Origin of the sequence: Streptomyces sp. SCL15-4 (assembly GCF_033366695.1) — a bacterium.
GTDB lineage: Bacteria > Actinomycetota > Actinomycetes > Streptomycetales > Streptomycetaceae > Streptomyces.
Window position 1 is genome coordinate 286,014 of record NZ_JAOBTQ010000001.1, and the last position, 461,373, is coordinate 747,386.

General features: G+C 72.6%; 355 protein-coding genes and 13 pseudogenes (2 of these 368 running past the window's edge). 186 read left to right on the forward strand and 182 right to left on the reverse strand.

Features of this window, described 5'->3' with window-relative positions:
* The 3 genes from SCK26_RS01240 to SCK26_RS01250 all read right to left on the reverse strand — a co-directional run.
* Positions 1 to 4,932, reverse strand: the 5' portion of a protein-coding gene (locus tag SCK26_RS01240) for an SDR family NAD(P)-dependent oxidoreductase (protein ID WP_318199334.1). It extends 12,444 nt beyond the left edge of the window; the window shows 4,932 of its 17,376 coding nt (coding positions 1-4,932); it begins with the start codon at positions 4,930 to 4,932; its stop codon lies off the left edge, out of view.
* Between the two features lie 2 nt (positions 4,933 to 4,934).
* Entirely contained in the window at positions 4,935 to 27,767 is a 22,833-nt protein-coding gene (locus SCK26_RS01245) for an SDR family NAD(P)-dependent oxidoreductase (RefSeq protein WP_318199335.1), read from the reverse strand.
* A 562-nt stretch (positions 27,768 to 28,329) separates the two neighbouring features.
* Entirely contained in the window at positions 28,330 to 28,503 is a 174-nt protein-coding gene (locus tag SCK26_RS01250) for a hypothetical protein (protein ID WP_318199336.1), read from the reverse strand.
* Positions 28,504 to 28,612: 109 nt separating this feature from the next.
* Between SCK26_RS01250 and SCK26_RS01255 the strand changes: the two genes are divergently transcribed.
* Both SCK26_RS01255 and SCK26_RS01260 read left to right on the forward strand, forming a co-directional pair.
* Entirely contained in the window at positions 28,613 to 29,782 is a 1,170-nt protein-coding gene (locus SCK26_RS01255) for a cytochrome P450 (protein ID WP_318199337.1), read from the forward strand.
* Positions 29,783 to 30,186: 404 nt separating this feature from the next.
* The gene (locus SCK26_RS01260; protein WP_397957134.1) at positions 30,187 to 30,735 is read left to right on the forward strand and encodes a TetR/AcrR family transcriptional regulator; all 549 of its coding nucleotides are present in this window, start codon (positions 30,187 to 30,189) and stop codon (positions 30,733 to 30,735) included.
* 126 nt (positions 30,736 to 30,861) lie between these two features.
* Here SCK26_RS01260 and SCK26_RS01265 read toward each other — a convergent pair whose 3' ends face one another.
* From SCK26_RS01265 to SCK26_RS01275, 3 genes are all read right to left on the reverse strand, one after another.
* The gene (locus SCK26_RS01265; protein WP_318199339.1) at positions 30,862 to 32,187 is read right to left on the reverse strand and encodes a helix-turn-helix domain-containing protein; all 1,326 of its coding nucleotides are present in this window, start codon (positions 32,185 to 32,187) and stop codon (positions 30,862 to 30,864) included.
* Between the two features lie 254 nt (positions 32,188 to 32,441).
* A complete protein-coding gene (locus tag SCK26_RS01270) occupies positions 32,442 to 32,999 on the reverse strand; it encodes a cupin (protein ID WP_318199340.1) in 558 nt (185 codons plus the stop codon).
* The gene (locus SCK26_RS01275; protein WP_318199341.1) at positions 32,996 to 33,652 is read right to left on the reverse strand and encodes a class II aldolase/adducin family protein; all 657 of its coding nucleotides are present in this window, start codon (positions 33,650 to 33,652) and stop codon (positions 32,996 to 32,998) included. Before SCK26_RS01275 ends, SCK26_RS01270 begins: the two co-directional genes overlap by 4 nt.
* Before the next feature lie 571 nt (positions 33,653 to 34,223).
* Between SCK26_RS01275 and SCK26_RS01280 the strand changes: the two genes are divergently transcribed.
* The 6 genes from SCK26_RS01280 to SCK26_RS01305 all read left to right on the forward strand — a co-directional run bounded on the left by SCK26_RS01280 (position 34,224) and on the right by SCK26_RS01305 (position 40,494).
* A complete protein-coding gene (locus tag SCK26_RS01280) occupies positions 34,224 to 35,210 on the forward strand; it encodes a class I SAM-dependent methyltransferase (RefSeq protein WP_318199342.1) in 987 nt (328 codons plus the stop codon).
* Positions 35,211 to 35,311: 101 nt separating this feature from the next.
* Positions 35,312 to 36,304, forward strand: coding sequence for a cysteine synthase family protein (locus tag SCK26_RS01285; protein WP_318199343.1), 993 nt, complete (start codon positions 35,312 to 35,314; stop codon positions 36,302 to 36,304).
* Positions 36,304 to 37,296, forward strand: a complete 993-nt coding sequence (locus SCK26_RS01290; protein WP_318199344.1) for a DMT family transporter — start codon at positions 36,304 to 36,306, stop codon at positions 37,294 to 37,296. The genes SCK26_RS01285 and SCK26_RS01290 overlap by 1 nt, the downstream gene beginning before the upstream one ends.
* Before the next feature lie 60 nt (positions 37,297 to 37,356).
* A complete protein-coding gene (locus SCK26_RS01295) occupies positions 37,357 to 37,998 on the forward strand; it encodes a class I SAM-dependent DNA methyltransferase (RefSeq protein ID WP_318199345.1) in 642 nt (213 codons plus the stop codon).
* A gap of 168 nt (positions 37,999 to 38,166) precedes the next feature.
* Positions 38,167 to 39,378, forward strand: a complete 1,212-nt coding sequence (gene metK, locus SCK26_RS01300) for a methionine adenosyltransferase (protein ID WP_318199346.1) — start codon at positions 38,167 to 38,169, stop codon at positions 39,376 to 39,378.
* A gap of 132 nt (positions 39,379 to 39,510) precedes the next feature.
* Complete coding sequence (locus tag SCK26_RS01305; RefSeq protein ID WP_318199347.1) at positions 39,511 to 40,494, forward strand: PfkB family carbohydrate kinase; 984 nt, start codon at positions 39,511 to 39,513, stop codon at positions 40,492 to 40,494.
* Positions 40,495 to 41,081: 587 nt separating this feature from the next.
* On the opposite strand, the gene lanL is transcribed toward SCK26_RS01305, so the two are convergent.
* From lanL to SCK26_RS01320, 3 genes are all read right to left on the reverse strand, one after another.
* Positions 41,082 to 43,628: a class IV lanthionine synthetase LanL gene (gene lanL / locus SCK26_RS01310; RefSeq protein ID WP_318199348.1), complete on the reverse strand. Its 2,547-nt coding sequence runs from the start codon at positions 43,626 to 43,628 to the stop codon at positions 41,082 to 41,084.
* Positions 43,629 to 43,630: 2 nt separating this feature from the next.
* Positions 43,631 to 43,813, reverse strand: coding sequence for an SflA family class IV lanthipeptide (locus SCK26_RS01315; protein ID WP_318199349.1), 183 nt, complete (start codon positions 43,811 to 43,813; stop codon positions 43,631 to 43,633).
* A gap of 283 nt (positions 43,814 to 44,096) precedes the next feature.
* Positions 44,097 to 45,008 carry a glyoxalase gene (locus tag SCK26_RS01320; protein ID WP_318199350.1) on the reverse strand — a complete coding sequence of 304 codons (912 nt, stop codon included), beginning with the start codon at positions 45,006 to 45,008 and terminating at the stop codon, positions 44,097 to 44,099.
* A 555-nt stretch (positions 45,009 to 45,563) separates the two neighbouring features.
* Here SCK26_RS01320 and SCK26_RS01325 point away from each other — a divergent pair.
* Positions 45,564 to 46,208 (forward strand): DUF1963 domain-containing protein, encoded by a 645-nt coding sequence (locus SCK26_RS01325; RefSeq protein ID WP_318199351.1) that lies wholly within the window; start codon positions 45,564 to 45,566, stop codon positions 46,206 to 46,208.
* 314 nt (positions 46,209 to 46,522) lie between these two features.
* On the opposite strand, the gene SCK26_RS01330 is transcribed toward SCK26_RS01325, so the two are convergent.
* On the reverse strand, positions 46,523 to 47,596 hold the full coding sequence (locus tag SCK26_RS01330; RefSeq protein WP_318199352.1) for an acyl-CoA desaturase: 1,074 nt from the start codon (positions 47,594 to 47,596) through the stop codon (positions 46,523 to 46,525).
* Between the two features lie 500 nt (positions 47,597 to 48,096).
* On the opposite strand from SCK26_RS01330, the gene SCK26_RS01335 reads away from it, so the two are divergent.
* Positions 48,097 to 48,537: a VOC family protein gene (locus SCK26_RS01335; protein ID WP_318199353.1), complete on the forward strand. Its 441-nt coding sequence runs from the start codon at positions 48,097 to 48,099 to the stop codon at positions 48,535 to 48,537.
* Positions 48,538 to 48,627: 90 nt separating this feature from the next.
* On the opposite strand, the gene SCK26_RS01340 is transcribed toward SCK26_RS01335, so the two are convergent.
* Positions 48,628 to 49,164: an isochorismatase family cysteine hydrolase gene (locus SCK26_RS01340; protein ID WP_318199354.1), complete on the reverse strand. Its 537-nt coding sequence runs from the start codon at positions 49,162 to 49,164 to the stop codon at positions 48,628 to 48,630.
* 735 nt (positions 49,165 to 49,899) lie between these two features.
* A pseudogene (locus SCK26_RS01345) lies at positions 49,900 to 50,181 on the reverse strand (ATP-dependent DNA ligase); the annotation flags it as partial.
* A gap of 482 nt (positions 50,182 to 50,663) precedes the next feature.
* Between SCK26_RS01345 and SCK26_RS01350 the strand changes: the two are divergent.
* The gene (locus tag SCK26_RS01350; RefSeq protein ID WP_318199355.1) at positions 50,664 to 53,432 is read left to right on the forward strand and encodes a M4 family metallopeptidase; all 2,769 of its coding nucleotides are present in this window, start codon (positions 50,664 to 50,666) and stop codon (positions 53,430 to 53,432) included.
* Between the two features lie 196 nt (positions 53,433 to 53,628).
* Positions 53,629 to 55,071, forward strand: coding sequence for a DUF4157 domain-containing protein (locus SCK26_RS01355; protein WP_318199356.1), 1,443 nt, complete (start codon positions 53,629 to 53,631; stop codon positions 55,069 to 55,071).
* A 111-nt stretch (positions 55,072 to 55,182) separates the two neighbouring features.
* On the opposite strand, the gene SCK26_RS01360 is transcribed toward SCK26_RS01355, so the two are convergent.
* The 3 genes from SCK26_RS01360 to SCK26_RS01370 all read right to left on the reverse strand — a co-directional run bounded on the left by SCK26_RS01360 (position 55,183) and on the right by SCK26_RS01370 (position 59,418).
* Entirely contained in the window at positions 55,183 to 56,388 is a 1,206-nt protein-coding gene (locus tag SCK26_RS01360) for a DUF2201 family putative metallopeptidase (RefSeq protein ID WP_318205886.1), read from the reverse strand.
* Positions 56,389 to 56,540: 152 nt separating this feature from the next.
* Positions 56,541 to 57,824, reverse strand: a complete 1,284-nt coding sequence (locus SCK26_RS01365) for a MoxR family ATPase (protein ID WP_318199357.1) — start codon at positions 57,822 to 57,824, stop codon at positions 56,541 to 56,543.
* Positions 57,825 to 57,933: 109 nt separating this feature from the next.
* Complete coding sequence (locus SCK26_RS01370; protein ID WP_318199358.1) at positions 57,934 to 59,418, reverse strand: hypothetical protein; 1,485 nt, start codon at positions 59,416 to 59,418, stop codon at positions 57,934 to 57,936.
* Positions 59,419 to 59,680: 262 nt separating this feature from the next.
* Between SCK26_RS01370 and SCK26_RS01375 the strand changes: the two genes are divergently transcribed.
* Positions 59,681 to 60,646, forward strand: coding sequence for a serine protease (locus tag SCK26_RS01375; RefSeq protein ID WP_318199359.1), 966 nt, complete (start codon positions 59,681 to 59,683; stop codon positions 60,644 to 60,646).
* Between the two features lie 251 nt (positions 60,647 to 60,897).
* The gene (locus SCK26_RS01380) at positions 60,898 to 61,746 is read left to right on the forward strand and encodes an alpha/beta fold hydrolase (RefSeq protein WP_318199360.1); all 849 of its coding nucleotides are present in this window, start codon (positions 60,898 to 60,900) and stop codon (positions 61,744 to 61,746) included.
* Positions 61,747 to 61,796: 50 nt separating this feature from the next.
* Here the strand turns inward: SCK26_RS01380 and SCK26_RS01385 are convergent.
* The 3 genes and pseudogenes from SCK26_RS01385 to SCK26_RS01395 all read right to left on the reverse strand — a co-directional run.
* A pseudogene (locus SCK26_RS01385) lies at positions 61,797 to 62,582 on the reverse strand (DUF5995 family protein); the annotation flags it as partial.
* Positions 62,583 to 62,763: 181 nt separating this feature from the next.
* A complete protein-coding gene (locus SCK26_RS01390) occupies positions 62,764 to 63,234 on the reverse strand; it encodes an ATP-binding protein (protein WP_318199361.1) in 471 nt (156 codons plus the stop codon).
* Between the two features lie 363 nt (positions 63,235 to 63,597).
* Positions 63,598 to 64,251, reverse strand: a complete 654-nt coding sequence (locus SCK26_RS01395) for a TetR/AcrR family transcriptional regulator (protein ID WP_318199362.1) — start codon at positions 64,249 to 64,251, stop codon at positions 63,598 to 63,600.
* Positions 64,252 to 64,378: 127 nt separating this feature from the next.
* Here SCK26_RS01395 and SCK26_RS01400 point away from each other — a divergent pair, with 127 nt between their 5' ends.
* Entirely contained in the window at positions 64,379 to 65,341 is a 963-nt protein-coding gene (locus SCK26_RS01400) for an alpha/beta hydrolase (protein ID WP_318199363.1), read from the forward strand.
* A gap of 405 nt (positions 65,342 to 65,746) precedes the next feature.
* Here SCK26_RS01400 and SCK26_RS01405 read toward each other — a convergent pair whose 3' ends face one another.
* The 3 genes from SCK26_RS01405 to SCK26_RS01415 form a co-directional block, all read right to left on the reverse strand.
* On the reverse strand, positions 65,747 to 65,950 hold the full coding sequence (locus SCK26_RS01405; protein WP_037864303.1) for a cold-shock protein: 204 nt from the start codon (positions 65,948 to 65,950) through the stop codon (positions 65,747 to 65,749).
* A gap of 678 nt (positions 65,951 to 66,628) precedes the next feature.
* Positions 66,629 to 67,339 carry a Sua5/YciO/YrdC/YwlC family protein gene (locus tag SCK26_RS01410; RefSeq protein WP_318199364.1) on the reverse strand — a complete coding sequence of 237 codons (711 nt, stop codon included), beginning with the start codon at positions 67,337 to 67,339 and terminating at the stop codon, positions 66,629 to 66,631.
* The gene (locus SCK26_RS01415) at positions 67,336 to 67,641 is read right to left on the reverse strand and encodes a hypothetical protein (RefSeq protein WP_318199365.1); all 306 of its coding nucleotides are present in this window, start codon (positions 67,639 to 67,641) and stop codon (positions 67,336 to 67,338) included. Before SCK26_RS01415 ends, SCK26_RS01410 begins: the two co-directional genes overlap by 4 nt.
* Before the next feature lie 1,138 nt (positions 67,642 to 68,779).
* On the opposite strand from SCK26_RS01415, the gene SCK26_RS01420 reads away from it, so the two are divergent.
* From SCK26_RS01420 to SCK26_RS01435, 4 genes are all read left to right on the forward strand, one after another.
* Positions 68,780 to 69,325, forward strand: a complete 546-nt coding sequence (locus SCK26_RS01420; RefSeq protein WP_318199366.1) for an RNA polymerase sigma factor — start codon at positions 68,780 to 68,782, stop codon at positions 69,323 to 69,325.
* A gap of 209 nt (positions 69,326 to 69,534) precedes the next feature.
* Entirely contained in the window at positions 69,535 to 70,962 is a 1,428-nt protein-coding gene (gene leuC / locus SCK26_RS01425; protein WP_318199367.1) for a 3-isopropylmalate dehydratase large subunit, read from the forward strand.
* Between the two features lie 70 nt (positions 70,963 to 71,032).
* Positions 71,033 to 71,629 carry a 3-isopropylmalate dehydratase small subunit gene (gene leuD / locus SCK26_RS01430; protein WP_318199368.1) on the forward strand — a complete coding sequence of 199 codons (597 nt, stop codon included), beginning with the start codon at positions 71,033 to 71,035 and terminating at the stop codon, positions 71,627 to 71,629.
* Between the two features lie 92 nt (positions 71,630 to 71,721).
* Positions 71,722 to 72,456, forward strand: coding sequence for an L-threonylcarbamoyladenylate synthase (locus SCK26_RS01435; protein ID WP_318199369.1), 735 nt, complete (start codon positions 71,722 to 71,724; stop codon positions 72,454 to 72,456).
* Between the two features lie 87 nt (positions 72,457 to 72,543).
* Here SCK26_RS01435 and SCK26_RS01440 read toward each other — a convergent pair whose 3' ends face one another.
* Positions 72,544 to 73,791, reverse strand: a complete 1,248-nt coding sequence (locus SCK26_RS01440; RefSeq protein ID WP_318199370.1) for a 2-isopropylmalate synthase — start codon at positions 73,789 to 73,791, stop codon at positions 72,544 to 72,546.
* 249 nt (positions 73,792 to 74,040) lie between these two features.
* Here SCK26_RS01440 and SCK26_RS01445 point away from each other — a divergent pair, with 249 nt between their 5' ends.
* Positions 74,041 to 75,132: a branched-chain amino acid aminotransferase gene (locus SCK26_RS01445; RefSeq protein WP_318199371.1), complete on the forward strand. Its 1,092-nt coding sequence runs from the start codon at positions 74,041 to 74,043 to the stop codon at positions 75,130 to 75,132.
* Here SCK26_RS01445 and SCK26_RS01450 read toward each other — a convergent pair.
* The 3 genes from SCK26_RS01450 to SCK26_RS01460 all read right to left on the reverse strand — a co-directional run bounded on the left by SCK26_RS01450 (position 75,122) and on the right by SCK26_RS01460 (position 77,623).
* Positions 75,122 to 75,520, reverse strand: coding sequence for a helix-turn-helix domain-containing protein (locus SCK26_RS01450; RefSeq protein WP_318199372.1), 399 nt, complete (start codon positions 75,518 to 75,520; stop codon positions 75,122 to 75,124). The genes SCK26_RS01445 and SCK26_RS01450 overlap by 11 nt on opposite strands.
* Positions 75,521 to 75,587: 67 nt before the next feature.
* Complete coding sequence (locus SCK26_RS01455) at positions 75,588 to 76,820, reverse strand: cytochrome P450 (RefSeq protein ID WP_318199373.1); 1,233 nt, start codon at positions 76,818 to 76,820, stop codon at positions 75,588 to 75,590.
* 110 nt (positions 76,821 to 76,930) lie between these two features.
* Positions 76,931 to 77,623, reverse strand: a complete 693-nt coding sequence (locus SCK26_RS01460) for a ScbR family autoregulator-binding transcription factor (protein ID WP_318199374.1) — start codon at positions 77,621 to 77,623, stop codon at positions 76,931 to 76,933.
* Positions 77,624 to 77,938: 315 nt separating this feature from the next.
* On the opposite strand from SCK26_RS01460, the gene SCK26_RS01465 reads away from it, so the two are divergent.
* From SCK26_RS01465 to SCK26_RS01475, 3 genes are all read left to right on the forward strand, one after another.
* Entirely contained in the window at positions 77,939 to 79,858 is a 1,920-nt protein-coding gene (locus SCK26_RS01465) for an acyl-CoA dehydrogenase (protein WP_318199375.1), read from the forward strand.
* A gap of 723 nt (positions 79,859 to 80,581) precedes the next feature.
* A complete protein-coding gene (gene besA, locus SCK26_RS01470) occupies positions 80,582 to 81,979 on the forward strand; it encodes an L-propargylglycine--L-glutamate ligase BesA (RefSeq protein ID WP_318199376.1) in 1,398 nt (465 codons plus the stop codon).
* Positions 81,980 to 82,432: 453 nt separating this feature from the next.
* The gene (locus SCK26_RS01475) at positions 82,433 to 83,236 is read left to right on the forward strand and encodes a proline hydroxylase (RefSeq protein ID WP_318199377.1); all 804 of its coding nucleotides are present in this window, start codon (positions 82,433 to 82,435) and stop codon (positions 83,234 to 83,236) included.
* A gap of 291 nt (positions 83,237 to 83,527) precedes the next feature.
* Here SCK26_RS01475 and SCK26_RS01480 read toward each other — a convergent pair whose 3' ends face one another.
* On the reverse strand, positions 83,528 to 85,168 hold the full coding sequence (locus SCK26_RS01480) for a glycoside hydrolase 43 family protein (RefSeq protein WP_318199378.1): 1,641 nt from the start codon (positions 85,166 to 85,168) through the stop codon (positions 83,528 to 83,530).
* Between the two features lie 517 nt (positions 85,169 to 85,685).
* Between SCK26_RS01480 and SCK26_RS01485 the strand changes: the two genes are divergently transcribed.
* A complete protein-coding gene (locus tag SCK26_RS01485; protein WP_318199379.1) occupies positions 85,686 to 86,333 on the forward strand; it encodes a carbonic anhydrase in 648 nt (215 codons plus the stop codon).
* A gap of 220 nt (positions 86,334 to 86,553) precedes the next feature.
* Here the strand turns inward: SCK26_RS01485 and SCK26_RS01490 are convergent, their stop codons facing one another.
* From SCK26_RS01490 to SCK26_RS01515, 6 genes are all read right to left on the reverse strand, one after another.
* Entirely contained in the window at positions 86,554 to 86,802 is a 249-nt protein-coding gene (locus SCK26_RS01490) for an XRE family transcriptional regulator (RefSeq protein WP_318199380.1), read from the reverse strand.
* A 229-nt stretch (positions 86,803 to 87,031) separates the two neighbouring features.
* Complete coding sequence (locus SCK26_RS01495; RefSeq protein WP_318199381.1) at positions 87,032 to 87,592, reverse strand: HdeD family acid-resistance protein; 561 nt, start codon at positions 87,590 to 87,592, stop codon at positions 87,032 to 87,034.
* Between the two features lie 150 nt (positions 87,593 to 87,742).
* Positions 87,743 to 87,991, reverse strand: a complete 249-nt coding sequence (locus SCK26_RS01500) for a hypothetical protein (RefSeq protein ID WP_318199382.1) — start codon at positions 87,989 to 87,991, stop codon at positions 87,743 to 87,745.
* A 23-nt stretch (positions 87,992 to 88,014) separates the two neighbouring features.
* The gene (locus SCK26_RS01505) at positions 88,015 to 88,425 is read right to left on the reverse strand and encodes a DUF1622 domain-containing protein (protein WP_318199383.1); all 411 of its coding nucleotides are present in this window, start codon (positions 88,423 to 88,425) and stop codon (positions 88,015 to 88,017) included.
* Positions 88,422 to 89,108 (reverse strand): hypothetical protein, encoded by a 687-nt coding sequence (locus SCK26_RS01510; protein WP_318199384.1) that lies wholly within the window; start codon positions 89,106 to 89,108, stop codon positions 88,422 to 88,424. The genes SCK26_RS01505 and SCK26_RS01510 overlap by 4 nt, the downstream gene beginning before the upstream one ends.
* A 131-nt stretch (positions 89,109 to 89,239) precedes the next feature.
* Positions 89,240 to 90,724, reverse strand: a complete 1,485-nt coding sequence (locus SCK26_RS01515; protein WP_318199385.1) for an alpha/beta hydrolase — start codon at positions 90,722 to 90,724, stop codon at positions 89,240 to 89,242.
* 892 nt (positions 90,725 to 91,616) lie between these two features.
* Here SCK26_RS01515 and SCK26_RS01520 point away from each other — a divergent pair.
* Positions 91,617 to 92,093: an MSMEG_6728 family protein gene (locus SCK26_RS01520; RefSeq protein ID WP_318199386.1), complete on the forward strand. Its 477-nt coding sequence runs from the start codon at positions 91,617 to 91,619 to the stop codon at positions 92,091 to 92,093.
* Between the two features lie 113 nt (positions 92,094 to 92,206).
* Here the strand turns inward: SCK26_RS01520 and ppk2 are convergent, their stop codons facing one another.
* Entirely contained in the window at positions 92,207 to 93,202 is a 996-nt protein-coding gene (gene ppk2 / locus SCK26_RS01525) for a polyphosphate kinase 2 (protein ID WP_318199387.1), read from the reverse strand.
* Positions 93,203 to 93,344: 142 nt separating this feature from the next.
* Between ppk2 and SCK26_RS01530 the strand changes: the two genes are divergently transcribed.
* Positions 93,345 to 94,973: an alkaline phosphatase D family protein gene (locus tag SCK26_RS01530; protein WP_318199388.1), complete on the forward strand. Its 1,629-nt coding sequence runs from the start codon at positions 93,345 to 93,347 to the stop codon at positions 94,971 to 94,973.
* Between the two features lie 32 nt (positions 94,974 to 95,005).
* Here the strand turns inward: SCK26_RS01530 and SCK26_RS01535 are convergent, their stop codons facing one another.
* The 4 genes from SCK26_RS01535 to SCK26_RS01550 all read right to left on the reverse strand — a co-directional run bounded on the left by SCK26_RS01535 (position 95,006) and on the right by SCK26_RS01550 (position 98,508).
* Positions 95,006 to 95,749: a nitroreductase gene (locus tag SCK26_RS01535; protein WP_318199389.1), complete on the reverse strand. Its 744-nt coding sequence runs from the start codon at positions 95,747 to 95,749 to the stop codon at positions 95,006 to 95,008.
* Positions 95,750 to 95,823: 74 nt separating this feature from the next.
* Positions 95,824 to 96,306 carry a hypothetical protein gene (locus SCK26_RS01540; RefSeq protein WP_318199390.1) on the reverse strand — a complete coding sequence of 161 codons (483 nt, stop codon included), beginning with the start codon at positions 96,304 to 96,306 and terminating at the stop codon, positions 95,824 to 95,826.
* Positions 96,307 to 96,585: 279 nt separating this feature from the next.
* A complete protein-coding gene (locus tag SCK26_RS01545; RefSeq protein ID WP_318199391.1) occupies positions 96,586 to 97,179 on the reverse strand; it encodes a TetR/AcrR family transcriptional regulator in 594 nt (197 codons plus the stop codon).
* Positions 97,180 to 97,584: 405 nt separating this feature from the next.
* Positions 97,585 to 98,508: an alpha/beta hydrolase gene (locus SCK26_RS01550; protein WP_318199392.1), complete on the reverse strand. Its 924-nt coding sequence runs from the start codon at positions 98,506 to 98,508 to the stop codon at positions 97,585 to 97,587.
* 196 nt (positions 98,509 to 98,704) lie between these two features.
* Between SCK26_RS01550 and SCK26_RS01555 the strand changes: the two genes are divergently transcribed.
* From SCK26_RS01555 to SCK26_RS01565, 3 genes are all read left to right on the forward strand, one after another.
* On the forward strand, positions 98,705 to 99,583 hold the full coding sequence (locus tag SCK26_RS01555) for a helix-turn-helix transcriptional regulator (protein ID WP_318199393.1): 879 nt from the start codon (positions 98,705 to 98,707) through the stop codon (positions 99,581 to 99,583).
* Between the two features lie 232 nt (positions 99,584 to 99,815).
* Positions 99,816 to 100,247 (forward strand): SgcJ/EcaC family oxidoreductase, encoded by a 432-nt coding sequence (locus SCK26_RS01560; RefSeq protein ID WP_318199394.1) that lies wholly within the window; start codon positions 99,816 to 99,818, stop codon positions 100,245 to 100,247.
* Positions 100,248 to 100,949: 702 nt separating this feature from the next.
* On the forward strand, positions 100,950 to 101,594 hold the full coding sequence (locus tag SCK26_RS01565) for a dihydrofolate reductase family protein (RefSeq protein WP_318199395.1): 645 nt from the start codon (positions 100,950 to 100,952) through the stop codon (positions 101,592 to 101,594).
* Between the two features lie 334 nt (positions 101,595 to 101,928).
* Here the strand turns inward: SCK26_RS01565 and SCK26_RS01570 are convergent, their stop codons facing one another.
* The 6 genes from SCK26_RS01570 to SCK26_RS01595 form a co-directional block, all read right to left on the reverse strand.
* Positions 101,929 to 102,348: an SRPBCC family protein gene (locus SCK26_RS01570; RefSeq protein WP_318199396.1), complete on the reverse strand. Its 420-nt coding sequence runs from the start codon at positions 102,346 to 102,348 to the stop codon at positions 101,929 to 101,931.
* A gap of 47 nt (positions 102,349 to 102,395) precedes the next feature.
* Positions 102,396 to 103,406 carry an aldo/keto reductase gene (locus SCK26_RS01575; protein WP_318199397.1) on the reverse strand — a complete coding sequence of 337 codons (1,011 nt, stop codon included), beginning with the start codon at positions 103,404 to 103,406 and terminating at the stop codon, positions 102,396 to 102,398.
* 244 nt (positions 103,407 to 103,650) lie between these two features.
* Positions 103,651 to 104,634, reverse strand: coding sequence for a TIGR03571 family LLM class oxidoreductase (locus SCK26_RS01580; RefSeq protein WP_318199398.1), 984 nt, complete (start codon positions 104,632 to 104,634; stop codon positions 103,651 to 103,653).
* Positions 104,635 to 104,752: 118 nt separating this feature from the next.
* Positions 104,753 to 105,577 (reverse strand): aldo/keto reductase, encoded by an 825-nt coding sequence (locus SCK26_RS01585; protein ID WP_318199399.1) that lies wholly within the window; start codon positions 105,575 to 105,577, stop codon positions 104,753 to 104,755.
* 80 nt (positions 105,578 to 105,657) lie between these two features.
* Positions 105,658 to 106,080, reverse strand: a complete 423-nt coding sequence (locus tag SCK26_RS01590) for a GlcG/HbpS family heme-binding protein (protein WP_318199400.1) — start codon at positions 106,078 to 106,080, stop codon at positions 105,658 to 105,660.
* 50 nt (positions 106,081 to 106,130) lie between these two features.
* Positions 106,131 to 107,327, reverse strand: coding sequence for an MFS transporter (locus SCK26_RS01595; protein WP_318199401.1), 1,197 nt, complete (start codon positions 107,325 to 107,327; stop codon positions 106,131 to 106,133).
* Positions 107,328 to 107,542: 215 nt separating this feature from the next.
* Between SCK26_RS01595 and SCK26_RS01600 the strand changes: the two genes are divergently transcribed.
* On the forward strand, positions 107,543 to 108,028 hold the full coding sequence (locus SCK26_RS01600; protein WP_318199402.1) for a MarR family winged helix-turn-helix transcriptional regulator: 486 nt from the start codon (positions 107,543 to 107,545) through the stop codon (positions 108,026 to 108,028).
* 480 nt (positions 108,029 to 108,508) lie between these two features.
* Here SCK26_RS01600 and SCK26_RS01605 read toward each other — a convergent pair whose 3' ends face one another.
* The 14 genes from SCK26_RS01605 to SCK26_RS01670 all read right to left on the reverse strand — a co-directional run bounded on the left by SCK26_RS01605 (position 108,509) and on the right by SCK26_RS01670 (position 123,443).
* The gene (locus SCK26_RS01605) at positions 108,509 to 108,667 is read right to left on the reverse strand and encodes a hypothetical protein (RefSeq protein ID WP_318199403.1); all 159 of its coding nucleotides are present in this window, start codon (positions 108,665 to 108,667) and stop codon (positions 108,509 to 108,511) included.
* 44 nt (positions 108,668 to 108,711) lie between these two features.
* Positions 108,712 to 110,265, reverse strand: a complete 1,554-nt coding sequence (locus tag SCK26_RS01610; RefSeq protein WP_318199404.1) for an ABC transporter substrate-binding protein — start codon at positions 110,263 to 110,265, stop codon at positions 108,712 to 108,714.
* The gene (locus SCK26_RS01615) at positions 110,262 to 111,578 is read right to left on the reverse strand and encodes an ATP-grasp domain-containing protein (RefSeq protein ID WP_318199405.1); all 1,317 of its coding nucleotides are present in this window, start codon (positions 111,576 to 111,578) and stop codon (positions 110,262 to 110,264) included. The genes SCK26_RS01610 and SCK26_RS01615 overlap by 4 nt, the downstream gene beginning before the upstream one ends.
* Positions 111,575 to 112,753, reverse strand: a complete 1,179-nt coding sequence (locus tag SCK26_RS01620) for a GNAT family N-acetyltransferase (protein WP_318199406.1) — start codon at positions 112,751 to 112,753, stop codon at positions 111,575 to 111,577. Before SCK26_RS01620 ends, SCK26_RS01615 begins: the two co-directional genes overlap by 4 nt.
* Positions 112,750 to 113,598 carry a PhzF family phenazine biosynthesis protein gene (locus SCK26_RS01625; protein WP_318199407.1) on the reverse strand — a complete coding sequence of 283 codons (849 nt, stop codon included), beginning with the start codon at positions 113,596 to 113,598 and terminating at the stop codon, positions 112,750 to 112,752. The genes SCK26_RS01620 and SCK26_RS01625 overlap by 4 nt, the downstream gene beginning before the upstream one ends.
* Positions 113,595 to 114,944, reverse strand: coding sequence for an aspartate aminotransferase family protein (locus SCK26_RS01630; RefSeq protein ID WP_318199408.1), 1,350 nt, complete (start codon positions 114,942 to 114,944; stop codon positions 113,595 to 113,597). Before SCK26_RS01630 ends, SCK26_RS01625 begins: the two co-directional genes overlap by 4 nt.
* Complete coding sequence (locus SCK26_RS01635; protein ID WP_318199409.1) at positions 114,935 to 115,696, reverse strand: creatininase family protein; 762 nt, start codon at positions 115,694 to 115,696, stop codon at positions 114,935 to 114,937. The genes SCK26_RS01630 and SCK26_RS01635 overlap by 10 nt, the downstream gene beginning before the upstream one ends.
* Complete coding sequence (locus tag SCK26_RS01640) at positions 115,693 to 116,457, reverse strand: SDR family NAD(P)-dependent oxidoreductase (protein WP_318199410.1); 765 nt, start codon at positions 116,455 to 116,457, stop codon at positions 115,693 to 115,695. Before SCK26_RS01640 ends, SCK26_RS01635 begins: the two co-directional genes overlap by 4 nt.
* The gene (locus SCK26_RS01645) at positions 116,454 to 117,839 is read right to left on the reverse strand and encodes a hypothetical protein (protein WP_318199411.1); all 1,386 of its coding nucleotides are present in this window, start codon (positions 117,837 to 117,839) and stop codon (positions 116,454 to 116,456) included. The genes SCK26_RS01640 and SCK26_RS01645 overlap by 4 nt, the downstream gene beginning before the upstream one ends.
* Positions 117,836 to 119,035 (reverse strand): Coenzyme F420 hydrogenase/dehydrogenase, beta subunit C-terminal domain, encoded by a 1,200-nt coding sequence (locus SCK26_RS01650; protein WP_318199412.1) that lies wholly within the window; start codon positions 119,033 to 119,035, stop codon positions 117,836 to 117,838. Before SCK26_RS01650 ends, SCK26_RS01645 begins: the two co-directional genes overlap by 4 nt.
* Before the next feature lie 74 nt (positions 119,036 to 119,109).
* On the reverse strand, positions 119,110 to 119,706 hold the full coding sequence (locus SCK26_RS01655; protein ID WP_318199413.1) for a DinB family protein: 597 nt from the start codon (positions 119,704 to 119,706) through the stop codon (positions 119,110 to 119,112).
* Between the two features lie 114 nt (positions 119,707 to 119,820).
* Positions 119,821 to 121,092 (reverse strand): MFS transporter, encoded by a 1,272-nt coding sequence (locus SCK26_RS01660; protein ID WP_318199414.1) that lies wholly within the window; start codon positions 121,090 to 121,092, stop codon positions 119,821 to 119,823.
* 441 nt (positions 121,093 to 121,533) lie between these two features.
* Positions 121,534 to 121,965, reverse strand: coding sequence for a hypothetical protein (locus SCK26_RS01665; protein WP_318199415.1), 432 nt, complete (start codon positions 121,963 to 121,965; stop codon positions 121,534 to 121,536).
* Between the two features lie 764 nt (positions 121,966 to 122,729).
* Positions 122,730 to 123,443: a DUF4232 domain-containing protein gene (locus SCK26_RS01670; protein WP_318199416.1), complete on the reverse strand. Its 714-nt coding sequence runs from the start codon at positions 123,441 to 123,443 to the stop codon at positions 122,730 to 122,732.
* A gap of 354 nt (positions 123,444 to 123,797) precedes the next feature.
* Between SCK26_RS01670 and SCK26_RS01675 the strand changes: the two genes are divergently transcribed.
* Positions 123,798 to 126,104, forward strand: coding sequence for an ATP-binding protein (locus SCK26_RS01675; protein WP_318199417.1), 2,307 nt, complete (start codon positions 123,798 to 123,800; stop codon positions 126,102 to 126,104).
* Positions 126,105 to 126,279: 175 nt separating this feature from the next.
* On the opposite strand, the gene SCK26_RS01680 is transcribed toward SCK26_RS01675, so the two are convergent.
* Both SCK26_RS01680 and SCK26_RS01685 read right to left on the reverse strand, forming a co-directional pair.
* The gene (locus SCK26_RS01680; protein ID WP_318199418.1) at positions 126,280 to 127,080 is read right to left on the reverse strand and encodes an SGNH/GDSL hydrolase family protein; all 801 of its coding nucleotides are present in this window, start codon (positions 127,078 to 127,080) and stop codon (positions 126,280 to 126,282) included.
* Positions 127,067 to 127,636, reverse strand: coding sequence for a PadR family transcriptional regulator (locus SCK26_RS01685; RefSeq protein WP_318199419.1), 570 nt, complete (start codon positions 127,634 to 127,636; stop codon positions 127,067 to 127,069). The genes SCK26_RS01680 and SCK26_RS01685 overlap by 14 nt, the downstream gene beginning before the upstream one ends.
* 96 nt (positions 127,637 to 127,732) lie before the next feature.
* Between SCK26_RS01685 and SCK26_RS01690 the strand changes: the two genes are divergently transcribed.
* Entirely contained in the window at positions 127,733 to 128,164 is a 432-nt protein-coding gene (locus SCK26_RS01690) for a nuclear transport factor 2 family protein (protein ID WP_318199420.1), read from the forward strand.
* 25 nt (positions 128,165 to 128,189) lie between these two features.
* Here SCK26_RS01690 and SCK26_RS01695 read toward each other — a convergent pair whose 3' ends face one another.
* Positions 128,190 to 128,702 carry a DUF1203 domain-containing protein gene (locus tag SCK26_RS01695; RefSeq protein ID WP_318199421.1) on the reverse strand — a complete coding sequence of 171 codons (513 nt, stop codon included), beginning with the start codon at positions 128,700 to 128,702 and terminating at the stop codon, positions 128,190 to 128,192.
* A gap of 124 nt (positions 128,703 to 128,826) precedes the next feature.
* Positions 128,827 to 130,413 (reverse strand): pectate lyase, encoded by a 1,587-nt coding sequence (locus SCK26_RS01700; RefSeq protein ID WP_318199422.1) that lies wholly within the window; start codon positions 130,411 to 130,413, stop codon positions 128,827 to 128,829.
* Between the two features lie 353 nt (positions 130,414 to 130,766).
* On the opposite strand from SCK26_RS01700, the gene SCK26_RS01705 reads away from it, so the two are divergent.
* Positions 130,767 to 131,951, forward strand: coding sequence for an aminotransferase class V-fold PLP-dependent enzyme (locus SCK26_RS01705; RefSeq protein WP_318199423.1), 1,185 nt, complete (start codon positions 130,767 to 130,769; stop codon positions 131,949 to 131,951).
* Positions 131,952 to 132,142: 191 nt separating this feature from the next.
* Here SCK26_RS01705 and SCK26_RS01710 read toward each other — a convergent pair whose 3' ends face one another.
* Both SCK26_RS01710 and SCK26_RS01715 read right to left on the reverse strand, forming a co-directional pair.
* Complete coding sequence (locus SCK26_RS01710) at positions 132,143 to 133,339, reverse strand: MFS transporter (RefSeq protein ID WP_318199424.1); 1,197 nt, start codon at positions 133,337 to 133,339, stop codon at positions 132,143 to 132,145.
* 101 nt (positions 133,340 to 133,440) lie between these two features.
* Positions 133,441 to 133,875 (reverse strand): Rrf2 family transcriptional regulator, encoded by a 435-nt coding sequence (locus tag SCK26_RS01715; RefSeq protein ID WP_318199425.1) that lies wholly within the window; start codon positions 133,873 to 133,875, stop codon positions 133,441 to 133,443.
* Positions 133,876 to 134,440: 565 nt separating this feature from the next.
* On the opposite strand from SCK26_RS01715, the gene SCK26_RS01720 reads away from it, so the two are divergent.
* From SCK26_RS01720 to SCK26_RS01805, 18 genes are all read left to right on the forward strand, one after another.
* On the forward strand, positions 134,441 to 135,754 hold the full coding sequence (locus SCK26_RS01720) for a glycosyltransferase (protein ID WP_318199426.1): 1,314 nt from the start codon (positions 134,441 to 134,443) through the stop codon (positions 135,752 to 135,754).
* Positions 135,755 to 135,831: 77 nt separating this feature from the next.
* The gene (locus SCK26_RS01725; RefSeq protein ID WP_318199427.1) at positions 135,832 to 137,058 is read left to right on the forward strand and encodes a sedoheptulose 7-phosphate cyclase; all 1,227 of its coding nucleotides are present in this window, start codon (positions 135,832 to 135,834) and stop codon (positions 137,056 to 137,058) included.
* Entirely contained in the window at positions 137,048 to 137,794 is a 747-nt protein-coding gene (locus SCK26_RS01730) for a cupin domain-containing protein (protein WP_318199428.1), read from the forward strand. Before SCK26_RS01725 ends, SCK26_RS01730 begins: the two co-directional genes overlap by 11 nt.
* Entirely contained in the window at positions 137,791 to 138,720 is a 930-nt protein-coding gene (locus tag SCK26_RS01735) for a VOC family protein (protein ID WP_318199429.1), read from the forward strand. The genes SCK26_RS01730 and SCK26_RS01735 overlap by 4 nt, the downstream gene beginning before the upstream one ends.
* Positions 138,721 to 138,760: 40 nt before the next feature.
* A complete protein-coding gene (locus tag SCK26_RS01740; RefSeq protein ID WP_318199430.1) occupies positions 138,761 to 139,492 on the forward strand; it encodes an HAD-IA family hydrolase in 732 nt (243 codons plus the stop codon).
* Positions 139,489 to 140,256 (forward strand): SDR family NAD(P)-dependent oxidoreductase, encoded by a 768-nt coding sequence (locus tag SCK26_RS01745; protein WP_318199431.1) that lies wholly within the window; start codon positions 139,489 to 139,491, stop codon positions 140,254 to 140,256. Before SCK26_RS01740 ends, SCK26_RS01745 begins: the two co-directional genes overlap by 4 nt.
* Positions 140,257 to 140,321: 65 nt before the next feature.
* Positions 140,322 to 141,590 (forward strand): glycosyltransferase, encoded by a 1,269-nt coding sequence (locus tag SCK26_RS01750; RefSeq protein WP_318199432.1) that lies wholly within the window; start codon positions 140,322 to 140,324, stop codon positions 141,588 to 141,590.
* A 133-nt stretch (positions 141,591 to 141,723) separates the two neighbouring features.
* Complete coding sequence (locus tag SCK26_RS01755; protein WP_318199433.1) at positions 141,724 to 142,920, forward strand: MFS transporter; 1,197 nt, start codon at positions 141,724 to 141,726, stop codon at positions 142,918 to 142,920.
* Between the two features lie 78 nt (positions 142,921 to 142,998).
* On the forward strand, positions 142,999 to 144,237 hold the full coding sequence (locus SCK26_RS01760) for an MFS transporter (RefSeq protein ID WP_318199434.1): 1,239 nt from the start codon (positions 142,999 to 143,001) through the stop codon (positions 144,235 to 144,237).
* A 53-nt stretch (positions 144,238 to 144,290) separates the two neighbouring features.
* A complete protein-coding gene (locus tag SCK26_RS01765) occupies positions 144,291 to 146,783 on the forward strand; it encodes an NUDIX domain-containing protein (protein ID WP_318199435.1) in 2,493 nt (830 codons plus the stop codon).
* 18 nt (positions 146,784 to 146,801) lie between these two features.
* Positions 146,802 to 147,227: a hypothetical protein gene (locus tag SCK26_RS01770; protein ID WP_318199436.1), complete on the forward strand. Its 426-nt coding sequence runs from the start codon at positions 146,802 to 146,804 to the stop codon at positions 147,225 to 147,227.
* Positions 147,224 to 148,393, forward strand: coding sequence for a glucose-1-phosphate adenylyltransferase family protein (locus SCK26_RS01775; RefSeq protein WP_318199437.1), 1,170 nt, complete (start codon positions 147,224 to 147,226; stop codon positions 148,391 to 148,393). The genes SCK26_RS01770 and SCK26_RS01775 overlap by 4 nt, the downstream gene beginning before the upstream one ends.
* Complete coding sequence (locus SCK26_RS01780) at positions 148,390 to 149,451, forward strand: ROK family protein (RefSeq protein ID WP_318199438.1); 1,062 nt, start codon at positions 148,390 to 148,392, stop codon at positions 149,449 to 149,451. The genes SCK26_RS01775 and SCK26_RS01780 overlap by 4 nt, the downstream gene beginning before the upstream one ends.
* Entirely contained in the window at positions 149,448 to 150,356 is a 909-nt protein-coding gene (locus SCK26_RS01785; RefSeq protein ID WP_318199439.1) for an SDR family oxidoreductase, read from the forward strand. Before SCK26_RS01780 ends, SCK26_RS01785 begins: the two co-directional genes overlap by 4 nt.
* Positions 150,357 to 150,475: 119 nt before the next feature.
* On the forward strand, positions 150,476 to 151,714 hold the full coding sequence (locus SCK26_RS01790) for a glycosyltransferase (RefSeq protein ID WP_318199440.1): 1,239 nt from the start codon (positions 150,476 to 150,478) through the stop codon (positions 151,712 to 151,714).
* Between the two features lie 78 nt (positions 151,715 to 151,792).
* Entirely contained in the window at positions 151,793 to 152,767 is a 975-nt protein-coding gene (locus tag SCK26_RS01795) for an isopenicillin N synthase family dioxygenase (RefSeq protein ID WP_318199441.1), read from the forward strand.
* Positions 152,768 to 153,234: 467 nt separating this feature from the next.
* The gene (locus SCK26_RS01800; protein ID WP_412080694.1) at positions 153,235 to 153,975 is read left to right on the forward strand and encodes an FAD:protein FMN transferase; all 741 of its coding nucleotides are present in this window, start codon (positions 153,235 to 153,237) and stop codon (positions 153,973 to 153,975) included.
* A 574-nt stretch (positions 153,976 to 154,549) separates the two neighbouring features.
* The gene (locus SCK26_RS01805; RefSeq protein WP_318199443.1) at positions 154,550 to 155,494 is read left to right on the forward strand and encodes an SDR family oxidoreductase; all 945 of its coding nucleotides are present in this window, start codon (positions 154,550 to 154,552) and stop codon (positions 155,492 to 155,494) included.
* A gap of 160 nt (positions 155,495 to 155,654) precedes the next feature.
* Here SCK26_RS01805 and SCK26_RS01810 read toward each other — a convergent pair whose 3' ends face one another.
* The 3 genes from SCK26_RS01810 to SCK26_RS01820 are packed head-to-tail and all read right to left on the reverse strand — an operon-like array spanning position 155,655 to position 159,213.
* The gene (locus SCK26_RS01810) at positions 155,655 to 157,244 is read right to left on the reverse strand and encodes an NAD(P)/FAD-dependent oxidoreductase (protein WP_318199444.1); all 1,590 of its coding nucleotides are present in this window, start codon (positions 157,242 to 157,244) and stop codon (positions 155,655 to 155,657) included.
* Positions 157,241 to 157,969: a class I SAM-dependent methyltransferase gene (locus tag SCK26_RS01815; protein WP_318199445.1), complete on the reverse strand. Its 729-nt coding sequence runs from the start codon at positions 157,967 to 157,969 to the stop codon at positions 157,241 to 157,243. The genes SCK26_RS01810 and SCK26_RS01815 overlap by 4 nt, the downstream gene beginning before the upstream one ends.
* Positions 157,966 to 159,213 carry a lycopene cyclase family protein gene (locus tag SCK26_RS01820; RefSeq protein WP_318199446.1) on the reverse strand — a complete coding sequence of 416 codons (1,248 nt, stop codon included), beginning with the start codon at positions 159,211 to 159,213 and terminating at the stop codon, positions 157,966 to 157,968. The genes SCK26_RS01815 and SCK26_RS01820 overlap by 4 nt, the downstream gene beginning before the upstream one ends.
* Before the next feature lie 261 nt (positions 159,214 to 159,474).
* Here SCK26_RS01820 and SCK26_RS01825 point away from each other — a divergent pair, with 261 nt between their 5' ends.
* Genes SCK26_RS01825 through SCK26_RS01840 form a run of 4 tightly spaced genes read left to right on the forward strand, consistent with a single transcriptional unit; the run spans position 159,475 to position 164,577 of the window.
* On the forward strand, positions 159,475 to 160,791 hold the full coding sequence (locus tag SCK26_RS01825) for a polyprenyl synthetase family protein (protein ID WP_318199447.1): 1,317 nt from the start codon (positions 159,475 to 159,477) through the stop codon (positions 160,789 to 160,791).
* Positions 160,788 to 162,524, forward strand: a complete 1,737-nt coding sequence (gene crtI / locus SCK26_RS01830; protein WP_318199448.1) for a phytoene desaturase family protein — start codon at positions 160,788 to 160,790, stop codon at positions 162,522 to 162,524. The genes SCK26_RS01825 and crtI overlap by 4 nt, the downstream gene beginning before the upstream one ends.
* Positions 162,521 to 163,570, forward strand: a complete 1,050-nt coding sequence (locus SCK26_RS01835; protein ID WP_318199449.1) for a phytoene/squalene synthase family protein — start codon at positions 162,521 to 162,523, stop codon at positions 163,568 to 163,570. Before crtI ends, SCK26_RS01835 begins: the two co-directional genes overlap by 4 nt.
* Positions 163,567 to 164,577 carry a DUF5914 domain-containing protein gene (locus SCK26_RS01840; protein WP_318199450.1) on the forward strand — a complete coding sequence of 337 codons (1,011 nt, stop codon included), beginning with the start codon at positions 163,567 to 163,569 and terminating at the stop codon, positions 164,575 to 164,577. Before SCK26_RS01835 ends, SCK26_RS01840 begins: the two co-directional genes overlap by 4 nt.
* Positions 164,578 to 164,673: 96 nt before the next feature.
* Here the strand turns inward: SCK26_RS01840 and SCK26_RS01845 are convergent.
* The 7 genes and pseudogenes from SCK26_RS01845 to SCK26_RS01875 form a co-directional block, all read right to left on the reverse strand.
* Positions 164,674 to 165,872: pseudogene (locus SCK26_RS01845) on the reverse strand (PP2C family protein-serine/threonine phosphatase).
* Between the two features lie 135 nt (positions 165,873 to 166,007).
* Positions 166,008 to 166,400 carry a hypothetical protein gene (locus tag SCK26_RS01850; protein ID WP_318199451.1) on the reverse strand — a complete coding sequence of 131 codons (393 nt, stop codon included), beginning with the start codon at positions 166,398 to 166,400 and terminating at the stop codon, positions 166,008 to 166,010.
* A gap of 148 nt (positions 166,401 to 166,548) precedes the next feature.
* Positions 166,549 to 167,586 carry a LacI family DNA-binding transcriptional regulator gene (locus SCK26_RS01855; RefSeq protein WP_318199452.1) on the reverse strand — a complete coding sequence of 346 codons (1,038 nt, stop codon included), beginning with the start codon at positions 167,584 to 167,586 and terminating at the stop codon, positions 166,549 to 166,551.
* A 25-nt stretch (positions 167,587 to 167,611) separates the two neighbouring features.
* Complete coding sequence (locus SCK26_RS01860; protein ID WP_318199453.1) at positions 167,612 to 169,276, reverse strand: glycoside hydrolase family 13 protein; 1,665 nt, start codon at positions 169,274 to 169,276, stop codon at positions 167,612 to 167,614.
* A gap of 83 nt (positions 169,277 to 169,359) precedes the next feature.
* The gene (locus SCK26_RS01865; protein ID WP_318199454.1) at positions 169,360 to 170,274 is read right to left on the reverse strand and encodes a carbohydrate ABC transporter permease; all 915 of its coding nucleotides are present in this window, start codon (positions 170,272 to 170,274) and stop codon (positions 169,360 to 169,362) included.
* 13 nt (positions 170,275 to 170,287) lie between these two features.
* A complete protein-coding gene (locus SCK26_RS01870; RefSeq protein ID WP_412080695.1) occupies positions 170,288 to 171,286 on the reverse strand; it encodes a carbohydrate ABC transporter permease in 999 nt (332 codons plus the stop codon).
* Between the two features lie 133 nt (positions 171,287 to 171,419).
* A complete protein-coding gene (locus SCK26_RS01875; protein ID WP_318199456.1) occupies positions 171,420 to 172,709 on the reverse strand; it encodes an extracellular solute-binding protein in 1,290 nt (429 codons plus the stop codon).
* Between the two features lie 654 nt (positions 172,710 to 173,363).
* Here SCK26_RS01875 and pulA point away from each other — a divergent pair.
* Positions 173,364 to 175,934, forward strand: a pseudogene (gene pulA / locus SCK26_RS01880) (pullulanase-type alpha-1,6-glucosidase); the annotation flags it as partial.
* A gap of 77 nt (positions 175,935 to 176,011) precedes the next feature.
* Here pulA and SCK26_RS01885 read toward each other — a convergent pair.
* The 5 genes and pseudogenes from SCK26_RS01885 to SCK26_RS01905 all read right to left on the reverse strand — a co-directional run.
* Positions 176,012 to 179,065, reverse strand: a pseudogene (locus SCK26_RS01885) (alpha-amylase family glycosyl hydrolase); the annotation flags it as partial.
* Positions 179,066 to 179,219: 154 nt separating this feature from the next.
* A pseudogene (locus SCK26_RS01890) lies at positions 179,220 to 182,315 on the reverse strand (alpha-amylase family glycosyl hydrolase); the annotation flags it as partial.
* Positions 182,316 to 182,465: 150 nt separating this feature from the next.
* Positions 182,466 to 184,166 carry a carbohydrate-binding module family 20 domain-containing protein gene (locus SCK26_RS01895; RefSeq protein WP_318199457.1) on the reverse strand — a complete coding sequence of 567 codons (1,701 nt, stop codon included), beginning with the start codon at positions 184,164 to 184,166 and terminating at the stop codon, positions 182,466 to 182,468.
* A gap of 366 nt (positions 184,167 to 184,532) precedes the next feature.
* Entirely contained in the window at positions 184,533 to 185,510 is a 978-nt protein-coding gene (gene rfbB / locus SCK26_RS01900; protein ID WP_318199458.1) for a dTDP-glucose 4,6-dehydratase, read from the reverse strand.
* Positions 185,507 to 186,574: a glucose-1-phosphate thymidylyltransferase gene (locus tag SCK26_RS01905; protein ID WP_318199459.1), complete on the reverse strand. Its 1,068-nt coding sequence runs from the start codon at positions 186,572 to 186,574 to the stop codon at positions 185,507 to 185,509. Before SCK26_RS01905 ends, rfbB begins: the two co-directional genes overlap by 4 nt.
* 246 nt (positions 186,575 to 186,820) lie before the next feature.
* Between SCK26_RS01905 and SCK26_RS01910 the strand changes: the two genes are divergently transcribed.
* From SCK26_RS01910 to SCK26_RS01990, 17 genes are all read left to right on the forward strand, one after another.
* Positions 186,821 to 188,113 carry an aspartate aminotransferase family protein gene (locus SCK26_RS01910; RefSeq protein WP_318199460.1) on the forward strand — a complete coding sequence of 431 codons (1,293 nt, stop codon included), beginning with the start codon at positions 186,821 to 186,823 and terminating at the stop codon, positions 188,111 to 188,113.
* Positions 188,110 to 189,153, forward strand: coding sequence for an ATP-binding cassette domain-containing protein (locus SCK26_RS01915; RefSeq protein ID WP_318199461.1), 1,044 nt, complete (start codon positions 188,110 to 188,112; stop codon positions 189,151 to 189,153). Before SCK26_RS01910 ends, SCK26_RS01915 begins: the two co-directional genes overlap by 4 nt.
* Positions 189,150 to 190,010 (forward strand): ABC transporter permease, encoded by an 861-nt coding sequence (locus tag SCK26_RS01920; RefSeq protein ID WP_318199462.1) that lies wholly within the window; start codon positions 189,150 to 189,152, stop codon positions 190,008 to 190,010. Before SCK26_RS01915 ends, SCK26_RS01920 begins: the two co-directional genes overlap by 4 nt.
* Positions 190,007 to 190,807, forward strand: coding sequence for an ABC transporter permease (locus SCK26_RS01925; RefSeq protein WP_318199463.1), 801 nt, complete (start codon positions 190,007 to 190,009; stop codon positions 190,805 to 190,807). The genes SCK26_RS01920 and SCK26_RS01925 overlap by 4 nt, the downstream gene beginning before the upstream one ends.
* Positions 190,804 to 192,267 carry a hypothetical protein gene (locus SCK26_RS01930; RefSeq protein WP_318199464.1) on the forward strand — a complete coding sequence of 488 codons (1,464 nt, stop codon included), beginning with the start codon at positions 190,804 to 190,806 and terminating at the stop codon, positions 192,265 to 192,267. Before SCK26_RS01925 ends, SCK26_RS01930 begins: the two co-directional genes overlap by 4 nt.
* Positions 192,264 to 194,357 (forward strand): glycogen/starch synthase, encoded by a 2,094-nt coding sequence (locus SCK26_RS01935; RefSeq protein WP_318199465.1) that lies wholly within the window; start codon positions 192,264 to 192,266, stop codon positions 194,355 to 194,357. Before SCK26_RS01930 ends, SCK26_RS01935 begins: the two co-directional genes overlap by 4 nt.
* Positions 194,350 to 195,456 carry a sugar phosphate nucleotidyltransferase gene (locus tag SCK26_RS01940; RefSeq protein ID WP_318199466.1) on the forward strand — a complete coding sequence of 369 codons (1,107 nt, stop codon included), beginning with the start codon at positions 194,350 to 194,352 and terminating at the stop codon, positions 195,454 to 195,456. Before SCK26_RS01935 ends, SCK26_RS01940 begins: the two co-directional genes overlap by 8 nt.
* Entirely contained in the window at positions 195,453 to 196,403 is a 951-nt protein-coding gene (locus SCK26_RS01945) for a carbohydrate kinase family protein (protein WP_318199467.1), read from the forward strand. Before SCK26_RS01940 ends, SCK26_RS01945 begins: the two co-directional genes overlap by 4 nt.
* Before the next feature lie 11 nt (positions 196,404 to 196,414).
* Positions 196,415 to 199,432 carry a Cof-type HAD-IIB family hydrolase gene (locus tag SCK26_RS01950; protein WP_318199468.1) on the forward strand — a complete coding sequence of 1,006 codons (3,018 nt, stop codon included), beginning with the start codon at positions 196,415 to 196,417 and terminating at the stop codon, positions 199,430 to 199,432.
* Positions 199,429 to 201,477: a 4-alpha-glucanotransferase gene (malQ, locus tag SCK26_RS01955; protein WP_318199469.1), complete on the forward strand. Its 2,049-nt coding sequence runs from the start codon at positions 199,429 to 199,431 to the stop codon at positions 201,475 to 201,477. The genes SCK26_RS01950 and malQ overlap by 4 nt, the downstream gene beginning before the upstream one ends.
* 8 nt (positions 201,478 to 201,485) lie before the next feature.
* Complete coding sequence (locus SCK26_RS01960) at positions 201,486 to 202,688, forward strand: sedoheptulose 7-phosphate cyclase (RefSeq protein WP_318199470.1); 1,203 nt, start codon at positions 201,486 to 201,488, stop codon at positions 202,686 to 202,688.
* Complete coding sequence (locus SCK26_RS01965; RefSeq protein WP_318199471.1) at positions 202,681 to 203,055, forward strand: cupin domain-containing protein; 375 nt, start codon at positions 202,681 to 202,683, stop codon at positions 203,053 to 203,055. The genes SCK26_RS01960 and SCK26_RS01965 overlap by 8 nt, the downstream gene beginning before the upstream one ends.
* A complete protein-coding gene (locus SCK26_RS01970; protein WP_318199472.1) occupies positions 203,036 to 204,076 on the forward strand; it encodes an ROK family protein in 1,041 nt (346 codons plus the stop codon). Before SCK26_RS01965 ends, SCK26_RS01970 begins: the two co-directional genes overlap by 20 nt.
* Entirely contained in the window at positions 204,073 to 204,996 is a 924-nt protein-coding gene (locus tag SCK26_RS01975) for an SDR family oxidoreductase (protein WP_318199473.1), read from the forward strand. The genes SCK26_RS01970 and SCK26_RS01975 overlap by 4 nt, the downstream gene beginning before the upstream one ends.
* 38 nt (positions 204,997 to 205,034) lie before the next feature.
* Entirely contained in the window at positions 205,035 to 206,981 is a 1,947-nt protein-coding gene (locus tag SCK26_RS01980; RefSeq protein WP_318199474.1) for a radical SAM protein, read from the forward strand.
* 70 nt (positions 206,982 to 207,051) lie between these two features.
* The gene (locus SCK26_RS01985; protein WP_318199475.1) at positions 207,052 to 208,542 is read left to right on the forward strand and encodes a GMC family oxidoreductase; all 1,491 of its coding nucleotides are present in this window, start codon (positions 207,052 to 207,054) and stop codon (positions 208,540 to 208,542) included.
* Between the two features lie 42 nt (positions 208,543 to 208,584).
* The gene (locus SCK26_RS01990; RefSeq protein ID WP_318199476.1) at positions 208,585 to 209,529 is read left to right on the forward strand and encodes an aldo/keto reductase; all 945 of its coding nucleotides are present in this window, start codon (positions 208,585 to 208,587) and stop codon (positions 209,527 to 209,529) included.
* Here SCK26_RS01990 and SCK26_RS01995 read toward each other — a convergent pair.
* On the reverse strand, positions 209,471 to 210,523 hold the full coding sequence (locus tag SCK26_RS01995) for a DUF4232 domain-containing protein (protein ID WP_318199477.1): 1,053 nt from the start codon (positions 210,521 to 210,523) through the stop codon (positions 209,471 to 209,473). The genes SCK26_RS01990 and SCK26_RS01995 overlap by 59 nt on opposite strands.
* 374 nt (positions 210,524 to 210,897) lie before the next feature.
* On the opposite strand from SCK26_RS01995, the gene SCK26_RS02000 reads away from it, so the two are divergent.
* On the forward strand, positions 210,898 to 211,935 hold the full coding sequence (locus tag SCK26_RS02000) for a winged helix-turn-helix transcriptional regulator (RefSeq protein WP_318199478.1): 1,038 nt from the start codon (positions 210,898 to 210,900) through the stop codon (positions 211,933 to 211,935).
* A 58-nt stretch (positions 211,936 to 211,993) separates the two neighbouring features.
* On the opposite strand, the gene SCK26_RS02005 is transcribed toward SCK26_RS02000, so the two are convergent.
* The 8 genes from SCK26_RS02005 to SCK26_RS02040 form a co-directional block, all read right to left on the reverse strand.
* On the reverse strand, positions 211,994 to 212,548 hold the full coding sequence (locus tag SCK26_RS02005; protein ID WP_318199479.1) for a hypothetical protein: 555 nt from the start codon (positions 212,546 to 212,548) through the stop codon (positions 211,994 to 211,996).
* A 90-nt stretch (positions 212,549 to 212,638) separates the two neighbouring features.
* A complete protein-coding gene (locus tag SCK26_RS02010) occupies positions 212,639 to 213,628 on the reverse strand; it encodes a clavaminate synthase family protein (protein ID WP_318199480.1) in 990 nt (329 codons plus the stop codon).
* Positions 213,625 to 215,505: a WD40 repeat domain-containing protein gene (locus SCK26_RS02015; protein WP_318199481.1), complete on the reverse strand. Its 1,881-nt coding sequence runs from the start codon at positions 215,503 to 215,505 to the stop codon at positions 213,625 to 213,627. The genes SCK26_RS02010 and SCK26_RS02015 overlap by 4 nt, the downstream gene beginning before the upstream one ends.
* Before the next feature lie 48 nt (positions 215,506 to 215,553).
* Complete coding sequence (locus tag SCK26_RS02020) at positions 215,554 to 216,744, reverse strand: hypothetical protein (protein ID WP_318199482.1); 1,191 nt, start codon at positions 216,742 to 216,744, stop codon at positions 215,554 to 215,556.
* Between the two features lie 198 nt (positions 216,745 to 216,942).
* Entirely contained in the window at positions 216,943 to 218,307 is a 1,365-nt protein-coding gene (locus SCK26_RS02025; protein WP_318199483.1) for an MFS transporter, read from the reverse strand.
* Entirely contained in the window at positions 218,304 to 219,434 is a 1,131-nt protein-coding gene (locus SCK26_RS02030) for a glycosyltransferase (protein ID WP_318199484.1), read from the reverse strand. Before SCK26_RS02030 ends, SCK26_RS02025 begins: the two co-directional genes overlap by 4 nt.
* Positions 219,435 to 220,026: 592 nt before the next feature.
* A complete protein-coding gene (gene ribA / locus SCK26_RS02035) occupies positions 220,027 to 220,671 on the reverse strand; it encodes a GTP cyclohydrolase II (RefSeq protein WP_318199485.1) in 645 nt (214 codons plus the stop codon).
* A gap of 54 nt (positions 220,672 to 220,725) precedes the next feature.
* Entirely contained in the window at positions 220,726 to 220,881 is a 156-nt protein-coding gene (locus tag SCK26_RS02040; protein WP_318199486.1) for a hypothetical protein, read from the reverse strand.
* 154 nt (positions 220,882 to 221,035) lie between these two features.
* On the opposite strand from SCK26_RS02040, the gene SCK26_RS02045 reads away from it, so the two are divergent.
* The 7 genes from SCK26_RS02045 to SCK26_RS02075 all read left to right on the forward strand — a co-directional run bounded on the left by SCK26_RS02045 (position 221,036) and on the right by SCK26_RS02075 (position 229,996).
* Positions 221,036 to 222,061, forward strand: coding sequence for a helix-turn-helix transcriptional regulator (locus SCK26_RS02045; protein ID WP_318199487.1), 1,026 nt, complete (start codon positions 221,036 to 221,038; stop codon positions 222,059 to 222,061).
* A gap of 75 nt (positions 222,062 to 222,136) precedes the next feature.
* Positions 222,137 to 223,342, forward strand: coding sequence for a radical SAM protein (locus SCK26_RS02050; RefSeq protein ID WP_318199488.1), 1,206 nt, complete (start codon positions 222,137 to 222,139; stop codon positions 223,340 to 223,342).
* 68 nt (positions 223,343 to 223,410) lie between these two features.
* The gene (locus SCK26_RS02055) at positions 223,411 to 225,498 is read left to right on the forward strand and encodes a DegT/DnrJ/EryC1/StrS family aminotransferase (RefSeq protein WP_318199489.1); all 2,088 of its coding nucleotides are present in this window, start codon (positions 223,411 to 223,413) and stop codon (positions 225,496 to 225,498) included.
* Positions 225,495 to 226,679, forward strand: a complete 1,185-nt coding sequence (locus tag SCK26_RS02060; protein WP_318199490.1) for a hypothetical protein — start codon at positions 225,495 to 225,497, stop codon at positions 226,677 to 226,679. The genes SCK26_RS02055 and SCK26_RS02060 overlap by 4 nt, the downstream gene beginning before the upstream one ends.
* A 10-nt stretch (positions 226,680 to 226,689) precedes the next feature.
* A complete protein-coding gene (locus tag SCK26_RS02065; protein ID WP_318199491.1) occupies positions 226,690 to 227,823 on the forward strand; it encodes a hypothetical protein in 1,134 nt (377 codons plus the stop codon).
* Positions 227,824 to 227,870: 47 nt separating this feature from the next.
* Positions 227,871 to 228,755: a phytanoyl-CoA dioxygenase family protein gene (locus SCK26_RS02070; protein ID WP_318199492.1), complete on the forward strand. Its 885-nt coding sequence runs from the start codon at positions 227,871 to 227,873 to the stop codon at positions 228,753 to 228,755.
* A gap of 32 nt (positions 228,756 to 228,787) precedes the next feature.
* Positions 228,788 to 229,996: a galactosyltransferase-related protein gene (locus SCK26_RS02075; protein WP_318199493.1), complete on the forward strand. Its 1,209-nt coding sequence runs from the start codon at positions 228,788 to 228,790 to the stop codon at positions 229,994 to 229,996.
* On the opposite strand, the gene SCK26_RS02080 is transcribed toward SCK26_RS02075, so the two are convergent.
* The 3 genes from SCK26_RS02080 to SCK26_RS02090 are packed head-to-tail and all read right to left on the reverse strand — an operon-like array spanning position 229,977 to position 233,326.
* Positions 229,977 to 230,945 carry a Gfo/Idh/MocA family oxidoreductase gene (locus SCK26_RS02080; protein WP_318199494.1) on the reverse strand — a complete coding sequence of 323 codons (969 nt, stop codon included), beginning with the start codon at positions 230,943 to 230,945 and terminating at the stop codon, positions 229,977 to 229,979. The two genes, SCK26_RS02075 and SCK26_RS02080, sit on opposite strands and share 20 nt — an antisense overlap.
* A 10-nt stretch (positions 230,946 to 230,955) precedes the next feature.
* Positions 230,956 to 231,951, reverse strand: a complete 996-nt coding sequence (locus SCK26_RS02085) for a zinc-dependent alcohol dehydrogenase (protein ID WP_318199495.1) — start codon at positions 231,949 to 231,951, stop codon at positions 230,956 to 230,958.
* Positions 231,938 to 233,326 carry an MFS transporter gene (locus SCK26_RS02090; RefSeq protein ID WP_318199496.1) on the reverse strand — a complete coding sequence of 463 codons (1,389 nt, stop codon included), beginning with the start codon at positions 233,324 to 233,326 and terminating at the stop codon, positions 231,938 to 231,940. Before SCK26_RS02090 ends, SCK26_RS02085 begins: the two co-directional genes overlap by 14 nt.
* Positions 233,327 to 233,573: 247 nt before the next feature.
* On the opposite strand from SCK26_RS02090, the gene SCK26_RS02095 reads away from it, so the two are divergent.
* The 3 genes from SCK26_RS02095 (at position 233,574) to SCK26_RS02105 (ending at position 237,104) form a co-directional block, all read left to right on the forward strand.
* The gene (locus tag SCK26_RS02095) at positions 233,574 to 235,088 is read left to right on the forward strand and encodes a glycoside hydrolase family 3 protein (protein WP_318199497.1); all 1,515 of its coding nucleotides are present in this window, start codon (positions 233,574 to 233,576) and stop codon (positions 235,086 to 235,088) included.
* 195 nt (positions 235,089 to 235,283) lie between these two features.
* Positions 235,284 to 235,430 (forward strand): hypothetical protein, encoded by a 147-nt coding sequence (locus tag SCK26_RS02100; protein ID WP_318199498.1) that lies wholly within the window; start codon positions 235,284 to 235,286, stop codon positions 235,428 to 235,430.
* Between the two features lie 357 nt (positions 235,431 to 235,787).
* Complete coding sequence (locus SCK26_RS02105; protein ID WP_318199499.1) at positions 235,788 to 237,104, forward strand: phytase; 1,317 nt, start codon at positions 235,788 to 235,790, stop codon at positions 237,102 to 237,104.
* A gap of 124 nt (positions 237,105 to 237,228) precedes the next feature.
* Here the strand turns inward: SCK26_RS02105 and SCK26_RS02110 are convergent, their stop codons facing one another.
* Positions 237,229 to 237,558 (reverse strand): hypothetical protein, encoded by a 330-nt coding sequence (locus SCK26_RS02110; protein ID WP_318199500.1) that lies wholly within the window; start codon positions 237,556 to 237,558, stop codon positions 237,229 to 237,231.
* A gap of 473 nt (positions 237,559 to 238,031) precedes the next feature.
* On the opposite strand from SCK26_RS02110, the gene SCK26_RS02115 reads away from it, so the two are divergent.
* From SCK26_RS02115 to SCK26_RS02125, 3 genes are all read left to right on the forward strand, one after another.
* Positions 238,032 to 240,206, forward strand: a complete 2,175-nt coding sequence (locus SCK26_RS02115; RefSeq protein ID WP_318199501.1) for a DUF4157 domain-containing protein — start codon at positions 238,032 to 238,034, stop codon at positions 240,204 to 240,206.
* 118 nt (positions 240,207 to 240,324) lie between these two features.
* Positions 240,325 to 240,993, forward strand: coding sequence for a hypothetical protein (locus SCK26_RS02120; protein ID WP_318199502.1), 669 nt, complete (start codon positions 240,325 to 240,327; stop codon positions 240,991 to 240,993).
* A 2-nt stretch (positions 240,994 to 240,995) separates the two neighbouring features.
* The gene (locus SCK26_RS02125; protein ID WP_318199503.1) at positions 240,996 to 241,646 is read left to right on the forward strand and encodes an RES family NAD+ phosphorylase; all 651 of its coding nucleotides are present in this window, start codon (positions 240,996 to 240,998) and stop codon (positions 241,644 to 241,646) included.
* 38 nt (positions 241,647 to 241,684) lie between these two features.
* On the opposite strand, the gene SCK26_RS02130 is transcribed toward SCK26_RS02125, so the two are convergent.
* From SCK26_RS02130 to SCK26_RS02140, 3 genes are all read right to left on the reverse strand, one after another.
* The gene (locus tag SCK26_RS02130) at positions 241,685 to 243,679 is read right to left on the reverse strand and encodes a caspase family protein (RefSeq protein ID WP_318199504.1); all 1,995 of its coding nucleotides are present in this window, start codon (positions 243,677 to 243,679) and stop codon (positions 241,685 to 241,687) included.
* A 96-nt stretch (positions 243,680 to 243,775) separates the two neighbouring features.
* On the reverse strand, positions 243,776 to 247,870 hold the full coding sequence (locus tag SCK26_RS02135; RefSeq protein WP_318199505.1) for a CHAT domain-containing protein: 4,095 nt from the start codon (positions 247,868 to 247,870) through the stop codon (positions 243,776 to 243,778).
* Between the two features lie 369 nt (positions 247,871 to 248,239).
* Positions 248,240 to 248,662: a DUF6003 family protein gene (locus SCK26_RS02140; RefSeq protein WP_318199506.1), complete on the reverse strand. Its 423-nt coding sequence runs from the start codon at positions 248,660 to 248,662 to the stop codon at positions 248,240 to 248,242.
* Between the two features lie 282 nt (positions 248,663 to 248,944).
* Between SCK26_RS02140 and SCK26_RS02145 the strand changes: the two genes are divergently transcribed.
* Positions 248,945 to 250,471: a glycosyl hydrolase family 18 protein gene (locus SCK26_RS02145; protein WP_318199507.1), complete on the forward strand. Its 1,527-nt coding sequence runs from the start codon at positions 248,945 to 248,947 to the stop codon at positions 250,469 to 250,471.
* A 37-nt stretch (positions 250,472 to 250,508) separates the two neighbouring features.
* On the opposite strand, the gene SCK26_RS02150 is transcribed toward SCK26_RS02145, so the two are convergent.
* A complete protein-coding gene (locus SCK26_RS02150) occupies positions 250,509 to 251,033 on the reverse strand; it encodes an Lrp/AsnC family transcriptional regulator (protein ID WP_318199508.1) in 525 nt (174 codons plus the stop codon).
* A gap of 136 nt (positions 251,034 to 251,169) precedes the next feature.
* On the opposite strand from SCK26_RS02150, the gene SCK26_RS02155 reads away from it, so the two are divergent.
* The 7 genes from SCK26_RS02155 to SCK26_RS02185 all read left to right on the forward strand — a co-directional run bounded on the left by SCK26_RS02155 (position 251,170) and on the right by SCK26_RS02185 (position 262,918).
* Positions 251,170 to 251,856, forward strand: coding sequence for a nitroreductase family protein (locus tag SCK26_RS02155; protein ID WP_318199509.1), 687 nt, complete (start codon positions 251,170 to 251,172; stop codon positions 251,854 to 251,856).
* A 240-nt stretch (positions 251,857 to 252,096) separates the two neighbouring features.
* Positions 252,097 to 252,813 (forward strand): lytic polysaccharide monooxygenase, encoded by a 717-nt coding sequence (locus tag SCK26_RS02160; protein ID WP_318199510.1) that lies wholly within the window; start codon positions 252,097 to 252,099, stop codon positions 252,811 to 252,813.
* Positions 252,814 to 252,945: 132 nt separating this feature from the next.
* Positions 252,946 to 253,887 (forward strand): Rieske 2Fe-2S domain-containing protein, encoded by a 942-nt coding sequence (locus SCK26_RS02165; protein WP_318199511.1) that lies wholly within the window; start codon positions 252,946 to 252,948, stop codon positions 253,885 to 253,887.
* A gap of 645 nt (positions 253,888 to 254,532) precedes the next feature.
* Positions 254,533 to 258,810: a HAMP domain-containing protein gene (locus SCK26_RS02170; protein WP_318199512.1), complete on the forward strand. Its 4,278-nt coding sequence runs from the start codon at positions 254,533 to 254,535 to the stop codon at positions 258,808 to 258,810.
* Between the two features lie 37 nt (positions 258,811 to 258,847).
* Positions 258,848 to 261,292 carry a SpoIIE family protein phosphatase gene (locus SCK26_RS02175; protein ID WP_318199513.1) on the forward strand — a complete coding sequence of 815 codons (2,445 nt, stop codon included), beginning with the start codon at positions 258,848 to 258,850 and terminating at the stop codon, positions 261,290 to 261,292.
* Between the two features lie 112 nt (positions 261,293 to 261,404).
* A complete protein-coding gene (locus tag SCK26_RS02180) occupies positions 261,405 to 261,938 on the forward strand; it encodes a hypothetical protein (protein WP_318199514.1) in 534 nt (177 codons plus the stop codon).
* Positions 261,939 to 262,063: 125 nt separating this feature from the next.
* The gene (locus SCK26_RS02185; RefSeq protein ID WP_318199515.1) at positions 262,064 to 262,918 is read left to right on the forward strand and encodes an MBL fold metallo-hydrolase; all 855 of its coding nucleotides are present in this window, start codon (positions 262,064 to 262,066) and stop codon (positions 262,916 to 262,918) included.
* A gap of 15 nt (positions 262,919 to 262,933) precedes the next feature.
* On the opposite strand, the gene SCK26_RS02190 is transcribed toward SCK26_RS02185, so the two are convergent.
* From SCK26_RS02190 to SCK26_RS02225, 8 genes are all read right to left on the reverse strand, one after another.
* Positions 262,934 to 263,176: a DUF5133 domain-containing protein gene (locus SCK26_RS02190; protein WP_318199516.1), complete on the reverse strand. Its 243-nt coding sequence runs from the start codon at positions 263,174 to 263,176 to the stop codon at positions 262,934 to 262,936.
* A gap of 145 nt (positions 263,177 to 263,321) precedes the next feature.
* On the reverse strand, positions 263,322 to 264,236 hold the full coding sequence (locus tag SCK26_RS02195; protein ID WP_318199517.1) for an alpha/beta hydrolase: 915 nt from the start codon (positions 264,234 to 264,236) through the stop codon (positions 263,322 to 263,324).
* A gap of 90 nt (positions 264,237 to 264,326) precedes the next feature.
* Positions 264,327 to 265,262, reverse strand: a complete 936-nt coding sequence (locus tag SCK26_RS02200; RefSeq protein ID WP_318199518.1) for a helix-turn-helix domain-containing protein — start codon at positions 265,260 to 265,262, stop codon at positions 264,327 to 264,329.
* A gap of 183 nt (positions 265,263 to 265,445) precedes the next feature.
* Positions 265,446 to 268,310, reverse strand: a complete 2,865-nt coding sequence (locus SCK26_RS02205) for an ATP-binding protein (protein WP_318199519.1) — start codon at positions 268,308 to 268,310, stop codon at positions 265,446 to 265,448.
* Between the two features lie 304 nt (positions 268,311 to 268,614).
* Entirely contained in the window at positions 268,615 to 269,640 is a 1,026-nt protein-coding gene (locus SCK26_RS02210; RefSeq protein WP_318199520.1) for a helix-turn-helix domain-containing protein, read from the reverse strand.
* Positions 269,641 to 269,828: 188 nt separating this feature from the next.
* Positions 269,829 to 272,117 carry an ATP-binding protein gene (locus tag SCK26_RS02215; protein WP_318199521.1) on the reverse strand — a complete coding sequence of 763 codons (2,289 nt, stop codon included), beginning with the start codon at positions 272,115 to 272,117 and terminating at the stop codon, positions 269,829 to 269,831.
* A 289-nt stretch (positions 272,118 to 272,406) separates the two neighbouring features.
* Positions 272,407 to 275,178, reverse strand: coding sequence for an ABC transporter substrate-binding protein (locus SCK26_RS02220; protein WP_318199522.1), 2,772 nt, complete (start codon positions 275,176 to 275,178; stop codon positions 272,407 to 272,409).
* A 275-nt stretch (positions 275,179 to 275,453) separates the two neighbouring features.
* The gene (locus SCK26_RS02225; RefSeq protein WP_318199523.1) at positions 275,454 to 276,371 is read right to left on the reverse strand and encodes a LysR family transcriptional regulator; all 918 of its coding nucleotides are present in this window, start codon (positions 276,369 to 276,371) and stop codon (positions 275,454 to 275,456) included.
* Positions 276,372 to 276,498: 127 nt separating this feature from the next.
* Between SCK26_RS02225 and SCK26_RS02230 the strand changes: the two genes are divergently transcribed.
* The 6 genes from SCK26_RS02230 to SCK26_RS02255 all read left to right on the forward strand — a co-directional run bounded on the left by SCK26_RS02230 (position 276,499) and on the right by SCK26_RS02255 (position 282,633).
* The gene (locus tag SCK26_RS02230) at positions 276,499 to 277,500 is read left to right on the forward strand and encodes a fumarylacetoacetate hydrolase family protein (RefSeq protein WP_318199524.1); all 1,002 of its coding nucleotides are present in this window, start codon (positions 276,499 to 276,501) and stop codon (positions 277,498 to 277,500) included.
* The gene (locus SCK26_RS02235; protein WP_318199525.1) at positions 277,497 to 278,459 is read left to right on the forward strand and encodes a cyclase family protein; all 963 of its coding nucleotides are present in this window, start codon (positions 277,497 to 277,499) and stop codon (positions 278,457 to 278,459) included. Before SCK26_RS02230 ends, SCK26_RS02235 begins: the two co-directional genes overlap by 4 nt.
* A gap of 23 nt (positions 278,460 to 278,482) precedes the next feature.
* The gene (locus tag SCK26_RS02240) at positions 278,483 to 279,613 is read left to right on the forward strand and encodes an FAD-dependent oxidoreductase (protein ID WP_318199526.1); all 1,131 of its coding nucleotides are present in this window, start codon (positions 278,483 to 278,485) and stop codon (positions 279,611 to 279,613) included.
* Positions 279,610 to 280,608 (forward strand): amidohydrolase family protein, encoded by a 999-nt coding sequence (locus SCK26_RS02245; protein WP_318199527.1) that lies wholly within the window; start codon positions 279,610 to 279,612, stop codon positions 280,606 to 280,608. The genes SCK26_RS02240 and SCK26_RS02245 overlap by 4 nt, the downstream gene beginning before the upstream one ends.
* A gap of 4 nt (positions 280,609 to 280,612) precedes the next feature.
* Positions 280,613 to 281,545 (forward strand): VOC family protein, encoded by a 933-nt coding sequence (locus SCK26_RS02250; RefSeq protein ID WP_318199528.1) that lies wholly within the window; start codon positions 280,613 to 280,615, stop codon positions 281,543 to 281,545.
* 116 nt (positions 281,546 to 281,661) lie between these two features.
* Positions 281,662 to 282,633 (forward strand): fumarylacetoacetate hydrolase family protein, encoded by a 972-nt coding sequence (locus SCK26_RS02255; protein WP_318199529.1) that lies wholly within the window; start codon positions 281,662 to 281,664, stop codon positions 282,631 to 282,633.
* Positions 282,634 to 282,808: 175 nt separating this feature from the next.
* Here SCK26_RS02255 and SCK26_RS02260 read toward each other — a convergent pair whose 3' ends face one another.
* The 3 genes from SCK26_RS02260 to SCK26_RS02270 form a co-directional block, all read right to left on the reverse strand.
* Positions 282,809 to 283,387: a dienelactone hydrolase family protein gene (locus SCK26_RS02260; RefSeq protein WP_318199530.1), complete on the reverse strand. Its 579-nt coding sequence runs from the start codon at positions 283,385 to 283,387 to the stop codon at positions 282,809 to 282,811.
* Between the two features lie 549 nt (positions 283,388 to 283,936).
* A complete protein-coding gene (locus SCK26_RS02265; protein WP_318199531.1) occupies positions 283,937 to 284,977 on the reverse strand; it encodes a LacI family DNA-binding transcriptional regulator in 1,041 nt (346 codons plus the stop codon).
* 192 nt (positions 284,978 to 285,169) lie between these two features.
* On the reverse strand, positions 285,170 to 286,147 hold the full coding sequence (locus SCK26_RS02270) for a phosphotransferase family protein (protein WP_318199532.1): 978 nt from the start codon (positions 286,145 to 286,147) through the stop codon (positions 285,170 to 285,172).
* Between the two features lie 199 nt (positions 286,148 to 286,346).
* Between SCK26_RS02270 and SCK26_RS02275 the strand changes: the two genes are divergently transcribed.
* On the forward strand, positions 286,347 to 286,775 hold the full coding sequence (locus SCK26_RS02275; RefSeq protein WP_318199533.1) for an effector-associated constant component EACC1: 429 nt from the start codon (positions 286,347 to 286,349) through the stop codon (positions 286,773 to 286,775).
* Between the two features lie 3 nt (positions 286,776 to 286,778).
* Positions 286,779 to 288,899, forward strand: a complete 2,121-nt coding sequence (locus SCK26_RS02280; protein WP_318199534.1) for a caspase, EACC1-associated type — start codon at positions 286,779 to 286,781, stop codon at positions 288,897 to 288,899.
* Between the two features lie 135 nt (positions 288,900 to 289,034).
* Here SCK26_RS02280 and SCK26_RS02285 read toward each other — a convergent pair whose 3' ends face one another.
* Positions 289,035 to 289,724: a response regulator transcription factor gene (locus SCK26_RS02285; protein WP_318199535.1), complete on the reverse strand. Its 690-nt coding sequence runs from the start codon at positions 289,722 to 289,724 to the stop codon at positions 289,035 to 289,037.
* A gap of 319 nt (positions 289,725 to 290,043) precedes the next feature.
* Here SCK26_RS02285 and SCK26_RS02290 point away from each other — a divergent pair, with 319 nt between their 5' ends.
* The gene (locus SCK26_RS02290) at positions 290,044 to 290,226 is read left to right on the forward strand and encodes a hypothetical protein (protein WP_318199536.1); all 183 of its coding nucleotides are present in this window, start codon (positions 290,044 to 290,046) and stop codon (positions 290,224 to 290,226) included.
* A 156-nt stretch (positions 290,227 to 290,382) separates the two neighbouring features.
* Here SCK26_RS02290 and SCK26_RS02295 read toward each other — a convergent pair whose 3' ends face one another.
* The gene (locus tag SCK26_RS02295; RefSeq protein ID WP_318199537.1) at positions 290,383 to 291,024 is read right to left on the reverse strand and encodes an FxLYD domain-containing protein; all 642 of its coding nucleotides are present in this window, start codon (positions 291,022 to 291,024) and stop codon (positions 290,383 to 290,385) included.
* 161 nt (positions 291,025 to 291,185) lie between these two features.
* On the opposite strand from SCK26_RS02295, the gene SCK26_RS02300 reads away from it, so the two are divergent.
* Positions 291,186 to 292,640: a basic amino acid/polyamine antiporter gene (locus SCK26_RS02300; RefSeq protein ID WP_318199538.1), complete on the forward strand. Its 1,455-nt coding sequence runs from the start codon at positions 291,186 to 291,188 to the stop codon at positions 292,638 to 292,640.
* A gap of 49 nt (positions 292,641 to 292,689) precedes the next feature.
* On the forward strand, positions 292,690 to 293,952 hold the full coding sequence (locus SCK26_RS02305; protein WP_318199539.1) for an arginine deiminase: 1,263 nt from the start codon (positions 292,690 to 292,692) through the stop codon (positions 293,950 to 293,952).
* Positions 293,953 to 294,305: 353 nt separating this feature from the next.
* On the opposite strand, the gene SCK26_RS02310 is transcribed toward SCK26_RS02305, so the two are convergent.
* From SCK26_RS02310 to SCK26_RS02320, 3 genes are all read right to left on the reverse strand, one after another.
* On the reverse strand, positions 294,306 to 295,505 hold the full coding sequence (locus SCK26_RS02310; protein WP_318199540.1) for a cytochrome P450: 1,200 nt from the start codon (positions 295,503 to 295,505) through the stop codon (positions 294,306 to 294,308).
* A 64-nt stretch (positions 295,506 to 295,569) separates the two neighbouring features.
* Positions 295,570 to 296,571 (reverse strand): terpene synthase family protein, encoded by a 1,002-nt coding sequence (locus SCK26_RS02315; protein ID WP_318199541.1) that lies wholly within the window; start codon positions 296,569 to 296,571, stop codon positions 295,570 to 295,572.
* A gap of 31 nt (positions 296,572 to 296,602) precedes the next feature.
* Complete coding sequence (locus SCK26_RS02320; protein ID WP_318199542.1) at positions 296,603 to 297,961, reverse strand: cytochrome P450; 1,359 nt, start codon at positions 297,959 to 297,961, stop codon at positions 296,603 to 296,605.
* A gap of 645 nt (positions 297,962 to 298,606) precedes the next feature.
* Here SCK26_RS02320 and SCK26_RS02325 point away from each other — a divergent pair.
* Positions 298,607 to 298,918, forward strand: a complete 312-nt coding sequence (locus SCK26_RS02325) for a hypothetical protein (protein WP_318199543.1) — start codon at positions 298,607 to 298,609, stop codon at positions 298,916 to 298,918.
* Positions 298,919 to 299,128: 210 nt separating this feature from the next.
* On the opposite strand, the gene SCK26_RS02330 is transcribed toward SCK26_RS02325, so the two are convergent.
* The gene (locus SCK26_RS02330; protein ID WP_318199544.1) at positions 299,129 to 300,571 is read right to left on the reverse strand and encodes an aldehyde dehydrogenase; all 1,443 of its coding nucleotides are present in this window, start codon (positions 300,569 to 300,571) and stop codon (positions 299,129 to 299,131) included.
* Between the two features lie 498 nt (positions 300,572 to 301,069).
* On the opposite strand from SCK26_RS02330, the gene SCK26_RS02335 reads away from it, so the two are divergent.
* The 5 genes from SCK26_RS02335 to SCK26_RS02355 all read left to right on the forward strand — a co-directional run bounded on the left by SCK26_RS02335 (position 301,070) and on the right by SCK26_RS02355 (position 309,764).
* Entirely contained in the window at positions 301,070 to 302,137 is a 1,068-nt protein-coding gene (locus SCK26_RS02335; protein WP_318199545.1) for an alpha/beta hydrolase, read from the forward strand.
* A 458-nt stretch (positions 302,138 to 302,595) separates the two neighbouring features.
* Entirely contained in the window at positions 302,596 to 305,388 is a 2,793-nt protein-coding gene (locus SCK26_RS02340; RefSeq protein WP_318199546.1) for an ATP-binding protein, read from the forward strand.
* 160 nt (positions 305,389 to 305,548) lie between these two features.
* A complete protein-coding gene (locus SCK26_RS02345; protein ID WP_318199547.1) occupies positions 305,549 to 306,037 on the forward strand; it encodes an SRPBCC family protein in 489 nt (162 codons plus the stop codon).
* Positions 306,038 to 306,212: 175 nt separating this feature from the next.
* Positions 306,213 to 306,701 carry a TetR/AcrR family transcriptional regulator gene (locus tag SCK26_RS02350; protein WP_318205887.1) on the forward strand — a complete coding sequence of 163 codons (489 nt, stop codon included), beginning with the start codon at positions 306,213 to 306,215 and terminating at the stop codon, positions 306,699 to 306,701.
* Between the two features lie 294 nt (positions 306,702 to 306,995).
* Positions 306,996 to 309,764 (forward strand): LuxR family transcriptional regulator, encoded by a 2,769-nt coding sequence (locus SCK26_RS02355; RefSeq protein ID WP_318199548.1) that lies wholly within the window; start codon positions 306,996 to 306,998, stop codon positions 309,762 to 309,764.
* Positions 309,765 to 309,799: 35 nt separating this feature from the next.
* Here SCK26_RS02355 and SCK26_RS02360 read toward each other — a convergent pair whose 3' ends face one another.
* A complete protein-coding gene (locus SCK26_RS02360; RefSeq protein ID WP_318199549.1) occupies positions 309,800 to 310,588 on the reverse strand; it encodes an alpha/beta hydrolase in 789 nt (262 codons plus the stop codon).
* A 316-nt stretch (positions 310,589 to 310,904) separates the two neighbouring features.
* Here SCK26_RS02360 and SCK26_RS02365 point away from each other — a divergent pair, with 316 nt between their 5' ends.
* Complete coding sequence (locus tag SCK26_RS02365) at positions 310,905 to 311,372, forward strand: SsgA family sporulation/cell division regulator (RefSeq protein ID WP_318199550.1); 468 nt, start codon at positions 310,905 to 310,907, stop codon at positions 311,370 to 311,372.
* Positions 311,373 to 311,530: 158 nt separating this feature from the next.
* On the forward strand, positions 311,531 to 311,959 hold the full coding sequence (locus SCK26_RS02370) for an Ohr family peroxiredoxin (protein ID WP_318199551.1): 429 nt from the start codon (positions 311,531 to 311,533) through the stop codon (positions 311,957 to 311,959).
* 454 nt (positions 311,960 to 312,413) lie between these two features.
* On the opposite strand, the gene SCK26_RS02375 is transcribed toward SCK26_RS02370, so the two are convergent.
* Positions 312,414 to 312,983 carry a hypothetical protein gene (locus tag SCK26_RS02375; protein WP_318199552.1) on the reverse strand — a complete coding sequence of 190 codons (570 nt, stop codon included), beginning with the start codon at positions 312,981 to 312,983 and terminating at the stop codon, positions 312,414 to 312,416.
* A 249-nt stretch (positions 312,984 to 313,232) separates the two neighbouring features.
* Between SCK26_RS02375 and SCK26_RS02380 the strand changes: the two genes are divergently transcribed.
* Both SCK26_RS02380 and SCK26_RS02385 read left to right on the forward strand, forming a co-directional pair.
* A complete protein-coding gene (locus tag SCK26_RS02380) occupies positions 313,233 to 313,730 on the forward strand; it encodes a sigma-70 family RNA polymerase sigma factor (RefSeq protein ID WP_318199553.1) in 498 nt (165 codons plus the stop codon).
* A gap of 183 nt (positions 313,731 to 313,913) precedes the next feature.
* The gene (locus tag SCK26_RS02385; RefSeq protein WP_318199554.1) at positions 313,914 to 314,303 is read left to right on the forward strand and encodes a peptidase inhibitor family I36 protein; all 390 of its coding nucleotides are present in this window, start codon (positions 313,914 to 313,916) and stop codon (positions 314,301 to 314,303) included.
* Positions 314,304 to 314,472: 169 nt separating this feature from the next.
* Here the strand turns inward: SCK26_RS02385 and SCK26_RS02390 are convergent, their stop codons facing one another.
* The 3 genes from SCK26_RS02390 to SCK26_RS02400 all read right to left on the reverse strand — a co-directional run bounded on the left by SCK26_RS02390 (position 314,473) and on the right by SCK26_RS02400 (position 317,587).
* The gene (locus tag SCK26_RS02390) at positions 314,473 to 314,919 is read right to left on the reverse strand and encodes a cupin domain-containing protein (protein ID WP_318199555.1); all 447 of its coding nucleotides are present in this window, start codon (positions 314,917 to 314,919) and stop codon (positions 314,473 to 314,475) included.
* Positions 314,920 to 314,930: 11 nt separating this feature from the next.
* On the reverse strand, positions 314,931 to 316,202 hold the full coding sequence (locus SCK26_RS02395) for an ATP-grasp domain-containing protein (RefSeq protein ID WP_318199556.1): 1,272 nt from the start codon (positions 316,200 to 316,202) through the stop codon (positions 314,931 to 314,933).
* A gap of 125 nt (positions 316,203 to 316,327) precedes the next feature.
* Positions 316,328 to 317,587 (reverse strand): hypothetical protein, encoded by a 1,260-nt coding sequence (locus SCK26_RS02400; RefSeq protein ID WP_318199557.1) that lies wholly within the window; start codon positions 317,585 to 317,587, stop codon positions 316,328 to 316,330.
* Positions 317,588 to 318,411: 824 nt separating this feature from the next.
* On the opposite strand from SCK26_RS02400, the gene SCK26_RS02405 reads away from it, so the two are divergent.
* Positions 318,412 to 320,109 carry an amidohydrolase gene (locus tag SCK26_RS02405; protein WP_318199558.1) on the forward strand — a complete coding sequence of 566 codons (1,698 nt, stop codon included), beginning with the start codon at positions 318,412 to 318,414 and terminating at the stop codon, positions 320,107 to 320,109.
* Between the two features lie 186 nt (positions 320,110 to 320,295).
* Entirely contained in the window at positions 320,296 to 320,763 is a 468-nt protein-coding gene (locus SCK26_RS02410) for an SsgA family sporulation/cell division regulator (RefSeq protein ID WP_318199559.1), read from the forward strand.
* A 670-nt stretch (positions 320,764 to 321,433) separates the two neighbouring features.
* On the opposite strand, the gene SCK26_RS02415 is transcribed toward SCK26_RS02410, so the two are convergent.
* Positions 321,434 to 323,047, reverse strand: a complete 1,614-nt coding sequence (locus SCK26_RS02415) for a tannase/feruloyl esterase family alpha/beta hydrolase (RefSeq protein ID WP_318199560.1) — start codon at positions 323,045 to 323,047, stop codon at positions 321,434 to 321,436.
* Between the two features lie 593 nt (positions 323,048 to 323,640).
* Between SCK26_RS02415 and abc-f the strand changes: the two genes are divergently transcribed.
* From abc-f to SCK26_RS02435, 4 genes are all read left to right on the forward strand, one after another.
* Positions 323,641 to 325,275, forward strand: a complete 1,635-nt coding sequence (gene abc-f, locus SCK26_RS02420; RefSeq protein WP_318199561.1) for a ribosomal protection-like ABC-F family protein — start codon at positions 323,641 to 323,643, stop codon at positions 325,273 to 325,275.
* Positions 325,276 to 325,353: 78 nt separating this feature from the next.
* Entirely contained in the window at positions 325,354 to 327,036 is a 1,683-nt protein-coding gene (locus SCK26_RS02425; RefSeq protein ID WP_318199562.1) for an ABC-F family ATP-binding cassette domain-containing protein, read from the forward strand.
* Between the two features lie 104 nt (positions 327,037 to 327,140).
* Positions 327,141 to 327,701, forward strand: a complete 561-nt coding sequence (locus SCK26_RS02430; RefSeq protein WP_318199563.1) for a CGNR zinc finger domain-containing protein — start codon at positions 327,141 to 327,143, stop codon at positions 327,699 to 327,701.
* A 560-nt stretch (positions 327,702 to 328,261) separates the two neighbouring features.
* Positions 328,262 to 329,752, forward strand: a complete 1,491-nt coding sequence (locus SCK26_RS02435; protein ID WP_318199564.1) for a hypothetical protein — start codon at positions 328,262 to 328,264, stop codon at positions 329,750 to 329,752.
* Positions 329,753 to 330,732: 980 nt separating this feature from the next.
* Here the strand turns inward: SCK26_RS02435 and SCK26_RS02440 are convergent.
* Both SCK26_RS02440 and SCK26_RS02445 read right to left on the reverse strand, forming a co-directional pair.
* Entirely contained in the window at positions 330,733 to 331,197 is a 465-nt protein-coding gene (locus SCK26_RS02440; protein ID WP_318199565.1) for a hypothetical protein, read from the reverse strand.
* 205 nt (positions 331,198 to 331,402) lie between these two features.
* Positions 331,403 to 332,758 carry a hypothetical protein gene (locus SCK26_RS02445; protein WP_318199566.1) on the reverse strand — a complete coding sequence of 452 codons (1,356 nt, stop codon included), beginning with the start codon at positions 332,756 to 332,758 and terminating at the stop codon, positions 331,403 to 331,405.
* 114 nt (positions 332,759 to 332,872) lie between these two features.
* Here SCK26_RS02445 and SCK26_RS02450 point away from each other — a divergent pair, with 114 nt between their 5' ends.
* Complete coding sequence (locus SCK26_RS02450) at positions 332,873 to 334,108, forward strand: molybdopterin-dependent oxidoreductase (RefSeq protein WP_318199567.1); 1,236 nt, start codon at positions 332,873 to 332,875, stop codon at positions 334,106 to 334,108.
* Between the two features lie 313 nt (positions 334,109 to 334,421).
* On the opposite strand, the gene SCK26_RS02455 is transcribed toward SCK26_RS02450, so the two are convergent.
* From SCK26_RS02455 to SCK26_RS02465, 3 genes are read right to left on the reverse strand one after another with little or no spacing between them, the layout of a single operon-like run.
* On the reverse strand, positions 334,422 to 335,195 hold the full coding sequence (locus SCK26_RS02455) for a class I SAM-dependent methyltransferase (RefSeq protein ID WP_318199568.1): 774 nt from the start codon (positions 335,193 to 335,195) through the stop codon (positions 334,422 to 334,424).
* Positions 335,192 to 335,821 (reverse strand): DUF2064 domain-containing protein, encoded by a 630-nt coding sequence (locus tag SCK26_RS02460; protein ID WP_318199569.1) that lies wholly within the window; start codon positions 335,819 to 335,821, stop codon positions 335,192 to 335,194. The genes SCK26_RS02455 and SCK26_RS02460 overlap by 4 nt, the downstream gene beginning before the upstream one ends.
* Positions 335,818 to 336,531: a glycosyltransferase family 2 protein gene (locus tag SCK26_RS02465; RefSeq protein WP_318199570.1), complete on the reverse strand. Its 714-nt coding sequence runs from the start codon at positions 336,529 to 336,531 to the stop codon at positions 335,818 to 335,820. Before SCK26_RS02465 ends, SCK26_RS02460 begins: the two co-directional genes overlap by 4 nt.
* A gap of 115 nt (positions 336,532 to 336,646) precedes the next feature.
* Between SCK26_RS02465 and SCK26_RS02470 the strand changes: the two genes are divergently transcribed.
* Complete coding sequence (locus SCK26_RS02470; protein WP_318199571.1) at positions 336,647 to 337,429, forward strand: response regulator transcription factor; 783 nt, start codon at positions 336,647 to 336,649, stop codon at positions 337,427 to 337,429.
* A 1-nt stretch (position 337,430) separates the two neighbouring features.
* Positions 337,431 to 338,540 carry a HAMP domain-containing sensor histidine kinase gene (locus SCK26_RS02475; RefSeq protein WP_318199572.1) on the forward strand — a complete coding sequence of 370 codons (1,110 nt, stop codon included), beginning with the start codon at positions 337,431 to 337,433 and terminating at the stop codon, positions 338,538 to 338,540.
* Between the two features lie 35 nt (positions 338,541 to 338,575).
* On the opposite strand, the gene SCK26_RS02480 is transcribed toward SCK26_RS02475, so the two are convergent.
* Both SCK26_RS02480 and SCK26_RS02485 read right to left on the reverse strand, forming a co-directional pair.
* Positions 338,576 to 339,565 carry an NAD-dependent epimerase/dehydratase family protein gene (locus tag SCK26_RS02480; protein ID WP_318199573.1) on the reverse strand — a complete coding sequence of 330 codons (990 nt, stop codon included), beginning with the start codon at positions 339,563 to 339,565 and terminating at the stop codon, positions 338,576 to 338,578.
* 482 nt (positions 339,566 to 340,047) lie between these two features.
* Positions 340,048 to 341,019 (reverse strand): pirin family protein, encoded by a 972-nt coding sequence (locus tag SCK26_RS02485; protein WP_318199574.1) that lies wholly within the window; start codon positions 341,017 to 341,019, stop codon positions 340,048 to 340,050.
* A 97-nt stretch (positions 341,020 to 341,116) separates the two neighbouring features.
* Here SCK26_RS02485 and SCK26_RS02490 point away from each other — a divergent pair, with 97 nt between their 5' ends.
* Positions 341,117 to 341,605, forward strand: coding sequence for a carboxymuconolactone decarboxylase family protein (locus SCK26_RS02490; protein WP_318199575.1), 489 nt, complete (start codon positions 341,117 to 341,119; stop codon positions 341,603 to 341,605).
* 177 nt (positions 341,606 to 341,782) lie between these two features.
* On the opposite strand, the gene SCK26_RS02495 is transcribed toward SCK26_RS02490, so the two are convergent.
* From SCK26_RS02495 to SCK26_RS02515, 5 genes are all read right to left on the reverse strand, one after another.
* Entirely contained in the window at positions 341,783 to 342,358 is a 576-nt protein-coding gene (locus tag SCK26_RS02495; protein WP_318199576.1) for a DNA starvation/stationary phase protection protein, read from the reverse strand.
* A gap of 325 nt (positions 342,359 to 342,683) precedes the next feature.
* The gene (locus tag SCK26_RS02500) at positions 342,684 to 343,397 is read right to left on the reverse strand and encodes an alpha/beta hydrolase (protein WP_318199577.1); all 714 of its coding nucleotides are present in this window, start codon (positions 343,395 to 343,397) and stop codon (positions 342,684 to 342,686) included.
* Between the two features lie 20 nt (positions 343,398 to 343,417).
* Positions 343,418 to 344,389 carry an alpha/beta hydrolase gene (locus SCK26_RS02505; RefSeq protein ID WP_318199578.1) on the reverse strand — a complete coding sequence of 324 codons (972 nt, stop codon included), beginning with the start codon at positions 344,387 to 344,389 and terminating at the stop codon, positions 343,418 to 343,420.
* A gap of 212 nt (positions 344,390 to 344,601) precedes the next feature.
* A complete protein-coding gene (locus SCK26_RS02510; RefSeq protein ID WP_318199579.1) occupies positions 344,602 to 345,429 on the reverse strand; it encodes an alpha/beta hydrolase in 828 nt (275 codons plus the stop codon).
* A 294-nt stretch (positions 345,430 to 345,723) separates the two neighbouring features.
* Complete coding sequence (locus SCK26_RS02515; protein ID WP_318199580.1) at positions 345,724 to 347,043, reverse strand: hypothetical protein; 1,320 nt, start codon at positions 347,041 to 347,043, stop codon at positions 345,724 to 345,726.
* A gap of 300 nt (positions 347,044 to 347,343) precedes the next feature.
* On the opposite strand from SCK26_RS02515, the gene SCK26_RS02520 reads away from it, so the two are divergent.
* Together SCK26_RS02520 and SCK26_RS02525 are read left to right on the forward strand one after the other, a co-directional pair.
* Complete coding sequence (locus SCK26_RS02520; RefSeq protein ID WP_318199581.1) at positions 347,344 to 348,066, forward strand: S1 family peptidase; 723 nt, start codon at positions 347,344 to 347,346, stop codon at positions 348,064 to 348,066.
* Between the two features lie 475 nt (positions 348,067 to 348,541).
* A complete protein-coding gene (locus SCK26_RS02525; RefSeq protein WP_318199582.1) occupies positions 348,542 to 349,504 on the forward strand; it encodes a chlorophyllase in 963 nt (320 codons plus the stop codon).
* 4 nt (positions 349,505 to 349,508) lie between these two features.
* On the opposite strand, the pseudogene SCK26_RS02530 reads toward SCK26_RS02525, so the two are convergent.
* The 6 genes and pseudogenes from SCK26_RS02530 to SCK26_RS02555 all read right to left on the reverse strand — a co-directional run.
* Positions 349,509 to 349,797 (reverse strand): annotated as a pseudogene (locus tag SCK26_RS02530) (response regulator transcription factor); the annotation flags it as partial.
* The gene (locus tag SCK26_RS02535) at positions 349,794 to 350,198 is read right to left on the reverse strand and encodes a hypothetical protein (protein WP_318199583.1); all 405 of its coding nucleotides are present in this window, start codon (positions 350,196 to 350,198) and stop codon (positions 349,794 to 349,796) included. The pseudogene SCK26_RS02530 and the gene SCK26_RS02535, both read right to left, overlap by 4 nt.
* Positions 350,199 to 350,415: 217 nt before the next feature.
* Positions 350,416 to 351,009 (reverse strand): rhodanese-like domain-containing protein, encoded by a 594-nt coding sequence (locus SCK26_RS02540; protein ID WP_318199584.1) that lies wholly within the window; start codon positions 351,007 to 351,009, stop codon positions 350,416 to 350,418.
* Between the two features lie 220 nt (positions 351,010 to 351,229).
* Positions 351,230 to 351,973: a sulfite exporter TauE/SafE family protein gene (locus SCK26_RS02545; protein WP_318199585.1), complete on the reverse strand. Its 744-nt coding sequence runs from the start codon at positions 351,971 to 351,973 to the stop codon at positions 351,230 to 351,232.
* Positions 351,970 to 352,146 carry a hypothetical protein gene (locus SCK26_RS02550; protein WP_318199586.1) on the reverse strand — a complete coding sequence of 59 codons (177 nt, stop codon included), beginning with the start codon at positions 352,144 to 352,146 and terminating at the stop codon, positions 351,970 to 351,972. Before SCK26_RS02550 ends, SCK26_RS02545 begins: the two co-directional genes overlap by 4 nt.
* A 51-nt stretch (positions 352,147 to 352,197) precedes the next feature.
* Positions 352,198 to 353,556: an MBL fold metallo-hydrolase gene (locus tag SCK26_RS02555; RefSeq protein ID WP_318199587.1), complete on the reverse strand. Its 1,359-nt coding sequence runs from the start codon at positions 353,554 to 353,556 to the stop codon at positions 352,198 to 352,200.
* A 132-nt stretch (positions 353,557 to 353,688) separates the two neighbouring features.
* Here SCK26_RS02555 and SCK26_RS02560 point away from each other — a divergent pair, with 132 nt between their 5' ends.
* The 4 genes from SCK26_RS02560 (at position 353,689) to SCK26_RS02575 (ending at position 357,459) form a co-directional block, all read left to right on the forward strand.
* A complete protein-coding gene (locus SCK26_RS02560; RefSeq protein ID WP_318199588.1) occupies positions 353,689 to 353,970 on the forward strand; it encodes a metal-sensitive transcriptional regulator in 282 nt (93 codons plus the stop codon).
* A 115-nt stretch (positions 353,971 to 354,085) separates the two neighbouring features.
* Positions 354,086 to 354,871: a hypothetical protein gene (locus SCK26_RS02565; RefSeq protein ID WP_318199589.1), complete on the forward strand. Its 786-nt coding sequence runs from the start codon at positions 354,086 to 354,088 to the stop codon at positions 354,869 to 354,871.
* Positions 354,872 to 355,079: 208 nt separating this feature from the next.
* Positions 355,080 to 356,285 (forward strand): glycosyltransferase family 2 protein, encoded by a 1,206-nt coding sequence (locus SCK26_RS02570; RefSeq protein WP_318199590.1) that lies wholly within the window; start codon positions 355,080 to 355,082, stop codon positions 356,283 to 356,285.
* 64 nt (positions 356,286 to 356,349) lie between these two features.
* Positions 356,350 to 357,459 (forward strand): hypothetical protein, encoded by a 1,110-nt coding sequence (locus SCK26_RS02575; protein ID WP_318199591.1) that lies wholly within the window; start codon positions 356,350 to 356,352, stop codon positions 357,457 to 357,459.
* Between the two features lie 87 nt (positions 357,460 to 357,546).
* Here the strand turns inward: SCK26_RS02575 and SCK26_RS02580 are convergent, their stop codons facing one another.
* From SCK26_RS02580 to SCK26_RS02600, 5 genes are all read right to left on the reverse strand, one after another.
* Positions 357,547 to 359,337 carry an ABC transporter ATP-binding protein gene (locus SCK26_RS02580; protein WP_318199592.1) on the reverse strand — a complete coding sequence of 597 codons (1,791 nt, stop codon included), beginning with the start codon at positions 359,335 to 359,337 and terminating at the stop codon, positions 357,547 to 357,549.
* On the reverse strand, positions 359,334 to 361,244 hold the full coding sequence (locus tag SCK26_RS02585; RefSeq protein WP_318199593.1) for an ABC transporter ATP-binding protein: 1,911 nt from the start codon (positions 361,242 to 361,244) through the stop codon (positions 359,334 to 359,336). The genes SCK26_RS02580 and SCK26_RS02585 overlap by 4 nt, the downstream gene beginning before the upstream one ends.
* A gap of 373 nt (positions 361,245 to 361,617) precedes the next feature.
* Positions 361,618 to 363,195 (reverse strand): phenylacetate--CoA ligase family protein, encoded by a 1,578-nt coding sequence (locus SCK26_RS02590; protein WP_318199594.1) that lies wholly within the window; start codon positions 363,193 to 363,195, stop codon positions 361,618 to 361,620.
* On the reverse strand, positions 363,192 to 363,371 hold the full coding sequence (locus SCK26_RS02595) for a hypothetical protein (protein ID WP_318199595.1): 180 nt from the start codon (positions 363,369 to 363,371) through the stop codon (positions 363,192 to 363,194). The genes SCK26_RS02590 and SCK26_RS02595 overlap by 4 nt, the downstream gene beginning before the upstream one ends.
* A 326-nt stretch (positions 363,372 to 363,697) precedes the next feature.
* Positions 363,698 to 364,918 (reverse strand): helix-turn-helix domain-containing protein, encoded by a 1,221-nt coding sequence (locus tag SCK26_RS02600; protein ID WP_318199596.1) that lies wholly within the window; start codon positions 364,916 to 364,918, stop codon positions 363,698 to 363,700.
* Positions 364,919 to 365,250: 332 nt separating this feature from the next.
* Between SCK26_RS02600 and SCK26_RS02605 the strand changes: the two genes are divergently transcribed.
* The 9 genes from SCK26_RS02605 (at position 365,251) to SCK26_RS02645 (ending at position 375,031) form a co-directional block, all read left to right on the forward strand.
* Positions 365,251 to 365,460, forward strand: a complete 210-nt coding sequence (locus tag SCK26_RS02605) for a hypothetical protein (RefSeq protein WP_318199597.1) — start codon at positions 365,251 to 365,253, stop codon at positions 365,458 to 365,460.
* A gap of 580 nt (positions 365,461 to 366,040) precedes the next feature.
* Positions 366,041 to 366,850, forward strand: a complete 810-nt coding sequence (locus SCK26_RS02610; protein WP_318199598.1) for a phytanoyl-CoA dioxygenase family protein — start codon at positions 366,041 to 366,043, stop codon at positions 366,848 to 366,850.
* Positions 366,840 to 367,922 (forward strand): polysaccharide deacetylase family protein, encoded by a 1,083-nt coding sequence (locus SCK26_RS02615; protein ID WP_318199599.1) that lies wholly within the window; start codon positions 366,840 to 366,842, stop codon positions 367,920 to 367,922. The genes SCK26_RS02610 and SCK26_RS02615 overlap by 11 nt, the downstream gene beginning before the upstream one ends.
* A gap of 333 nt (positions 367,923 to 368,255) precedes the next feature.
* Entirely contained in the window at positions 368,256 to 369,494 is a 1,239-nt protein-coding gene (locus SCK26_RS02620; RefSeq protein WP_318205888.1) for an FAD-binding protein, read from the forward strand.
* A gap of 238 nt (positions 369,495 to 369,732) precedes the next feature.
* Complete coding sequence (locus tag SCK26_RS02625) at positions 369,733 to 370,899, forward strand: 2-deoxy-scyllo-inosose synthase (RefSeq protein ID WP_318199600.1); 1,167 nt, start codon at positions 369,733 to 369,735, stop codon at positions 370,897 to 370,899.
* Positions 370,899 to 371,630, forward strand: coding sequence for a cupin domain-containing protein (locus SCK26_RS02630; RefSeq protein ID WP_318199601.1), 732 nt, complete (start codon positions 370,899 to 370,901; stop codon positions 371,628 to 371,630). The genes SCK26_RS02625 and SCK26_RS02630 overlap by 1 nt, the downstream gene beginning before the upstream one ends.
* Complete coding sequence (locus SCK26_RS02635) at positions 371,627 to 372,424, forward strand: SDR family NAD(P)-dependent oxidoreductase (protein ID WP_318199602.1); 798 nt, start codon at positions 371,627 to 371,629, stop codon at positions 372,422 to 372,424. The genes SCK26_RS02630 and SCK26_RS02635 overlap by 4 nt, the downstream gene beginning before the upstream one ends.
* Before the next feature lie 29 nt (positions 372,425 to 372,453).
* On the forward strand, positions 372,454 to 373,734 hold the full coding sequence (locus SCK26_RS02640; protein WP_318199603.1) for a DegT/DnrJ/EryC1/StrS family aminotransferase: 1,281 nt from the start codon (positions 372,454 to 372,456) through the stop codon (positions 373,732 to 373,734).
* A 28-nt stretch (positions 373,735 to 373,762) separates the two neighbouring features.
* Positions 373,763 to 375,031, forward strand: coding sequence for an ATP-grasp domain-containing protein (locus tag SCK26_RS02645; RefSeq protein ID WP_318199604.1), 1,269 nt, complete (start codon positions 373,763 to 373,765; stop codon positions 375,029 to 375,031).
* Positions 375,032 to 375,283: 252 nt separating this feature from the next.
* Here the strand turns inward: SCK26_RS02645 and SCK26_RS02650 are convergent, their stop codons facing one another.
* Together SCK26_RS02650 and SCK26_RS37905 are read right to left on the reverse strand one after the other, a co-directional pair.
* Positions 375,284 to 375,964: a flavin reductase family protein gene (locus tag SCK26_RS02650; protein ID WP_318199605.1), complete on the reverse strand. Its 681-nt coding sequence runs from the start codon at positions 375,962 to 375,964 to the stop codon at positions 375,284 to 375,286.
* Positions 375,965 to 376,429: 465 nt separating this feature from the next.
* Positions 376,430 to 376,556, reverse strand: a pseudogene (locus SCK26_RS37905) (FAD-dependent monooxygenase); the annotation flags it as partial.
* Between the two features lie 165 nt (positions 376,557 to 376,721).
* Between SCK26_RS37905 and SCK26_RS02660 the strand changes: the two are divergent.
* The 4 genes from SCK26_RS02660 (at position 376,722) to SCK26_RS02675 (ending at position 381,888) form a co-directional block, all read left to right on the forward strand.
* On the forward strand, positions 376,722 to 377,627 hold the full coding sequence (locus SCK26_RS02660; RefSeq protein WP_318199606.1) for a 5-dehydro-4-deoxyglucarate dehydratase: 906 nt from the start codon (positions 376,722 to 376,724) through the stop codon (positions 377,625 to 377,627).
* A complete protein-coding gene (locus SCK26_RS02665) occupies positions 377,624 to 378,898 on the forward strand; it encodes a glucarate dehydratase family protein (protein WP_318199607.1) in 1,275 nt (424 codons plus the stop codon). Before SCK26_RS02660 ends, SCK26_RS02665 begins: the two co-directional genes overlap by 4 nt.
* Positions 378,899 to 378,995: 97 nt before the next feature.
* Positions 378,996 to 380,507 (forward strand): sodium:solute symporter family protein, encoded by a 1,512-nt coding sequence (locus SCK26_RS02670; protein WP_318199608.1) that lies wholly within the window; start codon positions 378,996 to 378,998, stop codon positions 380,505 to 380,507.
* A gap of 58 nt (positions 380,508 to 380,565) precedes the next feature.
* Entirely contained in the window at positions 380,566 to 381,888 is a 1,323-nt protein-coding gene (locus tag SCK26_RS02675) for an SGNH/GDSL hydrolase family protein (RefSeq protein WP_318199609.1), read from the forward strand.
* 760 nt (positions 381,889 to 382,648) lie between these two features.
* On the opposite strand, the gene SCK26_RS02680 is transcribed toward SCK26_RS02675, so the two are convergent.
* Complete coding sequence (locus tag SCK26_RS02680; protein WP_318199610.1) at positions 382,649 to 384,220, reverse strand: alpha-L-arabinofuranosidase B; 1,572 nt, start codon at positions 384,218 to 384,220, stop codon at positions 382,649 to 382,651.
* Between the two features lie 370 nt (positions 384,221 to 384,590).
* On the opposite strand from SCK26_RS02680, the gene SCK26_RS02685 reads away from it, so the two are divergent.
* Positions 384,591 to 385,052 (forward strand): hypothetical protein, encoded by a 462-nt coding sequence (locus SCK26_RS02685; protein ID WP_318199611.1) that lies wholly within the window; start codon positions 384,591 to 384,593, stop codon positions 385,050 to 385,052.
* An 87-nt stretch (positions 385,053 to 385,139) separates the two neighbouring features.
* On the opposite strand, the gene SCK26_RS02690 is transcribed toward SCK26_RS02685, so the two are convergent.
* On the reverse strand, positions 385,140 to 385,685 hold the full coding sequence (locus SCK26_RS02690; RefSeq protein WP_318199612.1) for a TetR/AcrR family transcriptional regulator: 546 nt from the start codon (positions 385,683 to 385,685) through the stop codon (positions 385,140 to 385,142).
* A gap of 174 nt (positions 385,686 to 385,859) precedes the next feature.
* On the opposite strand from SCK26_RS02690, the gene SCK26_RS02695 reads away from it, so the two are divergent.
* Positions 385,860 to 386,258, forward strand: coding sequence for a nuclear transport factor 2 family protein (locus SCK26_RS02695; protein WP_318199613.1), 399 nt, complete (start codon positions 385,860 to 385,862; stop codon positions 386,256 to 386,258).
* A 123-nt stretch (positions 386,259 to 386,381) separates the two neighbouring features.
* Here SCK26_RS02695 and SCK26_RS02700 read toward each other — a convergent pair whose 3' ends face one another.
* Positions 386,382 to 387,395, reverse strand: a complete 1,014-nt coding sequence (locus tag SCK26_RS02700) for a LacI family DNA-binding transcriptional regulator (protein ID WP_318199614.1) — start codon at positions 387,393 to 387,395, stop codon at positions 386,382 to 386,384.
* Positions 387,396 to 387,740: 345 nt separating this feature from the next.
* Between SCK26_RS02700 and SCK26_RS02705 the strand changes: the two genes are divergently transcribed.
* The 7 genes from SCK26_RS02705 (at position 387,741) to SCK26_RS02735 (ending at position 394,889) form a co-directional block, all read left to right on the forward strand.
* Positions 387,741 to 388,706 (forward strand): glycoside hydrolase family 6 protein, encoded by a 966-nt coding sequence (locus SCK26_RS02705; protein WP_318199615.1) that lies wholly within the window; start codon positions 387,741 to 387,743, stop codon positions 388,704 to 388,706.
* 37 nt (positions 388,707 to 388,743) lie between these two features.
* Entirely contained in the window at positions 388,744 to 390,018 is a 1,275-nt protein-coding gene (locus SCK26_RS02710; protein ID WP_318199616.1) for a glycoside hydrolase family 6 protein, read from the forward strand.
* Between the two features lie 161 nt (positions 390,019 to 390,179).
* On the forward strand, positions 390,180 to 390,677 hold the full coding sequence (locus SCK26_RS02715; protein ID WP_318199617.1) for an SRPBCC family protein: 498 nt from the start codon (positions 390,180 to 390,182) through the stop codon (positions 390,675 to 390,677).
* Positions 390,670 to 392,289 carry an NAD(P)/FAD-dependent oxidoreductase gene (locus SCK26_RS02720; protein WP_318199618.1) on the forward strand — a complete coding sequence of 540 codons (1,620 nt, stop codon included), beginning with the start codon at positions 390,670 to 390,672 and terminating at the stop codon, positions 392,287 to 392,289. The genes SCK26_RS02715 and SCK26_RS02720 overlap by 8 nt, the downstream gene beginning before the upstream one ends.
* 39 nt (positions 392,290 to 392,328) lie before the next feature.
* Positions 392,329 to 393,210: a short-chain dehydrogenase/reductase gene (locus SCK26_RS02725; protein ID WP_318199619.1), complete on the forward strand. Its 882-nt coding sequence runs from the start codon at positions 392,329 to 392,331 to the stop codon at positions 393,208 to 393,210.
* A gap of 122 nt (positions 393,211 to 393,332) precedes the next feature.
* On the forward strand, positions 393,333 to 393,569 hold the full coding sequence (locus tag SCK26_RS02730) for a DUF2945 domain-containing protein (protein WP_318199620.1): 237 nt from the start codon (positions 393,333 to 393,335) through the stop codon (positions 393,567 to 393,569).
* 108 nt (positions 393,570 to 393,677) lie between these two features.
* Entirely contained in the window at positions 393,678 to 394,889 is a 1,212-nt protein-coding gene (locus SCK26_RS02735; protein WP_318199621.1) for a spore photoproduct lyase family protein, read from the forward strand.
* Positions 394,890 to 394,922: 33 nt separating this feature from the next.
* Here SCK26_RS02735 and SCK26_RS02740 read toward each other — a convergent pair whose 3' ends face one another.
* The gene (locus SCK26_RS02740) at positions 394,923 to 396,299 is read right to left on the reverse strand and encodes a deoxyribodipyrimidine photo-lyase (protein WP_318199622.1); all 1,377 of its coding nucleotides are present in this window, start codon (positions 396,297 to 396,299) and stop codon (positions 394,923 to 394,925) included.
* Between the two features lie 5 nt (positions 396,300 to 396,304).
* Positions 396,305 to 397,858 carry an SDR family oxidoreductase gene (locus SCK26_RS02745; RefSeq protein ID WP_318199623.1) on the reverse strand — a complete coding sequence of 518 codons (1,554 nt, stop codon included), beginning with the start codon at positions 397,856 to 397,858 and terminating at the stop codon, positions 396,305 to 396,307.
* 192 nt (positions 397,859 to 398,050) lie between these two features.
* Here SCK26_RS02745 and SCK26_RS02750 point away from each other — a divergent pair, with 192 nt between their 5' ends.
* Entirely contained in the window at positions 398,051 to 398,824 is a 774-nt protein-coding gene (locus SCK26_RS02750; RefSeq protein WP_318199624.1) for a maleylpyruvate isomerase family mycothiol-dependent enzyme, read from the forward strand.
* A 156-nt stretch (positions 398,825 to 398,980) separates the two neighbouring features.
* On the opposite strand, the pseudogene SCK26_RS02755 reads toward SCK26_RS02750, so the two are convergent.
* From SCK26_RS02755 to SCK26_RS02765, 3 genes and pseudogenes are all read right to left on the reverse strand, one after another.
* Positions 398,981 to 399,118: pseudogene (locus SCK26_RS02755) on the reverse strand (YceI family protein); the annotation flags it as partial.
* An 88-nt stretch (positions 399,119 to 399,206) separates the two neighbouring features.
* A complete protein-coding gene (locus tag SCK26_RS02760; protein ID WP_318199625.1) occupies positions 399,207 to 399,356 on the reverse strand; it encodes a hypothetical protein in 150 nt (49 codons plus the stop codon).
* Positions 399,357 to 399,543: 187 nt separating this feature from the next.
* Positions 399,544 to 400,479, reverse strand: coding sequence for a LysR family transcriptional regulator (locus tag SCK26_RS02765; RefSeq protein WP_318199626.1), 936 nt, complete (start codon positions 400,477 to 400,479; stop codon positions 399,544 to 399,546).
* Between the two features lie 128 nt (positions 400,480 to 400,607).
* On the opposite strand from SCK26_RS02765, the gene SCK26_RS02770 reads away from it, so the two are divergent.
* Positions 400,608 to 401,879 carry an MFS transporter gene (locus SCK26_RS02770; protein WP_318199627.1) on the forward strand — a complete coding sequence of 424 codons (1,272 nt, stop codon included), beginning with the start codon at positions 400,608 to 400,610 and terminating at the stop codon, positions 401,877 to 401,879.
* A 426-nt stretch (positions 401,880 to 402,305) separates the two neighbouring features.
* Here SCK26_RS02770 and SCK26_RS02775 read toward each other — a convergent pair whose 3' ends face one another.
* Entirely contained in the window at positions 402,306 to 403,004 is a 699-nt protein-coding gene (locus tag SCK26_RS02775; protein ID WP_318199628.1) for an SDR family NAD(P)-dependent oxidoreductase, read from the reverse strand.
* 137 nt (positions 403,005 to 403,141) lie between these two features.
* On the opposite strand from SCK26_RS02775, the gene SCK26_RS02780 reads away from it, so the two are divergent.
* On the forward strand, positions 403,142 to 404,038 hold the full coding sequence (locus tag SCK26_RS02780; protein ID WP_318199629.1) for a helix-turn-helix transcriptional regulator: 897 nt from the start codon (positions 403,142 to 403,144) through the stop codon (positions 404,036 to 404,038).
* A gap of 152 nt (positions 404,039 to 404,190) precedes the next feature.
* A complete protein-coding gene (locus SCK26_RS02785) occupies positions 404,191 to 404,829 on the forward strand; it encodes a TetR/AcrR family transcriptional regulator (protein WP_318199630.1) in 639 nt (212 codons plus the stop codon).
* 189 nt (positions 404,830 to 405,018) lie between these two features.
* Here SCK26_RS02785 and SCK26_RS02790 read toward each other — a convergent pair whose 3' ends face one another.
* Positions 405,019 to 405,585, reverse strand: a complete 567-nt coding sequence (locus tag SCK26_RS02790; RefSeq protein WP_318199631.1) for a phosphatase PAP2 family protein — start codon at positions 405,583 to 405,585, stop codon at positions 405,019 to 405,021.
* Positions 405,586 to 405,876: 291 nt separating this feature from the next.
* Between SCK26_RS02790 and SCK26_RS02795 the strand changes: the two genes are divergently transcribed.
* Both SCK26_RS02795 and SCK26_RS02800 read left to right on the forward strand, forming a co-directional pair.
* On the forward strand, positions 405,877 to 407,616 hold the full coding sequence (locus SCK26_RS02795; protein ID WP_318199632.1) for a GAF domain-containing protein: 1,740 nt from the start codon (positions 405,877 to 405,879) through the stop codon (positions 407,614 to 407,616).
* A 90-nt stretch (positions 407,617 to 407,706) separates the two neighbouring features.
* Entirely contained in the window at positions 407,707 to 408,129 is a 423-nt protein-coding gene (locus SCK26_RS02800; protein ID WP_318199633.1) for a pyridoxamine 5'-phosphate oxidase family protein, read from the forward strand.
* A gap of 618 nt (positions 408,130 to 408,747) precedes the next feature.
* Here the strand turns inward: SCK26_RS02800 and SCK26_RS02805 are convergent.
* Both SCK26_RS02805 and SCK26_RS02810 read right to left on the reverse strand, forming a co-directional pair.
* Positions 408,748 to 409,443, reverse strand: coding sequence for a response regulator transcription factor (locus SCK26_RS02805; protein ID WP_318199634.1), 696 nt, complete (start codon positions 409,441 to 409,443; stop codon positions 408,748 to 408,750).
* A gap of 199 nt (positions 409,444 to 409,642) precedes the next feature.
* Positions 409,643 to 410,131 carry a pyridoxamine 5'-phosphate oxidase family protein gene (locus SCK26_RS02810; RefSeq protein ID WP_318199635.1) on the reverse strand — a complete coding sequence of 163 codons (489 nt, stop codon included), beginning with the start codon at positions 410,129 to 410,131 and terminating at the stop codon, positions 409,643 to 409,645.
* 177 nt (positions 410,132 to 410,308) lie between these two features.
* Here SCK26_RS02810 and SCK26_RS02815 point away from each other — a divergent pair, with 177 nt between their 5' ends.
* The gene (locus SCK26_RS02815) at positions 410,309 to 410,707 is read left to right on the forward strand and encodes an STAS domain-containing protein (RefSeq protein WP_318199636.1); all 399 of its coding nucleotides are present in this window, start codon (positions 410,309 to 410,311) and stop codon (positions 410,705 to 410,707) included.
* 112 nt (positions 410,708 to 410,819) lie between these two features.
* Here SCK26_RS02815 and SCK26_RS02820 read toward each other — a convergent pair whose 3' ends face one another.
* The gene (locus SCK26_RS02820) at positions 410,820 to 411,266 is read right to left on the reverse strand and encodes an SPW repeat protein (RefSeq protein WP_318199637.1); all 447 of its coding nucleotides are present in this window, start codon (positions 411,264 to 411,266) and stop codon (positions 410,820 to 410,822) included.
* 234 nt (positions 411,267 to 411,500) lie between these two features.
* Here SCK26_RS02820 and SCK26_RS02825 point away from each other — a divergent pair, with 234 nt between their 5' ends.
* Both SCK26_RS02825 and SCK26_RS02830 read left to right on the forward strand, forming a co-directional pair.
* Positions 411,501 to 412,832 carry an erythromycin esterase family protein gene (locus SCK26_RS02825; RefSeq protein ID WP_318199638.1) on the forward strand — a complete coding sequence of 444 codons (1,332 nt, stop codon included), beginning with the start codon at positions 411,501 to 411,503 and terminating at the stop codon, positions 412,830 to 412,832.
* 87 nt (positions 412,833 to 412,919) lie between these two features.
* Positions 412,920 to 413,306, forward strand: a complete 387-nt coding sequence (locus SCK26_RS02830; protein ID WP_318199639.1) for a DUF2267 domain-containing protein — start codon at positions 412,920 to 412,922, stop codon at positions 413,304 to 413,306.
* Between the two features lie 74 nt (positions 413,307 to 413,380).
* On the opposite strand, the gene SCK26_RS02835 is transcribed toward SCK26_RS02830, so the two are convergent.
* Together SCK26_RS02835 and SCK26_RS02840 are read right to left on the reverse strand one after the other, a co-directional pair.
* Positions 413,381 to 414,595 carry an SGNH/GDSL hydrolase family protein gene (locus SCK26_RS02835; protein ID WP_318199640.1) on the reverse strand — a complete coding sequence of 405 codons (1,215 nt, stop codon included), beginning with the start codon at positions 414,593 to 414,595 and terminating at the stop codon, positions 413,381 to 413,383.
* A 211-nt stretch (positions 414,596 to 414,806) separates the two neighbouring features.
* Positions 414,807 to 416,468 (reverse strand): cellulase family glycosylhydrolase, encoded by a 1,662-nt coding sequence (locus tag SCK26_RS02840; RefSeq protein ID WP_318199641.1) that lies wholly within the window; start codon positions 416,466 to 416,468, stop codon positions 414,807 to 414,809.
* A 424-nt stretch (positions 416,469 to 416,892) separates the two neighbouring features.
* Between SCK26_RS02840 and SCK26_RS02845 the strand changes: the two genes are divergently transcribed.
* Both SCK26_RS02845 and SCK26_RS02850 read left to right on the forward strand, forming a co-directional pair.
* Entirely contained in the window at positions 416,893 to 417,183 is a 291-nt protein-coding gene (locus SCK26_RS02845; protein ID WP_318199642.1) for a hypothetical protein, read from the forward strand.
* A 124-nt stretch (positions 417,184 to 417,307) separates the two neighbouring features.
* The gene (locus SCK26_RS02850) at positions 417,308 to 418,627 is read left to right on the forward strand and encodes a hypothetical protein (protein ID WP_318199643.1); all 1,320 of its coding nucleotides are present in this window, start codon (positions 417,308 to 417,310) and stop codon (positions 418,625 to 418,627) included.
* Between the two features lie 48 nt (positions 418,628 to 418,675).
* Here SCK26_RS02850 and SCK26_RS02855 read toward each other — a convergent pair whose 3' ends face one another.
* Both SCK26_RS02855 and SCK26_RS02860 read right to left on the reverse strand, forming a co-directional pair.
* Positions 418,676 to 418,855, reverse strand: coding sequence for a hypothetical protein (locus SCK26_RS02855; protein ID WP_318199644.1), 180 nt, complete (start codon positions 418,853 to 418,855; stop codon positions 418,676 to 418,678).
* A gap of 260 nt (positions 418,856 to 419,115) precedes the next feature.
* Positions 419,116 to 419,748, reverse strand: a complete 633-nt coding sequence (locus SCK26_RS02860; RefSeq protein WP_412080696.1) for a ScbR family autoregulator-binding transcription factor — start codon at positions 419,746 to 419,748, stop codon at positions 419,116 to 419,118.
* Between the two features lie 168 nt (positions 419,749 to 419,916).
* Here SCK26_RS02860 and SCK26_RS02865 point away from each other — a divergent pair, with 168 nt between their 5' ends.
* Together SCK26_RS02865 and SCK26_RS02870 are read left to right on the forward strand one after the other, a co-directional pair.
* On the forward strand, positions 419,917 to 420,885 hold the full coding sequence (locus SCK26_RS02865) for a ScbA/BarX family gamma-butyrolactone biosynthesis protein (protein WP_318199646.1): 969 nt from the start codon (positions 419,917 to 419,919) through the stop codon (positions 420,883 to 420,885).
* A 240-nt stretch (positions 420,886 to 421,125) separates the two neighbouring features.
* Complete coding sequence (locus SCK26_RS02870; protein WP_318199647.1) at positions 421,126 to 421,878, forward strand: HAD family phosphatase; 753 nt, start codon at positions 421,126 to 421,128, stop codon at positions 421,876 to 421,878.
* A 57-nt stretch (positions 421,879 to 421,935) separates the two neighbouring features.
* Here the strand turns inward: SCK26_RS02870 and SCK26_RS02875 are convergent, their stop codons facing one another.
* The 6 genes from SCK26_RS02875 to SCK26_RS02900 all read right to left on the reverse strand — a co-directional run bounded on the left by SCK26_RS02875 (position 421,936) and on the right by SCK26_RS02900 (position 428,489).
* Entirely contained in the window at positions 421,936 to 422,589 is a 654-nt protein-coding gene (locus tag SCK26_RS02875) for a DAK2 domain-containing protein (protein WP_318205889.1), read from the reverse strand.
* Between the two features lie 136 nt (positions 422,590 to 422,725).
* Positions 422,726 to 423,691 carry a dihydroxyacetone kinase subunit DhaK gene (locus tag SCK26_RS02880; protein WP_318199648.1) on the reverse strand — a complete coding sequence of 322 codons (966 nt, stop codon included), beginning with the start codon at positions 423,689 to 423,691 and terminating at the stop codon, positions 422,726 to 422,728.
* 366 nt (positions 423,692 to 424,057) lie between these two features.
* A complete protein-coding gene (locus SCK26_RS02885) occupies positions 424,058 to 425,437 on the reverse strand; it encodes a GH1 family beta-glucosidase (RefSeq protein ID WP_318199649.1) in 1,380 nt (459 codons plus the stop codon).
* A gap of 17 nt (positions 425,438 to 425,454) precedes the next feature.
* Entirely contained in the window at positions 425,455 to 426,288 is an 834-nt protein-coding gene (locus tag SCK26_RS02890; protein ID WP_318199650.1) for a carbohydrate ABC transporter permease, read from the reverse strand.
* Between the two features lie 6 nt (positions 426,289 to 426,294).
* Positions 426,295 to 427,239 carry a sugar ABC transporter permease gene (locus tag SCK26_RS02895; RefSeq protein WP_318199651.1) on the reverse strand — a complete coding sequence of 315 codons (945 nt, stop codon included), beginning with the start codon at positions 427,237 to 427,239 and terminating at the stop codon, positions 426,295 to 426,297.
* 11 nt (positions 427,240 to 427,250) lie between these two features.
* Complete coding sequence (locus tag SCK26_RS02900; RefSeq protein WP_318199652.1) at positions 427,251 to 428,489, reverse strand: sugar ABC transporter substrate-binding protein; 1,239 nt, start codon at positions 428,487 to 428,489, stop codon at positions 427,251 to 427,253.
* Between the two features lie 282 nt (positions 428,490 to 428,771).
* Between SCK26_RS02900 and yicI the strand changes: the two genes are divergently transcribed.
* Both yicI and SCK26_RS02910 read left to right on the forward strand, forming a co-directional pair.
* Positions 428,772 to 431,045 carry an alpha-xylosidase gene (yicI, locus tag SCK26_RS02905; protein ID WP_318199653.1) on the forward strand — a complete coding sequence of 758 codons (2,274 nt, stop codon included), beginning with the start codon at positions 428,772 to 428,774 and terminating at the stop codon, positions 431,043 to 431,045.
* Positions 431,046 to 431,142: 97 nt separating this feature from the next.
* Entirely contained in the window at positions 431,143 to 431,721 is a 579-nt protein-coding gene (locus SCK26_RS02910) for a GNAT family protein (RefSeq protein WP_318199654.1), read from the forward strand.
* 22 nt (positions 431,722 to 431,743) lie between these two features.
* Here SCK26_RS02910 and SCK26_RS02915 read toward each other — a convergent pair whose 3' ends face one another.
* Complete coding sequence (locus SCK26_RS02915; RefSeq protein ID WP_318199655.1) at positions 431,744 to 432,643, reverse strand: MerR family transcriptional regulator; 900 nt, start codon at positions 432,641 to 432,643, stop codon at positions 431,744 to 431,746.
* A gap of 66 nt (positions 432,644 to 432,709) precedes the next feature.
* Here SCK26_RS02915 and SCK26_RS02920 point away from each other — a divergent pair, with 66 nt between their 5' ends.
* Positions 432,710 to 434,194, forward strand: a complete 1,485-nt coding sequence (locus SCK26_RS02920; protein WP_318199656.1) for an alpha/beta hydrolase — start codon at positions 432,710 to 432,712, stop codon at positions 434,192 to 434,194.
* Positions 434,195 to 434,546: 352 nt separating this feature from the next.
* Here the strand turns inward: SCK26_RS02920 and SCK26_RS02925 are convergent, their stop codons facing one another.
* On the reverse strand, positions 434,547 to 435,806 hold the full coding sequence (locus SCK26_RS02925) for a phosphatase PAP2 family protein (protein ID WP_318199657.1): 1,260 nt from the start codon (positions 435,804 to 435,806) through the stop codon (positions 434,547 to 434,549).
* 1,101 nt (positions 435,807 to 436,907) lie between these two features.
* On the opposite strand from SCK26_RS02925, the gene SCK26_RS02930 reads away from it, so the two are divergent.
* Positions 436,908 to 437,420 carry an antibiotic biosynthesis monooxygenase gene (locus SCK26_RS02930; protein ID WP_318199658.1) on the forward strand — a complete coding sequence of 171 codons (513 nt, stop codon included), beginning with the start codon at positions 436,908 to 436,910 and terminating at the stop codon, positions 437,418 to 437,420.
* A 592-nt stretch (positions 437,421 to 438,012) separates the two neighbouring features.
* Here SCK26_RS02930 and SCK26_RS02935 read toward each other — a convergent pair.
* From SCK26_RS02935 to SCK26_RS02970, 8 genes are all read right to left on the reverse strand, one after another.
* Positions 438,013 to 438,279, reverse strand: coding sequence for a hypothetical protein (locus SCK26_RS02935; protein WP_318199659.1), 267 nt, complete (start codon positions 438,277 to 438,279; stop codon positions 438,013 to 438,015).
* A gap of 304 nt (positions 438,280 to 438,583) precedes the next feature.
* Entirely contained in the window at positions 438,584 to 439,003 is a 420-nt protein-coding gene (locus tag SCK26_RS02940; RefSeq protein WP_318199660.1) for a hypothetical protein, read from the reverse strand.
* Positions 439,000 to 439,437 carry a hypothetical protein gene (locus tag SCK26_RS02945; protein WP_318199661.1) on the reverse strand — a complete coding sequence of 146 codons (438 nt, stop codon included), beginning with the start codon at positions 439,435 to 439,437 and terminating at the stop codon, positions 439,000 to 439,002. Before SCK26_RS02945 ends, SCK26_RS02940 begins: the two co-directional genes overlap by 4 nt.
* A gap of 205 nt (positions 439,438 to 439,642) precedes the next feature.
* Positions 439,643 to 441,109 (reverse strand): hypothetical protein, encoded by a 1,467-nt coding sequence (locus SCK26_RS02950; protein ID WP_318199662.1) that lies wholly within the window; start codon positions 441,107 to 441,109, stop codon positions 439,643 to 439,645.
* The gene (locus SCK26_RS02955) at positions 441,106 to 441,438 is read right to left on the reverse strand and encodes a helix-turn-helix transcriptional regulator (protein WP_318199663.1); all 333 of its coding nucleotides are present in this window, start codon (positions 441,436 to 441,438) and stop codon (positions 441,106 to 441,108) included. The genes SCK26_RS02950 and SCK26_RS02955 overlap by 4 nt, the downstream gene beginning before the upstream one ends.
* Complete coding sequence (locus SCK26_RS02960) at positions 441,438 to 442,511, reverse strand: site-specific integrase (protein ID WP_318199664.1); 1,074 nt, start codon at positions 442,509 to 442,511, stop codon at positions 441,438 to 441,440. The genes SCK26_RS02955 and SCK26_RS02960 overlap by 1 nt, the downstream gene beginning before the upstream one ends.
* A gap of 318 nt (positions 442,512 to 442,829) precedes the next feature.
* Entirely contained in the window at positions 442,830 to 443,081 is a 252-nt protein-coding gene (locus SCK26_RS02965; protein ID WP_318199665.1) for a hypothetical protein, read from the reverse strand.
* A gap of 150 nt (positions 443,082 to 443,231) precedes the next feature.
* Entirely contained in the window at positions 443,232 to 444,110 is an 879-nt protein-coding gene (locus SCK26_RS02970; protein ID WP_318199666.1) for a helix-turn-helix transcriptional regulator, read from the reverse strand.
* A 213-nt stretch (positions 444,111 to 444,323) separates the two neighbouring features.
* On the opposite strand from SCK26_RS02970, the gene SCK26_RS02975 reads away from it, so the two are divergent.
* The 5 genes and pseudogenes from SCK26_RS02975 to SCK26_RS02995 all read left to right on the forward strand — a co-directional run bounded on the left by SCK26_RS02975 (position 444,324) and on the right by SCK26_RS02995 (position 447,509).
* Positions 444,324 to 445,340 carry a zinc-dependent alcohol dehydrogenase family protein gene (locus tag SCK26_RS02975; protein WP_318199667.1) on the forward strand — a complete coding sequence of 339 codons (1,017 nt, stop codon included), beginning with the start codon at positions 444,324 to 444,326 and terminating at the stop codon, positions 445,338 to 445,340.
* Positions 445,341 to 445,366: 26 nt separating this feature from the next.
* The gene (locus SCK26_RS02980) at positions 445,367 to 445,777 is read left to right on the forward strand and encodes a cupin domain-containing protein (protein ID WP_318199668.1); all 411 of its coding nucleotides are present in this window, start codon (positions 445,367 to 445,369) and stop codon (positions 445,775 to 445,777) included.
* A gap of 53 nt (positions 445,778 to 445,830) precedes the next feature.
* Positions 445,831 to 446,124, forward strand: a pseudogene (locus tag SCK26_RS02985) (SDR family NAD(P)-dependent oxidoreductase); the annotation flags it as partial.
* A gap of 50 nt (positions 446,125 to 446,174) precedes the next feature.
* Entirely contained in the window at positions 446,175 to 446,684 is a 510-nt protein-coding gene (locus SCK26_RS02990; protein WP_318205890.1) for an SDR family oxidoreductase, read from the forward strand.
* 57 nt (positions 446,685 to 446,741) lie between these two features.
* Positions 446,742 to 447,509 carry a glucose 1-dehydrogenase gene (locus SCK26_RS02995; protein WP_318199669.1) on the forward strand — a complete coding sequence of 256 codons (768 nt, stop codon included), beginning with the start codon at positions 446,742 to 446,744 and terminating at the stop codon, positions 447,507 to 447,509.
* 15 nt (positions 447,510 to 447,524) lie between these two features.
* Here the strand turns inward: SCK26_RS02995 and SCK26_RS03000 are convergent.
* The 3 genes and pseudogenes from SCK26_RS03000 to SCK26_RS03005 all read right to left on the reverse strand — a co-directional run.
* Positions 447,525 to 447,749: pseudogene (locus SCK26_RS03000) on the reverse strand (Tn3 family transposase); the annotation flags it as partial.
* Between the two features lie 44 nt (positions 447,750 to 447,793).
* Positions 447,794 to 447,958: pseudogene (locus tag SCK26_RS37910) on the reverse strand (hypothetical protein); the annotation flags it as partial.
* A gap of 36 nt (positions 447,959 to 447,994) precedes the next feature.
* Positions 447,995 to 448,621 (reverse strand): TetR/AcrR family transcriptional regulator, encoded by a 627-nt coding sequence (locus tag SCK26_RS03005; protein WP_318199671.1) that lies wholly within the window; start codon positions 448,619 to 448,621, stop codon positions 447,995 to 447,997.
* 121 nt (positions 448,622 to 448,742) lie between these two features.
* On the opposite strand from SCK26_RS03005, the gene SCK26_RS03010 reads away from it, so the two are divergent.
* Entirely contained in the window at positions 448,743 to 450,248 is a 1,506-nt protein-coding gene (locus SCK26_RS03010; RefSeq protein WP_318199672.1) for an MFS transporter, read from the forward strand.
* 74 nt (positions 450,249 to 450,322) lie between these two features.
* Here SCK26_RS03010 and SCK26_RS03015 read toward each other — a convergent pair whose 3' ends face one another.
* The gene (locus SCK26_RS03015; protein WP_318199673.1) at positions 450,323 to 450,748 is read right to left on the reverse strand and encodes a VOC family protein; all 426 of its coding nucleotides are present in this window, start codon (positions 450,746 to 450,748) and stop codon (positions 450,323 to 450,325) included.
* 134 nt (positions 450,749 to 450,882) lie between these two features.
* On the opposite strand from SCK26_RS03015, the gene SCK26_RS03020 reads away from it, so the two are divergent.
* Entirely contained in the window at positions 450,883 to 451,029 is a 147-nt protein-coding gene (locus SCK26_RS03020; protein ID WP_318199674.1) for a hypothetical protein, read from the forward strand.
* Positions 451,030 to 451,055: 26 nt separating this feature from the next.
* Here the strand turns inward: SCK26_RS03020 and SCK26_RS03025 are convergent, their stop codons facing one another.
* Positions 451,056 to 451,610 carry a DoxX family protein gene (locus SCK26_RS03025; RefSeq protein ID WP_318199675.1) on the reverse strand — a complete coding sequence of 185 codons (555 nt, stop codon included), beginning with the start codon at positions 451,608 to 451,610 and terminating at the stop codon, positions 451,056 to 451,058.
* A gap of 643 nt (positions 451,611 to 452,253) precedes the next feature.
* Between SCK26_RS03025 and SCK26_RS03030 the strand changes: the two genes are divergently transcribed.
* From SCK26_RS03030 to SCK26_RS03065, 8 genes and pseudogenes are all read left to right on the forward strand, one after another.
* Positions 452,254 to 453,843 (forward strand): MFS transporter, encoded by a 1,590-nt coding sequence (locus SCK26_RS03030; RefSeq protein ID WP_318199676.1) that lies wholly within the window; start codon positions 452,254 to 452,256, stop codon positions 453,841 to 453,843.
* A 76-nt stretch (positions 453,844 to 453,919) separates the two neighbouring features.
* The gene (locus SCK26_RS03035) at positions 453,920 to 455,272 is read left to right on the forward strand and encodes a hypothetical protein (protein WP_318199677.1); all 1,353 of its coding nucleotides are present in this window, start codon (positions 453,920 to 453,922) and stop codon (positions 455,270 to 455,272) included.
* A 93-nt stretch (positions 455,273 to 455,365) separates the two neighbouring features.
* Positions 455,366 to 456,454, forward strand: coding sequence for a 4Fe-4S binding protein (locus SCK26_RS03040; RefSeq protein WP_318199678.1), 1,089 nt, complete (start codon positions 455,366 to 455,368; stop codon positions 456,452 to 456,454).
* Positions 456,455 to 456,512: 58 nt separating this feature from the next.
* Positions 456,513 to 456,806, forward strand: a complete 294-nt coding sequence (locus SCK26_RS03045) for a hypothetical protein (protein ID WP_318199679.1) — start codon at positions 456,513 to 456,515, stop codon at positions 456,804 to 456,806.
* Between the two features lie 33 nt (positions 456,807 to 456,839).
* Complete coding sequence (locus tag SCK26_RS03050) at positions 456,840 to 457,796, forward strand: GlxA family transcriptional regulator (RefSeq protein ID WP_318199680.1); 957 nt, start codon at positions 456,840 to 456,842, stop codon at positions 457,794 to 457,796.
* 106 nt (positions 457,797 to 457,902) lie between these two features.
* Positions 457,903 to 458,666 (forward strand): annotated as a pseudogene (locus SCK26_RS03055) (IS5 family transposase).
* Positions 458,667 to 458,738: 72 nt separating this feature from the next.
* Positions 458,739 to 459,647 (forward strand): LysR family transcriptional regulator, encoded by a 909-nt coding sequence (locus tag SCK26_RS03060; RefSeq protein WP_318199681.1) that lies wholly within the window; start codon positions 458,739 to 458,741, stop codon positions 459,645 to 459,647.
* The gene (locus tag SCK26_RS03065; RefSeq protein WP_318199682.1) at positions 459,637 to 460,620 is read left to right on the forward strand and encodes a LysR family transcriptional regulator; all 984 of its coding nucleotides are present in this window, start codon (positions 459,637 to 459,639) and stop codon (positions 460,618 to 460,620) included. Before SCK26_RS03060 ends, SCK26_RS03065 begins: the two co-directional genes overlap by 11 nt.
* Before the next feature lie 14 nt (positions 460,621 to 460,634).
* Here the strand turns inward: SCK26_RS03065 and SCK26_RS03070 are convergent, their stop codons facing one another.
* A protein-coding gene (locus tag SCK26_RS03070; protein WP_318199683.1) for a CoA transferase crosses the window boundary here: on the reverse strand, positions 460,635 to 461,373 show its 3' portion. Its footprint extends 458 nt past the window's final position; only the last 739 of its 1,197 coding nucleotides appear in the window; its start codon lies off the right edge, out of view; its stop codon occupies positions 460,635 to 460,637.

The following is a 461,373-nucleotide window of genomic DNA, read 5'->3' on the forward strand; positions in this document are numbered from 1 at the left end:
GCTGACCAGCAACAGATGCCGCACACCCCGCTCGGCCACCAGATGCCGGGCCACATGACCCCCCAGCGTCCCCGTACCACCGGTGATCAGCACCGTGCCGGCCGCATCGAGATCCGCAGGAACAGTCAGGACGATCTTCCCGATATGAGCGGCCCGGCTCATGAACCGGAACACGTCGACCGCGTCCCGGACCTCGCGTACGTCGATCGGCAGCGGTGTGAACTCGCCGTCGGCGAAGGCCCGTACGACGGCGTCCAGGATCTCGCCGAGCCGTTGCGGACCCGCGTCGGCGATGTCGAACGCCCGGTAGACGATGTCGGGATGGTCGGCGGCGTCGCGGATGTCGGTCTTGCCCATCTCCACGAACCGGCCGCCGGGCGCGAGCAGCCGCAGGGAGGCGTCGACGAACTCGCCGGACAGCGAGTCCAGGACCACGTCCATGGGCGGGAACTTCTGCGCGAACTCCAGGGTGCGCGAGGAGGCGATGTGGTCCTCGTCCAGTCCCAGGCCGCGCAGGATGTGCCATTTGGCCGGGCCGGCGGTGGCGAACACCTCCGCCCCGAGCCGCCGGGCCAGTTGGATCGCCGCCATGCCGACGCCGCCGGTGCCGGCGTGGATCAGCACCCGGTCACCGGCCTTCAGCCCGCCCAGGTCGCGCAGGCCGTACCAGGCGGTCAGGAACACCACGGGCACGGACGCGGCCCTGGCGAACGACCAGTCGTCGGGCATCCGGACCAGCAGCCGCTGGTCGGCGACGGTGACCGGGCCGAAGGCGCCGGGGACCAGGCCCATGACGCGGTCGCCGGGCCGGAACCGGGTGTCCGGGCCGGTTTCGGAGACGACGCCCGCGCCTTCGCCGCCCATCAGGGCCTCGCCGGGGTAGACGCCGAGGGCGATCAGCACGTCCCGGAAGTTGAGCCCGGCCGCCCGCATGGCGATCCGGACCTGCCCGGGCCCCAGCGGCTCCATGAGCTCCGGGCGCGGCACCAGCGCCAGGTCGTCGATGCTGCCGGTGCCGGTGTCCTCCAGTCGCCAGGTCCCGTCCGGCGGGGTGAGGCTCGTGCCGACGCGGACCAGGCGGGGGACGCGCAGCGTCCCTTGGCGCACCGCCAGTTCCGGCTCGTCCGTGCCGGCGATCAGCGCGGGGTCCCAGGTCGGGTCGGCGTCGACCAGGACGAACCGGTCGGGATGCTCGGCCCGCGCGCCGCGGACCAGGCCCCAGACCATCGAGTGGTGGAGGCCGACCACGTCACCGGGTGCGGCGGCGACGGCGTTGCGGGTGACGACCGCCAGCCGCGTCCGCTCGCCCGCCAAGTGGTCCCGGATCACGGCGAGTACGCTCCGCGCGTTCTCGTACGCCGCCTCGACGGTGTCCGCCTCGGGCTCCGGCCCGGGCACCTCGTAGACGACCAGGTCCGCGGGGTCGCCGCCCGTCGATGCCGATTCGAGGGGGACCCAGTCGAGTGCGTAGAGGCTGTCCGGGACGGCGGTGGCGTCCCGGACGGTCAGCGACGTGATGACCGCGACCGGAGTGCCGTCCGGATCGGCCACGGCCACGGTGTACGTGTCCGGCCCGGTGGCGGACAGGCGTACGCGCAGCGTCCGGCCGCCCGCGGGCCGTATCGCCACTCCGGTGAACGCGAACGGCAGGCCGGTGCGGTCGGTGAGGAACGCCATGGGGTGCAGTGCGGCGTCGAGCAGCGCGGGATGCAGGGCAAACGTTTCCTCGGCGGGAAGCTCCACCTCGGCGTAGACGGTGTCGCCGACACGCCGGGCCGCCGTGACGCCCTGGAACGCCGGCCCGTACTCGTAGCCGAGCACGGCCAGCGAGTCGTAGAGCCCGTCGACGTCGAGGGGCTCACCGGCCGGCGGCCAGTCCCAGGCGCTCAGCACCGGCTCCTCGCCCAGGGTCCCGGTGGCGTGCCGCACCCACTCGTCGCCGTCACGCGAGTACACCGTGAGCGAGTGGCGGCCGTCGTCCTCTGGGCCCACGACGACCTGGAGGTGCACCGGGGTGTCGTCGAGGACGAGCGGCGTTTGAAGCACCAGTTCCTCGACCGCGTGACCGAGCCGGCCGGCCGCGTAGGCCGCCATTTCCGCGAACGCGGTGCCGGGCAGGAGGACGGAGCCCCGCACGGCGTGGTCGGCCAGCCACGGGTGGGTGGCGAGCGAGATCCGTCCGCTGAGCACCGCGCCGTCGGGCAGTTCCACGAACGTGCTGAGCAGGGGGTGGTCGCCCGACGCCGCCGGGACGGGCCGCAGCCAGTACGGCTGACGCTGGAAGGCGTACGTCGGCAGGCTGACGGGCTCGGTGTCGTCCGGGAACCGCCAGTCGACCGGGACACCATGGACGTGCAGGCGGCCGAGCGAGGTGAGGAAGGCGTCCTGGTCGCGCCGGAGCGTGCCGGTGACGAGGAGGTCGCAGCCGTGGTGGTGACCGGTCTCCTCGACGGCGGAGACCAGGACCGGGTGCGGGCTGGCCTCCACGAAGACGGTGTGGCCGTGGCCGAGCAGCGCACGGGTGGTCTGGTCGAACAGCACGGGTTCGCGGAGGTTGCGGTACCAGTAATCGGCGTCGAGAGTGGAGGTGTCGACGGGTTCCGCGGTGACCGTGGAGTAGAAGGGGACGTCCGCGGTCCTCGGCTCGATGCCGGCGAGGTCGGTCAGCAACTGATCACGGATCGCCTCGACCTGGGCGGAGTGGGCGGCGTAGTTCACCGGCAGCCGGCGGGCACGGATGCCGTCCGTCTCACAGACCGCCAGCAGTCCGTCCAGCGCGTCCAGGTCGCCCGACACGACGACCGAACCAGGCGCGTTGACCACCGCCACCGTCAGCCGGCCACCCCAGCGGGCCACGAACTCGGCAGCCCGCTCATGCCCGAGCCCTATGGAAACCATGCCGCCCTGGTCGGCCAGCACCGCCAGCGCCCTGCTCCTTAACGCGACCACCTTGGCGGCGTCGTCCAACGACAACACACCCGCCACATACGCCGCCGCGATCTCCCCCTGCGAATGCCCGACAACCGCATCAGGCTCCACACCATGAGCACGCCACAGTTCGGCAAGCGCGATCATCACCGCGAACAACGCGGGCTGCACCACATCCACCCGCTCCAGCGCACCACCGCCGGTCAGCACCTCCACCAACGACCAGTCGGTGTACGACCCCAACGCCGCATCACACGCGTCGATCGCCTCCCGGAACACCGGCTCCGAGCCGTACAACTCCCCACCCATACCCACCCACTGCGCACCCTGCCCCGGAAACACGAACACCGACCCACCCACCGGACGGACGGTCCCCGTGACCAGACCCGGCGCCGACCGGCCCTCCGCCAGCGCCTCCAACGCCTCCACACCGCCCAGCACCGCACGGTGATCGAAACGCGACCGCCCCGCCAACGCCCGGCCCACCGCAACCGCGCCCACCCCCGGATGCCCGCCCAGAAACGCCCGCAGCCGACGCGCCTGCTCCCGCAACGCCACATCCGACTTCCCCGACAACACCCACGGCACCACCCCACCCACAAACCCACCCGCGGGCCCCGCCGAAACCCCGACCGGCTCCTCGGCAGCCGCCTCGATCACCACATGCGCGTTCGTACCGCTGATACCGAACGCCGACACGCCGGCACGGCGGGGACGCCCCGTCTCCGGCCACGGCCGGGCCTCGGTGAGCAGTGAGACATGGCCCGCCGACCAGTCGACGTGGGAGGTCGGCGCGTTGACGTGGAGGGTCCGCGGCAGTTCACCGTGCCGCATCGCCATGACCATCTTGATCACACCCGCCACGCCGGCGGCGGCTTGCGTGTGCCCGATGTTCGACTTCACCGACCCCAGCCACAACGGCTCGTCTCGCCCCTGACCATAGGTCGCCAGGAGTGCCTGAGCCTCGATGGGGTCGCCGAGGGTGGTCCCCGTACCGTGGGCCTCCACCGCGTCGACGTCCGCCGTCGACAGTCCCGCATTCGCCAGCGCCTGCCGGATGACGCGTTCTTGGGACGGACCGTTCGGCGCCGCGAGCCCGTTCGACGCGCCGTCCTGGTTCACCGCCGAACCGCGGACGACCGCCAGCACCCGGTGGCCGTTGCGGCGGGCGTCGGACAGGCGTTCCAGCAGCACCAACCCCGCGCCCTCACCCCACGCCGTACCATCGGCCGCCTCGGCGAACGCCTTCACCCTGCCGTCGGCCGCCAGCCCCCGCTGCCGCGAGAACTCGACGAACCCCGCCGGCGTCGCCATCACCGTCACACCGCCCGCCAAAGCCAGCGAGCACTCCCCCGCCCGCAACGCCTGCGCCGCCAGATGGATCGCCACCAGTGACGACGAGCACGCCGTGTCCACCGACACCGCCGGACCCTCCAGCCCGAGCAGATACGACACCCGCCCGGACGTGGCGCTGGTGGCTGTTCCGGTGGCGAGGAAGCCTTCGAGGTCCGGCGGCGGCTGGTTGCCGTAGCCGGAGGACCACAGGCCGGTGAACACGGCCGTGCGGCTGCCGCCGAGTGTGGTCGGGTCGATGCCGGCGTACTCGAAGGTCTCCCAGGCGGTTTCCAGCAGCACCCGCTGCTGCGGGTCCATCGCCAGTGCCTCGCGCGGCGAGATGCCGAAGAACCCGGCGTCGAAGCCGGCGCCGTCGGCGAGGAAGCCTCCCGATCGGCTGTAGGTCGTGCCCGGCCGGTCCGGGTCCGGGTCGTAGACGACGTCCCATCCACGGTCCGGCGGGAATTCGGTGATCGCGTCGGCGCCGTCCGAGACGAGCCGCCACAGGCCGTCCGGGGACTCCACTCCGCCCGGATAGCGGCAGCCCATGCCGATGACGGCGATCGGCTCGCGCGCGGCCTCCTCCATGTCGGCGAGGCGCTTGCTGAGCACTCCCAGGTCGGCCGTGGCGCGCTTGAGGTAGGTGCGGAGCTTCTCTTCGTCGGACATCGCTACTCCTCAGCGTTGCGGGACTCGCCCGAGCGGATGACCTCGGTCCTGCGGTGCACGTCGTCCAGAAGACTGAACAGTTCGTCGTCGCTGGCCTCGTCGACACCGGCCGCGGAGCTGGTGCGTTTGGCGGTCCAGGCCGCGAGAAGTGCTTCGAGGCGGGCCGCGACGGTCTCGTAGTCGGCGTCGGCGGCTGCCGCGTCCAGGGTGGACTTGAGCTGGTCGAGTTCGGCGAGCAGAGGGTCGGGTTCGGTGCCGTGCAGCCGTGTGTGCACGAAGGCGGCGAGGCGGGCCGGTGTCGGGTGGTCGAAGACGAGCGTGGCGGGCAGGCGCAGGCCGGTGTCCGCGTCGAGCTGGTTGCGCAGTTCCACGGCGGTGAGCGAGTCGAACCCGATGTCGGTGAACGCCTGGTCGGGGTCGACCGCCTCCGGTGACGAGTGCCCCAGGACGACGGCGACCTGGCGCACGACGAGTTGCAGCACGTCGGTCTGCGTCCACATGCGGTCGGCGGCCTGCCTGCGCCGGGGCCGTACCAGCTCCCGCAGCAGGACGGCCGGGTCGCCGGCGCGGCGCAGCGCCGGCAGGTCGAACCTGACGGGGGCGAGGGTGGGGGTGTCCGCGGTCAGCGCGGCGTCGAACAGGGCCAGCGCGTCCGTCGTCGGCAGCGGCCGTACGCCGGCCCTGGCCAGGCGGTGCCGGTCGGTGGCGGTCAGGCCTCCGGTCATGCCGCTGGCCTCCGCCCAGTAGCCCCAGGCGAGCGACACGGCCGGCTGTCCCTGGGCGTGCCGGTGTGCGGCGAGGCCGTCGAGGTACGCGTTCGCCGCCGCGTAGTTCGCCTGGCCCGCGCCGCCCAGCACACCGGCCGCCGACGAGAACAGCACGAACGCCTCTAGGTCCGAGGTCAGTTCGTGGAGGTGCCGCGCCGCGAGGGCCTTCGGCTCCCAGACGCGCGCGAACTGCTGCGGGGTGAGGGAGGCCACGACGGTGTCGGCCAGCGTGCCCGCGGCGTGGATCACCGAGGTGACCGGGTGTTCGGCGAGCAGCCGCGCCACCGCCTCGCGGTCGGACACGTCGCACGCCACGATGTCGGTGGTCGCGCCCAGCGCGGCCAGGTCGGCGGTCAGCGCGGCCGCGCCGGGGGCGTCCGAGCCGCTCCGGCTGACCAGCAGCAGGTGCCGCACGCCGTGCCGTTCGGCGAGGTGGCGGGCGATGGTGCCGCCCAGGGTGCCGGTGCCGCCGGTGACGAGCACCGTGCCCTCGGGGCCGAGCGGCGAGGACAGTGGTTCGGTCCGCGCCCGTTCGAGGCGGGGGACGTGAACGGCGCCGGCGCGGATCGCGAGCTGGGGTTCGTCACCGGCCAGCCGGACCTCGTCGCCGTCGTCGCCGTCGACCAGCACGAACCGGCCGGGGTGCTCGGTGGCGGCCGACCGGACGAGGCCCCAGACGGCGGTGGCCTCCGGGTCGACGTCCTCGCCCGGCCGGACCGGCACGGCGTTGCGCGTGGCGACCACCATGCGCGGGGTGTCCGTGGTGAGGAAGTCCTGGATGACCCGCAGGGTCTCGACGGGCGATGTGGCGTGGTGGACCGGGATGTCCGGTTCGGTGGTCGCCGCTTCCAGGACCGGCCACGCCACCTGGTACGGCACGTCCCGCGTGGTGGCTCCGGCCGGCCGGCGCAGGGTCAGCGAGGCGATCTCGGCGATCGGCGCGCCCGTCTGGTCGGCGAGGCCGATCGCGCAGGTGTCCCGGCCGGTCACGGTCAGCCGGACCCGGGCGTGCTCGGCGCCGCGCCACCAGGAGATCCCGGCGAAGGAGAACGGCATCTTCGCCCGGTCGTCGGCGACGGTCACGGTCTGGATCGCGGCGTCGAGCAGGGCGGGGTGCAGGGCGAACCGGGTGTCGCCGGAGGGGACGGCGACCTCCGCGTAGAGGGTGTCGCCGTCGCGCCAGGCCGCTCGCAGACCTTGGAAGGCCGGGCCGTAGGCGAATCCGGCGTCCGCCAGGTTGTCGTAGAAGGCGTCAAGGTCGACGGCTTCGGCGGGCGGCGGCCACTGCCGTGCCCAGGGCTGCCGGGGTGTGACGGGTACGGCGCCCAGGGTCCCGGTGGCGTGCCGTATCCACTCGCCGTCCGTGCGCGAGTGGATCGCGACGCCGCGCCGGCCCGTCCGGTCGGGGCCGACGGTCACGGACACCTGCGCGCCGTCCGCGACCACCAGCGGTGTCTCCAGCGTCAGGTCCTCGACCGCCGGGCAGCCGACGTGTTCGCCGGCCCGGAGCGCCAGGTCCACGAACGCCGCGGCGGGCAGCAGGGGCGAGCCCGAGACGATGTGTTCGGTGAGCCACGGCTGCGCGGCGGTGGCGAGCTGTCCCGTCAGCACCACGCCGTTGTCGTCGGGGAGTTCCATGGCGTCCCGCAGCAGCGGGTGGTCGATCCGGCCGTCACCGGTCGGTGCCGGGGTGGTGGGCTGGAGCCAATAGCGCTGGTGCTGGAACGCATACGAAGGCACCCGCGCGTCCGTCCTGGTCTCCGTGACGGCCGGTGGCGTCCAGGACGCGGCACCGTCCGCCCACAACCGGCCCAGCCCCGCGAACAACCGCTCCGCGCAATCCCCACCACGCCGCATCAACCCATTACCCACCAGCAACGGATGCGGACCCACCTCCACAAACCCCGTAACACCCTCACCCACCAGCCACTCCACCGCATCGGCGAACCGCACCGGCTCCCGCACCTGCCGCACCCAATAATCAGACTCCCCCATCCCCACCGGACGACCCGCCACCGTCGAAACCACCGGAATCACCGGCTCACCGAACGACAACCCCGCCGCCACCCGCCCCAACTCCTCCAACACCGGATCCATCCGCGCCGAATGAAACGCATGACTCACCGCCAACCGCCCCACCCGACGCCCACGACCACGCCACACCTCACCCACCACAGCCACCGCCGCCTCATCCCCCGACACCACCACCGCATCCACCCCGTTGACCGCCGCCACCTCCGCCCCCGGCACCAACGACCCCACCACCTCCTCCACCGACGCCCCCACCGACACCATCGCCCCACCACCAGCCAACCCCTGCATCAACCGACCCCGCGCCCCCACCAGCACACACGCATCCTCCAACCCCAAAACCCCCGCCACATGAGCCGCCGCCACCTCACCCACCGAATGCCCCACCACAAAATCCGGCCGCACACCCAACCACTCCACCAACCGGAACAACGCCACCTCCAACGCGAACACCCCACGCTGCGTGAACGACGTCTCCCCCAACACCCCCTCCCCGTCCTCGAACAACACCCCCACCGGCAACCCCAACAACCCACACACCTCATCCAACACCCGCGCAAACACCGGAAACACCCCGTACAAACCCCGCCCCATCCCCACCCACTGACCACCCTGACCAGAAAACACAAACGCCGATTTCCCCGGGGAGGCAGTGCCCGTGACAATGCCGGGTCTTCCGTCGATCAGCGCGTCCAGGCCGGCCGGGTCGGTCAGCACAGCACGGTGCGGAAACCGAGCCCGCGCGGCCAGGTCCGCGGCCACCTCGGCCGGTGTGACCTCGGGGTGCTCGGCGAGGAACCGGCGCAGCCTGCGGGCCTGGTCGCGCAGGGCCGCGTCCGACTTCGCCGACAGCAGCCACGGCACCGGCACGACGGGTGCGGGCGCGGGCGTGGAAGCGGCAGGGGACTCGGGAGCGGGATCGGAGGTGGCAGGGGACTCGGGCGACGGCTCCTCGACCGGTGCCTCCAAAATCACGTGTGCGTTCGTACCGCTGATGCCGAACGCCGAGATGCCCGCGCGACGCAGGTGACCGTTGTCGGGCCAGGGCCGGGCCTCGGTGAGCAGCCGGATGTTTCCGGACTCCCAGTCGACGTGCGAGGTCGGCGCGTCGACATGCAGCGTCGGCGGCAACTGCCCGTGCCGCATCGCCATCACCATCTTGATCACACCCGCCACACCCGCCGCCGCCTGCGTGTGCCCGATGTTCGACTTCACCGACCCCAGCCACAACGGCTCCACCCGGCCCCGGCCGTACGTCGCCAACAGCGCCTGCGCCTCGATGGGATCACCGAGCGTCGTCCCCGTACCGTGCGCCTCCACCGCGTCCACCTCGGACGCCTCCAGACCGGCGTTCGCCAGCGCCTGACGGATCACGCGTTCCTGGGAGGGCCCGTTGGGCGCGGTCAACCCGTTGGACGCCCCGTCCTGATTCACCGCCGAACCCCGCACCACCGCCAGCACCCGGTGACCATTGCGCCGCGCGTCCGACAACCGCTCCAAGAGCACGACACCCGCGCCCTCGCCCCACGCCGTACCATCAGCCGCCTCGGCGAACGCCTTCACCCGGCCGTCGGCCGCCAGCCCCCGCTGCCGCGAGAACTCGACGAACCCCGCCGGCGTCGCCATCACGGTCACCCCGCCGGCCAACGCCAGCGAGCACTCCCCCGAGCGCAGTGCCTGCGCCGCCAGATGGATCGCCACCAGTGACGACGAGCACGCCGTGTCCACCGACACCGCCGGACCCTCCAGCCCCAGCAGATACGACACGCGCCCGGAGGTCACACTCGTCGCCGTGCCCGTCGAGAGGTAGCCCTCCAGGTCGGGCGGCTGTGCCCCGGCGCCATAGCCCGAGGACCAGATGCCGGTGAAGACGCCCGTCTGGCTGCCCCGCAACGACGTCGGATCGATCCCCGCGTCCTCGAACGTCTCCCACACCGTCTCCAACAGCACCCGCTGCTGCGGATCCATCGCCAACGCCTCACGCGGCGAGATCCCGAAGAACGCCGCGTCGAAGTCGCCGGCGGTGTCCAGGAAGCCGCCCCATCGCGTGTACGACGTCCCCGGACCGCCGGCCGGATCGTAAAGACGACCCACATCCCACCCACGATCCGACGGGAACTCCCCCACCGCATCGACCGCGCCCGCCACCACACCCCACAACTCCTGCGCCGACCCCACCCCGCCCGGATACCGGGCCCCGAGCCCCACCACCACCACCGGATCACCCGAGACCACCACCGGAACCGGCCCGGGTGAGGCAGGCGCCTGGCGCCGGGCGCCGACCAGGAGGTCCCGCAGGTGGCCGGCCAGCGCTTCGGGCGTCGGGTAGTCGAAAGTCAGTGTCGCGGGCAGCCGTATCCCGGCGACCGCGGACAGGCGGTTGCGCAGTTCCACGGCGGTGAGCGAGTCGAAGCCCAGGTCCTTGAAGGCCCGCTCGGCGCTGACGGCCGCGGTGTCGGTGTGGCCGAGGACCGCGGCCGTCTGGCCGGTGACCAGTTCCAGGACGCGGTTGTGCCGATCGGTCTCGGGCAGGGCCGCCAGTTCCCTGCCCAGGTCCGGCCGGTGCGTGCGCCGGGCGGACCTGGTACGGGTGAGGCGGCTGAGCAGAGGGCGGGTGGACGCCGCCGACAGGTCGAGGTGTGCGGGGACCAGCGCGGGATCGGCGGCGCCCAGGGCCAGGTCGAACAGTGCCAGTGCCTGGTCCGTGGGCATCGGCAGCACGCCGGCGCGGGCGAGGCGCTCGCGGTCGGTGTCGGTGAGGTGTCCGGTCAGCCCGCTGGCCTCGGCCCAGTGTCCCCAGGCCAGCGACACGCCCGGCAGACCCAGGGCGCGCCGGTGCACGGCGAGGGCGTCCAGGAAGGCGTTCGCGGCGGCGTAGTTCGCCTGGCCCGGGCCGCCCAGCACACCGGCGGCGGACGAGAAGAGCACGAACGCGCTCAGGCCGAGGTCTTTCGTCAGCTCGTGCAGGTGCCAGGCGGCGTCGGCCTTGGGCCGCAGCACCTGGTCGATCCGGCCGGGCGTGAGGGATTCGACGACACCGTCGTCGAGCACGCCGGCCGCGTGCACGACCGCGGTCAGCGGGTGTGCGGCCGGGATCGAGTCCAGTACGGCCGCCAGCGCGTCCCGGTCGGCCACGTCGCAGGCCACCACCTCGGCGTCGAAGTCCACCTCCGCCGCGGTCCTGCCGAGCAGGAGCAGGTGCCGGATGCCATGCCGGTCGCGCAGGTGCCGGGCGACGAGGCGGCCCAGTGTTCCGGTGCCTCCGGTGATCAGCACGGTGCCGTCCGGGTCGAGCGGGCCGGGTGCCGGGGCCGCTTCGGCCCGTACCAGGCGGGCGGCGTGGGCGGCGCCGTCGCGGACGACGAGCTGCGGTTCGTCCCCCGCGACGAGGACGCGGTCGTCGGTGTCGACGAGCACGAACCGGTCGGGGTGTTCCGCCTGGGCCGAGCGGACCAGGCCCCAGACGACGCTGGACGGCAGGTCGACGGGGTCCGGCCCGACCGCCCCGCGGGTCACGACGGCCAGCCGGCCGTCCCCGTCGCGCAGGAAGTCCTGGAGCACGCCCAGCGTCTCGGCGGCGACGGTGTGCGCGGCCGTCACGGGGTCTCCCGCCGGGGGCGTGACGTGGTGGACGGCCGGGGGTTCGCCGGTGCTCTCGACGGGCACCCAGTCGAGGCGGAAGAGCTGGTCGGTCCCGGCGAGCGGCAGGCCCGGCGGCCGGTGGCGCACGGTCAGCGCGTCGATCACCGCCAGCGGGCCGGACTCGTCGGCGAGCGCGACCCGGAAGGTGTCGGGGCCGGTGGGTGTGAGGCGGACCCGGGCCGTGGAGCCGGCTTCCCGCATCGACACCCCGGCGAAGGAGAACGGCAGGCGGCCGGCCGCCAGCAGGGTCAGCGGCTGGAGTGCGGCGTCGAGCAGCGCGGGGTGGAGACCGAAGCGGTCGCGGGTGTCGGCGGGCAGCGCCACCTCGGCGTAAAGCTCGTCGCCCTGCCGCCGGATCTCGCGTACGCCCGCGAACGCCGGCCCGTACTCGTAGCCCTGGGCGGCGAGGGTGTCGTAGAAGTCGGTCAGGTCGACGGGCTCACCGGCCGGCTGCCAGGGCTCGCCGGTGTCGTACGGGTGGGGGCGGCCGCTGTTCGCGAGCATGCCGGTGGCGTGCCGCAGCCAGGTGCCGCCCGTCCGGGAGTGGACGGTGACGGGTCGCCGGCCCGTCCCGTCCGGTGTGCCGGCGACGACCTGGACCGGCACGGAGGCGTCGTCCGGCAGGATCATGGGGGCTTCCAGCACGAGTTCGTCCAGGACGTCGCAGCCGGCCTGCCGTCCGGCGTGCAGGGCGAGTTCGACGAACACGGTGCCGGGCAGCAGCACGGAGCCCTGGACGACGTGGTCGGCCAGCCACGGCCGGGTGGCCGTCGAGAGCCGCCCCGTGAGCAGGACGCTCTGGTCACCGGCCAGTTCGACGACGGCCCCGAGCAGCGGGTGCCCGGCCGAGTCCAGTCCCGCCGCCGACACGTCGCCCTTGGCGGCGGCGGGGTGCAACCAGTACGGCCGGTGCTGGAAGGCGTACGTCGGCAGCGGGACATGGTGGGGCTCGCCGGGGAAGACCGGCGTCCAGTCGACGGCCACGCCTTGCGTGTGCAGGCGCGCCAGGGCGAGGTGGAATTCCTGCCTGCCGCCGCCGCGGCGCAGTGTGCCGGTCACCACGCCGTCCATCACCGGCACCAGTACGGGGTGCGGGCTGACCTCCACGAACACGCCGTGCCGGTCCTGGGTCAGGATCTCGACGGCGAGGTCGAAGCGTACGGGTTCGCGGAGGTTGCGGTACCAGTAATCGGCGTCGAGCGTGGAGGTGTCGATCTGCTCGCCGGTCACCGTTGAGTAGAACGGGATCACCGCCGGGCGCGGTGTGATGCCGGCGAGGTCGGTCAGCAGCTGATCACGGATCGCCTCGACCTGGGCGGAGTGGGCGGCGTAGTTCACCGGCAGACGGCGGGCACGGATGCCGTCCGTCTCACAGGCCGCCAGCAGTTCGTCCAGCGCGTCCAGGTCGCCCGACACGACGACCGAACCAGGCGCGTTGACCACCGCCACCGTCAGCCGGCCACCCCAGCGGGCCACGAACTCGGCAGCCCGCTCATCGCCGAGGCCGACCGACACCATCCCACCCTGATCCGCCAGAGCGACCAGCGCCTTGCTGCGCAGCGCGACCACCCTGGCCGCGTCCTCCAACGACAACGCACCCGCCACATACGCCGCCGCGATCTCCCCCTGCGAATGCCCGACAACAGCATCAGGCTCCACACCATGAGCACGCCACAACTCCGCCAGCGCGATCATCACCGCGAACAACGCGGGCTGCACCACATCCACCCGCTCCAGCGAACCACCGCCGGTCAGCACCTCCACCAACGACCAGTCGGTGTACGACCCCAACGCCGCATCACAGGCGTCGACCGCCTCCCGGAACACCGGCTCCGAGCCGTACAACTCCCCACCCATACCCACCCACTGCGCACCCTGCCCCGGAAACACGAACACCGACCGGCCCAATGAACCGGCCACACCCGTGATGACGCGGGGGTCTCCGTCGGCGAGGGCGGCCAGTTCCGCCATGAGGTCGGTCCGGGTGCTGCCGACCAGGGCCGCCCGGTGGGCGAGCATGGTGCGGGTGGTGGCGAGGGCCCGGCCGATCGAGGCCGGCCGGAGTCCGGGGTGGGCGGTGATGTGGTTCGCGAGCCGTCGGGCCTGGGCGCGGAGGGCGTCGTCCGTCTTGCCGGACAGCAGCCACACGGTGGGCTCCGCGGAGTCGTCCGCGGCGGGTTGTTCGGTGGTCTCTTCCGGGAAGTGCTCGATGACGACGTGGGCGTTGGTGCCGCTGGCGCCGAAGGCCGAGATGCCCGCGCGGCGGGGACGCCCCGTCTCCGGCCACGGCCGGGCCTCTGTCAGCAGCCGGATGTCACCGGTGTCCCATTCGACATGCGGCGTGGGCTCCTGGACGTGCAGCGTCGGCGGCAGTTCGGCGTGCCGCATCGCCATGACCATCTTGATCACACCCGCCACACCGGCGGCGGCCTGCGTGTGCCCGATGTTCGACTTCACCGACCCCAGCCACAACGGCTCCACCCGGCCCCGGCCGTACGTCGCCAGCAACGCCTGCGCCTCGATGGGATCGCCGAGCGTCGTCCCCGTACCGTGCGCCTCCACCGCGTCCACCTCGGACGGCTCCAGACCGGCGTTCGCCAGCGCCTGCCGGATCACCCGCTCCTGCGACGGACCATTCGGCGCGGTCAACCCGTTGGACGCCCCGTCCTGGTTCACCGCCGAACCCCGCACCACCGCCAGCACCCGATGACCATTGCGCCGCGCGTCCGACAACCGCTCCAGCAGCACCAACCCCGCGCCCTCACCCCACGCCGTGCCATCGGCCGTCGACGAGAAGGGCTTGCACCGGCCGTCAGGGGACAGGGCACGCTGGCGGGAGAACTCCGTGAACTGCAGGGGGGTCACGCTCACGGTCACGCCGCCGGCCAGGGCGAGTGTGCACTCCCCCGAGCGCAGTGCCTGCGCGGCGAGGTGGATCGCCATCAGTGACGAGGAGCAGGCGGAGTCGACGGACACGGCCTGGCCCTGGAGGCCCAGCAGGTAGGAGACCCGGCCGGAGGTGATGCTCGGCGAGATGCCGGTGGCGAGGTAGCCCTCGGTGTCGGGCGGTGCCTGGTCGGGGCTGCCGACGTAGCCGGAGGACCAGATGCCGGTGAACACGCCCGTCTGGCTGCCCCGCAACGACGTCGGATCGATCCCCGCATCCTCCAACGTCTCCCACGCCGTCTCCAGCAGCACCCGCTGCTGTGGATCCATCGCCAACGCCTCACGCGGCGAAATCCCGAAGAAATCCGCATCGAACCCCGCCGCATCCGCCAGAAACCCACCCCACCGCGTATACGACGTCCCCGGATGATCCGCATCCGGATGGAACAACCCCTCGACGTCCCACCCACGATCCGACGGAAACTCCCCGATCGCATCCACACCCCCCGACACCACACCCCACAACTCCTCCGGCGACCCCACCCCACCCGGCAACCGGCACCCCATACCCACGATCACCACCGGATCAGCCCCGCCACCCGCCCCGCCATCCGCCCCGCCCGCCGGCACCGACGACACCACATCCCCGCGCGCACCGGAGAGTTCCGCTGTGAGGTGGTCGGCGAGGTCGGCGGGCGTGGGGTGGTCGAAGACGAGGGTCGCGGGCAGCCGCAGGCCGGTGGCGCCGGCGAGGCGGTTGCGCAGTTCGACGGAGGTCAGGGAATCGAAGCCGAGGTCGCGGAAGGCTAGTCCGGGGGTGATCGCGGCGGTGTCGGAGTGGCCGAGGACGGTGGCGGTGTGGGTGGCGACCAGGGACAGCAGGTCCGACGCGGGGGCCTTCGGCGTGGGCAGGGTCTGCGGCATGGAGAGGTCGGCCGTGGTCAGCGCGGGACGTCCGGCGGCCAGCGCGACGTCGAACATGGCCAGGGCGCGTTCGGTGCCGAGGGGGCGGATGCCCTTGCGGGCAAGGCGTTGGCGGTCGGCCGCGGTGAGGTGGGCGGTCATGCCGCTCTCCTGCTCCCAGTAGCCCCAGGCCATCGACACGGCGGGCAGTCCGAGGGCCTGCCGGTGCGCAGCGAACGCGTCGAGGTAGGAGTTCGCGGCTGCGTAGCCGGCCTGGCCGGCGTTGCCGAGTACACCCGCGGCCGCGGAGAACAGCACGAAGGCGGCGAGGTGGTGCTCGCCGATCAGCTCGTGCAGGTGCCAGGCGCCGTCGACCTTGGGACGCAGCACCCGGTCGAGCTGTTCCGCGGTCAGCCGTTCCACGACGGTGTCGTCGAGCACGCCGGCCGCGTGGACGACGGCGGTGAGCGGATGCTCGGCCGGGATCGAGTCCAGTACGGCCGCCAGCGCGTCCCGGTCCGCGACGTCACAGGCCACGACCCGCACGTCGACGTCCTCTTGGGGCTCCAGGTGCGGCACCGCGCCGCCGCCGCGGCTGACGAGCAGCAGGTGCCGTACTCCGTGGCGGGACACCAGGTGCCGGGCGACGGCCTGGCCGAGGGTGCCGGTGCCGCCGGTGATCAGCACGGTGCCGTCGGGGTCGATCGGCTGGGGGACGGTGAGGACGATCTTGCCGGTGTGGCGGGCCTGGCTCATCAGGCGGAAGGAGGCGACGGCCTGGCGGAGGTCCGCGGCGGTGACCGGCAGCGGCTCCAGCGTCCCGTCGGCGACCATCTCCACGACCCGGGAGAGGATGTCGCCCTGCCGCGCGGGGTCGACGTCGTTGAGGTCGAAGGCCCGGTAGATCAGGCCCTCGGGTGAGCGGACGTCCGTCTTGCCCAGCTCGACGAAGCGTCCGCCGTCGGCGAGCAGCCGCAGGGAGGCGTCGGTGAGTTCTCCCGCGAGCGAGTTGAGGACGACGTCCATGGCCGGGAACCGGTCGGCGAACCGGGTGTCGCGGGACGAACCGATGTGGTCGTCCGCCAGTCCGAGGCGCCGCAGGGTGTCCCACTTGGCGGGGCTCGCGGTGGCGAAGACCTCCGCGCCGCTGTTCCGGGCCAACTGGATGGCGGCCATGCCCACACCGCCCGCGCCGGAGTGGACCAGGACCCGGTCGCCTGGGCGCAGTTCGCCGAGATCGAACAGCCCGTACCAGGCGGTGGTGAACGCGATGGGCACCGACGCCGCCTCGGTGAAGCTCCAGCCGTCGGGGATCGCCGTCAGGAGCCGGTGGTCGGCGACCGCGCGCGGCCCGAAGGCGCCGGGCATCATTCCCATGACGCGGTCGCCGGGCCGCCATGCCGTGACGCCGGGGCCGGCCTCGAGGACGGTGCCGGCCCCTTCGCCGCCCAACGGGGGCCGGTCCGGGTACATACCGAGGGTGATGAGCACGTCGCGGAAGTTCAGGCCGGCCGCGCGTACGGCGACCCGTACCTGACCGGGTTCCAGCGCGGCCTCGTGCCAGGGCAGCAGGGCCAGGTCGTCCAGTTGCCCGGTGCCGGACTCGCTCAGCCGGTACGCGCCGTCGGGGACGGTCAGTTCCGGCGTGTACCGGGCCTGCCGCGGCACGAGGACGCCATCTTGGCGCAGGGCCAGTTCGGGTTCGTCGCCGGCCGTCATGGCGGCCCGGACCGCGTCCTCCTCGGACGCGTCGCCCATGTCCACCAGGACGAACCGGCCGGGGTGCTCGGCGGCGGCGCTGCGGACCAGGCCGCGTACGGCCGCGCCGGCCACGCCGCGGGTCAGGACGGCCAGGCGTGCGGCCGCCCGCTCCGGCTGCCCGGCCAGGAAGTCCTGGACGAGCGCGCGGGCCCGCTGGACGAGGGCGTGCACGGAGTCCGCGTCGGCGTCCGCGGTGAGTACCGGGCTCGGCACCACCTCGGTCGGTGTGCTCGCGGTGAGCGGCACCCACTGGGTGTGCAGCACCGCGGCCCGGGTCTCGGCGGCCGGTCGGACGGTCAGCGCGGTGATGTCCGCGACCGGGTTGCCGGACAGGTCGGTCAGTGTCGCGCGGTAGGTGTCGGTGCCCGTGCGGGCCAGGTGGACCCGGGCGGACGACACACCGGTGGAGTGCACGGCGACGCCGGAGAAGGAGAACGGCAGCCGGACCCGGGTGTCGGGGCTGAGCAGGATCAGCGGCTGGAGTGCGGCGTCCAGGAGCGCGGGGTGGACGCCGAAGCGGGCGCCGTCGGGGACGGACACCTCGGCGTACAGTTCGTCCTGGCCCTGCCACAGCTTGCGCACGCCCCGGAACGCGGGCCCGTACTGGTATCCGAGTCCGGCGAGGAAGGCGTAGAACCCGTCGGGGTCCACGGGTTCGGTGTTCCTCGCGGGCCGGTCGATGCGTCCGGCCGTCACCCGGCCGCCGAGGGTTCCGGAGGCGTGGCGGACCCAGCCGTCGCCGCCCTTGGAGTGCACGGTGACCGGGCTGCGGCCGGCGTCGTCCGGGGCGCCGACCGAGACCTGGATGTCCGTCGGTGTGTCCGAGAGCGCGAGGGGCAGGTGCAGGACGAGGTCGTCGAGGGTTCCGCCGGCCAGGGTGGCGAGTTCGAGGAAGGCGGTGCCCGGCAGCAGGACCGTGCCGTCGACGGCGTGGTCGGCCAGCCAGGGGTGGGTGCGGGTGGAGATGCGGCCACTGTGCACGGTGCTCCCGTCGGGCAGTTCGACGGTGGTGCCCGCCAGCGGGTGCCCGGTGCCGTGGTCGCCGGCCGCGGCGGTGAGCCAGTAGGTGCCGCGCTGGAAGGCGTAGCGCGGCAGCCTGACGCCGTGCGGGCGCTCGTGCGGCCAGGTCACGGCGGCGCCCTGGACGTGGAGGCGGGCCAGGGCGATGTGGAAATCCGCGAGGGCGCCGTGGTCGCGGCGCAGGGTGCCGGTCGCCACGCCGTCCAGGTCCTGCACCAGCACCGGGTGCGGGCTGACTTCCACGAACGCCTCGTGGCCGTCGGCGGTGAGCCGGGCGGTGGCCAGGTCGAACCGTACGGGTTCGCGCAGGTTGCGGTACCAGTAGCCGGCGTCGAGAGCGGAGGTGTCGACCGGCTCGCCGGTGACCGTGGAGTAGAAGGGAGTCGCCGCCGGCCGGGGCCGGATGTCCGCGAGGTCGGTGAGAAGCCGCTCGCGGACAGCCTCGACCTGCGCCGAGTGTGCCGCGTAGTCGACGGGGATGGCGCGGGCGCGCAGGCCGTCCCTGGCGCAGGCTGCCAGCAGTTCGTCCAGGGCCCCGGGTTCGCCGGACACGACGACGGTCGAGGCGGAGTTGACCACCGCGACGGTGATCCGGTCGCCCCAGGGGCCCAGGTAGCCGGCGGCGTCGTCCGCGGACAGCGCGACGGAGACCATGCCGCCGTGTCCGGCCAGGGCCACCAGGGCCTTGCTGCGCAGCGCGACCACCTTGGCGGCGTCGTCCAACGACAACGCGCCCGCGACGTACGCCGCCGCGATCTCGCCCTGCGAATGCCCGACGACGGCATCAGGCTCCACACCATGAGCACGCCACAGTTCGGCAAGCGCGATCATCACCGCGAACAACGCGGGCTGCACCACATCCACCCGCTCCAGCGAACCACCGCCGGTCAGCACCTCCACCAACGACCAGTCGGTGTACGACGCCAACGCCGCGTCACAGGCGTCGATCACCTCCCGGAACACCGGTTCCGAGCCGTACAACTCCCCACCCATACCCACCCACTGCGCACCCTGCCCCGGAAACACGAACACCGACCCACCCAACGGGCGCGCGGTCCCGGTGACCAGACCCGGCGCCGACCGGCCCTCCGCCAGGGCGTCCAGGGCCGCGGCGGTGCCGACCACCACCGCACGGTGCTCGAACACGGTGCGGGCGGCCAGGGCACCGCCGACCGCCGCCGGGCTCACCTCGGGATGTACGGCGGTGAAGGCGCCCAGCCGGCGTGCCTGCTCCCGCAACGCCGCCTCGGACCTGGCCGACAGCGGCCAGAGGACCTGGTCGTCCGCGCGGTCTCGGGGGGAGGGTGCGACGGAGTCGGTCTCGGCGGGTTGTTCGAGGATCACATGGGCGTTGGTGCCACTGATGCCGAAGGCGGAGACGGCGGCCCGCCGCGGCCGCCCGGTCCCGGGCCAGGCGACCGGTTCGGTGAGCAGGCGGACCGCGCCGGAGGCCCAGTCGACGTGCGGGGTCGGCGCGTCCACATGGAGGGTTCGCGGCAGTTCGCCGTGGTGCATCGCCATGACCATCTTGATCAGGCCGGCCGCGCCGGCCGCCGCCTGGGTGTGGCCGATGTTCGACTTCACCGACCCCAGCCACAACGGCTCGTCCCGGTCCCGGCCGTACGTCGCCAGGAGTGCCTGGGCCTCGATGGGATCGCCGAGAGTGGTGCCGGTGCCGTGGGCTTCCACCGCGTCCACCTCGGACGGCTCCAGCCCGGCGTTCGCCAGCGCCTGGCGGATGACGCGTTCCTGGGAGGGTCCGTTGGGCGCGGTCAGGCCGTTGGAGGCGCCGTCCTGGTTGGTGGCGGAGCCCCGGACGACCGCCAGCACCTCGTGGCCGTTGCGGCGGGCGTCGGATAAACGTTCCAGCAGCAGCAGGCCGGCGCCCTCGGCCCAGCCCGCCCCGTCGGCCGCGGCGGCGAAGGACTTGCTGCGGCCGTCGGGCGCGCTCGCCCCCTGCCGGGACATCTCGGTGAACAGCGTGGGTGCCGCGTTGACGGTGACGCCGCCGGCCAGGGCGAAGGAACATTCTCCCGAGCGCAGCGCCTGAGCGGCCAGGTGCAGGGCCACCAGGGACGACGAGCAGCCGGTGTCCAGGGACAGTGCCGGGCCGAGCAGGCCCAGCTGGTACGCCAGCCGGCCGGAGCCCACGCTCGACGCGGTGCCGGTGACCTGGTAGCCCTCCAGGTCGTCGGGGACCGGCCCGGCGGCGTAGCCGGTGGACCAGATGCCGGTGAACACGCCGGTGGGTGTGCCCTCCAGCGTGGTCGGGTCGATACCGGCGTACTCGATGGCCTCCCACGCGGTCTCCAGCAGGATGCGCTGCTGCGGGTCCATGGCGAGCGCCTCGCGGGGCGATATCCCGAAGAACGCCGCGTCGAAGTCGCCGGCGGCGTCGAGGAAGCCGCCCTGGGACGTGCTGGACGTGCGCGGGCGGCTTCCCGTCGGGTCGTACAGGCGGTCGATGTCCCATCCGCGGTCGGCCGGGAAGTCGCCGACCGCGTCCACGCCGTCCGCGACCAGCCGCCACAGGTCCTCGGGGGTGCCGACGCCTCCGGGGAAGCGGCAGCCCATGCCGATGACCGCGATCGGCTCGTCCGTCGCGGCCGGGGCCGGGGCCTGCGGCGCGTCCCGCTCGCCGGACTCGCCGGACAGGTGGGCGGCCAGCCGGGCCGGGGTGGGGTGGTCGAAGACGAGGGTGGCGGGCAGTTTCACCCCGAGCGCGGCGGTCAGGCGGTTGCGCAGGTCCACCGCGGTCAGCGAGTCGAATCCCAGGTCCTTGAACGCCTGCCGGGGGTCGAGCCGCTCGGGGGTGGCGTGTCCCAGCACGCCGGCGACGTGGGTGGTGATCAGCTCCAGCAGGTCGGTGCCGGCGGCGGGAGGCGCGGGCCGGGGGGCCTGCGGCCGGTCGTGGGCCTCGGGCAGGTCCCGCAGCAGCCGGCTCGGCCGCGCGTGGGTGTAGGCGCGGGCGAACTGTGCCCAGTCGGCCTCGGTGACGACCGCGAGGGCCTCGTCGTGGTCGAGGACGTCCTGCAGCGCGTCGAGTGCCCGGTCCGGGCCCAGTTCGCCGAGGCCGAGCAGGGTGCGCTGGTGCTGCACGGACTCCAGGGCCGCCATGCCGCCTTCGGCCCAGATGCCCCACGCGACGGAGGTCGTGGCGCGGCCCTGGGCGCGGTGCTGTGCGGCCAGGGCGTCGAGGAAGGCGTTGCCGGCGGCGTAGGCCGCGCCGTGGCCGTCGCCCCACACGCCCGCGGTGGAGGAGAACAGCACGAAGGCGTCGAGGTCCGGCAGGAGTTCCGCCAGGTTCGCCGCCCCGGCGACCTTGGCCGCGATGACCTCGGCGAACTCCGCCGGTGTCGTGTCGGCCAGCCTGGTCGCCCTGATCACGCCGGCGGTGTGGAAGACCGCGCGGATGTCACCGGCGCGCTCGACGAGGGCCCGCAGCGCGTCCCGGTCGGCCACGTCGCACGCCGCCACGGTCACCCGCGCTCCGGCTGCCTCCAGTTCGTCGCGCAGGCCGGCCGCGCCGGGTGCGTCGGGGCCGCGGCGGGCGGCCAGCACGATGTGCTCCGCGCCCTGCCGCGCGAGGCGGCGGGCCACGTGTCCGCCGAGCGCGCCGGTGCCGCCGGTGACCAGCACCGTGCCCCGTGGCCGCCAGGACCGCGCGGCCGGGCCCGACGGGGCCTTGCGGCGCAGCCGTTTGGCGAAGCGCCGGGCACCGCGGACCGCCACCTGGTCCTCGCCCGTGCCGGCGAGCACGACGAGCAGCGCGTTCACGCTCTCCTCGTCGGGCACGGCGGGGAGGTCGACCAGGCCGCCCCAGCCGTGCGGGAACTCCAGCGCCGCGGACACGCCGGTGCCCCACGCCAGGGCCTGGGCCGGGCTGGTGACCGGGTCGGTGCCCGAGGTGCTCACGGCGCCGCTGGTCGCGCACCACAGCGGGACGGCCGGTGTCCGCGCCGGGTCCAGGGTGCGGACCAGATCCAGGGTGCGGACCAGACCCGCCGGGAGCACCGGGTGGTCGGGGTGCGGGTCCTCGTCCAGCGCCAGCAGCGACAGCACGCCGTCCGGCCCGGGCCGGGCGTCCCGGGTGCCGGCCAAGTCCCGGCTGCCGGCAACCGCGAAGCCCCGTTCGCGCAGGGCCTCGGCCCACGGATGCCCGGTCGTGGCCAGGACGAGCCAGCGAGCCGGGTCCACCGGGGCCGCGGCACCGCTCGTCGGCGCCCATGCCACCTCGTACCGCCAGTCGTCACGGGGCACCGGCGGGGTCGCGGTCACCCAGTAGGGCTCGCGCTGGAAGGCGTACGTGGGCAGGTCCGCCCTGGGTGCGGTGCGGGGCAGGACCGGAGTCCAGTCGACGTCGGCTCCGGCGGCGTAGAGGCGTCCCGCCGCGGCGAGGAACTCGGTGAGGCCGCCGTGGTCGCGGCGCAGTGTTCCGGTGGCGGTGACATCCAGCGCGGGCACCAGCACCGGGTGCGGGCCGACCTCCAGGAACAGGTCGTGGCCGTCGGCGGTGAGCCGGGCGGTGGCCAGGTCGAACCGTACGGGCTCGCGCAGGTTGCGGTACCAGTAGCCGGCGTCGAGAGCGGCGGTGTCGACCGGCTCGCCGGTGACCGTGGAGTAGAACGGGATCGCCGCCGACTGGGGCGTGATGCCGGCCAGGTCGGTGAGCAGTCGCTCGCGGATCGCCTCGACCTGCGCGGAGTGGGCGGCGTAGTCGACGGGTAGGCGGCGGGCGCGGATGCCGTCGGCCTCGCAGGCGGCCAGCAGTTCGTCCAGCACGTCGAGGCCGCCGGACACCACGACCGCCGCGGGTCCGTTCACCACGGCGGTGGTCAGCCGCCCGTCCCAGCGGGCCAGGTAGCCGGCGGCCTGTTCGGCGGACAGCGCGAGGGACACCATGCCGCCCCGGCCGGCGATGACGGTCAGTGCCCTGGACCGTAATGCCACGACCTTGGCGGCGTCCCGCAGCGACAGCGCGCCGGTGACGTACGCGGCGGCGATCTCCGCCTGGGAGTGGCCGACCACGGCGTCCGGCCGCACGCCGTAGGACCGCCACAGGTCGGCCAGCGCCACCATGACGGCGAACAGGGCCGGCTGGACCACGTCGACGCGGTCCAGCGAGCCGTGGCGCAGTTCGTCGACCAGCGACCAGTCGGTGTACGGGGCCAGGGCGGCGGCGCAGGCGTCGATGCCGGCGCGGAAGACCTCGGACTGCTCGTACAGGTCACGGCCCATGCCCGCCCACTGCGCCCCTTGTCCGGGGAAGACGAACACGGTCCCGCCGGTACGGGCCGGCAGGCCCGGCGGGAGCGCGGCCAGGCCGGACAGCAGGTCGTCCCGGTCGGCGCCGACCACCGCGGCCCGGTGCCCGAACCGGGTGCGGGCGGCCAGTGCGCGGCTGATCGCGGCGGCCGGGACGTCGGGGTGGGCGGTCGCGTACGCGTGCAGTCGCTCGGCCTGGGCGCGCAGCGCGGCGTCGGTCTTCGCGGACAGCAGCCAGGCGGTGGGGGCGGCCCGGCCGGCGGGTTCGGGAAGGCGGCCGGGGTCCGGGTCCAGGGACCGCTCGATGATCAGGTGGGCGTTGGTGCCGCTGATGCCGAAGGCCGAGATGCCGGCGCGGCGCGGGTGCTCGTGCTCCGTCCACGGCCGGGCCTCGGTGAGCAGCCGGACGCCGCCGGAGGCCCAGTCGACGTGCGGGGTGGGGGCGTCTATGTGCAGGGTTCGCGGCAGTTCGCCGTGGCGCATCGCCATGACCATCTTGATCAGGCCCGCGACGCCGGCCGCCGCCTGGGTGTGGCCGATGTTCGACTTCACCGACCCCAGCCACAACGGCTCGTCCCGGTCCTGACCGTAGGCGGCCAGCAGGGCGTCGGCCTCGATGGGGTCGCCGAGGGTGGTGCCGGTGCCGTGGGCCTCGACGGCGTCCACGTCGGACGGCTCCAGCCCGGCGTTCGCCAGCGCCTGGCGGATGACGCGTTCCTGGGAGGGGCCGTTGGGCGCGGTCAGGCCGTTGGACGCGCCGTCCTGGTTGACCGCGCTACCCGCGACGACCGCCAGCACCCGGTGGCCGTTGCGGCGGGCGTCCGACAGGCGTTCCAGCAGCACCAGGCCGGCGCCCTCGGCCCAGCTGGTGCCGTCGGCCGCGGCGGCGAAGGGCTTGCTGCGGCCGTCCGCCGCGAGGCCGTGCCGGCGGGAGAACTCGGTGAAGCCCAGCGGTGTCGCCATGATGGTGACACCGCCGGCGAGCGCCAGCGAGCACTCGCCCGCGCGCAGGGCCTGGGCGGCCAGGTGGACGGCGACCAGGGACGACGAGCAGGCGGTGTCCACGGACAGCGCCGGGCCGCGCAGCCCGAGGTGGTAGGCGACCCGGCCGGACGTGACGCTGGTCGCGACGCCGGTGAATAGGTAACCCTCCAGGTCCTCCGGCAGGCCCGGCCCGGTCGCGTAGCCGGACGACCAGACGCCGGTGAACACGCCGGTGTGGCTGCCGCGCAGCGCGGCCGGGTCGATCCCGGCGTGCTCGAACGTCTCCCAGGCCGTCTCCAGCACGAGCCGCTGCTGCGGGTCCATGGCGAGCGCCTCGCGCGGCGAGATGCCGAAGAACGGAGCGTCGAAGCCGGCCACCGCCTCCAGGAACCCGCCCCGGGTGATGTACGTGGTGCCCGCGCCGCGCAGTTCCGGGTCGTACAGGCCGCCCAGGTCCCAGCCGCGGTCGTCCGGGAAGTCGCCGATCGCGTCCACGCCCTCCGCGACGAGCCGCCACAGGTCGTCCGGCGAGGCCACCCCGCCGGGGAAGCGGCAGCCCATGCCCACGATGACGACCGGGTCGTCGTCGTGGGCGGCCGGGGCGGCGGGGGCCGGCCGGTCGCCGGGGCCGGTGCGCAGCCAGTCGATCAGCTCCGCGGGCGTCGGGTGGTCGAAGACGAGGCCGGAGGGGAGTTGCCGGTCCAGGACGACGGCCAGGCGGTTGCGCAGTTCGAGCCCGGTGACCGAGTCAAGGCCGAGGTCCTTGAAGGTGAGTGCGGGATCGATGTCCGCGGGGTCCTCGTGGCCCAGTACGAGCGCGATCTGCGCGGTGACCACGGCGGCCTCGTCGACCGTGCCGCCCGACTCGGATTCGCCCGTGTCCGTGCCGCCCGTCCTGGTGTCGCGGGTCTCCGGGCCGCCGTCCGGCCGGCCGGGCGCGGCGGTCCCGGCCGCGTGCGTCCCCGGGCCGGCCGGGGTCCGTCCGCTCGTACCGGCTGTCGCTCCGGGCAGCCAGTACGAGCGACGCTGGAAGGCGTACGTGGGCAGGTCGACCGGCGCGGCCTCGGCGACGGCCGGGGACCAGTCGACCGGCACGCCGGCCACGAACAGCCGGGACAGCGCGGTCAGGAAGACGTCCGGTCCGCCCCGGTCGCGGCCCAGCGTGCCGGTGGCGACGCCGGGCCCGCCGGTCCGCTCGCGGGCCTGTTCCAGACTCTGTTCGAGGGCGGGCAGCAGCACCGGGTGCGGGCTGACCTCGACCACGACGTCGTGCCCGTCCGCGAGCAGCGCGGCGGTGGCCAGGTCGAAGCGGACCGGCTCGCGCAGGTTGCGGTACCAGTAGCCGGCGTCCAGCTCCGTGGTGTCGTCGAGGAGGCCGCCGGTGACCGCGGAGTAGTACGGGATGGTGCCCTGCCGCGGCCGCACACCGTCCAGTTCGCTGTGCAGCCGCTCGCGGAGGGCTTCGACGTGCGCGGAATGGGAGGCGTAGTCCACCGGGACGACGCGGGCGCGGACACCGTCCGCCGCGCAGGACTCGACCAGTTCGGACAGGGCCCGCGTGTCGCCGGACACCACGACCGAGCCGGTGGCGTTGACCACGGCGACCGTCAGCGCGCCGTCCCAGCGCGACACGTAGTACTCGGCCCGCTCGGCGGACAGGGCCACGGACACCATGCCGCCCCGGCCGGTCAGCGCCACCAGCGCGCGGCTGCGCAGTGCAACGATCCGGGCCGCGTCGGACAGCGACAGCGCGCCCGCGATGTATGCCGCGGCGATCTCGCCCTGCGAGTGCCCGACCACCGCGTCGGGCTCGACACCGAAGGAGCGCCACAGTGCCGCCAGAGACACCATCACCGCGAACAGGGCGGGCTGCACGATGTCCACGCGGTCGAGCGGGGCGCCGTCCAGGACATCGGACAGAGACCAGTCGGTGTACGGGGCCAGGGCCTGGGCGCACTCGTCCATGGCGGCCCGGAAGACGGGGTACGCGGCGTACAGCTCCCGGCCCATGCCGGCCCACTGCGCGCCCTGGCCGGGGAACACGAAGACGGTACGGCCCGGGGTGCCGGCCCGGCCGGCGGCGACCTGGGCGGAGTCGAGCAGGACCGCGCGGTGCGCGAAGCGGGTTCTGGTGGTGGCCAGCGCGTGCGCGACCTCGGCGTCGGTCAGGCCCGGGTGGCTGCGCACGTGTGCGCGCAGGCGCTCGATCTGCGCTCTTAGCGCCTGCTTGGTCCGCGCCGTGACGATCCACGGCGCCGGCCGGGCCTCGGAGGCGGGCCGCCGGGCCGGCGGCGCGGCCGGATCGGGTGCCTGCTCGACGATCACGTGCGCGTTGGTGCCGCCCATGCCGAACGACGACACGCCGGCGAGCAACGGAGCGTCCGGCCGCGGCCAGGGGGTCAGCGCGGTCTGGACCCGCAGCGCCAGTGCGTCGAGAGGAATGCCGGGATGGGGGGTTTCGTGGTTCAGGCTCGGCGGCAGTGCGCGGTGGTACACGCTGAGGACGGCCTTGAGCAGACCGACGATGCCCGCGGCGCCTTCCAGGTGGCCGACGTTCGTCTTGGCGGATCCCACGCGCAGGGCGCTGTCGGCATTGCCCTCGGCGTCGCCGGTCCCGGCCGGGTCGCGGTAGGCCGCCGCGAGGGCGGCGGCCTCGACGGGGTCGCCGACAGCGGTGCCGGTGCCGTGCAGCTCCACGTACTGCACATCCGCGGGACGCACGCCGGCGCGGGCCAGTGCCTCGCGGATGACCTGTTCCTGGGCCTGCGCGCTGGGCACGGTCAGGCTCTGTGTGGCGCCGTCGTTGTTGACCGCGCTGCCCCGGACGACACCGTAGACGCGGTCCCCGTCGGCCAGGGCCCGGTCCAGCGGTTTCAGGACGAGGAAGGCGCCGCCCTCGCCGCGGACGAAGCCGTTGGCCCGTGCGTCGAAGGTGAAGCAGCGGTCGTCCGGGGACAGGCCGCCGAACTCCGCCGCGCCCTCCTCGCGTGCGGCGGTCAGGTTGAGGTTCACCCCGCCGGCCAGGGCGAGCGCCGACTCGCCCCGGCGCAGGCTCTCGACCGCCAGATGCACGGCGACCAGCGCCGACGACTGGGCCGTGTCGACCGTCATGCTCGGTCCGCGCACACCGAGGAAGTGCGAGACGCGGTTGGCGATGACGCCCCGGCTGGTGCCGGTCAGCGTGTGCGGCGTGATGTGACCGGGGTAGGCCAGGGACGTGTAGTCCTCCCACATCGAGCCGACGAACACCCCCGTCGGGCCGCCCGTCAGCGTGCTCGGCACGATCCGGGCGTCCTCCAGGGCCTCCCAGGCGAGTTCGAGCATGAGCCGCTGCTGCGGGTCCATGCCGGCGGCCTCACGGGGGGACACACCGAAGAACGCGGCGTCGAAGCCGTCCACCTGGTCCAGATAGCCGCCGTGCCGTACGCCCTGCCGGCCCGCGGGCGGCGCGGTGATCGCGTCGGTCCCGGCGCACAGCAGTCGCCAGAACGCCTCCGGGTCCGGGGCTTTCGGCAGCCTGCCCGCCATTCCGATGACAGCGACACGATCAGCGTCCGAATCCAAGGGGAAGCGCATCACATCGACACCTCGTGAGCCGGGGGATGAAGGGAGCCGGGGTGTTTCCGTAGCAGTGCCGACGGTGCGGTTCCGGCCGCGCGAGCGACCGGATCATCGAGGGCGCGGACAGCCCGGCGACCCGGTCGTATCCGTACCCGGACTCGCCCGCGCTTCGGGCGCCTGGATCAGTGGAGCGGTCCTCGAAAGCGACAGCGTTGGCGATCTGCGAGGAAGATGCGCTGGTCAGCTGAGTGGAGGGGCGGGACGATGATCGGCCCGCCGCGCAGACGAGCATGGCAGCAACATCACGCCATCGCCATAGGCCGGGCGAAGGCTGGCTCAAACGAAGCACATCACAACGTCATATGCCCGCACGAAAGAGGCACCTTGGCGAGATCCGTCCCGTACTCCATGAAGCGCGTCGCGCCTTGCGGACGGCCCGTCGCAGTGTCCGCCGACGGATCGGCCGGCGAATCCGCCGGTGAGCCTGCCGGTGCGGTCACGGACGTTCGTCCACGCCCCGCACCGCCACGACCGGACCGGGCTCCTGGGCACCATCGACGCCGCCGGTGTCAAGGCCCTAGAATCCCCATTCGCACTCGCGCGGAAAAACGTCCTCGACCGTCATCCGGCCACCCGGCACCTCCGCACGGCCATCACCACCCGGATCGAGCGAACCGACCACCGGCGCCGCCGACAGCTCCGGATGCACCGTTTGACCCTCATCGACCTCGAGACGATCGCGCAGCGCCACCGCCCCCGGCGGCATGAAACCCAGCTGTCACCGATCCGTGCCTCGGTCCCGGCCGTTCACGCCCGGCACCCGCTGCCCGGACCTGGTGACCTCCAGTCAGGAGGCAGCGATGCCGGCCACGTTCCCCTTCACCACACCACACCACCTCGACAACGAACCCGAAGCCGAGGCTCTGCTCGCGCAGGCTCCGGTCGTCCTCGCGACGATGGGTCCGGCAGACGTCTGGCTCGCCCTTTCCTACACGGCGGTGCGCCAGGTCCTGAGCGACAGCCGGTTCAGCCGGGAGGCGGCCACACTTCCGGGCGGCCCGCTGAAACTGTCCGTCGCCGCCGACCCGTTGCTGGTCACCAGCCTGGACGGCGAGCGCCATGCCCGCCTGCGCAAGCTGATGTCACAGGCGTTCAGCCCGCGCATGGTCGATCAGCTCGAGCCACGCGTGCAGTCGATCGTGGACTCCTTGCTCGACTCCCTCGATCCCACTGCGGATCTTGTGGCGGGTCTCTGCGCTCCACTGCCCTTGATGGTCATCTGCGAGCTGCTCGGCGTGCCCTACTCCGAGGCGGAGGCCATCCGCAGGTGGACCAGGCGGCTGTTCGTCACGGACATCACTCCGGAAGAACTGGGGGCCGCGCAGAGCGAGATGCAGGACTGGCTCGCCGATCTGGTGCGTCAGAAGCGGGCGCGGCCGGACAACGGGTTGATCTCGGCGATGGTCGCCGCCAACGACGAGGGCGACCATCTCACCGAACCCGAGCTGCTGGCCAACCTCGAGGGCCTGCTGATCGCCGGCCACGAGACGACCGTCAACCAGCTGGGCAACTCGTTGCTCACCTTGCTGCGCCACCCGGACCAACTCGCGCTGCTGCGCTCGTCACCGGACCTGATCGGACCGGCGGTCGACGAACTACTGCGCTACAGCAGGCTTTTCTCCTCGGCCGAGGTCCGGGTCACTACCGAGCCCGTCGCCCTGGAGGGTGTCGAACTGGGGGCGGGCGAACCGGTGTTGCCGGTCATCGTCGCGGCCAACCGCGACCCCGGTGTGTACCCGGATCCCGGCCGCTTCGACATCACGCGCGAGGGACCGGCAGCACACCTCGCCTTCGGGCACGGGCCGCACTTCTGCCTCGGCGCGATATTGGCCCGCCGGGAGATGCGGGTGGCGATCGGGTCCGTGGTGAAACGGTATCCGGGACTGCGCCTGGCCGTCGACGAGTCCGCGCTCGCCTACGTGCCGGAACTGGTCTTCCGCGGCCTGGAGGCGTTGCCGGTCACTTGGTGACCCGTGGTCTCTGACACCAGCTCTGTTCCGGCGTCGGCAATGACGGACGGGCTCACACCGCGATGCGGCCGGCGACCGTGTCGCGGTGGTCGGAAGGTCCTGGTCACCAGCACATGCGAGCCCGCCGCTTCCCGGGCCGGAACCACTCGTTCCCGGCCCGATCGCCGTCCCCGGCACAGCCTGAACCGGGGACCGGGCCCGGCCCCCGTTCCCGGGTCGATGGCGGACGTGTCGCTCCCGCCCGGAGCGGCGCCGGAGCCGAGCTGACGGAATGACCGGGTCCGCTTGTGAACCTTTTCTAACCATACCGATGGGTGTAGTGTCAGAGCGTGACTGTCAAGGACGAGACGATCACCGGCCGGAGCGGCAGGTCGCGCGGGGGGCGGCATCTGACCCCGGCCGGAGTGAAGATTCTCGAGACCGCGTCCCGGCTCTTCTACGAACAGGGCATCCGCGCCGTCGGCGTGGAGGCGATCGCCGAGGCGGCGCAGGTCACCAAGAAGACCCTCTACGACCGCTTCGGCTCGAAGGACGACCTGATCGTCGCCTATCTGCGGGCCCGTGACGGCCTGTGGCGTTCGACTCTGGTGAAGCACGTCAACAGCCACGACGGGCCGCCCGGCGAGAAGATCCTGGCCACGTTCGGCGCGCTGCGCGACTGGATGCGCGAGCGCAGTCAGCTCAGGGGCTGTGCCTTCATCAACGCCGCCGTGGAACTGCCCGAGAACCACCCGGGCCGCGAGGTGGCCCGCGACCAGAAGGCGTGGCTCCTCGCGTACCTGGAGGACCTGGCGGCCGAGGCGGGCGCCGAGGACCCGGCGGCACTGGCCGCGCAGGTGCTGATCCTGCACGAGGGCGCCTGCGTCACCCAGTCCATGCGATCGGTGGAACAGGCGATCGACCGTGCCGAACAGATGGCCGCCGTCCTGCTGGAGCGATCGCTCACCCGGTGACGCTCCCTGACGGACGCTGACGGCTCGGTCGGCCTGGACCGGGCGCTCCCGGCCCGGCGGAGCGGCGGGACCGGCGCCTTGCGCCGCGGGCCGGACCGGCCGTGTGGCCGTGTGGCGGGGACGGGTTCAGGCGACCAGTGACGAGACGGAGCGTGTGGACGGCGCCGGGCGGGGGGCGTCCACCGGGCACGGCGCGGCGCGCTCCGGCTCTCCGTCCAGTCTCCGCGACAGGTCGGCGGCGTAGGCGCGCAGCAGGCCGGGCAGGTGGTAGTGGCGCTCGTCGCGGTGCCGGATGAGGTGTGCGCCGGCGAGACGGTGCAGCAGGCGCATGGCCTCGTCCTTGCTGACGCCCGCTGTCGCCGCGGTGTCCGCCGCGTCGAACCGGCCGCCGGGAAGGCGGCCGAGCAGCCGGAACACCCGTGCGCTCGGCTCGTCCAGCGTCCGGTACGAGGCGTCGAACGCGTCCCGCAGTGTCATGTCACCGGCGGCCAGGTTCAACCGCGCGCGCTCGGACTCGAGTTCGGCGGCGAGAGGACGGGCGCTCGGGTGCTGCCGGCTGACGACGTGTTCGGTGGCCAGTGCGAGCGCCAGGGGCAGGTGTCCGCAGCGCTCGGCCAGGACGTCCACCGCGTCGGGCGCGGCGTCGGCACGCGCCTCGCCGATGGCCGACCGGATCAGCGTGGCGGACTCGGCCGGGCACAGCTCCGTCACGGGCAGGGAGACGGCGTCGACCCGGCACATGAGGCCGGGCAGGGCCGTCCGGCTGGTCACCACCACGGCACAACCCGGGGAGGCGGGTAGCAGGGGGAGCACCTGCCGGGCGTCCGCGGCGTTGTCCAGCACCAGCAGCATCGCGCGGCCGTGCAGGTAGGAACGGAAGGTCGCCGCTCGCTGGCCCAGTCCCGCCGGTATGCGTTCGGCGGGCACGCCGACGGCCAGGAGCAGGTCCTTCAGGACGTCGACCGGAGCGGCCGCGGTACCGGGCCCGATGCCCTGGAGGTCGGCGAAGAGCTGTCCGTCGGCGAAGTGGCCGTCGCTCACCGCCTGGTGTGCCCAGTGGACCGCCAGCGTGCTCTTGCCCACGCCCGGCGGACCGTGGACGACCGCGACGGGTACCGCCAGGGACCGCTCGTGGCCCCGCCGCAGCTCGTCCAGGCGATCCATGAGGTCCCGGCGGCCCACGAAGATCCGCTTGGCCACCGGGAGCTGGGCGGGCCGGACCCAGCCCTGGCGCTGGCGGGCGGCCGCCTCAAGGGCCGACGCGATGGCGGTGAACGTGTCGCCCGTGCCGAGCGCCCGGTCGCAGGCCTCGGCGAAACCCACTGAGGGCGGGCGTTTGCCGGTCTCGATCCTGCTGAGGTGGCCGCGGTTGAAGTGGACCCGTTCGGCGAGTTGCGCGAGTGACAGCCCGCGCCGTGTGCGGTGGGACCGCAACAACTGCCCGAATGCCATGGGAGCGACGGCGCCCGGAGCGCGGCCGGGCCCGTCGTGGGAGGACTGGATGGCGGTCAAGCCCTGTGCTGGTTGCCGTAACACGGTCAAGCCCCCAGAAGAAATCATTCGGATCGTCTACGTAGCCTCGCGGAGCCGGTCCGGCGCGGTGGACATGCCGTGCCGTCGACCGGCCGTCCGGTGCGCGTGGGCGCCGCGTCGGGCCGCTCCGCCGGTCACGGGCGGTCACCCGCACGACCGGGCGGTGGCACCGCTCAAGAGGTCGCGAGGAGGTCGTCGAACGAAGGGAAGCGGGCGGCGATGCCGTCCGGGAGGAGATGGGGTTCGCCGCCGGTGCGGTCGGCGAGGAAGCGGATCGCGGTGTACCGCGGGCGGGCTCCCGCGTCGAACCAGTGGGCGGTGCGGGCGGGTACGGACAGCAGGTCCCCGGGGGTGCACAGCACCGCGTGCACCAGGCCTCCGACATGAAGGTAGAAGCAGCCGGCGCCCGCGACGACGAAGCGCACCAGGTCCTCGTCGTGGCGGTGCTCCGTGCGCGATGTCGCGTCCGGGACCGCGTCCGCCGGGGCTTCGGTCATGCGCGCGACGTCGACGGACCAGTGGCCGCCCTCCGCCCTGATGTGGGCGATGTGGTGCCGGTAGGCGTGCAGGATGACGGCGTCCTCCGCGTCGGCCGGCACCCTGCGGGCGGCGTGCCAGCGGGCGAGGCGGACACCGATCCTGAGCAACTGGCCGCGGATGAGGTCGGCGTCGTCGGTCCGCAGCCGTACCGTCTCCGGCCGGTCCTCCGGCATGACCTGCAACAGCGTCATGACGGGTTTCCCGGGGCGGGCTGCCGGCTGCCGGGGCCGCGCAGCGGACGCGCGTGTCCGAACTCCGCCGCCCGCTCCAGCCGGTCGCGGGCCTCGGCGACGTCCCGGCCCCAGACGACCACGCCGCCGCGCTCGACGAGCAGCACCGGCGGAGCGTCGGCGCAGGGCACGTCGAGCGCCTCTCCGTCCGCGGGCGCGGTGCCGGGCCGGTGCGGCAGGACGGTCGGCAGGGGCGGCGTGGCGCGGTTGGGGAGGAGGACGTCGTCACCGAGGGCCGCCTGGTCGGTCCCGTTCCGGCCGGGGCCCGCGGTCAGGCCGCTCAGGGTCGTGACGCTCTCTGCCGGTACGTGGATCACGGCCCCGCAGCCGGGCAGCCGCCGGTAGAGCGCGAGGTGCACCGGTGTCTCGGCGCACGGCCATGAGGTCTCACCGAGCAGCGGCAGTCCCCGGAAAGGGTCGACGAGAACCGTGTCGTGACGGGTCATCGTCTCCTTGCGCACCCGGTCCGCCGTGATCAGGACCGCCTCGCCCGAGGCCACCGAGACGCTGCCGGACGTCCCCGGCAGCCGGCCGCTGCGGCTCAGTGACCGGACGGCCGCCGCCAGGAGGTCCCGTTGCGGCTCGACGTCCGCGCCGGTGCGGACGGGCCTCACGACCCGGCTCCCCGCCCGAGAGGCGAAGGGCTTCTCGGGTGTCCGGCATCCCACGGGTGTTGCCGTGGTCCTGCGGCACGCACGGCCGGAGCACGGCGGGCGCCGTCAACTGATGCGTCGGACGGACGGAACGACACGCGGACATCTCCTTAAGGGAGAGGGAGAGTCAACAAGGTATACCTACCGGTATAGATACATGCTAGGGAGCCGTTTTTTGAGGTGTCAACGGCCCGTGGGCAGGACAGGCGGATTCAGGCCATCCGGTTACCGGGCCCCGGCTCCTTGCTCCATCACCGTCGTCCCGCCCGGGGGCCGGTCCGGCGCGGTCCGCGCGGTGTCGCCGTCGTTGCCTCACAGGTGACAACAGTGCGGCCCTTGAACGGCTGCGCCGGACGTGCCGATAGTGAAAGCACTTCCCAGCAGGGCGCTGTTCCCCGCGAAGGGCGGCCGGTCGCCGCCCCGTCCCCTCCACCGCGGTTCCACACCACGGGGCCCGCCGGCCGCAGCCGGCGCGGCGCGAGCCGGGGGTTCCCGTTACAGCAGCGCGTCACCACGCCGAAGGAGACCCGTGATGGGTGTACACATCGACCAAGCCGAACTGGTGGTTTCGCCGCGCGAGTTCTTCCGGCTCCCGAGGACGGACCGCATCAGCTCGTCGATCGGACTCGGACTCTCGGACCACTCCTACCTTCCGAAGGCGGACGACCCGCGCGCCGACTGGGTCGCGAGCGTCGCCGTGCCCGCGTTCAAGACGCTGGCGCACATGGGTTTCCTCGCCCCGCGGTTCTGCACCATCGGTACGGGCGCCGGCCTGGACGTCCTGGCGGCCGTGGAGATCCTGCGCTCCCGGACCGTCGGCTTCACCGACCTCCACGAGGACGTGCTCGGCCACGCGCGGGACAACATCCGCCGCAACCTGCTGGACGGCGACGTCGAGTTGATCGGGGGCGCCGGCGACCTCCTCGCCCCGCTGGCCGGCAAGCTGTCGGAGGTCGACGTGGTCTACGAGAACCTCCCCAACATCCCGATGGGAGGCGTCGGTGACCTCGCCGACGGCCAGACCAGTTCGACCTTCATCACCCAGCGCAGCGAGGAGGTCCCCGGCTTCGCCGAGAAGAACCTCGTCACACTGCACTACTTGGCGCTTCAGCAGGCGCACGCCCTCCTGCGGGTCGGCGGACGCACGCTGTCCTCGATCGGTGCGCGCATCCCGCTCTCCGAGATCCTGGCCCTCTCCGGAGCCGCCGGCTACAACGGCAGCATCCTGACCTACACCTGGAAGGTGCAGTCCGAGCCGCACGAGGTCGTCGGCGGGTACGCCCGCTGGGAGCGGGAGGGCCTGGGACCGTTCCACTTCTACCCGGTGCGCGTGCTGCGCGAGGCTTTCGACGGTGTGTCGGCCGCGGCGGCCGGTGCGCGGGCGCTGCGGATGGAGCGGGAGCTGGCGCCCTACGAGATCTCCGCCCGGGACGCCTTGGCGCTCGTCGAGAAGGGCGAGCGGGTGGGGCACACGGTGGCGGTCCTCGACTCGGTCAAGATCCCCGCCTCCGCGCTCTGACGCCGGTCCGCGGGCCGGAACACCAGATTCCTCCCGGTCCACCCGCCAGGCCCGCGTCCGATCCCGTTCCGCAGTACCCCGGTTAAGGAGCCGGCATGAACATGCACGCGTTCGTTGGCACGACCCCCCTCGTCGAACTGCAGACCTTCGACGTGCCGGCCGATGTACGGATCTTCGCCAAGGTCGAGTACATGAATCCCGGGGGCAGCATCAAGGACCGGATCGTCCGGTACATCCTGGACGACGCGGAGCAGCGCGGCCTGCTCCGGCCGGGCGCGACGATCGTCGAGAACACCTCCGGCAACACAGGGGCGGCCATCGCGATGATCGCGGCCGCGCGCGGCTATCGGGCGGTCCTGACGATGCCGGACAAGGTGAGCAAGGAGAAGCAGGACACCCTGCGTGCGATGGGTGCCGAGGTCCATGTCTGCCCGACCTCGGCGCCGCCCGACTCGCCGAAGCACTATGTGGCGTACGCCAGGCGCATCCACGCCGAGACACCGGGTTCCTTCATGCTCGACCAGTATGACAACCCGCTGAACGCGGAGGCGCACTACCGGTCGACCGGCCCGGAGATCTGGGAGGCGCTCGGACCGTCGGTGACGGCGTTCGTCGCGTCCGGCAGCACCGGTGGCACCATCTCCGGGACCTCACGGTTCCTCAAGCGGCACAAACCGTCCGTGACCTCCGTCCTGCTGGACCCGGTCGGCTCCGTCTACCACCGGTACTTCCATGAAGGCGTCGTCGACCACGGGCAGATCGCGCCGTACTTCGTGGAGGGGGCGGGCGAGGACCATCTGGCGAAGTGCATGGACTTCTCGGTCGTCGACGACGTCCTGCGATTCACCGACGCCGACGCCTTCGCCACCTGCCACCACCTGGCGCGACGGGAGGGACTGCTCTGCGGCGGCACCTCCGGGGCGAACGTGTGGGGCGCCGTGCAGGTGGCCCGTTCGCTCACCGGGCCGGCCACGGTCGTCACCGTCCTGCCGGACAGCGGCACCAGGTACATCTCGAAGATCTACAACCCGGACTGGCTGACGCAGAACGGTTTCGGCGGCGGTGCGGCCGACGCACGGGAACGGGCACGCTGATGGGCAGCACACAGAAGAACGTCGCCGCGGCGCTGACGGCCGCGCTGCTGTGGGCGTTCGCCTTCGTCGCGCCGGCCGCCGTCCGGCCCGCGAGCGAACTGCTCCTGGTGACCGGCCGCTACTCCCTGTTCGGCCTGTGCGGCCTCTACGTCCTGTGCCGCGGCCGGCACAAGCTCAAGCTCATGCCCCTGCGCAGGATCCTGTTCGGCCTGTACATCGGCTTCGTCGGGTACTTCGTCTTCTACATCTGCGTCTCGTACTCCGCGACCACGGGCAGCGGCTTCATCACCGCCGTCGTCGTCGGCTCGTCGCCCATCACGATCGCGGTGGCCGGCAACTTCGCCGAGAAACGCATGTCCTGGGGCGAGCTCGTCGCACCGGTCGTCCTCATCCTCACCGGAATCACCCTGCTGAGCGTGTCCGACCTCATCGAGGGAAAGAGCGCCGGCACCGCCACCGACTCCGTCGTCGGCATCGCCCTGGCCCTCGGCGCCATGCTCACCTGGTCGTACTTCGTGGTCCGCAACGCCCAGTCGCAGCGCACCTGGGAACGGAAACCGGACCCCACCATCTGGGCGGCCCTGGTGGCGATGGGCGCGGGCGGCGCCTCGATGGTGCTGCTGCCCTTCGCCATCGCCACCACACCGGAGGCGACCTTCGCCCCGTACGCACTGTTCAAGATCATCGCCTGGTGCGTGTTCCTCGGGGTCATCGGTTCGTGGTGGGGCACCTACATCTGGGTCAAGGCGGCGCAGGGCATTCCGGTACCGCTGGTCGGTCCGCTGCTCGCCACGGAGACGATCTTCGGAGCGATCCTGAGCCTGCCGGTGGAACGGCGGGTGCCCACCTGGACGGAGGTCGGCGGGGCCATGTTCATCCTCGTCGGCATCACCGTCTACCTGGTCTTCGACATCAGGAACTCCCGGCTGCGCGTCAGCCGCGACACGCACAGCCAGGACGCCTCGGACGTTCCCGCCGTGACCCAACGGTGAGCCGGCGAGGCGGAAAAGCACGGTCATGATCACTGGCTCCGTCCGACAGGAGGCACTTCCATGAGCAACTCCTTCACCAACGTCAAGCAGTCCCACGTCTTCTTCGACGACGCACCCGGACTCAAGAACTACTACGAGGACTGGGCGTCCCGGTACGACGTGGACCTGGCCGACCAGCAGTGGGTGGCACCGCGGATCGCGGCCAACCTCGTGCACCTGCTGGCCTCCGCCTACGGCTCACCGGAGACCACCGTGTTCGACGCCGGCTGCGGTACCGGTCTGGTCGGCACGTTCCTGAGCCGGCTCGGCACCTACGTCGTCGACGGCGTCGACCTGTCGGAGAACATGGCCGCCGAGGCCGTCAGGACCCGTGCGTACCGGAAGGTGTACGGCGGCGTGGACCTCTCGGTGCCGCGGCGGGACGACCGTCTGGACCAGTACGACATCGTGGTCAGCAGCGGCGTCTTCACTCTCGGGCACGTGCGTCCGACGGCACTGCTCACGCTCCTGGAGTACACCCGGCCCGGCGGCCGGATCGTGGTCACCACCCGCGCCAGCTACGCCGAGGAGACGGGCTTCGCGGACTTCGCCCAGTCCCCCGCGGTCCGGGAACGGGCCCACCTGGACTTCCGGCTGGCGAACGCCCACTACATCGCCGAAGAGCCCGCCGACTACTGGGTGTTCCGCACGGTGGCGCGCTGACGAGGACGCCGGCCCGGCACCACACGGGCGGGGCGCACCCTCCCCACCGACGCGCCCCGCCCGGCCCACCGCACCCGTTCCGCCCGAAGGACGCACCGCTCCGTCACGGCACGCCCGCCGCGCGCCCGCCGGCTGCCACGTGCCCACCCACCACAGTCCTGGAGTGCCATGTCCCGCAGCCTGTTCACCTCGGAGTCCGTGACCGAGGGACACCCCGACAAGATCGCCGACCAGATCAGCGACACCATCCTCGACGCGCTGCTGCGCGAGGACCCCGCCTCGCGTGTCGCCATCGAGACCCTGATCACGACCGGCCAGGTACACATCGCCGGCGAGGTGACCACCTCCGCCTACGCCGACATCGCGTCCCTGGTGCGCCACAAGATCCTCGACATCGGCTACGACTCCTCGGCCAAGGGGTTCGACGGCGCCTCCTGCGGCGTCTCGGTGTCCATCGGCGCCCAGTCCCCGGACATCGCCCAGGGTGTCGACGCCGCGTACGAGGCCCGGGTCGAGGGCGACGACGACGAGCTGGACCGGCAGGGCGCGGGCGACCAGGGCCTGATGTTCGGTTACGCGACGACCGAGACACCCTGCCTGATGCCGTTGCCGATCGAACTGGCCCACCGCCTCTCGCGCCGGCTCACCGAGGTCCGCAAGAACGGCACCGTGCCCTATCTTCGTCCCGACGGCAAGACCCAGGTCACCGTCGAGTACCTCGGCAGCCAGCCGGTGCGTCTGGACACGGTCGTCGTGTCCACGCAGCATGCCGGCGACATCGACCTGGACGGGCTGCTCACTCCCGACATCCGCGTGCACGTCGTCGAGCACGTCCTGGCCGGGCTCGCCGACGACGGGATCAAGCTGGACACCGAGGGCCACCGGCTGCTCGTGAACCCCACCGGCCGGTTCGAGGTCGGCGGCCCGATGGGCGACGCCGGCCTGACCGGCCGCAAGATCATCATCGACACCTACGGCGGCATGGCCCGCCACGGCGGCGGCGCCTTCTCCGGCAAGGACCCGTCCAAGGTGGACCGCTCGGCCGCGTACGCGATGCGCTGGGTCGCCAAGAACGTCGTCGCGGCCGGACTCGCCCAACGCTGCGAGGTCCAGGTGGCGTACGCCATCGGCAAGGCCGAGCCGGTGGGCCTGCTCGTGGAGACCTTCGGCACGCACGCGGTCGCCGTCGAGCGGATCGAGGCCGCCATCACCCGGGTGTTCGACCTCCGCCCGGCCGCGATCGTCCGGGACCTCGACCTGCTCAGGCCGATCTACGCGCAGACCGCCGCCTACGGCCACTTCGGCCGTGAGCTGCCGGACTTCACCTGGGAGCGCACCGACCGGGCCGACGCCCTGCGCAAGGCGGTGGCCGCGGGCTGACGGCCGAACGCCGGCCCGCCCCGGCACCGCGGTGTGCGGCACGCCCGGCCGCACACCGCCCTTCCGCGCGGCGCGCGCCGCCTGCGCCGTTCCCTTCCCGGTTCCGGGCCCCGGGTCCAAGGAGTGCTGCCCATGCGTATCGCCGTGACCGGCTCGATAGCCACCGACCACCTCATGGTGTTCCCCGGACGCTTCGCCGAGCAGTTGCTGACCGAGCAGCTGGAACGCGTCTCCCTGTCCTTCCTCGCCGACCGGCTGGAAGTGCGCCGGGGCGGCGTCGGCGCCAACATCGCCTTCGGTCTCGGGCTGCTCGGCCTCGACCCGCTGCTCGTCGGCGCGGCCGGTGTCGACTTCGCCGAGTACGACGCCTGGCTGCGGGCCCACGGCGTCGACACGTCCGCGGTCCGCATCGACGAACGGGCGCACACCGCGCGGTTCGTGTGCACGACCGACCAGGACCAGAACCAGATCGCCACCTTCTACGCCGGCGCCATGGCCGGCGCCGCCCGCATCGACCTCGCCGCCGTCGCCGAACGCGCCGGCCGGCCCGACCTGGTCCTGGTCGGCGCCGACGATCCCGAAGCCATGCTGCGGCACACCGCCACGGCGCACCGGCTCGGCATCCCGGTCGCCGCCGACCCCTCGCAGCAGCTCGCGCGCCTCGACGGCGAGCAGGCGCGCCGGCTCGTCGACGGCGCGCGCTGGCTGTTCACCAACGAGTACGAGGCCGCCCTGCTGCAGGAACGCACCGGTTGGACGAAGGAGCAGCTCCTCGGCCGGGTCGGCACCTGGATCACCACTCTGGGCGCGGACGGCGTGTCCCTGGCCGCTGCGGGAGCCCCGGCCGTGCGCATACCGGCGGTGGCCACGCACCACATCGCCGATCCCACGGGGGCGGGGGACGCCTTCCGCTGCGGATTCCTCGCCGGCACGGCGTGGCGGTGGCCGCAGGAGCAGGCCGCCCGGCTCGGCTGCGCCCTGGCCACCACCGTGCTCGAGTCGGTCGGCACCCAGGAGTACAAGCTGATCCCGTCGGACCTGGTCGCCCGCATCGACCGCGCGTACGGCAGCGAGGCGGCCCGCGTGGCCGAGCCGCGCCTCGTCCCGGTGCCGTGAGCACGATGGACGTACAGCCGGTGGGCGGGCGGCCGTACGCCTCCGGTGGCAGGCCCGCTCTTCGTGCGGCGGCCGAGGCCGAGTTCCGGCGCGTGGTGCCGTTCGCGGACCTCTGCGCCTCGGTGCCGAGCTTGCGGCCGCCGGACAGCGCGGTGCCCTCCCGGCAGGGCCGGACCACCCCGGAACTCCCCCGTCATCGCCCTACGGGCACCGGACGGAAGCGGAACCGGACCGGCGGGGCCGATACCGGCCCGTGAGCCGGACAGCACGACGTCGGACTCGCCCCGTCGGACGCCGACGGGCCAAGCAGGACGCGTACGGACGCAAGACCGGGACCGGTTGACGGAACCGGCCGCGTACTGGACGAGGCCACGTGCCGGACGGTTAGGAGCCCGGTAGCGGGGCCGGGTGGCGCGGTCCGGTGACGGCCGAGGCGGTGAGGGAGAGCGGGCCGATGGGTGGAGCTGCCCGCCCGGCTCCGCGGGCGCGGACAGGCCGGGAAGGTTCGTCGCGCACGCTCTGCGGGCAAGGCGATGCGCGGTCGGACCGGGCGGCCGGTCCTGCCCGGACGACGGCGGTGGCAGCGGTCAGGCGGCGAGGCCGAGTCGCGGGCCGCCCCGGTCGCGCAGCCGTCTGAAGAAGGCCAGCACGCCCGCGGAGCCGCCGGCCCAGGCGGCACTCGACCGGGCGAGACCGGTGTCCGGGAACACGGGCCGGGACCAGGTGCCGCCGCTGCGGCCGAGGATGAGCAGGGCGACGGTCTCGGCCGCGTCCCGGAACTCCTCGGACGCGGTCGCCTCCGCGACGTCCACCATCAGGTCTCCCACTCCGGCCAGTCCGCAGCATTGCGTGACCAGCGGCATCCGCGGTGCCAGCGCGGCACACGCACGCGCGGCCCGCTGGGCGAGGTCGAGGTACCCGGGTTCGTCGAGGCGTTCGGCGGCCCGGACGAGTACGGTCCCGATGCCGGCCAGGCCCCGGCACCACGAGCCGTAGCGGCGGGTCGCCCCCGGCTCCGCGGCCGCCGCGATGATGTCCGGCGTCACGGCGGCCAGATGCGCGGCGGCCTTCTCGGAGCGGCTGACCGCGTCCGGGTCCCCGGTCACGCCGGCGTATTCGAGCAAGAAGCAGGCGACGCCCGCCTCGCCGTGCGCGATGCCCTCGCGGAGTGCGGCGTCACCGGCCCGGTCCGAACCGGTCGGGGTCAGCCGGGCGATGTCCGACGCCAGCATCCGGTCGCAGTCGGCGGCGACGGCCAGGTGCCGGTCCGCGGCGTGCCGGTGACCGGACCGGAGAGCGTGCCGGGCGAGCAGCAACCGGCCGAGGCCGATTCCGGCGGCGCCCGCGATCAGGTCCGCCTCCGGCGGTCCGCCGTCCGGCGCGCGATCCGGCAGGACGGAGTACCGGGATCGCACGACCGCGTCCGGCACCGGCTCCAACCCGGCCTCCGCGAGGAAGAGTTCGACACCGGTGCGGCCCGTGTAGAAGCCGGGTGGCAGGTTCCTCGACTGTTCCGCCGTCCACCGCGCCAACGCGGTGACGGTCGAACGCACGTGGGGCCGGTTCGCGTGGTGGAGGAGTTCCAGTCCGAGTCCCGAACTGCCGCCGTAGACGTCGATGGAGGTGGGGACGTTCAGCCGCGCGGCCCGTACCGGGTCCACGATCGCCTGCGCTTCGCCGACGCAGAACGCGGTCGTGTGCTCGATGATCTCGTCCAGCAGGTCGCTGTCGATCCGGGGACGCGCGGGCCGGCGTGCGGGTCCGGCGGTGCCGGTGCGCATGCCGTCGGCGGCGGCGGTCCGGACGGCCGGGTCGAAGCTCAGGAGGCCGGTGATCGACGACCGGATCTTCCGGTGGGCGCGCCCGGGCAGCGCCCATGCCAGGCAGGCCAGGGTCCGGTCCCGGTTGGTCCCGTGGTCGGTGTCGACGATCACCGGGTCCATGCCGGTGGCGGCGAAGAAGAGCGTCGCGCCGAGCGCGTAGTAGTCGTCGGCCGGGGCGGCCGGTCCGGTCGCGCGCAGAACCGGCTCGGTGTATCCGGGGGTCGCTCCTCCCGGGCCGGCGCCCTTCCACTCGCTGATCCCGAAGTCGATCACGTGGCAGTGGCCGGGACTGGCGTCGTCGAGCACGACGTTGCCGGGCTTGAGGTCGCGGACGACCACGTTCCGGGCGTGGATCGCGTCCAGGACGCGCAAGAGCCGGGCGGCGAGGACGGACAGGGCGCGCGCCGGCCGGATGCCGTCGTCCCGGTAGGGGCCGTTCCGCAGGACCTCCCTGCGCAGGTCCCGGTCGCCGCAACCGCTCATCACCAGGTACTCGTCCGACTGGTGAGCGAAGTAGTCCAGGGCGCGGGGCACGCCCGTGACGCCGTCGAGCACGGTGAGGACCGTGCGCTCGTTACGCAGCCGGTGGCGGGCGTCCGTACCGGATTCGTCCTCGCCCACGAAGGCCCTCGCCTGTTTGACCACCACCGGCCGCCCGGAAGTACGGTCGACCGCGCGATAGACGTTGCCCCGGGCCGCGCGCGCGATGCCGGTGGTGATTGTGTAGCGTCCGCCGCCGAAGCCGGGCGCGGACGGCTCCTCACCGTGTGGTGCGGAGCGTTTCACGAAGGGGTCCTCGGCCCAGGGCGGGCACCGGTAGCGGCCGACGGCCAGGCCGTCGAAGATCCGGCCGTCCGGCCCGGCCATGACGGATTCCAGCCGTCCGCTCCGGCCGGTCCGGTAGTCGCCCGTGAAGGGGCCGTAGCGGTAGTAGACCGGGGCCCTCGGATCGACCCGCCGGTCGCTGACGACCCGCGGGCCTTCCCGGTCACGCAGTACGGCGGCGAGTTCCCTGGCGACCTCGACCACGGTGCCGGCCAGTGGGTAGACGGTGATCGCCTTGCCGACGGCTGCGGCGCTCACCTCCCCGGAGTTGAGGCGGCGCAGCGTATCGGGGTCGCGGGCGAACTTCGCGTGGCAGACGTGCCGGGACAGCACCGGCAGGACGAGCCGTATCACGGCGTCGAGGTCGCCGGGACGCGCCGAGACGTGCAGCTTCCAGCCGTGTTTCATCGCCGGCATCCGCGGATCGTTCAGGTACGACCACGTGTCGTCGCACGAACCGCTGCGGCCGGCGATGGAAACGGCCACCGCTACGAGTTCAGATCACAGGCGAATCGGGTGGTGGCGGTCACCCAGGGGTCGGCGAGACACGCCGTGGGGTCGAGGTGGCCGCGGTCGTCGTCCTCGAACACGATCGCCTCGTCGTCGATCTCCAGCGGACCCGCATCGCGGAATCCGTCGGCTTCCAGAAGATCCGGCACGGCTATGGGCATGTGACGCCTCCGTGGTCTGTCGTGCGCTGAGGAGCGGGCAATGGCCGACAGGGACCGGTGGGCCCCTGGGCCAAGGACTCGGAGCACAAAGCTAGGCAGAAGCGCACGCTCTGACAAGAGGTCAGGTGACACTGCTCTCGGGATTCGTCGCCGGGGGCGCGCCGGCCTCGTGCTCGATGGCGGCTCCGGTCGCACAGGCGCGATGCCCGGATGCGACCCCGGTCGTACGGAGGATGTGCCTCCGAGTGCGACTCGAGGATCGGCCGCCGGCTGTCCTCGGACGTCAGTGCGTCGTGTGCAGTTCGGCGACGTATCCGCCCGGGAACCGCACCGTCGCGGTGGAGCGGCCTTCGGCGGTGTACGGCCCCCACAGCACCTTCGCGCCCGCCGCCTCGGCCTTGTGCAGCGTGGCCGCGAGGTCGTGCACCGCGTAGCCGGTGGTCTCCCGGCCGAACGGGTAGGGAAGGTGGCCGTCGGTGACGCTGACGACGGTGTTGCCGAACGGGGAGCGCAGGGCGATGCGCCGGTACGTCCGCCCGGGCAGGCCGATGTCGCCGGCGTCCGCCGACCGCTGGTCGGAGACGATGCGCCCTCCGGTGAACCGGAGGTAGGAGCCGAGGAACCCGTCCACCGAGTCCGGTGTCAGGTAGACGCGGTTGTCCGGCACGGTCTCCAGCGGCGCGTACGACGGGGCTTCGGTGTGCCAGTACAGCTGGGCGTTGACGCCGCCGGGGAACTGGACGACCGCGTCCCGCCCGATGGGATCGTCAAAGGGTGCCACGACGACCTGCGCCCCACTCTTGCGGGCCTGCCGGACGCCCAGGTCGAGGTCGCGCACGAGCCAGCCCGTCCGCTCGGTGCCGAACGGATACGGCACGGGCGTCTTGAAGTCGAAGACGGACAGGGTGCCGACGGGCGAGTGGACCAACTCGGACTCGGTACTGCTGGGCGTCGGGGTGACGGTCGTGACGGCCTTCGCGGTGTGTGTGCCGCCGAAGGTCGCCTCCCAGCTCACGACGAACTCGTCCACGTCGCCCGGGGTCACGTAGACGTGCGTGGTGTCGTACTGGGGGCCGACCGCCGTGGTCGTAGCCGCGGCCCGTTCGTTCCGGGCCGAGGACGGCGCCCCGGAACCCACCACGCTGAGCGCCACCAGTAACGCGGGCAGCGCCCATGCCATCGCCTTGCGCTTCATTGCCGTCCCTTTCCGTCGAAGCAGATGGACCGAACGGTAAGGAACGGCACCGGCCGCGAGGCCGCCGTCAGCGCCCCGGGTGTTGCCCGTAAGTGAACAGGCCGGCCCGCACGATGCCCCCTCGGGCCTGCCACGGCCTCTACGAGCCTCACCACCACCACGCGGGTCCCGGCTCGCCGGAGATCCCGCGGCCGGGTCCTGGGCTGTCGGCTCGAGTGCGGCGGCGTGGACCAGGGCGAGCAGGTCGCGATGGCGGTAGAGGAACGCGCGGTCCGCGCCGGTTTCCCGTGCGATGGCCGAGACGCTGACCGGTTCAGCCGCTCCCGGCGGCGAAGCAGGTCAGCGTGGCGTCCACTCCGATGGCCCTGGGCACGTACTCGGAGTCGAGCAGCCCTTGAGCCTGGCGCCGGACGGGGCTCCCATGGGGGAGGCGGTGACCGGGTCGACCGCTGCGCGCCGCCGTTCCCGGCCGGCCCGGTAGTACGACTGAGCAGTGGAGAGTTCGCGGTGGCCCATCAAGTCCGCGATGTCATCGGTGTGGCTTAGAGTCCGGCCATGACGACTCTGATGATCGACGCCGGCCCGGCTTCGCCGGACTCGCCACTGACCCGGACCGGTGGAGTGCCCCTGGCTCCCGCTGGCACCGAATGGCCGTGCTGCGCTTCGTGCGAGGGTCCCATGCAGTTCCTCGCCCAGGTTGTCCTGAACAACCTTGATGCGGGGGCCTCGGAGAGCAAGCTCGGAGTCCTTGCCTTGTTCGCCTGCCAGAACGACCCAGGCATGTGTAGCGACTGGGAGCCGGCCTCGGGAGGAAACCGCGCCCTGCTCTTCCCACTGGATGGCCTCGAGCCGCTGCCCCGCCCCGATGGTGCCGAGGAAGCCCTGCTCGTACTCGGCGCGGTCCGCGCCGTCGAGCCGCACCAAGAGCCCGGGGACGATTATCACCTGGCCCGCGAAGCCTGGGCGGCGAGAAGTGATCGTCCTGAATCCTCGGTGCTCGGGCAACTCGGAGGGGACCCCGCTTGGATCCAGGGCGATGAGACCCCCTCCTGCCCCTCGTGTGCCGACACGATGCCGTTCGTCGTTCAGCTTGAGGAAGGACCGGATCACAGCACCGCCATGAACTTCGGCGGCGCGGGCTGCGCATACGCGTTCGCCTGTGCGCCGTGCGGCCGTGCGTCGCTCCTGTGGCAGTGCTGAGTCTCGGCGACCACTGATTCGACCGCGCTCAGCCGCATGTGCCGATCACCTGTCCCGGCCTGCCGGAGCCCGGGCCGAACTGCATGCCGGTGCCCGGTCGGTGACTACTGCGACGGCAGCCCACGGCCGGCGACAGCCACGTCGTCGGGGGCCTGGTCCGTCTTCGGCCGGTTCGACGCGGTCGGCACCGCGAACGGCGGCCGGTCTTCGCCCGGGTCGTCGGCGTACGCCTTCCGCCTCGCCGCCGGTCAGGCAGGAGGTCCCGGTGCCCTCGGCGGGCTGTGGGGCCGGGTCGCCGTGCACGGGTGCCGCGGTCAGGGGGCCGTCCTGCGCTGCCGCCTGATCGGCTCCCCCACCCGGTGCAGGTGCGCCAAGGCCTCGCGGTAGGAGCGGATCAGACCGGTCTCGTGGTACGGCACACCGATCTCGGCGCAGTACGCGCGCACGATGACCTGGGCCCGGCGCAGATGCGGGGTGGGCATGCTCGGGAAGAGGTGGTGCTCGATCTGGTAGTTGAGCCCGCCGAGCAGCACATCGGTGAACCGGCCACCACGGACGTTGCGGGAGGTGAGGACCTGGCGGCGCAGGAAGTCGGGCCGCTCGTCGCCGCTGATCGTGGGCATGCCCTTGTGGTTCGGGGCGAAGGTGCAGCCCAGGTAGACGCCGAAGAGGCACTGGTGCACGGCGAGGAACGCGACCGCCTTGCCGGGCGGCAGCAGCAGGAACAGCGCCGAGACATAGGCGGCGAGGTGCAGCAGGAGCAGCGCGGCCTCCGGTGTGCGGTGCTTCATGGACGGTGAGCGCAGCGCGCGCAGGCTCGCGACGTGCAGGTTGAAGCCCTCCAGCGTCAGCAGCGGGAAGAACAGCCATGCCTGGTGACCGCCGATGAAGCGGGCCAGGCCGCGGCTGTCGCGGGCCTGGGCGGTGGACCACACCAGGATGTCCGGGGCGACGTCCGGGTCCAGTTCCTCGTGGTTGGGGTTGGCGTGGTGACGGGTGTGCTTGTTCATCCACCAGCCGTAGCTCATGCCGATCCCCAGATTGCCGAAGAGCCGGCCCCACGTCTGGCTCGGCCGGCTGCGTCGGAACACCTGGCGGTGGGCCAAGTCGTGGGACACCAGGGCCGTCTGGCCGTACATCAGCGCGAGGAAGGCGGCCACCGCGAGCTGCCACCAGCTGTCACCGAGCGTGAGGAACGCTCCCCAGCCCGCCGCCGTCAGTGCGACGACCAGCCCGAGCCGCACCGCGTAGTAGCCGGGGCGGCGCCGCATCAGTCCCGCCTCGGTGATGCGCCGGGACAGCCGGGAGAAGTCACTCCCGGCGCCGGGATCACGGGAAGGACCGGCGGGTGTCATGGTCGGGGCCAGAGGCTGTGCGGAAATCGTCATACCGTCGAGTCTCGGCGTGCCCGGCTGTGCGGGACAGCCAGCCAGATACCGATTCGAACCGGGGGATTACCCCAGGGTCACCCGGGGTGGTGCCACCACATCAGCCCCGTGACGTGGGTCTTTACCGAAGACGACGTTCCGGTGCCGCATACCGGGAGCGGACGCTCGGACTTCCACCCGGTGCACCGGCCGGCAACCGGCGAGGAGTCCGAGGAAGGCCGTGAAGGCCGCTCGCCTCAAGTGCGCCGAGGCCCGTGCGCGGGCCGGGCGGGCCGTATTGCGGGACGGCGTCGAGCGCGGATGTGATCAGCACGGGCGGCGCGGTGGCCGGCGACTCGTGCGCCACCGCACGTGCCGCCCTCTGGATCTGCCGCGAGGGCGGAGCCGGAAGCGGACCTCCGGATCTCGGCCCGTTCACGGGTGTCGGGACTGGGCCGCCGGCTCCGTCCCCGGTATACCGGTGGCCTCGAAGAGCCGCGCGACGCAGAGGGAGAACCGCCATGACGCTTCAGCGGATGGACAACGTCGGGATCGTTGTCGAGGACTTGGACGCCGCTGTCGCCTTCTTCTCCGAACTGGGCATGGAGGTGGAGGGCAAGGCGCGGATCGAGGGCCTCTTCGCGGATCAGGCCGTCGGACTCGACGGAGTGCGCAGCACCATCGCCATGATGCGGACCCCGGACGGCCACGGCAAGCTGGAGCTCGCGCAGTACCACTCCCCCGCGGCGATCGGCGACGGGTCGCACACCCCGTCGCCGAACACGCTGGGCCTGCACCGGATCATGTTCGCCGTCGACGACATCGACGACACCATCGCCCGCCTGCGCGCCCGTGGCGCCGAACTGATCGGCGAGGTGGCGCGGTACAAGGACATCTACCGCCTCTGCTACCTCCGCGGCCCCTCGGGCATCATCCTCGCCTTGGCCGAACAGATCAGCTGACGGCCCCGGGGACAGGGAACGGGTCTTGGAGAGAGGAGATCACGCCCTCCTGCCCGGAGTCGCGGTGGCGAAGCCGAGGGCGGCCGGACCTCACTTCCACAGGTCCTCGCTCCTGCACACGCGTGCGCCCATGTTCCGCTCCATCATTTGTAGTGCGGCCTGGGCGAGGTCCTCGTGAATGTGCGCTACGGCGTCCTCGGGAACGATCACTTCGAAGTGACGGATGTGGGCGTCGAGTGCCGAGTAGAGCACGCACTGCTCGGTCACCTGCCCGGTGAGTACCAGCTGGTCGATGTTCTGCTGTCGCAGGAGGTACTCCAGGGGGGTTTCGAAGAAGACCGAGTGGCGGGCCTTCAGCACGAAGAGGGAGTCTCCGTCGGGCTTCAAGGGATCCACCAGAGAGCCGTGTGGGCCGTTCAGAGCCTCCTGAAGCAACTCACCGTGGTGTGATCGCCACTCACCGAAGTTGTCGTTCACGTAAATCACCGGTACGGAGAGGTCTCGCGCGCGCCGCAAGAGGTCCGTCACGACCGGGACGACCGTCCGAGCCGAGGGAAGCAGCAGGTCGGCGTCCTTGTGGCCGTAGGTGTTGATCATGTCGATGACCAGCAGTGCAGTTTTACTCACGTCCACCGGGTTCCCAGTTTGCGCTCATGCCTCCGCTGTTTGCTCCATTCGGCGGTGACTCGGTGATCGTCGCCGTGGACGACGTGGTCGGCGCACCCTCCGCCCGCCCTGCCACGGAACCGCCCCCGCCGCCCAGCGGCCCTCTCGACCCACACCGCAGATCACCCCGCCGACCGACCTGATGACCGGCGCCGACGACCTCTTCGAGCTTGCCCTGATGACACAACCGAGTCAGCTCCGTCCAGCCTAGAGCGTGCCCCTCGTGCGGGTGAACGCGCGGGCGCAACGGCACGGCAGCGGGAGGGCTCACGTCGATCATGGGCGTCACCTACCTCAAGGAGTGCTCATGGGTCTACCCGTCATCGGCGGATTGATCGACAGCGTGATCGGCATCGTGACTGGCACGGTGGCCGGCATCCTGCCCCAGGTGCTGGCCCTCGCGAGCGGTCTGGGCGTACCGGTGTGAGTGCCGTGGGTATGCCGTAACAGCTCCACGTCTTTGACCGAGGTCCTACTCCGAAATCGGGGCAGGGCCTCGTCAATCGAGCGGGCGCCGGGAACGCGCCCTGATCCACGACGTGAAGGACGCGTCGAGAACTTCGGTGGCGAAGCGGGATTCGAGCCGTGCGCGCCTGTCCCGGTAGGGCACTGGCATGAGGTCGGTGCCGGCTGATTCAGGACGTCGAAGGTGATCAGGTAGGCGGGGTGCTCCACGGCGGCCTGCTCGGCGCTGCGGCCTCGGCGGCGGGCGCGGTGCTGGAGTGCGCCGAAGTCCAGCCACCCCGCACGGGGGACGACCAGCTCGCCGTCCAGGGCGAGGCTGTCGCCGAGGGCCCTGGCCGCCGCGGGAATAACAGGGAAGGACCCGGTCAGGTCCGTGCCCTGGCGGGACCGCACCATCACCAGGTCACTCCGGGCGAAGACGATGGCACGGAGCCCGTCGGGCTTCTGCTCTGCGAAGCTGCCTCCGGGCAGGTCATCGACCGGCGGCAGCTGGTGTCGGGCCTCAGCGAGCATCGGCTCGATGGGAGGAGTCAGGGGCACACCGACCGGCCACGGCCGCGGTCGCCGCCGTTTCCTGGCGCTTCCTACCGAAGGTGCCTGGCGCTTCCCGGCCGAGGCCGCGAGCACACCGCGGCACAAGAACCACCGCTCCGGCCACTGCCTGGGTATGCTCCAGCCGCAGCACCGTCAGCCTCATGAGCTGCCGGACATCCCGACGTGGCTCTGGTCCCGGCCCGTAACCGGTCGGCCGAATGTCGACGCTCGCCGCTCCGCCCTCATTGCTGCCCCGGCTCATCCTCGCTTCGATGACCTACTGCCGGGGCGCTGCGCCGCCGGCGCCACCGACAAGTGGGGGGTTGGAAACGGTGCGTCACGATGCGAGAGCGGGGAGCAGACCAGGAGGCAGAGGCCGCGAGGGTGGCCGCGGAGCGCGGCTGGGCGGCTTAGCGGGTGCGGCGGCGCTGACGGGCGTCGCCGCACTCGTCGTCGGGACGTTGCCCGCCGTCGCCGTGACCGGGACGGTGCCCCCGCGGGCGCCGGGCCAGGTGGTTCCCGCACCGGACACGGACACTCCGGCCCTGGTCCAGGGCATCCGGGAGCCGGCACCGGCCAAGGTCGGCGCCGCGGACGCCGCCCGCGCCTACCTGGACGGCAAGCGCGAGCGGTACCGGATATCCCACGCGGAGCGCGACCTGGTGCCCGGGGCGGTCACCGCGTCGCAGGGGCGGGAGACCGTCCGGCTCCAGCAGCGTCACCGCGGCGTGCCGGTGCTGGGCGGCCAGTACGTCGTCCGGATGGAGAAGCAGGACGGCCGACGGGTCGTCACCGGCACCTCGGGCAAGTACTTCACCGGTCTGACCACCGGCACGACGGCCGAGGTGGACGGGGAACTCGCCGTCGAACGGGCCGTCTCCCGGGTCCTCGACGACCTCGACGGCCGGCGTCTCGCCAAGGCACCGCGCGAGGGCGAGGAGGAGGAGTCGCCGCTGCGCGGCACCGACCGCGGCCTGGTCGTCGTACCCAAGGGCAGCGGCGTGCTCACCCGGCACGTCACCGTCCACGGCACCGACCCCGCGAACGGAACCCCCGTGCTGCAGGAGGTGTACGTAGACGCCCACGCCGGTTATCCGGTCCTGCAGTACAGCGGTATCAAGACGTTCGGTGCCCCGGACCAGAGCGCCGCAGGGCCTTCGGCCCGGGACGCCGTACCGGCGGAGCCGGCCGGACCGCCGGCCTCGGCCGGTGAGGAGCAGGGCAGCGGAGTGAGACTGGACGGCACGACGGTCGGCCTGGGAGTCGTCCACGACGACGAACGCGGCCTCTACCTGCTGCGCGACGACGACCGCATTCCCGACGACGAGTACACCGACCGCTTCCTGGCGACCTATGACGCGCGGGACCTGATGGTGGGTGACGTGAGCGGCCAGTGGCCGCCGGGCCTGGCGGAATTCACCTCCTCCTCGAAGGAGTTCAGCGCCGAGGTCACCGGGAGCGGTGGCGTCGACGCGCACTGGGCCGCCGCCCGGGTCTACGACTACTACCGGGACCGGCACGGCAGGAACAGCCTCGACGGCCACGGCATGAGCATCGACTCGCTGGTGGGCGTGACCCAGTACGGGCAGCCGTACGTCAACGCCTTCTGGGACGGCCAGAAGATGGTCTACGGCGGCGGCGACGAGGAGTACCTGCCGCTGTCCGCCGCCCTGGACGTCGTCGGGCACGAGATGACGCACGGCGTCATCGAGCACTCGGCGAACCTCGTCTACGCCGGTCAGTCCGGAGCGATGAACGAGGCGATCGCCGACTACTTCGGCAACGCCATCGAGGCGGACGTGTACGGCCTGCCCGCGGACGACCCGGATTCCGGCCTGCTCGGCGAACGCCTGTGCCGGACCAAGAGCCCTCGCGACTGTGCCGTGCGCGACCTCGGGGACGGGCGGACCACCACCGGCTCGTTCCTCGGTCTGGACTTCCTCAACGACAACGGCGGCGTCCACCACAACGCGACCATCTTCGGTGGCGCGCTCTGGGACGCGCGGGAAGGACTGGGCGCGGGGCTCGCCGACCGGATCGTCTACCGGGCACTGACCGAGTACCTCACCCCGCTCGACGGCTTCACCGAGGGCCGGGCCGCGGTGCTCGCCGCCGCCAAGGACCTGGGCGCCTCGGCGCACGATCTGAAAACACTGCGCCGCGCCTTCACGGCCCACGGCATCGTGCCCGGCTGGGAACTGGCCCTCGGTGCGGACTCCGAGCCGCTCCTGGACCGGATCAACACCACCGGAACCGGCCTGGGCGCCGGCGGCGGCTGGTGGACGGCCGCCAAGTCCGACGAGGACGGCTCCGAACCGTACTCCGTGTGGGCCGGACGCGCCGACGGCAAGTCCCCGCCCAGGCTCATGAGTCCCAACGACGGCCGGTACCACGTCAATCCGGCGACCGACGGCAAGACGGTGGTCTGGCAGGCGTACGGGCCCGGCGGCGTGGAGGTCCTCGCCAGGCCGCTCGCGGGCGGACCGGTGAAGAAGCTGTGGTCCGGCCGCAGCGGAGGAAGCGTCACGGACGTCGACGGGGACGTGGTCGCCTTCAGTTTCGCGAACGTGGGCGGACGGTCGGCGGTGGCCTACCTGAGCCTGAAGGACCCGGCGAACGTCGTCACGTTCGGCGGAGGCACCTACCGGCGGGCGTACGCGCCCTCGGTCAGCGGCGGCAAGGTCTTCTTCCGCGTGTGGCAGCGCGTGGCGCTCACGCGCGCCGTGTACGAATGGCGGATGACCGTCGTCGACGTGGCGACGGGCGAGTCCACGGTGGTCCAGCAATACCCGAACACGGTGAGCCTCGGCCCGACGGCCGTCAACGGCACGCACCTGTTCTGGCTCCTCTCCGGCACGGCCGAGGAGACGGACGCGAAGACGGCCGTGCGGCGCGCCGCCCTCGACGGCTCCGACGCGGTCGACCTCAGCCCGGAGACCGGGCCGGACGCCTTGTACGCCTACGACATGACCGTCTCCGAGGACAGCGCCACGGTCCTCGCCTACGACCCGGACGGCGGTCTCACCAACGAGGCGACTCCCAAGCTGCACCAGTTCGCGAGCGCCGGTGTTCCGGGCGCGCCGGGAACCTACAAGGGCCGTGTCTCCTGCAACCGCGGCGCGCAGACGCACCCCGCGGCGGTCGCCGGCAGCCAGGCGGTGTGGCTGGACTCGACGACGGGCACCACCGACGTGGTCACGCGTAAACGGCCGGCCGGCCGCTGCGGCTGACCGCCGGGACGGGTCACAGCCGGGGACCGGCGCGAGACCGGGACGATCCAGGGCATCGCCGGCACGTGCCGGCGATGCCCGCCGTCCGCGTCACGAGGCGCCGGAACCGCATCGTGGCCGTACGCCCCTCGCCCGGAACCGGCTGCACAGGGTATGCAGGAGCACAGCGAACTGCCGGCCCTACGAACGGAACCCCATGCGCGCGCAAGACCCGATGAAGAGCGAGAAGCAGCCGCAGCGTTCCGCCACAAACGTGGCCGCGCGGCCGGAAGGCCCGGTGCCCGGTGCGCTGCTCAGGCTGCAGCGCACCGTCGGCAACACCGCCGTCGTCCGTATGCTCCAGCGGGACGGGCACCGGCACGGCGCGGGCTGCGGCCACCAACGGCCCACGGCGGAGCCTGTGCAGCGCTCCGCCGTGCACGCCGTGTTGCGCACGCCGGGCAATCCGCTGGACGAACCGCTGCGCCAGGAAATGGAGTCCCGCCTCGGCGCCGACTTCTCCGACGTCCGCCTGCACACCGGCTCCGCGGCCCGCGCCTCCGCCGCCGAGGTGGGCGCGCGTGCCTACACCTCCGGCAGCCATGTCGTCCTCGGCGACGGCGGCGGCGACAAGCACACCCTCGCCCATGAGCTGACGCACGTCATCCAGCAGCGCCAGGGACCGGTGGCCGGTACGGACAACGGGTCGGGACTGAGCGTCTCCGACCCCGGCGACCGCTTCGAGCGCGAGGCCGAGGCCAACGCCGTCCGGGTGATGCGGCGGACCCCCGAGCAGAGCGCCCGGCACACCCCGGACCCTCGAAGTGGTCCCGTGCAGCGCGAAACCGACGCCGTGGCCCGGCGCTCGGCGCGCGGTTCCGACGCGACGACCCTCCAGCGCTTCTCCGAGGTCACCACCGCGGAGTTGGGGCGCGCACGGATCTCGGAGAACGGCCTCTATCTCATGACCGTCGATCCCGGGGCGGACACCACCGTCATCTGGGTCGCGGAGGGCGCCCCGGCGCCCCGGTACTGCTCGCCGACCGGGGAGAGCGGGGAGATCGCGGGGCGCACGTACGCGGAGTACGAGCCGCAGACGTCCTTCCTCGCGGACTGTGCCCACACCGCCGAGGAGATCATGCACCAGCAGCGGCTGGCCCTGGGGCAGGACGCCAGTGAATTCGCCCTGGGCGGCCACCAGTTCGGCCTGGGTGACGAGGAGAACGCGCAGGGCGCCACAGCGTACGCGAACGCCAGGCCCGGCGGCCCGCACGCGAACGGCGAGGAGCGGCCGGCCCCCGGCCAGGCGTTCGCCATCGTGGAGACCGCGTGGCACGGGAATTACGAGCGGCCCGACAACGCCAGCGGGTGGCCGTACCACGTGGCGGCGGTGGTCGCCGAGGACGGTGACGACCGCATCACCGTGGAGCAGGCCGCGGACGGCAACGACGCTCGGGCCCGGCAGGGGCACGAGGGCATCGTCGACATGTATACGTCGGGCACGGACCCGACCAACGGACAGGCGCTGCCGCGCAGCTTCCACGGGCGCAACACCGGCGGTCCGGTGCAGCACTTCTCGGTCGGCGCGATCACCGTCATCCTCCAGCCGATCAACGTGGGTGCGCTCAGAAGGGAGACCGGCCGCCGCAAGCTCATGTGACCCGCCCCCCATGCGACCTGAACGCCATGACGCAGTGGACCGCGACGTGCTCCGCCGATGCGGCTTCACCGCCTCCGCTCCCGCCGGCGGTTCCGCGTCACCGCTCCTGCCTCAGCCGATGGTGACGACCCGGGCCCAGGGCGGCGGGGTGTCCGGGGCGTAGTCCGGGTCCTCCTCGTGCACGTCGCGGGCGGGACGGGGGAAGAGACCGACGACGGTACGGCAGGGCGGCTGTGCGGAGGGCCACGGTGTCTGGCCGTCCGTCAGGGCGACGATCACGTCCGGGCGCGGCCGGGAGCGGAGCGCCCGGGCGAAGCCGGAGCGCAGGTCGGTGCCTCCGCCGCCGACCAGTTCGATGTTCTCGGCACGGCAGAGCGGTACGGCGATCCCGGCCGCCGCGTCGCAGGAGATCACCGACACCAGGTCGCGCCGACCGCCCACCGCCCGCGAGATCGCCGCCACCTCCAGCAGCGCGCTGCCCAGCTCGGTGTCGCTCACCGACCCGGAGGTGTCGATCACGACGCAGACCCGGGGCGGCGTACGGCGCAGGCTCGGCAGCACCACTTTGGGGACGGACGCCGAGCGCCGGGACGGACGCCGGTAGCTGTGGTCCTCACCCGCTCCCGGCGCACCCGCTGCCGAGCGGACCGCCGCCCCGAGCAACTGCCGCCACGGCTGCGGCGGATGGAACGCCTCGTCCGCCCACCGGCGCCAGCCCTCGGGCGCGTCGCCCGGCTTGCCCTTGATCCCTTCCGCCACCCGGAAGCGGACCGCGTCGCGCTGCTGCCTGGTCAGCCCGTGGGCCCCGTCGGGCCCCGGCTCCCACGGCCGCTCCTGGCCGTCGGCACCGCTGCCGCAGTCCAGCCAGGCCAGGTCCGCGGCGAGAGAGGACGTCGACGCCGAACGCAGGTACTCCTCCATCAGCAGCCCGTCGGGCAGCCGCAGCAGCGACGGCAGCGCCGCTCCGGCGGGCAGGGGCAGGCCGTCGCCGTAGATGTCGTCGTTGATCTCGAAGTCGGCGGCGATGTTCCGCCGCAGCCGCTCGCCCGGCCCGTACTCCTCGTGCTCCCGCGCATACCGCTCGCCCCGCCCGTGGTGGTCGCGGAGCAGATGGGAGACCTCGTGCACCCAGACGCCCGCCAGCTCCTCCACCGGGGTGCGCGCCACGAAGCCGGGCGAGACGTAGCAGCGCCAGTGCGCGTCCACCGCCATCGTCGGAACCGACCGGTCCGCCACGATGCGCAGCGCGAAGAGCGCGTCGGCCAGATAGGGACGGACCCTCACCGCGTGCAGCCTCGCGGCCAGCAATTTCTCCATGTCCAGCGGAAGACCGGGCCGGCCGCCCGGTCCGCCGGATCCGGCCGGCGGCTGCGGCGGGGCGGCCCGCACCGGGCGCGGCGCCGGGGGCGGGGACAGGGGGCGCGGCAGCGGGCGCGGGGACGCGGACACGGAGTCCCGCATGGGCCCCGTCATCGGCGTACACCCGTCGCACGCCCGGTCTCGGCCGCCGTGGCCCTGCCCACCGACCGGTCCGCGCGCCGGACGAGACCGACCACTCCGGCCAGCCGCTCCACCGCCTCCGGCACCTGCCAGTCGTCACGCCGCAGCGCGGCCAGCGTCCTGGCCGGGGCGACCAGCAGGTCCGGAGTGCCGGTCTCCATGGCCCGGACGAGCACCGACCAGGCCGCCTCCCACCGCTGCCGCTCCGGGCGTGCCCCGACGGCGGCGACCACCGCCTCCAGCGCCGCCTGGCGCAGATCGCCCCGCTCGGGGAGTTCGGCGGAGGCCGGTTCGGCGAGCAGCGTCTCCGGGTCCGGCAGGTCCATACGGTCCAGGTGGGCGAGGAGTTCCAGCCCGGGGCCGTCTCCCACCGCGCCCCGCACCAGCAGCGCCAGCACCTCGCGGGAGGCGGAGGCCGCCGTCCCGAAGGCCAGCAGGGTCAGCGCGGCCTGCCAGCTGCGGGGCGAGGGCCAGGCACCGCCGCGCCGCGTCTCGGTGCTCGGCAGCCGGTGGATCAGCGTCGGCCGGACCCGCAGGAAGCCGCAGACCGCGCGCCGGGCGAAGGCCACCGCCTCCGGCAGCCGCTCGGGCGCCAGCCGGGGCAGCTGCGCACGAGGCCAGACCCCGCCCAGCCCGCGCACCACCACGTCCCGGTCGTGCACCCAGTGCAGGTGGACGAACCGGTTGGCCAGCGGCGGGCTCAGTTCCCATCCGTCCGCCGCCGACGCCCGTGGGTTGGCGGCAGCCACGATCCGCACGCCGGGCGGCAGTTGCAGCGCTCCGACCCTCCGTTCCAGGACCACCCGGAGCAGGGCGGCCTGGACGGCCGGAGTGGCGGTGGACAACTCGTCCAGGAAGAGCAACCCCCGCCCGGCCCGCACCAGTTCCACGGCCCACTGCGGCGGTGCCATCGGCACCCCTTGCACCGCCGGGTCGTCGCCCACGACGGGCAGCCCGGAGAAGTCGGACGGCTCGTGGACGCTGGCGATCACGGTCGTCAGCGGCAGGTCGAGGGAGGCGGCGAGCTGGGTCAGGGCAGCGGTCTTGCCGATGCCCGGCTCGCCCCAGAGCAGCACGGGCAGGTCGGCCGCGACGGCCAGGGTGAGCGCGTCGAGCTGTTCGTCGGGGCGCGGCTCGGTGGTGGTGGTCCGCAGGAGGGTGAGGAGGTTGTCGGCGAGGGCCAGCTGGGCGCCGGTTTCCGAGGCGTCGGCGGCAGCGGGGGCGGGCTCGGACAGAAGGGTGCTGAGGGACATGGGCATCACCTGGGTGGGAGAAGGGAACGGCGACGGGACGGCCCGTTCCTGAGGACATGAGGGCGTACGGCGCCGAACGCGCGGTACCGGTGCGGGACTTACGCGGAGGTCAGCAGGTCAGGCCGGTGCGGGGCCGGCCGCGGCCGGCGCGCTTGCGGCGCGTCTCGGCAGGCGTACGGCGGTCGAGCCGGGGACGGCGGTCCGCCGCCGTGTGCTTTCCGCCCGCGGCGGTCCCGCCGTCCGCCGCGCCGGCCGCGGGGTGCACGGCGACCAGCCCCGAGCGGAAGAGCCCGTGGTCGACGCGGCGCTCCGCGGCCGACTCCAGTTCCTTCCGCAGCGGCCCGTCGCGCAGGACCGCGGCGGGACCGAGCAGACCCTCGACCACGGCCAGGGCCCCGGCGACGTCACCGTGACGGAGCCGCTCGCGGACCGCGGGCAGTGCCTCCGGGGTGCGGTGCACCGCGTCGATGGCTCGCAGGCAGGGCAGCGCCGGCCCGCCGAGCGCCACCAGCAACTCCTCCCTGCGCAGTTCGGCCGGGTCGTGATCGACCGCCGCCAGCACCCCGTTCCGCAGCGCGATCCGGTGGACCTCGCCCCGGCATGCCACCCGGTGCGGGTCACCGGGCTCGGCGGCCGGGCCGGACACCGCCGCGGGGCCGGACACCGGCAGCGCCGCGGCGACCAGTGGATGCAGCCGCTCGGCCGTGACGAGCCCGGTCCGCAGCAACTCCAGGTCCGGCAGGACCCGGGCCGCCGCCTCCGGCAGCACCGGAAGCGCCGCGGCCTCCTGCGGTGGCAACGCCTCCCGCAGCGGCCGGAACGACGGGGCGTGGCTGTCGTCCGGGGCGACGAGTTCGAGGACGGCGCGGCTTCGGGCAGCGAGCCGTACGGTGAACGCCCCGCGCGGGCGCCCCTCGGCCCGCAACAGCAGTTCCGCCTCGGCGGCCCAACGCCCCAGCGCCCACGGGGCGTCGGGTCCGGCGGCCGGGTCCGGCGGAGCGGACCGACCGCGCCCGCCGGGCAGGTCGGGCGGTGCCGTGATTGGTGCTCCGTACGCGCCGCACCGCGACGCCAGTTCGCCGCTCCGGCCGGCGTCCCAGAGATGCCGGTGCAGGTCGAGCCGGAAACGCCGGTCGGGATGCGGATGCGGGTGGTGCCGAGGTGCGCCGTTCGCAGACCCCTCCCACAAGGCAAGGGACATCCGCTGTCCGGCGTCCGCCCAGGCCGGTGGTGTCCGCACCACCAGTTCCAGTGGCAGGGCGCCGGAATTTCGGTAACGGGCCAGCGAGAGGGTGAGGCCGGGCCTGAGTCGCCCGTCGGGAGCGATGCGGGGCATGTGCCAGCGGAGCAGATCCGGCGACAGCCGCCGTAGATCCGCACGGAGGCGGTGGACGAGGTCGGTGCCGTGGCGGTCGCGCACGGCGCGCAGATCGAGATCGACATCGATCCGGGCGGCGGCGCAGGCCCCCGCCCAGTCACCGACCGCACGCCGTGCGGTCGCGGTCTCGATCATGGACGGTGGCACGGCGTACTCACGCACGCGCTGCCACATCAACAGGCGGGACGGAAACTCGTTCGCGAAGTGATGTGCCATCAGCCATCACCTTGCGCGGACGATTCCCCCAATCCGTACGAGGAGAAGTTCATCATCACAGGCATCGTAACCACTCCGACGACGATCTGTCTCTCCTTATCCTCGCCCGCACGCCCGGCCAGCCGCACTCCGGCCCCGGTTCTCCCCCGTACGAAGGAAGGGCTGGCCACACCCCCGACCGACCCGTTGCCCGGATGGTGGCGCATGCCTCGGACCACGAGGCTGAACGCATACGGATCCACCAAGCAAAAGGGAATCCTCTGTGTTCAGCTTCGAGCCGTCGCGCCGCCGTACCGTCCGCACCGCCGCAGTCGGCGCTCTCGCCGCCGCGGCCTGCGTCACCGTTCTGGCCGGCAGTGCCGAGGCCATCGTCAACGGGTCGGACTCCACCGAGAGTTACCCGTTCATGGCGGTCATCCCGGCCTCGGCCCCGGACCAGGGTCTACGTGACGGGAACTGCGGGGCATCGCTGATCGATCCGCAGTGGGTGCTGACGGCGGCCCACTGCGTGCGGGTCGAGGGCCTCAAGCCGGCCGGCATCGTGCGGGTCGGCAGTGACCACCGCAAGTCCGGCGGCACCGTACGGAAGATCGACCGCACCTTCGTCCACCCCGGCTATGTGAACGGCGACGACAAGGCCGCCAACAAGAACGACATCGCACTGATACGCCTGGACCGTCCGGTCGCCCAGCGGCCCATCAAGATCGCCGAGCAGGCGGGGCCGCCTGGCACACCGACCCGGCTCCTGGGCTTCGGCACCACCGTCGACAACGAGTTCGAGTTCCCGGACCGGTTGCGGGAACTGAGCACCCGCAGGGGCGCCGAGTCCGAGTGCGCGCCCGGCTACGCGGACCGGACCCGGCTGTGCACGATCACCACCGTGCCCAAGGCCATGGCGTGCTTCGGGGACTCCGGCGGACCGCAGGTCCACAAGGGCCGGGACGGCCGCTGGGAGCTGATCGGCGTCACCTCGGGTCCCGGCGCTCCGAAGGTTCCGTGCTCCGAGGGCCCCGGCCTCTACACCAGCGCGCCCGCCTACGCGGGCTGGATCCGCAAGACCATGAAGGCACACAGCGCTCCGTCGGCGGCGGCCGAGGGCTCCGGCCTGACCGAGACCGGCAACAGCGACGACACCGCGGCGATCACCGGCGCGGCCGCCGTGCTGGTCGCCGCCGGTGGCGGCACCGCCCTCGCAGTACGCCGCCGCAAGGCCCGTCGCACCGCCTGAGCGCAACCAGCGCGGCCCCGAGACGGCCACCGTGCCAGGGAGCCGGTGGACGAGGTGGCACGGGAGCACCGGGCGCGGCCGGAGGAGGCGTTCGCCGCCTTCGAACGGCTCCCTTCCGTACAGCGACGGGGATACCGCCGTACGCTTGCTCGCAGGAGGATCGACACGAGGCGGAGTCGGGTTCGGAGCGCGCGGGCGGGACCTGCCCGGCATGGCCGCGCCCCAGCGCCCGGACCGCCAGGAGGAGTTCAGTGCCGTACGCCACGACGCCGGACGGAACACGCATCGCCTACCAGGTCCAAGGCTCCGGATCCCCCTTGGTGCTGCTCGCGGGACAGGCCAACAACCACCGCTGGTGGGACGGGGTCCGCGGCGACTTCCACCCCGCCCGCACCACCATCACGCTGGACTACCGTGGCACGGGCGACAGCGACGCACCGCGGCTTCCGTACAGCACGTCGGTTTTCGCCCGTGACGTCGTCCGCGTCCTCGACGAACTCGGCATCGACCGAGCCGACGTCTACGGTACGTCGATGGGCGGCCGGGTCGCCCAGCAACTGGCCGTCCAGCACGCCGGGCGGGTCCGCGCCCTCGTCCTGGGCTGTACCTCACCCGGTGGCCGCCACGGCATCGAGCGCACCGACGACGTACGCCGTTCACTGGCCCACCCGGACCCTGCCGAGGCCCGGCACGCGTTGCTCCAGCTGATGTACACACCGGCCTGGCTCGCGGACAATCCGGGTCCCTTCCACACGCTCGGCGACCCCGCCATGACTCCGCACGCCCGGCGCGGCCATCTCTTCGCCAGCGACCGGCACGATGCCTGGGACGCGCTTCCCCGTGTGCAGGCCCCCACCCTGGTCCTGCACGGCAGTGACGATCGCCTCAACCCGACCGCGAACGCCTCCTTGCTCGCGGCACGCATCCCCGGTGCGCGGTCGCACGTGATTCCCGGTGCCCGGCACGCCTACTTCGAGGAGTTCCGCACCACGGCGTCCCCGCTGGTCCTCGACTTCCTCGATACGGGTACGGTCAAAGACCGAGGGTTCTCCATGGGTACGGTCGGCGCGAGCTCGCCGCCGGTACGCGTCCGGCAGTAGTCGTCGCGGATCCTCCGGTAACCGGGGACGCGGACCGTGCCCAGCAGTTGTGCCCATTGCGCGGCGTTCGTCTCGATCCCGCGGATGACGCGGTCGCGGGCGGCCTGGTCGGGAGCCTCGGCGAGCTGCCGCGCATGCTCCCACGCCTGGGCGCGCCAGGTGCGGAACAGCTGCTGGGCGGTAAGACCGGCGATGGGGTTCCAGCGGTCGTCGGCGAGGGCGACCAGCGGGTCGTAGCGACCGGCGACGTCCTGGACGGCTGAGCCGTAGGCCCGGTCCAGGACGGTCTGGAAACGGTCGTAATCGGGCTTGCGCGTGCCTCCTCCGGGACGGGTGAGGCCGAGGGCGGCCAGGACGTACGGCATGTCCCGCTGGATGTGCGCGTTGGCTCCCAGGAGCACGTCCTGCCCGGCGTTGACATCGGCCGTGCGCGCCGCCGTGAACGCCGCGTGCCAGGCGGCCGGGACGGGGCGCCCCGCGCGGTCGGCCTCGTAAGCGTCGAGGTACAGGTTGACGAAGCCGGTGTTGAGGCTGCCGGCGAGCCATGACGGTTCGTCGAAGGCGCCGCCGTCGGCGACCGCCGCCTCCAGCGAGCGCTCGAGGTGGACGTAGATGGCGGGGAAGGGCGCGCGGTGGTCGCAGCCCAGCCGGTCCCGGATCCCCTCCAGGGTGCGGCGCGCGTCCTGCACGCAGCGGATGACCGCGCCTTGGCACACCAGGTGTCCGGCCGGAACCGCGGCCGGCGCGGCGGCGGAGGCCGTGCCGCCGGCCAGGGCGACAACTCCCGCCATGGCGACGGCGATGAACGTACGGACTGCGCGCGGCCGACGGCCCATGCCCGCCCCTCCTCGTACTCCCCGGCGACAGAGATGCCCACCTACTGGAACGAGGCCGAGGGAGAGGAGGTTACGGCCGACAGGGCGACGCGAACACGCGGCGCGGACGGCGGCGCGGCGAAGCCGACCGAACGGTACCGAGGCGCAAGTCGCCCCGGGGCCTAGCCCCTCACGCGGCGTCTCAGCCGACCTGGTGGCCGGCCGCCTCCCCGTCTGGGTCGTCGGCCAGCATGACGACCGCCTTGATCCGTTTGCCCACCGGCTCGCGATGCACCTCGAAGCTCCGGCAGACGGCCATGACGATCTCCAGTCCGTGCTGCCCCACCCGTCCCGGATCGGCGGCTCGGGCGACCGGCATCACCGGATCGCTGTCCCACACCGTCACGTCCACGGCGCCGTCGCCGATCCCCAGCGTCAGCAGACAGGGGCCCGGAGCGTGTCTGAGGGCGTTGGTCACCAACTCGCTGACCACCAGCTGGACCATGCCCATCACACGGTCCGACACCGGAAGCCCGTGCACCGCCTGTACGTCCTCGAGGAAGGACCGGGCCAACTCGCGCGCCCCGGCGATCTCCTCGCTGCTTCCGAACGCCGCGGACACCTCTGCCGACGCCAGAGAGTCCCGGCCCTCGCCCTCTTCCGCCTGCACCATGTGGCCGCCTTGCCTGAGCATCTCAACCCGGACCGTCTGCCCCAACGGCCCGACTACAGACACGACGCACAGGTAATCCGAGAAGTTGCCCAGATCCGCTACACATCCGGAGAAACTGTCAGGGAATATCGACGGAAGCCGTGTCGGCGGCCGGGGTGCCCGGCCTGGCGCTCCGCGCCCGGAGTACCCGCCGCCCAGTCGGCGGGCGGCTGGGCGGGCCCGGTCCGCACGGCCGTACGTACCACCGGCCCTCCTCGCTCCGGTACGACCACATCGGCCTGCCCGGCCGCTGCTCGCGCACCAGGCCTCCGGCACCGGCCCCGCGGCAGCGCCGCGACCACGCGGCACGCGCGATCCGGCGCGTCAGGGGATCCGGGCCTCGATGTGGGCGAGTTGGGCGGCGAGGATCTCTTCGAACGCGGCGCGGCGGTCCGCTCCGAGCGGGCGGACGTCGCGGGCGAAGTGGGCCAGGGCGGGGAAGCGTTCGGGGTCGGCGCCGAGCACCGCGACGCGGAACTGCTCCATGCCCTGTTCGTACTCCTCCGGAGCGATGGCGCCGGCACCGGCCTCGGACGTGATCAGCGACGCGAGGAGGATCACGATGCGGTGATACCGGACCGGGACCTCCTCGTCGGGCAGGCCGGACGCGCGCAGGGCCTGCAGCAATTCCTCCATGACCAACCGGGATCCGGTGCCGCCGGACCCGTAGCGTCCCCATACCGCGGCGAGTTGGAGCTGCTCGCCGAAGGCCTCGCGCAGGCGCATGGCCAGGGCGGTGACACGCTGCTTCCAGTCGCCCGCCGGCCGGTAGCCCTCCATGGCGGCCAGCAGGACCCGGTCGGCGACCGCGCGCAGCAGTTCGGTCTTGTTGCGGAAGTGCCGGTAGAGGCTGGAGGAGTCGGTCCCGAGCGCTGCGGCGAGCTTGCGCACGCTGAACGACTCGGCGTCGCTCGTGCGCAGCAGTTCCGCCGCCGTGTCCAGGATCTCCTCGGTCGACCATCGCCTTCGGCCAGTCATCTCGCCCCTCTCATCCGAACTCATCCTACCTGTGCACTTGGTTATGCACGCACCGCGTGCATAATGGGGACAACGCACGGTCCGACCACAACGGCCCCGGCATCCGGCCGGGAGGGGAGAAGGACACATGAGCGAGACCACTACCGCGACACGGCCTCCGGAGCCCGACTTCTCGGCGATCACGGCCGAGGAACTCATCGCCTACCGCGACGCGGAGAACCGCTTCCGGGCCTCCGGCGCGGCGCGGGCGATCCTCGGTGAGCCGGACACCGGCGCCGCGATCGTCTGGCAGGAGATCGCGCTGCCCGGCCGCGACCTAACGGTCCGGGTCTACCGGCCGGCCCCGACGGGAGAAGCCGAAGCCGCGCCTCCGGCCGGCCTGCCGCTCGTGGTCCATGTCCATGGCGGCGGCTTCGTGGGCACGGCGGTGCAGTGCGACTGGACCAACAGCCACCTGGCCGCGAAACTGCCCGCCCTCGTCGTCTCGGTCGAGCACCGCCTCCTCGCCCCCGACAGCCCTCTCGCGAACGCCGCCGACGACGGCTGGGACGTGCTCCGGCACGTGGTCCGTAACGCCGCGCGGTGGGGCGCCGACCCGGCGCGCGCGGCCGTCTTCGGCGAGAGCTGTGGCGCGTTGATCAGCGCGCTGACGGCCATCCGGGCCAGGGAGGCCGACCTGGACCTCAAGGCGCAGGTGCTGGTCAACCCCGCGGTCGACGTGACCGAGACGATGTTCGACCATCCCTCGATCACCGAGTACGCGTACAGCCCGAGCCGGGCCCTGCCACAACTGCGGTTCGTCCAGCGGCTCGCCGTCCCGCCGGGAGCCGACGCCGGCGCACTCTCACCGCTGTACGCGGACGACCTGAGCGGGCTCGCCCCGGCGCTCGTGGTGGTGCCCACCCAGGACGCGCTGGCCGACCACGGCCGCCGCTATGCCGAGCGGCTGCGCGAGGCGGGGACGCCCGTGCGGCTTTCCGAGTACCCGGGAGCCAGGCACGCGTTCCTCACCATGCCCGGCGTGGAACCACAGGCCGAGGCCGCCCAGGCGGAGATCCTCGCGTTCCTCCGCACGGCCCTGGCCAAGTGACCCGGGAACGATGCGGCGCGGTCCCGGCGCGCGCATGACCGGCACCTACGGCACGAGGCCGCCGCCACTGTTCCGGAGGCCGTCGATCCGGGCGGCACCGTGTTCGCCGCCGGCGACTTCTGCGGCGACGGAGTGAACGAGGAACTCTTCGGCCGGGTCCTCGCGCCGCACCGCGCGGGTGCGGTCACCGAGACCTGAAGTGAGCCGCACCGCCGAGGGCCCGGTCCCGAGGCGGAGGAAGGCCGGAGGGGGCCCGGTTGATCGATGCCGGGCCCTCTCCTTCGTAGCCGGGACAGGACGTGAACCTGCGGCCTGTCGGTCGTGCGCCCAGCAAGCCGCCGAGCTGCTCCACCCCACGTCGGTGGTGCCGCTCCGCACAGGGCTTCCGCAGGCCGGCGGGAAATGTCAGCCGCGGACGATGTTCTCCGCCTGGGGGCCCTTCTGGCCCTGGGTCACGTCGAACGTGACCTTCTCGCCCTCGACCAGCTCGCGGTACCCGTTGCCGGAGATGTTCGAGTAGTGGGCGAAGACGTCCGGTCCGCCGCCGTCCTGGGCGATGAAACCGAAGCCCTTCTCGGAGTTGAACCACTTCACGGTGCCGCTGGCCATACTGCGTCCTTCGATCTTGCCGGGGGTGCCGGCCGGGATGAATAGCGGGATCCTCCACTGTGGGAAGACGCCCGGCGTCCGTTCTACCCCGCCCAGGGCCCCGTCATACGATCATCCGCCCACAAGTCGGATGCGGTCTGATCCGGCAGACGACGCGGACCCGCGCGACGACCACCCCAAACAACCTCCTCGGGACGCCTTTTCCGCAGGTCAGCGAGTGGTTACCGCCCCTGTCGCCCCGTGTCCGACGCCGGGTGTCCGCCCTGCGAATACCCGCACACGGAGGACGACTCCCCCGGCCGTGGGCAGCTCACTGAAGAAGGTGAACAAGCTCCAGCCGGTTCACGGGCTCCACAGCGACTGCGGGCGAAGTCGTTCGCGGGCGGCGGAGAGACTGGCGGCGGCCCGGCGGGCGTGGGCGCGCGATGGTGGCTGCGTCCGCGCCGTCGTTCCGGACCATCTGTCGTCGATCGCGAAGATGCCGGGCAGGCTCATCGCCCCGCTACGCCGGCGGCCTGGCCTCCGGCGAGATCACCGGCACCGAGGGCACCGGCAACGCAGGACGCGGTACTGCGCGGGTGGCGGGAGTCGCGGAGTCCTGTTTGCGGAGAGCCGCTTGCCACTTCGCCGTGGCTTCGGGCGAAAGAGGCGGAAGCAGTCCGCCGGCGCTGGGACGGGTCAGGCGTAGCGGGCCCGCAGGTAGCGCAGGTACGCGTCGACTGTGGTGTGGTACTGGTCCTGCGCCCCGTGGCGGTGCAGTTCGAGTCGGCCGGCGGGGTGCAGGCGTACGGTCGTCGTCGCCCGGCGCGGCGCGGGGCCGCGCCGCGGCGGACCGGTGGGGCCGGCGACCGCGGAGGCGGCGGCTGCGGGTTCGGCGAGGACGGGGACGGTGGCGGGGAACATCGCCAGCGCTTCCCGGCTGGTGGACGCGGGTGGGTGCCCGGTGCGGTTGGCACTGCTGACATACAGCACCGGATGGTCGTGCAGGAGTGGACGCAGCGGCTGCCATCGGGCGCCGAAGAGCAGCACCCAGCCGTCCTTGTGGGCGGGCTTCAGCCAGGCCGGCCGTGCGGCGTCGGCGCGCACAGGCACGAGTACCGTGAGGTGCTCCTCCGCCAGGAGCCGCTCCGCCAGGAGGATATGGGCGGCCGGCAGGTCCCAGAGGCCGCGCAGGCGCTGGAGGGTTCGGGGGTGGTGCGCCCACAGGGCGACCGGCTGGCCGCCGGGGCGTCCTTTGGCCTCGTTGACGGTCCGGGCCCGGGTGGCGGTCACCACATGGGTCAGCGGCTCGGGGTTGGGCAGGACCACGGCCGCGCCCTCCCTCAGGGCGCGGCGCGCCTGTGCGAGGGATGCCGGTGCGCGCGTCGGCGGATCGGTACTCGGATTCATGACGGGTTCCTGCCGGTGAGGTGGGTGAGGCGGTCAAGGTAGTCGGCGAAAGCGGCGTCATCGCTCACGGCGCGGCCGGTGCGGCACGCGCACACGTCGACGGCGATGGTGTCGCCCGGGCCGCGGGCGTGTCTCACCGGGTCGATGCCGGCGGCGAGCGCTTCGGCGGCGGTGCGGTGGGCCGCCTTCGCCGTCGCCTCCGAGGCATGGACGACCACCATGACCCGGGCGGGCCGGCTGTCCCGCACGGAGGCGACGGCCTGTTCCACGTCCCGCCGGCCACCCCGGCACACCGCTGCCACGCCCACCGCTCCCTCGGCCTCCCGCGCGACCCGCGGCCTCGGCCTCCTGGGCACGCACTGCCGGGAAACCCGCGGATGAGGACCACGCGCCGCGGACCGTCCGCACCGGACATCCGCTCCGTCTCGTGAGCGTGCGCCAGTCGCATCCGGAAGCCGGCGCTCGTCAATGTCTTGGCCTGGGCTCCGTCCCGGGCCGAGTCTTCCCGCAGCACCACCCGGCCGGCCGTCGCCGGCCCCCGCATCCCGTCCTCGGACATCCCGTCCCCGCATCGTCCGGCCTTCGGTCACGTCGCCGGACCACCCGGCACGCCGACGACAAAACGATCCACCGCCCTGGTCACCGAAGTCAGGTCGCACCCGGACCGGTCACCCGAATGAGGGAACAGCGCGCACCCGCCCTCCCCGTTGCCCGGCCCGCTCGGAATTCGGCGTATTTCCGCAGGGGGACGCGAGGCGCGACACGGAAGGTGATCATACGGATAGCGCTATAAGCGCACCAAAGGTGCGTTTGGGCGTGAGCGCAGGCAGGCGAACGCCACATCGCACCACATTATCTAATTAACCTCTCATAGAGGGGTAATACAGGCTAATTGGACTCGCGTCACACCGGCGTGCGTTACTTTGCGTCGGCTTGGATTAGGCCCGCCGGGTCGCCTTGCCTGCCCCGTACACGGTCGTGTTCCATTAGTGCGAAAGACGGGGGATTGAATTTCCATGGATCAACTGCGGTTTATCTGCTGTTGCGCCCGGCCGAAAGGAAAAGTCGCTCGCCGGGGGCAGCGCCACTCACCGTTTTCCTGTGGGAAGGGTCTTGACGTGCGGCGGACGGTACGGCGTGTCGGCCACGGGTGAGCATCGGACCGTATCCGCCGGCTCCGCAATCCACCGCATCGCCGCAGGCCACGGGCGGTAAGGCCTAGACATTCGAAACGGTGCTCCTGCCGACGGGCGTGATCGTCGCTGCGGAACACGCCGGATGCCCCGCGCCAGGAGGCAGGACTGCGCCGGTCGTCTTCTGTTCCCTTCACGAGCGGGTCGGGGTATCCCGTTCGCCGATGCAGCGCCGCGCCGCGCCGAAAAGGGACTGCCAAATCTCGGGGGAGATTTTCGCATGGATAAATCTGACGTGAATGGTGTCGTGCAACGTGCGTTGGACGGAGATCCGGCTGCCTGGGGCGAACTGCTCGGCAGGTTCTCCGGGCTGGTCGGCTGGATCACGCGCGAGCACGGCCTCAGCCACGCCGATGCCGCGGACGTCAGCCAGACCGTGTGGATGAAACTGTTCGAGCACCTCGCCGTCGTCCGCAACCCGGACAGCCTGGGTGCCTGGGTGGCCGTCGTCACGCGCAACGAGTGCCGTCGGCTGCTGAGCTGCGGGCGCCAGGAGATCAGCGCCACTCACCAGGAGCTCGCCTCCGTTCTCGTCGACGCCCGGGACATCGGCGTGCCGCTGATCCAGGACGAGTGCAGTGTGCTGCTGTGGCAGACGGCCAAGACCGTCCTCAACCAACGCGGTTACGCCATCATCCGCATGCTGATGGCCGACCCGCCGGCCAGCTACGAGCAGGTGTCCCGGCGCCTGAAGATTCCCATCGGCAGCATCGGGCCGACCCGGAACCGGTGCCTGGCCCAACTCCGCTCCGCCCCGGGCATCCACGAGTGCAAGGCGATGGTCGCATCCTGAACACCGCCTGGCGCACCGGCCCCGCGGATGCCCGTGTCCGCCGGTGCGGGCCGCCGCGAACGCCACCGCCAGGAGCCGCACCCGTACTTCCGGAGGCGGCCACCGCCCGGCCCACGTGCCCACCGTCCCGTCCGTCCCACCTCTCTCCGTCCCATCTGTCTCCGCCCGGCCCGTCCGGGTGGCTGTCGACGTCCCCGCAGGAGGAACATGTGAGTCCGGCCAGCAGTCCCCGCCCGCGCACACTCAGCGAGAAGGTGTGGGACGCGCACGTGGTGCGTCCCGGCGGCGGCTTAGGCGCGCCCGATCTGCTCTACGTGGACCTGCATCTGGTGCACGAGGTCACCTCGCCGCAGGCGTTCGCCGCCCTGCGGTCCGCGGGACGGGCCGTGCGCCGGCCCCGGCAGACCGTCGCGACCACCGACCACGTCGTGCCCACCCGGGACGCCGGCCCGGCCGCCGCCGACCCGGACGCCGCACGCCAGATCGCGGCCCTGGGCGACAACGCCCGGCGGTTCGCCCTTCCGCTGTTCGCGCAGGGCGACCGGCGTCAGGGCATCGTCCACGTCATCGGTCCGCAACTCGGGCTCACCCTGCCCGGCACCACCGTGGTGTGCGGCGACAGCCACACGTCCACCCACGGTGCGTTCGGCGCGCTGGCCTTCGGTATCGGCACCAGTCAGGTGGAGCACGTCCTCGCCACCCAGACCCTGCGGATGGTCCGGCCGGGAACCATGAGCGTGCAGATCGACGGCGATCTGGCTCCCGGTGTCTCGGCGAAGGACCTGATCCTCGGCGTGATCCGGCAGATCGGGACGACCGGCGGTTCGGGAACCCTCGTGGAGTACCGCGGCTCCACGGTCCGCAAGCTCTCCATGGAGCAGCGGATGACGGTCTGCAACATGTCCATCGAGGCCGGCGCCCGAGCCGGCATGATCGCCCCCGACGACACCACCCTCGCCTACCTGAAGGGCCGGCCCCATGCGCCGCGTGGGCGGCAGTGGCAGGAGGCGGAGGCCTACTGGCGCACCCTGCGCACCGACGAGGGAGCGCGCTTCGGGCGGACCGTGCGCATCGACGCCTCCGCTCTCGCCCCGTACGCCACCTGGGGCACGGATCCCGCGCAGAGCGCCCCGCTCAGCGGGCACGTGCCGGACCCCGCCGCGATGGCGGACCCCGGGGAACGGCGGCGGGCCGACCAGGCCCTGCGCTACATGGAACTGCGGCCCGGCACGCCGATGCGCCGGATCCCGGTCGACGTGGTCTTCATCGGCTCCTGCACCAACGGCCGGTTGGAGGACCTGCGTGCCGCGGCGGCCGTCGTACAGGGGCGCCGCGTACGGCCGTCGGTACGGGCACTGGTGGTGCCCGGCTCCACCGCGGTGAAGGAGGAGGCCGAACGCGAGGGACTGGACCGGGTGTTCACAGCGGCCGGCTTCGAGTGGCGCTCCCCCGGCTGCTCCATGTGCTGTGCGATGAACGGTGACGTCCTCGGGCCGGGGCAGCGCGCGGCCTCCACCTCCAACCGCAACTTCGAGGGCCGCCAGGGCTCCGGGGGCCGTACTCACCTGGTGTCCCCGGAGGTGGCCGCGGCCTCGGCGATCGCGGGCCGCCTCGCGGCCCCGGCCGACCTCGCGTGACGCCTGCGACCTGTACGGCGCATGTGACGCGTGCGACCGACCTGTACGACTCTCGTGAAGGGACCTCGAAGTGGAGCAGTTGGACGTGGTGCGCGGCCCGGCGCTCGTGCTGGACCGGTCGGACGTGGACACCGACCAGATCATCCCCGCCTCCCGCCTGAAGCGGGTCGACCGTGCGGGGTACGCCGACGACCTGTTCGCCGACTGGCGCGACGACGCGGACTTCGTCCTCAACCAGCCGCGTGCCGCCGGTGCCCGGGTACTGGTCACCGGACGGAACTTCGGCTGCGGCTCCTCCCGCGAGCACGCCGTGTGGGCACTGCTCGACTTCGGCTTCCGCGCGGTGCTCTGCGAGCAACTGGCCGACATCTTCCGGGAGAACGCCGTCAACGCCGGCTTGGTCCCCGTCGAGTTGCCCGCCGCCGACGTGCGGGCGGTGCGCGACGCCGTCGCCGACGACGCCGACCGGGTCGTGGAGGTCGACCTGGTGGCACGCCGGGTCCGGGTCGCCGGTACCGCGATCGACGTGCCGCTGCGGCTGGACGCCGGCGCCTGCCGTACGCTGCGCGCGGACCGGGACGCCGTCGCGGTCACCATGCGCGACGAAGAACTGATCGACCGATACGAGCGCCGGCGTCCCGAGTGGATGCCGCGGATGCCGGCCTGAAAGCGGAATGCCGCCGCGCCGTACGGCGCGGCGGACCGGTGCGTGGATAGAATCGGCGGCCCTGGGCCGCACTCACAGCAGAGGTGATTGCCTTGACCACGGCGCGCATTGTGGCAACAAGTCCCGCGGCACTTCAGGAGGCCGCCGACGTATTACGCGGAGGCGGCCTCGTGGCGCTTCCGACGTTAACCAATTACGGACTCTTCTGCGATCCGTTCAACGCCGCGGCGGTTGACCGTGTGTTCGAGGCGAAGCAGCGCACGAAATTCGGGCCGCTGAGCCTTTTCGTCCCCGAACCCCGGCAGGCGGAGGAGTACGTCCGTATTCCCGACGGGTTCGGCCCGGCGGTACTGGAGCGGATCTGGCCGAGTCCCACCGCGGTGATCTGCTGGAAGAAGCATCCCTTTCCGCCGCGCATGACCCTGGGCCTGCCCACGCTCGCCGTCTGCTGCCAGGGCCCGGGCTCGCCGCTCCAGGAGGTGCTGCGGCTCATCGGGCAACCGCTCGGCGCGTCCTCCGCCAATCTGTCCGGGCAGGGTGACATCGACGTCACCTTCGATGTCACCGTCCGCGATCTCGGTGACCGGGTGGACCTCATCCTGGACGAGGGAGAGACACGGCGCGCCAACCGCCGCCCGCAGAAGCATCCCGGCAACACCATCATCGACCTCACGTTCACCCGGCCCCACCTGGTCCGCCACGGCTTCGTCGGTCCCGAGACCCTGATCCCGCACCTCCCCGACCTCGATCTGGACACCGAGGCGTACCCGGCGCTGCTGCGGAAGCGGCGCGCCGAGACGGAGGCGGCCGGGCCGGAGCCTGCCTGACGGTCCGCTCCGCCGTGCGGTGCTCCGACGGGCCGGCCGGCCGCCGCGTGCGCGGCGGCCGGCCGGTCCTCTGGTGTGGTGCCGCTTTCAGGAGTTGCGGGCCAGCAGGCCCTCTGCGAAGAGGCGGAACTTCTCGTCGGCGACGACCGCGTCGCCCTGCCGGAACGCCTCCGACTTCACCCACTGCGTGGCCGCCCGCACCTGGTCGGCGTCCAGGTCGAGGTTCAGGTTCTCGGCCGCGGCCCGTACGACCCGGTCGCTGGCCAACTGGGTGAGGACCACCGTCGGTTCGATGCCCAGCAGGTCCGTCGGGTCGTAGGGCTGGAACAGGGAGCGGTCCACGAAGGGCGTGCCCGTGGAGATGGTGCCGACGCCCGATCCCACCAGCGGGTCGGTGACCTTCAGCGGTGTACCGGTGGCCTCCGAGACCAGCCGTGTCAGTTCGGGGACGCGTCGCAGGTCCGGGTCGGTCCACCAGAGCGACTCGCTCGTACCGATCAGACCCGGCAGCCGCTCGGGCGCGTAGCTCAGCAGGAACATCAGCTGCTCGGTGCACGCCATGCCGGACCGCTCCCCGAGGCCCAGCCACGAACTGGCGACGATGCGGATGCCGGCCCTGACGGCCTGCACCGTGTTGGCGAGCGCCATTCCGAGGTCGTTGTGCAGGTGCGCCATGACGACGGCCTGCGGATCGGCCCGCCGGGTGACGTCCGTGTACAACTCGTACGCCTCGTGCGGCAGGATCCCGCCGACCGTGTCGGCGAGCTGCACGCTGGCCACGCCCGCCTCGGTCAGCCGCGACACGGCGTCGATCAGCAGCTCCCGGTCGGCCTGCGGAGCGTGGGAGAACGCCATGTCGATCGCCAGTCCGTCGGCCCGCTCCACCGCGTACCGGGCCATCTCCACCGCCTGGTCGACGGACTCCTTGGCGGACTTCTTCAACAGCGCCTGGGACACCGCCTCGGAGCCCGGCAGGAAGTACATCAGCCGCCCGTGCGGTGCGCCGCGCATCGCGGCGATCGCCGTGTCGATGTCGCGTGGGGTGCCGCGGCAGACGCAGGTCGCGCTGATCTCCTCGACCTCCTGCGCGACGCGGCGGGTGATTTCGAACTCCTCGCGGCAGGCGGAGGGGAATCCGGCCGCGAACATCACGTGCCGGTGCCCGTCCGCGCCGAACATCCGCCCGTGGGCGCGGGCGAGGGCGATCCGTGTCTCCGCGTCCATCAGGGTCTTGCCCTGGGCGCCGTCGCGCGCCGACTCCTCGAACACCACCAGCTTGCCCGCCTTGACGGAAGCCCGGACGGCATCGCCTTCCCACACCGAATCGTTGACCATCGCACTCTCCTCCACGTGTCGCAATCTGGCGTCACGGCGCGCGTCCCGGCTGTGGCCCGGACGGCCGCGGCCGGAGCTGCTTTTGCGAGCACCGGCCGCAGAAGCAGAGTCCGCGGGTCCCCGGAAAAATACGTTCGCCGTGGCTTTCTGCCGGGCGTATCAACGGCGCCGGCCGGCCCCTCTGCTTTGACGACCGGACAGCAGCCATCCCTTCGGGGAGCGGACAGGCAACAGGAGAGGACCATCGCGATGGCCGTACCGATATCCACCGCAGCCCAGCAGGAACCGGCCGCACACCACAAGGACGCTCCGAAGCTCGGCTTCGGCGTCCATTTCACCGACCACATGGTGACCATGCGCTGGACGTCCGCGCGGGGCTGGCATCCGATGCGGCTCGAACCGTATCGGCCGCTGGAGCTCGACCCGTCGGCCCTCGGCCTGCACTACGGCCAGATCGTCTTCGAGGGGCTGAAGGCGTACGCGCAGGCGGACGGAACGGTGGCGCTGTTCCGCCCCGGGTTCAACGCCCGGCGCCTGAACCACTCCGCCGCCCGCCTCGCCATCCCGCCACTGCCCGAGGAGTCCTTCATCGAGGCGTTGCAGACCCTCGTCGCCGCGGACCGGGCCTGGGTGCCCGAGGGCGTGGGCCGCAGCCTGTACCTGCGCCCGTACATCATGGCCGTGGAACCCACCATCGGAGTGAGGCCCGCCCGCGAGTACCTGTTCGTGCTGATCGCCTCGCCCGTCGACCCGTTCTTCTCGACGGAGGTCAAACCGGTGACGGTGTGGGTGGCGGACGACTACGTGCGCGCCGCTCCCGGCGGCACCGGCGACATCAAGTTCCCCGGTAACTACGCCGCCGCCTTCCTCGCGCAGCAGCAGGCCGCCGAACACGGCTGCGACCAGGTGGTGTGGCTGGACGCGGTGGAACGGCGCTGGGTCGAGGAGATGGGAGCCATGAACCTCTTCTTCGTCGTGGACGACGGCCGCGGCAAGCCCGCCGTCCTCACTCCCCGGCTCACCGGCACGCTCCTGCCCGGCGCGGTACGCGACTCCCTGATCGCGCTGGCGACCGACGCGGGCTATCCGGTCCGCGAGGAACAGGTGTCCATCGACCGCTGGCAGACGGGCTGGGAAGACGGCTCCATCCACGAGGTCTTCGCCTGCGGCACGGCCGCCGTCGTCACCCCGGTCGGCGCTCTCAAACGCGGTGAACACCAGTGGCGGGCCCCGGCCGGCACGGGCCACCCGATCACGCTCGGCCTGCGCCGGCGCCTCCTCGACATCCAGCACGGACACATCCCGGACCCGCACGCCTGGATGACGCCGGTCACAGGCTGACCTGCCGAGCCGCCCGCCGGAGAAGCGCTCGGTCCGCGTCGCGAACCGGCTCCTCGCAGTCGTCGAGCGTGTGGGACCCGTGTGGTCGTGATGCGCGGGGACGTCCAGTGCCGGTTCGCCTTCCCGGTGGGCCTCGGTGATCAGTTCGCGGCCCCATGTGCACATGGTGGTCGCGAGCAGGCGCAGAGGACTCCGTGGCGCGGCAGCGGTCGGCCAGTGCGGCGACCCGTGCGACGGCGGCTTCCTCGACCTCCTTGGCCAGTTCGTCCTTGCGGGTGAAGTGGAAGTACAGGGCGCCCGCGCTGACGCGCGTCCGGCTGCTGATGCCCGGCAGCGAGGTCCCCGCGTAGCCGTGGTCGGCGAATGCTCCGGCAGCCGCCCGGACCACCGCCTCACGCGTTTGCGCCGCCCGCGGCTGCTTGCCCCTCTCGCTCTCCTACGGAAGTCCGCGTGCGTCAGCCGGCCGGCCGCAGCACCACCGGCAGGGTCTGGTAGCCGTTCATGAGGAAGGTGGGCATGGGTTCCAGTTCCTCCGGAGCACAGGCGAGGCGGATGTCGGGGAACCGCGCGAAGAGGGACGAGAGAGCGGTGCCGGCCTCGACGTAGGCGAGTTCCGCGCCCATGCACCGGTGCGGTCCGTGCCCGAAGCCGAGGGTGTCGCGGTCCTCGCGCAGCACGTCGAAGCGGTCCGCGTGCTCGCCGTAGCGCTCGGGATCGAGACCGCCGGCGGCGAAGGAGACGAGTATGGGGTCTCCCTTCTTGATGAGGACTCCGTCGAGGTCGATGTCCTCCACGGCGAACCGCATCGGGGAGTAGGCGCCCGGCGTGTGTACGCGCATGGTCTCGGCGGCCACGTCCTCCCAGTCGGCGCGTCCCGCGCGGACGTGTTCCAGCTGGCCGGGATGGCTCAGCAGCGCGCCCACGGCGTTGGTGATGAGGGTGGCCGTCGTGTCCTGGCCGCCGGCGATCATGAGGAACAGGGTGCCGAGGAGTTCCTCCTCGCTGAGCCGGTCGTCCTGGTCACGGGCCTGGATGAGCAGGGAGGTCAGGTCGTCGCCGGGATCGCGGCGCTTGGTCTCCACGTGCGCGGCCAGCCCGGCCAGCGCCTGCTGGCGCGCCTCCGCGATCTCCTGCGCGGGCAGAGTGGTGCTGAACACCTTGTGGAGCGCGGCGCAGAGCGCATCGCGCTCCGCGCCCTGCGGCACGCCGAACAGCTCGGAGATGACCTGCAACGGGAGCGGTTCGGCGAACGCCGCCCGCAGGTCGGTCGGGGAGCCGGGCGGTATGTCGGCCAGTGTGTCCAGCAGTTGTGCGCAGATCTCCGCCACCCGGGGCCGCATGGCCCGTGACCGGCGTGCGGTGAAGGCGCCCGCGACCAGCCGGCGCAGTCTGGTGTGGCTCTCGCCGTAGGAGAAGAGCATGTTGCGGTTGGCGACCCACGGGTGCAGCGGCCAGTCCTCGGTGATCTTCCCTTCGATGAAGGCGGGCCAGTGCAGGGAGGCGTCCTTGGAGACCCTCGGGTCGGTCAGCAGCCGCTCGACCTGCGACTGCCGTACGACGGCCCAGGCGACGATCCCGCCGGGCAGTTCCACCTCGGTGGCGGGACCCTTGTCCCGCAGCATCGCCGCCTCGTCGGCGAGGTGGCGGCCCGTCACGTCCAGGACATGGGGACAGGCGGTCGTGTTCATGGGTGCGCTCCATGGGTCGGTCCTGCATCAGCTGTGCTCGCGGCGTGCCCAGGGGGCGGTTCGCGGCTTCCGTCTCGCGGCCACGGACGCGCCGGCCCGGTGGCCGGCGGTCAGCCGACGGCTCGCACCGCTCCCTCGCCGTCGTCCGCGATCCTGTTCAGTCCGGTCGTCTCCTGGTAGACGCGTCGTCCTCGATCCGGGGCCATGTCCAGTTGGACGAACACCGTCGGGACCGCCATGCTCGACATCAAGTGCTGCTGTAACTGGGCCACCCGCTCGACCAGGTCGGCGTGATTGGTCAGCATTTTGGACAGCATCTGCACACCGGTGAACGCGCCCACGAACATGCTGGCGGCCGTATCGATATCGACGTGGGGCATCAGTTCCCCGTTGCGCTCGGCGGCCGCCAGCGTTTCGACATTGTGGTCGACCCACTCCCTCATCGGCACGCTGCGGTCCAGCCCGTCCGCGGGGGATCCCGGCTCCACGGCGAGGCGAACCCCGGCCCGGACCAGTGGATCGCCCTGCTGCAGCAGATAGGCCAGGAGGAACGCCTCGTCCAGGCCGCGCTGGAGCATCAGCGTGCGCGGGGGGACGGGAGGCATGCCGGTGATCTGGTCGGCCAGCACGGCCTGCGCCAGTTCCTCCTTGGAAGCGAAGTGGAAGTACAGCGCTCCCTTGGTGACCTTGGCTCGCAGCAGTATCTGGGCGACCGTGGCGGCCTCGTAGCCGACCTCGGCGAAGACCTCGGCCGCGGCGACCACAATGGACTTCCGCGTCCTGATCGCCCGTTCCTGTGCCACCGAAACACCTCCGCCCGCCCTGCCCACTTGCCGCGACAGAACCTAAAACCAACCTTTCGGTATGTCAACCGACGGACGGGGCCGAGAGGGTCAGCGACCTCAGGTGAGAACTCCGCGCGGAAAACAGGCAAAAACGGTGCCGTCAAGCTGGACTACCGTTCCCACTGACATGGATAAAGGCCGCTTAAGCTTATGAAAAAACCTTGCGCGCCATGCCCGGTGAGCAAGAGGGAGTTGTGAAGAAAACCGGAAGGTCAGTATCTTCAGGGCCCATACACATCGCCAACTCGTTCGGATCGCGACCTGGAGAGGGCCATGACCCAGCTGCGAGCTTCGGAGACCTCCCTGCCGTCCTCCGCGGCCGACGCCCGCCACAGGCAGCCGTACGACGACGCTCCGGCAGCCTTCGAGGACCTGACCGACCCAGACGGCACGGTCCCGGACGAGCTGGCACACGCGCTCTTCGACCGCAACGACCGGACACGGCTGCACGGTACCTGGCAACAGCTCGTCGCCGCCAAGGAGTTCCGTCACCGCCCCGACCTCACGGAGGCCGAACTCGTCGCCCTCTCCTACGAGCGGCTGCACCTCGTCAACGCCGCCGTCGACGGCGACGCTTCCCTCCTGGCCCAGGACCCGGCCCTGCTGGCGAGCCTGCACGAATGGACGGCGATCGTCGACGGCGGCGGCAGCCTGTGCACCGTGGCGAGCATTCACTACAACCTGTTCCTCGGCAGCCTCTTCGACCACGACGGCGCGGCCGGCCGGGACCTGTCCGACTTCACGTCGCTGCGACGCACGGGCACCTTCCTGTGCACCGAACTCGAGCACGGCAACGACGCCTCGGCGCTGGAGACCACCGCCACCTTCGACCCGCACACCGCCGGATTCGTCCTGCGCACCCCGCACCCGGGCGCGCAGAAGTTCATGCCCAACACCAGCACCACCGGCGGCCCGAAGACCGCCGTGGTCAGCGCGCGGCTCCTGATAGACGGACAGGACCAGGGCGTGTTCCTGTTCCTGACACCGCTGAGCGACGAGCACGGGCTGCTGCCGGGGATACGGGTGCGCCGGCTGCCGATGCGCAGAGGCGCACCGGTGGACCACTGCCTGACCTCCTTCGATGACGTGCGACTGCCCAGAGAGGCGCTGCTGGAGGCGGAGCACGGCAGGATATCCGCGGACGGGACACTGCACAGCACCCTGGGCAACCGCCGTAAGCGGTTCCTGCGGGCCATCGGCCGGGTGACCATGGGCAAGCTGTGCATGAGCGGCGCCGCCGTCGGCGCCTCCCGGGCCGCGCTGGCCATCGCCGTCCGCTACGGCGAGCACCGTCTGGTGAGCGGACCGCGCGCCGGGCAACGCATCCCCGTCAACGCCCACCGCAGCCACCACGGCAGGCTCCTGCGATCGGTCGCCACGGCGTACGCCATGACCTTCCTGCACCGTTCGGTCGTCTCCCGCTTCGTGCACCGGACCGACGAGGACCGGGACGAAGTGGAGCGGCTGGTCGCCGTCGCCAAGGGCTGGATCACCTGGCAGGCCCGTGACATCACCGCCGAGTGCCGGGAACGCTGCGGTGCGCAGGGGCTGTTCTCGGTGAACGCGCTGTCCGACTTCTCCCCGTACGTCGAGGGCACCATCACCGCGGAGGGTGACAACCTCGTCATCTGGCTGAAGGCCGCCGCCGAGATGGTCTTCGGGTACGACAGCACCCCGGCGAACCCCGGCTCGCCCGCGCAGGGTTCGCTGACCGATCCGCGCTGTGTGCGGGACCTGCTGGCCTGTGCGGAGACCATCTGGCAGAAGCGCGCCCGCGCCGGACTGCGCCAAGGGCCCGCCAAAGACCCCGTCGGCCGCTGGAACGCCGCTTCCACCGCGGCGTTGGAACTGGTCTCGATCCACGCCCGCGTGCGGGCCGCCGACGCCTTTCTCAGCGCGGCGGCGGACACGGGCGCACCGGTGGCCCGGAAACTGCTGGAACGAATATGCCTGCTGTTCCTGCTGCGGGAGATCGGCCCGTACACCGGCGACCTGCTGGCCGCCGGCCACATGTCCAGCGCGCAGGTCCGCCGGCTTCCGGAGGTGCTGGAGGCGGTGGTGGCCTCGCTCGCCCCTCACATGAGGACGCTCGTCGACGCCTTCGACCTGCCCGCCGAGTTCCTTGACGGGATTCCCATCGCCAACGGCGACTGCGTCCCTCTGGCCGACTACACCGGCGGCCCGGATGCCTGAACCGGAAGGCACCGCACGGGCGAGGTGACCCGGAATGGGCCGGACCGGTGAGGCCGTCTCGTGTCCGGCCACGGCCGGGACCTTCGGCCGTGGACCGGTGAGGCCGGCGACCGCGACCGGCTGCTGAGCGGCCCTTCGGTTTCCGGCACGGTCGTCTGCGGATGGCACCGAACCGGAGAGCGGGCCAGGGCCGCCACCATGCACGGCAAGGCCGCCGCGAAGGGCGCCGCCGGGCCGGGCTTCGCGCTGTGCTGATGCCGTGGTCACGGGCGACACGGTGGGCTTCGGGGGCCGATTCGGTCAGCGGGCGCGGCCACGGCCCGTGCGTGTGGCGGGCGCGTGGTGGCGGGCGCCAGACCTCGGGAACCGTCTGCCGTCGTCGCGGCCTGCAAAGGCCGGATGGCGGGGGTACGACGGGCCGACCGCGCTCGCCGTCCGGCACCGGGTGGACAGCGGCGCCCCGAGCCGCTCCTCCGGCTGCCTGTCAGCCGCCCGGCCGCGCGGGTCGGGTTGGTCGGCCTTCCTCCACCTCTCCTCGGTGTCCGGCCGCTCGGGGTCGCCGCCACCGGACTCGTCCCGCTACATGGAGAAAACCAACCGAATGGGCGTCATTTACTGGCGCTCTTCGTAAATCGGGTCTCATAGCCTTGAGTCCGGCATCCGATGCGTACGGGGCCGTCGTTGCCGCCCAGCACCCACATGAACGAGGCAGAGCGCTTCCATATGACTGATCCCGGTTCGACGAAGATCCTGATCTACGCGTTCAACTACGCGGACCGCATGCTGGAGGAGGTTCCCTATCTGCGGTACTCGGCCGAACGCAGCCTGTGTTTCCTCGGGGATCTGCGCGACCCGGGCACCCGGATGGTGGTGATCACCGCGGAGGCCGTCGACCCCTACACCCTCGACTACCACCTGCGGGAGGTCCTGCGCTTCGACGAGCGGACCTTGGACGACGTACGGCGGAGGCTCACCCTGCTGACCCCGGCCTCGCGCGCGGCCCGCCCGCTGGACTCGCTGGCCGTGGAGGACGAAGCGCTGGTCGAGACGTTGCGCCGGACGGTCTCCGAGCGGCCCGCGGGCGTCATCGTGAACTTCTCCGCGTCTCCCGCGACGGACGAGCTGGGCCGGCGGACCGGCGCGGCGCCCGAGGAGGGCGGCCATCCCTTCGTGGCCCGGTGGGGCGGCAAGGGCGGAGGCAAGGAGATCTGCCTGCGCGCCGGGGTCGCGGTGCCCAAGGGCACCTCCGAGGTGCTGCACAGCGAGGAGGAGGTGGTCGAGGCGATCCACCGGCTCTCCCACGGTACGGCTCCCGCACGCCGCGCCATGGTCAAGCTCGCCCCCATCACCTGGGCCGCCTCGATCGGCAACGTCCTGATCGACTGCGAGAGACTCCGGCACACCGGCGACCTGCTCGCGTCGGCCGAGGTGATCCGGCTCCCCGCCGGCGAGTTCCGCCGCGAACTGGCCCGACACGGCGCCATCGTGGAGGAGTTCATCGACGAGGTCACCGACTCCCCGAGCGGCCTCGGCCGTGTCGAACGGGACGGAACCGTACGGGTGATCGCCTGTCACGACCAGGTGCTGACCGGCGGCCAGTACTGGGGCTGCCGCTTCCCGTGCGACGAACGGTGGCGGCCGGCCATCGTGGACGCGGTGCGCCGGAGCGGCGAGGTGCTCTCCGGGCTCGGCCACCGCGGCACCTTCGGCGTCGACTTCGTGGTCACCGGGGAACGCGGGCTGCTCGCGGTCGAGATCAACCTCCGCAAGGTCGGCCCCAGTCATGTGATCCGCTGCGCCGAGGCGCTGGTGGGAGCGCGGGTCGGGGCGGACGGCATGCTGCGCGGTACCGACGGCCGTCCGGTGTACTACACGCACGGACGGCTGCTGGAGCCGGAGACCCTCGGCAAGCTCAATCCGCGCGCGGCGGTCGAACGGCTGCGCTCGGAAGGGCTGTTGTACCGCCACGACACCGGCGAGGGCGTCGCCCTGCACGTCCTCGGCGCCCTCAACGCGTGCGGTTTCGTGGAACTGACCGCGCTCGCCCACGCGCCGGGTGCCGCGGACGACTACTCACGGGCGGCGCAGGCGGTGCTGACCGGGCCGGACCCGGCCGCATGACTCGGCGGACCGACGCACGGCAAGCCGGCGCGGACCGGGTGCACCGGGCGCCGGGCCCATGCCACCGCCGCCCCCCGGCGCCGTCGACGGCGTCCCGGAAGACCTCCAGGATCAGCACCGGACCTTCGACGTCCACCGAGACCCGCAGCAAGTCCCGCCCGATCCCTCAGGGCCCGGTTCCTCTGAGAGGCGGGCGCATCCGGCGCTGCCGGAGATGTTTTCCGGCCATCCTGTCCGGGTGGGAAACCGAACGTTTCCGGCCGACTCCGCGGGCCGCCTGCGCCTCAGGCGGTCGGCATCTCCGCCGCCGTCCGGCTTGTGAGCTGGACCCGGCCCTCTCCCGCCTCGTCGGCGGGCGCCGCGAACCGGCCTGTCCGGCCCTTACTTCGACGGAACGTGTCGCTGTACTATGACACCTCTTGCTGCGACTTCGACTTCAGTATCGGAGGCGAGATGTCCGGCGCGACACATGATCCGGTGTTCCCCGCCGTGGAGGCGGTGGCCTTCACCCGGCAGCACATCGACGACCTGGCGGCCGGGCTGCTCGGCACCGTCCGGGTACCCGGCTTCTTCGGCCGGCCGGCGCTCGACACCATGCTGACCTCGTTGCACCGGATCCCGGTCGTCAGCTTCGACCTGGACCGCATGCAGCATCCGATGGCCAGGTTCGGTACCGCGCTCAACGACTACCGCACCCCCGAACTGGCCCTGGACGCCGGTCGCTACTGGCACGACGCCGACACCGCACGGCGCCAGTGGGCCGAGATCCGGATGACCCCCGACCCGTTGGAGCTGGCCCTGGACGCCCTCGGCCGGGCGTGGGGCGTGCGCCCCGTACCCGCCACCGTCGGCGGCCGGCCCGCCTTCGTCGGTATGCTGCGCGAGGTCAACGACGGCACCTTCATCCACTACGACGACATCAACCGGGAATACCGCGGCGGGCTCTTCGACCAGAAGGTCGTGGCCCAACTGGCGTTCAACGCCTGGCTGACGGCCCCACTCGAAGGCGGCACCACCACCGTGTGGCGCCACCGCTGGGAACCCGCCGACGAGGACCGCCGACACGGCTACGGCTTCCAGCCCACCGCGGTCGAGAACGACCCGTACGTCACGCTGTCCCCGACGGCCGGCGACGCCCTGCTGTTCAACGCGAACAACTACCACATCGTGCGCCCCAGCGCCCCGGGCCAGCGGCGGATCGCCCTCGCCTGCTTCCTCGGCATCACGGCCGGCGGCGAACTGGTCATCTGGTCCTGACCGTTCGCCCTTCGGCCTCCGCGCCTCACGGTCGGCCACGGACCGGCGGATCCGCATCTCGGTGGCGCCCGGGCGACGGCTCGGTCCTTGGGCGTGTCGGAGGTGGCAGGGCCTCGGTGGTCAGGGTCTGGTCGTGGCCGGAGCGCACCATTTCGCCGTGGTTGATGCCATTGGTCCGCACGACCCGTACGCCCTCTTCGAGGCGTCGGACACCCGCGAGGGTGTCCGGCACCGACCGGTGCCTGCCATCACCAGGGTGGTGTCGCCGCATCCGTCGGGGAGACGACGTGGTCAGGGAGCGGTCACCTCGAACCGCGTGACGCGGACGGAGCCGCCGAGTGCTCCGGTGGTGTAGTTGAAAAGGGCGTAGCGGTAGCCCATGAAGAACTGCCAGGCGTTGTTCAGGGTGAACGCGGGCCCGAACGGGATGAAGTTGGTGCCGTCGGTGCTGTAGGAGAACCTGGCGGTGCGGTTCGCGCCGGGGGTGATGTCGGCTTTCGCCCGCAGCCAGATCCGGCCGCCCGAGACGTTGGCGCTCGCTCTCACGGCTCCGGTGCCGGTGGTGTTCCAGTTGGAGTCCATGGTGAGACCGTCGACCATGACCACGCGGGTGCCGCCGCTGTCGCGCATGAGCCCGACGCAGGCGGAGGAGTCCCGCAGCAGGGCCAGACCCGCCCGGTCCCCGTCCCGCATTCCCGAGTACTCCACCAGTGCCGTCGCGGTGGAGGTGGGCCCCGGAATGCGGTGGGTGAGGGTGTTGCGGGCCCAGTACAGGTCGCTTGTGACGGTCGCGGTGCGCAGCGTGAGACCGTTGCCCACCGACCACTTGCTGTTGTCGGGGTTGTGGTTCCACTCCCATTTCGGCGCCAGGGACGTCCCGGTGAAGTAGTCCACGCCCGTCATCGGCTCGACGGCGCGGGGCGGCGTGGGAACGGCGGGGGCCGGATACGAGCTTCCCCAGGCGTTGTTGACGAGCTGCACCGTGGGCCAGCCGTCGGACGTCCAGGTGACCGGGGCCAGGACGGGGATGCGGCCGCCGGGATAGGCGTCGACGAACGCCATGTAGTACCACGCCCCGTACTGTGTCTGGACCAGTCCGCCCTGGTGCGGAACCCCTCCCCCGCCGACCGGGCCGGGCAGGTCGAGCAGCACCTGCCTCAGCGTGTAGGGCCCGAAGGGGCCGCTCGTCGACTTCAGGACGTACTGGCCGTTGGCGGGACGCGTCAGGAAGATGTAGTAGTTGCCGTTGATCTTGTAGAAGCGGGAGCCTTCCAGGGTTCCGATGCTCGACGGAGTGCTGAACACCTGCTGGGTGCGGACCTGGGTACGGCCGTCCGCGGAGAGTTGCGCCACGTTGATCGTGGTGTTGCCGTAGGCCACGTACAGGGTGTCGTCGGTGTCGACGAGCATGCCCGCGTCGTAGTAGGCGGTGCCGATCGTGGTCAGCCGGCTCCAGGGGCCCTCGACGGCGGTCGCCGTGTACAGGTAGGTTCTGGCGAAGTCGATCTGGCCCACCCAGTAGAACGTCTTGTTGGACGGACGGTAGGCCAGTGACGAGGCCCAGATGCCGCGGACGTAGCCGCGGGCGCCGTTGAGGTCGTATTTCGAGCCGAAGTCCAGGACCGGCACGGAATGGCCGGCGAACTCCCAGTTCACCAGGTCGTAGGAGCGCAGGATCGGCGCGCCGGGCGAGTAGTGCATGGTCGAGGCCGAGCAGTAGTACGTGTCGCCGACCCGGATGATGTCGATGTCCGCGAAGTCCTGCCAGAGCACGGGGTTGGTGTAGGTGGCGGCGAGGGCCGGGGCAGGTTCAGCGGGCTGCGCGGCGGACGCCTGCCCGGCCGTCGCGGTGTGCAGCACGCCTCCCGCCACCAGGCCGGTGCCCGTGGCGAGTACGGCACGACGATTCACTGGTTGACGAGACCATGACATGGATAGGCTCCTTGTGTCGTCGGGCGGCCGGGACTGGAGGGGCGAGTCGCCACGCCCCTGTGCGTTCGATGTTTCGAACATGCTTCGGGTGATCGGACGGTAAGGATCGTAGAGAGCACCCGGGGTCCGTCAACCCCTCTGCATCATTCGATGGATGCGCCGAAATAATTCGAGCCGCCGGACAGCGCCGGGTCCGCCACCGCGTCAGCCGCGCCCCACCTCGGACGCCGACACTTTCCTCCTGCTCAAGCCCTTGCGGCCCGGGCGCGGTCGCTCCTCGCCCGCGGCAAACGGCGCAGCGCGTCGGCCGTTGAGCCTCATGCTCGTCGCTGACCGACCGCGTTGACTACCGCGTCAGATCGGCGACACAATCGCTGACACCGACGGTCGTTTCCGTTGGGATCGCTGGGGCTCCTCCCTGTGCGCCGCCCGTGAAGCCGCCGGCAGGCCGGTGAGGGACGGCACTGTTCAGCACCCTGGGGGCGCGGCCCGACGGGTCGCCTCGTAGGCTTCCCCCATGGCTTCCATCCCTGTCTCCCCTGCTCAGGCACTCGACGCCTTGCTCTCCGGAAACAAGCGCTTCGTTTCCGGAACCCCGCACCACCCCAACCAGGACGCCGCGCGGCGGGCCGAACTCGCCCCGGCCCAGAAGCCCTTCGCGGTCCTGCTGGGATGCTCCGACTCCAGGTTGGCCGCCGAGATCATCTTCGATCAGGGCCTGGGTGACCTGTTCGTGGTCCGCACCGCCGGCCATGTCCTGGGCCCGGAGGTTCTGGGCAGCATCGAGTACGGCACCAGCGTGCTGGACTGCCGCCTCGTCGTGGTCCTCGGACACGACTCGTGCGGCGCGGTGGCGGCGGCCCGCGCCGCCGTCGAGGACGGAGCGTCGGCGGGCGGATACGTCCGCGACGTCGTCGAGCGCGTCACCCCCAGCGTGCTCGCCGCCCGCGCGGCCGGCCGCACCGAGGACAGCGACGTCATCGACACCCACATCGAGCACACCGTCGATCTGCTCCTGGACCGCTCCCGCGTCCTGGCCGACCAGGTCGCCTCCGGCCAGACCGCCGTCGTCGGCCTCGCCTACCGGCTCGCCGAAGGCAGCGCCCGGCTCGTCACCGCCCACGGCATCCCGGACGCGGCCGCATCCACCGCGCACGCCGGCTGATCACTCACCCGGCTGAACCCACCACGACAGCAGCCGCGGCGCGCGGACTCCGCGCGCCGCGCACGTGTTCATACGTCGGGGCCGAAAGGTGAGGCCGGCCACCGCGCTTGACGACAACGACCGCGGCGGCCGGTGCCGGGCCGGACTCAGGACAGCGCAAGACGGCGATGGCCCTCTCCGTCGCGCCATGCCCAAAAGCGCCTTGTGCCTGGCCGACGTCTCACACCGGGTGGCCCGCGTGCACGACGGTCCGACGTCCCCGGCTCGCCGCCAGTACCTCTGGCAGCGGCAACGACAGCGCCCGGGCCAGTTCCGTGAGTTCTTCCCGCGTCGGGCGGATCGGCCCGTCGGCTCCGTCTTCGATAAACGCCTTGACGCGCGGGGCGCGGATACCGGTGGTGTAGGCGATCGCCTCGGCACTCAGGCGCTGCCGGCGCAGCGCGTGCGCGAGCAACTCGGCCAGTTCCATTGTCCGCCCTCCTCTAGCTCTTCCGGCCGGTCCGGCCGCGCACGGCCTTGGACGCTGCCCCGCGCCGGCCGGCTGCCCGGACTCATGTGTCACGTATGCCCGGTCTGCGCTGTGGCATGAGCCGCGGTCCCGGCCGACCCACCGGTGCCGGAGCCGGGACACCTGCGTGCGTCCGGTGCCGGAGCCCGTTGGCGATTCATCCGGCTCCCCTGCCCGCGCGCCTCGCCGGTTAAGCGTGCCGGGCGTGGCGGGCCGGGCGTGCGGCGGCGGTGGTGCCGTGCAGCCGCCAGGCGGTAGCGAGTACCAACGCGGCCGAGATCAGCGCGTAGAGGCCGATGACCTGGGCGACGGTGATCGCGCCCACGTCCGGCCGGGCCCAGATCAGCACTCCGGCGATCACGGAGGCGGCGCCGGCCAGGAACAACAACCACTCGTGATGCAGTTCCCGGCGGAAGTGCACCGCCGCCCAGATCTCCGTGATGCCGGTGATCACGGCCCACGCGCCGACCAGGCTGATCAACGCGAGCGCGGTCACGCCGGGCCAGGCGATGGCGATCACGCCGACCACGATGCCCAGGACACCGCCGACCGCGTGCGCCGACCGGTGCCCCGTGCCGCCTTCCTTGCGCACGGCACTCGCCAGCAGCGCCACGCCGTCGACGAGCGCGTACACGCCGAACAGCAGAGCCAGCGCCAATACCGTCACTCCCGGCCATATCAGTGCCACGATCCCGAACAACAAGGCCGCCGCGCCCCGCAGTACCAGCATCCACGTCAGCTGTCGACGCACTCGCTCATCCCTTCGCTCGACTGACCCGATCCGCCCCTCATACCCCGAGTTCCCGGCTTGTCGACCCCGGGGAGAAGCGAGAGTGCGGGAAGAACGGGGCCCTGTTCGACACCGGCCTGCGTCACTACGCCCGGGCCGCCGCCGACGCGCTCACCGAGGCAAATCGGTCCCGGGCGTAGTGTCATGCGACCGGGACAGGGCGAGGGAGGCGCCGAGGAGTTTGCGCAGTGCGATCACCGCTGCCGCCAGGACGATACTGTCCCACGACGGCTCGCCGGCCAGTCGGAGCAGTCCGGCGGCGGTCAGGAAATCCAGCAGCACGGCCAGGAACCCTCGCACGGTGTGCGTCAGGCGCCAGGCCGCTGCCGCGGCGACGAGACCGAGAGCGGTGATCAGCACAGCCGCCGTCGGTAGCCACGTGCTCAACTCGGCAGGCCCTTGGTGCCGTGCGAGGGTGCCGTCTCGCCTCGTTCGATCTCGGCGCGCTCCTGGGCGATCTCCCGGCCGAGGAAGTAGTTCAGCGCGGTCCGGATGGCCGCGATGGCCGCCAGCTGGCCGATCTCCGTGAAGCTCGGCGCAACCGCCGTGCGCAGCACGTCACCGGCGAGCTGGAACTCCAGGCCCAGAACAAGGAAGCGGCCCAGGCTCAGCCTGATCCGGTTGAACCCCGCCACCCTGCCGCGCCCTCGCATGCCCGCCCGTACGAACTGCACGAACGCCCACGCGCCGCCGATGAAGATGATCAGCGCGCCGGCGGACTCGATCAGCCTGACCAGCAGTCCGATCACCTCGCGCAGGGTCGACTCGGGCAGCATTTCCACCGACAAGGTCATGCGGGTGCCGGTACCCCCGGGTGCGGCCGGCAACGCCCTTTCTCGCCCGCCGTGCCACTGTCGAGTGATCCCATGTCCTTCAGGTCGAGGGCGCCCTTGCCGTCACCGTCCGCGAACCGGCGGGAGGCGTCCCGCACCGGGGTGGTGCCGCCGGCGTCGAACGAGGCGAGGAAGGGGTTGGCGGCGCCGCTCTCCTTGGGCTGGCCCATCAGGAGACGGTTCTGAGCGCGGGCTCCCGGGGCCAGCTGGAGCCGGCCGACGTCGTTCCAGCCGGTCGAGTCGACCGTGCCGTCGGCGGACATGTCCAGGGTCGTGGGCGCCGTGGCGCACTGGTAGTCCTGGAAGACGTAGGCGTGCGTGCTCCACACCTTGCCTCCGGCGAAGGCGACTGGCCGGCCGCAGGTGTCGTACGCGGCTCCGTACGCTCCGTTCTGCTGGAGCGTGCCGGTGTCGTAGCTGACGACCCGGGAGCGCTCGCCCACGTACAGCGTCGCGGAGTCCTCGCTGAGCGCCACGCCCGAGACCGCGTACTGGTGCCGGAGCGTGGTGACCTTCTGGCCCTTGAAGTCGTAGACCAGCACGGTGCCCTCGGAGTTGGTGTCGCGCTGGTCGGTGATGTAGACGCGCTCGTGCACGGAGTCGACGGCCAGGCCCGAGTACGACGAGATCGACAGCTTGGCCACGGCGTCGGAGGCCGGGGCCCGGTGGACCGTCCACCAGGGCCGGCCGTGACGATCGCCGGTCGGGACGCGGCGATCGGCCGCGACGTCACGGGTGTGCCGGTCGGCCCAGGCGGATCCGGCTCGGCACGTTGTCAGGACGGCACGGCAGGACAACTGGTGCCCCGAGGTGGGACTTCCAGGTCGGTGAGGTAGCTGTCCACGGCGTCCTCCATGCACGGGCCGCTGGTGACGCTGCCGTGCCCTTGGCCCTCGTAGGTGAGCAGCACGCCGCTGCGGCCGAGCTGCCGGGCCACCGACACCGCCCACGGGTAGCCGGTGGCGGGGTCGTGCAGCGCGTTGGACACCAGGATCGGCGGGGCACCGTGTACGGCCAGGCGGTGCTGCGGGTTGGCGGCCGGTGCGCCCAGACACGCGGCTGTCATGTGGATCGGCAGCAGGTACGGCAGGTCAGGCGCCGTCCTGTTCATCATGGTGACGAGCGAGGCGTACTCCTGGTAGTCGCGCACCGGCAGGTGCCAGTCCGAGCAGAAGACCGGGGTGGCCGGATGCAGCGGTGCCGTCGAGGTGGGGGACGCGGGCAGCGGCCGGCTCGCGTCCAGGCCCGCGATCGCCGTGGCCAGGCCCGCGTGGTCGGCCTCGTAGAACTTCCGGAACGCGATCTTGTTGACCAGGTCCGAGGACGACAGCCGGGCACCCGGCTCGGCCGGGTCCTCCAGCTCGCCGCGCGCGGCCCGGGCCAACAGGCGCTGCCAGACGGCGCGGACGCCGCGGTCGCGCAGCGCGCAGTCCGCGGCACCGTCGCACCACTTCACGAACTCCTGGAAGGAGTCCTCCGCCGTGGCCGCCTCGGACCGCAGGAAGTCACGGGTGGTCGGGACGCTGTGGTCCATGACGCTCTCCAGCACGAGCGCCCGCACGCGGCGCGGATACGTCTCGGCGTACTGCGTGCCGAGCAGCGTGCCGTACGAGCTGCCGTGGAAGGTCAGTCGACGCTCGCCGAGAGCGGCCCGGAGGGCGTCCAGGTCCCGGACCGTCTGGGCGGTGTCGAGGTGGTCGAACACCGGGCCGGTACGGGCCCGGCAGTCGGCGCGGAGCCGCCTGTTGTACGCCATGGTGGCGTCGAAGTCCGCCTGGCTGTCCAGCTCCGGTGACGGTCGCCCGGCAAGCAGGTCGCCGGAGCAGGACACCGGGTTGCTGCCGCCCACGCCGCGCGGGTCGAAGCTGACGATGTCGAACCTGCGGCGGACCTCGGGACTGAAGCGGCTGATGCGGCGCACCACCATGTCCACGCCCGAGTCGCCCGGCCCGCCGGGACCGAACACCATCGAGCCGACGCGCGCGCCGGGATCGGTGGCCTTGCGGCGGGCCACTGCCAGGTCGAGTCGCTGCCCGTCCGGGTGGGACCAGTCGACCGGCACCGAAAGAGCGGCGCACTCGGCTTCCGGCTTCGCCGGGTCGTCACACGGTGCCCACCGCAGGGCTCCGGTGGCGGACGGCGACGCCTGGACCGCGGGAGCGGCGGCGAGGCCGGTGACGACGGCCATGGCGGCTCCCACGGCCGTCGTCGTGCTCCGCGCGGTGATGCGCCGCAGTGCGGATCTGCCGCTGAACGGCATGGATCCTCCTCGTGGAGAGAGCGGTTGTGTCAGGCGTGCGGACCCGGCCGGGGCACCGTCGTCACATTAGGTGCGCCGTGGCTCAAGTGGTGTGCCTGTCAGGGGCTTTTCCGGGTCGAGTCGGGGGCCGCTCAGGGACGGTCGGGAAGCGGGGCGCGAAAAGGCCGGGGCAGGGTCAGGGGCCTTCGGAGGGCTGACCGGTGCCTACGGAGGGCACGTGGGCAGGACGGTCGGAGGCACTGCGTGGGCCAAGCAGGAGCAGCGGCCCCGCCACGAGCGCGCCACCGTCGGCAGCGGCCGCGGCGATGGCCTCACGGCTGGAAGAGGTCCGCGCGGCCGACGCCGACAGGCAGGGCGGGAGAAGGGAGGCGGACCAGCGGCATCGGCCCCGCGCGCGCCTAAGAGGAGACCTTCCAGCACGCCGCGAAGCCGTGATCCGCCTTGCCGGGACCGGACTCGTGGTCCGCCGCCGCACCGGCGAGGTCACCATCAGCCTCTCCCGGCGGGACCGCCTGACCCGTTCGGCCGACGGCGCGCCCACCGCCGCGACGGAACGGGAAGGAGGACGGGTAGGCGGCAACCGGCCACAGCGTCCGAGGAGGTCCATGGACGGCCACCAGGACACGTCCGGGCACACCGTATGCGCATCTTCCCGGCCGCGTCCCGTACAGCCGGTGCCTGCCGCCCCGCTGCCCTTCGTCCCGTGCCTGACCCGGCGGCGACCGCCCGGTGTGCGGACCATGGCACCGGTGCCGGCCACCGGGCCGCCCGGCGCCGGAGGCAAGGCCGACCGGGCGGCGGGCCGGAACGCCCCCCCCGAGGCAGGCCGGACCCCGGGCCGGCGACGCACCGCCGGACGAAACCCCACCGCACCCACACCAGGACGGCACCCATGCAGACGTTCCTGCCCGACTCCGATTTCCGGCGCTCCGCCCTGCTTCTGGACCGCCGCCGCCTGGGCAAGCAGCGGGTCGAGGCGCTCCAGGTCCTGCGCGGACTGACCGTGCCCGGTTACGGCTGGCGCAGGCACCCGGCCGTGCGGATGTGGAGCGGGTACGAGGAGGCCCTGGTCCGCTACGGACTGGAGATCTGCCGGGTCTGGCGCGAGCAGGGCCACCAGGACAGCTGCGCCGCGTCACTGGTCGCCGGCTACGCCGGAAGCCGTCCCGGTGCTCCGGTGCGCGACCAGACAGCGCTCGCCCGTGCCGGGGAGCTGCCGCCGTGGCTCGGCGACGCCGCCTTCCACCGCAGCCATCAGTCCGCACTCGTCCGCAAGGACCGCGAGACCTACGCCGACGTGTTCCCGGGTGTTCCCGACGACCTGCCCTACGTGTGGCCGTCCTCGGACCGGGAGCCCACCGCCACCTGACCTCGGGGGACGGCGTCCGCAGGCGGGCGGGACGGCTGCCCGGAGCAGCGGCGGCGCGGCCGTCGCAGCCGTCCGGACACCGTCACACGCGTCCGGACCGCGGCGCCCGTCCGTCATCCCGGGTCCGGGTGGTTGCCGGGCTCGCCGCCCGGTCCGGCGAGCGGCGTGGGCGACAGGGCCGTGGGTTCCTCGCCCGGTTCGAGCAGGGTCTCCGCCGCACCGACGATCAGCGGGTCGGGGGTGCCGACCGCCTCGTGGTCCTTGGCCGGGTAGTCGAAGCGGCCGAGGAGACTGCGCATCGCCTCGAGCCGACCCCGTCGTTTGTCGTTGTTCTTCACGACCGTCCAGGGCGCGTGCGGCGTGTCGGTGGCGCGGAACATGTCGACCTTGGCCGTGGTGTAGTCGTCCCAGCGGTCGAGGGAGGCCAGATCGGTCGGGGAGAGCTTCCACCGGCGCACCGGATCGACCTGACGGATCGCGAACCGGGTGCGCTGCTCCGCCTGGGACACCGAGAACCAGAACTTGACGAGCAGGATGCCGTCCTCGGTGAGCAGGCGCTCGAACATCGGGGCCTGCCGGAGGAACTGCCGGTACTCGTCCTCCGTGCAGAATCCCATGACCCGTTCGACGCCGGCGCGGTTGTACCAGGAACGGTCGAAGAAGACGATCTCGCCGCGCGCCGGCAGGTGGGCCACGTACCGCTGGAAGTACCACTGTCCCGCCTCGCGCTCGGTCGGCTTCTCCAGCGCCACCACGCGGGCCCCGCGGGGGTTGAGCCGCTCGGTGAAGCGCTTGATGGTGCCGCCCTTGCCCGCCGCGTCCCGTCCCTCGCAGACCACGACGACCCGCTGGCCGGTGTCCTTCACCCAGCGCTGGAACTTCAGCAGCTCGATCTGCAGGATGCGCTTCGTCTGCTCGTACTCGCGCCGGCCGATCCTGTGGTCGTAGGGGTGGTTCTCCCGCCAGGTCTCGATCGGCCGGCCGCCGGAGTCCAGGAGCACCGGCCGCTCCGGCTGCCGGTCGTCCACCTCGAGCCCCCGCAGCAGGTCGTCCTCGCGGACCGTGCCGTGGGTCTCCTGTGTCTTGGTCGCCTGCTCGTGCTCGGCCACGACACCGCCTCTCCGCCTCGCCGCTCCCCGGGACCGTCCCGCCCCGGTCTTCTCCCACGTGCCCACACGAACGGGTCCCAGACACCTGTACCGTCGCTACGGTCGTTCCTTTCCGTACGGCGCGAGACAGGAAGGCGATCACATGGCGGAACTGCGCCTGGGACCACTGCTGAGGTACACCGACGGCTCGTGCGCGACCGTGTGGGTCGAGACGGACGTGCCCTGCACGGCGCGTGTGCGCTGCTCGGACGGCTCGGGCGGTGCGGCCCCCACCTTCCGGGTGGCCGGGCACCACTACGCGCTCGTCACGGTGACCGGGCTCCGAGCGGGCACCTCACCGTCGTACGAGGTGTTCCTGGACGAGACGCCGGTGTGGCCCCTGCCCGACTCCCGCTTCCCGCCCTCCGTCATCCGGTCCCCCGGCGCCGGCGACGCCGTCCGGGTCACCTTCGGATCGTGCCGCTGGGCCGCGCCGCCGGCCGACGGCAAGGACCCGGTCGGCCCCGACGCCCTGGACACGCTCGCCAAGCGGCTGGCGGCCGACCCCGGCGCGCAGCGCCCCGACGTCCTGCTGCTCCTTGGAGACCAGGTCTACGCCGACGAGGTGTCCGAGGAGACCCGGCGCCTGCTGGCCGGCCGCCGCGACCTCGACAAGGCGCCCGGCAGCCAGGTCGCCGACTACGAGGAGTACTGCCACCTCTACTACGAATCCTGGCTCGACCCGGAGATCCGCTGGCTGCTGTCCACCGTGCCCAGCTTCATGATCTTCGACGACCACGACATCGTGGACGACTGGAACACCTCCGCCGCCTGGCTCGCCGACATGCGCTCCACCGACTGGTGGCAGAAGCGGCTGCTGAGCGGCCTGATGTCCTACTGGGTCCACCAGCACCTGGGCAACCTCTCCCCCGCCGAACTGGCCGAAGACCCGGCCTGGGCCGCCGTGCACGCCGCGCCGGACGGCACGCGCGCGCTGCGCGACCTCGCCGAACAGGCCGACGCCGACTTCTCCTCGGTCCGCTTCAGTTACCGGCGTGACTTCGGCCGGGTCCGGGTGGTGATGGTCGACTCCCGGGCCGCACGCGTCCTGGACGAGGACCGGCGCGCCATGCTCGACCCGGGCGAGGCCGGCTGGCTGCGCGAGCAGGTCCTGGCCGACGAAGGGGCTTACGACCACCTTCTGATCGGCACCTCCCTGCCCTGGCTGCTGCCGCACCTGGTGCACGACGCCGAGGGCTGGGACGCGGCCCTGTGCGCCGGGGAACGCGGGGACCGCTGGGCCCGCTTCGGCGAGTGGCTGCGCCGCGGCGCCGACCTGGAGCACTGGGCGGCCTTCCCGCGCTCCTTCGCCGACCTCGCCCGCCTCCTCGGCGAAGCCGGGTCCGCGCCGGGTGCTCCGGCGAGCGTGTGCGTGCTGTCCGGAGACGTGCACCACGGCTACGTCGCGCGGGCCTCCTGGCCGTCCGGCGGCCCCGGCATCCCGGTCGTGCAGCTCACCTGCTCACCCGTGCACAACTCCGTGCCCCTGACGATGCGGATCGGCTTCCGCTTCGGCTGGAGCGCGCCGGCCCGCCTCCTGGGACGGCTCCTGGCCCGGCACGGCCGCTGTCCCCGGCCGCCGGTGAGGTGGCGCAAGCAGGGCGGGCCGTGGTTCGGCAACCAGCTCATGACCCTTACCCTGCGCGGCCGTTCGGCCCATCTGCGCCTGGAGCGCACCGGCACCGACGAGATATTGCGGACCGTGCACGAAACCGTCCTGACCGCCGGTTAGCGCGGCGCCGGGCGGCGTACGGCACGACGTGTTCACCGAGGACGCCGCCCGGCGGATACGGGAGCCGCTTCTCCGTCGGCCGTCCCGTCGAGGACGCCGGGGGTGTCGTGCAGGACCACGCTTTGCCGCAGCGGGATGCGTCCCATGTTGATGTCGTACATCGGTGAGGTCCGGTCGCCGGTGCCGAAGGCGATGCCGAACAGCAGCTTGAGGTCGTCGTGGACGCCGAGGGTCCGGCGGACGGTGTCGGCGTAGAGGCCGAGTATGGCCTGCGGTATGCCGCGGTAGCCGCGGGCGGTGAGCGAGAGCAGGAAGTTCTGGGCGTACATGCCGACGTCGCCGGCCGCCCGTACCCCGTCGCCGAGGACCGGTATGAAGAGGAGGGCTACGTGGGGTGCTCCGTAGAAGCGCAGGTTCTCGCGGATGACCTCCTTCCTGCCCTCCTGATCCGAGCGCGCCACGCCCCACCTGCCGTAGACGACGGCGGCGTGCTCGTGCGACCGGTCGCGGTGGATGCCCTCGCCGTAGTCGACGGGGAAGTCGGCGCAGACACGGTCTTCCTCGTGCGCCTTGAGCAGTTCCTCGCTCAGGGCGTCCCGTGCCGCGCCGGAGACGATGTGGACGTTCCAGGGCTGGGTGTTGCTGTTCGAGGGGGCGGTCTGGGCGTCTTCCAGTACGCCGCGGATGTCCGCGGGAGACAGCGGGGCGGGCAGGAACCGCCGCGGGGAGTGCCTGGTCCGGGCGAGGTCGGTGAAGAGTGAGGCGGTGGTCGGCAAGGGGGGCTCCTTCGGTGGCGCTCTCGTGGTCGGGTACGGCCGCACGCGTGGTGCCGCGAGGTGAGGGCCGTGAGTCAGCCGTGCGGGCGGCGGTCGGGTTCCACGGCTTCCTCCGGCGTGGGCGCGGAGGTGAGCGTGGCGAAGCGGCTCGTCCGGCGGTCCCGATGGCGCGGGGCCGCGCTGCGGTCAGCGGCGGCGAGGGCCTGTTCCGGATCGCGCGGGCTCGGCTCGGTGCAGTAGGCGGGCGTCATCGGTTGCCGGCGCCAGGAGTCGGCCGGCGCGCCGGCGTCGTAGGGGTCGAAGCCGCTCTCGTCGACCAGGCGCATGCCGACGTGGCGTGCTTCGCCGGAGTCGGCGGCGACCGGCAGCGCGCTGCGGCCCGGGGGCGCCGCCGGTACGCCCCTGGTCTGCGAGGTGCCTGCCAGGGCCGCGTTCCACGCCTTCACCGCGGGCCGCCCCAGTCGCTCGGCCGCCCGCAGGCTCTCCACCCGGCCGTCTTCCGCCGCCTCGATGCGGTCTCCCGGCTGGGGAAAGCAGTCGGAGGTGTCGATGACCACGGTCCGGCCGGCACGGAGCGCAGATCCCGGCCACGTCCGGGACGCGGGCGAAGGGCACGGACGGGATGATCACGTCCTGGCCGGGGGTTCGCCACCTCGGCATCGTGCCCGTCGGCGCTGAACGTGCCCGTCCGCGATGTCCCGATCGGGCCGGTTCCGATAACGTCAAGTTCCATGATTTGTCCTCCTAAAGGTCGCGTCGCTCCCTTGGAGGGAAGGGGTGACGCGGTCGGCGGCAGCGTCCGGAAGGGCGTGGCGCCCGGGGCCCGGCCCGGTGGTCTACTCCGCGTCGCCGGGCCGGCGGTAGCCGCTTTCGATGAGGTCGCGCAGACGGCCGAGCGACTCTTCGTCGGCGGCGCCGGTGCCCATCAGCCAGGCGACGGAACAGGCGGCGAGGAACAGATCGAATCCCGTCACCGAAGGCCGCGCGCGTCCCGCATACTGGGCGGCCTTCACATACTCGTCCGTTGTGGCGATGAGCATGTCACAGGGCAGGGTCAGGGGGTTGCCCGGCTCCTGCGCCTTGGCCGCGACCATGAGCGGTTCCGGCAGCCCGCTGAAAGCACTGAAGTACTCCTCCAGCGCCCGCAGCCACTGCCGCAGCCTCTCGGCCGCGTCGTCGATCCCGGCGATCTCCGCCCGGCGGGCCATCAACTCGTCGGAGCGCGTCTGCAGCACCGCCGCGAGCAGCGCCTCCCGGGTCGGGAAGTGCCGGTACAGCGTCGCGGGCCCGACTCCGGCCTCCTTGGCGACCGCTTCCAGCGACGTACCCACCCCGTATCTCAGGAAGTGGTGCTGCGCCGCGTCCAGGAGAGCGGCCCGGTTGCGCAGGACGTCCGCGCGCGGCTTGCGTGCTTGCTGTCCGCCGCTCATGCGCACTCCCGTTGTACGACGCCACGAAACGGATGCTGCATCCGTATGGGGCGAGCGTAAAACGGAGGCAGCCTCCGGTCAAGCGGCCGCATGTCCGCCGCCCGCGCGGACCGAGCAGATCCCGTGCTCCGGGTCAGGGGAAGCTGTACGTCCGCTCTCCGTCCGGGTATCCGCGGACGTGGTCCGGTGTCCATGGAGGTAGGCCCGGGCCCAGTCGCCGCGCGGCGTGTCGACCGGGGCGACGGGTGGCTCGACGGCATGGCCGCCGGTGCCGGAGCCCGGTGCCGCGTGGACGGCCCGGTCGCCGACGGCCGGACGGCCCTGGCACAGACCGCGCCGCTGTTCCCGGGCGCCGAGCGCCGTGACCGCGTACGTGGCGCGCGGAACGAGGCCGCGCAGTGCTCGTCAGTCGGTGGTGAGGTGGGTCGTGCAGAAGTCGGTGAGCTTGTCGACGGCAAGGTCGACGTACTCCTGCTTGTCGTAGAGGTCGACGTGGCTGGCGCCCTTGATCCAGTGGAGTTCCCTGGGGCCGGTGGCCCGCTGGTGGGCCTCCACGGCCATCCAGGCGGTGACGGCGCGTTCGCCGATGATCTGGAGCATGGGGCGGGGGGCGATCAACGGGACGGCGGAGAAGGCGTCGTGGAAGGCCATCCTGTCGATGCTCTCCCAGGCGAGGGTCTTCGCGGAGCGCTCGTGGTAGCCGCGTGGGGTGCAGTAGTACTCGAAGCCTTCGAGGCCGTGCCGGCCGCCGAGCGCGCGGGCCTGCTCGGCCGTCTGCGCGAACATGGTCATCGTGCCGGGGTCCTCACCGCGTGCGGCGGCGCCGCGGGCCTCCGCGGCGGCGCCCAACAGGGCCTGGAAGACGGCCGGGTCCTGGGTGCCGTCGGCGCCGAGACGGAACTGACGGGCGGGCTCGGCGGTGGACACGGTGGCCACGGCCCTGACACGGTGGTCGCCGCCGGCGGCGGCCAGCGCATAGCTGCCGGAGGCGCAGATGCCCAGCAGGCCGATCCGGTCGGCGTCGACCTCTTCGAGGGTGGTGAGGTAGGAGACAGCGGCCTTGAAGTCCTCCACCCGCTGGGCGGGGTCTTCCAGACCGCGGGGCAGGCCGCCGGACTCGCCCTGGTAGGCGGCGTCGAAGGCGAGGGCGACGAACCCCCGCTCGGCCATGCGCCGCGCGTACGTGCCGGAGGTCTGCTCCTTCACGCCGGTGCCGGGGTGACCGACGACGAGCGCCGGCCGTGGTCCCGACGGCCGCGTGCCGGGGATGTAGAGGTGGCCGGCGAGCGGGATGCCGGCGCTGGTGAAGCCGACGGTGGTCCGGGGCATGAGGCACTCTCCCTGAGACGGTGGTGACGTGTCACGACGCACCCGCACGGCGGACTCGCGGTCCGCACCCCGCCGGGCACACCTCCACGTTCCGCCCGTCTCCGCACGAGCGGGAGAGCAAGGTTTCTGCCTGGGAAAGAACTTGTCCCCCCATACGTGTGCCGTGGTCGTCGTGGGCGCGATGACACTTATGGGCATGACTTCGGATTCCGACGCCCTGGCGCTGGGCGCCTTCCTCAAGGCCCGCCGGGCCCGGCTCACGCCACGAGAGTGCGGCCTTCCCGAGACGGACTCCGTCCGCAGAGTCGCCGGTTTGCGCCGCGAGGAGGTCGCCCGGCTCGCCGCCATCAGCGTGGACTACTACACACGGCTGGAACAGGGCCGCGTCCGGGCATCCGGACCCGTGCTGACCACGCTGGCCCGCGCCCTGCGCCTCGACGACGACCAGCAGCGGTACCTCTACGAACTCGCCGGCCGAAGCGACGCCCGGCCGCGCCGCCGACGGCCCGCCCAACGCCCGCGTCCGGCCATGCGACGCCTGCTCGACCAGCTCACCGGAACCCCCGCGCTCGTCCTCGGCAGACGCCTGGACGTCCTGGCCTGGAACTCCGCCGCCACGGCCCTCTACACCGACTTCGCCGCCCTCCCGGCGAACCGGCGCAACTACATGCGGCTGCTTTTCACGCACGCGGTGGTCCGGCACCTGCACCGGGACTGGGCCCACGACGCCCGGGAAGCCGTCGCCGCGCTGCGCATGGCGGCCGCGGCCGATCCCGACGATCCCGACCTCGCCCAGCTCGTAGGCGAACTCTCCCTCCAGGACTCCGACTTCCGCACCTGGTGGGCCGAACACCACGTCAACAGCGCCAGTCACGGCACCAAGCACTACCGCCATCACCTGGTGGGCGACCTCACGCTCGACTGCGACACCTGGGCCGATCCCGACGGTTCCGGACAGCGCCTGATGATCCTGACCGCCGAACCCGGCAGCCCCTCCCACGACGCCTTGCGCATCCTCACCTCATGGACCGCCCGGCAGCAGAGCGCCAACGGGGCGCAGGGCCCGGCGCGATGACCGCCTGGGCACCTGGAGGCGTCCTCTGTCGCGCGCACGGAGCGAGTGGGAGGCGTGCGCGCGAGCGCTGGGCGGTGCCGGCGCGCCTTCCGCACGCGCCAGGACGTCGCCGTACGCCCGAACCGCACAGAGCAGGCGGCCTTGACCTCGATCATGGTTGAGGTTGTTGGGTGGGTGATGGCGGCCAACGCGGCCTCCACTCGAACGATCCGGCACGGAAGAAGGCACCGTCGTGACGAGCGACATTCTTGTGGTGGGCACGGTTTCACCGGAGGCCCGGGCCGCGGTGACAGGTGTGGTGAAGAGCCTGGAGAAGGCTTTCAACGAGAAGGACCCGATCGCGCTGGGCGAGCAGTTCGCCGAGCGGGCCTCCTGGACCAACGCGAGGGGCACGCGTCTCGACGGCAGGGAGGAGATCACCGAGTTCAGCACCGTGGCGATGAAGAGCTTCCTGGGCGACTCCTTCGCCCGGTACGACGTGGTCAAGCTGCTGGAGGTGGCCCCCGACGTGATCGCGGTGAATGTCGTGCAGACACCCACCGACAGCACAGGCAGCCCTGTCGACGGCCCACGGGGAGCAACTCTGTACGTGCTCGCCCGGCAGGTGGACGGCTGGCACATCGTGGCCGGCCAGAACATGGCCGTGGACCCGCGGACGGTGTGACACCTGGTCTCCGCACCCTCGCGCGACAGCCGACCCGGCCGGGCGCGGCGTCGACGAACGCGGGACGAGCGCGACACCGGCGTCGCGCTCCCCGGCGAGCCGGAACGGCCCGGCCGACGCGACCGCTCGACGCGACCGGGTCCACGGCGCCGGCCACCCAGACTTACGGAGGTGATGGCGACCGGCTTCACGGCGGCCGCCTCCGCGATACGTGCCAAGGAGGTGCAGGGCGGTCAGCCGCGTCAAGCGCGGTCCGTCCGGTGGTCGGGATCGTGCCGGGCGGCGACCGGCCCGGGACGTGTTGCGCGCGATGGCCGCGTCGTCTGCCTTGTCGTCGGACTTGACGACGTCGACGGGGTGGACCGGAGCGTGGTGACGGCACGGGCGGTGGGGCGGACGGACGCGGTCGTGGTGGCGGTCGTGGCCACGCTCGCGTCCGCAGACGACGCCGAGACCACGGACCGGCTTCCGTCATCGCGGGGTGAAGACGTCGTGGAAGTCGCCACCGGTCTCAAGTTCTTCGCCGGGAACCTCGGACAGGACGGGAGGCCGGTGCGGAGGGCACGGGCGAGTAACGGGTCCGTTCGCCGACGGACCGGGAAAAGTTCGCGGCGCGGTGTCGATCCGGCCCCGTCCCGATCGACGTCATGGTGTGCGGTGCCCCGCCGCACGATGACGCCACGGAACCCGACGAGGACACAGATGGATCAGCTGCTGAGAGTCATGAACTTCAACGTTTCGCGTGACGGCATCGGTGCCGGCGAACACCAAAGCCTCGAAAGTCCGTTCGGCTACGATCATCCCGAGAGGCTGTTCGCCTGGGCCGGGGCCACGGCGAGCTGGCCGATGCGCACCGAGCCCGGCGGGAGCCGGGGCCTCGACGACTACTTCACCCGGGACTTCGCCCGGAACATCGGAGCCGAGATCATGGGCCGCAACAAGTTCGGTCCCCAGCGCGGGCCGTGGCAGAACCACGAGTGGCGCGGCTGGTGGGGACAGGAACCCCCGTTCCGCACACCGGTGTTCGTCATGACCCACCACGAGCGCCCGTCGTTCACGCTCGGCGACACCACGTTCCACTTCGTCGACGGCGACCCGGCCACGGTCCTCCGACAGGCGAGGGAAGCGGCACAGGGCAAGGATGTCCGGCTCGGCGGCGGGGTCACCACCATCCGCCAGTTCCTCGACGCCGGCCTCGTCGACACCCTGCACGTCGCGGTCTCGCCGGTCGAACTCACCTCCGGACTACGGCTCTGGGAGTCCCCCGACGACCTGCGCGACCGGTACCACCTGGAGGTGGTGCCCAGCCCGAGCGGCGTCACCCACCACCTGTTCTGGCGGAAGTAACGCCAAGCGCCTCCTCGCTGTCGGGCCCCGGCCGCGAGGAGGCACCCGCCTCGACGGGCGCCTTCGACGCGGGGCCCGGGATCACGCGGGACGCGCCGCGGTAGTGGGAGCCGGACCCGAAGCGAACTGCCGCGGCCCGCCGAAAAGTGCCGAGAGCCGCGACGAGCGTCATCGCCGTCTCGGACGGACTCGGCCGGGACGGTTCGGCGTGCGGGTGGTCCGTGAGCCGGCCGATCGCGCGGACGAGGGCCGGGCCGAAGTGCCGACGTGCCGCAGCCCGGGCACGCGTGGGCGTGTCCAGGCTGCGTGGCCGGGTGCCGTGATGGCCGCGGCGTCAGGCGGAGACGGCGGCGTGCAGGGCGTCCAGGCCGTCTCGGTAGATTCCGGTGAACAGGTCGACGACCTCGGACTCGGTGGCGTCGACGGGGTTGAAGCGGCCGGACCACTGGACCTCGGCGATGTCGTCCCGGCCGGGGATCGTGTGGACCCGGAGGGTGGCGACGTAGCCGTTGACGGGGAACGGGGCCTGGAGGATGGCGTAGCTGTAGTGGCGCTCGGCCTCGTTGAACTCCAAGAGGCGCTCGGTGATGATCTCGCCCTCGGAGTTCTTCAGCCGGCGCACCCGGCCGCCTTCGAGTGCGGTGCTCTCGGGGATGTGGGGGAGCCAGTCGGGCAGGGCGTCGAAGCCGCCGATGAGGCTCCAGACCTTGTCGGGTGAGGCGGGCACTGTGCGGCTGACGGAAGTCGAGGCCATGGTCTTTCTCCTGGATGCCGGCGTGGGGGAAAACGGGTCGGGGGGGGTCAGGCGCCGTCGGGCAGCGGGGCGGCCGGGCTGATCAGGCCGGCGGCGCGCAGGTCGTGCCAGAACGCGGCCGGGACGGTCTCGTTCAGGGCGGCGGTGTCCTCGGCGATGCGGCTGGGCCGGGTGGCGCCGGGGACGACGGCGGCGGCTGCCGGGTGGGCGAGGGAGAACTGCAGGGCGGCGGCCTTGATGCTGATGCCGTGCTCGCCGGCGAGGGCCTTGAGCCGGCCGACGCGCTCGATGATCTCCGGAGGGGCCTGCTGGTACTCGAAGTGGCTGCCACCGGCGAGGATGCCGGAGCTGTAGGGGCCGCCGACGACCATGTCGACGTTCTGTTCCCGGGCCATGGGCAGCAGGCGCTGCAGGGCGTGCTCGTGGTCGAGGAGGGTGTAGCGGCCGGCGAGGAGGAAGCCGTCGGGGCGGGGCTCGTCGAGGGCGAGGGTCAGCTCGATGGGCTCGGTCTTGTTGACGCCCAGGCCCCAGGCCTTGATGACACCCTCGTCACGCAGCCGGGACAGAACGCGGAAGGCTCCGGTGCGGGCCTCCTCGAACTTCTGGACCCAGGCGTCGCCGTGGAAGTCCTGGGCTATGTCGTGCACCCAGACGATGTCGAGCCGGTCGACACCGAGGCGCTTGAGGCTGCCCTCGATGGAGCGTTCGGTGGCCTCGGCGGTCCACTCGTGGAGGATCTTGTTGGAATTGCCGTGCTCGAAGAGACCGCCCTTCTCTCCGAAGTCGGGGACGTCGGTCTCCGGCTCGTCGAGGATGACCCGGCCGACCTTGGTCGACAGCACGTAGGCGTCGCGCGGCTTGGCCGAGAGGACCTGGCCCAGGCGCTCCTCGGCCAGGCCGGCACCGTAGAAGGGGGCGGTGTCGTAGTAGCGGATGCCCTGCTCCCAGGCGGCCTCGACGGTGGCGCGGGCCTCCTCGCCGGGGATCGCGCGGAACATGTTGCCGAGCGGGGCGGTCCCGAAGCCGAGCCGGCCGGGAAGGATTTCCTTGAGGGACATGACAGTGCCTTTCGATGGATGCGTTGAGCGCCGGGGCCGTTACGGCTTTCCCGGCCCGACCGAGGCATGTGCGGACGGATGCCTCTGCGGCTCGCGGCTCCGGCCGCGGAACCGTGGCAGTGGACGCGCGGCGGCGTCTTGCCGGAGCCGGGGCGCCTCACCGCCGTGAATGCGGGAGCGCGTTATATGCATGAACAATACTTGCAGACGCGGGCTAATGCAAGTGGTGTCCCACCGGGCGATCTCACCGGCGAGGGAAGTGCGGCAGGACGTCCTCGGCGAGTTCGCGCAGTACGTCGTCGACGGGCCGCTCGTTGGGACGCAGGTTGAAGGAGACATGGGCGACGCCGAGATCGGCCATCCGCCCCAGGTGGTCGATCAGGCCCTTGCTCCCGACGCTGAGTCCCAGCCGGATGGGCCGGGGCGGAGCGTCCGGGTCCTCTCGCAGGTGCAGCACCATGGGCGTCAGGTACGGCTTGCCGCCTCCGGTGAGCCGCTGCCACTCGCGCGTCTTCAGGCGCAGGGCGCCAAGGTCGCGCGGGTAGTCGAGGGAGGCGTCGGCGTGCTCGGCGATCCACTCCGGGGTCTGCTGCGCGCCGCCGGCGACGGCGATCGGGATGCCCGCCGCGTGGACGGGCCTGGGCAGGACGGCGAGCTGCCGGTCGGCGCCGAGGCCGGCCCGGGGCAGCTCCAGCGGGCCACCGCGCCAGGCGGCGCGCAGAGTCTCCACGCCTTCGCGGAACGCTGTGCCACGCTGCCGGAAGTCCCGCCCGAAGAGCGGATACTCCACCGGGCGGTCGCCGCTCGCGAGCCCGAGCAGCATGCGGCCGTCCGCGAGCACGTCCACGGTGGCGGCGGCCTTGGCGACCAGCAGGGGCTCGCGCAGGGGCAGCACGATCGCGCTGGTGGCGAGGACGGCGTCGTCCGTGACGGCGGCCAGATGACCGAGGTGGGTGAAGGTCTCGAAGACGGATCCGGCGTCGCCGAACTGCACGGGGTCGTAGAGCGGCACGTCGCGCAGCCACAGGGCGGCGAAGCCGAGCCGGTCGGCGAGCCGGGCGAGCCGGGTGTGTCCGGTCAGGTCGGGGACGCCGAAGGGGCGGCCGGCCTCGCGGCCGGCGTGCTGCCGTGCCGGGTCCCAGTCGTTGTCGAGGGGGAGTTCGACTCCGAGGGTGAGCCGCCCGGGGGCGGGGGCCAGACGGGCGAGTGCGGGGTGCGGGGATGCCACGGTGGGTCCTTCCGGGGCGGGTACGGCGCCCCGTCCCGGGCATCCGCCCGGGACGGGGTTGCGGTGTGCGCGGCTCTCGAGCCGTATCGGTGCCGGTGTACCGGCTCGGGCCCGCGGATCAGTTGAACTGGTCCGGGTGGGGGCCGGTGCGCAGGCCGCGGTCGGCGGCCTCGATCGCGGTCATGTCCTCGTCGGTGAGCCGGAAGTCGAACACGTCGAGGTTCTGGCGGATGCGGGCCGGGGTGACCGACTTGGGGATGACGATGTTGCCGAGCTGGAGGTGCCAGCGCAGGACCACCTGGGCGGGGGTCTTGCCGGTGCGGTCGGCGACGGCGGTGACGGCGGGATCGTCCAGGACCGCGCCCTGGGCGAGCGGGCTCCACGCCTCGGTGGCGATGCCGTGCCGGGCGTGGAAGGCGCGCAGCTCGGCCTGCTGGAGACCCGGGTGCAGCTCGATCTGGTTGACCGCCGGGACGAGCGCGCTGTTGTCCAGCAGCCGCTGAAGGTGGGCGGGCTGGAAGTTGGAGACACCGGCGGCCCGGATCCGTCCCTCGCCGGCGAGGCGCTCGATGGCGCGCCAGGAGTCCAGGTACAGGTCGCGGGCGGGAGTGGGCCAGTGGATCAGGTAGAGGTCGAGGTGGTCCAGGCCGAGCTTGGCGAGGCTGGCGTCGAAGGCCCGCAGGGTGGCGTCGTAGCCCTGGTCGGCGTTCCACAGCTTGGACGTGACGAACAGCTCCCGGCGGGGCAGCCCGGAGGCGGCCAGCGCCCGGCCGACGCCGCCCTCGTTGCCGTAGATCGCCGCGGTGTCGATGCTGCGGTATCCGGCTTCCAGGGCGTTGGTGACGGCGGCGGCGGTCTGGTCGTCGGGGACCTGGAAGACGCCGAAGCCGAGCTGGGGGATCTCGACGCCGTTGTTCAGCTTCACGGCGGGGACGGTGGTCATGGTGTGGCTCTCTTTCAGTCGGTGTGGTCGGTGAGGGTGTGTGGTTCGGCGTGGTCTGCGGGGGCTTCGCGGGGTGCGGGTCAGCGGGCGAGTTCCTCCAGCACGGTGGCCGCGAAGGCGTGGTCCTGCTCGGGCGCGCCGCCGCCGACGCCCACCGCTCCGACCAGACGGCCGTCGCGGTGGACGGGGACGCCGCCCGCGATGAACAGCAGCGGCCGGTCCAGTGCGGTGGGCAGGGAGTGGAACGGCCCGTCGGGCTTGACGAGGTCGACCGGGCCGGCGGTCGGCGCGTTCAGCTGAAGGGCGGTGTACGCCTTGCGGGTGCTGGTCTCGCCGGGGATCAGGACCGCGCGGTCGTCGCGGCGGAAGGCGAGCAGGTGCCCGCCCGCGTCCAGGACGGTGACGCTGACCGGGACCCCGGCGGCCTCGGCGGCGGCCCGGGCGGCCGCGATCAACATGTCGGCGTCGGTGGTGGTCAGCGGAGTGACGGCGGTGGCGTTCATGGTGCTTCTCCTCGGGGAGCGATGGCGCTTGTCCTGGGGAGGAGAGGAGGTCAGTGGTGGACGGGGGCAGCCGCGGGGGCGGTGGACGCGCCGTCCCGTGCGGGGGTGCGCCGTTCCAGGGCGGCGGACCAGAAGGCCAGGAGGAGAGCGGCGGCGGCGAGGACGGCGCCGACCCAGTTCGGTGCGGTGTAGCCGAGGCCGGCGGCGATGACCACGCCGCCGAGCCAGGCGGCGAGCGCGTTGCCGAGGTTGAACGCCCCGATGTTCACGGCCGAGGCCAGGGTGGGAGCGCCGTGCGCCTGGTCGAGGACGCGCTTTTGCAGCGGCGGTACGGTGGCGAAGCCGAGCGCCCCGACGAGCAGGATGGCGATCGCGGCGAGGATCTTGTGGTGCGCGAACACGGTGAACAGCGCGAGGACCACGGCGAGGCCGCCGAGAGCGGTGTACAGCATCGGCATCAGCTTGCGGTCGGCGTAGCGGCCCCCGAGCAGATTGCCGAGGAACATGCCGACACCGAAGAGCACCAGCAGCCAGGTGACCGCGCCGTCGGAGTAGCCGGCGACGTGGGTCATCATCGGCGCTATGTAGGTGATCGCGGCGAACACACCGCCGAAGCCGAGCACCGTCATCGCCATCGCGAGCAGCACCTGCGGGTTGCGGAACGCGGTCAGCTCCCCGCGCAGGCGCGCGCCCTCGGGCCGGGGCATGGCGGGCACGAGCCTGACGATGCCGAGCAGGCCGACCACGCCGAGCGCGGCGACGACGGCGAACGTGGTCCGCCATCCCACCGCCTGTCCGATGAACGTGCCCAGCGGCACGCCGACGATGTTCGCGACGGTCAGGCCGGTGAACATCGTGGCGATGGCGCCGGCCTTCTTGTCCGGGGCGACCAGGTCGGCGGCGACCACCGAGCCGATGCCGAAGAAGGCGCCGTGGGCCAGTGAGGCCACGATGCGGCCGGCGAGCATCACGCCGAAGCTCGGCGCCAGCGCGGAGAGCAGGTTGCCGGCGACGAACAGGCCCATCAGCCAGATGAGCATCGTCTTGCGACCGACCCTGGTGCCGAGCACGGTCATGAGCGGGGCGCCGATGACAACGCCGATCGCGTAGCCGGTGACCAGCAGACCGGCGGTCGGGATGGAGACGCCGTAGTCTCCGGCGATCTCGGGCAGCAGACCCATGATCACGAATTCGGTGGTCCCGATTCCGAAGGCCCCGATGGCCAGGGCGAGGAGTGCGAGAGGCATGGCGCCGTCCTTCGTACGATTGCTAGTGCGCCTTACAAGCGTCGACAATACTTGCATACGCGCGCTACATGCAAACGCGGACATCCCTCGCCCGGATAGACCTCGTGGCCGACCACGCCAAAGATACTTGCAAAAGCCTTATGTAAGCTCTAGCTGATATTTCCACACAGGGCGTATCCTGGTGCCGAGTCTCATCCGGAAGGAGACCCGGACCCATGACCGCCACGGATCCCTCGCTGACCGCTCTGGCCAACGGATGGGCAGCCCTCTACCTCCTGTACGGCAGGATCGAGGCGCACATCGAGCGCGCGCTGCAGTCGGCGCACGATCTGAGCGTGCGCGAGTACTCGCTGCTGGACGTGCTCAGCCGCCAGCACGACGGCGAGGGCGGGCACCTGCAGATGAAGCAGGTCGCCGACGCGGTGGTGCTCAGCCAGAGCGCCACGACCCGTCTGGTCACCCGCCTGGAGGACCGCGGCCTGCTCTCCCGCTACCTGTGTCCGACCGACCGCCGCGGCATCTACGCCGATGTCAGCGACGCGGGTCTGAGACTTTTGCGAGAGGCCCGGCCGACCAACGACACGGCCCTCAGAGAGGCGCTCGGCGAAGCCGCCGGGAATCCCAGGCTGGCTCCTCTGGTCACGGCGCTTGAGGCGATGCACCCGACGCACCGGAACGCCGCTCTCCTCCCGGCACGGTAGAAGAAGCCTTGACCTGGAAGGGCGGGCGGGCGCGTCGACGGCCCGCCCGCTCGGCGCGTTCCCGGTGCTGCACGCGGTATGTGTGAGATCTGCCCGGGGCCGGGCGGACCGCCGGAGGCGCGCGCCATCACGAGCGGACGTCTCTCCGCCGGACGCGGTGAGCGCATGGGACTCACGGCATGTCGGTCAGGGCCGCCAGGCGGCCGGCGACGCCGCACTCACGCGTCCGCCCCGTTTCCGCCGCCCGCGCGCAGTCGCCGCTCCGCTGCGGCCCGTTCCTCCGCACGCCGGGCCAAACGTTCGGTCTCGGCGCGCTGCTTAGGTGCAGGTGGGTGGCGGAAGTTCACGGGCGCGGCGGCGCCGGTACGCCGCATTCGGGCGACGTCGGCTCCGTCTCAGAGGTCCATGACGAGTCCCCTCCCCCGCAGCCCGGCCTTCGGGAAACGTGCGCGAACCGCCGCCACCGGCCCCGTCAGGTGGTTACACGCCGTACGCCCAGGGAGCGGAGTCGCCGGGCCAGTCGCTCTCGTGGACGCTGTGAGCGGTCTCGCGTGCTTCGGGCAGCTGGAGGGGTGCGGGCCACATCTCGTAGGTCTCCAGGCTGCCGGGTCCGCTGTCGTGGTCGTCGATGTCGGGCATCGCTGTTCCTTTCGGCCGGGTGCGGTGGTGGTCGTCGTCGGGGGTCAGGGGCGGCGTCGGAACATCCGGAGCACCGGTTCTCCGAACATGTCGACCACGGGCCCGTCGACCTCGAACCCGTCCAGGTTCACGAGGTGGTACTGGACCCCGAACCACAGCGGGATCAGCGGAAGGTCCTGGCAGGCCTTGGCCTCCGCCTCCGCGTACAGGGCCCGGCGCTCCGCGGCGTCGGCGGTGGCGCGGGCCTTTTCGATGAGGGCGTCCACGCCGGCGTCGCGGTAGCGGGTGAAGTTGTCGTCGCTGATGGACGCCGAGTGGAACAGCGGGTAGAGGAAGTTGTCGACGGACGGGTAGTCGATCGCCCAGGTCATGCGGAACATGGTGTCCGCGCGGCCCAGCCACTCCAGGAACTCGGGCCAGGCCATCGGCCGCGGCGTCACGTTCCATCCGAGGTTCTCGTTGAGCTGCCCGACCAGGGTGCTCACCCAGCCGTCGTGGCCGAGACCGGCGTTGTAGGTGAAGTCCGTGGTGACGGGCTCGATGCCGTGCGCGTCGAGCAGGGCGCGCGCGGCGGCGGGGTCGTAACGGATCGCGGTGAGGTCGGCGTCGTCGTCGCCCCGCAGGGCCGGCGGCAGGACGCGCCGCGCGATCGGGCGCGTGCCGCTGAACGCGGAGTCGATGATGGCCTGCCGGTCGACGGCCATGGCCGCCGCGCGCCGCACCACGGGGTTGTCGAACGGAGGCGTGTCGACGGGGAAACCGACGTACTGCATGAGGGCGCAGGGGGTGCGGCGGAAGCGTTCGCCGAGGGGAAGGGCGTCGGGGATCCGGGCCGGCGGCACCTTCACCACGTCGAGTTCGCCTCGGTGCCAGTCCTGGTAGGCGTCCTCCAGTTCCTCGTAGATGCGGAACTCCAGCCGGTCCAGGGTTCCGGCCCCGCCGTCGGGGAAGGCACGGTTGCGCGCGTGGTATTCGTCGAACCGTTCCAGGACGATCCCCTGTCCGGTGACCCACGGCTCGGCGACGCGGTACGGGCCGGTGCTCACCGGGGCCACGCGGAAGGCGTCGGGATCGCCCTCGGCGAGTTCCGCGGGAACCGCGGCCGTCACGCGGTGGCCGAAGACCGCGGGTATCTCGTGGAACGGGTGGACGAGCCGGACCCGCAGCCGCCGCGGCCCGATCGCGGTCACGCCGCTCAGCGTGCGCGCGGCGCCGGACCGCACCTCCTCGTAGCCCTGGACGCAGGCCAGGTGGTAGGCGAGCTTGGAGCCGGTCTCCGGGCGGGCCACGCGGGAGAGCGAGTAGACGTAGTCGGCGGCGGTGACCTCCCGGCCGTGGTGGAAGCGGACACCGGGCCGCAGGTGGAAGTCCACCTGGGTGCCGTCCTCGGTGACCTCCCAGCGTTCGGCCGCCGCCGGCCGCGGTTCGCCCGTCCCCGGGTCGTAGTCCACGAGGGGGTCGGCGAGGAACCTCAGGAGCAGCGCGCCGTCGTGCTCGAAGCCGTTGCACGGGTCGATCGAGGACGGCTCCCCGATGAAGACCCGCACCCGTGTGGAGGTGTCGGGCCCGGGGTCCGGGGCGGTCGTGGTCGGGTTCACTGGCTGTCTCCTCCTGTGCCTTCCCGGCGGAGCTTGAACAGGTCGGGGCCGGCGAGCCGCTCGGCCAGGGTGAAGATCTCCTGCGGGTGGTCGACGGCCGCCACCACCCGCACCAGATTGCTCGCCGTCCCGTCGGCGGAGTCCACCACGCTGTCGCGCGCGACGACGTGGTGGACACTGCGGATGCCGGGCACGTCCCGCAGCGCAGCCGCGTCCGGCGCGACCTCGACCCGGTGCCGGCCGCCCGGGGGCTGCGGCGTCAGGTACGCCGACCAGCGCCGGCAGCGCACGTCGACCTCGGGGCGGTCGCCGACGGACAGCCGGGCCAGGTTGAGCGGCAGGTCGTAGTCCGCGACCAGGAGCAGCTGCTCCGGGACGCTGCCGCCGACCCGGCCGTTCACCTCGATGATCCGGGGGCCGCCGGAGGTGAGCTTCACCTCGGTGTGCGTGGCGCCGAACCGCACTCCCAGCGCCCGGTGCGCGGCCCGTACCTGGGCGACGGCGGCGGCGGTCTCGGCTTCGGGGCGCAGGGCCGGCAGGATGTGCCCGTTCTCCCGGTACGGCAGCGAGAGCGGCAGCTTGTCGGAGACCGCCAGGACGTGCGTCTCGCCGTCCACCACCAGCGCTTCGACGGACAGGTAGTCGCCCAGCCCGCCTTCGGTCCACCGCGGGTCGCCGGTCAGTTCCTCCTCCAGCAGCATCACCGGACGGTGGTGGGCGATCCGGTCGTCGGCGAGCGCGAGCGCGCGCGCGTGCTGCCAGGCGTCCGCCAGCAGGCCGGGGTGTTCCACCCGGAAGGTGGCCGTACTGCCCATGCCGACCGACGGCTTGAGGACCGCGGGGAACGGGCAGGTGGCCGCGGCCCGGCGCACGTCCGCGGCGTCGCGCAGTTCCACGACGCGGGGCGTGGGCAGGCCGCCGTCGCGCAGCCGGGCGCGCTGTATCCGCTTGTCCTGGAGGGCGTCGAGCACGTCCGGCGGGTTGGCGGGCAGGCCGAGGCCGTGGGCGACGCGCTGGGCGAGGTGGACGACGCGCTCGCTGAAGGCGAGGACGCCCGCCGCGTGCGTGCGCGCCGCCACGTCGGACAGCACCTGCCGGACGTCCTCGGGCCGGGTCACGGCGGTGACCGAGCCGCCGGCCTCCGTGGCCGCCGCCAGGGCGGTGGCGCGCCGCTGCCGTGGTCCGTCCGCCTCGACGGCGAGCCAGACCGCGTGCACCTCGAACTCGTCCAGCAGTGACGGCAGGTACAGGGAGGGATGGGGTCCGCCCGGTGCGTCGGCGATCACCAGGGGCGTCTTGGGCGCTGCGGTCACGGGGCCTCTCCTCGGTCCGGGCGGGGTTCGGGTGCCGTGGGCAGTCCGAGCTGGGTGCGCAGGGCCTCCTCACGGGCGGCGAGCCGGGCGGTCGCCGGCTCTTGGAGCGGGGCGGGCCAGCGGACGACTCCGTACAGCGGGACGGGGACGCAGCCGCGGGCGAGCTTGGCGGCGTAGGTGCCCGTACCGAAGGAGTAGCGGGTGATCCCGTGGTCGATGCCCCAGAGGATCGGTTCGTAGTACACGGCGTTGAAGTAGGCGAAGTCGGCGTCCAGGGCGGCGTAGTCGAAGCCGGCCAGGCGCACGTGCAGCCTGTCGCCGTCGACCAGGGCGAGGCTCATGCCGATGGGCCGGCCCTGCCGTTCGCACAGGAAGACGCGCACCCGGTCGTCCACCGTGGCGCGCAGATGCGTGTAGTCGCGCAGGATGGACTCGATCGAGCCGGCGGCGCCGTACCGCCGGCGCAGCGCCAGTTGCAGCCGTGCCGTGTCCTCGTCCAGTCCGCCGGTGCCGTGCAGGACCCGGGTGCGGACGCCTGCCTCTGCGAACTGCTTGCGTTCCCGCCGTATCTTGTTGCGCCTGGAGCTGCGCAGCGTGGCGAGGTAGTGCTCGAAGTCGGGCCAGCCGCCTGCCAGTTCGGTCTGCGCCGCGACGAGGAAGGGTGCTCCGGCGCCTGGGCCGAGTGCGTCCGAGACGTCGGCTGCGGCCTCCTGGCCGAGGTAGAGGAATCCGGTGGCCGCGCAGTTCTCCTCGTTCGCCAGTTCCACCACCGCGCGGGCCAGGGCCCCGCGCTGGGCGGATCGCAGGGGGCCGTCGGCCGCCGGGTCGGTCAGCAGCACGCAGTGCGCTCCGGACACCGCCGCGACGGCGCTGGGGAAGAGCGGCGCCGTGTCCGGGACCTCGTCCGGCGACGGGCCGTCGAGGAGGGCCCGCAGGTTGTACAGGGACATCACCCGGTCGTCGCGCACGATGCGTACGGTGGCCAGTCCAACGACGCGTCCCGGTCCGCTCTCCAGGGTGATGTGTCTCAGCAGCCCGTCCGCGGCCGCCTCGCAGTAGCGCAGCCATCCGGGCGAGTCGTACAGGGTGCCGGTGGCGGCGAGTTCCAGCGCGGCCCGGGGCAGCTCGTCCACGCTGCGGTGGACCCGTGTGGTCAGCAGTGCGGCGGAGGTCATGGGTGCGTCAGCCTTCCGGTGAGCAGGGGCACGACGGTGCCGCCGAGGAGGACGTGTCCGTCGTCCTCGACGCGCAGGCGCAGATGGCCCTGCCGGTCGGGGTCCGGCGGGCCCTGGCGGACCCGGATGTCCCCGCGCGCGCCGTCCAGCGCGGCCAGCGTCCCCACTCCGAGCACCGCACCGCCCGTGGCGCTGTCCTCGGCGCCCGCCAGTGACGTGGTGAAGACCCGCACGCGCCATGCGCCCGGTCCGTCGGGTGCCGACAGGACGAGGCCGTTGGTGCGGGTGCGGGCGCACAGCTCGGTCACGTCCCCGGCGCCGATCTCCGCGGCCTCGACCTGGCCGGCGTCGGCGCAGCGCAGATGGATGCGGCTGCGGGCCTGGCGGAGGATCACCGCCGGTGCCGCGCCTGCCGGCCGGCGGCCCGCGCAGCGCGGCCAGTCGGTCTCCTCCAGCCGGGGCGGGCCGGCCTGTTCGTGCCGGGCCCAGCTGACCGGGCCCTCGCGGTGGACGAGCAGTTGCTCGCCTTTCTCGTGGCGTACCCGCCACGGCACCCGGTCCGGCACGTCCAGTGCCGTGAGGACGGCCAGCGAGGTCTGCAGGCACTGGGCCAGTTCCTCGACCGGAGAGAAGGTGCGCAGGACCACGGAGCCGGGTTCCACGGCGGTCACGAAGGCGGTGTCGGGCACGCCCAGCGCGGCGGCCGTCGCGCCGGGGTCGGCGACCGGTGTCCCGGGCAGCACCACGGCGGTGTGGTTGCCGCCCCTCACCCCGTCGGTGAAGACCCGGCCCCACCAGGCGCCGCCCGGGGCCGGGGTGTCGTGCGCGCTCGCCGGGCCGGTCATCGGCCGCTCCCCGCGGCGTCGCTCTGCGCGGCCAGCGCCGCGCCCAGCACGGAGACCGAATGCGCCAGCTCCTCCTCGGAGATGGTCAGCGGCGGGGTCCACTTGATCACGGCACCGTCCGCGCCGCCGCGCAGGGCCAGCACACCGAGATCACGCATCCGGCGGACCACGCCGCGGGTGAAGGCGGCTCGGTCGCCGTCCGGTGCCTGCGCGACGCGCACACCGGTCATCAGCCCGCGTCCGATGGCTTCCAGCCGCACCCCGGGCACCCGCGTCTCGGCGATCCGGCGCACCAGGAAGTCACCGAGGACCGCGGCGCGTTCGGGCAGCCGCTCGGTCAGCAGGGTGTCGAGCACGGCCGTTCCGGCGGCGCAGGCCACCGGGTTGGCGGCGAAGGTGCTGGTCTGCCGGAGCGGCGGTATGGCGCCCAGCAGTTCCCGCGGCCCGGCGACGAGGGACACCGGCAGTCCGCCGCCCAGGGCCTTGCCCAGGACGACGAGGTCGGGCACCACGTCCTCGTGCCGGAAGCCGAACATCGCGCCGGTGCGGCCGAAGCCGGTGAAGATCTCGTCCAGGATCAGCAGCATGCCCCGCCGCGCGGTGAACTCCCGCAGTTCCGTGAGGAATCCGGGCGCGGCCGCCTGCATGCCGCCGGCGCCCTGGACCGTCTCCACGATCAGGCCGGCGACCGCGTCCGCGCCGAAGTCGGGGTGGTCCAGGATGGCCCGGCCGAAGTCATGGCCGGTGGTGCGCGGGGCGTCGGGCGCAACATGGCCGGCCGCGGTGGGGTACGGCAGGGACAGGCCCGCCACCGGGACCTCGGTGACGTCGGCGCGGAAGCCGGCGTTGGCCGTGACGGTCAGCGCGCCGGCGGTCTTCCCGTGGTAGCCGCCGAGGAAGCCGAGCACTTGGCGTCGCCCGGTCGCCGCCCGCGCCACCTTCAGGGCGGCCTCCACGGCCTCGGTGCCGGTGGCGCACCACAGCAGCACGGGATCGTCCCAGGGCAGCAGTGCGGCGAGCCGGTCGGCGAGGTCGGCGCGGGCGGGACAGCCGTACTGCCAGCCGCCGTGCACGAAGGACGCGAGCTGGTCCCGCATGGCCTCCAGTACCGCCGGGTGCCCGTGGCCGAGGGCGTGCACTCCCGAGCCCGAGGTGAGGTCGAGGTACGCGCGTCCCTCCTCGTCCCAGACGGTGCTGCCCTGCGCGCGGGTGAGCACCAGACCGATGTCGCCCCGGATGGTGTGCGCCATGGACGGGCTCTCGCGGCGCAGCAGCGTGTCCATGGCCGTCGTGCCCGGCCGTGGCGGGTGCGGACCCGGTACCGGTGTCTCGGTGGTCACAGCCATCCCCGCTCCTTCACCAGCGCGTCCACGCGGTCGACGAGTGCCTCGGTGATGGCCTTGCCCTTCTCGGCGGTGGCGGCGCGCGGGTCTCCGAGCACTCCGGACGGCACGTCGGCGGGTGAGAACCGCACCACGTGGTGGGCGCGCTTGCTGACGTGCAGGTCGTCCCGTGTCAGGTCGCCGCTCGGCTGGGTGCCCACGGCGACGCGGTCGGTGCGCACGCGCTCCGGGTACCAGTGCAGGAACACGGAGGTCAGGCCCTCACCGCCGTGCGACTCGCTGGTGGAGTCCGACACGTCGCGGATGACGTCGCTGACCAGCTGGGCCCACTCGACCACGACCACGTCGGTGCCGTGGTGTTCCACCAGGGAGCGGGCGGCGAGCAGCAGGGGCTCGTGGTTCTCGTCGTGGCCGTTGAGGACCAGCAGCCGGTTGCTGTACGGCACCACGGTCCGGGCCATGGCCGCCACCTGGTCGGTCAGCACCGAGGCGGGTACGCGCTGGCTGCCGGGCCAGTCCTGGAAGGCGTGCAGCACGCCGGTGCGCACGCTGCCGAGGATCACCGCGCCGTGCCGGGCGGACGCGAGGCGGGCCAGCCGTTCCACGACGAGGGTGTCGGCGCCGAGCGGCAGGTGCGGTCCGTGCTGCTCGGTGCTGCCGGTGACCAGGAGCCAGTACGGGACAGCGGGTGCCCGGTCGGCGAACTCCGTCCATGTCAGGTCTTCCAGCAGGATGGGTGCTGATGAAGCGGTCACGACAGCCGTCCTCCGTCGATGATCAGGGTCTGCCCGGTGATGTAGGTGTTGCCGGACGAGAGCAGGAACGCGATCGCGTCGGCCACCTCTGCGGCGTCGGCGAGTCTGCCCAGCGGGATCTCCGTCCGGTATCGGGCGACCGCGTCCGGCGCGTCCGGCCACCCGGGGTTGTCGATCTTGCCGGGGGCCACGGTGTTGACCAGAACGCCGCGGTGGGCATATCGCACGGCGAAGGTCCGGACCAGGGCGGCGACACCCGCCTTGGCGGCCGCGTACGCGGAGGTGGCCGTGGTCCTGCCCGTGTGCGCCGCGGCGGAGCCCACCGCCACCACGTGGCCGCGGCCGCGGTCCGCCATCGCCGGGACCAGGGTGCGCAGCAGCAGGAAGCAACTGGTGAGGTTCGCGTCGAGGGTCTGCCGGAAGAGGCCGGCCGGCATCTCCGCCTCCTCGATCGCCGCGCCGTCCCCGGCCTTGGGCGACCATCCCTGGCACATGACGAGGTGCGCCGGGGCGCCGCGCTCGGTCAGCAGGCGGTCGAGGACCTTCTCCAGCGCCGTCTCGTCGGCGAGGTCGACGAGTACGGGTACGGCGCCGGGGTGGCGGGGCGGCTCGCGGTCGAGGACCACCACCGTGCGGCCTTCCGCCAGCAGCCGGTCCGTCAGCGCGGAGCCGAGGAATCCGGCACCGCCGCTGACGACCGTGTAGCCCCCGTCGCCGGCCGCGTCGGCGCCGGCCGGGTGTCTCGGGTGTTCGATGGTCACAGCACATCCACGGGTGCGTAGCGGGTGAGATCGTCGAGGGCACCGGGGTGCGAGGTGGCCGCGGCGGACACGCCGTGCAGTTCGGTGGCACCGCCGGCGAGCAGCGTCAGCACGAAGGCGGCGAAGACCACCCTGTGGTCCGGCGGAAGGTCGATCCGGCGTGGTGCCGTGAGCGGGCGGGGCTCGATGACCAGGCCGTCGGCGGTGGGCCGGACGCCGGCCCCGAAGGCACTCAGCAGTTCGGCGGTGGTGGCGATCCGGTCGGTGTCCTTGCCCCGCAGTTCGCTCGCGTCGCGGATGACCGTGGGGCCGGTGGCGGCGGTGGCCAGCGCCGCGACGGCGGGCAGCTCGTCGATGGCGCTCTGCACCAGCCGGGGGCCGGCGACCTCGGTTCCGGTGAGCCTGCCCGGGAGGCTGACCCGGATGTCGGCCACCGGCTCCGGGCCCGGCTCGTCCGACGGCACCTCCACGACCTCGGCCCCCATGGACCGCAGGATGTGGAAGAACCCCGTGCGCCGCGGGTTCACGCCCACCCGGCGCAGGGTCAGCTCCCGGCGGGCCCGGGGCGAGGCGAGGTGCAGCGCGGCGAGCAGCGCGGCACCCGAGGGGTCGCCGGGCACCTCCAGGTCGAAGGGACGCGGCCGGCCCGGTGTCACCACCAGTTCGGTGCCGGTCTCCGTGACCGCCACTCCGGTCCAGCGCAGCAGGCGCTCGGTGTGGTCCCTGGCCGCGGTGCGCCGGGTGATGCGCACCGGCGCGGTGGCCTGGGAGCCGGCGAACAGCAGCGCCGAGACGGGCTGGGCGGAGTCCACCGCGACGTCGACCGTGCCGCCGCGCAGCCGCCGGCCGCGCACCCGGACCGGCAGCCGTCCCGGCTCTCCCAGCTCGGTGAGATCGGCGCCCAGGTTCCGCAGCGGGCCGAGGACCTCGGCCATCGGGCGGGCGCGCAGCAGGGCGTTTCCCGTGACGGTGCAGTCCGCCGCGCTCGCCGCCAGGACCGCCAGCAGCAGGCGTGAGGTCGTCGCGCTGTTTCCCGCGTCGAGCAGCGGACCGCGGCGGTCCAGACCGAGCGGGCCGCGGCCGTCGATCTCCACGGTGGCGTCCGCGACCGCCCGGACCGGTACGCCGAGCGCGGTCAGCGCTCGCAGATTGGCGCGCACGTCCCGGCAGTCGGCGAGGCCCCGGATCCGGCTGGTGCCGTCCGCCAGGGCGGCCAGCATCGTCGCGCGCTGGCTGATCGCCTTGTCGGGGTGCGGCACGAGGCCGGCCGGCGGCAGCGGGCCGTCGGGATGGGGCGCGTGCACCGCGATGCGGTCCGGGAGCCGCCGCTCGGGCCCGAACAGGGCGGTGTGCAGGGCCTCTTCGGTGGCCGTCGGGGTCATCGGGGCCTGCTCATCGACTCGATCAGCTCGTCGTCGTCCAGCGGCCGTTCCAGCTTCTCGCCGGCGACCGGCGGTTCGGGGACCCGGCCGGGGGCCTGCGCGGCGTAGCTGGCGTACCGGTGGCGCTTGCGCTGGAGCCCGAGGCTCTCCTCGGGGACGAACGTCTCCTCGGTGACCCTCAGGTCCCCGTGCGCCACGGCCGCGTCGACCAGTTCCTGGCCGCGCTCGGTACGGGTGATGAGCAGGGAGGCCTTCTCCGTCCGTTCGGTCTCGCGGCTGGTGCGGAAGATGTTGGGGTCGCCGTCGGCGATGGACACGTCGGCCAGCCCGCTCCACCAGTCCGGGCAGGCCAGGCAGCGGTATGTCTTGAACTTCTTGAACTCCAGGACCAGTTCGTGGAAGGGCAGCGAGTGACGGTCGCCCTCGCGGTCCCAGACCGTGAACTCGCCGGGGTACTGGCCGGCCCGGTACTTCATGCCCGTGACGTCCACGAGCGGGAGACCCAGCCGGTTCTCGATCAGATGCTCCGTGCCTTCGCGCCGGGTGTTGGAGGCACAGCCGATCTCCACCGTGAAGGCGATGCGGTCGGCGACCGCCGGCCGCTCGGGCAGGTTGCGCATGCGGTTGACGGCCTCGATCTGGCAGGCCAGGCCGACGACGCCGATCCGCTCGTACGGGGCGTCGCGCAGGAGTTGCAGATTGGGCGTGATGCAGTACGTGGCCTGGGCGCAGGAGACGATCTCGTCCACGGTGGTCGCGAGCCTGGGCACCGGCACCCAGGGGCGCTCGGTGTCCCGGCCGATCACCAGGGCGGCCTCGATGTCACCGCGCTTCAGGGCGGAGACGAGCAGCGCGGTGGCGGCTCCGCCCGCCGAGGCCGCGTCCTTGACCCGGGGCTCGGCCGCCTGGGCGGAGTAGGTGTTGCGCACGATCCCGGTCCAGCGCTCCTCCACCGTGCGCGTCCGGCCGAAGAGCCGCCGCTCGGACTCGGGGACGGCGGTCTCGCGTCCGGGGCACACGTCGGTGCACAGCGTGCAGGACCCGCAGGCGTCCGCGGCGGCTCCCGCGGTGAGTTCGGGAACGGGCCGGTCGGCGGAAATGGTCAGCACGTCCTCCGGGCACACCGCGGCGCAGGCGCCACAACTGGCACACAGGTCGGCGGCGAGGACGGTGTCGCGCAGCTCAGCGAAGGTCATGTGGGGAACCCATCGGTATCGTGCCCCGCGCGGACGCGGGGCGAGGGAGAAGGACCCGTGTGGGGGCCGGGTCGTCAGTCACCCGCCGCGAGGGCGTCACGCAGCTGGTCGAGGTGGTCGCGGTCGTGACCGGCCAGCACGGCCAGCAGGACGCGCAGGGATTCGGCGCCGCGGTAGGAGAGGACGCCCTTGCGGTCGAGGTCCTCGGAGCTGAGCGAGCGCGCCAGCGCGACGGTGTTCCGGCGCGACACCTCGAAGCGCTCCAGCGCGTCCTCCACCGGCTCCACCGCGAAGAACCTGGTCCACGGGTCCGAGTCGTATCCGAAGATCTCGGGAGTGTCCTCGGTGAGGACGGACCTGATGCGTACGGCGTTGACGGCCTCGTTGTCCGCCAGGTGGTGGACGATGTGCACGGCGTTCCACTCGCCGTCCCCGGGAGCGACCGTCAAGCGGGGCGCGGGGACGGACTCGACCATTTTCCTGACGGCGTCGGGAGTCGCCTGGAGAAGGTCCATGACACTTTCACCGGCGGTCAGCAGCTCATAGGCGCGGCGCTGCCCGGGGGTACACGCTCCCCGGGATATCTCGCCTTCCGCCCAGGAACGGATCTCTTGGTCGTGCGGGTTTTCGAAAAGCTGGTCGAGGGCTTTCGCCCAGTCGATGTCACTCATGAGGAAAGGCTCCGGTATGAGGAGTGAAAAGGGCATGGAAAGGAGGCAGGGGAAAGGGAGACAAAGAAGATCGGTCAGCCCCGGCGGATATACGGGATCACTTCGCGGAAATACTCAGGCGGGTACGATCTCGCCACGAGTGTCTCCGTCACGCCTCAGCTCGACCCGGTCGCCGAAAAGACGTCGCCGCAAGAAGAGGAAGGCGATGACGAAGAGACCTAGATAGCCGGTTGCTATGACCGCGTACAGCGAGGCGGTGAACGGAATCCCGCGGTCGCTCGCGAACTCACCGGAAAGCGGCAGCAGAGCGACGGCGGTGACGGAGATGACGCATTCCTGGGTGATGAACAGCCGGCCGAGGATCTCCTCGTCGCTGCGCATCTGCAAAATGGTGTCCAAAGTGGTGGCACCGAGCGTGGTCGCGACCCCCAGCAGCCAGAAGGCCAGGCCCGCCAGGACCAGGCTGGAGCCGGAGGCGAGCAGCAGCAGCGCCACCGCGGACAGCCCGCAGGCCACGCCGACCAGGTAGGTACGGGTCGCCAGCCGGCGGGCCAGCGCGATGGAGCACAGCGCGCCGACGGCGGTGCCGCCGTCCAGCACCGCGATCCCGTACGAGCCTCCGTGCACCCAGTGGTTGACGGGGGCAACCAGCACCGCGGCCAAAGCGGTGACGGTCGCGGGCATACCGCTGAGAATCAGGTGCACACAGAGCCCGGGAACGGAGCGCAGCGCCGTGCCGAGCTGTCGCCAGCTCTCGGAGAGGCTGGTGGGACGCACGGAGGCGGCATCGGACCCTTCCTTCCCGGGCCCGCCGCCCGGCAGCCCGCCGAGCGCGGCGAAGCCCAGTGTGCCGACGAAGAAGAACACGGTGAGCACGCACAGGACGACACCGCTGGAGCAGAACGCGGCGAGCAGGGCGACGATGCCGAGACCGGTGAGTTTGGCCGCCGGCAGGAACGCCGAGCGCAGGGCGTTGATCCGCTTCAGCTCCGTGGGAGGCGACACCTGCCGGGCCAGCACGAAGCTGGCGGAACGATACTGCGGCCGGATGAAGGCCGAGATGACGAAGGCGATCATCAGCGGCAACTGGGCACCGGTCAGCAACAGGAGTATTCCGCCGAAGAAGACCGAGACACAGCGTACCGAATTCGTGATCAGCGCGACGCCGAGTGTGCTGTACCGATCGAGAACGCTGCCGCCCACGAGTTGGCCGAGGAATCCCACGGCGTATTCGAGAGCGACCAGGAGGCCGAACGTCGTGGCGCTCCCCGTCTTCTCGTAGAAGGCGAGTCCGACGGCCAGGGTGAAACCTCCCACGCCGATGTTGGTCAGCGTGAACCCGGCCAGATAGACAGGAATGGCGCGATCGGCTCCGAGGTTTCTCATGATGCGCACGTAGCGTCTCGTACGTGCGTGAGCGATGCCGACAAGACATGCCTCCCGAGTGCGACCGGTTCCTTCCGGACCGGCCGCGCAAACGCACAGCCGGTGGTCGGGTAACACCCTGCCCACTCCCCCGATGGTGATCAACCACCGGTCTCATCCCCCGAGATGCACGACCGTTATTTTACCTGTCCATTAAGTGGCATTGGAATATTCCTGAGGATCAGGTCCGTGGAAGACCCACGTGGAAGACCCCGCCGCGGCCTGGCGGGGATGGCGGGAGATTGCCGTCCGGACCCGGGTCCACTCGCCGGGTGCGGGCGCACCGTACGGCCGTCGGGTCCGCCTCGGCGGCCTTGCCGACGGCGATCGCGCCCGTCACCGCACGGGGAATCGCCGGGCATCGGGCCGTAGGCCGGGCGCTGGGCGCTCTGCGCCGGTCGATCAGGCGGAAGGCGTCGCCGCGGGTGCCGTCGTGCCGGTGCCGAAGCGGATGCCCAGGACCCGCCGCGTCAGGGCGCGTGCGACGGCGTCGCCCTTCCAGGCGCCGGCCACCGGGTTGTGGCTGACCGCGGCTCCGGTGTCGGCCGGCACGGGCATCTCGTCGTCGGCGACAGCACGCAGCGCAGCCCGGTCCTCCTCGGCGGCCTCGGCGATGACGCCCACGTCGACGGGTGCGCAAGTACCTGCGTCGGTGACGGTGGTGAACCCGTCGTGCGACGCCTCCAGGGCCGCGAGCTTCGCCGAGAGGCGGGCGGTGCCGGCGGCGGTGCGGCTGCCGGCGGCCTGGGCCGGCTGGGCGCTGCGGCGGGAACCTCCGGTGCCGGACCCGCGGTTGTTCACCGTGCCGGTGGTGCGGGCGGGGGCGGTCGGCATGGCGCCGGCGTCCGTCGGGATGTCCGGCCTGTTCCACGTCAACGTGCGGTGTTCGCGGTACGCCAAGGGCTGCTCGCCGCGTGGCTGCCGCCGGTGGCGGGTGCGCTGCTGCCCGCTCCGCGCTGCGCGGTGGCCCTGGAGCGGCGTAAAAAGCCCCCCGGTGACGCTCGGGTCCGAGCCGGTGGTGCCGGCGGCCGGTCCGGGCACGGTCTCGCTGGTCGGCCCGGACACCCGTATCCGCCGTACGCGCTCGGAGCGGCGCCACCGCGGCCGGGTGCGGGCCGGCGACGCCGCTGCCGCCGCACGGCACGAGGTGCGCGCCGCCCGGGCGCCGGGCCGGGGCGGGTCGGGGTTGCGGAGGCTGGCGCGGGAGCCGGGCGGCGCGCCGGGCGTGGCGGTCAGCGGCAGCGTGGTGACCGGGTGTTCACCGCGGGCCTCCCGGTGCCGCTGCGCGGGCCCGGCGCGCCGACGGCCGTTCCCGCCGCCGAACGGCGCCCGGTCGCCCAGAGCTTGACCTCGCCCGGCCTGCGCACGCCGTCGTCACGGACTTCATCACGTCCCTCGACACCGTGATGCGGATGCCGGCCGTACTGGTGGTGGCGGTCGGCGCATCGGGGGCCGCCCGCGCCGCGAGCCCGGGGGCGCGGGCGGCCAGGGCGAGTGACGGCCGACGGGCGGGCGTCTGCGCAGCGCGCTCGGCGGTGCGCTCGACGTCGGGTGCGGCCTGTACTCCACGACTCCCGTGACCGTGAGCGCCCAGAACTTTAGAAGTCGTCCGCGCCGTTGCGCAGTTCCGGGGTCCAGTAGCCGGTGAGGGCCTTGGCCGGGTCGACGGCGATGCCGTCGCTGCCGGGCGCGGTGACGGCGATGACCGTGGAGTCGCCCTCCAGCGTGACGGAGAACGCCGACACCGGTTCGTTGTCCTCGTCGACGCCGCCGTCCGACAGCTTCACCAGGGCGTAGGCCGGGGCTCCCGCCGCCAGCACGACCGGTGTGGCCGGCTTGCTCTTGGCGACGGCCGGGACGTCCTGCTTGTGGCTCTCCAGGAACTGGATGTGCGGGAAGCCCGTCAGCCGGCAGAAGTGGCGGGAGGTGTTCTTCGCCGTGAGGACGATGTGGGTGTAGGGCGGACCGTCCTGCGTGGCGGCGGTGATGGTGACGTCCCCCGCGGTGCAGACCGGAGCGGAGGCGGAGGCCTGCTCGCCCGTGGAGCCGCTGGTGCCGGCGGAACCGGTGGAGCCCGTGGAGCCCTTCGCCCCCGTCGAGCGCGCCGAGCCGGTCGATCCCGTCCCCTCGGACGCGCTGGTGTCCTTGTCGCTTGCCGGCTGAGCGGACGCCGTGGACGACGCCACGGTGGCCGCGGGAGCAGCCGAGGACTTCGACGTGCTGTCCCCGTCACTCTGGCAGGCGGTGAGAGACAGGGTGAGAGCCGTACCCGCGACGGCGAGCAGCACGGAGCGGTGGCGCGGAGTGTTCATGGAGAGTCCCCCCGGAGAGTGCGGGCCGCGGCGCGGTGCCGTCGGCCGAGGTCGTCGTACTGGTGTTGCGGTACTGGTCTTGCGGTACCGGTGTTGCGCGGTTCTCAGTCGACGTCGGGCGGTCCGGACCTGTCCCCGGCCCGCACGGGCTCCGGCTCCCGGCGGGTCCGTCCGCTCCGGGATTTCATTACCTAAGCCGCGTCCGCCCCGGAAGGCCGACCGTTCCGCGTCGGCCTTCAGTCGACCATTTCCGGTCCGCCGCGCCCAGGCGGTTCTCCCGGCAGAAGTACCGTCGGCCATACTTCTGCCGGGAGGCTCTCATCCGGACGAGCCGGACGATCGGGGACATCGACGGTGCGCGACGGCACGCCAGCCACAGGCGATTTCGGGCAGCGGTTGCGCCGGCTGCGGACCCGTGCCGGACTGAGCCAGGAAGCCCTCGCGCACGGCGCCCAGGTGAGTGTCAGGGCGCTGGCGGACATGGAACGCGGACGTACCCGGGGGCCGCAGCGCCGCACGGTGCGGGCGCTGGCCGAGGCGCTGGGACTGGACGACGACGAGGCGGCGAGCCTGGAGGAGTCCGCCGCCCTCGGCCGTCCGCGCCCCCGGCCGGCCACCGGCCCGGCCGGTCCCGGCATCCTGGCCCTGCCGCGCGACATCGAGGACTTCACCGCGCGCGGGCCGGCCCTCGCCCGTCTGCTGGACCTGGCGCGGGACGCCGCCGCGGGCCGGCCGGTGGTCAGCGTGGTCTCCGGGCAGCCCGGTCTGGGCAAGACCGCGTTCGCGGTGCACGCCGCGCACGTCCTCGCCCCGCACTTCCCCGACGGGCAGTTCGCCCTGGACCTGCACGGCATGGATCCCGAGCCGACCACGCCCCGCGACGCGCTGGCCCGGCTGCTGGGCGCGATGGGGGTGGCCGACGCGGCGCTGCCCGCGGGCACCGACGACCGCGCCGGCCTGTGGCGGTCCCTGGCCGGCGAACGGCGCATGCTCCTGCTGCTGGACAACGCCGCAGACGAATCCCAGGTCGTCCCCCTGCTGCCCGGCACCGGCCCGTCCCTGACCCTCGTCACCAGCCGCCACACCCTGGCGGGCCTGGAGTCCGTGCACCGCACCGATCTGGCGCTGCTGCGGCGCGAGGAAGCGGTCGAACTCCTGACCCGCATCGTCGGCGCGGACCGGGTACGGGCTCAGGCACAGGCCGCACGCGACCTCGCCGACCTGTGCGGACACCTCCCGCTGGCCGTCCGGATCGCCGGCCAGCGGCTCCTCAGCCGTCCGCACGAACGCCTCGGCAAGCTCGTGGCCCGCCTCGCCGCCGAGAGCCGGCGGCTGGACGGGCTCCAGGCCGGAAGCCTGCGGGTGCGCGCCGCCTTCGCGCTCTCGTACCGTCAGCTTCCGGCCGAGTCGAAGACCTTGCTGCGCCGCGCCGCGCTGGCCGCCGGCTCGGACTTCAGCCCGGAGACCGGCGCGCTCCTGGCCGGTCTGTCCTACGACGAGGCGGTCGCCCGCGCCGAGGAACTGACGGACGCCGGTCTGCTGCAGAGCGATCCCGCCGCCGAGCGGTACCGCTTCCACGACCTGCTCAAGCTCTACGCGGCCGAACAGGCCGAGCGCGAGGACGGCCCCGAGGTCCGTGACGCCGCCCTGGACCGGACCGAGCACTGGATGCTGCGCCGGGCCACCGCCGCCGCGCTGCACTTCGACGTCGGCCACGAACGGACCACGGCGCTGGGCGACCCGGACCCGGACACGGCGCCCACCGGCCGGGACGAGGCACGGGCCTGGCTGGAGGCCGAGCGGGCCCAGTGGCTCGCCGCGCTGCGCCGGGCCCATGACGCCGGCCGGCACCGGCAGGTGCTGGACACGGCGGAGGCGATGCACTGGTTCTCCGACCTCAACCAGCACTGGGAGCAGTGGGTGGAGGTGTTCCGGCGCTCCGCCGACGCCGCCCGCTCCCTGGGCAGCAGACGCGAGGAGGCGACGCACCTCAACTACCTCGCCTGGGCGTACAACCTCTGCGTCCACGACCCCCGCGCCGCCCTGACGAGCGCCGACGCCGCGCTCACGGCGGCCCGCGACTGCGGGGACGGGCTGCAAGAGGGCTGGGCGCTCGGCTACGGCGCGGGCGCGCTCAGCCGGCTGGGCCGCACGGAAGAGGCCCAGGAGCGCCTGCGCGCCGCGGCCCGCTGCCTCGCCGTGCAGGAGTCACCGCAGGGCCGGCTGGCCGAGCTGACGGTCCTCAACAGCCTGGGGACCCTGCTGCGCCAGACCGGCCGGGCGGCCGAGGCCCTGGACATCCACCGCCGCAGCGAGCGGATCTGCCACGCGGGGATTCCGGGCCGGACGCAGGAGGTGATCGCGTTGTACCACGCGGTCGCCCGGCAGCAGATCGGCAACGATCTCGCGGCCCTGGAGCGCTGGCAGGAGGCCGAAGCGCCGCTCCGGCAGGCCCTCGCCGCCTTCGAAGCCGCGCAGATGCCGGCGTGGGCCGGACAGGCCCGGCTGGACCTGGGCCAGGCGCTCGGTGCCGTGGGACATCCTGAAGCCAGGGAGACGTTGTGCGCCGCCCGCGACGCCCTGGCGGCGTTGAGAAGCCCGCGCCGGGTCGAGGCCGACGCCGCGCTCACCGCGCTCGACCGGGCCACCGCCGATTCGTGAGGTCACGTCGCGCCGCCGGCTCGGTGGCCGGGGACGCGAGGCCGGCTCACCGTCCGTCGACGAGGATGCCGGCCGGTCCGGCGAAAGGCTGTCGCAGAGCGGCCCGGACGATGACCGGCGATCGGCGCACCGGCCCGCGCCGGCCACGGCACTGACGTGCCGCCTCCGGATCTCCTCACTGTGAGGCCGTAGCGCCTACCGGGGTGAGGTGTGGCCGTTTGGCGGTGTGGCCGTCGCCGGAGGAGCGGCCGCGCAGGCGCCGGGTGAGCCAGGGGCCGAGGAAGGCGGCGCCCCATCGGAGTTCGCTGGTGGCCGCGCGCCATCCGGTGGGCACGGGTGTCGTCGGCGCGGCCAGTGGGTGTGTCCAGGTGTCGTCGGCGCCGGGCAGGTCCAGTGCGTGGGCGAGGGCCGCGGCGATGCGCTGGTGGCCGAGCGGGCCGGCGTGGAGCCGGTCGGGACTCCACAGACGGGGGTCGGTGACGACGGCGTGGTGGCCGGTCTCGGCGACGGCGACGCCGTGGTCGCGGGCGGCTTCGCGGACGCGCTGGTTGAGGGCGGTGACGCGCGGGGTGAGGGGGCGGGCGAGTGGGGTGATACGGGCGAGGTCGGGAAAGGTGAGCGTGGCGGCGTGGCCACCCTGGGCGGTGAGGGCGGCGAACACGGCCGCCAGGTGGCCGGCGACGTGGCCGGCGTCGAAGCGGGGGCGCAGCAGGCCGTCGACGCCGGCGACGACGGTGGCCACGTCGGGGCGGAGGGCCAGGGCGGGCGCGAGCTGTTCGGCGTGGATCTGCGCGGCGAGGCGGCCCCGTACGGCGAGGTCGGCGTGGCGGAGACCGGGACGGCCGTGCGCGAGGTGCTCGGCGAGCCGGTCGGCGAAGCCGCGCAGGCCGACGGTGTCGTCACCGTCGCCGAGGCCCTCGGTCCGGCTGTCGCCCAGGGCGACGTAGCGGCGGTACGTCGCGTCAGTGCCGGGCATGGGCCCGCTGCCTCTCCCGCAGGACCGTGATGGTGCGCTCGCACCAGTCACGGTTGCCCTGTTCGAAGGCCAGGCCGCGCAGGCACGTCAGGTAGGGGCCGACGCGGTCGCCGTGGCGCAGGAACTCCTCCTCCGTACGGTCGCCGCGCATGCCGCGCAGCAGCTTGCCGAAGAGGTCGATCTTGGCCCGGGCGAACGCGGCGCGTTCGGAGAGCCGCGCGATCAGGGCCTCGGGGTCGACGTGGTCGGCGGCCTGGACCTTGACGAGCAGGTCGTCGCGGATGAAGGAGGGCTTCGCGGAGGCGGCCGTGAACTCTCCCAGTTCGGCCAGCCCGGCGTCGGTCACCTGGAACAGGCGCTTGTTGGGCCGGGTCTGCTGGAGCACCTCGCGGCCCGCGATCAGCCCGTCCTTCTCCAGCCGGGTCAGCTCGGCGTAGAGCTGCTGCGGCTGGGCGTACCAGAAGTTCGCCACGCCGAGGTCGAACGCCTTGGCCAGCTGGTAGCCGCTGAGTTCTCCGTCGAGCAGTGCCGCCAGCACGGCGTGCCGTAGCGCCATCGGGCCGTCTCCTTGTCTGCCTCTGTCGCGGATGCCCCGACCATGGTAGTCATGAAAATGACTAGTCACATTTATGACTATGGAGGAGAGCCGGCCATGACCACCGCCGACCGTTTCCGCGCCGCCGTGCACCGCCGTGACCTCGCGGCACTGGACGACCTGTTCACCGAGAACATCCGCTTCTACAGCCCGGTGAAGTTCACCCCCTTCGAGGGCAAGCCGATGGTGCTGGGTCTCTTCGGGGTCCTGCTGCGCACGTTCGAGGACTTCCGTTACCTCGGCCAATACACCGGCACCGCGCAGACCGGCGCCGACAACACGTCCGCCGCCTCCGCGGTGCTGCTCTTCCGCGCCAGGGCCGGCGGCAAGGACATCCACGGCATCGACCTGCTGCACTTCGACGACGACGGCCGGATCAAGGAGTTCACCGTCATGGTCCGGCCCCGGTCCGCCGTCGACGCCCTCGGTGAGGCGGTCCTCGCCGGTCTGGTCGCGGACGGCCTGGTACCGGCGTCCACCGGCGAGTAGCCGCGCACTCCCCCGCCGTCGTGGGTCAGGGCCTGCGCACCTCGTAGTGGAAGCAGCCGTACTCCACCGCCCGTACGTGCACGAGCGCGACGTGGGAGTCGGCGAACGCCGCGCGCAGGGCCCGCTCCACGACGGTCTGCGCCAGGCCGGGGTCCTTGGGCAGCTGTACGACCGCGCCTCCCGTGATCCGGCCTTCGCCGTCGTAGCGACGCACGACGCGCAGCGCCCCGGTCTCGGCGAACGGATAGTCCAACGCCGCGTTCGGGCCCCGGCACCGGCCGGTGTGGATGAACACCGGGCCCACCTCGTCATAAGCCCCCGGGGCGGCTCCCACCTCCGCCGCCCACCGGCGCAACGGAGCGTACGACACCAAGGAGATCCGCTCGCCGGCCCGACTACGGCGCAAGCAGCAGCGCAACGGCGCTCCGTCCATGTCGTACACACGGGCGCGGGGAACCACGCCGGCGTCGTCGCGCTCGCGCAGCTCGTCGAGAACGTGCGGAGCGATGGCCATCGGCTGATAGGTCAACGTCGTCATGTACTCAGGCTGCGTGGCGGAAGCCGCCGGTGCTGGCGGCAATCAGACCTCGAGTCCACCGCGGCACGCGGCCCGCCGACGGCGCGGCCCCCGCCCGGCGAGCGGGGGCCGCGGTGGTGGGGCACTACCCGGCGTACGTCTCGAACTCGGCGACCTGCGGGGTGCCGCTCGCGCCGGTGATCTGGAAGGTGACCTTGGAGAGCGTCGTCCGGGGGAGGGAGATGGCGCCCGCGCCGCTGCCGGAGGCGAGCACCGCCCCGGTGTCGCCGTTGAGGACGCGCCAGGAACCGATGCGGCCCGCGGTCCCGGCCGTCTCCCGGATGTCCACCGAGGAGATGGCGGTGGGCGAGCCCCACTTGATGGAGATGGACCCGGTCGTTCCGGCCGGCGACCAGTAGGTGTTCAGGTCGCCGTCGCGCACGTTGCCGTAGCTCGTGCCGTCGGCCTTGCTGGAGCCGTCGGAGCCCGCTCCGATGCTGAGGTTGGTGCCACCGGGCTGCGTCGGCGTGGGGGTCGGGGTCGGCGTGGGGGTGGGGGTCGGGGTCGGCGTGGGGGTGGGGGTCGGGGTCGGCGTGGGGGTGGGGGTCGGGGTCGGCGTCTGCGGCGTGCAGGAGCCGTCGGAGACGCGCAGCCCCTTGCCGGCGCCCGCCGTCTGGCTCACGATGGCCGGCACGCAGCTCGCGGCGTCGAGCGTGTAGGCGTAGGGGATGGCGACGGTGGTGTTGGACTGCGGGTTCGGGCCGGCCGGGTGGTTGTCGGTGCCGGGGCTGGTCCAGGTGACGTTGTCGTAGATGTTGCCGGCGACCTGCCAGTAGCCCGGCTCGTCGGTGTAGAAGGTGCCCAGGACGTCCTTGGAGTCCTCGAAGTAGTTGTTGTCCACCTTGGCGTGGGCGCCGGCCCGGGAGTTGATCCCGGACTTGTTCAGGCTCACGTAGTGGTTGTTGTACATGTGGGCCGTGCCGCCGCGCAGCAGCGGAGCGCGGGAGTCGATGTTCTGGTACAGGTTGTGGTGGAACGTGATGTAGCTGTTCGACAAGTCGCTCTCGCTCGACCCGATGAGACCGCCGCGGCCCGAGTTGCGCAGGATGCTGTACGACAGGGTGACGTACTGGGTGTTGTCCTTCATGTCGAAGAGCGCGTCGAAGCCCTCCGCCTCCCCGCCCGAGGCCTCCAGCGTCGCGTGGTCGACCCAGACGTTGCGGACGTCGCTCTCCATGCCGATGGCGTCACCGCCGTTGGAGGTGGGGGAACCGGACTTCTTGACGTTCTTCACCGTCACGTTCTGGATGACGATGTTGCTGGACTCGCGGATGTGGATGCCCACTTGATCGAAGACGGCCCCGCCGCCGACCCCGACGATGGTCACGTTGCTGATCTGCTTCAGCTCGATGACACCGTCGGCGGTGTTGCAGCTGCTGCCGGACACCTTGCCGGTGTTGGCGTGGTTGATGGTGCCCTCGACCTGGATGGTGATCGGAGTGCTGCTACTGGCCCGGGAGCACAGGGCCGCGTGGATCGCGGTGCCGGTGGTGGCCCGCACGGTCTGCCCGCCCGCGCCGCCGGTGGTCCCGCCGTTCTGTGTCGCGTACCCCGTGGCGCCCGCGGCGGCGGCCGACGCCTCCTCGGGCATCGCCACGACCATCCCGGCCGCGGCGGCCACCCCCAGCGTGGCCAGGGCTGCGTACAGTCGCATGGCGACTGGTCGTCTCATCCTCGTCTCCCACTCGGTCATTCGCCGCCGACGCGGCTCGAATCCTGGGTGGTGCTGCTCAGCCGTACGCGGGAAAGCGCTTTCCGTGCGGCGAGAATAGGGTGGCTCCCGGTGAACGGCAAGGTTCCGGACAGTTACGGAATGCATCACTCCGATCAGCGGCGGCCCCGTTACGGGAGGCGGTAGAAACCGCTTTTACCCCGCGTCGCTCGTACGGGACAACCGGGCCCCACCCTGCCCCTTGGCCACGGTGGGGCCCGGTCGGGCTCGTCGGCCGGCGTGCTCCGGCGCCACGGATACCCTGACTCCCACTGGCCCCCACCCATGACGCACGTGAACAGGACAGGAGTCCCATGCCGGCACCACTGGATGTAGCCCGTGCCCGCCAAGAGACCCCCGGATGCGCCCACGTCGTACATCTCAACAACGCCGGCGCGGCACTCGCTCCGACCCCGGTGCTCGACGCCGTCATCGGCCATCTGCGGCTCGAGGCGCGGCTCGGCGGTTACGAGGCCGCGGTGGCCGCCGCCGCGAAGGTCGACGCCGTCTACGAGTCGATCGCCCGTCTGATCGGCTGCCGGCCGCACGAGGTCGCCGTGGTCGAAAGCGCCACCCGGGCCTGGGACATGGCCTTCTACGCGCTGCGTTTCCGGCCCGGCGATCGCATCCTGACCTCGCGCGCCGAGTACGCCAGCAACGTCATCGCCTTCCTGCAGGCGGCCCGCCGCACCGGTGTCCGGGTCGAGGTGATCGACGACGACGAGCACGGCCAGCTGTCGGTGAAGGACCTCGAACGGCGCCTGGACGAGCACGTCAGGCTCGTCGCCGTCACCCACGTGCCCACCCAGAGCGGCTTGGTCAACCCCGCGGCCGAGGTCGGCCGGCTGACTCGTGCCGCCGGCGTCCCGTTCCTGCTCGACGCCTGCCAGTCCGTCGGCCAACTACCCGTCGACGTGCGGGAGATCGGCTGCGACATGCTGTCGGCGACCGGACGCAAGTTCCTGCGCGGACCGCGCGGTACCGGCTTCCTCTACGTCTCCGACCGGCTCATCGAGCAGTTGGAGCCGCCCTTCCTCGACTTGCACGCCGCGACGTGGACCGACGCGCGGACCTACGAAGTCCGTCCCGACGCACGGCGGTTCGAGGCGTGGGAGACCAACTACGCGGCCAAGATCGGTCTTGGTACCGCCGTGGACTACGCCCTGGGCTGGGGCATCGAAGCGATCGAAGAACGGGTCACCGCCCTCGCCGCACGGCTGCGGCAGCGACTCGCGCAGCTGCCCGGCGTGACCGTCCAGGACCGAGGGCGGCGCCTTTGCGGCATCGTCACCTTCACCGTCGACGGCGTTCCCGCGGCCGACGTGCGGCACCGGCTCTCCGAGTCGGGCGTCAACACCAGCGTCTCGGCGCTCACTTCCGCCCGCTACGACCTGGGGCCGCGTAATCTTCCCGCCGTGGTACGGGCGTCGGTGCACTACTACAACACCGAGGAGGACATCGAGGCGCTGACCGCAGCGCTCGGCGCGCCTCCCGCCTGACCGGTCGCGCACGGGGACCGGCGTGCCTCCCGAGCGGCCTCCGCTTGCGCACGTCGGTCCGCGAAGCGGCCTGCCGGCCCGCAACACCGGAGCCGGACACGGCAGGCCACTGTGGCCCAAGGAACACGCCGAGCCCTCGATGCCCGCCCTGTCCCGGCCCGGCGTGAACCCCAACGCTCCTTTGGACCGCGCTACTTGACCCCCGACGGCTGAGACTGTGCCGTGGGCGCGCCGGGCCTCGCGTGTCGGCGGATGACGGCGTGCGCCGTCTCCGCCGCACCGAGGCCAAGCACGATGAACGCTGCGCCGACGGGACCGAGCCAGCGCGCGCCGAACCATGCCATCCCTGTCTGACCGACCAGAGGGGCGACCGAGACGCCGACGTAGACCATGGCCGAGGCGAGACCGGTGAGCAGAGGTGCCGCCGTCGGCATGGCGGTGATCAGGCGGTGCGTCTGCGGTGCCAGGAGTCCCCATCCGGAGACGCCCCACAGGAGGAGTGCCACGACGGCGGAGGGCAGATGTGCGCTCGTCCACGGCAGCAGCGCGAAGTCGGCCGCGGCCACGACGATCGCGGCATTGATGACGCGGCGGCTGCCGAAGCGGTCGATCAGGCGGCCCGAGCCGAGGGTTCCGGCGGTGGCGGCCAGTCCCCACACGAACAGCAGTGCGGCGAGGGTGGTGCCGCTGCCCGCGGTGGCGCGTTCGAGGCTTTCGCCGATGAAGGAGTAGACGGTGTACAGGCCGGTGTAGACGAGGAAGGTGGTCAGCAGGGTCAGGCCGATGCGGCGGTCGGCGAGCGGAGCGACGCGGGTGCGCAGCGGTACCGCCGGGGGTGTCGGTATCGCGGGCAGGAGCATGGCGATCCCGGCGGCGGCCAGCACTCCGAGAGCGGAGACGAACAGCATGGTGGCGCGCCAGTTGCCGGTAAGGCTGCCGATCGCCGTGCCGATGGGCGCCCCGAGCGCGGTCGCGGCGCTGAGGCCCGTCATGACGGTGGCGATGGCGCGGCCGCGACGCTCGGGCGGCGCGAGCGCGGTGGCCGCGGCGACGGCTGCGGGGGTGACCATGGCGCCGCCGAGCCCGGCGAGCGCCCGTGCCGCCAGGGCCACGCCGAAGGCCGGAGCGAAGGCGGTGACGAGATTGCCGGTGGTGAAGATGGCGAACCCGGCGAGAAACAGGGTGCGGCGCGGCCAACGGGCAGTGAGCGCCGCCATGACGGGGCCGAGGACGGCGTAGGTGAAGGCGTAGGCGGTGAGCAGCCAGCCGGCGGTTCCGACCGCGACACCGAGAGAGTGAGCGGCGTCCGGCAGGATGCCGGCGATGACGAAGCTGTCGGTGCCGATGGCGAACATTCCGGCGGCGAGGACGACGAGCGATCGGTACACGATGCGGGCCTCCAGATATGTGACGTAACAGGAGTGGTTACAACAACGGGCCGAAGAGAGGCCGGCCCGAGAGGACCGGCCGACGCCAGGTGTGGGGCTGTTCAGGACCCGGGAACCGTCTCTCTCGCCACGTCGGCGACGGTGACGGCTGCCAGTTCGGCTTTCATCGACTCCTCCGCGCGGTCGTACACCTGACGCAGCACCGGCGGGATGCCCCGCGCGACGGGGCACGCCTGATTGGGAGGCGTGGAGTGCAGAGCGATGAGGGGATCGGGTTCGACGGCGAGGTAGACGTCTTTCAAGGTGATCGATTCCGCAGCGCGGGCCAGCCGCCAGCCCGCACCCTGTCCGCGCTGCGACTCCACCAGACCCGCGCCGCGCAGACTTCCGAGGATGCGGCGGATGACCACAGGGTTGGTGCTGACGCTGGCGGCGATCTGTTCGGATGTCACGATGCCGTCGGGACGCGTGGGACAGACCCGCGCCATCCAGGTCAGCGCGTGCGTGGCCACGGTCATCCGACTGTTCGCACCCATGAGGCCTCCCGCCGTCCGAAGTCGTCGACGCCATCCGGGTCGCAACTCATACTGTTACGACACAGGGTCGCATGTCCAGCCGTCCCGACGGCCCCCTGCCGTCCAGCGCCCTCCATCCGCGCGACCGCACGCGTGGAGAGCGCCGCCGTCACGCCGCCGCGCACGAGGTAACCAAAGGGTTAATGATGCATTTCGCGGAATGGACGCAAAATTTCCGGACTGAAAAAACCGGCCTCATCACAGCATGCGATCATGGCCGATCCGACCCTAAAACACCTGAAGAACTTGTGCGGGATTTCGAACTCAGCAGGTCAATCCTTGATCCATTCACGTCGACAATCCCGTCACCATGGCCAGAAGCTGTCGCTTGACCGATCAAGTGAGCGCTCTCTAAGATCCCTATGGGCTGACCATTAAAGAACCAGATGGTCGTTGCAGGCTCTTGGAACCAACCGTCGCACGTGTCCGAGTCACGAGGAAGGTGGCGGACGTGGGTTCGTTGGTCAGCGAGGTGTTTCCGGAATCCGACGGCGGTGCGTCCCGTGGAGTCTCCATATCCGCACGGATGGCGCACTCTCTGGCACAGCGCACGATCTGGCACATCAACACCACCGCGCGAGGTGGCGGTGTCGCCGATTTATTAGAGAAGGCCATAAGGCTGCACAACGAGTCCGGACTGAAAACCCGATGGCTGGTGCTCGGCGGTGAGCCCGAATTCTTCGCGGTGACCAAAAGGCTCCACCACCGCCTGCACGGCAGCCCGGACCCGGCGGGACCGCTCGGCACCGCCGAGCGCGAGGTCTACGAGAGCACCACGCTCCGTCAGGCGCGCGAGGTACTGGAGCGGATCGCGCCGGGCGATCTCTGCGTCCTGCACGACCCGCAGACCCTCGGCCTGGCCCCGCACCTCGTGGCCGCCGGCCTGGACGTGGCCTGGCGCTGCCACATCGGCACCGCCTCGCACACCGCGGTGGTCCGGGACACCTGGGCCTTCCTCGCCCCCTATCTGCGGGCTCCCGCGCGGTGCGTGTTCTCGGCCGAGCGGTACGCCCCGCCCTTCCTGGCGGAACAGGAAGGGAAGGTCGTCGTCCTGCGGCCGTCGATCGACCCCGCCGCCCGCAAGAACCGTCCGATGGCGCGGGCGGCGGTGCACGACCGGCTGCGCGCGATCGGACTCCAGGCCGCGCAGGGCCCGCCGGCCGCCGAGCGTACCGCCCGCATCGTGCAGGACCGGCCCCTTCCCGCGGACGCCCCCGTGGTCCTCCAGGTCTCCCGCTGGGATCCGCTCAAGGACATGGCGGGGGTGCTGCGCGGCTTCGCGGACCACGTCGCGCCGGCCCGGGACGACGTCCATCTGGTGCTGGCCGGGCCGGACCCGGACGACATCCCCGACGATCCGGAAGGCTCGCGGATCCTGCGCGACCTGTGCGGCGTCCGGGAAGCGCTCGACCGGCCGGTCCGCGAGCGGGTGCACCTGGTCACCCTCTCGCTGCTGGACTCGGACGCCAACGCCGACTCCGTCAACGCGCTGCAACGGCGCGCCGATGTCGTCGTACAGAAAAGTCTTCGGGAAGGTTTCGGGCTCACCGTCACCGAGGCCATGTGGAAGGGCAAGGCCATCGTCGCCAGCGCGGTCGGCGGCATCACCGACCAGATCCGCGACGGGCACGAGGGCGCCTTGGTACCGAATCCGCACGACCTCGCCGCATTCGGTCAGGCCATTCTCCGGCTGCTGTCGGAGAGTGATCTTCGCGAGCGATACGGAACCGCCGCGCACCACCGCTGCACTCAGGAATTCCTCATCTACCGGGAATTCATGGACTACTGCTCGCTCTATACCGGTCTGCTCCAGCGAACCCCTACCGCCACTCATCCGTGAGCGGTGTAAAACCTCTCACACAGACCGGACCATCGCACCCATCCCTTTCCATCCGTAACCGATGAGGAAACGACGACATGGAAAGCCTTGTGCAGTCCACCACCCGTACCCGGCCGGACACCGACGACGCCTCGGTCCCGACCTTGATCAGGAACGGCGGGAGCCGGCCCGAGTGGCTCGTGCAGGCCACGAAACCGGTCCGCTACGAAGTCCGCATGGTGGACGGGCTCCTCGACCCCGCCCACTCCGACCTGGCCCTGGCCGGCGTCACCGAACGCACCGGCAACCGGCGGTTCATCGTGCTCGACGACCACGTGGAGCGTCACTACGGCGACCGGCTGCGTGCCTATCTGGACGCGCACGGCCTGGAACCGTCCATCTGCGTCCTCGCCGCCGAGGAGCGCACCAAGACCATGGACAGCGTCTCCCATGTGGTGCGCGCCCTCGACGCGTTCGGGATCTCCCGGCGGCACGACCCGATCATCGCCATCGGCGGCGGCGTCCTGCTCGACATCGTGGGCTTCGCCGCGAGCCTGTACCGGCGCAGCACTCCGTACGTCCGCGTCCCCACGACGCTGATCGGCATCGTCGACGCCGGCGTGGGGGTCAAGACGGGCGTCAACTTCGGCAGCCACAAGAACCGGCTCGGCACCTACTTCGCGCCCGCGCTGGCCCTGCTGGACCGCGACTTCCTGGCCACGCTCGACGAACGGCACATCAGCAACGGGCTGGCCGAGATCCTCAAGATCGCGCTGGTCAAGGACATGCGCCTGTTCTCCCTGCTGGAACGGCACGGCACGACGCTGGTGTCGAGCCGCATGCAGGCGCGGGGCGCCGAAGGCGACGTGGTGCAGGAAGTGCTGGAGCGGGCCATCCACGGCATGCTCGAAGAGCTTCAGCCCAACCTCTGGGAGAACGACCTCCAGCGCCTCGTCGACTACGGCCACACCTTCAGCCCCACCATCGAGATGCGGGCGCTGCCGGACCTGCTGCACGGCGAGGCCGTCGGCATCGACATGGCCCTCACCACCGCCATCGCCCGTCGGCGCGGACTGGTCGGCGACGGGGAGCAGCGGCGCGTCGGCGGTGTCATGCGCCGGCTGCGCCTTCCGCAGTACCACCCGGTGTGCGAGGTGCACAGCCTGGCCGAGGCGCTGGAGGACACCGTCCGGCACCGGGACGGCTTGCAGCGGCTGCCGCTCCCGGTGGGCATCGGATCCGCCCGGTTCGTCAACGACGTGACGGTGGACGAGATCGGGCAGGCCCTCGCCACGCTGGCCGCCGGGGGCCTCGATGCGTCCTGACCTGCAGATCTCCGACCTCGCCTCCCCGTCGGACGTCCACGGTGTGCACGGCGCGGCCGGAGTGACCCAGTGGCGGTCGCTCGCGGCCGGGCGGGGGCTGCGCGGTCCCTACGAGGCCGTCGAGTGGGCGTGCGTCCCGCCCGGCGGGCTCAGCGGGGAGCATCTGCACAGCCGTACCGAGGAGGCGTACGTCCTGCTGTCCGGCCGGGGCGAGGCGCTGCTCAACGGCGAGCCGCACCCGGTGCGGGCCGGAGAGATCGTCCTCACCGGTCTCGGCGCGACACACGGCCTGCGCAACACGGGCGCCGGGCCGCTGAGCTGGCTGACGCTCGAAGTCCCCGCCCCGCGCACGCTGGCCCTCACTCACTCGGCCTGGAAGGAAGCACCCATGACGGACCCGCAGACCGGTGAAGCGGTGATCGTCGACCTCGAAGAGCTGCGGGACGTGGATCCCCGGCCCACCCTCCAGGGGCCGCTGCGCCGGATCCGGCTGCTTGAGCTGGCCCCCGGCGCGGCCGAGCGCCTGCCCGGACAAGGGGCCGAGCACACGGTGTTCGTGCTGTCGGGTGCCGCTACGGCGACCAGCGGGTCCGGTGACGTCACCGTGCGGGAGGGCATGTCCGTGACCGCGTCCGGCGGCGAGGACCTCCGGATCACCGCGTCCGCCGCGGGCCTTCGGGCCGTGTGCGCCAGTTTCGTCGTCCCGTCGCCGCACGAGAGGGGCGCGGGGCTGTGATCGTCACCGACAGCGGCGCCGCCTCGGCCGTGCTGGACGGCGACGGCCGCAGCCGGCGCTGGCGGTGCCTGGCGCGCCGCGGCATGCTCTTCAGCGAGTGCGAGTCCGTCGACCACGTGACCCTGGAGAAGGACTCCGTGCTCCACGCGGACCCCGAGGCCGGCACCGAAAGCCTCTGGTACGTGGTGCGGGGCGATGCCGCGTTCCACGCCGGCCACGGCCCGGCCCGCCCCGTCCGGGAGGGTCACGCCGTCCTCCTCCCGGCCGGCGCCTCCGGGCGCCTGGTGGCCGGCTCCGCCACGGAGGTCGTCGTGGTGACCTGCGTACCGGACGCGGTGGCGCGCCGGCTCCCGGCCCGGGCGCCGTCGCTCCCGGCACCGGCGCGGGGCATCCCGACGGCGACCAATGTCGACCACATCGCCTATACCGTGCCCGACCTCGACGAGGCCGTGCGGTTCTTCGTCGATGTCCTCGGCGCCGACCTGCTGTACCGCGAGGACACCATCCGCTCCGACGGCGACGACTGGATGCGCGAAGCGCTCGACGTGCACCCGCGGGCCACCGCCGACATCGCCATGCTCCGCCTCGGCCCGGTCACCAACATCGAACTGTTCCAGTACACGGCACCGGACCAGAACCGGACCATGCCCAGGAACAGCGACGTGGGCGGGCACCATCTGGCCTTCTACGTACGGGACATCGACGCGGCGACCGCGTACCTGCGCCGGCACCCCGGCGTGCGCGTCCTCGGCGACGGGCCACGGACCGTGACGAGCGGCCCGATAGCGGGAGACCGCTGGGTCTACTTCCTCAGCCCGTGGGGCATGCAGATGGAGCTGATCAGCCTCCCCGAGAAGCTGCCCTACGAGGACACGACCCCGCACCGCCGGTTCGGGCCGTGCGCCGCCTGGTCGGTCACGCCGTGACCGGCGCACCGCCCCGGGCCCGCGAAGGAGGTCTCGCACCGTGAAGGGCAGCGAGGAACTGGTGTGCCGGGCCGTGCTGTTCGACCTGGACGGCGTCCTCGTGCGGTCGGAAGCCGTGGTGGAGCGGTCCTGGACCGCGTGGGCGCTCGACCGGGGACTGGAGCCGGACCGGGTGCTCGCCGCCTGCCACGGCCGGCGGTCCGTCGAGGTGGTCGCCGCGGTCGCCCCGCACCTGGACGCGGCGGCGGAGGCGGCCCGGGTGGAGGCCGCGCAGACCGCGGACACCGATGGCCTCACGCGGTGCCCGGGCGCGGACGCCGTGCTCGGCGCGCTGTCCGGCGCGGCCTGGGCGGTCGTGACCTCGGGGACCAGGGCCCTGGCCCGCTCCCGGCTGCGCGCCACCGGCCTCCCGGTGCCGGACGTCCTGGTCACCGCCGACGACGTCGCGAACGGGAAACCGGCACCGGACGGCTATCTGGCCGCGTCCCGGGCGCTCGGCCTCCCGCCCGCGGACTGCGTCGTCGTGGAGGACGCGCTCCCCGGCGTCACCGCCGCGCGCGCCGCCGGCATGACGGTCGTCGGTGTGCGGGGACCGGCCCTCGGCCCCGAGGAGTCGCTCGGGAGGGTCGTCGGCGCCGTGGGCGACCTCGCTCCGCGGCTGCGCGCGGGGCACATCGTGCTGCTGGGCGGCGCCCGCCGCCCCTCAAGCCCCGGCCTCCCTCCCCGCGCTCCGGCCCACCCCTCACCCATACGTGCGAAGGAGGCGTCATGAGCGGAGATTCGCCCGCCGTCGGCCTGGTGACCGCGGGGTCCGGCGGCATCGGCCGCGCCGTGGCCGAGGAGTTGCTCGCCCGTGGCGTCGTCGACCGGCTGGTCGTCGTCGACGTGAACGAACCCGCGGCGCCGCTGCCCGCGCGGGCCGTCTTCCGGCAGTGCGATCTGCGGGACGCCGGCCGGCTCGCCGAGCTGGTCGGTGAACTACCCGCCGAGCTGTCGGTGCTGGTCAACGTGCTCGGCGGCGAGCAACGGCCGCCCGTGGCACCGGTGGCCGACGTCGCCTGGCCGCCGCCGGAGGTCTGGGACGACATCATCGACCTGAACGTCTCGGCCGCCTACCGGCTCACGCGCGCGCTGGCCGACCGGCTCGTCCCGGGCGCGGCGGTGTGCAACGTCAGCTCCATCGCCGCGGCGATGCCGTGGGCGGTCTCCCCCGCCTACGGCGCCGCCAAGGCCGCGCTGGAGCACTGGAGTTCCTCGCTGGCCGTCCTCCTCGCGCCGCGCGCGGTCCGGGTCAATCTGGTCCGGCCCGGATTCGTCTGGAGCCGTCAGTGGGCGGCCGTGGACCGGGCGGAGTTCGAGCGCGTGGTCGCCGACCGGGTCGTCCTGCGCGAGGCGCCGCCGTACACCGGCCGGGAGCAGACGGCCGCGGACGTCGCCGCCGCGGTGGCGTTCCTCTGCTCCGCCGACGCCCGGCATGTCACGGGGCAGGCCATCAACGTCGACGGCGGGGCGACGCTCGTCAGGGCCGCCCGATGACGGGACCCGCCGGGCCGCCGCCGTCCCCGCAGCGGTTTTCAGCCAAGAGAAGGGCACACATCGACATGCAGGAAGAGACCGTCCCCCGGCTGTCCGTGGTCATCCCCACGTACAACCGCGAGAGTCTGCTGGACCGGACGCTCAAGTCCCTGGTCCGGCAGAACGTCCCGGTGTCGGACTTCGAGGTGGTCGTCGCCGACGACGGCTCCTCGGACGGCACCGCCGAACTGGTCCGCTCCTACGCGGACCGGCTTCGGGTGCGCTACCACTTCCAGGAGGACCTGGGATTCCGGGTGGCGGCGGCCCGCAACGGCGGGGCCAGGCTCGCCACCGCCCCCGTGCTGGCGTTCCTCGACACCGGCATGATCGTGGGCCCGGACTGGGTGCGCGCCCATCTCGAAGCCCACGCGTCCGGCCGCCGGCAGGCGGTGCTCGGCTACTCCTACGGCTACAACCCGGCGAACCCGTGCCGGGAGATGGAGGGCATCGTCGACACCCTCCCGCCCGAGGAGGTGGTGCGGCGGCTGATCGACGTGCCGTCCTTCCAGGACATGCGGCTGCCCGACTACGAACGCGTCGGCTTCGATCCGGGCCGCATGGCCATGCCCTGGGTGTTCCTGTGGACGCTGAACTTCTCGCTGCCCGCGGCCGAGTTCTGGGCGGTCGGCGGCTTCGACGAGGACTTCACGGGCTGGGGGGTGGAGGACATCGAGCTGGGGTACCGGCTGCACGGCAACGGCACCGCCATGGTGGTCTCGCGTACGGCGTGGGGCATCGAGCTGCCGCACGAACGGGCGCACGACGAGGCCGCGGTCAGCATCATGCGCAACTGCCAGCGGTTCCTCGACAAGCATCCCGGGGTGCGGACCGAGCTGTACTGGGCGGTGTCCTCGCGTGGTCTCATCGACCCCCTGGAGGTCGAATGGGAGGACCTGCTGGGCTGGACCTCGGCGGCCGACGGCCGGGACGCGGCCGAGGAACTGGCCGATGCCACACGCCACTTGCAGGATCGGTCCGGTGATCCGGCGCGCGTGGCGGTGTTCGGCTGCGGCCCGCGGCTGCCGGCCGAGTGGGCGTCCGCGAACGCGCGGTTCTCCCTCTGCGACTTCGACGAGCGGGCCCTCGGGCAGGCCGTGGACGGCGCCCCCGCCACGGTCGTGGAGTCCCTGCACCTGTGCGGGATGCGCACTCCCTGGCCGGACCGCCGGTTCGACCTCGTGGTGGTGACCTCCCGGCTCGCGGGCGGCCTGTGGAACCGCTGGGGCGATCACATCACGGCCGAGGCCAAGCGGCTCGGCGGCGAGGTCCGCGCGCCCGGGCCCGACCTCATGTGAGCCCTGTGCGGAGGCCGTGGCCGAGGCCGGAAAACGCCGACGGGTCTTTATTTTCAGGAACCCTGCCTGAAAAATGAGCGGCCCGGACCACCGCAAGCGCTTGTCGTCATCGCATCCCCGAGGAGAACCCGCCATGAAAGCGTCGACCGACCGGCCCGCGCAGCAACGCCCCGGAGCGCGCGCGGCGCGCGTGCGCACCGCGGCCGTCTTCGCCGTGCACGGTGCCGTCGCCGGCAGCTTCGCCACCCGTATCCCCTGGATCGTCGACCATCTGCGCATCAGCGACGGTTCGCTGGGCGTGGCCCTGCTCGCTCCGGCCCTCGGCTCCCTGCTGGCCATGCCCCTGGCCAGCAGGCTGGTGCACCGGTTCGGCGGGCGCGCGGCACTGCGTACGCTGCTCACCGCCTGGTGCGTCGCGCTGCTGCTGCCCGCGCTGGCCCCCAACGTGGTCCTGCTGTTCGCCGGGCTGCTGGTGTTCGGTGCGGCGGCGGGCATGGCGGACGTCGTCATGAACGCGGCCGGGGTCGAACTGGAGAAGGAACTGGGCCGTTCCGTGATGGCGAGCATGCACGGCATGTGGGGTGTCGGCGGGCTGGTGGCCTCGGGTGCCGGGTCGCTCGCCGCGGCGGCGCAGGTGGACGCCCGGGTCCACTTCGCCGCCGCGGCGGCCGTCCTCGCCTGCGTCGGGCTGTACGCCGTCCAGGGAGTGCTGGACATCAGGCCGCGGCCGGGCCAGCAGGAACCGCCGCGCTTCGCGCTGCCGCCGCGGTCGGCGCTGGCCATCGGCGCGGTCGGCTTCTGCGCCGTCTTCGCCGAGGGCGCCAGCGGCAACTGGAGCGCCCTGTACCTGAGTTCCGTCGCACACGCCGACGACGGCGTCGCCGCGGGCAGTTACACCGGGTTCGCCTGCGCCCTGGCGGTCAGCAGGCTGCTCGGCGACCATGTGGTCCGGCGGATCGGCGTGGTGAACGCGGTCCGGCTCAGCGGAGCGGTCGCCACCGCCGGCCTGCTCCTCGTCGTCGTCGCGCGCACCCCGGCACCCGCCGTCTGCGGCTTCGCGCTGGTGGGCATCGGAGTGGCGGTCGTCCTGCCGCTCTCCTTCGCGGCCGCGGGGGCGACGGCCACGGACACCAGCCGCACCATCGCCGGCATCGCGACCCTCACCTACACCTCCAACCTGCTCGCACCGGCCGTCATGGGCTTCGTCTCCGACGCGACCTCACTGCCCGTCTCCTTCGCGCTGGTGGCCCTGCTGACCTTGTCGCTCGTCTTCACGGCCTCCGTGCTGCGCCCGTCCGGCACCCCCGAGAAGGCGGCCCCCGCCGCCTGACGCCGACGGCACCGACGAGACAGCACCCCAGCCGCCCACGGCGATCCGCCGAGGGCACCGATCGGAGAGACAGCCCGCATGGACATCACCACCGACCGCGCCGTGCTCCGGCGCGGACGCACCGCCACCTCCCTCCTCTTCCTGCTGTTCGGCGCCGCCCTCGGCGCCTGGACGAGCCGGATCCCCAGCGTGAAGAGCCATCTCGGCCTCGGCGACGGCCTGCTGAGTCTGGCGCTGCTCTCCTTCGCCCTCGGGGCGATCGTCGGCATGATGGTGCTCGGCCGGCTCGCCGACCGGTACGGCAGCACCCGGGTCATGGTGCCGACGGCGCTGCTGGAGGGGCTCCTCCTCGTCCCGCCCGCCTATATGCCGGACCTCGCGGCACTGATGCTGGCCCTGTTCCTGTTCGGGCTGGTGCACGGCACCCTGAACATCGCCATGAACGCCAACGCGATCGAGGTGCAGCGGGCCTGGGGACGGCCGATCATGTCGTCGTTCCACGCGGTCTACAGCATCGGCGGCTTCCTCGGTTCGGCGGCCGGCGGCCTGTTCGCCCGTCAGGAGCTGAGCGCGCGGGCGACCTTCCTCTCGGTGGGCGGCTGTGTCGTCCTCCTGGCGCTCTGGGCGGCGCTCTGGGCGCTGCCGGCCGGCACGGGCGCCGCCGCGCCCGAGGGCGCTTTGGCCGGGCCCGCCGGGCGCGGCGTCATCCGCTCGCCGCAGTTGTGGTTCCTCGGCGCCCTGGCGATGTGTGCCCTGGTCGGGGAGGGCACGGCGGCCGACTGGAGCGCCGTCTATCTGCACGAGGACCTCGGCGGCTCGCCCGGCTTCGCGGCGTCGGCGTTCGCCGCGTTCTCGGCGGCGATGACCGCCGGACGGCTGCTCGGCGACCGGCTCACGGCGCGGTTCGGACCGGTGGCGCTGGTACGGGCCTGCGGTGTGCTCGCCTCCGTCGGCATGACGGCGGCCCTGATCGTCGGCCGGCCGTGGGCGGCAGTCGTCGGATTCGCCTGCCTGGGAGCGGGGATGTCCTGCATCGCCCCGCAGGTCTACTCCGCGGCCGGCCAGCGCGACCCGGCCCGCGCGGGTGCCGCGCTGTCCCTGGTCGTCAGTCTCGGCTACGTGGGCTTCCTCATCGGCCCCATCGTGATCGGCGGCGTCAGCACGGTCGTCGGGCTGCCCCTCGCCCTCGGCCTTCCCGCGCTCCTCGTCTTCCTGGTCGCGCTCGGCGCACCGGCCCTGCGCCCGGCCGCACCGGCTCCCGCGACCACCGGCCGCACCGAAGACACCGGGCTGGTGCCCGGCCCCGGACGCGGCTGACCCGGACAACTCCCCCACCGACTTGCCGTATCGCCTAGCGAACAGAGGGACCGTTGCACATCATCGAGTGTCATTTCGAGTTCAGCGGATTCGACGACCACCTCGTCAAGGCGGGAACCTCCGTCTATCTGTGGAACCTGGCCCGGCAGTTCCGGGACCAGGGCCACCGGGTCGGCGCGGTCACCCCCGCGCACGGCCTCCTGCCGCTGCTGCGCGAACGGTACGAGGTCGTCGACCTGGACTGGCGGACGGACGACGCGATCCCGGTACGGCTGGACCCGGCCGAGTGGCCGGGCCGGCCGGAAACGGCGCACCTGCCGGTGTCCGTGCGCGCCCACCGGATGACCGTCGACGGCATCGACATCGTGCTGCTGAGCGGCGGAGTGCTGGACACCCACCCGGACACCTTCTATCCGCCCGCCGACCTCAAGGGCCACGACCTCACCTTCTTCAAGACCCTGGTCTTCCAGGTCGCCGCCGCCCGGTACGTCAGGGAGCGGGTCCCGGCGGGCGCGGTCGTGCACCTGCACGAACCCGTCCACCACTACCTGCTGCCCGCGCTGCTCGCCGGACACGGCCACCACGTGGTGTCCACGGTGCAGACGAACCTCCCCGTCGACACCAAGGTGTACGGCCCCGAGGTGCGCACCCTGCTCCGCCACGAGGGGGCCGACGCCTCGGTGGCCGACGGTCTGGCGGATCCGCCGCTCGACGGTCACCTGGAGCGGGCGATGCGCGCGTACCTGCCGCGCACCCTGCTCCACACGGACTCCCCGGAGCGTCCCGGCCACGACTACCTGCCGGTGCTGGGCCTGGTGTCCCGCTCCGTCGCCGCGCTGGACTTCCTGTCCGACGGGCAGCTGGCGCACGCGCTCACCCAGGCGGGAACCCCGTTCGAGCAGCTGTTCCAGCAGCTCGCCGTGCGCCGGGAACTCCGGGCGCGCACCCATCTGATGACCGTCGGCGGCTGCGCCATCGGCGACGAGTGGCTCGACGTGCAGCGCTCCGAGGAACGCCGCCGGCGGACCCTGGAAGCCCTGGGACTGGACCCCGCGCTGCCCACGCTCTACCACAACGCGCGCTACTCGGTGCAGCACAAGGGCCAGAAGGAGCTGTTCCGGGGGGTGCGGCGGCTGCTGGAGGAGGGGCACCGGGTCAACGTGCTGCTGCACTGCCTGGCGCCGCGGCCTCCGCAGGACGAGGACCTGGCCGCGCTGGAACGCGACCACGCCGGTCTCGTGCGCGTCCGGACCGGTCCGATGAGCACGCCGGAGCTGATGGACTGGGCCGCCGCCGGTGACTTCTGCGTCTTCCCGTCCAAGTTCGAGATGGACACCTTCCTGATGGCGATGGGCGAGGCGATGGCCGCGGGCTGCGTGCCCGTCGCGACCGCCCAGCAGGGGATGCGGCACTTCGGGCACACCGAGGACCTGGACGCGCCCGGAGCCACCGGACTGGCGCTGCCGCGCTCGTTCCGGGTGGACGACGAAGCGCTGACGGAGGCGGTGCGGTCCGGCGTGCTGCGCATGCTGACCCTGTGGCGCGAGGACCCGCGGCGGATCGAGACCCTGCGCGCCAACGCCGTGGCCACGGCCCGCGGTTTCACCTGGAAGGCGGCCGCCGACCGCTTCCTCGCCGTGTTCGAGGCCTGTGCCGAGGGGCGCCGCCCGGCGGACGCCACCCCGGTGGTCCGCTCGGTCCTCGCCGAGGGCGACCGCGCACCGCTCCCGGGCGGGCACGGAAGCGCCCACCGCGCCGGGGACATGGTGCGGGTGCGGTGGCAGGGCACCGGCCTCGGCCGGGTCGAGGTCGTGCCGGCCACGCCCGATGCCGCCGTGGTGGAACTCGCCGCGCGGCCGGCCGGAGACCTGTTCACCGGCGAGGTCCCCGGCCCGGCACCGGAGCTGGCGCTGCTCGTCACCGGCCGCGACGGCAGGTCGGCGTGGCACGCGCTGCCCGTGGAGCACGCACCCGAGGTCACGGCCACCGGCTCGAAGGTGGTCTACGAGAACCGCTGGATGAGCGTGCGCGAGGACACCACCGTGCGCGACGACGGCACTCCGGGTCTGTACGGCGTGGTCCACAAGCCCGACTACGCGATCGTCCTGCCCTACTCCGACGGCGGATTCCACCTGGTCGAGCAGTACCGGTATCCGGTCGCGGGCCGGTACTGGGAGTTCCCGCAGGGTTCCTGGGAGGACCGGCCGGATGCCGACCCCCTCGACCTCGCCCGGGGCGAACTCGCCGAGGAGACGGGCTTGACCGCCGCCGAGATGACCCGGATCGGGCACCTGTTCGCCGCCTACGGCTACAGCGACCAGGGCTTCCACGTGATCCTCGCCACCGGTCTCACCCAGGGCGAGCCGCGGCTCGAACCGGAGGAGGCCGGCCTGGTCAGCCGCTGGTTTCCCGAGGAGGAGGTATGGCGGCTGGTGGCCGAGGGCCGGCTCAAGGACGCCCCGTCGCTGGCGGCCCTCGCCCTCCTCCAGCGGCACCTGGCGGCCGGCCGGACGGACGTTCCGGCCGCCGCGCACAACCGCAGTTGACACTCGGAAAGGGCACGCATGGAAACCCATGTCCTGGTGGTGCACACCCGGCCGAGACCCGGCGCCGAGGCCGAGTACCACCGCTGGTACGACGACTTCCACCTCGACGAGGTGCTCCGGGTCCCGGGCTTCGTCTCCGCGCGGCGGCTCCAGCTGCTGCCGCGCGACGCGGGCGACGACCTCTTCGAAGGCTCCCCGGCCCGGCCCGGCAGCCACCTCGCCCTGTTCACGGTGGAGACCGACGACATCGACGCCACCATCGCCGCGTTCCAGCGGGCGCGGACATCGATGCGGGTCCCCGACTGCCTCGACCCGGACAGCGTGACCCTGAGCTGGTGGCGCTCCCTGGGCCACCGCACCACGGCCCGCTCCGCCGCCGCCCCCGGCCGCACCGGCACGGCTTCCACTCCGACGTCGTCCCACAGGAAGGCCCCGTCACCATGAACGTACGGCCGGAACCGATGACCACGCCGGCGCCGCACGCCCCCCGGGACACGGAAGGGGTGCGCGCGGTCCTGTTGGCCGGCGGCGAGGGACGGCGCCTGGGCCCCCTGGGCCGGGGCCGGCTGAAACCCCTGGTGCCGTACGGCGGCACCGCCCGGCTGATCGACTTCAGCCTCGCCAACGCCCGCCGCTCCGGCTTCCGCGACGTGCTGCTGCTCTCCCAGTACGAGGAACGCCGGCTCATGGACCACCTGCACACCGGCTGGAACCGCGAGCCCGGCTTCCGCGTGCACTTCGGGCCCTACGACCAGGCGTACCGCAGCTCGCCCGGCGCGCCGCCCCCCGTGCTGCCGCAGCGCACCCGGCCGCCGGAACGGGGCACGGCCGACGCCCTGATCAGCAAGGCGGACCACGTCTTCGAAGGCGACCCGTCCGAGATCCTGGTGCTGCACGCCGACCACGTCTACCGCTTCGACTACGGCGACATGATCCGCCGGCACCGCGCCTCCGGGGCCGCGCTCACCGTGTCGTACCAGCGCGTCGAACGGCGCTACGTCCACCTCTTCGGCATGGTCGAGTTCGACGCCCACGGAGACCTGACCCGATTCGTGGAGAAACCCGCGGATCCCACCAGCGACCTGGTGTTCGCCGCGTTCTGCGTCTTCGACGCCGCGCTCCTGCGCCGGTACCTGGTCCGGCTCCAGCACACCGACTGGCAGCACGACATCAGCCGCGACGTCATCCCGGCGATGCTGGCCGCCGGCGAGCGCGTCCGCGGCTACGCCGTCGAGAGCCACTGGGAGGACATCGGCACCGTCGACCGCTACCACCGGTCCCACCGGGGACTGCTGCGCCGGCCCCCCACCATGCCCCTGACCGACCTGCCGCTGACCGTGCGCCCCGAGCTGACCCCCCGGTTCGTCGAGGAAGACGCGGGCGTCCGCTCCAGCATCGTCCGCGACGACCTCGTCAACCACGGTCTCCTCGACCACTGCGTCGCCTACCCCGGCGTGCGCGTCGGCGCCGGCGCGACCGTACGGGACTCCGTGCTGCTGCCGGGAGCCCGCATACCCGACGGAGCCCGCCTGGAGTCGGTCATCGTGCTGGAGGACGGCACCGTGCAGCACTGCGACCGCGAGCCGTCCGCCGCCGGGACGGTGTCGTGAGCGCCGCCGCCGGGGCCGCGTCCGGCCCGCGCCGTCACGTCGTGGCCGATCTGGGCGGCACCACCCTGCGCATCGGCCGGATCGCGGCCGACGGCGGCATCGAGGCGGTGCGCCGGGTCATCACCGACGGCATCGGCCGCCACGGCCCAGGACCCGCCCGCACCTTGCAGCGCCGGGTGCTGGACCAGCTCGTCCGGCAGCTGGAGGAGTACCTCGACTCGCCCGACGGCCACGGAGCGAGCGCGGTGGGCCTCTCCTTCGCCGGACCTCTGGCCAAGGACGGCGTCGTCCGCGCGGCCCCCACGCTCTGGGGCGCCGAGGCCGATCCTGTGCACGTCGGCGACCTTCTCTCGGCGAGGCTCGGCCTGCCGGTGCTGGTCGCCAACGACATCACCGCCGCGGCCTGGCGCTACGCCGAGACGGAGGCGCAGCCCTTCTGCCTCATCACGATCAGTTCCGGCATCGGCAGCAAGGTCTTCCGGCACGGCGAGGTCCTCGTCGACGACCAGGGCCACGGCGGCGAACTGGGGCACTGGCGGGTCGATCCGAGCGAGGACGCGACGCCCTGCGACTGCGGCGGCCGGGGCCACCTCGGCGCCGTCGCCTCCGGCCGCGGCATCCTGCGGGCGGCCCGCGCGGCCGCCGCGGCCGATCCGCCGGCCTTCGCCCGCTCGGCGCTCGCCGCTCCCGCCGGGCACCGTCCGGAAGGCATCACCAACGAGGCACTGGCCCGGGCCGTCCGCGCCGGCGACCCCTTCGCGACCCGGACCCTGCGCGGTTCACTGCGCCCGCTCGCCTCGGCCGTCAACTGCCTGTTCACGGCCATCGGCATCCGGCGGTACCTGTTCATCGGCGGCTTCGCCGTCGCCGTGGGCGAGCGGTTCGTCTCCCTGCTGGGCGACGAACTGGTCCGCCTCGGCTGCTTCGGCCTGGACGGCGCCGAGACCCGCGCCATGCTCGCGCTCGGCGCCGCCGACGACGACCACTGCCTGATCGGCATGGGCCGCATGCTCCAGCGGTCCCCGCACCCCATCCCCGTCCTGGAGGACAGCGTATGAGCACCCTGGTCATAGGCAGCGGATTCGTCGGACGGGCCGTCGCCGCGCACCTGCTGCGCTCCGGTGAGAAGGCCGTGGTGGCGTCGCGGACACCACCGCCCGCCGACCCCGGGCACCCCGCGCCCTGGTCGGCCCTCGACGTCACCGACCCGACGGCGGTCCGGCGGGTCCTCGACGCCACGGACGCCGAGCGGATCGTCCTCGTCCACGGACCGTCCGACGTCACCTGGTGCGAGGAACACCCCGAAGAGGCCCTGCGCGGCCACGCCGGGGCGGCACGCGTGGTGGCCGAGGCGGCCGGCGACAGGCGGATCGTGCTGATCTCCACCGACAACGTCTTCGACGGCACCGCCCGGGCCCCCGACGAGACCGCCCCGACCCGCCCCGCCAACGCCTACGGCAGGGCCAAGCTCGCCGCCGAACGGATCCTCGCCGAGCGGGCTGCGACGACGGTGCTGCGGGTGAGCCTGATCTACGGCTGGGAACCCGCCACCGCCCCGAAGTGGCTCAACTACTTCTCGTCCTGCGTGCACCGGCTACGCACGGGCGAGCACGTCACGGCCCCGACCGACCAGTGGACCACCCCGGTGCTCGTCGAGGACGTGGCGGCCGTCACCGCCGCCGTACTGCGGGCACCGGCACCCGGACTGCTCCACCTGGGAGGACCCGAACGGATCTCCCGCGCCGACTGGGCCCGGCTCATCGCGCGCGAACTCGGCCTGCCGCAGGACCGCGTGACGGGGCAGCCGCGCGCCCTCGGCCGGTACGCGTCCCGGCCGGAGAACACCTGCCTGGCGAGCACCCTGCTCACCGTCCACCCCGCCACGGCGGGCGTCCCGGTGCGCGGAGTGCACGACGGCACCCGCCTCCTGCTCGCCCGCGCGGAACGCGCCGCCGCGCTCTGACCCCGGCCGCTCCGCCGGCGCGCCGCTCCGTACGGCTCCGTACGGCCTCGTACGGCGTCGTCTCACGGGCGCGCCGCCGGCCCCCGCACCACCGACCCACGCCAAGAGGAAGGACACCCGTGCCCGCACTGATGCCCGACGACCCGGACCAGCTCGCCGACGCCGTCGTCACCACCCTCGCGGTCGACGCCGACCCCCAGGCACGTGAGGCCAGCATCTTCTACTGGGAACGCGGACAGCCGTACCGCGAGGCGGTGGCGGAAGCCGTCGCCCGGGTCCCGGACGGCGAACTGCTCGCCGCCGCCCGGGCGTTGCGGAACAGTCCGGCCGACCCGGCCACCCACGCGACCCTGCACCGGCGGCTGACCGAACTGGCCCGCGACCGCGACGCCCCGGCGCTCGGCAAGCTGTTCGCCGAGGCGTGGCAGGCGGAGTCCAACTCCCGCCTCGGCTACCACCTGGGACGCCACTACAGCCCGCGCGCGGGCGGGAGCGTCACTCCCGAACGGCTGCGCTCCCTGGACGCTGCCACCGCCCCGGCCGTCCCGCCGTCCGCCGCGCCCGGCGGCGACGCCGAGACGCTCGTCGTCGTACCGTTCCGCGACCGCGGACCCGGACACCGGCTGCGCAACCTGCTGGCCTGCCTGCTCTCGCTGCGCGACCAATCGGTGCCGGCCTCGTCGTACCGGGTCGTGGTCGTGGAGAGTGACGACACACCGCGCTGGCGGGACGTCGTCACGCCGTACACCGACCACTACCTCTTCGCCCGCAAGGACGGGCTCTTCAACAAGTCCTGGGCGGTGAACGTCGGAGTGGTCAACGCGCCCGGCCGGCCGGAGGCCGTGTGCATCCTGGACGCCGACGTGCTGGTCGACCGCGACTTCATCGCCCGCAACACCGCACGCTTCCGGGAGCGCGGCACCATGGGGCACCTCAGCTACCGCGACATGTGGTGCCTCGACGAGTCCGCCACGTCCTGGGCGATCGAGGAACGCCTCGGGCGCGGCGCCCCCCAGGTCGACAGCGACCGGCTGCGGGCCTTCGTGCTGCGCCGCCCGCCCGGCTGCTGCGTCTGGGTCCGCACCAGCGCCTTCCACCGCATCGGCGGCATGGACGAGCGGTTCGAGGGCTGGGGAGGCGAGGACAACGACTTCGCCTACCGCATGGACACACACTCCGCCTTCGACCAGTACCGCGACCCGCTGCTCCACATGTATCACCCCTCCTCCGCCGTGCTGCGCGAGGACGGAGAACTCATCAACGCGCACATCCCCGCGCTGACCTGGGGGCCCGGGGAACGCCTGGGCGACATCGAGCGGTTCGCGGGGACGCCCGCCGCCACGGGGCCGGAACAGTGACGAATACGACGGCGATCACGGCATGACGGCAATGACGACACGGCAACAAATCTCCACCCCGACGAAAGGCGGCCCGACATGGCGCAGGACATTCCCGTACTGGACCTGACCGAGTGGCAGGAGGCGGACTCCGCGCACCGCGCCGCCATCGCCGCGCGACTGGACGCGGCCCTGCGGCAGACCGGCCTGTTCCTGCTGGCCGGCCACGGGATACCGGAGGAACTGACCGACCGGATGCGCACCGAGGGACGCGCCTTCTTCGGTCTCCCGCGTGAGGACAAGGAGCGGTACCGGGTCAGCCGTCCCTACGACAACGGATGGCGCGGACTGGGCGCGCTCCAGGTCGGTGCCCTGGACGGCAAGCCCGACACCTCCGACCTGCACGAGGCGTTCCACGTCGGTCCGAGCCACCGCACCGGCGACGCGGCGTTCGACACGCTGTACTACCCCGACAACAAGTGGCCGGAGGAACGGCCCGCGCTGCGTGAGGCGGTGCTGGCGTACACCGGGCACATGACCCGCGTCGCCCACCAGGTGATGGAAGTGCTGGCCGGTGTCCTCGGCCTGCCGGCGGACTTCTTCACCTCGCGCTGCGCGCGGGCCACCTGGACGCAGAACGTCAACTGGTATCCCTCACTGACCAGCCTGGGCGAGGTGCAGCCCGGCCAGATGCGGGTCGGGCCGCACACGGACTTCGGCACGCTGTCCCTGCTCGACCGGCAGCCCGGCGTCGGCGGGCTCCAGGTGTGGAACGAAGAGGACGGCTGGTTCGAGCCGCCCTTCGAGCCGGGCACTCTGGTCGTCAACCTCGGCGACCTGATGTCGCTGTGGACGGACGGCCGCTGGCGGGCCCTGCGCCATCGCGTCCTCGCGCCCAGCAGCCTCGCGCCGGACGAGGAACTGGTCTCCCTCGTGTACTTCTTCGAGACCGACCCCGACGCCGAGATCGTCCCGTTGCCCGCACCGGTGGGCGGGGGCGCGGGCCTGTCTCCCGTCATCGCCGGGGAATCGATTCTGCAGAAGGTCGGCGCGACGGTGAGCCTGCCCGGCTGACCCCTCCCCGCACCGCCGCCTCCCCGGCCGGGCCCGGTGACCGGCTCGCCCGACAGCACTGCGCCGCCCGGACGATGGCCCGGGCGGCGCAGTGCTGTCCGAGGAGGACACACCGGCACCCGAGCCGCCGGCGCGGTGCAGGCCGGCGGCGACGGCTCCGGCAGCGGGCGAGCACCGGCTCCAGTCGGTCTCTTCAGTCCGCGCCGGGCTCGGCGGGACGGTGAACACCCGGGCGGCCCGGCACGTATCCGTGGGCGAAGGGTCGAGTCCCCGCGGAGGAACCGTGATCACGCGCAAGCGCCGCTCGCCGGCTGTCTCCCGGCCCGGCATCGCTCCCGTCGACCCCGTGTCCGGCGCGGCCTGCGCCGGTACCGGTGACAGGCGGTCGGCGCCGGACCGGGCCGGTGGCTGATCCGGTGGCCGAGTGGGCGGAGGCTCCCGCCGCGGTGCGTCACACGGAGGAGGTCATGGGGACGGTCTTCTCCTTCGACGTCCGCGGCGGGGAGCCCGGTGCGGTGCGGGCGGCGCTCGCCGAGGCGGTGGCCGGGCTGCACCGGGCCGACATGTTGTTCAGCACCTACCGGGAGAACAGCGAGGTCGCGCGGCTGGCCCGGGGTGAGCTGGAGCCGGCCCGGTGCGCCCCCGAGGTGACGGAGGTGCTGGACCTGGCGGCCGAGGCGGAGCGGGTGAGCGGCGGCTGGTTCGCCACCCGGTACCGGGGAGTCCCGGACCCCACCGGCATCGTCAAGGGCTGGGCGACGGAGCGGGCGGCGCGGCTGCTGGCCGGAGTGCCGGGTGTGTGCGGGGTCGGCGTCAACGGAGGCGGTGACGTGCAGCTGCTGGGCTCGCCGGAGCCGCGGCGGCCGTGGCGGGTGGGGATCGCCGATCCGCTCCGCCCGGGCGGCCTCGCGGCGGTGATCTCGGCTGCGGGCGCGGAGGAGTTGTCGGTGGCGACGTCCGGGACGGCCGAGCGGGGCGCGCACATCATCGACCCGCGCACCGGCAGGCCGGCGGAGACGGACCTGGTCGCGGTGACCGTCGTCGGCCCCCGGCTGACCTGGACGGACTGCTGGGCCACGGCGGCGTTCGCGAGGGGCTCGCGGGCGGGCCTGGCATGGCTGGAGTCGCTGCCGGACGTGGAGGCGCTGCTGATCACGGCCGGCGACGAGGTGCGGTGCACCGGAGGCCTCGCGGCACGGCTGGCCTGAAACCCGGCACCGCCGCCCCGCTCACCGGGTTGTACACATCCGGCCCGGCCCGCCGCACACGCCGACCACACCGCACGGAAGGCGGTACGCACGACGTGACTCCGAGGAACCGGCAGCGCGACCGGCCCCAACCCGGCACCGCCGCACCGCTCGTCGGCTTCGCCGCGCGCGACGCCATGCCCTCACCCGACCGGCGAACCGTACGCGTCCGGCCGGGCCGCCGCACACGCTGCCCACATCGCACGGAACGCTGACCACACCGCACGTAAGGCGGTGGCGCACGACGTGACTCCGAGGAACGGCCGGCCCGACCGGCCCGAAAACCGGCACCGCCACCCCCGCCCCCGCCCCACTCGTCGGCTTCGCCGCGCCTAGGTACGCATCCGGCCCGGCCGCCGCGCACGCTGACCGCACCACACGGAAGGCGGTACGCACGCCGTGGCTCCGGAAGCCGACGGGTGCGTACGCGGACGCCGCCCCGGGTACTCGTGGTCACCCCGCGCGTGACAGCGGCGCCGGACGTCCACGGACGCTCCGCGCCCCGCCCGCGCACCACCCGGAGCGAGGAACGCCCATGTCTCCCACCTCGCGGCCACGGCCCGGCACCGCGGTCCCCCGCGACTCGGTCCTGCGGGGCCGTGTCGCCGTCGTCACCGGAGCGGCCCGCGGGGTCGGCGAGGCCCTGACGCGTCGCCTTTCCGCCGCCGGCATGCGCGTCGCCCTGCTCGGCCGCGAGGCACAGACCCTGCGCGCCGCCGCCGCCTCGCTCGGCACCCCGAGCCTGTGCGTCGAGTGCGACGTCACCGAGCCGGAGGCACTCGACGAGGCCGCGCGCCAGGTGGCGGACCGGCTCGGTGACGCGTCCGTGGTCGTCGCCAACGCGGGCGTCGCGGCCGGCGGCCCCTTCCGGCTGACCGACGCCGGTCTGTGGCGGCGAGTCATCGACGTCAATCTGGTCGGCTCCGCCAACACTGCCCGCGCCTTCCTGCCGCAGCTCGCCCGCACGCGCGGCTACTTCCTCCAGATCGACTCCACCGCCGCGTTCGGTTCGGCACCCATGATGAGCGCCTACTGCGCGTCCAAGGCGGGCGCGGAGTCCTTCGCCCGGGCCCTGCGCGGCGAGGTCGAGCCCGACGGGATCACCGTCGGCATCGCCTACCTGCACTGGACCGCGACCGACATGCTCACCGACCTGGACGAGCACCCGGTGCTGCGCGCCCTGCGCGCCCACCAGCCGCGGTTCGCCCGCCGGGTGCACACGGCGGGCCAGGTCGCCGACTGGCTCGCGGCCGGTGTGGAGCGCCGCGCCGTCCACGTCTACGCCCCGCCCTGGCTGCGCTGGTGCCAGCCGCTGCGACCGCTCTTCCCCGCCCTGGTCACGCACGTCGCCCGCCGCGAGATGCGCCGCACACCCGCCGCCGGTTTCACGGCCGGCACGGGAGTCATGGGCGCGGGCGGACGCGCCGACTGGGAGGCCTACACGTCCTCGGCGCGCGGCCGGCCCGCTCCGCCGCGGTAGCGAGCACTACGTCGGCGCGGCCCGTGCGCCCGGTGGCGGCCCACAGCACCGTCCTGTGCGGCGACGACGTTCTCCCGCCGCAGGTCGCCGTGGGACAGGCACGGAGGCTGCCTCGGAACCGGTCCCAGCCGGTGTCCTGACGCATGCGGCCCGGCGCGCATCAGACCACGCCTTGCCGCGCTCGTCCGCGAACGGCGGGCTGCCGCCCCCACGTGGCCAGGGCCCGGAGAAGTGCGCTTCGCCCGCGGTCCGGCACCGTCCACAGCGTCTGGCCCCGCACTCCCCACCGCTCCAGCAGGACGTTGGCCGCGAGGAAACCGCTCGTGGCGGCCCGTTCCATGAGCGCCACGGGCAGGCCGGTGCGGACCAGGTCTCCGGCCACGACCAGCCGGGGGTGCGGGGTGCGGACGGTGGGGCGGTCGCCGTAGCCGTCCACCGGGAACAGGGGGCAGTCCGTGTGCCACTCGTGACGGGCGTCGAGGACCGTGGCCGGGCCGGTCTCCGGATAGACGCGGCGCAATTGTTCGAGCAGGCGCTTCTGTTCCACGTCCCGGGCGGCTTCGGGCGGTACGGCGTAGGCGTGCAACTCGACGACGGAACCTCCGCTGCGCGCGCTCCACCGGGCCGCCTCGTCCTCGTAGCGTTCCGGCACGCTGATGTTGTCGAGGGTGCCGAAGCCGCTGGTGCCGAGGAAGCCGGGCCGGTCGGGTGCGACGGGCCGGTCCAGCCACAGTCGGCTGACCAGGAACGGCGGAGCGGTGCGCAGCCGTCCGATGCGCTCGCGCCAGGGCGCGTCGCCCAGCTGTCCGCAGCGCCCGGCCAGCGAGCGCAGCCCGGCGGTGTCGAGGGCGAGGACGACCGCGTCGTAGCGGCGCTCGTCCCGGCCGGTGGCGGCCACGAGACCGCCGTCCCGGGTGGGCGCGATGTGCTCGACGGCCGTTCCGGTGCGCACCTCGGCGTGGTGCCGGGCCAGATGGCGGGCGAGCGGGTCCCACAGGGCGGCCGGGAAGGGGGCGCGGGGCACGTCGAACAACAGCCCCTCGGCGGAGCCCAGGAAGTAGATGTGGAACATCAGCGCCATCTCGGCCGCCGACAGCTGCCGCGGGTCGGCGAAAAAGCTCCGGGAGAACACCTCGAAGGCCAGGTGACGGGCGCTTTCGGGGAAGCCCACGGCGTCCAGGAAGGCGTGGGCGCTGGTGCCGTCCAGGCTGTCGTAGATCTCCGGCACGCGCACGTCGAGCAGGGGCAGGGCCCCCCGCGGGTCCATCGCGCGCAGGTCCGCGAGCCGGAAGGAGGGGCTGAGCGCCGCGAAGCCGAGCGCGCTGAGCGGCGGGGTGCGCGGGACGTGCCGGAAGCTGTCGCGCAGGCCGGCGGCGTGGCGCAGCGGGTAGTCCGGAAGGCCGGTGAGCCGCTCCAGTCCGGGGTCGGTCCGGCGCAGCAGCCCGCGCAGGTTGTAGTACTGGCGGAAGAACGCGTGGAAGCCGCGGCTCATGGTCACCGTGGTGCCGTCGCGCAGTTCGGCCGGCCATCCGCCGACCCGCCCGCCGAGGTACGGCCGCTTCTCGTACACGGTGACGGCCACCCCTCGCTCGGCGAGCACGGTGGCGGCGGCCAGGCCCGCGATGCCCGCGCCGACCACCGCCACCGACGGCGGAGGTCCCTGCACGCGGGCGGTGCCCGGCCGGGCGGGCAGGACCCGGGCCCGCCGGTCGCGGCCCGGGCGCGCGGCGCCCTGGCTCCGGGTCCTCATGCGTCCTCCCCGGGGACGTGCGCCCGGCGGGCGACGAAGGTGTGGGTGATGCCCGTCTGCCAGCCCGGCAGCGGCAGGGCGCGGACCTGGTCGAAGCCGGCCGCGCCGAGCCGTCGCGCGAACCGCCCGGCGGTGTCGAAGTCCACCACGCTGCGCCACAGGTGCCGGTACAGCGGCCCGTCCCCCAGCACAGCCGCGACGGGCCGCACCACGCCTCGGCACACCAGCGTCCACACCACGCGGTCCGCGCGCCGCCCGCGGAGGGTGTACTCGTGCACACCGAGCCGGCCGCCCGGCCGCAGCAGCCCGCGCACGGCGGCGAGCACGGCGTCGGGGTCGGTGACGTTGCGGAAGAGGTAGGCCGCGAACACCGCGTCGAACGGGCCGGACACCCCGGCCTCGGACAGCCGCTCGGCCGGGGCGTGCACGAAGGTCACCCCGTCCGCCCACGGTTTGGCCGCGGCCCTCCGGAGCATGCCGGCCGAGGCGTCCACGGCCGTGATGCCGGCGGCGGGCAGGACGGAGCGCAGCGCGGCGGTGGAGGCGCCGGTACCGCAGCCGAGGTCGAGCAGGCGCAGCCCCCGGCCCTGTCCGGGCAGGCCGAGCCGGCGCACCGAGCGGCGCAGGTGGGCGTGGTAGCCGGGGTTGGCGGCCACCAGCGCGTCATAGCCGCGGGCGGCGTGGTCGAAGGCGGCGGCGAGGTGCTCGTCGCGCAGCAGTGTCATGCGGTCTCCGTCGGGGGGAGGTGCGGGGCGGACGTCGGCGGATGCGGTGGCGGGGGCAGGTCGAAGGGACGGCGGGGCAGGCGGGGCAGTTCCAGGGCGGAGCGCAGCATCGGCTTGACGGGCGTACGCAGGCCGATGGACAGGTCCTCGTGCGGGCGGGTGTCCCCGTCGAGGAAGCGCAGCAGCCGTGCCATGGGCACGCGGGCGAAGAGGCGCCCGAACAGGTCCGCGCCGTCGGCCCGGCCGCTGTCCAGCGCGCGCAGCAGGACGGCGTCCATGACGCGGGAGCGCGCCGGGTGGGCGGCGGGCGGCACCGGGCGGCGGCCGTGGCGCAGGGCGGCGGCGACGGCGCCGGTCTGGCGTTGCAGTCCGGCGAAGGTGTAGCCGGTGGCGGGACGGGTCGCTCCGCCGGCGGCGCCGATGCGGAAGACCGAGGCTCCGGTCTGCCGGGCGATCGGCGCGTCGGTCATCGGGATGACACCGGTCTCGGTGGCCAGCACCTGCCGTTCGCCGAGCCGCAGCACCTCGTCGGCGTAGTGCCGCACGGCGGCCTCGTAACGGTCCGGGGTCAGGGTGTGCCGGGAGAACTCGGTGTACTCCACGAGCGCCTCGCACGGCCCGGTCGGCAGGACGTAGCCGAAGGACAGGCCGTGGGCGGGCTGCGGGGTACGGAAGTCCATCAGTTCCACGGCGGCCGGGTCGAAGACGGGCCGGGCGGTGCGCACGAACCAGCCGTGGAAGTGCTGGAGCAGGGTGGTGCGGGCGGCCGGGAGGCTGCCCGGGGGGCGGGAGTCGAGCACCCAGCGGGCGCTGAGCACCCGCGCCCGGCCGTCGGTGTCCCTCAGGTGGACGTGCGCGCCGCCGGGCACGTCCTCCACCGCTTCGACGGTCGCTTCGAGGCGCCGCACGTTGGGGCTGCGGGCCAGGTCCCGGGAGACCAGGCGCTCGAAGTCGTCGGAGCGGATCATGCGGTACCGCAGCGGGTCGATGTCGCCCTCGACCGGCGCGCCGGTGCGCGGGCGGACCCTCAGCCGCCGCCACTCGGCCCGCACCGCCGCGTCGAACCGTCCCGCTCCCGCCGTCCAGTAGCACCAGGTCCGCGGAGGCGGCCGCAGCGGGCCGGGCGGCGCGTCCACCAGCACCACCGACGGTGTCCGCAGGCCGGGAACGCCGCCGGAGAGCCGGTGGGCCAGCGACAGCCCGGCGGCGCCCGCACCCACGACGGCCACGTCGGTGTCCGGCACGGTTCCTCCCTTCCTCGGTGTCCTCGCCTCTCCGGTCCGGCCGCGGCACGCCACGGCCGGCCGGGGGCCCGGTACCGCGGAATGTGTACCCCGGCGGATGCAGGCCGCCCCCTGGCGGCGAGCGGCCGGGCGCCGGACGGGGCACGGTGGAGGGGGCGGATCCCCGGCGTCCGCGCGATCGCGTGGGGCGTCCACGTGTCCGTCCGCGCCGAAGCAGAGGGTGACGGCACGAGGGATACGAACACGACGGAGGGAACCGGGATGCGGCCCACCCACGCGAAGGACCACCCCGCGACCGCGCCGCCGCAGCCGGGCGCGGCGTCGCCCGTGGCGTCATGTGCGCACGGGACGGTGGCCGACGACGGGGAGGGGCACCGCGTCGCGGAGGGCGTTCCGGTGCCGGCCGGGTCCGCCGAGGTGCGCCGGATCGACGCCGACGTGCCCGGCGCCGTCGGCCGGCTGCTCGGCCGGGTGCTGGCGGAGCGCCTGCGCCGGGCACGGCTGACGGATCCCCTGTTCGCCGAGGAACTGGCCGAACGGGTGGCAGGCTTCACTCTCCAGGGTGGCAAGCGCACGCGCGCGCGGCTGGTGTGGTGGGCCTCGCGGGCCTGTGCCGGCCGGGACCGGGCGGCCGCGGCGGCGGCCCTGCGGATCGGAGGCGCCCTGGAGCTGCTCCAGACGTGCGCGCTCGTCCACGACGACGTGATGGACCGGGCCGTACTGCGGCGTGGCCGGCCCACGCTGCACACGGACCTGACCGACCGGCACGCCGACCGGGTCGGGCCCGGGCGGGCCGGGCGGTTCGGGCAGTCGGCGGCGGTCCTCGCCGGGGACCTCGCGCTGGCCTGGGCCGACGATCTGATGGCGGAGACACCGCTGGCGCCGGGGACGGGCGAGGTGGTGCGGCGGCTGTGGAGCGACATGCGCACGGAGATGGTGGCGGGCCAGTACCTCGACGTACAGGGCCAGATCTCGGCGGTCCCGTCGCTGCCCCGTGTGCTGCGCGCCGCCTGCCTGAAGAGCGCCCTGTACTCGGTCGAGCGGCCCCTCGCCCTGGGCGCCGCAGTGGCGGGCGCGGACGAGGTGACGCTGCGCCGGCTGGGCGCCGCCGGGCGCTGTGTCGGCATGGCGTTCCAGCTGCGCGACGACCTGGACGACGTCTTCGGCGACCCTCGGGAGACCGGCAAGGCGTGCGGCGGCGACATCCGGGAGGGCAAGCCCACCTATCTGGTCGCGGTCGCCCGCGCACGGGCGGAGGCCGCCGGTGACGGCATCGCGCCGGCCGTCCTGGACCGGTGGCTCGGTGATCCGGCGCTCACCGATCGCGGCCTGGACGAGGTGCGGGAGGTGCTGGTCGCGACGGGTGCGCGCGCCACCGTGGAGGCCGAGGTGGACCGGCTGGCCGCGCAGGGGCTGCGGCACTTCGACCGCGCCGTCCTCGATGCGGAGGGCGGCGGGCCGCTGCGCGATCTGCTGCTGGCGACGGCGGGGGCGCGGCCGGAAGCGGCCGCCGCCGCAGGTCCGCGGCCGGCGCGCGGCCCGGCCCGTGCCCGCGGCGGCGCGGAGGATGAACGGTGACCCGCACGGTGCCCGGTCGCACGGACCACGTGGTGGTCGTCGGCGCCGGACTCGCCGGGCTGTCGGCGGCGCTGCACCTGCTGGGCGCCGGACGGCGGGTCACGGTGGTCGAGCGCGAGGAGCTGCCCGGCGGCCGGGCCGGACGCCTCGACCTGGCCGGTTACCGGATCGACACCGGGCCGACCGTGCTGACCATGCCCGACCTGGCCGACGAGGCGTTCGCCGCCGTCGGCGACAGCCTGTACGAGCGGGTCGAGCTGATCCCCCTGCACCCGGCCTACCGGGCCTGCTTCGCGGACGGCAGCAGCCTCGACGTGCACAGCGGCGCGGACGCGATGGCCGCGGAGGTGGAGCGGTTCGCCGGGGCGGCCGAGGCGGCGGGCTACCGGCGGCTGCGCGACTGGCTCCAGCGGCTGTACGCGGCGCAGGTGCGCCGCTTCATCGACGCCAACTTCGACTCGCCGCTCGGCCTGCTCCGCTCCGATCTCGCCCGGCTGGCCGCCCTCGGCGGCTTCGGCCGCCTGGACGCCCGCATCGGCCGTTTCCTGAGCGACGAACGGCTGCGCCGGGTGTTCTCCTTCCAGGCCCTGTACGCGGGTGTGCCTCCGGCGCGGGCGCTGGCCGCCTACGCGGTCATCGCCTACATGGACACCGTCGCCGGCGTGTACTTCCCCCGGGGCGGCATGCACGCCCTGCCGCGGGCGATGGCGGAAGCGGCTGCCACGGCCGGTGCCGAGCTGCGGTTCGGACAGCCGGTGATCCGCCTGGAGAGGTCGGGCGAGCGCGTCACCGCCGTCGTCACCGACGCCGGCCGCATCCCGTGCGACGCGGTCGTCCTCACCCCGGACCTGCCCGTCGCCTACCGGCTGCTCGGCCGCCGGCCGCGCAGACCGCGCGGACTGCGCCACTCCCCTTCCGCGGTCGTGCTGCACGCCGGCACGGACCGCACCTGGCCCCGCCTCGCCCACCACACGATCTCCTTCGGCGCGGCGTGGCACCGCACTTTCGACGAACTCACCCGTTCCGGGAACCTGATGAGCGACCCGTCGCTGCTCGTCACCCGCCCCACCGCCACCGATCCCTCTCTCGCGCCACCGGGCCGTCACCTGCACTACATCCTCGCCCCGTGTCCCAACACCGACATCGGCCCGGACGCGGCGGCCTGGTCCGACCTCGGCCCGCGCTACCGGGACACGCTGCTGCGGGAGCTGGAACGGCGCGGACTGGACGGCATCGAGGCCGCCATCGAGGAGGAGTGCCTGGTCACACCGGCCGACTGGCACGCGCACGGGCACGCCGCCGGAACCCCGTTCTCCGTCGCCCACACCTTCGCGCAGACCGGCCCGTTCCGGCCACGCAATCTGGTGCGCGGCACGGAGAACGCGGTCCTGGCCGGCTGCGGCACCACGCCCGGCGTCGGCGTGCCCACCGTCCTGCTCTCGGGGAAGCTGGCCGCGGCCCGCGTCACGGGCGTACCCGGCCGCGGCGGCAGCCACCCGCGCCCCTGTCCGGCCACGACTCTCCAGGAACGCGTCGACGCTCCGGCCGGCACGGGCTTCCGTGCCGGCCGGCAGGAGCCGGCCGCCGCCGCGCGAGCGCACGAGGAGCCTCCCCGCCGCCGCACCGCCGCGCAGGAGCCGCCGGCCTCCCCGGCTGCCGCGCGGCAGTCCCCGCCGCCGGGAAGCCTCCCGGCCGGCCCCACGGCCCCCGCGACCGAAGGCAGGACAGGATGACCGATCGAGAGCTGGACGCGGCGGGGATCGACGATCCGGCGCTGCGCGCGGCCTACCGCCACTGCCGCGCCCTCAACGCCCGGCACGGCAGGACCTACTTCCTCGCCACCCGGCTGCTGCCCGCCGAGCGCCGGCCCGCCGTGCACGCCCTGTACGGCTTCGCCCGCTGGGCCGACGACATCGTCGACTCGCTCGATCCCGGCGCCGGAACGGACGTACGGGTGCGGGCCCTGGCCCGGCTCCAGGAGGAGCTGGCGCAGGGACTGCGGCGGGGCGACGGTGGCGAGCCGGTGGTGCGCGCGCTCGCCGACACCGCCCGCCGCTACGCCATCGACCACGCCCACTTCCGGGACTTCATGACCGCCATGCGCTCCGACCTGGTCGTGACGTCCTATCCCACCTACGCGGACCTGCGCGCGTACATGCACGGCTCGGCCGCGGTGATCGGGCTCCAGATGCTGCCCGTGCTCGGCACGGTGGTGCCGCGGGAGGAGGCCGCGCCGTACGCCGCGGCGCTCGGCGTCGCCTTCCAGCTGAGCAACTTCCTGCGGGACGTCGGCGAGGACCTGGACCGCGGGCGCGTCTATCTGCCCGCCGACCTGCTCGCCGGTCACGGCGTGGACCGGGAACTGCTGGCCTTCAGCCGCGCCACGGGCCGCCCGGACCGCCGGATCACCGCCGCGCTCAGGGAGTTCGAGGCGCTGACCCGCGGCGTGTACCGGGAGGCGATGCCCGGCATCGAACTGCTCGAACCGGTGGCCCGGCCCTGCATCCGCACCGCGGCCGTCCTGTACGGCGGCATCCTGGACGCCGTGGCCCGCGACGGCTACACCGTGCTGCACCGGCGGTCGGTGGTGCCGCGGCGGCGCAGAGCGGTGGTCGCCGCCGACGGGCTCGCCCGGCTGGCGACGGCCCGGCTGCGGGCCCGGACCACTCCCCCGCACCGGTCGGCTCCCTCCTCCCGGGCCTCTCGGGCCTCCCGCGGCCTGCCCGGTGCCTCGCGCCCGCCGGCGACGGCCGTCCGCTCCGCCGGGGAAGTCGTGTGAGCCGCCGCCGTCGCCTGCCACTGTCGCTGCGCCGCCATGCCGTGCCCTGGGAAGGACAGCGGCCCACCTGGCGCGAGGCACGGCCCGGGCTGATCGCCGGGGCGCTGAAGCGGGCGCAGGCCCGCCCGTCCGGGAACTGGTACGTCGTCGGCGCCTCCCGCGCCCTGCGAGGCAACGGCAAACTGGCGCGGACCGTGGCCGGGCGGGAGATCGTGGTGTGGCGGGGGCCCGACGGCCGCCCCGTCGGCGGACCGGGCATCTGCCCGCACCTGGGAGCACCGCTGCGGGACAGTCCCGTGCGCTGCGGCACGCTGGTGTGCCACTGGCACGGACTGGCTCTGGACGGCGGTCCGTACGCGGGCTGGTCGCCGCTGCCGGTGTACGACGACGGGGTGCTGGTGTGGGCGCGGCTGGACGCGGTGGGCGGCGAGGAGCCCCTGGACGCGCCGGTCGTACCGCCCCGGCCCGAGCCCGCGCGCGCTGTGACGGCCGTCTACACCGGCGTGGGCGTCTGTGAGCCGGAGGACGTGGTCGCCAACCGGCTCGATCCGTGGCACGGCGCGTGGTTGCACCCCTACTCGTTCGTCGACCTGACCGTGGTGGACACTCCCGGTGACCCGGCCGGCGCGACGGACGACGGCCCGGACGCCCTGACCGTCGACGTGTCCTTCAAGGTGGCGGGCCGACTGGTCGTGCCGGTCCGCGCCGTCTTCACCGCGCCCGGCCCCCGCACGGTCGTCATGCGCGTCACCGAGGGCGAGGGCGCGGGCTCCGTCGTGGAGACCCACGCCACCCCGCTCGGCCCGGACGGGGCCGGCCGGCCCCGCACCGCCGTCGTCGAGGCGGTGGTCGCCGCCTCGCCCCGCCCGGGCTTCGCCGCCGCCCGCCGGACCGCACCGCTGCTGCGCCCGCTGCTCCGTGCCACGGCCGGCCGGTTGTGGCGGGACGACCTGGCCTACGCCGAACGGCGCTGGCACCTGCGGTCCACCGGCCGCTTCCCGGGCTGAGCGGCCGCAACCGGCACACCCGGCCGTCCTCCCGCCCGGCCCGGCGGATCAGCCGCGCGGCCGGGACGTGGGCGCGGCCGGCCGGACGCTGCCGGGTCAGGTGTTGGAGCCGCCGCTGGTGCGGCGCTGTGTCGAGCGGCTGCCGTGCCAGTCGAGCACCAGGAGGGTGGCATCGTCGGGCAGAGCCCCTCCGCACGCCTTGTGCACCGCCGAAGTCAGGTACCGGACCACTTCGCGCGGGTGCTCGTCGCGAGTGGCGTGTATGAGGGAGAGAAGGTCGACCGAGGCGGCCGCGCGTTCGTGCATGCCATCGGTGATCATGATGAGACGGTCGCCGGGCTCCAGACGAAGCCGCTGCACCTCGTAGGTGACCGGGGCCGGCACCCCGAACGGCATGCCACCTTGATGACCAGTTCCTCCGCGCGGCCGCCGCGCAGTAGCAGGGGCCAGGGATGGCCGGCGTTGACCAGCTCGCAGGCGCCGGTGCCGAGCCGGACCCGCAGCAGCTGCCCGGTGGTCATGCCGCGGCTGTACCTGGTGATCGCCCGGTGGGCGGCGTACGCCTGGTCGAGGACGCCGTCTCCGTCCCGGCGGGCTCTGCGCAGGGCGTTCACCGTCAGTGTGGCCAGCAGCGCGGAGTCGGTGTCATGGCCCATGGCATCGGTGATCGACAGGTAGAGGGCGTCCTGGTCGAGGGCGTAGTCGTAGGTGTCGCCGCCGATGTCGTCGGCGGGGACCAGGCCCGCGGCCAGGGTGAACTGCGCTGCCTCGCAGCAGGACGCCGAGGGCAGCAGCTGGTGCTGGATCTCCGCGGCCAGGCTCATCGTCGAGGTGCGCCGTCCCCAGTGGTAGAGGTCGGTGAAGCGGCGGTCGGTCACCACGATGTACGCGAGCGCGTGTGCGGCCCGTGTCACCGCCTCGCACAGCGCGTCGTCCGCCCGGGGCACCACCAGGTCCAGGACGCCGATGCAGTCGCCGCGGTTGGTCACCGGGGCCGCGAGCCGGCGGCGGCCCTCTCCGGCCGGTTCCTGGTGCAGGTGCTGGGAACGCAGTACCCGGTCGTAGAGGCTGCCCGCCAGCTCGCGTCTCTCCGCCTGACCGGGCGCTTGCCCGGCCGCGTCGGTTCTGGGCAGCCGTACGGCTTCCTGTCCGAGCATGTCCACGAGCCAGAGCGAGACCTCGCTCGCCGAGCACCGCTTCTCCAGCTCTCGGGCGATCACGTCCACCGACTCCACCGGCGCGGCGTCCTCCGCCGCCCGCAGCACCTCGTCCAGGAGCAAGCCCTCATCGCCCACGGCAGACACCTCCCGACTCCTCCCGTCCGACTTCCCTGGAGGCTTCTGCCGAATACACCGCGGACCCTGCGTTCCGCAGCGGCTCCGCCGGAACGGCACAGGAAGACGAGGTCGCGGTGCCCTTACCGCCGGCGCTCAGGCTGCGGCTTCGCCGGGGTCCTCGTCCTCGTCCTCGTCCTCGTCATCCGAGGAGCCGCCCCGCTCGTACCCCGCAACGGGAACAACGCGGCCGTCGGCGAGCGTCCTCGTGTGCCCGGTCACCGGGTGCCTGACGGGGGGTTTGCGTCGCTCGTCCTCGGCGGCGGAGTCGGCGGACGACCCGGTGTCCCCGGTGTCCTCACCGTCCCCGATGTCCTCGGTGGCGTTCTGTTCCATGGCCTTCCTGGCGGCCAGGACAACGGCGGTCAGGGCCACGCCGCCGAGGGCGGTGCCGGCGGCGAGGATCTTGCCCTTGTGCTTGCCGTACAGGTTCTTCGTCTTCTCGATGAAGGAGGTGGGCTCGCCGTCCTCGGGCGTGGAGTCAGTCACGCACACACATCTACCGGACCCGTCCCTCCCCTGTCAGGCAATCACCCGACATCGCCGCATCAAGCCGAGTGTGTTCCTTCGCCGGGCGGCGCACGAGGGGGGACTCGGTGCGCCGCGGGCGGCTCTTCCGACGGCAACGGCCGGGGGCTCAGGCGGCGTTGTGGCGTAGCTTGGGCCTCGACGCCGTGGAGCCGCGTACCACCAGCTCCGGCATGAACACGAACTCGCTGTGCGGCGCGGGAGTGCCGCCGACCTCTTCCAGCAGCGTGCGCACCGCGGCCTGGCCCATCGCGGGCACGGGTTTGCGGATCGTGGTCAGGGGCGGGTCGGTGAAGGCGATCAGGGGCGAGTCGTCGAAGCCGACGACGGAGAAGTCCCGGGGGACCTCCATGCCGCGCTGCCGGGCCGCCCGTATCGCTCCGAGCGCCATCATGTCGCTGGCACAGACCACCGCCGTACAGCCCCGCTCGATCAGGGCCGCGGCGGCGGCCTGGCCGCCCTCCAGGCTGTAGAGGGAGTGCTGGATCAGCGTCGACTCGGTCATGTCCGGCGACAGACCCAGCTGCTCCTGTACCGCGCGGACGAAGCCCTCGATCTTGCGCTGCACGGGCACGAAGCGCCGGGGCCCGACGGCCAGGCCGATGCGGGTGTGGCCCAGGGAGGCCAGGTGGGCCACCGCCAGGGTCATCGCCGCGCGGTCGTCGGGCGAGATGAACGGGGCCTGCACCTTCGCCGAGAAGCCGTCCACGAGCACGAACGGCACACCCTGGGCGCGCAGCTCGGCGTAGCGCCCGGTGTCGGCGGTGGTGTCCGCGTGCAGTCCGGAGACGTAGATGATGCCGGCCACCGCGCGGTCCACGAGCATCTCGGTGAGTTCGTCCTCCGTGGACCCGCCGGGTGTCTGGGTGGCGAGCACCGGGGTGTAGCCCTGCCGGGTGAGGGCCTGTCCGATGACCTGTGCGAGCGCCGGGAAGATGGGGTTGTCCAGCTCGGGGGTGATGAGGCCGACCAGGCCCTCGCTGCGCTGCCGCAGCCGTACCGGGCGTTCGTAGCCCAGCACGTCCAGTGCGGCGAGCACGGCCTGGCGGGTGCCGGAGGCGACGCTCGGTTTTCCGTTGAGGACCCGGCTGACGGTCGCCTCGCTCACCCCGGCCTGTGCGGCGATGTCGGCGAGCCGGATCGTCACGGGGACGGTCTGTACCGGCCGCATGTCAGGCTGCCCACCAGACGGCGCACTCCCCGGGCAGTGCTGTCGTACCGGCGCCCGGCTCCACGTCGGCACCGGCGAGCAGCAGCGTGCCGGGCGTGGTCAGCGTGACGGGGGCGGCGGTGAAGTTGACCGTGCAGATGAAGGAGCCGTGCTCGCTGTCGCGGCGGAAGGCCAGGACTCCTTCCGGAGCGTCCAGCCAGGTGATCTGGCGGCCCGCGCCCAGCGCCGGGTGCTCGCGGCGGATGGCGAGTGCCCTGCGGTAGAACTCCAGCGTGGAGGCCGCGTCGCCCTCCTGCGCCTCGACGGTCAGGTGTGTCCAGTCCGCCGGCTGCGGCAGCCAGGTCGGGCCGCCCTCGACGGGACCGAAGCCGTACGGCGGAACCTGGCCGGACCACGGGATCGGCACCCTGCAGCCGTCACGGGTGCCGTCCTGGCCCGTGGTGCGGAAGAACGCGGGGTCCTGTCGCACCTCGTCGGGCAGGTCGACGACCTCGGGCAGGCCGAGTTCCTCGCCCTGGTAGATGTAGGCCGAGCCGGGCAGTCCCAGCATCAGCAGGGTCGCCGCGCGGGCCCGGCGCAGGCCGCGCGCCGGGTCTCCGTCCGCGAGTCGCGTGGCGTGCCGCACCACGTCGTGGTTGGACAGCACCCAGGTCGCCGGCGCGTGTACGGCGTTCATGGCGCGCAGCGAGCGGTCGACGACCTCGCGCAGTCCGGCCGCGTCCCAGCCGGTGCCCAGGTAGTCGAAGTTGAAGGCCTGGTGCAGCTCGTCCGGTCGCAGGTACAGGGCGCTGCGCTCCACGGTCGGGGTCCATGCCTCGGCGACGGCGATGCGTTCGCCGTGGTACTCGTCGAGGATGCGCCGCCAGCCGCGGTAGATGTCGTGCACGCCGTCCTGGTCGAAGTACGGTACCGGCCGCGTGCCGAGCAGCTTGACCTGCTCGTCGTGGCCGACGTCCGGCAGGCCGGCCGCCTTGACCAGGCCGTGTGCCACGTCGACGCGGAAGCCGTCGACGCCCAGGTCCAGCCAGAACCGCAGGATGGAGCGGAACTCGTCGTGGACGGCGGGGTGGTCCCAGTTGAAGTCGGGCTGTTCGGGCGCGAAGAGGTGCAGGTACCACTCGCCCGGGGTGCCGTCGGGTTCGGTGACCCGGGTCCAGGCGGGGCCGCCGAAGATGGACTCCCAGTCGTTGGGCGGCAGTTCGCCCTCGGTGCCCTTGCCCGGCCGGAAGTGGAAGCGGTCCCGGAGAGGAGAGCCGGGCCCCTCGCGCAGGGCCTGCTTGAACCACTCGTGCTGGTCGGAGCAGTGGTTGGGCACCAGGTCGACGATGATCCGCAGCCCCAGCGCGTGGGCGTCGCGCACCAGGTCGTAGGCGTCGGTGAGGGTGCCGAACATGGGGTCCACGGCCCGGTAGTCGGCGACGTCGTACCCTCCGTCGGCCTGCGGCGAGGCGTAGAACGGCGACAGCCACACGGCGTCGACACCGAGCTTCTTCAGGTAGGGCAGCCGTGCGCGGATGCCGGGCAGGTCGCCGATTCCGTCGCCGTTGCTGTCGGCGAAACTGCGCGGATACACCTGGTAGATGACCGCGTCGCGCCACCACTCCCGGTCCGGGGAGGCGAGGGCGGGGGCTTCGTGGGCGACTGTGTCGGTGACGTGCTGGGTCATGGATTCCCTCGGGGAGTGGAAGGATAACGGCGAAGGCGCGTCCTCGGTGGGCGGGCGCCGGGGTCCGGCCGGGGTGGTGCCGGTCATGACTTGGTGCCGCCGGCCGTCAGTCCGGAGACGAGGCTGCGCTGCACGAGCATGAACACGAGGGCGGCCGGGATGGTGATGATGATCGCGGTGGCCGACGTCCACGCCCAGTCGGGCCGCTGGTCCTGGGCGAAGGTGCGGATGCCGACGGCGAGCGTGTAGTGGTCGGACTGCATGAACTGCGTCGCGTACGCGACCTCGCCCCACGCGGTGAGGAAGCTGTAGAAGGCCGTCACCGCGAGACCGGGCCGGGCCAGCGGCACGATCAGACGCCAGAAGGTGCCGATGGGAGTCAGGCCGTCCACTCGTCCGGCCTCGTCTATCTCCTTCGGGATGGTGTCGAAGTAGCCCTTCATCATCCAGGCGCAGAACGGCACCGCCGTGGTCGCGTAGGCCAGGATCAGTCCGAGGTAGTTGTCGAGCAGGTGCAGGTCGGCCATGAGCAGGTACAGCGGCACGATGAGCACGATGCTGGGGAACATCTGGGTGACCAGGAAGACCCACATCAGCTGCCGGCTGCCCGGGAACCGCATCCGGGACACGGCGTAGCCGGCGGTCGCGGCGAGGAAGACGCCCAGTGCCGTGGTGCCGGCCGCCACGATGACGGTGTTCAGGAACCACTGCAGCAGGTCCGAATGGGCCAGTACGTCGCTGTAGTTGTGGAAGCCGAGATGCGACAGCACCTCGCCCGGCTCCTGCCAGGCGTTCTTCGGGCCCAGGGAGATGAAGAACACCCATACCACGGGGAAGGCCGCGATCACGGTGGCGAGGATCAGGGTGGCGTGCAGGGCCACGGAGGCGCCGAGCCCTCGTTCCTCCCGGCCGCGCACCCTGCGGGTCCGGCGGACGGCGGCGGGGAGCGGGACGGTCTCCTCGGGCGCGGCGGCGGTCTCGTGCGTTGCTGCGGTCATGACGATGGCTCCTTTACGCCTGCTCGGACTTCAGGGTGCTGCGGCGGTAGAAGGTCGAGAAGGCGAGCAGGAGAGCGAGGATGATGATCCCGTAGGTCGCCGCTCCCGCGTAGTCCGAGACGCCGTTGAACGCCTTGTGGAAGGCGAAGGTGACGAGGATGTCCGTGTCGCCGGTGGTGTTGTTGCCCAGCAGCAGATAGATGACGTTGAACATGTTGAACGTCCAGATGCAGCCCAGCAGGATCACGGTGTTCGACACCGGGCGCAGTCCGGGCAGGGTGACGTTGAGGAAGCGCTGCCAGGGCGAGGCGCCGTCCATCTCGGCCGCCTCGTACAACTCCTTGGGGATCGACTGGAGTCCGCCGAGCACGGCGACCATGTTGAAGGGGATGCCGATCCAGACGTTGACCATGATGACGGCGATCTTCTGGGACAGCGGGGAGCCGAGCCAGTTCTGCGCGGGCAGGCCGAACGCCTGGATGATCTCGTTGAACACGCCGTACTGGGAGTTGAGCATCAGCCGCCAGGCGAAGACGCCGATGAACGACGGGACGGCCCACGGCAGGATCAGCATCGCGCGGTAGAAACCCCGCAGGCGCATCTTGCGGTTGAGCAGCACCGCGAGCCCCATGCCGAGACCGACCTGCAGGACGACGCAGGACACCGTCCACACGACCGTCCACGCCAGCCGCGGGTAGAAGTCGCCGTCCGCGCCCGACAGGACGTGCCAGTAGTTGTCGAGACCGACGAACTCGTATGTGGCGGGACGGTGGAAGGCGCCGATGGTGGTGGCGACGTTGGACTCGTTCGCGTCGGTCAGCGACTGGTAGAAGCCGTATCCGAGCGGATACAGCACCAGCAGGGCGATGACGATGGCCACCGGGGCCACCATGGCCCAGGCGTACCAGTACCTGTCCCATGCGCGTCTGAACGCCGTACCACGTGGTCGGTGCGGTTTGCGGTGGTCACGGGCTGTCTCGTCGGTCGTTCCGGTGCTCGTTGCGGTCGTCATACTCATCGGCTCTTTCGCGGGCGAAGTCGGGTGGTACCGCAGCCCCGGGGGAGCCCCGGTCGGGGCGGCAGCGGGGAAGTGGTTCCCCCGGGGCTGCGTGTCCTTCGGTTACCGTCGGGCGGTGCGCCGCGGTTCAGCCGATGGAGAAGCCTTTCAGGAGCTTCTGGAACTCCTTGGCGGTGGTGTCGAGGCCGCCTTGGACCGACTCGTCGCCCTGGAGGATCTTCACGTAGTTCTGCGCCAGCGGGGTGAAGAGCGAACCGGCCTGCGGCAGGGCCACGCGTGCGCGTGCCGTCTTCTCCAGGAGGGGCTGGAAGCCGGCGATCTTGGCGTCCCCGGTGACCTCGCTGGTGTAGGCGGACTTGCGGGTCGGCAGGGTGCCGGTCCCCTTGGCGATCTCGATCTGGCTCGGCGTCGAGGTCATGAACTGCGTGAACAGGTAGCTGGCGTCCAGATTGCCCGAGCCCTGGTACACGGTGAGGTTGTGGCCGCCGGTCGGGGCCTGGGCCTTGCCGCCGGCGCCGGCCGGGACGGGCGCGAAGCCGAGGTTCTTCTCGTCGCCCTTGAACGCCGTGCCGCTCAGGTCGTCGCCGACCGACCAGGGGCCCTGGATCAGCATGGCGACCTTGCCGTTCTTGAAGGCGGCCTGCATGTTCTGGTAGGCGTTCGCGAAGTCGACCTTCATCGACGCCTCGTCGTTGATCTTCTTCGCGGTGGTCAGGGCCTTGACGGCGGCACCGTCGTTGATGGTGATCTTCTTGGCCGAGGGGTCGGCCAGGTCCGCGCCGTTGCTGTAGAGCAGCGGGAGCAGGAAGTAGGAGTCGGGGTTCAGGTAGGTGCCGTAGGCCCCCGTCTTCTGCTTGATGGTCTTGGCGTCGGTGATGAACTCGTCCCAGGTGGCCGGGGGTTCGGCGATGCCGGCCTGCTTCAGGAGCTTCTTGTTGTACAGCAGGCCCAGGGTGTCGGTGACCGACGGGACGCCGTAGGTCTTGCCCTTGTACTTGGCCGTGTTCAGCGGAACGGAGCTGAAGTCGCCGGTGTCCTTCAGGGCCGGGGTGCCGTCGAGCGGGGCGATGTAGCCCAGCTCGGCGTACTCGGCCATCAGACCCACGTCGGTGCGGACGACGTCCGGTGCGCCCTTGCCGCTCTTGGCGGCGGACTTGAACTTCTGCTCGATGTCGGTGAACGGGACGTTCTGGTAGTCCACCTTGATCTTCGGGTACTTGTTCTCGAACTGCTTGATGAGGGCCTTGTACGTCGGGGCCTCGGTCGCGGCGTCCGAGGTGTCCCAGTACGTGATCGTCCCGGAGATGTCCTTGGGGTCCTTCGGCTTGCTCGATGAGTCGCCACCCGAGCCACCGCAGGCGGAAGCGGTGAGGGCGACCACGGTGACCGCGGCGGCGATCGATATGCCACGTCGCATAGCAACTCCTTGATCTGGGTGCCCGGAACATCCCTAGAGCAGGGCCGGGGTGCCGTGTGTCTCGACCAACGGCCGCCGGGCGCGAGTTGAACATACAAGGTTGCAATCTCTTGCGAAAGACGTTGCAGACAGATTCCTTCCCGGTTCCCGGGACGTGACAATCTTGTGACCTGCGCACCCAGTTGCCCGAACACCGTGCGCAACTGTCGCATGCGCCCAGCTCAGTTGGCGTAACAACACCTTTCAGACACCTCCCGCACACCTCCGCGACCCGGTGGCCCGGCACCCGGCGAGAAGAGCCCGGTCGGCAACGGCCGCCAGGTGTGGCTGGGCAGCTCGCCGACAACTGATGAACCGTCGACAGCATGTGTGAAGTCTTTTGCTGATTCTTTCAAGTCTCTTGCTGTAACGGCTCGCCGGTGGTTACGGTCGCGCCCACTCTGTCCCTCAGCACACAAGGAGTTCACACTCGTGACACACAGCCGGCGGACGCCCGTGCAGCGCCCGCCCCACCAGGCCGGACGGGGAAGACGAGGCAAGCGGGGTGAGCGCGTGGCGGCAGTCACGGGTGCCCTGCTCGTCGCCGCCCTCCTCCAGCCCCTCGCCGCACTCCCCCCGGCCGCCGCCCACGCTCCCCTCGCAACAGGCACCGGCGCCGTCGATGTGACCACCTCCAAGGCGGTCTGGATCGACCGGGACACCGTCGCCTGGAACGGCGTCGCGGGCGCCGCCACCACCGAGCTGCTGTACTCCCCGGACGGCTCCCTCACCGCCGGGGACGCCTCGTCGCCCGGCGGCCGCACGCACCGGATCAGGCTCGCCGAGACGACCCTGACCGACGCGCAGAAGGCCAGGTTCCCGCATCTGAAGGACTACGCCGCCTGGTCGGTGGACCCGCGTGACCGGGGCCGGGTGCGCGAGGCGCTGAGGGGCCGGCTCGTGGCCTCGCAGCGGGCGGTGAACGGTGCGGTGCTGGCCGCGACCGGTGTGCAGAGCGCCGGTGTGCTGGACGACCTCTACTCCGCCGCCACCAAGGCGCGGCTCGGGCCGGTGTTCGATCACGGCCGGCCCACGCTGTCGGTGTGGGCTCCGACGGCGCGGAGCGTGTCGCTGGAACTCGGCGGTTCGCTCAGGCGCATGCACCGGGACGACTCCACCGGCGTGTGGTCCGTCACCGGGCCGGCGTCCTGGAAGGGCCGGCCGTACCGGTACGTGGTGACGGTGTGGGCGCCCAGCGTCCGCAAGATGGTCACCAACAAGGTCACCGACCCGTACTCGGTGGCGCTCACCGCCGATTCCGAGCGCAGCCTGATCGTGGACCTGGACGACAAGTCCCTGGCACCGGCAGGCTGGTCGACGCTGCGCAAGCCCAAGGCCGTACCGCTGCGGGACGCGCAGATCCAGGAACTGCACATCCGGGACTTCTCCATCGAGGACAAGACGGTGCCGGTGAAGGACCGGGGCACCTACCTGGCGTTCACCGACACCGGCGCCGACGGGTCCCGGCACCTGAGGAAGCTGGCCAAGGCGGGCACGTCGTACGTGCACCTCTTGCCCGCCTTCGACATCGCGGGAATTCCCGAGCGCAAGGCGGACCAGGCGGTCCCGGACTGTGATCCGGCGTCCTTCCCGGCCGATTCCGAGCGGCAGCAGGAGTGTGTGGGCAAGGCGGCGGCGAAAGACGCTTACAACTGGGGTTACGACCCGTTGCACTACACGGTTCCGGAGGGTTCCTACGCCTCTGATCCGGACGGTACGGCCCGGACGGTGGAGTTCCGCCGGATGGTGCGGGCCTTGAACGAGGACGGGCTGCGGGTGGTGATGGACGTGGTCTACAACCACACGGCGGCCGCCGGTCAGGCGGATGTGTCGGTGCTGGACCGGATCGTGCCCGGCTACTACCACCGGCTGCTGGCGGACGGGTCGGTGGCGAGCAGCACCTGCTGTGCCAACACCGCGACGGAGAACGCGATGATGGGCAAGCTGGTGGTGGACTCGGTCGTCACCTGGGCCAGGCAGTACAAGGTCGACGGGTTCCGGTTCGACCTCATGGGCCACCAGCCCAAGGCCAACATCCTGGCCGTGCGCAAGGCCCTGGACGCGCTGAACGTGCGGCGGGACGGCGTGGACGGCAGGAAGATCGTCCTGTACGGGGAGGGCTGGAACTTCGGCGAGGTCGCCGACGACGCCCGGTTCGTCCAGGCCACGCAGAAGAACATGGCCGGCACCGGGATCGCCACGTTCTCCGACCGGGCCCGGGACGCGGTGCGCGGCGGTACTCCCTTCGACGCCGACCCGGGTGTGCAGGGTTTCGCCTCCGGGCTGTACACCGACCCCAACGCCTCCGCCGCCAACGGCACGGAGCAGGAGCAGCGGGCCCGGCTGCTGCATTACCAGGACCTGATCAAGGTGGGGCTCACCGGGAACCTGGCGCGGTTCCGTTTCACGGACACCGGCGGCAGGACGGTCACCGGCGCGGAGGTGGACTACAACGGCGCGCCCGCCGGATACGCCGACGCCCCCGGTGACGCCCTCGCCTACGTGGACGCGCACGACAACGAGTCGCTGTTCGACGCGCTGGCCTACAAACTCCCCACGGACACTCCCGCCGCCGGCCGGGCCCGGATGCAGGTGCTGGCCATGGCGACGGCCGCGCTGTCCCAGGGACCGGCGCTGTCCCAGGCCGGCAGCGACCTGCTGCGGTCGAAGTCCCTGGACCGCAACTCCTTCGACAGCGGGGACTGGTTCAACGCGATCCACTGGAACTGCGCCGACGGCAACGGCTTCGGCCGCGGCCTGCCCCCGGCCGCCGACAACCGCTCCAAGTGGGACCACGCCAGGCCCCTGCTCACCACGGTGAAGGCCGGCTGTGCGGACATCACCGCCGCCTCCGCCGCCTACCGGGACCTGCTGAAGATCCGCACCACCGAGAAGGCGTTCTCCCTGACCACCGCCACCGAGGTCCAGCGGCGGCTGTCCTTCCCGCTGTCCGGCAAGGACGAGACACCCGGCGTCATCACCATGAGACTCGGCGACCTCGTCATCGTCTTCAACGCCACCCCGCAACAGCAGCGACAGCGCATCGGCACCCTCGCCGGCACTCCCTACCACCTCCACCCGGTACAGGCCGCAGGCGCCGACGAAATCGTGAAGTCCGCCTCGTTCACGACCGGTTCGGGCACGTTCACCGTCCCGGCGCGGACCGTCGCGGTGTTCACCCGCTGAGTCAGCGTTCCCCGCACACACGAAGGGTGCCCCTCGCTCGGCGAGGGGCACCCTTCGGTCGTGGTGTGTCAGGAAAGGCGGACTCCGGTGGCGGCGAGCAGCGCGCCGTTGGCGGCCCGCTGTGTGGCGATGAGCTGGGCGCGCAGAGCAGCCGGAACACGGTCGCGGTCGCGGGGATCGACCGTGAACGCCGGATCGTCCGCCAGCTCCGGATGCGCCGACTTCTGCGCGTCCGTGAGCTTCGACGGGAGCAGCCGGAGCCAGTGTCCCTCGTCGGACAGCGCGCCGTCCTTGACGGTGATGCCTCCGTCAGGGGCGTACACGAGCTGCTGGCTGGTGGCGTCGGTGGTCTTCACCTTCCACACGAGCGTGTCCGTGTCGATCCACCGTGCCTTGGCCGTGCCGAGGTCCAGGTCGGGTGCGCCGCCCACCGTCGGCAGCAGGTAGTCGCTGTCGCCGCCGATCAGCCAGGTCTCCTTGCCGTAGGTGGCGAAGTCCAGCGAACGGTCGGCGGAGATGTCCTTCTCGTCGCCCTTGTGGACGATGTAGCTGAGCGAGGTCGCGCCGTCGGCGAGCGGCACCTCGAAGGTCACGCCGAAGGCGTCCCTGCCGGTCGGGGTGAGCGGCGCCGACCAGTCCGTGGGGCGTTTGGCGCCGGTCCAGGTGTGCAGGCCCCAGCCGTCGTAGTCACCGTCGGCCCGGTGGTAGTGGATCACGGCCTTGGCCGGGTCGGGAGCCGGGTAGGCGCCGTGCGGTGCCGTGTCCGACTGGCCGTCGTCCCCCTGCCGGATCCAGACCTCGCCCGTCTTGTCCAGGTCGATGGTGCGCTGCGGGCCGTCCGCGGTGCCGTCGCCGGTGACCGTGTACGTCAGGCTCCGCGCGCCGTCCTCCAACTTGACCCAGGCGAACGCCCCGTAGGCGTCCCGCCCGGTGAACTCGGCCGACTGCCCGGCGGATTCGAGGTGCCGGCCGGTGTAGTCGGCGTCCGGGCGCTGGTAGTGCACGACGGCGTAGGCGCGGTTCAGGGCGCTCGGCGGCCTGGGCGTCGCCGGCCGGCCGGCCGTGGTCGTGGCGAGGTCGCTCGCGGTGCGGCCCGCGAGGTCGACGGCCACGGCCTTGTAGCGCAAGGAGGTGCCCGGCTCGACGGTGTCGGGCAGGTGCTGTGTGACCTTGTACGGGGCGTGGTCGGCGGTGCCGAGCGTCTGCCACGGGCCGTCGCCGATCTGGGCGGCGAAGACGACGCGGTCGAGGCCGCCGCCGCTGACGTCGGCGGAGATGTCGACGTCTGCGGTGGCGCCCGCCGAGGGGGCCGTGAGTTCCAGGACCGGCCGGGTGGCCGGCGTGCCGGGCCGCCGCGCCGCCTCCAGCACCACGGACGACAGCGGCGGAATGGTGACGGTCACACGGGTGTCGGCGCCGCTGGTCACCGTGCCGGTGGTGCCGTACAGGCCCCGGTAGGCCATCCGGGCGTAGCCCGTGGGGATGCGCACGGTCCGTGCCTGGGTGGCGTTGTTGGAGGCGACCAGGTAGTGGTCGCGCCGGTGGGTGTCGGTGCGGGTGAAGGCGTAGACGGAGCCTTGTGCGTAGCGCTCGGTCTGGACGCCGTCGCGCAGGGCGGGGTGGCGCCGGGTGAGCCGGGAGAGGTCGGCTATCGCGCGGTAGAGGGGGTGGGAGGTGTCGTACGCGTCGGAGGCGGCCGTGCGGCCGGTGCCGATCTCGTCGTCGTCCAGGTAGTCCGGCACCTTCGAGGCGAACAGGGTCTGGCGGGCGTCCTTGTCGCCGCCGGCGCCGGTGAAGCCCTGCTCGTCGCCGGAGTAGACGACCGGGTTGCCGCGGGAGAGGAACATCAGCTCATGGGCGAAGCGGTCGCGGCGCAGGAGTTCGGCATCGTCGGCCTTCGGGTTGTCCTTGAGCAGGAAGCCGCCGATGCGGCCCATGTCGTGGTTGCCGAGGAAGGTCACCTGTTCGTAGGCGTTCGCCTTGTCGGTGGTGTAGCGGTAGTCCTGCGCGAAGACGTCGGCGAGCCGGTCGGCCGTCCGGCCCTGGGAGGCGTACTGGCGGATGGCGTCCTGGAGCGGGAAGTCGAGTGTCGCGTCGAGGCGGCCCTGGCGGACGTACGGCGAGGTGACGGCCGGGTCGGAGGACAGTGTCTCGCCGAAGACGAAGAAGTCCTCGCGGCCCTTCTTGGCCGCATAGGCGTCGAGTGCCGTCGCCCACTGGGTCCAGAAGGCCATGTCGACGTTGCGGACGGTGTCGACGCGGAAGCCGTCGACGCGGAACTCGTCGACCCACTTCTCGTAGATCTCCTCCATGCCGCGCACGACTTCGGGGCGCTCGGTCCACAGGTCGTCCAGACCGGTGTGGTCGCCGTAGAGGGTGCTCTCGCCGGCGAAGGTGGAGTCGCCCCGGTTGTGGTACATGGTGGGGTCGTTGAGCCAGGCGGGGACCTTGGCGTTGCGTTCGGACGGGGCGACCTGTGGTGTGTAGGGGAAGCTTCGGGCGTCGACCTTCCGCATGCCCTTGCTGTCGTCGAAGGGACGGCCTTCGGTGTCCAGGTACGGGTAGGCGCCCTTGCCGCGGTACGCGAACGTCTTCTCGGTGTTGGTGACGGTGTCGGCCGTGTGGTTGGTGATGACGTCGAAGAAGACCTTCATCCCCTTGGCGTGGGCCTTGCGGATGAGTTCGGCGAGGTCCGCGTTGGTGCCGAAGTGCGGGTCGACACGGGTGAAGTCGGTGATCCAGTAACCGTGGTAGCCGGCGCTCTCGCCGTTGCCCTGCACGGGCTTGTTCTTGAAGATCGGGGCCAGCCAGATCGCGGTGGTGCCGAGCCCCTTGACGTAGTCCAGCTTGCTGATGAGTCCCTTCAGGTCACCGCCTTGGTAGAAGCCCTTGTCGGTCGGGTCGTAGCCGGTGCCGGTGCGGTCGCCGGCCAGTCCGCCCCGGTCGTTGCCGGCGGAGCCGTTGGCGAAGCGGTCGGGGAGGAGGAAGTAGAACTGCTCGCGGGTCAGGTCGTGCCGGGCCGTCACCGCGGCGAGCCGGGCGTCGGACGGCGGGGCGGGCGGGCGGTCCGTGGCGCCGGCCGGCTGGGCGGCGTACGGGGCCGTGGCGAGCAGCGCGGCGGTGACGGCCACGGTGGCGGCGCGGGTGACGGCGGCCGGGAGTCTCCGGCCGCGCGGGCGGGCCGGTGGTCCGCCCGGGTTGCCGCGGGCGGTGGGTGCTGGGATCACGGTGCGGCTCTTTCCTCTCGTACGGTGTGTGCTGGGGAGGTCAGCCCGGTGGCAGGTGCACGGTCGTCGCGCCGAGCAGCGCCCCGTCCTGTCCTCGCTGGGTGGCGATCAGCTGGCGGCTCGCCCGGGCCTCGGCGATCCGGTCGCGGTCTCGTGCGTCGACGGTGAAGGCCTGGTAATCCGCGAAGCGCGGATGGGCGGACCGTTGCGCGTCGGTCAGCCGCGCGGGGACCAGGCGCAGCCAGTGCCCCTCGTCCGACAGGGAACCGTTCGCCAGACGGATACCGCCGTCGGGTGCGTACACGAGCTGCTGGCTGGCGACCCCGGCTCCGGTCCCGCGCCATACGACGGTGGTGTCGTCCAGCCAGGTCGCGGCCGACGTGCCGAGGTCCAGGCCGAAGGCGCCGCCGAGGGTGGGGGTGAGGTAGGCGCCGTCCCCGGCCACGCGCCACACCTCGTGGCCGTAGAGGGAGAAGTCGAGGGTCTCGTCGGAGGAGATGTCCTTCTCCTCCTTCTTGTGCAGGATGTAGCTGAGAGAGTCCGCGTGATCGGCCAGCGGGACCTCGAAGACCAGGCCGAAGGAGTCCCGGCCCACCGGGCGGACGGGGTCGTTCCACTCCGGCGGACGGGCGGCTCCCGTCCAGGCGTGCAGGCCCCAGCCGTCGTAGTCGCCGTCGGGGCGGTGGTAGTGGACGACCGCCTTCGCCGGGTCCTGGGCGGGGTAGGCGTCCGCGGGTCTGGTGCCCGTCACCGCGTCGCTGCCCTGCTCGGTCCACACCTCGGGTGTCGCGGCGAAGTCCAGCGTGCGCGCGGGGCCGTCGGCGACTCCGTCCTTCTCCACGGTGAAGGGGATGCCGGTGGTGCCTTCGGCCGGGGCCAGCCAGGCGAACGCTCCGTAGGCGTCGCGGCCGGTGAAGGCGGCGGTCCGGCCGTCGGCCGTGCGCAGCAGCAGGCCGTCGTAGTCGCCGTCGGGCCGCCGGTGGTGGACGACGGCCCAGTGGCGTGCCGCCGTCGGTACGGGAACCGCCGCCGCCCGGCCCGCGGTCGTGGTGGCGAGGTCGCCGGCGGTCCGGCCGGTCCGGTCGACGACGACCGCCTTGTACCGCAGCGGCGTTCCCGCGGGGACGGCCGGGCCGATGGTCTGGGTGACGCGGTAGGGCGCGTGGTCGGCGGTGCCGAGCGTCTGCCACGGGCCGTCGCCGGTCTGGGCGGCGAAGACGACCCGCTGGTATCCGCCGCCCGTGACGTCGGCGGAGATCTCCACGGTTCCGTGGGCGCCCGCGTCCGGGGCGGTGAGCGCGAGCGCCGGTCCGGCCGTCGAGGCGCGCGGTGGCCGGGTCGCGTGGTACACGACGGACGACAGGGCCGGGACGGTCACGGTGATCTTTCCGGCGGCGTCGGCGCGGACGCCGCCGGTGGCGCCGTACAGCGCGCGGTAGGGCGTGTCCGGCGAGCCGGCCGGCAGGGTGACGGTCCGGTCCTCGGTGGCGTTGTTGAAGGCCACCAGGTAGTCGCGTCCTTCGCGGACGTCGGTGCGGGTGAAGGCGTAGACGGAGTCCTGTGCGTAGCGCTCGGTCTGGACGCCGTCGCGCAGGGCGGGATGGTGCCGGGTGAGCCGGGAGAGGGCGGCTATCGCGCGGTAGAGGGGGTGGGAGGTGTCGTACGCGTCGGAGGCCGCCGTGCGGCCGGTGCCGATCTCGTCGTCGTCCAGGTAGTCCGGCACCTTCGAGGCGAACAGGGTCTGGCGGGCGGCCACGTCCCCGCCGGCGCCGGTGAAGCCCTGCTCGTCGCCGGAGTAGACGACCGGGTTGCCGCGGGAGAGGAACATCAGCTCATGGGCCAGGCGGTCGCGGCGCAGGAGTTCGGCGTCGTCCGCGCCGGGGTGGTCCTGGGCGATGAAGGTGCCGATGCGCCCCATGTCGTGGCTGCCGAGGAAGGTGACCTGGCTGTAGGCGTTGGTCTTGCCGGTGGTGTAGCGGTAGTCCTGCGCGAAGACGTGGGCGAGGTCGTCCGCGGGGCCGCCGCGTGAGGCGAAGTTGCGGGCGGCGGCCTGGAACGGGAAGTCGAGCGTGGCGTCGAGCCGGCCCTGGGTGACGTAGGGGGCGGTGATGGACGCGTCGGCGGAGAACGCCTCGGCGAAGAGGAAGAAGTCCCGGCGTCCGTGCCGTGCCGCGTAGCGGTCGAGTGCGGTGGCCCACTGGGTCCAGAAGGCCATGTCGACGTTCTTGGCGGTGTCGACCCGGAAGCCGTCCACCCGGAAGTCGTCGACCCACTTCTCGTAGATCTCCTCCATGCCCCGGACCACCTCCGGCCGTTCGGTCCACAGGTCGTCCATGCCCATGAAGTCGCCGTCCAGCGCGCTCTCGCCGGCGAAGGTGGAGTTGCCGCGGTTGTGGTACATGGAGGGGTCGTTCAGCCAGTCGGGCACCTTGCGGTCCCGCGGGTCGGCGGAGACGCGCGGGGTGTACGGGGCGCCGTCCGCGTCCGCCGGGCGCATGCCGGTGGTGTCGTCGAAGGGGCGGCCCTCGGTGTCGAGGTAGGGGTAGGCGCCCTTGCTGCGGTATCCGTACCGTTCCTCGGCGTAGTCGATGGTGTCCGCGGTGTGGTTGGTGATGACGTCGAAGAAGACCTTCATGCCCTTGGCGTGGGCCTTGTCGATCAGCTCGGAGAGGTCGGCCTCGGTGCCGAAGTGCGGGTCGACCCGGGTGAAGTCGGTGATGGCGTAGCCGTGGTAGTTGGCGGTCGCCCTGCCGTCGCGCACCGTCACGGGCTTGTTCTTGAACACCGGTGCGAGCCAGATGGCGGTGGTGCCGAGGCCCTTGATGTAGTCCAGGTGGTCGATGGCGCCTCTGAGGTCGCCGCCCTGGAAGAAGTCCTTGTCGGTCGGGTCGTAGCCGGTGGTGGCGCGGTCGCCGGTCAGTCCGCCCCGGTCGTTGGCGGCGGAGCCGTTGGCGAACCGGTCGGGCAGCAGCAGGTAGAACTGTTCGCGGCTCGCCGCCGGACGGGCCGGGAGGTGCGCGAGCCGTGCGTCCGTCGGCGGCGGGGGTGGCCCGGCGGCCGTCGCCGGGGTCGTCAGCGGTGGCAGTACGGCTGCGCACAGCGCGATGGCCAGGACGGTTGCGTGGTGTCTGGGTCTGCCGACCACGTGACGCATCTCCTCGGGGTGTCGGTCGCGGGCAAGGACGGGGCGTCGCCGTGCGGCGGAGCGCGGGACCGCCCGGCACCGGTTGCGCGGGCCGGGCGGTCGTTGCCGGTGAGCGCCGTTCGTACCGCGGTGATCGGCGTTCGTCTCCGGGTGGTGCGGTCAGTTGCGCCAGGTGTCGTTCAGCGTGACCACACCGCTGGACGGCACGGTGGCCGTCCGGTTGGAGCCGCTCTCCCAGGTGACGTTGCCGCCGGCGTCCTTGCGGAGGTACTTGTACTCGAACGAGGTGCCCGCGGGCAGGGACTGCTCGAGCTTCCAGACGGGGTAGCTCGCGGGGTCCAGCTTGAGGGCGTTGGAGGTGTTCCAGTTGCCGAGGGCGGAGGTGCCGCCGACGACGTAGACGTTCTGGCCCCACTGGGTGGTGGCGTTGACGTTGAACGAGGCCCCGGTCGCGGGTTCGGGATCGGGGTCGACGGTGGTGTCGCAGTTCTTCGCCCCGACGTGCAGGGCGAGGGCGGAGTTGGCGCCCAGGCTCGCCGTGAACCGGCCGGACGAGTCGACGGTCACGGCCTTGCCGCTCTGCACGTCGCAGTAACCGCCGGCGGGCAGGGAGGTCTGGAAGGTGCGGCTGAGGGTGGAACCCTCGTGGTTGATGACGACGTACGCCTTGGCGCCGCGGCCGAAGGCGATCTGGTTGTTGCCGTTGTCCCACCAGTCGGTCACCGCGGCGCCGGCGGCCGTGTTGCGGAACTTGACCATGCCCGTTATCTCGCGCCAGGCGTGCTGGCACTTCCAGCCTTCGGTGTAACAGGCGTTGACCTGGCCGTTGTTGGGGCCGCCGGCGTCCTTGTCGCTGAACTCGTAGCCGGAGTGCACCGCGGGTGAGCCGTAGGGCCACGCCAGCATGAAGACGTGCGCGAGGGTGTAGTTGGAGCCGTCCTTGTAGGTGAGGCTGCCTCCGTTGCGTTCGGTGTCGTGGTTGGTGACGAAGACGGACGCCTTGCCGCTGGAGACGTAGCCCCACGCCTCGCCGAAGTTCTTCAGCTCGGCGAGCTTCTCGTTGTTGAAGACCCGCTTGAGGTCGTAGGCGTAGCGGAACTCCTGGACGTCGCCCGTGTTGTAGAACTCGGGCGGCTGGACCGCCTCACCGGCGGCGCCGATCGTCTCCTGGTTCCAGTACACGCCGGGGTTGGACAGGCGGGACTTGATGTTGGTGAGGTCTTCCTCGGGGATGTGCTTGGCGGCGTCGATGCGGAAGCCGTCGACGCCGAGGGAGAGCAGGTCGTTCATGTAGCCCGCGATGGTCTTGCGGACGTACTCCTCGCCGGTGTCGAGGTCGGGCAGGCCGCCCATCTCGCAGTGCTGGACGTTCCAGCGGTCGGCGTAGTTGCTGATGCTCGTGGTGCAGTCGTCCATGTCGGCCGCGGAGTACGTGCCCGGGTAGTCGTACTTGCTGAACGTCGACCCGGCGGAGCCCGTACCGGAGGAGTTCGCCATGTGGTTGATCACCGTGTCGGCGACCACCTTGACGCCCGCCGCGTGACAGGTGTCGACCATGGCCTTGAAGTCCGAGCGGTTGCCCAGCTTCGTGCCGATCTTGTAGCTGACGGGCTGGTAGGCCGTCCACCAGGGGGTGCCCTGGATGTGTTCGTTCGGCGGGGAGACCTGGACATAGCCGTACCCGTCGGGGCCCAGCTGGTCCGTGCACGCCTTGGCGACGGACTTGAAGTTCCATTCGAACATCACCGCGGTGACGTCCTTGCCGCCGGGCGCGCTCGCCTGCGCCGGCGTCGGTGCCGTGACGGCCACAGCGGCTCCCGCCAGGGCGGCGAGTACAGCGGCCACGGTCTTTCTGGCCATGGTTGCTCCAGTGGGGAAGTGGGGTGATACCGGAGTCAGCCTTGGTTGACAACGCGCCATGCCAGGTAAGGCCGTTCACTGGTTCTTGCTGCAAGAAATTGCGGTCGAGACCGTACGGCGCCGCTTACCGCAGGTCAACCCCTTGCGCAGAAATAGCAGTTGAGCAGGAAATAGTTGAAGGAGCTGCGCGCAAAGCCTTTCGCAAAGGTTTTCAGAGTGTTACGTTCGACGAACTCCGGCCCGCGGCCGCGGGGTTCGCACCCGGTGTGTCCCCGACGCGCCCGGCCGTGCGGGCCGGAGCCGCACGACGGCGGCGCACGCACCCCGGGCCGAGCCGGGCGGAACCCTTCGCGGGCCCCGCCTCCGTCAGACGGACTCCAGCAGGGGTCCCCACCAGGATCGATGACTCCGGTACCAGTCCACCGTGGCGGCCAGCGCGGCCTCGAAGCCGACCTGGGGCCGGTATCCCAGCTCGGCGGTGATCTTGCCGTGGTCCACCGCGTACCGGCGGTCGTGGCCCTTGCGGTCCTCGACGTGCGTGATGCGCTCCGGGCCTGCTCCGCACCAGCGGAGCAGGCGGTGCGCGAGGTCCATATTGGTCAGCGAGGTGCCACCACCGATGTTGTACGTCTGCCCCGGCCGTCCCGCCGTGCGCACCAGCTCCACCGCCCTGACGTGGTCGTCGACGTGCAACCAGTCGCGCACCTGCCGCCCGTCGCCGTACACCGGCAGGTCACCGCCGGTCAGCAGGGTGGCGACGAAGCGCGGGATGACCTTCTCCGGATGCTGGTAGGGGCCGAAGTTGTTGGAGCAGCGGGTCACCCGGACGTCCAGGCCGTGGGTGTGGTGGTGGGCCAGGGCCACGAGGTCGGCCGCCGCCTTCGACGCCGCGTACGGCGAGCTGGGCCGCAGCTGGTCCTCCTCGCGTGCGGCACCCTGGGGTATCGAGCCGTAGACCTCGTCGGTGGAGATCTGCACGAAGGTGCGCACCCCGTGCCGCAGCGCGGCGTCCAGCAGGGTGTGGGTGCCCATCACGTTGGTGTGGGTGAAGCCGGTGCCGTCCTCGATGGAGCGGTCGACGTGCGACTCCGCCGCGAAGTGCACGATCTCGTCGTGCCCGGCCGCCAGCCGGCGCACCGTCGCGGTGTCGCAGACGTCGCCGTGCACGAAGGTCAGGCCGGGGTGGCCGCGGACCGGGTCGAGGCGGGCGAGGCTGCCCGCGTAGGTGAGTTTGTCCAGGACCGTGACCGCGACGCCGGACGGCCCCGCGGGGCCGAGCAGCGCGCGGACGTAGGCGGATCCGATGAAGCCGGCTCCGCCGGTGACGAGGATGCGTGACGTCATGAGGTGAGCTGCACCTTGCTGTGGTCGCCGAGGACGAGACGGTGGGCCTGGGGCGGGCGGGGCGCGGCGGTCACCACGGCCTCCCGGCCGATGAGCGACCGCTCGATCCGTGCGGCCCCCTCCACGCAGGCGCCCCGGAGGAGCACCGAGAACTCGATCGCGCTGTCCTCGACGCGGCAGTCCTCGGCGATGGCGGTGTACGGGCCGACGCTGGAGTTGTTGATGACGGCACCCGCCCCGACGACCACGGGTCCGACGATCCGCGATCCTCTCACCACGGCCCCGTCCTCGATGCGGACCCGGCCCACCAGGACGCTGTGCGGATCGACCTTGCCGTCGACGCGCCCCTCCATCCGGTCCAGGACGTGCCGGTTGGCCTCCAGCAGGTCGTCGACGCTGCCGGTGTCGCGCCACGGCCGGGTGGTCGTCTCCGCGCGCACCGGCAGTCCGCGGTCGATCATCCACTGCACCGCGTGGGTGATCTCCAGCTCGCCGCGCCCGGAGGGACGGATGGCGCGCACCGCCTCGTGCACGGCCGGGGTGAAGGCATAGACGCCGACCAGGGCGAGGTCGCTGCGGGGGTGTTCCGGTTTCTCCTCCAGCCCTCGCACCGTTCCGTCGTCGTCGACTTCGGCGACGCCGAAGGCGGTGGGGTCGGGCACGGGGGTGAGCAGCAGGCGGGCGGCGTCCCGGTGTGCGGCGGCGCGCCGGACGAAGCCCGTCACGCCGTCCTCCAGGTGGTTGTCCCCGAGGTACAGCAGGAAGTCGTCGTCCGCGAGGAAGGTGCGGGCGACCGCCACCGCGTGGGCCAGGCCCAGGGGCCGGGACTGGTTCAGGTAGGCGATGTCCAGCCCGAAGGCCGAGCCGTCGCCGACCGCGCGGCGGATGTCGTCCCCGTGGTGGCCGACCACCACGCCCACCTCTTCGATGCCGGCGTCGGCTATCGCCTGGAGGGCGTAGTGCACCACCGGTCTGTTGGCGATGGGGAGGAGCTGCTTGGCGCTCGTGTGGGTGAACGGCCGCAGCCGGCTGCCGGTGCCACCCGCCAGGACCAGGGCTTTCATGCCGGGCACCGGTGTCGCGGCGGGGACTGGATCTGTGGTCTCACGGATGTCTCCTTGAGCGAGAGTCTCGGTGTCACCGGTGGAACTGTCCACGACTCAAGCAGAGACCGCACAGTGGGCGCAAGGTCGTTCAGCAACTTTCAGCAACTTCTTGCATACAGCGCCACGTTGGTGTTTGACTCGCTCCCGGCACCGCCCAACGGCGATGTTCGGCAAAGCAGTTCACACAGAAGGGGGTGGGCAGCGGTGACGGCTCGGCACCAGCGGGAACAGTTGGAGCGGGAGGCGCGGCACCTGGCTCCGGGCGCCTCCGAGGAGGCGGCCGTCGGCCGCCGGGTCTTCGCCGAGGGGCGCGGCCCGGTCCTCACGGACCTCGACGGCAACCAGTACCTGGACTTCGCGGCGGGCACCCTGACCCAGTCCCTGGGACACGGCCATCCGGAGGTCGTGGCGGCGCTGACCGAGCAGGCCCGGCGCCTGTGGAACGTACACGACTCGGCGACGCCCGACCGGGCCGCCCTGCTGGAGCTGCTGGCCGGGCTGCTGCCGGAACGGCTGGACACGTACGCGCTGTTCTCCACCGGTGCGGAGGTCGTCGAGGCCGCGCTGCGCGTGGTGCAGGCCACCGCCGCACCGGGCCGCAACCGCGTCGGCGCGCTGCGCGGAGGCTTCCACGGCAAGACGATGGGCGCGCGGATGCTGGTGCACTGGGACGTGGGCCACCAGGCCTTCGCCGGGAACTCCGTCCTCGGGTACTCGGCCTACTGCTACCGCTGCCCGCTGGAACTCACCTACCCCTCCTGCGGGCTGAGGTGCGCCTCGCTCGTCCGCAAGCACATCGCCGACAAGCCGAACATCTCGGCGCTGGTCTTCGAACCCGTCCTCGGAGCCGCCGGCGTCGTCGTGCCGCCGCCGGGCTACTGGGAGCAGATCGCCGAGGCCTGCCGGTCCAACGGCGTCCTGCTCGTGGCCGACGAGGTGCTCACCGGCGGCGGCCGGACGGGCACGTTCCTGGCGAGCGAGCAGTTCGGGATCGAACCGGACCTGGTGGCCCTGTCCAAGGGGATGGCCAGCGGGTTCCCGTTCGCCGTGCTGGCGGGACGGGCCGACCTGATGCACCATCCGGCGGCCTCCGGGGCCGGTGCCTACGCGTCGACGTACGCGGGCAATCCCCTCGGCATCGCGGCGGCCCGGGCCACGCTGGAGGTCGTCGAACGCGACCGCCTGATCGAGCGGGTCCGGGTCCTGGGCGAGCTGCTGCACGAGCGGCTGAGGGCCCTTGCGGCCCGCTTCGAGAACCTCGGGGACGTGCGCGGCCTGGGGCTGCTGTACGGGCTGGAGTTCGTCACCGACCGGCAGAGCCGCACCCCCGCGCCGCACCTCGCGCGGGCCGTGTACACAGCCGCACTCGACCTGGGCCTGCGCGTCGCCCTGGGCGGGCACATCCTGCGGCTGGCACCGCCCTTCACCATCGACGAGTCCCTCCTCGACGAGGGCGTGGGGCTGCTCGAACAGGCCCTGGAACGGGTGCTGTCGTGATCGTCGCGGAGAACCTCGTCAAGGAGTTCCGGCTCACCGAGCGCAAGCCGGGCCTGGCCGGCAGCCTGGCCACCCTCTTCACCCGCGAGCACCGCCTCGTCCGCGCGGTCGACGGCGTGTCCTTCACGATCCCGGCCGGCGCGAAGACGGCGTACATCGGCGCGAACGGGGCGGGCAAGTCGACCACGATCAAGATGCTGACCGGCATCATGACGCCCACCAGCGGGCGCTGTCTGGTCCGCGGCATCGAGCCCTACCGGCACCGGCAGGCCAACGCCCGCGGCATCGGAGTGGTCTTCGGGCAGCGCAGTCAGCTCTGGTGGGACCTGTCCGTGCCGGACTCGTTCCGCATCCTGCGCCGGGTCTACGACATCCCCGATCCGGTGTACCACCGCAATCTCGCCCTCTACCGGGAGCTGCTGGACATCGACGCCCTCGGTACCACGCCCGTGCGACAGCTGAGCCTGGGGCAGCGGATGCGGGCCGAGATCGCGGCGAGCCTGCTGCACGATCCGGCGGTCGTCTTCTGGGACGAGCCGACCATCGGCCTCGACATGGTGCTCAAGGACGCGGTGCGGCAGCTGGTCAACCGCGTCCACGAGGAGCTGGGCACGACCGTCGTCCTCACCAGCCATGACATCGCGGACATCGCCGCCATCTGCGACAGCGCGCTGGTCGTGGACCGGGGACGGGTGGTGCACCAGGGCAGCATCCGGGATCTGCTGCGCACCGCCGACCGGCGTTCGGTCGTGTTCGACCACCGGGGCCGGCCCGATCCCGGGCCCGTCCGCGCGGAGATAGAGCGGGGGCTGCCCGGGGTGAGCGCCTCGGCCGCCGAGGACGGCCGGATCAGAGTCGACTACCCGGCGGACCGCTTCACCTCCCGGCAGGTGCTCGGCTTCCTGCTCGAACGCTTCGACCTGGCGGACTGCTACGCGCCGGAACCCGATCTGGAGGACGTCCTGCGCAGGATCTACGGCGGGCACCGCGAGGCCCCGCCCGCCGGGGTCCCGGGCGGGCGCCGGGAGGGTGCGGCATGAACGGCCGGCTCCACCGGCGGCGAGAGAACCCGACGCCCCGGCACCTGTCCGCACGCGCCCGGCGCTATCTGCCGTTCGCCACCGGAGGGCTGCAGTCCCTGCTCCAGTACCGTTCGACCTTCGTCACCACCGGGATCACGGCCGCCGCCGGCGCGGCGATCACCGTCTTCCTGTGGCGGGCGGTGTACGCGGACGCCCCGCCGGGCGGCGGCCCGGGCGGCTTCACCGCCGAGAGCATCACCACCTATCTGCTGGTGGCGCAGGTGCTCCAGATCCTGCACGCCAACCGGGTGGACGACGAGGTCGCCGCCGAGGTCTACCGCGGTGACGTCGCCGTCATGCTGGTGCGGCCGGTCAGCTATCCGGTGATGCGGTTCTTCGCGTGTCTGCCGGTGGTCGCGGCCAACGCCGTGCTGGTCGGCGTCCCCGTGCTCGTGCTGTTCGCGCTGCTCGTGCCGCTCACCGCGCCGCGGCCCGTGGACGTGCTGCTGTTCGCGGTGTCCACCGCGCTGTCCGTGCTGCTCGCCTTCCTCGTGAACCTGCTGACCGGGATGACGGGCTTCGTCACCACGAACACCTGGGGGGTGCGGATGGTGAAGCAGAGCGTGGTCGCCTTCTTCGCCGGACAGCTGGTGCCCCTCGCGCTGATGCCGGGCTGGCTGGCGGCGCTGGCGTCCGCGCTGCCCTTCCGCGGCATGGTCGACGGACCGCTCACCCTGCTGCTCGGCCGGTACGACGGTGCGGCCGGCGCGCTCGACGTGCTGGCCCGGCAGATCGGCTGGGCGGCCGCCCTGACGCTGCTCGCCGGCGTGCTGTGGCGGGCCTCGCTGAGCCGTCTGGAGGTGCTCGGCGGATGACCGGCACGGTGTGGCGCCATGTGCGGCTGGCCTTCTTCCTCGGCGGGGTCGGACTGCACCGGCTGAGCATGTACCGCCTGGACTTCGCCCTCGGGGCGGGGGCCTTCCTGGTCCGCGTGGGCCTGCAGACGGCCGTGGTGGGCCTGGTCTTCCGGCAGGTGCCCGCGGTGGACGGCTGGACCTATCACGAGGTGCTGTTCCTGCTCGGCTTCTCGCTGCTGCCGCGCGGCCTGGACCACCTCTTCACCGACCAGCTGTGGGAACTGGGCCGCAAGCTGGTCCAGCGCGGCGAGTTCTACCGCTATCTGATCCGGCCCGTGAACCCGCTGTTCTCCCTGCTGTCGGAGCGCTTCTTCCATCCCGACGGCCTCGGCGAACTCGCCGTCGGAGCCGTCCTGGTGGGCTGGTCCGGCAGCGAACTGGGGCTCCACCTCACCGCGGTGCAGTGGGTCGCGGCCCCGTTCCTCGTGCTGTGCGGCGCCCTGATCCACACCTCGGTGAAACTCCTGTTCGCCTCGCTGTCGTTCTGGACGGTGACCAGTCTGCCGTCGATGTACGCGGCGAACCAGGTGTCCGAGTTCGCCGCCTATCCGCTGGACATCTACCACCCCTCGCTGCGCGCCGTGCTGACCTGGGTGCTCCCCTTCGCCTTCACCTCGTACGTGCCGTGCGTCTATCTGCTGACCGGCGCCACGGGGCTGGTGCGCTGGCTGCCGGTGGTGACCGCCGCGGCCCTCGCCGTCGCCTTGACCGTCTGGCGGCGCGGCGTCAACGCCTACGAAATGACCGGGAGTTGAGCACGCACGTGATCCGCGACGACGACCTCGAACCCCTGCTGCGCACCGCGTCCTGGATGCCGCGCGACCTGCGCGCCGCCCACCGGTACGAAGCGTTCGACCACGCCGAGCTGGGCCTTGGCGAGCTGCTGCTGGTGGTGGCCGCCGTCGGCGGACCCGCCTCGGGTGAACGGATCTTCCTGACGGCGCGCAAGGAGCCGTCGGGCGCTCTCACCGCGGCCGGCGCCGACGGGCCGCACGGACTCGCGGCCGTGCGCCGTGTGCTCACCGGCGCACGGCTGCGCACCACCCGCGGCGGGCACATCGACTTCCGCCGGGCGCCGTCGGCACCGGCCGGCGAGGTACGGCGGCTCCCCTTCGACCAGGGCTGGTCCTCCAACTCACTGTCCCTGGTGGAGGTCGACGGCTCCGCGTACCTCCACAAGACCTACCGGCGCCTGGCCGAGGCGGTCCACGAGCCAGAACTGCTCCGGCTGATGAGCGGCACCGGGCACACACCCGAGTGGGCCGGTGACTACACCTACACGGACCCCGTGCACGGAACCCGGCACCCCGTGGGCGTGCTCTACCGCCACGCGCCGGGACAGGGGATCGACGCGCCGTTGCGCGAGAACCTGCGCTCCCTGTGGCCCCGGCTCACGGGCGGCGCCGTACCGGAACGGCTCGTGCACGCCCATCTGCTGCCGCTGGAAGGCAGGCTGCACTCCGCCGGGCGATTCCTGCGCGGCTTCCACCGCGACCTGGCGGCACGCCTGGGCGCTCCCGCCACCGGCTACCCCGTGGCCGGCGCCCTCGCGCGGTCCTCGGCACGGCTGGCCGAACTGGCCCGGGACGACGCACCGCTCCCCCAGGCCGCCCGGAAGGCCGCCTTCGGCGCCCTCGCCGCCGAACTCGACCTGCTGGAAACCGAGTTCGGCGGCCGGACGACGGCTCCCGGCGCCGGCCCCTGCCACGGCGATCTGCACCTGTCGCACCTACTGTGCTCCGACGCGGCCGACGGCACCTGGCACATGAGCGTCATCGACCTGTCCACGCCCGTCCTGTCACCGGACGACCCCGAGTACGCCGCCCAGTCCCCCGTGCAGGATCTCGTCGCCGTGCGCCGCGCGCTGGAGTACTTCGCCGCCGACGAGGCCGCCTTCGAGAGCGCCCGCAGGCTCGGCATCGACTCGACCGAGACCATGTACGGCTCCCTGGACGGCGCGCCCGGCCTGCCGCCCGCGGACCGGGCCGTGCTGCACGGCGTCTTCCGCACCGCCGACCTCTGGCGCGAGCGCGTGCTGCGCCTGCTGCTCGGCCCCGCCACCGACGATCCGCTGCGGCGGCTGCTGTACCTGCGCCGGCTCCTGCACGAGCTGGGCTACAACCACGACCACGCCCGCCCCTACCACGCCGCGATCGACCTGCGCCACGCGCTCGCGCTGGCCTCCCCCGCCCCGACGACCCACGCGAGGACATGACCGTCGTGAACGCGCCCAGGATGCACATCATCGAGACGTACTTCGAGTGCTGCGGATTCGACCACACCTTCCTGCAGGGCGGCACGTCCGTGTACCTGTGGAACCTGTCCAGGGCCTTCGCCGCCCGGGGACACCGGGTCTCCATCGTCACCCCCGCCCACGGCCGGCTCGACGACCTGCGGCAGCGCTACGAGGTGGAGGACCTGCCCTACGAGGACACCTACACGCTGCCGGTGGCCCTCGACCCCCGGGTCTGGCAGGGCTTTCCCGCCCAGGCCGACCTGGCGCTGCGCACCACCGCCCACCGCATCCGGCTGGAGGGCGTGGACCTGTACTTCCTGGCCAACGAGTACCTGAACCGGCTGCCCGACACCTTCTACCCGCCGTACTCCGCCAAGGGCCGGGACCTGGTGTTCTTCAAGCCCCTGGTGTTCCAGGTGGACAGCGTGCGCTTCCTGCGCGGCTGGTTCGGCGGCGAGAAGGCCATCGTCCACGCGCACGAGCCGTACTACCACTACCTGCTGCCGGCCGCCCTGCGCGACGACCCCACGAAGCTGGTCGTCAGCAACGTGCAGAGCAACATGCCGATCGCGAAGAAGGTGTACGCGCCGGAGGTGCGGCGCCTCTTCGAACTTCTCGGCGTGGACGCTGAGTTGCCCGGCCCGGAGCCCGAGACCGACGTGCCCGCGGCGATCGTGCAGTACCAGCAGCTCACCCATCTGCACTACACCTACCCGCCGGACCACGTGGCGATCTACGAGCTGACCGCCGAGCACGCCGACCTGATCGACTTCCTCTCGCCCGGCCAGCTGGACTTCTACGCGGGCTTCCGGGACACCCCGTTCGAAGCGCTCTTCGGGCGGCTGCCCATCGCCGGCGTGGTGCGCCGCAACGCCCACAAGATGTTCGTCGGCGGCTGCGCCATCTCCGACCAGTGGCTGGCCTGGGACCCCGCCGGCGTGGACCGGGAGAAGGTGCTCGGCGGCCTCGGCCTCGATCCCGCCCTGCCGGCGTTCTTCCACAACGCCCGCTACGCGGTGCACCACAAGGGCCAGATCGAGCTGATGCGGGCCGTGGACCGGGTGCTGAGCGAGGGCCTGGAGGCCGTCTTCGTCATCCGCTGCATCTCCGGCAACGGCATCGACGACCCGTTCTTCCACGAGGTGGCCGCCCGCCATCCGGGCCGGCTGCACTTGGAGTGGGAACGCGTCGAGGAGGCACAGGTCTTCTCCTACGCCGCCGCCTGCGACTTCGCCCTGTTCCCCTCCAAGTTCGAGATGGACACCTTCCTGATCGCGCAGGGCGAGGCCATGGCCGTGGGCGCGGTGCCGATCGCCACGGACCAGCGCGGCATGGAGCACTTCCGGCACGCCGACGGCCCCGAGACCACCACCGGCTTCGCGGTCAACCGCTCCTTCGCCGAGGACGACGACCTGCTCACCGGCGCGCTCGCGGAGCGCATCCGCCAGGCGGCCGCCCTGTGGTCGGACGACCCCGGCCGCTACCGGGAGCTGTCCGAGCGCGCCGCGGCCGTCGCCCGGATCTTCACCTGGGATCACTGCGCCGATCTGCATCTGGAGGCGTTCACCGGTCTGTGGGAGGGCCGGCCCGCCGTCCTGTCCACCGAACTGGCGTTGCGGCACGGCTGGTTCGACCTGCTCCCCGACGCGTCGGTCACCACCGCCGCCGCGCTCGCACACGGTGACATCACCGCGTACGAACGCCGCGCCCCGTTCGATGCGGACGCCGCGCCGGCGATGTTCCGCGCCGCCTGGGAGCGGGCCGACTTCGCCGCCTGCGAGCGGGTCCTCGACCGGCTCCCCGAAGCGGTGCCCGCGGCGGAGAGGGCCCGGCTGCGCGAACGCTTCCGCGTCCTCGGTGACGGACGGCTGGAGTACCGGCTCCCGCACGCCGAACGAGTGGAAGTCGTCGAGCCCCGGCGGGGCCCGGACCGGGCCCTGCCCGACGTGCGCACCCTGGAACGCACGGCGCCGGGCGTCTTCGTCGGCGAGGCTCCGGGAGCCGCCGGCCGACTGCTGCTCACCCTGTCCTCCGGCCGGGTGACCTGGGACGAGGTGCGTCATGGCTGATCTGAGCACGGTACGCGCGGTGCTGCTGGCGGGCGGCGAGGGACGCCGGATGGGCCCGCTCGGCACCGGACGGCTCAAGCCGCTGGTCCCGTACGGGGGCACCTGCCGGCTCATCGACTTCAGCCTGGCCAACGCCCGCGCCTCGGGCCTGCCGGAGGTCCTGCTGCTCTCCCAGTACGAGGAGCGGCTGCTGATGGACGACCTGCACCGGACCTGGAACACCGGGCCCGGCTTCCGGGTGCGCTTCGGCCCCTACGACGCCGCCTACACGGGCCGGGAGCTGCCCGACGCGCTGCCGCCGCGCACCTGGCCGCTGGAGCGGGGCACGGCCGACGCGCTGATCCGCAAGGCGGAGTACGTCTTCACGGAAGGCACCGAGGACGTCCTCGTGCTGCACGCGGACCACGTCTACCGCTACGACTACGGCCCGCTGGTCGAGGCGCACCGGGTCTCCGGCGCGGCGCTGACCGTCGCCTACCAGCGGATCGACATGCGCTGGGTGCACCTGTTCGGCATGGTCCGCTTCGACGACGGCGGCCGGCTGACCGAGTTCACGGAGAAACCCGAGAACCCCACCTCCGACCTGGTCTTCGCCGCGTTCTGCGTCTTCGACGCCGCCGTGCTGCGCCGCTATCTGACCCGGCTGGACGGCACCGACTGGCAGCACGACATCAGCCGGGACGTGATTCCCGCGATGCTCGCCGCCGGAGAGCACATCCGCGGCCACGAGGTGCGCGGCCACTGGGAGGACATCGGCACCGTCGAGCGCTACCACCGCGCCCACCTGGCCCTCGCCACCGGCCCGCGGGCGCCCCTGCCCGTCGGCCGGATGCCGCGGACGGTGCGGCCGGAGGTCGGGCGGCACTGGGTCGCCGACGCGCCGGGAGTACGTACGTCGGTGGTCCCGTCGGACCTCGTCAACGCCGGACTCGTGCACGACAGCGTGCTCTTTCCCGGTGTGCGGGTCGGCGCGGGTGCCCGGGTGCGCCGCAGCGTGGTGCTGCCCGGCGCGGTGATACCGCCCGGCGCCGACATCGACGGTGCGGTCGTCCTGGAGGACGGACGCGTTCAGCACGTTGCCGAAGGAGTGAGCGCATGACCCTGTCCGAACACCACACCCGCGCCGGGCGGCCGGCCGACTACGACGTCCTGGTGGTCGGCGGGGTCGGCGTGGACACCATCGTGCGGGTGGACGAGCTGCGCGTACCGCCGGGCGACTCGGTCTTCGTGGAGCCGCTGAAGGACTACGTCGGGCACACCGGCAACGGCGTCGCGCTGGGCTGGCACGCGCTCGGACTGCGCACCAAGTTCATCGACTTCCTCGGTGACGACCCGCAGGGCCGCATGGTGCTGGAGCACTACGCCCGTGAGGGCCTCGACTTCAGCCATCTCGTCTCGCCGCACGGCACCCCGCGTTCGGCGAACCTCGTGGACCCGCGGGGCCGCCGCTTCTCCTTCTACGACGGCCGCCACCCCGCCGGCCTCAGGCTGCCCCGCGACTTCTACCTGCCCTTCCTGGAGCGGTCGGCGCACGTCCATCTGTCGATCATCGGCCACAACCAGGACATGTACGAGGACGTCCACCGGCTCGGCGTGACCAGCTCCACCGATCTGCACGACTGGGACGGACACAACCCGCACCACCGCCACTACGCGCTCAATTCCGACTACGTCTTCCTGAGCGCGGCGGCGATCCACGACCGGCTGGAGACCGTGCTGCGGGGAATCGTCGACGAGGGCCGGGCCGAGTTCGTGGTCGCCACCGACGGCGCGGACGGCTGCCATGTGCTGGAGCGCGGCGGCACGGAGATCCGCCACTTCCCCGCCGTGCGCCCCGAGCGCCCGGTGGTCGACAGCAACGGTGCCGGGGACGCCTTCGTCACCGCGTTCCTGCACTCCTGGTTCGAGGGCCGTCCGCTGGAGGAGTGCGTGCTGAGCGGTTCGGTGGCCGGCGCCTTCGTGTGCGGGAGCGTCGGCACCCACACCGAGTTCATCGACCTGCCGGGGCTGCGCGCGGCCGGCGCGCGCGCCGCGGCGAACCGGTGAGGGACGCGCCCATGCATGTCATTCACTTCGCCTTCGAGTGCGGCGGGTTCGACAACCGCCTGATGCGCGGCGGGCTGTCCCCGCTGGTGTGGAACCTCTCGCGGGAGTACGCGGCGCGCGGTCACCGCGTCTCGCTGGTCACTCCGGCCCACGGGCTCCTGGAGACGCTGCGGCGCGACCATCCGATCGAGGAACTCCCCTACGTCCACGAGCACCGCGTGCCCCTCGTGCCGGATCCCAAGGTGTGGCCGGACCACCCGGCCGAGATCGGCCTGGACCTCACCACGCGGGCCCACCTGCTGCGCAGGGACGGCGTGGACGTGTACTTCCTCTCGGATGCCTTCCTCGATCTGCTTCCCGACCGGCTGTATCCGCCGCCCGGCACCGAGGGCAGGGACCTCGCGTACTTCAAGCCACTGGTGTTCCAGGTCGCGGGCGCCCACTTCGTCCGGCGGTACCTGAGCGGCGAGGAGGCGGTGGTCCACGGCTTCGAGCCGTACTACCACTACCTGCTGCCGACGCTGTTCGCCGGCGATCCGTCCCTGCGCACGGTGAGCACGGTCGCGGCCAACGCGCCCGTCACCCAGGCGGTGTACCGCCCGCAGGTGGAGCGGCTGCTGGACGTGTTCGGCGTCGACGCCGGCCTGGACGCGTTCGAGGAGCCGCTGCCCGCCGAGGACAGCCCGGAGACGACCATGGCGCGGGTCCTGGCCGGCACCCGGATGCACGTCGAGACCGGCCCGGACCACATCGCCTTCCTGCCGATGATCCTGGCCCACGCCGATCTCGTCGACTTCGTCTCGCCGGGCCAGCGCGACCACTACAGCACCTTCCGGGACACGCCGTTCGAGTCGCTGTTCCAGACCCTGCCGGTGTCGCGGATGCTGCGCGAGCGGGCCCCGAAGCTCTTCACGGGAGGCTGCGGCATATCCGACAGCTGGCTGGCACGGGACCCGCGGGCCGTGGACCGCGACGCGGTCCTGCGCGGCCTGGGCCTCGACGCGTCGCTGCCGGTGTTCTACCACGCCGCCCGCTACGCGGTGCACCACAAGGGGCAGCTGGAGCTGATGCGCGCCGTCGAGGAGGTCCTGACGAGCGGTACGGAAGCCGTGTTCGTGCTGCGTTTCGCAACCAACGGCGGCGCCGGGCGGACGGCACCGGCCGCCAACGCCTACTTCCAGAGCGTCGCCGACCGGTTCCCGGGCCGCGTGTACCTGGACTGGCGCCTGGCCGACGAGGACACCTTGTTCGAGCAGGCCGCGTGCGCCGACTTCTGTGTGTTCCCGTCCAAGTTCGAACTCGACGGCTTCCTCATCGCCCAGGCCGAGGCGATGGCGTGCGGCGCGGTGCCGATCGCGACCGCGCAGAGCGTCACCGCGCACTTCGGGCACGCGCTGCCCGTGGACGACCCGCGGGCGACCGGGCTGTCGCTGCCCGGCTCGTTCCGCGACGACGATCCGGCTCTGGCCGCGGCGCTCGCCGAGCGCATACGCCAGGCCGTGGCGCTGCGGCGCACGGCCCCCGACGAGTACGCCCGGCTGTCGGCCACCTCACGGTCCACGGCTCGGCAGTTCACCTGGGCGCGCAGCGCGGACCGGCGCCTCGCGGCCTTCGCGGACCTGCTGCGCGACCGGCCCCGGCCCTTCCCCACCGAGGACGCCGTCCGGTACGGCTGGTTCGACAGCCTGCCCGCCGCCGCCTGGTCCCGGCACCGGCAGGCCCTCGCCCGGTCCGCCGCGGACCTGGGCGACAGCGCGGCCTACGGACGCTGCGCCGCCCTGGACGAGCAGGCGTACGAGCGGCTCTTCGAAGCCGCCTACGCCCGCGCCGACTTCGTCCGGTGCGCCGAGACGGCCCGCGCGGCCGGACGGGACGACTGGGCGGCCCGGGTGCGCGGACGGTACCGGGTGCTCCGGGACACCGCGGGCGGCCGGCTGCTGGAGTACCGCCATCCGCACGCGCGGCACGTGGAGATCGCGGTGCCCGGTGCCGTCGCTCCCGCCACGGGCCTGGAGTCGCGCGCGGAGGCCGTCGCCTCCGACGAGGCCGTGCCGGCGGACAGCGGCATGGTCCTGACGGCCCTCGCCCCGGCCGGGGACGGCGTGTTCCGGGGCGCCCTGCCCGGCTCGCCGGCCGGACGCCATCTGCTCGTCATGCTGACCCTGGCCTCCGGACGGGTCACCTGGGACACCCTGCCGGCCGGCGACCTCGCGGACCGTCCGCCTTTCCGGCTGGTGGCCACCGATCTCGACGGCACGCTGCTGCGCAGCGACCAGAGCGTCTCCGCGCGCACTCGCAGGGCCCTCGCCCGGGCGGCCGAGGCCGGGGCCCGGCACCTCGTGGTCACCGGAAGACCCGCCTCGGCGTGCAAGCAGTACCTGGCCGAACTCGGCTACCGGGGGCTCGCCGTGTGCGGGCAGGGCGCTCAGCTCTACGACGCCGGGGCCGACCGGCTGCTCAGCTCGGCCTCGCTCGACCTCGACCTCGCCCGGGAGGTGGTGGAACGCGTCGAGGCGGCGCTGGGGCCCCTGGAACTGGGCGTCGTGACAGCGCCCCCGGAGAGCCGCTTCAAGGTCACTCCCCGGTTCGGTGAACGCGTCCGCCACGGCTGGGACGTCACCACCGACCGCGCCCTGCTGTGGACGGACCCCATCGACAAGCTCGTCCTGCACCACACGAGCGTCCCCGAGGACGAGGTCGAGGCCGTGGCGCGGACGCTGTGCGGGGACCGGGTCACCGTGGTGCACTCCGTGCGCGGAATGGTGGAGGTGCTGCCGGCGGGCACCACCAAGGCGGCCGGGGTGGAACGGGCGGCGAAACTGCTCGGCTGCGACGCGGCCGAGACCGTGGCCTTCGGTGACATGCCCAACGACATACCGCTTTTGGCCTGGGCCGGGCACGGCGTGGCCGTGGCCAACGCCCATCCGGCGCTGCGGGCCATGGCCGACGAGATCGCGCCCGGCAACGACGAGGACGGCGTCGCCGTCGTCCTGGAACGCCTCTTCGGCACACCGGAGGAGCCGTCATGACCGACGCGCTGCACGAGTTGGCCCGCGCCCACCGCATAGCCACCGCCTACACCACCGACCGGGGCCGGCGGGTGGCGGTGTCCTCCGACACCCTCGTGGCCGTACTCGCCGCCTGCGGCGTGGACGCGGCCACCGATGCGGCGGCCCGCGCCGCCCTCGCCGCCCACCGCGAGCGTACGGCGGCCCGGTTGCTGCCCGAGTGCGTCGTCGTACGCGGCGGCGCCGTGCCTCCGCTCACACTGCCCGGGAACGCCACGGCCGAGGTGGAACTCGAAGACGGGGGCGCCGCCGCCCTTTCCGGTTCCCTGCCCGTCGGCCGGCACACCCTGCGCGTCGGCGCGCCGGGGCGGAGCCAGTCCGCGCCGCTGCTCGTCGTACCGGAGCGGCTGCCGGTGCCGGCGGGGCGGCACTGGGGATTCCTCGTCCAGCTGTACTCGGTGCTCTCGCGCCGTTCGTGGGGCATGGGCGACCTCGGTGACCTGGCGGAGCTGGCGTCCTGGTCGGGTCGCGCGCTCGGGGCGGACTTCGTACAGCTCGGTCCGCTGCACGCGATGGAGCCCGGTCCGCTGCCGGACCCGTCGCCGTACCGGCCCAGTTCCCGCCGGTATCCCGACCCCATGCATGTCCGGGTGGAGGCGATCCCGGAATACGCCTACCTCACGGGAGAGCCACGCCGTACCGCCGACCGGTGCGCCGCCCGGGCCCGGGCCCTCAACGAGGGTGTGCTGCGCGGTGATCTGCTCATCGACCGGGAGACGGTGCGCCTGCTCAAACACGAGGCGCTGCGGGCCGTGCACCAGGTGCCGCTCTCTCCCGGGCGGGCCGCCGCGTTCGCCGAGTTCACCGCGCGGGAGGGCGAGGACCTGACGGACTTCGCCACCTGGTGCGCGCTGGCGGACGTGCACGGCGGGGCCTGGCGCTCCTGGCCGGCCGGATTGCGGGACCCGCGGTCGTCCGCCGTGGCCCGCGCCCGCGAGGAACTGGCCGCCGAGGTGCACTTCCACCGCTGGCTCGCCTGGGTGACCGACGAACAGCTGGCCGCGGCGCAGTCGGCGGCCACCGGCGCCGGCATGGAGATCGGCCTGATCCACGACCTGGCGGTCGGAGTGGCCCCGGAAGGCGCCGACGCCTGGGCCCTCCAGGACTGCCTGGCCCCGGGCATGAGCGTCGGCGCGCCTCCGGACGACTTCAACCCGCACGGCCAGGACTGGGCGCAGCCGCCCTGGCGTCCGGGCGGGCTCGCCGCGGCCGGTTACCGGCCGCTCGCCGCGCTGCTGCGGGCCGGGCTGCGGCACTCGGGCGCGCTGCGCGTGGACCATGTGATGGGCCTGTTCCGGCTGTGGTGGGTGCCGGAGGGCCGGCCGCCGTCCGAGGGCACGTACGTCCGCTACGACGGCGAGGCCATGCTGGGCGTGCTGATGCTGGAGGCGCACCGCGCGGGAGCCGCCGTGATCGGCGAGGACCTCGGCACGGTCGAGGCCGGCGTCCGCGAGTCCCTCGCCGCGCGGGGCGTCCTCGGCACGTCCGTGCAGCGTTTCGAGTACCTCGGTGGCTCGGCGGGCCGGCACGGTCCGCTGCCGCCCGAGCAGTGGCGGCGCGACTGCCTCGCCACTCTGACCACGCACGACCTGCCGCCGACCGCGGCCTGGCTCAGCGGCGAGCACGTCGCGCTGCGCGCCCGCCTCGGCCTGCTCACCCGTCCCGAGGCGGAGGAGAAGGCCGAGGCCACGGCCGAGCGCGACGGCTGGCTGGCGGAGCTGGAACGGCTGGGTCTGCTGCCCGGCCCGGAGGACGACGTGGTCGCGCTGCACCGTTTCCTGTGCCGGACGCCGGCGCGTCTGCTCGGTGTCTGGCTGCCCGACGCGACCGGCGACCGCCGGTCCCAGAACATCCCCGGCACGTCCGCGGTGTACCCCAACTGGCGGCTGCCCGTGAGCGATGCCCAGGACCGTCCCGTACCGCTGGAGGACCTGCCCGCACAGCCCCTCGTGGCCGCGGTGTCGCAGGTCTTCGAGCACCTTCCGCGGCACGGTGAGAACACGTGAGGAGAGAGATGACAAGCCAGGTTCTCGATCGGGTCGGGCATCCGCCGGCAGGGGTCCGCGAGGATTCCGGCGGCTTCGACCTGAGCGCACCGGACGGCACCCGGTACCGGGTCGACCTCGGCACCGGGATACTCGACCCGGCCGACACCCTGCTCGCCGGCTATCTGGAGGACCGCCGGGTCGTGGCGTTCGTCAGCCCGACCGTCGACCGGCTCTACGGCGACCGGCTGCGGGCCTATTTGGCGGCCCATGTCCGGCCCGGCCAGTGGTCCTTGCACGTGCTGGCCACCGGTGAGCACCACAAGACCCTCGCCGCGGCGGAGCACGTGTGCGCCCTCGCCAAGGCGGACGGCCTGGACCGCCACGGGGTGATGCTCGCCGTCGGCGGTGGCATCGTGGCCGACGTCGTCGGCTTCGCCGCGTCCATCTACGCCCGCGGCATCCGCTACATCAAGGTCAACACCACGCTCGTCGGCCAGGTGGACGTCGGGGTCGGGGTCAAGACCGGCGTCAACGCCCTGCGCACGAAGAACATGTTCGGCGCCTACCATCCGGCGCACGCCTCCCTGAACGACCCGGCCTTCCTCGCGACGCTGCCGCACCGGGAGATCCGCTGCGGGCTCGCCGAGATAGTGAAGATGGCCGTGATCCTGGACGGGGACCTGTTCCAGGCACTGGAGCGGCATCCGGACGCGTTCCGGCGCCCGGAGGGTGACGCGCACCATTCCCACGGGGAGCTGGAGACCTACATCCTGCGCACGTCGATGCGGCTGATGATGGAGGAACTCTGCCCCAACCTCCGGGAACACGAGCTGGCCCGGCTCGTCGACTTCGGCCACACCTTCAGCCCGGTGGTGGAGACGGCCGGCGACCACCGTCTGGAGCACGGCGAGGCGGTCGCCGTAGACATGGCGCTCTCCGCCCACCTGGCACGCCTGCTCGGCCTCGCGGACGACGAGACGTGCGACCGCGTCGTCCGGTTGCTGCGGCGGATCGGGCTGCCGGTGTTCGACCCCGGCACCTGCACCCCGGAGCTGATGACACAGGCCCTGCATGCCTCCTGGCAGCGCCGGGGCCGCAAACTGCACCTCGTGGTGCCGACGGGTATCGGCAAGGCGGCCTTCGTGGAGGAGCTGGAGGACGTCCCCGCCGACGTCCTGGTCTCCGCGCTGAAGGCGCTCGCGGCTGACGGGGAGCGGCGCGATGCCTGAGTCCGTGGTCAACCTGCGGGAACTGCTGACCGGCAAGGAGCGGGACCACGGCGGTCTCGGCACGATCCTCGCCCACCGCGTCTTCGCCCGCCGGCCCGGCTCCCCGGGCGCGGAATTCATCGATCTGGCGGTCCTGCCGCCGGGCACCTCGATCGGCCGGCACCGGCACGGCGCCGACCGCGAGACCTACATCGTGCTGGACGGCGAGGGCCTGATGTACCTCGACGGCGAGGAGTTCCGGGTCGGTCCCGGTGACGTCGTGGTCAACGGCCACTACGGCGAGCACGGCCTGCTCAACGACGGCGAAAGGGATCTGCGGCTGCTCGTCTTCGAGGAGGGAGCGGCGGATGAGCGGCGGGCCGGCTGACGAGGTGTTCACCGTGGTCGACGTGGGCGGCACCACGCTGCGGGTGGGCGACTACGATCCCGCGACCGGCGCCGTGCGCCGGGTGCGCCGGGTGCCCGTCGAGGGCCTGCACCGCGATCCGGGTGCTCCGGTACCGGTGCTGCAACGCCGGGTGGTGGAGCAGATCGTGCGCGAGGTCTCCGCGCACACGGGCGGACGGCCGCCGCGGGCGCTGGGCGTGGCCTTCGCCGGGCCGATCTCGGCCGCCGGTCTGGTGCTCGCCGCGCCCACCGTCTGGGGACGGCGCGGCGATCCGCTGCCGCTGGGCGAGCTGCTGACGGAACGGACCGGCACACCGGCCGTCGTCGTCAACGACCTGACCGCGGCGGCCTGGCGGTACGCCGCCACCGAGCCCGGGGACTTCTGCCTGCTCACCATCAGTTCCGGTATCGGCAACAAGGTGTTCCGCGGCGGCGAGGTCCTGCTGGACGCCGACGGCCACGGCGGCGAGCTGGGCCACTGGGTCTGCGACCCGTCGCCCGACGCGCCGCTGTGCGACTGCGGGGGCCGGGGCCACCTCGGCGCCATCGCCTCCGGGCGGGGCGTGCTGGCCGCGACGCGCCGGGCCGCGCGCGCCCGGGAGTCCGCCTTCCGCGCCTCCCGGCTCGCGGCGTCGTGCGGCGGCCGGGCGGACCGCGTCGACAACCGGGCGATCGCCGAGGCGGTCCGCGCGGGCGACCCCTTCAGCACGGAGGTGCTGCGCGGCACGCTGACGCCGCTGGCCCAGGCGGTCTCCGGGGTGTTCGCGTCGGTCGGGGTGTGCCGGTACATCCTCATGGGCGGCTTCGCGCTGGCGGTCGGTGAGCCGTACCGGCGGCTGCTGGTCGCCGAGTTGGTGCGGCTGGGCTGCTTCGGCCTCGATCCCGGGCAGATCGACGCCATGGTGTCGCTCGGGGTCGCCGACGACGATCACGGACTGATCGGTGCGGGCCGGCTGCTGGCGGACCGGATGCCGGCTCCGTTCTCCCAGGAGGCGTCATGAGCGAGCGGATCCTTGTCGTGGGCAGCGGCCTGGTGGGCACCGGGATCGCCCGGCGGCTGGCGGCGGGGCAGCCCGTGACGCTCGCCTCGCGCCGCCCGCCCTCGGTGCCGCCCGAGGAGTACGGGGCCCGCTGGGCCGCCCTCGACGCCACCGACGCCACGGCCTGCCGGCGGTTGCTGGACCACCTGCGCCCGGGAGGCGTCGTCCTGGTGCACGGCCCGTCCGACGTCACCTGGTGCGAGGCCCACCCGGAGGAGGCCCGGGCCGCGCACGTCGGCGTCGCGGAGACCTTCGCCGCTCTGGCGCGCGACGCGCGGATCGTGATGATCTCCACCGACAACGTCTTCGACGGCGGCTCGGCGGACAACACCGAGAGCGCCGCCGTCTCCCCGGCGAACGCCTACGGCCGGGCGAAGGCGGAGGCGGAGCGGGCACTGCTCGCCTCGGCGGCCCGGGCGGTGGCCCTGCGGGTCAGCCTCGTCTACGGCCACGAGCCGGCCGACGCGGGCAAGTGGCTGAACTTCTTCGCCGCGTGCGCCCACCGGCTGCGGCACGGAGAGCCGGTCGAGGCCCCGGACGACCACTGGACGACCCCGGTCCTCCTGGACGACGTGGCGGAGGTGACAACGGCCCTGCTGCGCGTCGGGCATCCGCTGCCTCCCGTGCTGCACCTCGGCGGCCCCGACCGCCTCACCCGTGCCGCATGGGCCACCGTCATCGCCCGGGAACTGGGCGCGCCCGCCGGCCTGGTGACACCGGTACCGCGGGCCCTGACCCGCTATGCCTCCCGTCCGGTGAACGCCTGCCTCGGCAGTGAGCTGCTGGCGACCCTGCCCGCCACCGAGGGGATCACGGTCCGCGGGGTGCGCGAGGGAGCGCGCCTGCTGGCGCCCGCGTTCGCCGGAACCCCGGCCGTGTGAATCCCGGCCGTCCCGATCCCGTATCCGCGAGGAGCCCCGTGGCCACAGCACCCACCCGTTTCCGGCATGCCCGGCTGTACCTCACCTTCCGCTGCAACTCCCGCTGCGGGTACTGCAATGTCTGGCAGGACCCGGTCTTCGACGGACACCGGGAGCTGACCTCCGACGGGTTGCGGCGCTGCCTCGACGAGCTGGCGGAACTGGGCGTCACCTACCTCGACATCACCGGTGGCGAACCGTCCCTGCACCGTGAACTGGTCACGGCGGTACGGCACGCGCGGGACCTGGGCATGACCGTGGAACTCACCACCAACGCCATCCGGTTCGCCCCGCTGGCGGCCGGGATCGTGCCCCTCGTCGACACGCTGAACATCTCGCTGGACACGCTCAGCGCCGAGCGTTACCACCGCATCCGCGGTACGGACACCCTCGACCGCACCCTGGCCCTGGTGGAGAGCCTCCGGGCCGAGGGAGCGGGCAACCTCAAGCTGATCTGCGTGGTGACCGACCAGAACGCCGGCGAAGTGGAGGACGTGGTCGCCTACGCGCAACGGCACCGGGTCGCCGTCTACCTCGCGCCCATGTTCGGCTACTTCGCGGCACAGAGCGAGGTGCGCCCGGCCGGCTCGGTGCGGATGCTGAAGCTGGCCGCCGTCAACGGACGGAGCACTGCGGCGACTTCGGCCGAGACGCCCGCGCGGGTGCCGTCGTCGGAGCTGCTGCGCCGGGTGGCGGAGCAGCGGTACGCGCCGTACACCACGGTGAACCTGGCCTTCGTGCACCATATGCGGACGCTCTCCCCGGCGACCGCGACCGCCTGCGGGGCCAACTCCCGCATTCTCACGGTCGGCCCGGACGGCCGGGTCATGCTGCCCTGCTATCACGAGTGGGACGCCTCGCTGCCCTGGGAGCGGCCGTACCGGGAGCTGGTGCGGGACCCGGAGCTGGTCCGGGTGCGGGACGAGGAGGTGGGTCACCGCCCCGCCTGCCGCACCTGCGCGGTCTTCCCCTATCTGGGACTGCCGATGAGCCACCGGCTCACCACGCCGTTCCTGCTCCAGGCGTTCTCCCGGGAGCTGGACCGGATCAAACCGTACGCGGCGGCCCCGACGCCCGAGCGCCGCGCGGAGCTGCTCGAACGGAGCGACGCGCTGCTCGCGGAGGTGGAGCGGGTGTCCGCGCCGCTGCGGCCCGGGGAGCACCTGGACGAGCTGTACCACTTCGAGGCGGCGGAGGCGGGCGTGCGCACCGGTCTCGCGCGGCAGCCGGTCGCGGTGGAGGAGCTGCTCGCGGACCACGCCCACGACGACTGCTGGCCGGCCCAGCGGACCCCGCATCGCCTCGTCCGGCTGCTGTACACCGAGATCCTGCCCGCGCTGGCCGCCGAGGCGCGGCACGACCCGGCACCGGTGTCCGCGCTCGCCACGGACGTATGGGACATCCATCTCGACTGCTGGCACATCCTGCTGGCGCTGCTGCCCGGGGGCGCGGCGCCGGACGTCGCCGTGCGGCAGCGGCTCGCGCACTGGTGCGCGCGGGCCGGACAGGTCCTCGGCGGCCGTTCCGCGGCGCCGGCCCTGGCCCTGCTGGCGTGCCTGAGCACGCTGCCCGCCGCGGAGATCGCCTCCTGGGGCTCGCCCCGGGGGCACACGGAGGAGCCGCTCGCCGTCAAGCTGCTGCGCTCGCTGGCCGGCCCGGAGCGCCGCGCGGAACTGGCTTGCCTTTTCTCACCTCAATTCACGCCCGCGCTGACGGGCGAGCCGGTGCCGGCCGATGGCGCCACGGCGGTGTCCGAGCGGGTGCCGACGCCGGAGGAGGCGCGCGGCGGCCACGGCGTGGAGCGGTTCGTGACCGCGCTGCGCGGGGCGGACACCGGTGCGCTGCGCGGCGCCCTGCGGCGCTGGAAGGCGGCGGCGGACCCGGTGACGGCCCCGGACATCGCACGGCGTCTGCTTCTCGCCGAACTCGGCGCCGGCCCCCGGTGACGCCCCTCCTCCCCGCACGGCGGTTCCACATCCCTCCTGCCTCCCCACCCGACCTCTCAGCGGAGCGACCATGAAGATCCCGTCCCTTGCGTCCGGCTACGACGTCGTCATCCTCGGCGGCGGAGTCGCCGGCTGCGTACTGGCGGCACGCCTGAGCGAGGACCCCGGCCGCACCGTGTGCCTCGTGGAGGCGGGCCCCGACTACGGACCCCGGCGGGAGAGCTGGCCCGAGAAGATCCGCAACGCCCGTGCCCTGCCGCGCGAGGACGTGTGGGAACGGCACACGGAGTTCTACCGCGTCCGGGCCCGCGTCCTGGGCGGGTCGTCGTGCATCAACGGCGCCTGGAACACATGGGGGTCGCACGCCGACCACGCGGAGTGGTCCCGCGCCGGCGGTGAGCGGTGGTCGGCCGGCGCGCTGGAGCCGTACCGGCTGCGGGCCGTGGAGCGCATGGGGCTGCGCACCGTACCGGACCCGGAGCTGTCCGCCTGGGCCTCGGCCGCGCTGGTGGCGGCGCGCGAACTCGGCTATCCGGAAGTGGACATGGGCACTGCGGGGCCGCCCGGACACGGCCGGCCGCTGCTCAACTCCGTGGACGGGCTGCGCTGGAACGCCGCCTTCGCCTACCTGGACCCGGCGACCCGGGCGCGGCCGAACCTGACGATCCTCGGCGACGCCCTGGTGGACCGGCTGTCCCTGCGCGCGGGCCGGGTGACCGGCGCGCACCTCGTCCTGGACGGGCAGCCGGTGACCCTGGAGGCCGGCACCCATGTCCTGGCGTCCGGCACCTTCGGCTCTCCCGCCGTGCTGCTGCGCAGCGGCATCGGCCCCGCCGCGCAGCTGGAGGAGACCGGCATCCGCTGCGCGGCCGACCTCCCCGGTGTCGGCGCCAACCTGTCCGACCAGCCCGGTGTCTTCGTACCCCTGTCCCCCACGGACGGCCTGAACAAGGCGCTGGCCGCCAAGGAGGCGGCCGGGGAGCTGTACGTCAGCCGCATGCTGATCCGGGCGGCCAGCGAGTTCTGCCCGGACGGGGCGTGGGACCTGCACCTCCTGCCCACGGCCGGCCCGCCGCTGTTCGGCTCGCTCCCGCCCGGGCAGTACGAGGCCGGTATCTCCGCCTTCCTGATGAAGCCGGTCTCGCGCGGGCACGTCCGGCTGCGCTCCGCCGATCCCCTGGAGCCTCCCGAGATCGACCCCGCCTTCCTGACCGACCCGGCGGGCCGTGACATCGCCGTCGTGCGGGCCGGCCTGCGGAAGGTGGAGGAACTCGCCACGGCCATGAAGCCGCTGGCGGGGCCCGCGGACGCGGTACCGGCCCACACACTGTCCGACTCGCGCCTGCGGGCCCGGGTGGGCACCTACTGGCATCCCGTGGGCACCTGCGCCATGGGTCCGGCGGACGATCCGCGGTCCGTGGTCGACGGGCAGGGCGCCGTGCACGGTGTGGCGGGGCTGCGCGTCGCGGACGCCTCCATCCTGCCGACCGTGCCCGCCGCCAACACCCAGCTTCCGGTCCTGGCCGTCGCCGAGATGCTCGCCGACACCCTTCGCGCCTGACCTTCCTCCCCCTCCACCGAACGCGTCCACGACGGAGACGACATGGCGGCAGAGACCGACATACGCACGCACAAGCTGCTCTACGGCTGCATGGGCCTCGGCGGCGGCTGGGACACCGAGCCGTACACGGCCGAGGACATCCGGCACGCGGAGACCGCGATCGAGGCGGCGCTGACCGCCGGCATCACGGCTTTCGACCACGCCGACATCTACCAGTACGGCAAGTCGGAGGCCGTCTTCGGCGAGGTGCTGGCGCGCAGCTCGGGTCTGCGGGAACGCATCGTGCTGCAGACCAAGTGCGGCATCCGGCTGCCCGACGGCGACCGGCCCGGACTCTACGACCTGCGGGGTGCCGGCATCGTACGGCGGGTCGAGGAGAGCCTGGTCCGGCTGCGCACGGACGTCCTCGACGTCCTCCTGCTGCACCGGCCCGATCCGCTGACCGACCCCCGGGAGATCGCCGCGGCACTGACCTCCCTGCACGCCCAGGGGCTGGTACGGCAGTTCGGCGTGTCCAACATGAGCGGCCCGCAGATCGCCGCGCTGCGGGCCCACACGGACCTCCCGCTGGTCGTCAACCAGCTGGAGATGAGCCTGGCCCGGCGGGACTGGGTGGAGGCGGGTGTCCTGTTCAACACGCCGGACGCCACCCGCAACGGCTTCGCGCCCGGCACGCTGGAGTGGTGTGCGGCGAACGGCGTCCGGCTCCAGGCATGGGGCCCGCTCGCCCGGGGCCGCTTCACCTCGGGCGCGGACACGCGGGCGAGCCGGCTCGTCGCGGAACTCGCCCGGCGCAAGGACACCACACCGGAGACCATCCTCCTGTGGTGGCTGCGACGCCACCCGGCGGGCATCGCTCCCGTCGTCGGCACCACCCGCCCCGAACGCATCACGGCCTGCCGGGACGCGGCCCTCCGCGAGCCGGACCTCACCCACGAGGAGTGGTACGGCCTGTGGACGGCCGCGCGGGAGGCTCCGCTGCCCTGAGGGGACCGCTCCGGCCGGAGCCGGCCAGTGCCCGGCCTTCCGCCTGCTTCCACGGCCCGACCCCGAGCTTCCCGGTGGTTCCGAGGTCCAGGTGCGGGGTCACCGTCACCGGTTCGGCACCCTCCTCGGCCCGGACCCGGACGTAGGGCACGTTCACCGGTGTGCCGAAGCCGGTGGTGTTGCGCCAGACCAGGCCGGCGGTCGCCGACTCGCCGGGTTGCAGCGTGACGGGCCGGGGCCGATCGTCGAGCCCGGTGCCGGTGGCGATCCCCCCGCTGCCGTGGAGGATCTCCACCGCGCCGACGGGCCGGCGGTCGTCGTCCAGGAGTTCCAGCAGCGGGTAGCCCTCGACGGTGTAGGCGCGCGTACCGCAGTTGTCGAGGTGCAGGCCCACGACGCGCAGCCCCATGGCCGCGTCGCCCTCGTCGGTGCCGATCCGGACCCCGGAGGCCGGGCACGTGCCGGGTTCGGCCGGGGCCTCGCGCGCGGGCACCTTGGTCACTTCGAGCACCTTCGCGCCCGTCACCCGCGGCGCGCCGGCCGGCAGTTCCCCGGCCCGGACCGTGCCCCGCACGGTCCGTCCCGGGCCGACGTCGCGCACGGTTTCGGTCCGGTTGCCCACGGCCCCGCCGTCCTCGCTCACGAAGGTGAAGACGACGGAGTAGGTCAGCGTCTCGGTGCCCTCGTTGGTGACCTCGTACGCGGCGGAGATCCCCGGGTCCGCGCCCGTGGCGAGGCCTTCCGCGGAGACGGAGTGGTCGCGGGTGGGCGAGGGGGACGCCGGCGGGAGGGTCAGCGACGTGATCCGCACGCCGTCCTTGCCCGGGTCGTCGGCCCGTGTGCCGCTCCGCGACGCGGCCGGGCGGGCGCCGGTGCTCCCGGCCGCCGCGTGCTCCGTCCCGCAGGCCGTGAGCAGCAGGGCGGTCGCGGCCAGGGCCGGGAGCAAGGGGATGGCCGCGGCGGAAGCCGGGCGGAGGTCAGCGGGTCTGCGCATTCCGTCATCCCATCAGAAAAGCCGGCGACCCCGCGCGGAGCGCTGCCGGCTTCCGCTGTCCTCATCGACGGATGGCCCGCTCCCCCAGGTGCGGCCGTTCAAGTGCGGAGGAGCAGCGGTTGAACGGCGGTGGGCCGTACGGGGGTTCACCTGCGTCCGTATTGATTTGACTAGACCAATCATCGGGTCTACTGTCCTGCCGGTGTTGTGATCACCCGTTGACGGCGTACGGGGAGGGGGAGCCGAGGGCTGGGTGGATGCCGGAGCCGTGGCCCCGTTCTTGACGGCGCTCGTCCTTCCGGTTCTCCAGCACGACCGATGCTGTTCCAGCGAGCCGCCCATCATCGTGTGTGCCCGCGGAGGTGCATGACGGAGTGACCGGAACCATCAGGAGCATCGCGCCCCTCACCGACGACGTCGATTCCCCTGACGGGATCGACCTCTCCGCCCTTCCGGTCCACCTGTTGTCCACCACCGGTCTGAAGACGGACGGCTCTTCCTTCCTCCGGTCGGCGGGCCTCGACCCGGAACACGTGCGCACGCTGTACGAGGCGGGAGCGGAGGCACCTCCGATCGTGGTGCACCGGCGCACCATGCGGGTCGTCGACGGAAGGCACCGGCTGTGCGCCGCCCGGCTGCGCGGCGAGGAGTACATAGCGGCCCGGCTCGTCGACGGCGAGGACGACGACATCTTCCTCCTGGCCGTGAAGCTCAACATGAGGCACGGCCTTCCGCTGTCCCGGGACGACCGGATGGCCGCGGCCCGGCGCATCATCCGCGGTCACCCGGACTGGTCCGACCGGCGCATCGCGCGGGCCAGCGGTCTGTCGGACAAGACGGTGGCCGCCGTCAGACGCTCGGCCGGCGACCTGGCGGAGACGGGGACGCGCGTGGGGCGGGACGGACGAGCGCGGCCGCGGCAGACCGCCGAGGCCCGCATACGCGCGGCGGAACTGCTGCGGGACAATCCCCGCATCTCCCTGCGGGAACTCGCGAGCGCGGCCGGGATCTCGCTGGGCACGGCCCGGGACGTCAGGGTACGCGTGCTGCGCGGGGCCGATCCGGTCCCGGACGGGCAGCGCCGGCCGAGGGCCTCGCAGGGCCCGCCCGCGCCGTCGGCGGAGCCGCTCACCGCTCCGCTGAACCCCGCGGAACGGCAGCGCGCCATCGCCCGGCTGGCCCGCGATCCGTCGCTGCGGCAGACCGAGACGGGCCGTACCGTACTGCGCATCCTGGCCGTCCACTCGCTGGGCGCCGCCGAGTTGGAGCGTCTGGCCCGCGCCGTCCCGCCGCACGGCGTCGACGCGGTGCTCACGCTGGCCCGCGCGTGCGCCGACGACTGGTCCCGGTTCGTCCGGCGTCTGGAGTCGGGCGCACTGGTCGGGCCGGCGGAGGGCCGACGCCGGCCGTGATCCGGCGGGCCGGTCCGGTGCGGCGCCGTGGGCCTCCGGCGGTGGGAGGCGATCGGCGTCACAGGGGCCTGCCGGTCCGTGACCGCTCCGTGGCCAGCAGGGCGGCCGCGTACGCGCGCAAAACGGGCTGTTCCCACTCGTCGACGACCTGGCGGACCCGGCAGCCGCCCGCCCGTACCGGCAGGGCGACCGCCGCGGCGTAACGGTACATCCGGTAGTCGCCGGACGCGGTGGCGTGGAAGGCCCGGGGGCTGCCGCCGGCCAGCTCGGCCCACTCCCGCTGGCCGAGGCCCAGCGCCGTACGGGACAGCTCCAGCAGGAACGGTGCGCACAGTCCCGGCCGGAGCGCCGTCACCGCCATGCCGTTCCTCGTGGTGGCGAGGTCGGCGCACAACGGTCCGTCGTCGCAGGCGTGCCGTTCGTCCAGCGCGCCGAGCACGGTGTCGACGGCCCAGTCCTGCTCCGGGCCGCGGCGGGGCAGCAGATACGCGGCGTGGAACGCGCACGGATGGGAGGCACCGGCGGGTCCGCCCACCCTCCAGATGGCGCAGATCCGGCGGGTGCGCCCCAGCACCAGGGCATTGACGTGAAGTCCTGGTCGCGTGGCTGGCATCGCCTGTCTCCTGGAGGGCACCGCGTGGTGCGGTCGGGGTGGTGGGCGCCGGCCGGGTCCGGGGCGGCCGGACCCGGCGGGGGAATGCCCTCAGTGGCTCAGGACGTAACCGTCGCCGGGCCGGTGACCGCGGGAGCGCCGCAGATCGGCGACGGCGAAGGTGCGCAGCAGCCAGCGGTCGGCACCGTCGTAGCGGGGCCGGAACGCCGTACGCCCGTGCGTCGTCACGCGGTTGTCCACGACGACGAGGTCGCCGGGGGCCAGCCGGACCGTGTGGGCGGCGGCGTCCACGGCGGCCTCCAGTTCGGCGAGCGCCATGCGGGCCCGGGGCGTGGTCCCGGTGGTGGCGGCGAAGTCCACGCGCAGGTCGGGGTCGTCCGCATCGCCGCACAGGACGGGGCCGGGCGGGGTGGACCCGCCCGCCGTTCCGAAGGAGGGCGGCGGCTGGGTGCTGAACTCCGGGAGGCGGAGGATCTCGCGTGTCCGGTCCGGCAGGGCGGGCAGTGCCTGGCGGACCGACCCGGTGCGCAGGGCCGCCGTGCCGTCGTGGTCGGCGCGCAGGCACAGCAGCATCACGAAGTCCGGCCGGTGCTCGTGGAAGGCGTTCTCCGTGTGGAAGGAGAGCGGTGTGGAGCCCGCGTTCCCCTGGAACTCCTCCTGCCCCGGGACCGGCACCACGTCCTGCACCAGCGCGCCCGACTTCTCCGCCGCGTAGGCGGCCGGGTCCCCGAGGCCGCCGGCCGCGGTCATCAGCAGGGTCGTGGCCGGCGTTGTCGCCCGGCGGCGGACGGAGCCGCTCACGACCGGGGTGGGGGGCAGCGGTTCCTCGTCCACGGGGATGCCGCGGATCAGCAGGGCGCCGGTGTCACCGGAGTGCCGGCGGAAGGCGCGGACGGTCTCCCGCAGCCGCACGGGCAGCCGCTCCCAGGCCGCGCGCGCCGCGGCGGTGAACTCCGGGTCGTCCAGCATGCCGTTCGCGGTGCGGGCCACGCTCCGCGCGGCCCGCCCTACGGCCTCGGACTCGTCGGCGGACAGCGCCAGCGCGGGCGGAGCGGCCGTCTTCAGGCCGACGGTGCTCATCGGGGATCCCTCCGGTCCTGCCAGTTTGTGGCCAGTTCGGTGGGGGCGGGTGCACGGCCGGGGCCGGCCTCCGCCGACCAGAGCAGCACCCTGCTGTCCCACGAGGCGGTGACCGGGTGGTCGCCCAGCCAGGTCACGGCGCTGACGGCGCTGCCGTGCCCGTCCAGCACATGGCTGTGCAGCGGGGCCAGGGTGTCGGGGTCGAGGACCCACAGCCGCGCGGTGTAGTCGTAGGAGCCCGTGACCAGCAGCGGCCGGCCGCCGGGGTGCCACGCCGCGCACTTGGCGGACTCGTCGTGGCCGACCAGGACCTGGAGCAGTTCACCGGTCCGCAGGTCGTACAGGCGGCAGGTGCGGTCCCGGGAGACGGTGGCGAGCAGCGCCCGGCCAGCCACCTCCGTCACCGACCCGCCGTTGATCAGCTCGCCGTGCCCGCCGAAGGAGCGGATGAGGGTTCCGTCGGTGTCGATCAGGTGGGCCTGACGGTCGGTGGAGTAGGTGACCAGGCGTCCGGAGCCGACCCAGGACACGTCCTTGATGGCCCCGTGGTGGCCGTCGTAGTGGATGCCGGGCACCAGCTCGCCGCCCGTCCAGGTGTACAGGTCGAGCCCGCCCTCGTAGTCGGCGACCGCGAGCCGCTGTCCGTCCGGCGACCAGGCGACCCGGTTCACCGGGTGCTCGCGCTCGACGAACGCGACATCGCGGCCGGTCCGCGCGTCGGCCACCCCGACCCGGCCGGAGAAGGAGCCGTACGCGAGGAGTCCGGGCAGCGCGGCGGACAGCGCGACCGTGTTGACGAGGCTGCCGTTGCCCACCGGGACCTCGGGCGCCGTCGCGCCCGGGTCGTCCCAGAAGCGGACCGTGCCGTTGTCGCAGCCCGCCGCGAGCGCCTCGCCGGCGGCGGAGACGTGGTTGACGCCGTGGGTGGCGACCGGCGCGTCGAGGGTGATCTCGCGGACCTCGTCGGGCAGGGCGTCCGCGGGGATCTCGGGTACGTCGATCACGGCCGGCCGCGCCGAGAAGGTGCCCGCGACCAGGGTCCGGCCGTCCGCCGACCAGTCCACCGAGCGGGGCCACAGGTGCGGGCCGTACCAGCGCACCAGGGGGCGGCAGTCGGCGATGTGCCAGAGGGTGACCGTGCTGTCGTAGGCCCCGATGACGAGCCGGGCGCCGTCCTGGGACCAGGCGACCGACTTCACGGCGGCGGTGTACGGGCCGACCTTGGTGACCAGTTCGCCGTCGGAGCGCACGATGTGCACGAAGCCGTCGTCGCAGCTGGCCGCGAGCAGGGTGCCGTCCGGGGACCACCGGCACATCTCCGCGTGACCGGCCTGCGGAAGGTCGCGCAGCAGGGATCCGTCGGTGTCCCACAGCCGGATGGTCGCGTCCTCGCCGCAGCTCGCGAGGACGCCCGTGGCGGAGGCGTCCACCGACATGCAGTGGTCGGCGTGGAAGATGACACCGTCCTCCAGGGTGCCGGTGCGGATGTCCCAGATCCGGCCCGTGCCGTCCTGGGAGACGGTGACCAGGCGGTTCTCGTCCAGCCAGGCCAGCGCGTTGAGGTCGTCGGGCTGCCGGGCGAGCAGCTGGACCTGGCGGCCGGTGGCCACGTCCCAGATCCGGCAGGTCTTGTCGGCCGAGCCGCTGGCCAGCAGCCGGCCGGAGGGCGAGAACCGCACACCGTTGACCAGGCGGGAGTGGCGGCCGACCCAGAGCGGGGCGGTACCGGACCGCTCCCACAGGGCCACCCGCCCGTCGTAGCCGGCGCTGGCGAAGTGGACGCCGTCCGGGCTGAAGGCCACGGACGTCTGGGGGGAGGCGTGCACCGCGGTGCCGCTGTCGGGGGACTCGGGCTGGAAGACGTCGACGGTTCGCATGCTCTTGTCGCACTCCTTGAACGCGTGTCGGTTTCGGCGGCGGAAGGGTCAGGTTCCGGTGGTGCGGTGGTGTGTCCGCGGGCGGGGCGCGGGCGCCGGCTCGCGGGCCAGTTCCGTGCCGGTGTCCAGGCCCTCCTCGACCAGTGCGCGCAGGGGGTCCATGACCCGGCGCAGCAGCGGGAGCCCGGCCACCTGCGCCAGACCGCCCAGCGGGATGGTCTCGGCGGCGCGCGCCCGTACGGCCGGATCGAGGCGCGGCTCGCCGGTCAGCGCGGGGCCGGGGGCGGCGAGCAGACGGGCCAGGACGAAGCCGTAGAGGACGCCGGCGGTCCAGGCACCGGTGGCGTGGTGGATGTGCAGTCCGCCGGCCGTGAGCCGGCGCAGCAGCGCGGCCGGCCGGGGCTCGATCCTGGCCAGGTGCCGGATCCGGTCGGGGTCCAGGCCCAGGTCCGGTACGCACTCGTCCCAGTAGGTCTTCACGTAGGTGCCGTCGGGGCCGGTGGGCGTGATGCCGTAGACATGGCCCTTGAAGAAGTGGGGGTAGAAGGCCAGTGGTCCGAGGGTGGCGGTGCCGGTCCGGCCGCCGCCCGTGTCGTCGGCGAAGCAGGGTGAACGCCGGGGCCCCTGGTTGTCGTTGCCCACCAGGCTGTCGCCCGCGCCGTGTTCGACCAGGTTGGGCACGGAGATGAACAGTGCCCGGCCCCGCCGGCGCAGGAACGCGGCCAGCGCCTCGTCGTCGGGGGGCGCGTCGGCCGCGAGCAACGTCTTCGCGTGGGCGGCGAATTCGGCGGCCAGCGCGCGGGGCAGCACGACGGCGAGAGAGGGCACGTACTCGTCCGGGACGGCCTGGGCCCAGCCGGCGCCCGCGAGGGCGGCGAGCCGGACCGGCGAGCCGTTCCAGTGGTTCCAGTTGCTGTAGAAGGCGATCGGGTCGTCCGGCCGGCTCCGTACGGCCTCGGCCACGAGGTCCGTGAATCCCGCGGCGGGCAGGGCGTCGTCCTGGAGGACGAGCCGGTGGCTCGCCTCCCCGTACGGGCCGTCCCAGGCGGACGCCGCGGTGCGCAGGGCGCTCGGGGGTCCGTCGGGCTCCGGGTCGAGGACGACGCACCGGTCGTCGCCGTGGAGCCGGGCCAGGACGGCCTCCGCCTGGTGCCGCCGGCGCGGGTGGGCCATGATCCGGATGCCGATGCGCGGTGCCGGGCCGGGACGGCCGGCGGTGGCGGCCGGACGCTGTGTCATGTCACTTCCTCGGAGGGCCGCGGGGGTCTGTGTCATGTCACTTCCTTGGCGGACACGGGCAACGGGGACAGGTGACTTCCACGGAGGCCGCGGGACGCCGGGCACTCCCCTGAGGTTGCGGGAAACCGGGCATGTCACTTCCCGGAGGTCGCGGGGCGCTGGGGCATGTCGTGTGCTCGGTGGCCGAGGAGAAGCGGGTCATGTGGCTTCCTTGGCCGCCGCGGGGGGCGGTTCACGGTCCGGCCCGGTGTCCCGGGCCGCCCGCGCCGGGTCCGGGCGGTACGGGGGCGGGGCGGCCGTCTCCTCCTCTTCCTCCGGGCCGGCGGCGCGGGCCGCCACGCGGTGGGCCGTGGCCCGTAGCCCGGCGGCCGCGAGCAGGACGATCCCGCCGAACGCGGCGCACACCCAGAGGGCACCCCGGTCCAGGACGAATCCGGCGAGCGCGGGGGTCAGGAGCCCGGACACCGCCCAGGAGAGCTGGAAGAGCGACATGTACCGGCCGCGGATCGCCTCCGGGGCGCTGCTCGCCACCAGGGCGTTGGCGGCGGGGAGGCTGATCATCTCGCCCACGGTGAAGGCCAGCAGCACCGGCACGAGCAGGACGATCGCGGTGGTGGCGGGCAGTCCGGTCACCAGGTACAGGCCGGTGAAGACGGCCGTGAAGACCAGGGCCGCCCGGACCAGCAGCCGCTCCCGGGGCACACCGGAGACCTTCGCGGTGACCGGCAGCTGCGCCAGCGTGATGACCACGCTGTTGATCCCGAGGAAGAACGCCGGGACCCAGCCCGGCAGTCCCATGATCTCCACGGTGTACGCGGGCAGCAGCGTCGCCGGCAGCGCCCAGGCGAAGGTGAGGAGCATGAAGGAGAGACAGAACGCGGTGAACGCGTGGTCCTTCAGCGCTCCCCGCCAGCCGGTCTGCGTTCCGCTGCCGGGATCCTCGGTATCGGGCGTGTCCTTGGTGTCGGTCCCGGTGCGCTGCCGGGTCGTGGGAACGCGCACCCCGGCCAGCAGTACCGCGGCGACCAGTGAGGTCGCCACGTTCACGGCCAGTACCAGGTCCGCGGCACCGTGGCCGAAGGCGACGGTCAGCGCGGAACTGGCCAGCGCGCCGGTCGCGACGGTGAAGTTCTTGATGGTGCCCACCGCCGCGTAGGTGGCGTCCAGCGCGCGCCCGGAGGCCAGGTCGACCACGAGCACCGGCCAGCTCGCCCAGTACAGCCGGTCGCCGGCCATGACCAGGAACGTCGCCACCGCGATGAGGGTCCAGTCGGAGGCGAACGGATAGAGGCCGTAGCCCAGGGCGGTGACCAGGTTGGAGCCGACCAGCACGCTCTTGGCGGCGAACCGGTCGACCAGCCAGCCCGCCACCAGCGCCATCGGCAGGGAGGCCAGGGTGCCGGCGCTGACCGCCGAGCCGATCGCCGAGAAGGACAGGCCGGTGCCGAAGGAGAAGTACAGGAACGCGAGAGGGGCGAACAGGCCCCAGCCGAACGTGTCGACGAAGACGGAGGCGAAGATCCGGCCCCGCTGCCGGACCGGGGGCAGCACCGGGCCGGTCACGTCGGCCCCTTGCCGGACTCGGGCCGCACCTTGTGCCAGGTGTCGCGGCCGGTGGCCAGTTCCCACACGGCCCGCCAGGCGGAGGTCGACTCCAGGATCTCGAAGGGCAGCAGGAGGAACCAGCCCGAGCCCACCCGCAGGACCTCCCACACCGGGTCGCGGGCGACGCGGCGGATGCGCAGGGCCTCGCCGGCCAGCAGGGCGGCGGCGGGGAGGCGCAGCGCGCGGCGGCGCACCGCTCCGGCGACCACCGGCACCACGGCGAGCTGTGCCAGGAGGCTGAGCGTCATCAGCGCGACGGCTCCGCGCGGCCGGGGCGGCAGCGGCGGGCCGGCCAGCAGCCGGAAGCCGATGTCCAGTTGGCCGCGGATCCAGCGGGTGCGCTGTCTGAGCGCGGGACCGACCACCGAGGTGCGCGTCCCGTACGAGAAGGAGACGATCCGGCCCATCCGCACCCCGCGGGCGGCGGCCCGTACGGCCCATTCGTACAGTTCCTCGACGCCGTCCTCGCGCAGCGGCCCGACGGCGTCCAGCGCCGTGCGGCGGAAGTAGACGGAGCTGCCGAGAAGCATGTGCATGCCGGTACGGCGGTTCACGTACTCCATCGCGCCGAAGAAGGCGGCCGATTGCGCCAGCGTGGTGCGATTGACCAGGTCACCGCCCGGTTCCGGGAGTTCGATGGCGTCCACCACGTCCAGGTCCCGGGTCTCGAGCGCCGTGACCGCCTGCCGCAGCTGGCCGGGGTCCGGCACCGTGTCGGCGTCGTATAGGGCGACGAACGGGTCGCCGACGTCGCGCAGGGCGTGGTTGAGGGCCTTGGCCTTGGGGGTCATCGAGGGGACCGCCACCACCCGCAGGTCGCCGGCGAAGTCCGCCCCGGCCGACTCGGCGACGGCCTCCGCGACCGCCACGTCGTCCGGGGTCCGGGCGTCCAGCAGCCAGCGCACGGACAGCTTCTCGTGCGGGTAGTCCAGCAGCTTCAGCATGCCGGCCGAGCGCCGCAGGATGTCGGCGGTCTCGCGGTAGAAGGGGATGAGAACGGTGACCGGGGGCAGGTCCGGGCCGTCGGCCCCGGGCGGCTCCCGGTGTGGGTCGAGACGGGCGGAAGGGAGAAGGAATCCAGTCACTGTGGTCCTCTGCTGGCGGGTCCTCTGCTGCGGGTCTCTGCCGGGGGCCTCTGCCGGCGGTCGGGTGGAGGGACGGAGCCCGGGCCGTGGGCCGCTTGTGGCCGGGCGGAGACCGGCGGGGCGCGGACGGTACGGCGCGTCGGCCGGACCGGCGCGGGACGTACGGCGGTCGGCCCGGCCCTCACCGGTCCTACGGCGCGTCGGCCGAACCGCCACAAGCCGTACCGCACATCGACCGGCCTCGCACACGCCGTACCGCACGCCGACCGACTCCGCGCACGCCGTACCGCACGCCGGCCGATCCGGCGCACGCCGTACCGCACATCGACCGGCCCGGCACGGGCCGTACGGTGCGTCGACCGGCCCGCGCGGCCGTTCCGGCGGCACGTCCCGCCGGTCACGGCGCCGAGGCCGTCCAAGGCGGTGGCGGACTTCCGAAAGGGCTCGCCGCCGTTCGGCGCGGACGGCGCCGAGCCGCCTTTCCGGCAGCGCCACGGCCTTGCCCCGCCTCGCCGGCCGGCTCGGCACGACGGTTCCCGGTCCCGGTCAGGGCCCGGGAGCAAGGGCCGGTGCGGCCCCGGCCGGCGCGCGGTCAGACGTCCAGCGCGTGGCCCGCTCGCTCGCGCTTGGCCTTCAGGTAGGCCCGGTTGTTCTCGTTGAGGAACGTTCCGGTGGTGACGACGTCGGTGATGTCAATCCCGTTCGAGCGCAACTGGGCGCCCTTTTCCGGGTTGTTGGTGAGGAGCCGTACGGTGGTCACACCCAACGCCTCCAGCATGTCCGCGGCCACTCGGTAGTCGCGCATATCGTGCTCGAAGTTCAATACCGCATTGGCCTCGAAGGTGTCGAGTCCCTGGTCCTGCAGGAGATACGCGTCGAACTTGTTGTAGAGGCCGATCCCGCGGCCTTCCTGCCGCAGATAGAGGATGATTCCGCCCTCTCGGGAGCAGACGGCGAGAGCCTCGTGCAACTGCGGGCCGCAGTCGCAGCGCTGCGAGCCGAAGACGTCCCCGGTGAGGCATTCGGAATGCACCCGCACCAACGGTTCGGGGGTCCGGTCCCAGCCGGGCAGGAGGAGCGCGATGTGCTCGCGGCCGTCCCGCAGACCGTGGAAGCTCACCATCGTGCTGGGCCGGCGACCCAGTCCGGGCACGTCGACCGGGACGTCCACCCGGGATCTCACCCGCACCGTCTGCGCCGGCGCGTCAATGACGCCCGAATTCTCCTCCGTGCGCATGTCCCACCCTCCAGCCACTCGTTTTCCTGCGGAATTCGATGAACGGTTCGGTGGTCATCCCCACTGCGAATCCCCGGGATTTCCGTCGGCCGCGGCGATCTCGTGGTGAGGTGCGTCGTGCATTCCTCCGAGGGCCGGTGAACCGAGCACCAAGGCAGCCGCCACGATCAGGGCGGCGATGATTCCGTGAAGGTTCTTGGACGCGTCCATGGATACACCTCTCCGTCTTTTCCGGCGCATCCGTCCGGATCAGGTCCGGGTGTTTCCCGGTGCACCCCATGCTGCGCAGGAGTTCACTCTTGCGACAGGGGAACGCTGTGGCAAGATCCTGCATCGCGTGAACATGAAGGTGGGACATATGTGCATGAACGCGCACACCGCGCCCGGAATTCAGGATTCCGACATCTGCGAGGCAGGACTGGGCTTCTACGCGGACGTACTGAAGGGCCGTACGCCGGCCGAGGAGTGTCCCGAATGCCTGACCCGCCTGGGGCTGCTCCGACGGGGAGCCGACGGCGGCCTGGTCGCCATACCGCCGGGGCTCGCCGCCATCGGCCTGGTCCGCCCCCTGGAGGCCGCCATCGATGCCCGGCAGCACGCCCTCGACTCGGTGCGCAGATCGATCAACCGCGCCGAGCAGGTCTACCGGGACACCTACCGCAACGACGGCGTCCAGGCCGCCCGTGTCATCACCGGGGAGGAGATCATCAGCACCACCCTCTCCCTGGCCGTGGAGTCCTGCCAGGAGGAACTCCTCACCGCCCAGCCCGGCGGCGGCCGGCCGCGGGAACTGCTGGAGAAGGCCCTCGCCTCCGACGTGGCCGCACTCCGGCGCGGCGTCCGGCAGCGCACCATCTACCAGCACACCGTCCGCACCCACAGCCCGACCCTCTTCTACGTGGAGAAGATCTCCGAGGCCGGGGCCGAAGTGCGCACGCTGGACACGGTGTTCGACCGTCTCATCGTGTGCGACCGGCGGATCGCCTTCGTGCCCGACCCCGGCACCCGGCGGAGCCAGACCGCCCTGGCCGTCGAACATCCCGGCCTGATCCGGTACCTGGTCTCGGTCTTCGAGGACGCCTGGGAGCGCGCCACCCCGCTCGACTGCCCTCCCGGTGCCCACCGCCCGCCCCTGCTCGCCGACGAGACCCGCCGGGCGGTCCTGCAGCTCATGGTGAACGGCTACACCGACGAGGCCATCGCCGGCCGGCTCGGCATGAGCGTCAGGACCGTCGCCAACCACGTGCGCAAGGCGTCGGAGGTCTTCAACAGCCGCAGCCGCGCCCAGCTCGCGTACCTCATCGCCAAGGCGGGCGCCCTGGACGAAGGGCTCGACACCGCCGTCCGCGCGCCGGAGGAACCGGATTCGCGTGTGGTACGGACCTGTTGACCCCTCGCTCAAGGTCACTTTAGGGTTGCGTCCGGATCACCGAACAATGGACTTACGGCCACAGATGGGGATTCCATGGACGAGAACGGCATATCTCAGCGCAGTTCGGTGGAAACCTCCGATTCCGCAGCCACGCTGCCGCCGGTCAGTCTCGATCAGGCCCACTCCCCGCAGAAGGTGCTGGCACACGGTGACCTGCTGCGGAGGTTCGTCGCCGGCGAGGAGTTCAAACCGGTCCACATGAGGATCGGGATCATGGGCGCCTGCAACATGCGCTGCAACTTCTGCAACTTCCACTCCCCCAACGAGGAACAGTTCTACGACCTGTTCTCCTTCAAGGACTCGATCCCCACCGACAAGGCCGTCACGCTGATGCGGGAGTTCGCGGCCAACGACGGCCGCGCGGTGACCTTCTGCGGCAGCGGCGAGTGCACCATCCATCCCGGGTACACGGAGATCAGCCGGGCCGCCCACGAGGCCGGACTGCGCATCGGTCTGATCACCAACGGCTCCCGGCTCGGCCGTCCGGCCGTCGCCGAGACCGTCGCGGCCACCCACACCTGGGTGCGCATCGGCCTCAACGCCGGGACCGAGGCCACGTTCAACGAGATCACCCGGGACCGGGAGCAGACCTTCGCCTCCTTCGTCTCAGCGGTCGGACGGCTGCGGGAGACGGCGGTGGCACCGGACTTCCGGATCGGCTTCAACTTCGTGATCACCCGGCAGAACCACCGGGAGATCCTGGCCGCGGCCCGGATCGGACGGGAGTCCGGGGCCCACTACGTGCGCTTCGAGCCGGAGTTCTACAGCGCGCTCGGCCACGAGACCATCGAGACGGTGATGCCGGACATCGCCGAATCCCTGCGCCGGGCGGCCGAGTTGTCCACGGACACCTTCGAGGTCTCGGTACCCAAGCTCGACCGCGGCCCGATGGACCAGGTCGAGGAGGTCGAGGGCGACTTCGAGCGCTGTCACTACAGCCGATTCGTCACCGCGGTGGGCGCCGACGGCAATCTGTATCCGTGCCCGCAGGTCCACCTCAACAGCCGCTACCTGATCGGCAACGTGCTCGACCAAGGCTACGCCGAGGTGCTGGAGGGCGGCCCGCGCGCCGAGTGGGAGGCCGCCAATCCGCGCCGTACCGACCTGTGCAAGTCGTGCTTCTACCGCCCGCAGAACGAACTCCTGGAGCATCTCCACCGCGGTCAGATCCAGCTCGACCAGGCGCTGGACGCATACGCCGTGGAAGTCCCGAGCACCCTGCACGCCGACTTCGTCTGACGGCCGTGCCGCCGGCCCGGCGGCCGGAAACACCCACCCACTCTCACGGAATCGGTCCGGCACACACCATGCAGATCCGCCACTTGCAACGGGTCCTGGCGCCCGAGCCGGCCCCACGTGACACCCCCGGCGGCCACCCGCTCCGCTCCATCGTGCGGCGGCTGGCGCGCGTCGAGCGCGAGGGCTCACGCGTCACCGTCATCGCGTCCGCCACCACCGTGCGCGACGGCCTCCGGCGCGAGGAGCTGACGCTCGGCTCGCCGGCGCGCGGCGAGTTCCGCGCGGTCCTGCTCTCCCCGGAGCACGCCCGGCCGGGGCCCGGCGTGCTGGTCCTCGGCGGCAAGAACGCCCGGCTGGAACAGCTGACCGGCGAGGCGGCGCCCGACCACCCGGACCGCAACACCGCCGAGCGCCTGGCCCGCGCCGGTCTCACCACGCTGGCGTTCGACCACGGCGTCCTCGGCGGCGTCCCGTCCGAGCGGCTCGGCGGGCGGGACGAGGGGGCCGTCCTGGCCCACGCGTTCACGCTCACCGGCCGTTGTCTGCTCGGCGCCCTCGTCGGGGACGCGCTCGGCGTCCTGGCGGTGCTGCGCGCCCATCCGCTGGTCGACGGCGAGCGCGTCGGGCTGCTCGGGCACAGCATGGGCGCGGCCGTGGCGCTGCACACCGCGCTGCTGGCCGAGCGTCCGCTGCCGGTGTGCGCCGCCAGTCATCTGGGCACCTATCCGGCCCTGTTCGGACGGCTCTTCACGGGCTTCGAGGGCGCGGTGCTGCCGGGCATCCTCGAATACGCCGATCTGCCGGACCTCTACGCCGCCCTGGCCCCGGCGCCGCTCCAGCTCCAGTACGGCACCGACGACCCCTTCCTGGACCCGGCCGACACCCGTGCCGCCGCGGAGACGGTCCGCCGGGGCTACCGGACGGCCGGTGTGCCGGAGCCCGAGGTGCTCGAACTGCCCATGGGTCACGGCACCCACGTGGCGCACGCGGCGCGGTTCCTCACCCGCGCGCTGGCCGCGCCCGCTGCGGACCCGGCGCCCGTGCCGGCCCAGCGCATCCGCTTCGACGCCACCGAGCGTCGAGCCGTTCTGGACCGCGTGGACACGGCACTGGCCTCCGGTGTCCTCACCCAGGGACCGCTGGTCGCCCGGTTCGAGGAGCTGGCCGGCGACTGGACCGGCACGGCGGGCGTCGCCGTCTCGTCCGGCTCCGCCGCCCTGGAGATCGCCCTGCGGATCCTGGACGTGGCGGGCGGGACCGTGCTGATGCCCGTCAACACGTTCTTCGCGACCGCCGCCGCGGCCGTCCGCGCGGGCGCCCGGGTCCGGTTCGTCGACATCGAACCCGAGGGACTGGGCATGGACCCGGCCGCGCTGCGCGCCGCCCTGGACCGCGAGCCCGGCGCCCGGGCCGTGGTGCCCGTCCACATCGGGGGCATCGTGCCGCCCTCGCTCGACGAGGTGCTCGCCCTGTGCGCGGAGCGCGGCGTTCCGGTCCTGGAGGACGCCGCGCACGCCTTCGGCAGCACCCTGCGCGGCAGACCGGCGGGCAGCCTCGGCCGGTTCGGCGCGTTCTCCTTCTTCCCGACCAAGGTCGCGCTCAGCGGCGAGGGCGGACTGGTCACCGGCGCGGCGCCGGAGGACCTGGAAGCCGTACGGCGGTGGCGGGACCACGGCAAGAGTGCCGCGGGCTCCACCCTGCACGACCGGCCGGGCGGCAACTGGCGGCTCAGCGAACTGCACGCCGCGGTCGGCACGGTGGACCTCGAACGCTTCGCCGCCACCCTCGCCGCCCGGCGGGCCCTCGCCCGGCGCTACGACGCGCTGCTCGACGGGGTCCCCGGACTGCGGCCGCATCCGGTGCCCGGGGAGTCCGGGAGCAACTACTACAAGTACCTGGCCCACCTGGACGAGTCCGTCGACCGGGAGGTCCTGAAGAAGCGGCTGCGGGACCGGCACGGTGTGCACCTGGCGGGCGAGGTGTACGACCACCTCCTGTGCGACCAGCCGTACTTCGGGGCCGCCGCGGGCCCGGACGGCGACTTCCCGCGGGCCCGGCGGTTCGCCCGGCACCACATCGCGCTGCCCCTGTTCCCCTCGCTCACCGAGGAGGAGCAGGAGCGGGTGGTCTCGGCGCTCCGCGGCGAGCTGTCGTGACGCCCGTCGTCCACGCGTTCCGTCGCGGGGCGTGGCAGCCCTCCCTCGACACGGCGGCGCTGCCGGGGCCGGCCGGGATCCGGCTCGCGCTGGTGCCGGAGATCGTGGCCGCGGACGACCGCCGCTGGTGGGACCGTACGGCTCCGGGCCTGCCTCCCGTACCGGCCGGGCGGCGCGCGCTGCTGCTGCGCGCCCTGGAGCTGTTCGAGCACGGGGTCCTCACGGTGGGCGGGCTGGGGCGGCAGAGCGCCGAGGACTTCCGCGCGGCGCTGTGGGAGACGGCCGGGCTCCCCCGGTCCCTCGTCGACCGCTGGTGCGGGATGCTCAAGGCCGCGCCGGCGGAGCGGCCGGTGCCGGAGCCCGACGCGACGGTGGCGCTGGTGGCGTTGCCGGGCAACACCTTCACCTGCCTGGACGCGGTCCTCGAACAGGCGGAACGTTCCGCCGCGGTGTGGATCCGGCCCAGCAGACGCGAGCCCCTCTCGGCGGCCCGGCTGACCGCCGCCCTGCTGGAGGCGGGCTGGCCGCCGGAGCGGATCGTGTTCTGCCCGACCGGCCGGCGGGAACTCGACGGCCTGGTCCGGCTCACCGACCGTCAGGTCGTCTTCGGCGGTTCCTCGCTGGCCGCGTCGGTCCGCTCCTCGGCCGGGCTGAGTCTGCGCGGGCCCGGCCGTGGCTGTGCGCTGGTGCCCGAGGACATGGGGACCGCCGAGGCGGTCGAGTGGCTGCTGCCGTTGGTCGCGGCCGACTCCGGCCGGTTCTGCAGCAACGTGCGCACCGTGGTCCGTTCCGGGCCGGCCGAGCCGCTGGCCACCGCCCTGGCCGGCGCCCTCGACGCGGCCACCGGTGAGCCAGGCGGCGGCGACTGGCCGCTGACGGCCTTCCGGGACCCGGGCGCGGCCGAGCGCGCGGCCCGTTCCGTGACGGACCTTTTGGGTCCGGCGGACCGGCTGCTGACCCGCCGGCCGCCGGTCGTCGGGACGCCCGGCGGCGACCGCTACGTCACCCCGCACCTGGTGCTGATCGGGGAGCCGGACCCTGATCCGCGACGGCACCCGCTGATCGGCCACGAAGTCCCGTTCCCGTTCGCGGCCGTGGTGAGCGCCACCGGCCCGGCCGCCGAGGCGATCGCCGGCCGGTCCCTGTTCGTGTACCGCCCTCCGGCGCGGGCGACGGCATGAGGAGAAGTCGATGACCAGCGTACGAAGCGCTCCGCCGACCCCCGCGACGGTCTGGGCCGCCATGCGCGAGCGCGTCCCGGAACTCACCGTCGACCTGGACACCTGGACGCGCCGCATGATGCGGTGGCACTTCTCGCCGGAGACCGGCTCGCCCTTCTGGGTCTCCCGCCGGTCCTCGCTCGGCTTCGATCCGCTGACGGATGTCGACGGCTTCGCGGCCCTGGAGCTCTTCGGCCTCTTCGACAAGGAGGAGCTGCGCGCCGCGTCCGCGCGCGACCTTCGTCCGCGCGGCTACCAGGGGCGCCCCTTCCGGATCTTCGAGACCGGCGGGACGACCGGCGCCCCCTGCCGGATCGTCAACGTCACCCGCCTCGACCTCGACGTGCGGATCTACTCCGTCATGCTGAGGGCGCGCGGGCTGGCGGGCGGCGACATCCTGGCGATGACGCCGATGGGCCCGCACGCCTACGGGCACTTCGTGGAGGCCCTCGCGGACACCTGGAACGGTGCCGTGCACGCCATCGACCTCGACCCGCGCTGGGTCAAGGCGACGCTGCGCACCGGCGGCGACCCCCGCGCGTACACCGACCACCTGATCGCCCAGACGGTGCCGCTGCTGACCCGCGAGCGGCCCGCGCTGCTGTTCACCACACCACGCCTGCTCGTCGAACTGGCCCTGCGGCTGCCCGAGCCCCTGCACACGTACGGGGTCCGCGCGGTGTGCACCGGAGGCACGTCGTGCACGCCGGCCGAGGCGCAGCACCTGCGGGAGACGCACCTGACGGGCGTGCAGTGGATCGACACCTACGGCAACACCCTGGTCGGCCACGCCCTCCAGGCCGACGCGGTGCCGGACGGCCCCGCGCTGCCGGAGGGCGGCACCCACTCGTACCATCTGCCGCCGCCCTTCGCGGTGCTGACCGTCGTCGACCCGGACGACCCGTGGCGGGAGGTGGCGGTGGGCGAACGGGGCCGGGTGCGGGCCACCACGCTGCTGGAGGACCTGTTCATCCCCAACCTCCTCGAACGCGACAGCGCGGTCCGCACGGGCCCCCACCCCTGGTTCCCCTGGGACGGAGTGGCCGCCGTACGGCCGGCCGACACGGCCGGCGACGAGGAGGAAGCCGTGGAGGGCGTGTACTGACCCGCTCACCGCGCGCCGCCCGCACCCCTCGCACCGGAGGAAATCCCATGCCGCACCCCACCATGCCGCGACCGGCCCTGTCCTCCAACGGCGTGCCGATAGCGTTCTCGCCGGACCTGTTCGGCCCGCTGCGCGGAAGTGCCGGACTCCTCGGCGATCCCGGCGCCCTGCGCGAACGCCTGCACGCCGACGGCTACGTGTACCTGCCCGGTGTCCTGGACCGGGCGGAGGTGCTGCGCCTGCGCGGCGCGTACTTCTCCCTCTTCCCGGACGGCTACCTGGCCGACGGCACCCGTCCCGAGGACGGCGTCTTCTCCGGCAGCGTGCCGGCGGGGCTCCCGGAGCACGGGCTGCCCCGGCACCCGGCCCACGCCTTCGTCCGGTCGGCCGGGTTCGAGCGGTTCATGGCCGACCCGCTGCTGTCCGACCTGGCCGAAACCCTGCTCGGCGGCAGTGTCCGGATGCTGCCCCGGCGGATCCTGCGCCACTTCCACCGAGGCTCCCGGCGCGCGTCCCGGGCCCATGTGGACCTCGACTACATGAACGCCGTCTCGGCGTCCCCGCGCGTGGTCACCCTGTGGATACCGGTGGGCGACTGCCCGCTGGCCACCGGCCCGCTGATCTACCTGGAAGGGTCGCACCGGCTCCGGCCCGAGGAGTACGCGCCGCTGCGCGAGGTCACCGACCGCCCCGGCGACCGGCGGCCGATCAGCCACGACCTGGAGCTGACCGCCCGTCACCTGGGACGCCGCTGGCTGTGGACCGACTTCCGCGCCGGAGACCTGATGGTGCACCTTCCGCGGATCGTGCACGCCTCGCTGGACAACACCACCGACACCCTGCGCCTGTCCGCCGACGTGAGGTTCATCCGTGCGCAGGACACGCCCGACCCGCGCTGGCTCGTCCCGTGGTCGGCGGACGACGGCGCCTGACCTTCCCGCACCCAGCCGATCGGAGCCCTCCTGTGTCCACCGCGCCCGAGCCGACCGTTTCCCGCCTCGCCGACCGTCTGACCGCCTACGCGGTCCTGGCCCACGACCCGGCGGTGCCGCGGATCGCCGCCGACTACTGGGCCCTGAGCGAGGACCACTACCGCACGGTGGACGCCGCGCTCGCCGGCCTGGTGGCCGCGGACCCGGCCGCCTGCGGCGCCTACCGGGCCGTCGTCGGCGACCCCGCGGACACGGCGGCGCAGCACACGCTGCGCGACCGCCTCGGCGTCCTGCTCGCCGGGCGGGCCGGAAGGCGGGCGGAACTGGCGGCGGCGGTCGCCGAGGCCGACGGGCGGATCTGGATCGACTACCACCTCGGGGCCGACTACACGGCGGCGGAGCCGGCACCGCGCTCCGGGACACCCGCCGTGCCGCGGGTCCGCCAGGAGTCCTCAGATGTCGCCCCGGTCCAGGTGGTGATCCCCTTCCGGGACCGCTCGGGCGGCCCGCGCACCCGCAATCTGCTGGCCTGCCTGCGCGCCCTCGCCGACCAGGAGGACGCCCCGGCGCACCAGGTGACGGTGGTGGAGTGCGACGGCGGGCCGCGCTCCCGGGACCTGCTCGACGGCGTGGTCGACCGGTACGTCCTCGCGCCCAAGGACGGCCTGTTCAACAAGGCGTGGACGGTCAACGTGGGAGTCGTGGAGGCCACCCGCCCTCTCCCGGCCGGTCGGGCGGTCCAGGTGTGCGTCCTGGACGCCGACATCCTGGTCGACCGGCACTTCGTCGCCCGCAACACCGCGCGGCTGGCCGACGGCGGGCACGGCGCCCACCTGCCGTTCCGCTGGTCGCTGTCGCTGGACGGCCCGTCCACCGCGCGCGCCATCGGCCTGCGCACCGAGGCCGGTGCCGCCGACGTGCCCGGTTCCGTGCTGCGCGGCCTGCTGCTGCGCGAACCTCCGGGCGGCTGTGTGTGGGTGCGGTCCGACGTCTTCCACGCGGTGGGCGGATTCGACGAGCGGTACGAGGGGTGGGGCGGCGAGGACGACGACGTGGTCGCCCGGCTGGCCGCCGCCGCCCCGCTGCGCCGCTACGACGACGCGCTGCTGCACCTGGACCATCCGCGCCCGGAGATGACCCGGGACGACGGCAGGCCCTTCAACGCGCACATCGAGCCGCTGAGCTGGTCCCCGGAACACGGCTACGGCGACCCGGAGAAGTTCACCCCGGCCCCGGCCTGACCGGCGCTCCGCCCAGGGCGTCGGAACGCTCCGCGGCCACGATCACGTCGTCGACGAGGACGGCCTCGGCCACCGGGCACACCGGTGGCCGCCCGTCCCGCACGGCCGCCCGGAAGTCGGCGAGCAGCGGCAGATGGGGATTGGGGTGTCCGGGCGCGTCCACCACGCGGTGCTCTCCCGCCGGGCCGGTGACGCGCAGTTCGCCCGAGTCCAGCGGGTCCAGGACCAGCGAGCGGTTGCCGCCGTGGAGGGCCAGCCGGTCCACCGGCGGTCCGCCGCCCCACTCCAGCAGGCAGTGCGCGCGCGTCCCGCCGGGCCAGGCCAGCTCCAGATCGGCGGTGCGTTCGGCGCCGGCGGGGAACCGCCGGCCCAGCCGGGCCCGTACCTCGGCGGGCGGTCCGAACAGCGTCAGCAGCAGGTCCAGGCGGTGGCTGCCCGCGTCGGCGAGCACCCCGCCGCCGGACACGGCCGGATCGGTGCGCCAGCGCATGGGGTCGTCCGGGCCCGGGTCGAACGCGTACCGGAACCGGACCTCGATCCGCTCCGGTGTCCATCCGGCCAGCTCCCGGCGGACCTCGCCGAGGACGGGGGCGAGTCTGCGGTAGTAGGCGACGCCCGCGCGGGCCCGCGCGGTGGCGAGCCCGGCGCCGCCCGGGCGCAGCGCCCCGGCCAGTGGTTTCTCCACCAGCACGGGCAGCCCGGCGTCGAGGACGGCCTTGGCGAGCGGGACGTGGCGGTCGACGGGAGTGGCGACGTACACCGCGTCCGTTCCCTCCAGCAGGCCCCGCGGGGAGGTGCCGGACCGGGGCACGCCCCACCGGGCCGCCGCCGACGCCGTACGCCCCGGGTCCCGGCCCCACAGGAAGACCGGTTCCTCGCCGAGCGCGCGCAGGGCGGGCAGCACGCGGCGGGAGACGATGTCGCCGTGGCCGGCCACGGCCCACCTCACGGGCGTGTCCTCACGGGACGATCGCCACCTTGAGCGTGCGGGGCGGCGGGCCGTCGTAGGGGGCCTGCTCCGCGTCCGGGTAGAGGACGCGGCTGGCCGACAGCCGCTCCATCGCCTTGGGCAGCTCCTCCAGGGAGTAGGTGTGGGTGAGCAGCTCGGGCAGGTGCAGCTCCCGGCTGCGGGCGAGGCGTTCGGCGGTCGCCAGGGCCTCGGCCCGCGCGGTGTCGAGGGGTTCGGCGGAGCTGTGCACCCGGATGCCCTTGCGCTCCCAGGTCACCAGGTCCACGGTGACCCGGGTGTCGATGTGGTGGGTGCCGAGCATGACCACGAGCCCGTTCTGGCGTACCAGGTCCACGCACGCGTTGAGCGTGGTCGGGGTGCCCACGGCGTCCACGGCCACGTCGAACGCGGCTCCGACGCCGAGCAGCTGGTCGCGGCTGCCGTCGACACGGCGCACCGCGTCGGCACCGAGGCGCGAGGAGCGCTCCAGCCGCCAGTCGTCCAGGTCGACGGCCGTGATCTCCGCGGCCCCGCGCAGGGCCGCCATCCGCAGTGCCATCAGGCCCACCGGGCCCTGCCCGACCACCACCACCCGGTCGCCGAGCCGCACCCCGCGGGTGGCGTGGACGGCCAGCGGCAGCAGTTGCAGCAGGGCCCCCTGCGCGAAGGGCACCGTGTCCGGCAGCGCGCCCACGGAGATCTCCCGGGCGAGCGCGTAGTCGGCGTACCCGGAGGTCAGCGGTGTACGGACGAACACGCGCCGGCCCGGGGCCACCCGGGTCACGCCCGGTCCGACGGCCTCCACCGTGCCGGCGATCTCGTGGCCGAAGCAGCCCTGGGAGCAGTGCTCGCGCAGCCCGTGGTAGTGGTAGTAGGCGAGGTCGCTGCGGTTGCAGACGGTGCACGCCCGCACCCGGACCAGGACCTCCAGCGGCCCGGGCTCCGGCACCGGCACACCGGTGGCCAGGCGGATGTCGCGCCGGCCGGCCAGTTCATACCGTCGCATGCTTCTTCTCCTCCGTCGGGGGCACAGCGATTCTGCGGGCGATCGGGACGGCCGCGGCGGTGACCGCCAGGGCGAGGGCGAACACGGCGGCGAAGGCGGCGGTGTCCTGTCCCACGCGCACATGCGCCGCGTTGAACAGCGCGCCGCACAGGCCGACCAGGAGCACGCTGCAGAGGTTGTCGGACAGTTGCAGCGAGGCCGAGTTGCGGCCCTGCCGGCCGGCGGGCGAGTGTTCGAGGGTGAGGACGCCGATGCCGGGCAGCAGCAGGCCCATGCCGAACCCGGCGATCACGAGCCCGGCGCCCACGGTCGCGGCGGGCATCGCCCGCAGGGTGCCGCAGAGGGTCAGGGCCGTGCCCGCCCCGTGGATCAGCACGCCGGCGAGGACCACCCGCTCGCGGGGCAGCGGCAGCCCGGGGTGCCCTTGCAGCCAGGAGCCGGCGAACCAGGTGAGGGCCGCGCCGGTGAGCGACATCCCGGCGGTGCCGGGCGACCACTGGCGTTCGTTGACCAGCATCAGCGGGATGTAGGTCTCGATGGTGAAGTAGGCGCCCGCCGTGACGCCGCGCAGCAGCACCAGCGACGGTATGCCGCGCGCCGCGCGCAGGCTGCCGGCGGGCAGCGACGGCCGTACCCAGACGGCCAGCAGTACGAGTCCGGCGGCGGCCGCCGCCGCCCGGCGGAGGCCGGTCTCCGCTCCCGCGTACTGGAGCAGCCCGGCTCCGAGGGCGACCGCCGTCGCGGGCAGCAGCCGCAGCCCGTCCGGCTCCTCCCGGTCCTCGCCGCCGGTCGTCGGGAGCCGCCGCAGCAGCGCGGCGGGCAGGGTCAGGGCCAGCACGCCGAGTGCCGCGATGCCGTGGAACACCCACGCCCACGACAGGTGCTGGGCGACCGCCCCGGCGACCGGCGGCCCCACCATGGAAGGAACGATCCAGCAGGCGGTGACCAGGGAGAACATCCGGGGCCTGAGGGCCGCCGGATAGACCCGGCCGACCACCACGTACAGCGCGACGGTGACCGCTCCCCCGCCGAGCCCCTGGACACACCGGCCCAGCACGAACGGGGCGATGGAGGTGGCGGTGCCGCAGAGCAGCGCGCCGCCGGAGAAGCACAGCAGTCCGGCGGACAGCACCGGCGCCGGTCCCCGCCGGTCGGCCGAGCCGCCGCCCAGCACCGTGCCCACCATGCCGGTGGTGAGGAACCCGCCGAAGGCGAGCCCGTACAGCCCGAGCCCGTCGAGGTCCTGGACGGCGAGCGGCATCACCGTGCCGAGGGCGAGCCCGGCGAACGCGACGAGGACGAACAAGGCGGCCACCGCGAGGGTGCACGCCCGGTAGGCGGCCGAGAACAGACCGCCCGGGGCCGACGACGTCATGACGTCTCGAAGGGGGCGTACATGGTCGTCTCCCGTCACCTGAGGTCGAACACCGGGGGAGGCTCGCACAGCTCCCGGGACGCGTCAACCCCAGTGATCACCAAGGAAGTTGACCCATCGGTAAAGGCAAGTGATCTCCTTGACACCGCGGATTGGTACAGGCCAATATCCCCCTCATCATGGCGCCGCCGTCGCCGGGGGCCCTTGTGTCACCGCCGACCACCCCGAGCTCACCCGAAGGACTCACATGGCCGCCACCAGCCACCCGGACCTCATGCGACTGGCCAACTCCGTGCTCCAGCCGGGGTTCGTCGGAACCACCGCACCGGACTGGCTGCTCCGCAGGATCGGCGAGGGCCTGCGCTCCGTCGTGCTGTTCGGCCGCAACATCGTGGACCCCGAGCAGGTCCGGGCGCTCACCGGGTCGCTGCGCGCCGAGAACCCCGACCTCATCGTGGCCATCGACGAGGAGGCCGGGGACGTCACCCGCCTGGAGGCCCGCAACGGCTCCTCCTGGCCCGGCAACCTGGCCCTCGGCGCCGTCGACGACGTCGATCTCACCGAGCGGGTCGCCCGGGACATCGGCCGTGCGCTGCGCGAGGCCGGCGTCTCCCTGAACTACGCGCCCAGCGCCGACGTCAACTCCAACCCGGCGAACCCGGTGATCGGCGTGCGCTCCTTCGGCTCCCGCACCGACGTGGTGGCCCGTCACACCGCGGCCTGGGTCCGCGGCCTGCAGTCGGCCGGTGTCGCCGCCTGCGCCAAGCACTTCCCCGGGCACGGTGACACCAGCGTCGACTCCCACCACGGCCTCCCGCGGGTGACGGCGGACGCCGCCAGCATCGCGCGGATCGCGCTGCCGCCCTTCGTCGCCGCGATGGAGGCGGGCGTCCGCACTGTCATGACCGCGCACATGCTGGCTCCCGCCTTCGACGAGGAGTGGCCCGCCACGCTCAGCGACCGCGTCATCGGCGACCTGCTCCGCAAGGAACTCGGCTTCACCGGCCTGGTGGTCACGGACGGCATCGAGATGGCCGCGGTCTCCGACCGCTACGGCATCGAGGGCGCGACCGTGAGAGCGGTGACCGCGGGGTGCGACGCGGTGTGCGTCGGCGGCGAGAGCGCGGAGGCCGCCACGACGGAACGGCTCGCGGACGCGCTCGTCGCGGCCGTCCTCGACGGCACCCTGCCCGAGGAACGGCTCGCCGAAGCGGCCGGCCGGGTCGAGGAGTTCGCCGCCTGGTCCGCCGGGCTGGTCCGCGCGGCCACGGCGGACGAGACGGCCGGCGGCATCGGACTCGTCGCCGCCCGGCGCGCGGTCACCGTCCACCGGAACCCGGCCGCAGGCGTCCGGTTCCCGCTGGCGGGCGACCCGCACGTGGTGGAGCTGTCGCCGGTCACCAACCTCGCCATCGACGGCAGTACGCCGTGGGGCGTGGCCGAGCCCCTGCGGGCCCTGCGCCCGGGCACCACGTCGGTGCGGATCGGCGAGTACGACCTCACCGACGACCCCGGCCTCCTGGAGCGGGAGGCGCTCACTCCCGCCGCCGGCCGGGCCCTCGTCGTCGTGGTCCGCGACACCGCCCGCTGCCCGTGGATGGCGCGGGCCCTGGCCACCCTGGTCCGCCACCGGCCCGACGCCCTGGTCGTGGAGATGGGGGTCCCGGGCGGCGAACGCCCCGGCGCGGTCCACGTGATCACCCACGGCGCGACCCGGGTCTCGGGCATCGCGGCCGCCGAACTCCTCGTCGGGGCCGGCTGACCGACGGCGGCGGGCCGGCCCCTCGCACCGGTGCGGACCGGCTCGGGCCTCGGGGCCTTTTCCGAGCCGGCCGGCGACGGCACGGGCGATCGAGTGGACCGCCGGCCGGCCGGAAGGGGGTGGACCGCCGGTCACCGGGTAGCCGGGACCCAGGGGTGCCGCAGCGGAACGAGGCACCACGACGGAAGGAATGTGATGGCCGGAGTCGTCGAACGTATCAAGCAGTTCGCCAGGAGCCCGCAGGGCCGGCGGACGATCGAGCAGGTGCGCCGGACCGCCGCCGACCCGCGCCGCCGCGCCCAGGCACAGGAACTGGTGCGGAAGCTGCGCGGCCGCCGGTGAGCCCGGAGCGCACGCGGGCGGCGGGAACGGACCGGAGAACGGCCGGCGCGGTTGTCGCCGCGCCGCCGGGCCCGGGCCGTACGCCGCCCGTGATGCGCCGAAGGATCCCGCCGTCCGCCATCCCTCGGTACGTTCATGCCGAGGACGGGCGTTTCTGATCCGGTCGTCCCGGAAGACCCATGCCGGCACGCCGCGGGAAACCCGGCGCCCGCCGGAGCCTGGCTCATAGAGCGCTTGTGAACGGGAGTTGGCGCGTGGTCGTCTCTCCTGTGACCAGGTGTCCAGCTCATGGTCTCCTGCAGGCAAAGTTCTCCCCCCAAGATCGGCATGTCCGCGACACCGACCTAGGAAGCGCTTGTGAGAACGCATCGCACACCGCGTAAAGCCGCCGCCCTCGCCCTGGGTGCCGCCCTGCTCGCCCTCCTGTCCGCCGCCCCGGCCGGGGCCGACGACGAGGACCTGCCGACGGTCACCCCGACCAGCGAGACCCCCGCCCTCTACGACGACGAGGCGGGCGGCAACTCCGACGCGGACGACCCCGCGATCTGGCGCAACGCGGCCGACCCCGGCCACAGCCTCGTCATCGCGACCGCGAAGAAGGGCGGCCTGCGCGTGTACGGCCTGGACGCCCGCCCGGTGCAGTCGCTGCCCGCGCCGCGCCCGGCGGCCGAGGGCGACGCCCCGGGCCGCTTCAACAACGTCGACCTCGTCACCGGCCTGAGCACTCCCGCCGGCCGGACCGACGTGGCCGTGGTCAGCGACCGGGGCAACGACCGGCTGCGGATCTACCGCATCGACCCGGCCAAGCCGGGCGCTCCGCTGACCGACGTCACCGACCCGGCCGCCGTCCCGGTCTTCTCCGCCGACCAGGCCGAGATCAACGAGCAGCGCACCGCGTACGGCCTCGCCACCTGGCAGGACAAGGCGACCGGCCGCTCCTACGCGCTGGTCAGCCAGCGCGAGCGGACCCGGCTCGCCCTCGTCGAACTGACCCCGACCGCACGCGGCACCGTCGGCTACCGCAAGGTCCGCACGCTCGACCTCCCGGCGTCGTTCCGCCTGCCCGACGGCACCACCTGGTCCCCCTGCGCCGAGCCCGGCGAACTCCCGCAGGTCGAGGGCATGGTGGTGGACCCCGCCACCGGCACCCTCTACGCCGGCCAGGAGGACGTCGGCATCTGGCGGCTGCGCGCCGACCTGACCGACAGGCCGGTCCTGGTGGAGAAGGTCCGCGAGTACGGCGTTCCCGGTGTCTACGACGAGACCACCGAGGAGTGCACGGCCGGCGCCGACCCCGGTTTCGGCGGCAAGCGGCTGACCGCCGACGTCGAGGGCCTGACCCTGTTCCAGGAGTCCGACGGGGACGGCTATCTCTTCGCCTCCAGCCAGGGCGACAACACCTTCGCCGCGTACGACCGCGAGGTGAGCGAGGACAACGAGTACGAGGGCGGCTTCCGCGTCGGCCCGGCCTCCGCGACGCTCGACGGATCGGAGGAGTGCGACGGCGCCGCCGTCCTGAACGCCCCGCTCGGCAGCCGCTACCCGCACGGCCTGCTGGTCGTCCAGGACGGCCACGACACTCCGGAGACCTCCGACGGCGAGGGCGGCACCCGCACGGCGACCGGCTTCAAGTTCGTCGACCTGGCCGACGTGGTCGACGCCGCCGACCTGTGACGCCCGCACCACGCTGACACCCACACCGGCCGCCGGACGGACCACCGCACCCGGCGGCCGGTCCGGCGGTGCCGACGGCCGCGCACGTCGGCCGGCACCGGCTCGGCCGGTGAGCGGCGGGCCGTCAGCGGAGGCGCAGGGCGAGGACGTCCCGGTGGCCGTTGGTGTCGCCCGGCACGAGGCCGTCGTCGTGGGGGAAGACGGCGGTGCGGCCGGCCGCGTCCGCCGTGACCTCCGCCGTTCCGGTCTGACTCTCGGTGCCGTCCGCGGCCACGTCCAGCCGACTCACCACGCCCGTGCGCACGTCCTTCACGAAGACGCCGGCGAGGCCGTTGGTGTCGCCCGGGACCAGGTTGTCGGCATCCGAGACGAACGCCACGAAGCGGCCGTTCCCGCTGACCACCGCGCCGCCCGAGTCGCCATTGGCGAGGGTGCCGTCCGCGGCCGTGCTCACCACCGCCGGTCCCGGATCCCTCGTCCCTCCGCTCGCCGGCGGCGCTGCCGCCGCCGGAGCCACCGCCGTCACACAGGCCAGCGCCACCACCGGCAAGACGGCCGATCCGTGCCACCGCATGTCCCCTCCCCCGCCCACCCGAACCGGACACCGCCCGAACGCGGGCGGCGCCACCGAGCGGCCCGCTGCTCCGCGCGTGTTCCGCGGACCACGGCGAGCCAACCCCGGCCCGCCCGCCCGGGTCGACAGACGATCCGGCCGCCCCGGGCCGCCTGGCGGAGCCCGCGGGCCCGCGGCCCGCCGCCGCCGGCCGGACCGCCCGAGGGAGCCGACGAGCCGGCCGGTCGCCGGGTGACCGTTCGGGCAGACCGGCCGGGTCCTTTGTCCATCCGCTCCGCCCTTCCCTCCCGGCCGCTCCTGCGGCAGAGTCGGCCGCCAGGCGATGCAAGAGATCTCGTTCGAACGGATCTTCCATGCGACACACCACCGAGTCCCGACGGAACACCGGCCCCGACCGCGAACAGGCCAGGCCCAGCAGGTCCTTTCACGGTCCCGGCACGCTCCCGGCCGCCGTGGTCGCGGCCGGACGCGGCCGGACGCCTCGGGCGGGTTCGCCGGCCGCCCTGCAACGAGCGATCGGGAACGCGGCCGTCGCGCGGATGATCGAGCGCGAGCGGGACCGGGAAGGAGCCGGCCAGAGCGCCGTGCAGGCGTTCGGCGGCGGTGAGGCGAGCCGGGAGGACGCCGTGCGGGAGGCCGCGAGGACTGCCGGGCAGGGCGGGAGCCGGCTGCCGGACGGTGTGCGTACGACCATGGAGAGCGCCTTCGGCACCACGCTCGACCACATCAGGGTCTCGGTCGACGAGCAGGCCGCCGCGAGCATCGGCGCCAGGGCGTACACCGTCGGCGACAACATCGTCGTCCAGAGCGCGAGCGTCCTGCGCGACGTCGAGACGATGGCCCACGAGATCCACCACACCACCCAGCGCGACGCCCCCGCAGGTCTCAGCGATCCCGGCGACAGATGGGAGCGCGAGGCGTCCGACGTCGGAGCCAGGGTCGCCCGCGGCGAGAGCGTCCGCCACAGCGCGGCCGACGACGAGGAGCAGCGGGACGGCGCCGTACACCGCACCGCGATCCAGCGCCGCGTCGGCTTCGAGTTCGAGTCGCAGTGGCGGGTGCGCGATCACAACGACCTGACCCCGGAGGACGAGCGGAGATACCAGGACGAGGTCTCGCAACGGGACGCCGTCATCGGTGCGCAGATCCTGGCGCGCATGGCCGACCGGAGACAGGACAGCGATCTCCTGGACGAGAGCGAGCAGAGCGCGACCGGCGAGGAGTTGAGGAACAGGTGGCTCACGGGCGAGCCCGGACGGTACCAGGCCACCGACGAGGGCCGGGCGCGGCTCGAGCGGGCACGGCGGGAGTCCCCCGGCGCGTACGCGGCACACGTGGACTTCGCCACCCTGCCTCTGCTCCAGAACGGCCGGATCAGGGAGGCGCCCATCCCCGGCCGTGACGTCCCCAAGATGGGCACCGTCGGCCGCGGCACGGGTTACCGGCTCACCTCGGACGTCAGCCCCACGGGCGGCTCGGCCCTGGAATGGGTGACCGATCCGCTCACCACGAGGGACGAACTGCTCCAGGTGATGGACGAGATCACGCAGGTGTCGAGCGCCCTGGACGCCCGGAAGGACCAGGAGTCCTTCCCGCTCCGGGAGGTCGACCTCGGCGGCTTCAGGGCGTCCCCCGGGATCATGGTGTTTCCGCTGAACGGCGTGCTCGTCTACACACCGCAGATGACCGCCGGGTTCAAGCTGGACCAGCTGCCCCGGCTGGTGAAGTACCTCCAAGTGCCGGACAAAAAGCCCCTGTTCATCACGCCCGGCGCCTTCGGGCGGCGCAAGGAGGCCAGGCAGGATCTGCACCAGGACAGCCTCCGCACGGTCGACGGCATCCGCCGGGCGGCCGAGGCGCGGGCCAGGGACCTCCCCAAGGAGATCACCGGCGGCGCCGCCACGGACGGACTGGTCGGCCTGGCCACCCTGATCGGCAGCTATCTGACGTACGGCGCCGGACTCGGGGACCGGGCGAACTCGAAGTCGATCGCCGGCGGTCTGATGTCCCGTACCTCCTTCGCGCACAACTTCACGCTGCTGCCCCATGCGACGCAGCTCTACTACCAGGCGCACCCGGCGGAGTTCGCCTCGTTCGTCCTCGAGGCATCCGGTTACGACCCGGCCGACGAGCAGGCCCTGGTGTACCCGAGGAGCGTCGAGCACGGCGACGCCGGTCACCGCGTCGAGCGGCGGATCCCGCTGACCCGCCACCAGTGGCTGATGGGCATGCCGGCCGGCAAGGACCTGCTGCGGAATTACAGGCACCTGAGCGAGGAGGAGAAGACCGAGGTCGACGGGAACGCGGAGGACTGGGAGCACATCCACGGCTCGCTCGGCGCGCTGGGCGCGGTGGACGACCAGGTGGGCAGGCCGGGCAGGCAGGAGGGCGCGGTGGTGGCCGAGCTGCGCCGGATGAAGGACGGTCTGCGCACCGCGGACCTCACCCCCCTCACCCTCGCCGCCTTCGATCTCGTCGAGCGCCTGAACGAGGGCAGGTCCCTCACGTACAAGAAGAGGAAGCGGTAGCGCCCGCGCGGGCGGCCACCGTGATGTGTACGCACGGTCGAGCTGTGTGTCGGCACGGTCGGCCCCGGCGCGGTGCGCGCCCGGCGGCCCGCGGAACCGGGGGAAGGGAGAGGAGCCGGTGAATCCGTTCCAGGTACTGGCCGCGGTGGCGGCCGCGTGGGAGCGGCTGGGGCCGTATCTGAGGCGTCTTGGAGCAGCGCCCGGGGCGCGGCTGGCGTCGGCCCTGGAGGGGCTGCGCGCGGCGGGTGACGAAGGCGAGCGCCGCTGCCACGCCGAGGCCGCCGCACGGCTGGTCCTCGGCTGTCTGCCACCGGAGGAGGCCGGGAGGCTGGGTGCCGGTGACGGCGCCCGGTACTCCGGGAGCGCGCGGGACGTCACCGTCCACGGATTCCGCGCCGCCGACCTCGCCGTGCTCCTGGTCGACGGCAGCCCCATGGTGGGTCCCGTGCTCGGCCCGGTCCGCGAGCGCCTGCTCGCGCATCCGGTGCTGGACGACGCGGACGTACGCCGCCGGGGCGGTGATCCGACGGCGCCGGACCTGATCCGGCTGCCGGCGGCCGGAGGGCGCGCGGTGCTGCCGCGTTTCCAGTTCCGCGAGGGCGCGCTGGCGTGGCGGGTGGTGCTGGAGGTGAACGCGCTGCTGGACGCGGGCCGGGACCCGTGGGGAGCGGCCGACTGGTGGCTGTCGGCCAACACCTGGCTGCGCACCACGCCGGCCGCGCTGCTGGGGACGGCCCGGGACGAGGAACTGGTCGCCGCGGCACGGTCGTTGCTGGACGGGGAGTGACGGTGCCGAACGTCCCTCCGCCGGCCGCGCTGCCCGGCACACCCACGAAGGTGACGCTCCCCGAGGGCACCGCGCTGTTCCGGGTGCACGCCTCGGCCCTCGCCGGCACCGCGTTCAACCCCGTCCCGGCCGACCGGCTCTACGGCGGCGGGCGCTTCGACGCGACGGAGGCCCGGCCCTACACCTACCTGTACGCGGGACTCGCGCCGGCGGCGGCGGTCTGCGAGTCGCTGCTGCGGTCGGTGCCGTTCGCCGCGGACGGCGGTCCCCGGGTGCTGCCGCGCACGGGCACCGTCCGCAAGCGCTGCACGTTCCTGAGGCTGGTCGCCGACGTCACGGTGGTGTCGCTGATGTCGGGCGCCGACCTCGCGGCCGTGGGACAGGACTCCTGGCTGGTGCAGGCCGAGGCCGCCGAGTATCCGTGGACGCGGAACTGGGGTCACTGGATCCGTGACCGGACCGAGCCGTGGGCGCAGGGCTTCGTCTGGCCGTCCAAGCGGGAACCCGCCGACCGGGTCGTGATCCTGTTCGGCGACCGGTGCGCGCCGGACACGGTGGCCGAGTCCGAGCCGGCCGTCGACTTCGGCACTGCCGACGGCGAGGACTGGCTGAACTCCGTCCTCGCGCCGTACCACGCGCGCGTCGCGCCCTGATACGACGACGGGCCATTCCGACTCGCCGCGCTTCTCGCTCAGTTGCCGCCCGGGATGATCGTGCGCAACGGGATCGTACGCGTCGTCCACTCGCCCGGTGCCCGCGGGCGGGCCTCTGCCAGGTCGCGGTCGTCCCGGCCGGGCGGCGTGAGACGCAGGACGGTGTCCGCGCCGGTCCGGCGGGCACCGCGATCGCCGGGGCTGTCGGGGTTCCAGGGCGGCAGGTGGAAGGGAACGGTGTTCAACTCTCCTTCGGAGACGATGAGTTTGAGCCAGTCCCGGGCCTCCGCTCCGGGGCGGGCCCGGCGCGCGGGCACGGACATCGCCACCGGCCGGTCGTCCAGCGCGAATCCGGTACGGCCGGGCCCGATGAAGTGGCCCGGGTACAGGTCCGTGTGGGCGGCATGGCTGTCGGTGAGATTCAGCAGGACGCACCAGAGGGTTCGCGTCGCCGAGCGGTTGTGGAGGCGGATGGACAGCCAGGGTTCCCGTGGCCGGCCGGCCGGCGAGTGGCCGTAGCGGCAGACGATCTCCCCGCTGCCCTCCGGGAGGACGGGGCCCGGCCGGTCGGAGCTCCAGGGCCCGTCGTAGGTCCAGGGCAGGATCTCGACGCGGACCAGGTCCTTCAGCGGTGACGACGGGTTGTCCAGGGTGAGCAGCCGGTGCCAGCGCGTGAGATGGCACAGGCAGTCGGCGACGCGGCGGGCGTCCTCCGGCCCGTCGAGCGGCAGCGGCGGTACGGCCGCCGAGCCGTCGCGCCGCAGAACGCCGGCTTCCAGGCCGGCGCCCCGCTTCGAGGACACGGCGACGCGCAGCAGGTGGCCCGGGGCCGAGGCCGGGTCGCCGGTCAGCCGGAGCAGCGGTGCAGGGCCGCCCCCGGGGCCCGCCGAGCCGATGGTGTCCCGGAGCAGCGCGGCGGCCCCGCGGGCCGCGGCGGAACCGTCCGGTGTCTCGATGCGGACGCGGGTGGGCGGCAGGGCGAGCGCCGACAGCGCGACCGGATGCGCCCGCCGGCGATCGGGCTCCCAGCCGACGGGTTCCACCTCGGCGCGGTCGGCGTGGACGGTCCGGACGCGTACGACGCGGTGTGCGGCGGCGGGTGCGGTGAGCGTGAACTCGGTGCCGTCGGGGTCGTCGCCGTACAGCCCGTGCACCCGGCCGCAGTCGACCTCCCAGCCGTGCGGTCCGTGCCGCAGCAGGTGCGGGTCACGGCCACGGGTCACCGCTCCGCCGAGGAAGGGCCGGTCGGCGGGGCCGCCCGGGGTGGGCGGGAACAGGACCGGGTGCTGGTCGGCGCGCTCGGTCTGGACCGCGCAGTGGGCGGCGGCCAGCACATCGCGGTAGGTCGCGCCCGGTCCCGCCGCCCGCAGCGCCTCCAGCAGGGCGTGGGTGAACACTCCGTGGGGGACGCCGGCGAAGTCCCTTTCGTAGGAGAGCTGGTCCAGCCGGCCGGCGGCGAGGAGCACATGGCGGGCCGTGGGTGTGCCGGTGCCCTCGGCCGGCCCTCGTTGCGCGCAGGGCGCGTCCCACCAAGCGGCGGGCGGCGCGTAGCGCGCAGTCAGTCCCGCCGCAGCGGACGTACGGGTGGCGCCGCCCGAGAAGCAGCAGTCGAGGACGGCGGCCACGTGCGCGCCCCGCGCGGCGACCGCGTCCAGCAGCCTGCCCAGCTCCTTGTCGACGAGCGGCCGGCCGCCCTCGCGCGGGCTGTCGGCGCAGACCAGCGCCTGGTAGCGGCCGGTGGCCTCGGTCCGCCGGTGCAGGGGCAGGACGGCCTCGTAGTCGGTGCCGTGCCCGGAGAACCAGAAGAGCGCCGTGTCACCGGGCCCGGCGGCCCCGAGGTGGTCGCGGACGGCGGCGACCACGCCGTCGGTCGTGGCCTCGCCGTTCCTCAGGAAGAGGGGCTCGAACGGTCCCTGCCCAAGGGCACCGAGCAGACTCGCCGCCGCTTCCACGTCGTTGACGGCACCTCTCAGGCCGCGCTGGGGAGCGGGGTAGTCGTCGATTCCCACGAACAGCGCGTACACAGTCCCCATGACGGAAGTCTCCCAGACGACGGCCCGCGTGTCCGGGCTCAACCGGGTTGTCCGCGGGGCGAGTTGCGGTCACCGCTCTTGCCCATCGCCTCGTTCTCACTGGCCGAGGTGGGTGAAGCCCGCCCACCCCCGCAGGTCGTCCGGGTCCACGGAGCCGGCCTGGCGGGCCAGTTCGGGCGGCATGGTGGCGGGAGGCCGCCGGCCGGGGTCGAGCATCCACAACTGGGCGAGCCGCAGCGCCACGGCCGGGCGCGCGCCCTCCGCGTTCAGGTAGTGGTGCACCATGAACATCAGGTACGACGTGGCCTCGTCCGGCACCGGCCACAGCGAGCCCAGCACCGACCTGGCACCCTCCACGAGGAACGCCGTGGACAGCGTGAACGCCTCGTCGTAGCCGCGTCCCGAGACATGCGTGGTGCAGGCGGCCAGCGACACCAGCCCGAGCCGGCCGGGCCGGTTCCGGTGCTGGGCACGCTCGGTGAGCTGTTCGGCGGCGAGGGTGCCGCCGGCGAGGTGCAGCCGCGCGGTGCCGGCCGCGGCGTCCCCGGGTACGTCGGCGTGACAGGCCAGGTGCAGCACTCCGCCCGGAGACAGGCCGCGCAGCCGCAGCCAGCCGAGGACTTCCGCCGGAGTGCCGCTGCCGGTGGACGCGCCGGTCTCGTGCCGGCCCAGGTACGGCGCGGTGCGGTAGAAGGCGGCGTGCAGGGCGGCGGCCTCCCGGCCCGCGTGGGGCAGGTCGCCGCCCGGGTCGCCGACGACCAGGCCCGGCGCGTGGAGCGGAACCGGCTCGCGGGCGACGACCTCGCAGAACAGCCGCGCCGAGGCGGCGTACGAGATGACGGCGTCCTGGACGGCGTACCGGTACCGGCCGCCCGGCGCACGTCTGCGGGCCGCGTGCCAGGGCACGGCGGCGAGGTGTCCCATCGGGACCAGCACGACCCTGGGAGGCCAGGCGGCGCCCTGGGCGCGCAGGTGCGCGAGGAGCGGTTCCAGCACGGCCCGCGACGCCCAGTCGCACAGGTCCTCCAGCGTGCGGCGCCCGATGTCGCGGCCGTCGGCGGACGGTGGCGGCGCGCCGTCGGCGGGCCCCATGTCCCGATTGCCGGGGGTCGTGCCCGGGCCGAGGTAGGCGGTGAGCGGACCGGCGTCCGCCGTCAGTCCTCCCAGGAACACCAGGCTGGTCCGGCCGTCGGCGTGGACGGTGACGGCCGAGCCGCCCGGGCCGGCTCCGGTCCCCTCTCCGGGCACCAGGTAGACCATCGCGTCCGCACCGGTACGGCGCAGTGCCGTGGCGATGTCACGGAGGGAGGGCGGGGTGAGCAGGTCGCCGGGGCGGGTGCCGGGTGCCGTCGTCGCCGTGCCGTCGGCCGGCGCGGCGGCCGTGAGGTCGTCGGTGTCGGCCAGGACCCGGAGCGCCCGGTACCGGAGGTCGCCGGAGATGCCGTCGGCCGGTGCGCGGTCGTCCGCGCCGGCCGCCGTACGCCACTCGGCGGCGAGGTCCAGACGGCCCGCGGCCACGAGCCGTTCCGGCACCGTGCCGGCCGCCGAGGCCGCGTGCAGGACGAGTCCGCGGCCGGCGTCGAGTGCCTGCACCGCTTCGTCGGGACAGCCGTCGGCGATGCACCAGCGAGCCACCGACAGGGCGTCCGAGGCGGAGAAGGAGAGGGCCTCGGTCGTGTACTGCGCGCGGGACTGCAACAGGACCTGCCAGGCGTGACCGCGCAGGGCCCGCAGCCCGGCCTCGCGGCCGCGGGCGAGGCAGGCGGCCCGGTCGCCGCGCCCGGCCAGGCCGGCCGAGCGGTGGGCTTCGGCGAACTGCATCACTGCCATCGCCCATCCGAAGTGGCCCGGATGGGGCAGGAGCCGCACGGCCTCCTCGGACCGGCGGAGGGCTTCGTCGAGGTCGGTCACGTCGCCGCCCGTACGGTATCTGCGCAGCCGGAGCAGGGCCAGGGCCTGGGCGAACCGGAACCGGTTCCCGCCGCCGACGACGGCGGCGGGACGCGGCGCGAGGGCTTCCTCCAACAGCGCGATCGCGTCGTCGAGCCGGCCGGTCTCCACGCCTTGCAGCACGCGCGCGCCGAGCACGAGACCGGCCAGGCCCCGGGTCTCGGCGCGGTCCCCCGGTGACAGCGTCACCGATTCGTACCGGAGCCGGTCGATGTCGATGTCCTCGGGCGGAGGCTCGGCCCCGGCGGCGACGAACCGCTGGGCCGAGGTCAGCACGTCGAACATCGTGGCCGCTCTGGACCGCATGGCGTCGTCCGCGGGGAGCCTGTCCCGGGCGTCGCGCAGGTCGGCCGCCGCCGCGGCCAGCCCGGCGGCGTCCTTCACGGCGAACGCCCGGCGGGCCATGACCAGGGCGTGCTGCACCGCCGCGCAGACGCGCGTGTACGCCGTCACCGACGGGTCGGCGCGCAGGACGGCCAGTTCGGCGGCGACCTCGGCGAGGGCGTCCTGCGTGCCCCGCACCTGTGCCCGGAAGGTGAGCGCGTTGACACGCCACACCTCCCGGTTGCCCCGCAGTTCGGCGTCCTCGGCCACGGGGTCCGTCATGGCGAGGGCGATGTCGAAGTGTTCCAGCGCGGCCTCGACCCGGTCCAGGTCGTGGGACTGACCGGCTTCGTTCAAGGCCGCCTGCCCGGCCACCATGTGCAGGCTCGCCCGCACGGGGTCGTCCTCGTGCAGGACGTCCACGGCCGCGCGGATCCGCTCCCGCACCACCTCGGCGGTGGGCCGCATGCCCGACTCGCCGAGGAAGGGCGCGAAGTAGGCCAGCAGCACCAAGGGCAGCCGGCGCAGGGCGGGTACCGCGTCGGCGTGCGCGCAGCGCTCGATCACCCTCTGCAGGTCCTCGCCCCCGGAGCCGACACCCGTCAGGCCGAGCGGCTGGAGGTCCTCGGCCCCGTCTTCGCCGGTCCCCTGCCCGCCTGTTCCCGGCTCGGCGATGGCCTCTCGCAGAGCGGACGCCGCCTGCCGTCCCGCGATGACGACGGGATCGCCGGGGACGTCCGGCAGGTGTCCGGCGCGCACCCGCGCCTCTCTGACGTAGCCGCGGGCGGCCTCTGTGAAGTGCCGCAACCGGGGCGGACACACGGCGAGGACGTCGGTGTACGCGTCCTCCGTGGCGCGCAGCGCCTCCGCGTCGAGCGTGGTGAGCCCGACCAGTTGCCATCCGGCTGCCAGGCTCATCAGGGTGGTCCAGCGGTCGGGGGCGTCCACGGGCCACCGCTCGGCCACCTGCCGCAACACGGCGAGCGCCCGTGACGCGTCCTCGGACCGCGTCTGCTCCCCGGCCCGTTCGCACAGCAGCACGCCGTACTTCCTCAGCAGCGGCACCGGGAGTTCCGCCAGCGCGGGGCTGTCGAGCGGCAGGTGGTCCAGCTGTGCCAGGGCCAGCGCGGCGGCGCGCCGGTCTCGATGTGCACGCGCGTCCGGCAGACGCATGAGCAGGATCCGGGCGAGCTGGACGCGGGCGATCGGGAACCAGCCGTCCTCGCACTCGGTGGAGTTCTCCCCGTCCTCGACGGCCCGCCGGACCTCGGCGAGCGCCCGGTCGCAGTCGGCGTCCACGCCCGTCAGGTCGTAGCGGCCGGCGAACTGCTGTCCGTAGTGGAAGCGGAAGAAGGCCGACTGGTCCATGGGGCCGGGTACGCCGTCGAGCGCCTCGCCGAGTTCCGCGATCGCCGCGTCCAGGTCGGCCGGGTCGTTCACGAAGGAGTAGCGGAGTCCGTAGGCGACGCCCAGCCGGGCCCGGACCTGGCGGGTCATCTCCTCGCCCGGGGCGAGGCCGGACGCGGCGGCCTCCAGTTGCCGGACGGGCTCCACCAGGAGTTCGGCCTGCCGCCGCGGGGACATTCCCGGGTCACTGGCCGCCTCGTAGCGGTGCCAGAGCAGTTGGCCGAGGACGCCGCGCCACAGCGGCGCGTCGACGTGGCCGGGATCGTCGCCGAGCGCCTGCTCGACGGCGGCGATCGCGGCGTCGAGGTCGCGGGGGTCGCCCTGGCGTGCCTCCAGCTCCGCGAGCCACAGGGCCATCGCCACCCGCGTCGCCGAGGCGTCGGGGTCACCGCCCGGCGGCTGCCCGGCCAGCTCCGCGCGGGCCTGGCCGACCCATTCCCTCAGTTCGTCGTCCGGTACGCCCCCGAGGCCCCCGTCCGCCCGTTCCCGCTCGGCACTGCCGTCCCGCATCCCCGTACTCCGTCCCGGAGCCACCGCGTCCCCGAAGACCAGTGAACCTCAACTCCCGGCGTCCGTCGGGTCGTCGGCGGGTCGTCCTCCGGATGGATTCCGGCACCGCGCCCACGCCGCCCGGCCGGCCGGCGCAACAGGCGCCGCCTCCCCCGATTCCCCGTGTCGCATGCCGGTTCGCGGGCCGCCGTCCGCCGTCCGCCGTACCCGTCGGGTCTCTTGACGCCTGGTCCCGGCGCCGAGTCGCCCGTCTCCCGCGTCGTGCCCGTCGGACTCGCCGTCAGGCACAGCACGGCCGGGGCGGACCCGCCCGGCCACGGTCACCGAGAGCGTCACGGGCGCGCGTCGGCGATCCGGGCGGCACGCTCTTCAACGGGTGACCGCCTCGACGGCGGCCAGGTCCTCGCCGGTCAGTTCCGCGACGCGGTGCGCCGGCACACCGGCCGCCAGGGCGCGGGCGAGCAGGACGTCGCGGCCGTCGGTGCAGGAGCGGTAGCCCAGCAGTTCCTCCTCCAGCCGCGCCACGTCCGGCGGAGCGGTGCGGTGGCGCAGCCGGCTCAGTTCCTCCTCGCCGAGCGGCACGGGCAGCCGCTCGGCGTCCTCGGGAATGCCCGCGGTCTCCTCCGGCGGCACCAGACGCAGGTCCGCGGAGGTCTCGGTGACTCCCTGGGCGTCGAGCCAGGCCCGTACCGCGGGTGACTCCAGACAGGCCAGATCACCCACGGCCGCGAGCGGCACGCCGGGCGCGGTCGCCGAATCGGACTGCAGCACGAGGTAGGCGTCGTCGGTCATCGTCTGCTCCTTTCGCCGGAAGACTTGTCGGCACGGCACCCCTTGTACCCACGTTCGGCGCGCATGGTCATCCCGGTGCGGACCTGGTCGGACGTTCGAATGTGGTCCAGTCCGCCGCCGCGTGCCCTGTCCTGCGCCAGGGCGTCTCCGCTCCGCAGATTGGTCTAGTCCCTTTTTGGTCCAGACCATTGACCCACCTGTGTGAGGACGCTATTCCAGTAGTCGGCACCACCCTTCCCGCGCCAGACCATCGGCCACGCCCCTCCACACACCGGGACTGACATGAGACTCGTGCGTTCCTTCCGCGCGGCCCTCACCGCGACCGCCACCACGGCGGCCGCGGTGGGCCTCGCCCTCACGGGAACCGGCACCGCCGAAGCCGCGACACCCCTGCCGAACCACGTCTTCGCCCCGTACTTCGAGGCCTGGACCGGCGAGAGCCCCGCCGCCCTGTCCGCCCAGTCGGGCGCCAAGCACCTGACGATGGCGTTCCTCCAGACAGCCGCCAAGGGCTCCTGCACGCCGTACTGGAACGGCGACACGAGCATGCCGATCGCCGCCTCGACCTTCGGCGCCGACATCAAGACGATCCAGGCGGCCGGCGGCGACGTCATCCCCTCGTTCGGCGGATACACGGCCGACACCACCGGCACCGAGATCGCCGACAGCTGCACCGACGTCCAGCAGATCGCCGCCGCGTACGAGAAGGTCATCACCACCTACGACATCTCGCGGCTCGACATGGACATCGAGGTGGACTCCCTCGACAACTCCGCCGGCATCGACCGCCGCAACAAGGCCATCAAGCTGGTCCAGGACTGGGCGGCGGCCAACGGACGCAAGGTGGAGATCTCCTACACCCTGCCGACCACCACGCACGGCCCCGCGGAGAACGGCGAGGCACTGCTGCGCAACGCGGTGAGCAACGGCACCCGGGTCGACGTCGTGAACCTCATGACGTTCGACTACTACGACAACCAGCCCCACGACATGGCGAAGGACACCCAGACCGCCGCCCAGGGCCTGTACGACCTGCTGGCCGAGCTGTACCCGGGCAAGACCCCGGCCCAGCTGTGGAACATGGTCGGCGTCACCGAGATGCCGGGCGTCGACGACTTCGGCAAGGCGGAGACCTTCACCCTGGCCAACGCCCGGACGGTGTACGACTGGGCGGTCGCCAAGGGCATCAACACGCTGTCGTTCTGGGCGTTGCAGCGGGACAACGGCAGTTGTGCGGGCGGAGGGGCCGCGGACAACTGCTCGGGCATCGAGCAGAACACGTGGGACTTCACGCGTGTCTTCGCGCCGTTCACCAGTGGCGGCGCCACCAACCCGGCCAACGACTTCTCCGTGGCGCTCACCCCGGCCTCCGGGTCCGTGACGGCCGGCCAGTCCGCGACGGCCACGGTGAAGACGGCCGTGACGAAAGGCAACGCCCAGGACGTGAAGCTGAGCGTCAGCGGGGCCCCGGCGGGTGTCACCGCCTCCCTCAGCCCGACGTCGGTCACCGCGGGCGGCTCCTCCACACTCACCCTGGCCACCACCTCGGCCGCGGCGTCGGGCACGTACACGGTCACCGTGACCGGCGCGGGCGCCTCCGGCAGCCACTCGGCGACCTACGCCCTGACCGTCACCGGCGGCTCCGGCAGCCAGTGCACGGCCGCCCCGTGGGCCAAGGACGCCGTGTACACCGGCGGCCAGCAGGTCTCGTACAAGGGCCACACCTGGAAGGCCAAGTGGTGGACGACCGGCGAAGAGCCCGGCACCACCGGCCAGTGGGGCGTCTGGCAGGACCTCGGCGCCTGCTGAACCGCGCCACCGTCCGGGCCCCGTCCGCCGGGACCGCCTACAGGGCGGTCCCGGTCCGGGGCTCGGGATGTGCGTCCGGATTCCGTGTCAGGCCGGCCAGCTCGTCGACCAGGGGCTGGACCCGGTAGGGGATGACGGCGCTCAGGGCGATGACCGTCGTGCTGCGGCGGACGCCCGGGACCTCCAGGACTCGGTCGATCACCTGTTGCACATGCTGGTTGCTCGTGCCCGCGATGCGGCACCAGATGTCACCGGGGCCCGTCACGATGCGGGCCTCCAGGATCTGCGGCACGGCCCGCAGGCGCGCGGTGATGGCCGCGCGGGCCGACTGGTCCACCTCGAACGTGGTGAACGCCTCGACCACGTGACCGAGGGCGGCGACGTCCACGTCCGGTCCGTAGCCGGTCACCACGCCGGCGCCGGTCAGCCGGTCGAGCCGGGCCTGCAACGTGCCGCGCGCGACGCCGAGTCGGCGGGCGATCTCCAGCAGGCCCTCACGCGGGCGCTCCCGGAGCAGGCGCAGCATCCGGCCGTCGAGCGCGTCGAGCCCCTGTCGTGCCACCGTTCCTGCCGATCTGCCGCCTGAGAGACATCTTCTCGCCTCGCTCTTTGTCAGATTAGCAACGCGAAGAGGTATCTGTTGTCCATTCGACTGCCGATGGCTCACGCTGTGGGCTCCCCGTCCACGAGGAGCAGTCGTGAGACAGCACACCCATCCGTTCGTCCCCTACCGGCCCGAACGGTACGACGAAGCCGAGACGGTCCGGCGGGGGAAGGACTTCGTGTCGTTCCTCGACCGCCGGCGCAGCGTGCGGTTCTTCAGCGACGAGCCGGTCCCGCGCACGTGCGTCGACCTCGCCATCGCCGCGGCGAACACCGCGCCGTCCGGGGCCCACTTCCAGCCGTGGAAGTTCGCCGTGATCGGCGACGCCGAGACCAAGCACCGCATCCGGGTCGCCGCCGAGGAGGAGGAGCAGGTCAACTACGAGGGCGGACGGCTCCCGCCCGAGTGGCGCGCCGCGCTCGCGCCCCTCGAAACGAGTGCGGACAAGAGGTACCTGGACGCCGTGCCGTGGATCGTGGTCTGCTTCGCCGAGAAGAGCACCGCGATGCCGGACGGTTCACTGCGCAAGAACTACTACGTGAACGAGAGCGTGGGCATCGCGTGCGGCTTCTTCATCGCCGCGCTGCACGCGATGGGGCTGAGCACCCTGACGCACACGCCCAACCCGATGGGCTTCCTCACCGAAATCTGTGAACGGCCCCGCAACGAACGGCCCTACATCCTCTTTCCCATCGGCTACGCCGCACCCGACTGCGAGGTCCCGGACCTGACGCGCAAGTCGCTGGAGGAGGCGACCATCGAGAGCCCGCGCCCGCGCTGAGCCTGCCGGTGCCGTGCCGAACTACGTCTCCTCGATGGAAAGTTCACCTCGTCCGAACCCTTGACCGAGCCCGGCCCACGGTTATGGTCTAGACCTAACGAGCGAAAGGTCCAGACCAAGTTCGGCCTCCGCTCACGGCCCATGGCGCAGGCGCGGCCGGCGGACCGCGCTCCCGCACAACCGACGCGGCCGGATCCCTCGGACGACGGCAACGACACACATCGAAGGAAGTGGCACGGCATGAACACGAAAAGACGAGCGGCTCTCACGATCGGCGCACTGGTCGCTCCGGTGCTCGCCGTCAGCCTCCCGGCGAGCACGGCCGGCGCGCACGGCTGGGTGACGCTGCCCACGAGCCGGCAGCAGCAGTGCGCCGAGGGCGTCGTCGCCTGCGGCCAGATCAAGTACGAGCCGCAGAGCGTCGAAGGGCCCAAGGGCCTGCACAGCTGCAGTGCCGGGCACACGGAGTACGCCGAACTCGACGACGACAGCAAGGGCTGGAAGGCCACCGCGGTCGGCACCACGGCGACGTTCACCTGGCACAACACCGCCCGCCACGCCACCACCAACTGGCAGTACTTCATCGGCGGCCAGAAGATCGCCGAGTTCGACGGCCGCAACCAGCAGCCGGCCGCGGACGTCAGCCAGCAGGTGAACTTCGGCGGCTTCACCGGCCGGCAGAAGGTGCTGGCCGTCTGGAACATCGCGGACACCGCCAACGCGTTCTACTCCTGCGTCGACGTCAACATCGGCGGAAGCGGCGACGGCGGCAGCGGCGGTGGCAACGGCGGCGGGGACACCTGCGCGGTGCCGGCCTGGGACGCCACACGTGTCTACAACGGCGGCGACACCGTCTCCTACGGCGGCCACACCTGGCGCGCCAAGTGGTGGGTGTCCGGTGACAAGCCCGGCACCACCGGCCAGTGGGGCGTCTGGGAAGACCTCGGGACCTGCTAGACCGCGCTCCCGGGCGCGCCGGCACCCTCCTCCCGGAGCCCGCCGGCGCGCCCCGGCCCGACAACGGCCCCGGGGCACCGGCCCGCCCGGGCGGCCCGTTTGCGCAGTGCGCGGCGGGGGACCCAGCGACTCATGAGAACAACACCACCTCGCCGGACGCGGCGGGACACGGTTCCGCGGCTCCTGGACAGTCTCGAACGACAGCCTCGCGGCGATGCGGTGATCGACGCGCTCAGCCGGGCTGTGCGGGCCCTGCCGCTGCGCGGTGGCCGGGACCTGCTGCACGGCAGGTGGCTGGGCCACCCGGTGCATCCGCTGCTGGTGCAGGTACCGGTCGGCAGCTGGCTGTCGGCCGCGGTGCTGGACCTGTGTCCCGGCCGCACCCGGGAGGCCGGCTCGCTGATCGCCGTCGGGCTGGCCGCCGCCGCCCCGGCCGCGCTGGCCGGAGCCGTCGACTGGGCGGAGCTGCACCAGCGCCAGCAGCGCGTCGGCCTGGTGCACGCGCTGGCCAACACGGCGGCCGTCGGACTGTACGCCGCCTCGCTCGCCTGCCGCGTCAGGGGCCGCACGGCGGCCGGCCGCGGCCTCGGCTTCCTGGGGCTGACGGCGGTGGCGACCGGCGGCCTACTGGGCGGCCACCTCGCCTACCGGCAGGCCGCGGGCGCCAACCACGCGGAAGAGGTCCCGCAGGTCGTCTCGGAGGGCTGGCACCGGATCGGTCCCGTGTCCGAGTTCCCGGCCGGCCGGTCGGCGCGGCGCGGCGTGGACGATGTGCCGGTCCTGGTCGTCCGCGAAGCCGACGGGGCCTTCCACGCGCTGGCCGACCGGTGCAGCCATCTCGCGGGACCGCTGTCCGAGGGCGCCGTCGCCGACGGATGCGTCCAGTGCCCCTGGCACGGCAGCGTCTTCCGGCTCGCGGACGGCTGGAACGTACACGGCCCGGCGACTTCTCCCCAGCCCGTCTTCGACACACGCGTCGTCGACGGACACCTGGAGGTGCGCCTGCGGGACGGGGACGACGTGACGGAGGACGGCCGGGAACCGGGCACGGCGGAGGACGGCGCGGCCCGGTGAGCCGCCAGGGCCGGTCAGGCCGGCCGGCGGCGACCGGAGGGCACGTCACAGCGCCACGGCGGTGACCGCGGCCCTTGGCGCGGGGCAGCGGCAGATGCCGGGACACGCGGCCCGGGCCGCGGTCGGCCCTCGATCCCCGACAGGCCGCGACAGGCGGTGGCGAGCGCCTGGCCGGGAGTGAGACCTCGGGAGTCGTGCTCGTAGAGGCAGAAGCCCGCACTTTCCCTCGGCCCGGCGCACGGAGAGCACGGCGAGCGCCCGCCAGGAACGGCCTGGCCCCCCGGCGCACAGGTCGACGACCAGCAGTCCGACGACCCGGCGCCCGGATCGCCGGGTCGTCCGTGCGCCTGGGCGCGCCCCGAATGCCGGGAAAAGCGGCCAGGGCGCAGGAGCGACCGGCGACCCGGTACGGCAGCAGGCCGGAGCGCGAACTCCGCACAAGGGAGAACTGCCGGCCTCGGTACGCGGGCGTACGGCCGGGGGAGGTTTTGTGCGGCAGGGGCGGAGTGGGTTAGCCTGCGGCGTATTTTCTCATCACGCAGTTCCGTGAAGTGCGGAAATGCACAGCGTTCGGGCCCACGCGGGCCGCCGGGGTGTTCGGGTCCTCACCGCCGAGGACCCATGGGGAGCGGGACGAGGTTGCGCATGACCAGCGACAAGTCCGATACGGTCGACGCGGCGCCGGGCGACCAGGAGCTGCGGCAGCTCCTGGCGGGCCTGACAGCCGTGCGTGACGGCGACTTCGGGAAGCGCCTTCCGGAAGACGCCGACGGTCTCATGGGTGACATCGCGACCGTGTTCAACGGCATGGTCGATCAGTTGTCCGTGTTCACCTCCGAGGTCACCCGGGTGGCCCGGGAGGTGGGCACCGAGGGGACGCTCGGCGGGCAGGCGGAGGTGCCCGGGGTCTCCGGGACCTGGGCCGACCTGACGGACTCGGTCAACGCCATGGCCGGGAATTTGACCACCCAGGTCCGTGACATCGCACAGGTGGCCACGGCGGTGGCCAAGGGCGACCTGTCGCAGAAGATCGACGTGCCCGCGCGCGGCGAGATCCTCCAGCTGAAGAACACCGTCAACACGATGGTGGACCAGCTCTCCGCGTTCGCCGACGAGGTCACCCGCGTCGCCCGCGAGGTCGGCACCGAAGGACGCCTCGGCGGCCAGGCGAAGGTGCCCGGCGTCGCCGGTGTGTGGCGGGACCTGACCGACTCCGTCAACTTCATGGCGGGCAACCTCACCAGCCAGGTCCGCAACGTCGCCCAGGTGACGACGGCGGTGGCCAAGGGCGACCTCTCACAGAAGATCACCGTCGACGCCCGCGGCGAGATCCTGGAACTCAAGAACACCATCAACACGATGGTCGACCAGCTCTCCGCCTTCGCCGACGAGGTCACCCGCGTCGCCCGCGAGGTCGGCACCGAAGGACGCCTCGGCGGCCAGGCCGACGTCAAGGGCGTCAAGGGCACGTGGCGGGACCTGACCGACTCCGTCAACTTCATGGCGGGCAACCTCACCAGCCAGGTCCGCAACGTCGCCCAGGTGGCGACCGCGGTGGCCAAGGGCGACCTCTCACAGAAGATCACCGTCGACGCCCGCGGCGAGATCCTGGAACTCAAGAACACCATCAACACGATGGTCGACCAGCTCTCCGCCTTCGCCGACGAGGTCACCCGCGTCGCCCGCGAGGTCGGCACCGAAGGACGCCTCGGCGGCCAGGCCGACGTCAAGGGCGTCTCGGGTACCTGGAAGGCCCTCACCGACAACGTGAACGTGATGGCGTCGAACCTGACCGGTCAGGTGCGCTCCATCGCCCAGGTCGCCACCGCCGTGGCCCGCGGCGACCTGTCCCGCAAGATCACGGTCGAGGCCAAGGGCGAGGTCGCCGCGCTGGCCGACGTGATCAACACGATGGTCGACACGCTCTCCGCGTTCGCCGACGAGGTCACCCGCGTCGCCCGCGAGGTCGGCACCGAAGGACGCCTCGGCGGCCAGGCCCACGTGCCGAACGTGGCGGGCACCTGGAAGGACCTCACCGACAACGTCAACTCCATGGCCAACAACCTGACCGGCCAGGTGCGCAACATCGCGCTGGTGACGACCGCGGTGGCCCGGGGTGACCTGTCGAAGAAGATCGACGTGGACGCGCGGGGCGAGATCCTCGAGCTGAAGACGACCATCAACACGATGGTCGACCAGCTCTCCGCCTTCGCCGACGAGGTCACCCGCGTCGCCCGCGAGGTCGGCACCGAAGGACGCCTCGGCGGCCAGGCCGAGGTGGAGGGCGTCTCGGGCACCTGGAAGCGGCTCACGGAGAACGTCAACGAACTGGCCGGCAACCTGACCCGTCAGGTGCGGGCGATCGGCGCGGTCGCCAGCGCCGTGGCCGAGGGCGACCTGACCCGCTCGATCACGGTGGAGGCCTCCGGCGAGGTCGCCGAGCTGAAGGACAACATCAACTCCATGGTGGAGTCGCTGCGCGAGACCACGCGGGCCAACCAGGAGCAGGACTGGCTCAAGACCAACCTGGCGCGCATCGCCGGCCTGATGCAGGGCCACCGGGAGCTGCCGGTGGTGGCCGAGCTGATCATGGAGGAGCTGACGCCGCTGGTGGCGGCCCAGTACGGCGCCTTCTACCTCTCCGAAGACGGCGACCACGGGCCGGAGCTGCGGCTCGTCGGTTCGTACGGCAGACCCGACGACGACCAGCGGCCCGCCCGCTTCCCCGTCGGCCGCTCGCTGGTCGGCCAGGCCGCGCGCAGCCGCCGTACCATCACCGTCGACGCGCTGCCGCAGGGCTACGTCACCATCTCGTCCGGGCTCGGCCAGACGGTGCCGACCGCGCTGATCCTGCTGCCGATCCTGTTCGAGGACCAGGTCCTCGGTGTCATCGAGCTGGCCTCGGTCACCGTCTTCACGCCGATCCACCGGGACTTCCTGGAACAGCTGCGCGAGACGCTCGGCGTGAACCTCAACACGATCGTGGCGAACGCCCGTACCGACGAGCTGCTGGAGGAGTCGCAGCGGCTGACCGCCGAACTCCAGGCCCGCTCGGCCGAGTTGCAGTCCCAGCAGGACGAGTTGCAGCGCTCCAACGCCGAACTGGAGGAGAAGGCCACGCTGCTGGCGTCGCAGAACCGCGACATCGAGGCGAAGAACCTGCAGATCGAGCAGGCCCGGCAGGAACTGGAGGCCCGCGCCCAGCAGTTGTCGCTGGCCTCGAAGTACAAGTCGGAGTTCCTGGCCAACATGAGCCACGAGCTGCGCACCCCGCTCAACAGCCTGCTGATCCTGGCCCAGTTGCTGGCCCAGAACCCGTCGCGCAACCTGACGCCGAAGCAGGTCGAGTACGCGGGGATCATCCACTCGGCGGGCAGCGACCTGCTCCAGCTGATCAACGACATCCTGGACCTGTCGAAGGTCGAGGCCGGCAAGATGGACGTCACCCCGGAGCGGGTGCCGCTGCGCCAGCTGATCGACTACGTGGAGGCCACCTTCCGGCCGATGACGTCCCAGAAGGGACTGGAGTTCGCCGTCAGCACCGCGGCGGGCGCGCCCGCCGACGTACTCACCGACGACTCCCGGCTGCGGCAGATCCTGCGCAACCTGCTGTCCAACGCGGTGAAGTTCACCGAGCAGGGCAGCGTCGAGCTGGCCATCGAGCCGGCGGCGGACGAGGAGGTCCCGGAAGGGGTCGTGCGCGGCGGTGCCTTCGTGGCGTTCCGGGTGCGGGACACCGGCATCGGCATCCCGAAGCAGCACCTGGAGACGATCTTCGGGGCGTTCCAGCAGGCGGACGGCACCACGAGCCGCAAGTACGGCGGGACCGGCCTCGGTCTGTCCATCACCCGGGAGATCGCGCATCTGCTCGGCGGTGCCGTGGCGGTGGACAGCACGCCCGGCCGGGGCAGCACCTTCACGCTGTACCTGCCGGTGACCCGCCCGGAGTTCGAGCAGCTGCTCGGCAGCGGCCGGCTCGCGCCGAAGGAACCGGCCGAGCTGCTCCCCGGCACCGCGGTCGCCCAGGACACCGTCGCACCGCAGCCCTCTGCCGCCCGGCAGCGGCCGCGCCGGCTGCTCGTCGTGGAGGAGCGGCCGCGCGGGCTGCTGACCCTGGTCGCCGAGAGCGTGGTCGCCGAAGTGGCCCGGCACAGCCCGGACGACGGCTCCCCGCTGCCCGCGGTGGAGGTCATCACCGCCGTAGGAGCGCAGGAGGCGGCGGGCGCGCTGGCCGCCGAGCCGTGCCACTGCGTCGTACTGGACCTGGACATGCCCGACGGGGAAGCGGGCCGGTTCCTCCAGGCATTGCAGGGCGACTCGGGGCTGGCCGGCGTACCGGTGCTCGTCCACAGCGGCCGCCGGCCGGAGGTGGCCCGGGACGAGGCGCTGCGCTCGCACCGGGACGACGGGGCGCTGGAGTTCCTGTCCAGCCTGGACGAGCTGCGCGAGCGCATCGCGCTGCACCTGTCGGCCGAGGAGCCCGGCGACGTGCTGTCCCTGGTGCGGGGCGAGGACCCGCAGGATCTCGCGCCGCCGGTCGACGACAGCTTCCGGGGCCGCACGGTCCTGGTCGTCGACGACGACGCGCGCAACCTGTTCGCGCTGAGCGGCATCCTGGAGATGTACGGATTCAGGGTGCTGCACGCGGAGAACGGGCGCAAGGGCATCGACACGCTGCTCGGCAACCCCGACATCGCGATGGTGCTGATGGACGTGATGATGCCGGAGATGGACGGCTACACGGCCACCGCCGAGATCCGCAAGCTGCCGCAGTACGCCGACCTGCCGATCATCGCCGTCACCGCCAAGGCGATGCCCGGCGACCGGGAGAAGTCGCTGGCCTCGGGCGCGAGCGACTACGTCACCAAGCCTGTCGACACCCACGACCTCATCGCCTGCGTCCGGCGCTGGCTGTCCGCGTGAACGCGCGAGCGCGCACGCGCCGAGGAGCACTCCTATCGTGAGCACGACCGAGCAGTCACCTGAGCCGGAGGGCATCGAGCCGCGCCCGGAGCCGTCCGCGCCCGACGGCCCGCCGGACGCCGGCGATCCGGTGCCGTCGGACCTGTCCGGCGTCTCCCCCACCTCCCCCGTCGGCCGGCTCGCCGCCACCGTGGAGCGGCTGCGCCGCGAGGTGCGCGCCGCGCAGGCGGAGGCGGAGGGCAGGGCGCTGATCGAGCTGGCCAAGGGCATCCTGGTGGAGCGGCTGGGCTGCGGTCCGGCGCAGGCCGCGCGGCAGCTCGCCGAGCTGACCGAGCAGGCCGGGGCGACCCCGCTGGAGTTCGCGGTGGAGGTCATCAACCAGGCCGCCCGCGACCGGATGTCGGAGATCACCACCACCTTCCTGGCCGCCGCCGCGGGCGCCGCCGAGCGTGACGCCGCGGCCGTGCGGCTGCGGGCGGCCGAGAGCGGGGCGCTGGCCGCGGACGACACGCAGGCCGTCGCCGACTCCCTGCTGGAGCACGCGCTGCGCCCGCTGGGCGCGGTGGCCGTGGCCGTGTGGGCCGCGGGCGCCGACGGCTCGCTGACCCTCGCCGGGAGCGCCGGGTTCTCTCCCGCGGAGGCCACGCGGTGGCGTTATGTGCCGCCGGAGGTGGCGACGGTGGCGCGCCGGGGCCTGACCGAGCGCACCGGTCAGTGGTTCGGCTCCCTCGCCGAGACCGGGCTGCCGACCATCGGCCGGCACCTGCACCCGGACGGCGGCCGGGCGGCGGTGCCCGCGGGTACCGGGGGCCGCATCCACGGGGTCCTGGAGATCGCCTGGCCGGGGCCGCTGGAGCCGCAGCCGGCGCGGGTCGTACGGCAGGTGGACGCCCTCGCCGAGCTGTGCGCGCACACTCTGGAGACGTACACGCTGCGCCGGGAGGCCGAGCAGGAGCCGCGTATCCTGCCCGACGCCGCCGAGTTGATGGACCTCGCGGACGGGCTGCACGACCCCGCCCTGGTCCTGGTGCCGCACCTCGACGACTCCGGGCAGCTGGTCGACTTCCGCATCCAGCACATCAACAACCACTTCCTGGACCCGGCGGGCCGGCCGCGGGCGGTGGTCAACGGTGCGCTGCTGCTGGAGGCGTACCCGATGGCCGCGGGCAAGAGCGAGCTGTTCCACCGGGTGGAGCGGGTGTACGCCACTGGCGAGCCGTTCCGGGCCCGCCGCATGCAGCTGACCTCGCTCGTCGACCAGGTGTCGCTGTCGGCGGTCGCGGACATCAGCATCAGCCGGCACGGCAACAGCGTGCTGCTGATCTGGCGCATCGAGGACGAGACGGCGCGGCTGGCGAGCCTGCTCCAGCACGCCCAGCGCCTGGGCCGCATCGGCGGGTTCGAGGAGAACCTGCTCACCGGTGAGATCACCTGGAACGACCAGCTGTTCCACCTCTACGGCCGGCCCCCGGCCACCATGCCGGTGCCGCTGGAGGAGCTGCCCGCACACGCGCATCCCGACGACTCCGTGCACATCGGCCGGTTCCTGCGCACGCTGCTGCACCACCGGCGGCCCGCCTCGGCGGCCTTCCGGCTGCAACGTCCCGACGGTGTCACCCGGCACATCCGCGTGGTCGCCGAGCCGGTCCTGGACACCGACGGCCGGCTGTTCGTCGTACGGGGCGCCTACCAGGACATCTCCGCCCAGCACTGGACGGAGGTGGCGCTCGCCGCGACCCGGGACCAGCTCGCCCACACCGAGCAGCAGGCCGCCGAGCGCAACCGGCTGACCCTTCAGTTGCAGCACGCCATCATGCCGCCGACCCGGGCGCCGCTGGCGGTGCCCGGTCTGGAGGTCGCGGTGCGGTACCGACCGGCGGAGACCGAGCACCTGGTGGGCGGCGACTGGTACGACGCCGTGGTGCTGCCGTCCGGGCTGGTCCTGATGTGCGTGGGCGATGTGGCGGGCCATGGCATCGAGGCCGCCACCAGCATGGTCGTCCTGCGCAACGCGCTGCGCGGTCTGGCCGTGACCGGTGCCGGGCCGGGCCAGCTGCTGTCGTGGCTGAACATCGTGGCGCACCATCTGACCGGCGCGGTCACCGCCACCGCGGTGTGCGCGCTGTACGACCCCGACCGGCACACCCTGCGCTGGGCGCGGGCCGGCCACCTGCCGCCGGTCCTGGTCCGCGGCTCGGAGGCGGCGCCGCTGCCGCTGGTCAGGGGTCTGCTGCTGGGCGCGGTGCCGGACGCCGTGTACGAGGAGGCGGAGCTGGAGTTCGCGCCGGAGGACACGCTGCTGTTGTACACCGACGGCCTGATCGAGCGCCGTGACCGGTCGGTGGAGGAGTCCCTGGCCCACCTGCTGACCGCGGCCCGATCGGCGCCGAAGACCCTGGACCAGCAACTGGACGGCCTGCTGACCTACAGCAGGTCGGACACGGACGACGACACGTGCATCGTGGGCATCCGCGTGGTGTAGTCCCCGGCCGGATCGGAAGACCGGTTCCCGTCGGCCGACGGGAACCGGTCGGCACGGTGCGCGGGTGGCAGGAACGCGGTAGGACGTCCGGTGCCGGGGTACGCGGGGCGGCATGGTGGGACGTGCGGTGTGGCAGGGACTCCTGGCGGGTGCGGCCGGGGTCGTGGTGATGACCCTGGGTGAGAAGGCCGAGCAGCGCCTGACCGGCCGGCCGGATTCGCATGTTCCGGCGCGCACGCTGGAGCGGCTGGCGGGGCTGCCGGAACGGCCGGGGCGGCAGTCGCCGCTGGTGAATCGGGTGATGCACTACGGGCAGGGTGCCCTGCTGGGGGTGCTGCGGTCGGTGATGGCGCAGGCCGGGCTGCGCGGGCCGGTGGCGTCGGCGCAGTTCGCCGTGGTGCGGCTCACCAACGACCAGATCCTGGAGAACGCCACCGGGGTCGGCGCGCCGCCGCAGACCTGGCCGCGCGCGGAACTGGTGGTCGACCTGCTGCACAAGACCGTCTACGCCTTCGCCACCGGAGCCGTCGCCGACATCCTGGCCGCCCGGTCCGGCCCCGGCCCCGGGCAGCGGCACGCCGCCGGACGACCGGCCCGGCGCACCGATGCCGGACCACTCCCCCGCCATCAGGCTTACGGACGCTGAGTGAGCGCGGCGAGGCCGGACGAATCGGCTCCCGGCGGAGCGGGTACCCCGCCCCGAGGAACGGCGTCCGGCGGCCACCGGGCGCGGGACGCCCGCCGGCTCGGGCGGAAGGAGCGGGTGAGTCCATGGCCACCACAGAAGAGCTTATCGACGACGCGCTCGACCTCCACTTCATCGGCAACGCCACCGTGCTGCTGCGCTACGGCCCGCTGACGCTGCTCACCGACCCGAACTTCCTGCACCGCGGCGAGTACGCCCATCTCGGATACGGCCTGCTGAGCCGACGCCTGACCGAGCCCGCCCTCGGCCCGGAGGAGCTGCCCCGCATCGACGGGATCGTGCTGTCCCATCTGCACGGCGATCACTGGGACCGCAGGGCCCGACGGTCGCTGGACCGTGCGATCCCGGTCCTCAGCACACCCCATGCCGCACGCCGCCTGAAGGTGCTGCACGGCTTCCGGCGGACGGCGGGACTGCGGACGTGGCAGGCGCTCACCCTCCAGCGGCAGGGGATACGGGCGACCGTCACCGCGCTGCCCGGCCGGCACGCCGGGGATCCGGTGCTGCGCGGGCTGCTGCCTCCTGTGATGGGCAGCATGATCGAGTTCGGTCCCGTGGGCGGACCGTCCCGGCTGCGTCTGTACGTCTCCGGGGACACGCTCCTCTACGACGGCCTGGAGGAGATCGCCCGCCGCTTCCCGGCCGCCGACCTGGCCGTCCTCCATCTCGGCGGCACGCGCCTGCCCGGCGGGTTCGTGGTCACCATGAACGGGGCGCAGGGCGCCGAACTGGCCCGGCGTCTTCGGCCCCACGCCGTGCTGCCCGTGCATTACGAGGACTACACGGTGATGCGCTCGCCCCTGTCCGCCTTCCTCGCCGAGGCCGGCCGGCTCGGCCTCGGGGACCGGATCGTGCCCTGCCCGCACGGCGGCCGGGCCCGCCTGCCCGCCGGGCCCGGAGCACGGCCGCTGGTACGGTGACCGGCGCCGCTCCCGTCAGGCCGCCGGGGTCCGGGTCACCCGGCTGGCACGGCGGTCGGCCCGCAGCCGGTCCAGGAGGGCGTCGGCCGCCGCGAGGGCCTGGTCCACCGACTCCGCGCGGGTCAGCGCGCACAGCCTGCGGGAGGTGACTTCGAGTTCCCGGCTGGAACGGCCGGTGGGTTGCAGGTCGTGGCGGAAGCGCGCCTCGGCATAGCGCGCCAGTACCGCACGTAGTTCCTTCTCCGCAGGCGGCAACACCGTCAACCCCTCTTCCGACACGGGCCGTCGTACCGGCCCCCACACAGCTGTGAGCGCACCCTCCGGGTGCCTCTCCCCAGAGGCCGTCTGCCCCGGTCGGATCACGGTATGCATGGTTGTTGTCGCGTTCCGCTCGGTCCGGTGTTCAGGTGTGCCGGCCGGTCGCGCGAGTGACGCCGGGGCCGTGCTCCGCGCCGCTCCGCCAGAAGCCGAGCAAGGCGGTGACGAGTGCTTCGGGAGCGTCTTCGGCGATGTGGTGGCCGGAGTCGATCGGAGCGCCGTCCAGCCGGCCCGCCACCCAGTCGCGCCAGACGCCCGGCACATCGCCGTAGAGGTCGGTCATGTCGTCACGGGTGGCCCACAGCACCTGCACGGGGCAGCCGATGCGCCGGCCGGCCCGCCGGTCGGCGTCGTCGTGCTCCCGGTCGATGCCGAGACCGGCGCGGTAGTCCTCGCACATGGCGTGCACGGTGGCCGGGTCGTGGATCGCGCGGCGGTAGTCGTCGTACGCCTCGGCGCCCATCTGCTCGGCGGTGGCCTTGTACCAGGCGTCCGGGTCGGCGTTGATGACGCGTTCGGCGGGCTTGTCGGTCTGTCCGAGGAAGAACCAGTGCCACCAACGGGCGGCGAAGCCCGCGTCGCAGCGCCGCAGCGCCTCCCCGATGGGCACGGCGTCCAGTACGCTCACGGCGGACACGGCTTCCGGGTGGTCCAGGGCGAGGCGGGTGGCCACATAGGCGCCCCGGTCGTGGCCGACGACGGCGAACCGGTCGTGCCCGAGGCCGCGCATGACCTCCAGGCAGTCGCCGGCCATGGCGCGCTTGGCGTACGGACTGTGCCGCGCGTCGGTCGGGGGCTTGTCGGACTCGCCGTAGCCGCGCAGGTCGGGGCAGACCACCGTGTGCCCCGCGGCGGCCAGCATCGGGGCCACGCGGTGCCAGGTGGCGTGCGTACGCGGGTGGCCGTGGAGGAGCAGGACCGCGGGGCCGCTGCCACCGTGCCGCACCCGCAACCGGACGCCGTTGCCCTCGCGACGTGTCGACTCGAACCCGTCGAACATGAACTCTCCTCCTGCGCCGGGGACATCACGGCCCGCCTGCCCCGGAGTGCCGCCGGCACACGGTCCTGCGGTGGGCCGCGTGCACCGCCGTCACGAAGCGTCCTCCTTCGCGGCGGCGTCCCGCCACTCGCTGGGTGAGCAGCCGTAGACGGACTTGAAGACGCGGCTGAAGTGCGCGGCGTTCTTGAATCCCCAGCCGCGGGCCACCGCCGAGATCGTGCGGCCGGCCCGGCCGCGGCGCAGCAGTTCGCGTGCGCACTCCTCGATCCGCCGCTGCTGGATGAGCCGGTGCACCGTGGTGTCCTCGTCCTCGAACAGCGCGTGCAGGTAGCGCAGTGAGAAGCCGTGGGCCTCGGCGATCCGGGCGGGTGACAGTGCGGGGTCGCGCAGGTGCGCTTCGATGTGGGCCCGGATCGCGGCCAGCAGCAGGGTGCGCGGGGTGTCCGGTGTGCTGTCGCCCTGTCCGCCCGCCTGCTCGTCGACGAGTGTGGCGACGAGGTCCGCGAGGTGGCCGGCGAGACGGTCCTTGACGTGGTCGGCGAAGGCGGTGGTGCCGGACGCCAGGCCGGTGGCGAGCGGACGCAGCAGCGCCGCCACGCCCTCGCCCGCGGGGATGGCGCGGCCGGTGAGGTGCCGGACGCGCCGCGCGGACGGACCCAGGGAGCGTTCGGGCATCCGCAGGGCGTACAGGTGGAACGGTGTGTGCTGGTCCAGCGCGAAGGGCCGGCTCAGGTCGAGCAGGGCCAGCTGACCGGAGCGTACGACGTCCTCGCGGCCGTCCTGCCGGATGGCGCCGGTGCCCTCCTGCTGCACGAGCAGGACCAGGCGGCCGTCCTCGGCGGCCGGCGCGGGACGGCTGAGCCGCAGCGGGGCGGCCCGCATCGACAGCAGCCGCAGCCGGCCCGCGTCGCCCGAGCCGAGCGTGCCCCGGAAGCCGGCGGTCCCCGCGGGGAAGGTCATCTCCACGGGTGCCAGCCGCCGCCGGACCGCGCGTTCCCACTCCCGGGCCCGGTCCGCCCCCGGCATCGGTGCTGTTCTTGCCTCGTTCTGCACGGTGGCCCCTCCCGGTCCTCCGGCCCCGGTGGGACGGATCGGTGACGCCTTCAGCCTCGTCGGGGGCGTCGGGGAGGGGTTAGGTCATGTGACCTGTCCTGGTGGTGCGTGTGACCTGTCCTCGATGGTGCGTCGACCTGTTCCGGCGGGAGCCGGCTACGCGGCGCCGCGTTCCAGGGCGCGTGCCAGGGCGGCGCGCGAGGCGATGCCGAGCTTGGGGAAGACCTTCGCCAGGTGTCCGCCGACGGTCCGCGGGGACAGGCTCAGCCGGGCGCCGATCTCCTTGTTGGTCAGCCCGTCCGCGGCGAGCCGGGCGATGCGCAGTTCCTGCGCGGTGAGCGCGTCCGGACCGCCTGCGCGGCCGTCGGCGGACCGCAGTTCGCGTTCGGCGCGCTCGGCCCAGGGGACGGCGCCCAGTGCGCGGAAGGTCTCCGAAGCCTGCTGGAGGACCTCGGGCGCCCGCGGGCGGCGGCGGTCGCGCAGCCAGGTGCCGTGGGCCAGCCGCAGCCGGGCCAGTTCGAACACCCACTGGTCGGCGCCGGGCACGGCGTACGCCGCCGCGTAGAGCGCGTCGGCCTCCTCGTCGGCGGCGGCGAGCGCCCGGGCGGCGGCCAGCAGGAACGCGTGGTGCGGGGAGATGTCGCCGATGTACGCCGCCTCGCCCGCCGCCACGTGCGCCCGTGCCTGCGCGGTCCGTCCGGTGCGCAGCGCCGCGTCCACGAAGTCGAAGAACGGCAGGTGGAACCACGGCAGGCCGGGCGGCAGGACGCCGGGCGGGGTCAGGCCGGCGAGGGCGGTGTACGCCTCCTCGTCGCGGCCGTGGCCGAGGGCGGCCAGGGCCCGCAGATGGGTGAGGTGGTCCGTCACGAACTTCATCCGCACCCGTTCGGCCAGGGGCCGGATGGCGCGTTCGACCGCGAGCAGGCCGTCCTCGTCGCCGCGTCCGGCGAGGAAATGGGCGTAGTGGTGCCGGAAGAGCAGGGCGTTGCAGTGGTAGCCGAGGGCGTCGGCCGCCTCGGCCTCGCGCAGGCAGACCTCCGCCTGGTCCCAGTGGCCGCGCAGATAGTTCTGGTAGCCGCCGGCCTTGGCGATGCTGCCCTGGGTGGCGTAGGCGTGCTGGCCCAGGAAGCGGCGCCACAGGGACGCGTCTGCCATGTCGACCGCGGCGGCGGTCCACAGCAGCAGCCACGCCGCCCCCGCCTGCTGTTCCTGGCTCATCGTCGCGGCCATGGCGCGCAGTTCGGTGCCCGTGCCGTGCGCGGTGCGGGCGGGGTCGGACCAGGCCCGGCGGCACAGGTCGGCCAGTGCGGAGACCTGGTGCCGGTGGGCGCGCAGGGCGGTCCAGCCGCGCGTGTCGGAGGTGTACACCGTCGCCAGCAGCAGTTTGAAGTAGACCTGTTCGGCGAGGTCGTCGAACGGTCCGGTGCCGGGTCCGGAGCGGGACAGGGCGTCGAGGGCTTGTGGGAGGAGGGTGAAGGACGACTCGAAGTCGACGTGGTGGCTCTGGTCGACGTAGACGACGGCGTAGGCGTACAGCGGCGCGCTGTCGACGGGGACGGGCGCGCGGCGCAGTTCCTCGACGAGTTTCGCCGCGTACGGCAGCCGTCCGCCGCGTGCCGCCATGGCGGCGGCCCAGGTCAGGCGGCGGGCGCGGGCTCCGGCGGCGGTGCTCAGGGCCGCCGCGCGGTGCAGCAGGAGAGCGCCCTCGGCGTCGCCGCCGCGCAGCGCGAGCCGGCGGCCGGCCTCCTGGAGCCGTCCGGCCAGCGCGTCGTCGGGCCGGACGGTGGCGTCCGCCTCGTGGCCGAGCGCCCGGGGATCGTCGTGCGGGAGGGCGGCGGCGAGCCGGCGGTGGGCGGCCCGCCGTTCGGGCCCCGGGGCCCGGGCGACGACGGCGCCGCGCACCAGCGGGTGCCGGAAGGTGAGCCTGCCGTCCGGTTCCAGGCGGGCCAGGCCGCTGGTCTCGATCTCGTCGAGCACCTCGTCGGCGCGCCGTGGGGCGAGGCCGTCCAGCAGGGCCGGGGTCACCCAGATCGCCGCCGTGCCGCCCAGAGCCGCGTACAGCAGTACGTGGGCGGCCTCGGCGGACAGCCGGTCCAGCCGCGGGGCGAACAGCCGCTCCAGCCGGTGTCCGAGCGGGAACCTTCTCGGCAGCGGCATGACGCCGCGGGCCTGGTCGGGGTGGAGGTGCACGGGCAGTTCGACCAGCGCCAGCGGGTTGCCGGCCGCTTCCTGGAGGATGCGTTCGGCCGTGGTGACCGCGAGGTGCGGGTGCCGGGTGCTCAGGAGGGTGCGGGCGTGCTCGCCGTCCAGTGCGGTCAGGTCTACGACGGTGCCGGGCCTGCCCTCGGCCGTGGGCCCCTCCGGGCGACCCGCACTGACGAAGACCAGGGGCACCTCGGCGGTCCGGCGCTGGAGGAACGCGAACACGGCCGCGCTGGAGGAGTCCACCCATTGCAGGTCGTCCACGAGGACGAGCACCGGGCGCATGCGTGCCTCGCCGGCGAGGAGCGCCAGCACGGCGGCGCCCACGAGGAAACCGCCCCGGACCGGTTCGGCGGCCTCGCCGAGGGCGAAGGCCAGGGCCCGCCGCTGCGGCTCCGGCAGGGCGCGCATACGGCTGGTGAGCGGCCACAGCAATTGGTGCAGCGCGCCGAACGCCACGCCGGCCTCCGCCTCGGAGCCCACCGCGCGCAGCACGGTGAAGCCCAGGGCACGTGCCTCGGCGTGGGCCCAGTCCAGCAGCGCCGTCTTGCCGATACCGGGCGCGCCCTGGAAGAGGGTGCCCGTGCCACCGCTGCCCGACCGGGCACCGTCCAGGACCCGGCGCAGCAGGGCCTGCTCGGCGCCCCGCCCGGCGAGCGCGGGCCGCTCCTGCGCCGGACGCTTCGCGACCGGAAGGCCGGCGGCGGGAGGGGCCTGGGCGAGGAGCCCTCCCGAGCCCGGCGGAGGCGGCACCATGGCCTCCGGGAAGGACCCGGCCGACGCGGGCGGTGCCGCGACGGCGTACGCAGGCGGCGCCACGGCCTCCGACGACGACCCGCCCAACCCAGCGGGCGCGGGCGGCGGAACAGCACCGTACGGAGGCAGCGCGGACGCCCCGGACGACAGCACGACCGCCTCCGGCGACGAACCGCCCCACCCGGCCGACGCACCCTCCGAAGGCAGCCCGGCCGACGGCGCTACAGCCTGCGACGGCAGCCCGTCCGTTCCGGTCGTTCCAGGCGACGGTGGCACGGCCTCCGGGCGCAGCCCGTCCCGCCCGGCCGCCCCCGCCGGTGACGCGACGGCCTCCGGGGACACCGCGGTCGTCCCGGCCGGGACGCCGTCAGGCCGCACGGGGCGTGTCCCGGCCGGGGCCGGCGGCCGGTGTGGTGGCCGCGATCCGGGCGGGGGCGCCGTGCGCCTCGCCCGGTGTCCGGCCCGCCGTGCTCAACTGCCGCCATTCGCGCGGCGAGTGCCCGTACGCCCGCCGGAAGGCCCGGCTGAAGTGGGCCGGGTTGACGAAGCCCCAGCGGTGCGCCACCGCCGCCACGGCGGGCGCGGCCCGGCCGCCGCGGGCCAGTTCCCGCGCGCACTCCTCCAGCCGGCGGCGCTGGACGAGCCGCGCGACGGTGATGCCCTCGTCCTCGAAGAGCCGGTGCAGGTAGCGCACGGAGATGTGGTGGGCCGTCGCCACCGACTCCGGTGTCAGCCCGGGGTCCTCCAGATGACGGTCGATGTGGTCGCGGATGCGCAGGACGAGTTCACCGCGTCCGCTGTCCGCGCCGCCGGACGGACCGCGCTCGGCCACCAGCGTGCCGAAGAGGTCCTCCACGCCGGCCGCGAGCCGTGCCGCGACGGCGGGGCCGTAGGAGTCCGCCGGGTCGAGGAGCCGGGTGAGGAAGGGGCCGAGGACGGCGCCGATCCCGTCCGTCCCGCTGACGGTGGTCACCGTGACCGCGCGCAGTTCCTTGTCGGACACGTCCAGCCCGCGGCGGGGCAGGTGGACGATGTGGCAGGCGAACCGCTCGGGAAAGTCCAGGGTGTACGGCCGTGCCGTGTCGTAGAGGAGGAGGTCACCGGCCTCTGCGACGGCGCTGCGGCCGTCCTGGACCAGCGTCGCCGTGCCGGCCGTCAGGACGAGCACCGCCACGCACGGGTCGCCCGGCCCGCTCCGGCCGACGCGCTGGGCGTCGGCCTGGAGGGAGCAGACGGGCAGGTGCCCGAGGCGGCCGCCGGTGATCCGGCCGGTGAAGGGCGCGCTGCCGCGAGGTGTCACCGCCATCGGGGTCGGGGCCGTGGCGAGCGCGCCCCGCCAGCGGTCGAGTCTGTCCCCGACGGGCACCGTGTCCGTCGACAGCACGAGGTCCACCCGGCTCTCCTCTCTCTCCTTACCGGAAATCAACCAGCCGGCCGCGCCGCGCACCAGGCACTCTCCAGGCAGAAACAGGCAGCGCCGGAATGTGCGCGCGGAGAACAGTGCCGTGCGCGCAGGGGCAAGTCCGGTCGGCGGCGGCCCCATAGGGTGGCGGGGCCGACTTCGCCGGGCGGTGGGACCGGTCAGCGGGTGTCCAGGCGGGCGAGCCGGGAGCGGGCCTCGGCGACCCGTCTCGGGTCGGCGCCGGGTCCGAGCGCGATGCAGCGCGTGAACGCCTCGCGTGCCTCGGCTTCGCGGCCGGCGCCGAGGAGTGCGTCACCGAGCGAACGGAGATAGCGGCTCTCCAGGGCGACGTTGCCGTCGGCGTGGCACAGTTCGACGGAGATCCGCAGGTGCCGTACGGCTTCGTCCCAGCGGCCCAGGCGGACGTAGGCGCGGCCGAGACCCGCGAGGGCGTTGACGCGGGTGACGGCGGCGATGTGCCGTTCCACACGGTCACCGGCCTCGTCGAGCCGTGCCAGGGCCTGCTGGTACGCCTCGGCCGCTTCCTCGCCGCGCCGGTCGCCCTCCAGGTCCTGGGCGCGGCCGAGCAGCGCCTGGAGCAGGCCGGGCAGGTCTCCGGCGGCGTCGAACAGGGCGGTGGCGTGGGTGTTGTGCTCGAAGGCCGGGCCGCTCTCGCCGAGCAGGTGGTGGGCCCAGCCCGCGTACTGGTGGGCCCACGCCTGCTGGACGCGGTCGCCGGCCAGCCGGGCCGCGGCGAGCGCGAGGGCCGAGTACTCCAGGCTGTCCCGGGGTCTGCCCTCGCACAGGAGCACGGCCCAGGCATAGTAGTTGAGCTGGGTGGCCTCGAGCAGCGGGTCGCCGAGCGCCGCGGCGGAGCGGACGGCCGTCTCGAAGATCTCCGGCCAGTGCCCCCAGAAGATCCACTGGTCGGAGAACCAGTGCAGGGACTCGGCCACCTCGACGACGGTCGCGTGGTCGCCGTCCGCCGCGGCGGCGTGCAGGGCCGCCAGCCAGTTCGGGGCTTCGGCCTGGAGCCATTCGCGTGCCTTGTCGGCGCTGGAGAGGTCCACGGTGCCCTGCCAGGTGGGCGGCGGCGCGCCGTGGTCGGGTTCGTACCACCGGCCGGCCACGACGGCCGTCTGGAGCAGCCAGCGGAACATCGAGCGGCGGCTCCGCTCGACGTCCTCGGCGTCGTCCTCGGCGGCGAGCCGGGTACGGCCGTACAGGCACAGCAGGTCGTGCAGCCGGTAGCGGTCCCCGGTGGCGCCGAGCAGGCCCGCCTCGACCAGTTCCTCCAGGGTGTCCTCGGCGTCGTGGAGGTCCTGGCCGGTGAGGTGGGCCGCGCAGGCGGCGCCCGTGTCGGGGCCGGGGATCAGGGACAGGCGCCGGAACATGCGGGCGGCGGCGGGGGTGAGCTGGCGGTAGGACAGGTCGAAGGCGCTCGCCACGCGTACGTCGCCCGCGGACAGCGCGTCCAGGCGGCGTTCCTCGCGGGCCAGCCGGTCCGCGAGCCGGCGCACGCTCCAGCCGGTGCGGGTCGCCAGCCAGTTGCCGGCCACGCGCAGAGCGAGCGGCAGGTACTCGCACAGCCGGGCCACCTCGTGGAGGGCGTCTGGTTCGGCCGCCGCCCGGTCCTCGCCGACGAGGGAGGCGAGGAAGGCGGCGGACTCGGCGGCGTCGAGCCGGCCGAGTGGCAGGCGGTGCACGTCGTCGAGCCCGGTGAGCATACGGCGGCTGGTCACGAGCACCAGCGCGCGGCCGGAGCCGGGCAGCAGCGGACGTACCTGGGCCTCGTCGCGGGCGTCGTCCAGCACCAGCAGGCAGCGGCGGTCGGCGAGCACCTGCCGGTAGAGGGCCGGGTGGGACTGCGGGCCGGACTTGGCCAGGTCGCGGTCGGGCACGCCGAAGGCCTTGAGCACCCGGACCATCAGCTCCGAGGCGGCGGGCGGGGTGCGGTCGGTGCCCCGCAGGTCGACCATGAGCTGGCCGTCCGGGAAGCGGTCGGCGAGCCGGCGGGCGGCGCGCAGGGCGAAGGTGGTCTTGCCGGTTCCGGGTGCGCCGTGGACGGCGACGACGACGGGCTGGGCGTTCGCGGCCGCGGTGTCCGGCTCGGTGTCGTCGTCCGCGGGTGGTCCGGCGAGTTTCTCCAGTTCCGCCAGTTCGTCCGCGCGGCCCACGAAGTCGTCGACGCCACGGGGGAAGGAGCGCACACCGACGGGGCTGTATCCGGCGGTACGGCCGGCCCGGGCGGCGGCGAGCAGCCGCTCGCGTTCGGTGTCGTCGAGTCCGAGCCCGTCGGCGAGCGCGGCGACCGTGCGCCGCTGCGGGGCGGCGCGGCGCCCGCGTTCCAGGTCGCCGATGCCGCGCACGCTGACGCCGGACGCGTCGGCCAACGCCTCGATCGTCAGCGACTTCTCCAGCCGCATCTCCCGCAGCAGCGCCCCGAAAACCACCTCTTGTGCGGACATTCCCGCCCCCTCCACCCCACCGAGTACTTGAACATTGTATGAGATGGGCGGAGCGTTTCTGATCAAGGAAGGGACGCCCGGGGACGCGCTGCCCGCAGACCCTCACCGGGCGGCGAGCGCCGCCGCCAAGGGCCCGCCTCGCGCCGGGTCACCGGTCGGTGAGGTGCGGCGGATACCGGCGGTGGGGGCCGTCCGGCTCTTTGGGGCTCCGCAGAGCGGTCAGCGCACCGCCCGGGCGCATGCCGGCGGCGATCACGCCGGAGACCTCGCCGCCGTCTCCGGCCGGCGCCTACCGTACGTCGCAGGCGGCCGCCTGCGTGTGGCCGGCTCCGCCCTGCCGGTACGCCCCGCACCCGAGGGCGACTTTGGAGCCCTGCTCCGACTGGCGCAGGATGACCAGCGTCTTGTCCCGCGGCGGCATGTTGCTGCCCTGATCGTAGGAGATGTAGCCGGTCGCGCCGTCGAAGGAGATGCCGCTCTTCAGTGCCGTGAGCATGGCGTTGGGGTCCACGCCGCCCTGGCCGGAGAGGGCCATGTCGGCTGCCCGGGAGAGGACGTGGAAGGCGTCGTAGGACACGGCGGAGTGGCCGTCGTCGCGCCAGGGGTCGTCCTTGGGCGGTCCGGTCACGAAGGCGTCGTACCGGCTGACGAACTGCTTGGTCTTCTCGTCGGCGGCGTCGTCGCCGGCCGGCAGCCGGTGCGCCGAGTAGTACAGGCGGAGCCAGTCCTTGTCGTTGAACTCCCCCGTGAGGACCACGTTCGTGAGTTCGTTGCCGCCCAGCATGGTGATGTCGCGATGGGTGCACGTACCCTGCGTGTCCAGGGCGTTGACGAAGGCGACGAAGTCACGGGCGCGCGCGGACCAGTAGACGACCGTCGGATCGGTGCCGCTCAAGGCGTCGCACACCGTCTCCGCGAGATCGTGCGCACTCCGGATCTGCGGTGTGCCCGCGGGTGCGCCCGTGAAGTCGCCCTCCTGGGAGAAGTTGACCAACTGCGCCTTGCCGCGGAAATGTTCGCGGAACCGGTCCGCGAGGCTCTTGCTGTACAGATCCGCCGAACTCTGGATCACCACCGCCGCCTTGGCCGGTTCGCATCCGCCGGCGGCGCGCGCCATGATGGGGAAGCCGGTGGCGAAGTTCGCCTCGATGTGCGCTTCCGTGCTGTTGAGCGGCGTGAAAGGCCAGTAGTTGGCGCTGACCAGCATCTCGTCCGCGGTGGCGGTGGTGCCGATCACGGGAAGTTCGGCCTGTTCCAGGATGTCCAGGGCGTTGCGCGTCGTCTCCTTGCTCTGCGCGAAGCCGAGAACGCCGATCACCTCCTCGTAATCCTTGCCGTCCTTGCCGTCCTTGCCGTCCTTGCCCGGCCGGCCGCGCTTGACCTCGTCGACGAGTTTCTGCGCCTCCTTTTCGGCGTTCTCGAAACCCTTGCCGGTCGTGACCACCCTGACCCTGAGCCGCACCCGCGAATCGTCGGAGACCGCGTCCTTGTTCAGTTTCTGCTGCCACATGGCGATGCCGCGCAGCTCCGGGATCGCGCCGTCGAACAGAGTGTCCGTCTCGGAGGTCGGACCGTTCGACGTGAACGCGACGACCGTGCGCACGGTCTTGCCCTGTGCTGCCGCGAAGTGTTCGGCCTGCCGGTTCTGGGCGTCGATCTTCGCGCGCGTCTCGTCGTACCACTGCTTCGGGTGCAGCGGGACGGGCTGGGAGTACCTGCTGCCGGCCACCGGCATGTCGCCGGCGACGCAACTGCCCGAATGCGACGTCACCGGACCGAGGAGCGCCGCCCCGCCGACTCCCAGGAGCCCCAGCACCAGCGCGGTGCCACCGGCCACGCCCGCGGTCATCGTGCGTCCGCCGACACGGTACGTCGTCGGGGACGTCGGACGGATGAACAGCCCCTCCCTGGTGAAGGGTTCCTCTCTCAGCCGCACCAGGACCACGTCCGAGCCGGACTGGTGCAGCAGCCGTCCCGCCGAGGTGAGGCTGGACCTGGCCGGGTTGCCGAGACTCTCCAGCAGCTTCCGGGAAGGCATGCCGACCGCGATGACCAGGGGACCCGCCGCCTGCGCGGTGTTCTTCCGTTCCTGGTGGTAAGAGTGCAGGAAACGCTCCACCGCCTCGGCGCCCGGCCTTTCCTCCCGGGGCAGCGGGACCAGGAGCACGGGACGCGCGGTGCGACGGCGCTGCAGGGGCCGCACACTGCCGACCGCGGGCTTCTTCAGGTCTTCCAGCAGAGCCCGCGTCAGCAGTGCTTCGAGAGCGAAGAGCGATTCCTGGTGCCGGGGATGGTCGGGCGGCAGGACGAGCCGCGACATCTGCCGGTCGGCCACCTCGTCCATCACCGCGAACAGGGTCTCTGCGTCTCCGGACATGCCCAGCATGCCGCCGAGCCAGCGCGGCCGGGACGGACGCAGCAGGCGCGGAGCGCGCACCAGCCTGCGGGACTTGCGCCGCTCCCAGCACCAGCGGGGGAAGGTACGGGTGAGGCCCTGCCACAGGGAGCCGAGCAGCCAGCCGCGGATGCCGCCGACCGGCGGCGACTCGCTGCCGCCGAGCGCCCAGAAGAAGACCTGCAGGCGGCCCTCGCGCCGCAGCTGACGGTGCGTCCGCATCTGGGTGTGCGCGTGGTCGCGCAGCACCTCCGCGCCCGGTGCCCGCCGTTCGTCCGCGTGTTCCCTGATGTAGCCGACCGAGTCCCACAGCGGCCAGAAGCCGGGCAGCCGGTCCGGCGTCATGTGCTTGGGCACGCCGAGGGCCAGTCCGCGGGCCGCGGCGCCGGAGAGCAGTTCGGAGCCGTCGTCGGCCGTGGGGATCGCGTACGGGACCAGCTTCACATCCTGCTGCCCGCGCAGTGCCTGCTCCAGTGCCCCGATCAGTCGCCGGACGCGGCTGTCGTACTCGGCGGCCTCCCCCGCGACGTCCAGGATCACCAGCGGTGGTGTGTGCGCGAGCATGTCCCGCTCGGCGGGCGACACCGCCTGGCGGAACTCCCGGACGAAATCGTCCGCGCCCTCGTCGTCGGGAAAACCGTTCGGTAAGCGGTCGGGTCCGGCCATGGAAGATCCCCCTCAGGCCCGCTGGGCAGGTCACGTCATCCGGCCCGCCGTCTCCATGCAGGGGGAGAGTACTGGTAATGCTTCCTTTCTCACACCGGTTCACGAAAAGCGCTGCGCCGCCGCGGGCAGCGGTTCCCGATGTTCGACCGGCAGCGCTGTTCGCACGGCCGCGTTCAGCCGCCGGCTCTGTCCGCCCCCGGCAGCACGAGCATCCCGGACGGCTTCGATCCGGTTGACGGATGGCCCCGTGGCGAAGACCCCCGCTGCGCGACGGCTCATGTCCCGGGCCCGTCGGCCATCCGCCGGCCGACGCGGGCGGCCGTCTCGCGCAGCCAGATGTGGCCCGCGTCGTGGGTGTGGACGGGGTGCCACCACAGGGCTTCGCGCAGCGGCACCGCCTCGTACGGCGGCTCCACCACGCGTACGGCGGCGAGCGGGGCGAGGAGCCGGGCGAGGCGGGCCTGGATGAGCGCGATGCGCCGGGTGCCGGCCACCAGCAGCGGGATGATCTGGAAGCTGTCCACGGAGACCTCGACCCGGGGTTCGATGCCGAGCATGCCGAGCTGGCGCACGGCCGGCGCGTCGTAGGTGCGCTGGTAGGTGACCCAGGGCAGCCGGGCCAGGTCCTGGCGGGTGAGGCGGTCCCCGACGCTCGGGTGGTCGTCGGCGACGAGGAAGACCCAGCGGTCGTCGTAGAGGTCGGTGGCGGGGAAGTCGCTGATGACGCCGTGCGGCATGAACAGGCCGTCGGTGGTGCTCAGCAACGTGTCCGTGGCGTCCACCACCGTGTTCGGGGTCTGTGCGAACCGCAGCCGGATGCCGGGCGCCTCCTCGTGCACCGCGCGGGCGAGTTCGGCGCCGAAGACGGCGACGGCGTAGTCGGAGGCGATCAGCTTGAACTCGCGGCTCTCGCTGGCCGGGTCGAAGTCGGCCTGGCTGGCGAAGAGGCGCTCCAGCACGTCGTAGGCGGTCGCGGTGCGGTCCAGCAGGACCTGGCCGAGGGCGGTCAGCTCGTAGTGGCCGCCGACGCGGGCGAGCAGGTCGTCGCCGAAGTGGCGGCGCAGCCGGGCCAGCGCGGCGCTCATGGCGGGCTGGCTGAGCCCGACGCGCTGGCCGGCGCGCGTGACGTTCCGCTCCTCCAGCAGGGCGCGCAGGGCGACGACGAGGTTGAGGTCGAGGCGACTGAGATTCACGGTCCTGTCCCTGGCTGTACGGCGCCGACCAGGAAGAATCTACACGGTGGATGACGATCATCCACAGAATCGATTTCCCCGATCGCGGGTGGCGGGTCCAGATTGGTCACACCGCAATCAGGAGGACATGTCCGTGAAACCTGAAGCCGCGTCCGCACTCTTCGCCGGACCCTTCGCCCTCGCCACCCTCTCGCTCCCGGACGAGCCGGCCTTCCCCGCCCTGGTCACTCCCGACGGCCGGGCAGTGGACCTCCGAGTCGCCTTCGGTGACCGGGAGTTGACCGTCCGCGGCCTGCTGGAGGTGTGGGACACGGCCGCCGCACGGCTCGCGGCGCTCGCCGGTGACAGCAGCGCGGAGAAGAGGCCGCTGTCGGAGTTCCGGGTGCACGCTCCCGTCGAGCCGCGCCAGGTGTTCCAGTCCGGCGCGAACTACCGGCAGCACGTGATCGACCTGCATGTCGCGCATCGCGCGCCGGGCGACGACCGTCCGGAGGAGGAGCGGCGCGCGGAGGCGGCGGAGATCATGGACCGGCGAGCGGCCGAGGATCTGCCGTACGTGTTCATCGGCCTGCCGAGTGCGATCACCGGCCCCTACGACGACGTCGTGCTCCCCGCATGGGCCGAGCAGCCCGACTGGGAACTGGAGCTGGCGGCCGTCATCGGCCGGACCGCGCACCGGGTGTCCGTCGAGGAGGCGCTGGACCACGTCGCCGGCTACACGATCGCCAACGACCTCACCGACCGCGCCACCGTCTTCCGCCGGGACATGCCGCAGATCGGCACCGACTGGCTCCGCAGCAAGAACGCGCCCGGCTTCACCCCGCTCGGCCCCTGGATCGTGCCCTCCGGATCGGTCCCGCACCCCGGTGACCTGCGGCTCAGCCTGAAACTGAACGGGGAGACCATGCAGGACGAGTCCACCAGGGACATGATCTTCGACGTGGCGCGGATGGTCTCCTACGCGTCGCAGACCGCCCGGCTCCTGCCCGGCGACCTGGTGCTCACCGGCTCGCCGGCCGGCAACGGCATGCACTGGGGCCGGCTGCTGCGCGACGGCGACGTCATGGACGCCTCGATCACCGGCCTCGGTGCCCAGCGCACGCGCTGCGTGGCGGAGGTGGCCCGGTGAACCCGGACCGCACCGACCCCGAGGGCGCGATCGCGCGGGCCGCCAAGGCGTACTCGAACTGGGGGCGCTGGGGCGCGGACGACGTCCTCGGCACCCTGAACTTCCTCGACGAGGCCAAGCGCCGTGCGGGCGCGGCGCTGGTGCGGCGGGGGGTCAGCTTCTCGCTGTCCCAGCGGTTCGACATGAGCGGCCCGCAGAAGGGCTGGCGGCGGCGTACCAACCCGGTGCACACCATGCTGGACACCGGCACCGACGCCGCGCTCGGCAACCAGGGCCTGCCGCACGGACTCGGCGGCGCCGACGACGTCATCGCCATGCCGCTCCAGTGCTCCACCCAGTGGGACGGGCTCGGGCACATCTTCGACCACGGCAAGGCGTGGAACGGACGCCCGGCCGAGCAGGTCGTCACCTCCGACGGCGACCAGGTCACCGGTATCGAGCACATGGCCGCGCACATCGCCGGCCGCGGCGTGCTGCTGGACGTCGGCCGGGTGATCGGCGAGGGAGGGGAACTGCCCGACGGCTTCGCGATCACCGAGGAACACCTCGCCACCACCCTCGACGCGCAGGGCGTGACCGTGGGGCGGGGCGACATCGTCCTCGTGCGCACCGGGCAGCTCGCCCGCGTCCGCCGCGACGGCTGGGGCGACTACGCGGGCGGTCCCGCGCCCGGTCTGTCGTTCACCACGGCCGGGTGGCTGCACCGTACGGAGATCGCCGCGATCGCCACCGACACCTGGGGTTTCGAGGTCCGCCCGAACGAGTTCGAGCACGCCTTCCAGCCGCTGCACCAGGTCGTCATCCCGCACATCGGCCTGCTGGTCGGCGAGATGTGGGACCTGGAGGCGCTCGCCGCGGACTGCGCCGCCGACGGCGCGTACGCCTTCTGGCTGACCGCCGCTCCCCTGCCCATCACCGGCGCCGTCGGCTCACCCGTCAACCCGATCGCCGTCAAGTAGACCGAGGAACGAAGGAGTTCTTCATGACCCAGCCTCGCACGGTCCTCGTCATCGGCGGTGGCGCGGCCGGCAACGCCGTGACGATCCTGCTGCGCCGCGCGGGCGTGGCAGTCGACCTGGTCGAAGCCAAGGACGACTGGAACGCCACCGCCGGCTCCGGCATCACCCTCCAGGGCAACGCACTGCGCGTCCTGCGTGAACTCGGTGTGTGGGAGCAGGTGGAGGAGTCCGGTTACGGCTTCAGCGCCGTCGGCATCACCGCTCCCGACGGCACCGTCCTGCACGTCCAGGAGGACCTGCGCACCGGCGGCGACGACCTGCCCGCCACCGTCGGCATGCAACGCCCGCGTTTGCAGAGCATCCTCATCGGCGCCGTGCGCGCCGGCGGCGCCACCGTCCGCCTCGGCGCCACCGCCGAGATCCTCGACCAGGACGCCGACGGTGTCCGCGTCCGCCTCTCCGACGGCTCCGAGCACCGCTACGACCTGGTGATCGCCGCCGACGGCCTCTCCTCCGCCACCCGCGCGGCGATCGGCATCGCCGACGAGCCGGAACCCACCGGCATGGCCATCTGGCGGGCCGCCGTCCCGCGCCCGGCCGGTGTCACCCGCACCGACATCGCCTACGGCGGCCCCGCCTACATCGCGGGTTACTGCCCCACCGGCGACACCACCCTGTACGCCTACGTCGCCGAGGCCAAGCGCGACCGGGCAGCCATACCGCCCGGGTCGTACGCCGACGAGATGCGCCGTCTCACCCGGCACTACGGCGGCTTCTGGCCCGAGATCACCGAGCACATCACCGACCCGGCCCGCGTCAACTACACGTGGTTCGACCGGCTGCTGGTGGAGGGCTCCTGGCACCGCGGCCGGGTCGTGCTCGCCGGCGACGCCGCGCACTGCTGCCCGCCCACCCTCGCGCAGGGCGCCGCCATGTCCCTGGAGGACGCCTGGGTGCTGGCCCAGCTCCTGACCGGCACCGACGACTGGGACGACGCGCTCTTCCAGGCGTACTACGAGCGGCGGATCGCCCGGGTCCGGCCGGTCGTCGAGGCGTCCGTCCAGATCGGGCGGTGGCAGCTCGACGGCGTACGCGACGCCGACGTGCCGGGCCTGATGGCCCGCACCATGACCATGCTCCGGGAGCTTCCGTGACCGCGCCCACCGTCGACGTCCACGCCCATGTCCTGCTGCCGGAGATCGAGGCGCTGGTGGAGGGCCGGCCGGGACTCGCCGAGGCACGCGCGCTGGACGCCCGCCGCAACGGCCGGGCCGCGCTCGCGGTCAGCGGTCCCATGGTCCGCGAGCGCTTCCCGCGCCTGACGGACCCGGCCGTGCGGGTGGCCGCGATGGACGCACAGGGCGTGGACGTCCAGCTGGTCAGCCCCTCCCCCTCGCACTACCACTACTGGGCCGACGCGGAGACCGCGGAAAAGGTGTACCGGCTCGCCGACGAGGCCACGGCCGCGCACTGTTCGGCGGCCCCCGACCGGCTGTGCGGCCTCGGACTCGTCCCGCTGCAACACCCGGCCCTGATGGTGCCCGCTCTGGACCACGCCTTGCGACAGGGCCTGTCCGGCGTGGAGATCTCCAGCCACGCCCCGGGGCGGGAACTGTCGGACCCGGCCTACGAGCCGTTCTGGACGCGGGCCGAGGAGTCCGGCGCCGTGGTCTTCCTGCACCCCTTCGGGTGCACCCTCGACGAGCGCCTCGACCAGTGGTACCTGTCCAACACCGTCGGCCAGCCCACCGAGAACGCCGTCGCGCTGTCGCACCTGATCTTCTCCGGGGTTCTCGACAGGCACCCGGGCCTGAAGCTGATCGCGGCGCACGGCGGCGGCTACCTGCCCACCCACATCGGCCGCTCCGACCACGCCTGGTCCACCCGGCCGGACGCGGGCGCCGCCTGCGCCCACCCGCCCAGCAGCTATCTCAAGCGGCTGTACTTCGACTCCCTCGTCCACGACCCGCACGTGCTGCGGGAACTGGTCCGGGTCGCGGGCGCGGACCGGGTCCTGCTCGGTTCGGACTTCCCCTTCGACATGGGCACCGAGGACCCCGTGGGCGCCCTGCGCGCCGCGCGGCTTCCCGAGGCCGACTTCCACGCCGTACGAGGCGGCAACGCCGCCGCCCTCCTCCGGAAGGACTGACACCATGCGTCCGCTCACCCATCTGCGGCACGTCGACCTCGCCGTGCCCGACTACGACAAGCAGCTCGACTTCTACGCCGGCGTCTGGGGCCTGACCAAGGTCGCCGAGGACTCCGGCATCTCCTTCCTCGCCGCCGAAGGCTCTCCGGAGCAGTACGTCGTCCGGCTCCGCAAGGCCGACGAGAAGCGCCTGGACCTGGTCTCCTACGGGGCCGCCTCCCGAGCGGACGTCGACACCCTCGCGGAGCGACTCCTCGCGGGCGGCGTCCGGTTGATCTCTCGGCCGGGCAAGGTCGACACTCCCGGCGGTGGTTACGGCTTCCGCTTCTTCGACGTCGACGGCCGCACCATCGAGGTCTCCGCCGACGTGGCGGTACGACAGCACCGCAGGATCGAGGAGAAGGAGTCGATCCCGGTCAAGCTGAGCCACGTCGTCCTCAACTCCCCGGACCTGAACCGTACTCGCGAGTGGTACGAGCGCCACCTCGGCTTCCGGCTCTCCGACACGCTCAGCTCGCCGCACATGGGCGAGGTCATGCACTTCATGCGGATCAGCAACCAGCACCACTCCATGGCGCTGGCGAAGGGCCCGCACACGTCACTGCACCACGTCTCCTTCGAGATGCGCGGCATCGACGAGTACATGCGCGGCTCCGGCCGCGTCATCCGCGCCGGCTTCAAGAAGATCTGGGGCCCCGGACGGCACATGGCCGGTGACAATACCTTCACGTACTTCCTCGACCCGCACGGCAACACCGTCGAGTACACCACCGAACTGGAGTGCCTCGACGAGGACACCTGGCACCCGCACGTCTACGACTTCTCGCAGCCCGAGGTCACCGACCAGTGGGGCACCGCCAACCCGATGAACGAACTCATCGCCAAGGAGTCCTTCAACGACCCCGACCGCGGCGTCTTCGTCGCCCCGCCGGTCTAGAGCGGTCCGCGGACTCCGGGGGCGCGGCGGTACGGCCCCGCCCTGACGCGCGCCGCCGCGCCCCCGGTACCGGAACGCGCCCTCTCGCCCGCATCCCCCTCCGCTGGAGCCGCACCATGCGTTTCGCCGCTTACGAACATCAGCGCCACCGCCGGGTGGCGGTCGTGGAAGAGGACGGCACCCTCTTCCCGCTGCCCGGTGTCACCTCGCTCACCGCACTGCTCCAGGACACCGGCGGGCTGCCCGGCCTGCTCGCCGCCGGAGCGGCGGCCCTCGACGTGCCCGCCGGCCCGCACGTGTCCCAGGTCCGGCTGCTGGCCCCGCTCCAGCCCGCTTCGGTACGGGACTTCGTCACCTTCGAGGAGCATGTCGAAGGCGTACGCCGCTCCGTGGAGGGGACCGGCGGCGTTCCCGAGCAGTGGTACGCGGCACCGACCTTCTACTTCACCAACCCGCACGCGATCTACGGCCCGCACGACGGCATACCCGTGCCTCCCGGCTCGGCCGTGCTGGACTTCGAGCTGGAGGTCGGCGCCGTGATCGGCCGCGAGGGCCGCGACCTCACACCCGAGCGGGCGCGGGACCACATCGTCGGCTACACCGTGTTCAACGACTGGTCCGCCCGCGATCTCCAGTCCGCCGAGATGAAGGTAGGTCTCGGCCCCTGCAAGGGCAAGGACACCGCCACCTCCCTCGGCCCGTACCTCGTCACCGCCGACGAACTGGAGCCGTACCGGGACGCCGACGGCTTCCTGCGCCTGGCGCTGACCGCCGAGGTCAACGGTGAGGTGGTCGGCACGGACCTGCTGTCCCACATGAGCTGGACCTTCGAGGAGATGACCGCCTACGCCTCCCGCGGCACCCGTGTCGTGCCCGGCGACGTCCTCGGCTCCGGCACCTGCGGCAACGGCGGCTGCCTCGCCGAACTCTGGGGCCGGCGCGGCGAGCGCACCCCGCCGCCGCTGAAGCCCGGCGACACCGTCGGCCTCACGGTCGAAGGCATCGGCACCCTCGCCAACACGGTCGTCCCCGGCGCCGAGCCGGTCCCCCTGCCGTCCGGCCGGCGCCGCACCCGGGAACGGCCGTGAACGACGTGCGCTCCAGGAGGCTGCGCGGCAAGGCCGTCGTCGCCGACCCGGCGCGCGGCCGGAGCGCCGCCGAGGCCGGAGCCCTCCTCCGCGAAGGAGCCGGCGCCATCACCACCGACGTCACCGGCGCGTCCGGCTGCCGCCGCGTCGACATCACCAGTGAGCGGGACCGGACCTACTTGACGCGGTCGAGGAAGCCGAGCACCCGTCGGGTGACCTGCTGTGCGGCTTGCTCGTCGTAGGACGGCAGGCTGCTGTCGGTGAACAGGTGCCTGTCGCCGGGGTGGAGAAACAGCTCGGCGTCCGTCGCCGCCTCGACGAGTGCGCGGGCCGCGTCGGCATCGCCCTCCCCGGCGAAGAACGGATCCGCGTCCATGCCGTGGATCTGAACCGGGACCTCCTGGGGCCAGGCGCCGCCGGACTCCGCGACCGGGAGGCATGCCTCGAGCAACAGCGCGCCCTTCGCACCGGGGCGGGTCTGGGCCAGCTTCTGCGCCGGCAGGACACCGAGCGAGAACCCGACGTAGACGAGTTCCGCGGGCAGCTTCTCGGCGACGGCGGCTCCACGCGCGGTGATCGTGTCGAACCCGGCCTTCTCGGCGTAGCCGATGCCCTCCTCCAGGCTGTCGAACACCTGCCCTTCGTACAGGTCGGGAACGTGGACGGTGTGTCCGGCCCGTCGAAGCCGCTCGGCGAACTCGCGAACGCCGGCGGTCAGTCCGTACCCGTGGTGGAAGACCAGCACCTCGGCCATCTCGCTCCCCTCGTACCGCGGCGCCACGGTGACGCCGCGGCACGAGTATGGCCCGCGGCACCGACAACCGCGGGCCCGTCCCCACACCCGCGCCTGGTTCCTCCGCCCGGTAGCCGCGTCCCGCCCGCCGGCGTCGCACCCGGTGCGACCGAAGCCGGTACGGCTGCTTGACCGAGGCATGACTGCCGGGCATGGTTCCGGAACGCGCTCTCCCCGGCGTCTTCGTGTCCGCTCCTGGGCCGTCCGTGTCACCGACTCCTTCCGGTCGGCGCGGCGCGGGCCGCCCTCGCGCTCCTGTCGCGGAGCGAGCCGGTCACGGCGCCGAGCCGGGAGGACTACGGGACACCGGCGTCCGGCGCCGCCGACGGAGACCTCACCAGCCGCTGGCCGTGTGCCGCCTCCGGCCCGCAGGCCGCGACCGTGCGTCACGCGCGGATGCCGGCCGGGCCCTCGGCCTGCTCCCGCCGCGGGAGCGGGCTCGGCGGAAGCCGTTCCGGCTCCCTGCCCACCACGGAGTGTCCGCCGGCCGGACCGATGTTCACGACCGGTTCAGGCGGTCCCGCGCACGATCAGTTCGGGTTCGAGGACGACGGACGTCGGATCGGTGCGTTCCTCGCGGATGTGTTCGTCGAGGAGCCGGGCCATCTCCGCCGCCATCCGCTCGACCGGCTGACGGATCGTGGTCAGCGGGGGAACGCAGGAACGCGCGATCCCCGAGTCGTCGAACCCGATCACCGCCACGTCGTGCGGCACCCGCCTGCCCCGCTCGCGCAGCAACTGGCAGGCGCCCTGGGCCATGAGGTCGTTGGCGACGAACACGCCGTCCACGTCCGGGTGTTCGTCGAGCAGGCGCTCCATGGCAGCGATGCCGCTGTCGAAGGTGAAACCGCCTTCGGCGGCCGGCACGAACGCATGGCCGTTGCGGGCCAACGTGTCGCGGAAGCCGGCGAGCCGCTCCCGGCTCGCGGGAACGGCGAGCGGGCCGGAGACGGTGGCCGGTCTGCGACGGCCCCGCGCCAGCAGATGTTCCGCCGCGAGCCGTCCGCCGTCCCGGTGGTCCAAGTCCACGTAGCTGAGGCCGACGTCGCGTGCCGGGCGGGCGAACAGCACCGCCGGCAGTCCGGCCCCGGCCAGCATCGCGGGCAGCGGGTCGTCGGCGTGGGTGGAGACGACGAGCGCGCCGTCGGCGCGGCCCTGCCTCAGGTAGTCGAGCACCTCGTGCCGGTCAGCACGCGATTCGGCGAACATGAGTACCGGGTGCATGGAACGCGGGCGCAGGAAGCCGACGGCCCCGGAGACCACCCTTCCGAAGAAGGGGTCGGCGCAGGCCCGGGCGGCGAAGGCGTCCTGCGTGTCTTCGGGGAATTCGCCGGCACCGGACACCACGAGCGCGACCGTCTCGGCACGCCGGGTCACCAGCGAGCGGGCGGCGCGGTTGGGGGCGTAGCCGGTACGTTCGATCGCGCGGTGCACCAGTTGCTGGATGCCCGGGTCCACGTTGCGGACACCGTTCACGACCCGGGAGACGGTCGCCCGGGACACACCTGCCGCACGGGCGACGTCCTCCAAGGTCGGGGCCTGGTTGCTCATGGCTGCACCTTAACCACACGCCGGAAAAACCGTACAGAGCGCCCTGCTTGGTTGCCGGGCCTCCGCGCGGCGCGGCGTCATCGGCAGTAGGTGAGCGACCGCAGGCCCCGGTCCAGGCCCCGCACGGCAGCCGACAGTCCGTTCACCACGGTCACCCCCGGCCAGATCACCGTGCGCGTCGGCAACGACGGTTCACCCATAGCGGTCGAAGAGGGATGCGATGTATCCCTCCAGCCTCTGCGTCAGGACACCGGCCGTCAGGTCCTCGCGGCCCAGTTCGCGCCAGGGAACGGCGACCTTCTCGGCGTCCGGAGCGAAGCCCAGCGCGTCCAGCAGCCGCCAGTAGAGACGGGAGGGGCCGTCTGCGGCCAGGGTGCCTCCCGCAGCGACGTACCGATCGGCGAAGCGCATGCCCGCGGGAACCCCGTGCAACAGGGCGAGGGCCGTCGAGCAATGAGCCACGTCCAAGTCGGCCGGACCCCAGGAGGTCTCCACCCAGTCGACGATGCCACTGATCCGTAGACCACCGTCGGTGTCCGTGAAGAGGACGTTGCCCGGATGGAAGTCCCGATGCAGGAAGCGGCCCTGATAGGCCGGAGGCTCGCGACGGATGACGTCGACGGCCCGCTGCCACAGCTCGGGCCGTTCGGTGACCGCCGGTGGGGTCACACGCTCGGGAGAGGTCCAGGCCTGATAGGGGCGAGGCCGTTGCCGCGCGGTCACCGGCAGCCGATGGATGCGCACCAGTTGCCGTGCCAGCAGTTCGGCGCGGTCATCAGCGCCCGGATCGTCCAGGCGTACGGTCCCCGGCAGGAGGGACATCAGCAAGGAGGGGTGATCGCAGTACTGTGCCGTCGCGTCCACCGCCATGAGCGTGGCCGCGGGCACGTCCGTGTCACCGAGCAGGCGCAGGATGGCCGCCTCACGGGTCAGCAGGCCCTCCGCGTGCCGAACGAAGAACGGCTTGCCGAAGGACCGCAGGACGAGTGAGCGCCGACCGGCCGGGCCGCGGAGATCCAGGCGTCGTATCTCGGACGTCCAGCCGCCGCGCAGCCGCACGACGTCTTCGATGTGCTCTGCCTCGGACAGCTGCTCCTTCACCCAGGAGCGTGTGGCACCCCAGCTCCGGCTGTCGAGTTCCACACCGATGTCCTCGGTCCCCTCACCCATGGAGGCAGACTATCCAGCGCGGGCCCCGAGCGGTCTTGTCGCCGGCGGCGCAACGAATGGCGACCAGGTCAGCCGGTTCCGTGGTGTACGGCTCCGATGCCGATCGCGCCGACGAGTTCGTCGAGTGCTCTCTCCGGGGAGGCGGACCCGTGGTTGCGCCACCGCTCGCTGTACCTGTACTAACGGTTGACGAGTAGCGATGACGGCATCGAAGGAGACCGAACTGGTGCGCGTTCGGCTGACGTTCACAGGCAGATCGGGCAACACCGCCGGGGAGCACTCCGATCACGCGGCATCGTTGCATCGGTGGCTGGTCCTGGACCCGGACCTTCGGGGCCACGCAAAGGTGTCCACCGCATCCGCCGCGCCGGAAGCGGGCCACATGGGCGGAGCACTGGACACCGTCAACATCGTTCTGGGCAACACCATCGCACTGGGCAACCTGTTGGTCGCCGTGGCCGCCTGGCGTGGCTCGCGCCGGAACCCGCCCGAGGTACGGCTCGAACGCGACGGCGTGGCCGTCACCGTACGGGACGCCTCGCCGGAAGACGTCGAGAGGATCCTCCGGATCCTGGGCTCCGGCGAGGGCGGCGGCGACTCGGAACCGTACCGCGACAACGGGGAGTGACCGGTGTCGCTGCTGCCTGACCCGGACCGTTCGGTGGCCCTGCTGGTGGGTGTGCACACCTATGCGCACCTCGACAACTTGCCGGCGGTCTCCGGGAACCTGAAAGGGCTGCGTGAGGCGCTCACCGACGCCGAGGTGTGGGGACTGCCCGCCGACAGGTGCACCGTGCTGTCGCAGCCGGACAGTGCCGGTCGGGTGCTGGACGCCGTACGGCGGTCCGTGGAGCGGGCCGAGGACACGCTCTTCGTCTACTATGCCGGTCACGGTCTGACCGACCCCTACACGGACGAGTTGTATCTGGCATTGCCTGACTCGGACCGCGAACGCGAGTACACGGCACTGCGATACGAGTATCTCCGCCGGGCGGTACTGGACCCTGCGGGCGGCGCCCGGCGCACCGTGGTGGTCCTGGACTGTTGCTACAGCGGGCGGGCGCTGGTGGGCCGAATGAGCGCGAGCGACCACGTCGCCGACCACGCGATGGTCGAGGGCACTTGCCTGCTGACCGCCTCCGCCGAGACACGCACGGCGCTGTCGCCTCCCGGCGAGCCCTACACCGCGTTCACCGGCGAGCTGATCAGCGCACTGGTGAAGGGCATCCCGGGAGCGCCGGATCCGATCGACATGGACAGCCTCTACCGGCACCTGTACCGCACGCTGGCTGCGAAGGCCCGGCCCCTTCCACAACAGCGCAACCGCAACACCGGAGGGCTCATCGCTTTGGGCCGCAACCGCGCGGCCGCACCACCGGCCCCGCCTCCCGGGCCGTCCCGGCTCCGGCCGGCCCCGGACACCGCTTTGGAACCGCGATCGGCCTCCGCCGGGGAAGAGGCTCCGAGTCCGGCGCCGCCGCATGAGGCCGACTCGGAGCCGGGCACGGTCTCCGGAATTCCCTACGATTCCGATCTGTGGCGGGACATCGAGGACGAGGGGATCGGGATCCATCCGTCGCGGGACGTCGAGGACCCAGGGGCGGGGCCCCGTCCGCCCGGCACCCCGTCCGCTCGTACCGCCGGACCGGTGTCCCGCCGTCAGGCCTTGATCGGCCTGACCGGAATGGGAGTCGCGGGAATCGCCTACGCCGCCACAAAAATCGTCGACAGCAAGGGAGGCAAGGCCTCTCCGAACGTCAGCCCCAGCAAGAGCAGCGCCCCGCCCGACAAAGTGAACTCTACCTCCGGAGAGAAGCGGTGGCTTTTCCCGACGGATGACAGCATGATTTCGCCGCCTCTCCTGTCGGGGCAGCGCGTCTACGTAAGCTGCGGTGATCGCTTCCTCTACGCCTTGTATGCCGCGACCGGTAAATTGGCCTGGAAGTTCGACACCGAGGATTACTCTCCCTCGGCACCGGCATCGGACAATGGGCTCCTGTACGTCGGCGCGGGGAGGGAGCTGCGCGCCGTTGACGTCACCACAGGAAAGCAGCGCTGGAAACACCCGACGGACGAGAGCATCTCGTCGCTTACCGCGGCGCGCGGGACAGTGTTCGCCTCCTGCCCCGATGGCATCCACACGCTGTACGCCATTGATGCCGCCGAAGGCAGGCGACGGTGGCAGTTCACCACAGCCGCATCGAAATCGTCACCGATCGTGGCGGACGGCACCGTGTACATCGGAAGCGCCGACCACCACCTGTATGCCATCGACGCGGCCACTGGCAAACAACGCTGGAGTTATGGAGCAGGCGAATCGGCGGACACTTCACCGGTGGTGGCGGGCGACATCGTGTACATCGCGAGCGGCACCGTGCTGCACGCCGTCGATGTCCGCACAGGAGATCAGCGCTGGAATATCAGAACAGAATCGAAATGGCCACCGGCCGTGGCGGATGGCACCGTGTATTTTGGAGATGATCACGGACTTCACGCCGTCGATGCCGCCACGGGAGAGCAGAAATGGAAATACAAGGCGGTAGCGGCAGAGGGAGAGCCGGCGGTGGCACGTGGCTCCGTGTACTTCGGCGGTGGTTATGACGGCAGTAACGAAACGCTGTACGCCATTGACGCGAAAACCGGGAACCAGCGGTGGGTGTTCCACGTGAGGAAGTCGTTCGAGACGCCTAGAGTGGCGAACGGGATCGTCTGCTTCGGTATCGACGGCGGCCTTGTCGCGGTGAATGCATGAAAGTCCGGATCGACCAAGCGGCTCCGTCGCGGAGCACGCAGAGCGGTGGACGTTGCCGATCCGCGTGACCGTCGCGTCGAACAAGTCGCCTTTGTCCTACGGGGCTGTCGGCCGAGGCCTGCGCGCCTCTCCCCGCTACGCGTCCCGGACGACGAGCCGGTAGCCGACGCCGCGCACGGTCTCGATCAGATCGGGCACACGGAGTTTCGAACGCAGGGACGCCACATGCACCCACAAGGTGCGCCCACCCTGCCCCGGGCTGGTGACCCCCCACACCTCGCTCCGGATCGTCTCCTGCGTGACGACCACTCCGGGACGCCGTGCGAGGAGAGCGAGCAGTTCGAACTCCTTGCGTGTCAGATGGACGGTCGAACCATTGACGCCGACCTGACGGGTCTCCAGGTCGATGTGCACCTGGCCGAGGCGCAGTTCGGTCTCGCCTTCGCCGGCTGCGTCCCGGCGGACGGAGCGCCGGCTGACGGCGTGGATACGGGCGAGCAGTTCCCCGGTGTGGTAAGGCTTCGCAATGTAGTCGTCGGCGCCGAGGTAGAGGCCGCGGATACGAGAGCGCACGTCCCAACGCGCGCTGACCATGATCACCGGGATGCTGGTGCGCCTGCGGATCTCGCCGCAGACCTCGTGGCCGTCTTGGTCCGGCAGGTCCACATCGAGAAGGACGATGTCGAAGCCGCCTGCGTCCGCGGCGAGTGCCCGCAGGGCCTCCTCGCCGCCGCGGGCGCGGGTGACGTCGAAGCCGTGCCGCGCCAGGACCGTGGGCAGGAGCGCGGCGACATGGTTGTCGGCCTCGACGAGCAGCAATCTCATCCCAGGCCCCTTCTCCGGTCACCGGCCGTACGGCCACGGTGTTTCACCACGTCCGTCCATGGACTCACGCTGACCGACAACGGTGCCGTCAAGAGTGCTCCCGGCTGCCCGTGGTCCCATCGTTCGGCCGCTGCCCACGCTTTCAGGCCACCACGATACGTGTCCGATTGCCGCCGGATCGTGATGCTCAATTTCCCTTCAGATGTGATGACGCCGGTCGGTGCGGTGCCGTGTAATCAACTCAGCGCCGCCACGGGCGCTTTGGGGCCCCAACCCATGCGTTCATCGAGCAGGGTTTCGCGGAAGGAGTTGGCTCGGCATGAGCTTCAACGGGTCTGGATCCCAGGCGTCCAAGGGATTTCGCGCACAGGTCGAACACGTCGCGCGGTGGCTCCACCGCTGCCGCCGCATGGCGGCTCTCAACGCGCTGCGGGGCGCCTCGTACGCGGCGGGCACCAACGTCGTCGGACTGATCGCCTGGTGGATCGAGACGCGCCGCTGAGTGGAGTCGCCAGGGCGGACTCGTACACCCTCTTCGTCCATTGAGGGCGGGTTCGAGTCCCACACGTCCTAGGGTCGGCGGGGACAAGGATGCGCTTCTCGGACCTGCGGAACACCGCCCGGATCGGCCTCGGCCGGCCCGGGCGGTGTCGCGTTCTCAGTACCTCTGCGCCTTGGCGAGTCTGGCGGTCAGATGCGGCTCGGGAGGCTTGCGGCTGATGGCGTAGCGCTCCACCTTCTGTCCCGGCTTGACGTTCTGCGCGCCCACGACGACGGTCTCCACGACCTTGCCGTCGGAGTCGCTGAAGTCGACCTGCACCGCGAAGGAAGCGTTCTTGTCCGTGCGGTTGGTCATGGTGACGAGGAGGGCGCGCACGTTGTTGGTCCGGGACAGGGGAACGCCGGTCATGGAGACGTCGTTCGTGGCGTTGCCCCGTCCGTGGACCTTGCCGAGCTGCTTCTCGGCCTCCGCGCGGGCGCGCTCGGTGTCCGCGGACACGGATGCCTCGAACTCCGACGCGCGCGCGGAGGCCGACGCGTCCCGGGCGGAGGCGGAGGCGCTGGCTTCCGCCTTCTTCGACTCCGCCCACGACCTCATGGCGGACGGGACGCCGCCGGAGAAGTTCGACGTGGCGGGCGCGGTCGGCGTGGGGGTGAAGGTGGCGCCGCCTCCGTTGCCGCTGTCGGTGCCGCAGGAGGCGACGGTCAGCAGACCCGTGACCACCGCACCCACGCCGTACATGATCGATCTGCGGCGCGAGCGTGCGGTCCGGGACGACGCGGCGTCATCGTCGATCATGCTGGGTTCCCACACGGCGACCTCCACGGTGATGCGAGTACGGAGCGAGCACGGGCCCGGCCAATTCTGGTACAGACCAGAAATATGGTGCTACAAGGTGAGGCAACGCGCGATCTGGGCCAGAGTGGTGCTGTTCGTGTCGTACTCACCAGAGGGACGCCATGTCGCAGGTCACCGCTACCGAAGCCGACCAGCAAGACGCTCCGGCCGCCAAGCTGTCGCTGTTCACGCTGGCGGCCATGGTCGTCGGTTCCATGGTGGGTGCCGGGGTGTTCTCCCTGCCGCGGCGCTTCGCCGAGGAGACGGGCGTGGCCGGTGCGCTCATCGCCTGGGCCGTCGCCGGCGCGGGCATGCTGATGCTGGCCTTCACCTTCCAGCTCCTGGCGGTGCGCCGCCCCGACCTCGATGCCGGCGTGTACGCCTATGCGAAGGCAGGCTTCGGCGAGTACCTGGGTTTCTTCTCCGCGTTCGGCTACTGGGCCAGCGCCTGCGTCGGCAACGTGACGTACTGGGTGCTGATCATGTCGACGGTCGGCGCGATCTGGCCCGCCCTCGGCGAGGGGAACACCGCCCTGGCCGTCGTACTCTCCTCGATCGGGCTATGGGCGTTCTTCTGGATGATCCGGCGCGGGGTCAAGGAGGCCACCGCGATCAACAAGATCGTCACCGTGGCGAAACTCGTCCCCATCCTGTTCTTCGTCGTCCTCGCCCTGGTGTACTTCAGGGCCGACGTCTTCGCCGCCAACTTCCACGGCGCGGACTACGCCGGTTCTCTCTTCGGCCAGGTCCGGGGCACGATGCTGGCCACGGTCTTCGTCTTCCTCGGCATCGAGGGTGCGAGTGTCTACTCCCGGCACGCCAAGCGCCGCTCCGACGTGGGCAAGGCCACCGTCCTCGGCTTCCTCAGCGTCTTCGCGATCTTCGCTTCGGTGACCATCGTGTCCTACGGCATCCTGCCGATGGGTGACATCGCCGACCTGCGGCAGCCGTCCATGGCCGGGGTCCTGCAGGCGGCCGTCGGCACCTGGGGCAAGGTCTTCATCAGCGTCGGGTTGATCGTCTCCGTGCTCGGCGCCTACCTCGCCTGGACGCTGATGGCGGCGGAGGTCCTGCTCGTGGCGGCCAAGGACGACGACATGCCGCGCTTCCTGCGGCGCGTCAACTCCGTCGACGCGCCGGTGCCCGCCCTGTTCATGACCTCGCTCCTCATCCAGGTCGTGCTGGTGGTCACCGCGTTCTCGGACGACGCCTTCAACTTCGCGCTCGACCTGACCAGCGCGCTGTCCCTGATCCCGTACCTTCTGGCGGCCGCGTTCGCCCTCAAGATCGGCACCCGCTCCGACGCGCTCACCGTCGGCGGCCGGACGTCCGGGCGCGAACTCGCCGTCGCCGTCCTCGCCACGCTCTACACGGCCTTTCTGCTGTTCGCGGCCGGCCTGAAGTTCGTCCTGGTCTCCTTCGTCGTCTACGCGCCCGCGACCGTCCTGTTCGTGATGGCCCGCCGCGAACAGGGCCGGCAGCCCTTCACCGCACGCGAACTCGTCATCCTCGCCGTCTCCGTCGCCGGTGCCGTGCTCGGCGTCATCGCCCTCGCGGTCGGCTGGATCAGTCTCTGACCGGCCCACCGTCTCGTCCTGCGCACGCGCGCTTTCCAGGGAGGTCACCGTGACCAGCAACGACACCGCTCCCCAGCCCGCCCCGGGAGTCCACTCCGAGGTCGGCCGGCTGCGCAAGGTACTGGTGTGCTCGCCCGGCCTGGCGCACCGGCGCCTGACCCCGGGAAACTCCGGGGACCTGCTGTTCGACGACGTGATGTGGGTGGAGAACGCCCAGCGTGACCACGCCGACTTCGTCGCCGGACTGCGGCAGCGCGGTGTGGAGGTCATCGAGCTGCACGACCTGCTGGCGGCGACCATGGCCATGCCCGAGGCCCGGGCATGGCTGCTGGACCGGAAGATCACCGCCAACCAGGTCGGCATCGGCCTCATCGAAGGGACCCGCGCCTACCTGGACACCCTTGAGCCGCGCCGCCTCGCCGACTACCTCATCGGCGGTCTCGCCACGACCGACCTGCCCCCCGACTTCCGCTCCGGCTACCTCGCGCTCGCCCTCGAGTCCACCGGCGCACGCGAGTATCTGATGCCGCCGCTGCCCAACACCCTCTACACCCGGGACACCACCTGCTGGCTGTACGGCGGCCTCACCCTGAACCCCTTGTACTGGCCGGCCCGGCACGACGAGACCCTGCTGATGAAGGCGGTCTACACCTTCCATCCCGACTTCAAGGACTCGACCGTGTGGTGGGGCGACCCCGAACTCGACTGGGGCCAGGCGACCTTCGAAGGCGGCGACATCATGCCGGTCGGCAACGGAGTCGTCCTCATGGGAATGAGCGAACGCACCTCCCGCCAGGCCATCACCCAGGTAGCGGCCACCCTGTTCCGGCGCGGTGCCGCCCGGCACGTCATCGTCGCCGGCATGCCCAGGCTCCGCGCGGCCATGCACCTGGACACCGTCTTCACCTTCGCCGACCGGGACCTGGTCACGCTCTATCCCAAGATCATGGACTCGGTGCACACCTTCTCCCTGCGTCCCGCCGACCAGCCACCCGGCTTCGACGTCATCGACGAAGGCACCACTCCCTTCGTGGATGTCGTCGCCAAGGCGCTCGGTCTGCCGGAACTCCGTGTCGTGGAGACGGGCGGGGACGTCTACGCCTCCGAGCGCCAGCAGTGGGACAGCGGCAACAACGCCGTCGCGGTCGAACCCGGAGTGGTCTTCACCTACGACCGCAACACCCAGACGAACGCCTTGCTGCGCAAAGCCGGTGTCGAGGTCGTCACGATCGTCGGCGCGGAACTGGGCCGAGGCCGGGGCGGTGGTCACTGCATGACGTGCCCTCTTCTCCGCGACCCCGTCGATTTCTGAGTCCGACGCGTCCGGCTCCGCCACGCCCAGCACGGGCCCGGCCCACGCCTGCCACCCCACAGACTCCTCCCCCACGTCCTGAGAGGCGGGCACCGCGCCGTAGCCGATGTGGGTGGTGCGGGTCACGTCCAGCCGTACCCGGGTGGGGGCTGAGTCGTCGGCGCAGAGGGCGGCCGTCAGCGAACGCCGGCCGCGGCCCACCTGGCCCGCACCTGCTCCGAGGGCCCGCGACAACCGCCGTTCCAGGTCAGCCGGGGTGAAGCCGTGCGCCTGAAGCTGGTCGAGCGGGCCGCCGACAACCGAACGGGGTCACCGCGGAAGTGTGATCCACCGGCGCGGGGACATCTCGGTGGTCACCAGGTGACCGGGAGTGCCTCCACGCCGTAGACCGTTGAGCCCTGGCGGAAGCGGAGGGCCGTTTCGGGAACGGCGAGTCGGAGGGTGGGAAAGCGGCGGAGCAGGGCCGGCAGGGCGATCTTCAGTTCCAATCGGGCCAGTTGCTGGCCGAGGCACTGGTGGACGCCGAAGCCGAAGGACAGCTGGGCGACCGGGCGGCGGTGGAGGTCGAGGTCGTCGGGGCGCTCGGGGACGAGGCCGGGGTCACGGTTCGCGGTCAACGGAGAGAGCAATACGTGCTCGCCCGCGTCGATCCTGTTGCCGTCGAGGTCGATGTCGGCCACGGCCGTGCGCAGGAGCGGTGCCGGGACGGCGAGATGACGCAGGAGTTCCTCCACGGCCGTCCCCGCGACTGTGGGGTCGTCGCGGAGGGACGCGAGTTGGTCCGGATGGCGGAGCAGGGCCAGCACGCTCAGGGCGAGCATGGTCGCCGTGGTCTCGTGTCCCCCGACGAGGAGGGTGGTTCCGAATCCGATGAGTTCGTCGTCGGTGAGCTCCGCGCCGTGCTCCCGCACCATCGTGCCGAGCACTCCCCTTCCGGGCGTGGCCCGGTTGCGGGTGACGATCTCCGCCATGGCCGCGTTCAGTTCGGCCGAGGCGGCCACCAGGCGGTCGGCGTCGGCCGTCCCGTCCATGATCACTTGGGAGCAGCGCTGGAAAATGGACCGTGTCTCGTACGGGACGTCGAGCAGTTCGCAGATCGCCAGTGAAGGGATGGGCAGGGCAAACGCCTCGACCAGGTCGACGACGGGGCCGTGGTCCACCATGGCCTCGAGGTGGTCGCGGACCATCGACTCGATCGCGGGCCGCAGTCGCTCGATCCGACGGACGGTGAAGCTGCCGATGAGCATGCGGCGGAGGCGGGTGTGATCCGGACCGCTGTACGCGGGCAGGAAGCCCGGGTGGTTGAACAGGGTACGCGGCAGCGTCGGATCGATGCCGTTGCCCGTCACCAGACGTTCGTCCGCGAAGGCGGCCCGGACGTCGCTGTACCTGGTGAGGACTACGGCTTCGATCTCGCCGTGCACCGGGTGGACGACGCGCAGCCGCTGCGGGGTGCCCTCGTCGCGCATGCGCAGGAGGTCCGGGGACGGGTCGAACGGGCAGGTCCGGTCCCGTTCGGAGGCTACGAAGGACGCTGGACGCCGATCGGGCATGCTGCATGCTCCTCAACTGTGTCGATCCCGGGAAGGCCCTGTTGTCGTGGTGGTCCGCGTCGGCCTATACGCGGTAACGGGTGGAGGCGTGGTGCCAGTCGGAGGCGCCGCGGATGGTGGTCTGCAGTGCCTCGGTGCAATAGCGCCGCAGCAGGTCGTGTTCGGCCGGATCGAGGTGGCTCGTGGCCGTCGCACCGAGAAGGGCGCGGTGGGCGCCGGTGAACAGTTGCAGGGCTTCGTCCTGGCGGCGGAGGACCTTCCCGATCGCTCGCGGCCGGGAGATCCCGTACTCCCGTTCCAGGCAGAGCACGAGGTTGTTCCGCTCCCCCAGAGCCGCGTCCTTGTCCAGGGAGACGATGTCGTTGTCGCAGATGATGAACGTCTTCGTCATCTCGCGCATGACCGACAGGTGCGGCAGCGTGTACAGGTGGTCCGGGAGGACGCACGAGGACAGGCGCTCGGCGAGATCGATGACCGGTGCCACGCCGATGGTGTGGCGCCGGACGCGCAGATACGTGCTCAGGGGCATGGGGGTGCCGGTCTGCCGGCTGAGCGCTTCGTGGACATGGTGGTCGAGGTAGGAGGACCAGTGGGCCGCCGACCGCCGGATCCAGTCCCCGGGCATGTCCCGGCAGCTGCGGCGTCGCATGTCCGCGAACGCACCGGCCAGGGGCAGTGGGGACGCCTCACCGCCGATGCCCTCCTTGACGAGTTCGACGAGGTGGCGGACCCGCTCGGGCGACCGTCCCCACTGCTCGTCGAGTGCGTCGTCGAACAGGAAGTACCAGCTCTGCTGGTCGACCCCGAGGTCCAGTTCGTCTCCGGTCGCGTTCGGATAGAACATGGCCGCTATCAGCGGAAACTGGCCCTTGAGGTGGTGGGTCTCCTCCTCTTTCGAGGACAGGAAGCCGAAGGACTTCGGCCAGGCGAGGTGGCGCTCGTGGGCGGGCCGGAAGTCCGCACTGATCCGGCGGGGGAAAGGGACGGGAACCGGGGCCGGGGGCCCTGAATCGTCCTCGGTCACGGACTCGGTCGCGGGCATGGCCGCCTCTGCCGTCGATGTCATGGTGGGGCGCACCTCCAGAAGGGGGGCCGGCTCAGCGGGCCGGCCAGGGTGAGACACGCATGGGCAGCGCATTGGGCCGGATCAGCGCTTGGACAACCGGCCGGACCCGGCGCCCCGCGACCGGCCGCAGCCGCCACCGCGAGACGATCGAGCGGAGGACGACCAGCATCTCGGTCATCGCGAAGTGGTCCCCGATGCACTTCCGGTTGCCCAGCGCGAACGGGACGTAGGCGCCCGGTGGAAGATCCTTCTCGGTACGGCTGAGCCACCGGTCCGGATCGAAGCGCAGGGGATCCGGGAAGTTCGCCGGATCCCGGTGCATCGTCACTGCGCTGTAGATCAGCTCGGCCCCCCGCGGGAGGTCGACACCGCGGACTCGCACGGGCTCCGACGCGCGCCGCATGAGCAACCAGTTGGGCTGGTGCAGGCGGAGCACCTCCCTAAGGAACCGGTCGGTGAAGGGAAGCGTTGCCGCGCTGGGCAGGACGTCCGCGGGCAGCGCATCGCACTCGGCTCTGATCCGCTCGGTGATCTCCGAACGCCTGCCGAGTTCGTGGAGCGCCCAGGACAGGGTGGTCGACGTGGTTTCGACACCGGCCATGAGCAGGGACAGCAGTTCGTCACGGGCCTCCGCGTCGGTCATCCCCCGCGGATTGCCGGGGGTGCCGGCGAACATGATCGACAACAGGTCGCCGCGGTCGGCGGGGTCCTGGCGAGCCTGCCGGACGGCGGTGTCGGCGAGTTCGCGCAGCGCCGCGGCCGCGGACAGGTACTTGCGGTGCCCCAGCAGAGGTGAGGACGCGATCGGCGGGGGCAGTACGGTGCCCACGAAAACGCCGCGCATCACCGTGGTCAGGTGCTCCGCGACCCGCTCCCCCAGCTCTGCCACGCCGCCGGCGCCGTCCGGGCGTCCGGTGCTGAACAGGGTCGCGACGAGCATGCCCGTCATCATCCGGCGCATCACCAGATCCATGGCGATCACCTCGCCCGGTTTCCAGGCCGACACCTGTTCCTCGGCGATGCCGGTCATGGTCCCGACGCACGCGGCGATGCTGTCACGGTGGAAAGCGGGCTGGAGCGCCCGTCGTTGACGCCGGTGGAAGTCACGCTCGGACGTGATGATGCCGTTCCCGATGAAGGGCCGCGCAGCGTCGAACAGCAGACCTTTGCCGAACCTCCTGCCCTGCGTGACGAGAACGTCGTGGACGGCCTCTGGGGAGTTCAGGACGAACACCGGCCGACTCCCGAGGAATATCCTGACGATGTCGCCCTGCGCCCTGACCGCTTGCAGGAAGTCCACTCGTTTGACGGCCAATTGCGGCAGGTGGCCGAGCAGGGGAAATCGGCCCGGCACAACGGGCGCCGCCGCTGGAGCGGTGGTGGAGCGCATGAGCATGGACCTCTCCGAAGTGAACTGGAAACGTGTGCGAGTTACGGGCATTCGGTTCCGGTGGACCGTACGGCGACGACGTCGGCCCAACTGTGCTGCACGGCCGCGCGTCGGCGCATCAGTCATGTGACTGCGGGAGTGACCTGGCCGATCACATCGGAGTGAGTCGAGCAGTAGGTCATGGGCTCGGTGATTCAGGTCGCCGGCCGGCGTGTCCGGGGACGTACCGACCGCGTTCGACGCCAGTGGGGCACTCCGGCCCTTCGCCCTGCGACGGCTGCCTGTTCCCGGCCGGTCCGGCAGCATGCGCTCCGGTCCGGCAGAGACGCGATCACCGGCAACAGCGGCCGGACGGTGCCGGTAGCCGTACGCCGACGGAGGAACCGACGGCCCGGCACGACCACCGGTGACACACGGGAGCGCACATCTCCTCGCCGACCGAGAGAGGGTGTGCACACATCCGTGTGACACGTCCTGCCGGTGTGGCTGGATTGCCCCTGCTCGACACATGCTTCAATGTGCAATGATCTGCGCCGATCATACGTCGAACCCATCGTGCCACCGCAACCGCGGCGGCACGCGGACGAGAGGGTGGGTCACATGTTCATCCCCAGGACGAAAACCGGTGGCGCAGCCGCAGCCGTCATGGCCGCAGCCCTCATCGGCCTCGGTGCCGGGACGGCCGGGGCCACCGGCTGGCCTCCCCTTCAGGAGGGCGGTTATCTGTACGCGGGCAGCGACGGGACCGGCACGGTGACGACGGTCGACCTCGACGACCTCGGCACATGCCACACCCCGTCGGGGGGTACGTCCCTGTCGGTCCAGATCGTCTCCGGCTCCAGCTCCGTGGTGGTCTACTCCGGGACCGGCTGCACCGGTGCCTCGTGGGCCAGCGGCTCGCTCGCGCAGTCCAACCTGCCGTGGGCGGCGCTCAGCTACCGGGTGGTCCCGGCGTAGCCACGCCGTCGGCCTGCCCACCGGCGCGTTCCCGGCCGGACGCTGCCACGCCCTTGTAGACCGGGGTGTTCTTCCGCTCGCTGCGGGGATACACCGGGTGGAGACACGTGTGTTCCGTTCACACATGCGCGGGGCACCACCACAGGTCGGAGGGCGATGGCGGCAAGCGGCCTGTCCCCCTGCCGCCGTCGGCGGTTCCGCCCTCGCGGGTCAGACGGTGATGGTCTTGTACTCCGTGTAGGCGCCGATGCCGACCGCGCCGTACTCGCGGCCGATTCCGCTGGCCTTGAAGCCGCCGAACGGGCCGTCGAAGGCGACGGAGGCACCGTTGACAGTGAGGGTGCCGGTGCGCACGCGGCGGGCCACGGCCAGGGCGCGCTCCTCGTCGGCGGACCAGACACCGCCGGAGAGGCCGTACTCGGAGTCGTTGGCGATGCGCACCGCGTCGTCCTCGCCGTCGTAGGCGATGACGACCAGGACCGGGCCGAATATCTCCTCCTGCGCGATCCGCATGGAGTTGTCGACGTCCGCGAAGACGGTGGGCGTGACGTAGTTGCCCTTCTCCAGGCCCTCGGGGATCTGCGGGCCGCCGGTGACCAGGCGGGCGCCTTCCTCGATGCCGAGCCTGATGTAGTCGCGCACGCGCTCCTGCTGGTCCGGGCGGATCATCGGGCCGATGAAAGTCCCGGGGTCGCCGGGGTCACCGACCTTCAGCGATTCCACCAACTCCTTCACCGCGGTCACGATCTCTTCGTACCGGCTGCGGGGGGCCAGGATGCGGGTCTGCGCGATGCACGACTCGCCGTTGTTGAGCAGGGATGCGGACTTCAGGCCCGCGACCGCCTTCCCGAGGTCGGCGTCCGGCAGGATGATGGCCGCGGACTTGCCGCCCAGCTCCAGGCTCACCCGCTTCAGCTGCTCGCCCGCGATCGAGGCGATGCGGCGGCCCGCACGTGTCGAGCCGGTGAAGGCGATCTTGTCGACGTCCTTGTGGGACACGAGGTACTCGCTGGTCTCGCGGTCCGCGGGCAGCACGCTGAGCACACCCTCGGGCAGGCCCACCTGCTCCAGCAGTTCGGCCAGGAAGCCCATGCTCGGCGAGTTCTCCGGCGACACCTTCAGGATCACGGAGTTCCCGGTCACCAGTGCCGGGATGATTTTGGAGGTGGCCGACGAGAAGGGTGAGTTCCACGGGATGACCGCGGCCACGACGCCGACCGCCTCTCGGCGCACCACGCTGCGCACCGGGGAGGCCGGGTCGGAGGGGGCCAGTGTCTCTTCCCACGCGAACTCCTCCGCCGCCTTCAGGTAGGCGTTGGCCTGGCGGGTCAGGCCGGGCTGCCCGGCGCGGGTGAACCAGCCCGCCGAGCCGTTCTCCCGCGAGATCAGCTCCGCGATCTTCTTGGCGTTCTCCTCGCGCAGTGCGTTGAACCGGCGCAGGACAGCGATCCGCTCGGCCGGCGGGGTCAGCCGCCACGCGCCCCCGTCGAAGGACTTCCGGGCGGCGGCGACCGCGCGGTCGATGTCCGCCGGCCGCGCCTGGGCGGCGCGGGCGATCACCGACTGGTCGTGCGGCGAGACGATGTCGAGCAACCGCGGGTCGCTCGGTTCGACCCAGCGACCTCCGATGTAAAGCCGGTCGTAGGTGATCATGCGCTTCCCCTCTTCCCTCTGGCGCGCGTTCGGGGATGGCCTGGACGCGCCACCCAAGTGTCACTTGAATGTAGCACTTGATTCGGTAAGCGTCTCATAAATGAGCTTGCCGCGCGCCGCCGGCTCCCACCTCTGCCGGGCAGAGATGACGTCGTTTCAGTCGAATGACCGAGGCCCCTCGGCCGTACCGCCCGCGAGGGCACACGTATCCCCCGGTCCCGTCTCTTGCGGAACCGCACCCGGGCACCGGGCGCCGCCTGCGGCACGTCACCCGTCCGGCGCTGCCGACGGGACGCACCGTCATGTGACTGATGTGCCCGGCTTCGCCACCGGCGAGAGTATGTGCGGCCCGAACCGGGTCACGGGACGAAGGCTTCCGAGCCCCCAGCCCGTACGCGGACGCCTCAGCTCCGCAAGAGAACGACATGTACGTCACCCATTTGATAGGTGACGAGACGCGTGCAAGGGTCACCGGACACGCACGACGGAGGATTTCGGATGATCAACAGGCGCACTTTCAGCAAGGCCGTCAGCCTGGGCACCGGCGCGGTCGCCGTGGCACCGACCGGCCTGCGGAGCCAGGCGTCCGCCACGACCGCAACGCGGCAGCCGAGAGGCGGGACGGCTCCCACCGTGCCCACCGTCACCCCCGGCACCCACACCACCTTCCCCACGCTGAAGCACGTCAAGGCGGGCGTCCTGGACGTCGGTTACGCCGAACTCGGCCCCCACCACGGCCCGGTCGTCATCTGCCTGCACGGCTGGCCCTACGACATCCACAGCTACGTCGACGTCGCCCCGCTCCTCGCCGGCCTGGGGTACCGCGTCATCGTTCCCTACCTGCGCGGCCACGGCACCACGCGCTTCCTGTCCAGCCGTACGCCCCGCACCGCCGAGCAGTCCGCGATCGCCCTCGACATCATCGCCCTGATGGACGCACTCGAGATCCCCAAAGGGGTTCTGGCCGGCTTCGACTGGGGCTCGCGCACCGCCGGCATCATCGCCGCCCTGTGGCCCGACCGCGTCAAGGCGCTGGTCTCCACCGGCGGTTACGTCATCACCGACCGCATGGCGCAGCTGAAGCCGGCCGCTCCCGCCGTCGAGCACAACTGGTGGTACCAGTGGTACTTCGCCACCGAGCGCGGCAAGAAGGCGATGGAGAATCCCGACGAGCGTCTCGCCCTGTGCCGCTATGTGTGGACCCTCGTCTCCCCCAACTGGAACTTCGACGACGCCACGTACCAGCGCACCGCCGAGGCCTTCCGCAACCCGGACTACGCCGCCATCGTCCTCTTCAACTACCGCTGGCGCATCGGCCTCGTCGACGGCGAGCCCCGGTACGACCGTTACGAGCGACGACTCTCCGCCCAGCCCTCCATCGGCGTCCCCACCATCACCCTGGATCCGGCCCTGGACCCCTTCACCCCGCCCGGGGACGGCTCCGCCTACCGCAGCCACTTCACCGGCCCCTACGAGCACCGCACCATCGCGGACATCGGCCACAACCTGCCTCAGGAGGCGCCCACCGTCTTCGCCCAGGCGGTCGTCGACGCCGCCCACCTCTGAGACGCCGCCCGCCTCCCGGCCACCGGCGACCTTCACCGGGAACTCCTCCTGGAAGAAGCCGACGTGGGACGCGGGTCACCGCACCGATGCGGGACGCGGTGGCGCGAAGACGACCGGTGGCTCGGAACGGTCATCTCCCCGGCACTGAACCCGGGCGCCGGCCAACGGCCACCCGCCACCCCGACCGCATCCGTGAGCTGTTCGCCCCGCCGGCTCCGCCCGGCCGTACATCTGGTGTGCGGCCGGGCGGAGCCGCGGCAGATCGCCGTCGCGCTGCACGCCGGCTGGAACGCCCGCTGCTCCTGGGCCGCCGCCGCGACGCGAACGGCCGGGGGCGCTGCTCCCGGCGTCCTCTAGACTGCGGTGATCGCATGGGGGTGCACGGGTCCTGGGTGCGGGAACAGGCAGGCCGGCGCAGGGCACCGGGCCTCCGTACGCCGGCCGTTGGAGGCAGCCCGATGACTGACCCGGACTCGACCGTCTGCCCGGCCACGCCACGGCTGGTCGGACGCGACGCGGACCTGTCGTTCATCCACTCCTTCTTCGGCAACGCCGAGGTCCACGGTGCGGCCCTGCTGCTGTCGGGCGAGGCCGGGGTGGGCAAGAGCGCGGTCCTCGACGCGGTGGCGGCGGGCGCCGCACACAAGGGCGTCCGGGTACTGCGCGCGGCCGGTGTGCAGTTCGAGGCGGACATCAGCTACGCGGGTCTCAACCAGCTCCTCGTGCCGCTCTTCGACGAACTCGACGTCCTGGACAACCCGCATCGCGACGCCCTGCGGGTAGCCGTCGGCATCGGCGGCGGGCCGGCTCCCGACCGCCTGCTGACCTCCACCGCGGTTCTGCTGCTGCTCCGGCTGACAGCCGCCGACACGCCGCTGCTGCTCGTCGTGGACGATCTGCCGTGGCTGGACCGGGCGACCAACGCCGTGCTCGGTTTCGTGGCACGGCGGCTCGTCGGCAGCCGTATCGGCTTCCTCGCGGCCTCCCGTGCGGGCTCCGACAGCTTCTTCGAGTCCAGCGGCCTGACCGAGCACCGGCTGGCACCGCTCGATGACGCGGCGTCGGCCGAGCTGCTCGCCCTGGCCCACCCCGATGTCTCCCCCGCGGTCAGGCGCCGTATCGCCGCGGAGGCACGCGGCAACCCCCTGGCGCTGGTGGAGCTGCCCGTGGCACTCTCCGCCGAGCAGCGCGCGACCCTCGCCGCGGTACCCACCGTGCTGCCCCTGACCGAGCGCCTGCAGGCCATGTTCGCCTCGCGCGTGGCCGGGCTGCCCGAGCCCAGCCGGGAGCTGCTGCTGATCGCCGCCCTCGACGGCACGGGTGACCTCGCCACGATCGAGGCGGCCGCGGCCGGCCGGGCCGCCATCGACGATCTGGCCCCCGCCGAACGCAGCCGGCTGGTGACGGTCTCGGCGGACAACCGGCGGCTGTCCTTCCGGCACCCGCTGATAGGCTCCGCGGTGGTCGAGCTGGCCACCGCATCCGAACGCAGAAGGACTCACCAGGCGCTCGCCGATGTGCTCGGCGACCAGTTGGAGCGGCGCGCCTGGCATCTGGGAGAGGCGGCCCGGGGCCCGGACGCGACGGTCGCGGCCCTGCTGGAGGAGGCGGCGCGGCGCCGGCTTCGCCGCGGGGACGCGCTCGGCGCGGTGACGGCGCTGACCCGGGCCGCCGGGCTCAGCCCCACCGCCGCGGACGAGAGCCGGCGGCTGGCCGAGGCGGCGTACGTGGGCGTGGACTCCAGCGGTGAACTGGAGGACGCCTCGCGTCTGCTGGCGGGAGCCCACCTGGCCCATCCCGGTACCGGGCGGCAGTCGCTGCACGCGGCGGCCGCGTCCGCGTTCCTGCTGATCAACCGGGACGGCGACATCGACACCGCCTACCGGCTGCTGGTCGGGGCGATCGAGGCCGGTGACCACGGCTACGACGCCTCCGACGAGGCCCTCGTCGAGGCGCTGCACCTGATGGTGCTGCTGTGCTGGTACGGTGGTGAGCCCGCGCGGTGGCAGCCGCTGCTGACGTTCACGGACCGGCTCACCCCCGAACCGCCGGAGTTGCTGTGGGTCATCGTGCGTACCTTCGCCGACCCGGCGCGTACAGGCCCCTCCGCGCTGCCCCGGCTGAGGGAGCTGATCGCCACCGTCGGGGACGACCCCACCCGGGTGATCCGCATCGGCACCGCCTCGGTCTTCGCCGACCGGCTCGGGGACTTCCGGTTCGCCACCCGCCGGCTGGTGGAACAGGGCCGCGCCGGCACTTCGCCGGTGCGCCGGCATCTGGGCGCGCTGATGCACCTGGGCCTGGACTACTTCCACCTGGGTCGCTGGGACGACGCCGCGGAGCTGGCCGCCGAGGGACTCGGCCTGTGCACGGACCACGACTACCGGTTCTTCGCGTGGTACTTCCAGTACGTGCGGGCGGCCGTGGCCGCTGCGCGGGGCGAAGCGGAGACCGCCGCCGCGCTGACCGAGGAGATAGTCCGGTGGGCCACGCCCCGCGGGGTCCTCGGCGCACGGTTCTTCGCCTGCCACGCCAGGGCGCTGGCCGCTCTCGGCAACGGTGACTTCGAGACCGCCTACCGGCACGCCTGCGCGCTCAGCCCGCCCGGAACCGTGGCTCCCTACGTACCGATCGCCATGTGGGGCACGATGGACCTGGTCGAGGCGGCTCTGCGGACCGGGCGGGAGCAGGAGGCGGCCGCGCATGCGGCGGCGATGCGCGCGTCCGCGATGGCCGAGCTGTCGCCCCGCCTGGAACTGCTGGTCGCGGCCTGTGAGGCGCTGACGACTCCCGGCGAGGAGTCCGTCGCCCTGTTCGAGCGGGCACTGGCCCTGCCGGGGCCGGAACGCTGGCCCTTCGACGCCGCCCGGGTGCGCCTCTTCCACGGCGAACGGCTGCGGCGGCTGCGTGCCACCACGGAGGCCAGGGAGCAGCTGACCCTCGCCATGGAGGCTTTCCAGCGGCTGGGCGCCAAGCCCTGGATGACGCGTGCGGCGGCCGAACTGCGGGCGAGCGGCCTGTCCGCGCCGGCCTCCGCGCGGCCGGGGTCCGTGACCCTGACCGCCCAGGAACTCCAGATCGCCACGCTCGCGGCGACGGGGCTGACCAACAAGCAGATCGCGGAGCGGCTGTTCCTGTCCCACCGGACCATCGGCACGCACCTCTACCAGATCTATCCCAAACTGGGCATCAGTTCCCGTGCCGCACTGCGGGACGCGCTCTCCGGACTGGACCTCGGCCGGGAGGAGTGACGAGGGGTGGGAAGCGCCGACCGCATGGCGTTCACTCAGTCATTCGACGTATGCCGGGTCCGTGGGTGCCGCGCACAGTTGGTGCGGAGCGACTCCTCCGGAGCCTTCTCCTGCGGTGGCCGTCCCTGAGCCGCCGACGGCGGCGTGAAAGGAAGACCGGATGCCCGACGCCTCCGACAGCGACCCGGACATCCACTGGCCGTCGGGTTTCTCGCCCGAGCAGGCCCACAGTTTCTGCCAGGCCCAGGCCGTTGTGCACGCGCCGCCCGCCACGGCCTTCGCCCTGCTGGCCGATGTGCCGAGGTGGCCGGAGTGGGTTCCGGGCATCACCGAGGCGCGGGCCGGTCCGCTCGCCAGGACGTACGAGGTGCTGTTCCACGGGCAGCGGTTCGAGGTCTTCATGGGGGAGCGGGTGGCGCCCCGTCGGCTCGGCTGGTCGGGGGTGGGCGCGGGGGTGCAGGTGTACCAGGCATGGCTGCTCACCGCTGTCGCGGAGGGCACTCACGCGGTGGTCGCGAACGTAGTCCGCGGTCCCGCCGCGGAGTCCCTCGCCGCGTTGCCCCCCGTGTGGAAGCAGCACCTGAACACCCTCTGGGTGGCACAGCTCAAACGGCTCTCCGAGAACGCGCCGGACGGGGGTGGCGGGTAGCGACCGAGAATGCCACTCTCCCAGCTATATGTCACTTCAAAGTGGCGCTTCCTGGGCAATTATGCACACACATGAGTCGGTAGCCGCCTGAGATTCCACATAGCACGGGTACACTCGTGCTGTGAGAGCCGACGCAGCACGCAACCTCGAAACCGTCCTGACCACCGGCGCGCGCATGCTCGCCGCCGACCCGGGTGCGAGCATCGCGAGCATCGCCGCCGAGGCCGGTGTGGACCGGCGCACCGTCTACCGCCGCTTCGCCTCCCGTGAGGACCTCCTCGCCGCCATCTACGAAGCCCGGCTGACGGCCATCGAGAAGGCCATCGAGGACGCCCGGTTGCGGGAGGCACCCGTGGCCGTGGCCCTGCACCGCTACGTCGAGAACATCATCGCCGTCAACCGCACCTGGCCCGTGGACCTCGCCCGCATGCTCGCCGAGGAGCACGTGCGCGCACGCCGTGACGCGGCCGTCCGCGAGGTGGACGCCTTCCTCGAACGGGCCGCCGACGAGGGGCTTCTGCGGCCCGGCCTTCCGGAGGGATGGGCGAGCGCGCTCCTGCCGGACCTCATGCACCTGGTGTCCCGGCAGCGGCCCGAACTGAGCCCCGGCCAGGCGGCGGACGTCGTCGTCGACACGCTGCTGCACGGCCTCGGCGCCTCCTGACCGGGCGGCGGTCCCCCAGCGGTCCGGGTGTTGCCGCCGGCCTTCCGTGTGGGCACGGAAGAACACACATGACACCGACTCAAACGTGTCGAAACCCCCGCCCCGGACCGGCACGACATGTCCGGCCGTACCCGGTGTCGAAATCCCCTGAAGACCTCTAGTCTTTCGCGTGAGGTCGGCACACGGCGGGGGGTGGTCGGCCGCCACCGGGGCGAGGAGGAATGCGCGCCACGTGTGAGCGACGACCACAACGTGTGAGCCGGTCCCGTCCGGCGGGGAAGGAAGTGGGGGACCATGGAGTCGATCGCCGGGACGATAGTCGGCCGTGAGCGCGAACAGGAGGCGCTGTCCGGGTTCGTGACAACCGCCGCGGGCCGAGCCCTCGTCCTGCGCGGTGACACCGGCGTGGGCAAAACCGCCCTGCTGGAGCACGTCGCCGCCCTCGCCGCAGGCGAGCGGCACCGAGTCGTCCGGGCGGCCGGCGCGGAGGCCGAGTCGCAGCTGCCGTTCGCCGGCCTGCACCAGTTCCTCCACCCGCTGCTGTCGCACATCGACCGGCTGGACGACGACCACCGGGAGGTGTTCGACGTCGTTTTCGGCCGCGGCGAGGGCTCACCTCCCTCGGTCATGGCCCTCGGCATCGCCGTCCTCGACGTGCTCTCGCTCGCCGCTTCGCAGCAACCCCTCCTCCTGGTGCTCGACGACGGCCAATGGCTCGACACCCCCAGCATCGAGGTGTGCGGATTCGTGGGGCGGCGGCTCACCGGCAGCTCGGTGAAGCTCCTCGTCGGCCTGCGTTCCGACGTGCCTTCCGGTTTCGACACGGCCGCGCTGCCCCAACTCGCGGTGACCACATTGCCGGAGAAGGCGTCCGAGCAACTCCTGGACCTGCGCCATCCCGGGCTGGATCCCGTGATCCGTCGTCTGGTGCTCGACGAGGCCCAGGGCAACGCGCTCGCCCTGCTGGAGCTGCCGCCCCATGTGCTGCGCAGCGGCCGCCCGGCGGACGACCGGGCCGCCCTGGCCGGCTACCCCGGCGTCCCGCTGCCCCAGCGCCTCCAGCAGGTGTACGGCGACCGCATCAGGGCGCTGGGTGACGCCGTGCGTACGGAGCTGCTGCGCGGCGCCCTGGACGGCGTCGGAGCGGGCACGGCGGTCCGGCACCCGCGCGGCACGCGCTACCGCATGCTGAACGCGGACGAGGCGGCGGCCGGCGGCCTGCTGGACATCGATCCGCTCAACGGCGACTTCGTCTTCCGGCACCCCTTGGTGCGCTCGACCGTCGTCCAGCTGGCGACCCCCAACGAACGGCGCGCCGCGCACGCGGCGCTCGCCCAGGTGCACCGTGAGGACGTGGAACGGCGTGCCACGCACCTGGCGGCCGCGACGGTCGACCCGGACGAGGAGGTCGCGGCGGCGTTGGAGGCGGCGGCCGAGTCGGTGACCCGGCGCGGCGGCGCGATGCTCGCCGTGTCCTGGCTGACCCGCGCGGCGGAGCTGAGCGAGCGGCCGGAGGAACGGTCCAGGCGGCTGGGGGACGCGGCGTTCGTCGCCGGTCACGCCGGCCTGCTCGGCCAGGCCCGGCAACTGGTCGGCTCGGGCGCCGCGCCCGACGGCGGCCACTCCCCCGCCTCGGTGGTCGCGGCTGCCTACGCGGCGCTGTACGAGGACGGGGACGTACGGTCCTCGCGGCGCCATGTCGTCGCGGCGATCGAGAACCTGCGGGACACCGGCGTCAAGGACTCGCACGAGGTGCTCACGCGGCTGATCAACCTCTTGCTGGCCATCAACCAGTACGCGAGCGACGAGGCGGCGTGGGAGCGGACGCACGCGCTGCTCGACACCCTGGGCGATCTGGTGCCCGCCCGTTCCCGCATCTACCAGGACGCCTGGGGGGATGTGGTGCGGCGCGGCGCCGAAGTGCGCGAGCGGGTGGAGAACGCCTTCGCCGCCCTGCGCGATCCCGAGCCGTGGGACATCACGCGGCTGGGCGTCGCCGCCTATCACGTGGACATCCTCAGCCAGTACCGTCCCCTGCTGCAGCGCGCCCTGGACCGTGAGTCCGGGACGGGGGCCATGGCGACCAGCATGACGATGCTGCACCAGATCACGCTGGACCAGATGGCGGTCGGCGAGTGGGACGAGGCCGAGCGGACCGGGCAGCGGTGCCTGGACCTGGCGACGTCCCATGGCCACATGCTGTTCGCGCACCATGCCCGGGGGTATCTGGGCCTGCTGGCCGCGATGCGCGGCGACAGCGACCGCGCCCGCCGGCTCCAGGCGGCCGTCGACGCCTGGGCCCGACCGCGCGGCGTCGGCTTCCTCACCCAGATCGCCGACGCCACCGGCACCGCCGCCGCCCTCACCGAGGGCGACTACGAAGCCGCCTACCTCCACGCCATCGGCATCACACCCCCCGGCACCTTCACCCCCTACGCCCACCAAGCCCCCCGCACCCTCCTCGATCTCGTCGAGGCGGCCCTCCACACCGGCCGCCACGAACAAGCCCGCGCCCACGCCGTCGCCGCCCGACGCGCCCGGCTCCCCGACATCTCCCCCCGTCTCGCCCTCGTCACCCACGGCGCGCTCGCCATGACCGCCACCGACCCCGCGGAAGCCGACCACCACTACCACCGAGCCGAAACCCACCCCGCCGCCGCCACCTTCCCCTACGAACTCGCCCGCATCCGCCTCGCCCACGGCATCCACCTACGCCACGTCCACGGCCGCAAAGCCGCCCGCCTCACCCTCACCCTCGCCACCGGAACCTTCGAACGCCTCGGCGCGCGCGCCTGGGCCGAACGCAGCCGTGCCGAACTACGGGCCGCCGGAGCGTCCCCGCTCGCCTCCTCGGCACACCTGGCGTCACTGACCTGGCAGGAACGCCGGATTGCGGACCTGGCCGCCGGCGGTCTGACGAACAAGGAGATCGGCGCGCGCATGCACCTGTCGCCGCGCACGGTCAGCTCACACCTCTATCGGGTGTTCCCCAAGCTGGGCATCACCTCCCGCGCCGCACTGCGCGACGCCCTGGCCAAGCTGCCCGACCGCCAGGACGCCTGACAGCGGCAGGTGGCGGCGGTGACGGCCACGGCGTGTCAGCCCTGCGGGGGATGGGCCCGGATGCCGTGCCCGTCCAGCCAGCCCAGTACGTAGTCGGCGACGAAGCGCCATCCGCTGTCGATGACCAGGGAGTGGCCGCGGTCCGCGAACTGCTTCAGGTCGGTGACGGCCGTGGTGTCACCGTACTGCTTGTACACCGCGCGGCTGGCCTCGTCCGGTACGAGTCTGTCCTCCTGACCGGAGATCAGCAGGAGCGGGCCGCGTCCCGCGTTCCCGACGTCCGCCACGGCGCGCGGGCTGCGGGAAGCACCCGCGCACCCGAGGTCGGCGAGCAGGCGGCGCGGTGCCGGGACGACGTAGCGGTCGTAGAGCCGGCCGGACTCCTGCGCTCCGAGTGTGTTGGCGAAGACGTGGTGGAACCGTTCCGGCGACAGGGTCACCAGTTCGTCGGCGGGGTCGCACCGGCCGGGCGGCGCGGGCAGCGGGATGTCGTTGATCGGGGCGGGGGCGATGGCGACGGCGGCACGGCCGACATCGGCGGTGATGAGGTGCTGTGCGATGAGCCCGCCGACCGAGTGTCCGACGATCACCGGCGCGACGTCGAACGACCGCACGATTGCGGCGTAGTGGTCGGTCAGCGCGTCCAGACCGACACGGCCGAGCGGCTCCGGTGACGTACGCGCGTCCGGGGTGGTCCGGGCCTCCCCCGGCCAGCCGGGCGCGAGGGCGAAAAAGCCCCTGCTGGTGAAGCGCGCGGCCCACGACTCCCAGCAGAGCGCGTGCAACCACACGCCATGGATGAAGACGACGGGAGTACGTTTCACGGCTGGCACCTCCGAGCACGACGACCATTGGCACCGGGTCACCGGCGGCTGTTTCAGCATCGTCCAGGCAGGGGCCGGGGACGACAGTCGAATGACTTAATGTCGGCGGCCCTCGGCGCGCACCGGTCCGAGCCGGCCTGACGGGGCCCTTGGAGGGGCGCGTCGAGGCGGACAGCGGTCCGCCCGGCGGGCGCCGGTCAGGGCGAGCACCGACACGCCAGGTCGTGTTCGACGGTCAAGTTACTTATGCACGGCGATCCCACGCGGACGAGAGTGGGTCCGGCCAGCTTCCGCAGCAGGGAAGGATCCACCCGTCATGAGCGGCAACCAGCCAGGTGTACAGGACCGCCGATCAGCGCCGTACGGTCGTCGGCGGCTGTCCTTGGACATCGAGCGCGTGCTGGACGTCTCGGCCCGGCAGGCGGTCAGAGCCGAGTTCCGGTACGACCCGGCACTGCCCCTGGCCGTCTCGCTGGAGCTGCTCGTCGAGGGCGGCCCGCGGGTCCTGTGGCGGATCGGGCGGGACCTCCTGCAGCAAGGGCTGTACACGATGAGCGGCCTCGGTGACGTCCGGATGTGGCCGTCGAGCCTGGAGGAAGGGGCCACGGCACGGCTTCAACTGGCCTCCGGGGACATGGCGGCGCTGTTCGAACTGCCCATACCTCCGCTGGCGGCATGGCTGGAGCACACCTACTCGCTCGTGCCCGCGGGCCAGGAACTCGCCGGGGTCGACTGGGACGTCACCGCCGAAGCCCTGCTGCACGGCCCGGCGTCCTCGGAATGACCACGGCGGAGATCCGCGCCCCGCTCGACGCGTCACCGTCTTGACTGGTGATGCAGAGAGTTGCCATGATGACGTCACCGCCTCAACCGGTGACGCATGAAGTGTCCCGAAAGAGAGGTGGGCGAAGCTCTGTTCGCATCAGATGGGGAGCCCCAGTCATGGCAGTCAGCTATACCGCCGTCGTCGACGTCGACGGAGAGGGCCGCAACGGCGGTCACGTCCGCTCCTCCGACGGTCTTCTGGAGACGGGCCTCGCCCTCCCGAAGGAGCTGGGCGGCGCCGGCACCGCGACCAACCCCGAGCAACTCCTGGCCGCCGGATGGGCCGCCTGCTTCCTCGGCGCCCTGCGCCGGGCCGCCGCGACCCGCGGGACACGGCTGACCAGCACCAGCATCACCGCCGAGATCACCCTCACCCACGGCGACGACGGTGAATTCTCGCTCTCCGCGGTCCTCCGCCCGGTACTCGGCGGCGTCGACCAGGCCACGGCCGAGGCTCTGACGCGGGACGCCCACCAGATCTGCCCCTACTCCAAGGCCACGCGCGACAACATCCCCGTCGTCCTCGACGCCACGGCTGCCGCGTGACCCCCTGACGGCGGGTCCCGTGCTACTTCCCCCGGCACGGGACCCGCTCCCTCTCCTCCCGCACGCCCGCACCGCCACCGAAGAGCGAGGGCAGGACATGGCCTCCATGACGCACTCATTCGCCCGGGAGACCGGACATCACCGTTCCGCCCCCGCACCATCGTCATCACCCTTCGAAAGGGTGAGACGGCGCCCAAGCATGGCCGGACGCCATCCAGGTGTGGGGCTGGTCGGCCAGCGTGGGGTTGTCGGGGTTCGGCCCGACGGCCTGGGACTTCCTGTGACGCCGGGCTTGGGAAGCGCCGCCCTCACGACAGGCCTGGCCACCGCGCTCCCAACCGCGGCCCGGCCTGCTCCCCCCGGACCGCGCCGGCACGCCGCCGTCGGGACATGTCTTGGCCGACACGTGCCAAGACGGTGGTGGGAACCCACCAACGGGGCGAGCGGATGAGCGTCAGTCGGCGTCGCCCGTCGCGCGCCCGCCCGGCCGTACCAGGGTGTACAGGACGGAACGCTGCTGCTTGTGACGCCGGATGCGGCCCTTGGCGACAAGGGACTCAAGGGTGTTCCGCACGACCTGAGGTGTCGGGTCGCGGTCGGGGTACTTCTCCAGGAGCTCGTCCCGCAATTCCTTCGCCGGGCGTGGCTCCTGGTACTGGCCGAGCAGCTCGGCGAGCAGGTCACCGAGCAGAGGCTGACGCGACTTCCCCTTCACGCCCGCCTTCGCCGCCCTGCCCGCCCGAGCGGTCCTCTTTGGTGACGAGCGCCGCGAGGCGGCCCGGGACGCGGGTTTCGACTTCGCGACGACGGGCTCGTCCTGCATCTGCTCGGGCAGCCGGGACGGGTCCGCGAACCCTTCGTACCGCTCGGCGAGGCTCAGGATGTCCTCCAGGAGGGCCTCCTGCTGTTGCAACACCTTGATCCGCTCTGTCAGCTCCTGCTGCAGGCGGCGGTTCTCCTCCAGGTCCGATGCGGCCTGTACCACGTACCGCGACCGGAGCGTGGCGGCTGACTCGCTGGTCACAACCGTTCACTCCCTCGATATGGACGACGTTGCGCATGGTACCCACGCCGAGGCTCCCGTCGCAGATAAGTGTCGACGCCGGACGGTTCGCCGGCCACGGACCGGTACACGTTGTCCCGCCGGAACAACCGACCGCCTGCCGGGGAACACACGTGTTCACTGCAAGCGGCCCGTCACACACCCGGCTTCCCACTCGCCTCACACAGAACCAGGATGGTTCCCAACGCCATGGCTATCCCCCTCACCGCCATGTCCCGATCCGACCTGCTCGTCGCCATCATGAGGGAGCACCGCGAGAGTCTCGTCTCGTACGCCGAGAAGATGCTGGGTGACCGCGGACTGGCAGAGGACATCGCGCAGGAGGCCGTCATCCGTGCCTGGCGGAGCAGCGACCGCCTGCTCGGGATGGAGGGATCCGTGCGGGGCTGGCTCTTCACCGTGACCCGGCACCTGGTCATCGACTGGGTGCGCAAGCCCCACGCCCGGAGGGAGGTCGTCGGGGACGCCTACAACGATCCGGTCTCGGGTACGGACGGCACCGGGGCGGTGCACGACCGCCTCGCGGTCCGACCGCTCCTGCGCAAGCTGTCCGCCGAACACCGCGCCGTGCTGGTGCACATCTACCTGTACGACCGCACCCTCCAGGAGACCGCCGGCATCCTCGGAGTCCCGGTCGGCACCGTCAAGAGCCGTCAGCACAACGCCCTGCGCAAGCTGCGTGCCGTCGTACGGCCCGAGGCGGCCTGAACTGTCGCGCACGCTCGGCCCGTCCAGGAGGTGACCGAGGTCCGTCGCGCAGGGGCGCAGCAGTCCGTGACAGGTGTGAACCCGGGACCCCGCCTCAGCCGTGTACTGACTGACCCAGTGGCACGGAAGGCCCTCCTCGTTCCGGCGGGACGACGTGTCACACCTCTGACCGGAAGGACAGCCATGCTCGTTCGTTCCCTCGCGGCTCTCGCCTGCGGCGCTGTCGCGACCTTGGCTCTTGGCGTCTCCCCCGCCTCCGCGGCGCCGGCCGCGAGCTGCGACGGCGCCCTCGTGCTCTGGGACAACACCAACTACAACGGCACCCACATCTGCTTCGGCTACTGGGAATCGGAGAGCGACCTCGGCAAGGTCTCGGCGCTTCCCAGCGGCAGCATGCAGGACAAGACCTCGTCGGTGCAGAACTTCACCGACTCGGCCTTCTGCCTGTACGTCGACAACAACTACTCGGGCGACAGGTTCACGGTGAACGCCCACACCTCGATCGTCGACATGAGGGTCCCGAACCCCTACTGGAACGACAAGATCAGCTCAGTGCGGCCCGGCGCCTGCTGACGGCTTCTGCCGAGTGACCGTGGTTGTGGCCCGCCGGCTCGGCGGGCCACAACCACACGCGGACAGGACGAGGTGCTCGCCCGCGCGCCGAGGTGTGCACCTCGGCGTGGTGCGCCGAGCGGCGGCCCTCGTCCCACGACCCTCCGCTTCGGCGGGCCCTTCCGCCGCTCTAGTAGGTGGTCACGAGGGGCTCGCTCGCGTCGACGACGTACGTGGAGAGCATCATCGTCGTGACCGTGCCGACGTTGCGGGCGTTGTGGATCACGCCGTCGGGGATGAAGAACGGGTCACCGGTGCGCAGCCGGAGGGGCGGCCGGTCGTCGAACTCCATCAGGACGTCGCCCCGGACGATGTAGCCCACCTCGATGCCCGGATGGCTGTGCCGGCCCGACTCCTTGTGCCGGGGGATCTGTACGAGCGTCTGCACGGCTTCCCAGCCCTCGGCGGGCGAGGGGTGCTCCTGGAGCAGGGTGCGGGTGACACCCGCGGTCGGATCGGAGTCCGCGGGAAGGCGGGCCGGCCCGGCCGCGGCGGCGGGGGACGGCAGGGCCGCGGCGCCGAGGGCTCCGGCCGCAGCGGCGCCGCTCGCACGGAGCAGATGACGTCGGTCGAACATCGTGTGTGTCCTCACTCGTGTGGGACGGACAGGTACCGTCCGCCGGGGGTCTCGATCTCGTACATGGCGGCACCGTCCAGGTACCGCACGGTGTTCAGGTCGCGTCGCAGTACCGCCTCCACGGGATGGCGCAGGCTCAGGACGACGGGATACGCGAGGTCCCACGTGGTTGCCGCGATCTCCTCGCCCGGCCGGACCAGTTGTGTCAGCTCCCGCACGCTCTCCAGCTCCCGCACCGCGTCGAGGGCGCGGTAGCGCACCAGACGGCCGGATGCGGGCGACACCAGGGCCGCCCATGCGACCGCGGTCCTGCGCCGGTACGGGGTGCCGGCCCGGGCGAGGAATCTGCGCGGCCTGACGTAGGCGTCGACGGCCCACTCCAGCTGCCCCTCGCCGATGGCGTCCGCCACGTGGTACGGCAGCCCGGACGGCCGGGCACCGGCCTCCACCAGCCGGGGACCGTCCGGCGTCAGCTTGATCTCCAGGTGGGCGGGGCCGTAGCGGATGCCGAGGGCGTCCAGCACCCGGAAGGCGTAGGGCACCAGTTCGTCGATGCACGGGTCGTCGCCGCGGAGCAGGATCTGCGCGACGACCAGGTCCCGGACGCCGTTGGCCGTGACGCGGTCCGTGCTCCAGACGTCGGTGACGGTGTGCACACCCTCGCAGCTCACCGTGTTGACGATGTACTCCGCGCCGATGAGGTACTCCTGGGCGACCACCTCGGTGATCCGCTCGCCGAGCGCCGTTGTCGCGTTCCGGAGAGCCGCGAGCGCGGCGACCGACTCGTCGGGCGAGTCGCAGAACCGCACGCCGTGGCCCAGGGCGCCGCGCAGCGGCTTCACCACGGCGGTCCGCCCCAGCTCCGCGTGCCAGGCACGCAGCTCCGCCGCGTCGCCGGTGCGCAACTGCCGCATCGCGGACACGCCCTCCGCCCGGACGCGCTCGATCTGGAGGTACTTGTCCCGCCGTGCCGCGCTGAGCGCCGTGCCGTTGGACGGCAGCCCCAGCCGCTCCGACAGGGCGTCGGCCAGCTCCACCCCCGACTCCCGGCCGGGCAGCACGGCATGCGGCCGCAACCTCGCCAGTCTGCCGGTCAGGTCGTCGAGGTTCCCCTCGTCGAAGAGTGTGTGGCTGAACCTCGCCGGGTCCACGGCGGCGACTCCTGGCAGAAGGTCCGGTGTGCTGCGGACGTGTATCACCGCGCCGCCGGCCGCGGCGAAGGCGTCCACATAGCGGTGCGACGTGCCGAAGGCATCCACCACGGCCACCTGGAAGTCGGGCATACGGTATTCCTTTCGCGGGGCGGTGCGTGGCGATGCGCGGGGCGGTCCGTGGTGCGGCGGGGGGCGGTGCGTCGTGCTTCGCGGGTCCGTCCGCGGCGCTGCGCGGTCCGTGCGTGACACGCCGGTCAGTCCGTGACAGGGCCGAGGGTCTCGGCGATACGGCGGCGTGCCCTCAGCAGCCGGTGCACGGCGTTCGTCAGGACGTTGTGCACGCTGAAGCCGGATGTCCCCAGCTCGTCGCCCCGGCCGTCACCCGACCCGGCACCGCCGAGGAAGTCCCGTTCGCCGTCCTGGGCGAGGATGCTCTGCCGGGTGGGCCGCGCGGACGGTTCGAACGCCTCCGGTATCGCCTTCCTGGTGACGCCCAGGTGCACCATGCGGAAGTCCACGAACATGTCGATCACGCCGAGCAGCGCGACGGCGGCGCGGCGGTCGAGCTTCAGACGGCCGTCGAGCACCGCGTGTACGACGTTGTCACCGGCGCGGGACCGCTCGCGCCACTCGGAGACGACGGGCCGCGACCATGTCGGGAAGTAGGCCAGGGACTGGTCGAGGTAGCGCTCGTACAACGCGGTCGGCGCCAGCAGCACCAGCTCCAGCAGCTGCACGCTCGGCATGAACGCGCCGCTCGCGCCGCGGGCACCGCTCGGATGGCTCATGTGATAGCGGCGGAACGCCTGGAACGCCTCCTTGGGCAGCCTGCCGTACTGCGCCATGTACCGCCGGAAGTCGTCGAGGCCGCGGAGTGCCTCCTCCAGCGCGGCGGCCGGGTCCACGGCGTCCGGCTCCAGCACCAGTGAGCTCAGACGGTCGAAGGCGCCGCGCGCGGCCGGTTCCGCCAGATGGTGTCCGAGGTAGAAGTCGCGTTCCAGGCGCCCCAGGTCGCCGTCGGAGAAGACCCGGATATGCCCGGTGGTCTCCCACTCGGCGCAGTTGACGTCGATGAGGAGTTCGTAGCTCATGTGGGGGTCGAGCGAGGGATACCGGTCGCACTGCGCCGCCAGGGCTGCCAGCAGCGGGCGGGGGAAGGCCGTCGGGCCCGCCGGAAGGTATCCGTTGAGCATGAACAGCAGGTCGAGCTGGACCAGGCGCGCGCAGGACGGGTCGGTGGCCAGCGGCCCGTCCTCCGCGCCGGCCGCGCGCAGCACGCGGCACTGCTCCGCCGCGAGCTGCTCATACGTGCCGCGGCCCTGGGCGACGGCGGCCAGGTCGGCCGGCAGCCGGTTCAGCACGTAGGGTCCGAGCGGGGAACGTAACAGGGGGCCCGCGTCCCGTGCGGGGCCGCGTCGCGGACGCTCCGGCGTTCCGCGGCGGGCCGGATGCCCCTGCGGGGAGAACAGGTCTTCCTTCTTCACCTTCGCCTCCATGGTGCGGGCATGTCTCATGGAGGGAACGAGACCGCGGGCGAGAAAGGTTCACCGGACACCGAGAAGCATGTGTGAAGTGCGGGCCGCCGACATGTGCACTCCATGTGCATCGCGACCGTCACCTCCGTCTCCGAACTCAGGCTGGTGGTGGCTCGGTGCGGTGCGTACCGACCGCACGTCACCCGAGGCTCGGCAGCCCCGGGGCTCGGCAGCCCGGTGACGGCCACGAGCAGGGTGCGGCCGAGCCGTCCGGCGAAGTCGACCCTGGTGGGCGAGTCGGGGGTCCTGCCGGGCCTGGCGACGGCGGGTGGGGGGGAGGTTGGCGTCGATCTGTGGTGAGCGCGGCGGCGCAGGTTCCGCTGCGGCTGGTGGCGCGCGAACTGCGGAAGTCGACGTTCCGCTGGGACGCTCTGTCGAGCGGTGACCGGCGGGCCGGCGTCCGGCCGTACGGCCCGCATCCTCCGGTCGAGCGTCCGAACGGACCGTCGCAGAGCGCGCCAGCAGAGCCGTCAGCCGCGGACGGGCGTCGCGTGGTCATGGGCGGGGCACGGGTCGGCCGGCCCTTCCCGGAGACGGCCGTCACCGGGGCGCCACGAGGCCTGGACTGAGGCGCACGCCGGGAAACCCTCTCACACCTGGCAAACACACATCGGGCGGCGAATCCTCACACGTTACGACGCGAGCGGCCCGGACGAGAGAGCGGAGCCCGGTTCGGCGCCCGTTTCCGGCCATCAGGGCACCGGCCTGCCACAGAGACACATATGCTCCTCGGCAACACGCCACACCACATGTCATGGAGCCGGCCGCCCGGCCCCTCCCTCACACTTCGAGGACGAACCGACGTGAACGACTTCCACCCCGGCCGTCGACGCCTGCTGAAGATGTTCGGACTGAGCGCCACCGCGACCACCGCCGCCGTCCTCCAGGCCGACCCGGTGCTCGCCGCGACCCTCGGCCACGACGAGAGGACCGGGGTCGACCCCGCCACCTACCGCGCCCCCACGGGGCTGGCGAAGAACACCGCGGCCAAGCAGACCGCACTTGAGTGGATCAGCGCCAACGAAGGCGCGGTCACCGGGCTGAGCGACCGCGTGTGGCAGTACGCGGAGCTGTCGCTGCGCGAGTGGAAGTCCTCCCTCGCCCACGCCAGGCTGCTCCAGGACAACGGCTTCACCGTCACCTGGGGCTCGGCCGGCTTCCCGACCGCCTTCGTCGCCACGTACGGCACCGAGGGCCCCGTCCTCGGTTTCAACGCCGAGTACGACGCCCTGCCCGGCCTGTCGCAGAAGAAGGGCGTGGGCATGCACGACCCGCTGGTTCACCACTACGACGCCTACGGCCCCACGTACGGCGCCGGCCACGGCGACGCCCACAACTGCCTCGGCGCGGGCGGCACCGCGGCCGCCATAGCCGTGGCGCGGGCGATCCGCGTCCACGGGCTGAAGGCCAGGGTCAAGCTGTTCGGCAGCGCCGGCGAGGAACAGCTCGTCGGCAAGGCCTACGCGGTCAAGGAGGGCGTCTACGACGACCTCGACGCCTTCCTGGACTGGCACCCGTTCAGCATCACGGTGCCGTTCTGGAACACCACCAGCGCCCTGATTTCGGCCACGTTCACCTTCCTCGGCGCCTCCGGCCACGGCGGCACCCCGCTCGGCAACAAGAGCGGCCTGGACGGTGCCCTGCTGATGGCGACGATGTCGGAGTACCTGCGGGAGAAGAACGTCGCCCCGTCCGGACGGTTCCACTACGCCGTCATCAACGGCGGCGGCGCCCCGAACGTGACTCCGGACATGTGCTCCATCTGGTTCTTCGTCCGCGAGGGCAGCCCGGCACGCGCCCGGGTGCTCTACGACAAGATCGTGGAGTGCGCCAAGGCCGCCGCACAGGCCAGCCAGACCCGCCTGGTCCACAAGTTCCACTCGGCGACGTGGAACCTGCTGGCCAACAAGGCCGGAGCGGAACTGCTCAACGACAACATGCGGCAGATCGGCGCGCCTCGGTTCACCGACGCCGACCACGCCCTGGCCAGAAGCATCCAGAAGTCACTGGGCCGGCCGGAGACCGGCATGCCGACCCAGCTGACCCCGCTCGCTCCGCCGGCCGCCGCCTACACCGGCGGACTGGCCACCGACACCGCCGACGTCAGCTGGCAGGCGCCGACCGCCGTACTGCTGTCCGCGGCCTACCCGCCCGGCATCCCGAACCACAACTGGGGCGCCACCGCGACGGCGGCCACCAATATCGGCCACCAGGCGCTGCTGTCCGCCGCCCGCTACCTCGCGGCCGGCGCGATCGACCTGATCGAGCAGCCGGAGCGGCTGGACGCCATGAAGCAGGAGTTCGCCGAGCGTACCGACGGCGTCGGCTGGGCCTCGATGATCCCCGACGGGAGCCAGCCGCCACTGTACGAACCGCCGGCCGAGTTCCTCAGGGCGACCGGGCAGAGCTGGCCGCCGAAGGGCGTGACCTGGCCGGTGCCCCCCGTGGTGGCGGCCGAGCAACTGGGCACCACGGGCCCCGACCTGCCGCCCGTGACCTGAGAGATGCCGTCCGAAGACCCATGGGAGGGCGTTGACTTACGTCAGGCCCCGGGACACGTCCGAGAAGGTTTCGTCAACCGCCGTGCGCAGTCTCGCCGCTTGACCGTCAAGTGACCGATGTGCGGCCCGGACGCGTGGCGGACAGTGGGAGGCACAGACTTCGTACCACCGAGGGGAACTCCTGCCATGCACCCTGATCAGTCACCGTTGCGGGCTCGGTCGGCGCCCCGGCACGTTCCGCCGCTACTCCTCGACGTCGACCAGATGCTCGACGAGTTCTCCCGCCAGGCCGTCCAGGCGGAGTTCCGGTTCGACCCGGCCATGCCCGCGGTGATCACCGTCGAGTTCCTGGCGGAACGCGGACCCGGTGTGGTCTGGCGGATCGGCCGCGAGCTCCTGCACCGCGGGCTGACGGAGATGAGCGGCTCCCGCGACGTGCGGATGTGGCCGACACTGCCCGGTGAACGGCCGTCGTCCTGGCTGCTCCTCGAAACGCAGGAGGTGGAGGCGCTGTTCGAGCTGCCCACCGCGGAGCTGGCGGAGTGGCTCGACGCCACCTATCGGATCACCTCGGCCGAGACGGAGATGGACGCTCTGGACTGGGACGGGTTCCTGCTGGGGCTGACGGGCGGCCCGGAGACACCGGGCGAATGAACGCGACCGGAACCGGTCGGAGAATGACGTGCCCTCTTGCGCGCCACCTGTCGGAGAGGTGACGCACAAGGATTGTCTCGTCGGCCCGGCGGGAGGCCGCCGGCATGTGTGCCCCGGGCACCCGATGGCGACGCTTCGCCCGGCCCGCACCCGCACGCGCGGCCCGAACTGGTGCCGGGCGCGGTGGAGGAGTTCCTGCGCTACGCCCCCTCCGTCGAACGCTCCACGAGCAGCTACGCCGCGCGGGACCTCGAACTGGGCGGAGTGGCGATCCCCTGGGGCTCCAGGATCGCCGTGGCTCTCGGCTCCGCCGGACGCGACGCCCCGCAACCGGGCGGCGGCGCGACCGTGCTGGACATGACCCGGCCGGACGCCCGCCGTCTGGCCTTCGGGCACGGCATCCACTACTGCTCCGGTGCCCCGCCGGCCCGCCTGGAGGCGACGATCGCCCCGCGCACCCCGCTCGCCCGGATCCCGGAACTGGAACTCGCCTTCCCGGCGGACTCGTTGCGGTGGATCGACTCCGGGATCGTCCGCGGCGTGCTGTGCCTCCAGATGCGCGCTACCGCGTGGGCTGACGGCGATCACCGTACGACGACGTCCCGGCCCGCGCCACGGGGCGCGGGCCGGGACGGTGCTGAACGGCTGCGGTGTCGGGTCGCCGACCCGGTCAGTGCCGGGAAGGGAGGACGCAGTGGAAGCTGGTGGCCAGGGACGGGTCATCGTGGCCCTGGTAGCGGGACACCTCGGGGTAGGCGCACAGGTTGCGTTCGAGCCGCTTGCCCTGGGCGTTGACGAGCGTGGCGGGCAGGGTCCTGGGCGCCTCGCCGTGCTCGACCCAGGCGGTCAGGGCGGCGAGGCCGTCGGTGGAGCCGTCCTGACCGTCGAGGCCGCAGTGGCCGGTGTTGGGAGCGAGGAAGAGACGGTAGAAGTCGTCGACCTTCTTGGCGCTGCCCATCTCCCGCACCACGCGTCGGCGGTAGTCCGCGGTGCCCTGCGGCGGGATGTACTGGTCGGCCTGGCCCTGCCAGGTCAGGAGCTTGCCGCCGGACTCGCGGAAGGCGGAGAGATCCGGGTCGTCGGTGTCCATGATGTGGCCGTACTCGGCCACGGCCTGGTGGAACAGCTCGGTGAACCGGCTGTAGGTGATGGTCGAGACGTCGAAGGACGGATCCTTCTCCACCCAGCTCGCCGTCCAGCGGGCGGGCACCTGGAACGGCGCGCCCTTGAGGTTGCCGTCGGCGTCGGCCACGGTGCCCGCGAGGCCCCTCAGGTCGGCCCCGACCGGGACGCCGGACCACAGCTTCCTGCCGGAGGCGGTGCGCGGGCCGTCCCAGATCTTGCGGACGACGGCCGCGTCGGCGGCGGTGATGGTCAGTTCCCTGCCCGCGCACAGCACCTTGGTACCGATCAGCCGGCGCGGGTCGAAGTCGCAGCGGTAGGCGTCGTTGACGAGGCCGTCCCTGGCACCGTCGAGCGTGTCGCAGGCGTTGACGGCGGCAGCGGTGAAGGCGTCCAGCTCGCAGCCGGTCACATAGGTCTTCTCGTTGTTCATGACGACCTGCGGCCACAGGGTGGCGAGTACGTAGCGGTCCCAGTTGACGGCGGGCGCGTCGGCGAGGATGCCGTCGTAGTCGTCGGGGTAGCGCTGGGCCTCCATGTAGCCCTGGCGTCCGCCGGTGGAGCAGCCGGTGAAGTAGGCGTACGAGGCGGCCCTGCCGTAGACCGCGTCCACGACCTCTTTACCGACAACCGCCGCCTCGTGCTGGGAGCGGGAGGCGAAGTTCTTCAGCAGCGCGGTGTCGACCTGGCCCCGGCCGTCGAGGGCCCAGCCGACGTCGAGGACATCGCCGACGCCCGCGTCGGTGGTGGTCGCGGCGTAGCCGTTCTTGACCGCGGTGGCCAGGCCGGTGCCGTTGTCCCCGGCCGAGAAGGCAGCGCCGCCGAGCGCCTGAAAGCGACCGTTCCAGCCGGTGACGGGCAGCCAGGTCCGGATTCCGGCATGGTCGCCGTCGCCCGGGTGGGTGAGCGTGACCCTCACCTCGCAGTAGGCGGGTACGCCGGTGACGGTGCCGCCCAGGATGCCGCTGCCATGGACGGTGCCGCCCTCCCGGCGGGCCGCGGTCACGGACTCGACGCGGGTGCCGGGCGGAGCCTGCACCGAGGTCGTCGTGCAGCCGAACGGGGCGGACGCGGGGGTCCGGGGCTCGGCGGACGCGGTCGGCAGGTACACCGCCGCGACCAGCGGCACACCGGCCGCGAGCACGGTCATCAGTCGTCTCATGGGTTTTCCCATCCAAGGAAGAGGTGTGCGCCCGGCAGTGGCGGGACACACATGTGCGCGGCACAAGAGCAGGAAGTCCGAGCGGGACGTTATCACCTGTTAAGCCGGTGACGAAAGAGGGATCGTCGAAAGGAACGCACGGTGCGGGAGATCGGGGGAAGCAGTCCGGAGATGAGGGAGGCAGTCCGGTGAACCACATCAGCAGGCGGAACTTGGCGGACAGCAACCCGGTCAGGAAGGGCGGCGTCCGCGGCGTCGAGGATGTCCGCGAGCCTGATCCCTTCGGCCCCCGCTTCGGCTTGCCTGCCATCGTCAGCGCGCTCCTTCGGCTCACACGTGTGAACGGCGGACATCGGCCGGGCCGAACGCCGGCACAACACCTGCTAAGCTGTCGGTGACCTGGACCGTGTGATCGAGGAGTCGCAGACGTGGTGGGTGAAGACGACATCTCCGGGTGAGATCCGGATCTGACGGCCACCGGCCGGCGCACAGGAGCGCCGCCGCCGACGTGGCCCGTCTCGTCGTACCCCTTTCCCCATGTCTGCCCCGGGCAGAGGTCTCTGTTCTGCCCTCCATGCCTTCGAGGTCCCTTCATGTCTCACGCCGCCATCGTCTGCTCCGGCCTCTCCTTCTCCTGGCCCGACGACACCCCTGTCTTCCGCGACCTGTCCTTCACCGTGACCACCGGCCGTACCGGACTGGTCGCCCCCAACGGCTCCGGCAAGAGCACCCTGCTCAAACTGATCGCCGGTGAACTCCATCCGGCCACCGGCTCGGTGTCGGTCGGCGGCACGCTGGGCTACCTCCCGCAGAGCCTCCCCCTGACCGGCGACCTCACCGTCGCCGAGGTGCTCGGCGTCGCCGAGGTGATCCGCGCCCTGGACGCCGTCGAGTCCGGCGACGTCGGCGCGGAGCACTTCACCACCATCGGCGACGACTGGGACATCGAGGAGCGCACCCGCGCACAGCTGGACCGGCTGGGTCTCGCCGGCCTCGCCTTGGACCGCAGCCTGAGCACCCTCAGCGGCGGCCAGATCGTCTCCCTCGGCCTGGCCGCCCAGCTGCTCAAGCGCCCGGACGTCCTCCTGCTCGACGAACCGACCAACAACCTCGACGCCGAGGCCCGCCACAAGCTCTACGACGTCCTCTCGGACTTCACCGGCTGCCTCCTGCTGGTCAGCCACGACCGCGCCCTGCTCGACCGCATGGACCGCATCGCCGAACTCGGCAGCGGCGAACTGCGCTTCTACGGCGGCAACTTCACCGAGTACGAAGAGGCCGTCCGCGCCGAGCAGGAGGTCGCCGAGAAGAACGTCCGCAACGCCGAGCAGGAACTCAAGCGCGAGAAGCGGGAGATGCAGCAGGCCCGCGAACGCGCCGAGCGCCGGATGAGCAACGCCTCCAAGAACCTGAAGAACGCCGGCCTGCCCAAGATCTTCGCCGGGAACATGAAGCGCGGCGCACAGGAAGCGGCCGGCAGGTCCGGCCAGCTGCACGCCTCCCGCGTCAGCGAGGCCAGGGCCCGCCTCGACGAGGCCGGACGCACGCTGCGCGACGAGCAGCGCCTCACCCTGGAACTGCCCGACACCAACGTGCCCGCCGGGCGCAACCTCTTCCTCGGCGAGGGCATGCAGGTCCACCACGCCGACCGCGCCGTCTTCGCCGACGGCGGCGTCGACCTGACCGTCCGCGGCCCCGAGCGCATCGCGCTCACCGGGCCCAACGGCTCCGGCAAGACCACCCTGCTGCGGCTCGTCACCGGGGACCTCACCCCGGACAGCGGGGAGATCAAGCGCAACGACGGCCGGATCGCCTACCTCTCGCAGCGCCTGGACCTGCTCGACCCGGACCGCACCGTGGCGGAGAACTTCGCCGCGTTCGCCCCCGAGCGGCCCGAGGCGGAGCGGATGAACCTGCTCGCCCGCTTCCTCTTCCGCGGGGCCCGCGCTCATCTGCCCGTCGGCGTCCTCTCCGGCGGCGAACGGCTGCGCGCCACCCTGGCCTGCGTCCTGTGCGCCGAGCCGGCGCCCCATCTGCTCCTGCTCGACGAGCCGACCAACAACCTCGACCTGGTCAGCGCGGGCCAGCTGGAGAGCGCGCTCAACTCCTACCAGGGTGCCTTCCTGGTGATCAGCCACGACGAGCGGTTCCTCGCCGGGATCGGCGTGAACCGCTGGCTGCGGCTGGCCGACGGCGTGCTGAAGGAGACGGGAGCCCCCATGGGGTGAACCCCGGCGTGCGACGTGGCCCGCGTCCGAGGCTCCGCGCCCGGCGGGCCGACCACCGAACACGTTGGAAGGATCCCCATGCCCCAGCCCGCTCTGCTCGCCCGCGACCTCGTCCGCACCCTGGGCGGCCGGCGCGTCCTCGACGGCGTCTCCCTGACCGCCTCCCCCGGCCACCGCATCGGCCTGATCGGGGAGAACGGCGTCGGCAAGTCCACCCTGCTCCGGATGCTCGCCGGCGTCGACGAACCCGACGCGGGAAGCGTCTCGCGCCCCGCCGAGCCGGGCTTCCTCCACCAGGAGATGCCCTACGACGCCGACGCCACCGTCGCCGCGGTGCTGGACGAGGCGCTGCGCGAGGCCCGCGAGGACCTCGCGGAACTTCAACGGCTCGGCGAGGAACTCGCCCGCGTCGCGCAGGACGACCCCGGCCACCAGGAACTCCTCGACGCCTACGGGAGGCGGCTGGAGCAGGCCCAGGACCGGGAGTCCTGGGACGCCGACCGGCGTGCGGCCCTGGTGCTGGACGGACTGGGCCTCGGCGCGGTCGGCCACGACCGCGCGCTGGGCTCGCTGTCCGGCGGGCAGCGCGGCCGGCTCGCCCTGGCCGCGCTGCTCGTACGACGCCCCTCCGCGCTGCTGCTCGACGAGCCGACCAACCACCTCGACGACGGCGCCGCCGCCTTCCTGGAGGAGCAGCTCCGCGCCCTGCCCGGAACGGTCGTGGTCGCCAGCCACGACCGGGCGTTCCTCGACGCCGTCTGCACGGACCTCGTCGACCTCGACCCGGCGGTGGACGGTCCGGTCCGCTACGGCGGCAACTACACCGCCTACCTGGCCGAGAAGCGCGCCGAACGGGAGCGCTGGAAACGGCGGTACGCCGAGGAACAGCAGGAACTGGCGAAACTGCGGCAGGCGGCTGGAGTGACCGCGCACCGGGTCGCACCGGACCGGGGTCGCACCGACAACGAGAAAATGGGCTACGGCCACCGGGCGGGCCGGGTGCAGAACCAGATCTCCCGCCGGGTGCGCGACGCCACCCGGCGGCTGGAGGAGCTGGAGCGCGCCCGGGTCGCCGAGCCACCGCGCCCGCTGCGGTTCGCGGCCGGGGAGCTGACCGCACGGGTCGAGGAGGGCTCGCAGCCGCTGGTGTCCCTGCGGAACGTCCGGGTGCCCGGCCGGCTGGCGCTGGACGCGCTGGAGATCTCGGCGACCGACCGGCTGCTGGTCACCGGCGGCAACGGGGCCGGCAAGTCCACGCTGCTCGCCGTACTCGCCGGACGGCTGGCGGCCGAGGGCGAGGTGTGCAGGCGGCGCCGGCTGACGGTGGGGCTGCTCACCCAGGACACCGTGTTCGACCGGCCCGAACGCACGGTCCGCGACACCTACGGGCGGTCGCTGGGCCCGGCACGGACCGAGCAGGTGCCGCTGGCCTCGCTCGGGCTGCTGCACGAGGCGGACCTGGACAAGCCCGTCGGTCAGCTGTCCGTCGGGCAGCGGCGACGGCTCGCGCTGGCGCTGCTGGTGGCCCGTCCGCCCCAGCTGCTGCTGCTCGACGAGCCGACCAACCATCTCTCCCCCAGGCTGTGCGACGAACTGGAGGAGGCCCTGGGCCCGGGCCCCGGCGCCATCGCCGTCGCCAGCCACGACCGCTGGCTGCGGCGGCGGTGGCAGGGCCGGGAGCTCCGTCTGGAGCCGGGAGGCCGGCTGGACGCGGGAGACGGACGGCGGGAGAACCCGCACACGGTCCGATCGCGAGTCTGATCCACGGGCGCCGTGGGTGGTGGTGCCGCCTCCCCTTGCGCGGCACCACCCAGAGTGGTGACGGGTTCTTGCGCTCCCCATCAGTCACCCGTCAAGATGGTGATGTGAACCTCGACCATGTTTTCGTGTGCGGACATCCGGCCCTCGACTTCGCGGCCACTCTGCGTGCCCGGCGCTCGACCCGGTTCGAGATGTTCGTGGCACCCGACCGGCTCAACGCCTGGTATCTGGAGTCGGGACTCGTGGACACGATCACGCCCGCCGACGAATCGGACGTCCGGGAGGCGACCACCGTACGTGAGGCCATATACCGCCTCCTCGCCAACCGCCGACTCGGTGAGGAGTTCGACCGCCAGGCACTCGCCGTGGTCAACGGCGCGGCGCGCAAGACGCCGGTGACACCGCAGCTCACGATGGCGGGCCGGCACAACGAGGGGACCCCGGCGCAGGCCCTGGCGACCGTCGCGCGGCAGGCCGTCGAGCTGCTCAGCGGCCCGGACGTCCCGCTGCTGAAGGAGTGCGGCAACCCCGAGTGCACACGGATCTACATCGACCGCTCCCGGGGCATGCGGCGCCAGTGGTGCGGCATGGAGTCCTGCGGCAACAAGATCAAGGCCGCCGCCTACCGCGCCCGGAAGAAGACCGCGCCCGGGCCCGCGCGATGACCCCCTGACCTGGGCGTCGCACGGTTCCGGCGGGCGCCGGGGCTCGGTCGGCCGCCGAAACGCGCACCAGAAGGCGCGACGGACGTCCGCAGACCTTGTGCCGGTCAGCTCCCACCGCCGGGGAAACCCAGCTCCTACTCCGGGCTCGGCATCGGCCTTGAACAGCACCGTGACCCCCTGCTCGGCCAACGCCTCCCCACCACGTCCACCGAAGCCCCCTTGCGTCACCTCCAGCCGCGGCCGCCGTGGCTTTCCGGCGGCATCTCCGCGGACGGGGCCCTGTGCGCGATGCGCGGTCGGTGCCGCCGGTCTCCGCCGGGCGGTCGGCGAGCGGGCCGGCCGGCCCGCTCAGCGAGCCCTCCCCCGCGCTCCCCGGCGTGGACCACGGCCCCGGCACGGTAGGCCGCGGGCTCGCGAAGCACACGAGTCCACCGTCTGGTGGCGCCGCGACGAGGTACGACCGCAGGAGGAGTCCCGCCTCCTCCTGCGGTCGCAGAGAAGCCATTCACCTGGCGTGCTCGATTGCGACCCCGGTCGCATGCGATGGCGACCCCGGATCGATGTGGCATCGCGTGCCCCGCCCTCAGGATGGCCGGGTGACCGAGATCATCACGGGGCTGTCCATGTCCCCTCTGGAATTGCTTGCCGTGCCAGGTGCCGTCGCGCTGGTGGTGGCGCGCTGGCTTCCCCGCGCTGCCCGCCCGCGCGTCGCGATCGCGGCGGGAGCGGTTCTCGTGCTGTCCGCGGTCGTGCTGAGTGTGGTGGGGATCCGCTGGCAGATGCTGCCGGTACTGGCAGGCGCTGCCCTCGCGTTGCCGTCCGCCCTCGCTCCTCTGCTGCGACGCCGTACCGGACGGCCGGCGTGGCGGGCCCGGTGGTGGCTGGCATTGCCGGGGTCGGTGGCCTGTATCGGCCTGATCGCCACGGGTCCGGTGGCCGCCTGGGCCTTTCCCGTACCCGTGTTCCCGGAACCGTCAGGCCGCTTCGCGGTCGGCACCCGCGTGGTGCAGTGGACCGACCCGCACCGCCCCGAGACCGCCACCGCCGACCCGCACGACCGGCGCATGGTCGTGGTCCAGCTCTGGTATCCGGCGCGGAAGAGCCCCGCAAGCGCGCAGCGGGCCCGGTATCTCGGCCGCACGGAGCACGAGGCGCGCACCGTCTCCGACGCCCTCGCCCGCCATGTGGGCCTGCCCGGCTTCCTGGTCGACGGCGTCCCGCGTGCCCGCACCCATTCCGTCTTCAACGCCCCGGTGGCCGGCGGGAATGGACGGTTCCCGGTCGTGCTGTTCTCTCCCGGGCTGGGCGGAGTCCGCACCCAGAACACCGCCTGGGCGGAGGAACTGGCCAGCCACGGCTATGTGGTCGCCGCCCTCGACCACCCGTACGACTCCGCCGCCGTCGTCCTCGCCGACGGCCGGACGATCACCGCCAAGGTCACCTCCACCGGCGACCCGGACAAGGACGAGAAGCTGGGGATCGGCTGGACTGCGGTTCGAGCCGCCGACCTCAGCTTCGTCCTCACTCGGCTGGGCCGTCTGGACCGCGGCGAGACCGCGGACCCGCTGACCGGGCGCCTGGACACCGGCCGGGCCGCGGTGACCGGCCACTCCATAGGCGGCGGTTCCGCTGTGCAGGCAGCTCGCCAGGACCGCCGGTTCGACGCCGTCATCGATCTGGACGGCTATCCCTACGACCCCACTTCACGCCCCCTCCACCAGCCGGCGCTCGCGCTCACCCAGGCAACCACCCCGGACACCGACCCCCGCTACATACCCCGCCTCACCAAGGTCCTCAAGCTCAACACCGCCACGAGCTACCGGCTCACCGTCCCCGGCGCCGCACACCTCACCTTCATGGACGCCCCCCTGTACCTGCCGCCCGTGCCCTCGATACTCGGCTCCCTGGGCCGCACCGAGAGCCCGCACCTCGTCGCCGCAACGACGCTCGCCTTCCTGGACACCACCCTGCGGCACAGACCCGACGCCCTGACCGCCGTTCTGTCCGCCTACGGCGACCTCACCGTCTACCGCCCGGGCAACGGCCGCTGACCAACTGTGCGACCAGGGCTGCTGGAGAGGTGTCCGCAACGGTGCGGCTGGGTGATGCGGACGACGAGGTCAGTGGAGTTGCCCGCATACGGGTCGTTGAGTTGGTGTACGCACCGGACGGCGTCGTCGACCAGGCACTCGGCGGCGGTGTGCGGGTCGTCGGCCGGGTCCCGGTCGGTGACCTCGTGGGGCTCGTAGGCACCGTGGGAGGCGACAGCCGCCGGCCGTGCCGTGCCGCGAAGGTACTCGATGGCCGGGTGGCCCCGCCGTCGCACGCCCGGCCTGCGGTGTGGTCCTCGGTCAGCGGCGCAGGTGCCCGTCCAGGAGGAGGCAGGCGCGGGCGTCGCCGGACCGGGCGGCCGGCGATTCATGGCCCCGTTCGGTGGTCGGGGTGGCCCGGCCTCTCTTCTTACGCGGGATCAGTCGTCGCGTCGCGGCGACGGTGACACCGAGGCCGGTCAACGCGAGCCCGCCGACTCCTCCTGGAGGCAGCCTTCGCCGCCGCGGGCCTGACCGACCGTCTGGACCAGGACTGGACGCAGCGCGCCTGAGCCCGGACCGCCCCTCGGGAACCGAGACCTCGTACCAGGGTCGGGACTCCCCTCACACCGAGCCCCGGCCCTCGGAGCAACCCCTCGCGGCGTCCCCTGCGCCGTGCCAGAACGACGAACTGCGCCCCGCCACCGACGCACACCGACGGCACCCGCCTGGAGCGAAACGCTCCGACTGCCCACACCGGGAACCACGGCGTCGCCTTCCGGCCGCTGCCCCATCGCCCTGCGGGCTGCGCGGGCCGGGTACCGCCCCGGCCGTAACGAGCACCAGGGCAGTCACACAGCGATACGTGTCCGTTCGCCGCAGCTATACGAGAACAGGGCCGCCGCGCCCCGTGAGTTCGCGGAAACTGAAGGTGCTTCAGCGGGAACCAGAGGGTCGGATGGTGTGCTCTGCGGGGATCGATCGGTGGGTCCGTGTCGAACTCACGGCGAGGCATCCGAATCTGCGGGCGTCATCGCCTCGTGAAGATGGGCCTCAACCGGACCCAGGTGCTGGTCATGGGCCAGGACGATGTCGTCCGCGAGATTGAGGACACGGATGCTCCCTCTCGCGAACCGCAGGGAGATACCGACGGCGACATCGAGGTTGTCGTACCGGTAGCGGATCTCTCGGGTGGAGAGGACCTGCTGGCCGACGAACCGGGTCATGGGGAAGTCGGGCAGGTCGTCCTCGACCGTGGTGTGGCCGTATTCGTCCATGTCGTAGGGCCCATGAGGCTGGTCGACCTTCATGGACAATCCATCGCCCGGCGTGTGGAACCGGACGGGGCCGACGCCGTCCATATGCAGCCACATGTGCAGGAGAGAGGGCTCGGTCTCCTCGTAGTGGTGCCAGGACGTCGTCACCTTCAGCAGGCGTCTGCCGACCAGGTCCTCAGCATTGATCACGGACTGATGCTGTCACAGCGCTCAACGACTCGGCACTGGTTTCCAGGAGGCGCCGGGCCGAGTCCGCGTAGCGCATCGCGGTCTTCTCGTCGAGCCCGGAGACCTCCGCGAGATGGAGCGGGTCAGGCCCGTGGGTCAGGCCCCGGCCGCGGACCTCGGCGGACTGGTGGGCGAGGTACTTCGCCCAGGCCAGCCGCGGGCAGTGTCACCAGCCGGTGAACAGCAGATGGTTCAGCAGGAGCGCGAGCACCGCCTGCGCGGCGAGCCAGCCGCGCGGCCGTGGCAGGAACGCGCAGGCCGCGAGCAGCCACATCGCGAACGGGAGCCAGATGCGCTCCGTCTCCGCTTTGCTCATCCCGGACAGGTCCGCGGCCAGGAGGGCCGCCAGGGCCGCCGCCACGACGAGGGCGAGGCGGCGCTCGGCCGGGGGCGCCGGGCTGCGGCGGGTGGCCAGCGCGCCGGCCCGCCGCAGCCCGGCCGCCGTGGCCAGGCCGGTGATCAGCACCGTGCAGGCCAGGTTGGCCCACACCCAGTAGCCGTAGGGGCGGGTGCCGCCGACGCCTTGGTAGTAGCGCGTGACCAGCAGCCGGTATCCCTCCCACCAGTCGAAACCGGACAGCGTGAACGCCACCGGGACGACGGCCGTCCCGGCCAGGAGCAGCACCAGCAGGACCGGTCGCTCGCGGACTCGGTGGCGGCCCGCCACCAGCACGGCCGCGCCGATCGGCGCGAAGAGCGTGAGGCCGTAGGAGAGGTAGCAGGTCAGGCCGTACAGCAGCCCGCTGCCCGCCGCCCAGAACACGGACCGGCCGGTGACCGCGAGGGCCAGCAGGGCCACGGACCAGGCGGCGACCGCCGCGAAGTACCCGTCGGCCGAGACGCCCGCCCAGACCGCGGCCGGGGTCATGACCAGGAACGGCGCCGCCCGCCGGGCCAGGACCTCGCCGGCCAGGGCCCGGACCGCCACCAGGACGGCCACGCAGGCGGTCGCGCCGATCGTGAGGGACCAGGCGCCGGCCCAGCCGCCGCCGCGCAGACCGGCCCGGTCCAGGAGGACGAAGGTGAGGGTGGCCGCCGGGGGATGCCCGGCGATGTGGGCGGGCCAGGGGGCGGGGGAGCCGATGACGATGTGGTGGGTGAAGTCGCTCAGGGCGGCCGGGATGTCGTGGAAGCGGCCGATGACCGTGAGGTACTCGTTGCGGGTGGTGAGCCGGCCGGCCACGCCCCGCTGCCAGCCGTCGACCAGCGCCAGCGACCACGTCCAGGCCAGCGCCGTGCCCCAGGCCGCCGGCAGCAGTCCTCCCCATGGCAGCCGGGCGACGACGGACGGCCCGTGGGCCACCACGGCGAGCGCCACCAGCAAGGCGGCCGGCGTGCCCGGGCCCGGATGGGGGTCCCAGTCGGCGAACAGCGGCGGCCAGTGCACGAACAGCGTGCGGCGGGTGTCCTGGAGGTGCCGGCCGACGAGCACGGCGGTGAGGACGAGCAGGATGGCGGCGGCAGCGGCGGCGAGGTCGGCGCGCAGGCCGGCGTACCGGTCACGGAGGGGAGCCTGGGTCACACCCGGAACGCTAGGTGCGCGACCGGGCGAAGAACGCCCCCGACAGCCGGACGTCAGCGTTTCGTCATGGGTCGCGGGCCCGTTCGCGGGGTCCTTCCGGCCTACCGTCGGACCATGCGAGACCACTACCCGCGACTCCCCTCCTCCCCGGGCTTCTGGCGCAGCCCGCTGCGCGGCCCCTGGTTCACCTCCGTGCTCGGTCTGGTGCTGCTCGCCGGCATCACCGTGCTGTTCGTGACCGGACTGGTGTCGTACGCGGCCTACAACCCGGGTCTGTCCCGGGTGAACGACCAGACACCGGACAAGGGGATCCTCGGCTTCTACCTCTTCGCCTGGCCCACCGGCCCGGTATGGCTGTACCGGTTCACGCAGGGCGTGCACGTCACCCTCGGCATCACCCTGATCCCGGTGCTGCTGGCCAAGCTGTGGTCCGTGGTGCCGAGGCTGTTCGCCCTGCCCCCGGCCCGCTCGGTCGCGCACGGGCTGGAACGGATCTCCCTGCTGCTCCTCGTCGGCGGCGGGCTGTTCGAGTTCACCACCGGTGTGCTCAACGTCCAGCTGGACTACGTCTTCCCGGGCTCTTTCTACCCGCTGCACTTCTACGGCGCGTGGGTGTTCTTCGCCGCGTTCGTGGCCCACGCCGTCCTGAAGGCGCCGACGGCCCTGCGGGCGGTGCGGCGGCCACTGCACGAGGACGGCGACCTGGTCACCCCGCGCCCGGACGAGCCCACCGTCTCCCGGCGCGGCGCGCTGGCGCTGGTCGGCGGCGGCTCGCTGCTGCTGTTCGCGACCACCGTGGGGCAGAGCCTGGGCGGGCCCTTCCGGCGTACGGCCCTGCTCGCGCCGCACGGCGCGGCCGACCCCGGCGGCGGCCCCAACGGGTTCCAGATCAACAAGACGGCCACGTACGCCCGGATCACCGCGGCCGACACCCACCGGGACGGGTGGCGGCTCGTCGTCACCGGGCGCACCGGAACCGTGCGCCTGAGCCGTGCCGAGCTGCTCCGGCTGCCGCTGCACAGCGCGTCGCTGCCCATCGCCTGCGTGGAGGGCTGGTCGACTGACGACCAGTGGTGGCGCGGGGTGCGGCTGCGCGACCTCGCGACGCTCGTCGGCTACGACGGCGACCCGCCGGACGTGTTCGTGGAGTCGCTCCAGCGGCACGGCGCCTTCCGCCGCGCGGCCCTGCGGGCCAACCAGGTCGCCGACCCCCGCTCGCTGCTCGCCCTGTACGTCAACGGCGAGGATCTGTCCCCCGACCACGGCTACCCGGCGCGGATCATCGTGCCCGCCGCGCCCGGTGTGCTCAACACCAAGTGGGTGGCGCGGCTGGCCTTCGGAGACCTGTGATGCGCCCGCGCCCGCCGCTCGGCAATCCCTTCCGGATCCTGCTGCTGGCCTGCTCGTTCGCGCTCGCCGGCTATGCCGGGGTGCGGCTGCTCGCGGACGACTGGCGGGCCGTGGCGCTGTGGGTGGTCGGGGCGGCCCTGCTGCACGACCTCGTGCTGCTGCCGTTGTACACGGTGGCGGACCGGGCGGTCGTCCGCGGGCTCGGCGCCGCGGGACGGCGGAAGTGGACGCTGTACGTCCGCGTCCCGGCCGCTTTGTCCGGGCTGCTTCTGCTGGTGTGGTTCCCGCTGATCAGCGGGATGGTCGACCGGCGCTACCAGTCCGCCACCGGCCTGTCCCCGGACGGCTTCCTCGCCCGCTGGCTGCTGATCAGCGCGGTGTTGTTCGGCGGCTCGGCGCTGCTGCCGGCGGTGCGGAGCCGAGCGCGCGGGAGGCTGCGCAGGGCGACGAAGCGCCGCGCGCCGGACGTCCACTGACCCACCGTCCGCCAGTCCGCCCGGCCCGCGTACCGCAGCAGGGCCGGGGTGCCGAGCCGAGCCCAGGGGAAGGCGCCACCGTCCGTCCCGGCCCCGGTGCCGGCGACGACCTGCACCTCGGACCGTTCGTCGACGTCCACCGCGGCTGTCTCGGCGATCAGCAGGCCGCCGGCGCTCAGCAGCCGGGCCACCCGGTCCAGCAGGACCCCCGGATCGCCGCCGATGCCGATGTTGCCGTCCATGAGCAGCACCGTGTCCCAGCGGCCCTCGCCGGGCAGCGGCTCGAACACCGAGCGCCGCAGCGCCTGGCCGCCGAGCCGCACGGTGTGCTCGACGGCGGCCTCGCTGACATCGATCCCGAGGACGGTACGGCCCCGGACGGCGAGTTCCGCCACCAGCCGCCCCGGCCCGCAGCCGACGTCGAGCACGGCGCCCTCGCAGCGATCCAGCACCGCCCGGTCGACCGGGTCCGCTCGCGCGCACCACCGCTCGACCTCCAGCGGCAGCAGCCAGCCGTCGCTGCGGCGCAGGAACAGCGGGCCGCGCCCGGTGCGCAGCGCGTCCGCGTAGGGGTCGGCGCCGGCCCAGGCGAGGGCCCGAGGTGTGCTCATCGGGCCGTCCCGGGGCCGGTGTGCGCGGTGCACCGGGCGAGGCGGGCGGCGAACCGGCCGTGCGGTGCGAGCGCGGCGACCGCCGCCGCGTCGGCGGCGGTGTCCACGTCCCGCAGCCGGGGCAGGTCCCGCACCCGCAGCCCGGCGGCCACCAGCCGCCGCCGCTGCACGGCACCCGTCCACCGCGTCGACATGGGCACGCCCCGAAGCAGTCGTGGGTCGGGCTCGGCCAGGCCCAGCGCCCAGAACCCGCCGTCCGCCGCCGGCCCGAAGCACGCGTCGTACCCGGCGAAGTCCACGCTCAGCAGCTCCGGGGTCACTTGCGGGGTGTCCATGCCGATGAGCAGGGCAGGACCCTCGCACCGGGCGAACGCGTCGGCCAGCCGGGCGTCCAGGTCACCCGCGCACTGCGGTACGACGTCGAAGCCGGGTGGCAGCCAGGGGCCGGGCGTCCCGTCCAGTACCAGCACGCGGCGGGTGGCGGGCGTGGCCGCCACGGCGTGCAGCGTGTCGGCGAGCGCCGCCTCGGCGAGCGCTGCCGCCTGCGCGGGACTGAACGGCGGGGTGAGCCGCGTCTTGACCCGTCCCGGCAGCGGTTCCTTGGCGATGACGAGCAGCGTGGTCACCGTACGGTCCTCCGGTCGGCCGGGGGTTCGGCCAGGACGCGGCTCATGTCCCGGACCGCCTGCCAGGTGCCGCGCCAGGTACCCGTCACCTTGGAGCGGCCGGCGCGCGGCGCATACGGCACGTCGTGCTCGGTGATCCGCCAGCCCGCGTCGGCCGCCCTCACCACCATCTGGAGCGGATAGCCGCTGCGCCGGTCACTCAGACCGAGTGCGAGCAGCGGCTCCCGGCGGGCCGCGCGCAGCGGGCCGAGGTCGCGCAGCCGCAGTCCGGTACGGCGGCGCAGCAGTCGCGCGAGCGCGAGGTTGCCGGCCCGGGCGTGCGCGGGCCAGGCGCCCCGGCCCCGCGCCCGCCGTCGGCCGAGGACCAGGTCGGCCCGGTCGTCGAGGACCTCCCGCACGAAGGGTACGAGGTGCCCGGGGTCGAGCGAGGCGTCGCAGTCGCAGAAGCAGACGACGTCGGCGGTGGCGGCGGTGAGCCCGGCGTGGCAGGCGGCACCGAACCCGCGCTGCCGCTCGTGGACAACGGTCGCACCGAGGGCGCGGGCGATGTCCGCCGAGCCGTCGGTGGAGCCGTTGTCCACGACGAGGGCGCGCCAGCCGGCCGGGATCCGCGCGAGCACCCAGGGCAGGGCCGCCGCCTCGTCCAGGCACGGCAACACCACGTCCACGCTCGCCGGTGAAGAGGGTGATGAGGTGGTCACGCCGTTCACCCTACGAATGTGAAGCGGACATATCGGTCTAGTGCTCCTTACGAAACGCGGACGTCGGGGCTGGGATCCGGCCGCGGAAGCGACACCCTCGACGACCCGGTGCGAGGCTGGGATCATGCAGCAGCCGCATCTGTCCAGCACGGGCAGCGCCACGGACGGGACCGCCCCCGCATCCTCCGCACCGGCTCCGCGGTCGGCCTCCGGTGCCGCCCGGGTCCTGGTCGTCGACGACGACGCCACCGTGGCCGAGGTCGTCGCCGGCTACCTCGGCCGCGCCGGGTACCTGGTGGACCGGGCCGCCGACGGCCCCACCGCCCTCAGGCGCGCCGCCGCCCACTGGCCCGACCTGGTGGTGCTCGACCTGATGCTGCCCGGCATGGACGGACTGGAGGTCTGCCGCCGGCTGCGCGCACGGGCCGCCGTGCCCGTTGTCATGCTCACCGCCCGCGGCGACGAGGAGGACCGCGTCCTGGGACTCGAGGTGGGCGCGGACGACTACGTGACCAAGCCGTTCAGCCCCCGCGAACTGGTCCTGCGGGTGCAGTCGGTGCTCCGCCGCGCCCGCCCCGCCGTGGCCGCCGGCCCGCTGGCCGCCGCCGGGCTCACCGTCGACCCCGCCGCCCGCCGCGCCACCAAGAACGGCACCGAACTCGCGCTCACCCTGCGCGAGTTCGACCTCCTCGCCTTCTTCCTGCGGCATCCGGGACGGGCGTACACCAGGGAGGACCTGATGCGCGAGGTGTGGGGCTGGGATTTCGGCGATCTCTCCACCGTCACGGTCCACATTCGCCGGCTGCGCGGCAAGACCGAGGACGACCCGGCCCGGCCGCGCCTGATCCAGACCGTGTGGGGCGTCGGCTACCGCTTCGACCCGAGCGGCCGGGACGCGGAGGACTGACATGCACGACACCCTGCTCATCGCCCTGTACGCCTTCGCCGGGGCCGCCGTCACCGGCCTCACGGGGGCCGCCGCGCTGCGGCTGCTGCGGCGACGCTCGCTCACCGTGTCCCTCGCCGTCGTCGCGGCGGTCGGCGTCGGCGGCGTGCTTGCCGGGACACTCGCGGTCGCCTGGGCGATGTTCCTCTCCCCGCACGACCTGACCGTGGTGACGACGGTCGTCGCGATGGCGGCCGTGGTCTCCCTGGCGACCGCCCTCCTGCTGGGCCGCTGGGTCGTCGCCCGCAGCCACGAACTCGCCCTGGCGGCCCGCTCGCTCGGTGAGGCCGGTGGCTTCACGGCCCCACTGGCCCCGGCCACCGCCGAACTGGCGCAACTGAGCCGCGAATTGGCAGCCACAAGTGCCCGACTCGCCGAATCACGGGAGCGGGAACGCCTGTTGGAGACCTCACGCCGGGAACTCGTCGCCTGGATCTCCCACGACCTGCGCACCCCGCTCGCCGGGCTGCGCGCCATGTCGGAGGCCCTGGAGGACGGTGTCGCCGACGATCCCGGCCGCTATCTGCAACAGATCCGCACCGAGGTCGAGCGCCTCAACGACATGGTCGGCGACCTCTTCGAACTCTCCCGCATCCATGCCGGCACGCTTCCGCTGACACCGTCTCGGATCTCCCTCTACGACCTCGTCGGCGACGCCCTCGCCGGAGCCGATCCGCTCGCCCGCGCCCACGGTGTCCGGCTGGTCGGCGACCGGGTGGAGCCGGTCCCGGTGGAGGTCGACGCCAAGGAGATGAGCCGCGTCCTGGGCAACCTGCTGGTCAACGCCATCCGCCGGACGCCCGCCGACGGCACGGTCGCCGTCGCCGCCGAGCGCTCGCCCGGCGGCGTGGTCGTCTCCGTGACGGACGGCTGCGGCGGCATCCCCGAGGAGGACCTGCCCCGCGTCTTCGACACCGGCTGGCGCGGCACCCACGCCCGCACCCCGCCGGCCGGCGCGGGCCTGGGCCTCGCCATCGTGCGCGGCATCGTCGAGGCCCACAGCGGCCGGGCCACCGTGCGCAACATCCCCGGCGGCTGCCGCTTCGAGGTCACCCTGCCCGCGGCACCCTAGGCCCACTCGCAGACCCCGCGGCACCCCACCACGGCTCACCCGGAGGCTGCGAACTCCTGCATGCCCTCCGCGAAACCGACCTCCGGCTTCCAGCCCAGCTCGGTCCGCAGCCGCGAGGAGTCGGCCGTGATGTGCCGTACGTCCCCCAGGCGGTACTCCCCGGTGATCACCGGTGCGGGCCCTCCGTGGGCGTCGGCCAGCGCGCGGGCCATCTCGCCGACGGTGTGCGGCTCGCCGCTGCCGGTGTTGTACACGGTGAGCACACCCGGGGCGGAACGGCCCTCGAGCGCCAGCAGGTTGGCGGCGGCCACGTCCCGCACATGCACGAAGTCCCGGCGCTGCCGCCCGTCCTCGAACACGCGGGGCGCCTCACCCCGGGCGAGCGCGGACCGGAAGAAGGAGGCGACACCGGCGTACGGGGTGTCGCGGGGCATCCGGGGCCCGTACACGTTGTGGTAGCGCAGCGACACGGCGGACCCACCCGTCGACCGGGCCCAGGCGGCGGCCAGGTGCTCCTGCGCGAGCTTGGTCGTGGCGTACACGTTGCGCGGATCGGCCGGCGCGTCCTCGCCGACCAGCCCAGCGATCAGCTCCGCACCACATACCGGGCACCCGGGCTCGAACCGGCCCGCGTCCAGGTCGGCGACCGTCCGGGGCCCCGGCCGTACGCCCCCGTCACGCGGACACGCGTACCGCCCTTCCCCGTACACCACCATCGACCCGGCCAGCACGAGGTGCCGTACCCCCGCCTCCGCCATGGCGGCGAGCAGGACGGCCGTCCCCAGGTCGTTGCGGGAGACGTACTCCGCCGCGTCCCCGAACCCCGCCCCGAGCCCGACCATCGCGGCCTGATGACACACGGCGTCCGCACCGGCCACGGCCCGGGAGACCGCCTCGGGATCGCGCACGTCCGCGTCTGGTGCCGCGCGCACGTCGAAGACGACCGCCTCGTGCCCGCGCGCCGTCAGCGCCTCCACGACATGGGACCCGATGAACCCGGCACCGCCGGTGACCAGTACACGCATACACCCACGCTAGGCCCGCCCCGACGCCGCACCACCCGGCCACGCCCGCACGTCACGACTCCGTAAGGCCGGCGCCCCGGGAGCGAATCGGCGGTGAGGGGACGTGCCGGCCCGGGCCCGGCAGGACGCCGTCTGGAGCCGCCGGCAGGTCGCCAACCAGGACCGCTCGCTGCCGCGCGACGTACGCGTATGGCGTGGGACGGCCGGCATGTCATCCCCGCGCGGGCGTCAGACGCCACCGGTTCGCCGAGAAGGATCATCACCAGGCGTGGTGTCGCGGAACGTTGTCACACGAGCGAAGTGGGCTGCCGTTGGACATCGACGAGCGGTTCGGGCGGCTGGTCGGAGGCGAGGCGGCGGTCGCTCCCGGCGGCCCCGGCTGACGGGTGGCAGGTCGCCGAGAGCGGCGTACGGCCGATCGTGAGGTTGGCGAAGACGGCGCCGGTCTCCCCGCCCCCAGCGGATCACTGCGTTTCAGCACGTCAACGATGGTTTCGCCGCGGTTTCAGCGGCACCGTGGGAAGCTCGGGCGCGGGGAGCGGGTCGCCGTCATAGCCCTGGACCGAACCGAACCGGTCCCCCGACGCCCACTCGTCGCGTGCCCGGACGATCTCCTCGTGTGACCGGCCGATGAAGTTCCACCACATGACGATCTCCTCCTGGAACGGCGGGCCGCCCAGCAGGATCAGGCGGGCCGGCTCGTCCGCCTGGTTCGTCAGGGTGAGGGTGGTGCGGCCCGGGGGCGCGTAGCCGAGTTCGGCCGGTTTGAGGATGGTTTCGCCGAAGAGGACGTTCCCCGTGTCGACCAGGACGCCGTGCTCGAAGCCGGAGTCGATGCCGAGCGTGACGGTGGCCTGCGGGGCCAGGTGCAGTTCGGCGCCCAGCAGCGGGGTGAAGGTGCGCACCGGGGAGGTGTCGCCGGCGAGGGTGCCGAGGAAGACCCGGGCCTCGCCGCCGTCGAGCGGCACGGGCGTGGGCGCGTAGTGCTGGAAGTCCCGCGCGGTGTCGCGGTGTTCCTCGGGCAGGGCGACCCAGAGCTGCACACCGTGCAGGACCGTGGTCGCGGGAGTGGACACCTCGGAGTGGCAGATGCCGTGCCCGCTCGTCATGAGGTTCAGCTCGCCGGGCCGGACGTAGGCGTGGACACCGAGGCTGTCCCGGTGTTCGATCTCACCGCTGAAGAGCCAGCTGACGGTCTGGAGACCGATGTGGGGGTGCGGTGCGACGTCCATGCCTCCGCTGGAGGCCACGTCGTCCGGTCCGTAGTGGTCGGCGAAGCACCAGGCACCGATCAGCGACCGGGATCGCTGGGGCAGCGTGCGCCGTACCCGCATGGCCCGGGGGCCGCCCAGGGGCACGTCGCGCGGAGTGAGGACCTCGACACCGGCGGGCACCGGCAGGCCGGTCCCGGCGTCGCGGACGTGGGCGACGGGCACCGCTTCCGTGTTGCTCACCGGTCTGCTCCTCTCCCGAGAAGGAAAGTTCGAGTTTCAACATTCACTTGGTGATGATAGGACGTACATCAGAACATCGCGCGATGAAGGAGATCACGTGGCCGAGACCGTGACGGCGACCACAGGCGGACGGGTGTTCGTCGACAAGCAGAGCCCGGACGCCTACCACGCGATGACGGCGACCGCCGAAACGGTCCGCGCGGTCGCCGCCGGCGCGGGCCTGGACCGCCTCCTCGTCGAACTGGTCAACATCCGCGTGTCCCAGCTCAACGCCTGCGCCTACTGCCTCGACCTGCACACCCGCGCCGCCCTGCGCGCCGGAGAGACGGCACAGCGGCTGGGCGTGCTGCCCGCCTGGCGGGACACCGGGCTGTTCTCGCCGCGCGAGCGCGCGGCGCTGGCCCTGGCCGAGGCCACCACCCACCCGTCGGACGCCGAGGCGCAGGACACCGCCTACGCCCTCGCCCGCTCCGTCCTGTCGGACGACGAGATCTCCGCCGTGATCTGGGTCGCGATCACCATCAACGCCTTCAACCGGGTCTCCGTCATGAGCAAGCACCCGGTGCGTCCGGCGCCTCCCCGCTGATCCCGCGTCGACCCGACAGGACGTACCGCGCCGGCCGGGGCCCGGACGCGCGTAAACGCCCTCGTCGTCCGCCGCGGTGAAGCCGTCGGCCCCGCCGGCCGGCGGAGATCAGTGCGTGGCCTCATCGGAGGAGATCGCCGGCATCACGGCCGGGACGGTCTCCCGGTCAGCGGCGTGTCACGCGCGGACCAGGGGTGTGTCGACCAGGTGCTCCGCGAGGAACCACGCCTGGAGTTCGCCGGTGCGGATCACCTGGGAGACCAGCAGGTCGTTGGTGCCGTCGTCGCCCAGTTCCGCGACGCGGGCCGCCGCGTCGTGCGCGTCGGCCAGGATGGTCTCGTGCGCTTCGAGGAGCCGGGAGAGCATCGCGGGCACTTCCTCGACACCGTCCGGCGGGCGCGGGATCGAGGTGAGCTCGGCGACGTGCCGGGAGTCTCCCACGGCCACGCCGCCCAGTGTCTGGACGCGCTCGGCGAGCGTGTCGACCAGGGCGAGCTGCTGTGCCGCGTGCTGGTCCAGGACGAGGTGCAGCTGGTAGAAGGTCGCGCCGCGCACCAGCCAGTGGTGCTTCTTGTAGAGGCCGTAGAGGATCTGCGTGTCGGCGAGGGCCTTGTTGAGCCGCTGGCAGGAGTACATGCGGGCCTCGTACGACAGGGCCAGCGGGAACTGCTTGACGGTGCCGAACTCCTGGATGATGCGGCCCTTCTGGTGCAGCCGGGGCTGACTGCCGGTGGGCGTGATGTCGGTGGTCATGGTCCGTCTCCTGCGGTTGGTGCGCTGTGTACACCGGTGACGCTAGGCGTGGAACGCCCTGCCGCCTTGTCCGAGAGCGCATGTGTGTGTGCGCGTCAGCGCAGACGTGGTCGTGGTCCGTGCAGGTCCGTGTGCGTGTGCGCGTCCACGAGCCGGGTGCGAGTCCGCGCGTGTGCGTGCGCGCGTCAGCGGGAAGTGGGTCCGCGTCGACGCTCGTGACCCGGGCGGGCATGCCGAACGGCCGCGCGGGCCAGGGGAGTCGCCTGCGCGGCCGTTCGGGGACTTGGGGCGAGCCGGTCGCGGACCGCCTCTTGGGGAGCCTCGGTCAGCCGGTCGCGCGGACCGCCTGGAGGATCAGGTCGGCGACCGCCTCGGGCCGGGAGACGGCCACCGCGTGGGAGGCGCCTTCCAGCTCGGTGATCGTCGCGCCGGCCCGCTTCGCGCCGAAGCGCTCCACCTCCGGGTTGATCGCCTGGTCGGCGGCCGCCACCAGGGCCCAGGACGGCTTGGTCTTCCAGGCGGCGGCGGTGGCCGTCTCCTCGAAGGCCGCCGCGGCGAGCGGACGCTGCGCCGCCGCGAGCGCCTTGGTGGTCTCGGCCGGCACGTCGGCGGCGAAGACGGACGGGAAGGCGTCCTCGGCGATGGTGACCTCGACGGCCGGGTCACCGCCCGGCACCGGGTACGTCCACTGCTTGAGGTTGCTCACCAGCGGCGAGGCCGGGAAGCGGCCTTGCAGCTCGCCGAGGCTCTCGCCCTCCTCCAGGACGTAGGCGGCGACGTAGACGAGGCCGACGACGTTCTCGGCGGTGCCGGCCACGGTGATGAGCGCACCGCCGTAGGAGTGCCCGACCAGCACGACGGGGCCCTCGATCCGGGCGGCGACCGAGGCGACGTAGGCGGCGTCGGCGGCGAGGCCGCGCAGCGGGTTGGGCGGGGCGATCACCGGGACGCCGTGGCGCTGGAGGCGGGAGATGACGCCGGTCCAGCTGCCGGCGTCGGCGAACGCGCCGTGGACGAGGAGGACGGTGGGCGTGGTCATGGACTGGGGTTCCTCGGGGTTCAGGCGCTGTGCAGGGCGGTGCGCAGGGTGTGGACGGCCATCGCGATGGCGGCCTCGGCGGCGTGGGTCTCGCGCAGCGCGTTGAGCATCACGAAGTCGTGGATGATGCCCTGGAAGCGGACGGCGGTGACGGGGACTCCGGCCGCGCGGAGCTTGTTGGCGTACGCCTCGCCCTCGTCGCGCAGCACGTCCGCCTCACCGGTGATGACCAGCGCCGGAGGCAGGCCGGCCAGCTGGTCGGTCGTGGCGCGCAGCGGGGACGCGGTGATCTGGGCGCGCTCGGCCTCGTCGGTCGTGTACTGGTCCCAGAACCACTGCATGCCGTCGCGGCGCAGGAAGTAGCCGGTGGCGAACTGGTGGTAGGAGGGGGTGTCGAAGTTCGCGTCGGTCACCGGGTAGAACAGCACCTGCTGGAGCAGCGGGAGGCCGCCGCGCTGCTTGGCCATCAAGGTGAGCGCGGCGGTCATGTTGCCGCCCACCGAGTCTCCGGCGACCGCGAGGCGCGTGCCGTCCAGACCCTTGCCGGCGCCCTCGTCGACGACCCAGCGGGCGACCGTGTAGTTCTGCTCGATGGCGACCGGGTAACGGGCCTCGGGCGAGAGGTCGTACTCGGGGAAGACGACGGCCGCCTCGGCGCCGACGGCGAGTTCCCGCACGAGGCGGTCGTGGGTGTGGGCGTTGCCGAAGACCCAGCCGGCACCGTGGATGTAGAGGATCACCGGCAGGGTGCCGGTGGCGCCGGCGGGCCGGACGATCCGCGCGCGGACGCTGCCGGTGGGCCCGCCCGGCACGGTGACCCACTCCTCGTCGACCGCCGGCTTGGCGATCTCGCCGGACTGCACCTCGTCGACGGTCTTGCGGCCTTCGGCGGGGGGCAGGTCGAACAGGTAGGGCGGATTGGCGGTCGCCTCGGCGAACGCGGCGGCCGCGGGTTCCAGCACGGGTCGTACGGGCTCTGCGGCATCGGGCATGTCTGTCTCCTGGCTTTGCGGGGTGGGTACGCCGGAGACTGACGCTAGAGCGGCCGCGCCGCGAGGATTGCCGACGCGCGCACGGCCCCTGCTCCCGCAGCGCACCGGCCTTTCCGGCCGTCGACGCGGTGCTCCGTGTGCCGCGAGAACCACGGTGATGCGCTGCGGGGGCATCGTGGCGTGCGCCCGCGTCCGAGGACTGCCCGGACCGGTTACCGGGCGAGGAAGTCCAGCAGGTCCTTGGTGAAGCGGTCCTTGTCGCCCGGCACCATCGCGATGCCGTGCGAGCCGCCCTCGTACACCTTCAGCTCGGCGTCGGCGATGATCTCGGCCGACTTGCGGCCGGTGGCGTCGATGGGGACGACCTGGTCGTCGTCGCCGTGCACCACCAGTACGGGGATGTCGAACTTCTTCAGGTCAGCGGTGAAGTCCGTGTACGCGAAGGCGTCCACGCAGCGCACGCCGCCCTCGATGGTCTGCGCCATCGCCATGTACCAGAAGGCATCCTTGTTGCCCTGCGTGACCTTGCCATCGGGCCGGTTGGTGGAGAAGAAGCCCTCCGCGGTGTCCTTCCAGAACTGCGAGCGCTCGTTGAGGATGCCGCTCTTGATCTGCTCGAAGACCTCGGCCGGTACGCCCTCGGGGTTGTCGTCCGACTGTGCCATGACCGGCGGGACGGCGGACAGCAGCACCGCCGAGCGCAGCCGCCCGGTCCCGTGCCGGCCGACGTAGCGGGCCAGCTCGCCACCGCCCATCGAGTGCGCGACCAGCGTCACGTCGGTCAGGTCGAGGTGCGTGAGCAGGTCGCTCAGGTCGTCGGCGAAGGTGTCGAAGTCGTACCCGTCCCACACCGGTGTGGAGCGCCCGTGGCCGCGGCGGTCGTGGGCGATTCCGCGGAAGCCGGCGTCGGCGACGGCCTTGAGCTGGTCCTGCCAGGCATCGCCGTTGAGCGGCCATCCGTGGATGAACACCACGGGCCTGCCCTGGCCCCAGTCCTTGTAGAAGATCTCCACCCCGTCGCGCGTCGTGCACACAGGCATGCCATGGGTCCCTTCGGTCGGGGGTGAGACGGCCGGCCGGGCTTCGCCGCCGGACCGCGCGAGCACAGCGAAGCTCCGCTTTCCTGCAAATATCGCCCGACATGATGGTTACTGCCACCGGACGGGCGGCGGGTGCGGAACGAGATCGCGCTGAACCGGCCCTGGTGGCGGAAGGCCCCCGATCCGAGGGCCCGGCCCCGACCGACCCGACAGGCCGGCCGCACCGCGCGCGGGGTGGGCAGCCGGCTGCTGCCGCTACGATTCCCGCCCTGTTCGTAACCCGACGGCGATCGGCTAACGGGCCGTCAGCACACGTGCCGTGCGCAGGAGGAGGCGTGGGCTGGTGAGGACGCGCGGGTGTTTGCGCATGTTGACCACGGCCATGAACTCCTCGTTGACGGTGCGGTCGGTCACGGAGGCCTCCACGACCTTGTCGCCGACCCAGCGGAGCAGCCGGTAGCCGGGAGGGTAGGGGCCCGTCACGTGCGGCTGGGCCAGGTCCGCGGCCGCGGAGATCTTCCACGCCGCGTTCACGACGACGCGGAGCCGCCTGAAGTAGTCCCAGGCCGGTGCGTGCGCAGAGGCGCCCGAGCGCAGATGGACCGACAGGGAGGAGGCGGCGAGTGTCGCCAGGGTGAGTCCCTGGCCGTAGATGGGGTTGACGGACGCGACGGCGTCGCCGACGGCGACCAGTCCCCCGGGGAAGCGTCCGAGGCGGGTGAAGTCGCGCTTTCGGCTCTCGCTGAAGTGGAACGTCTCGATGTCCCCGTCCAGCCGGCAGCAGTCGGCCACTTCGCGCAGCGGGCCGACGCACCGGCGCATGCGTCGCAGGAATGCCTCGGGGTCGCGTCCGGGCCGGTAGTCGCCGTATCCGACCAGCACCGCCGACCAGCGGTTTCCTTCGACCGCCACCAGCGCGCCGGGTTCGCTGAGGTGCTGTTGGTAGCCGCTGGCGGGTCCCGGAGACGCGTGGACGACCACCGTGCCGGGAAGCTCGTCCCCGCGCGTGAACGCGGCGGTGGCGTAGCCGAGGTCCACCTTCATCCGGTCCATGGGCGCCGAGTCCCATCCATGGCCGACCAGCCATGTGCCGAGCCTGCTGGAGCGGCCCATGGCGTCGACGACCAGGTCGCCGGTCAGCTCGGCGAGGGCGTCGGGCCGTGCGGTGTCCGCCACGGGCAGCAGGCGGATGCCGCAGACGCGTGTGCCGTCGAAGAGCAGGTCCCGGGCCTGGGCCGGCACCACCGTGACGTTGGGCAGGGCCAGGACGCGCCGGCGCACATGTTCCTCCAGGAACGGCCTGGTGGCGCCCAGCAGAGTGTTGTCCGGCAGGCACGCCTTGAGCGCTCCGTCGACGTAGTACCGCACTTGCGGGCCTCTGCCCACCTGGGCGCCGCCGGCCACGAGTTCGCCGGTGATGCCGGGCAGCCGGCGGTCGAGCTGCGCGTGGCCCATCGACAGCAACGCGTGCAACTGCCGTCTGTGCGGCGCGCCTTGCCCCGAGCCGTCCGCGCCGTCGGGATCGACCACGACCACTTCCTCCGCGTGGTCGGCCAGCACCCGGGCCGCGAGCAGTCCGGCGAAACTCCCGCCCATCACGATGGCTCGTCGCATGTGCACCCCCTGAAGCGGGCTCGCGCAGGCTCGGTTGAGCCGTCGCGTCAAGCTCCGGTCGCAGGCGCTCCGGAGGCTCCCTGGCGCCTTCACCCTAGAGGCTCCGCGCCTTGCGCGTGTGCCATAACGCGACGTTATGGAGAAGTGCTAGTACCCCCGTCGCGGTTCCTTCCCGAAGCTGGGGCATGTCCATGACGTGAGAGGCCGTCCGGTGGCGGCCCTTCCCGTGGACACGGCCCGCGAGGCCGTACACCCCACACACGTACACGTCCCCAGACGTGATGTCCGGATCGAGGAACCTTGCGTATATCAAGGCTTGCGCCCGTTCTCGCGGCGGCGGCGGTCTCCCTCCTCGCGCTCTTCTCCCCCACGGCCTCGGCGGCGCCCGCGACGGCACCCGTCGCCACCAAGGGTCCCCAGCCCATCATCGGCGGCGGGTACGCCGGCAGCGGCCCCTGGGCCGCCCGGCTGTACTCGAACGGCCAGGAGACCTGTACGGCGACGATCATCGCCCCGACCTGGGTCCTCACCGCCAAGCACTGTGTGAGCGGCGGCTCGCTGTCGTTCCGCATCGGCAGCCTGGACCAGTACAGCGGCGGCACGGTGGCCAACGGCGTCCAGACCTACACCCACGGCGCGGACCTGGCGCTCGTCCGGCTCGACCGTTCCGTCTCGACGACCTACGCCACTCTCGGGCAGCCCGGTACGGTGCGGGTCGGCCAGAGCGTGCAGGTGTACGGCTGGGGCGCCACCTCCCAGTGCGGCTCGGAGATCAACTGCCAGTCGCGCTACCTGAAGGTCGCCGATGTCACCGTCTCCAGCGGCTGCACCGACGCCTACGGCGGCTCCGCGATCTGCGCCTACCGGGGCAACGGGATCACCGCCGGCGGTGACTCCGGCGGCCCGATGATGGCGAACGGCGTCCAGGTCGGCGTCGCCTCCACCAGCGACCGTCAGACGAACACGGCGTACACCAATGTGACGGCGTACCGTTCCTGGATCCAGTCGGTCGCCGGCGTCTGAGCCACCCCGCCGGCCGGTGCGCGCCGCCGTCCCCTGTCCCGTCCCGCGCCACGGGGCAGGGGTTCGGCCGTCGCCGGCGGCCCGCGCGGACGCGGATGCCGAGGTCGCCGGCCCGGTCGAGGTGGTGCGGCTCGTCCGGGTCGCCGGCGGAGCGGATGGCGGGAATGCGGCCTGCGGCCATGCCGGGTTCAACGGCCGCGACCAGCTCGCCCCCGGGCTGTACGCCAACACACCGGGCCGGCCGTCGAGTTCGGCGGAGCGCGCATGCGCACGCCGTGATGCGCAAACGCGGAGAACCGGCGCCGCGCGTGCATGCCCGAGCGTTTCCCGGCGCGTTTGACAAAACGGAACGAGGTTCCGTTCAATAAGCGGAACAACGTTCCGCTTCACTTCGAGGTGGACGCGCACCCCGCCACCCGTCTGCCGCCGCCCGGTTGGAGCCGGCGACGGCGCGGGCCACACAAGGGACCTCGTCATGAGCGCATCCGCAGACCCTGCCGCCGTCTTCGACCCTTCCGCACCCGTCCTGTCGTACAGCCCGGTGATCCTCTCCGTACCCGGACGGCCCGTGGACCTCCACGTCCGCGTCTCCGCGCCCGCGACCGGGACCGGCCTGCCGGTCATCCTGCTCTCGCACGGCCACGGCGGTTCCCACCACCTCTCCTCGCTGAACGGGTACGCGCCCCTCGCCAACCTCTGGGCCGCGGCCGGGTTCGCCGTCGTCCAGCCGACCCACCTCAGCTCCCGGACGCTGAGCCACCGGCTCACCGGCGCGCCGGGAGGCCCCTTCTTCTGGCGCTCCCGCGCCGAGGACATGAGCCGCATCATCGACCGGCTGGACGAGATCGAGGACACCGTGCCGCAGCTGGCCGGGCGCCTCGACCACGACAGCGTCGCGGTCGCCGGGCACTCCCTCGGCGGCCACACCGCCGCGCTTCTGCTGGGCGCCCGGATCACCGACCCCGGCACCGGGGAGGAGGCGGATCTGATCGAGCGCCGGATCAAGGCGGGCGTGCTGCTGGCCGCACCGGGCCGGGGCGGCGACGTCCTCAACGGACGGATGGCCGCGCAGACGCCGTTCTTCCACACCACCGACTTCTCCACGATGACCACGCCCGCCCTGGTCGTGGCCGGCGACAAGGACGACTCCCGGCACTTCACCGATGTCGGCCCCGACTGGCACGCCGACCCGTACCGCCTCGCCCCCGCGCCCAAGACGCTGCTCACGCTGTTCGGCGCCGAGCACCTGCTCGGCGGCGTCTCCGGTTACGACGCCGCCGAGACCACCGACGAGAACCCGGCGCTGGTCGCCGCCCTCGCACACCTCACCTCCGCCTACCTGCGCACCCGGTTCCGGCCCGCCGACCCCGCCTGGCGGACGGCGTGCCAGGCCCTGACGAGCGGCTCCGACCCGGTCGGACGCGTCGAGACCAAGTAGCCCGGTCGCGCCGGGTCAGGGCGGTGCCGGGTGTGCGCAGCCGCCCGGCGACCGCGGGGGCTAGGGTCATACGGCCGCCGCCGCGGTACGCACGGCGGCGGCCAGATCCTCGGGCGGGGCGTCCTCGAACCGCAGGTCCATGAGGACGACATCGATGTCACCTTCGGCGGCGCGGCTGACGCAGGCCTCGGCGGTGGCGGCCTCGGCCATGACGGCGAGGCCGGGTTGTCCAGCCCGGCGCGCACCACCGGGTGGCCGTCGGCGAGGAGGAGGCGGACGGGGGCGTCGGTCACGGGTGGGCCGCGGGCTCGGTGGGCGGGGCCAGGGGAAGCCGGGCGGCCGGGGCGGTGCCGTGGCCGGAGGCGGATACGACGGTCGGCGTGCCGCCGAGGACGTTCACGCGGGGCGCATGGCGGCCGGCCGGAAGCCGTCGGCGCCGGGTGGGCGGCCGGCCGCGGGAGAAGCCGCATCCGTCGTCCACGACGTCCAGCGCGATGCGGCCGCCGAGGCAGCCGAGGGTTGCCTCGGCGGTGGTGGCTCGGGCGTGGTGGACGGTGTTGGCGAAGGCGGACTGGGCGACGCGCAGCGGGGCGACCTCGTGCGCGGTCGCCGGCGGTACGGGGCCGCCTGTGAGGCGGAAACGGGCAACGGCGGTGGCGGGCGCCGGTGGTGACGGGCGCCGGTGGTGACGCACAGCCGTTCCAGCGCGTCGGCCAGGGTGCTGCCCTCCACGGCGGCCGGGCTCAGGGCGGCGACGAAACGGCGGCCTTGGCGAGGTTGTCCACGGCGGCCTGGCGGGCCGCCCCGTCTCACCGCCGCCGACCGGCCCGCCGAGGCCACGACGGCCGCCGCCACCGTCCCGTCCACGGCTGACCTCGGGCCGAAGGGCGCGACGGGCAGGTGTGGCCCGCTTACCGGGACTCGCCGTTCCGGGTGCCGCGCAGTCCGAGGAGCGTGGCGTCCAGGTCCGCCCGGCGGGGCCGGTTGTGGGGCAGCCTGGCGAGTACGGCCGCCATGCCACAGGTGTCGGTCAGCGCGGAGAAGACCAGGCCGGCGGCGATGGCGGCGGACAGCAACCCGAAGGCCGGGTGGACGCTCAGGGCGAGCAGGAGGCCCAGCAGGACGAGGCCACCCGCGGTGAGGCGCACCTGGCGTTCCATGCCCCAGGTCGTCTTCGGGGCCCCCGCGGGCCGGTGCAGGTCGTGGCCCTGGGCCGCCCAGGCGCCGGTGCCTCCGACGAGGGTGGCACTGGTGATGCCGTGGGCGGCGAGGATGCGGCAGGCGTTCGCCGAGCGGGTGCCGGAGGCACAGACGACGAGGATCTCGCCGCTCTCGGCGGCGGTGCGGATGTCGGGCAGGGCCCGGTCGAGCCGGTCGAGCGGGATGTTGAAGGCGCCGGGCAGGTGCCCGCCGGCGTATTCGCCGGGGGTGCGGACGTCGATGACGGTCAGCTCGTGCAGGCGGGAACGGGCCTGGCGCGGGTCGAGGGTGATGGGTGCGGTCATGGCAGGGGTCTCCGTGGTGTGGCGGTGCCGCCAGGAGCGGGACGGATCGGGGTCCCGCCGGGCCGGCGTGTGCGGTTGATCAGATGGGGTCGGTGCCGATCACCGACGCATGCGGCCGGAGCCGGTGGCCAGGCCGCCGCGCGGCATGGCGCATGTGCGGCCGGCCGGAGAGGCGGTTCTCCTCGGCCGGCGGACTGTGCGGCTCGGCGAGTGCGCACGGTCACAGGAGTACGTCGGCGAGCATGGACGCGGCCACCGCGAGCAGGACGCAGGCGAAGACCCTCTGGAGGGTCTCGCCCGCCACCTTCTCCGCCAGGCGTTTGCCGTCCCAGGCACCCAGGATGGCCGCCCCGGTGAAGGGCCCCGTCACCGCCCAGTCCAGGTGTGTCCCGGTGCCGGCGCGGGCGATGAGTGCGGCCAGCGAGTTGATCGTGACGACCAGGAGGCTGGTGCCCACGGCGGTGCGCATGGCCAGTCCGAGGACACTCACCAGGGCGGGTACGGCGAGGAAGCCGCCGCCCACTCCGAGGAATCCGGTCACCGCGCCCAGCCCGGCTCCGGCGGCGCCGGCCTTTGCCGGGCGGATGGGGCCGGGCGGCTGCTTCCGCACGGGTCGCAGCATCCGGAAGGCGGCCAGGCCCGCGACACAGGCGAAGCCCGCGGTCAGTACGGACTGCGGCAGGTGGCCGGCGGCCGCCCCGGCGAGCATCGCCGGCACGATGCCGGCGGCGGCGGACAGCAGCCCGGTGCGCCAGGCCACATGGCCGTCGCGGGCGTGCCCGGTCAGGGCCGTCACCGAGGTGACGGTGACGATGACCAGGCTCGCGGTGGTCGCCTCCGCCGGGGTGAGGCCGAGCAGGTAGATCAGGGCGGGCACCGCCAGGACGCTGCCGCCACCACCGAGCCCGCCGAGGGCGAGGCCGACGACGGCGCCCGCGGCGAGCGCGAGAAGGAGTCCGGTCATGCCAGGGAGCCTGTGTTCCCGTGCGGTATGTGCGGGGTGCCGGGCGCGTGGCCGAGGTGCCGGGCGGCTTCCTCGCGTACGTCCGCCGGGACAGACCGCGCGTCCGCGCTGCCGGTGCCTCGGGGGTTCTCGTCGCTGATGACGCGGTCCGTGCCGCGCCGGAAGAGGGTCATCACTCAACCTCTCGGAGAATCGGGAATCGGGGAAGTTCGAGGCTGTCCGGCTCAGCCGGTGATCACGTCGAGTCCGGCGGCCGCGGCGGCGTCGAACCGGTCGTCCACGGCCACCACGTCTCGGCCCGCGGCGTCCAGCAACGAGGCGGCGATCGCGGCGCGCATGCCGCCGGCGCAGTGCACCCACACCGTGCCGGGGGGTACCTCGCCCAGCCGCCGGTGCAGTTCGTGCACCGGGATGTGCACGGAACCCCCGATGCGTCCGGCGGCTCGTTCCGAGGACCGTCGTACGTCGAGGACGACCACGTCGTCCGTACCGCGCCCGGCCAGTCCGGCGAACGTGGACCGCGGGAAGGACACCGGCCGGCTGCCGTCCGGCACCCACCGCTCCGGTGTGCCGGTGGCGGCGGCCGCGGGGCGGTCGATGCCGACCCGGACCAGTTCGCGCTGGGCGGCGGCCAGTTGTTCGGCGGACTCGGCCAGCAGCGTGACCGGTTTGCCCCACGGGATCATCCAGGCCAGGTAGGTGGCGAGCCGGCCGTCCGCCTCGAAGTTGAACGAGCCGGCGACGTGCCCTTCGGCGAACGCGATCCGGCTGCGCAGATCGACCACCCACTCCCCGGCGGCCAGCCGTGCGGCGATCTCTTCGGCGTCGGCGACGGACGGCGGGGTGAGGTCCACCGGGGCCGGCCCGGCGGCGTTGGCCGGACCCATGTGTGTGTAGTACGCGGGGACGTCCTCGAGTCCGTCCAGCAGGCGGGCGACGAAGGTGTCCGCGTCCGCGGTGAACGCGATGTTCCCGGCCTTCTCCCTGCCGATCGTGGTGGTGTCCCCCTCGGCCTGGGCCGCGGAGCAGAAGCTGCCGAAGCCGTGGGTGGGCAGTACGGGTGTCTCGTCCGGCAGTTCGGCCGCCAGACGGTGTGCGGAGGCGTACTGGGAACGCGCCAGGTGCTCGGTCAGGCGGGGTTCGACCAGGTCCGGGCGGCCCACGGTGCCGATGAGCAGCGAACCGCCGGTGAACGCGGCCACCGGCAGGCCGTTGTCCTCCAGCACGTACGAGGTGTGGTGCGGGGTGTGGCCGGGGGTGGCGACCGCCCGCAGGGCGAGCCCGGCGTCGACGGCGGACACGTCGCCGTCGGTCACCGGCACGCGGGTGAACGCCACCCGTGCCCCGGCCGGCACCAGATAGGCGGCGCCCGTCACCCGGGCCAGTTCCAGGCCGCCGGTGACGTAGTCGTTGTGGAGGTGGGTCTCGGCCACGTGCGTTATGCGCACCCCGCGCCGGGCGGCGGCCGCGAGCACCCGGTCGATGTCGCGCGGCGGATCCACCGCCACGGCCGTGTGCCTGCCGCCGGCCAGGTAGGCGCGGTTGCCCAGCCCCTCCAGCTCGATGGTGTCGATGAAGAACATCAGGGACTCCTCTCCCGGTGGAATTACCCCTGGGGGTATGCGGGCCACCGTAACACGGGTACCCCCGGGGGTATCTGTCCAGGGGAACGGCCGGGTAGGATACCCAGCGGGGTATGGAGGAGGAGTGGGGTCGTGGAACTGGACATGGCGGCGGACGAGCTGAAGGCCGTGGTCAACCGGCTGCGCCGGGCGCAGGGCCAGATCGCCGGAGTGATCAGGATGATCGAGGAGGGGCGGGACTGCGAGGAAGTGGTCACGCAGCTCGCGGCGGCGTCGCGCGCCCTGGACAAGGCGGGCTTCGCGATCATCGCCACGGGGCTGCAGCGCTGCCTGTCCGACTCCGAGGCGGCCGACGGCGACGACCGCGAAAAGATGCGGGCCCGGCTGGAGAAACTGTTCCTGTCCCTGGCCTGAGGATGCCCCGACCGGCGGGTCCGGGCGGATACGGCGCCGAGTCCCGGTGGTGACAGGCGAGTCCCCTGTGCGAGGTCCGCGTACCCTCTCCTCTTCACACCCACAGAGGAGGATCATGAGGAGCAATATCGCCAGAGCCGCCTCGGCCGCGGCCGGCGGGGCCGTGGCCCTGACACTGCTGACGGCCACGGGGGCCCACGCGGAGGGGCGGGGGGACATCCGGATCACGGACGCCGTCGTCAACCACGGCAAGAGCGTCGCGATCGGAACGTCCCAGCGCGTCACGTACCCGATCACCCTCACCATCCGGGACGACTCGGGAGTGAAGGGACTGTCGCACGTCAGCGTCTTCAACAAGAGCAAGGGGTGGGGATTCGGCGACTGGACCGACACCAAGTGTGTGAAGAAGAGTTCCACCACGTCGGTGTGCACGGCGACGATGACGGTCGCCCCGCAGTGGCTTCCGGACAGCATGCCCGAGAGCGCCAACAACGCCGCGGGCCTGTGGCAGGTCAACGCCACGGCCCGGGCCGAGGACGGTGACTACCGGATCGCCGACGACATCGCCGAGTTCAGGATGCAGCGCGCCGCCAAGCTCACCACGGACGCCGCGCCCGAGCCCGTCGCCAAGGGCGCCGAGCTGACCGTCTCCGGCAAGCTGACACGGGCCCACTGGGAGGACCTGAGGTACTACGGGTTCACCGGGCAGAACGCGAAGCTCCAGTTCAAGGCGGCCGGAGCCGCCCACTACCGCACGGTGAAGACGGTCCGGACGGGCACCTCCGGGAAGGTCACCACCAAAGTCACGGCCACCTCGGCCGGCAGCTGGCGCTGGTACTTCCCCGGCACCACGACGACCGCCCGCGTGGTGTCCGCCGGGGACGCGGTGAAGCTCAAGTAGTCCGCAGGCACGCACGGAACGACCGGCAGGACCCGTGCCACGACGCGGGCCCTGCCCCGCCCGCCGCACAGGGAGAAGTGCCGCACCCGGCGGCCGAGCACATCGGTTCCCCCCTCCTTCCCACCGCCGGACACGGCACTGACAACACCTTGCCTCACTTGGCAACATTTCATTGCCAAGTTTTGCCTGGCGGCTCTACTGTTGCCGCATGGCCGATACGAAGCTCAGCATCGTCATCCCCTACAAGCAGCGCCTGCGGAACATCCGGGCCGTCTTCACCTCACTGGCCGAACAGACCCTGGACCAAGGGGAGTTCGAGGTCGTGGTGGGGGCGATGGAGTACGACCCCGGGTTCGTGAGCCTGTGCCGGGAGTTCACCGGCCGGCTGCGGATCGTCTCCGTACTCACCGCCGAGGACTGGAACACCAGCAAGGCCCGCAACCTCGGCATCAGACACGCCACCGGGCAGGTCGTCGTGGTCCTCGACGCGGACGTGGCCCTCGCCCCCGACGCCCTGCGCACCCTGTGGGAACGCTATTACCAGCACGGGCAGAACCTCTGCGTCCAGGGACAGGTCTTCGGCTACGACGAGGTCATCGACGGCGACGTCGACACGGTCGAGGAGCAGCCCTACGACGTCTACCGCGCCACCTTCGCGGAACTCGCCGGCGCCGACCGCTCGCACCTCGACCCGCGCTGGTCCCCCGAGTACGCGGCCGCCTTCGCCCGCTTCCCCTGGGCGTTCGTCCGGACCGGTTTCATGGCCCTGCCCACGGCCACCATCCGCCGGCACGGCCTGCTGCTGGACGAGGGGTTCACGGGATGGGGCGCCGAGGACCAGGAGTGGGGCCTCAGGATCTCCCGCACGGGCACGCCCATCGTCCTGGGACAGGGCCTCTACGGCATCCATCTCCCCCACCGCCGCGACTTCGCCGCCCAGGACCGCTCGGCGACCGAGACCAACCGTTACTACCTGGCCAAGTGGCCGCGGCTGGAACTGGAGTTGGCACTCGCCTTCGGCGGCTGGCTGGAGGCCGACCGTCTCTACCCGGAGGCCGAACGGGAGTTGGCCGGGGCCGCGGCGGGGTTCCGCCTCGGTGTCGTACGGGGCACGGTCGGCGGTGCCCGGGTACTGGCCGTGGGCGCGCTGCTCGGCCCCGGGCGCGACGGCGTCCGTTCCGTGGCCGACCCCGAGGTGCACGCGCTGTTCGGGCGGGCGCCCCACGCCTGGGAGGAGGTGCTGCCGCTGGCCGGGTTCGCCCTGCCCTACGCGGACGGCGCGGTCGAGGAGTGCCACCTCCTGCCGCCCGTCGCGCGCCTGCCCGAGCGCTATCGCGCGGCGGTGCGCAAGGAGGCCGAGCGTGTCGCGCGGAAGGTCCTCGCCGCACCGGCACCGGCCGCCGCCGTCGCCTGACCCCGGCCCCGACTCCCTTTCCGACAAGCCCGTTCCGGCGACCCTTCCTCTGTCAGGAGCAGACGTGTCCCCCTCCCCCGTGCGGATCTCCGCCGCCGTGATGAGCCACCCCAGACGGGCCGCCGCGGCCCATGCCCTCGCCGGCCGCTTCCCCGGCCTCGACATCACCGTCGTACTCGACCCGGAACCGGACGGCCCGCCCAGCGCGCTGCGCACCGCGCGGCTGGCCTGGGCGGCCGTCGCCCCCGACGCCACCCACCACCTGGTGCTCCAGGACGACGCGCTGCCCACCGAGGACTTCCTCACCCGGCTGCACGCCCTGGTCGCCGCGCGGCCCGACGCGGCGCTCAGCCTGTTCACCGAGTGGGGCTCGCGCACCTCGTACGCGGTGCGCCTCGCGGCCATGCACGGGCACGATCTGGCGCCGGTCGTGGACGACTACATCCCCTGCGTGGCACTCGTCCTGCCCGCCGAGATCGCGCGCGGCTTCGACCCGTATGCGCGGGCCAAGGTGGACGGCGGCCACCCCGACGACCTTGCGCTGCTGCACTACCTCACCGACCTGGGCACATCCGTGCTCATCCCGGTGGCGGGGCTCGCCGACCACGACAACGACACCAGTCTCGTCGGCAACAACGTGCACGGTCCCCGGCGGGCGGCCTGCCTCCTCCCGCCGGAGCCGGCGGCGCTGCCGGCCGAGCCGTCCGTCCTGGACGGCCTCGGCACCGTGCCGTACTACGACTTCTGGGGCCAGTACTCCGACGCCTGTATCCCCGACCCCTCCAGTGTGGACGGCAGGGTCCGCAGCTCCGCGCGCGTCTTCCTGGCCGGATACGGTGTCACCCAGCGGGAGCTGGACCAGGGGCTGCGCGAGGCGCTGGCGCGGTCCGCGGAGCGCGCCCTGCTCGGCGACCTGGTCAGCGAGGTGGTGCTGACGGAGGTGTGGATCGTGTCCTTCCTGCTCGGTTTCATCGCCGCCGACCTGGAGGGCCGCGGCGGCACCACCCTGGATCTCACCGGCCCCGCCGCCCGTGCGGCGCTCGCCACGCTGGCCCCCGGGGCCGTCCGGCGCATCGTCCCGGTGCGCCGGCTGCCCGCCGTGGGGGCGCTGCTGACACCGGTGGTGCTCGACGCGGTGCGCGCGGGCATGGCCCGGGCACCGCGGCACGGCTGACCGTACGCGGACGGCGCGGCGGAGGGGGCACGGCGGTCGGTCGCCGTGCCCCCTCCCGCTGTGTCCGGGGTCGGTCTGCCGTCGGGCTCAGCGGTAGCTGCGGGCCTGGAGGGAGAACAGGTCGGCGTACAGGCCGCGCCGGGCGAGGAGTTCGGTGTGGGAGCCGTGTTCGGCGACGGTGCCGCCGTCGAGGACCACGATCCGGTCGGCCATCAGCACGGTGGAGAAGCGGTGGGAGACGAACAGCGTGACACCGCCGTCGCGGCCGACCTTGTGGGCGGAGCCGGCGTACCGCTCGAAGACGGCGTGCTCGGCGGCCGCGTCCAGCGCGGACGCCGGTTCGTCGAGCACCATCAGCAGCGGGTGCTCGCGCAGCGCGGCGCGGGCGAGGCCCAGGGACTGCCACTGTCCGCCGGACAGTTCGCTGCCGTCGGTGTAGCCCCGGCCGAGTGCCCCGTCCAGGCCCTGCGGCACCCGGTGCAGCACGCGTTCGGCGCCCGCCTTCCCGATCGCCCCGAGGAGCAGCGCGTCGTCGTCGATGCGGTGCCGTTCGCCCAGCCCCACGTTCTCGCGCAGGGTCAGTTCGAAACGCGCGAAGTCCTGGAAGAGCGTGGCCACGCGGGCCTTCCACTCCTGGGGCGGGATGTCCCTCAGGTCGACGCCGTCCACCAGGATGCGTCCGCTGGTGGGCTGGTACAGCCCGCACAGCAGTTTGACCAGTGTGCTCTTGCCGGCCCCGTTCTCGCCGACCAGGGCGATGGTGTGCCCGGCGGGCAGGTGGAGGTCGACGTCGCGCAGGACCGGCCGGTCGGTGCCCGGGTAGGTGAAGCTGACGCCTTCGAGGCGGATGCCCCGCGTGAGCCGCGCGGGGACCGGTTCGGCGGCGGACGGTCCGGCGGCCGCGGGGCCAAAGGCCGGCCAGGTGCGCAGGGCTTCGAGGCGGCGCGCGGTCAGGCCGGCCGTCTGGAGCGTGGCGAGCATGCCGAGGGCAGCGGCCACCTGCACGTTGATCTGCACCGCCATGGTGATCACCATGACCACGCCGCCGATGCTGACCTCGCCGTCGGCGGCCCGGCGCAGGACGAGGTAGACGGCGGCGAAGCAGGCCAGGGTGAAGGCGAGCTGGCCGAGGGCGCGCAGTGCCGCCGCGGAGAGCTGGCCGCGTGTGATGAGGCGGGTCGCGGTGTGCCAGCTGCGGTCGTGCAGGCCCACCAACGCCTCGTCGGCGGCGAACAGGCGGGCTTCCTGGGCGGAGTGGGAGGAGGTGGCCACGTGCAGCAGGTGCCGGGCGCGCCGGTTGTGCTCGGCGGCCTTCTCCTTGGCGGTGTCGGCCGTGTGCTGGGCGCGGTGGCCCATGACGACGGGCGGCAGCGCGGCGAGGGGCAGGAGCAGCAGCCAGGGGTCCAGCGAGCCGAGGAGCACGGTGGTCAGCGTGAGCTGCACCGACAGCGCGGCTATTTGCAGCAGGGCCTCGATGTAGGCGCGGGTCTTCTGGATGTCCTCGCGGACCAGGATCATGGTGTCGGCGAAGGCGGAGCTGTCCAGGTGTTCGATGCCGTCGGTGCCGTTGGCGTGGCCGATCAGTTCGTCGTTGATCCGCCATTCGGCCTGTTCGCCCAGTTCGAAGTAGTACAGGTGGGCGAAGTGGCCGAGCATGAGTTCCGCGGTCAGGGCCAGGGCGATCAGACCCGCGGTGGTGAGCGCGGCCGGCAGGTCGCCGCCGAGCAGGCGGTCGGTGAAGGCGCGCAGGCCGAGGGCGACGGCCGGGGTGGCCAGGTAGCCGAGGAAGAGCAGGGCGGCGGCCTTGAGGAGGCGGCCGCGGTCGGTGGTCCAGGCGAGCCTGAGCAGCCAGGCCGCGGTGCGGGCGAGGTTCGTCATGAGGCCGTGTCCGTCATCGTCGTCGTCACCAACTGGTCGTGGTGGTCGGGTTGTTGGTCCGTGCCGTCGGTGAACCGCTCGGCCTGGAGCCGGAACAGCTCGGCGTAGCGTCCGCCGGCCGCGAGGAGTTCGTCGTGCGTGCCGCGTTCGGCGACCCGGCCGCCGTCGAGGACGACGATCTGGTCGGCGCGGCGGACGCTGGAGAAGCGGTGGGAGATGATCAGTGTGGTCAGGCCGCGGGTGAGGTCGAGGAAGCGGTCGAAGAAGGCGACCTCCGCGCGTACGTCGAGCTGGGCCGTGGGTTCGTCGAGGACCATGACGGAGGCGCCCGAGTGCACCGCGTGCAGGGCGCGGGCCAGGCCGATGCGCTGCCACTGGCCGCCGGACAGGTCGCGTCCCTGGTGGTACTGGCGGGACAGGACCGTGCGCAGCCCTTGGGGCAGGCGGTCGATGACGTCCTCGGCGCCCGCCCGCCGGGCGGCGTCCAGGAGCCGGTCGTCGTCGGCGGGGAGGTGGGGGGCGCCGAGCGCGATGTTGTCGGCGGCGCTGAGTTCGTAGCGCACGTAGTCCTGGAAGATCACCGCGAAGCGGCGGTGCCACTCGCGTGCGTCGATGTCCGTCAGCGGGTGGCCGTCGACCGTGATGCGGCCTCCGGTGGGGTCGTACAGCCGGGTGAGCAGTTTGACCAGGGTCGTCTTGCCCGCGCCGTTGAGGCCGACGACGGCCGTGGAGGTGCCCGCGGGCAGTTCGAGATCGAGGCCGTCGATGACCGCGGGCCCGTCGGGGGTGTAACCGAAGCGCACGTTCTCGAACCGGATGGCGGTGCGGGGCAGTCCGGTGGCCGGGACCGACCGGCTGGGCGCGAGGGCCGGCAGGTCACGGGCGCCGGCGCGGAACGCCTTCATCGCGTCGAGCGCGATCAGCCCGTACTGGGTCTGCACGTCGGCCTCGGGGAAGTACACGCCGAAACGCATGAGGATCAGTACGGCCTGCAGCGCGATGCTCAGGCGCAGCAGACTCAGTCCCCCGCCGTCTCCGGCGAGCGCCAGCCTGGTGACGGTGACGGCGCCGCCGGCGAGGCCGACCAGGGCGAGTACGACGAACGGGCGGCCGAGGATCCGGCGCCTGCCGCGCCACATGCGCGAAAGGTAGGCGGTGGTGTCGGCGCGGTGCCGGGCCCGCATCCACTCGACCAGTCCGAGCAGGCGGATCTCCTTGGCGGCGTGCGTGCCGGTGGCGAGGTTCTTGAGGTAGGTGGCCTTGCGCTTGTCCGCGGCGAGCCCGTCGTAGAAGTCGCCGAAGGCGCCGAGCGAGCCGCGCTGGCCGAACCGGATGACCAGCGCCGTCACCCCGATGACCACGGCGGCCGCCGGGTCGACGGCGTATCCCACCAGGGCGACGGCACCGGCCAGTTGGGTGTAGCGGGCGATCAGCGCCAGGCCGCCGGCCGCGGCGTCGCCGGGCGAGGCCGAGGCCCGGTCGAAGGCTTCCCGCGCCACGTCCAGGCGGTCGAGCAGGTGGGGATCGTCCAGCGCCATGGCGGGCGCATCGGCGAGCGCGGCGCGCATCAGCTCGCCCCGGCAGCGCTGGTCGACGTGGCGTACGACGGCTTCGCCCAGCGCCGCCTGGAACGGCGCGAGGGCCTGCTGCGCGCCGAACGCGGCACCCGCGATGCCGAGCACCGTCACCAGCGCCGCCCACGCTCCCGCCCGCCCGTCGCCGACCGCGTCCGGGACACGCTCCAGCATCACGCTCATGGCGACCACGAACGTCAGGGGCAGCAGGCCGAGCAGCACGTTCAGCAGCATCGCCAACGCCCTTGTCCCGGGCGGGACATGGCGCAGCAGCACCGCGATGTCGAGCCAGCGCCGCGCCCTTCGGCGGGCCTTGGAGATCAGTACGGTCACGGGGTCGTCCCCTTCTCGGGTCCGGTGGGTGGGGTGGGGTGGGCGTGGGTGCCGAATGGTTTCGGGGTGCGCCGGGGTCGGGGGCCGGTGGGTGGTGCCGGGCGTCGGGGGCCTCGCGCCTGGTGGCGTGGCGGGTGCCGGGTGGGGTCCTGTGCCGGCGGTGGCTGCCGGGGCGCCGGGTGGGCGCGGGAGTGGTTTCGGTGGAGTCGGTCGGAGGGATGCGGTCACGGGCCGCGGGGAGGTGAGCGGGAACGGCCTCAGGTGGCCGGCCGGTGGACCCGCTCACGGGGGTGCGGGCCGCGGCGGGGGTGCGCGGGGTGCGGTGCGGTTGTCTCTGTGCGGGCGGACGCGGGGAGGGAGCCGGGGGCGCCGGTCACGCGGAGGCCATCCGGAGTCCGGTGAGGGGCCGTGCCGTGCCGTCGCCGGTACCGCACACGTCGCCGCGCGGTACCGCTGCCCGGCCGCCGGCCCGGATCATTCCGTCCGCACGGCCGTGGTACTCCAGCACCCTGCCGGTCACTCCGCAGCCGCAGGCGTGCCGGAAGACCCGGCCGCGGCCCCCCACCCGGTGGCGGATGCGGGGCCGTTCGAACGTCTGCATCCCGGTCACCAGCAGGTGCCCGGGCCGGCCGTCCGGCACCGGCACGCCTGCCTGGTCGACCGCTTCGAGATGGCTGAGGTCGTCGTTGACGTGGTACAGCGGTCCGCTCATCTCGGTGCACCGGTAGCCGAGCAGGGTGCCGTCGGCGGCGGTCAGGACACCGGAGACGGCGGGCGCGCCCAGGTGCGTGCGCAGCCATGCCTCGTCCGCCGGGTCCGCGCAGGTGCCGAGGAAGAGCACCTTCTCCAGGCGGAGTCCGGGATCGTGGACGTGGGCCGCGCGCAGCAGCGGCATGAGCAGGGCGGGCGTGCCGAGGAGGGCGGTGGCCCCGATGCCGCGTACCAGGGCCGCCAGCGGGCCGGCGGCCACGGGCCGGGCCCGGGTGCGGTACTCGGCCGGCGTCCGGACGCACTCGGTGAGCGCCGCCGCCAGAGCGCCGTTCGGATCACCGCCGGGCACGGTGTTGATCAGACGGTCGCCTTCGCGCAGCCCCATCGCGTGGAGCATCGGGATCGCCTCGCGGGCCAGGGCGGCCTCGTCGGTGCAAGGGTGGACCGGGCGGCGCGGTGCGGCCGCGGGTGCCGCGCGGTACGGCGCCTCGCTTGCCGGCGGGGTGGAGGTGTCCAGGCGGGGCAGGTCGGCGATGCCGCGTAGCGGTGGCAGGGCCCGGTACGGGGCGGAGCGGCGGGCGTGGTGCGCCAGGTAGCGCAGTTTCGCGTCGAGCCGCTCCGTCGCGGCGGCGTCCTCGCGGCCACGGGCGCGGGCGAGGGGGATGCCGCGCAGGTAGGTGCGCCGTCGCAGGGAGCGGACCCAGTCCGCGCGGCCGTCCTCACGCCACACCGAGGTGTTCCCGGACGCGGCGTGGGCGTCGGGCGGCAGCGGGGTCGGCTCGGGCACGTCCACGAGGACGCCCGCCGCCGGAGTCCCGCTCGGCACGATCCGCGCGTCCGGGAGCAGCGGCCCGATCGCGCGGAGCAGCCCGGTCAACTCCCGCCAGAAAGCCCGTCGTTCGGTTCGCACGACGACGTCGTTGCCCAGCGCCCAGCCCAGCAGCAGGGCTCTCGGTACGGCATCGGGGCGGGTGTCGTCGACGACGATGGTGCCGACGGGCGAGAGTTCGTACACGTCGTTGCTGTCGGCGACCGGTTGCCAGGGGTACTGGGCGAGGCCGCCGCACAGTTCATCGAGGCCCGCGGCGAGTTCGTCGGCGTCGAACAGCTCTCGCGGGAAGGCGAACGGAGCGTCGCGCAGCAGTGCGGCGAGGCCCGTCCCCTGCTCCCGGACCAGGGCCGCCTGCGCCTCGGCCACCGTGATCAGCAGGTCTGTGGGGTAGTGGCGCGGACGGTTCATGCGGCCGGCTCCCGTCGCAGGGCCGGGGCGCCGGCGCGCCCGGGCCGGCGGTGCTCGACGGCCGTGCCGTGGCCGTCCGTGCGGTACGGAAGGTGATGCAGAACGAGGACCTTCACCTCGGCTCCCGAAACGGTCGATGGCAAACATTGACTGGAAATCGACAGATCATCGCTCACGGCCAGTCGATAACCCGGAAAAGGAGGGACGTGCTGGAAGACGGGCAGCCCACGAGGATTCCTTACTGGAGGTGAGCGGGTTATGTGCCGGTGCCTAGCGCCGCCGGAAACGTAGCAGGGCACGGAGACGCTTGGCAATAGATTGCCAAACGTCAGGCAATATGGCTGAGCCGACTCTCGCAGTCGCCGTCGGCACAACGGCGACGGCCGTACACGGCGCGAGGGCCCGGCGCGCGCGATGTGTCGCGCGTGCCGGGCCCTCGCGCCGTGTACGGCCGTGTGACCGGTCCCGTCCGTGCAGCCGCCGGGCCGGGCCCGGCTCGCACCTATCCGGCGCTCTGTGCGCTCTCCAGGGCCTGCGCGAGGATGCGCCAGATCTCGGCGGCCAGGTCCACGTTGGAGGCGCGGCGCGCCTCCTCTCCCAGTTCCTTGAGCTGCTTCAGCCCCTGCTGCATGTGCCCTTCCAGGATGAGCAGGCGCCCTTCGAGGACCCCGAGGCGGATCCGGTCGCGGTAGGTCAGCCACAGCTCGTCGCCGTGCAGTTCGTCGAGCAGGGCGCGGGCCTCGGCGTGGCCGCCCTGCTCGAAGGCCAGGTGCGCCTTGAGGGTCAGCAGCTCCTGGTTCAGCAGCGGTGTGCCGACGAAGCCCAGTGCCGCCTCCGCCTCCTTCAGGCGCCGGGCGGCACGGTCGACCAGCGGAGGGGAACTCTGGAGGTACAGCGACGCGGCGGCGAGCCGCAGCCGCACCCAGAGCGTGAGGTCGGTGTGGCTGTCGAAGCCCTCCAGCGCGCGCTCCAGGTGTGCGCGCGCCCCGTCCTGGTCGCCTTGGCGGAAGCGTACGGTCGCCGCCGACCACATGGCCTCGGCCTGCAGCACGCCACCGCTCTCGCCGACGAGTTCGACCAGTTCGTCGGCATGGGCGCGGGCGTCCGGCAGGCGGCCCTCCTCGGCCTCCGCGGCCACCAGCGCCATCAGGGCGGCGCCGGTGTCGGGCAGCGAGAGGTGCGCCTCCTTGGCCAGCCGGACCGCCTTGCCGGCGACCTCGATGGCCCGGTTCACCTCACCCATGGAGCGCAGACAGCGCGCCAGGGAGGCCCATACCCGGCAGCGCAGTTCGGGCAGGTCCAGTTCCTCGGCGATCTCGTCCAACTGTTCCAGGCAGGCCAGTTCCTCGGCCTTGTCCCCCAGCCGCCGCCATCTGCGGGAGACCAGCCACAGCGCCTGCCAGCGCAGCAGCGGATCGCCCTCGTCCGACTGCTCCAGGGCGGTCATCAGTGCCTCGATCGACTCGTCGCCGTCCGCGGACGAGGCGAGGCTGAGGGCCTGGGCGAGCGAGGTGCCGCTCGGCTGGACCTCGAACGCGCCGCGGTCGACGTCCAGCCGTTTCGCGAGGTAGGCCACGACCCGCTCGGTGGGCTTGCGCCGTCCCGATTCCAGGCGTGACAGATACCCGGTGGAAATCTCGCTGCCTGCGAGGGATGCCTGAGAAAGCCCGCGCGCAAGCCTCAACTCCTTGAGACGCCGGCCGAACAGCGGCTGTTCCATCATTTAGTTCCCAATGAATCAGGGCATTAAGCCGTGCCCGATGCCCTACGGAATGACGAGAATTCCCGTTTCCCCCAGGGGGAGATCCCCGCGCCAGAGTCTACGGATCCACCGAGACGCAGGCAAGTCTTTGCCTGACTCACGCTCGGGAATCTTCGATCGCCATCACCATTGTTGGTCTAGACTTGCCAAGATCTGGCAAGCTCTTGCCAAGGTCAACCTGCCTCGCCTACGGTTCCTTTCGGCCACCGGCACCCGACAGTGCCCGTTCGTCTGCGGCCCGTTCCTCTGCACCTCGCTCACTTCACCACTTCTGTCGTCTCCTGGGGGAAACCATGAAGAAAGCTGCCCGCACCCTGCTCATCGGCACATCCCTGGCCTTCGCCACGGCAGTCCTCGGCGCGGCCGGGACGGGCATCGACTGGCCGGGTCCCGCCCACGGCACCGTCACGGCGACCGCGTCCGGTGCGACGAGTGCCGCGGGCGCCGCGGGTACCGCCGGCTCCGTGGTCCGCCAGGGCGGCGGCGACATCGACTGGCCGTAGCTTCCGGACCGACCGCGGGCCGTCGGCCGGTCCACGGACCACCGGCCACCGGCCGTGGACCGGCCGGGCTCCGTACCCGGACCGGCTTCGCTCAGTGCCCGGGGCGGCCGTAGACGATCAGCCGCCCCTAGCCCGTCAGCCCACCCGTACACCACCGGCCGGCCGTGAGCCGCACCCGTGGACCACCGGCCGGCCGCAGGCACCGGGCCCACCACGGGCCCGCGACCGGCCCTGCGTCCTCGGCCGTACAGGGCTCGGGATGTCCTTTCCCGTCGGCGCGGGACGCCCGTGCGGTGTCCCGCGTCCGTACGTCGCACCCGCGACCCCGCCCCGGCAGCGCACCGGCGCCCACCGCCCGCTGCGCGTGAAGCCTCCGGCTCCCGGCACGCTTCCCTGCGCAGGCCCCGGCGCTCGGGCGGAACCCCGCCCGCGCCAGGTCCGCGCGGCGCGCCCGGAGGCCTCTTCGATCCGGCACGGCGGTGATCCGACTCCTCTCTGTGGAGCGCCATGTGACGAGCAGTCACTCATCAGCAAGCGCACTGTCTGTCCACCACACCTCGGAAACGGAGTTCCCTTCGTCATGACGCCTCCCGCATCCGCCGCAGTCCTGGAAGGGTTCCAGCTGACGGCAGAGCAGTCCGAGCAGTTCGCCTCGCGCGGCTATCTCGTCCTGCCCGCGTTCCTTCCCCCGGACCTGGTGGCCCGTCTCAAGCCCGAGGTCGACCACTGGGTCGACCAGGGACACCGGGCCCGGTCCATCGCCTCGTGCGTCGATCCGGACCGGCACGGCGTCCCGCCCGTGATGGAACTGGAGTTGCCCGCGCACGGCGAGCTGATCGGCCACCGGCCGCTGCTCGCCGTGATCTCCCAGCTGATGGGCGGCGACTTCGTCTTCCACCACCTGCACAGCGACCGGCAGGCGCCCGACGTACCGGGCAAGCCCTGGCACCACGACTTCGAGCAAGGTCCGGCGACCGACCGCTCCGCGCTGATGGTCCATGCCCTGCACTACCTGGACGGGCTGGACACGAGTGTCTCCTCGCTCGCGGTGCTGCCCGGCTCCCACCGGGAGAACACCGGCAAGTCGGCGCTGGCCCACCACGGCACCGACCCGCTGCCCGGTGAGGCGGTCGTCGACTCCCTCCCGGCGGGTTCGACGGTCCTGCTGCACTCGGCCCTCTTCCACGCCCGCCGCCCGCGGCCGGACCGCACCGGCAAGCCGCGCTACTTCGTGGACGCCTCCTACTGCTCGACCGGCACGGTGTGGCCGCCGGTCAAGCCGTACTGGCGCCACATGCTCACCCGCGCCCGCGAGCTGGGCCTCGGCGACGTACGGTGGCCGGAGCTGTTCGCCGAGCGGCACTTCACGGAGTACGGCCATGACCACTGAGCCGTCCCGGGCCCGGGGACAGGAGCCGGTGCCGTACGCGGGAATCGCCTGGAGCCCGTCCGGGTACGAGGTGGCCGTCCTCGGAGCCGACGGGCGCGAGCTGCGACCTCCCGCCCTGTTCGCGCCCCGCCGGGCGGCGGACATGATCGCCTATCTGCGGGGGTTCGGTCCCCGGCTGGTCACCGCCGTGGAGAGCACCAACGGCATCCTGGACGGACGGCTGATGGCCGCCGGGCTGACCGTGCACCGGGCCGATCCCCATCTGCTGCCCGGCCGGCCCGGGTTCGGGTCCGTGCCCGCGCGTGCCATCGCGGAGGCGGGCCGGAGCCGGCTGCCGAGCCTGACGCGGCTGGTGCGCACGCGCGGCACCCAGACCGGGCGGGAGGAGGAGATCGACTCCTGGATCGCCTCCAGCCATGACGCCCTGGCCCGCCTCACCCGGGCCGGGCAGGCGGTGAGCCATGGCAGCAGGGACCGCCGCGAGGTGGCGCTGACCTTCGACGACGGGCCGCTGCCGCCGTACACCGGGCAGGTCCTCGACGTCCTCGAACGCTACGGAGTACCCGGCACGTTCTTCTGCGTCGGCATGAACGCCCGTGCCTACCCCGAGGAACTGGCCCGGATGCGCGAGCAGGGCCACACCGTGGCCAACCACACCTGGTCCCATCCCTTCCTGCCCGAACTGGAGCGGTCCCAGCTCACCGAGCAGCTGGAGCGCACCCGGGAGGCCCTCGCCGAGGCGAGCGGCGCACCTCCCTCCCGCCTGTTCCGGCCGCCGTACGGCGCGCGCACCCCCGAGGTGCTGGACTGGCTCGCGCAGACGGGGTCCCGGGTGGCGCTGTGGGACGTCGCACCCGACGACTGGACGATGCCCGGCGCCGACACCATCGCCCGGATCATCCTCGACCAGGTACGGCCCGGATCGGTCGTCCTGCTCCACGACGGCGGCGGGGACCGCTCCCAGACCGTCGCCGCGCTGCCGGCCGTCATCGAGGGCCTGCTCGCCGACGGCTACCGCTTCGTCGGCGTCGAGGAACTCACCCGCACGGCCGACGCCCGCACGGCGGCGTAGGCCCACCGCACCGGACCGGGCGGAGCAGCCCGCGGGGCCGGGCCGGAACGACCGGCTTCCGGCCCGGCCCCGGCGGGCGAGCGGTGTGCCGGTGCCCGCCCGCCGGCCCTTCCCCTTGGCCGTTCAACTCCTCGCAGGCCCGTGCGGACCACGCGTACCCGCGCGATGTGCCCCTGCGTGCCGCCACCACCGCGGCGTCGCGGCTCCGACGCCGCCCGACCACCCATCGAGGTGTCCACGCCCGTGACCTCCACATCCGTCACTCCCGCACCCGTCACTTCCACGCCTGCCGCTTCCACGCCCGGCGCTCACCCGTCTCCCGCCTCCGCGCCCGTGGCCAACTGGGCCGGAAACGTCGTGTACCAGGCCCCGCGAGTGCACCGTCCGGCGTCCCTGGACGAGCTACGGGCCCTGGTCGCGCGCAGCGACCGCATCCGGGCCCTGGGCACGGGCCACTCCTTCAGCCGGGTCGCCGACAGCACCGGTGACCTCGTCCGCCTGGACGCGCTGCCGCCCCTGCTGGAGGTCGACTCCGCCCGTCGTACCGTGACCGTCGGTGCGGGCATGCGATACGCCGACCTCACCGCGGCGCTGCACCGCGCCGGGTTCGCCCTGCCCAACCTGGCGTCCCTGCCGCACATCTCGGTCGCCGGCTGCGTCGCCACCGCGACCCACGGCTCCGGGGACGGCAACCGGTGTCTGTCGGCCTCCGTGCGCGCCCTCGAACTCATCGCCCCGGACGGCGAGTCGACGGTCGTCGACCGGGAGAGCCATCCCGATACGTTCGCCGGCAGCGTGGTCGCGCTCGGCGCGCTCGGCATCGCCACCCGCGTCACCCTGGACGTCGTCGACACCTTCGAGGTGGCCCAGCGGGTGCGCGTGGACGTCCCGCTGGACGAGATCGGCGCGCATCTGGACGAGGTCTTCGCCGCGGCCTACAGCGTCAGCGTCTTCACCGACTGGCACGGCGAGCGGGCCTCGGTGTGGCTCAAGCAACGCGTCGGCGCCACCGGCAGCGGCTGGGCGGGAGGACGGGCCGCGACGCGCCTGCTGCATCCCGTGCCCGGCATGCCGCCCGGCGGCAGCACGGAGCAACTGGGCGTGCCCGGGCCGTGGTTCGAGCGCCTTCCGCACTTCAGGCCGGACCTGGTGCCGGGCGCGGGAGAGGAGTTGCAGTCGGAGTACTACCTGCCCAGGGCCGCCGCGGCCCAGGCAGTCGCCGCGCTGCGCGGTATCGGAGGGCTCCTCCAGCCGCTGCTGCACATCGCCGAGGTGCGCACGGTGCGCGGGGACGACCTGTGGCTGAGCCCCGCCTACCGGCAGGACTCCGTCACCTTCCACTTCACCTGGATCGACAACCCCGCCGTGCGCACCGCGATCGCCGCCGTCGAGGAGATCCTGACACCCCTGGGCGCACGGCCCCACTGGGGCAAGCTCACCCTGCTTCCCCCGGCCCGGGTGGCCGCCCGCTATGAACGGGCCGCCGACTTCGGGCGCCTGCGCGCGCACCACGACCCCGGCGGCAAGTTCGGCAACGCCTTCGTGGAGGAGATGTTTCCGCTCCCGAGCTGAGGCGGTCATGCCAGGGCAGGCAACATACTTGCCAATGACTCTGCCCAGGTCAAGCACCTTGCTATCAGCGGCTTCGCGGCAGCCCGCACCCGAACTGACCGCACGCTCCAGTACGTCCGCACCAGAACTTACTTGCCAAACATTGCCAACTTGTTGGCACGTCTGGCAAGGTTCTTCCCGGCGGGCCCGGCACCCCGGTTCCGGGCCCTTACATCCCCTTCGTCTTCATGGAGTTGACATGACCGTTCAGGCCGGACCGCGTTCCGGACTCGACCGACGAGTCCGCTTCGGCGACGTCAGCTACGACTTCCACGTCCGACACGGCCGCGCCGCCTGGGACGACCTGCGGGTGCGCCTCGGCGACCTCGACGCCGACCGGTTCGTCGTCATCGCCGACCAGGGCCTGCCCGAGGACCTGGTGGCCGCGGCCGAACTGAACCTCGGCGCGCTCGCCCCGACCCTGGTGATCCGGGCGCGGGCCGAGGAGCGGGAGAAGACCCTCAGCGTCCTGGACCGGCTTGCCGAGCAGGCCCTCAAGAGCGGTATCACCCGCCGGTCGGTGGTGGTCGCGCTCGGCGGCGGTGTGATCGGCAACATCGCGGGCCTGCTCGCGGCGCTGCTGTTCCGCGGTGTCCGGCTCGTGCACATGCCGACCACCCTGCTCGGCATGTCGGACTCGGTGCTGTCCCTGAAGCAGGCCGTCAACTCCGGCTGCGGCAAGAACCACCTGGGCACCTTCCACGCGCCGGTGCTGGTGTGGAACAACCTGGACTTCCTCGCCTCGCTGCCGGCGGAGGAGATCCGGTCCGCCCTGTGCGAGATGATCAAGAACGTGCTCGGCATCGTGCCGGACCGCTACGACGAGGTCGCGAGCCTGCTGCGGACCGACGCCCGCTACTCCCCCGAGGTCATCACCCGGTTCATCGACCTGTGCGTGGACGCCAAGACCGCCGTGATGCGCGAGGACCACACCGAGAAACACGAGGCGCTCGTGCTGGAGTACGGCCACACCGTCGGCCACGCGGCGGAGCTGCTGACCGGCGGCCGGCTGCGGCACGGCTTCGCCATCGGCATCGGCATGCTCGCCGCCGCCCGGATGTCCCGCGAGCTGGGTCTCATGGACCGCTCCGACGAGCAGGCACACCACCGTCTGCTCCAGCTCAACGGCGCGCCCGTGCGGCTGCCGCAGGAGATCGACGCGGCGGCGGTGCTCGACGTCGTACGCCTGGACAACAAGCGCGGGTACGTGCCCGGGCGGTCCGGTGCGCTGGACTTCATCCTCCTGGAGGGACTGGGCCGGCCCCACCGGCCGGGCGGGAAGCTGATCACCCTGGTCGACGAGGACACGGTGCGGCTCGGCATCGAGTCCGTGCTCAGCGACCGCCACGCGCTGGCGGGTGTGTGATGGCGACCGTCACCCGCGGCGAGCGCCGCCCCTTCGGACCGATCGCGAACGACACCTCCGGCCCGGCCGTCACCCACCGGCAGGTGGGCGGCGAGGGGGTGTGCCGGTGGAAGATGCTGATGAACGGCATGCATCTGGAAGGCGAGTGGAACTGCGTCGAGTACGTGGTCATCGAGCCGGGCGGAGCGGTCGGCGAGCACGTCCACCTGCGCACCGAGGAGATCTACTACATCGTCTCGGGACGGGCCGTGGTCACCATGGACGGCCGCGAGATCGAGGTCGGGGCCGGAGACCTGGTCACCACGCCGATCGGTTCGGCCCACTCCATCGCCAACCGCGGCGAGGAGGACATGCACTTCTTCGTCACCGAGGTCTTCCCGGGCGAGGGGCCGTCCGCGAGCCCCGCGCGCCTGCACGTGCCCGATCTGCTGCCGGCCGGCGCCGGTGTCCGTGCGGCACACGTCGACCTCACGCCGTACTTCACCGGCGACTGGCGGCAGTTCCGCCTCCTGGAGGTCCCGGCCGGCGCGGCCGTGGAGGAGACGGTACCCGCGGAGCGCAGCATCGTGCTGCACGTGCTGGAGGGCAGCGCGGCCATCACCGTCGCCGGGCAGGAGTACACCGGCGGCCCCGGCCTGTCCGTGGCGGTGCCCCCCAGGTACGCGCACCACACGGTCAGCACCGGCACCGGTGCGCTGCGGCTGATCAGCACGGAGGTGGGCGTCGTATGAACCTCGGCCTGAACGGACGCGCCGCCGTCGTCACCGGTGCCGCCAGCGGGATCGGCGCGGAGACCGCGCGGGTGCTGGCCGCCGAGGGTGCCCGCCTCGCGCTCCTGGACCGCGACGAGGAACAACTCGCGTTGTTGGTCAAGGAGTTGTCCGAGCAGACCGAGGTGACCGGAGTGACCGGCGACCTGGCCGACGCCCAGGGGGTCACCCGGTCGGTCACCGCCGCGCTCGACGCCCTCGGCGGTGTGGACATCCTGGTCAACAACGTCGGCCAGTGCCGGGCCCGCCAGTTCGACGAACTCGGTGACGAGGACTGGCTGCGGACCTTCGAGATCAACTTCCTCAGTGCGGTCCGGGCCATCCGCCTGGTCCTTCCCGGGATGCGGGCACAGGGGCGGGGCTCCATCGTCACCAACGCCTCCGACCTCGCCCGCCAGCCCGAGGCCGGGCCGGCCGACTACCAGGTCTCCAAGGTGGGCCTGCTCAGCCTCACCAAGAGTCTCGCCCTGTCCGAGGGCCCGGTGGTGCGGGTCAACGCGGTAGCGCCCGGCCCGGTGTGGACCCCGCTGTGGACCCGTCCGGGCGGCTTCGCCGACACCCTCGGCACCGTGCACGGCCGCGACGCCCGGGAAGCGGTCGAGTACGAGATGAGCAAGCGCCAGCTGCCGCTGGGCCGGATGGGCGCGCCCGACGAGGTGGCGCGCGTCATCGCCTTCCTGGCCTCCGACGCCGCCTCGTTCGTCACCGGCTCGGTCTGGGGCGTGGACGGCGGCACCGTCCGCGGTCTGCTCTGACCCGCACACCCACGAAGGAAGCTCTCACCATGGGAACGCACCTGGCCGTCCACGGCGGAACCCCCGTGCGCGGCGCCCGGCCCTGGCCGCGCTGGCCCCGTCCCGCACCCGGCGCCGGCGAGGCACTGGCGGACGTGCTCACCTCGGGCCGCTGGTCGATCGCCAGCCCCCATACCGGCGAGCCGACCCGTGAGCGGCGTTTCGCCGCCGAGTTCGCCGCGTACCTCGGCACCGGTCACTGTGTGCCCACCGCGAGCGGCACCGCCGCCCTGATGACGGCGCTGGAGGCCTGCGGGATAGGGGCGGGTGACGAGGTGATCGTGCCCGCCCTGTCCTGGGCCGCGACGGCGTCGACCGTGCTCGGCGTCAACGCCGTACCGGTCTTCGCCGACGTCCGCCCGGACACGCTGTGTCTGGACCCGGCCGCCGTCGAGGCCGCGATCACGCCGGCGACCAAGGCGATCGTGGTCGTCCACCTCTACTCCGCCCTGGCCGACCTGGACGCCCTCCAGGCCGTCGCCGGACGCCACGGGCTGGCCCTCGTCGAAGACGCCGCCCAGGCCCACGGTGCCGGCTACCGCGGTCTGAAGGCGGGCACCTTCGGAGACGTCGGCACCTTCAGCATGCACCACACCAAGGTGCTGACCAGCGGTGAGGGCGGCGCGGCCGTCACCGACGACCCCCAGCTCGCCCGCCGCATCGAGCACCTGCGCGCGGACGGCCGGGTACGCGGCACCGCCGCGCCCGTCGCCGGCCTGCCCGAACTGGTGGAGACCGGCGAGCTGATGGGCAGCAACCGTTGCCTGTCGGAGTTCCAGTCCGCCCTGCTGAGCGCCCAACTCACCGAACTGGACGCGCAGAACGCCGTCCGCCGGGACAACGCCGCCCTCCTCGACCGCCTCCTCGGCGACGACCTCGGCCTCGTCCCGCAGCGCACCTCGCCCCACACCACCGAGCGCACCTACTTCGGGTACGCCGTCCGGCTGCCGGACCATGTCGTCGAAGCCGTCCCCGCGACGGCCGTCGCCGAGGCCGTGACGGCCGAACTCGGCCTGCACGTACGCCCGGTCTACCAGCCGCTGTACGCCAGCCCGCTGTACGACCCGGCCTCACGGCCCCGTTTCGCCATCAGCCCGGACCACCTCAAGCGCGTCGACCCCGCCCCGTACGACCTTCCCGTCGCCCACCACGCCAACCGCTCCTTCCTCACCTTCCACCACAGCGCGCTCCTCGGCACGACGGCCGACATCCACGACATCGCCGAGGCCTTCGGGCGCGTACTCGACCACCACACCCACCTGACCCACTGAGCACCGCCCGCCCCTTGTGAGGGAGACGATGACCAGCACCGCTCCTGCCCAGTCCGTCGTGATCGTGGACGGCTACTCCAACGCCCCCGCCCTGATCGAGGCGTTCGCCGCGCACGGCTACCCGGCCGTGCACGTCCTCAGCTCGGCCGAGCCGCACGCGGCCATGGTCCAGCCCCGCCCCGAGGACTACGCCGACTGGCTCGTCTGCCCGGACGAGTCCGCTGTCGCGGCCACCGTGGCACGTCTGGCCGAGTGGAACCCGCTCGCCGTCATTCCCGGCCAGGAACCCGGTGTCCGCCTCGCCGACACCCTCGGCGAACGTCTCGGCCTGCCCGGCAACGGCACCGCCCTCTCCCCGGCGCGCCGCGACAAGTACCGGATGATCGAGACGCTCCGTGCCGCCGGCATCCGCTGCGCGAAGCAGCTCAAGACCCACTCCCCCGACGAGGCCGCCGACTGGGCCCGCGCGCTGGGCACCACACCGGTCGTGGTCAAGCCCCTGTCCTCCGCCTCCGCCGACAACGTCTACATCTGCCACACCCCCGACGAGGTGACCACCGCGACCCGGCGGATCCTCGCCTCCCGCACCGTCTTCGGCGAGGCCAACACCGAGGTCCTCGTCCAGTCCTTCCTCGACGGCCCCGAGTTCTCCGTCGACACGGTCTCCGCCGGCGGCGCCCACTACCTGGCGGACGTCTGGCACTCCCGGCGCCGGAACATCGGCGGCGGGCGGCAGATCTACGACATGGCCGTCCTCCTCGACCCCGACGACGACCCCGTCCCGGCCCTGTTCGCCTATGTCCGCACCGTCCTGGACGCCCTCGGCATCCGCCACGGACCGGCTCACGCCGAGATCATCCTGACGCCGCAGGGTCCCACCCTGGTGGAGATCGGGGCGCGTATGAACGGCGCCATGATCCCCGACTTCTACGACCACGTCCTCGGCACCGACGTCGCGCGTCTGACCGCCGACGCCTACACCCGGCCGGACCACTTCGCCCGCGCCTACGGCGGTCGTACCTACCGTCCGCTGCGCTCCGCCGCCGTCTACGAGGCGCCCACCACCCTCGACGGCGTCGTGGACAGCGTGAACGACACGGTCGTGGACAAACTCTCCGCGCTGCCCAGTGTCTACGCGCTCGCCCTGCGGTCGGGCCCCGGCAAGCGCATCCGCCCCACCACGGATCTGACGTCGAGCCCCCTGCGGGCTCTGCTCGCCGGCCCCGACGAACAGGCCCTGCTGCGCGACCGCGCGGTCATCGACGACCTCAAGGACCAGATCTACGACATCGGTTGAACCCCGGGGACAGAAGGGCCCGGAAGCCGGAGCCGGCTTCCGGGCCCCGCGTCGCCGTGGCGATGAGTACCGGTTCCGGTGGCGGGCTGGCCCGACGCCGAAGACGCGTCGCGGCGACGCGGCCATGGACGATCGCGGTACGCCGCCTTCGGCCATGGCCGCGCGCGTGTCGGGGCCGGTGACGGTCGGGCGGTGCATGGGCAGCGGTCCGCCGAAGTGTCCCGACGTGCTCGTAGCGTCCTGCCGACGCTGTCACTCGTGTGCGGCAGAGGGGCGCTCCATCGGCGTGTCGATCGAGGCCGCCTTCACCGTCTCCGAGCGGAAGCCGTATCCGACCTCCGGTGCCAGGCCGTGATAGTGGCGGAAGTTGTAGATGAGCGGGCTCCAGCGGGCAGGGTCGATGTGGTGCGTGCCCGGCACGACGACGCGTTCGTCGGCGTGGACGCACAGTACCTCGCACTCGACGCTGAAGAAGAGGCCCGCTCCACCCGGTGTCAACTCCCGCGCCCGGGCCTCCAGTTGCAGCCCGCACTCGGCGACCCGCGGTGGCTTCACGAGGCGGGAACCGGCCGGCGTGAGCCCGGACGCGGTGAACTTGTCGGGCTCGTGGCGGTACACCGCCCGCTTGCTCTCGGGCACCGGGTCGGCCCCCGTGAGCGGCGCCAGGCGCTCCACCCGTTCCCACAGTTCCGGAGAGGCCACGTTGATCACCAGCTCGGGGCGTGCGGCGAGGTTGCGCGCGGTCTGGCTCTCCCGGCCCACCCCCAGGACGATGTGCTGTCCGAGCGCCCAGGCGGAGGAGATCGGGGCGAGGTTGAACGTGCCGTCATCGTTCTCGGTGGTCAGCAGGACCACGGGCGTGCCGAAGTAGAGGATGCTGGGCCGGATCACTCGGTGCGTGTCCGCCGTCGCTCGGCGGGTGTCGGTCGTCATGCCGGGAGACGCTAGAGGTGCGATGTTTCGATGGGTACCGAAGTGTCGGCCGACGACAATGGCGCCGGGAACGCCTCTCGCAGCTGTGCCGGTGGGCGCGGGCGCCGCGGCCGTGTTCCAGCACGCGGTCCAGGAGTCCTGGCCGGTGACCGCCGGGGACTTCCGCGTCGTAGGGACGGCCGATCAGGGACGCGACCCCTTCCGGCGGTGCCTGGGCCTGACCGGCGAGGCGCTCACCGCGCGCCGGTCGAAGCAGACCCGCGAGCCGCCACGGCCGCCGGGTCCGAGGTGCCGGTGCCGTCGGCTCACCGGCCCTGCTCGAACAGGGTGATCAGGCGCCGGGGCGCGTCCGCGCCGAAGATCAGTTCGTTCAGCCGGGCCCCTTCGGCGGCGGCCTCGGCGCTGCGCGGGAACATGGCCCGCTCGTACGCGGCGAGCGCGGCCTCGGTGTCGTCGCGGTGCGCGGCGAGGGCTCGGGGAGGACTCCGCCTCGTAGACCGTGGCCGGGATGCCGTGGACGTGGAGGACGCGGGGCCAGTGTGCGGCCGCCGAGCCCGGCACCGATGATCGGTCCGAAACTTTCGGACGGCATTCGGCTCCTTACGGCCCGCCCTCACCGCACGGATCAACCCTCGACAGCGCAGACAAACCGCTGCACACACCTTGACCCGGCTCCGCGGCCGACCATACATTCCCTCCGACCATTCGTCATTGTGACGACCATTCACATATGTGACAACCGCCGGATGAGGTCAGCGTGCTAGAGGGCATTCTCTTCTTTCCTGTCACCCCTTTCGCCAAAGATGGTTCGATCGGTACCGCGAAACTTTCGGAGCATCTGCGCGCGGGGATCGAGGCCGGGCCCGGCGGTGTCTTCGTCGCCTGCGGCACCGGCGAGTTCCACGCCCTGGACCTGGAGGAGTTCGCCTCCGCGGTGCGTACGGCGGTGCGGGTGGCGGACGGCCGGGTGCCCGTGTTCGCGGGCGCCGGCGGCCCGCTGCCCCTCGCCCGGCGGTACGCGCGGGCCGCTGAGGAGGCCGGCGCGGACGGGCTGCTGCTGATGCCGCCGTATCTGGTGGCGGGGCCGCCCGCCGGACTGGCCGCGTATGTGCGCGAGGTCGTCGCCGCCACTTCCCTGAAGGTCATCGTCTATCAGCGGGGCACGGCCCGGTTCGACGTTCCCGCAGCCCTCGAAGTCGCGCGCCTGCCACGGGTGGTGGGACTGAAGGACGGCACCGGCGACCTGGACCTGCTGGCCCGGATCGTGACCGCCGTCCGCGCGGACCCGGCCACCGGCGGCCGGGACTTCCAGTTCTTCAACGGCATGCCCACCGCCGAGGGGACCCAGCTCGCCTACCGCGGCATCGGCGTGGAGCTGTACTCCTCGGCGGTGTTCTGCTTCGCCCCCGAGACGGCCCTCGCCTTCCACCGGGCCCTCACGACCGGCGACGACGAGCTGGTCCAGCGGCTGCTGGCCGGCTTCTTCCACCCGCTGATCGCACTGCGCGAACGCGTGCCCGGCTACGCGGTGGCCCTGGTCAAGGCGGCCGTGCGCCTGCGGGGTCTCGATGTGGGAGGGGTGCGTCCGCCACTGACCGATCCGACGCCCGGCCACCTCGCCGAACTGGAGGAGATCATCGCGCGGGGTGAGGCGATCCGATGAGCGAGGACCTGCGGATATCCCGCATCGACATCACACCGGTGGCGTTCAAGGACCCCGCCCTCCTCAACGCCGTCGGCGTCCACGAACCCTACGCGCTGCGCGCCGTCGTGGAGGTGACGACCCATCAGGGCATCACCGGGCTGGGCGAGACCTATGCCGACGAGGGCCACCTGCGCAGGCTGCGCTCGGCCGCCGACGCGATCACCGGCATGGATGTGCACGCCCTCGGCCCGATGCGCCGCCGTATCGCCGAGGTGATCGGTGACGACCGCGGCGGCGACGGCCACGGGCTGACCGGCATGATCACCACCAGCAGCACGGTCGACCGGGTCTTCTCCCCGTTCGAGGTGGCCTGCCTGGACATCCGGGGCCGCGCCACCGGCCGGCCGGTCAGCGATCTGCTCGGCGGCGCCGTCCGCGACCACGTCCCCTTCAGCGCCTACCTGTTCTACAAATGGGCCGGCCACCCCGGACACGAGCCCGACGCCTGGGGGCCGGCCCTCGACCCGGACGGCATCGTGGCGCAGGCCCGGCGCATGATCGCGGAGTTCGGCTTCGAAGCGATCAAGGTCAAAGGCGGTGTGATGCCGCCCGAGCAGGAGGTGGAGGCGGTCCTCGCGCTCCGCCGGGCGTTCCCGGGCGTCCCGCTGCGCCTGGACCCCAACGCCGCCTGGACCGTGGAGACCTCACTGAAGGTGGCACGCGAGCTGGAGGGCGTCCTGGAGTACCTGGAGGACCCGACGCCCGGCCAGGAAGGCATGGCGCGGGTCGCCCGCGAGGCCCCGATGCCGCTGGCCACCAACATGTGCGTGGTCGCCTTCGACGAACTGCCCTCCGCGGTGCGCGGCGACGCGGTCCAGGTCGTCCTGTCCGACCACCACTACTGGGGCGGCCTGCACCGCTCCACGCTGCTCGCCGGGATCTGCGCCACCTTCGGCATGGGGCTGTCCATGCACTCCAACTCCCACCTCGGCATCAGCCTGGCGGCGATGACCCACCTGGCCGCCGCCACCGAGAACCTCACCTACGCCTGCGACACGCACTGGCCGTGGAAGGACCCGGCGGAGGACGTGATCGTCCCCGGCGTGCTCGGTTTCCGCGCCGGCTCGGTCGCCGTCCCCCGCTCCCCCGGCCTCGGCGTGGAACTGGACCGCGACGCGCTGGCCCGGCTGCACGAGCAGTACCTGCGCTGCGGCCTGCGCAACCGGGACGACACCGGATACATGCGTCGGCTGGACCCGTCGTACGAGAAGAAGTCACCGCGCTGGTGACACCCGGCGGACCCCGGCCCGGGCCCTGCCGGTCCGCCCCGGCGTCCGCGCGTCTTTCCGTCCTTCACGACAAGCTTCACGACAAGAAGGTCCTTCCATGCACTGGCTCGACTGGACCGCCGTAGGCGCCTACTTCCTGGTGATGCTGCTGATCGGCCTGTGGTCGCACCGGCGTGTCGACGACGTCTCCGACTACTTCACCGGCGGCGGCCGGATGCCCTGGTGGCTGACCGGCATCTCGCACCACATGTCCGGTTACAGCGCCGCCGTCTTCGTCGCCTACGCCGCGGTCGCCTACGACTACGGCATCACCGTCTACGTCTGGGCCTTCCTGCCGCTCGCCCTCGGCACCGGCGTCGGCGCCTGGCTCTTCGCCCCCCGCTGGAACCGGCTGCGCGAGCGCTACCAGGTCGCCTCCCCGCTGGAGTACCTGGCGCGCCGCTACAACCTGCCCACCCAGCAGGCCCTGGCGTGGAGCGGCACGCTGCTCAAGGTGTTCGACGTGGCTGCCAAGTGGGCGTCGGTGGCGGTGCTGCTGAAGGTCTTCACCGGTATGTCGATGACCCACGGCATCCTGCTGACGGGTGTCGTGACCCTGCTGTACTGCACGGTCGGCGGGCTGTGGGCGGACGCGCTCACCGAGTTCGGGCAGTTCGTCATCCAGGGCGTGGCCGCGCTGTCGATGATGTGGGTCGTGCTCGACCGGCTCGGCGGCGTCTCCGGGCTCGGCACGCTGTGGCACCGGCTCCCGGCCGGACACACCGACCCCCTCGTCGGCCCCTATACGGCCGGCTTCCTGACCGCGTACGTCGTCGTGAAGCTCTTCGAGTACAACGGCGGCATGTGGAACCTGGCCCAGCGGTACATGGCCACCGACTCCCCGCGGTCGGCCCGCCGTTCGGCCGGGCTGTCGGCGGTCCTCTACCTGGTCTGGCCGGCCGTACTGCTGCTGCCCGCGGTCGCCGCGCCGGTCCTCATGCCGCACATCGCCGACCCGCAGCAGACCTATGCCCTGATGGCGCGGTCGTACCTGCCCATGGGCCTGGTGGGGCTGACCCTCGCGGGCATGTTCTCGCACACCATGGCCATGGCCTCCTCGGACGCCAACGCCATCTCGGCGGTGGTCACCCGGGACATCCTGCCCGCCGTCCTGCCCGGTTTCCGGGGTGCGGGCACCGAGCGCGGTCTGCGGGTGGCACGGGTGGTCACGGTCGTCTTCATCACCGTCTCCATGGTCGTGGCCATCGAGGCGGATCACTTCGGCGGAGTGCTCGGGATCATCGTCGGGATGGTCGCGGCCGTCATGGGTCCGATCTCCATCCCGATGCTGCTCGGGCTGCTGCCCGCCTTCCGCCGCTGCGGTCCCCGGGCGGCCCTCGCCTCCTGGGCGCTCGGCCTCGGCGGCTATTTCCTCGTCAAGTACGGCCTCGACGGGGCCTCGCAGACCACGGTGGTCGTCACGCCGCTGGTCACCTCTCTCGTCGTCTACACGGGCCTGGGCCTGATCCTGCCGGAACCGGACGCGGAGGCGGACGCCGTGGTCGCGGCGGTCTCCGGCCCGGAGCCCGGAGCGGGCCCGGCCCCGCACCCGGTGGCGGAACAGGCCTGACACCCGCCGGTCACCTCCCGGCGGCCGGCCGCCCAACCCAGATGGAGGAACCCCTCTCATGAAGAGAACAGCGTCGTTGCTGGTCGCCGCCGCGGCGGCCGTCGTCACGGTGGGCTTCACGCCTCACTCGTCCTCCGGCACACACGACGCGCCGAGCGGCAGATCCGCTCCCGCGCGGTCCGCGGCCCTGACGACCGGCAGCGGCCACTGGCTGGACACCTGGGTGTCCATGCCCCAGCTGACCGAGCCGGGCAACATGCCGCCGGCCCCGTTCACCCAGGCCGACCGCGTGTTCGACAACGCCACGCTCCGCCAGACCGTGCACGTCGCGGTGGGCGGCAAGCGGGTGCGGCTGCGTCTGTCCAACGCCTTCGGCGGCGCCGAACTGCCGGTCACCGCCGTCTCGGTGGCCCGGCCGGCCGGTGGCAAGGCGGGCGTCGGCGCGATCGCGCCGGGCAGCTCCCGGCGGGTGACGTTCGGCGGGCAGCCGGGGTTCGACATACCGCAGGGCGCGCAAGCGGTCAGTGATCCGCTGGACTTCGACGTGGCACCGGGAACCAACCTCACCGTGACGCTGTACCTCGCGCACGGGCAGGCCTCCACCTCCATCACCTCGCACCCCGGCTCCCGCACGACGTCCTACATGCTCGCCGGGGACCACCTGGACGACGCGGACCTGTCCGGTGCCACGACCGCCGACCACTGGTACTTCCTCAGCGGGCTGGAGGTGTGGTCGAAGCCGGCGGCCTCCGCCACCGTCGTCCTCGGCGACTCGCTGAGCGACGGCCGAGGATCCACGACCAACGGCAACGACCGCTGGCCGAACCTGCTCCAGGCACGGCTGGCATCCCGCTCCGGCACCGCGGACGTCGCGGTCGTCAACGAGGCGGCGGGCGGCAACCGCGTCCTCAGGGACGGGCTCGGCCCCAACGCCCTGGCCCGGCTGGACCGCGACGTCCTCGCCCGGAGCGGCGTGAACCGGCTCATCGTCTTCGAGGGCGTCAACGACATCGGCACCGCCGGTACGTCCCCGGCGGACGCCGAGCGGATCTCGGCCGAACTCATCGGCGCCTACCAGCAGATCATCACCCGCGCCCACGCCCAGGGCATCCGGGTCTACGGCGCCACCCTCACTCCCTTCGGCGGCAACGGCTACGACGACCCGGCCGGGGCCCACGAGTCGGCCCGGCAGAAGGTCAACCGGTGGATCCGCACCGCCGGCCGGTTCGACGCCGTCGTCGACTTCGACCGCGCGGTACGCGACCCGGACGCCCCCGGCACGCTCCGGGCGGCCTACGACACCGGTGACCACCTCCACCTCAACCCGGCCGGATACCAGGCCCTGGCCGACGCCGTCCCGGCCGCCCTCTTCCACCGCTGAGCGACACCTCGCGGCACGCCGCGACCGCGGACGGCCGGTCCCCCGGGGACGGAGGGGACCGGCCGTCATCTCGGCGGCACGACGGGCGTCAGGGGCCGGTGCGGCGGAGCCGTCGTTCACGGTGAAGCCGAAGGCGGTGCCGGCTCCCGGGCCGAGGGTGCCGTTCCAGGTGGCGTTGCGCGCCTGCCGGTGGCGCCGCCGGAGGTACCTCCACTCGTACCGGATGCCGCACCGTCCGAGTCGGTCAGTACGGGTGTCTGCCAGTCACGCCACTGCGCGAGGTCGCCCGCTTTGCCGGAGGAACTTGGAGAGGTTCTGTTGGAGCGGGGCCTTCCACTCGGGCCGGACGGCGCAGTGCGTGCCGTCCTGGACGTCGGCACCGGGCAGTCGGCGCCGTCGTTCTCGACGCCGTGGTCGGCCACCGTGGCGGTGACGGCTCTGGTGGCGGGACGGGCCTCGTGCAGGGTCGTGCCGACCAGCGTGACGGCACCGGCCAGGGCCGGGGCCGCCGGCAGCCCGGGGCGGCGGCGACGCGATCGGTCCGAGCGCATGGGACCTCCAAGGCCCGCGGAGGGCGGCCGAATGGGCGGTGGGAGCGCTCCCAGGCTAGGAATGCGTCACGGGAACCACAATGCGCGGGGCAGAGATTTTCGGGCCGATGTGGCCGATAAGCGAAACTTTCGCCTCGGTGGAGGCCGACGGCGGACGGCCGTGCCACCCCCTCGGGTGGCACGGCCGGTAACGGGTGACGCGCGGGGCGTCAGGCCCAGGGCGAGGTGACGACCCAGCTCGTGTCGTCGGCCCAGGCGGTGGCGTTGTCCCAGGTGTGGGAGCCGCCGTGGCTCGCAGCGTAGACGCCGTACTCGTAGTGGCGTACGAAGTCGCTCGGATAGTTGGCGGACCGGAGCGAGACGCCTTGGCCGTTGTGGCTCGGCTGCGGGCAGAACGTGGCGTCCAGCCTGGACAAAGCACCGCTGTCGATGCTGTCGACGCGCAGGCGGAAGTCGTAGTGGCGCAGGTACTGTCCCGGCTTGTCCGCCGACTCGAAGGACACGCACGAGGCGTCGCCCAGCCCCGCGCGCACGATCCAGGTGGCGGCGGCCTTGTCGGCGGACGGACTGGAGGAGGAGACCGCTCCGATGGCGGCGTTGCTGTCGGCGGTGTTGTGCCGCAGGTAGTTGGTGGTGCAGCAGGAGGTGGTGGCCCGCAGCGAGACCCTGGACCCGACGGCGGGGGCGCCGGCGAGGGCGGACGTGGCGTATCCGGCCGCGTTGATGTTGGCCTGTACGGCGTTCTCGGTGGCGTCCGAGGGGTAGCCGGACGTCAGGACGCCCTCGTAGAAGGTGCCGGCGGATCCGTTGCTGTTGTCGCCGCCGATGCCGAGGATGATGGCACCCTCCTTCTTCATCGGGTTGTAGCCCGAGGCGTTGGGACGCGGTCCGTCGTAGTAGGTGGACAGGCCGCCGGACTGGGCGTTGCCGGCGCGGATCGCCCAGTGGTTCGGTCCGCCCTTGACGAGGGCCGTGAGGAACCGGTGGCCGACACTGGGGTCGTTGGCGTTGTAGCCGCGGTTGACACCGGAGAACAGGCCGTTTTCGAGGTCGGCCATGACCCAGGGGCCGTTGCCGGTGCCGTAGCCCCAGGCCTTGCTGTTGCCGAAGTAGATGGTCTCCATCGTGCCGTTGCCGTTGTCCCGGCTGTTGGTCTCGGCGTTGCCGTAGTCGAAGCAGCAACCGCCGTTGTAGTGGGTGCCGTCGAGGATCGCGTACATGCCTTCCGGCTGGTCGCCGGTCGCGATGCCGTTGGTGGTGTTGTCGCGGTAGCCGGTGCCCGGTGCGATGAAGACGCCGTACGCCTTGTGGCCGCCCACGGTGACCGGCGCGGCGGACGCCTCGGCGAGGTTGTCGTACCCGCCCGCGGCGGGACCCTGGAAGCCTCCGGGCGGTGCCTGCGTGAGGTGGTTGCCGCGGCCGGACTGGTCGTAGACGACGGTGATGAGGCAACTCGTGCCCGCGCAGAAGGAGTCCTGCGCGGCGGCGTCGGCGTAGCCGCCCGTGCCGAGCACGCCGATGTCCCGGGTGGTGCCGTCGGAGGCGCGTTTCACCTGGTAGAGGCGGCTGTTGTAGGCGGAGTACAGGGCGCGGGTGGTGCTGTGCGCGGCGACGCAGGGCGTGCCGCCGGCGGCGTACAGGTCACAGGGCAGCGAGCCCGCGGCCGCGGCGTCGCCGTCGGCGGAGGCCCGTCCGCCGAGCAGGGCCGTGGCCAGGGCCAGCACGAGGGCCAGCAGGGCGAGCGGCCTGGCCCGCCCGAGGCGGGCCGGTGTCACAGACATGAGGGGCTCCTGGGGGGTGAGGGGCCGGTGGCGTCCCACCACCGGAGTCGGCGACCTGTAGATCATGCGCATGACAAACTGAACGAAGTGTCCGATATTTCGAATGCTGATCGCAGTGACGGACAAGGTTTGATGATAGGAAGCCCTTGAGGGGTGTCAACACATCACGCACGTCCGATACTTCGACCGTCGGAACGCGGCTCGCATCGAGCGGCACGGGCCGCGGTCGCGGAGGTGACCGGCCCCGGCCTTCCCCGGCCCTCTCCGGGCCACAGGCGGCCCACAGGCCGCCGGATTCCGAATTTTTATAGGCCGAGCCCTGACACTCGTTTCTTCCCTGCATCCTCATCCCCGGAAAGGGTGATGCCCGATGGAATTCACGCCGACAAAACGGGTTCTTTGCACCACCGCTGCCGTCGTGGCCGCGTTGTCCGCCTCGGCGGGCCTGGCGACGGCCGGCACCGCGAGTGCGACGGGAACTGCGGTGCCCTGGTCGACGACGTACGGTACGGCCGACGCCTCCGGAACCCGGTGGACCGAGCCGAGCGGCACCTCGACGGCTCTCGTGGTCAAGGGAGAACTCAGGAACACGGGCACCGCGTGTTATTCGGTCTGGGTCCAGTGGACCAATGACTTCATTTCGTACCCCTACCAGAAAAGCACCACCCAGTGCGGTGCCGGAGTCACGCCCGTCGACATCCGGCTGAGCCCCTACAAACTCACCACCAACGGCCATCTGAAGGTGTGCAAGGGCACCGCGGACACCTCTGCCTGCGGTTCGGAGATCTCCCTGACCACATGGCCGATCACCATCGCGGCGACTACCCGCTGAGGTCCGGGTGGGCCGGCGAACACAAACGCCGGCCCACCCGCGAGCCCGCTCCCAAAGCCCTCGGCCGCCGCAGGACGGCGGCTCCGCTCAGGACCTGAGCCGGTCCGACTGCGCGTCGAAACAGGCCCCGTCGGGCGACCCGGGGCCGGCCGCGCACAGTTCGGCCACCAGTTCTCGCGCGTACCGTTCGTCCGTTCCCGGGACCGAGAACACCACGCGGAAGTACAGGGGCGCGACGATCCGGTCGAGGACCCGCTCCAGCGTGGGGGGCGTCTCGCCGCGCCGGGCGGCGGCGTCCAGCGGACCCTGGAAGCGCGCGCTGACCCGCTCCAGGCAGGCGCGCAGGCCGGCCCGGCGTTCGTCCACGTCCGGCGCCACGTCCGCGCGGAAGAACGCCACGCCTCCCGGCCGGGACAGGTCCGTCAGCGTCCAGACCGCCACCCGCTCCAGGTCCGCGCGGAGATCACCGAGCAGTTCGGGCGTCTCCTCGTCCTGGCGCCGGTCGGCGACGTCGGCGAGGAGCGCCGAGGCCGTGCCCCAACGGCGGTACACGGAACTCGGGTTGACGCCGGCGCGGCGCGCGACCGCGGGGATGGTCACCTTGTCGGCGCCGGTTTCCTGCACGAGTTCCACCACCGCGCGGTGAACGGCGGCACGTACCCGGGCACTCCGTCCTCCGGGGCGGCTGGTTTTGCTTTTGTCGGGCATCCCTTCACTTTAAAGCAAAGAGTTGTGCTTTAGCTAGCGGTTCACCTACGCTGCCTAAGGCAAAGATCACCGCTTTAGCTGTTCTCCCGTGGAGGAACCATGTCCCCGTACGAGGACCGGTACGAGGCCGCCCACCGGCTCGGCACGCAGTTCCACGCCTGCCTCACCGCCGGTGACTGGGACGGCATCCGGGCCCTGCTCACCGACGACGCCACCTGGACGCTGCCCGGCGACAACACCATCTCCGGTACGGCCGTGGGCGCCGACGCGGTCGTGGAACGGGCCAGGAAGATCGCTTCCTACGGCCTCGACTTCCGGCTGCTGCACATTCTGGTCAGCCGCGAGAACATGGCGCTGTCCCTGCACAACACCGCCCGGCGCGGCGAGGTCCGCCTGGACGAGCACCTGTCCACCGTCTGCCGCCTGCGCGACGGCAGGATCGCGAACATCGAGACCTACCTCTCCGACGTTCCCGGCATGAACGCGTTCTTCGTGTGACGCCTCGGCGGCGGCCGGTCCCGCGGAGCCGGACGCCGCAGGGCTCGACCTCGTGACGAGGGCCGTCGGCACCGCCGCGCAGCCGGGGACCGGTCGAACAAGCGCCGGTCCCCGGCCCGGCCGTCAGGCGCTGGAGCGGGTGACCAGGCGGGTGGGCAGGATCAGCGGAGTGGGGTCCTGCCCGTTGACGAGCGCGACGAGCATGCGCGCCATCTCCCGGCCCAGTGCGCCGATGGGCTGGTGGACGGTGGTGAGCGGCGGGTCGGCGACCTGGGCGACGGCCAGGTCGTCGAACCCGACCACGGCGACGTCGGCGGGGACCCGCCGGCCCGCCGCGCGCAACGTGCGCAGCGCTCCCGCCCCCATGTTGTCGTTGGCGGCGAACACCGCGTCCACCCCGGGATGGTGCGCCAGCAGTGCGGCCATGACGGCGGCTCCGCCGGGCTCGGTGAAGTCGCCTTCCCGCGGCGGATACGGTGTGAGGCCGGCCGCCAGCATGGCGTCGCGGTAGCCGCGGTACCGGGCGCGCCCGGCCTCGGTGTCCAGTCGCCCGCAGAGCGCGGCCACGCGCGTCCGGCCGCGCGCGATCAGGTACTCGGTGGCCTCGCGTGCCCCGCCGGCGTTGTCGACGTCCACGTACCACCGGGGCACCCAGCCCACCGGCCGGCCGCCGAACACGACCGGGATCTCCGCCTCCTCCGCCATGCGGGCCAGCGGGTCGTCCTCGCGCAGCGCCATCAGCATGACGCCGTCGGCACTCCTGGCCCGCAGGAGTTCCTCCACACGCTTGCGGCCCCGGTCGGAGGCGGCCAGACACAGCATCAGATGCAGGTCGGCCTCCTCCAGGGCCGCCGACGCCCCCACGATCACCCGGGCGAAGAACGGGTCCGCGAAGATCGACGGGTCCTCCCCGGCGACGACCAGGGCGGCCGCCCCCGTCTGCCGGGTGGCCAGGGCGCGCGCGGTGGAATGGGGCACATAGCCGAGCCGGCGGACGGCCCGTTCGACCGCATCGCGTTTGGCGCGGCTGACGTGCGGCGCGTTGTTGAGGACGCGGGAGGCCACCGAGCGGGAGACACCGGCGAGTCCGGCCACCTCCTCGAGCGTCGGCTGCCGGCGCGGCGCGTCTGGTGCCATGGACCGTGAGCCTTCCCTCCGGGTGCGCAACCCTCGGCGACGAAAAACTGGAAGCGCTTCCAGCCATGGGACTGTAGGGCCTCGTTGTCGTCCTGTGAAGGGTGGTCGCACGTCGGCCCTTGACAGCGCCCCGGGCCCGCAACACGATACCGACCGACTCCCGAGCTTTTCCGTGCCGTCGGCCGCTTTCATTTGGGAGCGCTCCCAGTATCCTCTCGGAGTGTGCCGTCCGACCGGCAGGCCACCGGCTCGACGGGACGTCGTACCACCGCACTTCCTCAGCGCGTCGCACGCCCAGGGACAAGGGCGGGCGGCGCATCCCTGCCAGGAAACCGAGGTACCGTCATGCGCCGCAGACTCCGCGCCCTCGTCACAGCGCTCTGCGCACTGCCCTTGGCGCTCGCCGCCGCGCCCTCCGCCCACGCGGCCGATCCGACCACCATGACCAGCGGCTTCTACGTGGACCCCGACTCCAGCGCGAAGCGGTGGGTCGCCGCCAACCCCGGCGACGGCCGGGCGTCCGCGATCAACGCCTCTCTCGCCGGCACCCCGATGGCCCGCTGGTTCGGATCCTGGAGCGGCACCATCGGCACCGCCACGGGTGCGTACGCGGGGGCGGCCGACCGCTCGGACAAGCTGCCCCTCCTCGTCGCCTACAACATCTACAACCGCGACTACTGCGGCGGGCACTCCGCGGGCGGAGCCTCTTCGCCGTCCGCCTACGCGGACTGGATCGCCCAGTTCGCCGGCGGGATCGCCGCCCGCCCGGCCGTCGTCCTGCTCGAACCGGACTCCCTGGGCGACTACGGCTGCATGACGCAGGCTCAGATCGACGAGCGCGAGGGCATGCTCTCCGGCGCCCTCGCCCAGTTCGGCCGCCAGGCCCCGAACACCTGGGTCTACCTCGACGCCGGCAACCCGGGCTGGACGGCTCCGGCGACCATGGCCCAGCGCCTGCACGAGGCCGGCCTGCGACAGGCCCACGGCTTCTCGCTCAACATCTCCAACTACTTCACCACGGCCGAGAACACCGCCTACGGCAACGCCGTCAACAGTGAACTCAGCGCCCGCTACGGCTACACCAAGCCGTTCGTCGTGGACACCAGCCGCAACGGCAACGGCTCCAACGGCCAGTGGTGCAACCCCGCCGGCCGCCGTATCGGCACGCCCACCCGCACCGGCGGCGGCGCCGAGATGCTCTTGTGGGTCAAGGCCCCGGGCGAGTCCGACGGCAACTGCGGCGTCGGGGCCGGCTCCTCGGCCGGACAGTTCCTCCCCGAGGTCGCCTACAAGATGATCTACGGCTACTGATCCCGGCCTCTCCCTCCCCCACCGACCAGGAGCAGCCATGACTCCCCGCAGCCTACGGCGCCGCGCGGCCGCCGTCCTCGCGGCGCTAGCCGCCTGCGCCGCCCTCACCGCGACGCGGGCCGAGGCCGTACCCGGGCAGGACGGCCTCGGCCCGGCCACACAGTTCTACGTGGACCCGCACAGCAAGGCGGCGCGGCAGGCGGTCGCCGACCTCGGGAACGGCGACATCGAGAACGCCGCGAACATGGCCAGACTCGCGAGCTGGCCGCAGGCCCAGTGGTTCACCGACGGCACACCCGACGAGGTGCGCGACAAGGTGCACCGGCTCGTCCGCCGGGCGCGGGCCGCCGACCGGACCCCGGTCCTGGTGGCCTACGACATCCCGGGCCGGGACTGCACGCAGTACTCCAGCGGCGGGGCCGCGAACTCCGCCGCCTACCGGCAGTGGATCGACGCCTTCGCCGCCGGCATCGGCGACGGCAAGGCGGTGGTCGTCGTCGAACCCGACGGTCTGGCCCTCCTGCCCAAGGACTGCGGGGCCGCCACGGACCCGACCGGCGACCTCACGGCCGCCCGCGTCGCCGACCTCGCCTACGCCGTCAGGACCCTGAAGGCCAGGCCGGGCACCGCGGTCTACCTGGACGCGGGGAACGTCCAGTGGCGGTCCGTCGGGGACATGGCGCAACGGCTGCAGGACGCCGGGGTCGGCCACGGCGACGGTTTCGCCCTGAACGTGTCCAACACCCACCCCACCGAGCACAACGCCCGGTACGGCACCTGGGTGGCCAAGTGCCTGTGGTTCGCCACCGAGGGCCCCGAATGGGCTCGCGGCCACGCCGACTGGTGCGCCGGCCAGTACTACTCGTCCGCCGCCCCGAACGACGGTGTCCCGGGCAATTCCGTCTCCTCCACCGATCCCGCCACCTGGCGGTGGACCGACGCCTGGTTCGACCAGAACGTCGGCACCCCGCCGGCCGGCGCGCTGTCGCACTTCGTGATCGACACCAGCCGCAACGGCCGGGGGGCCTGGAGTCCGGAGCCGGGCAAGTACAGCGGGGACCCGGAGGCCTGGTGCAACGCGCCCGGCCGGGGGCTCGGCCCGCGTCCCACCGCCGACACGGGCGTCCCGCTCGTCGACGCCTACCTCTGGATCAAGGTCCCCGGTGAGTCCGACGGCAGTTGCACCCGCAACACCGGAGGCACGATCGACCCGGAATACGGCGTCGTCGACCCGCCGGCCGGCGCCTGGTGGCCGGCACAGGCCCACGCGCTGGCCCGCAACGCGGCACCGCGCCTGACGTTCAACCGCTGAGCGCTACCGGGTCCGGTACGTGTCCGGCCGGGCGTCCTTCGCCACGGCCGGACACGTCCGGGCCCGCCTCCCGCCCGGACAGGACGGGTCCGCCCGGTTGGTCCGCCCGCCCCTGGGCACCCGGTGCTGCGCGCGCACCCGCTCGCCACCAGGAGGTGCACATGGCTGTCCGACACCGTTTGATCAAAGCCGACCCGGAAACCGTGTGGGACCTCCTGGCCGACGGCAACCGGTACGCGGAGTGGGTGGTGGGCACCGGGGCCTCCCACCCGAAGAGCGGCCGGTGGCCGGAGGAGAACTCCTCGATCGCCTACGAGGTACGGGTCGGGCCGCTCCGGTTCGGCAACGAGACGATCGTACGGCGCTGCCAGGAAGGTTCCGTACTGGAACTGGAGATCCTCGCCGGCCACCTCGGCACGGCCCGCTTCGCCATCGAGCTGCGCCCGTGGGGCGAGCACTGCCTGGTCATCGCCGACGAACACCCGCTGCAAGGCGCCGGAGCCGTACTGCACAACGTCGGCGTCGAGGCGCTGATCCAGCTGCGCCACCGTTCCATGCTCGCCCGGCTCGCCCGCTGCTGCGGCGACGACGGGGGCCGCGGACACCGCCGGACGACCGGACGGCAGGCCCGGGACGTGCGCGGGGCCCACGATGCCTGACGCGGTGGTCATCGGGGCGGGTCCCAACGGGCTGGTGGCCGCCAACGTGCTCGCGGACGCCGGCTGGAGCGTCCTGGTGCTGGAGGAGCAGCCCGAGCCCGGCGGCGCGGTCCGGCACGACCGGGGCGTGCACCCCGCCTATGTCAGCGACCTCTTCAGCTCGTTCTACCCTTTGGCCGCCGCCTCTCCCGTGCTGTCCGCGCTCCGCCTGGAGGAGCACGGCCTGCGCTGGAGCCACGCGCCGCAGGTGCTGGCCCATCCGCTGAGCGACGGCAGGTGCGCGGTGCTCGACCGGCGCATCGATGTCACCGCCGCCTCCCTGGAAACCTTCGCGCCCGGCGACGGAGCGGCCTGGCGGCGCCTGTTCGAGCTGTGGCAGACGCTGCGTACGGACCTGCTCGGTGCCCTGTTCACGCCGTTCCCGCCGGTCAAATCCGCCATGCGGCTGCTGTGGACGCTGCGGGCGGCGGGCGGGCTGCGCGCGGCGCGCTCCCTCGTTCTGCCGGTCCGCCGGATGGGTGAGGAGGAGTTCCGCGGCGAGGGCGGCCGGCTCCTCCTGGCCGGCAACGCCCTGCACGCCGACCTGGCGCCCGAGTCCGCGGGCAGCGGCGGCTTCGGCTGGCTGATGTCGATGCTCGGCCAGACCTACGGCTTTCCCGTGCCGGCCGGTGGTGCCGGCGCGCTCACGGACGCGCTGACCCGGCGGCTGCGCTCGCGCGGCGGAGAGCTACGCTGCGGGGAGCGGGTGCAGGGCGTCATCGTCCGCGGCGGGCGCGCCGTGGGAGTGCGCACCCGCTCCGGTGAGGCGGTGCCCGCGACGGAGGCCGTCCTCGCCGACGTGGCCGTACCCGTTCTCTACCGGCAGCTCGTGGGCGCCGAGCACCTGCCCGCGCAGCTGATGGAGGATCTGCGGCGTTTCCAGTGGGACTTCGCCACCTTCAAGGTGGACTGGGCGCTCGACGGCCCGGTGCCCTGGCGGGCCCCGCAGGCCGCGCGGGCCGGCACCGTGCACCTGGCCGACGGTGTGGACGAGCTGACCCGCTTCGCCGCGCAGATCGCCATGCGCGAGGTGCCCGACCGTCCCTTCGCCCTGTTCGGGCAGATGACCACTGCGGATCCGTCCCGGTCGCCCGAGGGCACCGAGTCCGCCTGGGCGTACACGCACGTCCCGCACGACATCCGGGCGGACGCGGGCGAGGAGGGCATCACCGGCGCCTGGGACCCGTCCGGCCAGGAGCGCATGGCGGACCGCGTGGAACGGCAGGTGGAACGGTTCGCTCCGGGCTTCCGCCGCCTCGTCCGGGCCCGGCGCGTCCTCGCGCCGCCCACGATGGAGGCGCTCGACGCCAATCTGCCGGGCGGCGCCATCAACGGCGGCACCACCGCCGTCCACCAGCAGCTCGTGCTGCGCCCGGTGCCCGGCACCGGGCGGCCGGAGACGCCCGTGGACGGTCTCTTCCTCGCCTCCGCCGGCGCCCACCCGGGCGGCGGGGTGCACGGCGCTCCCGGCGCCAACGCCGCCCGCGCCGCGCTGCGCACCTCCCGGACGACCGTCCTGGCCGGCGCGCAGCGCCTCCTGACCGGCCGTGACCGCACCGGCCGCAAGCGCTGAGCGGAGCCGGACAGCACCCGCGAGCGGAAGGCGGAGGTCGTGCGAGAAAGTCCACTGGCGGACCGGACCGTCGTCGTCACGGGTGCCGCCCGCGGCCTGGGAGCGGCACTCGCCCGCGAGGTGGCCCGGCGGGGCGCCCGTCCCGCGCTCCTCGGGCACGAGCAGCGCCTGCTGGACGAGCTGGCCGCCCGGCTGCCGGCCCCGGCGCTCGCGATCGAGGTGGACGTGACCGATGTGGAGGCGCTGCGGAGCGCGGCGGGCGAGGTGCGGCGCCGTCTCGGGCCGCCGTCCGTCGTCGTGGCCAACGCCGGTGTCGCGCAGGCCGGCCCGTTCGCCGCCACGGACCCGGCCGACTGGCGGCGGGTGATCGACGTCAACCTCACCGGGAGCGCCCAGACCGCGCGGGCCTTCCTGCCGGACCTGCGGGCCACGGCCGGCTACTACCTGCTGATGGCCTCCCTCGCGTCGCTCGGGGCGGTTCCGCTGATGAGCGCCTACTGCGCGTCGAAAGCCGGCGCGGAGGCCTTCGCGCACGCGCTGCGCGCCGAGGTGGCCTGCCAGGGTGTGGCCGTCGGCATCGCCTATCCGAACTGGACCGACACCGACATGGTGCGGGACGGCGACCGGCACGCGGCGCTGCGCGAGCTGCGCGGCCGGATGCCGGGACCGGCCCGCCGCGTCCATCCCGTCGAGCCGGTCGTCGAGCGGATCGTCCGCGGCATCGAGCACCGCAGGACCGCCGTGTACGCACCCGGCTGGCTACGGCTGGTGCAGCCGGTGCGTGCCGCGCTCCCGCCGCTGGTCCTGCGCCTGTCCCGGCCCGGCCTGTCCCGCCTGGAGGCCGAGGGCCGCCTCGCCCCGACCGGCCTGCTGGGCGCGGGCGGCGACGCCGACGCGGCGGCTAGCCGGCGTGATCCGTAGGACCCGCGGAGAGGGAGCCGGAACCGGGCCGGCCCGCGGCGGGCGCGCGGATGCGGGCCGCCGCGCCCGCGCGCACGCTGGAAGTGCATCCATCCCCGACCCCGCACACGGGAGCACCCGGCATGGCCAGGAAGAAGAAGACGTCCGGCGGACGAGAGCCGGCCGAGGGCGACCAGGTCGCCTGGCGCAGTCACGGCAGCGAGACCACGGGCACCGTCGAGAAGAAGATCACCGAGCGGACCGAGGCGTCCGGGCGCACGGTGGACGCCTCGCCCGACGCACCCCAGTACGAGGTGCGCAGCGACAAGTCCGGGCGGACGGCCGTGCACAAGCCGTCGGCCCTCAAGCGGAAGAAGTAACGCCCGCGCGCCGACCGGGGTCGCCGGTGGTCCGCGGCGGACGCCTACAGTGGAACGCGGCCCCGTTCCCCACGGGCGGCCCCTCCCCTACTCATCGGCAGAACGCGCATGACGTACTCCTCCGCGGGCCCCGGCGACGACGGCCTCGACGCTCTGTTCAACCTCGACGCGCTGGACGCCGCCTCGGGCGCGCCCGCGTGCGCCGGTACGGACCCCGCGAGCGGGCCGGACAGCCGCGTCCCGTTCCGCGAGTCGCCGGCGGCCCGCCGTCTGCTGCCCGTCCGGACGATCTACGCCGAACCGGCCGCCGCGTCCTCCGCGCGCGGCCGCCGGATCCTCGCCCGCTTCCCGGACGCCGAGCTGATCGAGGTGGACTCGCACTGGCGCATCCCGGGGCTGCACGGCAACGAGGGCAACGTCGAGCGCTGGGTGCGGGTGAAGGGCGAGACGCTGGTCCTGGGCGAGCGGAAGACCCTGGCGACGCGGCCCAACGGGCGGTCCGCCGACTGGATCGCCCCCGGCCCCTCCAACGGGTGCGCCATGGCGTGCGCCTACTGCTACGTCCCGCGCCGCAAGGGATACGCCAACCCCATCACCGTCTTCACCAACATCGACGCCGTCATCGCCCACCTGGCCCGGCACATCGCGCGCCAGGGACGCAAACCGGAACCCAACCAGTGCGACGACTCGGCCTGGGTCTACGACATCGGCGAGAACGGCGACTGCTCGGTGGACGCGCTGATCAGCGACAGCACCGCGGACCTGGTCGGCGCCTTCTCCCGCTGGCCCACCGCGAAGGCGTCGTTCGCCACCAAGTTCGTCAACCCCGACCTGCTCGCGCTGGACCCCCGGGGCCGCACCCGCATCCGTTTCTCCGTGATGCCCGCCGCGGACGCGCGGCTGCTGGACGTACGCACGTCACCGGTGGCCGACCGGATCGCCGCCGCGGCGGACTTCCTGGACGCGGGCTACGAGGTCCACTTCAACCTCTCCCCCGTGGTGCTGCGCCCCGGCTGGGAGGAGGCCTGGACCGAGTTGCTCCGGCAGCTCGACGACGTCCTGCCCGACCGGGTCAGACGGCAGGCCGCCGCCGAGGTGATCCTGCTCACCCACAACCGGGACCTGCACGAGGTCAACCTGGGCTGGCATCCACGGGCCGAGGAACTGCTCTGGCGGCCGGAGCTGCAAGAGGACAAACGCTCGGAGAACGGCGCGCTGAACGTCCGCTACGACGGCCGGGTCAAGGCGCGGGCCGTGCACACCCTGCGCGGCCTGGTCGCCGCCCACGCGCCCTGGCTGCGCATCCGGTACGCCTTCTGACCCACGGCCCGGGTCCTTCCCGTGCCCGCCCGCTCACGGCTGCCCGCCGCGGGCCCGGCGGAAGCGCTCCAGGCCGGCGGAGAGGCCGATGACCGGGTCGGGGTAATCGAGCGCGGCGCGGACCGGACCGGGGAGCTTCCACGGCTCGTGCAGGCCCGGGCCGTCGACCTCTGCGAGTTCGGGGAGCCAGCGGCGCACGTACGCGCCGTCCGGGTCGTACCTCCGGCCCTGGCTGACCGGGTTGAGGACGCGGTTGGGGCGGGTGTCGGTGCCGGTGCCGGCCATCCACTGCCAGTTGAGCTGGTTGTTCGCCAGGTCCCCGTCGACCAGCCAGTACAGGAAGTGGGCGGCGCCGATCCGCCAGTCGACGTAGAGGGTCTTGGTCAGGAAGCCGGCGGTGAGCAGCCGGGCACGGTTGTGCATCCAGCCCTCCGCGCGCAGCTGCCTCATCGCCGCGTCGATCACCGGATAGCCCGTGCGGCCCTCGCGCCAGGCGTCGATGTCGGCGGCGGCGGTGCGCTCGGTGCGCCAGTGGTCGTGCCGGGTGCGGTAGTCGCGGTGGGCGCTCTCGGGCCGCGCGGCGAGCACCTGGCGGTGGAAGTCGCGCCAGGCGAGCTGCCGTACGAACGCCTCGGCGCCGGCCCCGCCCCGCCGACGGGCCCGGTGCACGAGTTCCACCGGGGACAGCGTGCCGAAGTGCAGGTGGGCGGAGAGCCGGGAGGTGGCGTCCGCGGCGAGGTCGTCGTGGGTGGTGTCGTACTCGTCCAGACCCCGCCGCCAGTAGGCGGTCATCCGCTCCCGGCCCCGGCTCTCCCCGCCGGGCGGCAGGGCCGGGGACACCCCGGTGACCGCACCGGGTGCGGGCAGCCGCTCCCCGCCGATCCCGTCGGGCACGGGCACCCGGCGCGGAGTGGCGAGCGCGGGCCGCAGCGGGAACCGCGTCCAGTGCCGGTGGTACGGCGTGAAGACGGCGAAGTGGTCGGAGCCGGCGGGGGTCACCGTGCCGGGCGGTACGGCGACGGTGACGGCGTCGTGCACGGACAGCCGGCGGCGGTCCGCCGCCAGGGCGGACCGCAGCCGTTCCTCCCGGCGCGCGGCGAAACCGCTGTACCCGGCCGAGACGTGCACCTCCTCGGCGCCCGCCTCGGCCGCCACCCGGCACACCTCCGCCACCAGGTCGCCGGAGCGCACCACCAGCCGGCCGCCCCGCTCGCGCAGCGAGGCGTCCAGGTCCACCAGGCAGTCCTCGAGGAACGCGCGGCGGTTGGGCGCGGCGAATCCGGCCTCCTCCACGGCGCGGTCCCGCACGAACAGCGGGACGACGGCGTCGGCGGCGGCCAGGGCCGCGCGCAGCGGCGGATGGTCGTGCAGGCGCAGGTCGGCGGTGAACAGGACGACCGAGACACGCATGGGCGTCAGCCTCTTCCGGAGGGGCGCCGGGACCCGGTGCCCGCGCCGCCGGGTGGCGGTGCCGTGCGCTCGGCGGTGCGGACGATGTTGCGGGCCATGCCGCCGAAGACGACCGCGTGCCAGGGCGAGACGCCCCACCAGTACAGATGGCCGAGGAGCCCGTGCGGGTGGAACAGTGCCCGCTGCCGGTACCGGACGGGTGCGCCGTCGCCGCCGTCCACGTACATCTCCAGCCAGGCCAGGCCGGGCAGCCGCATCTCGGCGCGCAGCCGCAGCAGCCGGCCCCGTTCGATCTCCTCGACCCGCCAGAAGTCCAGGGAGTCACCGGCCCGCAGGCGCCGGGCGTCCCGCCGGCCCCGGCGCAGGCCCACGCCGCCGACGAGCCGGTCGAGCCGGCCGCGCACGGCCCAGGCCAACGGGAAGGAGTACCAGCCGTTCTCGCCGCCGATGCCCTCGATGACGTCCCACAACGCCTCCCGGGAGACGTCGGCGCCGCGTTCGCGCACGTCGGTGTAGAGGCTGCCGCCCGCCCAGTCGGGGTCGGTGGGCAGCGGGTCGCTGGGCGCGCCGGGCACGGAAGCCGACGACCACCTGGTGCTCACCTGGGCGTCGCGGACGCGCTGGAGGGCCAGCCGGACGGCGTCGTCGAAGCCGATCGGGTGGCCCGGCGGGCTGGGCACGTACCGTTCGATGTCGTTCTCGCGGCACACCACCTCGTGGCGCAGGGACTCGGTCAGGGGACGGGCGATCGAGGCCGGGACCGGCGTCACCAGGCCCACCCAGTGGCTGGACAGCCCGGGCGTAAGGACGGGCACGGGCAGGATCAGCCGCCGGGGCAGGCCCGCCACGCGGGCGTAGCGACGCATCATGCCGACGTACGTCAGCACCTCCGGGCCGCCGATGTCGAAGGCGCGGTGCACCTCGCGGGGCAGGCGGGCGCAGCCGGTCAGCAGGCGCAGCACGTCGCGTACGGCGATGGGCTGGATCCGGGTGCGCACCCAGCGCGGGGTGATCATCACCGGCAGCCGCTCGGTGAGGTAGCGCAGCATCTCGAAGCTGGCGGAGCCGGAGCCGATGATCACGGCGGCGCGCAGCACGGCCGTGGGGACGCCCGAGGCGAGCAGGACCCGGCCGACCTCGGCGCGGGAGCGCAGATGCGGCGACAGCTCGTCTTCGGGCACGGACGCGGGGGTCAGCCCGCCGAGGTAGACGAGCCGGCCGACGCCGGCCCGTCGGGCCTCGCTGCCGAAGATCCGGGCCGCCGCGCGATCGGTGTCCTCGAAACCGCGGCCGGTGCCGAGGGCGTGCACGAGGTAGTAGGCCACGTCCACGCCGTCCATCGCCCGTGCCACCGACGCGGCGTCGGTCACGTCGCCCTGGAGGATCTCCACCTGCCCGGCCCAGGGGTGGTCGCGCAGCTTGGCCGGGGTGCGGACCAGGCAGCGCACCCGGTGTCCCGCGCCGAGCAGCTCCGGCACCAGCCGGCCGCCGATGTAGCCGGTGGCACCGGTCACCAGGCAGCCGAGACCGCCGCCCGCCGCTGTGGTGTCGTCGCTCATGGTCGCTCCCGCCGTCGCCGGTCCCTCGTCTCCACCGTGCGGGCCGCGCGCCCGGCCGCGCCCGGACGCGGGCCGATCGGGTGACGGGCGGGGTCGTACGGGGGTGCGCGTCGCGGTCCGTTCCGCGCGCCGGGGGCCGCGGGCCGGGGAAATTCAGCGGCGGTTTCCGAAAGCAGGTGGTAGACAGCCCGGGTGCGAAACACACCTGAGTTTTCCGGTCTGCTGCGGCTGATCGACGAACGGGCCGTCGCGTTCCGGGCCGCTGTCTCCTCCGCGTCCAGCCTCGACGTGCGGGTGCCGCCCTGCCCCGACTGGACGCTGTTCGACCTGGCACGGCACCTGGGCGGGGGGCACCGGTTCTGGGCCGCCGTCGTCGGCGCGGGGCCTGCCGGGGCTCCGCCGGTCGAGCGGGCGGCCGTCTCGGACGCGCCCCGGGACCGCGACGCCCTGCTGGCCTGGTCGGCCGAGTCGACGCGGCGGCTGCTCGGCGCGCTGCGCGAGGCGGGCCCGGACGCCGGCTGCTGGACCTGGTGGGGGGCGTCGGCGTCGCCGCGGACCTCCGGGGCCGTCGCCCGGCACCAGGTGCAGGAGATCTCGGTGCACACCTACGACGCCCAGCTCGCCGTGGGCGATCCGCGGCCGCTGCCGGACGAGGCGGCGCTCGACGGCGTCGACGAGTTCCTGTCCACCTGCTGCACGACGACGAGCGCCTGGCCGCACGAGCCCGCCGTCGTCGACTACCACGCCACCGAGGGCCTCTCCTGGCGGTTGACGCTGTCCGCCGACGGCGCGCGGGCCACCCGTCTGCCCGCATCCGGCGCCGCGCCCGCCGCCGATGCCGCCGCCCGGGGCGCGGCCGGTGAGCTGGTCCTCGCCCTGCACGGCCGTGTCCCGGTGGACTCCCTGGAGCTCGACGGCGACCGCCGGCTGTTCGACCTGCTCTACGCCTGGGAACCGGAGGATTAGGAGGCGGCTGTGGAAGCCGGGGTCGCCGCCTGGGCCAGGAGTCCTGCCGTGGGCGGAGAGGACCGTACGGTCATTGCCCCAGGGGTCGCGGGCGTGGCCGAGGCAGTCCACCTCCAGGGTCACCGGGCGGGTGACGTCCTTGATGGTCAGGTCGCCGGTGAGCGTGCCGCGCTCGCCGTCCCACGTCACCGCGGTGGAGACGGAGGCGGCCTTCGGGTGCTTCTTCGCGCCGAAGGAGTCCGCCGAGCGCAGGTGGTCGTCGCGCGCCTGGTCACCGCTGTCCGCGCCGGCCATGTCATGACGGCACTGACCTTGCCGTCCCCGGGCCGCTCGCCGATCTCCAGGACGGCGTCCACGCCGGTGAACCGGCCGCGGACCTTGGTCAGCATGAAGTGCCGTGCCGGGGAGCCGACTCGGCGTGTCCGGGGTCGATCTTCCAGATGCCGGCGGCGGGCAGTTCCACGCCGTCGACCGCGCGGGGCGCGGAAGTGGTCGTGCCGGAGCCGGCGCACCGGCTGTCGGCGCAGTACACGGCGACCTCCGCCTCCTTGCCGGGGAGCAGACCGGGCGCCGCTCGTCGACCTGGTCGTGCGGCAGGTTGAGCGCGCCGGGCAGGTGCTTCTCGGCGTAGAACCGGGCGGGCGCGCGTGGCCCACACGCCCGCCGACATCAGCCACCCGTCCGCGGATCGGGCCGGATGACCGCCGACGCGGCGGTGCTCAGCGCGGCAGCACCCAGCCCGGCGTCCAGGTACCGGCGGCGTCGTGGCCGGCCCCGGTGGCGGCGAGGTGGGCGCGCAGAGCGGTCAGCGCCGGGTGGGGGTTGTCGCGGTGCCAGAGGAGGGAGTGCGGGTAGACGGGGGTCGGGTCGGTCACCGGGATGCGGCGCAGGCCGTGCCCGGCGGGCCAGACGAGGCGGGTGTGTCCGCCCATGAAGGTGGCCAGGGCCGGGGTGTCGGCGACGGTGTCCAGGAGCGCGTCGGAGCCGAAGTTGGGTCCGGTCGCCTCGATGGTGAGACCGAACTCCGCGACGAGGTCGTCGTAGTAGGCGGCCCACTCGGTGCCGGGGACGACGCCCGGCATCCAGATGCGGTGCCCGGCGAGCCGCGCGAGGGGCACGGAGCGGGCGCCGGCCAGGGCATGGGCGGGGCCGGTGAGGAGTTCGAGCGGTTCGTCGAGCACCCGCACGGACTCGATGTCCTCGGGAAGGGGCCGGCCGGGCGCGGCCACGGCGCGGAAGGACGCGTCGATCTCGCCGGACCGGAGGGCGGCGACGGCCGTCTCGATGTCGAGCAGCCACATCACGTCCAGCTCGATCTCGGGGTGCGCGCGGTGGAAGGCCCGCATCAGGCCCGACGCCGCGCCGCGCGAGGCGATCACGTCGACGCGCAGCGGACGGCGGCCGGTGCGCACGGAGGTGACCGCTCGCTCGGCGACGCGCAGCAGCTCGCGCGCGTGCGGGAGGAACGCCTGCCCGTCGATGGTGAGTTCGGCGCCGCGCGGAGTGCGGGTGAACAGCCGCACCCCGAGGCTCCGCTCCAGCGCGGCGACGCGCTTGGAGACGGCCTGCTGGGTGAGCGACAGCTCGGCGGCGGCCCCTTGGAACTGCCCCGCGTCGGCGACGGCCAGGAAGGTCCGGACGGTGTCGAGGTCCATGCGGACACCCTAAGACCACAACCACCGGTTGTGGTGTGCGGCTCGGCGGTTGTTTGATCCCGAGGCTTGGCGCTCGCTTTGATGCTCCCGGACGCGGTTCGGTTGTGCGGAGGCGAGGGGACTCGGGTATGAGGAGCGGGCAGCACCGGCTGGGAGGTCCGCGCGGACACCGGCTGGGGCGGCGGTTCGGGTGGCTCTGGGCGGCGTACGGGACCAGCGCGCTCGGCACCTGGCTCGCCTTCGGCGCGTTCCCGCTGATCGCCGTCCGGGTGCTGCACGCGGGACCGGCCGAGGTCGCCGCGCTCTCCTCCGTGGGGGCCGCGGTGGGCGCGGCCGTGGCGGTGCCGCTCGGTCCGTGGGTGGAGTTCCGCCGCAAGCGGCCGGTGCTGATCGCGATGGACCTGGTGCGGTGCGCGGCGCTGCTGACGGTCCCGGCCGCGTTCGCGCTCGGTGTCCTCACCTTCCCGCAGCTGCTGCTGGTCTCGGTCGTCGTGGCGGCGGCCGACATCACCTTCCGCACGGCCTCGGGCGCGTATCTGAAGACGCTGCTGCCGGCCGGAGACCTGCTCACCGCCCAGGCCCGGTTCGAGTCCACGGCATGGACGACCACGATCGTCGGGCCGCCGCTGGGCGGCGCGGCGATCGGGCTCCTCGGCCCGGTGGCGACGGTGGTGGCCGACGCCGTCAGCTATCTGCTCTCGGCCCTGGGCATCCGCGCGATGGGCGGCCCCGAGGCGCGGCCGGAGCACCGGCGGGCCGCGCGCATGCGGGCCGGGGACCTGCTCGACGGCTGGCGGTACGTCCTCGCGGACGCGGCGCTGCGTCCGCTGATCCTCAACGCCGCCCTGTTCAACGGTCTGGTGATGGCCGCCGAACCGCTGCTGGCCGTCCTGATGCTGGGCCGCCTCGGGTTCACGCCGTGGGAGTACGGCCTCGCCTTCGCCGCGCCGTCCCTCGGCGGACTGGCCGGCTCCCGGCTGGCCCGGCCGCTCGTCACCCGGTTCGGGCAGCACCGGGTCCTGGTCTGGTCCGGGGCCCTGCGCGCGCTCTGGCCCGTCGGCCTGGCGTTCCCGGGTCCGGGCGGCGGAGGGCTGCTGCTGGTGATGGGTGTCGAGCTGGGGCTCGTCTTCTGCTGCGGGGTGTTCAACCCCGTCTGCGCCGCCTACCGTCTCGAGCGCACCGCGCCCGACCGGGTCGCCCGCACGCTGTCCGCGTGGACGGTGACGACCAAGGCCTCGACCGCGCTCCTGACGGCCGTGGGGGGTGTCCTCGGCGGCCTGCTCGGTCCGCGCACGGCCCTCGGACTGGCCGGCGTGCTCGTGCTGGCGACCCCGCTGCTCCTGCCCCGCCGCGCGGCAGCGTCCCGCCCCGCGCCGGAACCGGTACCGAACCGCGCCTGACGGGCCGGCCCGCCGGGCGGTACGAGAAGAGATCGCCGAAGCAGCCACCGGCGCGCTGTTCGCGGCGCGGCGCTTCGAGACGACATCCGTGGACGGCATCGCTGCGTCCGCCGGCCCCTCTCGGCGCAGTGTCTTCCGCTGCTTCGCCACCGAGGAGCAGATCGGCTTCGGCGAGTTCGGCCTCGTCCGCGACGCCCTGCCCGCCACCTCGCGCGCGCGTCCGGCCGACGACCCGGCGTGGACCTCGCCGCGCCGCGCGTTCGACGCGCTGGCGGCCCGTGCGACGACACGACGTGGACGGCAGTGTCGTGGCCGAGGAGTTCCGCACCCGTCACGGCTGTACGAGGGTGTCCTGACCCGACGGCGCCCGGCGGACGAGCGGTGCGCGCAAGGACGTCGTCCCCTGGCGCGCACCGTCGGCGCCGCCTACCAGGGCAGTTCGTCGCCGTCCTCCTGGAAGGTGCCGGTGGGGCCGTCCTTGCCCAGGGTCGCCATGCGGACGACGACTTCGGCACTCTCCTGGACCGGGCGCCCGCCCGGGAAGCCGGCCGTGAAATCGGTGGCGGTGAAGCCGGGTTCGACGGCGTTCACCTTGAACTCGGGCAGCGCCTTGGCGTATTGGACGGTGAGCATGGAGACGGCCGCCTTGCTCGCCCCGTACGCGATGAAGGCATAACGCGACTGGCGGCGCTCGGGGTTGGTGACGGCCCAGAACGAGCCGAGCGCGCTGGAGACGTTCACCACGACCGGGTTGTCCGACCGGCGCAGCAGCGGGAGCGCGGCCTGGGTGACGCGGACGACGCCGATCACGTTGGTCTCGAACACGGCCTGTGCTCCGGCGGCGGTGACGCCGTCCGCGCCGAGGGTGTGGTCGGCGATGCCGGCGTTGTTGACCAGGACGTCGAGCCGGCCCTCGTGCTCCTCGATCACGCGTACGGCGTCCTGGACCGACGTGTCGTCGGTGACGTCGAGCCGTACGAACCGGGCGCCGAGCCCGGCCGCCGCGGCCTGCCCGCGCTCCAGGTCGCGGGCGCCGATGTAGACGGTGTGCCCCTCCTTGATCAGCCGGCGGGCGGTCTCGTGTCCGATGCCCTTGTTCGCTCCGGTGACGAGTGTCACGGTCATGCCGGGTGTGTCCTCTCTTCGACGGACCAGTTCGTGGCCCGATCGTCCGGCCCGGCACGGCGTCGAGGCAGAGCCCCCGTGATCCTGGGGGTGACAGGACCAGGCAGGCGCCCGAGGATCCGCCTACGCTCCCCTCCATGACCCACGACACGAACATGCTCGGCGAGTATCTGCGCGCCCGCCGCGAACTCGTCACGCCGGCCAGTGTCGGTCTGCCCCGGCTCGGTGTCCGTCGCGTTCCCGGCCTGCGCCGCGAGGAGGTCGCGCTGCTCGCCGGGATCAGCACCGACTACTACCTGCGCCTGGAACAGGGCCGCGACCGCAACCCGTCCGTCCAGGTGCTCGAATCGCTCGCCCGGGTGCTCCAGCTCGACGACGCCGGTACCGCGTATCTGCTCGGCCTGGGCTCCGACCGGCCCCGCCGCAAACGCCGCCGGCCCCGCAAGGAGGCCGTGCCCGCCGGAATCCGGGGGCTCCTGGACTCCCTGGCACAGCCGGCCTTCCTCGAAGGCCGCTGCTTCGACGTGCTGGCGGCCAACCCGCTGGCGACGGCGCTCTCACCGCGTCTGGTCGCCGGCCGCAACCGGCTGCGCGACGTGTTCCTCGATCCGGCCGAGCGGTCCCTCTACCCGGCCTGGGAGGAGGCCACGGCCGGACTGGTCGCCGGGTTCCGCCAGTCGGTCGGCACGGACACCGACGATCCGCGGTTCATCGAGCTGGTGGGCGAACTGTCGCTCGCCAGCGACCGCTTCCGCCGGCTGTGGGCGCGCCATGACGTCCGCTCCCGCGAAGGCGCCTCCGTCACACTCGACCATCCTCAGGTCGGCGCGCTCACACTGAACCGGGAGAAACTCGTGGTCTCCGGATCGGCCGGTCTGGTCCTCGTCGTCTACCACGCCGACCGGGGCGGCGAGAACGCCGAGAAGCTCGGCCTGCTGTCCTCCTACCAGGCCGCCCCTGTGACCGAGGCCCCCGCGAACCGGACCGCCCGGCCGACCCGCGACGATCAGCGCAGGAGGCCGGCACCCCGGTGACTCCGCGAGAGAACTCCGAGGACCTGCGCGCTTCCCTTCCCGCGTCGTCAAAGGAATGACCGGCGGTCGGTCAGTGGTCGGGAACCGACGGGTGGTCAGATATATTGGGCGCTCTGACCGGGCTCCACGAGACCGCTCGAACGGAGGTGGGCATGCCGGCGACGACGCGGAGGAAGCGAGTCACCAAGAGCCCCGACGACCGCAGGGACGACATCCTGCGCGCAGGGCAACGCGTGTTCGGCACAACGGGATTCGAGCGCGCCACCATCTCCGAGCTGGCGGACGCGGCCGAGATCGGCAAGGGCACCTTCTACCTGTACTTCGCGTCCAAGGACCATCTCCTCGGCGCCCTGTGGGAGCGCTATGTCGACGCCATCGTCTCCACGACGCAGGAGATCCTGGACGAGAGCGACGACTGGTGGCCCACCATCGACCGGGTGATGAGCGCCCTCGTCGGACACGCCGTCGAGAACGCCGAACTGCACCGGATCGTCTACGGCTCGGCCAACGCCAAGGCGCTGGAGCTGTGCCGGCAGGCCGATCAGCGGGTCATCGACCTGATGTGCGAGTTCGTCGAGCAGGGCACGGACGCCGGCGCGTTCCAGGCCGGCGACACCCGCGCCGCCTTCCGGATGGCCTACCACGCGGCCGACGGACTGCTGGACGACCTCATCGGCCAGGGCGGCGAAGGCGTCGGCATCGAGGAGCGCCGGGTGATCGGCATGGTCCTGGAGCTGGTGCACCGCGCGCTGGGCGATCACCAGTACCGGCCCGAGTTCGCGCGCGGCTGAACTCGGCGGAGACAAACGCTCGTTGTGCGGCGGCCGGGCATCCTAGGCCGGACCACCGCCGCCAGGGGCATGACGGCGATGCACGACCGGTCCGCCGATCACCCGCCGCCCCGCCCAGCTTGACCGCAGCGCTCCCGGTGTCCGGCGCGGGGCCGCCGCCCGGCGCGCGCCCGCTGCCCGAGCCGCCGTCTACAACAGGCGGGCGAGTCGCACCGGGTGGCGACGGCAGAGCACGGCGACCCGGCGGACGAGCCAGGCACTGGCCAGGCCGATGGCGGCGCCGGCCGCCACGTCGCTGGGGTAGTGGGCGCCGCTCTGTACCCGTTCGACGGCCGTCATCACCGCCGGCACCGCGCACGCGGCACCGGCGAGCGGCCACGAGGGAGCGACGGCGGCGGTGAAGGCGGCCGCGGCGGCGGTGTGCCCGGACGGGAACGACGACGATTCGGGGCGGTCGTCGACCTCGTCGTGCGGGATCCATTCCTTGGGGGGCCGGGGGCGGTCGGCCAGTTGCTTGCACAGGCCGTTCGAGACCACCTGCGCCACCGCGAGCGCCGCCAGGCCGGCCGCCGCGGCCTTCCGGCCCCGCCACCCGCCGCGCCACATCATCACCGCGGCCGCGCCGCACCACAGCTTGCTGCCCTCGGCCATCTCCTCCACCGCCGACAGGGCTCTGCCGGCTCCGGGCGGGATACGGGAGGCCGCCCGTGTCGTCCCTTCCCGATCGACTTCACGCACTTTCGATAGCAGCGTCATGACCTGCGGGTATCCCGTGGAACACCGCCCCACACCCAAGATCGGCCGGGATGGCCGGGAGCCTTCGGGCGCGCGCGGTGACACCGGCGGCGTCAAGAAGAGCGGGCGCTGCTCAGCGGCGCATCACCACCTGGCCGCAGGACGATCAGGCCCCGGCCGTACGAAGATCAGCCGTTGGCCTACCATTTCCGGGCAGTGCCGGCGCTGCGTGGCCGGGTGGTGCCGAACGGGGCCGGCCCGTCGGGCATCCTGGGGTGGGCCAGTGGGACGGGGACGGTGAGGGGAGCCGCGGTGGACGAGCGCACGCGGGGTTCGCGTGAGGCGGGGACACCGGCCAGGGCTCCGCAGCTGCGGCTGGACGCGCTGCTGGACGACCTCCAGCAGCAGGTGGCGCAGGTGCGGGCGGCCCGGGACCGGGTCCACACGCTGCTCGACGCGGTACTGACGGTCGGCTCGGACCTGGATCTGGAAGTGGTGCTGCGCCGGATCGTGGAGTCCGCGGTCGCGCTCGTCGACGCCGAGTACGGAGCACTGGGCGTGCTGCACGAGGACGGCACGATCAAGCAGTTCGTCACGGTCGGCGTGGACGAGACGGCCATCGCCCGCATCGGACCCTATCCACGCGGCGAGGGCATCCTGGGGCTGCTCATCCGGCATCCTGAGCCGCTGCGCCTGGCGAACCTGTCCGACCACCCGGCGTCCGTCGGCTTCCCGCCCGGGCACCCGCCGATGACCAGCTTCCTCGGTGCCCCCGTCCGGGTGCGCGACCAGGTGTTCGGCAACCTCTATCTGACGAACAAGCAGGGCGGCGCGGAGTTCGACGGCGACGACGAGGCGGTGCTGCGTACCCTCGCCGCCGCCGCCGGTGTGGCCATCGACAACGCCCGGTTGTACGAGGTCGCACACCGCCGGCAGCGGTGGCTGGCGGCCAGCAACGAACTGACCCGCAGTCTCCTGTCCGGCGCGGAGCCCGCCGCGGTGCTGGAGTCCTTCACCGGCACCGTGCGGGAGATGGCGTGCGCGGACCTGGTCACGTTGGCGGTGCCCGTCGGTGCGGGCGGTGAGCTGGTCGTCGAGGCGGCTTCGGGAGCGCGGGCCGAACGAGTCCGCGGGCTGGCGCTGCCCGCCGCCTCGCTGGCCGTGAAGGTCTTCACCTGCGGGGACACCGTCGTCAGCGACGCCCTGAGCGAGGACCCGCGCGCCGAGGGCGGCAGTGCCTCCGTGGTGGAGCTGGGCCCGGCGTTCCTCGTGCCGCTGGGCACCCGGGAGCACGTCCGCGGGGTGCTGCAGGTGGCGAACGTGCCGGGCGGTCCCCTCTTCACGGAAGCCGTGATCGACATGGTCACCGGGTTCGGCAACCAGGCCGCGCTGGCCCTGGACGTCGCCGAGCACCGGCGGGACACCGAGCGCATGGTCGTGCTCGACGACCGCGACCGGATCGCCCGGGACCTGCACGACCTGGTCATCCAGCGGCTGTTCGCGGGCGCGCTGTCGCTGCAGTCCACACTGGGCCGGGTCGCGGACCGGCCGCAGGTGAGCGAACGCGTCCAGCGCGTCGTGGACGACCTGGACGACACCATAAAGATCATCCGCTCCACCGTCTACGGCCTGCGCGAGCACGACCGGTCCCGTCGTGGCAGCGGGCTGCGCGCCCAGCTGGTGGCGGCCACCGAACGCGCCACCGAGTCCCTCGGCTTCGTCCCCGCGCTGCGCATGACCGGGCTGCTGGACACGGCGGTGCCCGCCGACCGGGCCGAGCACCTGCTGGCCGTGCTCGGTGAAGCCCTGTCCAACACCGCGCGGCACGCGCACGCCGGCAGCGTCGACGTCGCCGTGGAGGCCACCGACGCCGCCCTGAGGCTCCGGGTGGCCGACGACGGCCGAGGAATCGACCCGGCGGTCACCCGCCGCAGCGGCCTGGCCAACCTCCGCGAGCGCGCGGAGCAACTGGGCGGCACGTTCAGCGTGACCGCGCGCCGGCCGAACGGCACCGTCGTCGAGTGGGCCGTACCGTTCTCCTCTGCGGACTGACGCCACGGCCTCGGCCTCTGAACCGGCGGACGGGTGGCAAGGGCCGTCCGGCCCTAACGGTGTCCCGGGCGTGGGAGGCAGGATGGACCGATGTTCCACGACGACGGTTCTCGCGTGCTCGACCGGCCGGAGTGCCTGCGCCTGTTGGCGAAGGCGCCGGTCGGTCGTGTCGTGTACACCCGGCATGCACTGCCCGCGGTGCTCCCGGTCAACTTCTCCCTGGACGCGGACCGCTCCGTCCTGCTGCGCACGTCGGCGGGCTCGGAACTCGTCCGCGCCGTCGACGGCGTCGTGGTGGCCTTCGAGGCGGACGACTTCGACGCCGCGACCCGGTCCGGCTGGAGCGTGGTCGTCACCGGCCGGGCGACGGTGGTGACCGACCCCGGCGAGCACGAACGGCTGTCGCGGACCGGCCCGCGTTCATGGGTGGTGACGCGCGACGGGGTCTTCGTCCGCATCGAGGCGGAGTTGGTCACCGGCCGCGAGATCGGAGGCACGCGCGGCACGGGGTGACGGGGTTCCGACGGCCCGGTGAGGTCCCGCCGGCCGTACGCCGCTCACCTGGGTTCGCCGTGCCCGGCGGGTACGGGGCGGGTGTCCGGCCGCCCGGTAGTCAGGGCAGACGCGACGGGCGGCCGGACGGTGACCGGTCCGGGTCGTGCGCGGCGCCCACACGGGGGACGGCGGCGGACACTGCCACGCGAGCGCCTGGAACGGTCGTACACGAGCCCCCGGACCGGTCGACACCAGCATCCGCCGCCGGGCGGTCGCGGCGCGACGGCCGATGGGCCCGGCGAGAGGGGCCGAAGGTCCCCGGTTCCGGCGGAGGACGGGGAAGCCGGGAGGGGCCGGCGCGTTGTCCTCCGATGTGCGCTGAACTGCCTCGGGTTCCCGAGTGGTCCGCGTATCCCGCGCAAGGCGGTCGAGCAGGTCCGCGAGCGGTGCGGTCCGGCGGACGCCGGGTCACGGCGAGCAGCGGCAGCACACGGCCGTTCTTTTCGACCGCGTGTTCTCGCAGGAGCGCCTGGAGAGCGCGGGCGTCGGCCCCGTCGCGGTACGACGCCGCGTACCGCTGCCGCACCGTGCCCGGAGTCCCGCCGCCCCTCCCCCGGTGTCCACAGGTCCGGGAGGTCAGCGGCCCTGCTGTCCGTGGCGGTCTTGGAGCTGGGTGGCCATGACCGCGGCCTGGACGCGGCGTTCCACGCCGAGCTTGGCGAGCAGGCGGGAGATGTGGTTCTTCACCGTCTTCTCGGCGAGGTACAGCCGCGAGCCGATCTGGCGGTTGGTGAGTCCCTCGCCGATGAGGGCGAGGATCTCCCGCTCCCGGTCGGTCAGACCGGGCAGGACGTCCGGCTGCTCCTGCTCCTGCCGCCCTCCGTCCCGCAGACGGGCCATCAGCCTAGCGGTGGCACTCGGGTCCAGCAGGGACTGGCCGCGGGCCACGGTGCGTACCGCGGATATCAGGTCCGAGCCCCGGATCTGCTTCAGGACGTACCCGGACGCCCCCGCCATGATCGAGTCCAGCAGGGCTTCCTCGTCGTCGAAGGAGGTCAGCATCAGGCAGGCCAGCTCGGGCATACGCGAGCGCAACTCCCGGCACACGGTCACCCCGTCGCCGTCCGGCAGCCGGACGTCCAGGACCGCCACCCGCGGCCGCAGCGCGGGAACCCGGACCAGGGCCTGCTCCACCGAGCCGGCCTCGCCGACCACGTCGATGTCCGGCTCGTCGGTCAGCAGGTCGCGCACTCCGCGCCGTACCACCTCGTGGTCGTCCAGGAGGAAGACCCGGATCGTATCGTCGGGGCCCTGCCGCCCGCTGTCCGCCATCGCTTGCTCCCTGCTTCCGCGTTCCACGAGGTCGTCCGCTCCTGGACCGTACTCCGGCCCCTCCGGAATCCTTCGCGGACCGGGGCCGAACGGCCAGGGCCGATCGGCCCTTTTTTCCAGGATCGCGGCCCCCGTCCCCGGGTCCCGCCGGCCCCGGTGCGCGCAGAAGTTCCGAGGCCGCACGGTGCCGACCGGCCCGTCACCCCGGGGCCGGACGGTCCCCCGCTCCCGCGGCCGGTACGGGTGTCCGGGCGGAGAGGCGCACGCCGTACATCGTGCGGCCGCCGACGAGTTCACGCCCGGTCACCAGTTCGGGACCGATGCGCATCAGGGCCTCTTCGGGCGAGGGAACCCAGGGTTGCGGGCCGATCCGTTCCAGACGTTCCCGTTCGGCCGTGTCGGTCACGACGGCTGCCCGGCCGGTGACGACGACGCTCCAGCCGGAGTACGCGGTCGCGTCCACCTCGTCCGCCTCGAAGGCGACGACCGCACCGTCGACCGCGCGGGCCAGGGCGGAGTCGGCGGAGGTACGCAGGAGGACCGCTCCGTCGGCGTCCAGCGCGAAGTTCACCGGGAACACCGCGGGCAGGGCCTGGCGCGTGTAGACCACGCGGCCCACAGGCACCGTGGCCAGCAGCGCCAGACACTCCTGGCGGCCGAGTTCGCGGAAACCGTCGTTCGCATACATGAGTCAGCCCGTCTTTCACCTGGTGGAGGGGTCGGGCTCCATGCTGAGCGCGGTCACGGCCGTGCGTCAGGGGCCACCGGTCCCGGCTTCGGCGGCGATCAGGCCGAGGAGGCGTCGCGGCACACAGGGGCCGATCGGCCCTTCCGGCGCGCCGGGCGGCCCGGCTCTCCTGTGACCATGGCCGAAACCTTCATCAGGTCCGCATGCCGTCACACCGAACGTGCCGTCGGCGGGACCACCGTCGTCCAGCTGTACGGCGAAATCGACTTTTTCACGCCACCGCCTCTGGCCGAGCGCCTCGACGAGCTGACCGCCGTCAGCCGCCCGGGCCTCGTGGTGGACCTGCGTACCGTGTCCTTCATCGACTGCGCCGGGTTGCGGTTGCTGTGCCAGGCGCGGACCAGGGCCGCCGAACGGCACGGACGGCTTCTGCTGGTCGCGGACAGCGGCCGGTTCCTCCGGTTACTGCGCGCGGCCGGGCTGGACCGCGTCTTCGAGATCTACGACCGGCTGCCCGAGGCACTCGCGGCCCTCACCGCCCAGCCCGCCGGGAACCTCCCGAAAGCGGCGGACTGACCTGCTCGTGCCCGTCCGGAGTCCAGGCGTCGTCGGAGGCGCCGCGCGGCGGTTCGGGAGTCACCCGCGCGGGGAGCGTGCCGTACCGGTGCGGTGCGGCACGCTCCTCGGCTCAGTGGCGCTCCGGGCGGGTGACGGCGATGGTGAGGCCCATGGCGGCCAGTCCGAGCGCCATGGTGATCACGCCGGTCAGAATGTTGTTCCAGATGACACCGGCTCGTGCGCCGTGCGCGGGAGTGACGATCCATGGCGAGATGATGAGCCAGATGCCGAGGGGCACCAGCGCCCACGCCAGGCGGAACATCCGCTCGGGGACGAGGGCCAGTCCGAGACCGATCAGGGCGGTGGTGATGCCGACGATCAGGTTGTTCGCCGTGAGGTTGGGCTGACCGGAGAAGTGGACGACCCACGGGGAGATCGCGGTGTACACACCGGTCAGGAGGATCAGCCCCTCCAAGGCGATCGCCTTGCCGGTGGAGGCGGTGCGTTCGAGCCGATCCCTCATCTCCGCCATCTCGGGGTGTCCGGTCATGCCGGTGGAGTATTGCGGATACGACATGGGCGTCGTCTCCTCTCCAGCATTGGGGCTTATGTGCTTTTTATCCGAATTCCCCCACTTGAGTGAGTGAAGCGGCTTCCGACCACCTTGAGGTGTGATTCACGTCACATCTACCTCGTCGGTCGGCGAACGAGCCTCCTCGGGCCGACGGCGCGGCACCGTGCCCGCGCCGCCGGTTTCGGGATGCGGCCCGGTGGGGACCCGGTGGTGCACCCCGCGGAAGGGAGGCGAGCCGTGCCCGGCACCGAACAGACCCGCATCCGGGAGGCGGCCCTGCCGCTCACCGATCCGGGCTCCCTGGAGCCCCTGATGGACCGCATCGGCGACGCGCGCTACGTACTGCTGGGCGAGGCGTCCCACGGCACCGCCGACTACTACCAGGTCCGGAACGCCCTGACCCGCCGGCTGATCGAGGAGAAGGGGTTCTCCTTCGTCGCCGTCGAGGGCGACTGGCCAGATTGCCAGGCCGTGCACTGCTCGGTGGTCGCGGCCCCGGGCGCGCCCGAGGACCCCGGCGAGGTCCTGGCCGGCTTCCGCCGCTGGCCGGCGTGGATGTGGGGCAACACCGATGTCGCCGCCTTCGCCCGGTGGCTGCGCCGGCACAACGAGGGGCTGCCGCCCGAGCGGCGCGTGGGCTTCTTCGGGCTGGACGTGTACGGCCTGTGGGAGTCGCTGCACGCCGTGCTCACCCACCTCCGCGAGCACGACCCGGACCGGGTGGAACCCGCCCTGGAGGCGTACCGGTGCTTCGAGCCGTACGCCGAGGACCCGCAGTCGTACGCGCGGGCCACACGGTTCGTGCCCCAGGGGTGTGAGCCGGAGGTGGTCTCGCTGCTCACACAGGCACGGCACCGGGCCGCGCGGACGGCCTCCCTGGACGATTCCCTCGCGGAGTTCGCCGCCCGGCAGAACACCGAGGTGCTGGCCGGGGCCGAGCGTTACTACCGGGCGATGCTGGACAGCGGCCCGGAGTCCTGGAACATCCGCGACCGGCACATGGCCGACACGCTGGACCGGCTGATGGCGCACTACGGCCCCGGTGCCAAGGCGGTGGTGTGGGAACACAACACCCACATCGGGGACGCCCGCGCCACGGACATGGCCGACATCGGCGAGATCAACGTCGGCCAGCTGGTTCGCGAACGGCACATGGGCGCGGGTGTGGCGCTGGTCGGCTTCGGCTCGTACGACGGCACGGTGACCGCCGCGGACGCGTGGGGCGACGCACCCCGGGTCATGGAGGTGACGCCGGCGCACACCGGCAGCCTGGAGGACCTGCTGCACGCGGCGCTGCCCGGCGAACGGGCCCTGTTCGTCTTCCCTCCGGTGCAGTTCCAGCGGCCGCCCGCCACCGGCCGGCGCGCGTGGTTCCACGAGGAGCGCGGCCACCGGGCCATCGGCGTGGTCTACCGGCCGCGCTCCGAGCGCGTGGGGAACTACGTCCCGACCGTCCTGGCCGAGCGCTACGACGCCTTCTGCTATCTCGACCGCACCCGGGCCCTCACCCCGTTGCGCCCGGCGGCGGCGCGGAGCCCGGAGGTGGACACCTGGCCCGTCGGGGTGTGAGACCGACGGGCCCCGAAAACAGGTTCGGTCCGGTCCCGGACCGGCCGTTCCCAGGCCTGCCGAAGGAACCAGCACCAGGAGGGCACCGTGAAGCTGGCGGAATTTCTGGCCCAGGTCCGCGATCGCGGGGAGTATCGCAGCCAGGAGGAGGCCGAGCACATCAGCACGTCGGTGCTGCGCGTACTCGCCGAGCGAATCCCCCCGGAAGAGGCCGACGACCTGGCCGCGCGGCTGCCCGCGCCGCTGGACGACGCCCTGCACACCCACCCGGACCGGCCGGAGGCCCTCGGGTGTGAGGAATTCCTGCGGCGCGTGGCCGAGCGGACCGGTGCCCGGCCCCGTACCGCGGAGTGGGACGCCGGCGCCGTCCTGTCCACCGTCGCCGACGTGGTGTCCGGCGACGAGGTCGACCACCTGCTGTCCCGACTGCCGTCCGGTTACGCGGACCTGTTCGGCAGACCGCACCTGCGCTGACCACGCGCACCCCGGCCACAGCCACACTCCGAGCCCCCGCCACGGCGGTTCGCGAGGCCATGGCGCCACGGCGTTCAGGGCGCCGCTTCGCGGGCGAGGACGTCCGTGAGCAGGGGGCCGCGGCCGGGCCGGGCGGCCGGAGTGAAGCGGAGGTCGGTTTCCGCAGTGGTGGGGGTGAAGTCGTAGGTCCAGGTGCGCCAGTCGTCGGTGGCGGTGACGGTGGCCCTGGGGTGTCCGTCGGCCTGGATGCCGAACGTCCTCGCCGGATCGGCGGGTTCGCCGCGTGAACCGCTCGCCGCGAGGGTGTCGGCGCGGGCGCGGAAGGTGACGCGGACCGGGCGGCCGGGGGTGGTCGCGAGCCGGGTGGAGATGCCGAGGAAGCCGGGAGTGCCGACCAGGCCCACCGCGTTCGAGCCGTTGTCGAGGCCGGCGAGACGCCCGGGACAGGCGTGCACTCCTCGGTTCGTCCAGCCCGGGAAAAAGGCGGGCGCATCGCCCGGGGCCTGCTGGGCCGCCTCGGAGAGCCAAGGGGTGCGAAGGTGCGGGTTGTGGTCGAGGATCGGGCCGCACTCGGGGGCGGGCAGCCGTGCGTGGAGGGCGTCCCGCCAGACGGCCGCCATGGTGGCGTAACCCTGATCGTTGGGGTGGACGAGGTCGGACAGGTCGTCGCCGCCCTGGGGCGAGGCGTGCAGAGCGGGGGCCATGTCGACGAAGAAGACCTTGCCGCGGCGCCCGAACTCCTCGGCTGTCTCGCGTACACGGCGGTTGTACGCGTCGATGTGCGCCTGCCACTCGGGCAGCCGCGAGGGGATGATCGAGGCGAGCAGGATGCCGGCGGAAGGGGCCAGGCGCAGCAGGGTCTCGAGGAAGGTGCGCAGGAAGCCGGGTGCGTCCGTGTGCTCGGGACCGTACATGTTGTTCGTGCCGATGTGGACGAGCAGCCAGTCCGGGCGGGCGGACGGCAGCCACCGCGGCAGCAGTCCGGTCAGCTCCTGGATGCTGATGCCCGGGACGGCGGCGTAGTGGGGATCACCCCGCGGTTGCCAGACGTTGACGTACGGGCCGACGAAGTCGATGTCGTGGCCCAGCCGGTGGAGGTGGTCCAGGAGTTCGTCACGGTATCCGGCCGCCCCGGTGCTGTTCATGCCGGCCGTGATCGAGTCCCCCAGCGGCATGACCCGCACCGGCCGCGCGGGGCTGTCCGCGACTCCTCCGCCGAGCGTCCCGCCCGCCGCCGCCCCGGTGAGGTTCCGTGCGGTGGTCCGCTGTGCCGTGGAGCCGGATCGCATGCCATCTCCCAACATGTGCCTGTGCCCTGTGGTCGCCGGTGGCGCCGGGCACCGGGAGATGCCCGTCCGTGGCACGTGTTCCCCGTCCGCCGCGGTGGTGCACACGGAAGACGGATATCCCGGCACCGGGCGTCGGCCCCGTGAGGGTCCAGGGGGCCGACGCCCGGGCGGAAGGCCGACGGACGGGTGCCCGCGTCAGGCGGCCGTCCCGTCAACCGGTCGCGCAGGAGGCCCCGTTCAAGGTGAACGCCGTCGGCGCGGTGTTGGTCGTCAGCCTGGTGCCGGTGAAGCCGAGCGTGACCGAGCCGTTGACGGGCACCGTCGAGGTGTACGACGCGGAAGCGACCGTCACCGAGGCGCCGTTCTGGGTCGGGGTGCCGCCCCACATGTTGCTGATGGTCTGGCCGTTCGGGAAGCCGAAGCCCAGCGTCCAGCCGCTGACGGCGGCCGTACCGGTGTTGCCGATGGTGATCTCGCCCTGGAAGCCGCCGGGCCATTCGTTGAGGACGCGGTAGCGCACGGAGCAGCCGGCGCCGGGAGTGCCGGTGCCCTTCTCGGTCTTGACGGTGACCGTCGCCGAGCGGGCGGAGCGGTTGCCGGCCCCGTCCTTGGCGTAGACCGCGAACGTGTACGTCGTGTCGGCGGTCAGGGACGACACGGTGGCCGTGGTGCCCGTGGTGGAGGCGGCCGTGGTCTCCGTGGTGCCGTTGACGCGGACCACGTCGTACCCGCTCACGCCAACGTTGTCAGTGGCCGCGGGCCAGGTCAGGGTGACCGAGGTGGGCGAGACGCCGGAGGCGGCCGGGGCGCCCGGTGCGGTCGGGGCCTGGGTGTCGGGGGCGGTGCCGCCGAAGACCGTGGCCTCGCGCGAGGTCGCGGCGATGCCGTTGGCGCCGTGGAAGATGCGCTGTCCCCAGGAGCTGAGCCGCGCCGGGTCGAAGTCGATCGCGAGGTCGAGGATCGGATCGGTGTTGCCGCTCCAGGACCACGCCAGGTAGCCGAGGTCGAGCTGCTCGGCGGTGGCCATCATGGTGTCCTCGTCGGGGTCGCCGTACTGGTCGGCCGGGCCGCCGAACTCGCCGATGACGATGGGGAGTTTCGCGGTGACGAAGGCGTTGAGGTAGTCGGTGATCTCCTGGGCGGTGTCGAAGACGCTGTACATGTGGATCGAGAACAGGAGGTTGCCGGTGGTGTCGGCATCGTAGACCGTGCGGGCGTTGGCCCGCATGACGCCCTGCCAGTCCTGGCCCCAGTTCGGCGCGTCCACCATGATCGTGTGCTGGAAGCCCGCCGCGCGCAGCTTCTTGATCGCGGCGATGGTGGGGTCGGTCCAGCCGGCCGGGTTCGTGTTGCCCCACGGCTCGTTGCCGATGTTGATGACGACGTAGTCCTCTTGGCCGGCCAGGACGTCCTTGAGGCTGATCCAGTAGTCGGCGGCGTGGTCGAGCGTGCCGGCGGCGGAGTCCTCGCCGTAGCCGGTGGTGTCGTGCACCTCCAGCACGCAGATCAGGCGGTTGGCCTTGCAGCTCTGGATGATGACGGCGACGTCCTGTGCGCTGCTGCGGGACCAGCGGTAGCCGTCGGAGAGGACGACGCGCACGGTGTTGGCGCCGAGCGCCTTGACGTCGGCCAGCGACTGGGTCTCGCCCGGGTACCAGGTGTGGGCGTGGTTGACGCCGCGCATCACGAAATCGTTGCCGTTGCCTTCGAGCAGGCGGCCGTTACCGATGTGCAGTCCGGTCGCGGCGGCGGCCGGCCGGGAATCGGCGCGGGCGGGTGACGGGGCGAGGGCGAGGAGGCCCAGCAGAGTGACGACGGCGGCCAGGAGCACGGCGACCGGGTTCCTCGGTGTCGTACTTCTCGTTGTTCGCACTGCGACTCCATGGGTGGGGTGGAGAAGTCGGCCGAAAACATGTGGGAGCGCTCCCATAGAGCCAGCTATGCCAGGTGCACGTCAAGAGATCGGCCGGGAAAGGTCGCCGCCCGCCCGTGGCGCCGGCTCGGCCGGGACAGAAGGGGAGCCTCGGCCGCTGCCCGCCGGTTCACGGCCGGGGAGGTCCGGGCGCCGAACGGTGCAGGACGGCGAGGACACGACAGCATCAGTCCGGACATGCGGGATATACACGATGAAGTACGTTTCCCCCGAGATGGCCCTTGTCCCGGTCCCGCGGACGGCATTCGACCTCGACAGGGGCTTGGTAGTGGAAGCGCCGGCGCGTCGCCGCCGGAGTGCGCCACCTCCTCACCGCCGCCGCGTCGTGGCCGGGCCGGGACGCCGGAGCCGGAAAGGCGGCCTCGTGAAACGCTGGAAGCCCGTCCTTCCCGCCACCGCGCCCGCCCTGCCGGCGGCCGTCCGCGCGGCTGCCGCGCGGACCGGCGCCCCGGCGTCCGCTCCGGCCGCCCCGCGCCCGCCGATCCCGCGGCGCACGGTGGCCGGGCCCGGTTCCGCGGAGGCGATCCAGCGGGTTCCCGTGGGGAGCGAGGCGGCCCGCACCGCCGAAGTGATGGGCGCGTACCGCCCCAAGACGGCCTATTGCTCCCTGCGCGCGCCCGCCGAGGCGGGACCGGAAGCCTGCGCGGGACCCTGATCCCAGTGCGGAACGCCGCTTCTTCGCAGGTCAGTTACAACCTTTGGGCACGGCCGGCCGTCCAACCGGAGTCCGGTGCCGATCACCGCGCCGGGCTTGTGTTCTCACCGATATGGGAGATGCCATGAGTTCTTCCTCCGTCGGCCGGGTGCTGCGTCGCGGCGCGTGTGCCGGAGCCGTTGGGGCGTTGCTGGTCGCCGGTCTCGGGAGCGGGGTCGCCTTCGCCGACGAGGCGCAGAGCGATCAGCTGTGGATCCAGGCGCCGTCCGAGCAGCCGGTCACCGTCGGCGGGGACGACGGTACCGGGGAATACCGGTCGCTGGACCTCGGCCTGTACCACGACAACGCCAACTTCACCGTGACCGACGGCCGGTTGACCGTCGACGTCTCGGGGCTGGCCGGGGTCGCCGAGGTGGCCTGGCCCGACAACTGCGCGCCGGACGACGCCGGTACGGTCGCCGTGTGCGACACCGGTGAGGTGCCCACCGGTTACAGCGCCCAGGTCCGGCTGAAGGTGCGGGCCGCCGCCGGTGCCGCCGTGGGAGCGCGGGGCGCGATCGCGTACTCCGCCGAGGCCACCGGCGGGCCCGAGGGCAGGCTCGTCGCCCCGCAGGGCACGGAGACCCTCGTCAGCGTCGGCTCCGGGCCGAACCTGGGCCTCGGCGCTCCGCGGACCGTGCGCGACGTCGCGCCGGGCTCCACGCTCACCGTGCCGTTCTCCGTCACCAACACCGGTGACGAGGCCGCCCACGGCTTCACCGTGAAGCTGTGGGCGACGTACGGCCTCGATGTCCTCACCCGTTATCCGCAGTGCACTTACACCGGGCCGGACGACAACGTCGAGTACACGCCCATGACGTACGTGACGTGCTCCTTCGACACCGAGGTCGCGCCCGGCGCCACGGTGGGGCTGCCCGAGCCGCTGCGGCTCGCCGTCACCGGTCACGCGCTGTACGAGCGGTTCGACTACGAGGTGCAGCCCGGCGGCGGCGCGACCGACCTCGACGGCTCGGACAACGGCCAGTCCTGGAGCATCGGCGCCCGCAACACCGCCGACTTCGCCGTGCACGGCACCCAGGTGAGCGGCGCGACCGGTGACACCGTCACCGCGGCCTTCCGCTTCACCAACCAGGGCCCGGCCTGGGTCGGCAACGTCAACTCCGGCGACCCGGTCGCCGTGCTCGACTTCTACCTCCCGGAGGGCACCACCGCCACGTCCGTGCCGGACACCTGCGACGGCGCCGGCGGCCACTACGCCTGCACCCTGCCGATGTGGACCAAGCCCGACCTGGACGTCAGCTTCCCGTTCCGGCTGCGCATCGACCGGGTCGTCCCCGACGCCACGGGCCGTGTCGTCGCCCGGCCGGACTACGGCACGTCGTTCGCCTTCGACCCGGACACCGGGAACAACTCGGCCGAGGTGACGGTCAACCCGTCCGCCTGACCCGGGGAAGCGGGGCAGGCCACCGGCTTGCCCCGCCTTCCGGGAAAGTCACTCCGGGCACTGTTTGGACCACTTGCCTTGGTGCCACTCGCAGCAGGCGTGGTGCGACGAACGCAGCACGTCGTCGTCCCGGTCGTGGAACTCCGTGACGATCCGGCCGTCCTCGACTCGTGACAACCCCGCTTGCCTGGTGAAGCCGATCTTCAGTATCTCGAGTTCGTGCCTCATGCAGCGCACCGCGTATCTGCGGGCGGCTTCGGGGTATCGGGCGAAGACCCTGTCGATTCCGGCGAAGAATTCGGGGTCGCAACTCGGGTCCGCAGGCAGGCTTCGTGTTCATGGTCACCCTCCATGCCGGCGAGGATGTCCGCCCCTGCGCTCAGCATGGCCCGGCGCACACCTGCTCGCATGTCGGGCAGGGCGAAGGTCTCCGGGGCGCAGCCGCCGCGGGGCCGCTCGCCGCGCCGCTCCCGCGTCCTGCCGCCGGGCTACGCCTCGGCGCGGGTGAGCACGGCCTCGTCGAGTGGCGGTTGCGTGGGCGGGGCGTCGGGCGCGGTGGCGGTGTGGACGCGGTCGAGCAGGGCCCCCGGGTCCGGGTGGGCCTGGAGGGCGTTGAGGAGCAGCCGCCACAGATCGCGCAGGTGCTGTTCGATGTGCTCGCGGCCGTCCAGGGCGTCGGAGACGGTGTGCAGACCGAAGAAGGCGCAGACCACGCTGTGCGCGGCCGGCACCGGTTCGACGCCGGCCGCCAGTTCGCCGTTCACGCGTGCCTCGATGAGGAGTTCGGTGACCACCTCGATCCATTCCACGAAGGGCGTGGGCAGCGGGGCCGCGATGGCCTTGCGCTCCATCCAGAGGCGGGATCCGGCCCGTACGACGACGTCGTCGCGGAAGGCACGGGCGACGGTGAAGCTCAGCGCCACCAGTTTCTCCAGGGCCGGGCGGGCGGAGGACCGATGGCGGTCGATCATGCGCGGCCAGGAGGCGAAATGCTCCTCGACCACGGCGAGCGCCAGTTTCTCCTTGCTGGCGTAATGGAAATAGATGGCGCCGCTGGTGCGCCCCGAAAGTGCGCTGATATCGCTGATACTGGTACCGGCGTAACCCCGTTCATCGAACAATTGTGCCGCGGTTTCCAGCAGAGCCCGCCGTGTCAGATTCGCTCGCACGCGTCGCAACCTTTTCCGAGGTTCTCGTACCTCTCCTGCCGCTAGGCAATGTAGTACCTGACCCCGCCCGCGCTGTCGAGCCGGTGTGCGGAACGCGCCGGACTGCTGTCTGCTGGGGGAATGGACGCTCGAATCCGTGGCACCGTCGAAGAGCCGCGGGCCCTGAGCTGGTCGCGCACGGTCCCCCGGGAACTGGTCCACCGGGCGTCCGTGGCGGAGGTACTGCTCACCGACGTACTACGCGTCGACGAAACGCGTTTCGCGGCGGCCGCCTGCTGGTCGCGGTCGCATCCGACCTTTCCGGTCGACGGTCACGCCGTACACCATCCGCTGATGGTGGTGGAGACATTACGGCAGCTGGGCATCTTCATCCCTTTGCGCTACTTCGGCGTGCCGGTGGACACCCGCATGCTCATCACCGACGTCTTCTTCACCACGGAGCCCGGAGCACAGCCGCGGGCCTCCCACGGCGCCACCCAGGTCACCTGCCGGGTGCGGGTCACCGGGCTGCGCACCGGTCCCGACGGTGCCACCGCCGGGCTGCGGCTGCACGCGGAGTACCTGGCCGGCGGCACGGTGTTCGCCAGGGCCGGCGGCGGCGCCCGGTTCCTCTCCGCCGAACGGTACGCCGCCCTGCGCGGGCCGCGCGCCGGCACCTGCCAGCCACCGGCCTCGGCGGGGCTGCTCCGGCCCGACCCGGCGCGGCTCGGCGTGCCGCACGCCCGGGACGTCGTCATCGGTTTCACCGAGCGGCACGGGCGGGCCGGCACCGCCGACGTCCTGGTGGACGCGGCCGACCCCTGGCACCCCTTCTTCTTCGACCACGCCACCGACCACGTCCCCGGCATGGTGCTCCTGGAGGCGGCGCGCCAGGCCGCCGCGCTGGCGAGCGGCGGAGCCCTGTCCCGGCCCACCGGTGCCCGGCTGACGGCGCTGCGTTTCACGGAGTTCTCCCCGTCCGCGCGGATCATCTGCGTACCGCACCACCGCACCTGCGTCTTCCGGTTCGAACAGGGCGGAAAGGACGCACCGGACGGACGGCATCCGGCTCTCGGCGTTCTGCACTACCACTCACCCTTGCGAGCGTAACTTGACGTAACGGCTTGACTGCCATACGTGACCAAATCTAGCGTAACGATCGTTATGTTCCCTGGTGGAGCTAGTCCGTACGGGCGTCAACGGCCGACCGTGCGGCTTACGGCCCCGCCCGGAACCCTGCGCCGCCCCCGCGCACACGGTGATCCGCCGGCGCCGCTCGCCTCCCTGCGGTGAGAGGACGTCACGCCCCGGTCCGCGGTCGCGCGGCCCATCCGAACGGAAAGCACACAGATGACGCTTCATCGCATCCTTTCCTGGACACCGGCGGCCGTCGTCTTCGACTGCGACGGCACGCTGCTGGACACCGAACGACACTGGGAGACCGCTCGCCGGCGGGTCCTCGACGACGTGGGCCTGACCCCCTCCGCGGGCTTCGCGGAACGGACCAAGGGCCTGCACTACACCGAGTGCGGGCAGCTCATGGCCGACGAGGGAGGCCGTCCCGAACTGGGCCCGGACCTCGCCGACCGGCTGCTGCGGCACTTCCGCATCCTGGTCTGCGAGCACCCGGTGATCATGCCGGGCGCCCGCGACCTGGTACGGACGGCGGCCGCCTTCGCCCCCCTGGCCGTCGCCAGCAACTGCCCCCGTGACGTGGTGGAACCCGGCCTGGAAGAGGCCGGGCTGCTCCGTCACTTCCGCGCCGTGGTGGTGCCCGAGGGCACGATCCGGCCCAAGCCCGACCCGGACGTCTACCTCACGGCCGCCCAGCGCTGCGGCGCCGATCCGGCCGACACGATGGCGGTCGAGGACACGCACTGCGGGGTCCTCGCCGCGGTCCGGGCCGGGCTGACGGTGCTCGGCGTCGGCCGCCGGCCCGGCGACGAGACCACCGCCCTGACCGACCTGTGGGTCGAGACACTGGAGGACCCACGGGTCATCCGCTGGGCCGCCGAGCGGGCACCGCTGCGCACCGCGCCGCCGAAGCCCGCACCGGCACCCTCGCCGACCGGCTCCGGGCTTCGGCGGGCCACCGCGCCGTGAACGCGAGACCGCGGCCTCGCGAACACGGGCCACCACGGGGGCACGGACGCCCGCCACTCAGTCCGGGCACTCCGGCGCCGGCTCCGTGACGGACGGCGGCAGTTCGGTGAGTACACCGCCGGCCGAGGAGAGCAGCAGGCCGATGCCCACCGCACCGGGGTCCGGCACTCCCCTGCCCCGCTCACCGACATAACTGGCCCTGCCACGGCGCGCCCGCAGTCGCGCCGTCAAGCGCACCCCCTCCCATGCGGCGCGCGACGCATGGGCGAGGGCCACCCGGCTGCCGACCTGCTCCGGACACACGCGCAGCGCCTCGCACGCCGGATACAGCGCGTCCACCAGGGTCTTGTCTCCCGGCCGCGCCTCGCCGACCCGCTGTACGGCGGCGAGTCCACCGGCCAGACCGGCCCGCAGCGCGGGTACGTCCAGCACCGGGCCGACCGCCGCCAGCGCCAGTTCCGTCAGCAGCAGCCCGAACAGCGGGCCGCTGGTGCCACCGACCCCGTCCAGGAAGACCGTCGCCACCGTCCGCAGTGGTCCGCCGGCCCGCCCGGTGACAGCCGGTGACAGCGCCGCCGTCCGGTCCAGGGCACGCACGGACGCGTCGAGCCCCGCCCGCAGATTCGTACCGAAGTCGCCGTCGCCCACCCGCTGGTCCAGCGCGGTGAGCTGGGGCTCCGTGGCCCGGACGGAGGCGGCGAACCTCCGCATCCAGCCGCCGGTGAAGACCGCGTCCGCGGACGTGGTGTCCGTCCACGTCGTACTGGGCAGACCGGCGTTCGGGGATGCTGCGTCGTCCTGTGCCGAATAGTGTTCCAGCATGGTGCCACCTCCTGCCCGCCCTCGGTCATCGCGGCCATGAGGGCGTGTGCGCCGGCGCGTCGAACCACTTGACCGTCTCCGGGTCCGCCCGCATGAGCGTGAGCGAGAAGCCGCGCATGTCCAGCGCGGTCACGAAGTCGCCCACCAGGACGCGTTCGAGGACCAGTTTCCACCGGTCCAGCCGCAGCGCGAGTTCCCGCGCCACGCCGTACAGTTCCAGACGCGTCACCCCGCCGAGCCCGTTCACCAGGGCGATGACCGAGTCGCCGGCGCCCGGGTCCAGCGCCGCCAGCAGTTCCTCCGTCATCCGCGTGACCAGCTCGTCCAGCGCCGGCCGGGACTCCGTACGGCGGGCCCGCTCACCGTGGATGCCGACCCCCCACTCGAGGTCGTCCTCGGCCAGGTCGAACGCGGCACGTCCCGTGGCCGGTGTGCGGTGTGCGGCCGAGGCGACCGCGAGGCTACGGCAGCGGCCCGCCACGTCCGTTCCCAGCTCGGCGAGTTCCCGCAGCCCGAGCCCGGTGTCCGCGGCGGCCCCGAGGACCTTCTCCACCAGCACGGCGGCCCCGGTGCCGCGGCGGCCCGTGGCCGAATCGGGCGAGTCCGACGCCAGATCGTCGTCGATCAGCACCCGGGCGCAGTCGATGCCCTCATGGGCCAGCCGCTCGGCCGCGATACCGAAGTTGATCCTGTCCCCCGTGTAGTTCTTCACCAGGTGCAGTACGCCCGCGCCGCGCGACACGGCGCGGGAGGCCTCGAAGACCTGGCGATTGTGCGGCGAGGCCATCAACTGGCCCGGGCACACGGCGTCGAGCATGCCCGCACCGAGGAAACCGAGGTGCAGCGGCTCGTGTCCGCAGCCACCGCCCGACACGATCGCCACGCGGCGGCCGGCGGCCGGGTTCCGGGCCCGGAAGAACCCGGCCGTCTCGTCGTGGACGACGAGATCCGCGTGGACGCGGGCAAACCCGGCCAGTGCGTCGGGGACCATGCGGTCGATCGAATTCGTGAAGTACACCACTGGCCGGCCTCCCAGACGTCCTCGGCCTCCCGGTGCCCCGGTGAACGGAAGCGGGAGGCCGGAAACCACGGTGGGTCGATCGCGGGCACGCCATCCACGGACGCACATCCCGAGATGCTGCCTCGCGTGTCTCCGGGTCTCACCTGCCTTACGGCTGTCGCCCTCGGAACCGTCTTCCGGCCATGCTGCGACCGCCCGCCCGCGACGGCAAGTCGAACCGGCTCCCACCTGCCGCTACGCGAAGCGGGCCCTCTCCCACGGCCCGGAGAGGGTCCGGCCGGGCGGCACTGCGGCAGACGGGTGACACGCGCCATCCGTACGGCCGCCCGAACGGCGTCAGTCCCGTTGGGCGCTGATCAGCGCCCGGTACCAGTGGTAGCTGTCTTTCGGGACGCGCCGCTGGGTGTCGTAGTCCACCCGGACGATGCCGAACCGTTTGCCGTAGCCGTAGGCCCATTCGAAGTTGTCCAGCAGCGACCAGACGTAGTACCCGCGCACGTCGACACCCGCGTCCAGCGCCGTCTTCAAGGCGGCGAGGTGGTCGCGCAGATAGGCGATCCGGTCGTGGTCGTGCACCGCGCCGTCCGGACCGGGCTCGTCGTGTTCGGCGGAGCCGTTCTCCGTCAGGTGCACCGGCGGCAGCGCGTCGCCGTACCGCTCCTTGAGGGCGAGCAGCAGATCGGTGAGCCCGCCGGGGACGACCGGCCAGTCCATCGCGGTGTGCCGCGCGCCCTCCAGCCGTATCTCCTTGTACCGGTTGTCGGTTGCCGTCCGCCGTGCCGGGTCGGCCTCCTGGTACGGGGCGTCGGCGACGACGATCGGCCGGTAGTAGTTGATGCCGAGGAAGTCCAGCGGCTGACCGACCAGGGCGAGGTCGCCGTCGCGCCGGAAGTCCTGGGCGGTGATCAGCTCGCCCCAGGTCTCCTCCTCGGTCCCGGGGTAGCGGCCCGCGAGGAGCGGCTCGGTCCACACCAGGTTGTGCTGGGTGTCGGCGCGGACGGCGGCCGCGCGGTCGGCGGCGGAACCGGTGGCGGGCAGATTGCGGTCGAGGTTGAGGGTGATGCCCGCCTCGCGCACCCCGGCCGCCCGCAGCGCCTGGACCGCCAGTCCGTGTCCGACCAGCAGATGGTGGGCGGCGGCGAGCGCGCCGCGGCCCTCGCGGGCGCCGGGGGCGTGGCGGCCGACGGAGTAGCCGAGGAAGGCGCTGCACCACGGCTCGTTCAGGGTGATCCAGCGCGGCACGCGGTCGGCGAGGTGGCCGGCGACGACCTCCGTGTAGTCGGCGAACCGCTCGGCGGTCTCCCTGACCCGCCAGCCGCCGCGGTCCTCCAGTGCCTGCGGCAGGTCCCAGTGGTAGAGCGTGACGGCCGGTTCGATGCCCGCCGCGAGCAGTTCGTCGACGAGCCGCGCGTAGAAGTCCAGTCCCTTGGGGTTCACCGGGCCCGAGCCGTCGGGCACGATCCGCGGCCAGGCGATGGAGAACCGGTAGGAGGTGACGCCCAGTTCCCGCAGCAGCGCCACGTCCTCGCGGTAGCGGTGGTAGTGGTCGCAGGCGATGTCGCCGGTGTCGCCGTTCGCGACCAGGCCGGGCGTGTGGCTGTAGGTGTCCCAGATCGACGGGCCGCGGCCGTCCTCGCGGACCGCGCCCTCGATCTGGTAGGAGGCGGTGGCGGCGCCGAAGACGAACTCCGGGGGAAAACGCGGGAAGTCGTTCATGTGCGGTCCTCCAGGGGTCACTTGACGGAGCCGCCGGTGATGCCGGCGGCGATGTACTTCTGGGCGAGGACGAGCAGGATCGCTGCGGGGATCGCGGACAGCACGGCCGCCGCCATCACCGAGCCCCAGTCGCCGACGTGCGCGCCGATGTACTGGTAGATGCCCAGCGTGACCGGCTTGACGTCGTCGGTGGTGTTGAGGGTGAGCGCGAACATGAAGTCGCTCCACGAGAACAGGAAGGCGAACAGGCCGGAGGTGATCAGGGAGTTGCGGCTCATCGGCAGCACCACCCGCAGGAAGGTGCGCAGCCGTCCCGCCCCGTCCATCTCGGCCGCCTCGATGACCTCGCCGGGTATCGACTGCATGAACGAGCGCATCAGCACGATGGAGAAGGGGATGCCCAGGGAGGCGTCCGCGAGCATCAGGCCGAAGTAGGAGTTGACCAGGCCGAGATCGACGTACGAGGTGTAGAGGGCGTTGGCGATGACGATGCCCGGCACCATCTGGGTGATCAGGGTGCCGAACACGATGGTGCGCGCGCCGCGCAACCGGAACCGGGCCAGCCCGTAGGCGGCCGGGGCGGCGATCGCCAGGCAGATGACGACCGCGCCGAGGGAGACCAGCAGCGAGGTCAGCAGATGCCCGCCCTGGTCGTCGAGCGCCTTGGAGAAGCCGGACAGGTCGAGGCCGTGCGGTACCGGGTCGACCTCCAGCAGCCCGGACTCGGGCTGGAGGGCGGTGTTGAGCATCCAGTACAGCGGGAACAGCATCACGGCCAGGACGAGCACACCGGCCACGGTGGAGCCCCAGCGGCGCCCGCGCGCACGCTGCTTCGCGTTCTCGGCGGCCATCGCCGGTCACTTCCCCTCGGTGCGGTTGGCCCGCAGGTAGAACACCGCGAAGACCGCGGAGATCAGGATCAGTACGTTGCCGACGACGGCGCCGGCCCCGAAGTCCAGCCGTACGAAGGAGTTCTGGTAGGTGAGCGTGCCCAGGGTCTGGGTGGCGTCGGCGGGACCGCCGTCGGTGAGGGCCAGGATGAGATCGAGGATCTTCACCGTCGACATGAAGCCCAGGACGAGGACGACCGTGATGACGGGACGGAGCGTCGGCAGGGTGATGGAGCGGAACGTCCGCCAGGCGGAGGCGCCGTCCAGGGCGGCGGCCTCGTACATCTCGCGGGGGACCTCCTGCAGACCGCCGTACAGGATGACCATGTTGAACGGGATGCCGATCCATATGTTGACCAGGATGACCGAGAGCAAGGCCATGTGCGGACTGGTCAACCATGGAGTGTGACCGTCCAGGCCCAGGGCGTCCATGAAGGAGTTCAGTACACCTGTGTCCTGGTCGAGGATGCGCCGCCACACGATGCCGGAGACCACCATGGGCACCAGCCAGGGCAGCAGGATCAGCGACCGCAGGACGCCGTTCAGCGGGAACCTGCGGGTGAAGAAGACGGCGAGGGCGAGTCCGGCGCAGAACTGGCCGAGCAGCGAGCCCGCGGTGAAGACGAGCGTGTGCCACAGCGCCTTGCCGAACAGGGCGTCCTGAAGGACCGCCGACCAGTTGTCGAAGCCGTTGAGGGGTGCCTCGCCGGTGAAGAAGGTCTTCGGTGTGTAGTGCTGGAAGCTCATCACGACGTTGCGGACGAGCGGGTAGCCGAAGAACAGCAGCATGAAGAGGACGGCGGGGGCGACGAACCCCCACCGGGCGAGGCGGCGCCGGCGGCGGAGCCGGGCGGGGGCCGGTACGCCGGTCGTGGAGACCGCGGTGCGCGCGGTGACGGTGGACGTGGTCATGTGCGTCTGCCTCAGTTCCCGCTCGTGGCCCGCTGCTGGGCGCGCTGGAGGGCGGCCTGGCTGGACTGGCCGGTCAGGGCGGCCTGGAAGGCGCTCTGCAGGGCGAGTGACACGCCCGGCCAGCCGGCGCCGAGCCGGGCCGTGCGGGACCGGGCCGCGGCCACCTGGTCGGCCAGCGCGTCCAGTTCCGGCACCTGCTCGCGCCACACGGCGGCGGCCCTTCCGTTCGCCGGGACCGTCCAGCTGTGGCGCGCGTAGGTCAGCTGCTCGCGTTCGCCCGACAGACAGCCGACGATCCTCCCCGCCATCCGTTCGCGCCGTTCGTCGCCGGTGTCGGGCACGGTGAGCACGGTACCGCCCAGCGGGGCCACGGACTTCGCGCCGGCCTTCGGCACAGGAATCCGCGCGAGGCCCCAGTGCAGGGATTTTTTGGTGTTCAGGGTCTCGACCTGCCAGGGGCCGTTGATCATCATCGCCGCGTTGCCCGCCATGAACTGGTCGTTGACGTCGGCCTGCGTCCAGCCCACCGTCGCCTTCGACAGCGAGCCGTCCTTCAGCAGGCTCTTCCAGTAGTCCAGCGCCTCGACCACCCTCGGCCCGTCGAGCCGCGTCTCGTCACCGCCGTTGGACCACATGAACGGCGTGAACTGGAAGACGCCGTCCTCGGCACCGCCCGCGCTGAGCGCGAGGCCGTACCGCTTGCCCCGGGTCAGCTCGCGCGCGCTCGCGCGCAGTTCGGCCCAGGTGGTGGGCACCTTCAGGCCCGCCCGGGCGAGGAGGTCCTTGTTGTAGAAGAGCGCGAGGGTGTTCACCGACCGGGCGGCGCCGTAGTAGGTCCCCTTGTACGAGCCGAAGTTGACGATTCCGCGCGGGACGCCGTCGGTGTCCAGTCCGAGCGTCCTGAGGTCGGTCAGCCCGCCGGCCTCGGCGAACACCGGCATCTCCGAGGCGTCGAACTGCACGATGTCGGGCAGCGACTTCGAGGACGCCATGCGCAGTGCCTTCGTCATCACCTGGGCCGCCGGGACGCTCTGCTGCTCGACGGTGACGCCGAGCCGCTTGCCGCACCGGGCCATCGCCTCCGCGTCCCAGCGGTGGTACGTCTCGTCGGTCGAGGAGTTCAGCACGGTGTAGACGGAGCCGTCGCGCTGCCGGCCGCAGCCGGTCAGTGCCGCGCCGGCGACCAGGGCGCAGACCACTGCGAGGGGTATCACGGCCTCGCGAGGGCGTTTATTGAAGCGCTTCGACATACGGCGGCCCTTGCTGTCGTACCGTCCGGCAGCGATGCCGGACGCCTTTGTTTATGGTGATGACTAATACGCCATGCGCGGGCCGTCGCGCCAGACCCGAGCACGTGTCCGTTCGGCGCGCACCCCGGCGCAGGTCGGCGAGAAATCTGCGAACACCGCTGTTCAGAAGGGATTTCCCGATGCGCGCACCTGCCGGGCGGGGAGGTGTTCTGTGTACGATCGGTCCGCCGGGCGGCGCCTTCGCGCCCTACTCGAACCACTCCAGCTCCCCCGAGGAAGAACATGAAGTTCACCAACGGCTTCTGGCGCGTCCGCGACGGCGTGCAGATCTCGTATGCCACTCAGACGCGTGACGTACGCCTGTCATCGAAGCGCTTCACCGCATACGCGGCCGTGAAGAACGTGGCGCGGAGAGGGGACACGCTCAACGCGCCGCTGCTCACGGTCGACTGCTTCTCCCCCGCCGAGGGCGTCATCGGTGTCCGGGTCACCCACCACGCCGGCAAGCTCCGGCCCGGCCCGGATTTCGCCCTGCGCGAGGAGCCGGACGGCGCGGGTGCGGTACGCCGCGACGGCACGGTCACGGAGCTGGCCAGCGGACCGCTGACCCTGCGCCTGGACGAGGCGGCCCCGTGGGCGCTGGCGTTCCTCGGCGCGGACGGCCGGGAGCTGACCCGGGCCGGCGCCAAGGGCACCGCCTTCGCCACCACCGACGACGGCGCCCACCACGTCCTCGCCCAGCTCGCGCTCGGCGTGGGCGAGCAGGTCTACGGCCTCGGCGAGCGCTTCACCCCGTTCGTCAAGAACGGCCAGGTGGTGGACATCTGGCAGGCCGACGGCGGCACCAGCAGCGAACAGGCCTACAAGAACATCCCGTTCTACCTCTCCTCGCGCGGTTACGGCGTGTTCGTCAACCATCCCGGCAAGGTGTCCTTCGAGGTCGGCTCGGAGTCCGTCGGGCAGGTGCAGTTCAGCGTCGAGGACCAGAGCATCGAGTACTACGTGATCGCCGGTCCCACGCCCAAGGAGGTGCTCGCCCGCTACACCGCCCTGACCGGCCGCCCGGCACTGCCGCCCGCCTGGTCCTTCGGTCTGTGGCTGTCCACGTCGTTCACCACCGACTACGACGAGGCGACGGTGATGTCCTTCGTCGACGGCATGGCCGAGCGCGGCATCCCGCTGTCGGTCTTCCACTTCGACTGCTTCTGGATGCGCGAGTACCAGTGGTGCGACTTCCAGTGGGACCCGGCCGTCTTCCCCGACCCGGAGGGCATGCTGGCCCGGCTGAAGGAGAAGGGCCTGCGGATCAGCGCGTGGATCAACCCGTACATCGCGCAGAAGTCCCCGCTGTTCGAGGAGGCGGCGGCCCTGGGCCATCTCGTGCGCCGCCCGGACGGCGACGTCTGGCAGTGGGACCTGTGGCAGGCCGGCATGGGCCTGGTCGACTTCACCAGCCCCGACGCCCGCGCCTGGTTCCGGGCGAAGCTCAAGACGCTGCTGGAGCAGGGCGTGGACTGCTTCAAGACCGACTTCGGCGAGCGTGTTCCCACCGATGTCGTCTGGCACGACGGCTCCGACCCGGAGCGGATGCACAACTACTACACCCACCTGTACAACCGGACCGTCTTCGAACTCCTGCTGGAGGAGCGGGGCGAGGGCGAGGCCGTGCTCTTCGCCCGGTCGGCGACCGCGGGCGGCCAGCAGTACCCGGTGCACTGGGGCGGCGACTGCTGGGCGTCCTTCGAGGCCATGGCGGAGTCCCTGCGCGGCGGGCTGTCCCTGTCGCTGAGCGGCTTCGGCTTCTGGAGCCACGACATCGGCGGCTTCGAGGGCACGCCGGATCCGGCGGTGTTCAAGCGCTGGCTGGCCTTCGGCCTGCTCTCCTCGCACAGCCGGCTGCACGGCTCCACGTCGTACCGGGTGCCGTGGCACTTCGGCGAGGAGGCGGTGACGGTCGCCCGGCGCTTCACGCTGCTCAAGCACCGTCTCATGCCGTACCTCTACGGTGCGGCGGCCGAGGCCCACCGCACCGGTGTGCCGATGATGCGCCCGATGGTCCTGGAGTTCCCGCACGACGCGGCGTGCCGCCCGCTGGACCGCCAGTACATGCTGGGTCCCGACCTGCTGGTGGCCCCGGTGTTCACGGAGGACGGCGAGGTCGAGGTCTACCTCCCCGAGGGCACCTGGACCCATCTGCTGTCCGGCGAGCGGGTCACCGGCCCGGCCTGGCGCACCGAGCGGCACGCCTACGACAGCCTGCCGCTGTACGTCCGTGAGGGCGCCGTCCTGCCGCTGGCCGCCGATGACAGCCGCCCGGACGGCGACTGGCTGGACGACCTCACCCTGCTGGTCCACCCCGCGTCCGCGCCGGACCACACCGCCGAGGTCACGGTGCCCGGTCCGACGGGCGCTGTCGCCGCGACCTTCACCGTCCGCCGTGACGGCGCCCGGTTGCGGGTCACCGCGCGCGGCACCGACCGTCCGTTCACCGTCCGCGTCGCGGCGGACGGTGCGAGCGCGACCGGCACCGGCGAGGTGGTCGTCTCCCTGGACTGAGGCAGACCGCTCCCGGTTGGTGCGGCGGAAAGGTCCGGCGGTGCCCGGCTAGTCTGTCCGGGCAGGCTGGACCGGCAGCAGGACATGGGGGAACGCGATGACCGCCGTCTCGAGGAACACCGCGGGGCGCGTCGCGGTGCCCGTCGCCACCGACCGGCTCGTGCTGCGGTTGTTCACACCCGCCGATGTCGAGGACCGGTACGCGTACCAGTGCCTGCCGGAGGTGGCGCGCTACCTGTACCGCCCGCCGCTCACCCGCGAGGGCTGTGCCGAGTCCATCGCGGCCCGGGCGGAGGGCACCGGCTGGCGGGCCGACGGCGACACGCTGCTGCTGGCCGTGTGCCGGGCGGACGAGCCCGGTGTCGTCGGCGAGGTGGTCCTGACCCTGACGAGCGCGCACGCGCGGCAGGCCGAGATCGGCTGGGTCTTCGACCCCCGGCACGCCGGTCGGGGCTACGCCACCGAGGCGGCGGCCGCGCTGGTCGCGCTGGCCTTCGGGCAGTTGGGCGTCCACCGGGTCTTCGCCCGGCTCGACGCCCTCAACACGGCGTCGGCGCGGGTGTGCGAACGTCTCGGGATGCGCCGCGAGGCGCATCTGGTCGAGAACGACCTCGACGGGGATCGCTGGGGCAGCGAGTACGTCTACGCGATGCTCGCCCGGGAGTGGAGAGGCTGAACTCCGGCCGCCTTCGGCGGGCTCAGTCCGTCGCCGTGGTCCGGGCCAGTGCGTCGCGGAGCCAGGTGTCGGCCGCGCCGAGGGTGAGGCCGGGGGTCAGTTTCCCCGCCAGGTGCCAGTAGCGGCGCATCACCGGATGGTCCGCCGCGGCGAGACGGACCGCGAGGGCGCGGCGGAAGGCGGGGGTGTCCCGGGTGCCGGCGGCCCGTGCGTAGGCGGCGGCATAGCAGTCCAGGGCCTCGCCCGGGCCCGGGGCGCGGCCGGCCCGTACGGCGGCCTCCACCAGGTGGTGGGCCTCGTGCAGGCCGTCGTAGAGCAGGTCCGGGTGGGCCTCGGTGAGGGGCCGGTGGGAGGCGAGGCAGTGGTCGGTGGCGGCCGTGGCCAGCGCGTGCACCCGGGCGAAGGCGAGGACCTGGTCCGTGGTGGGGTCTGCGGGCGGCTGGGGCACGGCCGCCTCGGTGACCGCGGACCGGAGCCGGGCGGAGAGGCGGGCGGGCAGGAGCCGGCGCCAGTAGTGGGCGATGGCGGAGGTTTCGGGCGGGACGCTGACCGACCCGATCAGCTCCAGGCGCTCCGCCAACTGTCCCGGCTCGCTCTCCTGGAGCGCCCGCAGCGCGGCCTCCCGCCAGCGCAGGGCGGCCAGTTGGCCGCCGATGTCGTCCAGCCGGCGTGCCACGACGGCTTCCAGGCCGTCGCCGGAGTCCAGGACGTGCCTGATCTCGGGGACGGGCACGTCGAGGGCGCGCAGGGACCGGATCGTGCGCAGCCGGATCAGGGCCTCCGGAGCGTAGCGCCGGTGTCCGCCGCTGCTGCGGGCCGCTTCGGGCAGCAGGCCCTGGTCGGAGTAGAAGCGGACGGTCTTGACCGTGGTGCCTGCCCGCGCGGCCAGCTCGCCGATGCTCAGTGTGCCGTCCGGTGACACCAGTTGAACCTCCCTCAGGGGGAGTTCCTACGTTACCCGGGACTCACCTACTGTCTGGAGGCGCTGATGTCTGCGTTTGTCCTGGTCTCGGGCCCGTTCACCAACGGGCGGATCTGGAGCGCGGTGGCCGGACGGCTGCGGCGGACGGGCACCGGGGTGTACCCGGTGGACCTCAGTTCGCGGCCCGAGGCGGACCTGGAGACGCACATCGAGGACGTGCTCCGGCTGATCGACTCCCTCGACGTGCCACGGGTGGTGCTGGTCGGGCACGACTACGCCATCCACCCGGTGCTGGGCGCGGCCGACCGGCGCCCGGACCGGGTCGCCCGCGTCGTCCACCTGGACGCCGGTCTGCCGCAGCCCGGTGACCCGGCGCTGGCCCTCGTCCCGGATCCCGCGGTGCGTCGGCTCCTGGAGGACGGTGACGACCCGCGGCCGGTGCCGCCGCCCGGGCCGGCCGACTGGCATCGCTGGGGCAGCACCGAGGGGCTTGACGCGGACCAGTTGGAGTTCCTGAGCGGGCTGGCCGTCGCCCAGCCGCCGCGCACGCTCACCCAGCCGCTGCGGCTGACCGGCGCGGCGGCCGACGTGCCGGTCAGCGCCGTCCTGTGCACGGCCGGAGGGGTGACCATCGAGGGGGTCCAGGCGCTGGTGCGCGTCGGGCCGCCACAACTGCGCAAGCTGGCCGATCCGCGGGTGGGCTTCTTCGAGCTGGCCACCGGGCACTGGCCGATGCTGTCCTGCCCGGACGAGCTGGCCGAGGTGCTGCGGAGTGCCGCCGCGGGCGAGGGCCACCGGCTGACCGCACCCGAGGGCGAGCCCTCCTTCCTGCGCCCGTTCCTCCTGGACGTCCCGGAGCGGCCGCGGGTCCGGACCGGCCGCGTGGACCTGCACCTGCCGGAGACGGGGGACGCGGACGGGCCCCGGCCGGCGGTGCTGTTCGTGCACGGCGGCCCCCTGGCGCCCGATGTCGCCCCGACGCCCCGCGACTGGCCGGTCTACCTCGGCTACGCCCGTCTCGCGGCGAGTCTGGGCGCGGTGGGCGCCGTGGTGGAGCACCGCCTGCACGGCCTCACCGACTACGCGCGGGCCGCGGACGACGTGACCGAGGCCGTCGCACTGCTGCGGGCGGACCCGCGCGTGGACCCGGAGCGGATCGCCCTGTGGTTGTTCTCCGGCGGCGGGCTGCTCGCCGCGGACTGGCTCACCGCCCCGCCGCGGTGGCTGCGCTGCCTGGCCCTGACGTATCCCGTCCTGGCCCCGCTGCCCGGCTGGGACGCCGTCTCCCCCCGCTTCCGCCCCGTCGAGGCGCTCCCGGCCGACGGCCGGCGGCTGCCCCCGCTCCTGCTCACCCGGGCGGGCCTGGAGATCCCGCAGATCGCCGCCACGGTCGAGCGGTTCCTGGACACGGCGGAGGAGACCAGGGCCCCGGTCGAGATCGTCGACGTACCGCACGGCGCCCACGGATTCGAGCTGCACGACCCGACGGACGAGACCCGCGAGGCGGTGACCCGCGCCGTGCGCACGGTGCTCGGCCACCTGGGGATCTGAGGCCGGAACGCGCTTGTCACCGGCCGGGCACGGGAGCCGGCCGCTCGCCGGCGGGTCGCGTTCGGGTGGATCGCATCCGGGTTGATCGCGTTCGGGTCGCCGGTCTTCGTCGTCGGCGTGGTCCTGGCAGGGGTGCCGGCCTCGTTCGCGGCGGACGCGGGGCGCGCCCGGGGCACGGTGGCGGGTTTGGAACGGCGGACCGGCCACGGCGACCTGGCGCGCGGGAACCGGGAGGACGGCCGGTCCGCGGTGCGCCAGCGGCGGACGCCGCCGGGGCCGGTGATCGGGCCGGCGGCGGTCGCCGTGACGGTGGGCCCGATGCCGGCCCCGGGTCCGGGTGCCGTGCCCTGGCTCACGCCGGTTCGGGCTGCGGCTCCGGTCGGGGCGTCGGCGCGATCTTCGGTTCCCACCGGGTGGTGGTCCGCAGATAGCCGTAGATCACCGAGAGCATCGCCACGACGACGAGCGGCCCGAACAGCCACGGCAGTCTGGCCATGTCCATGGGCAGATAGCGGTACGCCAGCAGGAGCGCCACGAAGACCGTCGCGCCGTGGGCGACCAGCTGGGTCCCGGACCGGTCCCAGCCCCGTGCGAGGGAGCGCAGCGCGGCCTCGATCGTGAGCGTGAACACCACGCCGGCCACGATGTCGGCGCCGTAGTGGTAACCGAATCCCAGGGTCGCGGCGAGCGTCGCGACCAGCCAGAACGTGCCTCCGTACCGCAGGACCCGCGGGCCCTTGCGGGAGTGGATGAAAATGGCGGTGGCCCAGGCCGTGTGCAGGCTGGGCATGCAGTTGCGGGGGGTTATCCCGTCGTACAGCATCGGGTGCGGCGTGGTGACCGGCGTCGGCGTGTGCGGCCAGAGGTTGGCCGCCGCCCACTCCAGACCGCCGGTGCCGGAGGCGCCCGGGCCGTAGGCGAAGATCGGCCCGACCACCGGGAAGATCATGTAGATGCCCGGTCCGAGGAGGCCGATCACCAGGAAGGTGCGCACCAGGTGATGACGCGGGAAGCGGCGCTCGGCGGCCACGTTGCGCAGCTGGTACAGCGCGACCACGACCGCGGCCACCGCGAGCTGCGCGTAGACGTAGTCGAGCAGGTGCGTGCCGACCGGGCCGCTGGCGTTCACCAGCCGGCCCACCAGCCATGACGGATTGCCCAGCGCGTGGTCGGCGGTCGCCACGTACTGGTCGAGCACCATCGGGCGGGCCTTCGACGTGACGACCAGCCAGGTGTCACCGGTCTTGCGGCCGGCCATGAGCAGCATGCCCAGGCCGACGCCCTTCAGCAGAAGGGCGCGTTCCTGACCGGTGCGGCGGACGACGGCGAACACCGCGCAGCCCAGGAGCACCCACAGCGCGCCGTTGCCGAAAGGGTGGCCGCCGGTCATCTTGAGGCCGAACGTCCACCGCACCAGCAGGAACACGACGTCGATGCCGAGCGCGATGCCGAAGGTGATGAACCGCTGCCGCCAGGTGAGCACCACCGTCATCAGGCCCATGCTGGCGTACAGCAGGAATCCGGATTTAGGCGGAAATACCAGCTCCCGGGCCTCGGTGGTGAGAGGTCCCCGCAGACCGTAGTGCCGTGCGATGATCTCCAGTGCGATCATGAAACCGAGGGTCGTCACAGCCGCCGCGGTCCAGAGGATCGCCCGTGACCGACATCCCGCCGCGACCCCGGTTCCATCCTTTATTCGGGTAAGCACCCTTGTTGGTATAGGTATCAATTGTTTGGCCGATTTGTTAGTTGTTGTCTAATTAGGTAACTCTTCGCGCCGGACAGTGCGGTTTTCCGGTGTATGACGGGCGATGGGTGCGCTCGTCACGAGTTCGATCATGCTAGCCGAGTGGTGCTGCACGGGTTTGCCTCTTACAGGCAGTACGAAGACCGCCCTCGCGGGCAATACGGAACTCGGTCACTCGCGCGGCCCCACGGTATTCTCGCCGCTCCGGGCGGCGCTTCCCGACAGGGGGGCCGGGCACGGTGTGAGAGGTGACCGACACCGGCACCGCCGAGATGGCCGGCCGGACGACCGTGCGGACCGGGATCGATCCGGATCGAGCACCCGCGTGCCTTCCGCGGGAAGACGCGCGTGCGGGTGAGCGCCGAGCCGATGTCGTGCCGTCGGCCGTCGGGCTCGTCTTCGCGGTCCGGGCCGTCGGCGACTCCGGCCGCCTTGCCGCGACCGGCGAGCGCCCGTGCCGTCGTCGAGCGCCTTCTCACGGGTCCGGCGGCGCGGGCAAAGGATCGCCGGAGCGGGGTGCGCTCGCGTGACACCGGCGACGCGGAAGGGCCGTTCCGGCTCCGGCACCAGTCCCGTCAGGCGTCTCGCTTCGCCCGGGCCGGCGTCGAGGCGGAGGTGTTCGGCGGCGGCGGGCGGCGCACGGGCCGGACGCGTGGCCGGACGCGGACGACGGCGCCCTACGGCGGGAAGCGGCGGAGGGCGCCCGGTCTCCGCGCCGGAGCGGCTGCCCGACGGGACGCCGCGCGTACGGGCATGCGTCACGGAGATCGCGGAGCGGCCCGGGGGCACCGGTCCCGGTGACGTGCGAATCGCGGCCGGGCAAGCGGCAGGACCGCGGTGTGGCGGCTCCACGCGTCCGCCTCCGGCAGAAGACCGGCCTTGACCTCAAGAGCGCTTGAGGTACGAGAGTCACGTCCCATGACACGTCTGCTGGATCTTCATCATGCTTCCGCCGGAACGACGTTGATGAGCGAGTGGCTCACCGGCACCGCCGAACGCTCGCGCGCGGCCCTCGACGCCGTGCGCGAGCAGTGGGCGACGGATCGGACGCCTCCCGGGCGGCTGGCGCAGCACGTCTTCCTGTCCCTGGACGGCACCGGCCTCTTCTTCTACACGCAGTGGACCAGTGATGCGGATCACCTGGCCTGGGCCCGCGCACGGCGCTCCGGACTCGTCGACCGCGTCGACACCCTCGTGCCCGGCATCGAGCGCCCAGGACTGACCCGGACCCGCCTCGTCCGCAGCGTCGTGCACGATGCGCGACGACCGGCCCGCCTCTTCGCCGTGCGCAGGATGCCGGCCGCCGCCGCGGAGGCCGCCGTCACGCCGCCGGCACCGGGCCTGCTCGCGGCACACCTCCACGTGACGCCCGACGGAGAACGCGCCGTCGTCGTCACGGAATGGACCGACGCCGCCGAGACGGGCGACACCGGCGCCAAGTGGTACACCGGCCTCGAGACTGGTGGGCTCGCATGTTGAGGTGTCGCGTATTCGCGGTTGCTGCCCGCACCTCATGACGCTGAGTGAGCAGTCAGGGGTGGTCGATCTGTCTGTCGAAGGAAGGGCAAGCCCGTCTATCATCACCGGCGGGGATTCATGGTCACCGGCGGGGGCTCGCCGCCCGCCCAACTCAGCCGCTACCGCCCGGCGGGAGTGCCGCGAATCGGATGCCGAAGACCGTGCCCAGGCGTACGGTCTCTTTCTCGACTGTGCCCACGAGGTTGACATGAAAGTGAGGGGACAAATCGGTGAACCCTGGGTCGCCAGCTGTTCTTCCAGGGAGAGGACGTTGTGCCTGAGGAGCTCTTGAAGGTCTTCGCGCCTTACGCCTGCGACGTACCACGTACCTTCCTGGGCGTAGTGCGGCACGATCTCGCTTATAATCCCAGGTGCTGGCAACTCCTACGCACACGTGAGGTGCGAAGGTTCCTTGAGGCTGATGCTCGCGGCTGAGCAGCCGGACCATTTCCTGTGGGCTCCAGTTTCTGCTCGCTGAGCGGCCTCTGGCTTGGTTGCCCTTGTGCGACCAACGCCCGTATGGGAAAGGGCGGGAGTATTCGACCTGAGCTCTCTACATTTGGTAGAACTCGGAGTGCTGCTCCGGCGGACGGAGTATGTGGAACATTGAATCGCTCGCGATTTTCTCCGGCGACCGATCGGTCAAAACAATCCTATTGACTTCATACCCTTTGGACTCTAGGAAACGCTGCACAGTCTTCTCGGGGTCGGCCTCGATCTGCTGACGTGTTTCGTCGTCAAGTTCGATGTTCAACTTGACGATCTCGAAGTCCCCTTCGCCGGTCCTTTCGACACTGCCCTGCAATCGTCCATCGGACATGAGAAACCTCCGCTTGACCAGTGTCCCCTCTTTTCGAGCTTCACCCGTGGCCGTCAAGAGCGCAAGTTGGGACTGGTGGGCTCGCATGTTGAGGTGTTGTGTAGTCCCAGATGAGATCGTTCCTGATGTCACCGTGCGTGTCGTCGGGGTCAGCCGCTCTAGGCGCCTCCGCTTCAGTGACCAGTCGAGCAGCCGTTTTGTGGCGTTAGCCATGGTCCCCGCCGACAACCGGGGCCGGAACTTGGAGGAAGTTTGACGGAACGTGCTGGCGAACTCATGACGTTTTGATAGCTGTTCTTTCCAGTCAACTGACAGAGCGGCGATCGAGGATGACGCCTGCCACCAAGCACACCACTACCAAAGCGAGGTCGAAGACCAGCCAGGACACGCTGCCCTCGGCGATAATCTTTTGATGCCTGATGGAATTGAATTGAGCAATAGAAAGACCGATGAAGAGGTAGCCGGTTCGCTTTGCCCAATCTGCGAATACCTTGGCCTGGTCGCGTCCTGAAGTCGGCTTCATCTGCCTCACTGCGGCATCCACGTCTGCCTTCAGAATGCGTTCCTCTTGAGTTTGTCCACGTGCACGAGCGGCCAGTTCAGTGGCATATCGTTCCACGGCCACGGTAAACGCTGCATGGGCCTCGTCGCTGCAGTCCGGGAGTGCCGTGTACCCAGTCGCAAAAACAGTAGAGGCCGCCGGCTGCTTCGCCCCCTCACTCATCGAGCCTCCCCGCTGCCCCTGTTGCGCCGACGGCGCAACCGTCCGTACGTTCCGGATGTCCAGTAGCGTCCGAACCAGCCAAGAGCTGCTGCTGCGAGTGCGTTGATGGCACCGAGGAGGACTGCGCTACCCGCGAAGCCACGTACGACGAGGTAGACGGTTGCCCCAAGGATGGCTAGTCCAGCAACAAGCACGAACAGCCTGTTGGCCAACGCAACGATCTTGGCAGCCGAGCGAGCGCGTGCCATCTCCGCGATTTCTTCGTGGACAAATCGCTGCTCCAGTTCAGCGATGCGGATAAGTCGGTCGGCTAGGGTCGGCGAGACTTCTTCCAAGCGTCGAAGATCCTCGGCTGACGGCATATGGCCAGAGCTGCGAAGAATCTCGATCTCCATTTCGTCGAGATCGGAATCTGAGTCGTCTCTGCTGGCCATAGAGATGCTCCATCTGCGAGCGCAACGCCCGCTCCTCGCCCCTGGTAGGCACGTCTCGCGATGCCTCAATCCTAAAGTGACCTTCGATAGCGCGCCTGGATCCGGTCTGCCATTCGGGTAAGTCACCTGCATTGAGGGTGCAGCCCCTCAGTCGGTCAGGATCGAGGTTGAAGGTGTTACGCGTTCCTGCAATGCAGCCCAGGCGTCACCGTGTGTGGTCGCCAGGAGCGTATCGGCTCCACGTTCCGCCAGCTTCGGTGACGAGGCGGGCGGCGGTCTTGTCGTGGTAGCCGAGGGCCCTCGCGATGACGGGGGCTGGGGCTTGGAGGACGAGCTGGCGGATCGCGGAGGTTCTGCCGCGCTGCGGAGGGACGCCGATCTCGCGCAGGTGGACCTGGAGGCTGACCGAGTTCATCGGCTGACCGGGCTGACGGCCAGGGAAGAGCCAGCAGGCACTTCTGCTGCTGGCGTAGGGCAGGTGCTGGCGGGAACGGAGGTAGGCCCGCATCAGCTCGGCGACGGGCTCTGGGAGGGGAGACGGTGGATCTCCCAGGGAGACAGCGACAGTGGTTTCGTCGTCGGTGACATCGTCGATGGTTAGGCGAACGATGCGGCTCACGGGCTGGGCATAGACGAGAACGAGCGCAGCAACGATGCGGCTCCGCAGAGGCAAGGAGTCGTCGTTGAGGACCCGCCGAAGCATGGCAAGGCGGCGGTGCTGGTTCAGCGGCGCCTGGTCCTGGGTGATGACTTGGGGCGGAAGGGTGAGGTTGGGCATCCGGCCCGTTTTCATGCACCAGCGAAGGAACGTCTGGGCTGGGCGCCGGGTGGCCAACTTCTCGGTGTGCCAGGCGTCGAGGTCGGCCTGCCGACAATGCTCGATGGTGCGGCCTCGGTCGGCGAGCCAGGCAAGGAAGGCGCCGGCCTGGGTGGTCTCCTGCTTGGCCTGGTGCGTCTGGGAGCGTCCCAGCGGCCCCTTCTCCGCCGTGGCCCGCAGTCGGCGCATCTGGTGCCAGGAGGCGAAGTGCCGGAGAAGCAGGTGGTGTTCGGGGTCCTCGATGGTGGCGAGACGTTCGGTCAGCCAGCGCTGATAGAGAAGGATTTGACGGTCGACGCGTGGCAGGACGCCGCTGTCCATCAGCAGGTCGCGCAGGTGGGTAACGGTTCGCCAGGGCCCTTCCTGATGCAGTCCTTCGTGAGTGAGTGGGATGGTGCCGGTGGCCAGGCCGCGCAGGAGACGGACGACGTTGGGGTTGCGGAGCCAAATCAGGCGGCTCTTGGGCCGGTCCATCTCCAGCAGGGCGGTGACCAGTGGTTGCAGCGGAAGCGCGACGTGCCCAGTGCCGTCGTCGAGGAGGCGGGCGAGTGTGTCGGCGAGGGTGCAGCGTTCGCAGAGACGCCCTCCGAGCAAGAGCCCCTCGAAGCCGCAACGGTCGCAGAAGAAGTCGCGGGTGATGCCCGCGCAATCGCGGCAGATCGGCGTGTCGGCGGTGTCCAGACCGGGCAGCAGCCGGTCGGCTCCGCAGTCGGGGCAGGAGCCGCGGACGCGCATCGCGCGGTCGTAGCAGGCCCGGCAGATCGGGCCGTCCGACCACTCCGCCGACTTCGCCGCTCGACGGCCGCAGCGTGCGCAGTTCCGGACATGCCACCGCTCGTACTCTTCCGGCGTCATCGCTCAGCCCTCGGCGTCAGCCGGACCCGTGTGGGTCGGCGGGCGGCGAGGTTGATCGGCGCCTCTTCGCCGGCGGCGCGACGGGCTGGGAGGTTCTGGGCCGAGGTGGCGATCAGGTCGGTGGGCGTGCAGTCGAGGATGTCGCAGAGGGTGGCCAGCACCGGCAGGGACAGCCGTTCCGGGGTGCCGGAGACCAGACGGTGGACCTGGGAAGAGGAGAGCGTGATGCCGCGTTCGGTCAGGTGCGGCATCAGCTCAGCGACGGTGAACATGCCGCGGGCGGCCATCAGCTCGCGCAGGCGCCACCGGTAGCTGATCTGGCGTGGCATCAGGAAGTCCTTCCCGGCCGCAGAGCGGCCTCGATGGTGGCGTCCAGGACGCGACGCAGGGAGCGTGTGCGAAAGTCGGAGGAGACGCAGGTGTAGATCGCGGTGGTGGAGGCGTGGTCGTGGCCGACCTGCTGTTGGACGAACAGCGGGTCGTGGCCGTCCTCGATCAGGTGGGTGATGTAGGACCTGCGCAGCGAGTGAAACTCCAGCGCGGGGTCCAGGCCGACGGCGTCCCGGTAGGCGGCGAAGCGGGAGTCCAGCCGCTGGACCCCGATCCGCGGGCCTCTCTCGGACGGCCAGAGGGCCCGGCTGGTCGAATGACGCATCCCAGGCCGGACCTCGCTGATCCATTCCCCGATCGTGCCTGGTGTCCAGTGCCAGACAGTCAGCACACTGCGACGCTTGGGCGGCGACCCCTTCTTGGCCTTGCCGTAGCGGACCAGCAGGGTGCCGTACTCGCCGAACTCCCGGCCTTCTGGATTGCGGCCGAAGTCGGTGAGATCCAGCATCCGGGTCTCGTTGCGTCGCAGGCCGTAGGCGTACGCAACCTTGAACAAGGCGGCGTCCCGGAAGGCTGGCAACCAGCCCTTGCGGCCCTTGCCGCGAACGCGCAGCACCTCCTCGTCGGCGTGGTCGAAGAACGCCTCCAGCTCGGACTTGGTGAACGCTCGGCGTTCCGGCTCGCCCTCGGCCTCGTCGGCGTGCGTCGCAGCGTTCCAGTCATAGACGACCTGGACCGGGTGGGTACCGAAGTGCCGCAGGCACTCGTCACTCCAGCCGTAGGCCGGGTTGGTCAGGAAGTCACAAAACTGACGCACGGAGCCCTGGTAGTTGCGCAGGGTGGAGCGGACGCAGCCGTGCACGGCCCGCAGATCGGCCGACCATTCGTCGACGTGCTGCGGCGTCCACTGCCACGGCATCGCATCGGCATGCCGGGTGAAGGCGCGGACCGTGCGTTCCTGATCACCGACGTACCCCGGCGAGAGATTCCGGGCGAGCTGCTGGTTGCGCCAGCCCTTGATCATCGCCTCGAAGACCAGCTCGTCCGGCCGCAGCAACGGCAGACCGTCCACCAAGTGCAGCCGAGCAGACCCTGGAACGAGACCGTCTCCACCCATCCGCCATCACTCTCCGTCTATCGCATCTGACGCGAGGATTTCGCATCAGATGCGACACGGGGGCGTCTTCGCAGTTCAATCGCTCGATGGAGTGAGACTCACAGACGCCCGCCGAGGAGACCGCTACCGTGGTTCCAAGGCCAACGCCCCTGGCCGGACCGCTTCCATACAGCCCTCGGCCCGCCTCCAGGACGGGTGCCGCCTATTCGCATCCGATGCAATTGGCGTCAGTAGGAACATCGGTACAGCGGTTGACGCTGAGAACGATCATGGTCAGGGCGTGGGTGTGCCGACCCGGTTCTCGTACGCTCGGCGGCCCTTGCGCCGGGCCGGGACCGCGGGCAGACCCTGGCCGCCGTCGAGCGGCCGGCAGCGGGCGAGGAGCTGGCGGTGTACGGCGGGGACGGCGCTGACGCGCAGGGTGTAGCCCCGGACGCGCCGTACGGTCGTCCCCTGGTCGAGCGCGGCGCGCTCGACGGGCTCCAGCTCGGCGGTCCGGAGACAGTCCGCGACCTTGCCCGGCATGTCGAGGGTGACCGGCAGCTCCGGGGCGGGCGCGTCTTCCTTGACGGCGGTGTGGTCGGGCAGGGGGCGGGCGGCGGCGGTGCGGATCGCTCGCCCTCGTTTGCCGACAGGACCGTCATGGTGAGCGTGGGCGGAGTCGGCCGGGGATCATCAGTCGCGCGAGTGTGGCGCGAGAGTCTGGGACGTGGCTGCCCAGGAGGCGAGGAGACTCAGGCTCTCCTCGGAGGCCGAGCCGGGTTCGGCGGTGTAGATGGTGAGTGTGAGACCGGGGGCGGCGGCCATCTCCAGGCCCTCGTAGGCGAGAATGAGGTCGCCGACGGTGCGGTGGTGGAAACGCTTGGTGCCGGTGCCGTGATGGCGGACGTCGTGGGCGCCCCAGCGGGTGCGGAAGTCGTCGCTGCGGGTGGACAGCTCCCCGACGAGGTCGTGCAGGCCCTTGTCGCGGGGGTTGCGGCCGGCTTCGGTGCGCAGGATGGACACGGCGATGTCGGCGGCCTGCTCCCAGTCGGGGTAGAAGCGGCGCGAGGCGGGGTCGAGGAACTGGAAACGGGCCAGGTTCGCCTGGTTGCCGGCCGAGGCGTAGACGTCGGCGTAGAAGGCGCGGGCGAGTTCGTTGGCGGCGAGCAGGTCCATGCGGCCGTTGCGTACGAAGGCGGGGCCGGCGGTGACGGCGTCCAGGACCCATTGCAGGCTCCGGTGCGCCTTCCACTGGGCGGTGCGGCGCCGGGGGCGGGTAAGGGCGTCGGAGCCGTCGGCGGCGTGGGCGAGGTTGAGCAGGTGGGCGCGTTCGGCGTCGTCGAGCTGGAGCGCACGGGCGACGGCTTCGAGAACGGCCGGGGAGACGCCGGCGAGGTTGCCACGTTCCAGTTTGGCGTAGTACTCCACGCTCACATCGGCGAGTGCGGCGACCTCGCTGCGGCGCAGGCCCGGTACCCGCCGGCGGCTCCCGGAGGGCAGGCCGGCCAGCTCGGGGGTGATCTTGGCTCGCCGCGAGGTCAGGAACTCGCGGACCTCTGCTTGGTTGTCCACGCCTTCGACGGTACGTCCCGCCCGCGTCCATAGGGATGTACTGGCGGTACACCCCTCGATGGTGTCTCGCTGCCCGCGCGAAAAGCGGGTTGCCTGGATGACGTGGTGCTTTTCGCCTGGTCGTCACGACGGGATTTTGCACCTGGCCCTGCACTCGGCGACGGCCCCGGCCTTCGGGATCGCCCGCCCCCGGCACGCGAAGGAAGCTCATCTATGCGCGGCGCAGTCATCCACGCCCCCGGCGATGTCCGCTTCGAGTCTCTGGACGACCCGAAGCTGCTTCACCCCACCGACGCGATCATCCGCACGGCTGTCACCTGCGTGTGCGGCTCCGACCTGTGGCCCTACCGCGGCGCCGAGCCGATCGGCGACCCGCACCCGATGGGCCACGAGTACGTCGGCTTCGTCGAGGAGGTCGGCTCCGGGGTCACCGCGGTGAAGCCGGGACAGTTCGTCGTCGGCTCGTTCGCCACGTCCGACAACACCTGTGCGAACTGCAAGAACGGATTCCAGTCCAGCTGCCTGCACCGCGAGTTCATGTCCACCTGCCAGGCCGAGTACGTGCGCATCCCCCACGCCCAGGGCACCCTGGTCGCCACCGACGAGGTACCCGGCGAGGAACTGTGGCCCGGTCTGCTGGCCGTCTCCGATGTGATGGGCACGGGCTGGTGGGCCGCGGACGCCGCCGAGGTGGGGCCCGGCTCGACCGCCGTGGTCGTCGGCGACGGCGCGGTGGGCCTGTGCGCGGTGATTGCGGCGAAGGAGATGGGCGCGGAGCGCATCATCGCCATGTCGCGGCACGAGTCCCGGCAGAAGCTCGCCCGGGAGTTCGGTGCCACCGACATCGTCACCGGGCGTGGCGACGAGGGCGTTGCGGAGATCAAGGAGCTGACCGGCGGCATCGGCGCCGACAGCGTCCTGGAGTGCGTCGGCACGGCCCAGGCCATGAGCCAGGCCCTGCGCTCCGCCCGGCCCGGCGGCAACGTCGGCTTCGTCGGTGTCCCCCACGAGGTCGCCGTCGACGGGCAGGAGCTGTTCTTCTCCCACGTCGGCCTGCGCGGCGGTCCCGCCCCCGTACGCCGGTATCTGCCCGACCTCATCGACCGCGTCCTCACCCGCCGGATCGACCCGGGCAAGGTCTTCGACCTCACCCTGCCCCTGGACCAGGTCGCCGAGGGCTACAAGGCCATGGACGAGCGCCGCGCCATCAAGACCCTCCTCACCCCCTGACCCCCTCCACCGCACAAGGAGCAACCGTGCAGATCACCCGCAGCTCGCTCGACACCGTCAAGGGCCCGGCCGACTGGTTCACCGGTGACGTCTACATCGACCCGGTCGCCGCCGCCCCCGCCCCCTCTCGGGTCACCGCCTCCCTGGTGCACTTCATGCCCGGCGCCCGCACCCACTGGCACCGCCACCCGCTGGGCCAGACCGTCTTCGTCACCGAAGGTGTCGGCCTGTGCCAGCGCCGCGGCGGTCCCGTAGAGGTCATCCGGCCTGGCGACCGGGTCCTGTTCGAGGCCGACGAGGAGCACTGGCACGGCGCCGCCCCGAACCGGCTGATGGTCCACGTGGCCATCAACGAGGGCGACGACGACCACGCCGTCGTGCACTGGCTGAACCCGGTCACCGACGACGAGTACACCGCCGCCCCGGCCACCGGCTGACACTGCGGTCCGCCCGGCCCTGCGTCCGCACCGCCTCACCTGAAAGGCTCACCGTGACCGCGTTCGCTCTCGTCGGCGCGGGCCCCGGACCGGGGCTGGCCGCCGCCCGCCGGTTGGGCGCCGCCGGCCACCACGTCGCCCTCCTGTCCCGCATGGCCGATCACCTCGACGCCCTGGTGGGCGAACTCGACGATGAGGGCATCCGGGCGCGCGGCCTCACCGCCGACGTCCTTGACCCCGCCTCCCTGACCGCAGTCCTGGACACGGCGGCCAAGGAGCCGGGGCTGCTGTTCGTCAACGGCGGCAGTGCCGTACGCCCGAACCCCGAGGTGGCCGGCACCTCGGTCGACACGACGTCCAAGCCGCGGTCGACCGGACTGTCGAGCGCTTCGGGAGCCTGGATGCCGCCTTCAACAACGCCGGCGTCGAGCAGCCCGTCCAGTCGGCCGCCGACACCGCCAAGAACGACTGGGACCGCGTTCTCGGCGTCAGCCTCACCGGAGCGTTCCTGTGCACCCGCGCCCAGATCCGGCAGATGCTGAAGCAGGACGGCGGCGGCGTGATCGTCAACGTCTCCTCCGGCGCCGGGGTCAAGGGCTTCGAGGGGCAGGCCGCCTACGCCGCCGCCAAGCACGGGATCATCGGCTTCACCCGTTCCGCCGCCCTCGACCACGCCGCACAGGGCATCCGTATCAACGCCGTCTGCCCGGGGATCATCGACACCGGGATGATCCGCCGCTTCGGCGACACCCGCCCCGGGGGCCGCGAAGGACTTATCGCCGACGAACCCGTCGGCCGCCTCGGCACGCCCGAGGAGATCGCCTCCGCCGTGCTCTGGCTGTGCTCCGCCGACGCCGCCTTCGCCACCGGCACCGCCCTGGTCGTCGACGGCGGCCAGACCACCTGAACCCTCCGGCACCCCGTCCGAAGCCCCCGTCGCAACCCTGTCCGAGGAGACATCTCCATGAACCCCACCTACGACTTCACCGGCCAGGTCGCCTTCGTCACCGGAGCCTCCTCCGGCATGGGCCTGGCCACCGCCCGCGCCTTCGCCAAAGCCGGCGCCGCCGTCGGCCTCGCCGACATCGACGAGACAGCCCTCAAGGCCGCCGTGCAGGAACTCACCGACGCCGGACACCGGGCCCTCGCCCTGGTCTGCGACGTCACCGACGAGGACCAGGTCGCCGCCGCCGTCGACCGCACCGTGGAGATCTTCGGCCGCCTTGACATGGCCTACAACAACGCCGGGATCATGCCCCCGCCCACCGACGCCGCCGACGAGAGCGCCGAACAGTTCGACCGCGTCCAGCACATCAACCTGCGCGGCATCTGGGCGGCCATGAAGCACGAACTGCGCCACATGCGCGACCAGGGCAGCGGCGCCATCGTCAACTGCTCCTCCCTCGGCGGCCTCGTCGGCAACCCCGGCCGCGCCGCCTACCACGCCACCAAGCACGGCGTGATCGGCCTGACCAAGAGCGCCGCCCTCGAATACGGCTCCCGCGGCGTCCGCATCAACGCGGTGTGCCCCGGCACCATCGCCACCCCCATGGTCGATGCGATGGTCGAAGGCGGCGAACTCGACCGCGCCCAGGCCGAAGCCGGCCAGGCCATCGACCGTCTCGGCACCGCCGACGAGATCGCCCAGGCCGTCCTGTGGCTCTCCAGCCCCGGCGCCGGCTACGTCACCGGCATCGCCCTGCCCGTCGACGGTGGCTACACCGCCCAGTAACCCCCTGCGTTGCCATCAAGCCGAGAGGTCGTCCTCGTCCAACTCCGGCGTGCCCGGGTCCCGCCGCGGGCGCAGGGCGCCCGCGGCCGGGAGGGAAGCGGTGACGCTGTAGCGGCCGAGCAGGTTCAGGTTGCGGTGCTTGAGCGGGGACAGGCGGGCGATGTCCTCGTCCCGCAGTTCGTGGCCCTCGGCGCGGAGCCGGGCGACGGCGTCGTCGATGTACGTCGTCGTCCACGGCACATCTGGGGCGCGAAGCCGAGCTGGTGGTGCGTGGAGCGTCGCCGGGCGATCAGACCGCGGTCGACATCGTCCAGGAAGAAGAACCGCTCCAAGCCGGGGCGGGTCGGCTCCTCGGCGCACTTCCCGCACAAGCGGACCGTAGCCGGTCCCGGCGCCCGTCCGGCGATCTTTCCGCGACCGCCGTACCGATGTTCCCCGAGGCCGTACACGTATGACGACTCGTTCTACGACGGAGCGCGCGGAGCCTAGGCGGTGCGGGTGAGCGCGTCCGGGATCAGGGTGAAGGTCTGTTCGACCAGGTGCGTCAGGCCGTCGCGGCCTCCTCGGCCGCCCTGGGCCGTCCAGTGCAGGCACACCGTGTGCCAGGCGGCGACGAAGATCTCCACGGTGAGGCGCAGGCGCAACGCGTCCGCCTCCGTGTCGGCGCCGGCACGGCCGGCCAGCGTCTCGACGATGTCACGGGTGGTGTCCTGGCAGTACCCCAGTCCGTGCGACTGCAGCACGGGAACGGACTCGGACAGCTCACGGGTGGCCAGGAACCGGCGGTCCCAGTCCGGCTCCATGGCCTCCAGGGTCGCCTCCAGGGCCACCCGGAGCACGCCGAGGAGCGGGCCGTCCAGCCGTACGGCGGCCACCCGGTCCAGGTACGCCGACCACAGCTCGCTGTCGGCGGCGAGCGCGACGTCCTCCTTGGAGCGGTAGTTCCGGAAGAAGGTGCGCTTGGACACCTCCACCGCGTCGCACAGGTCGTCGAGCGTGGTGGTGTCGTAACCGCGTTCGGTGAACAGACGGAGCGCGGTCTCGGCCAGGGCCCGGCGCGTACGCAGCTTCTTCCGTTCGCGCAGCGGCAGTTCGCGCAGATCGTGACTCACACCGCCGACCCTACCACCCGGGCGCTCTTGCCCTTTGACAGCTAATGCCACTCAGTGGCACTGTCGCCCAAGTGGCCGTTTGCTGGCCGCCCTTGGCCGTCTCCTGAAGGAGCCCTCACTCGTGACTACCGTTTCCCCGGGCCGCCCGCGTCCGGCGATCACGCTGGCAGTGGTCCTGCTCGCCTTCGTCACCGTGCCGATGTCCATCTCCGGAGCGGCCGTCGCGCTGCCCGGCATCGGCGAGGACCTGCATACGGCGGGCGCGCCCTTGCAGTGGGTGATGAACGCCTACAACCTGACGTTCGCCTCGTTCATGCTGGTCGCCGGGTCCGCGGCCGATATGTTCGGCCGCCGGCGGGCCTTCGCGGCGGGCGCGGCGGTGTTCGCCGCCGGTTCGCTCGCCGCGGCGGTCGCGCCCGGCATCGTGCTCCTGGATCTCGCCCGCGCCCTGTCGGGCATCGGTGCGGCGGGCGTGTTCGCCAGCGGTGGCGCGATCCTGGCCACGACCTTCGACGGGGCCGCGCGCACCCGTGCCTTCGCCGCTCTCGGCAGCGCCGCCGGTCTCGGCCTGGCGGCGGGACCGACCCTGTCGGGCTGGCTGGTCGGCGCGCTCGGCTGGCGTGCCACGTTCGGGCTGCACGCGGCCTTGGTGGCCGTGGCGCTGACCGGCGTCGGACTGGTCGCCGAGTCCCGTGCGCCACGGCGTCCCCGGCTGGACGCGACCGGTGCGCTGGTGTTCGTCGCGGGCCTCGGCCTGCTCGTGCTGGGCGCGGTCCAGGGCCCGGAGTGGGGATGGGCGAGCCCCGCCGCGCTGGCGCTGCTGGTCGCCGGCGTGGGGCTGCTGGTGTTCTTCGTCGTCCTGCAGTCGCGTTCCACGGCCCCCGTCCTCGATCTGACGCTGGTGCGCAACCGCCGGTTCTTCGCGCTGTGCATGGTGCCGGTGGTGTCGACGTTCGGCTTCGTGACGCTGCTGACCTACCTGCCCACCTACCTCGTGGGTGCGAGCGGCTTCTCCCCTCAGCGCGCCGGAACGGTACTGCTGCTGATGACCGCGCCGGTGCTGCTGGCCCCGCCGCTGTCCGGTGCCCTGGTCAACCGAGGAGTGTCCCCCCGTACGCTGATCACGGTCTCCTTGCTGATGTTCGCGGGCGGCAACGCGTGGCTCACCGTGATCGGTCCCGGCAGTTCCCCGGCCGTGATCGCCGGCCCGCTGCTGATGACCGGGCTGGGCGCGGGGATCTCGTTCGGCGTGGGCGACGGTACGGCGATGAGTCTCGTCGAGCCGGAGCAGGCCGGTATGGCCACGGGCTTCCTCAACACCATGCGCATCGGCAGCGAAGCCATCGTCATCGCCGTGTACGGCGCGGTCCTCGTCAGCCTCATCGGCACCCGCGTCGGCTCACGGGAACTGGCCGCGAAGGTCGCCGCGGGCGACCTGTCCGGCAACGCCTCGGGCGCGCTGGCCGACGGCTTCACCCACGCCCTGCACATCGCGCTGTACGGCACGGCCGCCGTGTGCGCGATCGGCGCGGTGGCCATCTCCGCCGCCCTGGCCCCGCCGCGCCGGAACACCGGGCCGGCACCGCTCACCGCCGAGGACGCCCGGCAGCCCACGAAGGCCGCGTGAGCGGGCCGCGCGAGGAGTCCTCGCCGGGCTCGGGGGCCTTCGGCCGGCAGAGCCCGCGCACACGGCCGGGACGCTCAGTCGAGACAGAACTCGTTGCCCTCGATGTCCTGCATCACTATGCAGGAATCATTGCCGTCGTACAGGAGTCGCACGCGTACCGCGCCGAGCGGGACCAGTCGTGCGCACTCGGCTTCGAGCGCGGCCAGACGCTCCTCGCCCACGAGGCCGGTGCCGACCCGTACGCAAAGATGCACCCGATTCTTGACGACCTTCTCTTCGGGAACGCGCTGGAAGAACAGTCGCGGGCCCACACCTGAGGGATCGGTGCACGCCCACCAGGAACCCTGATCCTCAGGCGGCCGCGAGCGATCGTATTCCTCCCAGCTGGCGAACCCCTTCGGCGCCGATACGACATACCCCAACACCTCGCACCAGAAACGAGCGACGCGCTCTGGTTCCGCGCAGTCGAAGGTGACTTGGAACTGCCTGATCGTTGACATCGGCGCACCCTAGCAAAGGAGGTTCTGCCCCTCATCTCTGTTCTCGGTCCGTCCGCGGTTTCGTCAGCCCCGGACGCCGGCCGTCTACTGGCGGGCGGGGTGCGCGTACTGCCTGCTGCCGCGACGCCCGCTGGGTGCACCGGGTCGACATCCGGCGCGACCCGGCCGGCGCGGCGGTGGTACGGGCGGTCGGCGGCGGGGACAAGACCGTGCCGACCGTGGTGGTGGCGGGCCGCGCGTACCTCGACGCCGGCCCGCGGTGGCTGCGCGCCCGGCTCTGATCAGCGCGCCCCGGGCCCGGGTACCGTCACAGGCTCAGGGTGATCGCGGCGCCGATGCCTCCCAGCAGCAGGGCGACGCAGACTTCGGGCCAGCCTCCGGCGCGCCAGGGGAAGAAGCGGTCGAGGGCCAGGCGGCCCGGGCCGGTCGCGGCCACGGTCAGGGCGACGACGGCGATGCCCACGTTGTACTCGACGCCGCCGTCCGTCTCCCACAGGCCGTGGGCGCCGGTCACCGTCACCATCGCGTTGATCATCACACCGACCAGCGCGGCGGCCGCGAGCGGCGTGAACAGGCCGGCGGCCAGGCCGAGACCGCCGAGGAACTCGGAGAGGCCGCCGACGATCGCGTACAGCTTCCCCGGGTGAAATCCGAGGCCGGCGAATCCCTTGCCGGTGGCCGTCAGACCCGGTCCGCCGAACAGGCCGAACAGTTTCTGGGCGCCGTGGCCTGCCATGAGCAGCCCGAAGGTCAGCCGGAGGAGGAGAAGTCCCCAGTCGCCGGCGGTCGGCCCGGGCCCCGGCGACCGCCGTGCGGCCGGTCCCGTGGCAGCCGGCGACCGGCCGGTGTCGCGCTTGGTCATCTGAGTGCTCCGGTACGGACGCACGAGAAGGTTGTCGAGGTGCCGGCCCGGTCAGGCACCGGCTCACCGGGCGGCGGCGCGAGGCCCGCGCTTCGGCCGCGGAATGTGGGCCGCCCCTACCGATGCTTCCGCAACCACGGCGTCGGCGCACATCGGCCGACGGTGCGAGCCGACGCGGGCCGCACGGACAGCCGGTCACCGTTTTCCGCCGGCCGGAGAACGGTGCAGAGAACGGCCCGGAGAACGGTCCAGTGAAATCGAAAAGGAACACGACACCCGGCCACCACTGGCCGATTCGACAGTTCGTACGACGATCCGCAAGAAATACGTACCTCACCTCTGTCAGTGATCTCCACCGCCGTGAGCCCGCGTTCCGGCGTATAAGGCGTACCTTTTGCCACGTGATCGCAGTCCCCGACCACCCGCTCCGCGGGGCCCGTTGGGCGACCGGTGCTTCCGGCTCCGCCCCCGGACCGCGTCCGGTGTCCCGGCGGGCGGAGCCGGTGCCGTCCTCCACGGTCCCGCGCCGGACCTCGGCCGCGCGGGTACCGCGGCTCAGCGCCGGGCGCATCCGCTGATCCGAGTCCGCCCGCCCGCAGCGGCTCCCCCGAACCCCCGTCCCCTCGCCCGTCTGGACGACGCCATGTCACTGCCGCGTACCGGCCCGCCCGCGCCCGCCGCCTCCTCCCTGTCCAGGCCCCGGCGCTGCCGGCCGGGGGCCGTGCTCGTCGTCGAGTCCGTGGCCGTCTTCATGGTCATGCTCGACAACCTCGCGATGAACAACGCGCTGCCGGACATCGGCAGGGACCTGAGAGTGGGGGTCGGCGGCCTGGAGTGGGTCGTGGCCTCGTACACGCTGGTCCTGGCGGCTTTCCTGCTGCCGGGCAGCATCGTCGGCGAGCGGCTGGGGCGGCGCCGGCTGTTCCTCGCGGGGCTGGCCGCGTTCGTCCTCGGGTCGGCCCTCGGGGCGACGGCGGACAGCTGGGAGACGCTGGTGGCCGGGCGGGTCGTCCAGGGCACGGGCGGCGCGGCCCTGCTGCCGTCCAGCGCGGCCCTGCTGCGGCAGGTCTTCCCCGAGGACGCCAGCCGGGCCAGGGCGCTGGGACTGCGCGGCGCCGCGTCCGGGCTGGGCCTCGCTCTCGGGCCGGTGATCGGCGGTCCGCTCGTGGAACGGTTCGGCTGGCACAGCGTCCTGTTCATCAACGTGCCGATCGGCCTCGGCCTGCTGATGTTCGGCGCCCTGTCCCTGCCGTACGCGCCACCGTGCCGCGGCCGTTCCTGGGACCTGCCCGGGCAGGCGCTGGCGGTCACCGGTGTCGGCGGGCTGATCTTCGGGCTCATCCAGGGGCCCTCCGAGGGCTGGACCGACCCCGCCGTGCTGACCGGGTTCACCGTGGCCGGGCTCGCGCTGCCCGCCCTGACGGCCGTGGAGACGCGCGCCGCCGAGCCGATGCTCGACCTGTCCTTCTTCCGCGACCGGCCGTGCGCGGTGGCCGCGCTGGCCGGATTCTCCACGAGCCTGGCCCTGTTCGGAGCGATCTTCTTCCTGTCGCTGTACCTGCAGTACGTCCTCGGCTGGTCGCCGGCCGGAGCCGGCCTCGTGTTCCTCCTGGCGTCCGCGTGCATCGTGGTCACGGGGCCCCTGGCGGGCCGGATGTCCGCGCGCTGGGGTGCCTTCCGGCCGCTGCTGGCCGGTGTCACGCTGTGCCCGGTCGCCCTCGCCGGGCTCGCCCTGTACGGGGATCACGCGCGTTACGCCGAGTACTGCTGGGTCCTGCCGGTCATCGGGGTGTGCGTGGGCCTGACCTTCGTACCGGTCAACGTCATCGTCGTGGAGCGGGTACGCGGCCGTAGGGCCGGGATGGCCACGGCGATCGCCGAGACGCTGCGCGAACTCGGCGGTGTGACCGGTGTGGCGGCGCTCGGGGCCGTGCTGAACTCCCGGATGAGGGACTCGTTCCTGCGCCAGGCGGAGACCGTCCTCCCCGCGGACCAGGCGGACGCGCTGGCCGACCGCGCCCTGGCCCGCGGACCGGCGGCGGCACTCGCGGGGCCGGGCGCCGGTGAGGTGCGCCGCTGGTTCCACGCCGCGTTCCTCGACGGTCTGCACGCGGCGCTGTACGTGGGCGCCGTGGGCACGGCGGCGGTGGCGGTGTGCACGTACATGATGCTCCGCACGTCCACGGCGGCTCCGGCGGACGAGCCGGGCGCGCTGCTGCGGCCGACGGCGTAGCGCCGAGCGCGCGCGGAGCCGGGCGGGCCCGCAGGATGGAGGCGGGAGGGAGGCATACATGGTGTGCGGCCCGGGTGTGACCCTGTACGACCTGTGGGACCGGCTGCCCCGCCAGGCCCGCGCGGAACTGCTGAGCCGGAGCGCCGGGGCCCGCGGCTGGTGGGTTCCCGACGCGCTGCCGGGCCGCTGGGAGGCGTTGCGCCCGCTGGTCTTCTCGGCGCCGGACTACCACCGGTTCGGCGAGCTGGCGGCGGGCGTGCTCCGGTGCGCGCTCCTCGCCTGCCGGCGCCGGGCCGGCACCGCCGGCGAGCTGTACCGGGCGCTGGACGACCACCGCGAGCCGCGGCTGCTGGACCCGGCGCAGCCGCTGTCCGATCCCGCGCTGCCGCGCCTGGCCCGGCCCGACGCGCTGCTGGCCGGAGGCAGGCCGTGGTTCGTCGAGCTGAACGTCGGTCCCAACATCTACGGCGTCCCGGGCCTGGACAGGCGCGCCGCGGCGTTCGCCCGGTACTGGCCGGACGGCACGCTGGTGGCGCCGCCGTCGACCCTGCGCGCCCGGGCGGCGGCCCTGGCGCGGGCCGTGCCGGGGCCGGCCGGCGGGCGTGCCCGGGTGCTGGTGCCGACGTGGCGGGCGGCCTCGGGCATCGCGGCGAAGCTGGACGGCGTCCGCGCGCTGCGCCGCTATCTGCGGCCGGCCGCGCAGGCCGCCGCGGCGGCGGGTCTGGAGGTGACGGTCGCGGATCTGTCCGAGGTGCGCGGCGGAGCCGACGGGCTGTGGGTGGGCGAGGAACGCGTCGATGTGGTCTTCAACCAGTTCCTCGGTGCGGTGGTGACGGACACGGCGGCCCTCGGCGTGCTGCGCGAGGCGGTTCTCGCCGGCGGTGTGCGGCTGTTCGTCCCGGAGGCGTCGTGCCTGCTCGGCGCCAAGCGGGTGCTGGCCTGGATGCACGAGGATCTGGACCGCTACCCGCCGGCGGACCGGGAGCTGATCGAGGGACATGTGCCGTGGACGGCGTGGCTCGGGCCCGGGCAGTGCGCCGCACGGCGCCGGTTGATCCTGGCCCGCGCCGCGCGGGAGCGGACCGGTCTCGTCGTCAAACCCTCGTGCGGCCACGGCGGCACGGGATTCGTCTCCGGTGCCGAGGTCACCGAGCGGGAGTGGCTCGACCTGCTGGCGCGGCGGTCCGGCGAGGAGACGCTCGTGCTGCAGCGCCGGCTCGTGCCCGACACCGCCCGGATGCGGTTCCGGAGCCTCGACGGCGCGTGCGGCACGGCCCGGGTGCCGTTCGTCCTCTCGCCGTTCCTGCTGAACGGCCGCCCCGCGGGCGCCCATGTGCGCCATGCGAGCCCCGACTCGCCCGCCGGCGCGCCGGTGAACACGGCGGCGGGAGCGGTGTCCAACACGGTGCTGCTCCTCCCGGATCCGTGACACCGGCCCGTCGGCGGCAACCGCGATCTTGCCCATCGGGCCGCCTCCCGGCATAGTGAGTTTGAAAATCCAACTCACAGGGAGGGTGTCGGGATGCGCGAACCACGGGGCGCGGAGGAAACCGGACGGCCGAAGCTGCCCGCGAAGCTCGCCGGCCATCCGTCCGTCCGGGCCGTCCTCGCACGCCGGGACGCCGGCACGGCGGACGGGCCGCCGCCGGTGATCGACGCGGAGTGGCTGCGCGAGCTGTGTCTGGCCGCCGGCGCCGACGACGCGGCGGCGGTGAGCCTCGGCCATCCCGATCTCGCCGGGGAACGCGAGCACGCGCTGACCGCGCTGCCGGGCACGCGCACCCTCGTCTCGCTCGTGGTCCGGATGAACCGCGACAACTACCGCTCGCCGGCCCGCAGCGTGGCGAACCAGGAGTTCCACCAGGCCGACGAACAGATCAACCACGCCGCCCGGGCGGTCGCCCGGGCCCTGCAGGACGCCGGTCACCGCGCGCTGAACCCGTCGGCCGGCTTCCCGCAGGAGATGGAACACTTTCCCGGCCGTATCTGGGTGGTGGCGCACAAGACGGTCGCCGTGGCGGCGGGCCTCGGCGTGATGGGGCTGCACCGCAACGTCATCCACCCGAAGTTCGGCACCTTCGTCCTGCTGGCCACCGTACTGGTGGACGCGGAGGTGAGCGCGTACGGGCGGCCGCTGGACTACAACCCGTGCATCGACTGCAAGTTGTGCGTCGCCGCCTGCCCCGTCGGCGCCCTCACGAAGGACGGCGAGTTCGACTTCCTCGCCTGCGTCACGCACAACTACCGGGAGTTCATGAGCGGTTTCACCGACTGGGCGCAGACGGTGGCCGACAGCGCGGACGCCGCCGACTTCCGCTCCCGCGTCACCGATCCCGAGAACGCGTCGATGTGGCAGAGCCTGGCGTTCAAGCCGAACTACAAGTCCGGTTACTGCGTGGCCGTCTGTCCCGCCGGGGAGGATGTCATCGGCCCCTACCTCGACGACCGCAAGGCGTTCATGGACACGGTGCTGCGTCCGCTCCAGGACAAGACCGAGACGCTGTACGTCCTGCCGGGCTCCGAGGCGCAGCGGTACGCGGAGCGGCGCTTCCCGCACAAGCCCGTCAAGGAGGTGACCGGCGGCTGGCGGCCCCGGTCCGAGGGCGCCTGAGCCACCGGGGGTGGTGGCGTGCGGGCGGAGCGTCGCCCGCCTCGGCATGCGGGCGGCCGTGTCGCCCCTCCTGCTCAGCGGGTATGTGTCGGTGCCCGCCGTCGTCGGCCACGCCTTCGTGAGTTCGGCGCGTGCCGACACGGCCAAGGAGTTCGCCGGCCCCGCGGCGAGGCTCGATCCGCCGCACATGGGCATGGCCGGCCGGCCCGGCTGGATCGCCACCGGCACGTCCGTCGCCTTCCTGGCGCTGACCGGCCGGCTCCGGCCGTCCTTCCACGCTCGCGACCGCGCCGGCCGGCTCCCCGCCGACGACCGCGATCCCGCCCCCGCACGAACCCCCGTACGCCCCTGAGCCGAGGCGCACGGGGCTCGTACCCTGGTACGCGTGTCAACCTCCGGTCTGCGTCGCGTCACCGTCCTTGTGCTCGAGGGGGCCAAGCCGCTCGATGTCGGCATTCCGGCCCAGGTGTTCACGACCCGGGCGAGCATGCCGTACGAGGTGCGGGTGTGCGGCGCGGCGCCCGGTCTCGTGACGGGTGGCGACGGGCTGTCGTACCACGTCGCCGACGGCCTCGACGCGCTTCGGTGGGCCGACATCGTCTTCATCCCCGGCTACCGGTTCCCGGACCGCGAGGACCCGCCGGCCGCCGTGGTCGACGCGCTGCTCGCCGCCCATGCCCGGGGCGCGCGGCTCGCCGCCATCTCGACGGGCGCCTTCGCGCTCGCCGCCACGGGCCTGCTGGACGGCAGGCGTGCCACGACCCACTGGCACTACACACGGGCGCTCAGGGCGAAGCACCCGCTGGTCCGGGTCGACGAGAACGTGCTCTTCGTCGACGAGGGCAGCGTGCTGACGTCGGCCGGTGCCGCCTCGGGCATCGACCTGTGTCTGCACATCCTGCGGGGGGACCTCGGGGTGGCCGCGTCGAACCACGCGGCCCGGCGCCTGGTCGCGGCCCCTTACCGCAGCGGCGGCCAGGCGCAGTACGTGCCGCGCAGCCTGCCCGAGCCGCTCGGCGAGCGGTTCGCCGCCACCCGCGAGTGGGCGCTGCACCGGCTCGGCGAGCCCCTCACCCTCAAGGCGCTGGCCCGGCACGCGGCGGTCTCGCCGCGCACGTTCTCCCGGCGCTTCGTCGAGGACACGGGCTACACGCCGATGCAGTGGGTCATGCGCGCCCGCATCGACCTGGCCCGAGAACTGCTGGAGCGCACGGAACGGAGCATCGAGCAGATCGCCGCCGACGTCGGCCTCGGCACCGGCACCAATCTGCGGGCCCACTTCCAGCACATCCTCGGCACCACCCCGAGCGAATACCGGCGCACCTTCTTCCGGCGCGGCTAGGTCGTGTCCGCAAAGTGTTGGCGTCGTTGGTCTGTTCATGGTGCGTCGTCATGAGCTGACCGATGAGTCGTGGTCGGTGATCGAGCCGTTGCTGGCGCCGGCGCGGATGGGCCGGCCGGTGCGGGACCGCCGCCAGGTGGTCAACGGCATCCTGTGGAAGCTGTCGACGGGGGCCGCCTGGCGGGACCTGCCCGAACGTTACGGCCCGTGGAAGACGGTCTACGAACGCTTCCGCCGCTGGTCCGCCGACGGCACCTGGGACCGGCTCCTGGCCCATGTCCAGCAGCACTCGGATGCCGTCGGCACGGTCGACTGGACGGTCGTGTGTGTCGACTCCACCACCGTGCGGGCCCACCAGCATGCGGCCGGGGCCCGAAAAGGGGGCTCTGGCCGGGTGAGGCGATCGGCCGGTCCCGCGGCGGGCTGACCACGAAGATCCACCTCGCCTGCGACGGGCGGGGCCGGCCACTGGCCTTCACCATCACCGCCGGAAACGTCAACGACTGCACCCAGTTCGAGCAGGTCATGGCCCGCATCAGCGTCCGCCGGCGCGGGCCCGGACGGCCCCGTACCAGGCCTGAGCGGGTCGTCGCCGACAAGGGCTACTCGTCCATGAAGATTCGCTCCTACCTGCGCAGGCGCGGCATCAAGGCGGTGATCCCGGAGCGGATCGACCAGATCAACGGCCGCCTGCGCCGAGGCGAGAGTCTGTGCCGGCTGGACCGGGCCGCCTACCGGCGCCGCAACGTCGTCGAGCGCTGCTTCAACCGGCTCAAGCATCACAAGGCCCTGGCCACCCGCTACGACAAACGCGCCCGCCACTACCAAGCCCTGGTCACCCTCGCCTGCCTACAACTCTGGCTGCCCTGACTTTGCGGACACGACCTAGGCATACGGCGGCGGGCGGAGGGGTTCCGTGCCCGCACGGGTACGGTGCGGAGGGTGAACCGTCAGCAGCTGGAGTACTTTCTCGCGGTCGCCGAACACGGCAGCCTCGGTCACGCGGCGGTGGCCGCCGGGGTGAGTCAGCCGTCGCTGTCGCAGGCTCTGGGGACGCTGGAGAAGGAGCTGGGCGCGGCCCTGGTGCGCCGGGTACGGCGAGGGGCCGTACTCACGCCCGCCGGGCGCGCGTTCGTGCCCCATGCGCGGCTGCTGCTGCGGGAGCTGCGCCGGACGGGCGAAGTGCTCGACCAGCTGGACGGCAGGCCGGCCGGAGAGCTGGACCTGGTCACCACGCCGGTGCTGGCGGTCGATCCGTGCGCCCTCCTGCTCGGGCGGTTCCGCGGGCTCCATCCCGAGGTGCGGGTGCGGGTGCGGGTCACCGACCGCGACGCGGAGGTGCGCGACATACTGGCCGACGGCCGGGCCGAGGTGGGCGTGGGCTATCTGCCCCTGGACGCGGACGGCATCGTGGTGCGGGCCTGGGCGGAGCACGAGATCATGGCCGTCTTCCCGCCCGACGAGCCGCCCCTGCCCGATCCGTTGCCGGTGCGGTTGCTGGCCGGCCGGGAGACGGTGGGGGTCACCGGACACAGCCGGCAGCGGGAACTGGTGGGCGATCACCTGGCGGTCCACGGGGTGCGTCCGCGGATCACGGTGGAGGTGGCGCACCGGGAGATGGTGATTCCCCTGGTGCTGGCCGGCGCGGGCATGTCCTTTGTCGCCGGGAGGGCGGCGCGCTGGGCCGCCGGGCAGGGGGCGCGGGTTTGCCGGCTCGATCCGCCGCTGCGCCAGCCTTATGGGCTGGCGTACGTGCCGGGCCGGCTGTCCCCGGCCGCCCGGGCGCTGGCCGGCCTGGCCATGGCGCCGGAGCACACCGAGCGCGTGGACGGTGGGTCCGTTGACGGGTGAACCGGGGCGGGGATCGCCGTTCACCGGGCTGCGGCAGGCCGAGTACTTCCTGGCCGTGGTCGACAGCGGCGGCATCACCGCGGCGGCGCGGCGGCTGCGCGTGGCACAGCCGTCCCTGTCGCAGACCATGCGCGCGATCGAACGGCAGGCGGGCACCGAGCTGTTCGAGCGGACGCCGCGCGGAGTCGTGCCCACCCCGGCGGGCCGGGCCCTGGTGGAACCGGCGCGGCGGCTGCTGGCGGCCCGCCGGGCGGCCGGCCGGGCGGTCTCGGACGTGGCGTCGCTGCGCGCCGGACGCCTGGAACTGGTGGCGCACGCCTCGGTGACGGCCGATCCGCTGGCCCGGGCGGTGGGCGCGTTCCGCCGGGCCCATCCGGGGGTGGGCGTCCTGGTCGAGGACGCGCCGGGCGACGACGAGCTGGTGTACGCGCTCACCGACGGACGCCATGAACTGGCCGTGGTCTCGCTCCCGTTGCCTCCGGCGCCCGCCCTGGTGACGGAGGAACTGGGCCACCACGACATCTGGCTGGCGACGGCTCCGGGCACCGCCTTCGCTCCGGGACCGGTGTCGCCGGCCGAGGTGGCCGCGATGCCGCTGGTGGCGGTGTTGCACGGCGGCTCCGCCCGGCACGCGATCCGCCGGGCCCTCGCCGGCGCCGGACACGACGCGGACGGCCCGGAGCCGGTGGAGCGGTGGCACCGGGCCGGTGTGGTGACGCCGCATCTGGGTTCGGTGATCCCGCTGGTGCTGACCGGCGCGGGGGCGGCTCTGGTGGACCGCTGGTACGCCGAGCGCATCGCGGAACAGGGCGGGGTCGTACGCCCGCTCGGCCCCGCCGTGCGCGCCCCGTTCGGCGTGGCCCGCCGCCGCGAGCCCCTCTCGCCGGCCTGCCGGGCGTTCCTGGACGTCCTGCGGGAGACGTGTGCCGCGCGGACCGCCCACGAGCCGGAGCGGGAAGTGCCGGAGGTGTGAGTGCGCTCCGCCGGTCAGCGGTCCGCGCCGGTCACCGCGGCCACCTGCTCGGGGGTGTAGCCGATCTCGGCCAGGACGGACGCGGTGTCCTCGCCGAGTTCGGGGCAGGGACGGCGTACGCCGGAGGGAGAGCCGGAGTAGCGGACGGGGTCGCCGATCACCCGGTAGGCGCCGACGTGCGGGTGCCGCTGCACGTCGAGCATGTGCCCGGCGGCCCAGTAGGGGTGCTCGCCGGCGTGGTCGAGGTTCATGACCGGCGCGAACGGGATGGAGTGCGCGGAGCAGAACGCCTCCCACTCGGCGGTGGTGTGCCCGTCGGTGTAGTGGGCGAGCAGCTCGTACAGCTCCCCGATCTTCGACTGGAAGTTCTCGGGGGTGAAGCCCTCCAGTGCCTCGGGATGCCCGACGAACGTGAAGAAGGCCTCGGCGTCGCGGTAGTTGTAGGGCAGGACGCAGGCGTAGCCGTCCTTGGTCGGGAACGCGGCGTGTCCCGGTTCCAGGGAGCGCGGGAAGCCCACGGGACCGGCCGGGGGCTCGTACGCCTGGCCGCCGATGTGCTCGACGAGGGTGAAGGCGAACATCGTGTCCGCCATGGGCACCTCGACGTGCTGGCCCTTGCCGGTGCGTTCCCGGCCCAGCAGTGCGGCGAGCACGGCGTAGGCGATGGTCATGCCGCAGACCTTGTCGGCCATGGCCGTGGGGACGTAGTAGGGGCGGCCGGTGACCCGCCGCATCAGGTCGACCATGCCGGAG

What these genes read in the sequence shown, in the direction of transcription:
- SCK26_RS01245 (WP_318199335.1), bottom strand. Translation starts at nt 27,767, where the DNA reads ATGCGCTTCCCCTTGGATTCGGACGCTGATCGTGTCGCTGTCATCGGA.
- SCK26_RS01255 (WP_318199337.1), top strand. Translation starts at nt 28,613, where the DNA reads ATGCCGGCCACGTTCCCCTTCACCACACCACACCACCTCGACAACGAA.
- SCK26_RS01265 (WP_318199339.1), bottom strand. Translation starts at nt 32,187, where the DNA reads ATGGCATTCGGGCAGTTGTTGCGGTCCCACCGCACACGGCGCGGGCTG.
- SCK26_RS01270 (WP_318199340.1), bottom strand. Translation starts at nt 32,999, where the DNA reads ATGACGCTGTTGCAGGTCATGCCGGAGGACCGGCCGGAGACGGTACGG.
- SCK26_RS01280 (WP_318199342.1), top strand. Translation starts at nt 34,224, where the DNA reads ATGGGTGTACACATCGACCAAGCCGAACTGGTGGTTTCGCCGCGCGAG.
- SCK26_RS01285 (WP_318199343.1), top strand. Translation starts at nt 35,312, where the DNA reads ATGCACGCGTTCGTTGGCACGACCCCCCTCGTCGAACTGCAGACCTTC.
- SCK26_RS01290 (WP_318199344.1), top strand. Translation starts at nt 36,304, where the DNA reads ATGGGCAGCACACAGAAGAACGTCGCCGCGGCGCTGACGGCCGCGCTG.
- SCK26_RS01295 (WP_318199345.1), top strand. Translation starts at nt 37,357, where the DNA reads ATGAGCAACTCCTTCACCAACGTCAAGCAGTCCCACGTCTTCTTCGAC.
- metK (WP_318199346.1), top strand. Translation starts at nt 38,167, where the DNA reads ATGTCCCGCAGCCTGTTCACCTCGGAGTCCGTGACCGAGGGACACCCC.
- SCK26_RS01305 (WP_318199347.1), top strand. Translation starts at nt 39,511, where the DNA reads ATGCGTATCGCCGTGACCGGCTCGATAGCCACCGACCACCTCATGGTG.
- SCK26_RS01315 (WP_318199349.1), bottom strand. Translation starts at nt 43,813, where the DNA reads ATGCCCATAGCCGTGCCGGATCTTCTGGAAGCCGACGGATTCCGCGAT.
- SCK26_RS01320 (WP_318199350.1), bottom strand. Translation starts at nt 45,008, where the DNA reads ATGAAGCGCAAGGCGATGGCATGGGCGCTGCCCGCGTTACTGGTGGCG.
- SCK26_RS01325 (WP_318199351.1), top strand. Translation starts at nt 45,564, where the DNA reads ATGACGACTCTGATGATCGACGCCGGCCCGGCTTCGCCGGACTCGCCA.
- SCK26_RS01330 (WP_318199352.1), bottom strand. Translation starts at nt 47,596, where the DNA reads ATGACGATTTCCGCACAGCCTCTGGCCCCGACCATGACACCCGCCGGT.
- SCK26_RS01335 (WP_318199353.1), top strand. Translation starts at nt 48,097, where the DNA reads ATGACGCTTCAGCGGATGGACAACGTCGGGATCGTTGTCGAGGACTTG.
- SCK26_RS01355 (WP_318199356.1), top strand. Translation starts at nt 53,629, where the DNA reads ATGCGCGCGCAAGACCCGATGAAGAGCGAGAAGCAGCCGCAGCGTTCC.
- SCK26_RS01360 (WP_318205886.1), bottom strand. Translation starts at nt 56,388, where the DNA reads ATGGAGAAATTGCTGGCCGCGAGGCTGCACGCGGTGAGGGTCCGTCCC.
- SCK26_RS01365 (WP_318199357.1), bottom strand. Translation starts at nt 57,824, where the DNA reads ATGTCCCTCAGCACCCTTCTGTCCGAGCCCGCCCCCGCTGCCGCCGAC.
- SCK26_RS01370 (WP_318199358.1), bottom strand. Translation starts at nt 59,418, where the DNA reads ATGGCACATCACTTCGCGAACGAGTTTCCGTCCCGCCTGTTGATGTGG.
- SCK26_RS01390 (WP_318199361.1), bottom strand. Translation starts at nt 63,234, where the DNA reads ATGGTGCAGGCGGAAGAGGGCGAGGGCCGGGACTCTCTGGCGTCGGCA.
- SCK26_RS01395 (WP_318199362.1), bottom strand. Translation starts at nt 64,251, where the DNA reads ATGACTGGCCGAAGGCGATGGTCGACCGAGGAGATCCTGGACACGGCG.
- SCK26_RS01400 (WP_318199363.1), top strand. Translation starts at nt 64,379, where the DNA reads ATGAGCGAGACCACTACCGCGACACGGCCTCCGGAGCCCGACTTCTCG.
- SCK26_RS01405 (WP_037864303.1), bottom strand. Translation starts at nt 65,950, where the DNA reads ATGGCCAGCGGCACCGTGAAGTGGTTCAACTCCGAGAAGGGCTTCGGT.
- SCK26_RS01410 (WP_318199364.1), bottom strand. Translation starts at nt 67,339, where the DNA reads ATGAATCCGAGTACCGATCCGCCGACGCGCGCACCGGCATCCCTCGCA.
- SCK26_RS01440 (WP_318199370.1), bottom strand. Translation starts at nt 73,791, where the DNA reads ATGGTCAACGATTCGGTGTGGGAAGGCGATGCCGTCCGGGCTTCCGTC.
- SCK26_RS01445 (WP_318199371.1), top strand. Translation starts at nt 74,041, where the DNA reads ATGGCCGTACCGATATCCACCGCAGCCCAGCAGGAACCGGCCGCACAC.
- SCK26_RS01455 (WP_318199373.1), bottom strand. Translation starts at nt 76,820, where the DNA reads ATGAACACGACCGCCTGTCCCCATGTCCTGGACGTGACGGGCCGCCAC.
- SCK26_RS01465 (WP_318199375.1), top strand. Translation starts at nt 77,939, where the DNA reads ATGACCCAGCTGCGAGCTTCGGAGACCTCCCTGCCGTCCTCCGCGGCC.
- besA (WP_318199376.1), top strand. Translation starts at nt 80,582, where the DNA reads ATGACTGATCCCGGTTCGACGAAGATCCTGATCTACGCGTTCAACTAC.
- SCK26_RS01475 (WP_318199377.1), top strand. Translation starts at nt 82,433, where the DNA reads ATGTCCGGCGCGACACATGATCCGGTGTTCCCCGCCGTGGAGGCGGTG.
- SCK26_RS01480 (WP_318199378.1), bottom strand. Translation starts at nt 85,168, where the DNA reads ATGTCATGGTCTCGTCAACCAGTGAATCGTCGTGCCGTACTCGCCACG.
- SCK26_RS01485 (WP_318199379.1), top strand. Translation starts at nt 85,686, where the DNA reads ATGGCTTCCATCCCTGTCTCCCCTGCTCAGGCACTCGACGCCTTGCTC.
- SCK26_RS01490 (WP_318199380.1), bottom strand. Translation starts at nt 86,802, where the DNA reads ATGGAACTGGCCGAGTTGCTCGCGCACGCGCTGCGCCGGCAGCGCCTG.
- SCK26_RS01505 (WP_318199383.1), bottom strand. Translation starts at nt 88,425, where the DNA reads ATGACCTTGTCGGTGGAAATGCTGCCCGAGTCGACCCTGCGCGAGGTG.
- SCK26_RS01515 (WP_318199385.1), bottom strand. Translation starts at nt 90,724, where the DNA reads ATGCCGTTCAGCGGCAGATCCGCACTGCGGCGCATCACCGCGCGGAGC.
- SCK26_RS01520 (WP_318199386.1), top strand. Translation starts at nt 91,617, where the DNA reads ATGCAGACGTTCCTGCCCGACTCCGATTTCCGGCGCTCCGCCCTGCTT.
- SCK26_RS01530 (WP_318199388.1), top strand. Translation starts at nt 93,345, where the DNA reads ATGGCGGAACTGCGCCTGGGACCACTGCTGAGGTACACCGACGGCTCG.
- SCK26_RS01545 (WP_318199391.1), bottom strand. Translation starts at nt 97,179, where the DNA reads ATGAGCGGCGGACAGCAAGCACGCAAGCCGCGCGCGGACGTCCTGCGC.
- SCK26_RS01550 (WP_318199392.1), bottom strand. Translation starts at nt 98,508, where the DNA reads ATGCCCCGGACCACCGTCGGCTTCACCAGCGCCGGCATCCCGCTCGCC.
- SCK26_RS01555 (WP_318199393.1), top strand. Translation starts at nt 98,705, where the DNA reads ATGACTTCGGATTCCGACGCCCTGGCGCTGGGCGCCTTCCTCAAGGCC.
- SCK26_RS01565 (WP_318199395.1), top strand. Translation starts at nt 100,950, where the DNA reads ATGGATCAGCTGCTGAGAGTCATGAACTTCAACGTTTCGCGTGACGGC.
- SCK26_RS01570 (WP_318199396.1), bottom strand. Translation starts at nt 102,348, where the DNA reads ATGGCCTCGACTTCCGTCAGCCGCACAGTGCCCGCCTCACCCGACAAG.
- SCK26_RS01575 (WP_318199397.1), bottom strand. Translation starts at nt 103,406, where the DNA reads ATGTCCCTCAAGGAAATCCTTCCCGGCCGGCTCGGCTTCGGGACCGCC.
- SCK26_RS01585 (WP_318199399.1), bottom strand. Translation starts at nt 105,577, where the DNA reads ATGACCACCGTCCCCGCCGTGAAGCTGAACAACGGCGTCGAGATCCCC.
- SCK26_RS01590 (WP_318199400.1), bottom strand. Translation starts at nt 106,080, where the DNA reads ATGAACGCCACCGCCGTCACTCCGCTGACCACCACCGACGCCGACATG.
- SCK26_RS01595 (WP_318199401.1), bottom strand. Translation starts at nt 107,327, where the DNA reads ATGCCTCTCGCACTCCTCGCCCTGGCCATCGGGGCCTTCGGAATCGGG.
- SCK26_RS01600 (WP_318199402.1), top strand. Translation starts at nt 107,543, where the DNA reads ATGACCGCCACGGATCCCTCGCTGACCGCTCTGGCCAACGGATGGGCA.
- SCK26_RS01605 (WP_318199403.1), bottom strand. Translation starts at nt 108,667, where the DNA reads ATGCCCGACATCGACGACCACGACAGCGGACCCGGCAGCCTGGAGACC.
- SCK26_RS01620 (WP_318199406.1), bottom strand. Translation starts at nt 112,753, where the DNA reads ATGACCTCCGCCGCACTGCTGACCACACGGGTCCACCGCAGCGTGGAC.
- SCK26_RS01625 (WP_318199407.1), bottom strand. Translation starts at nt 113,598, where the DNA reads ATGACCGGCCCGGCGAGCGCGCACGACACCCCGGCCCCGGGCGGCGCC.
- SCK26_RS01630 (WP_318199408.1), bottom strand. Translation starts at nt 114,944, where the DNA reads ATGGCTGTGACCACCGAGACACCGGTACCGGGTCCGCACCCGCCACGG.
- SCK26_RS01645 (WP_318199411.1), bottom strand. Translation starts at nt 117,839, where the DNA reads ATGACCCCGACGGCCACCGAAGAGGCCCTGCACACCGCCCTGTTCGGG.
- SCK26_RS01650 (WP_318199412.1), bottom strand. Translation starts at nt 119,035, where the DNA reads ATGACCTTCGCTGAGCTGCGCGACACCGTCCTCGCCGCCGACCTGTGT.
- SCK26_RS01655 (WP_318199413.1), bottom strand. Translation starts at nt 119,706, where the DNA reads ATGAGTGACATCGACTGGGCGAAAGCCCTCGACCAGCTTTTCGAAAAC.
- SCK26_RS01660 (WP_318199414.1), bottom strand. Translation starts at nt 121,092, where the DNA reads ATGAGAAACCTCGGAGCCGATCGCGCCATTCCTGTCTATCTGGCCGGG.
- SCK26_RS01665 (WP_318199415.1), bottom strand. Translation starts at nt 121,965, where the DNA reads ATGCCGACCGCCCCCGCCCGCACCACCGGCACGGTGAACAACCGCGGG.
- SCK26_RS01670 (WP_318199416.1), bottom strand. Translation starts at nt 123,443, where the DNA reads ATGAACACTCCGCGCCACCGCTCCGTGCTGCTCGCCGTCGCGGGTACG.
- SCK26_RS01680 (WP_318199418.1), bottom strand. Translation starts at nt 127,080, where the DNA reads ATGCCCGGCACTGACGCGACGTACCGCCGCTACGTCGCCCTGGGCGAC.
- SCK26_RS01685 (WP_318199419.1), bottom strand. Translation starts at nt 127,636, where the DNA reads ATGGCGCTACGGCACGCCGTGCTGGCGGCACTGCTCGACGGAGAACTC.
- SCK26_RS01690 (WP_318199420.1), top strand. Translation starts at nt 127,733, where the DNA reads ATGACCACCGCCGACCGTTTCCGCGCCGCCGTGCACCGCCGTGACCTC.
- SCK26_RS01695 (WP_318199421.1), bottom strand. Translation starts at nt 128,702, where the DNA reads ATGACGACGTTGACCTATCAGCCGATGGCCATCGCTCCGCACGTTCTC.
- SCK26_RS01700 (WP_318199422.1), bottom strand. Translation starts at nt 130,413, where the DNA reads ATGAGACGACCAGTCGCCATGCGACTGTACGCAGCCCTGGCCACGCTG.
- SCK26_RS01705 (WP_318199423.1), top strand. Translation starts at nt 130,767, where the DNA reads ATGCCGGCACCACTGGATGTAGCCCGTGCCCGCCAAGAGACCCCCGGA.
- SCK26_RS01715 (WP_318199425.1), bottom strand. Translation starts at nt 133,875, where the DNA reads ATGGGTGCGAACAGTCGGATGACCGTGGCCACGCACGCGCTGACCTGG.
- SCK26_RS01720 (WP_318199426.1), top strand. Translation starts at nt 134,441, where the DNA reads ATGGCGCACTCTCTGGCACAGCGCACGATCTGGCACATCAACACCACC.
- SCK26_RS01725 (WP_318199427.1), top strand. Translation starts at nt 135,832, where the DNA reads ATGGAAAGCCTTGTGCAGTCCACCACCCGTACCCGGCCGGACACCGAC.
- SCK26_RS01730 (WP_318199428.1), top strand. Translation starts at nt 137,048, where the DNA reads ATGCGTCCTGACCTGCAGATCTCCGACCTCGCCTCCCCGTCGGACGTC.
- SCK26_RS01745 (WP_318199431.1), top strand. Translation starts at nt 139,489, where the DNA reads ATGAGCGGAGATTCGCCCGCCGTCGGCCTGGTGACCGCGGGGTCCGGC.
- SCK26_RS01750 (WP_318199432.1), top strand. Translation starts at nt 140,322, where the DNA reads ATGCAGGAAGAGACCGTCCCCCGGCTGTCCGTGGTCATCCCCACGTAC.
- SCK26_RS01755 (WP_318199433.1), top strand. Translation starts at nt 141,724, where the DNA reads ATGAAAGCGTCGACCGACCGGCCCGCGCAGCAACGCCCCGGAGCGCGC.
- SCK26_RS01760 (WP_318199434.1), top strand. Translation starts at nt 142,999, where the DNA reads ATGGACATCACCACCGACCGCGCCGTGCTCCGGCGCGGACGCACCGCC.
- SCK26_RS01770 (WP_318199436.1), top strand. Translation starts at nt 146,802, where the DNA reads ATGGAAACCCATGTCCTGGTGGTGCACACCCGGCCGAGACCCGGCGCC.
- SCK26_RS01775 (WP_318199437.1), top strand. Translation starts at nt 147,224, where the DNA reads ATGAACGTACGGCCGGAACCGATGACCACGCCGGCGCCGCACGCCCCC.
- SCK26_RS01785 (WP_318199439.1), top strand. Translation starts at nt 149,448, where the DNA reads ATGAGCACCCTGGTCATAGGCAGCGGATTCGTCGGACGGGCCGTCGCC.
- SCK26_RS01795 (WP_318199441.1), top strand. Translation starts at nt 151,793, where the DNA reads ATGGCGCAGGACATTCCCGTACTGGACCTGACCGAGTGGCAGGAGGCG.
- SCK26_RS01800 (WP_412080694.1), top strand. Translation starts at nt 153,235, where the DNA reads ATGGGGACGGTCTTCTCCTTCGACGTCCGCGGCGGGGAGCCCGGTGCG.
- SCK26_RS01805 (WP_318199443.1), top strand. Translation starts at nt 154,550, where the DNA reads ATGTCTCCCACCTCGCGGCCACGGCCCGGCACCGCGGTCCCCCGCGAC.
- SCK26_RS01810 (WP_318199444.1), bottom strand. Translation starts at nt 157,244, where the DNA reads ATGAGGACCCGGAGCCAGGGCGCCGCGCGCCCGGGCCGCGACCGGCGG.
- SCK26_RS01815 (WP_318199445.1), bottom strand. Translation starts at nt 157,969, where the DNA reads ATGACACTGCTGCGCGACGAGCACCTCGCCGCCGCCTTCGACCACGCC.
- SCK26_RS01825 (WP_318199447.1), top strand. Translation starts at nt 159,475, where the DNA reads ATGCGGCCCACCCACGCGAAGGACCACCCCGCGACCGCGCCGCCGCAG.
- SCK26_RS01835 (WP_318199449.1), top strand. Translation starts at nt 162,521, where the DNA reads ATGACCGATCGAGAGCTGGACGCGGCGGGGATCGACGATCCGGCGCTG.
- SCK26_RS01860 (WP_318199453.1), bottom strand. Translation starts at nt 169,276, where the DNA reads ATGACCCAGCACGTCACCGACACAGTCGCCCACGAAGCCCCCGCCCTC.
- SCK26_RS01865 (WP_318199454.1), bottom strand. Translation starts at nt 170,274, where the DNA reads ATGACCGCAGCAACGCACGAGACCGCCGCCGCGCCCGAGGAGACCGTC.
- SCK26_RS01870 (WP_412080695.1), bottom strand. Translation starts at nt 171,286, where the DNA reads ATGACGACCGCAACGAGCACCGGAACGACCGACGAGACAGCCCGTGAC.
- SCK26_RS01875 (WP_318199456.1), bottom strand. Translation starts at nt 172,709, where the DNA reads ATGCGACGTGGCATATCGATCGCCGCCGCGGTCACCGTGGTCGCCCTC.
- SCK26_RS01895 (WP_318199457.1), bottom strand. Translation starts at nt 184,166, where the DNA reads ATGGCCAGAAAGACCGTGGCCGCTGTACTCGCCGCCCTGGCGGGAGCC.
- rfbB (WP_318199458.1), bottom strand. Translation starts at nt 185,510, where the DNA reads ATGACGTCACGCATCCTCGTCACCGGCGGAGCCGGCTTCATCGGATCC.
- SCK26_RS01905 (WP_318199459.1), bottom strand. Translation starts at nt 186,574, where the DNA reads ATGAAAGCCCTGGTCCTGGCGGGTGGCACCGGCAGCCGGCTGCGGCCG.
- SCK26_RS01920 (WP_318199462.1), top strand. Translation starts at nt 189,150, where the DNA reads ATGAACGGCCGGCTCCACCGGCGGCGAGAGAACCCGACGCCCCGGCAC.
- SCK26_RS01925 (WP_318199463.1), top strand. Translation starts at nt 190,007, where the DNA reads ATGACCGGCACGGTGTGGCGCCATGTGCGGCTGGCCTTCTTCCTCGGC.
- SCK26_RS01935 (WP_318199465.1), top strand. Translation starts at nt 192,264, where the DNA reads ATGACCGTCGTGAACGCGCCCAGGATGCACATCATCGAGACGTACTTC.
- SCK26_RS01940 (WP_318199466.1), top strand. Translation starts at nt 194,350, where the DNA reads ATGGCTGATCTGAGCACGGTACGCGCGGTGCTGCTGGCGGGCGGCGAG.
- SCK26_RS01945 (WP_318199467.1), top strand. Translation starts at nt 195,453, where the DNA reads ATGACCCTGTCCGAACACCACACCCGCGCCGGGCGGCCGGCCGACTAC.
- SCK26_RS01950 (WP_318199468.1), top strand. Translation starts at nt 196,415, where the DNA reads ATGCATGTCATTCACTTCGCCTTCGAGTGCGGCGGGTTCGACAACCGC.
- malQ (WP_318199469.1), top strand. Translation starts at nt 199,429, where the DNA reads ATGACCGACGCGCTGCACGAGTTGGCCCGCGCCCACCGCATAGCCACC.
- SCK26_RS01960 (WP_318199470.1), top strand. Translation starts at nt 201,486, where the DNA reads ATGACAAGCCAGGTTCTCGATCGGGTCGGGCATCCGCCGGCAGGGGTC.
- SCK26_RS01965 (WP_318199471.1), top strand. Translation starts at nt 202,681, where the DNA reads ATGCCTGAGTCCGTGGTCAACCTGCGGGAACTGCTGACCGGCAAGGAG.
- SCK26_RS01970 (WP_318199472.1), top strand. Translation starts at nt 203,036, where the DNA reads ATGAGCGGCGGGCCGGCTGACGAGGTGTTCACCGTGGTCGACGTGGGC.
- SCK26_RS01975 (WP_318199473.1), top strand. Translation starts at nt 204,073, where the DNA reads ATGAGCGAGCGGATCCTTGTCGTGGGCAGCGGCCTGGTGGGCACCGGG.
- SCK26_RS01985 (WP_318199475.1), top strand. Translation starts at nt 207,052, where the DNA reads ATGAAGATCCCGTCCCTTGCGTCCGGCTACGACGTCGTCATCCTCGGC.
- SCK26_RS01990 (WP_318199476.1), top strand. Translation starts at nt 208,585, where the DNA reads ATGGCGGCAGAGACCGACATACGCACGCACAAGCTGCTCTACGGCTGC.
- SCK26_RS01995 (WP_318199477.1), bottom strand. Translation starts at nt 210,523, where the DNA reads ATGCGCAGACCCGCTGACCTCCGCCCGGCTTCCGCCGCGGCCATCCCC.
- SCK26_RS02005 (WP_318199479.1), bottom strand. Translation starts at nt 212,548, where the DNA reads ATGCCAGCCACGCGACCAGGACTTCACGTCAATGCCCTGGTGCTGGGG.
- SCK26_RS02010 (WP_318199480.1), bottom strand. Translation starts at nt 213,628, where the DNA reads ATGAGCACCGTCGGCCTGAAGACGGCCGCTCCGCCCGCGCTGGCGCTG.
- SCK26_RS02015 (WP_318199481.1), bottom strand. Translation starts at nt 215,505, where the DNA reads ATGCGAACCGTCGACGTCTTCCAGCCCGAGTCCCCCGACAGCGGCACC.
- SCK26_RS02020 (WP_318199482.1), bottom strand. Translation starts at nt 216,744, where the DNA reads ATGACACAGCGTCCGGCCGCCACCGCCGGCCGTCCCGGCCCGGCACCG.
- ribA (WP_318199485.1), bottom strand. Translation starts at nt 220,671, where the DNA reads ATGCGCACGGAGGAGAATTCGGGCGTCATTGACGCGCCGGCGCAGACG.
- SCK26_RS02040 (WP_318199486.1), bottom strand. Translation starts at nt 220,881, where the DNA reads ATGGACGCGTCCAAGAACCTTCACGGAATCATCGCCGCCCTGATCGTG.
- SCK26_RS02045 (WP_318199487.1), top strand. Translation starts at nt 221,036, where the DNA reads ATGAACGCGCACACCGCGCCCGGAATTCAGGATTCCGACATCTGCGAG.
- SCK26_RS02050 (WP_318199488.1), top strand. Translation starts at nt 222,137, where the DNA reads ATGGACGAGAACGGCATATCTCAGCGCAGTTCGGTGGAAACCTCCGAT.
- SCK26_RS02055 (WP_318199489.1), top strand. Translation starts at nt 223,411, where the DNA reads ATGCAGATCCGCCACTTGCAACGGGTCCTGGCGCCCGAGCCGGCCCCA.
- SCK26_RS02065 (WP_318199491.1), top strand. Translation starts at nt 226,690, where the DNA reads ATGACCAGCGTACGAAGCGCTCCGCCGACCCCCGCGACGGTCTGGGCC.
- SCK26_RS02070 (WP_318199492.1), top strand. Translation starts at nt 227,871, where the DNA reads ATGCCGCACCCCACCATGCCGCGACCGGCCCTGTCCTCCAACGGCGTG.
- SCK26_RS02085 (WP_318199495.1), bottom strand. Translation starts at nt 231,951, where the DNA reads ATGCGACGGTATGAACTGGCCGGCCGGCGCGACATCCGCCTGGCCACC.
- SCK26_RS02090 (WP_318199496.1), bottom strand. Translation starts at nt 233,326, where the DNA reads ATGACGTCGTCGGCCCCGGGCGGTCTGTTCTCGGCCGCCTACCGGGCG.
- SCK26_RS02095 (WP_318199497.1), top strand. Translation starts at nt 233,574, where the DNA reads ATGGCCGCCACCAGCCACCCGGACCTCATGCGACTGGCCAACTCCGTG.
- SCK26_RS02100 (WP_318199498.1), top strand. Translation starts at nt 235,284, where the DNA reads ATGGCCGGAGTCGTCGAACGTATCAAGCAGTTCGCCAGGAGCCCGCAG.
- SCK26_RS02115 (WP_318199501.1), top strand. Translation starts at nt 238,032, where the DNA reads ATGCGACACACCACCGAGTCCCGACGGAACACCGGCCCCGACCGCGAA.
- SCK26_RS02130 (WP_318199504.1), bottom strand. Translation starts at nt 243,679, where the DNA reads ATGGGGACTGTGTACGCGCTGTTCGTGGGAATCGACGACTACCCCGCT.
- SCK26_RS02135 (WP_318199505.1), bottom strand. Translation starts at nt 247,870, where the DNA reads ATGCGGGACGGCAGTGCCGAGCGGGAACGGGCGGACGGGGGCCTCGGG.
- SCK26_RS02140 (WP_318199506.1), bottom strand. Translation starts at nt 248,662, where the DNA reads ATGACCGACGACGCCTACCTCGTGCTGCAGTCCGATTCGGCGACCGCG.
- SCK26_RS02145 (WP_318199507.1), top strand. Translation starts at nt 248,945, where the DNA reads ATGAGACTCGTGCGTTCCTTCCGCGCGGCCCTCACCGCGACCGCCACC.
- SCK26_RS02160 (WP_318199510.1), top strand. Translation starts at nt 252,097, where the DNA reads ATGAACACGAAAAGACGAGCGGCTCTCACGATCGGCGCACTGGTCGCT.
- SCK26_RS02165 (WP_318199511.1), top strand. Translation starts at nt 252,946, where the DNA reads ATGAGAACAACACCACCTCGCCGGACGCGGCGGGACACGGTTCCGCGG.
- SCK26_RS02170 (WP_318199512.1), top strand. Translation starts at nt 254,533, where the DNA reads ATGACCAGCGACAAGTCCGATACGGTCGACGCGGCGCCGGGCGACCAG.
- SCK26_RS02180 (WP_318199514.1), top strand. Translation starts at nt 261,405, where the DNA reads ATGGTGGGACGTGCGGTGTGGCAGGGACTCCTGGCGGGTGCGGCCGGG.
- SCK26_RS02185 (WP_318199515.1), top strand. Translation starts at nt 262,064, where the DNA reads ATGGCCACCACAGAAGAGCTTATCGACGACGCGCTCGACCTCCACTTC.
- SCK26_RS02195 (WP_318199517.1), bottom strand. Translation starts at nt 264,236, where the DNA reads ATGTTCGACGGGTTCGAGTCGACACGTCGCGAGGGCAACGGCGTCCGG.
- SCK26_RS02200 (WP_318199518.1), bottom strand. Translation starts at nt 265,262, where the DNA reads ATGCCGGGGGCGGACCGGGCCCGGGAGTGGGAACGCGCGGTCCGGCGG.
- SCK26_RS02215 (WP_318199521.1), bottom strand. Translation starts at nt 272,117, where the DNA reads ATGTCCGCACAAGAGGTGGTTTTCGGGGCGCTGCTGCGGGAGATGCGG.
- SCK26_RS02220 (WP_318199522.1), bottom strand. Translation starts at nt 275,178, where the DNA reads ATGGCCGGACCCGACCGCTTACCGAACGGTTTTCCCGACGACGAGGGC.
- SCK26_RS02230 (WP_318199524.1), top strand. Translation starts at nt 276,499, where the DNA reads ATGTCCGTGAAACCTGAAGCCGCGTCCGCACTCTTCGCCGGACCCTTC.
- SCK26_RS02240 (WP_318199526.1), top strand. Translation starts at nt 278,483, where the DNA reads ATGACCCAGCCTCGCACGGTCCTCGTCATCGGCGGTGGCGCGGCCGGC.
- SCK26_RS02250 (WP_318199528.1), top strand. Translation starts at nt 280,613, where the DNA reads ATGCGTCCGCTCACCCATCTGCGGCACGTCGACCTCGCCGTGCCCGAC.
- SCK26_RS02255 (WP_318199529.1), top strand. Translation starts at nt 281,662, where the DNA reads ATGCGTTTCGCCGCTTACGAACATCAGCGCCACCGCCGGGTGGCGGTC.
- SCK26_RS02260 (WP_318199530.1), bottom strand. Translation starts at nt 283,387, where the DNA reads ATGGCCGAGGTGCTGGTCTTCCACCACGGGTACGGACTGACCGCCGGC.
- SCK26_RS02265 (WP_318199531.1), bottom strand. Translation starts at nt 284,977, where the DNA reads ATGAGCAACCAGGCCCCGACCTTGGAGGACGTCGCCCGTGCGGCAGGT.
- SCK26_RS02270 (WP_318199532.1), bottom strand. Translation starts at nt 286,147, where the DNA reads ATGGGTGAGGGGACCGAGGACATCGGTGTGGAACTCGACAGCCGGAGC.
- SCK26_RS02275 (WP_318199533.1), top strand. Translation starts at nt 286,347, where the DNA reads ATGACGGCATCGAAGGAGACCGAACTGGTGCGCGTTCGGCTGACGTTC.
- SCK26_RS02285 (WP_318199535.1), bottom strand. Translation starts at nt 289,724, where the DNA reads ATGAGATTGCTGCTCGTCGAGGCCGACAACCATGTCGCCGCGCTCCTG.
- SCK26_RS02290 (WP_318199536.1), top strand. Translation starts at nt 290,044, where the DNA reads ATGAGCTTCAACGGGTCTGGATCCCAGGCGTCCAAGGGATTTCGCGCA.
- SCK26_RS02295 (WP_318199537.1), bottom strand. Translation starts at nt 291,024, where the DNA reads ATGATCGACGATGACGCCGCGTCGTCCCGGACCGCACGCTCGCGCCGC.
- SCK26_RS02300 (WP_318199538.1), top strand. Translation starts at nt 291,186, where the DNA reads ATGTCGCAGGTCACCGCTACCGAAGCCGACCAGCAAGACGCTCCGGCC.
- SCK26_RS02310 (WP_318199540.1), bottom strand. Translation starts at nt 295,505, where the DNA reads ATGCCCGATCGGCGTCCAGCGTCCTTCGTAGCCTCCGAACGGGACCGG.
- SCK26_RS02315 (WP_318199541.1), bottom strand. Translation starts at nt 296,571, where the DNA reads ATGACATCGACGGCAGAGGCGGCCATGCCCGCGACCGAGTCCGTGACC.
- SCK26_RS02320 (WP_318199542.1), bottom strand. Translation starts at nt 297,961, where the DNA reads ATGCGCTCCACCACCGCTCCAGCGGCGGCGCCCGTTGTGCCGGGCCGA.
- SCK26_RS02325 (WP_318199543.1), top strand. Translation starts at nt 298,607, where the DNA reads ATGGCCGCAGCCCTCATCGGCCTCGGTGCCGGGACGGCCGGGGCCACC.
- SCK26_RS02330 (WP_318199544.1), bottom strand. Translation starts at nt 300,571, where the DNA reads ATGATCACCTACGACCGGCTTTACATCGGAGGTCGCTGGGTCGAACCG.
- SCK26_RS02335 (WP_318199545.1), top strand. Translation starts at nt 301,070, where the DNA reads ATGATCAACAGGCGCACTTTCAGCAAGGCCGTCAGCCTGGGCACCGGC.
- SCK26_RS02340 (WP_318199546.1), top strand. Translation starts at nt 302,596, where the DNA reads ATGACTGACCCGGACTCGACCGTCTGCCCGGCCACGCCACGGCTGGTC.
- SCK26_RS02345 (WP_318199547.1), top strand. Translation starts at nt 305,549, where the DNA reads ATGCCCGACGCCTCCGACAGCGACCCGGACATCCACTGGCCGTCGGGT.
- SCK26_RS02350 (WP_318205887.1), top strand. Translation starts at nt 306,213, where the DNA reads ATGCTCGCCGCCGACCCGGGTGCGAGCATCGCGAGCATCGCCGCCGAG.
- SCK26_RS02355 (WP_318199548.1), top strand. Translation starts at nt 306,996, where the DNA reads ATGGAGTCGATCGCCGGGACGATAGTCGGCCGTGAGCGCGAACAGGAG.
- SCK26_RS02365 (WP_318199550.1), top strand. Translation starts at nt 310,905, where the DNA reads ATGAGCGGCAACCAGCCAGGTGTACAGGACCGCCGATCAGCGCCGTAC.
- SCK26_RS02370 (WP_318199551.1), top strand. Translation starts at nt 311,531, where the DNA reads ATGGCAGTCAGCTATACCGCCGTCGTCGACGTCGACGGAGAGGGCCGC.
- SCK26_RS02380 (WP_318199553.1), top strand. Translation starts at nt 313,233, where the DNA reads ATGTCCCGATCCGACCTGCTCGTCGCCATCATGAGGGAGCACCGCGAG.
- SCK26_RS02385 (WP_318199554.1), top strand. Translation starts at nt 313,914, where the DNA reads ATGCTCGTTCGTTCCCTCGCGGCTCTCGCCTGCGGCGCTGTCGCGACC.
- SCK26_RS02390 (WP_318199555.1), bottom strand. Translation starts at nt 314,919, where the DNA reads ATGTTCGACCGACGTCATCTGCTCCGTGCGAGCGGCGCCGCTGCGGCC.
- SCK26_RS02395 (WP_318199556.1), bottom strand. Translation starts at nt 316,202, where the DNA reads ATGCCCGACTTCCAGGTGGCCGTGGTGGATGCCTTCGGCACGTCGCAC.
- SCK26_RS02400 (WP_318199557.1), bottom strand. Translation starts at nt 317,587, where the DNA reads ATGAGACATGCCCGCACCATGGAGGCGAAGGTGAAGAAGGAAGACCTG.
- SCK26_RS02410 (WP_318199559.1), top strand. Translation starts at nt 320,296, where the DNA reads ATGCACCCTGATCAGTCACCGTTGCGGGCTCGGTCGGCGCCCCGGCAC.
- SCK26_RS02415 (WP_318199560.1), bottom strand. Translation starts at nt 323,047, where the DNA reads ATGAGACGACTGATGACCGTGCTCGCGGCCGGTGTGCCGCTGGTCGCG.
- abc-f (WP_318199561.1), top strand. Translation starts at nt 323,641, where the DNA reads ATGTCTCACGCCGCCATCGTCTGCTCCGGCCTCTCCTTCTCCTGGCCC.
- SCK26_RS02425 (WP_318199562.1), top strand. Translation starts at nt 325,354, where the DNA reads ATGCCCCAGCCCGCTCTGCTCGCCCGCGACCTCGTCCGCACCCTGGGC.
- SCK26_RS02435 (WP_318199564.1), top strand. Translation starts at nt 328,262, where the DNA reads ATGTGGCATCGCGTGCCCCGCCCTCAGGATGGCCGGGTGACCGAGATC.
- SCK26_RS02450 (WP_318199567.1), top strand. Translation starts at nt 332,873, where the DNA reads ATGCGAGACCACTACCCGCGACTCCCCTCCTCCCCGGGCTTCTGGCGC.
- SCK26_RS02455 (WP_318199568.1), bottom strand. Translation starts at nt 335,195, where the DNA reads ATGAGCACACCTCGGGCCCTCGCCTGGGCCGGCGCCGACCCCTACGCG.
- SCK26_RS02470 (WP_318199571.1), top strand. Translation starts at nt 336,647, where the DNA reads ATGCAGCAGCCGCATCTGTCCAGCACGGGCAGCGCCACGGACGGGACC.
- SCK26_RS02475 (WP_318199572.1), top strand. Translation starts at nt 337,431, where the DNA reads ATGCACGACACCCTGCTCATCGCCCTGTACGCCTTCGCCGGGGCCGCC.
- SCK26_RS02480 (WP_318199573.1), bottom strand. Translation starts at nt 339,565, where the DNA reads ATGCGTGTACTGGTCACCGGCGGTGCCGGGTTCATCGGGTCCCATGTC.
- SCK26_RS02495 (WP_318199576.1), bottom strand. Translation starts at nt 342,358, where the DNA reads ATGACCACCGACATCACGCCCACCGGCAGTCAGCCCCGGCTGCACCAG.
- SCK26_RS02500 (WP_318199577.1), bottom strand. Translation starts at nt 343,397, where the DNA reads ATGACCACGCCCACCGTCCTCCTCGTCCACGGCGCGTTCGCCGACGCC.
- SCK26_RS02505 (WP_318199578.1), bottom strand. Translation starts at nt 344,389, where the DNA reads ATGCCCGATGCCGCAGAGCCCGTACGACCCGTGCTGGAACCCGCGGCC.
- SCK26_RS02510 (WP_318199579.1), bottom strand. Translation starts at nt 345,429, where the DNA reads ATGCCTGTGTGCACGACGCGCGACGGGGTGGAGATCTTCTACAAGGAC.
- SCK26_RS02515 (WP_318199580.1), bottom strand. Translation starts at nt 347,043, where the DNA reads ATGCGACGAGCCATCGTGATGGGCGGGAGTTTCGCCGGACTGCTCGCG.
- SCK26_RS02525 (WP_318199582.1), top strand. Translation starts at nt 348,542, where the DNA reads ATGAGCGCATCCGCAGACCCTGCCGCCGTCTTCGACCCTTCCGCACCC.
- SCK26_RS02540 (WP_318199584.1), bottom strand. Translation starts at nt 351,009, where the DNA reads ATGACCGCACCCATCACCCTCGACCCGCGCCAGGCCCGTTCCCGCCTG.
- SCK26_RS02545 (WP_318199585.1), bottom strand. Translation starts at nt 351,973, where the DNA reads ATGACCGGACTCCTTCTCGCGCTCGCCGCGGGCGCCGTCGTCGGCCTC.
- SCK26_RS02550 (WP_318199586.1), bottom strand. Translation starts at nt 352,146, where the DNA reads ATGACCCTCTTCCGGCGCGGCACGGACCGCGTCATCAGCGACGAGAAC.
- SCK26_RS02555 (WP_318199587.1), bottom strand. Translation starts at nt 353,556, where the DNA reads ATGTTCTTCATCGACACCATCGAGCTGGAGGGGCTGGGCAACCGCGCC.
- SCK26_RS02565 (WP_318199589.1), top strand. Translation starts at nt 354,086, where the DNA reads ATGAGGAGCAATATCGCCAGAGCCGCCTCGGCCGCGGCCGGCGGGGCC.
- SCK26_RS02570 (WP_318199590.1), top strand. Translation starts at nt 355,080, where the DNA reads ATGGCCGATACGAAGCTCAGCATCGTCATCCCCTACAAGCAGCGCCTG.
- SCK26_RS02580 (WP_318199592.1), bottom strand. Translation starts at nt 359,337, where the DNA reads ATGACGAACCTCGCCCGCACCGCGGCCTGGCTGCTCAGGCTCGCCTGG.
- SCK26_RS02590 (WP_318199594.1), bottom strand. Translation starts at nt 363,195, where the DNA reads ATGAACCGTCCGCGCCACTACCCCACAGACCTGCTGATCACGGTGGCC.
- SCK26_RS02600 (WP_318199596.1), bottom strand. Translation starts at nt 364,918, where the DNA reads ATGATGGAACAGCCGCTGTTCGGCCGGCGTCTCAAGGAGTTGAGGCTT.
- SCK26_RS02605 (WP_318199597.1), top strand. Translation starts at nt 365,251, where the DNA reads ATGAAGAAAGCTGCCCGCACCCTGCTCATCGGCACATCCCTGGCCTTC.
- SCK26_RS02610 (WP_318199598.1), top strand. Translation starts at nt 366,041, where the DNA reads ATGACGCCTCCCGCATCCGCCGCAGTCCTGGAAGGGTTCCAGCTGACG.
- SCK26_RS02615 (WP_318199599.1), top strand. Translation starts at nt 366,840, where the DNA reads ATGACCACTGAGCCGTCCCGGGCCCGGGGACAGGAGCCGGTGCCGTAC.
- SCK26_RS02625 (WP_318199600.1), top strand. Translation starts at nt 369,733, where the DNA reads ATGACCGTTCAGGCCGGACCGCGTTCCGGACTCGACCGACGAGTCCGC.
- SCK26_RS02630 (WP_318199601.1), top strand. Translation starts at nt 370,899, where the DNA reads ATGGCGACCGTCACCCGCGGCGAGCGCCGCCCCTTCGGACCGATCGCG.
- SCK26_RS02635 (WP_318199602.1), top strand. Translation starts at nt 371,627, where the DNA reads ATGAACCTCGGCCTGAACGGACGCGCCGCCGTCGTCACCGGTGCCGCC.
- SCK26_RS02640 (WP_318199603.1), top strand. Translation starts at nt 372,454, where the DNA reads ATGGGAACGCACCTGGCCGTCCACGGCGGAACCCCCGTGCGCGGCGCC.
- SCK26_RS02645 (WP_318199604.1), top strand. Translation starts at nt 373,763, where the DNA reads ATGACCAGCACCGCTCCTGCCCAGTCCGTCGTGATCGTGGACGGCTAC.
- SCK26_RS02650 (WP_318199605.1), bottom strand. Translation starts at nt 375,964, where the DNA reads ATGACGACCGACACCCGCCGAGCGACGGCGGACACGCACCGAGTGATC.
- SCK26_RS02665 (WP_318199607.1), top strand. Translation starts at nt 377,624, where the DNA reads ATGAGCGAGGACCTGCGGATATCCCGCATCGACATCACACCGGTGGCG.
- SCK26_RS02670 (WP_318199608.1), top strand. Translation starts at nt 378,996, where the DNA reads ATGCACTGGCTCGACTGGACCGCCGTAGGCGCCTACTTCCTGGTGATG.
- SCK26_RS02675 (WP_318199609.1), top strand. Translation starts at nt 380,566, where the DNA reads ATGAAGAGAACAGCGTCGTTGCTGGTCGCCGCCGCGGCGGCCGTCGTC.
- SCK26_RS02680 (WP_318199610.1), bottom strand. Translation starts at nt 384,220, where the DNA reads ATGTCTGTGACACCGGCCCGCCTCGGGCGGGCCAGGCCGCTCGCCCTG.
- SCK26_RS02685 (WP_318199611.1), top strand. Translation starts at nt 384,591, where the DNA reads ATGGAATTCACGCCGACAAAACGGGTTCTTTGCACCACCGCTGCCGTC.
- SCK26_RS02695 (WP_318199613.1), top strand. Translation starts at nt 385,860, where the DNA reads ATGTCCCCGTACGAGGACCGGTACGAGGCCGCCCACCGGCTCGGCACG.
- SCK26_RS02700 (WP_318199614.1), bottom strand. Translation starts at nt 387,395, where the DNA reads ATGGCACCAGACGCGCCGCGCCGGCAGCCGACGCTCGAGGAGGTGGCC.
- SCK26_RS02705 (WP_318199615.1), top strand. Translation starts at nt 387,741, where the DNA reads ATGCGCCGCAGACTCCGCGCCCTCGTCACAGCGCTCTGCGCACTGCCC.
- SCK26_RS02710 (WP_318199616.1), top strand. Translation starts at nt 388,744, where the DNA reads ATGACTCCCCGCAGCCTACGGCGCCGCGCGGCCGCCGTCCTCGCGGCG.
- SCK26_RS02715 (WP_318199617.1), top strand. Translation starts at nt 390,180, where the DNA reads ATGGCTGTCCGACACCGTTTGATCAAAGCCGACCCGGAAACCGTGTGG.
- SCK26_RS02720 (WP_318199618.1), top strand. Translation starts at nt 390,670, where the DNA reads ATGCCTGACGCGGTGGTCATCGGGGCGGGTCCCAACGGGCTGGTGGCC.
- SCK26_RS02730 (WP_318199620.1), top strand. Translation starts at nt 393,333, where the DNA reads ATGGCCAGGAAGAAGAAGACGTCCGGCGGACGAGAGCCGGCCGAGGGC.
- SCK26_RS02735 (WP_318199621.1), top strand. Translation starts at nt 393,678, where the DNA reads ATGACGTACTCCTCCGCGGGCCCCGGCGACGACGGCCTCGACGCTCTG.
- SCK26_RS02740 (WP_318199622.1), bottom strand. Translation starts at nt 396,299, where the DNA reads ATGCGTGTCTCGGTCGTCCTGTTCACCGCCGACCTGCGCCTGCACGAC.
- SCK26_RS02745 (WP_318199623.1), bottom strand. Translation starts at nt 397,858, where the DNA reads ATGAGCGACGACACCACAGCGGCGGGCGGCGGTCTCGGCTGCCTGGTG.
- SCK26_RS02765 (WP_318199626.1), bottom strand. Translation starts at nt 400,479, where the DNA reads ATGGACCTCGACACCGTCCGGACCTTCCTGGCCGTCGCCGACGCGGGG.
- SCK26_RS02770 (WP_318199627.1), top strand. Translation starts at nt 400,608, where the DNA reads ATGAGGAGCGGGCAGCACCGGCTGGGAGGTCCGCGCGGACACCGGCTG.
- SCK26_RS02775 (WP_318199628.1), bottom strand. Translation starts at nt 403,004, where the DNA reads ATGACCGTGACACTCGTCACCGGAGCGAACAAGGGCATCGGACACGAG.
- SCK26_RS02780 (WP_318199629.1), top strand. Translation starts at nt 403,142, where the DNA reads ATGACCCACGACACGAACATGCTCGGCGAGTATCTGCGCGCCCGCCGC.
- SCK26_RS02785 (WP_318199630.1), top strand. Translation starts at nt 404,191, where the DNA reads ATGCCGGCGACGACGCGGAGGAAGCGAGTCACCAAGAGCCCCGACGAC.
- SCK26_RS02790 (WP_318199631.1), bottom strand. Translation starts at nt 405,585, where the DNA reads ATGACGCTGCTATCGAAAGTGCGTGAAGTCGATCGGGAAGGGACGACA.
- SCK26_RS02800 (WP_318199633.1), top strand. Translation starts at nt 407,707, where the DNA reads ATGTTCCACGACGACGGTTCTCGCGTGCTCGACCGGCCGGAGTGCCTG.
- SCK26_RS02805 (WP_318199634.1), bottom strand. Translation starts at nt 409,443, where the DNA reads ATGGCGGACAGCGGGCGGCAGGGCCCCGACGATACGATCCGGGTCTTC.
- SCK26_RS02810 (WP_318199635.1), bottom strand. Translation starts at nt 410,131, where the DNA reads ATGTATGCGAACGACGGTTTCCGCGAACTCGGCCGCCAGGAGTGTCTG.
- SCK26_RS02815 (WP_318199636.1), top strand. Translation starts at nt 410,309, where the DNA reads ATGGCCGAAACCTTCATCAGGTCCGCATGCCGTCACACCGAACGTGCC.
- SCK26_RS02820 (WP_318199637.1), bottom strand. Translation starts at nt 411,266, where the DNA reads ATGTCGTATCCGCAATACTCCACCGGCATGACCGGACACCCCGAGATG.
- SCK26_RS02835 (WP_318199640.1), bottom strand. Translation starts at nt 414,595, where the DNA reads ATGCGATCCGGCTCCACGGCACAGCGGACCACCGCACGGAACCTCACC.
- SCK26_RS02850 (WP_318199643.1), top strand. Translation starts at nt 417,308, where the DNA reads ATGAGTTCTTCCTCCGTCGGCCGGGTGCTGCGTCGCGGCGCGTGTGCC.
- SCK26_RS02855 (WP_318199644.1), bottom strand. Translation starts at nt 418,855, where the DNA reads ATGAGGCACGAACTCGAGATACTGAAGATCGGCTTCACCAGGCAAGCG.
- SCK26_RS02865 (WP_318199646.1), top strand. Translation starts at nt 419,917, where the DNA reads ATGGACGCTCGAATCCGTGGCACCGTCGAAGAGCCGCGGGCCCTGAGC.
- SCK26_RS02870 (WP_318199647.1), top strand. Translation starts at nt 421,126, where the DNA reads ATGACGCTTCATCGCATCCTTTCCTGGACACCGGCGGCCGTCGTCTTC.
- SCK26_RS02875 (WP_318205889.1), bottom strand. Translation starts at nt 422,589, where the DNA reads ATGCGGAGGTTCGCCGCCTCCGTCCGGGCCACGGAGCCCCAGCTCACC.
- SCK26_RS02880 (WP_318199648.1), bottom strand. Translation starts at nt 423,691, where the DNA reads ATGGTCCCCGACGCACTGGCCGGGTTTGCCCGCGTCCACGCGGATCTC.
- SCK26_RS02885 (WP_318199649.1), bottom strand. Translation starts at nt 425,437, where the DNA reads ATGAACGACTTCCCGCGTTTTCCCCCGGAGTTCGTCTTCGGCGCCGCC.
- SCK26_RS02890 (WP_318199650.1), bottom strand. Translation starts at nt 426,288, where the DNA reads ATGGCCGCCGAGAACGCGAAGCAGCGTGCGCGCGGGCGCCGCTGGGGC.
- SCK26_RS02895 (WP_318199651.1), bottom strand. Translation starts at nt 427,239, where the DNA reads ATGACCACGTCCACCGTCACCGCGCGCACCGCGGTCTCCACGACCGGC.
- SCK26_RS02900 (WP_318199652.1), bottom strand. Translation starts at nt 428,489, where the DNA reads ATGTCGAAGCGCTTCAATAAACGCCCTCGCGAGGCCGTGATACCCCTC.
- yicI (WP_318199653.1), top strand. Translation starts at nt 428,772, where the DNA reads ATGAAGTTCACCAACGGCTTCTGGCGCGTCCGCGACGGCGTGCAGATC.
- SCK26_RS02910 (WP_318199654.1), top strand. Translation starts at nt 431,143, where the DNA reads ATGACCGCCGTCTCGAGGAACACCGCGGGGCGCGTCGCGGTGCCCGTC.
- SCK26_RS02920 (WP_318199656.1), top strand. Translation starts at nt 432,710, where the DNA reads ATGTCTGCGTTTGTCCTGGTCTCGGGCCCGTTCACCAACGGGCGGATC.
- SCK26_RS02925 (WP_318199657.1), bottom strand. Translation starts at nt 435,806, where the DNA reads ATGATCGCACTGGAGATCATCGCACGGCACTACGGTCTGCGGGGACCT.
- SCK26_RS02930 (WP_318199658.1), top strand. Translation starts at nt 436,908, where the DNA reads ATGAGCGAGTGGCTCACCGGCACCGCCGAACGCTCGCGCGCGGCCCTC.
- SCK26_RS02935 (WP_318199659.1), bottom strand. Translation starts at nt 438,279, where the DNA reads ATGTCCGATGGACGATTGCAGGGCAGTGTCGAAAGGACCGGCGAAGGG.
- SCK26_RS02940 (WP_318199660.1), bottom strand. Translation starts at nt 439,003, where the DNA reads ATGAGTGAGGGGGCGAAGCAGCCGGCGGCCTCTACTGTTTTTGCGACT.
- SCK26_RS02945 (WP_318199661.1), bottom strand. Translation starts at nt 439,437, where the DNA reads ATGGCCAGCAGAGACGACTCAGATTCCGATCTCGACGAAATGGAGATC.
- SCK26_RS02950 (WP_318199662.1), bottom strand. Translation starts at nt 441,109, where the DNA reads ATGACGCCGGAAGAGTACGAGCGGTGGCATGTCCGGAACTGCGCACGC.
- SCK26_RS02955 (WP_318199663.1), bottom strand. Translation starts at nt 441,438, where the DNA reads ATGCCACGCCAGATCAGCTACCGGTGGCGCCTGCGCGAGCTGATGGCC.
- SCK26_RS02965 (WP_318199665.1), bottom strand. Translation starts at nt 443,081, where the DNA reads ATGCCGGGCAAGGTCGCGGACTGTCTCCGGACCGCCGAGCTGGAGCCC.
- SCK26_RS02975 (WP_318199667.1), top strand. Translation starts at nt 444,324, where the DNA reads ATGCGCGGCGCAGTCATCCACGCCCCCGGCGATGTCCGCTTCGAGTCT.
- SCK26_RS02995 (WP_318199669.1), top strand. Translation starts at nt 446,742, where the DNA reads ATGAACCCCACCTACGACTTCACCGGCCAGGTCGCCTTCGTCACCGGA.
- SCK26_RS03015 (WP_318199673.1), bottom strand. Translation starts at nt 450,748, where the DNA reads ATGTCAACGATCAGGCAGTTCCAAGTCACCTTCGACTGCGCGGAACCA.
- SCK26_RS03025 (WP_318199675.1), bottom strand. Translation starts at nt 451,610, where the DNA reads ATGACCAAGCGCGACACCGGCCGGTCGCCGGCTGCCACGGGACCGGCC.
- SCK26_RS03030 (WP_318199676.1), top strand. Translation starts at nt 452,254, where the DNA reads ATGTCACTGCCGCGTACCGGCCCGCCCGCGCCCGCCGCCTCCTCCCTG.
- SCK26_RS03040 (WP_318199678.1), top strand. Translation starts at nt 455,366, where the DNA reads ATGCGCGAACCACGGGGCGCGGAGGAAACCGGACGGCCGAAGCTGCCC.